The 457,196-nt window shown below is 71.1% G+C and carries 403 protein-coding genes, 3 tRNA genes, 2 pseudogenes and 1 riboswitch (2 of these 409 only partly in view); of the genes and pseudogenes, 216 read left to right on the top strand and 192 right to left on the bottom strand.

All coding sequences use genetic code 11. The annotated features are described in order from the left end of the window. The 3 genes in view from ACZ6BG_RS10755 to ACZ6BG_RS10745 are tightly spaced (each overlapping or abutting the next) and all read right to left on the bottom strand, a layout consistent with a single transcriptional unit that may run on beyond the window. A protein-coding gene (locus tag ACZ6BG_RS10755; RefSeq protein WP_468999566.1) for an ABC transporter permease crosses the window boundary here: on the bottom strand, positions 1-1,169 show its start. Its footprint begins 1,261 nt before the window's first position; only the first 1,169 of its 2,430 coding nucleotides appear in the window; its start codon is at positions 1,167-1,169; the stop codon falls past the left edge of the window. Next, on the bottom strand, positions 1,166-1,852 hold the full coding sequence (locus ACZ6BG_RS10750; protein WP_468999565.1) for an ABC transporter ATP-binding protein: 687 nt from the start codon (positions 1,850-1,852) through the stop codon (positions 1,166-1,168). Before ACZ6BG_RS10750 ends, ACZ6BG_RS10755 begins: the two co-directional genes overlap by 4 nt. Beyond that, positions 1,849-2,376, bottom strand: coding sequence for a PadR family transcriptional regulator (locus ACZ6BG_RS10745; protein WP_381483542.1), 528 nt, complete (start codon positions 2,374-2,376; stop codon positions 1,849-1,851). Before ACZ6BG_RS10745 ends, ACZ6BG_RS10750 begins: the two co-directional genes overlap by 4 nt. A 321-nt stretch (positions 2,377-2,697) precedes the next feature. Between ACZ6BG_RS10745 and ACZ6BG_RS10740 the strand changes: the two genes are divergently transcribed. Continuing rightward, positions 2,698-5,193, top strand: coding sequence for a transglycosylase domain-containing protein (locus ACZ6BG_RS10740; RefSeq protein WP_468999564.1), 2,496 nt, complete (start codon positions 2,698-2,700; stop codon positions 5,191-5,193). 85 nt (positions 5,194-5,278) lie between these two features. Here ACZ6BG_RS10740 and ACZ6BG_RS10735 read toward each other — a convergent pair whose 3' ends face one another. The 5 genes from ACZ6BG_RS10735 to ACZ6BG_RS10715 all read right to left on the bottom strand — a co-directional run bounded on the left by ACZ6BG_RS10735 (position 5,279) and on the right by ACZ6BG_RS10715 (position 12,277). Further along, positions 5,279-6,727, bottom strand: a complete 1,449-nt coding sequence (locus ACZ6BG_RS10735; protein ID WP_468999563.1) for a catalase — start codon at positions 6,725-6,727, stop codon at positions 5,279-5,281. Positions 6,728-6,933: 206 nt separating this feature from the next. Next, the gene (locus ACZ6BG_RS10730) at positions 6,934-9,030 is read right to left on the bottom strand and encodes an ATP-binding SpoIIE family protein phosphatase (RefSeq protein WP_468999562.1); all 2,097 of its coding nucleotides are present in this window, start codon (positions 9,028-9,030) and stop codon (positions 6,934-6,936) included. 56 nt (positions 9,031-9,086) lie between these two features. After that, complete coding sequence (locus ACZ6BG_RS10725; RefSeq protein ID WP_468999561.1) at positions 9,087-9,803, bottom strand: class I SAM-dependent methyltransferase; 717 nt, start codon at positions 9,801-9,803, stop codon at positions 9,087-9,089. A gap of 116 nt (positions 9,804-9,919) precedes the next feature. Next, entirely contained in the window at positions 9,920-10,603 is a 684-nt protein-coding gene (gene fomD / locus ACZ6BG_RS10720) for a cytidylyl-2-hydroxypropylphosphonate hydrolase (RefSeq protein ID WP_468999560.1), read from the bottom strand. A 240-nt stretch (positions 10,604-10,843) separates the two neighbouring features. Then, complete coding sequence (locus ACZ6BG_RS10715; protein ID WP_468999559.1) at positions 10,844-12,277, bottom strand: class II fumarate hydratase; 1,434 nt, start codon at positions 12,275-12,277, stop codon at positions 10,844-10,846. Positions 12,278-12,408: 131 nt separating this feature from the next. On the opposite strand from ACZ6BG_RS10715, the gene ACZ6BG_RS10710 reads away from it, so the two are divergent. Further along, positions 12,409-13,956, top strand: coding sequence for a ricin-type beta-trefoil lectin domain protein (locus ACZ6BG_RS10710; RefSeq protein ID WP_468999558.1), 1,548 nt, complete (start codon positions 12,409-12,411; stop codon positions 13,954-13,956). 129 nt (positions 13,957-14,085) lie between these two features. Here the strand turns inward: ACZ6BG_RS10710 and ACZ6BG_RS10705 are convergent, their stop codons facing one another. Continuing rightward, on the bottom strand, positions 14,086-15,753 hold the full coding sequence (locus ACZ6BG_RS10705; RefSeq protein ID WP_468999557.1) for a fumarate hydratase: 1,668 nt from the start codon (positions 15,751-15,753) through the stop codon (positions 14,086-14,088). Positions 15,754-15,974: 221 nt separating this feature from the next. Between ACZ6BG_RS10705 and ACZ6BG_RS10700 the strand changes: the two genes are divergently transcribed. After that, on the top strand, positions 15,975-16,643 hold the full coding sequence (locus ACZ6BG_RS10700; protein ID WP_468999556.1) for a DUF1707 SHOCT-like domain-containing protein: 669 nt from the start codon (positions 15,975-15,977) through the stop codon (positions 16,641-16,643). A gap of 181 nt (positions 16,644-16,824) precedes the next feature. Further along, positions 16,825-17,241, top strand: coding sequence for a WhiB family transcriptional regulator (locus ACZ6BG_RS10695; protein WP_468999555.1), 417 nt, complete (start codon positions 16,825-16,827; stop codon positions 17,239-17,241). A gap of 150 nt (positions 17,242-17,391) precedes the next feature. On the opposite strand, the gene glpX is transcribed toward ACZ6BG_RS10695, so the two are convergent. After that, positions 17,392-18,426: a class II fructose-bisphosphatase gene (gene glpX, locus ACZ6BG_RS10690; protein WP_468999554.1), complete on the bottom strand. Its 1,035-nt coding sequence runs from the start codon at positions 18,424-18,426 to the stop codon at positions 17,392-17,394. 203 nt (positions 18,427-18,629) lie between these two features. On the opposite strand from glpX, the gene ACZ6BG_RS10685 reads away from it, so the two are divergent. Next, entirely contained in the window at positions 18,630-19,172 is a 543-nt protein-coding gene (locus ACZ6BG_RS10685) for a DUF4245 domain-containing protein (protein WP_468999553.1), read from the top strand. A 106-nt stretch (positions 19,173-19,278) separates the two neighbouring features. Here ACZ6BG_RS10685 and ACZ6BG_RS10680 read toward each other — a convergent pair whose 3' ends face one another. The 4 genes from ACZ6BG_RS10680 to ACZ6BG_RS10665 form a co-directional block, all read right to left on the bottom strand. Further along, positions 19,279-19,869, bottom strand: coding sequence for a malonic semialdehyde reductase (locus ACZ6BG_RS10680; RefSeq protein ID WP_468451355.1), 591 nt, complete (start codon positions 19,867-19,869; stop codon positions 19,279-19,281). Between the two features lie 166 nt (positions 19,870-20,035). Beyond that, positions 20,036-20,281, bottom strand: coding sequence for an exodeoxyribonuclease VII small subunit (locus ACZ6BG_RS10675; protein WP_468999552.1), 246 nt, complete (start codon positions 20,279-20,281; stop codon positions 20,036-20,038). 9 nt (positions 20,282-20,290) lie between these two features. Then, complete coding sequence (gene xseA / locus ACZ6BG_RS10670) at positions 20,291-21,514, bottom strand: exodeoxyribonuclease VII large subunit (protein WP_468451358.1); 1,224 nt, start codon at positions 21,512-21,514, stop codon at positions 20,291-20,293. 35 nt (positions 21,515-21,549) lie between these two features. Continuing rightward, complete coding sequence (locus tag ACZ6BG_RS10665; protein WP_468999551.1) at positions 21,550-22,941, bottom strand: APC family permease; 1,392 nt, start codon at positions 22,939-22,941, stop codon at positions 21,550-21,552. Positions 22,942-23,028: 87 nt separating this feature from the next. On the opposite strand from ACZ6BG_RS10665, the gene ACZ6BG_RS10660 reads away from it, so the two are divergent. Further along, positions 23,029-24,024, top strand: a complete 996-nt coding sequence (locus ACZ6BG_RS10660; protein ID WP_468999550.1) for a 4-hydroxy-3-methylbut-2-enyl diphosphate reductase — start codon at positions 23,029-23,031, stop codon at positions 24,022-24,024. A gap of 147 nt (positions 24,025-24,171) precedes the next feature. Further along, a complete protein-coding gene (gene ppgK, locus ACZ6BG_RS10655) occupies positions 24,172-24,924 on the top strand; it encodes a polyphosphate--glucose phosphotransferase (protein WP_468999549.1) in 753 nt (250 codons plus the stop codon). A gap of 37 nt (positions 24,925-24,961) precedes the next feature. Here the strand turns inward: ppgK and ACZ6BG_RS10650 are convergent, their stop codons facing one another. Then, a complete protein-coding gene (locus ACZ6BG_RS10650) occupies positions 24,962-25,438 on the bottom strand; it encodes a DUF6542 domain-containing protein (RefSeq protein WP_468999548.1) in 477 nt (158 codons plus the stop codon). 507 nt (positions 25,439-25,945) lie between these two features. Here ACZ6BG_RS10650 and ychF point away from each other — a divergent pair. Beyond that, positions 25,946-27,034 (top strand): redox-regulated ATPase YchF, encoded by a 1,089-nt coding sequence (gene ychF / locus ACZ6BG_RS10645; RefSeq protein WP_468451368.1) that lies wholly within the window; start codon positions 25,946-25,948, stop codon positions 27,032-27,034. A 358-nt stretch (positions 27,035-27,392) separates the two neighbouring features. Beyond that, the gene (locus ACZ6BG_RS10640) at positions 27,393-29,012 is read left to right on the top strand and encodes an endonuclease NucS domain-containing protein (RefSeq protein WP_468999547.1); all 1,620 of its coding nucleotides are present in this window, start codon (positions 27,393-27,395) and stop codon (positions 29,010-29,012) included. A 122-nt stretch (positions 29,013-29,134) separates the two neighbouring features. Here the strand turns inward: ACZ6BG_RS10640 and ACZ6BG_RS10635 are convergent, their stop codons facing one another. The 5 genes from ACZ6BG_RS10635 to ACZ6BG_RS10615 all read right to left on the bottom strand — a co-directional run bounded on the left by ACZ6BG_RS10635 (position 29,135) and on the right by ACZ6BG_RS10615 (position 37,610). Continuing rightward, complete coding sequence (locus ACZ6BG_RS10635) at positions 29,135-29,728, bottom strand: HNH endonuclease family protein (RefSeq protein WP_469000202.1); 594 nt, start codon at positions 29,726-29,728, stop codon at positions 29,135-29,137. Between the two features lie 182 nt (positions 29,729-29,910). Further along, positions 29,911-30,972: an AAA family ATPase gene (locus ACZ6BG_RS10630; protein WP_468999546.1), complete on the bottom strand. Its 1,062-nt coding sequence runs from the start codon at positions 30,970-30,972 to the stop codon at positions 29,911-29,913. Positions 30,973-31,477: 505 nt separating this feature from the next. Beyond that, positions 31,478-34,714 carry a type I restriction endonuclease subunit R gene (locus ACZ6BG_RS10625; RefSeq protein WP_468999545.1) on the bottom strand — a complete coding sequence of 1,079 codons (3,237 nt, stop codon included), beginning with the start codon at positions 34,712-34,714 and terminating at the stop codon, positions 31,478-31,480. Then, entirely contained in the window at positions 34,711-35,961 is a 1,251-nt protein-coding gene (locus ACZ6BG_RS10620) for a restriction endonuclease subunit S (protein WP_468999544.1), read from the bottom strand. Before ACZ6BG_RS10620 ends, ACZ6BG_RS10625 begins: the two co-directional genes overlap by 4 nt. After that, on the bottom strand, positions 35,961-37,610 hold the full coding sequence (locus ACZ6BG_RS10615; RefSeq protein ID WP_468999543.1) for a class I SAM-dependent DNA methyltransferase: 1,650 nt from the start codon (positions 37,608-37,610) through the stop codon (positions 35,961-35,963). Before ACZ6BG_RS10615 ends, ACZ6BG_RS10620 begins: the two co-directional genes overlap by 1 nt. A gap of 529 nt (positions 37,611-38,139) precedes the next feature. Here ACZ6BG_RS10615 and ACZ6BG_RS10610 point away from each other — a divergent pair. Continuing rightward, complete coding sequence (locus tag ACZ6BG_RS10610; RefSeq protein WP_468999542.1) at positions 38,140-39,240, top strand: tyrosine-type recombinase/integrase; 1,101 nt, start codon at positions 38,140-38,142, stop codon at positions 39,238-39,240. A 316-nt stretch (positions 39,241-39,556) separates the two neighbouring features. Further along, the gene (locus tag ACZ6BG_RS10605) at positions 39,557-40,936 is read left to right on the top strand and encodes a M20 metallopeptidase family protein (RefSeq protein ID WP_468999541.1); all 1,380 of its coding nucleotides are present in this window, start codon (positions 39,557-39,559) and stop codon (positions 40,934-40,936) included. Positions 40,937-41,004: 68 nt separating this feature from the next. Here the strand turns inward: ACZ6BG_RS10605 and ACZ6BG_RS10600 are convergent, their stop codons facing one another. Then, entirely contained in the window at positions 41,005-42,126 is a 1,122-nt protein-coding gene (locus tag ACZ6BG_RS10600) for an MFS transporter (RefSeq protein ID WP_469000199.1), read from the bottom strand. On the opposite strand from ACZ6BG_RS10600, the gene ACZ6BG_RS10595 reads away from it, so the two are divergent. Next, positions 42,083-42,415: a hypothetical protein gene (locus ACZ6BG_RS10595; RefSeq protein WP_469000304.1), complete on the top strand. Its 333-nt coding sequence runs from the start codon at positions 42,083-42,085 to the stop codon at positions 42,413-42,415. The two genes, ACZ6BG_RS10600 and ACZ6BG_RS10595, sit on opposite strands and share 44 nt — an antisense overlap. 122 nt (positions 42,416-42,537) lie before the next feature. On the opposite strand, the gene ACZ6BG_RS10590 is transcribed toward ACZ6BG_RS10595, so the two are convergent. Beyond that, positions 42,538-43,131, bottom strand: a complete 594-nt coding sequence (locus tag ACZ6BG_RS10590) for a malonic semialdehyde reductase (protein WP_468999540.1) — start codon at positions 43,129-43,131, stop codon at positions 42,538-42,540. 156 nt (positions 43,132-43,287) lie between these two features. Between ACZ6BG_RS10590 and ACZ6BG_RS10585 the strand changes: the two genes are divergently transcribed. After that, positions 43,288-43,794: a MarR family winged helix-turn-helix transcriptional regulator gene (locus ACZ6BG_RS10585; RefSeq protein WP_468999539.1), complete on the top strand. Its 507-nt coding sequence runs from the start codon at positions 43,288-43,290 to the stop codon at positions 43,792-43,794. A 422-nt stretch (positions 43,795-44,216) separates the two neighbouring features. Further along, a complete protein-coding gene (locus tag ACZ6BG_RS10580; RefSeq protein ID WP_468999538.1) occupies positions 44,217-45,800 on the top strand; it encodes a S8 family peptidase in 1,584 nt (527 codons plus the stop codon). A gap of 130 nt (positions 45,801-45,930) precedes the next feature. Here the strand turns inward: ACZ6BG_RS10580 and ACZ6BG_RS10575 are convergent, their stop codons facing one another. After that, positions 45,931-47,136, bottom strand: coding sequence for a serpin family protein (locus ACZ6BG_RS10575; protein WP_468999537.1), 1,206 nt, complete (start codon positions 47,134-47,136; stop codon positions 45,931-45,933). A gap of 278 nt (positions 47,137-47,414) precedes the next feature. On the opposite strand from ACZ6BG_RS10575, the gene ACZ6BG_RS10570 reads away from it, so the two are divergent. From ACZ6BG_RS10570 to ACZ6BG_RS10545, 6 genes are all read left to right on the top strand, one after another. Further along, entirely contained in the window at positions 47,415-48,167 is a 753-nt protein-coding gene (locus ACZ6BG_RS10570; RefSeq protein ID WP_468999535.1) for a GntR family transcriptional regulator, read from the top strand. 191 nt (positions 48,168-48,358) lie between these two features. After that, positions 48,359-50,122: a purine-cytosine permease family protein gene (locus ACZ6BG_RS10565; protein WP_468999533.1), complete on the top strand. Its 1,764-nt coding sequence runs from the start codon at positions 48,359-48,361 to the stop codon at positions 50,120-50,122. A 259-nt stretch (positions 50,123-50,381) separates the two neighbouring features. Beyond that, positions 50,382-50,564 (top strand): SPOR domain-containing protein, encoded by a 183-nt coding sequence (locus tag ACZ6BG_RS10560; protein ID WP_468451388.1) that lies wholly within the window; start codon positions 50,382-50,384, stop codon positions 50,562-50,564. A 19-nt stretch (positions 50,565-50,583) separates the two neighbouring features. Beyond that, a complete protein-coding gene (locus ACZ6BG_RS10555; RefSeq protein WP_405660725.1) occupies positions 50,584-50,970 on the top strand; it encodes a (deoxy)nucleoside triphosphate pyrophosphohydrolase in 387 nt (128 codons plus the stop codon). A 283-nt stretch (positions 50,971-51,253) separates the two neighbouring features. Further along, positions 51,254-51,706 (top strand): ATP-binding protein, encoded by a 453-nt coding sequence (locus ACZ6BG_RS10550; protein ID WP_468999529.1) that lies wholly within the window; start codon positions 51,254-51,256, stop codon positions 51,704-51,706. A gap of 142 nt (positions 51,707-51,848) precedes the next feature. After that, on the top strand, positions 51,849-54,953 hold the full coding sequence (locus ACZ6BG_RS10545; RefSeq protein ID WP_468999527.1) for a SpoIIE family protein phosphatase: 3,105 nt from the start codon (positions 51,849-51,851) through the stop codon (positions 54,951-54,953). Positions 54,954-55,211: 258 nt separating this feature from the next. Here ACZ6BG_RS10545 and ACZ6BG_RS10540 read toward each other — a convergent pair whose 3' ends face one another. From ACZ6BG_RS10540 to ACZ6BG_RS10510, 7 genes are all read right to left on the bottom strand, one after another. Then, positions 55,212-55,925: a PspA/IM30 family protein gene (locus tag ACZ6BG_RS10540; protein ID WP_468999525.1), complete on the bottom strand. Its 714-nt coding sequence runs from the start codon at positions 55,923-55,925 to the stop codon at positions 55,212-55,214. Between the two features lie 128 nt (positions 55,926-56,053). Then, the gene (locus tag ACZ6BG_RS10535) at positions 56,054-58,393 is read right to left on the bottom strand and encodes a TPM domain-containing protein (protein WP_468999523.1); all 2,340 of its coding nucleotides are present in this window, start codon (positions 58,391-58,393) and stop codon (positions 56,054-56,056) included. Between the two features lie 97 nt (positions 58,394-58,490). Next, positions 58,491-59,762 (bottom strand): alpha/beta hydrolase family protein, encoded by a 1,272-nt coding sequence (locus ACZ6BG_RS10530; protein ID WP_468999520.1) that lies wholly within the window; start codon positions 59,760-59,762, stop codon positions 58,491-58,493. Positions 59,763-59,886: 124 nt separating this feature from the next. After that, the gene (locus ACZ6BG_RS10525; protein ID WP_468999517.1) at positions 59,887-60,726 is read right to left on the bottom strand and encodes a succinate dehydrogenase/fumarate reductase iron-sulfur subunit; all 840 of its coding nucleotides are present in this window, start codon (positions 60,724-60,726) and stop codon (positions 59,887-59,889) included. After that, the gene (locus ACZ6BG_RS10520) at positions 60,723-62,666 is read right to left on the bottom strand and encodes a fumarate reductase/succinate dehydrogenase flavoprotein subunit (protein ID WP_468999515.1); all 1,944 of its coding nucleotides are present in this window, start codon (positions 62,664-62,666) and stop codon (positions 60,723-60,725) included. Before ACZ6BG_RS10520 ends, ACZ6BG_RS10525 begins: the two co-directional genes overlap by 4 nt. After that, positions 62,667-63,500: a hypothetical protein gene (locus ACZ6BG_RS10515; protein ID WP_468999511.1), complete on the bottom strand. Its 834-nt coding sequence runs from the start codon at positions 63,498-63,500 to the stop codon at positions 62,667-62,669. 34 nt (positions 63,501-63,534) lie between these two features. Then, positions 63,535-63,855: a hypothetical protein gene (locus ACZ6BG_RS10510; protein WP_468999507.1), complete on the bottom strand. Its 321-nt coding sequence runs from the start codon at positions 63,853-63,855 to the stop codon at positions 63,535-63,537. A 644-nt stretch (positions 63,856-64,499) separates the two neighbouring features. On the opposite strand from ACZ6BG_RS10510, the gene ACZ6BG_RS10505 reads away from it, so the two are divergent. The 7 genes from ACZ6BG_RS10505 (at position 64,500) to ACZ6BG_RS10475 (ending at position 75,187) form a co-directional block, all read left to right on the top strand. Beyond that, positions 64,500-66,854: an ABC transporter family substrate-binding protein gene (locus ACZ6BG_RS10505; RefSeq protein ID WP_468999504.1), complete on the top strand. Its 2,355-nt coding sequence runs from the start codon at positions 64,500-64,502 to the stop codon at positions 66,852-66,854. 135 nt (positions 66,855-66,989) lie between these two features. Beyond that, positions 66,990-68,897 (top strand): translational GTPase TypA, encoded by a 1,908-nt coding sequence (gene typA, locus ACZ6BG_RS10500; protein ID WP_468451412.1) that lies wholly within the window; start codon positions 66,990-66,992, stop codon positions 68,895-68,897. Positions 68,898-69,373: 476 nt separating this feature from the next. Further along, positions 69,374-70,996 carry a peptide ABC transporter substrate-binding protein gene (locus ACZ6BG_RS10495; protein ID WP_468999498.1) on the top strand — a complete coding sequence of 541 codons (1,623 nt, stop codon included), beginning with the start codon at positions 69,374-69,376 and terminating at the stop codon, positions 70,994-70,996. An 89-nt stretch (positions 70,997-71,085) separates the two neighbouring features. Beyond that, positions 71,086-72,015: an ABC transporter permease gene (locus ACZ6BG_RS10490; RefSeq protein ID WP_468999494.1), complete on the top strand. Its 930-nt coding sequence runs from the start codon at positions 71,086-71,088 to the stop codon at positions 72,013-72,015. Next, positions 72,008-72,967, top strand: a complete 960-nt coding sequence (locus ACZ6BG_RS10485) for an ABC transporter permease (protein WP_468999491.1) — start codon at positions 72,008-72,010, stop codon at positions 72,965-72,967. Before ACZ6BG_RS10490 ends, ACZ6BG_RS10485 begins: the two co-directional genes overlap by 8 nt. 11 nt (positions 72,968-72,978) lie before the next feature. Continuing rightward, positions 72,979-74,037 (top strand): ABC transporter ATP-binding protein, encoded by a 1,059-nt coding sequence (locus ACZ6BG_RS10480; protein WP_468999488.1) that lies wholly within the window; start codon positions 72,979-72,981, stop codon positions 74,035-74,037. Continuing rightward, on the top strand, positions 74,030-75,187 hold the full coding sequence (locus ACZ6BG_RS10475; RefSeq protein ID WP_468999486.1) for an ABC transporter ATP-binding protein: 1,158 nt from the start codon (positions 74,030-74,032) through the stop codon (positions 75,185-75,187). The genes ACZ6BG_RS10480 and ACZ6BG_RS10475 overlap by 8 nt, the downstream gene beginning before the upstream one ends. A 65-nt stretch (positions 75,188-75,252) precedes the next feature. On the opposite strand, the gene ACZ6BG_RS10470 is transcribed toward ACZ6BG_RS10475, so the two are convergent. Beyond that, on the bottom strand, positions 75,253-75,831 hold the full coding sequence (locus tag ACZ6BG_RS10470) for a Uma2 family endonuclease (protein ID WP_468999483.1): 579 nt from the start codon (positions 75,829-75,831) through the stop codon (positions 75,253-75,255). Between the two features lie 156 nt (positions 75,832-75,987). Here ACZ6BG_RS10470 and ACZ6BG_RS10465 point away from each other — a divergent pair, with 156 nt between their 5' ends. The 5 genes from ACZ6BG_RS10465 to ACZ6BG_RS10445 all read left to right on the top strand — a co-directional run bounded on the left by ACZ6BG_RS10465 (position 75,988) and on the right by ACZ6BG_RS10445 (position 81,660). Next, positions 75,988-77,616 carry a peptide ABC transporter substrate-binding protein gene (locus ACZ6BG_RS10465; RefSeq protein WP_468999481.1) on the top strand — a complete coding sequence of 543 codons (1,629 nt, stop codon included), beginning with the start codon at positions 75,988-75,990 and terminating at the stop codon, positions 77,614-77,616. Positions 77,617-77,683: 67 nt separating this feature from the next. Then, positions 77,684-78,607, top strand: a complete 924-nt coding sequence (locus ACZ6BG_RS10460) for an ABC transporter permease (RefSeq protein ID WP_030359746.1) — start codon at positions 77,684-77,686, stop codon at positions 78,605-78,607. Then, positions 78,600-79,586: an ABC transporter permease gene (locus ACZ6BG_RS10455; RefSeq protein ID WP_468999478.1), complete on the top strand. Its 987-nt coding sequence runs from the start codon at positions 78,600-78,602 to the stop codon at positions 79,584-79,586. Before ACZ6BG_RS10460 ends, ACZ6BG_RS10455 begins: the two co-directional genes overlap by 8 nt. A gap of 6 nt (positions 79,587-79,592) precedes the next feature. After that, positions 79,593-80,600, top strand: a complete 1,008-nt coding sequence (locus tag ACZ6BG_RS10450; RefSeq protein ID WP_468999476.1) for an ABC transporter ATP-binding protein — start codon at positions 79,593-79,595, stop codon at positions 80,598-80,600. A gap of 1 nt (position 80,601) precedes the next feature. Continuing rightward, on the top strand, positions 80,602-81,660 hold the full coding sequence (locus ACZ6BG_RS10445; RefSeq protein ID WP_468451734.1) for an ABC transporter ATP-binding protein: 1,059 nt from the start codon (positions 80,602-80,604) through the stop codon (positions 81,658-81,660). 522 nt (positions 81,661-82,182) lie between these two features. Here ACZ6BG_RS10445 and ACZ6BG_RS10440 read toward each other — a convergent pair. Next, complete coding sequence (locus ACZ6BG_RS10440; protein ID WP_468999474.1) at positions 82,183-84,354, bottom strand: prolyl oligopeptidase family serine peptidase; 2,172 nt, start codon at positions 84,352-84,354, stop codon at positions 82,183-82,185. A gap of 211 nt (positions 84,355-84,565) precedes the next feature. On the opposite strand from ACZ6BG_RS10440, the gene ACZ6BG_RS10435 reads away from it, so the two are divergent. The 8 genes from ACZ6BG_RS10435 to ACZ6BG_RS10400 all read left to right on the top strand — a co-directional run bounded on the left by ACZ6BG_RS10435 (position 84,566) and on the right by ACZ6BG_RS10400 (position 93,146). Continuing rightward, entirely contained in the window at positions 84,566-84,760 is a 195-nt protein-coding gene (locus ACZ6BG_RS10435; protein ID WP_030359751.1) for a hypothetical protein, read from the top strand. A gap of 198 nt (positions 84,761-84,958) precedes the next feature. Continuing rightward, positions 84,959-85,867 (top strand): N-acetyl-1-D-myo-inositol-2-amino-2-deoxy-alpha-D-glucopyranoside deacetylase, encoded by a 909-nt coding sequence (gene mshB / locus ACZ6BG_RS10430; RefSeq protein WP_468999471.1) that lies wholly within the window; start codon positions 84,959-84,961, stop codon positions 85,865-85,867. A 290-nt stretch (positions 85,868-86,157) separates the two neighbouring features. Continuing rightward, positions 86,158-86,526 carry a DUF6113 family protein gene (locus ACZ6BG_RS10425; RefSeq protein ID WP_468451736.1) on the top strand — a complete coding sequence of 123 codons (369 nt, stop codon included), beginning with the start codon at positions 86,158-86,160 and terminating at the stop codon, positions 86,524-86,526. Between the two features lie 140 nt (positions 86,527-86,666). Next, entirely contained in the window at positions 86,667-88,994 is a 2,328-nt protein-coding gene (locus ACZ6BG_RS10420; protein ID WP_468999467.1) for a hypothetical protein, read from the top strand. Between the two features lie 222 nt (positions 88,995-89,216). Continuing rightward, the gene (locus tag ACZ6BG_RS10415; protein ID WP_468999464.1) at positions 89,217-90,191 is read left to right on the top strand and encodes an ABC transporter ATP-binding protein; all 975 of its coding nucleotides are present in this window, start codon (positions 89,217-89,219) and stop codon (positions 90,189-90,191) included. Next, positions 90,188-91,078 (top strand): ABC transporter permease, encoded by an 891-nt coding sequence (locus ACZ6BG_RS10410; protein WP_468999462.1) that lies wholly within the window; start codon positions 90,188-90,190, stop codon positions 91,076-91,078. Before ACZ6BG_RS10415 ends, ACZ6BG_RS10410 begins: the two co-directional genes overlap by 4 nt. Continuing rightward, complete coding sequence (locus ACZ6BG_RS10405; protein ID WP_468999459.1) at positions 91,075-92,427, top strand: sensor histidine kinase; 1,353 nt, start codon at positions 91,075-91,077, stop codon at positions 92,425-92,427. The genes ACZ6BG_RS10410 and ACZ6BG_RS10405 overlap by 4 nt, the downstream gene beginning before the upstream one ends. Beyond that, positions 92,424-93,146: a response regulator transcription factor gene (locus ACZ6BG_RS10400; RefSeq protein WP_468999455.1), complete on the top strand. Its 723-nt coding sequence runs from the start codon at positions 92,424-92,426 to the stop codon at positions 93,144-93,146. Before ACZ6BG_RS10405 ends, ACZ6BG_RS10400 begins: the two co-directional genes overlap by 4 nt. A gap of 112 nt (positions 93,147-93,258) precedes the next feature. Here ACZ6BG_RS10400 and ACZ6BG_RS10395 read toward each other — a convergent pair whose 3' ends face one another. The 3 genes from ACZ6BG_RS10395 to ACZ6BG_RS10385 form a co-directional block, all read right to left on the bottom strand. Beyond that, positions 93,259-94,107, bottom strand: coding sequence for a transglutaminase family protein (locus ACZ6BG_RS10395; RefSeq protein ID WP_468999453.1), 849 nt, complete (start codon positions 94,105-94,107; stop codon positions 93,259-93,261). A gap of 147 nt (positions 94,108-94,254) precedes the next feature. Next, the gene (locus ACZ6BG_RS10390) at positions 94,255-95,109 is read right to left on the bottom strand and encodes a transglutaminase-like domain-containing protein (RefSeq protein WP_468999451.1); all 855 of its coding nucleotides are present in this window, start codon (positions 95,107-95,109) and stop codon (positions 94,255-94,257) included. Positions 95,110-95,499: 390 nt separating this feature from the next. Further along, positions 95,500-96,570 carry a GNAT family N-acetyltransferase gene (locus ACZ6BG_RS10385; RefSeq protein WP_468999448.1) on the bottom strand — a complete coding sequence of 357 codons (1,071 nt, stop codon included), beginning with the start codon at positions 96,568-96,570 and terminating at the stop codon, positions 95,500-95,502. Between the two features lie 143 nt (positions 96,571-96,713). Between ACZ6BG_RS10385 and fdxA the strand changes: the two genes are divergently transcribed. After that, positions 96,714-97,034, top strand: coding sequence for a ferredoxin (fdxA, locus tag ACZ6BG_RS10380; RefSeq protein WP_030359762.1), 321 nt, complete (start codon positions 96,714-96,716; stop codon positions 97,032-97,034). A 93-nt stretch (positions 97,035-97,127) separates the two neighbouring features. Next, on the top strand, positions 97,128-98,261 hold the full coding sequence (locus ACZ6BG_RS10375; RefSeq protein ID WP_468999445.1) for a bifunctional succinyldiaminopimelate transaminase/glutamate-prephenate aminotransferase: 1,134 nt from the start codon (positions 97,128-97,130) through the stop codon (positions 98,259-98,261). A gap of 156 nt (positions 98,262-98,417) precedes the next feature. Here the strand turns inward: ACZ6BG_RS10375 and ACZ6BG_RS10370 are convergent, their stop codons facing one another. Then, complete coding sequence (locus tag ACZ6BG_RS10370) at positions 98,418-98,858, bottom strand: ATP-binding protein (protein ID WP_468999443.1); 441 nt, start codon at positions 98,856-98,858, stop codon at positions 98,418-98,420. 653 nt (positions 98,859-99,511) lie between these two features. Further along, positions 99,512-100,390, bottom strand: a pseudogene (locus tag ACZ6BG_RS10365) (heavy metal transporter); the annotation flags it as partial. A gap of 196 nt (positions 100,391-100,586) precedes the next feature. Here ACZ6BG_RS10365 and dapE point away from each other — a divergent pair. Then, positions 100,587-101,708 carry a succinyl-diaminopimelate desuccinylase gene (dapE, locus tag ACZ6BG_RS10360; RefSeq protein WP_468999439.1) on the top strand — a complete coding sequence of 374 codons (1,122 nt, stop codon included), beginning with the start codon at positions 100,587-100,589 and terminating at the stop codon, positions 101,706-101,708. Positions 101,709-101,825: 117 nt separating this feature from the next. Further along, positions 101,826-102,575, top strand: coding sequence for an LOG family protein (locus ACZ6BG_RS10355; protein ID WP_468451462.1), 750 nt, complete (start codon positions 101,826-101,828; stop codon positions 102,573-102,575). A 199-nt stretch (positions 102,576-102,774) separates the two neighbouring features. On the opposite strand, the gene folP is transcribed toward ACZ6BG_RS10355, so the two are convergent. Continuing rightward, positions 102,775-103,635: a dihydropteroate synthase gene (gene folP / locus ACZ6BG_RS10350; RefSeq protein ID WP_468999434.1), complete on the bottom strand. Its 861-nt coding sequence runs from the start codon at positions 103,633-103,635 to the stop codon at positions 102,775-102,777. 150 nt (positions 103,636-103,785) lie between these two features. Between folP and ACZ6BG_RS10345 the strand changes: the two genes are divergently transcribed. Both ACZ6BG_RS10345 and ACZ6BG_RS10340 read left to right on the top strand, forming a co-directional pair. Continuing rightward, positions 103,786-104,199 carry a DivIVA domain-containing protein gene (locus tag ACZ6BG_RS10345; protein WP_469000195.1) on the top strand — a complete coding sequence of 138 codons (414 nt, stop codon included), beginning with the start codon at positions 103,786-103,788 and terminating at the stop codon, positions 104,197-104,199. Beyond that, a complete protein-coding gene (locus ACZ6BG_RS10340; protein ID WP_468999431.1) occupies positions 104,196-104,786 on the top strand; it encodes a DNA-3-methyladenine glycosylase I in 591 nt (196 codons plus the stop codon). The genes ACZ6BG_RS10345 and ACZ6BG_RS10340 overlap by 4 nt, the downstream gene beginning before the upstream one ends. Before the next feature lie 13 nt (positions 104,787-104,799). Here the strand turns inward: ACZ6BG_RS10340 and chcB are convergent, their stop codons facing one another. Next, on the bottom strand, positions 104,800-105,600 hold the full coding sequence (chcB, locus tag ACZ6BG_RS10335; RefSeq protein WP_468999428.1) for a 2-cyclohexenylcarbonyl CoA isomerase: 801 nt from the start codon (positions 105,598-105,600) through the stop codon (positions 104,800-104,802). Positions 105,601-105,939: 339 nt separating this feature from the next. Between chcB and ACZ6BG_RS10330 the strand changes: the two genes are divergently transcribed. Further along, positions 105,940-106,107 (top strand): DUF3117 domain-containing protein, encoded by a 168-nt coding sequence (locus tag ACZ6BG_RS10330; RefSeq protein ID WP_003966491.1) that lies wholly within the window; start codon positions 105,940-105,942, stop codon positions 106,105-106,107. Between the two features lie 265 nt (positions 106,108-106,372). Here ACZ6BG_RS10330 and ACZ6BG_RS10325 read toward each other — a convergent pair whose 3' ends face one another. Then, positions 106,373-107,113 (bottom strand): O-methyltransferase, encoded by a 741-nt coding sequence (locus ACZ6BG_RS10325; protein ID WP_289955676.1) that lies wholly within the window; start codon positions 107,111-107,113, stop codon positions 106,373-106,375. Between the two features lie 130 nt (positions 107,114-107,243). On the opposite strand from ACZ6BG_RS10325, the gene sigE reads away from it, so the two are divergent. The 5 genes from sigE to ACZ6BG_RS10300 all read left to right on the top strand — a co-directional run bounded on the left by sigE (position 107,244) and on the right by ACZ6BG_RS10300 (position 113,473). Then, positions 107,244-108,017, top strand: a complete 774-nt coding sequence (gene sigE / locus ACZ6BG_RS10320) for an RNA polymerase sigma factor SigE (protein WP_468999424.1) — start codon at positions 107,244-107,246, stop codon at positions 108,015-108,017. Beyond that, entirely contained in the window at positions 108,014-108,991 is a 978-nt protein-coding gene (locus ACZ6BG_RS10315; RefSeq protein ID WP_468999421.1) for an anti-sigma factor family protein, read from the top strand. The genes sigE and ACZ6BG_RS10315 overlap by 4 nt, the downstream gene beginning before the upstream one ends. 1,165 nt (positions 108,992-110,156) lie before the next feature. Then, positions 110,157-111,809, top strand: a complete 1,653-nt coding sequence (locus ACZ6BG_RS10310; RefSeq protein ID WP_469000191.1) for a S1C family serine protease — start codon at positions 110,157-110,159, stop codon at positions 111,807-111,809. Between the two features lie 216 nt (positions 111,810-112,025). Continuing rightward, positions 112,026-112,514: a sec-independent translocase gene (locus tag ACZ6BG_RS10305; RefSeq protein ID WP_468999419.1), complete on the top strand. Its 489-nt coding sequence runs from the start codon at positions 112,026-112,028 to the stop codon at positions 112,512-112,514. 287 nt (positions 112,515-112,801) lie between these two features. Then, the gene (locus ACZ6BG_RS10300) at positions 112,802-113,473 is read left to right on the top strand and encodes a hypothetical protein (RefSeq protein ID WP_468999416.1); all 672 of its coding nucleotides are present in this window, start codon (positions 112,802-112,804) and stop codon (positions 113,471-113,473) included. 138 nt (positions 113,474-113,611) lie between these two features. On the opposite strand, the gene ACZ6BG_RS10295 is transcribed toward ACZ6BG_RS10300, so the two are convergent. Genes ACZ6BG_RS10295 through ACZ6BG_RS10285 form a run of 3 tightly spaced genes read right to left on the bottom strand, consistent with a single transcriptional unit; the run spans position 113,612 to position 116,623 of the window. Continuing rightward, a complete protein-coding gene (locus ACZ6BG_RS10295; RefSeq protein WP_405660802.1) occupies positions 113,612-114,745 on the bottom strand; it encodes an Mrp/NBP35 family ATP-binding protein in 1,134 nt (377 codons plus the stop codon). Positions 114,746-114,789: 44 nt separating this feature from the next. After that, the gene (locus ACZ6BG_RS10290) at positions 114,790-115,359 is read right to left on the bottom strand and encodes a DUF1003 domain-containing protein (RefSeq protein WP_468999412.1); all 570 of its coding nucleotides are present in this window, start codon (positions 115,357-115,359) and stop codon (positions 114,790-114,792) included. Continuing rightward, the gene (locus ACZ6BG_RS10285) at positions 115,346-116,623 is read right to left on the bottom strand and encodes a magnesium transporter MgtE N-terminal domain-containing protein (RefSeq protein ID WP_468999410.1); all 1,278 of its coding nucleotides are present in this window, start codon (positions 116,621-116,623) and stop codon (positions 115,346-115,348) included. The genes ACZ6BG_RS10290 and ACZ6BG_RS10285 overlap by 14 nt, the downstream gene beginning before the upstream one ends. A gap of 254 nt (positions 116,624-116,877) precedes the next feature. On the opposite strand from ACZ6BG_RS10285, the gene ACZ6BG_RS10280 reads away from it, so the two are divergent. After that, the gene (locus ACZ6BG_RS10280) at positions 116,878-117,666 is read left to right on the top strand and encodes a hypothetical protein (protein WP_469000188.1); all 789 of its coding nucleotides are present in this window, start codon (positions 116,878-116,880) and stop codon (positions 117,664-117,666) included. Between the two features lie 7 nt (positions 117,667-117,673). Here ACZ6BG_RS10280 and ACZ6BG_RS10275 read toward each other — a convergent pair whose 3' ends face one another. Then, complete coding sequence (locus ACZ6BG_RS10275) at positions 117,674-118,195, bottom strand: hypothetical protein (protein WP_468451482.1); 522 nt, start codon at positions 118,193-118,195, stop codon at positions 117,674-117,676. 30 nt (positions 118,196-118,225) lie between these two features. Further along, the gene (locus tag ACZ6BG_RS10270) at positions 118,226-119,341 is read right to left on the bottom strand and encodes a magnesium and cobalt transport protein CorA (protein WP_468451484.1); all 1,116 of its coding nucleotides are present in this window, start codon (positions 119,339-119,341) and stop codon (positions 118,226-118,228) included. Positions 119,342-119,820: 479 nt separating this feature from the next. On the opposite strand from ACZ6BG_RS10270, the gene ACZ6BG_RS10265 reads away from it, so the two are divergent. Next, entirely contained in the window at positions 119,821-120,405 is a 585-nt protein-coding gene (locus ACZ6BG_RS10265) for a suppressor of fused domain protein (protein ID WP_468999408.1), read from the top strand. A 65-nt stretch (positions 120,406-120,470) separates the two neighbouring features. Here the strand turns inward: ACZ6BG_RS10265 and ACZ6BG_RS10260 are convergent, their stop codons facing one another. Beyond that, positions 120,471-121,778 (bottom strand): MFS transporter, encoded by a 1,308-nt coding sequence (locus ACZ6BG_RS10260; RefSeq protein WP_468999405.1) that lies wholly within the window; start codon positions 121,776-121,778, stop codon positions 120,471-120,473. Positions 121,779-121,970: 192 nt separating this feature from the next. Between ACZ6BG_RS10260 and ACZ6BG_RS10255 the strand changes: the two genes are divergently transcribed. The 3 genes from ACZ6BG_RS10255 to ACZ6BG_RS10245 all read left to right on the top strand — a co-directional run bounded on the left by ACZ6BG_RS10255 (position 121,971) and on the right by ACZ6BG_RS10245 (position 124,612). After that, positions 121,971-122,612, top strand: coding sequence for a DUF6758 family protein (locus ACZ6BG_RS10255; RefSeq protein WP_468451490.1), 642 nt, complete (start codon positions 121,971-121,973; stop codon positions 122,610-122,612). A gap of 378 nt (positions 122,613-122,990) precedes the next feature. Continuing rightward, positions 122,991-123,866 (top strand): PHP domain-containing protein, encoded by an 876-nt coding sequence (locus ACZ6BG_RS10250; protein WP_468999399.1) that lies wholly within the window; start codon positions 122,991-122,993, stop codon positions 123,864-123,866. A 143-nt stretch (positions 123,867-124,009) separates the two neighbouring features. Next, a complete protein-coding gene (locus tag ACZ6BG_RS10245) occupies positions 124,010-124,612 on the top strand; it encodes a MarC family protein (RefSeq protein ID WP_468451494.1) in 603 nt (200 codons plus the stop codon). A gap of 102 nt (positions 124,613-124,714) precedes the next feature. On the opposite strand, the gene ACZ6BG_RS10240 is transcribed toward ACZ6BG_RS10245, so the two are convergent. Then, a complete protein-coding gene (locus tag ACZ6BG_RS10240) occupies positions 124,715-124,867 on the bottom strand; it encodes a hypothetical protein (RefSeq protein ID WP_016644538.1) in 153 nt (50 codons plus the stop codon). A gap of 215 nt (positions 124,868-125,082) precedes the next feature. Between ACZ6BG_RS10240 and ACZ6BG_RS10235 the strand changes: the two genes are divergently transcribed. Further along, the gene (locus ACZ6BG_RS10235) at positions 125,083-126,021 is read left to right on the top strand and encodes an NYN domain-containing protein (RefSeq protein ID WP_468999396.1); all 939 of its coding nucleotides are present in this window, start codon (positions 125,083-125,085) and stop codon (positions 126,019-126,021) included. Positions 126,022-126,040: 19 nt separating this feature from the next. Here the strand turns inward: ACZ6BG_RS10235 and ACZ6BG_RS10230 are convergent, their stop codons facing one another. Continuing rightward, the gene (locus ACZ6BG_RS10230) at positions 126,041-126,940 is read right to left on the bottom strand and encodes an alpha/beta fold hydrolase (protein WP_468999393.1); all 900 of its coding nucleotides are present in this window, start codon (positions 126,938-126,940) and stop codon (positions 126,041-126,043) included. 410 nt (positions 126,941-127,350) lie between these two features. Further along, positions 127,351-128,952 (bottom strand): DEAD/DEAH box helicase, encoded by a 1,602-nt coding sequence (locus tag ACZ6BG_RS10225; protein ID WP_468999389.1) that lies wholly within the window; start codon positions 128,950-128,952, stop codon positions 127,351-127,353. Between the two features lie 476 nt (positions 128,953-129,428). Here ACZ6BG_RS10225 and ACZ6BG_RS10220 point away from each other — a divergent pair, with 476 nt between their 5' ends. Beyond that, entirely contained in the window at positions 129,429-130,181 is a 753-nt protein-coding gene (locus tag ACZ6BG_RS10220; protein WP_385716189.1) for a ferritin-like fold-containing protein, read from the top strand. Between the two features lie 20 nt (positions 130,182-130,201). On the opposite strand, the gene ACZ6BG_RS10215 is transcribed toward ACZ6BG_RS10220, so the two are convergent. From ACZ6BG_RS10215 to ACZ6BG_RS10200, 4 genes are all read right to left on the bottom strand, one after another. After that, the gene (locus ACZ6BG_RS10215; RefSeq protein WP_468451502.1) at positions 130,202-130,471 is read right to left on the bottom strand and encodes a hypothetical protein; all 270 of its coding nucleotides are present in this window, start codon (positions 130,469-130,471) and stop codon (positions 130,202-130,204) included. Positions 130,472-130,756: 285 nt separating this feature from the next. Beyond that, on the bottom strand, positions 130,757-130,984 hold the full coding sequence (locus ACZ6BG_RS10210; protein WP_030359794.1) for a DUF3107 domain-containing protein: 228 nt from the start codon (positions 130,982-130,984) through the stop codon (positions 130,757-130,759). Positions 130,985-131,130: 146 nt separating this feature from the next. Continuing rightward, on the bottom strand, positions 131,131-131,772 hold the full coding sequence (locus ACZ6BG_RS10205; RefSeq protein WP_468451504.1) for a TetR/AcrR family transcriptional regulator: 642 nt from the start codon (positions 131,770-131,772) through the stop codon (positions 131,131-131,133). 180 nt (positions 131,773-131,952) lie between these two features. Then, positions 131,953-132,171: a hypothetical protein gene (locus ACZ6BG_RS10200; protein ID WP_468999385.1), complete on the bottom strand. Its 219-nt coding sequence runs from the start codon at positions 132,169-132,171 to the stop codon at positions 131,953-131,955. A gap of 126 nt (positions 132,172-132,297) precedes the next feature. Here ACZ6BG_RS10200 and ACZ6BG_RS10195 point away from each other — a divergent pair, with 126 nt between their 5' ends. The 12 genes from ACZ6BG_RS10195 (at position 132,298) to moeZ (ending at position 147,951) form a co-directional block, all read left to right on the top strand. After that, a complete protein-coding gene (locus ACZ6BG_RS10195; RefSeq protein WP_468999383.1) occupies positions 132,298-133,341 on the top strand; it encodes an alpha/beta fold hydrolase in 1,044 nt (347 codons plus the stop codon). 8 nt (positions 133,342-133,349) lie between these two features. Then, positions 133,350-134,975, top strand: a complete 1,626-nt coding sequence (locus ACZ6BG_RS10190) for a DUF3152 domain-containing protein (RefSeq protein ID WP_468999380.1) — start codon at positions 133,350-133,352, stop codon at positions 134,973-134,975. 78 nt (positions 134,976-135,053) lie between these two features. Further along, entirely contained in the window at positions 135,054-135,146 is a 93-nt protein-coding gene (locus tag ACZ6BG_RS10185; RefSeq protein ID WP_335756093.1) for an Ms4533A family Cys-rich leader peptide, read from the top strand. Between the two features lie 201 nt (positions 135,147-135,347). Next, positions 135,348-137,075: an ABC transporter substrate-binding protein gene (locus tag ACZ6BG_RS10180; RefSeq protein WP_468999378.1), complete on the top strand. Its 1,728-nt coding sequence runs from the start codon at positions 135,348-135,350 to the stop codon at positions 137,073-137,075. A 35-nt stretch (positions 137,076-137,110) separates the two neighbouring features. After that, positions 137,111-138,109 carry an ABC transporter permease gene (locus ACZ6BG_RS10175; protein WP_468999376.1) on the top strand — a complete coding sequence of 333 codons (999 nt, stop codon included), beginning with the start codon at positions 137,111-137,113 and terminating at the stop codon, positions 138,107-138,109. A 62-nt stretch (positions 138,110-138,171) separates the two neighbouring features. Continuing rightward, positions 138,172-139,176 (top strand): ABC transporter permease, encoded by a 1,005-nt coding sequence (locus ACZ6BG_RS10170; protein ID WP_469000185.1) that lies wholly within the window; start codon positions 138,172-138,174, stop codon positions 139,174-139,176. Further along, positions 139,173-140,864 carry a dipeptide ABC transporter ATP-binding protein gene (locus tag ACZ6BG_RS10165; protein ID WP_468999374.1) on the top strand — a complete coding sequence of 564 codons (1,692 nt, stop codon included), beginning with the start codon at positions 139,173-139,175 and terminating at the stop codon, positions 140,862-140,864. Before ACZ6BG_RS10170 ends, ACZ6BG_RS10165 begins: the two co-directional genes overlap by 4 nt. Before the next feature lie 245 nt (positions 140,865-141,109). After that, complete coding sequence (locus tag ACZ6BG_RS10160; protein ID WP_468999372.1) at positions 141,110-143,146, top strand: glycosyltransferase; 2,037 nt, start codon at positions 141,110-141,112, stop codon at positions 143,144-143,146. A 359-nt stretch (positions 143,147-143,505) separates the two neighbouring features. Continuing rightward, positions 143,506-144,567 carry a hypothetical protein gene (locus tag ACZ6BG_RS10155; protein ID WP_468999369.1) on the top strand — a complete coding sequence of 354 codons (1,062 nt, stop codon included), beginning with the start codon at positions 143,506-143,508 and terminating at the stop codon, positions 144,565-144,567. A 403-nt stretch (positions 144,568-144,970) separates the two neighbouring features. Beyond that, entirely contained in the window at positions 144,971-145,924 is a 954-nt protein-coding gene (locus tag ACZ6BG_RS10150) for an NAD-dependent epimerase/dehydratase family protein (protein ID WP_468451524.1), read from the top strand. Then, a complete protein-coding gene (locus tag ACZ6BG_RS10145) occupies positions 145,912-146,673 on the top strand; it encodes a spherulation-specific family 4 protein (RefSeq protein WP_468999363.1) in 762 nt (253 codons plus the stop codon). Before ACZ6BG_RS10150 ends, ACZ6BG_RS10145 begins: the two co-directional genes overlap by 13 nt. A gap of 99 nt (positions 146,674-146,772) precedes the next feature. Continuing rightward, a complete protein-coding gene (gene moeZ, locus ACZ6BG_RS10140; protein ID WP_468999360.1) occupies positions 146,773-147,951 on the top strand; it encodes an adenylyltransferase/sulfurtransferase MoeZ in 1,179 nt (392 codons plus the stop codon). A 75-nt stretch (positions 147,952-148,026) separates the two neighbouring features. Here moeZ and ACZ6BG_RS10135 read toward each other — a convergent pair whose 3' ends face one another. From ACZ6BG_RS10135 to ACZ6BG_RS10125, 3 genes are all read right to left on the bottom strand, one after another. Next, entirely contained in the window at positions 148,027-149,601 is a 1,575-nt protein-coding gene (locus ACZ6BG_RS10135; protein ID WP_468999357.1) for an alpha/beta hydrolase, read from the bottom strand. A 70-nt stretch (positions 149,602-149,671) separates the two neighbouring features. Next, a complete protein-coding gene (locus ACZ6BG_RS10130; protein WP_468999354.1) occupies positions 149,672-151,222 on the bottom strand; it encodes an alpha/beta hydrolase in 1,551 nt (516 codons plus the stop codon). Positions 151,223-151,324: 102 nt separating this feature from the next. Beyond that, positions 151,325-154,342 (bottom strand): lysylphosphatidylglycerol synthase transmembrane domain-containing protein, encoded by a 3,018-nt coding sequence (locus ACZ6BG_RS10125; protein WP_468999350.1) that lies wholly within the window; start codon positions 154,340-154,342, stop codon positions 151,325-151,327. Between the two features lie 173 nt (positions 154,343-154,515). On the opposite strand from ACZ6BG_RS10125, the gene ACZ6BG_RS10120 reads away from it, so the two are divergent. The 6 genes from ACZ6BG_RS10120 (at position 154,516) to nudC (ending at position 165,972) form a co-directional block, all read left to right on the top strand. Beyond that, positions 154,516-154,917 carry an MGMT family protein gene (locus tag ACZ6BG_RS10120; protein ID WP_468999346.1) on the top strand — a complete coding sequence of 134 codons (402 nt, stop codon included), beginning with the start codon at positions 154,516-154,518 and terminating at the stop codon, positions 154,915-154,917. Positions 154,918-155,166: 249 nt separating this feature from the next. After that, entirely contained in the window at positions 155,167-158,868 is a 3,702-nt protein-coding gene (locus ACZ6BG_RS10115; RefSeq protein WP_469000182.1) for an ATP-dependent helicase, read from the top strand. A 109-nt stretch (positions 158,869-158,977) separates the two neighbouring features. Further along, complete coding sequence (locus tag ACZ6BG_RS10110; protein WP_468999342.1) at positions 158,978-159,676, top strand: hypothetical protein; 699 nt, start codon at positions 158,978-158,980, stop codon at positions 159,674-159,676. A gap of 99 nt (positions 159,677-159,775) precedes the next feature. Beyond that, positions 159,776-163,504 carry a UvrD-helicase domain-containing protein gene (locus ACZ6BG_RS10105; RefSeq protein ID WP_468999338.1) on the top strand — a complete coding sequence of 1,243 codons (3,729 nt, stop codon included), beginning with the start codon at positions 159,776-159,778 and terminating at the stop codon, positions 163,502-163,504. 10 nt (positions 163,505-163,514) lie between these two features. Next, a complete protein-coding gene (locus ACZ6BG_RS10100) occupies positions 163,515-164,936 on the top strand; it encodes a dipeptidase (RefSeq protein WP_468999334.1) in 1,422 nt (473 codons plus the stop codon). An 88-nt stretch (positions 164,937-165,024) separates the two neighbouring features. Next, entirely contained in the window at positions 165,025-165,972 is a 948-nt protein-coding gene (gene nudC / locus ACZ6BG_RS10095; RefSeq protein WP_468999332.1) for an NAD(+) diphosphatase, read from the top strand. Positions 165,973-165,998: 26 nt separating this feature from the next. Here the strand turns inward: nudC and ACZ6BG_RS10090 are convergent, their stop codons facing one another. Beyond that, on the bottom strand, positions 165,999-166,241 hold the full coding sequence (locus ACZ6BG_RS10090; RefSeq protein ID WP_380857533.1) for a mycoredoxin: 243 nt from the start codon (positions 166,239-166,241) through the stop codon (positions 165,999-166,001). Between the two features lie 87 nt (positions 166,242-166,328). Here ACZ6BG_RS10090 and ACZ6BG_RS10085 point away from each other — a divergent pair, with 87 nt between their 5' ends. The 5 genes from ACZ6BG_RS10085 (at position 166,329) to ACZ6BG_RS10065 (ending at position 170,352) form a co-directional block, all read left to right on the top strand. Further along, positions 166,329-168,626, top strand: coding sequence for an ATP-dependent DNA helicase UvrD2 (locus ACZ6BG_RS10085; protein WP_469000179.1), 2,298 nt, complete (start codon positions 166,329-166,331; stop codon positions 168,624-168,626). A gap of 162 nt (positions 168,627-168,788) precedes the next feature. Continuing rightward, positions 168,789-169,145, top strand: a complete 357-nt coding sequence (locus ACZ6BG_RS10080; protein ID WP_468451550.1) for a hypothetical protein — start codon at positions 168,789-168,791, stop codon at positions 169,143-169,145. 166 nt (positions 169,146-169,311) lie between these two features. After that, a complete protein-coding gene (locus tag ACZ6BG_RS10075; protein WP_030359819.1) occupies positions 169,312-169,680 on the top strand; it encodes a WhiB family transcriptional regulator in 369 nt (122 codons plus the stop codon). Next, entirely contained in the window at positions 169,677-170,000 is a 324-nt protein-coding gene (locus ACZ6BG_RS10070) for a hypothetical protein (protein WP_468999324.1), read from the top strand. The genes ACZ6BG_RS10075 and ACZ6BG_RS10070 overlap by 4 nt, the downstream gene beginning before the upstream one ends. Before the next feature lie 136 nt (positions 170,001-170,136). Then, positions 170,137-170,352: a hypothetical protein gene (locus ACZ6BG_RS10065; RefSeq protein ID WP_468999321.1), complete on the top strand. Its 216-nt coding sequence runs from the start codon at positions 170,137-170,139 to the stop codon at positions 170,350-170,352. A gap of 79 nt (positions 170,353-170,431) precedes the next feature. Here the strand turns inward: ACZ6BG_RS10065 and ACZ6BG_RS10060 are convergent, their stop codons facing one another. From ACZ6BG_RS10060 to ACZ6BG_RS10050, 3 genes are read right to left on the bottom strand one after another with little or no spacing between them, the layout of a single operon-like run. Then, entirely contained in the window at positions 170,432-170,941 is a 510-nt protein-coding gene (locus tag ACZ6BG_RS10060) for an NUDIX hydrolase (protein ID WP_468999318.1), read from the bottom strand. Next, a complete protein-coding gene (locus tag ACZ6BG_RS10055; RefSeq protein WP_468999316.1) occupies positions 170,938-172,332 on the bottom strand; it encodes an ABC1 kinase family protein in 1,395 nt (464 codons plus the stop codon). Before ACZ6BG_RS10055 ends, ACZ6BG_RS10060 begins: the two co-directional genes overlap by 4 nt. 41 nt (positions 172,333-172,373) lie before the next feature. Beyond that, positions 172,374-173,510 (bottom strand): TOMM precursor leader peptide-binding protein, encoded by a 1,137-nt coding sequence (locus ACZ6BG_RS10050; protein ID WP_468999312.1) that lies wholly within the window; start codon positions 173,508-173,510, stop codon positions 172,374-172,376. 209 nt (positions 173,511-173,719) lie between these two features. Between ACZ6BG_RS10050 and ACZ6BG_RS10045 the strand changes: the two genes are divergently transcribed. The 4 genes from ACZ6BG_RS10045 to ACZ6BG_RS10030 all read left to right on the top strand — a co-directional run bounded on the left by ACZ6BG_RS10045 (position 173,720) and on the right by ACZ6BG_RS10030 (position 177,697). After that, positions 173,720-174,313 carry a M48 metallopeptidase family protein gene (locus ACZ6BG_RS10045; RefSeq protein ID WP_468999309.1) on the top strand — a complete coding sequence of 198 codons (594 nt, stop codon included), beginning with the start codon at positions 173,720-173,722 and terminating at the stop codon, positions 174,311-174,313. A 114-nt stretch (positions 174,314-174,427) separates the two neighbouring features. Continuing rightward, on the top strand, positions 174,428-176,233 hold the full coding sequence (locus ACZ6BG_RS10040; protein WP_468999307.1) for a TerD family protein: 1,806 nt from the start codon (positions 174,428-174,430) through the stop codon (positions 176,231-176,233). A gap of 11 nt (positions 176,234-176,244) precedes the next feature. Next, on the top strand, positions 176,245-176,925 hold the full coding sequence (locus ACZ6BG_RS10035) for an AIM24 family protein (RefSeq protein ID WP_058849678.1): 681 nt from the start codon (positions 176,245-176,247) through the stop codon (positions 176,923-176,925). Between the two features lie 16 nt (positions 176,926-176,941). Continuing rightward, positions 176,942-177,697, top strand: a complete 756-nt coding sequence (locus ACZ6BG_RS10030; RefSeq protein WP_030359827.1) for an AIM24 family protein — start codon at positions 176,942-176,944, stop codon at positions 177,695-177,697. A 96-nt stretch (positions 177,698-177,793) separates the two neighbouring features. Here ACZ6BG_RS10030 and ACZ6BG_RS10025 read toward each other — a convergent pair whose 3' ends face one another. After that, positions 177,794-178,339: an NUDIX hydrolase gene (locus tag ACZ6BG_RS10025; RefSeq protein WP_468999304.1), complete on the bottom strand. Its 546-nt coding sequence runs from the start codon at positions 178,337-178,339 to the stop codon at positions 177,794-177,796. Further along, positions 178,336-179,808 carry a zinc-dependent metalloprotease gene (locus ACZ6BG_RS10020; protein WP_468999302.1) on the bottom strand — a complete coding sequence of 491 codons (1,473 nt, stop codon included), beginning with the start codon at positions 179,806-179,808 and terminating at the stop codon, positions 178,336-178,338. Before ACZ6BG_RS10020 ends, ACZ6BG_RS10025 begins: the two co-directional genes overlap by 4 nt. A 304-nt stretch (positions 179,809-180,112) precedes the next feature. On the opposite strand from ACZ6BG_RS10020, the gene ACZ6BG_RS10015 reads away from it, so the two are divergent. From ACZ6BG_RS10015 to ACZ6BG_RS10000, 4 genes are all read left to right on the top strand, one after another. Continuing rightward, positions 180,113-181,204: an SDR family oxidoreductase gene (locus ACZ6BG_RS10015; RefSeq protein ID WP_468999301.1), complete on the top strand. Its 1,092-nt coding sequence runs from the start codon at positions 180,113-180,115 to the stop codon at positions 181,202-181,204. 110 nt (positions 181,205-181,314) lie between these two features. Continuing rightward, the gene (locus tag ACZ6BG_RS10010) at positions 181,315-181,776 is read left to right on the top strand and encodes a molybdenum cofactor biosynthesis protein MoaE (protein ID WP_468999299.1); all 462 of its coding nucleotides are present in this window, start codon (positions 181,315-181,317) and stop codon (positions 181,774-181,776) included. Positions 181,777-181,887: 111 nt separating this feature from the next. Then, positions 181,888-182,070 carry a hypothetical protein gene (locus ACZ6BG_RS10005; RefSeq protein WP_289946054.1) on the top strand — a complete coding sequence of 61 codons (183 nt, stop codon included), beginning with the start codon at positions 181,888-181,890 and terminating at the stop codon, positions 182,068-182,070. Between the two features lie 55 nt (positions 182,071-182,125). Beyond that, entirely contained in the window at positions 182,126-183,220 is a 1,095-nt protein-coding gene (locus ACZ6BG_RS10000) for a YlbL family protein (RefSeq protein ID WP_468999297.1), read from the top strand. Positions 183,221-183,300: 80 nt separating this feature from the next. On the opposite strand, the gene ACZ6BG_RS09995 is transcribed toward ACZ6BG_RS10000, so the two are convergent. Further along, positions 183,301-183,858, bottom strand: coding sequence for a PPA1309 family protein (locus tag ACZ6BG_RS09995; protein ID WP_468451577.1), 558 nt, complete (start codon positions 183,856-183,858; stop codon positions 183,301-183,303). 151 nt (positions 183,859-184,009) lie between these two features. On the opposite strand from ACZ6BG_RS09995, the gene ACZ6BG_RS09990 reads away from it, so the two are divergent. From ACZ6BG_RS09990 to ACZ6BG_RS09975, 4 genes are all read left to right on the top strand, one after another. After that, the gene (locus tag ACZ6BG_RS09990) at positions 184,010-186,952 is read left to right on the top strand and encodes a UPF0182 family membrane protein (RefSeq protein ID WP_469000177.1); all 2,943 of its coding nucleotides are present in this window, start codon (positions 184,010-184,012) and stop codon (positions 186,950-186,952) included. Between the two features lie 78 nt (positions 186,953-187,030). Then, positions 187,031-187,104, top strand: a tRNA-Met gene (locus ACZ6BG_RS09985). Positions 187,105-187,447: 343 nt separating this feature from the next. Next, positions 187,448-189,379 (top strand): tetratricopeptide repeat protein, encoded by a 1,932-nt coding sequence (locus tag ACZ6BG_RS09980; RefSeq protein WP_468999293.1) that lies wholly within the window; start codon positions 187,448-187,450, stop codon positions 189,377-189,379. Between the two features lie 55 nt (positions 189,380-189,434). Continuing rightward, a tRNA-Met gene (locus ACZ6BG_RS09975) sits at positions 189,435-189,508 on the top strand. A 130-nt stretch (positions 189,509-189,638) separates the two neighbouring features. Here the strand turns inward: ACZ6BG_RS09975 and ACZ6BG_RS09970 are convergent. Beyond that, the gene (locus ACZ6BG_RS09970) at positions 189,639-190,055 is read right to left on the bottom strand and encodes a Fur family transcriptional regulator (RefSeq protein WP_468999291.1); all 417 of its coding nucleotides are present in this window, start codon (positions 190,053-190,055) and stop codon (positions 189,639-189,641) included. Between the two features lie 144 nt (positions 190,056-190,199). Between ACZ6BG_RS09970 and ACZ6BG_RS09965 the strand changes: the two genes are divergently transcribed. Then, on the top strand, positions 190,200-191,651 hold the full coding sequence (locus ACZ6BG_RS09965) for a catalase (protein WP_468999289.1): 1,452 nt from the start codon (positions 190,200-190,202) through the stop codon (positions 191,649-191,651). A 133-nt stretch (positions 191,652-191,784) separates the two neighbouring features. Here the strand turns inward: ACZ6BG_RS09965 and ACZ6BG_RS09960 are convergent, their stop codons facing one another. Both ACZ6BG_RS09960 and ACZ6BG_RS09955 read right to left on the bottom strand, forming a co-directional pair. Further along, entirely contained in the window at positions 191,785-192,183 is a 399-nt protein-coding gene (locus ACZ6BG_RS09960) for a CBS domain-containing protein (RefSeq protein ID WP_468999287.1), read from the bottom strand. 279 nt (positions 192,184-192,462) lie between these two features. Further along, positions 192,463-193,317, bottom strand: coding sequence for an inositol monophosphatase family protein (locus ACZ6BG_RS09955; protein WP_468999285.1), 855 nt, complete (start codon positions 193,315-193,317; stop codon positions 192,463-192,465). Positions 193,318-193,464: 147 nt separating this feature from the next. On the opposite strand from ACZ6BG_RS09955, the gene ACZ6BG_RS09950 reads away from it, so the two are divergent. Then, positions 193,465-194,070, top strand: a complete 606-nt coding sequence (locus tag ACZ6BG_RS09950; protein WP_468999283.1) for a TetR/AcrR family transcriptional regulator — start codon at positions 193,465-193,467, stop codon at positions 194,068-194,070. 69 nt (positions 194,071-194,139) lie between these two features. Here the strand turns inward: ACZ6BG_RS09950 and ACZ6BG_RS09945 are convergent, their stop codons facing one another. The 4 genes from ACZ6BG_RS09945 to ACZ6BG_RS09930 all read right to left on the bottom strand — a co-directional run bounded on the left by ACZ6BG_RS09945 (position 194,140) and on the right by ACZ6BG_RS09930 (position 197,806). Further along, complete coding sequence (locus ACZ6BG_RS09945; RefSeq protein ID WP_016645400.1) at positions 194,140-194,463, bottom strand: DMT family transporter; 324 nt, start codon at positions 194,461-194,463, stop codon at positions 194,140-194,142. Positions 194,464-194,615: 152 nt separating this feature from the next. After that, positions 194,616-195,626 (bottom strand): ribosome small subunit-dependent GTPase A, encoded by a 1,011-nt coding sequence (gene rsgA, locus ACZ6BG_RS09940; RefSeq protein WP_468999280.1) that lies wholly within the window; start codon positions 195,624-195,626, stop codon positions 194,616-194,618. Positions 195,627-195,641: 15 nt separating this feature from the next. Further along, entirely contained in the window at positions 195,642-196,958 is a 1,317-nt protein-coding gene (gene aroA, locus ACZ6BG_RS09935; protein ID WP_468999278.1) for a 3-phosphoshikimate 1-carboxyvinyltransferase, read from the bottom strand. A 125-nt stretch (positions 196,959-197,083) separates the two neighbouring features. Beyond that, positions 197,084-197,806, bottom strand: a complete 723-nt coding sequence (locus ACZ6BG_RS09930; RefSeq protein WP_468999273.1) for a M50 family metallopeptidase — start codon at positions 197,804-197,806, stop codon at positions 197,084-197,086. Positions 197,807-197,855: 49 nt separating this feature from the next. On the opposite strand from ACZ6BG_RS09930, the gene ACZ6BG_RS09925 reads away from it, so the two are divergent. The 10 genes from ACZ6BG_RS09925 (at position 197,856) to ACZ6BG_RS09880 (ending at position 208,395) form a co-directional block, all read left to right on the top strand. After that, positions 197,856-198,671 (top strand): SOS response-associated peptidase, encoded by an 816-nt coding sequence (locus tag ACZ6BG_RS09925; protein ID WP_468999271.1) that lies wholly within the window; start codon positions 197,856-197,858, stop codon positions 198,669-198,671. A gap of 1 nt (position 198,672) precedes the next feature. After that, positions 198,673-199,425: an alpha/beta hydrolase family protein gene (locus ACZ6BG_RS09920; RefSeq protein ID WP_468999269.1), complete on the top strand. Its 753-nt coding sequence runs from the start codon at positions 198,673-198,675 to the stop codon at positions 199,423-199,425. A gap of 221 nt (positions 199,426-199,646) precedes the next feature. Then, entirely contained in the window at positions 199,647-200,321 is a 675-nt protein-coding gene (locus ACZ6BG_RS09915; RefSeq protein ID WP_030359848.1) for a sigma-70 family RNA polymerase sigma factor, read from the top strand. After that, complete coding sequence (rsrA, locus tag ACZ6BG_RS09910) at positions 200,318-200,644, top strand: mycothiol system anti-sigma-R factor (protein WP_468451601.1); 327 nt, start codon at positions 200,318-200,320, stop codon at positions 200,642-200,644. Before ACZ6BG_RS09915 ends, rsrA begins: the two co-directional genes overlap by 4 nt. A 224-nt stretch (positions 200,645-200,868) precedes the next feature. Further along, positions 200,869-202,227: an HD-GYP domain-containing protein gene (locus ACZ6BG_RS09905; protein ID WP_468999266.1), complete on the top strand. Its 1,359-nt coding sequence runs from the start codon at positions 200,869-200,871 to the stop codon at positions 202,225-202,227. Then, positions 202,224-203,528, top strand: coding sequence for an HD-GYP domain-containing protein (locus ACZ6BG_RS09900; RefSeq protein WP_468999264.1), 1,305 nt, complete (start codon positions 202,224-202,226; stop codon positions 203,526-203,528). The genes ACZ6BG_RS09905 and ACZ6BG_RS09900 overlap by 4 nt, the downstream gene beginning before the upstream one ends. A 164-nt stretch (positions 203,529-203,692) precedes the next feature. After that, positions 203,693-204,673: a tetratricopeptide repeat protein gene (locus ACZ6BG_RS09895; protein ID WP_468999261.1), complete on the top strand. Its 981-nt coding sequence runs from the start codon at positions 203,693-203,695 to the stop codon at positions 204,671-204,673. Positions 204,674-204,825: 152 nt separating this feature from the next. Beyond that, a complete protein-coding gene (gene def / locus ACZ6BG_RS09890; RefSeq protein WP_468999257.1) occupies positions 204,826-205,476 on the top strand; it encodes a peptide deformylase in 651 nt (216 codons plus the stop codon). Positions 205,477-205,903: 427 nt separating this feature from the next. After that, a complete protein-coding gene (locus ACZ6BG_RS09885) occupies positions 205,904-207,019 on the top strand; it encodes a terpene synthase family protein (protein WP_468999254.1) in 1,116 nt (371 codons plus the stop codon). After that, the gene (locus tag ACZ6BG_RS09880; RefSeq protein ID WP_468999252.1) at positions 207,016-208,395 is read left to right on the top strand and encodes a bifunctional albaflavenone monooxygenase/terpene synthase; all 1,380 of its coding nucleotides are present in this window, start codon (positions 207,016-207,018) and stop codon (positions 208,393-208,395) included. Before ACZ6BG_RS09885 ends, ACZ6BG_RS09880 begins: the two co-directional genes overlap by 4 nt. A gap of 32 nt (positions 208,396-208,427) precedes the next feature. Here the strand turns inward: ACZ6BG_RS09880 and ACZ6BG_RS09875 are convergent, their stop codons facing one another. After that, positions 208,428-209,399, bottom strand: coding sequence for a GlxA family transcriptional regulator (locus ACZ6BG_RS09875; protein WP_468999250.1), 972 nt, complete (start codon positions 209,397-209,399; stop codon positions 208,428-208,430). Positions 209,400-209,492: 93 nt separating this feature from the next. Between ACZ6BG_RS09875 and ACZ6BG_RS09870 the strand changes: the two genes are divergently transcribed. Continuing rightward, the gene (locus ACZ6BG_RS09870) at positions 209,493-209,735 is read left to right on the top strand and encodes a hypothetical protein (protein ID WP_468999248.1); all 243 of its coding nucleotides are present in this window, start codon (positions 209,493-209,495) and stop codon (positions 209,733-209,735) included. Here the strand turns inward: ACZ6BG_RS09870 and ACZ6BG_RS09865 are convergent. The 8 genes from ACZ6BG_RS09865 to ACZ6BG_RS09830 form a co-directional block, all read right to left on the bottom strand. Next, positions 209,648-210,688 carry a ribonucleotide-diphosphate reductase subunit beta gene (locus ACZ6BG_RS09865; protein ID WP_468451616.1) on the bottom strand — a complete coding sequence of 347 codons (1,041 nt, stop codon included), beginning with the start codon at positions 210,686-210,688 and terminating at the stop codon, positions 209,648-209,650. The two genes, ACZ6BG_RS09870 and ACZ6BG_RS09865, sit on opposite strands and share 88 nt — an antisense overlap. Then, positions 210,688-213,102: a ribonucleoside-diphosphate reductase subunit alpha gene (locus ACZ6BG_RS09860; protein WP_468999246.1), complete on the bottom strand. Its 2,415-nt coding sequence runs from the start codon at positions 213,100-213,102 to the stop codon at positions 210,688-210,690. Before ACZ6BG_RS09860 ends, ACZ6BG_RS09865 begins: the two co-directional genes overlap by 1 nt. A 129-nt stretch (positions 213,103-213,231) precedes the next feature. Next, positions 213,232-213,373, bottom strand: a riboswitch (cobalamin riboswitch). A gap of 188 nt (positions 213,374-213,561) precedes the next feature. Continuing rightward, positions 213,562-214,269, bottom strand: a complete 708-nt coding sequence (locus ACZ6BG_RS09855; RefSeq protein WP_468999244.1) for a hypothetical protein — start codon at positions 214,267-214,269, stop codon at positions 213,562-213,564. 129 nt (positions 214,270-214,398) lie between these two features. Next, positions 214,399-216,021: a monocarboxylate uptake permease MctP gene (gene mctP / locus ACZ6BG_RS09850; protein WP_468999242.1), complete on the bottom strand. Its 1,623-nt coding sequence runs from the start codon at positions 216,019-216,021 to the stop codon at positions 214,399-214,401. After that, a complete protein-coding gene (locus ACZ6BG_RS09845; RefSeq protein ID WP_468999240.1) occupies positions 216,018-216,299 on the bottom strand; it encodes a DUF3311 domain-containing protein in 282 nt (93 codons plus the stop codon). Before ACZ6BG_RS09845 ends, mctP begins: the two co-directional genes overlap by 4 nt. A 122-nt stretch (positions 216,300-216,421) precedes the next feature. Continuing rightward, positions 216,422-216,622 (bottom strand): YbdD/YjiX family protein, encoded by a 201-nt coding sequence (locus ACZ6BG_RS09840; RefSeq protein ID WP_468999238.1) that lies wholly within the window; start codon positions 216,620-216,622, stop codon positions 216,422-216,424. After that, the gene (locus ACZ6BG_RS09835) at positions 216,619-218,763 is read right to left on the bottom strand and encodes a carbon starvation CstA family protein (protein WP_468999236.1); all 2,145 of its coding nucleotides are present in this window, start codon (positions 218,761-218,763) and stop codon (positions 216,619-216,621) included. The genes ACZ6BG_RS09840 and ACZ6BG_RS09835 overlap by 4 nt, the downstream gene beginning before the upstream one ends. 131 nt (positions 218,764-218,894) lie before the next feature. Continuing rightward, on the bottom strand, positions 218,895-219,722 hold the full coding sequence (locus ACZ6BG_RS09830) for a GntR family transcriptional regulator (protein WP_468999234.1): 828 nt from the start codon (positions 219,720-219,722) through the stop codon (positions 218,895-218,897). Between the two features lie 374 nt (positions 219,723-220,096). On the opposite strand from ACZ6BG_RS09830, the gene ACZ6BG_RS09825 reads away from it, so the two are divergent. The 4 genes from ACZ6BG_RS09825 to ACZ6BG_RS09810 all read left to right on the top strand — a co-directional run bounded on the left by ACZ6BG_RS09825 (position 220,097) and on the right by ACZ6BG_RS09810 (position 224,888). Then, positions 220,097-221,371 carry an extracellular solute-binding protein gene (locus ACZ6BG_RS09825; protein ID WP_468999231.1) on the top strand — a complete coding sequence of 425 codons (1,275 nt, stop codon included), beginning with the start codon at positions 220,097-220,099 and terminating at the stop codon, positions 221,369-221,371. A gap of 191 nt (positions 221,372-221,562) precedes the next feature. Next, positions 221,563-222,552, top strand: a complete 990-nt coding sequence (locus ACZ6BG_RS09820) for a carbohydrate ABC transporter permease (protein ID WP_468999229.1) — start codon at positions 221,563-221,565, stop codon at positions 222,550-222,552. Continuing rightward, positions 222,549-223,379 carry a carbohydrate ABC transporter permease gene (locus ACZ6BG_RS09815; protein ID WP_468999227.1) on the top strand — a complete coding sequence of 277 codons (831 nt, stop codon included), beginning with the start codon at positions 222,549-222,551 and terminating at the stop codon, positions 223,377-223,379. The genes ACZ6BG_RS09820 and ACZ6BG_RS09815 overlap by 4 nt, the downstream gene beginning before the upstream one ends. 6 nt (positions 223,380-223,385) lie before the next feature. Further along, positions 223,386-224,888 (top strand): glycoside hydrolase family 3 protein, encoded by a 1,503-nt coding sequence (locus ACZ6BG_RS09810; RefSeq protein ID WP_468999225.1) that lies wholly within the window; start codon positions 223,386-223,388, stop codon positions 224,886-224,888. Positions 224,889-225,081: 193 nt separating this feature from the next. Here ACZ6BG_RS09810 and nagB read toward each other — a convergent pair whose 3' ends face one another. Continuing rightward, positions 225,082-225,867, bottom strand: a complete 786-nt coding sequence (nagB, locus tag ACZ6BG_RS09805; protein WP_468451640.1) for a glucosamine-6-phosphate deaminase — start codon at positions 225,865-225,867, stop codon at positions 225,082-225,084. 313 nt (positions 225,868-226,180) lie between these two features. Here nagB and ACZ6BG_RS09800 point away from each other — a divergent pair, with 313 nt between their 5' ends. Further along, positions 226,181-227,251, top strand: a complete 1,071-nt coding sequence (locus ACZ6BG_RS09800; protein ID WP_468999222.1) for an SIS domain-containing protein — start codon at positions 226,181-226,183, stop codon at positions 227,249-227,251. 175 nt (positions 227,252-227,426) lie between these two features. On the opposite strand, the gene ACZ6BG_RS09795 is transcribed toward ACZ6BG_RS09800, so the two are convergent. After that, entirely contained in the window at positions 227,427-228,263 is an 837-nt protein-coding gene (locus tag ACZ6BG_RS09795) for an SDR family oxidoreductase (protein ID WP_468999219.1), read from the bottom strand. A gap of 95 nt (positions 228,264-228,358) precedes the next feature. Here ACZ6BG_RS09795 and ACZ6BG_RS09790 point away from each other — a divergent pair, with 95 nt between their 5' ends. Both ACZ6BG_RS09790 and ACZ6BG_RS09785 read left to right on the top strand, forming a co-directional pair. Then, positions 228,359-228,955 carry a TetR/AcrR family transcriptional regulator gene (locus tag ACZ6BG_RS09790; protein WP_468999217.1) on the top strand — a complete coding sequence of 199 codons (597 nt, stop codon included), beginning with the start codon at positions 228,359-228,361 and terminating at the stop codon, positions 228,953-228,955. A gap of 505 nt (positions 228,956-229,460) precedes the next feature. Further along, complete coding sequence (locus tag ACZ6BG_RS09785; RefSeq protein WP_469000174.1) at positions 229,461-230,927, top strand: sensor histidine kinase; 1,467 nt, start codon at positions 229,461-229,463, stop codon at positions 230,925-230,927. Between the two features lie 251 nt (positions 230,928-231,178). On the opposite strand, the gene ACZ6BG_RS09780 is transcribed toward ACZ6BG_RS09785, so the two are convergent. Both ACZ6BG_RS09780 and ACZ6BG_RS09775 read right to left on the bottom strand, forming a co-directional pair. Continuing rightward, positions 231,179-231,436, bottom strand: coding sequence for a WhiB family transcriptional regulator (locus tag ACZ6BG_RS09780; protein ID WP_016639615.1), 258 nt, complete (start codon positions 231,434-231,436; stop codon positions 231,179-231,181). A 319-nt stretch (positions 231,437-231,755) separates the two neighbouring features. After that, positions 231,756-232,724 (bottom strand): diacylglycerol/lipid kinase family protein, encoded by a 969-nt coding sequence (locus ACZ6BG_RS09775; protein ID WP_405660972.1) that lies wholly within the window; start codon positions 232,722-232,724, stop codon positions 231,756-231,758. Between the two features lie 102 nt (positions 232,725-232,826). On the opposite strand from ACZ6BG_RS09775, the gene ACZ6BG_RS09770 reads away from it, so the two are divergent. Beyond that, on the top strand, positions 232,827-233,279 hold the full coding sequence (locus tag ACZ6BG_RS09770; protein WP_468999214.1) for a hypothetical protein: 453 nt from the start codon (positions 232,827-232,829) through the stop codon (positions 233,277-233,279). Between the two features lie 97 nt (positions 233,280-233,376). On the opposite strand, the gene ACZ6BG_RS09765 is transcribed toward ACZ6BG_RS09770, so the two are convergent. From ACZ6BG_RS09765 to ACZ6BG_RS09755, 3 genes are all read right to left on the bottom strand, one after another. Continuing rightward, positions 233,377-234,540, bottom strand: a complete 1,164-nt coding sequence (locus tag ACZ6BG_RS09765; protein ID WP_468999211.1) for an RNA polymerase sigma factor SigF — start codon at positions 234,538-234,540, stop codon at positions 233,377-233,379. Next, positions 234,537-234,950 (bottom strand): ATP-binding protein, encoded by a 414-nt coding sequence (locus tag ACZ6BG_RS09760; protein ID WP_030359877.1) that lies wholly within the window; start codon positions 234,948-234,950, stop codon positions 234,537-234,539. The genes ACZ6BG_RS09765 and ACZ6BG_RS09760 overlap by 4 nt, the downstream gene beginning before the upstream one ends. A 244-nt stretch (positions 234,951-235,194) precedes the next feature. Then, positions 235,195-235,455 (bottom strand): UBP-type zinc finger domain-containing protein, encoded by a 261-nt coding sequence (locus ACZ6BG_RS09755; RefSeq protein WP_468999204.1) that lies wholly within the window; start codon positions 235,453-235,455, stop codon positions 235,195-235,197. Between the two features lie 46 nt (positions 235,456-235,501). Between ACZ6BG_RS09755 and ACZ6BG_RS09750 the strand changes: the two genes are divergently transcribed. Continuing rightward, entirely contained in the window at positions 235,502-237,100 is a 1,599-nt protein-coding gene (locus ACZ6BG_RS09750) for a Na+/H+ antiporter (RefSeq protein WP_468999200.1), read from the top strand. A gap of 48 nt (positions 237,101-237,148) precedes the next feature. Here the strand turns inward: ACZ6BG_RS09750 and ACZ6BG_RS09745 are convergent, their stop codons facing one another. The 3 genes from ACZ6BG_RS09745 to ACZ6BG_RS09735 all read right to left on the bottom strand — a co-directional run bounded on the left by ACZ6BG_RS09745 (position 237,149) and on the right by ACZ6BG_RS09735 (position 239,127). Then, the gene (locus ACZ6BG_RS09745; protein WP_468999195.1) at positions 237,149-238,060 is read right to left on the bottom strand and encodes a 1-aminocyclopropane-1-carboxylate deaminase/D-cysteine desulfhydrase; all 912 of its coding nucleotides are present in this window, start codon (positions 238,058-238,060) and stop codon (positions 237,149-237,151) included. Positions 238,061-238,157: 97 nt separating this feature from the next. After that, on the bottom strand, positions 238,158-238,748 hold the full coding sequence (locus ACZ6BG_RS09740) for an N-acetylmuramoyl-L-alanine amidase (RefSeq protein WP_468999192.1): 591 nt from the start codon (positions 238,746-238,748) through the stop codon (positions 238,158-238,160). A gap of 145 nt (positions 238,749-238,893) precedes the next feature. Next, positions 238,894-239,127 (bottom strand): hypothetical protein, encoded by a 234-nt coding sequence (locus ACZ6BG_RS09735; protein WP_380848035.1) that lies wholly within the window; start codon positions 239,125-239,127, stop codon positions 238,894-238,896. A 369-nt stretch (positions 239,128-239,496) separates the two neighbouring features. On the opposite strand from ACZ6BG_RS09735, the gene ACZ6BG_RS09730 reads away from it, so the two are divergent. The 8 genes from ACZ6BG_RS09730 (at position 239,497) to ACZ6BG_RS09695 (ending at position 247,243) form a co-directional block, all read left to right on the top strand. Further along, complete coding sequence (locus ACZ6BG_RS09730; RefSeq protein WP_468999189.1) at positions 239,497-240,903, top strand: family 2B encapsulin nanocompartment shell protein; 1,407 nt, start codon at positions 239,497-239,499, stop codon at positions 240,901-240,903. A gap of 148 nt (positions 240,904-241,051) precedes the next feature. Then, complete coding sequence (locus tag ACZ6BG_RS09725; protein ID WP_469000172.1) at positions 241,052-242,110, top strand: family 2 encapsulin nanocompartment cargo protein polyprenyl transferase; 1,059 nt, start codon at positions 241,052-241,054, stop codon at positions 242,108-242,110. Between the two features lie 386 nt (positions 242,111-242,496). Then, positions 242,497-243,096: a GNAT family N-acetyltransferase gene (locus ACZ6BG_RS09720; RefSeq protein ID WP_468999184.1), complete on the top strand. Its 600-nt coding sequence runs from the start codon at positions 242,497-242,499 to the stop codon at positions 243,094-243,096. Positions 243,097-243,388: 292 nt separating this feature from the next. Further along, positions 243,389-243,988 (top strand): dihydrofolate reductase family protein, encoded by a 600-nt coding sequence (locus tag ACZ6BG_RS09715; protein ID WP_468999180.1) that lies wholly within the window; start codon positions 243,389-243,391, stop codon positions 243,986-243,988. Between the two features lie 44 nt (positions 243,989-244,032). After that, positions 244,033-244,410, top strand: a complete 378-nt coding sequence (locus ACZ6BG_RS09710) for a hypothetical protein (protein WP_468999175.1) — start codon at positions 244,033-244,035, stop codon at positions 244,408-244,410. 54 nt (positions 244,411-244,464) lie between these two features. Further along, positions 244,465-245,400: a hypothetical protein gene (locus tag ACZ6BG_RS09705; protein WP_468999172.1), complete on the top strand. Its 936-nt coding sequence runs from the start codon at positions 244,465-244,467 to the stop codon at positions 245,398-245,400. Continuing rightward, positions 245,397-246,038, top strand: a complete 642-nt coding sequence (locus ACZ6BG_RS09700; protein WP_468999170.1) for an HAD-IA family hydrolase — start codon at positions 245,397-245,399, stop codon at positions 246,036-246,038. The genes ACZ6BG_RS09705 and ACZ6BG_RS09700 overlap by 4 nt, the downstream gene beginning before the upstream one ends. A gap of 254 nt (positions 246,039-246,292) precedes the next feature. Next, positions 246,293-247,243: a sigma-70 family RNA polymerase sigma factor gene (locus ACZ6BG_RS09695; protein WP_468999168.1), complete on the top strand. Its 951-nt coding sequence runs from the start codon at positions 246,293-246,295 to the stop codon at positions 247,241-247,243. Between the two features lie 3 nt (positions 247,244-247,246). Here ACZ6BG_RS09695 and ACZ6BG_RS09690 read toward each other — a convergent pair whose 3' ends face one another. Together ACZ6BG_RS09690 and sodN are read right to left on the bottom strand one after the other, a co-directional pair. Next, positions 247,247-249,295 (bottom strand): GTP-binding protein, encoded by a 2,049-nt coding sequence (locus tag ACZ6BG_RS09690; protein ID WP_468999166.1) that lies wholly within the window; start codon positions 249,293-249,295, stop codon positions 247,247-247,249. 260 nt (positions 249,296-249,555) lie between these two features. After that, on the bottom strand, positions 249,556-249,951 hold the full coding sequence (sodN, locus tag ACZ6BG_RS09685) for a superoxide dismutase, Ni (RefSeq protein ID WP_030359892.1): 396 nt from the start codon (positions 249,949-249,951) through the stop codon (positions 249,556-249,558). Between the two features lie 167 nt (positions 249,952-250,118). On the opposite strand from sodN, the gene sodX reads away from it, so the two are divergent. Then, positions 250,119-250,580 (top strand): nickel-type superoxide dismutase maturation protease, encoded by a 462-nt coding sequence (sodX, locus tag ACZ6BG_RS09680; protein ID WP_468999162.1) that lies wholly within the window; start codon positions 250,119-250,121, stop codon positions 250,578-250,580. Here the strand turns inward: sodX and ACZ6BG_RS09675 are convergent. Further along, complete coding sequence (locus tag ACZ6BG_RS09675) at positions 250,484-251,113, bottom strand: CGNR zinc finger domain-containing protein (protein ID WP_468999160.1); 630 nt, start codon at positions 251,111-251,113, stop codon at positions 250,484-250,486. The two genes, sodX and ACZ6BG_RS09675, sit on opposite strands and share 97 nt — an antisense overlap. A 117-nt stretch (positions 251,114-251,230) precedes the next feature. Here ACZ6BG_RS09675 and ACZ6BG_RS09670 point away from each other — a divergent pair, with 117 nt between their 5' ends. Beyond that, positions 251,231-252,004, top strand: a complete 774-nt coding sequence (locus ACZ6BG_RS09670) for a class I SAM-dependent methyltransferase (RefSeq protein WP_468999157.1) — start codon at positions 251,231-251,233, stop codon at positions 252,002-252,004. A 106-nt stretch (positions 252,005-252,110) separates the two neighbouring features. Here ACZ6BG_RS09670 and ACZ6BG_RS09665 read toward each other — a convergent pair whose 3' ends face one another. The 3 genes from ACZ6BG_RS09665 to ACZ6BG_RS09655 are packed head-to-tail and all read right to left on the bottom strand — an operon-like array spanning position 252,111 to position 254,813. Continuing rightward, positions 252,111-252,872: an amino acid ABC transporter ATP-binding protein gene (locus tag ACZ6BG_RS09665; RefSeq protein ID WP_468999154.1), complete on the bottom strand. Its 762-nt coding sequence runs from the start codon at positions 252,870-252,872 to the stop codon at positions 252,111-252,113. Beyond that, the gene (locus ACZ6BG_RS09660; protein WP_468999152.1) at positions 252,872-253,816 is read right to left on the bottom strand and encodes an amino acid ABC transporter permease; all 945 of its coding nucleotides are present in this window, start codon (positions 253,814-253,816) and stop codon (positions 252,872-252,874) included. The genes ACZ6BG_RS09665 and ACZ6BG_RS09660 overlap by 1 nt, the downstream gene beginning before the upstream one ends. Positions 253,817-253,853: 37 nt before the next feature. Beyond that, on the bottom strand, positions 253,854-254,813 hold the full coding sequence (locus ACZ6BG_RS09655) for an ABC transporter substrate-binding protein (protein ID WP_468999149.1): 960 nt from the start codon (positions 254,811-254,813) through the stop codon (positions 253,854-253,856). A 564-nt stretch (positions 254,814-255,377) separates the two neighbouring features. Between ACZ6BG_RS09655 and ACZ6BG_RS09650 the strand changes: the two genes are divergently transcribed. The 4 genes from ACZ6BG_RS09650 (at position 255,378) to ACZ6BG_RS09635 (ending at position 258,719) form a co-directional block, all read left to right on the top strand. Beyond that, complete coding sequence (locus ACZ6BG_RS09650) at positions 255,378-256,592, top strand: NAD(P)-dependent malic enzyme (RefSeq protein ID WP_380847990.1); 1,215 nt, start codon at positions 255,378-255,380, stop codon at positions 256,590-256,592. A 279-nt stretch (positions 256,593-256,871) separates the two neighbouring features. Beyond that, entirely contained in the window at positions 256,872-257,834 is a 963-nt protein-coding gene (locus tag ACZ6BG_RS09645) for a zinc-binding dehydrogenase (RefSeq protein WP_468999145.1), read from the top strand. Between the two features lie 115 nt (positions 257,835-257,949). Next, a complete protein-coding gene (locus tag ACZ6BG_RS09640) occupies positions 257,950-258,159 on the top strand; it encodes a helix-turn-helix domain-containing protein (RefSeq protein ID WP_030687611.1) in 210 nt (69 codons plus the stop codon). Continuing rightward, positions 258,159-258,719 (top strand): Clp protease N-terminal domain-containing protein, encoded by a 561-nt coding sequence (locus tag ACZ6BG_RS09635; RefSeq protein ID WP_468999142.1) that lies wholly within the window; start codon positions 258,159-258,161, stop codon positions 258,717-258,719. Before ACZ6BG_RS09640 ends, ACZ6BG_RS09635 begins: the two co-directional genes overlap by 1 nt. A gap of 381 nt (positions 258,720-259,100) precedes the next feature. Here the strand turns inward: ACZ6BG_RS09635 and ACZ6BG_RS09630 are convergent, their stop codons facing one another. Continuing rightward, complete coding sequence (locus ACZ6BG_RS09630) at positions 259,101-260,204, bottom strand: PadR family transcriptional regulator (RefSeq protein ID WP_468999140.1); 1,104 nt, start codon at positions 260,202-260,204, stop codon at positions 259,101-259,103. A gap of 1 nt (position 260,205) precedes the next feature. Further along, the gene (locus ACZ6BG_RS09625; protein ID WP_468999137.1) at positions 260,206-261,204 is read right to left on the bottom strand and encodes a DUF4097 family beta strand repeat-containing protein; all 999 of its coding nucleotides are present in this window, start codon (positions 261,202-261,204) and stop codon (positions 260,206-260,208) included. Positions 261,205-261,365: 161 nt separating this feature from the next. Here ACZ6BG_RS09625 and ACZ6BG_RS09620 point away from each other — a divergent pair, with 161 nt between their 5' ends. Beyond that, positions 261,366-262,223, top strand: a complete 858-nt coding sequence (locus tag ACZ6BG_RS09620; RefSeq protein ID WP_468999135.1) for a hypothetical protein — start codon at positions 261,366-261,368, stop codon at positions 262,221-262,223. Positions 262,224-262,251: 28 nt separating this feature from the next. On the opposite strand, the gene ACZ6BG_RS09615 is transcribed toward ACZ6BG_RS09620, so the two are convergent. Continuing rightward, the gene (locus tag ACZ6BG_RS09615) at positions 262,252-262,884 is read right to left on the bottom strand and encodes a TetR/AcrR family transcriptional regulator (protein WP_468999132.1); all 633 of its coding nucleotides are present in this window, start codon (positions 262,882-262,884) and stop codon (positions 262,252-262,254) included. Positions 262,885-263,098: 214 nt separating this feature from the next. Here ACZ6BG_RS09615 and ACZ6BG_RS09610 point away from each other — a divergent pair, with 214 nt between their 5' ends. Then, complete coding sequence (locus ACZ6BG_RS09610; protein ID WP_468999130.1) at positions 263,099-264,055, top strand: TIGR03620 family F420-dependent LLM class oxidoreductase; 957 nt, start codon at positions 263,099-263,101, stop codon at positions 264,053-264,055. A gap of 16 nt (positions 264,056-264,071) precedes the next feature. Here the strand turns inward: ACZ6BG_RS09610 and erm are convergent, their stop codons facing one another. The 6 genes from erm to ACZ6BG_RS09580 form a co-directional block, all read right to left on the bottom strand. Further along, complete coding sequence (erm, locus tag ACZ6BG_RS09605) at positions 264,072-264,842, bottom strand: 23S ribosomal RNA methyltransferase Erm (protein ID WP_468999128.1); 771 nt, start codon at positions 264,840-264,842, stop codon at positions 264,072-264,074. Positions 264,843-265,109: 267 nt separating this feature from the next. Then, entirely contained in the window at positions 265,110-265,292 is a 183-nt protein-coding gene (locus ACZ6BG_RS09600; RefSeq protein ID WP_003961784.1) for a DUF6104 family protein, read from the bottom strand. Between the two features lie 153 nt (positions 265,293-265,445). Next, positions 265,446-269,243, bottom strand: coding sequence for a multifunctional oxoglutarate decarboxylase/oxoglutarate dehydrogenase thiamine pyrophosphate-binding subunit/dihydrolipoyllysine-residue succinyltransferase subunit (locus tag ACZ6BG_RS09595; protein ID WP_468999125.1), 3,798 nt, complete (start codon positions 269,241-269,243; stop codon positions 265,446-265,448). Positions 269,244-269,541: 298 nt separating this feature from the next. Beyond that, positions 269,542-270,591: a HAMP domain-containing sensor histidine kinase gene (locus ACZ6BG_RS09590; protein WP_468452655.1), complete on the bottom strand. Its 1,050-nt coding sequence runs from the start codon at positions 270,589-270,591 to the stop codon at positions 269,542-269,544. A 176-nt stretch (positions 270,592-270,767) separates the two neighbouring features. After that, positions 270,768-271,508: a response regulator transcription factor gene (locus ACZ6BG_RS09585; protein ID WP_016641312.1), complete on the bottom strand. Its 741-nt coding sequence runs from the start codon at positions 271,506-271,508 to the stop codon at positions 270,768-270,770. 66 nt (positions 271,509-271,574) lie between these two features. Then, on the bottom strand, positions 271,575-272,279 hold the full coding sequence (locus tag ACZ6BG_RS09580) for a spermidine synthase family protein (RefSeq protein WP_468999121.1): 705 nt from the start codon (positions 272,277-272,279) through the stop codon (positions 271,575-271,577). 196 nt (positions 272,280-272,475) lie between these two features. On the opposite strand from ACZ6BG_RS09580, the gene ACZ6BG_RS09575 reads away from it, so the two are divergent. From ACZ6BG_RS09575 to ACZ6BG_RS09565, 3 genes are all read left to right on the top strand, one after another. Further along, complete coding sequence (locus tag ACZ6BG_RS09575) at positions 272,476-273,414, top strand: rhomboid-like protein (RefSeq protein WP_468999117.1); 939 nt, start codon at positions 272,476-272,478, stop codon at positions 273,412-273,414. Positions 273,415-273,603: 189 nt separating this feature from the next. Further along, positions 273,604-273,993, top strand: coding sequence for a PadR family transcriptional regulator (locus ACZ6BG_RS09570; protein ID WP_468999115.1), 390 nt, complete (start codon positions 273,604-273,606; stop codon positions 273,991-273,993). Then, positions 273,990-274,652: a hypothetical protein gene (locus ACZ6BG_RS09565; protein ID WP_468999113.1), complete on the top strand. Its 663-nt coding sequence runs from the start codon at positions 273,990-273,992 to the stop codon at positions 274,650-274,652. The genes ACZ6BG_RS09570 and ACZ6BG_RS09565 overlap by 4 nt, the downstream gene beginning before the upstream one ends. Positions 274,653-274,763: 111 nt before the next feature. On the opposite strand, the gene ACZ6BG_RS09560 is transcribed toward ACZ6BG_RS09565, so the two are convergent. Next, positions 274,764-275,462: a GNAT family N-acetyltransferase gene (locus ACZ6BG_RS09560; RefSeq protein ID WP_468999111.1), complete on the bottom strand. Its 699-nt coding sequence runs from the start codon at positions 275,460-275,462 to the stop codon at positions 274,764-274,766. A gap of 179 nt (positions 275,463-275,641) precedes the next feature. Here ACZ6BG_RS09560 and lon point away from each other — a divergent pair, with 179 nt between their 5' ends. Next, the gene (lon, locus tag ACZ6BG_RS09555; RefSeq protein ID WP_468999108.1) at positions 275,642-278,068 is read left to right on the top strand and encodes an endopeptidase La; all 2,427 of its coding nucleotides are present in this window, start codon (positions 275,642-275,644) and stop codon (positions 278,066-278,068) included. Between the two features lie 140 nt (positions 278,069-278,208). Here the strand turns inward: lon and ACZ6BG_RS09550 are convergent, their stop codons facing one another. Next, on the bottom strand, positions 278,209-279,048 hold the full coding sequence (locus ACZ6BG_RS09550; RefSeq protein ID WP_468999105.1) for a lysozyme: 840 nt from the start codon (positions 279,046-279,048) through the stop codon (positions 278,209-278,211). A 300-nt stretch (positions 279,049-279,348) separates the two neighbouring features. Between ACZ6BG_RS09550 and ACZ6BG_RS09545 the strand changes: the two genes are divergently transcribed. Continuing rightward, positions 279,349-279,843: a MarR family winged helix-turn-helix transcriptional regulator gene (locus ACZ6BG_RS09545; protein WP_469000169.1), complete on the top strand. Its 495-nt coding sequence runs from the start codon at positions 279,349-279,351 to the stop codon at positions 279,841-279,843. A gap of 28 nt (positions 279,844-279,871) precedes the next feature. Here the strand turns inward: ACZ6BG_RS09545 and ACZ6BG_RS09540 are convergent, their stop codons facing one another. Further along, entirely contained in the window at positions 279,872-281,227 is a 1,356-nt protein-coding gene (locus tag ACZ6BG_RS09540; RefSeq protein WP_468999102.1) for a hypothetical protein, read from the bottom strand. Between the two features lie 219 nt (positions 281,228-281,446). Then, a complete protein-coding gene (locus ACZ6BG_RS09535; RefSeq protein ID WP_468999099.1) occupies positions 281,447-282,292 on the bottom strand; it encodes a protein phosphatase 2C domain-containing protein in 846 nt (281 codons plus the stop codon). A gap of 385 nt (positions 282,293-282,677) precedes the next feature. Between ACZ6BG_RS09535 and ACZ6BG_RS09530 the strand changes: the two genes are divergently transcribed. Genes ACZ6BG_RS09530 through ACZ6BG_RS09510 form a run of 5 tightly spaced genes read left to right on the top strand, consistent with a single transcriptional unit; the run spans position 282,678 to position 288,609 of the window. Next, a complete protein-coding gene (locus ACZ6BG_RS09530; protein WP_469000167.1) occupies positions 282,678-285,737 on the top strand; it encodes a sensor histidine kinase in 3,060 nt (1,019 codons plus the stop codon). 8 nt (positions 285,738-285,745) lie between these two features. Then, on the top strand, positions 285,746-286,291 hold the full coding sequence (locus tag ACZ6BG_RS09525; RefSeq protein WP_468999097.1) for a roadblock/LC7 domain-containing protein: 546 nt from the start codon (positions 285,746-285,748) through the stop codon (positions 286,289-286,291). After that, a complete protein-coding gene (locus tag ACZ6BG_RS09520; RefSeq protein ID WP_468999095.1) occupies positions 286,291-286,704 on the top strand; it encodes a DUF742 domain-containing protein in 414 nt (137 codons plus the stop codon). Before ACZ6BG_RS09525 ends, ACZ6BG_RS09520 begins: the two co-directional genes overlap by 1 nt. Next, positions 286,685-287,347, top strand: a complete 663-nt coding sequence (locus tag ACZ6BG_RS09515) for a GTP-binding protein (RefSeq protein ID WP_468999091.1) — start codon at positions 286,685-286,687, stop codon at positions 287,345-287,347. The genes ACZ6BG_RS09520 and ACZ6BG_RS09515 overlap by 20 nt, the downstream gene beginning before the upstream one ends. Before the next feature lie 26 nt (positions 287,348-287,373). Beyond that, positions 287,374-288,609, top strand: a complete 1,236-nt coding sequence (locus ACZ6BG_RS09510; protein WP_468999088.1) for a styrene monooxygenase/indole monooxygenase family protein — start codon at positions 287,374-287,376, stop codon at positions 288,607-288,609. A 187-nt stretch (positions 288,610-288,796) separates the two neighbouring features. Here ACZ6BG_RS09510 and ACZ6BG_RS09505 read toward each other — a convergent pair whose 3' ends face one another. The 4 genes from ACZ6BG_RS09505 to ACZ6BG_RS09490 all read right to left on the bottom strand — a co-directional run bounded on the left by ACZ6BG_RS09505 (position 288,797) and on the right by ACZ6BG_RS09490 (position 292,467). Further along, positions 288,797-289,948, bottom strand: coding sequence for a C40 family peptidase (locus ACZ6BG_RS09505; RefSeq protein WP_468999086.1), 1,152 nt, complete (start codon positions 289,946-289,948; stop codon positions 288,797-288,799). A 359-nt stretch (positions 289,949-290,307) separates the two neighbouring features. Continuing rightward, entirely contained in the window at positions 290,308-290,628 is a 321-nt protein-coding gene (locus ACZ6BG_RS09500) for a hypothetical protein (RefSeq protein WP_468999084.1), read from the bottom strand. A gap of 73 nt (positions 290,629-290,701) precedes the next feature. Next, positions 290,702-291,433, bottom strand: coding sequence for a TetR/AcrR family transcriptional regulator (locus ACZ6BG_RS09495; RefSeq protein ID WP_468999082.1), 732 nt, complete (start codon positions 291,431-291,433; stop codon positions 290,702-290,704). A 95-nt stretch (positions 291,434-291,528) separates the two neighbouring features. Continuing rightward, positions 291,529-292,467, bottom strand: coding sequence for an AurF N-oxygenase family protein (locus ACZ6BG_RS09490; protein ID WP_468999078.1), 939 nt, complete (start codon positions 292,465-292,467; stop codon positions 291,529-291,531). Between the two features lie 201 nt (positions 292,468-292,668). Between ACZ6BG_RS09490 and ACZ6BG_RS09485 the strand changes: the two genes are divergently transcribed. Then, positions 292,669-293,814: a ferritin-like domain-containing protein gene (locus tag ACZ6BG_RS09485; protein WP_468999076.1), complete on the top strand. Its 1,146-nt coding sequence runs from the start codon at positions 292,669-292,671 to the stop codon at positions 293,812-293,814. Here ACZ6BG_RS09485 and ACZ6BG_RS09480 read toward each other — a convergent pair. The 8 genes from ACZ6BG_RS09480 to ACZ6BG_RS09445 all read right to left on the bottom strand — a co-directional run bounded on the left by ACZ6BG_RS09480 (position 293,811) and on the right by ACZ6BG_RS09445 (position 301,148). Further along, positions 293,811-294,305, bottom strand: a complete 495-nt coding sequence (locus tag ACZ6BG_RS09480; protein WP_468999073.1) for a DinB family protein — start codon at positions 294,303-294,305, stop codon at positions 293,811-293,813. The two genes, ACZ6BG_RS09485 and ACZ6BG_RS09480, sit on opposite strands and share 4 nt — an antisense overlap. Positions 294,306-294,373: 68 nt before the next feature. Continuing rightward, entirely contained in the window at positions 294,374-295,828 is a 1,455-nt protein-coding gene (locus ACZ6BG_RS09475; protein ID WP_468999071.1) for a penicillin-binding transpeptidase domain-containing protein, read from the bottom strand. Continuing rightward, entirely contained in the window at positions 295,825-297,192 is a 1,368-nt protein-coding gene (locus ACZ6BG_RS09470) for an FtsW/RodA/SpoVE family cell cycle protein (RefSeq protein ID WP_468999069.1), read from the bottom strand. Before ACZ6BG_RS09470 ends, ACZ6BG_RS09475 begins: the two co-directional genes overlap by 4 nt. A gap of 56 nt (positions 297,193-297,248) precedes the next feature. Then, positions 297,249-297,614, bottom strand: coding sequence for an SH3 domain-containing protein (locus tag ACZ6BG_RS09465; protein ID WP_468999065.1), 366 nt, complete (start codon positions 297,612-297,614; stop codon positions 297,249-297,251). A 175-nt stretch (positions 297,615-297,789) separates the two neighbouring features. Continuing rightward, positions 297,790-298,998 (bottom strand): ATP-binding protein, encoded by a 1,209-nt coding sequence (locus ACZ6BG_RS09460; RefSeq protein WP_469000164.1) that lies wholly within the window; start codon positions 298,996-298,998, stop codon positions 297,790-297,792. A gap of 155 nt (positions 298,999-299,153) precedes the next feature. Further along, entirely contained in the window at positions 299,154-300,035 is an 882-nt protein-coding gene (locus ACZ6BG_RS09455; protein WP_468999063.1) for a hypothetical protein, read from the bottom strand. Positions 300,036-300,104: 69 nt separating this feature from the next. Next, positions 300,105-300,668 carry a class F sortase gene (locus ACZ6BG_RS09450; protein ID WP_469000161.1) on the bottom strand — a complete coding sequence of 188 codons (564 nt, stop codon included), beginning with the start codon at positions 300,666-300,668 and terminating at the stop codon, positions 300,105-300,107. Between the two features lie 162 nt (positions 300,669-300,830). Beyond that, positions 300,831-301,148: a hypothetical protein gene (locus ACZ6BG_RS09445; protein ID WP_468999061.1), complete on the bottom strand. Its 318-nt coding sequence runs from the start codon at positions 301,146-301,148 to the stop codon at positions 300,831-300,833. Positions 301,149-301,404: 256 nt separating this feature from the next. Between ACZ6BG_RS09445 and ACZ6BG_RS09440 the strand changes: the two genes are divergently transcribed. Next, entirely contained in the window at positions 301,405-302,208 is an 804-nt protein-coding gene (locus ACZ6BG_RS09440) for a nuclease-related domain-containing protein (RefSeq protein ID WP_468999059.1), read from the top strand. 68 nt (positions 302,209-302,276) lie between these two features. On the opposite strand, the gene ligD is transcribed toward ACZ6BG_RS09440, so the two are convergent. After that, complete coding sequence (gene ligD, locus ACZ6BG_RS09435; RefSeq protein ID WP_468999056.1) at positions 302,277-303,176, bottom strand: non-homologous end-joining DNA ligase; 900 nt, start codon at positions 303,174-303,176, stop codon at positions 302,277-302,279. Between the two features lie 71 nt (positions 303,177-303,247). On the opposite strand from ligD, the gene ku reads away from it, so the two are divergent. Further along, positions 303,248-304,351, top strand: coding sequence for a non-homologous end joining protein Ku (gene ku / locus ACZ6BG_RS09430; RefSeq protein ID WP_468999053.1), 1,104 nt, complete (start codon positions 303,248-303,250; stop codon positions 304,349-304,351). A 67-nt stretch (positions 304,352-304,418) separates the two neighbouring features. Here ku and ACZ6BG_RS09425 read toward each other — a convergent pair whose 3' ends face one another. After that, a complete protein-coding gene (locus ACZ6BG_RS09425) occupies positions 304,419-305,216 on the bottom strand; it encodes a class I SAM-dependent methyltransferase family protein (RefSeq protein WP_468999050.1) in 798 nt (265 codons plus the stop codon). Positions 305,217-305,395: 179 nt separating this feature from the next. On the opposite strand from ACZ6BG_RS09425, the gene ACZ6BG_RS09420 reads away from it, so the two are divergent. The 3 genes from ACZ6BG_RS09420 (at position 305,396) to ACZ6BG_RS09410 (ending at position 307,666) form a co-directional block, all read left to right on the top strand. Next, a complete protein-coding gene (locus ACZ6BG_RS09420; protein WP_468999047.1) occupies positions 305,396-306,214 on the top strand; it encodes an SAM-dependent methyltransferase in 819 nt (272 codons plus the stop codon). A 161-nt stretch (positions 306,215-306,375) separates the two neighbouring features. Continuing rightward, a tRNA-Arg gene (locus ACZ6BG_RS09415) sits at positions 306,376-306,447 on the top strand. A gap of 487 nt (positions 306,448-306,934) precedes the next feature. Further along, positions 306,935-307,666 carry a PIN domain-containing protein gene (locus tag ACZ6BG_RS09410; protein WP_468999045.1) on the top strand — a complete coding sequence of 244 codons (732 nt, stop codon included), beginning with the start codon at positions 306,935-306,937 and terminating at the stop codon, positions 307,664-307,666. Positions 307,667-308,482: 816 nt separating this feature from the next. Here ACZ6BG_RS09410 and ACZ6BG_RS09405 read toward each other — a convergent pair. The 15 genes from ACZ6BG_RS09405 to ACZ6BG_RS09335 form a co-directional block, all read right to left on the bottom strand. Continuing rightward, positions 308,483-309,946, bottom strand: a complete 1,464-nt coding sequence (locus tag ACZ6BG_RS09405; protein ID WP_468999043.1) for a tyrosine-type recombinase/integrase — start codon at positions 309,944-309,946, stop codon at positions 308,483-308,485. After that, entirely contained in the window at positions 309,943-310,137 is a 195-nt protein-coding gene (locus ACZ6BG_RS09400) for a helix-turn-helix transcriptional regulator (RefSeq protein ID WP_468999041.1), read from the bottom strand. Before ACZ6BG_RS09400 ends, ACZ6BG_RS09405 begins: the two co-directional genes overlap by 4 nt. Beyond that, positions 310,134-311,291 (bottom strand): AAA family ATPase, encoded by a 1,158-nt coding sequence (locus tag ACZ6BG_RS09395; protein WP_468999038.1) that lies wholly within the window; start codon positions 311,289-311,291, stop codon positions 310,134-310,136. Before ACZ6BG_RS09395 ends, ACZ6BG_RS09400 begins: the two co-directional genes overlap by 4 nt. Further along, entirely contained in the window at positions 311,288-312,187 is a 900-nt protein-coding gene (locus ACZ6BG_RS09390; RefSeq protein WP_468999036.1) for a bifunctional DNA primase/polymerase, read from the bottom strand. Before ACZ6BG_RS09390 ends, ACZ6BG_RS09395 begins: the two co-directional genes overlap by 4 nt. 91 nt (positions 312,188-312,278) lie before the next feature. Beyond that, positions 312,279-312,659 (bottom strand): hypothetical protein, encoded by a 381-nt coding sequence (locus tag ACZ6BG_RS09385; RefSeq protein ID WP_468999035.1) that lies wholly within the window; start codon positions 312,657-312,659, stop codon positions 312,279-312,281. A gap of 17 nt (positions 312,660-312,676) precedes the next feature. Beyond that, positions 312,677-313,000 carry a hypothetical protein gene (locus tag ACZ6BG_RS09380; protein WP_468999032.1) on the bottom strand — a complete coding sequence of 108 codons (324 nt, stop codon included), beginning with the start codon at positions 312,998-313,000 and terminating at the stop codon, positions 312,677-312,679. Positions 313,001-313,010: 10 nt separating this feature from the next. After that, positions 313,011-313,199, bottom strand: a complete 189-nt coding sequence (locus ACZ6BG_RS09375; RefSeq protein ID WP_468999030.1) for a hypothetical protein — start codon at positions 313,197-313,199, stop codon at positions 313,011-313,013. Between the two features lie 34 nt (positions 313,200-313,233). Further along, positions 313,234-313,485 (bottom strand): hypothetical protein, encoded by a 252-nt coding sequence (locus tag ACZ6BG_RS09370; protein WP_468999028.1) that lies wholly within the window; start codon positions 313,483-313,485, stop codon positions 313,234-313,236. A 141-nt stretch (positions 313,486-313,626) separates the two neighbouring features. Beyond that, positions 313,627-315,897: a P-loop NTPase family protein gene (locus ACZ6BG_RS09365; protein ID WP_468999025.1), complete on the bottom strand. Its 2,271-nt coding sequence runs from the start codon at positions 315,895-315,897 to the stop codon at positions 313,627-313,629. Positions 315,898-315,974: 77 nt separating this feature from the next. Beyond that, positions 315,975-316,361, bottom strand: coding sequence for an RRQRL motif-containing zinc-binding protein (locus tag ACZ6BG_RS09360; protein WP_468999022.1), 387 nt, complete (start codon positions 316,359-316,361; stop codon positions 315,975-315,977). Between the two features lie 7 nt (positions 316,362-316,368). Then, positions 316,369-317,010 carry a GGDEF domain-containing protein gene (locus ACZ6BG_RS09355; protein ID WP_468999019.1) on the bottom strand — a complete coding sequence of 214 codons (642 nt, stop codon included), beginning with the start codon at positions 317,008-317,010 and terminating at the stop codon, positions 316,369-316,371. Beyond that, complete coding sequence (locus ACZ6BG_RS09350; RefSeq protein ID WP_468999017.1) at positions 317,007-317,348, bottom strand: hypothetical protein; 342 nt, start codon at positions 317,346-317,348, stop codon at positions 317,007-317,009. The genes ACZ6BG_RS09355 and ACZ6BG_RS09350 overlap by 4 nt, the downstream gene beginning before the upstream one ends. Beyond that, a complete protein-coding gene (locus ACZ6BG_RS09345) occupies positions 317,345-318,319 on the bottom strand; it encodes a DUF2637 domain-containing protein (protein ID WP_468999013.1) in 975 nt (324 codons plus the stop codon). Before ACZ6BG_RS09345 ends, ACZ6BG_RS09350 begins: the two co-directional genes overlap by 4 nt. After that, positions 318,316-318,771, bottom strand: a complete 456-nt coding sequence (locus ACZ6BG_RS09340; protein ID WP_468999011.1) for a Pycsar system effector family protein — start codon at positions 318,769-318,771, stop codon at positions 318,316-318,318. Before ACZ6BG_RS09340 ends, ACZ6BG_RS09345 begins: the two co-directional genes overlap by 4 nt. Beyond that, a complete protein-coding gene (locus ACZ6BG_RS09335; RefSeq protein ID WP_468999009.1) occupies positions 318,768-319,085 on the bottom strand; it encodes a hypothetical protein in 318 nt (105 codons plus the stop codon). The genes ACZ6BG_RS09340 and ACZ6BG_RS09335 overlap by 4 nt, the downstream gene beginning before the upstream one ends. Positions 319,086-319,398: 313 nt before the next feature. On the opposite strand from ACZ6BG_RS09335, the gene ACZ6BG_RS09330 reads away from it, so the two are divergent. Further along, positions 319,399-320,169: a helix-turn-helix domain-containing protein gene (locus ACZ6BG_RS09330; RefSeq protein ID WP_468999006.1), complete on the top strand. Its 771-nt coding sequence runs from the start codon at positions 319,399-319,401 to the stop codon at positions 320,167-320,169. After that, the gene (locus ACZ6BG_RS09325; protein WP_468999002.1) at positions 320,166-320,636 is read left to right on the top strand and encodes an NUDIX domain-containing protein; all 471 of its coding nucleotides are present in this window, start codon (positions 320,166-320,168) and stop codon (positions 320,634-320,636) included. Before ACZ6BG_RS09330 ends, ACZ6BG_RS09325 begins: the two co-directional genes overlap by 4 nt. Here ACZ6BG_RS09325 and ACZ6BG_RS09320 read toward each other — a convergent pair. Next, positions 320,624-321,193 (bottom strand): HD domain-containing protein, encoded by a 570-nt coding sequence (locus tag ACZ6BG_RS09320; RefSeq protein WP_468998997.1) that lies wholly within the window; start codon positions 321,191-321,193, stop codon positions 320,624-320,626. The genes ACZ6BG_RS09325 and ACZ6BG_RS09320 overlap by 13 nt on opposite strands. Positions 321,194-321,204: 11 nt before the next feature. Further along, positions 321,205-321,651, bottom strand: a complete 447-nt coding sequence (locus ACZ6BG_RS09315) for a GntR family transcriptional regulator (protein WP_468998994.1) — start codon at positions 321,649-321,651, stop codon at positions 321,205-321,207. Between the two features lie 257 nt (positions 321,652-321,908). Between ACZ6BG_RS09315 and ACZ6BG_RS09310 the strand changes: the two genes are divergently transcribed. Further along, positions 321,909-322,895, top strand: coding sequence for a hypothetical protein (locus ACZ6BG_RS09310; protein WP_468998991.1), 987 nt, complete (start codon positions 321,909-321,911; stop codon positions 322,893-322,895). A 112-nt stretch (positions 322,896-323,007) separates the two neighbouring features. Here ACZ6BG_RS09310 and ACZ6BG_RS09305 read toward each other — a convergent pair whose 3' ends face one another. Both ACZ6BG_RS09305 and ACZ6BG_RS09300 read right to left on the bottom strand, forming a co-directional pair. Continuing rightward, positions 323,008-323,337: a winged helix-turn-helix domain-containing protein gene (locus tag ACZ6BG_RS09305; RefSeq protein ID WP_468998988.1), complete on the bottom strand. Its 330-nt coding sequence runs from the start codon at positions 323,335-323,337 to the stop codon at positions 323,008-323,010. 181 nt (positions 323,338-323,518) lie between these two features. Next, entirely contained in the window at positions 323,519-323,842 is a 324-nt protein-coding gene (locus ACZ6BG_RS09300) for a hypothetical protein (RefSeq protein ID WP_468998985.1), read from the bottom strand. 391 nt (positions 323,843-324,233) lie between these two features. Here ACZ6BG_RS09300 and ACZ6BG_RS09295 point away from each other — a divergent pair, with 391 nt between their 5' ends. Further along, on the top strand, positions 324,234-324,794 hold the full coding sequence (locus ACZ6BG_RS09295; RefSeq protein WP_468998983.1) for a hypothetical protein: 561 nt from the start codon (positions 324,234-324,236) through the stop codon (positions 324,792-324,794). A 19-nt stretch (positions 324,795-324,813) separates the two neighbouring features. On the opposite strand, the gene ACZ6BG_RS09290 is transcribed toward ACZ6BG_RS09295, so the two are convergent. Next, the gene (locus tag ACZ6BG_RS09290; RefSeq protein WP_468998978.1) at positions 324,814-325,047 is read right to left on the bottom strand and encodes a YozE family protein; all 234 of its coding nucleotides are present in this window, start codon (positions 325,045-325,047) and stop codon (positions 324,814-324,816) included. Between the two features lie 804 nt (positions 325,048-325,851). Between ACZ6BG_RS09290 and ACZ6BG_RS09285 the strand changes: the two genes are divergently transcribed. From ACZ6BG_RS09285 to ACZ6BG_RS09260, 6 genes are all read left to right on the top strand, one after another. Next, entirely contained in the window at positions 325,852-326,199 is a 348-nt protein-coding gene (locus ACZ6BG_RS09285) for a transcriptional regulator (RefSeq protein WP_468998976.1), read from the top strand. After that, positions 326,196-326,867, top strand: a complete 672-nt coding sequence (locus ACZ6BG_RS09280) for a nucleotidyl transferase AbiEii/AbiGii toxin family protein (protein WP_468998974.1) — start codon at positions 326,196-326,198, stop codon at positions 326,865-326,867. Before ACZ6BG_RS09285 ends, ACZ6BG_RS09280 begins: the two co-directional genes overlap by 4 nt. Positions 326,868-327,292: 425 nt before the next feature. After that, entirely contained in the window at positions 327,293-328,105 is an 813-nt protein-coding gene (locus ACZ6BG_RS09275; RefSeq protein WP_468998971.1) for an HpcH/HpaI aldolase/citrate lyase family protein, read from the top strand. 591 nt (positions 328,106-328,696) lie between these two features. Further along, positions 328,697-330,160 carry an aminopeptidase P family protein gene (locus tag ACZ6BG_RS09270; protein ID WP_468998968.1) on the top strand — a complete coding sequence of 488 codons (1,464 nt, stop codon included), beginning with the start codon at positions 328,697-328,699 and terminating at the stop codon, positions 330,158-330,160. A 175-nt stretch (positions 330,161-330,335) separates the two neighbouring features. Further along, complete coding sequence (locus ACZ6BG_RS09265) at positions 330,336-331,778, top strand: aminopeptidase P family protein (RefSeq protein WP_468998963.1); 1,443 nt, start codon at positions 330,336-330,338, stop codon at positions 331,776-331,778. Beyond that, positions 331,757-334,471, top strand: coding sequence for a LuxR C-terminal-related transcriptional regulator (locus ACZ6BG_RS09260; protein WP_468998960.1), 2,715 nt, complete (start codon positions 331,757-331,759; stop codon positions 334,469-334,471). Before ACZ6BG_RS09265 ends, ACZ6BG_RS09260 begins: the two co-directional genes overlap by 22 nt. Positions 334,472-334,521: 50 nt before the next feature. On the opposite strand, the gene ACZ6BG_RS09255 is transcribed toward ACZ6BG_RS09260, so the two are convergent. Genes ACZ6BG_RS09255 through ACZ6BG_RS09205 form a run of 11 tightly spaced genes read right to left on the bottom strand, consistent with a single transcriptional unit; the run spans position 334,522 to position 345,461 of the window. After that, on the bottom strand, positions 334,522-335,874 hold the full coding sequence (locus ACZ6BG_RS09255) for a hypothetical protein (RefSeq protein ID WP_468998955.1): 1,353 nt from the start codon (positions 335,872-335,874) through the stop codon (positions 334,522-334,524). A 40-nt stretch (positions 335,875-335,914) separates the two neighbouring features. Next, the gene (locus tag ACZ6BG_RS09250; RefSeq protein ID WP_468998951.1) at positions 335,915-337,408 is read right to left on the bottom strand and encodes an amidase; all 1,494 of its coding nucleotides are present in this window, start codon (positions 337,406-337,408) and stop codon (positions 335,915-335,917) included. Further along, entirely contained in the window at positions 337,401-337,607 is a 207-nt protein-coding gene (locus ACZ6BG_RS09245; RefSeq protein WP_468998947.1) for a hypothetical protein, read from the bottom strand. Before ACZ6BG_RS09245 ends, ACZ6BG_RS09250 begins: the two co-directional genes overlap by 8 nt. A gap of 23 nt (positions 337,608-337,630) precedes the next feature. Then, positions 337,631-338,524: an ornithine cyclodeaminase family protein gene (locus ACZ6BG_RS09240; RefSeq protein WP_468998945.1), complete on the bottom strand. Its 894-nt coding sequence runs from the start codon at positions 338,522-338,524 to the stop codon at positions 337,631-337,633. Next, the gene (locus ACZ6BG_RS09235) at positions 338,521-339,747 is read right to left on the bottom strand and encodes an aminotransferase class I/II-fold pyridoxal phosphate-dependent enzyme (RefSeq protein ID WP_468998943.1); all 1,227 of its coding nucleotides are present in this window, start codon (positions 339,745-339,747) and stop codon (positions 338,521-338,523) included. The genes ACZ6BG_RS09240 and ACZ6BG_RS09235 overlap by 4 nt, the downstream gene beginning before the upstream one ends. Continuing rightward, positions 339,744-340,661 carry an alpha/beta hydrolase gene (locus ACZ6BG_RS09230; RefSeq protein WP_468998940.1) on the bottom strand — a complete coding sequence of 306 codons (918 nt, stop codon included), beginning with the start codon at positions 340,659-340,661 and terminating at the stop codon, positions 339,744-339,746. The genes ACZ6BG_RS09235 and ACZ6BG_RS09230 overlap by 4 nt, the downstream gene beginning before the upstream one ends. Then, entirely contained in the window at positions 340,658-341,548 is an 891-nt protein-coding gene (locus ACZ6BG_RS09225) for a hypothetical protein (RefSeq protein WP_468452479.1), read from the bottom strand. Before ACZ6BG_RS09225 ends, ACZ6BG_RS09230 begins: the two co-directional genes overlap by 4 nt. 13 nt (positions 341,549-341,561) lie before the next feature. Then, the gene (locus ACZ6BG_RS09220) at positions 341,562-342,425 is read right to left on the bottom strand and encodes an HpcH/HpaI aldolase/citrate lyase family protein (RefSeq protein ID WP_468998936.1); all 864 of its coding nucleotides are present in this window, start codon (positions 342,423-342,425) and stop codon (positions 341,562-341,564) included. Then, positions 342,422-343,369 (bottom strand): isopenicillin N synthase family dioxygenase, encoded by a 948-nt coding sequence (locus ACZ6BG_RS09215; protein ID WP_468998932.1) that lies wholly within the window; start codon positions 343,367-343,369, stop codon positions 342,422-342,424. Before ACZ6BG_RS09215 ends, ACZ6BG_RS09220 begins: the two co-directional genes overlap by 4 nt. Continuing rightward, positions 343,366-343,869 carry a MaoC family dehydratase gene (locus ACZ6BG_RS09210; RefSeq protein WP_468998930.1) on the bottom strand — a complete coding sequence of 168 codons (504 nt, stop codon included), beginning with the start codon at positions 343,867-343,869 and terminating at the stop codon, positions 343,366-343,368. The genes ACZ6BG_RS09215 and ACZ6BG_RS09210 overlap by 4 nt, the downstream gene beginning before the upstream one ends. Further along, the gene (locus tag ACZ6BG_RS09205; protein WP_468998928.1) at positions 343,866-345,461 is read right to left on the bottom strand and encodes a 2-isopropylmalate synthase; all 1,596 of its coding nucleotides are present in this window, start codon (positions 345,459-345,461) and stop codon (positions 343,866-343,868) included. The genes ACZ6BG_RS09210 and ACZ6BG_RS09205 overlap by 4 nt, the downstream gene beginning before the upstream one ends. Positions 345,462-345,745: 284 nt before the next feature. On the opposite strand from ACZ6BG_RS09205, the gene ACZ6BG_RS09200 reads away from it, so the two are divergent. Both ACZ6BG_RS09200 and car read left to right on the top strand, forming a co-directional pair. Then, positions 345,746-347,137 carry an MFS transporter gene (locus tag ACZ6BG_RS09200; protein WP_468998925.1) on the top strand — a complete coding sequence of 464 codons (1,392 nt, stop codon included), beginning with the start codon at positions 345,746-345,748 and terminating at the stop codon, positions 347,135-347,137. A 182-nt stretch (positions 347,138-347,319) separates the two neighbouring features. Continuing rightward, entirely contained in the window at positions 347,320-350,835 is a 3,516-nt protein-coding gene (gene car / locus ACZ6BG_RS09195; protein ID WP_468998923.1) for a carboxylic acid reductase, read from the top strand. Positions 350,836-350,956: 121 nt separating this feature from the next. On the opposite strand, the gene ACZ6BG_RS09190 is transcribed toward car, so the two are convergent. Together ACZ6BG_RS09190 and ACZ6BG_RS09185 are read right to left on the bottom strand one after the other, a co-directional pair. Continuing rightward, complete coding sequence (locus tag ACZ6BG_RS09190) at positions 350,957-351,862, bottom strand: LLM class flavin-dependent oxidoreductase (RefSeq protein WP_468998920.1); 906 nt, start codon at positions 351,860-351,862, stop codon at positions 350,957-350,959. 180 nt (positions 351,863-352,042) lie between these two features. Further along, positions 352,043-352,636, bottom strand: coding sequence for an exonuclease domain-containing protein (locus tag ACZ6BG_RS09185; RefSeq protein WP_468998918.1), 594 nt, complete (start codon positions 352,634-352,636; stop codon positions 352,043-352,045). A gap of 169 nt (positions 352,637-352,805) precedes the next feature. On the opposite strand from ACZ6BG_RS09185, the gene ACZ6BG_RS09180 reads away from it, so the two are divergent. From ACZ6BG_RS09180 to ACZ6BG_RS09060, 25 genes are all read left to right on the top strand, one after another. Then, the gene (locus ACZ6BG_RS09180) at positions 352,806-353,342 is read left to right on the top strand and encodes a response regulator (RefSeq protein WP_468998916.1); all 537 of its coding nucleotides are present in this window, start codon (positions 352,806-352,808) and stop codon (positions 353,340-353,342) included. A gap of 110 nt (positions 353,343-353,452) precedes the next feature. Beyond that, entirely contained in the window at positions 353,453-354,502 is a 1,050-nt protein-coding gene (gene nrtL / locus ACZ6BG_RS09175; protein WP_468998914.1) for an ArgS-related anticodon-binding protein NrtL, read from the top strand. Positions 354,503-354,524: 22 nt separating this feature from the next. After that, positions 354,525-355,925, top strand: a complete 1,401-nt coding sequence (gene lysA / locus ACZ6BG_RS09170) for a diaminopimelate decarboxylase (protein WP_468998910.1) — start codon at positions 354,525-354,527, stop codon at positions 355,923-355,925. Between the two features lie 145 nt (positions 355,926-356,070). Further along, positions 356,071-357,420, top strand: coding sequence for a homoserine dehydrogenase (locus ACZ6BG_RS09165; RefSeq protein WP_468998907.1), 1,350 nt, complete (start codon positions 356,071-356,073; stop codon positions 357,418-357,420). Positions 357,421-357,426: 6 nt separating this feature from the next. Beyond that, complete coding sequence (gene thrC, locus ACZ6BG_RS09160; RefSeq protein WP_468998905.1) at positions 357,427-358,485, top strand: threonine synthase; 1,059 nt, start codon at positions 357,427-357,429, stop codon at positions 358,483-358,485. 255 nt (positions 358,486-358,740) lie between these two features. Beyond that, on the top strand, positions 358,741-359,658 hold the full coding sequence (gene thrB, locus ACZ6BG_RS09155) for a homoserine kinase (protein ID WP_190114341.1): 918 nt from the start codon (positions 358,741-358,743) through the stop codon (positions 359,656-359,658). Positions 359,659-360,046: 388 nt separating this feature from the next. Further along, a complete protein-coding gene (gene rho, locus ACZ6BG_RS09150) occupies positions 360,047-362,062 on the top strand; it encodes a transcription termination factor Rho (protein WP_468998900.1) in 2,016 nt (671 codons plus the stop codon). 331 nt (positions 362,063-362,393) lie between these two features. Continuing rightward, positions 362,394-363,518 carry an LCP family protein gene (locus ACZ6BG_RS09145; protein ID WP_468998895.1) on the top strand — a complete coding sequence of 375 codons (1,125 nt, stop codon included), beginning with the start codon at positions 362,394-362,396 and terminating at the stop codon, positions 363,516-363,518. 172 nt (positions 363,519-363,690) lie between these two features. Further along, positions 363,691-363,915 (top strand): 50S ribosomal protein L31, encoded by a 225-nt coding sequence (gene rpmE, locus ACZ6BG_RS09140; protein WP_138961823.1) that lies wholly within the window; start codon positions 363,691-363,693, stop codon positions 363,913-363,915. 100 nt (positions 363,916-364,015) lie between these two features. Continuing rightward, a complete protein-coding gene (prfA, locus tag ACZ6BG_RS09135) occupies positions 364,016-365,092 on the top strand; it encodes a peptide chain release factor 1 (protein WP_385712182.1) in 1,077 nt (358 codons plus the stop codon). Positions 365,093-365,188: 96 nt separating this feature from the next. After that, complete coding sequence (gene prmC / locus ACZ6BG_RS09130; protein ID WP_468452450.1) at positions 365,189-366,028, top strand: peptide chain release factor N(5)-glutamine methyltransferase; 840 nt, start codon at positions 365,189-365,191, stop codon at positions 366,026-366,028. 73 nt (positions 366,029-366,101) lie between these two features. Then, a complete protein-coding gene (locus tag ACZ6BG_RS09125) occupies positions 366,102-366,749 on the top strand; it encodes an L-threonylcarbamoyladenylate synthase (RefSeq protein ID WP_468998890.1) in 648 nt (215 codons plus the stop codon). Continuing rightward, the gene (locus ACZ6BG_RS09120) at positions 366,746-367,450 is read left to right on the top strand and encodes an arsenate reductase/protein-tyrosine-phosphatase family protein (protein ID WP_380847853.1); all 705 of its coding nucleotides are present in this window, start codon (positions 366,746-366,748) and stop codon (positions 367,448-367,450) included. Before ACZ6BG_RS09125 ends, ACZ6BG_RS09120 begins: the two co-directional genes overlap by 4 nt. A 159-nt stretch (positions 367,451-367,609) precedes the next feature. After that, positions 367,610-368,908, top strand: coding sequence for a serine hydroxymethyltransferase (locus ACZ6BG_RS09115; protein ID WP_468998888.1), 1,299 nt, complete (start codon positions 367,610-367,612; stop codon positions 368,906-368,908). Between the two features lie 102 nt (positions 368,909-369,010). Continuing rightward, positions 369,011-370,429 carry an MraY family glycosyltransferase gene (locus ACZ6BG_RS09110; RefSeq protein ID WP_468998885.1) on the top strand — a complete coding sequence of 473 codons (1,419 nt, stop codon included), beginning with the start codon at positions 369,011-369,013 and terminating at the stop codon, positions 370,427-370,429. A 260-nt stretch (positions 370,430-370,689) separates the two neighbouring features. Next, positions 370,690-371,151: a hypothetical protein gene (locus ACZ6BG_RS09105; protein ID WP_380847844.1), complete on the top strand. Its 462-nt coding sequence runs from the start codon at positions 370,690-370,692 to the stop codon at positions 371,149-371,151. Positions 371,152-371,427: 276 nt separating this feature from the next. Next, complete coding sequence (gene atpB / locus ACZ6BG_RS09100; protein ID WP_033264375.1) at positions 371,428-372,198, top strand: F0F1 ATP synthase subunit A; 771 nt, start codon at positions 371,428-371,430, stop codon at positions 372,196-372,198. Between the two features lie 74 nt (positions 372,199-372,272). Then, positions 372,273-372,518: an ATP synthase F0 subunit C gene (atpE, locus tag ACZ6BG_RS09095; RefSeq protein ID WP_016643250.1), complete on the top strand. Its 246-nt coding sequence runs from the start codon at positions 372,273-372,275 to the stop codon at positions 372,516-372,518. A gap of 41 nt (positions 372,519-372,559) precedes the next feature. Then, a complete protein-coding gene (locus tag ACZ6BG_RS09090; protein ID WP_030361207.1) occupies positions 372,560-373,108 on the top strand; it encodes a F0F1 ATP synthase subunit B in 549 nt (182 codons plus the stop codon). Beyond that, positions 373,105-373,929 (top strand): F0F1 ATP synthase subunit delta, encoded by an 825-nt coding sequence (locus ACZ6BG_RS09085; RefSeq protein WP_468452439.1) that lies wholly within the window; start codon positions 373,105-373,107, stop codon positions 373,927-373,929. Before ACZ6BG_RS09090 ends, ACZ6BG_RS09085 begins: the two co-directional genes overlap by 4 nt. Before the next feature lie 118 nt (positions 373,930-374,047). Then, positions 374,048-375,640, top strand: coding sequence for a F0F1 ATP synthase subunit alpha (gene atpA / locus ACZ6BG_RS09080; RefSeq protein WP_030361209.1), 1,593 nt, complete (start codon positions 374,048-374,050; stop codon positions 375,638-375,640). A 20-nt stretch (positions 375,641-375,660) separates the two neighbouring features. Next, a complete protein-coding gene (locus tag ACZ6BG_RS09075) occupies positions 375,661-376,578 on the top strand; it encodes a F0F1 ATP synthase subunit gamma (protein WP_468998876.1) in 918 nt (305 codons plus the stop codon). Then, positions 376,578-378,020 carry a F0F1 ATP synthase subunit beta gene (atpD, locus tag ACZ6BG_RS09070; protein ID WP_289945781.1) on the top strand — a complete coding sequence of 481 codons (1,443 nt, stop codon included), beginning with the start codon at positions 376,578-376,580 and terminating at the stop codon, positions 378,018-378,020. Before ACZ6BG_RS09075 ends, atpD begins: the two co-directional genes overlap by 1 nt. A 132-nt stretch (positions 378,021-378,152) precedes the next feature. Then, complete coding sequence (locus ACZ6BG_RS09065) at positions 378,153-378,527, top strand: F0F1 ATP synthase subunit epsilon (protein WP_030361212.1); 375 nt, start codon at positions 378,153-378,155, stop codon at positions 378,525-378,527. A gap of 149 nt (positions 378,528-378,676) precedes the next feature. Continuing rightward, positions 378,677-379,135 (top strand): DUF2550 domain-containing protein, encoded by a 459-nt coding sequence (locus ACZ6BG_RS09060; protein WP_468452433.1) that lies wholly within the window; start codon positions 378,677-378,679, stop codon positions 379,133-379,135. 18 nt (positions 379,136-379,153) lie between these two features. On the opposite strand, the gene ACZ6BG_RS09055 is transcribed toward ACZ6BG_RS09060, so the two are convergent. Further along, positions 379,154-379,834: a response regulator gene (locus ACZ6BG_RS09055; RefSeq protein ID WP_468452432.1), complete on the bottom strand. Its 681-nt coding sequence runs from the start codon at positions 379,832-379,834 to the stop codon at positions 379,154-379,156. Beyond that, the gene (locus ACZ6BG_RS09050) at positions 379,831-381,072 is read right to left on the bottom strand and encodes a sensor histidine kinase (protein ID WP_468452431.1); all 1,242 of its coding nucleotides are present in this window, start codon (positions 381,070-381,072) and stop codon (positions 379,831-379,833) included. Before ACZ6BG_RS09050 ends, ACZ6BG_RS09055 begins: the two co-directional genes overlap by 4 nt. 232 nt (positions 381,073-381,304) lie before the next feature. Between ACZ6BG_RS09050 and ACZ6BG_RS09045 the strand changes: the two genes are divergently transcribed. After that, positions 381,305-383,605, top strand: a complete 2,301-nt coding sequence (locus ACZ6BG_RS09045) for an MMPL family transporter (protein ID WP_468998868.1) — start codon at positions 381,305-381,307, stop codon at positions 383,603-383,605. A gap of 81 nt (positions 383,606-383,686) precedes the next feature. On the opposite strand, the gene ACZ6BG_RS09040 is transcribed toward ACZ6BG_RS09045, so the two are convergent. The 3 genes from ACZ6BG_RS09040 to ACZ6BG_RS09030 all read right to left on the bottom strand — a co-directional run bounded on the left by ACZ6BG_RS09040 (position 383,687) and on the right by ACZ6BG_RS09030 (position 387,796). Continuing rightward, entirely contained in the window at positions 383,687-385,576 is a 1,890-nt protein-coding gene (locus ACZ6BG_RS09040) for a glycosyl hydrolase family 18 protein (RefSeq protein WP_468998866.1), read from the bottom strand. A 373-nt stretch (positions 385,577-385,949) separates the two neighbouring features. Further along, entirely contained in the window at positions 385,950-386,600 is a 651-nt protein-coding gene (locus tag ACZ6BG_RS09035; RefSeq protein ID WP_468998862.1) for a response regulator, read from the bottom strand. Beyond that, positions 386,597-387,796 (bottom strand): sensor histidine kinase, encoded by a 1,200-nt coding sequence (locus ACZ6BG_RS09030; RefSeq protein ID WP_468998858.1) that lies wholly within the window; start codon positions 387,794-387,796, stop codon positions 386,597-386,599. Before ACZ6BG_RS09030 ends, ACZ6BG_RS09035 begins: the two co-directional genes overlap by 4 nt. A 215-nt stretch (positions 387,797-388,011) precedes the next feature. Here ACZ6BG_RS09030 and ACZ6BG_RS09025 point away from each other — a divergent pair, with 215 nt between their 5' ends. Then, positions 388,012-388,593: a hypothetical protein gene (locus ACZ6BG_RS09025; RefSeq protein WP_468998856.1), complete on the top strand. Its 582-nt coding sequence runs from the start codon at positions 388,012-388,014 to the stop codon at positions 388,591-388,593. 19 nt (positions 388,594-388,612) lie between these two features. Here the strand turns inward: ACZ6BG_RS09025 and ACZ6BG_RS09020 are convergent, their stop codons facing one another. The 3 genes from ACZ6BG_RS09020 to ACZ6BG_RS09010 all read right to left on the bottom strand — a co-directional run bounded on the left by ACZ6BG_RS09020 (position 388,613) and on the right by ACZ6BG_RS09010 (position 390,823). Then, positions 388,613-389,200, bottom strand: coding sequence for a cob(I)yrinic acid a,c-diamide adenosyltransferase (locus tag ACZ6BG_RS09020; RefSeq protein ID WP_468452421.1), 588 nt, complete (start codon positions 389,198-389,200; stop codon positions 388,613-388,615). Between the two features lie 13 nt (positions 389,201-389,213). Continuing rightward, on the bottom strand, positions 389,214-389,969 hold the full coding sequence (locus ACZ6BG_RS09015) for an ABC transporter permease (protein ID WP_468998853.1): 756 nt from the start codon (positions 389,967-389,969) through the stop codon (positions 389,214-389,216). Positions 389,970-390,040: 71 nt separating this feature from the next. Continuing rightward, a complete protein-coding gene (locus ACZ6BG_RS09010; protein ID WP_468998851.1) occupies positions 390,041-390,823 on the bottom strand; it encodes an ABC transporter ATP-binding protein in 783 nt (260 codons plus the stop codon). A gap of 97 nt (positions 390,824-390,920) precedes the next feature. On the opposite strand from ACZ6BG_RS09010, the gene ACZ6BG_RS09005 reads away from it, so the two are divergent. From ACZ6BG_RS09005 to ACZ6BG_RS08990, 4 genes are all read left to right on the top strand, one after another. Then, complete coding sequence (locus ACZ6BG_RS09005; RefSeq protein WP_468998848.1) at positions 390,921-391,559, top strand: TetR/AcrR family transcriptional regulator; 639 nt, start codon at positions 390,921-390,923, stop codon at positions 391,557-391,559. Positions 391,560-391,729: 170 nt separating this feature from the next. Next, positions 391,730-392,578 carry a 3-hydroxyacyl-CoA dehydrogenase family protein gene (locus tag ACZ6BG_RS09000; RefSeq protein ID WP_468998846.1) on the top strand — a complete coding sequence of 283 codons (849 nt, stop codon included), beginning with the start codon at positions 391,730-391,732 and terminating at the stop codon, positions 392,576-392,578. Between the two features lie 241 nt (positions 392,579-392,819). Continuing rightward, the gene (locus ACZ6BG_RS08995; protein ID WP_030361223.1) at positions 392,820-393,143 is read left to right on the top strand and encodes an STAS domain-containing protein; all 324 of its coding nucleotides are present in this window, start codon (positions 392,820-392,822) and stop codon (positions 393,141-393,143) included. Between the two features lie 227 nt (positions 393,144-393,370). Beyond that, entirely contained in the window at positions 393,371-395,995 is a 2,625-nt protein-coding gene (locus tag ACZ6BG_RS08990) for an ATP-binding protein (protein WP_468998844.1), read from the top strand. A gap of 175 nt (positions 395,996-396,170) precedes the next feature. Here ACZ6BG_RS08990 and nucS read toward each other — a convergent pair whose 3' ends face one another. Then, complete coding sequence (gene nucS / locus ACZ6BG_RS08985) at positions 396,171-396,842, bottom strand: endonuclease NucS (RefSeq protein WP_468998842.1); 672 nt, start codon at positions 396,840-396,842, stop codon at positions 396,171-396,173. Between the two features lie 255 nt (positions 396,843-397,097). On the opposite strand from nucS, the gene ACZ6BG_RS08980 reads away from it, so the two are divergent. Next, on the top strand, positions 397,098-397,490 hold the full coding sequence (locus ACZ6BG_RS08980; RefSeq protein WP_016643275.1) for an SCO5389 family protein: 393 nt from the start codon (positions 397,098-397,100) through the stop codon (positions 397,488-397,490). Positions 397,491-397,608: 118 nt separating this feature from the next. On the opposite strand, the gene ACZ6BG_RS08975 is transcribed toward ACZ6BG_RS08980, so the two are convergent. Then, entirely contained in the window at positions 397,609-398,697 is a 1,089-nt protein-coding gene (locus tag ACZ6BG_RS08975; protein ID WP_468998837.1) for an LLM class flavin-dependent oxidoreductase, read from the bottom strand. A gap of 236 nt (positions 398,698-398,933) precedes the next feature. Here ACZ6BG_RS08975 and ACZ6BG_RS08970 point away from each other — a divergent pair, with 236 nt between their 5' ends. Beyond that, positions 398,934-399,275, top strand: coding sequence for an ATP/GTP-binding protein (locus tag ACZ6BG_RS08970; protein ID WP_468998835.1), 342 nt, complete (start codon positions 398,934-398,936; stop codon positions 399,273-399,275). A 30-nt stretch (positions 399,276-399,305) separates the two neighbouring features. Here the strand turns inward: ACZ6BG_RS08970 and ACZ6BG_RS08965 are convergent, their stop codons facing one another. From ACZ6BG_RS08965 to mce, 7 genes are all read right to left on the bottom strand, one after another. After that, positions 399,306-400,166 (bottom strand): ABC transporter permease, encoded by an 861-nt coding sequence (locus ACZ6BG_RS08965; protein WP_469000158.1) that lies wholly within the window; start codon positions 400,164-400,166, stop codon positions 399,306-399,308. A 161-nt stretch (positions 400,167-400,327) separates the two neighbouring features. Then, positions 400,328-401,539, bottom strand: a complete 1,212-nt coding sequence (locus tag ACZ6BG_RS08960; protein ID WP_468998833.1) for an ATP-binding cassette domain-containing protein — start codon at positions 401,537-401,539, stop codon at positions 400,328-400,330. 154 nt (positions 401,540-401,693) lie between these two features. After that, positions 401,694-402,464, bottom strand: coding sequence for an ABC transporter permease (locus ACZ6BG_RS08955; protein WP_468998831.1), 771 nt, complete (start codon positions 402,462-402,464; stop codon positions 401,694-401,696). 3 nt (positions 402,465-402,467) lie between these two features. Further along, positions 402,468-403,487, bottom strand: a complete 1,020-nt coding sequence (locus ACZ6BG_RS08950; RefSeq protein WP_468998829.1) for an ABC transporter ATP-binding protein — start codon at positions 403,485-403,487, stop codon at positions 402,468-402,470. 89 nt (positions 403,488-403,576) lie between these two features. After that, complete coding sequence (locus ACZ6BG_RS08945; RefSeq protein WP_468452396.1) at positions 403,577-404,512, bottom strand: cellulose-binding protein; 936 nt, start codon at positions 404,510-404,512, stop codon at positions 403,577-403,579. A gap of 183 nt (positions 404,513-404,695) precedes the next feature. Continuing rightward, positions 404,696-408,580 (bottom strand): polarized growth protein Scy, encoded by a 3,885-nt coding sequence (gene scy / locus ACZ6BG_RS08940; protein ID WP_468998826.1) that lies wholly within the window; start codon positions 408,578-408,580, stop codon positions 404,696-404,698. A 249-nt stretch (positions 408,581-408,829) separates the two neighbouring features. Continuing rightward, positions 408,830-409,270, bottom strand: coding sequence for a methylmalonyl-CoA epimerase (mce, locus tag ACZ6BG_RS08935; protein WP_468998824.1), 441 nt, complete (start codon positions 409,268-409,270; stop codon positions 408,830-408,832). A 147-nt stretch (positions 409,271-409,417) separates the two neighbouring features. Here mce and ACZ6BG_RS08930 point away from each other — a divergent pair, with 147 nt between their 5' ends. Together ACZ6BG_RS08930 and meaB are read left to right on the top strand one after the other, a co-directional pair. Continuing rightward, the gene (locus ACZ6BG_RS08930; RefSeq protein ID WP_468998821.1) at positions 409,418-410,620 is read left to right on the top strand and encodes an acetyl-CoA C-acetyltransferase; all 1,203 of its coding nucleotides are present in this window, start codon (positions 409,418-409,420) and stop codon (positions 410,618-410,620) included. 66 nt (positions 410,621-410,686) lie between these two features. After that, positions 410,687-411,643 (top strand): methylmalonyl Co-A mutase-associated GTPase MeaB, encoded by a 957-nt coding sequence (meaB, locus tag ACZ6BG_RS08925; RefSeq protein WP_468481175.1) that lies wholly within the window; start codon positions 410,687-410,689, stop codon positions 411,641-411,643. A 98-nt stretch (positions 411,644-411,741) separates the two neighbouring features. On the opposite strand, the gene ACZ6BG_RS08920 is transcribed toward meaB, so the two are convergent. Continuing rightward, the gene (locus ACZ6BG_RS08920; protein ID WP_468998819.1) at positions 411,742-412,539 is read right to left on the bottom strand and encodes a PepSY domain-containing protein; all 798 of its coding nucleotides are present in this window, start codon (positions 412,537-412,539) and stop codon (positions 411,742-411,744) included. A 134-nt stretch (positions 412,540-412,673) separates the two neighbouring features. On the opposite strand from ACZ6BG_RS08920, the gene ACZ6BG_RS08915 reads away from it, so the two are divergent. Together ACZ6BG_RS08915 and ACZ6BG_RS08910 are read left to right on the top strand one after the other, a co-directional pair. Further along, positions 412,674-413,354, top strand: a complete 681-nt coding sequence (locus tag ACZ6BG_RS08915) for a response regulator transcription factor (RefSeq protein WP_468998817.1) — start codon at positions 412,674-412,676, stop codon at positions 413,352-413,354. Next, complete coding sequence (locus ACZ6BG_RS08910; protein WP_468998814.1) at positions 413,351-414,919, top strand: sensor histidine kinase; 1,569 nt, start codon at positions 413,351-413,353, stop codon at positions 414,917-414,919. The genes ACZ6BG_RS08915 and ACZ6BG_RS08910 overlap by 4 nt, the downstream gene beginning before the upstream one ends. Positions 414,920-415,049: 130 nt before the next feature. On the opposite strand, the gene ACZ6BG_RS08905 is transcribed toward ACZ6BG_RS08910, so the two are convergent. The 4 genes from ACZ6BG_RS08905 to ACZ6BG_RS08890 all read right to left on the bottom strand — a co-directional run bounded on the left by ACZ6BG_RS08905 (position 415,050) and on the right by ACZ6BG_RS08890 (position 417,747). Continuing rightward, positions 415,050-415,526: a MarR family winged helix-turn-helix transcriptional regulator gene (locus ACZ6BG_RS08905; protein WP_468998810.1), complete on the bottom strand. Its 477-nt coding sequence runs from the start codon at positions 415,524-415,526 to the stop codon at positions 415,050-415,052. 117 nt (positions 415,527-415,643) lie between these two features. Further along, positions 415,644-416,462: an AIM24 family protein gene (locus ACZ6BG_RS08900; protein ID WP_468998806.1), complete on the bottom strand. Its 819-nt coding sequence runs from the start codon at positions 416,460-416,462 to the stop codon at positions 415,644-415,646. Next, on the bottom strand, positions 416,459-417,109 hold the full coding sequence (locus ACZ6BG_RS08895) for an AIM24 family protein (RefSeq protein ID WP_468452382.1): 651 nt from the start codon (positions 417,107-417,109) through the stop codon (positions 416,459-416,461). Before ACZ6BG_RS08895 ends, ACZ6BG_RS08900 begins: the two co-directional genes overlap by 4 nt. Next, positions 417,109-417,747 carry an AIM24 family protein gene (locus tag ACZ6BG_RS08890; protein WP_468998804.1) on the bottom strand — a complete coding sequence of 213 codons (639 nt, stop codon included), beginning with the start codon at positions 417,745-417,747 and terminating at the stop codon, positions 417,109-417,111. Before ACZ6BG_RS08890 ends, ACZ6BG_RS08895 begins: the two co-directional genes overlap by 1 nt. 154 nt (positions 417,748-417,901) lie before the next feature. On the opposite strand from ACZ6BG_RS08890, the gene ACZ6BG_RS08885 reads away from it, so the two are divergent. The 7 genes and pseudogenes from ACZ6BG_RS08885 to glxA all read left to right on the top strand — a co-directional run bounded on the left by ACZ6BG_RS08885 (position 417,902) and on the right by glxA (position 425,220). After that, positions 417,902-418,246, top strand: a complete 345-nt coding sequence (locus ACZ6BG_RS08885; RefSeq protein WP_468998802.1) for a DUF3817 domain-containing protein — start codon at positions 417,902-417,904, stop codon at positions 418,244-418,246. Then, positions 418,243-418,536: an MTH1187 family thiamine-binding protein gene (locus ACZ6BG_RS08880; RefSeq protein WP_087885865.1), complete on the top strand. Its 294-nt coding sequence runs from the start codon at positions 418,243-418,245 to the stop codon at positions 418,534-418,536. The genes ACZ6BG_RS08885 and ACZ6BG_RS08880 overlap by 4 nt, the downstream gene beginning before the upstream one ends. Before the next feature lie 220 nt (positions 418,537-418,756). Continuing rightward, positions 418,757-419,497 (top strand): annotated as a pseudogene (locus ACZ6BG_RS08875) (hypothetical protein); the annotation flags it as partial. Between the two features lie 215 nt (positions 419,498-419,712). Then, a complete protein-coding gene (locus ACZ6BG_RS08870; RefSeq protein WP_468998800.1) occupies positions 419,713-420,393 on the top strand; it encodes a DUF4166 domain-containing protein in 681 nt (226 codons plus the stop codon). Next, positions 420,390-421,034 carry a TetR/AcrR family transcriptional regulator gene (locus ACZ6BG_RS08865; RefSeq protein ID WP_468998798.1) on the top strand — a complete coding sequence of 215 codons (645 nt, stop codon included), beginning with the start codon at positions 420,390-420,392 and terminating at the stop codon, positions 421,032-421,034. Before ACZ6BG_RS08870 ends, ACZ6BG_RS08865 begins: the two co-directional genes overlap by 4 nt. 399 nt (positions 421,035-421,433) lie before the next feature. Next, complete coding sequence (locus tag ACZ6BG_RS08860; protein WP_469000156.1) at positions 421,434-423,236, top strand: glycosyltransferase family 2 protein; 1,803 nt, start codon at positions 421,434-421,436, stop codon at positions 423,234-423,236. Between the two features lie 4 nt (positions 423,237-423,240). Then, positions 423,241-425,220 (top strand): radical copper oxidase GlxA, encoded by a 1,980-nt coding sequence (gene glxA / locus ACZ6BG_RS08855; protein ID WP_468998796.1) that lies wholly within the window; start codon positions 423,241-423,243, stop codon positions 425,218-425,220. Between the two features lie 72 nt (positions 425,221-425,292). Here the strand turns inward: glxA and ACZ6BG_RS08850 are convergent, their stop codons facing one another. The 3 genes from ACZ6BG_RS08850 to ACZ6BG_RS08840 form a co-directional block, all read right to left on the bottom strand. Then, positions 425,293-426,051, bottom strand: coding sequence for a 2-phosphosulfolactate phosphatase (locus ACZ6BG_RS08850; protein ID WP_468998794.1), 759 nt, complete (start codon positions 426,049-426,051; stop codon positions 425,293-425,295). A 107-nt stretch (positions 426,052-426,158) separates the two neighbouring features. Beyond that, positions 426,159-427,181 carry a glycoside hydrolase family 6 protein gene (locus ACZ6BG_RS08845; RefSeq protein WP_468998792.1) on the bottom strand — a complete coding sequence of 341 codons (1,023 nt, stop codon included), beginning with the start codon at positions 427,179-427,181 and terminating at the stop codon, positions 426,159-426,161. Positions 427,182-427,341: 160 nt separating this feature from the next. Beyond that, the gene (locus ACZ6BG_RS08840; protein WP_468998790.1) at positions 427,342-428,322 is read right to left on the bottom strand and encodes an ArsR/SmtB family transcription factor; all 981 of its coding nucleotides are present in this window, start codon (positions 428,320-428,322) and stop codon (positions 427,342-427,344) included. A gap of 558 nt (positions 428,323-428,880) precedes the next feature. On the opposite strand from ACZ6BG_RS08840, the gene ACZ6BG_RS08835 reads away from it, so the two are divergent. The 4 genes from ACZ6BG_RS08835 to ACZ6BG_RS08820 all read left to right on the top strand — a co-directional run bounded on the left by ACZ6BG_RS08835 (position 428,881) and on the right by ACZ6BG_RS08820 (position 432,999). Further along, a complete protein-coding gene (locus tag ACZ6BG_RS08835; protein WP_469000153.1) occupies positions 428,881-430,197 on the top strand; it encodes an MFS transporter in 1,317 nt (438 codons plus the stop codon). Positions 430,198-430,207: 10 nt separating this feature from the next. Continuing rightward, positions 430,208-430,714 carry a MarR family winged helix-turn-helix transcriptional regulator gene (locus tag ACZ6BG_RS08830; RefSeq protein ID WP_468452360.1) on the top strand — a complete coding sequence of 169 codons (507 nt, stop codon included), beginning with the start codon at positions 430,208-430,210 and terminating at the stop codon, positions 430,712-430,714. A 166-nt stretch (positions 430,715-430,880) separates the two neighbouring features. After that, complete coding sequence (locus tag ACZ6BG_RS08825; RefSeq protein ID WP_468998787.1) at positions 430,881-431,213, top strand: DUF3817 domain-containing protein; 333 nt, start codon at positions 430,881-430,883, stop codon at positions 431,211-431,213. Between the two features lie 85 nt (positions 431,214-431,298). Further along, positions 431,299-432,999, top strand: a complete 1,701-nt coding sequence (locus ACZ6BG_RS08820; RefSeq protein ID WP_468998785.1) for an acyl-CoA mutase large subunit family protein — start codon at positions 431,299-431,301, stop codon at positions 432,997-432,999. 94 nt (positions 433,000-433,093) lie between these two features. Here the strand turns inward: ACZ6BG_RS08820 and ACZ6BG_RS08815 are convergent, their stop codons facing one another. Further along, on the bottom strand, positions 433,094-434,422 hold the full coding sequence (locus ACZ6BG_RS08815) for a sensor histidine kinase (RefSeq protein WP_468998783.1): 1,329 nt from the start codon (positions 434,420-434,422) through the stop codon (positions 433,094-433,096). 98 nt (positions 434,423-434,520) lie between these two features. Continuing rightward, on the bottom strand, positions 434,521-435,252 hold the full coding sequence (locus ACZ6BG_RS08810) for a response regulator transcription factor (protein WP_468998781.1): 732 nt from the start codon (positions 435,250-435,252) through the stop codon (positions 434,521-434,523). Positions 435,253-435,384: 132 nt separating this feature from the next. Here ACZ6BG_RS08810 and ACZ6BG_RS08805 point away from each other — a divergent pair, with 132 nt between their 5' ends. Both ACZ6BG_RS08805 and ACZ6BG_RS08800 read left to right on the top strand, forming a co-directional pair. Next, entirely contained in the window at positions 435,385-436,581 is a 1,197-nt protein-coding gene (locus tag ACZ6BG_RS08805; RefSeq protein ID WP_468998780.1) for a UDP-N-acetylglucosamine--N-acetylmuramyl-(pentapeptide) pyrophosphoryl-undecaprenol N-acetylglucosamine transferase, read from the top strand. Next, on the top strand, positions 436,578-437,618 hold the full coding sequence (locus ACZ6BG_RS08800) for a GDP-mannose 4,6-dehydratase (protein WP_468998778.1): 1,041 nt from the start codon (positions 436,578-436,580) through the stop codon (positions 437,616-437,618). The genes ACZ6BG_RS08805 and ACZ6BG_RS08800 overlap by 4 nt, the downstream gene beginning before the upstream one ends. A gap of 9 nt (positions 437,619-437,627) precedes the next feature. Here ACZ6BG_RS08800 and ACZ6BG_RS08795 read toward each other — a convergent pair whose 3' ends face one another. Further along, positions 437,628-438,302 carry a TetR/AcrR family transcriptional regulator gene (locus tag ACZ6BG_RS08795; protein ID WP_468998776.1) on the bottom strand — a complete coding sequence of 225 codons (675 nt, stop codon included), beginning with the start codon at positions 438,300-438,302 and terminating at the stop codon, positions 437,628-437,630. Between the two features lie 372 nt (positions 438,303-438,674). On the opposite strand from ACZ6BG_RS08795, the gene ACZ6BG_RS08790 reads away from it, so the two are divergent. The 4 genes from ACZ6BG_RS08790 (at position 438,675) to ACZ6BG_RS08775 (ending at position 443,255) form a co-directional block, all read left to right on the top strand. Next, on the top strand, positions 438,675-439,658 hold the full coding sequence (locus ACZ6BG_RS08790) for a tetratricopeptide repeat protein (protein ID WP_468998774.1): 984 nt from the start codon (positions 438,675-438,677) through the stop codon (positions 439,656-439,658). A gap of 723 nt (positions 439,659-440,381) precedes the next feature. Then, entirely contained in the window at positions 440,382-440,999 is a 618-nt protein-coding gene (locus ACZ6BG_RS08785) for a DUF6230 family protein (RefSeq protein ID WP_468998772.1), read from the top strand. A gap of 212 nt (positions 441,000-441,211) precedes the next feature. Then, on the top strand, positions 441,212-441,790 hold the full coding sequence (locus tag ACZ6BG_RS08780) for a DUF6114 domain-containing protein (RefSeq protein ID WP_468998770.1): 579 nt from the start codon (positions 441,212-441,214) through the stop codon (positions 441,788-441,790). Beyond that, positions 441,780-443,255: a hypothetical protein gene (locus ACZ6BG_RS08775; protein ID WP_468998766.1), complete on the top strand. Its 1,476-nt coding sequence runs from the start codon at positions 441,780-441,782 to the stop codon at positions 443,253-443,255. Before ACZ6BG_RS08780 ends, ACZ6BG_RS08775 begins: the two co-directional genes overlap by 11 nt. A gap of 169 nt (positions 443,256-443,424) precedes the next feature. On the opposite strand, the gene pyk is transcribed toward ACZ6BG_RS08775, so the two are convergent. The 3 genes from pyk to pta form a co-directional block, all read right to left on the bottom strand. Then, on the bottom strand, positions 443,425-444,855 hold the full coding sequence (pyk, locus tag ACZ6BG_RS08770; protein WP_468998763.1) for a pyruvate kinase: 1,431 nt from the start codon (positions 444,853-444,855) through the stop codon (positions 443,425-443,427). 102 nt (positions 444,856-444,957) lie between these two features. Next, the gene (locus ACZ6BG_RS08765) at positions 444,958-446,166 is read right to left on the bottom strand and encodes an acetate kinase (protein ID WP_468998761.1); all 1,209 of its coding nucleotides are present in this window, start codon (positions 446,164-446,166) and stop codon (positions 444,958-444,960) included. Beyond that, on the bottom strand, positions 446,163-448,295 hold the full coding sequence (pta, locus tag ACZ6BG_RS08760) for a phosphate acetyltransferase (protein ID WP_468998759.1): 2,133 nt from the start codon (positions 448,293-448,295) through the stop codon (positions 446,163-446,165). Before pta ends, ACZ6BG_RS08765 begins: the two co-directional genes overlap by 4 nt. 226 nt (positions 448,296-448,521) lie before the next feature. Here pta and ACZ6BG_RS08755 point away from each other — a divergent pair, with 226 nt between their 5' ends. Then, positions 448,522-449,547 (top strand): ATP-dependent 6-phosphofructokinase, encoded by a 1,026-nt coding sequence (locus ACZ6BG_RS08755; protein ID WP_468998757.1) that lies wholly within the window; start codon positions 448,522-448,524, stop codon positions 449,545-449,547. Between the two features lie 41 nt (positions 449,548-449,588). Here the strand turns inward: ACZ6BG_RS08755 and ACZ6BG_RS08750 are convergent, their stop codons facing one another. The 6 genes from ACZ6BG_RS08750 to ACZ6BG_RS08725 form a co-directional block, all read right to left on the bottom strand. Beyond that, positions 449,589-450,218 (bottom strand): helix-turn-helix domain-containing protein, encoded by a 630-nt coding sequence (locus ACZ6BG_RS08750; RefSeq protein WP_469000151.1) that lies wholly within the window; start codon positions 450,216-450,218, stop codon positions 449,589-449,591. Between the two features lie 193 nt (positions 450,219-450,411). Then, entirely contained in the window at positions 450,412-451,254 is an 843-nt protein-coding gene (locus tag ACZ6BG_RS08745; RefSeq protein ID WP_468998755.1) for a carbohydrate ABC transporter permease, read from the bottom strand. Then, a complete protein-coding gene (locus ACZ6BG_RS08740) occupies positions 451,255-452,139 on the bottom strand; it encodes a carbohydrate ABC transporter permease (RefSeq protein WP_468998752.1) in 885 nt (294 codons plus the stop codon). Continuing rightward, positions 452,136-453,500 (bottom strand): extracellular solute-binding protein, encoded by a 1,365-nt coding sequence (locus tag ACZ6BG_RS08735; RefSeq protein WP_468998749.1) that lies wholly within the window; start codon positions 453,498-453,500, stop codon positions 452,136-452,138. The genes ACZ6BG_RS08740 and ACZ6BG_RS08735 overlap by 4 nt, the downstream gene beginning before the upstream one ends. 258 nt (positions 453,501-453,758) lie before the next feature. Beyond that, a complete protein-coding gene (locus ACZ6BG_RS08730; protein ID WP_468998747.1) occupies positions 453,759-454,448 on the bottom strand; it encodes a response regulator in 690 nt (229 codons plus the stop codon). Next, positions 454,445-456,133 (bottom strand): sensor histidine kinase, encoded by a 1,689-nt coding sequence (locus ACZ6BG_RS08725; protein ID WP_468998745.1) that lies wholly within the window; start codon positions 456,131-456,133, stop codon positions 454,445-454,447. Before ACZ6BG_RS08725 ends, ACZ6BG_RS08730 begins: the two co-directional genes overlap by 4 nt. A gap of 167 nt (positions 456,134-456,300) precedes the next feature. Here ACZ6BG_RS08725 and ACZ6BG_RS08720 point away from each other — a divergent pair, with 167 nt between their 5' ends. Further along, positions 456,301-457,196 carry the 5' portion of a cation:dicarboxylate symporter family transporter gene (locus ACZ6BG_RS08720; protein WP_468998743.1) on the top strand. It continues 541 nt past the right edge of the window, so the window shows 896 of its 1,437 coding nt (coding positions 1-896); it begins with the start codon at positions 456,301-456,303; its stop codon lies off the right edge, out of view.

Below are 457,196 nucleotides of genomic sequence, written 5' to 3'. Positions count from 1 at the left end.
ATGGAGTACACCTGCACGTCCTCGCCGGCGCTGCGGGTCACCTGGTCCTGGTTGAGCAGGATCACCAGTCCGGCGACGGGCAGCAGCAGCCGCCACCACAGCCGCCGCTTGCGTGCCGTCGCGCTGCGCACGACACCGAGGGGCTCGATGGCGACGGCGCGCAGCGAGACCAGCGTGACGAGCACGGACGAGACCGGCACGGCCACCGCGATCAGCGCGGCGAGCCCGGGCAGCGGCACCATGTCGGAGGGGAACGCGCTGACCTTCCAGATGTCGACGACGCCCACCAACTGCCGTACGCCCAGGAAGAACACGGCACCGAGCGCGAGACCGAGCAGCGCGCCGAAGAGCGCCTCGCCCGCCGCGATCCGGCGCACCGCCCGCCGGTCCGCGCCGACCAGCCGCAGCGCCGCGAGGCGCTGATCGCGCCGCTCGCCGCCGAAGCGCACCGCGGTGCCGATGAAGATGAGCACCGGGGTGAGGAGGACGACGCAGATCAGGACGACGAGCACGACCAGGAGCGGGTCGAGCGGCTCGGCCGGGTTCTTGTAGCCGAACTCCTTGACCCGGTGGGCGCCCTGCGCCTTGGTGAGGGTGTCGGAACCCGTGTAGTAGTAGAGCTCCTTGGGGCTCATCAGGCCCGCGTCACCGATGGTGCCCGTGACGCGATAGCCCTTGAAGCGCTCCTTGAGGAGCTTGCCCTCGGAGCTGTTCATCAGGTCGCGCAGGGCGGGCGAGACCAGCATCTCGCCGCCCTTCGGCAGCTCGCTCACGCCGGGCGGGAGCACCGGGTCGCGGCCGTCGGCGCGCACCGAGCGGCCGCCGATCTCCGAGTCGCGGAAGTCGGTGCCCGCGTCGACGATCAGGATCGTCGACTCGGTGCGTTCGATCGTCTTGGCGGCCATGGTGTCGGCGGGCTGGCGTGCCGTCGCGCGGGCGTCGCGGTTGGCGAGCAGGTCCGGCACGGAGGCGGCGCCGAGCAGCAGCGCGACGCCCAGGCCCACGCCGACGGCGGTGAGCGTGGTGCGCACCCAGCCCTCCCGGCCGCCGCCGACCGCGAAGCGGATGCCCATGACGAGGTCGCGGAGCCAGGCGCGGGCGCCGGTGGGTCCGGTGGGCCGGTCCGTGGCGACGGGCGGCGCCACCGGCTTCGTACGGGTCGTGCTCATACCAGGCGCTCCATGTCCCGGGACTTGCCGTCGCGCACGACGACCTCGCGGTCGGAGTAGGCGGCGACCCGGGTCTCGTGGGTGACGAGGACGACGGCCGCGTTGGTGGAGCGGGCGGCGTCGGTGAGCAGTTCCATCACGCGCTCGCCGTTGAGGGAGTCGAGGGCGCCGGTGGGCTCGTCCGCGAACAGCACGCGCGGGTTGGTGACGAGGGAGCGGGCCACGGCGACGCGCTGGCCCTGGCCGCCGGATGCCTGGCCGGGACGCTTGTCGCGTACGTCGTCGACCTCCAGGCGCTCCATCCAGGACAGGGCGGTCCGCTCGGCGTCGCGGCGCTTGGCGCCGTTGAGCCTGAGCGGCAGCGCCACGTTCTCCAGGCACGTCAGCTCCGGGACGAGCTGTCCGAACTGGAACACGAACCCGAACTCGCTGCGGCGCAGCGCGCTGAGCGCGGTGTCGCTCATGCCGGCCAGGCTCTGGCCGTTGTACGTGATCTCGCCCGCGTCCGGCCGCACGATCCCCGCGAGGCAGTGCAGCAGCGTGGACTTGCCGGAGCCGGAGGGGCCCATCACGGCGACGATCTCGCCGGGGTGGATGGAGAATTCGGCGCCGTCGAGGGCGGTCGTCGGACCGTACGTCTTGCGCAGTCCGTCGGCGGTCAGCAGGGAACCCGCGGGAGTCATCCGGGGAGCACCTCCTTGGCGAGCTTGCCCAGTCGGGCGGAGGTGAGCTCCAGCCAGCGCAGGTCGGCTTCGAGATGGAACAGGGCGTGGTCGCAGATGAGCTGATCGGCGAGATCGCCCTTCCGCTTGCGGTCGGTGAGGATCCGCATCAGGCGCAGATGCTCCGCGCGCTGGGTGTCGAGGATGTCGGCGGCGTCGCGGTGGGTGAGCAGCGCGAGGACGACCTTGGTGTACAGCGTCGACTGGAGGTACGGCTCGGGCTTCTCCGGTGTCGCGAGCCACCGCTGGACATCGGTGATGCCCGCCTCGGTGATGGCGTACCGCTTCCGCTCGGGACCGCCGCCTGCCTCCACCCCGTCGACCTCGACGAGGCCGTTCTTCAGGAGCCGGGACATGGTCGAGTAGACCTGGCCGTAGTGCAGCGGCTTGTCGTGCCCGAACTTCTCGTCGAAGGCGCGCTTGAGGTCGTAGCCGTGGCGGGGCCCTGATTCGAGGAGCCCGAGGAGGGTGTGACCGATGGACATGCGGAGCACTATACACAGCACGTATACGTGGTGTGTATACGCGCAGTGTCTAGGTCGGTGAGCGGCTGTGCGTTCGGTTCGCGGGCAACCGTCGGTGGTCCTGGTGAGTCGATTTGGGTGGGACAGCACTGGTTCCCCTGTGCCGGGTGCTGATTGTCACGTCCGGAAAAGGCCGGATCGTGGGGCGTTTGTCCACTGGCGCGGTGTTAGCTTCATGAGCTGACCTGAGGTGCCGGTGCACTCAGCGGCAGGAACCCGAGCACGACGCAGACACGCAGTACGCGGTACGAAGACGACGAGACGAAGCGGAGCGCCACAGTCATGGGCCGAGCGGAAGAGCGAAAAGCGCGGCAGCGCGGTGCGCGCCGAGCAGCGCGCCCCCGCCCGTCCGGCGGCGCCCCCGCCACCGGCAGTCCCTCCGTGGCCGGACCCGCCGCGAACGGGCCGGCCGGCGGCGACCCCGTCGGCGAGGACGCCTCCCGCGAGGGCATATCCGGCCCGGGCGAGTCCGGCGAGGGCGAGGGCGGCGGCCGCCGCGCCGCCCGCCGCGCCCGCCCGGCCAAGCCCAAGAAGACCGGCATCCGCCGCTTCTTCACCTGGAAGAAGCTCCTCGGCGCGTTCTTCTCCTTCGTCCTGCTGCTGATGCTCGGCTTCGTCGTGCTGTACCTGGTCGTGGACATCCCCAAGGGCAACGCCGCCGCGCGGCTGCAGAGCAACGTCTACAAGTACAGCGACGGCTCGCTCCTCGCCCGTGACGGCGACGGCGACGTGAACCGCGAGATCATCGACCTGGACAAGATCCCCAAGCCCGTCCAGCGCACCTTCGTCGCCGCCGAGAACAAGTCCTTCTACAAGGACTCGGGCGTCGACCTGAAGGGCACCGCCCGCGGTGTGCTCAACACGCTGTCCGGCAAGGGGAAGCAGGGCGGCTCGACGATCACCCAGCAGTACGTGAAGAACTACTACCTCACGCAGGACCAGACCGTCTCGCGCAAGCTCAAGGAACTGGTCATCTCGCTGAAGGTGGACCGCGAGAAGAGCAAGGACGACATCCTCGCGGGCTATCTCAACACCGTGTACTACGGTCGCGGCGCCTACGGCATCCAGGCCGCCGCCCAGGCCTACTACGGCGTCGACGCCGAGAAGCTGAACGTCGCGCAGGGCGCCTACCTCGCCGCGCTCCTGCAGGCCCCCAGCTCCTACGACTGGGCGACGGCCACGCCCACCGGCAAGAAGCTGGTCAGGGAGCGCTGGGACTACGTACTGAACAACATGGTCGAGCAGGGCTGGCTCGACTCCACCGAGCGCGACCGCCTGACGTTCCCCAAGCCGCACGAACCGAAGCCCGACCCCGAGATGAAGGGGCAGACCGGCTATCTGGTCCGGGCCGCGAACGAGGCCATCGAGGCGCAGCTCGTCAAGGAGGGCTACACCAAGTCCGAGGCGGAGGCGCAGCTCAAGGCGGGCGGCTACACCATCACGCTCAACATCGACCCCAAGAAGCAGCGCCAGCTGGAGAAGGCGGTCGACAACAAGCTCAACGACCATCTGGAGCCGGGCAAGAGCAAGGCCGACGCGCGCGTGCAGGCCGGTGCCGTGTCCGTCGACCCGAAGACCGGCGGGATCGTCGCGATGTACGGCGGCCGGGACTATCTGAAGCACTTCACGAACAACGCCACCCGCGCCGACTACCAGCCCGCCTCCACCTTCAAGCCGCTGATCCTCGCCGCCGCCCTGGAGCAGGGCGCCAAGACGCAGGACGGCAAGCCGATCACGGCGGACACCATCTACAGCGGCCGCAGCAAGCGCCCCGTCAAGGGCAGCGACATCGGCTTCGCGCCGCCCAACGAGGACGGCCGCTCCTACGGCCCCGTGACCGTCCAGACGGCGATGAACAAGTCCGTCAACTCCGTGTTCGCGCAGATGGGCGTGGACGTCGACATGGACAAGGTCCTTCAGACCGCGGGCAAGCTCGGCATGGACGTCAAGGGCCTGCCCGCCGTGCCCGCGCAGACCCTCGGCTCGATGGGCGCGAGCCCGCTGGAGATGGCGGGCGTGTACGCGACGCTCGACAACCACGGCAAGAAGGTCACGCCGCAGCTCGTGAAGTCGGTCGAGCACAAGGACCGCTCCGTCGACCTGCCGGACGCGATCGGCGACGAGGTCATCAGCCGCGGCGCCGCGGACTCCGTCACGTCCGTCCTGACCGGCGTGGTCGACGACGGCACGGCGCGGGCCTCGGTGCGCGACGCGAGCAACCGCAAGGGCCAGTCGGTCGCGGGCAAGACCGGTACGTCCGACGACAACAAGTCGGCCTGGTTCGTGGGCTACACCCCGAAGCTGGTCACGTCCGTCGGCCTGTTCGGCGAGCAGCCCGAGGACGACGGCAAGTTCAAGCGCGGCGATCAGGTGTCCATGCGGGGCGCGGGCGGCAAGCCCCGCGTCGACGGCGGCAGCTTCCCCGCCGAGGTCTGGGCGGCGTACACGTTCAACGCGACGGGCTCGCGCACCAAGTTCAACCTGAAGACGGACATGGGCTCCGGCGTCGAAGCGCCGCCCGAGCCGACGACGCAGGCCCCGCGCACCCCGACGGCGCCGCCCACCGAGACGGACGACGAGGACAAGGACAAGCCGACGACCCAGCCGCCGTCGACGAAGCCTCCGTCGACCAAGCCGCCGACGACCCCGTCGACGAAGCCGCCCACGACCCCGACGACGCCGACGAACCCGCCGACGACTCCGACGACGCCACCACCGACGTGGGGCATCCCGGACGACCCGGACGACAGGGCGGACCGCTCGGACCGGGCCGACTGACCGCGCGGAGCGCCCGGGCCGGGGTGACGGCCCGGGCGGTACCGGGGTGACCGGCAGGACGTACCGGGGTGACCCGGACGGGCGGCTACGCCCCGCCGCCGTTGACCTTCGCCGCGACCCTGTCGCCCAGCTCCTTGTCCACGTTGCGCCAGTACGCGAGCGCCCGGTCGAGGACGGGCCGGGAGACGCCGTCGAGGAGGTGGCCGCTGATGTTCGACACGAGCCGTTCGCGCTGCGCGTCGTCGAGCACCTGCCGCACCTGCGTGCCCGCCTGACCGAAGTCGTCGTCCTCGCGGTGCCGCTTGTACGCCTCGCGCACCATCTCGCCCGCCGTCCGCCAGCCCGCGGGGTCCACGGACTCCTGGACGGGGGCGGCCGGGCCGCCGTAGGAGTTGGGCGCGTACGGCCGGGCCACGTCGGCCGCCTCGTAACGCATCGGCCCGTCCTTCGCGTACGAGGCGACGGCCGTGCGCGGGCGGTTCGGCGGCAACTGGGCGTAGTTGGGGCCGATGCGGTAGCGGTGCGTGTCGGGGTACGAGAACAGCCGTCCGAGCAGCATCTTGTCCGGGGACGGGCCGATGCCGGGCACCATGCTGGAGGGCTCGAACGCGGCCTGCTCGATGTGGATGTGGAAGTCCTCGGGGTTCTTGTCGAGGCGCATCCGGCCGACCTCGATCAGCGGGTAGTCGCCGTGCGGCCACACCTTCGTCAGGTCGAACGGGTTGAAGCGGTAGTCCGGGGCGTCCTCGAACGGCATGATCTGGACCTTGAGCGTCCAGCTCGGGTGCTCGCCCCGCGCGATCGACTCGAACAGGTCCCGCCGGTGGGCGTCGCCGTCCGTCCCGGCGAGCTCGTCGGCCTCGGCCTGGGTGAGGAAGTCGATGCCCTGGTCGGTCTTGAAGTGGTACTTCACCCAGAACTTCTCGCCGCCGCCGTTGATCCACATATACGTGTGCGAGGAGTAGCCGTTCATGTGGCGGTACGTCTTCGGGATGCCGCGGTCGCCCATCAGCCACGTCACCATGTGCGCGGACTCGGGGGACAGCGTCCAGAAGTCCCACTGCATGTCGTGGTCGCGCAGACCGCTGGCGGGGGTGCGCTTCTGGGAGCGGATGAAGTCCTGGAACTTGATCGGGTCCCGGACGAAGAAGATCGGCGTGTTGTTGCCCACCAGGTCGTAATTGCCGTGCTGGGTGTAGAACTTCAGCGCGAAGCCGCGGGGGTCGCGCCAGGTGTCGGGCGAACCCTGCTCACCCGCGACGGTCGAGAAGCGCGCCAGCATCTCGGTGCGCCTGCCGGGCTGGAAGAGGTCGGCCTTGGTGAACTGGCTGACGTCGTTGGTGACCTCGAAGGTCCCGTACGCCCCTGATCCCTTGGCGTGCACCACCCGTTCGGGGACCCGTTCCCGGTTGAACTGGGCCATCTTCTCGATGAGGTAGTGGTCCTGGAGCAGGATCGGTCCTTCGGACCCGACGGTCAGCGAGTGTTCGTCGCTCTCCACCGGGATCCCGGCGTTGTTCGTCGTGTACGTCATGAGCGTCCTCCCATCGCACGAGGCTCGGGCACACAGGCCAGTGAACTCCGCCGACTGGGTGTCGGCAACATTTGGACGGGGTCCAATTCCGGTTCAATTCCGGCGCAGGCCGACCGAGGACGTCCGGGAGCCCGGGGCCGATCAGGGGCCGACCAGGACCCCGGCCCACGACCGCGCCCCGGCCGACCCCGGCCGGCCGCTCTGGTTCAGCCGTTCTGGTTCAGCTCGAACCAGACCACCTTTCCCGTACTCAGCCGCGTGGCACCCCAGCGCCGCGCCAGCCTGTTGACCAGGTAGAGCCCGCGTCCGCCCTCGTCCGTCGCGCGGGCCTGGCGCAGCCGCGGGAGCTGCGGCACGTCGTCGCCGACCTCGCAGCGCAGCACGTCCGTGCGAAGCAGCCGCAGCGTGATCGGCCGCGTGGCGTACCGCACGGCGTTCGTGACGACCTCGCTGACGAGCAGCTCCACGGCGTCGTTCAGCTCGGTCAGACCCCAGCGCTCCAGGGCGCTGCGGGCCAGCCTGCGGGCGCGCGACGGGGTGGCGTCCTCCGGTTCCAGGAACCAGTACGCCACGTCGCTCGGCGCGATCCCGTCGAAGCGGGCGGCGAGCAGGGCGATGTCGTCGTCGCGGTCGCCGGGGCCGAGCATGTCGAGGACCTCGTCGCACAGGGCCTCGAGGGGCGGCGGGTGGTCGGGACCGGTGAGCTGGGCGGTGGCGGCGAGCCGCTCGCGCAGCTGCTCTATGCCGGTCCACACGTCGCGCAGCCGGGACTCGACGAGCCCGTCCGTGTACAGGAGCAGCGTGGCGCCCGCGGGCGCGTCCAGCTCGACGGCCTCGAAGTCGACGCCGCCCACGCCGATGGGCGCGCCCGGCGGCACCCGCAGGACTTCCGCGCGGCCGCCCAGGTGCAGCAGGACGGGCGGCGGGTGGCCCGCGTTGGCGATGGTGATGCGGTGCGATACGGGGTCGTACACCGCGTACAGGCAGGTCGCCATGCGGTCGGAGCCGAGGCGCTGGGCCTGCTCGTCGAGGTGGTGCAGGACCTCCTGGGGCGGCAGGTCGAGACCGGCGAGGGTCTGCGCGGTCGTACGGAGCTGGCCCATGATCGCGGCGGACGTCATGGAGTGCCCCATCACGTCACCGACGACCAGGGCGACGCGGCTGCCGGGCAGCGGGATCGCGTCGTACCAGTCGCCGCCGACGCGGGCGGTCTCGGCGGCCGGGAGGTAGCGCGAGGCCAGGCGCACGCCGGTGGCGCGCGGCAGGGTCTCGGGGAGCATCGTGCGCTGCAGTTCGTCGGCGATGTACGCCTCGCGGCCGTACAGGACGGCCTTGTCGATGCCGAGCGCGCTGTGCGTGGCGAGCTGGGCGGCGACCAGGAGGTCGTCGGCCTCGAACGGGTGCCGGTCGGGGCGGCGCAGGAAGACCGCGGCCCCGATGACCCGACGCCGCCCCCGCAGCGGCGCCAGGATCGCGCGCTGCCCGCCGGGCACTCTGCGCCCCTCGCCGAGCAGCTCGGGCAGCGCGCCGAACGCCGACGCCGCGTCCGCGAACACCGGCCGCACCCCGCGCAGGACCTCGGCGAGCGCGCTGCCCACGCGGACCTCGCACAGCTCGGCGGCCAACGACAGGTCGGACTGGACCTGGAGGGCGGGCAGCGTGCCGCCGTCGGTGTCCTGGTCCTCCGGGATCCGGTCGGTGCGGCGCAGCCGGAGCAGCAGCGGTCCCACGGGGCGCTCGTCGCCCACCGGCAGCGGGTCGCGCAGATAGACGAGGATCGCGTCCGAGAACGTCGGCACCGTGGCCCGGCACAGGCCCATCACGATCTCGTCGAGGTCGATGCCGCGGGCGATGCGCCGGGTGGCGGCGCCCACGAACCGCAGCCGGTCCCCGTCGCGCCGCATCGCCGCCGGACCCGGCGGGCGCGGACGGCCCGAGCGGCGCTCGGCGCCATCGGGGGCGCCCGGCACGTCACTCACGCCGGGGAGGGCCGCCGGGCCCTCGGTGCCCGGCCTGGCCGCGTCGGGGCCGGGGTGGGGCTGGGTCGGCACGCCCTCGGGGGCCGGGCGGGGGCGGTGGCTGCCCGGGCCTTCCGTGGCGGGCGTGGACGACTGGGCGTGCTCGCTGCCCGTGCCCGCGTCCTGTTCACCCGTGCGCGCCTGCGCGGGCAGGGCGTTCACGCCACCGGAGCCGAACGTTTCCGTCTCCGGGGCACGCAGCAGCGCCCCGCGGGGATCCGCGGGGGCGGTTGGCCGGGCAACTGGTGCCTTGCGGCCCTCGTAGGGGCTGAGGTGCTCCGTCACGCGTTTCGAATCCGTCCGTCCGGGGCTGCGCGCCGCGCGCGCCGTCCAAGCGTTGCTCAGCCGCGTCGGCAGTGCAGGAATAACTGGTGCTCGGGGTTGGGGCCTCCCCTGCTCGAACGTAGCTGAGAGCCAGGGGAAGCGTCGGTGCTCGCCGGGGCGTACGAGTACGACTCCTCGTGGGCGATGTCGAAGCCGGCGTCCCGCACGACCTGCCGCAGTTCGTCCCGCAGGTAACCGGATACCCGGATTGTGTGCCCCAGGAACGGAATTGCCACGTCGTCAAGGTCGGCCTCGACCATGGACAGTCCCAGCAGACCGCCGGGCCTGAGCAGGGACCGCAGCAGTCGAAGAGCCGACGGTATCTCCTTCCGGGGCAGCATCAACAGCGCGAAGAAACAGGCAATTCCGTCGAACTGCCCCACAGCGCCCGGTCCTTCGCCCGAGGGGCGCAGATTCGCCAGATCCACCCGTCGGAACTCGGCCATCGGCGGCGGTACGTTCGCCCGGGCCAGCTCCAGCATGCCCGCCGACAGGTCGACGCCGAGCACCGAGTGGCCCGCCTCGGCCAGTTGCCGGGTCGTCGGCAGGCCCGTGCCGCAGCCCACATCCAGGATCCGGGAGCCCGCGGGCAGTTCCTCGGCGAGGCGGCGGCCCGCCGCGAGTTGGCCCGCCTTGTGCGGGAACGCGACGTCGTAGGCCGAGCCGATGGCGTCGAACGCCTCGGCCTGGCCCGTGCGGTCGTGGCCGCCAGGCGCGCGGTATGCCTCGCTCACGTTCAGCCGCTCCTTGATGACATCCTGTCAGGCGCTGCGGGGGCACGAGGAGTTGTTGCTGTGCGCCCTTGCGGAGGACGATCCTACGTTTGAACCACGGGGGCGCATCAAGGGTCTCATGAGGACACGTGCGCGGGCGTACGGTCCCAGTCCTGGGGGAGGGCGGGAATCCGCCACGACGGGTCCGGGCGCCAGCTCGGCCAGTCGTCCCCGAAAGGAGGTCCCCAGGCGCGGATGACGTCCACGGCCGCGTGACCCGCCTCCCGTACCGCCGCCGCCTTCCGTTCCGTCATCAGGCCCGCCCGCTGGGCCTGGGCGAACTCGTCCTCGTCGTGCCAGCGCCAACTTCCGTCCGGGCGTACGGAGATGTCCAGGAAGTGGTCCTCGGAGTCCACGCCGCCGTGCCAGCGGGTCCGCGGCTCCTCCAGGTTCACGTACCAGTTCTTGAAGCGCCAGCCCGGCTCCCAGAACAGCCACACCGACCACGGCTCGTCCGGCCGCGCCAGCTTCAGCACACCCGTCCCGGACCAGCGGTCCCTGCGGGTCGTCCTCGGCTTCGTGTACCGCGTGGCCAACGGCTCCCGGTGCACCGGGGTCCCGTCCTCCAGCACCGGCTTCACGCACTCCGTGCCCGGTGCCATCCAGACGGCCAGCAGGTCCTCCTCGTCCCGCGCGACCGTGACGGGCCGACAAATGTGGAACCCCTCACCGGCGTTCTCCCGATACCGCCACAGAACCTGTGTCCCCGGCTCCCACCGAGCCGCCCTCACCGCGCCCACTCCGCCGTCGTCGTCTGTCATGAACAGATATTAGGGTCTGCGGCCCTGTTCCCTGCCGGGGGCTCCCCAACCCCACCCCTTCCCGAACCCGGGGCTCCGCCCCGGACCCCGTATCGGCGCTTCGCGCCTCGTCCTCAAACGCCGGACGGGCTAGATCAGGTGCTGCTGTTGTATTTCAGCCCCTCCGGCGTTTGAGGAGCGGGGTCCGGGGCGGAGCCCCGGGTTCGGGAAAGGGGTGGGACTGGGGCGCCCCGCGCAGGCCTACGGCCGCGTCATCCGCAGGACGTCCAGTGCGGCGTCAAGCTGCGCGAGCGTCAGGTCGCCCCGCTCGACGTACCCCGCGTCGAGGACGACCTCACGGATCGTCCGGCGCTCCGCCAGGGCCCGCTTGGCGACCTTCGCCGCCTCCTCGTACCCGATGTACTTGTTGAGCGGGGTGACGACGGAGGGCGAGGACTCGGCGTACTCACGGGCCCGCTCGCGATGGGCGACGATCCCGTCGACCGTCCGGTCGGCGAGCAGCCGCGCCGCGTTGGCGAGCAGCCGCACCGACTCGAGCACGTTCTTGGCGATGACCGGCAGCATGACGTTGAGCTCGAAGTTCCCGGAGGCCCCGGCGACGGCGACGGTGGTGTCGTTGCCGGTGACCTGCGCGGCGACCATGAGGACGGCCTCGGGAATGACGGGGTTCACCTTGCCGGGCATGATCGAGGACCCGGGCTGCAGATCGGGCAGGCTGATCTCGGCGAGCCCGGTCCGGGGCCCGGAGGCCATCCACCGCAGGTCGTTGGAGATCTTGGTGAGGCCGACGGCGATGGTCCGCAGCTGCCCGGAGGTCTCGACGACCCCGTCGCGCGCGCCCTGCGCCTCGAAGTGATCGCGCGCCTCGGTCAGCGGAAGGCCGGTGGCCCGGGCGACCTCGGCGATGACGGCGGCGGAGAACCCGGGCGGGGTGTTGATGCCGGTGCCCACGGCGGTTCCGCCGAGCGGCAGTTCGGCGAGCCGCGGCAGCGAGGCCCGCAGCCGCTCGACGCCGTACCGCACCTGCGCCGCGTACCCCCCGAACTCCTGCCCGAGGGTGACGGGCGTGGCGTCCATCAGATGCGTACGCCCGGACTTGACGACGTCGGCGAACTCCTCGGCCTTGCGCGACAGGGCGGCGGCGAGGTGGTCGAGGGCGGGGATCAGATCGCCGGTGACGGCGGCGGTGGCCGCGATGTGGAGGGAGGAGGGGAAGACGTCGTTGGAGGACTGCGAGGCGTTGACGTGGTCGTTGGGGTGGACGTCCCGGCCGAGCCGCTCGGTGGCGAGGGTGGCGATGACCTCGTTGGTGTTCATGTTGGACGAGGTGCCGGAGCCGGTCTGGAACACGTCGACGGGGAAGTGCGCGTCCCAGCGCCCGTCGGCGACCTCGCGGGCGGCGGCCACGATGGCCCCGGCGATGTCCTGGTCGAGCACGCCGAGCTCGGCGTTGACCTTCGCGGCGGCCGCCTTGATCTCGGCGAGGGCCGCGATGTGGGCGCGCTCCAGGCGCTGGCCGGAGATGGGGAAGTTCTCCACGGCGCGCTGGGTCTGGGCCCGCCACTTGGCGTCGGCCGGCACCCGCACCTCGCCCATGGAGTCGTGTTCGACGCGGTATCCGCCCTGGTCAACGCCGTTGTCTCGGCCCTGCTCGCCGCTGTCGCCGCCGCTCATGTCCGTTGGTCCTTCCGTGCTGCCGGGTACGCAACTGCCTCAAAAAGTTGAGCACTTGTCTTGTTCGGAGTATTCCCAAGCCCCCTACCCACCAGTAAAAACCGTGGGTAACACCAAACCGGGGAGGCGCAATGAAGCGCGTTCAACGCGTCAGACGTGCCGGCGCGAGCCGGCTGCGCGGCACACTCACGGCGGCCGCCGCCGTCACGGTCCTGATCGGCGGGGCCGCCACGGCCGTCCCGGCCCAGGCCGCGGACCCGAAGGGCCCCGCCCCCGCGGCGACGCCCCTGCCGCCGGAGCTGGAGAAGATCCGCGCGGCCGAGGCCACCAAGCTGTACGGCGACCCCGCCGAGCGCCCGCTCGCCGACCGCAAGACCGGCCTGATCTCCCTCGGCGACAGCGAGATCAGCGGCGAGGGCGTCGGGACGTACGAGCCGGGCACCAACGGCCCCGACAACTGGTGCCACCGCTCGCCGGACGCCGCCATCCACCGCACCGGCATCCCCGCCGACGTCACGTACAACGTGGCCTGCTCGGGCGCGCAGACCGTCAACATCAGGATCGGCGGCCAGAAGCAGTACGCGGACGAGCTGGTGCAGAGCGACAACCTCGCCATCAAGGCCCGCAACACCCGGATCAAGACGATCCTGCTCGTCATCGGCGCCAACGACGACCTCCAGTTCTCGCCCGTCATGACCGACTGCGTGACCCGCTACCTCACCCTCCAGGGCCCGTGCGCGCCCAAGTACAAGGACGGCTGGCAGGCCCGCGTCGACGCGCTCGTGCCCAAGGTCGAGCAGTCCGTACGCGATCTGCGCACCGTCATGGACCAGGCGGGCTACGCGGGTGACGACTACAAGCTCGTCGTCATGGGCTACCCGAGCCCGATCGGCCCCGACTTCCGCGACAACCCGGAGTTCCCCGGCAAGCTGGCCTGCGGCGGCCTCGGATACGACTCCGACACCGAGTGGGGCCGCAACGAGGCCGTGCCCGCCTTCGAACGCGGCATGCGCAGGGCCGCGAAGAACTCCGGCGCGCTCTACCTCGACAACTCCCGGCTCTTCCACGGCCACGAGGTCTGCATGGAGGACACCTGGGCGCGCGGCCTGTACGTGGACCTGACCAACCCGTTCCCGCCGGACTCCAACTCGGTGCGCCAGTCCTTCCACCCCAACGCCCGCGGCCACGGCGCCTTCGCCTCCTGCCTCACCCAGCTCCACAACTCCGACTGGCGTGAGGGCAGCTGCGCCGACCCGGCGTCCACGGGCAGCGCCAAGCTGTACGAGGGCGGCTGGGACGACGCGTACAAGCCGCTGACGAACGAGGCCACGAAGACCTGCGTCGACGCGGACGCCTCAAGCAGCCGCAACGGCACCAAGGTCCAGGGCTGGGACTGCACCGGCAACCGCAACCAGACCTGGTGGTACGACTCCGGCCAGCGCTCCCTGCACACCGGGCTGACGCAGGACCGCTGCCTGGACGTCCCCGAGGGCGCCTACAAGGAGGGCACAGCCGTCACCCTGTGGAACTGCCACGGAGGCAGCAACCAGAAGTTCGTCCGCGACGCAGGCACCCTGCGCCCCACCGCGAACACCACCCTGTGCCTGACCCTCGCGGGCCCCAAGGAGCCCCTGCGCCTCCAGAAGTGCACAGGCACACCGAACCAGAAGTTCGCGTAGCGAACAAAGCCCGTCCGGCGTTTGAGGACGAGGCGCGAAGCGCTAAAAAAGGGGGCCAGGGGGCGAAGCCCCCGTACGGGACGGGTAGGGGCGGCGGGGGCGAAATCCATCCCCCGCCGCCCGCAGGCGCTACGCCAGCCCGGGCCCCCGCACCTGAATGGACGTGAACGTCGGCTCCGGAGCCGGATTCTGGAAGAAGTCGTTGCCCTTGTCGTCGACGACGACGAATGCGGGGAAGTCCTCGACCTCGATCTTCCAGACGGCCTCCATGCCGAGCTCCTCGTACTCGACGACCTCGACCTTCTTGATGCAGTCCTGCGCGAGCCGCGCGGCAGGCCCACCGATCGACCCCAGGTAGAAGCCGCCGTGCGCGTCACACGCGTCCGTGACCTGCTGGGAGCGGTTGCCCTTGGCCAGCATCACCTTGGAGCCACCGGCGGCCTGGAACTGCTCCACGTAGGAGTCCATGCGCCCGGCCGTCGTCGGCCCGAAGGACCCGGAGGCGTACCCCTCGGGGGTCTTGGCCGGTCCGGCGTAGTACACCGGGTGGTCCTTCAGGTACTGCGGCATCTCCTCGCCCGCGTCGAGCCGCTCCTTGATCTTGGCGTGCGCGATGTCGCGGGCGACGACGAGCGGTCCGGTGAGGGAGAGGCGGGTCTTCACCGGGTGCTTGGTGAGCTCGGCGAGGATGGCGTCCATGGGCTGGTTGAGGTCGATCTTCACGACGTCACCGGCCTCATCCAGGTGCTCGTCCGTCGTGTCCGGCAGGAACCGCGCCGGGTCGGTCTCCAACTGCTCCAGGAACACGCCCTCGGCGGTGATCTTCGCGGTGGCCTGTCGGTCGGCCGAGCAGGAGACGGCGATGGCGACGGGCAGCGAGGCGCCGTGTCGCGGCAGACGCACCACGCGCACGTCGTGGCAGAAGTACTTGCCGCCGAACTGCGCGCCGATGCCGATCTTCTGCGTCAGCTCGAAGACCTTCTCCTCGAGCTCCTTGTCGCGGAAGCCGTGGCCGGTCGCGGAGCCTTCGGCGGGCAGCTCGTCCAGGTAGTGCGCGGAGGCGTACTTCGCGGTCTTCAGGGCGAACTCGGCGGACGTGCCGCCGACGACGATCGCCAGGTGGTACGGCGGGCAGGCCGCCGTGCCCAGCGACCGGATCTTCTCCTCCAGGAACTTCATCATGGAGGCCTCGTTCAGGACCGCCTTGGTCTCCTGGTAGAGGAACGACTTGTTGGCGGAGCCGCCGCCCTTGGCCATGAAGAGGAACTTGTAGGCGCCGCCGTCGGTCGCGTACAGCTCGATCTGCGCCGGGAGGTTGGAGCCGGTGTTCTTCTCCTCCCACATGGTCAGCGGGGCCATCTGCGAGTAGCGCAGGTTCAGCTTCGTGTACGCGTCGTAGATGCCGCGCGACAGGGCTTCCTCGTCGCCGCCCTCGGTGAGGACGTTCTGGCCGCGCTTGCCCATGACGATGGCCGTGCCGGTGTCCTGGCACATCGGGAGCACGCCCGCGGCGGCGATGTTCGCGTTCTTCAGCAGGTCGAGGGCGACGAACTTGTCGTTGCCCGAGGCCTCCGGGTCGTCCACGATGCGCCGCAACTGCGCCAGGTGGGCCGGGCGCAGATAGTGCTGGATGTCGTGGATCGCCTCGGCGGCGAGCTTGCGCAGCGCCTCCGGCTCGACCTTGAGGAACGTGCGCCCGTCGGCCTCGAAGGTGGACACACCCTCGGAGGTCACCAGCCGGTACGGGGTGGTGTCCTCTCCCAGCGGGAGCAGATCGGAGTACGCAAACTCTGGCATGACGCCCAATTCCTCACTCGGCAGACAGCGGCGCGACCTCCATTGGTGGCGCCCGACCAGCGTAGAGCGCCCCGGGAGTGCCGGTCTGGTGAGGTAAGGCTCACTTGACGGCGGCGGCCGCGTCGGCCGGACCCGCGCGCCGGCCGCCGCGCCCCGCGCGCGACCGGCCGGCCCCTCGTGGGGTCTGGTCGCGATCTATCGCGTTTGGGTACGCTGACGGCGTGGACCTAGAGAAGCGTTCCCAGACCCCTGCCGCCAAGGCGCCCGCGCGGCTGCGCGCTTCGGACGCCGACCGAGACCGCGCCGCCGACATCCTCGCCGAGGCGCTCGCCACGGGCCGGATCGACCCGGAGGAGCACGGCGAGCGGATCGACGGGGTCTACAACGCCAAGACCGTCGCCGAGCTCGAGCCCTTCGTCGAGGACCTGCCCGCCCCCGGCGACAAGGGCCCCTCGTTCGAGAAGGCGCCCGCCCGGCCCTCGCCCGGCGAGGTCCCCGAGAGCGCCGACGAGACCCTGTACGCGGTCTTCGGCGACGCCGTCCGCAAGGGCCGCTGGCGCGTCGGCCGCCGCACGCACGCGTACGCCGTGTTCAGCGATGTCGTGATCGACCTCAGCGAGGCCGTCTTCGAGCACCGGCAGGTCGTGATCAAGGGTTTCGCGCTGTTCGGCGACGTGAAGATCCGCGTCCCGGAGAACATCTCGCTGCGCGGCCGGGGCAGGGGCGTCTTCGGCACCGTCGAAGTGGACACCCTGGACTCCGAGGAGAAGGACGCGCCGGTCGTCTTCGTCGAGGGCTTCGCCGTCTTCGGCGACATCAAGGCCCGGCCCAAGCGCGGCAAGCTCATCCGTGACCTGCGCGGATATCTGCGCAAGCGGCTGGAGGGCTGAGCGCGCCGCCCGCCGCCGCGGCACCCGGGCACCCGCTCGACGACGACACGTTCCGGCCACCCGCGCCGCACGGCAGGAACCGGAGCTTCCGTACACCGGAACCCAGTGCATAGGCCCGCACACAGCGGGTAGAGCTTCGGGCATCGTCTCTCGCTCGCGAAGCCGTCGTCAGGAGTAGACCGTGCTGCAACCGACGCATCAGTCCCTGCAGGTCGCCGTACCGGCGGAGGGGGCCTCCCCTGCACGAGCGCAGTCGAGCGCTTGGGGAAGGGTGCCAGCGCGCGAGCGGGACCAGGACAACCCATGGCACTCCGACGCCGTGTGCCGCCGGGACGAGGCCGGTCTCTTCTTCGCCCCGTCCAAGGAGCCCACCGCGGCCCGGCTCTCCCGCGAGGAGGCCGCGAAGCGCGTCTGCGCCCGCTGTCCCGTGATGGTCGAGTGCCGTGAGCACGCCCTGCTCCAGCCCGAGCCGTACGGCGTCTGGGGCGGCCTGACCGCCGCCGAGCGCCGCGTGGTCCTCGCCCGGCGCCGCCGCCGCGACCTGGAGCTCCAGAAGGCCACCCGCACCGCCGCGGGCACCATCGCCGCCGCTGGCTGAGCGGCCGCGAACTCCGGGGCGAACTCCGGGGTCGCTGCGATCTCCGGGGGCTGGTGAGGGGCGGCGCGCGCGAGGGCTCATCCTCGTACGACGACGGGGGCGCTCCCCGCACGGAGCGCCCCCGTCGTCGTATGCCGCCGCGGCCCCCGTCTACTTGGCGCGGTCGAAGTCGATGGCGCTGTACGCGCGCAGCTTCGAGAGCCGGTGGTCGGAGTCGATCTTCCGGATCGTGCCGGACTTGGAGCGCATCACGAGCGAGGACGTCGAGGCGTTCTCGGCGCGGTAGCGCACACCGCGGAGCAGCTCGCCGTCGGTGATGCCGGTCGCGACGAAGAACACGTTGTCGCCGCTGACCAGGTCGTTCGTGGAGAGCGTGCGGTCCAGGTCGTGCCCGGCGTCGATCGCGCGCTGCTTCTCCTCGTCGTCCTTGGGCCACAGCTTGCCCTGGATGACACCGCCCAGGCACTTGATCGCGCAGGCGCTGATGATGCCCTCGGGGGTGCCGCCGACGCCCATGAGCAGGTCGACGCCGGTGCCCTCGCGGACCGCCATCACCGAACCGGCCACGTCGCCGTCCGAGATGAACTTGATGCGGGCGCCGGTCTCGCGGATCTCCTTGACGATGCCCTCGTGCCGGGGCCGGTCCAGGATCATCACGGTGACGTCCTCGGGCGAGGACTTCTTGGCCTTCGCGACGCGGCGGATGTTGACCGCCGCGGGCGCGTTGATGTCCACGTAGTCGGCGGCCTCGGGGCCGGTGACCAGCTTGTCCATGTAGAAGACGGCGGACGGGTCGAACATGGTGCCGCGGTCGGCGGCGGCAAGGACGGCGATGGCGTTCGGCATGCCCTTGGCGGTGAGGGTGGTGCCGTCGATCGGGTCGACGGCGATGTCGACCTCGGCGCCGGTGCCGTCGCCGATGCGCTCGCCGTTGAAGAGCATCGGCGCCTCGTCCTTCTCGCCCTCCCCGATGACGACGACGCCGTTCATCGAGACGGTGTGGACGAGGGTCCGCATGGCCCTGACGGCGGCACCGTCCGCGCCGATCTTGTCGCCGCGGCCGACCCAGCGGCCCGCGGCCATGGCGGCGGCTTCGGTGACCCGGACGAGCTCCAGGGCGAGGTTGCGGTCGGGAGCCTCCGGGGAGACCACGAGTTCGGACGGCAGCGAATGATGCTCGGTCATCGAGGCGCACCTTTCTGATGCGGAACAAAAACTGCGCCCGGAGGGCGTCCCTGCAAGGGCGGGGGCGGGAGACGGGCGGGCGGCCGGATGAGGGATATGCCTTGACTCTATCCGCAGGTCGAAAGAATGAGCAGAGGGCCCCACACGTGAGCGCGGGTGGGGCCGTGCCGAGGCGGCGGCGTGGACCTGCGACGATGGGGGGCGTGGCAGGCAGAAATGGCAAGCAGACCGTGCGGAACATGCTGCTCTCGATGGCCGTCATCGGCATCGTGGTCGCAGTGATCTACGTCTTCGTCCCGCACGACGATTCCGAGGAACCGGTCGAGCGGGTCGACTACCGCGTCGAGCTCCTGACCGCCAGGCGGGCCGCGACCTACCCCGTGGCGGCGCCCCAGGGCCTCCCCAAGTCGTGGAAGCCGACGTCGGTGCGGTTCAACGGCGCCGACCACGACAGCTGGCACCTGGGCTTCCTCGACCCGGCCGGGGAGTACGTGACGGTCAAGCAGTCCACGGCGAAGCCGTCCGAGTTCATCGAGACGGCCACGCAGAAGGCGCGCAAGACCGAGCGCACCCAGGAGATCGCGGGCAAGACGTGGCACCGCTACAAGGGCTCGCGCTATGACGCGCTCGTCCTCCAGGACAAGGGCGCGACGACGGTGGTCGCGGGGACGGCCTCGTTCGGTCAGCTGACGGCGATGGCGGAGTCCCTGGAGATGAAGCGGACGCCGGTCGAGACCGGCGTGTAGCGGTACGCGGTACGGCGAATGGCAGTGGTACGACGAGAGGCCCCCGGCGGTGTCGCCGGGGGCCTCTCGCGTTCTGCCGTGTCCTGCTGCGTCCTGCTGCCGGGACTCAGACGGTCGTGATGACGTCCTCGTACTCCAGGCGCGGGGAGCGCGGGAACCAGGCGTCGTCGCCCGGCTTGCCGATGTTGATGACCATCAGCGGGGTGTGGTCGTCGTCCAGGAACTCCTTCTGGACGCCGGCGAAGTCGAAGCCGGTCATCGGGCCCGCGGCGAGGCCGGCGGCGCGGATGCCGACGATGAAGTACGCGGCCTGCAGCGCGGCGTTCAGGCCGGCGGCCTGCTCACGGACCGGGCGCTCGGAGAAGAACGCGTCCTTGGCCTGTGGGAAGTGCGGGAAGAGGGCCGGGAGCTCCTCGTGGAACTCGTTGTCCGCGGCCAGGATCGCGACCAGCGGCGCCGTGGCGGTCTTCGGGCGGTTGCCCTCGGCCATGTGCTGGACCAGGCGCTCGCGGGCCTCGGGGGAGCGGACCAGGGTCACCCGCAGGGGGGACTGGTTGAACGCGGTGGGGCCGTACTTGACCAGGTCGTAGATGGCCTGGACCTGCTCCTCGGTGACGGGCTCGTCGGTGAAGGTGTTCGCGGTGCGGGCCTCGCGGAAGAGCAGGTCCTGGGCGGCGGGGTCAAGAACGAGGGACATCTTTACAACCTTCTCGATGCGTTGCTGAGGGCTCCGGCGGCGGTCCTTGCGCCCGTGGGAGGTGCCTGGGTGCCTGCCGGTGGGATCGACACTACGACAGTGAGGTTCAATATTCAACTAAAGCTCGGGCATGGTGATCCGCTTCACAGGGATGGGCCCAGGCGCCCTACGCGTCCTCGGTGTCCGGGTCGTCCTCGGCGTCCGGGGCCGCGAGGGCCGCGTCGAGCCGGGCGCGGGCCCCGTCCAGCCAGCGGCGGCACGCGGCGGCCAGCTCCTCGCCGCGCTCCCACAGGGCGAGCGACTCCTCCAGGGTCGTACCCCCGGCCTCCAGGCGGCGCACCACCTCGATCAGCTCGTCCCTGGCCTGCTCGTAGCCGAGCGACGCCGCTTCCGTATCCGTCCTGCTGGTCATGCGCCCACCCTAGATGTCGACTCGTACCGTGAATTCGCCGTCGGCGACCCGGGCCCGCAGCTCCTCGCCGGAGGCCACCTCGTCGGCCGCCCGGACCACCGCGCCGCCGCCCCCGTCCGCCGTCCTCTTCTGCAGCACCGCGTACCCCCGCTGGAGGGTGGCGGCGGGGGAGAGGGCCACCACGCGCGCGTGCGTGTGGGTCAGCTCCGACTCCGCGCGGTCCAGGAGGTGGCCGAGCGTGCGGCGCGCCCGGTCCGCGTACGCCGTGATCTGCTCCTCGCGGTCCTCGACCATGCGGTGCGGATGCTCCATGCAGGGGCGGGCCAGGGCGTGCGCCAGGCCGCGCTCCTCGCGGTCAAGGAACGCCTCGACGCTGCGGCGCGCGCGGTCCCGCAGGAACGCCACGCGCTCGTACTCCTCGCCGACGTCCGGCACGACCTTCTTCGCCGCGTCCGTGGGGGTCGAGGCGCGCAGGTCGGCCACGTAGTCGAGGAGGGGGGTGTCGGGTTCGTGGCCGATCGCGGACACCACGGGCGTACGGCACGAGGCCACCGTGCGCACCAGCTGCTCGTCGGAGAACGGCAGCAGGTCCTCCACGCTGCCGCCGCCGCGCGCGACGACGATCACGTCGACCTCGTCGAGCGCGTCCAGCTCCTTCACCGCCTGCACCACCTGGGGGACGGCGTGCACGCCCTGCACCGGGACGTTGCGCACCTCGAAGCGGACGGCCGGCCAGCGGTGCCGGGCGTTCTCCAGGACGTCCCGCTCCGCGGCCGAGGCGCGGCCGCAGACCAGGCCGATGAGCTGCGGCAGGAACGGCAGCGGCTTCTTGCGGTCCGGCGCGAACAGGCCCTCGGCGGCGAGCGACTTCTTCAGCTGCTCCAGGCGGGCCAGCAGCTCCCCGACGCCGACCGGCTTGATCTCCGCCGCCCGCAGGGACAGCTGGCCCCGTGGCGCGTACCACTCCGGCTTGGCGTGCACCACGACGCGGGCGCCCTCCGACACGACGTCCGCGATCGCGTCGAACACCTGGCGGTAGCACGTGACGCTCACGGAGATGTCGTGCGACGGGTCGCGCAGCGTCATGAACACCACGCCCGCCCCCGGGCGCCGCGACAACTGCGTGATCTGCCCCTCGACCCAGATCGCTCCGAGCCGGTCGATCCAGCCCCCGATGAGCCGGGACACCTCACCCACGGGGAGCGGCGCGTCAGCGGACGTATTGAGACCCATGAGCCGAGCGTATCGGCCCCCACCGACAGCGCCCGCTACGGAACCGGCGGCCTGCCCCGAGCCCCCTGGACAGCCAGCACCACCAGGCCCACCCCCAGCCAGATCGCGCCCACCACCTGCGCCGAGCCGGACGCCTCCACGATGACGGCGACGACGATCGCCGCACCGAGCACGGGCACGAGGACGTGCCGCCACCAGCTCACCTCGCCACCCCGCCGCCGCACCGCGAACCAGCCCACCACGCTCGCGTGCAGCAGGAAGAAGGCCGTCAGCGCCCCGATGTCGACCACCGACACCAGATGGTCCATGCCGTCGTCCCGCCGGGCCGCCCACACGGCGGCCACGAGCGTGACGACGGCGGCGCAGAGGAGCGCGACCCGCGGCGTACCCGACTCCGTCTTCGACAGCAGCCGCGGCAGCCGCCGTTCCCGCGCCATCGCGAACAGCAGCCGTCCCGCGGCCGCCTGCCCGGCGAGCGCCGCGAACGCCGCCCCGATCGCCTTGCTGACGGCCACCAGGTCGTGCAGCCAGTCCCCGACGGCCGCGTCCACGGAGGAGTAGAAGGCGGACCCCTGGTCACCGGGGTTGGCGGCGAGGTCGGCCGAGGAGACCGGGGACAGCAGCGCCACCAGATACGTCTGGAGGACGAACAGCACACCCGTGAGAGCCAGACAGAACAGCACGGCCCGCGCCACCTTCGCCGAGCCGCCCGTCACCTCCTCCGCGAACGAGGCGATCGCGTCGAAGCCGAGATAGGACAGGACGGCCACGGACACGGCCCCGACCACCGCCGACAACGCGAACGCCCCTTGCGTACCGTCACCCGTCAGCGGTGAGAGCCACCCCCGCTCCGCCCCGTCCCGCGCGAGCACCACGACGGCCGACACCACGAACACCAGCAGGACGACGATCTCCAGCGCGAGCACCGCGAACCCGACCCGCGCTGCGGGCCGTACGCCCCACAGGTTCAGGGCCGTCGTCAGGGCCACCGCGATCGCCGTCCACACCCACCGGGACACCGACGGCACCAGCTCGTGCATGGCGATCCCGGAGAAGAGGTACGCGACGGCCGGGATCAGCAGGTAGTCCAGCATCGCCATCCAGCCCGCGATGAACCCGGGCCCGTTGCCGAGCCCCACGCGCGCGTAGGCGAACACGGAACCCGCCTGGGGGACCACCTTCACCATCTGGGCGTAGCTGAAGGCGGTGAACGCCATGGCGATCGTCGCGATGACGTACACCAGTGCCACCGCGCCGTGCGACTTCGCGTCGAGCGTCCCGAAGACGCCGACCGGGGCCATCGGGGCGATGAACAGCAGACCGTAGACGACCAGGTCCCGGAAGCCGAGGCTCCGTCTCAGCCCCTCGCCGTCGGCCGAGGGTTCCCCGTCGGGCGGCAGGGGCGCATTCGTCGTGTGGGCGGACATCGAGCCTCCGGGTGCCTCCGCTGGTCACGCAGTGGCTCCCAGTCTCCCCACTGAGGCGATCTTTGACCTGTCGTACGCGGCCTTACGATGGTCCGTATGACTGCAACGCCTGGCTCCCGCCGTGTCCTGCTCGCCGCTCCCCGTGGCTACTGCGCGGGTGTGGACCGTGCCGTGATCGCCGTCGAGAAGGCCCTGGAGCAGTACGGGGCCCCGATCTACGTCCGCCACGAGATCGTCCACAACAAGTACGTCGTGCAGACCCTGGAGAAGAAGGGCGCCATCTTCGTCGACCAGGTGGAGGAGGTGCCGGAGGGCTCCATCGTGATGTTCTCCGCGCACGGCGTGGCGCCGACCGTCCACACGGAGGCCGCCGAGCGCAGTCTCGCCACGATCGACGCGACCTGCCCGCTGGTCACCAAGGTCCACAAGGAAGCGGTGCGGTTCGCCAAGGAGGACTTCGACATCCTCCTGATCGGCCACGAGGGGCACGAGGAGGTCATCGGCACGTCCGGTGAGGCCCCCGACCACATCACGCTCGTCGACGGCCCCGAGGACGTCGCCAACGTCGAGGTGCGCGACCCGGACAAGGTCGTCTGGCTCTCCCAGACCACGCTCTCCGTGGACGAGACGATGGAGACGGTCGACGCCCTGAAGGGCAAGTTCCCGAACCTCCTCTCGCCGCCGAGCGACGACATCTGCTACGCCACGCAGAACCGCCAGACCGCGGTGAAGAAGCTCGCGGAGGACGCCGAGCTGGTCATCGTCGTCGGCTCCAAGAACTCCTCGAACTCCATCCGCATGGTCGAGGTCGCCCTGGAGGCGGGCGTGCCCGCGTCGCACCTGGTGGACAACGCCGGGGAGATCGACGAGGCCTGGCTCGACGGCGTGACCACGGTCGGCCTGACCTCGGGCGCGTCCGTCCCGGACGTCCTGGTGGACGGCGTCCTGGAGTGGCTGGCCGAGCGGGGGTACGCGGACGTGGAGACGGTGAAGACGGCCGACGAGTCGATCACCTTCTCGCTGCCCAAGGAACTGCGCCGCGACCTGCGCGCCGAGGCGGCGGAGCTGTCCGCGAAGAAGTAGCCCGCGGGGCGACGGGCCGGGGCGACTGGGCCGACCGGGGCGATCGGGGCGATCGGGCAGACCGGGGCGGCCGGGGCGATCGGTCCAAGCGGGCCGACCGGTCCAACCGGGGCGTGCCTGTCAGTCCGGCGTCGTAACGTGGGGTCCATGCAGATCTTCGGTGTGGACATCGGCGGATCCGGGATCAAGGGGGCACCCGTCGACCTGGAGCGCGGGGACCTGGCCCAGGAGCGGCACAAGGTGCTGACGCCGCAGCCGGCCACGCCCGAGGGCGTGGTCGAGGGCGTGCGCGAGGTCGTCGAGCACTTCGGCTGGACCGGCCCGGTCGGCGCCACGTTCCCGGGCGTGATCATGGACGGCGCGGCGCGCACGGCGGCGAACGTCGACAAGAGCTGGATCGGCACGGACATCCGCAGCCTGATCTCCGAGCGCATCGGCGGCGCCCCGGTGACCGTCCTGAACGACGCGGACGCGGCGGGCGTCGCCGAGATGCACTTCGGCGCGGGCCGCGGCCGCACGGGCACGGTCATCACGCTCACCCTCGGCACGGGCATCGGCAGCGCCGTCTTCACCGGCGGCCACCTCGTGCCGAACACCGAGCTGGGCCACCTGGAGCTGCACGGCCACGACGCGGAGAAGAAGGCCTCCTCCAAGGCCCGCGAGGACGAGGACCTGACCTGGGAGCACTGGGCGCACCGCGTCCAGAAGTATCTGGCGCACGTCGAGATGCTGTTCTCGCCCGAGCTGTTCATCATCGGGGGCGGCGTGAGCCGCAAGGCCCACAAGTTCCTGCCCCTGATCAAGGGCATCGAGGCCGAGATCGTCCCGGCGGAGCTGCAGAACAACGCGGGCATCGTGGGCGCGGCGATGGCGGCGCGGGCGGACGGGCAGGGGGCGTAGCCCACGGGCCCGCACACCTCGCGGCCGACCAGGCCTCCTAGGAGGCGGGCACCCGCCGCTGCGGCGGCCGCACCCGCCCACCCCGTCGCTGCTGCTGTTCCTTCCACTGCCGCTGCTGGCGCCGCCGGTTCATGAGCTTGACCTTGCGCACGGTCACGATGACACCGGCGACCAGCGTCCCGCCGTACAGCCAGCCCGCGTGCAGCGCCAGCGACGTCAGCAGCCCCATGAACTGACCGCCGAAGCCGTCGGTGCCGCCGGAGATCGGCAGCACCCCGGCCGCGAACGCGATCGGCACCGCGACGGGCGCGGTGACCAGGTCGGCGGGCCGCACCCACAGCGCGGTCAGGGCGCTCACGGGCAGGAACAGCACGCCGTACGCGACGAGCGAGCCGCCGAAGAGCAGCCGGAGCAGGCACGCGAGCACGAACATCACGGCCGCGGCGAAGAGCCCGCTGCCGAGCCCGGTCAGTCGCGGATTGGGCATCCGGCGCAGCTTCCGGTACAGCGGCATCCGGCTGACCCTGCGGTACACCGGCGTTCTGCGCAGGACGCGGACGAGCGGCGAGGCGGGCCTGCGGGGGCCCGGCGGGGTACGGGGTACGGGGGGCTCCGCGGGGCTGCCTTGTTCGGGCAGCGGCGCGGTGCGGCGCGGCCTTGCGCCCGGGGGACGGGTCCTGTGTTGCTCCACCGGTCCAACCTAGGTCGGCCCGGGTGGTCATACCGTATTGGGACACGCGTTTTGGCCGAGCTTGGCGATGCGTTCGACAGGGCGGCGGTACGGGGCGGGGGCGCGGGGGCCCCGGAGCGGGGCCCGACGGCGGCTCCGGGCGGGTACGGGGGCGGGGCGCGACACGCCGTAGACTGGTGGATCGCCAGACTGGTGGATCGCCCCGGACGACGAGGACAGCGCGCAGCACCGCCGACCCTCCCGGGAGGCCAGCCAGCCCCTGTCACCCCAGCCAGTCCCTGACAGAGCCCTCTGCCAGTCCTCCAGTCCTCACGTACGGGAAGTCGCAACGTGTCGCTCACGATCGGAATCGTCGGTCTGCCCAACGTCGGCAAGTCGACCCTGTTCAACGCCCTGACCAAGAACGACGTCCTTGCGGCCAACTACCCGTTCGCGACGATCGAGCCGAACGTGGGCGTGGTCGGCGTCCCCGACCCCCGCCTCACCAAGCTCGCCGAGATCTTCAGCTCCCAGAAGATCCTCCCGGCCACCGTCGACTTCGTCGACATCGCGGGCATCGTGCGCGGCGCGAGCGAGGGCGAGGGCCTGGGCAACAAGTTCCTCGCGAACATCCGCGAGTCCGACGCGATCTGCCAGGTCATCCGCGCCTTCAAGGACGAGAACGTCGTGCACGTCGACGGCAAGGTCTCGCCCAAGGACGACATCGAGACGATCAACACCGAGCTGATCCTCGCGGACCTCCAGACGATCGAGAAGGTCCTGCCGCGCCTCCAGAAGGAGTCGCGCATCAAGAAGGACATCGCCCCGAAGGTGGCGGCGGTCGAGGCGGCCAAGGAGATCCTGGAGAAGGGCGACACCCTCTTCTCGCAGGGCATCGTCCAGGGCTCGGAGCGCGCGGAGCTCCTGCACGACCTGCACCTCCTCACCACCAAGCCCTTCCTCTACGTCTTCAACGTCGACGAGGACGAGCTGACCGACGACGACTTCAAGGCCGAGCAGCGCGCACTGGTCGCCCCGGCCGAGGCGATCTTCCTCAACGCCAAGCTGGAGGCGGACCTCGCCGAGCTGGACGACGAGGAGGCCCTCGAGCTCCTCCAGTCCGTCGGCCAGGAGGAGCCCGGCCTCGCCACCCTCGCCCACGTCGGCTTCCGCACCCTCGGCCTCCAGACCTACCTCACGGCAGGCCCCAAGGAGTCCCGCGCCTGGACCATCAAGCAGGGCGCGACGGCCCCCGAGGCAGCCGGCGTCATCCACACCGACTTCCAGAAGGGCTTCATCAAGGCCGAGGTCATCTCCTTCGCCGACCTGGTGGAAACCGGCTCGGTCGCCGACGCCCGCTCGGCGGGCAAGGCGCGCATGGAGGGCAAGGAGTATGTGATGCAGGACGGGGATGTGGTGGAGTTCCGCTTCAACGTGTAATCGATTGATTACTGAACGTTGATGCACTTCGTTTGACGTGCAGAGTAGGGGTCGAGCTCTCTTGAGCTCGACCCCTGTCGTCTCCGCATTGGCCCTAGCTGTGCCAGATTGACGGCTGAGTGCCGTACTTCTCGATGATGCGATGCATGTCAGCTCGCTTAAGGTCCCAGAGCGTCTTGTGCGGCTTGAGTGCTGAGTCAAGGCGAGATGGAACATCAGCCGCCGGGAGCTTCCATCTCTGGCGAGCGCCGTGACAGGTTAGGTCTCTTCACTGGAAGACCTGATGCCGCGAGCAAGTGTCTCGCCAATCGTCCACAACCGTAGGGCTGTTGTCAGCCCTACGGCTTAGCCTTCGATCATGCGGCCGCCACTTGAACACGAGCTGCGTGAAGCGCTCGTACGTAACTTGGAGTTGATCGAGCCGGGCCTCCGGCCGGTTCAACTCAAGGAGTTCCCCCTGCCCAATGCCCACGGCACCAAGGGCAGCATCGACATCTTGGCTCGAGACCGTCACCAGATGTGGGTGGTCGTCGAGCTGAAGCGGTCGCGGTCCAGCGCGCGGCAGGCCCTACATGAAGTGAACAAGTACGCCGAACTCCTCTGTCGGGAGAAGAACCTCGCCCCTGACCGTATCCGAGCTGTGATCGTGGCAATGCCAGATGACTGGGAGGAGTTGCTGACTGCCGTCAGCAACGCAGCGCGAGACTGGAGCCATGACCTTCGTGGCTACCGTCTCCTCCTGGATGATGATGGTCAGCCCATCGCTGCCGAGCGGGTACAACTGCTGCCGCGAGCCTTCGAGCCTCGCATCACCCCCATTCACAACCTGTTCTTCTTCAAGACGGAGGAACAGCGGTTGCACGGCTGGAATCTCATCAGCAAGGTTGCCGCCGATCTCGGAGCGCTGGATCTACTGGCGGCGGACTTCGACCGCGTGGCGCAGAAGCAATGGATCCCTGCCCCGTTCGGCCTCTACCTGGCGGTAGGCCGCGTCGATGAGGCACGCGCATCGGTGGACCTTCTGAGCGGTTATGACGGTCCAGAACCGTTCGCCGCCGAGCATCCTGCCGAGTATCTGGCCCTCTGCGCGATCTGCAACCGCCTGGCGCGCAGCGAGATACGGGGCATGAACATGGAAGGAGCTCGGCCGGGGTTGATGACCAACCTTGCTGACGATCCCAACTGGGCCATTCAAGGCTTCCGAGGCACTGGAGCTTTCGATGACACAGCGGCCTTTGAAGACCGAGATCTATTTCGGTTTCTCTCCGGGGATGATCGAGGTGACGGTCAGGTCCTCTACACGGGGTCGGCGAGCCCGCGGGTAGCAAGCCGCTGGCAAGGCTTCCGGAGAGAGATCCGACAGAGTTTGGTCGGCAACCCGGTGTGGGAGTCGCTGGTTGCCGGTTGGCTTGATGAGAAGAGTGAGAAGGTCGGATACGGGGACATTGGCCTGCACATCTACAACCCCTGCAACCTCCTGCAAGCGATCATCCATGGATGGCCAAGCCGATTGGAGGAGTTCCTGCCCATGGTCATGGGGGAAGCCGTATCCGATGAGGGGCAGCACAGCTCAGTGCGGGGCGCCTTGTGCTGGAACGGTCGAGGCATGTCCCTCCCTGCGGCGGTACGGCTCGTCTACCGGGACTCTCTGGTCCTGATGAGCAACATGTACGGCGGAGTCCTGTGGGAGCGTGACCAAGAGTTGCTGGAACTTCTCGGGCTTCAGTACGTGCTCTTGGAGAAGATCGGCCCAGGCCAAGCAGAGCCATCCGCAGTCGATGAGCGTCGTATATGGGTGCGACACGAGCAGGGCGCTCGCGGCTACTCCTCACTCGCGAACCCGTCCGCATACGCACAGGCGTGTGCGGGCATAGCGGCGAACGGGGAGATTATCTCCGTCACGCAGTACCTCAACAAGTATTCCCGTGAGGTAGAGCTGGTGGCCAGGGAGTATCGCGCCTTCTTCCATGTTGTTTAGCTCCGCCGGAAAACGAGTCCGCCTGCGGCGCTCGACCGCCGCAGGCGGGGCGCACCGAAGTGGTGATTCACTGGTTGGCACACGCCAGCGCGTCCCAGTGCTCCGAATGCCTGCGACAGAGTTCAGCGGTGTGTTGGAAGCGGGACACCGAGACCTGTGCGCATCGAAGGGATCCATCCCCGATGACCCGGGCTAGCGGCCCAGGCGGAGAGCGCCTCAGGGAAGTGTCTGTCCTCCAAAACCGACGCGAGAGGCGTGCCCGCCAGGCTTTCCAGAGTGCGGAGTACCTCTGGGAAGTCTGCCCGGTACAGACGTACGGCTGTGCGTGTGGCAGCGTCGGTCCTTCCAAGCTGCACCTGGTCGTGCCATCGGATGAGTCCGGAGATGAACATCTCGCAGGCGTCCGCGCGGCCCTTCCGTAGCTCGTCGCGGTTTAGCCCAAAGACCTCGATGCTGTGCCTACCCTTAGGCGTGCGGCATTTCAGCTCGCCCGTCCTCGGCAGCAGCTTCAGATGATCCGCAGGGTCGTCCACAGTTGGGTCGATGAGCAGGCAAGCGCCCGTTTCGGGGTCACAGGGAAAGAGGTGGCGTTTCTCGTTGCTGTTGCAGTGCGAGCAGGCCAGCAGATGGTTGTCCCAAGAAAAGGTCCGAAGCGGGGTACGAGCCTTCGGCTCGAAGTGGTCGATGTCCGTTCCCTGGTTATCCAGGCAGTACATGCAACGAATACGACCGGGGGCCATCTGCTCCAGTAGACCTTTAATGTGTCTTCTGGCCGCTCGCGCCCCCTTCCACTGCTCATCGGCTGCGTTGCTTGTAGCGCCTGCATCCTGGATCTTCTTTGTGCGAAAGTCGCAGAGCTTGGTCATCGCGTCAGTGGCAGGCAGGCGCTGGACGGGGATCATTCATCACCTGCGAGGTGCGCCGCCATCTCATATACCCGTGCGGTGCGGGAACTCGACAGCTTGGCCGCCAGGTCCTTGTACTCCGCGACTTCGTCGGCATTCGCTTCCTCATCGAAGACCTTCTCTTCGAGATGCACGAGCCGCTTTCGCAGGTTGTCTGCGTGCTCGGAGTACGGGGTCTCTAGGCCAAAAAGCTCGGAGAGTACGGCATCCTCGCCGCTGCCGTACACGATCCGCTGGTACAGGTCCGGTGCTACGACCTCAGGTGCACGCTGTTCCTCAGGTCCCGGCAGCCGAATCAGTCCACCTGGATCAGCGGCCTGGCAGACGTAGGGGCTATGGCTGGTCACGATGAACTGGATTCGTGGAAAGTGACACTTCAGCCAGTCGCCGATCGCCCGTTGCCAGGTGACGTGCAGATGGGCATCCACCTCGTCGATGATGACCACTCCTGGCATCCGCACGATTGGACGGCCGGTGCTGTTGGTCCCGGAATCAAGGGTCCCGTAAGCGGTCTGGAGTTGTCGGACTATGTCGAGAACCAGGGCCACGACGGTTCGGAAACCGTCGCTCATCTCCCTTAGGGGATAGGCCCGGTCTGGGGCGTCGGCCGGTGCCACCCACAGTCCTTCGGACGAGACCCGCAGTGCCCGATACTTGTTGGGCAGCAGGCCGTCGGAGAGTAGCTCCTTAACGGTATCCAGGAGCTGCGTGGCCTCCTCGCTGCCCTCCAGACTCCGCAGCCGCAGCTCCTTGAGCCAGCTGACGCCCTCGGCGAGCGAGGCGTCCTCGTGGAAGAGCGAGGCCATCCGTCCCGCGGGTCCCGGCGAGAGCATGAGCCGTTGGGCCTCCCCGCTGCCCCCCATCAGGCGTCGGAAGGGGCCGTATGCGGCACAGAACCAACCTTGCGGATTGTCAGACCAGGGGCCACGCTCGGCTGACGGAGACCCGTACTTGACGCCGTCGTATGGGGATAGCGAGGGCTGTACGGCGCCGCCGAAGGTGTTGTGCTGGAGGTCGTCGGCGTTCGGTAGCGTCCAGTCCAGACCGAGCAGCATGCGGCCGTCCGGTCCGCGGCCTCGGCCGGTGAGCTGGTCGACTGCGTAGTCAGGTGAGACAGCAGCCTGACACCAGGCGGCTGTCTCACCAGTAGTGATCCAGCCGCTGAAGTTCTGGGTGAGGGTACGAGCGACTCGCGGGCCGGCGAGCGCAAGGGCCAAGGCGCGCAGGAACGTGGACTTTCCGGAGCCGTTGCGTCCCGCGACTACAGTCCAACTGCCGCCATCGCCGGGCTGGGGCAGGGCGAGTGTGTCAACAGCACGGGCTCCATGGAAACCCCGGACACTGGAGAGGCCGAACTCTGTAACGTACACACAGCCCTCCTTACCGATCCTCTGTTCCCCCAGTGGGGATGGCAGTGTCAGCCTCTCATGAGCTGCTGACACTGCCATCTGCCTCGGCTCCGATGCTTCGGGCAGCTCCTCGCCGAGACGCGCCCAGCCCTCTGACTAGGCGAGATTCAGACCTCACCGTCAGCGTTCGCATGCTGGTAGCGGTCGGACGTCAGGCCAGATCGTCCGCGATGACCTCAGTCTGCTTCAGGACGCGGTCGACCGCGTCCGGCTCCTCGTCCGGGGGGTAGCCGAAGAAGTTGAGCAACAGTTTGACCTTGGCGCGAATGCGATCCTGGGCTTGGCTCTTGACGCGCCAGTCAATAGTGACGTCTCCCGCGACCTGCTCGTACAGCTTGCGGGCGATCTTGGACAGGATGTCCTGTCCCATTTCCAGGGCCTTCGGATTGGCCGCGATGGCGTCGTAGAAGGCCATCTCGTGTTCGGACAAGCCGAGTTCGGCAGCAAGCGTGCGGGAACCGGATACCTCTTGGGCCATCTCGACGAGGAGTCGAGCTGCCTCGGCAGAGCCGATGAGGCCGTTGTGATAACGGTTCATCACCGCCTTCATCGCTTCGGAGTACTCCTTCTGTCGCGTGAGGTTGCTCGGGTGCGCTTCCTGGATTTCGCGGGCGATGGCGTCCCGCAGGGCCTTGAGCGCCAGGTTCGGATGGCGGCTGTCCCTCAACTGCTGCACGAAGCCCGCGTCGAGGTGAGAGAGATCGGGTTTGGTGAGGCCGGCGGCGTCGTAGATGTCCACGACACCGTCCGCGGCCACCATCTCAGCGTTGAGCTGCTCGATCATGCGGCGAACGTCCGCTTCGGTGGCCAGGCCGAGCTGCTGCCGATGTTCCGCGGCCAGCTTCTGATAAGTCGTACGCAGGGTCGCGAAGAAGTGGATGTCGGGCAGCAGGTCTTGCACGTCGGGATGGGTGGGGCAGAGAGAGAACGCCTGGGAGAGCAGGCGGCCGAAGTGCAGGAAGCGCTGTGCCCGGGTGGGCTCGCCCGGTGGCAGGGCAGGCTCGGCGGTCTCCAGAAGGTCCAGGGCTTCACGAAGTGCTTCGCGGTGTCCGACATCCCGCAGAGCTGTGCGCCAGGAGCAGCCCCGCAGTACAGCGTCGACTTTGCTGTGCATGCCGCGTACAGACTTGACCGCCTCGGCGATGTGCGCGCCGATAGTCTCCTGCTCCTGGTCGGCCTCCGAGTACGTGGCCAGCGCGTATTTGAGTTCTCTGGCTACGCCTAGGAAGTCCACCACTAGGCCGGAGGGCTTCTCGTCCCAGGTGCGGTTGACGCGCGCGATGGCCTGCATGAGGGCGGCGCCGCGCATGCGGCGATCCAGGTACATGGTGTGCAGGGGAGGGGCGTCGAAGCCTGTCAGCCACAAGGACTGAACGATGATCAACTCAAGTTCGTCTTCAGGTTTGCCCACACGGTCTTGGATCTTCTTGAGCTGAGTTGGGGTGCGCACGTAGTCTGCGATGTCAGGCGTGTCCCTGCCGGGATTGCCGGTGAAGACCACCCGGATCTTCCCGGAATCGTCCGGGTAGAGCTCCGTCTCAGGGTCGGGAGTACCGGTCCACTCCCCGCGGCGTTCTGCGAGAGCTCGGAAGAGGCGGGCGGCGTTACGGCGTGAGGAACAGACGATCATGGCCTTGCCGGGGCTGCCCGTAAGTTTGATCATCTCCTGGCGGCGGATGTCCCAGTGGGAGAGGATCGTGTCGGCGATGGAGCCAATACGTTCTGGGGCACCGATTAGGTCCTCGAAGCGGGCGAAAATGCTGCGTGCCCGGGCTTGCTCTTCCGCAGTGAGCCCTTCGACGAGCCCTTCGGCCTTGGCGTTGAGCTCGTCCAGGTCTATCCCTGCGGGGAGATTGACCTTGTGCAGGATCGGCTCATAGAAGACGGGCACGGTCGCCCCGTCGTCGACGGCCTGTGTGAGGTCGTAAGTGTGGATAGTTGGCCCGAAGACCTGGTGAGTGGAACCAGTCCGGTTGTCGATGGGGGTGCCGGTGAAGGCGATGAAGGTGGCGTTCGGGAGGGCGTCGCGGAGGTTTCGGGCGAAGCCATCCTCCAGGTCATAGTGGCTACGGTGGGCCTCGTCGACCACAACGATCACGTCACGTCGGTCTGTGATGACGGGATGCCGGGCGCCGGCCTTCCGTTCCTCTTCGCTCACACGGAACTTCTGAAGCGTTGAGAAGACGACGCCCCCGCTGTCTGCTCGGCGGGTCAGTAGCTTGCGCAACTGGCTGGCCTTGGTTGCCTTCTTCGGGCTGCCGCTGACCATTTCCAGGCTCTTGCTTTGCGCGAAGGTGTCGAAGAGCTGGGAGTCCAGGTCGATGCGATCTGTGAGCAGCAGGACCGTGGGGTTTGCGACCTCGGGGATGGTGGCGGCGAGTCCTGTGTAGAAGAGCATCTCCTCGCTTTTGCCCGCGCCCTGGGTATGCCAGATGACGCCGGCCCGACCGTCAGTGGCGACGGCTGAGGCGGTGGCGGTGATCGCCTGCCTCACCGCAACATACTGGTGGGCCTTGGCAAGCTTTACGGTGTCGACCTCACCACCCATCCCCTCGGCGGAGAACGAGAGGAAGTTCGCGATCAGGTCGAGGAAGCGATCGGGCTCGAGTGCGCCGTGGACCATGCGGTCGAGCGCCAGGTCGTCGTTCCGCTCGTGCTTGCGGAGGAGAGTACCGTCCTCCTCCGCGTGCCAGGGGGCCATGTGCTGCCAGGGGGTATGCGGGGTGCCAAGGCGGGCGGTTATCCCGTCGCTCGCGAGCGAGAGGAGCAGCGTACGAAAGACGCGGTCGAGTTTGAGCTCGCGGCGGTAGTTCTGGATCTGGTCGTATGCGGAACGGGAATCGTCCGTGCCGCCCGCTCTCTTCAACTCGATGATCGCGAGCGGGATTCCATTGACGTACAGGACGATGTCGAATATGAAGACGCGTCCTCGGGCTCCCTTGACGCGGACCTGGTTCGCAGCGACGAGATCGTTGCTGTGAGGGTTGGTGAAATCGACAGGTCGGACAGTGACATGCCGTTCTTGCTGAGTGACGGGGTTGGTGTAGGACACCTTCACGCCAGCCTTCAGATTCTGGTAGAAGCTCCAGCTCAGGCGGACCTCGTTTGCCGGGTAGGTGTCGAGTAGCCGCTCGATCGCGTCCTCCACTGCAGGCGAGGGCAGTTCGGGGTAGCGCGACGTGATGGCTGCGCGCAGCCGGGGGTAGAGGATGAGGTCGTCCCACCCTCTCCGGTACCCATCGCGGGGGCGGAGATCTTTGCCGCGAATGTGCTGCCATCCACGCTCGGCGAGCTGCTCGAGTGCATGCTGCTCCCAGTCCGCCTCAGACATGGCACGGCCAGCGGCCGTGCCGATCTCCATAGCGCCCGTCTCCCCGTCGGTGGTCATGCGACATCCTCCACGAAGCGTTCGGCGTCCTTGACGCGGATCTTTCCGGTGATGAGCTGAGGTAGCAGGGTGTCGCGCAACGCGGCGAGGGTGTCGTTCTCGCGACGTACGGCCTCGGATTGCTCCTGCATCGGGTTGCAAATCCTGTCGAACTTAGCGAGGTCGGGAGGCGATGGGATGGTGATTTGGAGCGAGCGGATATCGCGAAGACTGAGATAGTCGGCCATGTCCGTCTGGCCCTTGAGTCCCCCTGCCTGACTCCAGAACTCCTTTCCCTGGAACCAATGAAGCAGGTAAAAGGGGGAGACTGGGCTTTCATTTGCGAGACGAAAATAGCAGACTTGTGGACTGTATACGAATTCCGGGTGGCTCGCTTCGATAAGTGCTACGCGACCGACAGTTCCCTTCGTTGTCAGGATTACGTCGCCTCGTTGAGATACCTTCGGACCCATGGAAGACCGGTATGAATTACTGACGAAATGGGTATAAGTGGGAGTGATAATTCCGCGTCCCACATCGGCTACCCGAAGGATCGGGATCCCGGGCTTGCCGTGTTCGGACTGCTTGGTTCGGTATCCGTCTCCGAGAGCCATGAATCCGCCGTCGACGAGTTGTGCCAGCGTGCGGCGAGAGGTATCAATATTTGTGGAGTTGATGACGCGCTCGTACCAAGCTGAACACAATTCGTTGAGGGTGTCGAGCATGTGCTCATTGGCGGAGATCTTGGCGTCCAGGGCTCCGAGGACTTCGGTGATGCCCCGCTGGTCATCCATTGGAGGAGCGGACACCCTGAGTGATCCGATATCGGTCAGGTTCAAGTAGTCCGCCATGTCCGTCTGCCCTTTCATGCCGGCAGATTGGTGTCGGAAATCGTCGCTGCGTAGCCAGTAGTACAGGTACTTGGCGGTAATTACTTTTTCGTTGAGTGTCCGAAAGAAGCAAACTTGAGGGCTATAGACGAATTCTGGCGAGACGTCAGGAATCATGGCGACACGTCCCACTGTTCCCTTGGTTGTGAGTACGATGTCCGCCGATTGTGAGACCTTCCTTCTCATTGCGCTGCGGAAATCTTGCCGCACGAATTCAGTGAAGGTAGGTGTGATCTTCCCATTCATTACCTCTGCCACGCGGAGGATTGGGAGACCTTCTGTTCCGAGTTCCGACTTATTGGTGCGATATCCATCGCCGTACTCCAGATGTCCAGCCGCAGCGAGCTCCTTGATGGTCCATCGCGCCGCTTCGTTCATCAGATCCGCCCCAGCTGCTCGTTCACGGCTTTCGCTAGCCGTTCCGATTCCGCAAACTGCTCCCGCAGCAATACCGTAAGGCGAGCGATCTTCGCTTCCACCGGTTCTGCGTCCGGGTCCTCCGCGACCTCCGCGACCCCCACATACCGCCCTGGCGTCAGCACAAAATCGTGTTCGCGTAGCTTGTCCAGGGTGACGCTGCGGCAGAAGCCTGCGATGTCCTCGTACTCGGCTTCGCCTTCGACTCCGCGCCAAGAGCGGAACGTCCCTGCGATCCGCCCCAGTTCCTCCTCGCTCAGCTCCCGCATCGTCCGACTGGCCATGAAGCCGAGCTCTCGTGCGTCGATGAAGAGGACCTGGCCGGCGCGGTCCGCAGACACCCAGGGCGACCGGGCGGGCCGCTTCCCCTTTCCCTCGGCCAGGAACCACAGACATGCTGGGATCTGCGTCGACCTGAACAGCTGCCCCGGCAGTGCCACCATGCAGGCGACCAGATCGTCCTCGACCATCGCGCGTCGGATGTCGCCTTCGCCGCCGGACTTGCTGCTCATCGACCCATTGGCCAGAACGATTCCAGCCCGCCCGCCGACCGCGAGCTTGCTGACCATGTGCTGGATCCAGGCGAAGTTGGCGTTGCTGGCCGGCGGGGTACCGTACTTCCAGCGCTCGTCGCTGGCGAGTAGTTCGCCACCCCAGTCGGAGATGTTGAACGGCGGGTTGGCGAGGACCACATCGGCCTTCACGTCACCGTGCTGGTCGTTACGGAAGGAGTCTGCGGGCTCCTCGCCCAGGTCCACCTCGATTCCGTGGATGGCGAGGTTCATCTTGGCGAGCCGCCAGGTCGTCTGGTTCCGTTCCTGACCGTAGACCGATACGTTGAAGCGGTTTCCGCCGTGCGTCTCCACGAACTTCTCGGCTTGCACGAACATGCCGCCCGATCCGCACGCAGGGTCGAGTACCCGCTCACGTTCCTTCGGCTCCAGCATCTCCACGAGCAGCCGTACCACCGAGGGCGGCGTGAAGTATTCCCCTCCCTTGCGTCCCTCGGCGAGTGCGAACTGCGCGAGGAAGTACTCGTACACCTCACCCATCAGGTCCCGCGCGCCTACTCGCTTCCCGTCCAGAGAGATCTGCGACTGGAAGGTCAACTGGTCGAGCAGCCGCACTAGTTCGGCGAGAGTGGGCTCGTCGACTCGACCACTGTTGTACATCCTCGGGAGGGTGTCCTTCAGAGGCCGGTTGAACTTCTCAATGGTCCCCATCGCGCCGTCGATGACCTCACCGACGCTCGGCCCGTCTGTACTCACCTTGGCGTGCTTCAGCACCTCGTTCCACCGTGCTGTCGGCGGCACATAGAAGATTCCGGCCCCGGTGTACTGGAGCGGGTCCTCGACCGTATTGCGGATCAGCTCTTCTGAGGCCGCACCTTCCAGTCCCATCTCGGCGAGCATGCCGCCACCCCGCAGCTCCTCCTCCAGCAGCTCCCGCTTCTCTTCCATTGCGTCCGACACGTACTTCAGGAAGACCAGACCGAGTACGAAGTGCTTGTACTCGGCCGCATCCAGGCTGCCACGCAGCTTGTCGGCGGACTTCCAGAGGATGGACTTCATGTCCTCCGGCTTGGCTTGCTTCTTCTGGCGGGGTGGCACGGGAGGCTCGCTTCGTCGTGTAGCGGGGATCAGGGAGACGTCTGTTGCGGTCCAGTTTCGTACAGATCTACGCCACATCCGTCGCATCGGCGCAAGGTCGTCACCAATGGATCCGGCCACGACCTACTTGGTTCGCCCCTCCTCGTGCTCTAGCTGGTGACGCAGCTCAGAGTGGAGTGCTCCAGTCCGTTCAAGACGCCTCCATCCTGGTGGCCACCGTGAGCGGCATCACAGACAGAGCTTGGAGGTTCGCCGAAAGAGGTGGATTAGCAGCGAATGTCTGGCCTGGTTGGGAGGGAGGGGGAACGATCTTCAGTGCTGGGTCAGATAGCAGGGAGCATGGATGGCGAGCGTCTTTCAGAGGTGCAAGGGGGACACCCGGGATCGAAACTATCCGTGCGTGCGTCCACGCTGCCGTCACGCATGGACCGTGCGGTACCGGGAGCCGGGTGGAAGGCAGGGGCGGCAGAGGGAGAAGTCGTTTCCGCGGAGGATCGGCCTGGACGGTGCGGACGCCTTCGCCGCTGGGGTGGGGAAAGACAAGAATGCCCACGTCTGCATCGATCCTGCGCGTGGCGCTATCTCCCTGTCAGTCTGGGCTGAAGAGTGGCTTGATCGACGAGTCATTGGTGAGCCAACCCGCCGCAACTACGAAGGGTTCATCCACAACCATCTCGTGCCGAGCCTTGGTCGTAAGCCCCTGGCTGGGCTGGCGCGCCGGGACTTTGAGAAGTTCGTCAAGGACATCTACCGAGGCGGTGCAGGGCTGGCTGCATCGACGGTGAACGACCGGATGGTGATGGTCGCCGCCATCATGGAGGCGGCCGTCGTGGACAAGCGCATCACGGAGAACCCGGCCCGGGGTATCCGGATCTCCCGCAGGGACGCGCTGGCGGTGGACGAGGACGAAGTTCCGACGTCAGCCGAGGTCGATCTGATCGCTGCGCACATTGCGCCACGCTTCCGCCTCACGGTGTACCTCCAGTCCGGAACAGGCCAGCGCCCCAGCGAAGCCCTGGCCTTCTCCACCGAGTGCAGGCGGCCTGGCTACGTCAAGATTCGATGGCAGGTGAGTGCCAAGGCGCACCGTGAGGACTGCCAGACACCCTTCGTGCCGCTCAAGCATCGGCTGGAGAAGGAGTGCCGAGACGTCCCAACCGCCCTGTTCGTTGAGCAGGAGATCGATGCGCACCTCCTGAAGTGGAAGCCGGTGCCCATCGTCTTCACTGGGCAGAAGGGGAAACGGATTCGGCTCAAGACCTTCTTTGCTCCACGTCAGCCTGGCGCTGGCGTGATGCCGTCCATCGCGTCCTACGGCTACCAGTTCAAGAAGGCATGCCTCTCGGCCGGCCTGGTCGATCTGGACGGCGATGCCAAGTACACGCCCCGCAGCTTGCGGCACTTCTTCGCCTCCACGGCGCTGGCCAACGGTGTGCCGATCCACGAGGTCTCGCGTTGGCTGGGGCACCGTTCGGTCAAGACGACGGTCGACATCTACGGGCATCTGCTGCCCAGTGCCTGGGACCGCTGCCGGGATGTTCTGCAGCACGCCATGCGGCCTGTATCCCCGGACGCGACGTCCCAGCCGGCAGAAGAGGCGAGCTTGAGCGGCAGCGCCCGAGCTGCGTAGGTGTACATGGGGCGCCTGTCCTGCATGGTGCTGGGATAGAACGCCCGTGCTGGGATGGTGCTGGGATAACCCCTGGAAAACCCGCGTTTCCGCAGGTGGGAGCGCTGTATTGAAGGTTCCGCTTCAACGTCTGACCGCTGTAGCGGGTGAGTCGGGGCCGGGTGCGGAAGCGCCCGGCCCTGCTGCGTTTCCGGTTCCACTTCCCTTGCTGGCGGGGGTAGTTGAGGGGGTGGGGCGGGCTCTTGATTGACTTGCGGTGAGCTTTACGGGGGAGCGGTGTTCTGCTGTGTCCCCGCACTGTGAGCCTGGGGGAAGAATGACTCGTTCTGAGGAGCCTGTTCTGCGTCGGCGTGCGCTGCTTGGTGGGAGCGCGGCCGTCGGGGCCGGGGTGGTGTTGTCGGCCGGTGTCGCCTCGGCCGACACCGGTAGCAGTGCTGGTGCTGGTGCTGGTGCTGGTGCTGGTGCTGGTGCTGGTGCTGGTGCTGGTGCCGGTGCTGGTGTCGGTTTCGGACGGCGGCATGGGGGTGTCGGTCAGGCCGCCGTCGACGCCGTCGTCGCTCGGCTCGACGAGAGTCTGGTCGCGTTGCGGCGGGACTTCCACCGGTACCCCGAGGTGGCCGGGGCGGAGGAGGGCACCTCCCGGATCGTGGCCCATCTGCTGCGCGCCGCCGGGCTGAAGGTGACGACCGACGTCGGGGGGTTCGGGGTCGTCGCCGTGCTGAAGGGGGCGCGGCCCGGGCGTACCGTCGCCTATCGCGCTGACATGGATGCCGTACCGGAGAACGGGATCATCCCCAAGGGTGCCAAGCCCGCTCATGCCTGTGGGCACGACATCCACACCACCGTCGGCGTGGGCGTCGCACAGGCCCTCGCCCGGCTGCGGGACCGGCTCAGCGGCACCGTTGTATTCCTCTTCCAGCCGGGGGAGGAGGCGCTGAAGGGCGCCAAGGCGATGATCGCGGCCGGTGTGCTCGACGACCACCGGCCCGAGGAGATTCACGCGCTGCACTGCGGGCCCTTCCCCGTGGGGCAGTTCGCCGTGACGCCCGGGAGCGGCCTTCCGGGGCAGGACGGGGCCGTGATCGAGATGAGCGGTCCGGACGCGTTCGCTTCGGCGGAGCGGCTCGCCGCCGAGATCAAGAAGCTCTCCACGGTGGCCTTCCCGGAGACCCCCGCCGACCTGGAGAAGATGGTCGCCGACGTGCAGACGGCTGAGGGGCCGCTGGCCAGGTTCGTCGTCGTCAGGGCTGGGGCTGTGCGGGACCCGGGTACGGGGAAGGTCACTGTTCCCGTCTCGTACCGCTGCTGGCCCGAGGAGCGGTACACCGAGGTGCGTACGGCGATCCGGCGGCTTGCGAAGCCCTATGACGGTGCCGTCGTGACGTTCGACAAGGATCCGTTCCCCGCCATGGTCTGTCCGGAGCGGGACGCCCGGGAACTGGGGCGGCACCTGCGGCGCAGGCTCGGGTCGGACGCGGTGACCGTGATGCACGCCGCGTTCCCCTTCAACGGCGAGGACTTCGCGCTCTTCCTGGACAGGATCCCCGGTACGTACACCTTCCTCGGCGTACGGCCTCCGGGAGCCGTCATCACGAAGGGCTACCCGCACTACGGCGCCTTCGACCCCGACGAGCGGGCCATCGGGATTGGTGTGCGTGCGATGGCCGGGTGGCTCGCGGAGCGTGCCAAGGGGTGACGGGGGCTTTCGTCCACGGCCCCCGCCCTGGTGGGCGGGGGCCGTGGTGTTTCCGGTGGGCGGGGGCGTCAGCTGAGGATCAGCAGCGTCGTGATGCCCGGGCCGAAGGCGCCGCCCAGTTGGTAGCTGAGGGCGAAGAGGCCTATCGCTGTGGGGCGTTGGGCGGGGGTGGTGGCGGAGGCCGCGTGGACCGAGAGGGTGGCGTTGGCGCCGGTCGCGGTGAAGGCCGCTGCTCCTGCCGCCAGCAGGAGCAGGGGGCCTGAGCTGGTGAAGGTCGCTGTGGCCACTGCCGTCGCGCCGACGGTGACGAGGATCGTGCGCACCGCCGTCCGGCCCAGGCGCGCCGAGCTCGCCGCGAGGAGCCAGGACAGGGCCGACGCGGTCAGCAGGGTGATCAGCTGGCCCGTTCCGATCGCGCCCTTCGTCCAGCCCGCCCGGTCCTGGAGCAGGCTCGGCACGGTGAACAGGAGCGTGAAGTACGTGGTGGAGAGGGTGACGCCGAGGGCCGCGGAGATGAGGAAGAGGGGGGAGCGCAGGAGCGTGGCGGGGACGAAGCCCTCCGGGCGGCGGCGGACGTGCAGGGCCAGGAGTACGGCGGTCAGCAGGGCCGCCGCCACGGCCGGGAGCGGAGTCGTCGGCAGCAGGATCAGGGACGTCGCGAGGGCGATGAGCAGCGCCGCCCCGCGTGCGTCGAAGCGGCCCTCGCCGGGCGGCGTACTGCGGGCGTAGCGCGCCACCGCGGGCACGGCGAGCAGCGCGATCGCCGACACCGCGAACGCCAGACGCCACGACACCGCGTCCGTGAGCGTCGCCCCCAGGAGCGGTCCCGCCGCCCCCATGACGCCGAAGCCGGAGCTGATCACGCCCATCCGCCGCGCGCTGCCCGCCAGGTTCATCGCCGCCGCCACCAGGCCCGCCCCGCCGAGCGACTGGCCGACACGGCCCGCGAGGGCCACCGGCAGCCAGGGCGCGACCGCGACCAGGGCGGTGCCGCCGAGCACCAGGGCCGTGCTCAGGCGCAGCAGGGGCTTGAGGCCGCGGCGGCGCAGCAGCGCCGCCAGCAGCGGGGTGCCCGCCGCCATCGCCCAGGCGAACGCCGTCACCATCCACGTCGCCGTCGCGGTCGCGACGCCCAGGGAGCGCGCCATGTCCGGCAGGATCAGGACGGGGGCGTTGGCCCCGGCGGCCACGGGGGCGGCCAGCAACGCCAGCCAGAAGGCGGGGACTTGGCGGGGGGTGGTGCTGGTGGAGGGTTCGGTGCTGGTGCTGGTGCTGGTGCTGGTGCTGGTGCTGGTATCTGGGCGGGTGCGTGATCTCCGGGTACGAGACGCGTGGGTACGCGACGCCTTCGCGGTGGTCGGAGCGACGGGCACCGTCGTGTCCGGGGCGGTGGCCGCGGGCGCTGTGACGGTGGTGGTGGACGCGGTGGCGGACGCGCTGGTGCTGGACACGGAGACCCCCTGGAGCGGAACGGAATGATGCGGATCGGAATGATGCGCAACGGAACGATGCGCAACGGAACGATGCGGAACGGAACGAAACGGAGTGGGACCGGCGATGGCGGGATGGCGGGCTATAGGGCGGGGCAGGCTGCCCCCCGCTCAGACCGTCGTCACGACGTCCTCGTACGCCAGCCGCGGCGACCGCGGGAACCACGCGTCCTCCCCGGGTCGGCCGATGTTGACCACCATCAGCGGCTCGTGGTCGTCGTCCAGGAACTCCGCCCGGAGCCCCTCGGCGTCGTAGCCCGTCATGGGCCCCGCGGCGAGGCCCGCCGCGCGGACGCCGACGATGAAGTACGCGGCCTGGAGCGTGCCGTTGATGAGGGCGGACTGCTCGCGGACGGAGCGCTCGGAGAAGTACACGTCGCCGATCCCCGGGGCGTGCGGCACCAGCTGGGGCAGCTCCTCGTGGAACTCGTGGTCCGTGGCGAGGATCGCGACCAGCGGGGCCATCTCGGTCTTGGCGCGGTTGCCCTCGGCCATGTGTTTGACCAGGCGCTCGCGGCCCTCGGGGGTGCGGACGAGTATGACGCGCAGGGGGGACTGGTTGAAGGCGGTGGGGCCGTACTTGACCAGGTCGTAGATGGCCTGGATCTGCTCCTCGGTGACGGGCTCGTCGGTGAAGGTGTTGGCCGTGCGGGCCTCGCGGAAGAGCAGGTCCTGGGCGGCGGGGGCGAGGGCGAGCTCGGACATGGTGGGGCTCCTTCGTTGTCTCTGCGTTCGTCTTCTCAAGACTGAAAGTTTCAACGTTGAGATAAAACCATCCAGGTTCCTTCAGCGTCAAGTGTCTTAACATTGAGAAGATGCTCGTTGAGGGAAGACGGGCGCAGCCGAAGGAGAGGGGACGCCATGGGTGACGCCGTGGACGCGATCGTCGGGCAGTGGCAGCAGGAGCGGCCCGATCTGGAGGGCGACCTCTGGCCGGTGCAGCTGATCGCGAGGGTCCAGCGGATGAACCGCGTCCTGGACCGCGGGGCCAAGGAGTTCTGTGCCGAGCACGGCGTGGAGTGGGGCGAGTTCGACGTCCTGACGACGCTGCGCCGCTCCGGGCCGCCGTACGCCCTGACCGCGGGCGCCTTCCTGAAGGCGGCCATGGTGACCTCGGGCGCGATCACCAACCGGATCGACAAGATGGAGGCCAAGGGCCTGGTCGAGCGGGTCAGGGACGGCGCCGACCGCCGCACCGTCCGGATCAGGCTCACCGAGCACGGCAGGCAGCTCACGGACGTCCTGATGGCCGACCACCTGCGCCGCTACGCCCGGCTCCTCGGCGACCTCGACCCCGCGGAGGTCGACGCCGCCGCCGCGCTGCTCCGCAAGTTCCTGGAGCAGCAGGGCGACACGTCGATCACGTAGCCGCGACCGGGCGGGTGGCGCGTTGAAGCCCCTCGGGCGGTGCCGCGGCCGAGGTGACCCCCTGTGTCACCCCCGCCCACCCCGTCCCGGGGAAATCGATGGTGGCTGAAATCCCGCCAACGCCGCGCCCCCGCCCCCTCCGCCTCGCGGAAGCCGCAGTCCGGCAGGGCCACCCCGTCCCACGTGCCACTCCACTGTTACGGGGGGAATGCACGGATTATTGCTGCCATGTCATGGCCGGGGCGTGGCAGTCGTGTTACGTCCGAACACCGCCCTTGTGGGTTTCCTATGGATCCGCCAATCTTTCGTCGGCGACAGAGAGTTGAACATTGATCAGCTCGGCGTGAACATGTCGGCCAAACATTGTCATGCCCTTGTCGCATCCCCCACCAGCGCACCACCGATTGAGGAGGACCCCTCAGATGGCAGTGATGCGTCACCCCCGCCGAAGACTGGCCGGTACGGGCACCCTCGCCCTGACCGCCGCCACCGCCGTCGCCCTCGGTGTCGTCGCCGCGCTCCCCGCGAGCGCGCAGCCGAAGGCAGCGGAAGGTCGGATCCAGTACGCGGACGCCCCCGGCTCGATCGCGAACAGCTACATCGTCACCCTCGACGCGGACGCCCCGAAGGCGGACTCGCCCGCCGGCAAGGCGCTCGCGAAGAAGCACGGCGCCGAGATCGAGCGGACGTACAAGAAGGTCCTGAACGGCTACGAGGTGCAGGCGTCCGAGGCCGAGGCGAAGAAGTTCGCCGCCGACCCGGCCGTCGCCTCCGTCGTGCAGAACCGCACGTACACGGTCGCCGCGACCCAGCCCAACCCGCCGTCGTGGGGTTTGGACCGCATCGACCAGCGCAACCTCCCGCTGGACCAGAAGTACACCTACCCGGACAAGGCCGGTGAGGGTGCCACCGTCTACGTCATCGACACCGGTGTCCGCAAGAGTCACCAGGACTTCGGCGGCCGCGCGGTCGACGGCTACGACGCCATCGACAACGACAACACCGCGCAGGACGGCCACGGCCACGGCACGCACGTCGCCGGAACCGTCGGCGGCACCGCGCACGGCGTCGCCAAGAAGGCCAAGATCGTCGGCGTCCGCGTGCTCAACAACTCGGGCTCGGGCACCACCGCCCAGGTCGTCGCGGGCATCGACTGGGTGACGCGCAACGCCACCAAGCCCGCCGTCGCCAACATGAGCCTCGGCGGCCCGGCCGACAGCGCGCTCGACACCGCCGTCCGCAACTCCATAGCCGCCGGCATCACCTACGCCGTCGCCGCGGGCAACGAGACCACCAACGCCAACACGCGCTCGCCCGCACGCGTCACCGAGGCCATCACCGTCGGCGCCACCACCAACACCGACGCCAAGGCGAGCTACTCCAACTTCGGCACGGTCCTCGACCTGTTCGCCCCCGGCTCCAGCATCACGTCGACGTGGAACACCAACGACACGGCGACCAACACGATCTCCGGTACGTCGATGGCGTCCCCGCACGTCGCGGGCGCCGCCGCCCTGTACGTCGCCGAGAACCCGTCGGCCACTCCGGCGCAGGTCTCCACGGCCCTGACGACCGCCGCCACGCCGAACGTCGTCGGCAGCCCCGGCACCGGCTCGCCCAACCGCCTGCTGTACGTGGGCACGGGCGGCACCAACCCGCCCGGACCGAAGTTCGAGAACGGCGCGGACTTCGCGATCACCGACAACTCCACCGTCGAGTCGCCGGTGACCGTCACCGGTGTCCCCGGCAACGCCCCCTCGGCGCTCAGCGTCCCGGTGGCCATCAAGCACACCTACGTCGGTGACCTGAAGGTCGAACTCGTCGCCCCCGACGGCTCCGCCTACGTCCTCAAGGACTTCGGCGCGGGCGGCAGCTCGGACGACATCAACACCTCGTACACCGTCAACGCCTCCTCGGAGACGGCCAACGGCACCTGGAAGCTCCGGGTCAGCGACAACGCCGCCCAGGACATCGGCACCCTCGACTCCTGGGGCCTGCAGTTCTGACGCCGGTCCTCTGACGCCCTCAGGGCAGGCGATTCCGGCGCCGGTCCCCTGATGACCGTCAGAACCGGGTGATCAACTCGCTTCACCGCTTCACCGCTTCACCGCTTCACCGCTTCACCGCTTCACCGCTTCACCGCTCCACCTCTTCGTCCTCGTCCTCGCGGAACAGCTCCGGGTCCTTGACCCAGCCGGCCGCGAGGACGAGGCGCGTCCGGCGGTGCACGGCCAGGAACCCGAAGGGCCGGTCGAAGGTGGCGTCGATCTCCGTGACGGAGTAGCGCAGCCTCGGGACCCCGCTGCCGACCGCGGTGACGAGGGTGGCGGCTGCCGCCCGGAAGCCCAGCTCCCCGAAGGTCGCGGTGGCCGCCTGGGCGGCCTTGGCCACCGCGATCGGCTCGACGGCGACCCCGGGGAAGTGGCCGAAGTCGTCATCCGTGGCGGCGGTCAGGCCGAACAGGTCGCTCCGCGCGAGCAGGTCGTGCTCGGCGGCGACGGTGAACGGCATGGTCGTGATGTGCAGTTGCGGGGGCAGCGGGCTCCAGTGGCGCTCCCTGCGGACGGTCAGGCCGGGCCCCGGTTCGCCGTACGGCAGGTGGGTGCCCGGCACGCGCGGCCAGGCGCGGCCGAGGATGCCCACGCCTCCGGCGAGCACCTGCCCCGGGGTCATCCCCTCCTCGCCGAGCAGCAGATGTACGTCGACGCCGGTGTCGCCGAGGACACGCGCCTCGGTGACCGCCCCCGCGGGTGTGGCGGCGACGCCCACGCGGTCGGGCAGGCTGCTGACCCGGCGCAACGCGGCCAGGTCATGGCCGTACCAGGGGCCGGAGTCGGCCTCCATGCCGCCCCTGACGAAGGGGCGCAGCCACGTCGTGCGCAGGGCGAGGGCACCCGCGAGGGTCAGCTCGGAGTTCTCGGCCACGCCGTCCGGCATCCGCTCGATCTGGCCGTCGGTGTGCTTCGCGATCCAGGCGTCGAGCGCGGCCTGGTCGTGGGCGACGTCCCCGGTCAGCACGCCCCGGGTGCCCGGGGGCAGGCCATCGGCCCACCGTTCGCGCAGCGTCAGGGTCCGCTTGGTCCAGAGCCCGACGGCGGCGCCGACACCGGGGATCGCGTCGAGGGCGGCCAGCAACTCCCGTGCCGCCTCCGCCGCCCGCTCCGGCGGCAGGCCGATCGCCTCGCCGAGCTCCGCGCGCGCAGGGCCGCCCGCCCCGTCCGCCAGGAACGCGAGGAGCGGCCAGACCCCGGCCGCGGAGAACACCGTGCCGCCCCGCACGTCCCGCGCCCACCGCGAGGTGAGCCCGTTGACCGCCCGCACCGTTGTCTCTGTCACGCGCATGCGGGGAACTTAGCGCCGGGGTCCGTCAGCCTCCCGCGCGGGGTCCCCCTCGTGCGCCGGTGCGGCAGCCGGCGTGAGCGGTGTGTCGGCCGGCGTGCGCCGGGGGCTCAACCGCCGGGTGCGATCAGTTAGTTGATTGCCATATCGCTCGAAAGGCCCTGCGTAAAGACCTGCGGGCCAGGAAATCATCACTTCGAGTGATTCCTTGGCCTAGGGTTGCGGCCAACAACCGACGGTTGCCACGCTGTTGCTGTCTGTCAACCTGATGGGAGTGGCCAGTGACATTCGGTGAGCAGCCGGCCTATCTGCGCGTCGCGGGTGATCTCCGTAAGAAGATCACCGATGGTTCGCTGCCCCCGCACACCCGGCTCCCCTCGCAGGCAAGAATCCGCGAGGAGTACGGGGTCTCGGACACGGTCGCTCTCGAAGCCCGCAAGGTGCTCATGGCCGAAGGCCTGGTCGAGGGGCGCTCCGGCTCCGGCACCTATGTGCGCGAGCGCCCCGACCCGCGCCGTGTCGCCCGCACCGGCTTCCGCGGCCCGGGCACCTCCACCCCCTTCCGCCAGGAGCAGGCCGCCGAGAACGCCCGCGGCACCTGGGAGTCCCGCAGCGAGCAGACGGACGCGACCGACGCGGTCGCCGAGCGCCTCGCCATCAGCCCCGGGGACCGGGTGATGTGCACGCGCTATGTCTTCCGGGACGCGGGCGAGGCCATGATGATCTCCACGTCCTGGGAGCCCCTCGCCGTCACCGGCCGCACCCCCGTGATGCTCCCGGAGGAGGGCCCCCTCGGCGGCTGCGGCGTGGTGGACCGCATGGCCGCCATCGACGTGATCGTGGACAACGTCGCGGAGGAGGTCGGCGCCCGCCCCGGCCTCGCCGAGGAACTGCTCGCCCTCGGCGGCGTCCCCGGCCATGTGGTGCTCTCCATCCAGCGGACGTACTACGCATCGGGACGCCCCGTCGAGACGGCCGACATCGTGGTGCCCGCCGACCGCTATCGCATCGCATACCACCTGCCGGTGCGGTGACCGGGCGCCCGCGCCGATCGCCGCCCCGGCCGCCCGGAATGCGAACGGACCCGTCCGTCCCGCGTGATCGCGAGTTAACGCCCGCCCGGGTTCCGTAACCCCCGGGCAACGGCGCCCGGCGGTGGATCGTCACGCACGGCTCCTAACTTCCCCCTCCGTACCCGCAGTCCGGTCGGAAGTCAGGAGCCCTCATGACGGAAACGGTCACGCGCGACGACGCGAGCCCGGTGGGCGGGGCGGCCCCGGCCGACGGGCCCCCGGCGGGCGGCCCGCCGGGGCGCAGCTACGCCAAGCTCGCCGCCGACGAGAGCCGCGAGGACTACTCGCTGCGCTACGCCCCGCACTCCTTCCGCCGCTGGTCGCCGACCATGGTCGCGTCCACGGCGCTCGGCGGCATCGCCTACCTCGCGGACTTCGCGATCGGCGCGTCCATCGTCTTCACATACGGCTTCACCAGCGGCTTCGCGTCCATCCTGTGCGCGGCGACGATCATCTTCGTCACGGGTGTGCCGATCGCCCGTGCCTGCGCGAAGTACGGCCTGGACATGGACCTGGTCACGCGCGGCGCGGGCTTCGGCTACTTCGGCTCCACTCTCACGTCGCTCATCTACGCCTCGTTCACCTTCATCTTCTTCGCCCTCGAAGGGTCGATCATGGCCCAGGCCATGCACCAGGCGGTCGGACTCCCGGTGGAGATCGGCTACTTGGTGACGACGCTGATCGTCATCCCGATCGTCTTCCGCGGCATGGGCGCGCTCGCCAAGGTGCAGGCGTGGACCCAGCCGATCTGGCTGATCGGCATGGTCCTGCCGTTCCTGGTGCTCGCCTTCGAGGCGCCGGACGCCTGGGGCGCCTTCGGCTCGTTCGAGGGCACCGAAGGCGCGGACCAGGGCTTCTCCTGGATCGGCTTCGGGCTCGGCACCGGCGTCGCGCTCTCCCTCATCGCGCAGATCGGTGAACAGGCCGACTATTTGCGCTTCATGCCGGCCAAGACCGAGGCGAACAAGAGGCGATGGAATCTGGCCGTTCTCGCGGCCGGACCCGGCTGGGTGATCATCGGCGCCGCCAAGCAGCTCGGTGGCGCGTTCCTGGCGTTCGTGGCCCTGGAGGCGGTCGGCAAGACGCACGCCCTGGAGCCGATCGCCCCGCAGATCGAGGCGCTGCGCCCCTGGCTCGGCTCCTTCGCGCTGCCCGCCGCCGCGGTCTTCGTGATCGTCTCCCAGATCAAGATCAACGTGACCAACGCCTACAGCGGTTCGCTGTCCTGGTCGAACTTCTTCTCCCGCGTCACACACCGGCACCCGGGCCGGGTCTGGTACATCTTCCTCAACCTCGCCATCGCGCTGACGCTGATGGAGATGAACATGTTCGCGGCCCTCAACAAGCTCCTCGGCTTCTACGCCAACGTGGGCATCGCCTGGATCGTCGCCGTCGCGGCCGACCTGGTCATCAACAAGCGGGTCGGCTGGAGTCCGCCGTACATCGAGTTCAAACGGGCCTATCTGTACGCGGTGAACCCGGCCGGATTCGGTGCGATGGTGATCGCCTCGACGGTCTCCATCCTCGCGTTCTTCGGCCTGTTCGGCCGGTACGCCGAGGCTTTCTCGACCTTCATCGCCGCCGGACTCGCCCTGCTCCTGTGCCCGTTGATCGCCTGGGCCACCCGCGGCAAGTACTACCTGGCGCGGCCGAACCCGGTGAACGGCCCGCACGTCGAGGTCCCCGACATCACGGCCACCCACACCTGCGCGGTGTGCGAGACGGCGTACGAACTCCCGGACATCGCCGACTGTCCCGTCCAGTCCGGGCCGATCTGCTCGCTGTGCTGCTCCCTCGACGCCGAGTGCGGGGACGTCTGCCGCACGGCGCCCGCGAGCGGCCCGGTGCTGATGCCGGTGCCGACGGTGCCGATGGGGCCCGCGGCTTCCGCGCCTGCGCCGACCCGGGCTCCGTAGGTCGGGGCGCACGCGGGCGCGTCATTCGTCAACGAACCGTAAAGGGGGCCGAGTTCAGGCTTGCCGCGCCCGTCGGCGGCCGTCGCAGGGGGCGCGTCTGCCCGGACGCGCCCCCTCCGTGCTGGCCGATTGCGTATCTCTTTGTGCAAAGTCGTATCCGCTGCGTAAAGGTCGGGCGTAAGCTCGGGCATATGCGGATTGCGGTTTCCTTACTGATCGAGGCGTGGGGTGCGCCGGGGGCGGGGAGCGGAGGGACGGCATGAACGACGGGACGGTCATACTGCCCTGGCTCGTGATACGTCAGGACGACAACGGCAACCGCTACCGCGTCGGAAGGTACGCGACCAAGGCCGAGGCGCAGAAGATCGTGGACAGCCTCGACGACCGCGGCAAGGAACAGCTGTACTGGGTGGAGCGGCTGAACCAGAACGGCGCGAGGTGAAGGTCGTAAGCTCCCGCGCATGACCGATCGGATCGTGGTGGTGGGCGCCGCCCTGTACGACGACGGACGGCTGCTCGCCGCCCGGCGCAGCGCGCCCGAGGAACTCGCCGGGCGCTGGGAGCTGCCCGGGGGAAAGGTCGAGCCCGGCGAGCGCGGCGAGGACGCGCTGGTGCGCGAGCTGCGCGAGGAGCTGGGGGTCGAGGCGGAGCCGCTCGCGCGGGTGCCGGGGGAGTTCGACCTCGGGCGCGGCTATGTGATGCGGGTGTGGCGGGCCCGGCTGCTCGCGGGGGAGCCGAAGCCGCTCGAGGACCACGACGAACTGCGCTGGCTCGGCCCCGGCGAACTGTGGACCGTGGACTGGCTCCCCGGCGATGTCCCGGCGATCCACGCCCTGACGGAATCCTGACGGGCGGCCCCGGGCTTTCCCGGCGGCCCGCTCGCGCGCCGCGCTACCGTCGACGCTTCGGCACACCCTGCCTGACGGGCCCTCCGTCACCCCCTCCGACCTGCCGGAACACCCCGCCGGAGCGAGAAGGTCGGCCGCCCGCGTGACCCTGCGGCGGCCGGGACGCAGGGGCGCGCGAGGTGATGGCGGGACAGGTCGTACGCCCCTCTACGCCGTTCGTGCCACAACGACACCTTGAACGCGGTACTTCCGCCTGAATATCGGGTATGTGGCCATTAACCCCATGAAACCGGACATAGGTCCGCCGCTGGGCCGGGAAGTGATCGGCGTGATCGACACCGAAGGCGAGTGCGCCGAGTGGGACTTTCCCGCGGACCCGGGCGCCGTCCGCACGGCCCGCGCCGTCGTCCGCGCGCAGCTCGGCGCGTGGGGGCTCGGTGCCCTCGGCGATGTCACCGTGCTGCTCGTCAGCGAGCTGGTGACCAATTCCCTGCGGTACGCCTCGGGCCCCATCGGCGTCCGCCTGGTGCGCCCCGCCGATCCCTTTGGCACGCTGCTCGTCGAGGTCTCCGACCCGCTGCCGGACCCGCCCCGGGAACGGGCCGCCGCACTCGACGACGAAGGCGGCCGCGGCATCCAGCTGGTCGCCCGGTCGTCGCGGCGCTGGGGCACCCGCCCGGGGCGTACGGGCACGGCGGGGAAGACGGTGTGGTTCGAGCTGGCGTTGCCCGGATAGAAGACAGAGGGCGCCGGTACGTACAAGTGCACGGGACGAGCACAAGGCGGACACGGGCCAAAAAGCGTTTAGTCCGTGCTGTGATCGTGAACGGCGTGTGGCTCGGCACCGTAGTGCTGGATACTGCGGGCAGCCACATCCGGTGACCGGTACCGGACGCGGTGAGCTGGAGGGGACGGTTCGCGTGAGCGAGATACCAGCGAAGGCGACGGGTTCTGCGCGGCCTGTGGCGCGGTCGGGCGGGGCGCTCCCCGCACGGCCGGTGCCGGGAGCCGGGGGTGGACCTCTCTCGTCGGCGCCGACGGGGGCCACGGACGTCGTGACGGGTGCGCCAGGTGCGGCGGACGCGGACGCGGGCGGCGCGCGAGCCACCGCCGGTGACCGCACCGGCCCCGGACCGGCCGACCCCGCGGGCGAGGACGCGCCCGGACCCGTGGACGGCGGCCCCGGCGACGAACACGCCGCGGCCGACGGCCCGGCGGCCGGGGGCCCCGCGCGTGACGTAGTCCCCGGCGCGCCCGAAACCGTAGGCACCCGTGGGCCGCATGGCGTAGCCGGGGCTTCCGGGGGCGCCGACGCGCGTCTCCGTGGCGCCGGTCGGGCGCCCGCCCGAGTCGACGACCCGCCCCTCACGACGGACGACGTCATCTGGCAGAGCAGTCCGCCCGGGTCCATCTACGACTACATCAAGGTGGCCTCCTTCTCGATCGGCCCCGACGGCCTGGTCGACCAGTGGAGCGCTCGCGCCGAGCGGCTGTTCGGCGTGGCCGCGCGGGACGCCGTCGGCAAGGACCCCATCGACGCGTTCATCGCGCCCGAGCTGCGCCCCGCGGGGCGGCGCAAGATGGCCGAGATCCTCGACGGGCGGGAGTGGACAGGGTCCGTCCCGTTCCGGGTGCCGGAGTCCGAGGCCCGGGTGCCGGAGTCCGGACCGGGCGCCCCGGTCACCGGACCGGGCGCCGGGCCCGCCCCGGCCGCCGCCGGGATCGAAGGCATCGCCGAGGTCTATGTGATGCCCGCCAGGACCCCGGAGGGCGAGCGCTCCGCCGTCTGCATCGTCGTGGACGTCCGCGCGCTCCGCCGGATCGAGACCGACCTCGCCGCCTCGCAGGCCATTTTCGGCCAATCTCCCTTCGGCTTCCTGCTGTTCGGCACCGACCTGAAGGTGCAGCGCGCCAACCGCCGGTTCGCCGCCGTCTTCGGCGGCGCCGTCGACGACCACCGCGGCCGCACGGTCCACGACTATCTGCCCCGCCACGAGGCCGACCGCATGCAGGACGCCATGCGCCGCGTCCTGGAGACCGGCGAGGCCGTCACGGACATGCAGATCGTCGGCCCCGCCCCGGGCAGCAACGAACGCCGCCACTGGTCGATCAACCTCTACCGCGTGCACAGCGGTTCGGGCCGCCCCATCGGTGTCGCGGGCCTCGGCAACGACGTCACCAACCGGCACGCCGCCGCCCGCGAAGCCGCCCACGCCCGCCGCAACCTCGCCCTCCTCAACGAGGCCGGCGCCCGCATCGGCAACTCCCTGGACCTGGAGACCACCGCCCGCGAACTCCTCGACGTCAGCGTCCCGGGCTTCTGCGACCTCGCCTCCGTCGACCTCTACCAAGGCCTCCTGGACGGCGACGAGGCCGCCCACATCCGCCAGAGCCTCGCCGAGGGCAGTGCCGAACTGCGCCGCGTCGCCTTCGCGAGCGCCGTCGCCGACGCGCCCTTCCCCGAAGGCACCGGCCCCGTCGACGTCGGCTCCGTGCACCGCTTCGCCTTCAACTCGCCCTGCGCGGAGGCCCTGCGCACCGCCCGCCCGCGCCTGGTCGCCGCCGACGACGACTGCGGCCCCGCCCGCCGCCTCACCAGCGGACTCATCCAGTCCACCCTCGCCGTGCCGATGGTCGCGCACGACACCGTCGTGGGCCTCGCGCAGTTCTCCCGTACGAAGGGCAGCGAACCCTTCGGCGAACGCGACCGGGCGCTCGCCGTCGAACTCGCCTCGCGCGCCGCCGTCTGCATCGACAACGCCCGCCTCTACCGCCGCGAGCACGAGCGCGCGCTGATACTGCAACGGTCCCTGCTCCCGCCCGGCGACCCCGAGGCCGCGGGACTCGACATCGCCTGCCGCTATCTGCCCGGCAACGCCGCCACAGAGGTCGGCGGCGACTGGTTCGACGTCATCGAACTGCCGGGCCACCGCACCGCCCTGGTCGTCGGCGACGTCATGGGCCGCGGCCTGCGCGCCGCCGTCGCCATGGGCGAACTGCGCTCCGCCGTACGGACCCTCGCGCTGCTCGACCTGGAGCCCGCCGAGGTCCTCTCCGCGCTCGACGAGATCGCCCGCGGCCTCGGCAACCCGCAGGGCAAGGAGCACGCCCGCCGCGGCACGCCCGCCCGGACCCGCGACCGCGACACCGACGACCTCGCCGAGGTCTACCTGGCGACCTGCGTGTACGCGGTGTACGACGCCGTCACCCGCCGCGTCACCTTCGCCAACGCCGGACATCTGCCGCCGGTCCTCGTCGAGCCCGGTGAGTCCGCGCTCATGCTCGACGTACCCCCGGGCATGCCGCTCGGCGTCGGCGGCGAACCCTTCGAGGAGGTCGACGTCGACCTGCCCGAGGGCGCGCTGCTCGCCCTCTACACCGACGGCCTCGTCGAGTCCCGCGACCATCCCCTGGACGAGGGCCTGAACGCCTTCGTGGGCGCCCTCGACGACCCCGCGCAGGCCCTCGAGGACATCTGCGACCACGTCCTGAACACGCTCGACACCCACCACGGCGAGGACGACATCGCGCTCCTGATGGCGCGGGTGCAGGGCCTGCCCGCCGAGCACGTCGGCGACTGGACGCTGCCGCGCGAGCCGCAGTCCGTGGGCCGCGCCCGCGAACTGGCCTGCCAGCGGCTGCGCGAGTGGGACCTCGAAGCGCTCGTCGACACCGCCGAACTCCTCGTCAGCGAGCTGGTCACCAACGCCCTGCGCTACGGCGAGGGCGAGATCCGGCTGCGCCTGCTGCTCGACCGCACCCTGGTCTGCGAGGTGTGGGACGCCGGGCTCGTCCAGCCGCGCCGGCGCCGCGCCCGCGACACCGACGAGGGCGGGCGCGGGCTGCAACTCGTCGGCCTGCTGAGCGCGGCCTGGGGCTCACGCCGGACCCCGCGCGGCAAGACGGTCTGGTTCGAACTGGCGCTGCCGGACGGGGAATCGCAGCCGATGGACGCGGCTGAGGCGCTGATGAGCCTGTTCTGAGGGGCGACGGGCGCCGGGGCGGGCGGTGCGGCGGGGAGGGCGGGCCGCGGTGCCAGGCAGGCGGGGCGGTGCTGCCAGGCAGGCGGTGCTGTGAGGCAGGGGTGCTGCGGGGCGGCGGTGCTGTGGGGCAGGCGGTGCGGCGAGGCAGGCGGTGCGGCGAGGCAGGCGGTGCTGCGGGGCGCTGGGCAGGTAGTGAGGGCGGATGGGTGGGAAACGGCAGGCGCGCGGCGCCGTCCCGCACAAGGCGCCCCCGCCGGCTCACGTCGTCGCCTTGAGCGCCGCGAGCCGTGCCTCCACCTCCGCCGTGTCGCTCAAGCTGTCCAACTGCTCGAACTGCGCGTCCAGCGAGGAGGCCGCCAGTTCCTCCTTGCCGAGTGCCCGCGCCTCCTCGCGGCGCACCTTCTCCTCGAACCGGCTCAGCTCGGTCGTCGGATCGAGGACATCGATGCTGTGGGCCGCGTCCAGCATCTGGTTCTGCGCCTGCGCGGACTTCGCGCGGGCCACCAACTGGTCCCGCTTCGACTGCAGCTCGGTCAGCTTGATCTTCATCGAGTCCAGGCCGTCCTTCAGCTTGCCGACGACCTCGGACTGCGCGGCGATCGTCGGCTCGGCGTCCTTCGCCTCCTTCTCGGACCGCAGCTGCCGCCCGAGCGCCACCTTGGCGAGCCCGTCGAACCGGTCGGCCTCGCCGGCGTTCCCCGCCGTCCGCAGTGCGTCCGCCTTCCTGCTGGCCGCCAGCGCCTTGGCCCCCCACTCGTCGGCGGCCGCCACGTCCTCCTTGTGGTCCGCCTCCGACAGCCGCAGATTCCCGATCGTGGCGGCGACGGCCTGCTCGGCCTCCCGGATGTTCTCCGCGTAGTCGCGGATCAGCTGGTCCAGCATCTTCTGCGGGTCCTCGGCCTGGTCGAGAAGGGCGTTGACGTTGGCCTTCGCCAACTGCGCCACGCGGCCGAGGATCGTCTGCTTGGCCATGAGGGCTGTCTCCTTGCGTACGGGGTGTGTGTCGCGGTCTGCGTACGGGGTGTGTGTCGAGATGTATCCCTGGGATGCGCGTACGAGGCGTGTCCGCGGCTCGCGCGCGGGGGACGCGCGTACGAGTCTCAGAACCGTCCGCCCCCGCCCCTGCGGCCCCGGGTCCCGCCCCCGCCGAAGCTCCCGGGCCCGCCCCCGCCGAAGCCGCCCCCGCCCGTCCCGCCGAAGCCCCCGCGTCCGAGACCGCCGAGGATCTGCCCGAGGACGATCCCGCCGAGGACGGCGCCGCCCGTACCGCCCGCGCCACCGCCCCCGCCCCCGCCGTACGGATTGCCGTAGGCCCGCACGTCCCGCTCGGCGAGCGCCTGGGCCTCACGGGCGAGGGAGTCGGCGCGCCGGGCCTCGGCGAGGGCGGCGGAGGGCTGACCGCCGCCCCCGGCTTCGCCACCGCCGCCGCTCCAGGCTTCACCCCCGCCACGAGTCCCGTCACCGCCACCACCGGACTCGCCCCCGCCTCCGTCCCCACCACGGGTCCCGCCACCGTCCTCATCCCTGCCATCGCCCCCACCCCATGCCGCAGCAGCCGTGCCGCCCGCCCCCGTACCGTCCACGCTCGTCCTCGTCCCCGCCCCCGTACCGTCCGCCCCCGCACTCGTCCCCGCACCACCCGCCATCCCCTCGGCCCTCTCCAAGTGCCGCTCTGCCTCCGCCAGCCTCGTCCGGGACGCGCTGCCCACCGCGCCGCGGTGTGTCGTGACGTAGTCCGCGGCGGCGGCGACGGCGCTGCGGGCGGTGAGGAGGGCCTGGTCGAGGAGGGAGCGGGCGCGGGTGTCGGCGTGCTCGCGTTCGCGGGCGCCGGCCAGGGCGGTGTCGAGTGCGGCGTCGGCCTCCTCCACCCGGCGCAGGGCGTCGATCGGGTCGTACGGCCCGGAGGCGAGGGCCCGCCGCACCTCCCCGGTGACGGCCTCGACGCGGGCCACGCGTCCGCGCAGGTCGGCGTCGGGCGCCCCGCCCGCGCCGGTGAGCCGCCCGCGCGCCTCCGCGAGGTCGGCCTCCGCCTCGCTCAGGGCGCCCGGCAACCGGCCCGCCGCCTGGGCGAGTTCACCGGCGAGCCGCTCGACGGCGGCGAGGAACGTGTCGGCCTGGTCGACGGCGCCCTCGGCCGCGCGGAGATGGACGGCGGCCGTGCCGTTGTCGGCCCCGTCGACGGCCGTCCGGGCCTGGTGCAACTGGGTGGTGGCGAACACGAGCCGGTCCTTGGCCTGTTCGACGTTGCCGACGACCGCTTCGCTCGCGCCGGGGGAGTAACGGGCGCGCAGTTCCTTCAGGGTGCTCTCGGCGTCGAGGGTGCGGGCGCTGACCTGCTGGAACACCGTCTCGGCGTGGTCGAGGGCGGCGGGCGCGGCGCGTTCGAGGGCGCGCAGCTGGTCGAAGGCCGCGGCCTCGGCGTCCAGGCGGCGGCCCGCCTCGGCGCAGCGGGCGACGATCTCGTCGAGCATGCGGCGCCGGGTCGCGTCGTCCTCCGGAAAGGCGTCGTCGAGCTGCTGGCGCAGCCGGAAGGCGGCCGTCAGCTCGTCGCGCGCGGCGGCCACGGCGGCCGTGAAGGGCCGCGCGGCCTCCTCCCCGAACTGGGCGGTGGCGAAGCCGAGTTCCTCGGCGCTGGTGCGCACCGCGTCGTCGGTCTCGACGAGCAGGGCCCTGGCGCGGGCGTCGAGCTCGGGCAGCGGCTCGGGTCCGGCGCCGGTGCCCCTGTCGGGTGTCGTACGGGAGGTGAGGCGCCGCCGCCGACGCCGGTACGCGACCAGGGCGAACCCGCCCGCCGCGCAGGCCGCGACCACCGGAAGCACCAGGTCACCCGCCACCCCGTCGTCCGCGCTGCCCGCGCCCGGGTCCGCCTCGCCCGGGGTGATCGTCGGCGCCACCACCCGCTGCCCGTCGAGCACCGCCGCGTACCCGTTCGCCGCGCCGACGGCGGCTCCCGCCCAGTCGTGGCGCCGCAGGGCGGGCTCGACGGCAGTGGCGGCGACGTCCCGCAGCTGGTCGTCGGTGAGCCGGGCGGCCGCGTCGACGGAGTAGGCGTACTGCCGGTCGTGGGTGGCGACGGCGAGCAGCACGTCGTCGGCGCCGAGCCCGTTGCGGTCGGCGGTGGTGTCGGCCCAGCTCCGCGCGGACCGCCCGGAGAAGTCGCGTACGTACACGACGAACAACTGGATCCGCTGCTCCTCGTAGAGCCGGTCGAGCGCGGTGGCCACGGCCGCGCGCCGGTCGCCGAGCGCGTCGGTGCGGTCGGTGATCTGGCCGTCGCGGTCGAGGCGGACCGGGTCGTCGGCGGGCGCGCGGGGCGCCGCGGGCAGGGCGGGCGCCGCGCCCGCCGGGGGCGCCGACAGCGGGAGCCAGCACCAGAGCAGCAGCGCGGCGGCCGCCGCCCGCGCGGATATGTGCGACGGGGCGCGGGAGGACGGCGTCACATTTGGCAGCGTATGACCGCCCATGGGGTCACGCGACCGGGACGGGGCGGCACCCCCGTCGCCGCCCCGCCCCGCACGCCCCGACCCCGTGAGCCCCCTACGGCTCCACGAACCGGACCTCCGGGTGGCGCGGCGAAGGCCCGTCAAGGAGGTGGTCGTCGCGCCCGCCGAGCCAGCGGTCGAAGAACGAGGCCACGTAAGCGCGCTGGGCGGCCGTGGCGCGCGCCGGGTCGACGGTGCCGATGTTCTGCTCGATGACGTCGCGCCCCACTCCGGCCTGCGGCAGGACCGACGCGAGGTCGGTGAACGTCTGGTGCTTGGAGCCGCGCAGGTTCAGGTCCCGCTTCCAGCCGGTGCCGTGCTTCCAGAAGGAGCCCCAGGACGGCTCGGTGGTGTGGTCGCTGCCGTCACGGCCCATCAGCAGGAACGGCCGGTGGTCCAGGCCGTGCCGGGCGACGGGCGTGAGGTTGGTCCCCTCGGGCTCCGAGTTGTGCTCCAGGGTGCCGTCCAGATCGACGCCCGCCTTGACGCGTTTGTCCTCGTACATCGTCTCGGCGGCGGCCATCCCGCCCGCGGAGTGCCCGAACATGCCGACGCGGTCCGGGTCGATCGCCCCGCCCAGGCCGTGCGGCAGCGCGCCGAGCCGGTCGAGCACGAACTTGTCGTCGGCGACGCGGGCGTCGAGCACCTTCTTCATGAGCTGGGGCAGCTTCTCCTGCGGGGTCTGCGCGAGCGCGTCCCGCAGGGGCTTGTCGGTCTTCACGGAGCCGTCGGGGAAGGCGACGCCCGGGGACTCGTAGGTGTGGTCGACGGTCACCACGACGTAGCCGCGGCTCGCCATCTCCTCGACGAGGGCGGTGCCCCAGGTGCGGGGGTCGTTGGCACCGGCGCTGTACACGAGCACGGGCAGCCGCCGGTCGCCCGCGGCCGGGCGCTTCAGGGGCGCGCCCTCCCGTGCGTGCGTCCGCATGCCCGCCCAGTCGACGGCGTCCTTCGGTATCCCGTGCGGCGCGGCGGCGTTCCAGCGCGCGGCGGCGCCCTTCGCCATGTACGGCGCGAGGCGGTGCCCGCCGGTGGCCCGCGCCGGGTACCAGACGCTCACCATCAGTTCCCGGTACGGCTGCGAGGCGACCCACGGGTCGTGCCGGGAGCGGTCGACCAGGCGGGTCGAGAACGTACCGACGGCGTGCGGACCGGTGGGCGCGGGCAGCGCGGCCCGTACGCCGTGCGCCGCCGGGGCCTTGCCCGAGCCCAGTGCGGAAACCGGCGCGGCCGCCCCGGCGGCGAGCACGGTGGCCACGGCGAGCCCCAGGGCGAGCGCGCCCCTGCGGGTACGGGAACGGGACGAGCGAAGATCGCGAAGGTTCATGCCTCCATGTTGGTCCCGCCCCACGCCCGCCACCATGGAGGAAACCGGAGAATCCGAGCTGGGGGATTACCCCCACCTCGGATTCCATGGTCGCGCCGGTGCCGAGGGATCGACCCGGCGGTCCTTACGTCGTCGGCCGCCGCCGGATCTTGTTGCCGAGCCAGACCAGCGGGTCGTACTTGCGGTCGACGGCCCGCTCCTTCAGCGGGATCAGGGCGTTGTCGGTGATGCGGATGCCCTCGGGGCACACCTCCGTGCAGCACTTGGTGATGTTGCAGTAGCCGAGGCCGTGCTCCTCCTGGGCGGTCGCCTTGCGGTCGAGGCCGGTGGCGGCGGCCGCGTCCAGGGGGTGCATGTCGAGTTCGGCGACGCGCATGAGGAAGCGGGGCCCGGCGAAGGCCGTCTTGTTCTCCTCGTGGTCGCGCACCACGTGGCAGGTGTCCTGGCACAGGAAGCACTCGATGCACTTGCGGAACTCCTGGGAGCGGTCCACGTCCTCCTGCATCATGCGGTACTCGCCCGGGCCGAGCTCCTTGGGCGGCACGAACGCCGGGACCTCCCTGGCCTTCGTGTAGTTGAAGCCCACGTCCGTCACCAGGTCCCGCACCACCGGGAAGGCGCGCAGCGGCGTCACCGTGATGACCTCGTCGCGCTCGAACACCGACATGCGGGTCATGCACATCAGGCGCGGCCTGCCGTTGATCTCCGCGGAGCACGAACCGCACTTGCCCGCCTTGCAGTTCCACCGCACGGCGAGGTCGGGGGCCTGGGTGGCCTGGAGCCGGTGGATGATGTCGAGGACCACCTCGCCGTCGTTGACCTGGACGGTGAAGTCCTTCAGGTCACCGCCGTCGACATCGCCGCGCCACACCCGGAAGCGCGCGTCGTACGCCCCCGAGCCCTCGCCGCCGCCCCCGTCCGCGGCCGCGCCGGAACCCGTGCCGGAAGTCGTCCTCGTACTCACTCGTAGAGCTCCTCTTCGGCGAGGTACTTGACCAGCTCCTCCTTGTCGAAGAGGGCGAGCAGGTCGGGGCGGATGGGGTCGGTCGTGACCCGGGTGAGGTCGATCTGGCCGCGGGCCGGGTCGCTCACCGCGAGGACGCCCGTCGGGTCGGCGAGGGCGCACAGCAGGTTCACGCGGCGCCAGTCGCGGCTCATGCCCGGGTGGTCCTCGCGGGTGTGCCCGCCGCGGCTCTCCGTGCGCTCCAGGGCCGCCCGCGCCACGCACTCGCTGACCAGGAGCATGTTGCGCAGGTCGAGCGCCAGGTGCCAGCCCGGGTTGAACTGGCGGTGCCCCTCGACCCCGGCCCTGCGGGCGCGCTGCCGCAGCTCCGCCAGTTTCTCCAGGGCCTGCGCCATCTCGGCATCGCGGCGGATGATGCCGACCAGGTCGTTCATCGTCTGCTGGAGCTCCTGGTGCAGGGTGTACGGGTTCTCGGGCGCCGTGCCCGCCTCCGGGCCTTCGGCGCTGAACGGGCGCAGCGCCTCGGCGGCCGCCGCGTCCACCTGGGCGTCGTCCACGACCGGGGCGCTGGCGAGGCCGTCCGCGTACCGCGCCGCGTACAGACCCGCCCGGCGCCCGAACACCAGCAGGTCGGAGAGCGAGTTGCCGCCGAGCCGGTTCGAGCCGTGCATGCCGCCCGCGACCTCACCGGCCGCGAACAGGCCGGGCACGCCGCGCGCCGCCGCCGTGTCCGACTCGACCGCGATGCCGCCCATCACGTAGTGACAGGTCGGCCCGACCTCCATCGCCTCGGCCGTGATGTCGACGTCCGCCAGCTCCTTGAACTGGTGGTACATGGACGGCAGTCGGCGCCGGATGACCTCGGCGGGCATACGCGTCGACACGTCCAGGAACACCCCGCCGTGCGGGGAGCCGCGGCCCGCCTTCACCTCGGAGTTGATGGCGCGGGCCACCTCGTCGCGGGGGAGCAGCTCGGGCGGGCGGCGGTTGTGGTCCGGGTCGTCGTACCAGCGGTCGCCCTCCGCCTCCGACTCCGCGTACTTCTCCTTGAAGACGTCCGGGATGTAGTCGAACATGAAGCGTTTGCCGTCGGAATTGCGCAGCACACCGCCGTCGCCGCGCACGGACTCGGTGACGAGAATGCCCTTCACCGACGGCGGCCAGACCATTCCGGTCGGATGGAACTGCACGAATTCCATGTTCAGGAGCGGAGCGCCCGCGAGCAGCGCGAGGGCGTGCCCGTCACCGGTGTACTCCCACGAATTCGACGTCACCTTGAAGGACTTGCCGATGCCGCCGGTGGCGAGCACCACGCTCGGCGCCTCGATGACGAAGAAGCGCCCGCTCTCGCGCTCGTAGCAGAAAGCGCCCGAAACCCGCTCGCCGTCCTTCAGGCTGTGTTCTTTCAAGATGCGGGTGACCGTGCACTCCTGGAATACCTTCAACCGGGCCTCGTGGTCGCCGAATTCGCGCTCGTCCTCCTGTTGCAGGGCGACGATCTTCTGCTGGAGCGTGCGGATGAGTTCGAGGCCCGTGCGGTCGCCGACGTGCGCGAGCCGCGGATACTCGTGCCCGCCGAAGTTCCGCTGCGAGATCCGGCCGTCCTTCGTACGGTCGAAGAGCGCGCCCCACGTCTCCAGCTCCCACACCCGGTCGGGCGCCTCGCGGGCGTGCAGCTCCGCCATCCGCCACTGGTTGAGGAACTTGCCGCCGCGCAGGGTGTCGCGGAAGTGCACCTGCCAGTTGTCGCCGGAGTTCACATTGCCCATGGACGCCGCGATGCCGCCCTCGGCCATCACCGTATGGGCCTTGCCGAACAGCGACTTGCAGATCACGGCCGTACGGGCGCCCTGCTCCCGCGCCTCGATGGCGGCCCGCAGCCCGGCGCCGCCCGCGCCCACGACGACGACATCCCACTGCTGCCGCTCTACTTGAGACATCTAGAAGAACCTCGGATCGTCGAAAGCGCCGGAAGCGATCAGATACACATAGAAATCGGCGAGCGCGACGCTGATCAACGACGCCCAGGCGAGCAGCATGTGACGGCCGTTCAGCCAGCCGACCCAGCGCCACATCCGATAGCGCACCGGATGCTTGGAGAAATGCTTGAGCTTGCCGCCGACGATGTGTCGACAGGAGTGGCAGGAGAGTGTGTACGCCCAGATGAGCGTGATGTTCACCAGGAACACGAGGGTGCCGATCCCCATGTGCCCCCACTCGTAGTCCTCGTCGCGGAAGGCGAGGACGGTGTCGTACGTGAGAATGCCCGCGACCGGCACCGCCGCGTAGAAGAAGTACCGGTGGATGTTCTGCAGGATCAGCGGGAAACGCGTCTCACCCGTGTACTTCGCGTGCGGTTCCGCCACCGCGCAGGCGGGCGGTGACGCCCAGAAGCCGCGGTAGTAGGCCTTGCGGTAGTAGTAGCAGGTGAGGCGGAAACCCAGCGGGAAGATGAGAATGAGCAGCGCCGGGGAAAGTCCCCACCAGCTGCCGAAGATCTCCCAGTTGGGACCGTTCCGCATCGGTTCGCAGTTCTCCGCGACGCACGGAGAGTAGAACGGCGAGACGTAGGGCGCCTCGTAGTAGTCGGCGTTCGCGAACGCCCGCCACGTCGAGTACACGACGAAGGCGAACAGTCCGGCGGCGGTCGCGGCGGGCTGGAGCCACCAGCGGTCCGTCCGCAAATGGGCAGCGGTGATGGCGGCGCGCGTGCCGTGCCGTACGCCGCCGGGGCCCGTGCCCTTCTTCAGATGGGGTTCCGTGCCAGTGGCCAACGAGGCTCCACTCCTTCGTCGACAGGTCCGGTCGCTAGGGCGCGCGGCGGTCGCGGGCGCCCAGGCCCTCGTCGTCCGAGTCCGTCCACAGGGACCGGTCGTACGGCGTGTCCGGGATGGTGACCAGCTCGGGGCCGGCCTTCGGGCGTGCGGGTGGGGCTTGTGGTGCCGTGGCGGAGGTGGCGGCCGCGCGCAACAGGGCGACGCTCTCGCGCAGGTGCTCGGTGTCCATGCGGACGCGGCGGAAGTCGACGCCCGCGAGTTGTGCGTCGGCGTGCTGCTCGACCTTGCCCACGGTGCGGACCAGGTCGTCCACGCAGCGCTGAATGGCCGTCAGATCATCGTGCAGAGCCATGACTTGCCCTCACTTCACAGGTGCGGTGGCAACGCTCATGCGCCTGAGAGTGTCGCCCCTCACATCCCGGATTGGGAACCCATGTGCGTGGATTCGGGCGGGGGCGCCTTGGAGGGGACGTTCTCTGGCCGGGGGGGGGCAGGGGCCGGGGGCCGGGGGCGCCCCCGATCGCGCTCCGCGCTCGTCCTCAATCGCCGGACGGGCTCAATTCTTCTCGCCTTGGTCGTCGGGGCCTGGCACTCCGCCCGCCCCGCAGTGCGTCTTCGGCGCGCTGGTCCGGTCGGGGCGGGTGGGTGGGAGAAAGCCCGCCCGGCGTTTGAGGGCGAGCGCGCAGCGCGATCGGGGGTGCGGCGGGCCCGGCCGCAGGCGTACGCCGGGCCGGGCCGACCGGGGGTGGGACAGCCGCGGCCGCAGGCATGTTGCGCCGCATGGGTGGCTTCCTCGGCCCACCCCGCCGTGTCGGCGCCCCCGCCAGAACTCCGTCCCGTTCAGTGGATGCCATACGTGTGATCAACTCCATATTTCCCCCGCGATACCGCCAAACGTGCAAAAGCACGCACACCCGGCAACGCCACCAGATCCCGCCGCCCCCGCCCCCGTCCCGGCAGGGCGGGCGAGCCCGGGCAACCCCCGGAGGTACCGTCATGCCCCTCGACCGCGCCAAGCCGCGACCGGTCCGCCCGGCGGCCACGGCCCGATCCGCCGTGTTCCTCGCCGCCGGAGTCCTCGCGCTGCCCGTCCTCACCGGGTGCGGCTCGGGCGAGGAGTCGAGCGCCCCGACGGCCGGGCAGGACACCGCCCCCGCGGCCCGGGACCAGGTCGCCGACGGCGGCTCGGTGAAGTGGGCCGTCGACGCCCTCCCCGAGACCTTCAACTCCTTCCAGTCCGACGCCGACGAGGCCACCACCCGCGTCGCGGGCGCCGTACTCCCCTCCATGTACCGCCTCGACTCCCGCGGCAGACCCCAGCCCAACGCCGACTTCCTGGAGTCCGCGAAGGTCGTCGAGCGCGAGCCCCAGCAGGTCGTGCTCTACAAGCTGAACCAGCAGGCGGTGTGGAGCGACGGCCGTGAGATCGGCGCCGACGACTTCGCCGCCCAGTGGCGCGCACTCTCCGGCAAGGACAGCGCGTACTGGACCGCCCGCAACGCCGGCTACGACCGCATCGGCAAGATCGAACGCGGCGCCAACAACCTGGAGGTGCGCGTCACCTTCGACAAGCCCTACGCGGACTGGCGCTCCCTGTTCTCGCCGCTGTACCCGAAGGACGTCATGGGCACCCCGGACTCCTTCAACGACGGCGCCCGCACCAAGCTCAAGGTCACCGCCGGCCCCTTCGCCCTGAAGGACGTCGACCGCGCCGCGGGCGAGCTCACCCTGCGCCGCAGCCCCCGCTGGTGGGGCAGCCCCGCCAAGCTCGACAAGCTGGTCCTGCGCGCCGTCCCCCGCGACAAGCGCGCCGCCGCCCTCGCCGAGGGCAAGGTCGACCTCGCCGAGATCGACGCCGACGAGGCCGGCCGCATCGCCCTCGCCGCCCGCGACAAGGGCGCCAGGGGCCCGCTCGCCCACGGCCCCGGCACCGCCCTCACCCCGGCCGCGGCGCTGCGCTCCTGGGCCCGCGCCCACGGCTCCGACGAGGAGGCCGCGGACACCGAGCAGGAGGCCCGCAAGAAGGCCCGCAAGGCCGTCGAGCGGTACGCCGAGGAACAGTCGGGCCTGCGCGGCTACGTGGTCCGCAAGTCCCTCGAACCCGCCTACACCCAGCTCGCCCTCAACGGCTCCGAGGGGCCCCTCGCCGACGACCGCGTCCGGCGCGCCGTCGCCCGCGCCCTGAACCGCGACGAACTCGCGGAAACGGTTCTGAAGCCCCTCGGCCTGCCCGCCGAGCCCGTCGGCAGCCACCTCGCCCTCGCCGGACAGGACGCGTACGCCGACAACAGCGGCGCCCTCGGCGACCAGGACACGGCGGAGGCCTCCGCCCTCCTCGCCGACGCGGGCTGGACCCCCGGCGGCCCCCTCAAGGAGAAGGGCAAGGAGAAGGGGGAGGGCAAGAAGAAGGACGGCGACGGGGACGGGGGTGACGCCGGGTCGGAGGCCTCCGGGAACGACACGGACTCCGGCTCGGGCTCCGGATCGGGCTCAGGCTCCGGCTCCGGGTCCGACGACGGCACCTACATCGTCGGCGAGGACGACCAGAAGCCCGGCGACCCCCGCACCGCCCTCCTCAGCCCCGCCCGCGCCGCCGCCTACCAGCAGTCCGTCCTGATGCGCCAGGCCGACGCCCTCACCGCGCGCCGCGAGGCCGACAAGGAACAGAAGAAGGACCCCGGCGGCCACGCCAAGCAGCACGCGAAGAAGCAGGCCCAGGGTGGCGCCCCGGGCGCTTACGCCCCCAAGGGCACCGCCGCCCCCAAGGCCGCCAAGGGCGCCGCCGCGGGGCCGCTGGCCAAGGACGGCAAGGCGCTCACGCTGCGCTTCGTGCTCCCCTCCGGGGCGGGCTCGGAGTCGCTGCGCGGGGTCGCCGACCGGATCTCGCGGATGCTGCAGCGCATCGGCGTCCGCACGGAGATCGCCAAGGTCGCCGACGACAGCTACTTCAAGGACCACATCGCGTCCGGCCAGTACGACCTGGCGCTGTACTCCTGGCCCGCGTCCGCGTTCCCCGCGACCGACGCCCGCCCGATCTTCGCCAAGCCGGTGCCCGCCGCGGACGGCTCCCTGAACGTCGAGCAGAACTACACCCGCGTCGGCACCGACCACATCGACCAGCTCTTCGACCAGGCCGTGAGCGAGCTGGACGAGTCCGAGAACCGCTCCCTGGTGAAGAAGGCCGACGCCCGCATCTGGGCGGCGGCGGGCTCCGTCCCCCTCTACCAGCGCCCCCAGCTGGTGGCGGCCCGCACCAACCTCGCCAACGCGGGCGCCTTCGGCTTCGAGACCCCGACGTACCAGGACATGGGCTTCCTGAAGCCGGGAGCGAAGGCGGTCAAGAAGCCGTAGCGGGAGCCCGACAAGCCGCTCCCGGCGAGGCCACGTAGGATGGGGTAAGGCCGTGGCACGTCTGCCCGGCAGGGCACGCGTACGAAATGGACGTACGCGCCGCCGTCCAAGCCTCCCGGGAGAAGCGCACCTCGCATGCCCACGCGCCACGACATTCGTAACGTCGCCATCGTCGCCCACGTCGACCACGGCAAGACGACCATCGTCGACGCCATGCTCAAGCAGGCGGGCGCCTTCGCCGCGCACGCCGCCGAGTCCCTCGACGACCGCATGATGGACAGCAACGACCTGGAGCGTGAGAAGGGCATCACGATCCTGGCCAAGAACACGGCCGTCAAGTACCACCCGAAGGATGGCGGCGACGTCATCACCATCAACATCATCGACACCCCCGGCCACGCCGACTTCGGCGGCGAGGTCGAGCGCGGTCTGTCGATGGTGGACGCGGTCGTCCTCCTCGTCGACGCCTCCGAGGGCCCGCTGCCGCAGACCCGCTTCGTGCTCCGCAAGGCGCTCCAGCAGCGGCTGCCCGTGATCCTCTGCATCAACAAGACGGACCGTCCGGACTCGCGCATCGACGAGGTCGTGAACGAGACGTACGACCTCTTCCTCGACCTGGACGCCGACGAGGACCAGATCGAGTTCCCGATCGTCTACGCCTGCGGCCGTGACGGCGTGGCCTCGCTGACCAAGCCGGAGGACGGCACCGTCCCGGCCGACAGCACCAACCTGGAGCCGTTCTTCACCACGCTGCTCCAGCACGTCCCGGCCCCCGAGTACGACGAGACCGCGCCGCTCCAGGCCCACGTCACCAACCTGGACGCCGACAACTTCCTCGGCCGCATCGCGCTGCTCCGCGTCGAGCAGGGCGAGCTGCGCAAGGGCCAGACCGTGGCCTGGATCAAGCGCGACGGCACGATCGCCAACGTCCGCATCACCGAGCTGATGATGACCGAGGCGCTCACCCGCAAGCCCGCGGAGGTCGCGGGCCCCGGCGACATCTGCGCCGTCGCCGGCATCCCGGACATCATGATCGGCGAGACCCTCGCCGACCCCGAGAACCCGATCGCGCTTCCGCTGATCACGGTCGACGAGCCCGCGATCTCCATGACCATCGGTACGAACACCTCGCCGCTGGTCGGCCGCGGCGGCACCGGCAAGGGCGCGGACGCCAAGGCGGCCGTCAAGGACCGCAAGGTGACCGCCCGCCAGGTCAAGGACCGTCTGGACCGCGAGCTCATCGGCAACGTCTCGCTGCGTGTCCTCGACACCGCGCGCCCCGACGCCTGGGAGGTGCAGGGCCGCGGCGAGCTGGCGCTCGCCATCCTGGTCGAGCAGATGCGCCGCGAGGGCTTCGAGATGACCATCGGCAAGCCGCAGGTGGTCACCAAGCAGGTCGAGGGCAAGACGTACGAGCCCGTCGAGCGCATGACCATCGACGTGCCCGAGGAGCACATGGGCGCGGTCACGCAGCTCATGGGCGTCCGCAAGGGCCGCATGGACAACATGTCGAACCACGGCTCCGGCTGGGTCCGCCTGGAGTTCGTCGTCCCGTCCCGCGGCCTCATCGGCTTCCGTACGGAGTTCCTGACCCAGACCCGCGGCACGGGCATCGCGCACTCCATCCACGAGGGCCACGAGCCGTGGTTCGGCGAGCTGAAGACCCGTAACAACGGCTCTCTGGTCGCCGACCGCGCCGGCGCCGTCACCGCGTTCGCGATGACGAACCTCCAGGAGCGCGGCGTGCTGTTCACCGACCCGGGCACCGAGGTGTACGAGGGCATGATCGTCGGCGAGAACTCGCGCTCCGACGACATGGACGTGAACATCACCAAGGAGAAGAAGCTCACCAACATGCGCTCCTCCTCGGCCGACTCCTTCGAGGCGATCGTCCCGCCGCGCAAGCTCTCCCTGGAGCAGTCCCTGGAGTTCTGCCGCGACGACGAGTGCGTCGAGGTGACCCCGGAGGCCGTGCGCATCCGCAAGGTCGTCCTGGACCAGAAGGAGCGCGGCCGCACGGCCTCGCGCGCCAAGCACGGCTGACGCGAACCGCTGAGACCGTCCTGAGGCCGGTTCCGCGCACTCCCAGGAGCGCGCGGAACCGGCCTCTCGCGTTGCGGCGGGCGATACGGTGACGATGTGACGCGCGTCGACCCCCAGGGCCGTCGACGGCCCGCCTGGCAACCGGTTTTCGCTCACGATCTGTCCGGTATGCGGACCCACTTGACCGTTAGATGTGTAACACGTCCGTTTCGCAACCATCTATCTGGGATCGGTTTGTCCGGATTTTGGAAGTTGTACGTGCCAGGTGTGATTGAACCGAGACCAAAAGGGTGTGGTCGGGCCGTACCTCATGGCTAATAGTTGACCGCGTATAGCTCGGGTCAATGGGTCACGCGCTGTGGGGAGCGCCGACTCACGAGCACACTGGGGTACTCGATCTTCGCCGTCAGGGGTGTCGGCGCTGCTCTGCGTACCCCCTCTTGTAGTGAACAAGTGGACTCATGAGGAGGAACCCCATGCGTGGTGCCAAGAGCGCCAAGTGGGTCGCCATAGCCGGCGTTGTGGCGCTTACCGCTACTGCCTGTGGTGGAGGCGACGACAAGAAGAGCAGCGGCAAGGTCGACCCCAAGGGGATCGTCAGCTACGCCAACGGTGAGCCGCAGAACCCCCTGCAGCCTTCCAACACCATGGAGGCGTACGGCAGCGTCGTCATCGACGCGCTCTTCACGGGTCTTGTCCACTACGACAAGCAGGGCAACATCACCTACGAGAACGCCGAGTCGGTCACGCCCGACAAGGCGAACAAGGTGTGGACCGTCAAGCTCAAGAAGGGCTGGAAGTTCCACGACAACACGCCGGTCACGGCGAAGTCGTACGTGGACGCCTGGAACTGGGCCGCCGACCCGGCCAACGGCCAGCAGAACAGCTCCTGGTACCGCGACATCGTGGGCTACGACAAGGTGCACCCCGCGAAGGGGAAGGCCAAGGCGAAGACCATGTCCGGCCTGAAGGTCGTCGACGAGAACACCTTCACCATCACGCTGAACTCGGGCATCCCGTACTACGCCTACAAGCTTGTCTACAAGCCCTTCTTCCCGCTGCCCGCGGCCGCGCTGAAGGACCCGAAGAAGTACGGCGAGGCCCCGGTCGGCAACGGCCCGTACAAGTTCAAGAGCTGGCAGCACAAGAAGTCGATCCAGGTCACGGCCTGGTCCGGCTACAAGGGCGAGGACAAGCCCAAGAACGGCGGCATCAACTTCAAGGCGTACACGACGCCGACCGCGGCCTACCAGGACCTGCGCTCGGACAACGTGGACACCATGCCGCTGATCCCGGACAGCGAGCTCTCCAACTACAAGAACGACTTCGGTGACCGCGCGATCACCTCGGACTTCTCGGCGATCAACACGATCAACCCCGCCTTCTACACGAAGCAGTGGAAGAACATCGACGTCAAGGTCATCCAGGGCCTGTCGATGGCGATCGACCGCGAAACCATCGCCAAGACCACGTTCTACGGCACCCGCAAGTCGGCCTCCGGCTGGGTCGCCAGGGGCGTGAAGGGCTACAAGGCCGGCGCCTGTGGCGAGTTCTGCAAGTTCGACCCGAAGAAGGCCAAGCAGTCCATCAAGGACGGCGGCGGCGTCCCGGGCAACAAGATCTCGATCCAGTACAACGCCGACCAGCCGCACAAGGGCTGGGTCACCGCGGTGTGCAACGACATCCAGAAGAACACCGGCGTCAAGTGCGTCGGTGACCCGGTGACCGACTTCCAGGCGGACACGGAGATCCGTGACCAGAAGAAGGTCAAGTCGATCTACCGCTCCGGCTGGGTGCTCGACTACCCGTTCAACGGCAACTTCCTCGGCGACCTCTACGGCACCGGCGTCGACGGCAACAAGGGCGGCTTCTCGGACCCGAAGTTCGACAAGCTGGTCAAGAAGGCCGACGCCGCCAAGACCATCGAAGAGTCGGCCGACCTGTACAACCAGGCCGAGGCCGAGCTGAAGAACAGCTTCCCGGGCATCCCGCTCTGGTACAACACGACGAACTCCGCGTACTCCAACAACGTGAAGAACGTCGAGTTCGACCAGGCCGGTGACCCGATCCTCTCCGAGGTTCAGGTCTTCGAGAAGTAGCAGTCGCCGGAGTTCCGTTCACGTGAAGCGACGCCCGGCGATCCCGGGCGTCGCTTGCGAACGGCTCCGCAATGGACGGAGGCACCACCATGGGGCGCTACGTCGCGAGGCGACTGCTCCAGATGATCCCGGTCTTCATCGGGACAACCCTGCTGATCTTCCTGATGGTCAATGTCCTCCCCGGCGACCCCGTACGGGCGCTGTGGGGAGACAAGCCGCCGGACCCGGCGCAGGTGGCGCAGATCAAGCACGACCGCGGCCTGGACCTGCCGCTGTGGGAGCAGTATCTGCACTACATGAAGGGCCTGCTCCAAGGGGACTTCGGCAACACCATCGCGGGCAACAGACCCATTCTTGACGAGATCACGCAGGCATTCCCGGTCTCGGCGCGCCTCGCCGCCATGGCGTGGACGTTCGAGCTCGTCGTCGGCATCACCCTGGGCGTGTTCGCCGGCATCCGCCGCGGCCGCATCGTGGACAACACGGTGACGCTGTTCACGCTCCTTGTGATCTCCGTGCCGATCTTCGTGGTCGGTCTGCTCTTCCAGCTCTACCTGGGCAACGAGTGGGGATGGATCACACCGACGGTGCAGGACTCCGAGGACATGGGGCAGTTGCTGGTCCCGGCACTCGTGCTCGGCATGGTCGGTCTCGCGTACGTCGCCCGACTGACCAGAACCTCCATCGCGGAGAACCGTTCGGCGGACTACATGCGCACCGCGGTGGCCAAGGGCCTGCCCAAGCAGCGCATCGTCACCCGGCACCTGCTGCGCAACTCGCTGATCCCGGTGGTCACCTACCTGGGCACCGACATCGGCACCCTCATGGGCGGCGCGGTCATCACCGAGGGCATCTTCAACGTCACGGGCGTCGGCAACCTGCTCTTCACCTCGCTGGCCCGCCGTGAGGGCGCGGTCATCGTCGGCATCGTGACCGTCCTGGTGCTCGTGTACCTCCTCGCCAGCCTGCTCGTCGACCTGCTTTACGCGGTCCTGGACCCGAGGATCCGTTATGCCTGACCTGACCAAGACCTCGACCGCGGACGAGGCGGCGGCACCGGACGAGGTGGTGGCCGGGGCCGTGGTCTCCGCGACCCCCGCGCCGGGCAAGCCCCGCAGCCTCTGGGGCGACGCCTGGCGGGATCTGCGCCGCAACCCGCTGTTCGTGATCTCGGCGCTCCTGATCGTGCTCCTCGTCGTGGTGTCGCTCTTCCCGGGCATGTTCACCGACGCGGACCCGGAGACCGGCGACCAGGCCAAGCACTTCCTGGGCAAGCCCGAGCTGAGCCACTTCTTCCAGGCCGACTGGTTCGGTTACGACGGCACGGGGCGCAGCATCTACGCACGCGTCCTGTTCGGCGCCCGGAACTCCATCGTGGTCGGCGTCGGCGTGACCCTCCTGGTCACCTTCTTCGGCGGCCTGGTCGGCATGCTCGCCGGATACTTCGGCGGCTTCTGGGACAGCGTGCTCTCCCGTATCACCGACGTGTTCTTCGGCATCCCGTTCCTGCTCGGCTCCATGGTCGTGCTCAACGGCTTCACCAGCCGCACCGTCTGGGTGGTGATGGGTGCCCTGGCCTTCCTGGGCTGGACGCAGATCGCCCGCGTGATGCGCGGTGCGGTCATCACGACCAAGCACGCGGACTACGTGGTGGCGGCGCGAGCGCTCGGCGCCGGGACGAAGCGGATCCTGTTCCGGCACATCCTGCCCAACGCCATCGCTCCGGTGATCGTCGTGGCGACCATCGCGCTCGGCACGTACATCGTCGCCGAGTCGACGCTCTCCTACCTGGGCCTCGGTCTCGGGGAGGGCGCCATCTCCTGGGGCGGTGACATCTCCGACGGCACCCAGTTCATCCGGAACAACCCGCATGTGCTGCTGTTCCCCGCCGGAATGCTCAGCATGACCGTGCTGGCGTTCATCATGATGGGTGACGCCGTACGCGAAGCCCTCGACCCGAAGCTGCGCTGAGGGAGGCGTACGTGACGATCACAGAGAAAACCGCGGACGTCCCCGCCCCCCGCTCGGGCGAGGAGAAGAGCGGCCGACTGCTCGACGTGAAGGACCTGCACGTCGAGTTCCACACCCGCGACGGCGTGGTCAAGGCCGTCAACGGCGTCAACTACAGCGTGGACGCGGGCGAGACGCTCGCCGTGCTCGGCGAGTCCGGCTCCGGCAAGTCGGTCACCGCACAGGCGATCATGGGCATCCTCGACATGCCGCCCGGAAAGATCCCGCAGGGCGAGATCCTCTTCCGCGGCCAGGACATGCTGAAGATGTCCAACGAGGAGCGCCGGAAGATCCGCGGCCGCAAGATCGCGATGATCTTCCAGGACGCGCTGTCGTCCCTGAACCCGGTGCTCTCCGTCGGCTACCAGCTCGGCGAGATGTTCCGGGTGCACGACGGCCTGTCCCGCAAGGAGGCCAAGGCCAAGTCCGTCGAGCTGATGGACCGGGTGAAGATCCCGGCCGCCAAGGAGCGGGTGAACGACTACCCGCACCAGTTCTCCGGCGGTATGCGCCAGCGCATCATGATCGCGATGGCGCTCGCCCTGGAGCCGGACCTGATCATCGCCGACGAGCCGACCACGGCCCTCGACGTGACGGTCCAGGCACAGGTCATGGACCTGCTCGCGGAGCTCCAGCGTGAGTACAACATGGGCCTGATCCTCATCACCCACGACCTCGGTGTGGTCGCGGACGTGGCGGACAAGATCGCCGTCATGTACGCGGGCCGGATCGTGGAGACGGCCCCGGTGCACGAGTTGTACAAGCGGCCCGCGCACCCGTACACGCGCGGTCTGCTGGACTCGATCCCGCGCCTTGACCAGAAGGGCCAGGAGCTCTACGCGATCAAGGGCCTGCCGCCCAACCTCCTGAGGATCCCCTCGGGTTGCGCGTTCAACCCGCGCTGCCCCAAGGCGACGGACATCTGCCGCACGGAGATCCCGCCGCTGGTTCCGGTGACGGAGCAGGACGGCGCGGAGCTCGTGGGCCGCGGCAGCGCGTGCCACTTCTGGAAGGAGACGATCCATGGCTGAGCTCAAGAAAGGCGCCGAGGGCGCCGAGCCGACGGACGCCACTCCGAACGTCACCGAGGTCGAGACGGTCGACGCGGCGACGCCGGAAGAGGCCGTGGCCGTGATCGAGGCCCCGGCCGAGCGCGGGGAGCCGATCCTCCAGGTCCGCAATCTGGTCAAGCACTTCCCGCTCACGCAGGGCATCATCGTCAAGCGCCAGATCGGCGCGGTGAAGGCGGTCGACGGCATCTCGTTCGACCTCTACCAGGGCGAGACGCTCGGCATCGTGGGCGAGTCGGGCTGCGGCAAGTCCACGGTCGCCAAGCTCCTGATGACCCTGGAGCGGGCCACGGCGGGCGAGGTCTTCTACAAGGGCCAGGACATCACCAAGCTGTCCGGCCGGGCGCTCAAGGCCGTCCGCCGGAACATCCAGATGGTGTTCCAGGACCCGTACACCTCGCTCAACCCCCGTATGACGGTGGGCGACATCATCGGGGAGCCGTTCGAGATCCACCCCGAGGTGGCTCCGAAGGGTTCGCGTCGGCAGAAGGTCGAGGAGCTCCTGGACGTCGTCGGCCTCAACCCCGAGTACATCAACCGCTACCCGCACCAGTTCTCGGGCGGTCAGCGCCAGCGCATCGGCATCGCGCGCGGCCTGGCGCTCAACCCCGAGATCATCATCTGCGACGAGCCGGTCTCGGCCCTGGACGTGTCCGTCCAGGCCCAGGTCATCAACCTGATGGAGAAGCTCCAGGACGAGTTCAACCTGTCCTACCTCTTCATCGCGCACGACCTGTCGATCGTCCGGCACATCTCGGACCGCGTGGGTGTGATGTACCTCGGCAAGATGGCCGAGATCGGCTCCGACGAGCAGATCTACGACCACCCGACGCACCCGTACACGCAGGCGCTGCTCTCCGCGGTGCCCGTCCCGGACCCGGAGGCCCGAGAGGGCCGCGAGCGCATCATCCTCACCGGTGACGTGCCTTCTCCGGCGAACCCGCCGTCCGGCTGCCGCTTCCGCACCCGCTGCTGGAAGGCGCAGGACAAGTGCGCGGAGGAGGTCCCGCTGCTCGCGATCCCGGAGCGCTTCGTCGGCAAGGACACGCCCGCCGCCCACGAGTCCGCGTGCCACTTCGCGGAGGAGAAGGACGTGGTGCACGCGGCGTAGCGCCGTGGTGCTGTGAGTGTGCCCCGTCGGCAGGCCCGGCGGGGCACAGCCACGTTCCGTCGCGGCTAGCGCCGGTCCGGCTTTCCGTAGCGCCGCAAGTCGGACGTGCCGACGGTCCAGGGGCCCAGGGAGACCTGGTCGCCGAAGATGTAGGGCTCCTTCTCCCCGTAGTGCGCCCCGCACGGCTCGGAGTGCACCTCGATGGTGCCCTTCCTGGGGTCGACGATCAGGTAGTGCTCGATGCCCATCGCGGGGTAGTCGGAGAGCTTTCCGACGTAGTCGTTCTCCGGGTTCGAGGGGGAGACGATCTCGATGACGGCGAGGACCTGCGTGGCGTCCACGGCCAGGCCTTCCTCGTCGAGGACCGCCTCCGGGATCACCACGGCGTCCGGGCGGCGCATGCGGCCGATCGGAGGGTGCTCGATCTGGGGGCCGTTGGCGCAGATGTGGCCGGGGTGAGTGGTCGGGAGCTGCTCGTCCAGGTGCTTGCGGATGCGGTGGACTGTGCCCGCATGCCGCTTCGGCGGGCGGGTCATCGCCAGTACCGGGCCGGAGGGGCCGATCTCGACACTCCAGGAGCCTTCGAGGCGCTCGGCGTAAGCCACGAGGTCTTCGGCGATCGCGCGCATCTCGGCGTAGTCCACGCGGGGAGCGTAGCGAGGCCCCGCGGTGCCGCATGCGTACATCCGGATGGCCTCCCCCTCATACGGCCGGGCTAAATGTGCGGTTCGTCCGCTCTGCCGCGATATTTGCGGTAACGCGCACACAGTCGGCGCGCAGAGCGATCGAGGAGGCACTCCATGCGTGGAGCCACGCACGCCAAGTGGGCCGCTGGTGCGGTGGCCGTCGCACTCGCGGCGACGGCCTGTGGGGGTGGGAGCGGCGGTGGTGGCGGCGACGGCTCCGGGGTGGTGGGGTCCTCCTGGGGGGATCCGCAGAATCCGCTGGAGCCCGCGAACACGAATGAGGTGCAGGGCGGCAAGGTCCTGGACATGGTCTTCCGGGGGCTCAAGCGGTACGACCCGAAGACCGGCGAGGCCAAGGACATGATCGCCGAGTCCATCGAGACGAAGGACTCGCAGAACTTCACCGTCAAGCTCAAGGACGGGTGGAAGTTCAGCAACGGCGAGGCGGTCACCGCCAAGTCGTTCGTCGACGCGTGGAACTACGGGGCGCACCTCAAGAACAACCAGAAGAACGCCTACTTCTTCGGGTACATCGAGGGGTACGGCGAGGTGCACCCGGAGAAGGGGGACGCGACGGCCGAGACCTTGTCCGGGCTCAAGGTCGTCGACTCCAGGACCTTCACCGTGAAGCTCACGCAGAAGTTCTCCACCTGGCCCGAGACCCTCGGCTACCCCTCCTTCGCACCGCTGCCCAAGGCGTTCTTCGACGACCACGCGGCCTGGCTGTCCAAGCCCGTCGGCAACGGCCCGTACACCGTGAAGTCGTACCAGAAGGGCTCCAAGATGGAGCTCAGGAAGTGGGACGGGTACAAGGGGGACGACAAGGCGCAGAACGGCGGCGTGGACCTCAAGGTCTACACGGACAACAACACCGCCTACACGGACTTGATGGCGGGGAACCTCGACCTGGTCGACGACGTCCCGGCCTCGCAGCTGAAGAACGTGAAGAGCGACCTCGGGGACCGGTACATCAACACCCCCGCGGGGATCATCCAGACCCTCGCCTTCGCCTTCTACGACAAGAAGTGGGACAAGGCCGGCGCGGAGAAGGTCCGGCAGGGGCTCTCCCGGGCGATCAACCGTGAGCAGATCACCGACACGATCTTCCAGAAGACCCGTACACCCGCCAAGGACTGGACCTCGCCGGTGCTCGGCGAGGACGGCGGCTACAGCGACAGCGCCTGCGGCGACTGGTGCGAGTACGACGCGGCCGAGGCGAAGAAGCTCGTCGAGGAGGGCGGCGGCATCCCCGGCGGCACCCTGAAGATCTCGTACAACGGGGACACCGGCTCGCACAAGGAGTGGGTGGACGCCGTCTGCAACTCCATCAACCGGGCCCTCGGCAACGACAAGGCCTGCGTCGGGAACCCCATCGGCACCTTCGCAGACTTCCGCAGCCAGGCGTCCCAGCAGAAGCTCGACGGGGCCTGGCGCGCGGGCTGGCAGATGGACTACCCGCTGATCCAGAACTTCCTGGAGCCGAACTACTACACGGACGCCTCCTCCAACGACGGCAAGTACTCCAACAAGGACTTCGACAAGCTCATCAACGAGGCCAACGGAGAGACCGACGCGGCCAAGGCCGTCACCAAGTTCCAGGACGCCGAGAAGATCCTCGCCAAGGACATGCCCGCCATCCCGCTCTGGTACCAGAACGGCAGCGCCGGCTACTCGGACCGGGTCTCCGACGTCTCGCTGAACCAGTTCAGCGTGCCGGTCTACTCGGAGATCAAGGTCAACTGACGTCGGTGGAGCGGCCGTTCGGCGCCTTCGCCGGGCGGCCGCTCCCACTACTCCTGGAGCGAGTCCCATGGGTCGTTATGTGATCCGGCGTCTGCTGCAGATGATCCCGGTCTTCTTCGGCGCCACACTGCTGATCTTCCTGATGGTCAACGTGATGGGCGACCCCATCGCGGGCCTCTGCGGCGACCGCAAGTGCGACCCCGCGACGGCCGCCCAGCTGAAGAAGGAGTTCGGCCTCGACAAGCCCGTGTGGCAGCAATACGCGACGTACATGGGCAACGTCTTCACGGGCGACTTCGGCACCGCCTTCAACGGCCAGAAGGTCACCGAGCTGATGTCGTCGGCGTTCCCCGTGACCCTCCGGCTCACCCTCGTCGCCATCGTCTTCGAGATCGTCATCGGCATCTCGCTGGGCGTCCTCACCGGCCTGCGGCGCGGCAAGCCCGTCGACACGGTCGTGCTGCTCCTGACGCTCGTGGTCATCTCCATCCCCACGTTCGTGACCGGTCTGCTGCTCCAACTGCTGCTCGGCGTCGAGTGGGGCGTCATCAAACCGTCCGTGTCGACGGAGGCGACCGTCGACGAACTGATCGTGCCGGGACTCGTGCTCGCGTCCGTCTCACTGGCGTACGTCACCCGCCTCACCCGGACCTCCATCGCCGAGAACCGCCGCGCCGACTACGTCCGCACGGCCGTGGCGAAGGGCCTGCCGCGGCGCCGCGTCATCACCAGGCACCTGCTGCGCAACTCACTGATCCCGGTCGTCACCTTCATCGGCACGGACGTGGGCGCGCTGATGGGCGGCGCCATCGTCACCGAGCGGATCTTCAACATCCACGGCGTCGGCTTCCAGCTCTACCAGGGGATCCTGCGGCAGAGCACCCAGACCGTCGTCGGGTTCGTGACGGTGCTCGTCCTCGTCTTCCTGCTGGCGAACCTGATCGTCGACCTGTTGTACGCCGTACTCGACCCGAGGATCCGCTATGCCTGAACCCCATGAGCCCGCCGAGGGCGCCATCGCAGGGACCGGCGCGGGCGGCGCGATGGACCTCGCGGCGAGTGAGGCGACGACGCTCGCCCCGGGCGGCCCCGAAGGCGGCCCCGGCGGCAGCGGCGCCGCCACTCCCGCCCGCAGCCTGTGGTCCGACGCCTGGCGCGACCTGCGCCGCAACCCCGTCTTCATCCTCTCGGGCCTGATCATTCTGTTCCTGGTCTTCATCTCGCTGTGGCCCTCCGCGATCGCCTCCGGCGACCCGCTGGACTGCGACCTCGCCAACGCCCAGAAGGGGTCGTCGCCCGGCCACCCCTTCGGCTTCAACGGCCAGGGCTGCGACGTCTACACGCGCACCGTGTACGGCGCCCGCGCCTCCGTCACCGTCGGCGTCTGCGCCACCCTCGGCGTCGCGGTCCTCGGCAGCGTGCTCGGCGGGCTCGCCGGGTTCTTCGGCGGCGTGTGGGACGCGATCCTCTCCCGCATCACCGACGTCTTCTTCGCGATCCCCGTCGTCCTCGGCGGCCTGGTGCTCCTCTCCGTCGTCACCAGCAACACCGTCTGGCCCGTGATCGGCTTCATGGTGCTGCTCGGCTGGCCGCAGATCTCCCGCATCGCCCGCGGCTCCGTCATCACCGCCAAACAGAACGACTACGTCCAGGCCGCCCGCGCCCTCGGCGCCTCCAACTCGCGGATGCTGCTGCGGCACATCACGCCCAACGCCGTCGCCCCGGTCATCGTCGTCGCGACCATCGCCCTCGGCACGTACATCGCCCTGGAGGCCACCCTGTCCTACCTGGGCGTCGGCCTGAAGCCCCCCACGGTGAGCTGGGGCATCGACATCTCCGCCGCGTCCCAGTACGTCCGCAACGCCCCGCACATGCTGCTCTGGCCCGCGGGCGCCCTCGCGGTCACCGTGCTCGCGTTCATCATGCTCGGCGACGCGGTGCGCGACGCCCTCGACCCGAAGCTGAGGTAGCCGCCCATGGCGAACACGGCATCCAAGCTGCTCGAAGTCCGCGATCTGCACGTGGAGTTCAGGACCCGCGACGGCGTCGCCAAGGCCGTCAACGGCGTGGACTACGCCGTGGCCGCGGGCGAGACCCTCGCCGTGCTCGGCGAGTCCGGCTCCGGCAAGTCCGTCACCGCCCAGGCAATCATGGGCATCCTCGACATCCCGCCCGGCCGCATCACCTCCGGCGAGATCCTCTTCCAGGGCCAGGACCTGCTGAAGCTCAAGGAGGAGGAGCGGCGCAGGATCCGCGGCGCGGGCATGGCCATGATCTTCCAGGACGCCCTCAGCTCCCTGAACCCCGTGCTCAGCGTCGGCGACCAACTCGGCGAGATGTTCGTCGTGCACCGCGGGATGTCCCGCAAGGACGCCCGCGCCAAGGCCGTCGAGCTGATGGACCGGGTCCGCATCCCCGCCGCCAAGGAACGCGTCACCCAGTACCCGCACCAGTTCAGCGGCGGCATGCGCCAGCGCATCATGATCGCCATGGCGATGGCGCTCGAACCGTCCCTGATCATCGCCGACGAGCCGACCACGGCCCTCGACGTCACCGTCCAGGCCCAGGTCATGGACCTGCTCGCGGAGCTCCAGCGCGAGCTGAACATGGGCCTCATCCTGATCACCCACGACCTCGGCGTGGTCGCCGACGTCGCCGACACCATCGCCGTCATGTACGCGGGCCGCATCGTCGAGAAGGCCCCCGTCCACGAGATCTACAAGGCCCCCGCGCACCCGTACACCAAGGGCCTGCTCGAATCCATCCCGCGCCTGGACCAGAAGGGCCAGGACCTCTTCGCCATCAAGGGCCTGCCGCCCAACCTCATGAACATCCCGCCCGGCTGCGCCTTCAACCCGCGCTGCCCGATGGTCCAGGACGTGTGCCGCACCGACGTCCCGCCGCTCGCCCAGGTCACGTACGAGGGACTCACCGCGGAGCGGCGCAGTGCCTGCCACTTCTGGAAGGAGACCCTCCGTGGCTGACATGGCCAAGACGGCGGACGTGGCCGAGAAGCCGGTCACGACCGAGCCGCTCCTCAGGGTCCGCGGGCTCGTCAAGCACTACCCGCTCACCCAGGGCATCCTCATCAAACGGCAGATCGGCGCCGTCAAGGCCGTCGACGGCGTCGACTTCGACCTCGGCAGCGGGGAGACCCTCGGCATCGTCGGGGAGTCCGGCTGCGGGAAGTCCACCGTCGCCAAGATGCTCGTCAACCTGGAGCGGCCCACCGCCGGTGAGATCCAGTACAAGGGCGAGGACATCACCAAGCTGTCCGGGCGCGCCCTGAAGGCGGTCCGCAGGAACATCCAGATGGTCTTCCAGGACCCCTACACCTCCCTGAACCCCCGCATGACCGTCGGCGACATCATCGGGGAGCCGTACGAGATCCATCCCGAAGTCGCCCCCAAGGGGTCGCGCCGCGCCAAGGTCCAGGAACTCCTCGACGTCGTCGGCCTCAACCCCGAATACATCAACCGCTATCCCCACCAGTTCTCCGGCGGTCAGCGGCAGCGCATCGGCATCGCCCGCGGGCTCGCCCTGCGGCCCGAGATCATCGTCGCCGACGAGCCCGTCTCCGCGCTCGACGTCTCCGTCCAGGCGCAGGTCGTCAACCTGCTTGACCGGCTCCGGCGCGAATTCCACCTCTCGTACGTGTTCATCGCCCACGACCTGTCCATCGTGCGGCACATCTCCGACCGGGTCGGGGTCATGTACCTCGGGCGGATCGTCGAGACCGGGAGCGACGCCGAGATCTACGAGCATCCGACGCATCCCTACACGCAGGCGCTGCTGTCCGCCGTACCCGTGCCCGATCCGGACGCCCGGGAGCATCGTGAGCGGATCATTCTGAGCGGGGACGTGCCGTCGCCCGCCAATCCCCCTTCCGGGTGTCGGTTTCGGACTCGCTGCTGGAAGGCGCAGGAGCGGTGCGCTCTGGAGGTCCCGGCGCTCGCCGTTCCGGCGGAGTTCCGGGGGGTGGAGGGGCCCGCGGCGCATGACTCCGCGTGCCACTTCGCGGAGGAGAAGCACGTGGTGCCGTGATGTCCCGTGCGGGTGGGCCTGGGGCACCCTGTATCGGCGCTGCGCGCCTCGTCCTCAAACGCCGGACGGGCTATCTCCACCCGCCCGCCCAACCTTCCCCCAGGGCCACCCCAAAGCCCGGCACCCTCTGGCCCGAAACACCCCACCCCAGCACGTCTCCAGCCCACCCCGCAGCCACCTCTCCCGTCCGCCACAGCCACCTCCCCCCTCGCCGCAGCACCCCTCCACCTCGCCCCCCCCGCACCTTTCAGCCCGCCCCGGCGAAGTTCTCAGCCCGTCCGGCGTTTGAGGACGAGGCGCGGAGCGCCGATTCGACGGCGCCCCCGTCCCACAGCAACGGGACACCCACCCCCGGGGTCCAGGGGCGGAGCAGGAAACATTCGGGCAACCCCGTTGACCCGTGGGGGAGACATGGGGCGGGCAGGGTGTGGGGGTACGGCCGTGCGGGTGCCGTCGGACCGGTCGGGGCGCGCCATGTCGCCCCGACCGGTCGCCCGTTGAGGGGGACGGTTGGCGGGACGGTCAGGGCAGGGACAGGGAGCGCTTCAGGAAGTCGACCTGGAGCAGGAGGAGGTTCTCGGCCACCTGCTCCTGGGGGGTCATGTGGGTGACCCCGGAGAGGGGCAGGACCTCGTGCGGCCGCCCGGCGGCGAGCAACGCCGAGGACAGCCGCAAGGCGTGCGCGACGACCACGTTGTCGTCGGCGAGGCCGTGGATGATCTGCATCGGACGATGTGGCTCACCGGGGTCGACGAGCCCGTCGTCCGAGACCAGGGAGCTGTTGCGGTAGGCCTCGGGGGAGGTTCGGGGATCGTCGAGGTACCGCTCCTGGTAGTGGGTGTCGTACAGGCGGAGATCGGTGACGGGCGCCCCCACGACGGCCGCGTGGAAGACGTCGGGCCGCCGCAGGACGGCCATGGCGGAGAGATAGCCGCCGAAGGACCAGCCGCGCATGGCGACCCGCCCGAGGTCGAGGGGAAAGCGCTCGGCCAGCGCGTGCAGCGCCTCGACCTGGTCGTCGAGGGTGCGGGTGAGATCCCCCTTGACGGACTTCTCCCAGGCGGGCGAGCGCCCCGGCGTCCCGCGCCCGTCGGCGACGACGACGGCGAAGCCCTGGTCGGCGAACCACTGCGAGGTGAGGTAGACGTTGTGGGCCTTCATCACACGCTGCCCGTGCGGACCGCCGTACGGATCCATGAGTACGGGAAGCGGCCCGTCCGCCGGGTCGTACCCGGTGGGGAGCAACACGGCGCATGGAATCCGCCGCGCGCCCCCTTCGAGGAGCGTCACGCGCGGGGTGAGCCCCGGGCGCTGGGCGTGCGAGGCGACGGTCGCCACCTGCTTGCCGTCGCGCAGCACGGACACCCGTGAGCCGGGACGGTCGAGAGTGGCCGAAACCAGCACGGTGACATCACCCGCGCGGACCGCCGAGTGCACTCCGGGCTCCTGTGAGACCCGCTCCACGCCGAGTTCGTTGACGCGGTAGACATGCACTTCGCCGATCTCCGGATCGGCGGCGCCCGGACCCGCGGACGCCGAGATCAGCGCGGAGTCCTCGGTCACGTCGAGGACGGCGCGCACATGCAGCTGAGGGCCGGTCAGGGGCCGCTCGCCCCAGGCGAGCACGCGCGCGCCGCCTTCGTCGGCGATGCGCACGAGCCGTCCGCTGGGCGACCAGGAGGGCGAACCGGGGAAGAGTTCAAGCCAGTCGGCGTCCTCGTCGGCGTGCACCATCCGCGTCGAGCCGTTGTCGGGGTCCACCGCGAGATACAGGGCGCTGCGCTGATCCCGTGCCTGCACCAGGAGCAGCGGCGCCCCGTCCGCCGACCAGTGCACCCGCGCCAGGTACGGATAGCGGTCCCGGTCCCACGCGACCTCGGTGCGCGCCCCGTCCAGGCCGACCACGAACAGCCGCACGTCCGCGTTGTCGGTGCCCGCCGCCGGGTAGGCGACCGACGTCGGCTCCCGGTCCGGGTGCGCGGGGTCGGCGATCCACCAGCGCTGTACGGGCGCGTCGTCGACCCGCGCGACGAGCAGCCGGTCGGACTCGGGCGACCACCAGAAGCCACGGAAGCGGTCCATCTCCTCGGCCGCGATGAACTCCGCGAGCCCGTACGTCACCGTGTCCGCCTCGACCGCGTCCGGTGCCGCGAGCGCCCTGTCGCCCTCGCCGTCGGCGCCCGTGACGCGCAGGGCGCCCCCGGACACGTACGCGATGTGGCGGCCGTCCGGCGCGGGCCGCGGGTCGATCACGGGGGCGGGGGCGGACAGTTCGCGGGCGGTGCCCGCGCGCAGCTCCGCGACGAAGAGGCGGCCCGACAGGGCGAAGGCGGCGAGTTCCACGGCCGCGTCGGTGGCGTACCCGACGATGCCGGAGCCGCCCTCGCGGCTGCGCTCGCGCCGCGCCCGCTCCGCCGCCGAGAGCCGCTCCGCCGAGCCGTCGAGCAGCGCCCGCGGATCGGCGGCGACCCGCTCGGCGCCGTCGTCGGCGAGGTCGAGGACCCAGAGCGCGCCCGTCCGGTCCGTACCGGACGCGGAGCGGACGAAGACGACGCGGGAGCCGTCGGGAGCCACGGTGAAGGCGCGCGGCGCGCCCAGGGAGAAGCGCTGCGTGCGGGCGTGCTGGCGCGGGAAGGAAAGCCGCTGCGCGGCACCGTCCTGGGGCCCGTCGGTTTCCGGGGTCTCGATGGTCATTGCCCGAGCCTATGGCTCATGCGCCCCTTGTGCTGCGGTGCTCCGACTCATGTGGCTCGACACATAGTTATGATCCGTAGCGCTTGGTGGGTATGACCTTGCTGGCACGGCGAGTTGGGTCCTGTCGGCCGGACGCAGGGGGCGGTCCCGAGGCGGCTCGGGGCAGTCGGTCGGAACGTTGTCGCGTGATGGGAATGGGAGGTGAACCGCCGTGGCACTCTCGGTATCGGTGGTGCTGCTGCTGGCGATCATCGTGGTCATGCTGGTGCGGAAACAGGGGCTCAAGACGATCCACGCGATCGTCTGCGCGCTGCTCGGCTTCTATCTGGCCAGTTCGTCGCTCGCGCCGACCATCGATGAGCTGTCGACGAACCTCGCGGGGGTCATCGAGGACATCAAGTTCTGACGGCACCCGCTGTACGGGCCGCCGCGGCCGGATTCGGCCGGGCGAGGGGAGCGGGGGACAGGGGCCCGAAGGACCAGGAGGCGACAAAGGGGGCGAATCGGGCCGGGCGGGCCCGAGGGCGGGGGAAGGGAGAGGCGAGCGGGCGCGGGCGGCTCGCGGGCCCGCGGCGGGCGTGCTCCGGGCTCGTAGGCTGTTCCCATGACGGAACAGCCCGCCCGGCGCCTGCTGCTCGTGCACGCGCACCCCGACGACGAGTCGATCAACAATGGCGCGACCATGGCCAAGTACGCGGCCGGGGGCGCCCGAGTCACGGTGGTGACCTGCACGCTCGGCGAGGAGGGCGAGGTCATCCCGCCCGCGCTCGCCCATCTGGCCGCCGACCGCGAGGACACGCTCGGCGCCCACCGCGTCGGTGAGGTCGCCGCCGCGATGAAGGAGGTCGGCGTCGCCGACCACCGCTTCCTCGGCGGCGCCGGCCGCTACCGCGACTCCGGGATGATGGGCACCGAGCAGAACCGCCGCCCCGGCGCCTTCTGGTCCGCCGACGTCGACGAGGCGGCGGCCCATCTCGTCGAGGTGATCCGCGAACTGCGCCCGCAGGTGCTCGTCACCTACGACCCGGACGGCGGCTACGGCCACCCCGACCACATCCAGGCCCACCGCGTCGCCATGCGCGCCGTCGACCTCGCGGCCGAGCCCGCCTTCCGCCACGACCTCGGCGAGGCGCACACCGTCGCCAAGGTCTACTGGAACCGGGCGCCCCGCACCACCGTCGAGAAGCGCTTCCTGCGGCTCCCCGACGAACTGCCCGCCTCGCCGTTCACCGGCATGGCCACGGTGGCCGACGTGCCCGGCGTGACCGACGACGAGCGCGTCACGACGGAGATCGACGGGCGGGCCTTCGGGGCGGCCAAGGCGGCGGCGATGCGTGCCCACGTGACCCAGATCGAGGTCCACGAGCCGCTGTTCGCCCTTTCCAACGGCCTGGCGCAGCCGATCTTCGATGTGGAGTACTACGAACTGGTGAGAGGCGAGGCGGGCACGGTGGACGGCGGACGCGAGACGGATCTGTTCGCGGGGCTCGGTGTGGCGGGGGGAGAGAAGTGAGCGCGCGGTCGAGGGCTTCGTCTTCGTCGGCCAAGCCGGAGGGCTCGGCCGCCTCGGCCGAGGCGGCCCGTGCCGGAGCCGTGGGCAAGGGAAGCGGAAGCGGTACGTCCGGGTCCGGAGGCAAGGCGGGTGGAAGCGGCAAGGTGAGCGGGAGCGGCAAGGCGGGTGGAAGCGGCAAGGGTGCCGCCGCTAAGGCCGCCGCCACCTCCGCGCGCCCGGCAGCCGGTTCCGGTTCCGGTTCCGGCCGGGCCGGTGCCTCCGCGGCGCCCGGAAGCTTCCTCGCGCAGCCGCTGAACGTCGTGCGCCTGGTGGCGTACGCCGGGCTCTTCCTGCTCGGCGCGGTCGTCGGGGTGGCGGGCGCGCTCGCCCAACAGGGTTGGTTCCCGGGCGGGTTGCTGCTCGCGCTCGCCGGCAGCGCCGGTGCCTTCTACGGCGGCTCGCGCGCCACCGGCACCCGGGGCGGGGCCGTCGCGCCCGCCGCGGGCTGGCTCGTCGCCGTCATGCTGCTCACCGCGACGCGGCCTGAGGGCGACTTCGTGTTCGGCGCCGGCCTCGGGTCGTACGTCTTCCTGCTGGGCGGTATGGGGGTGGCTGTGATGTGTGCCACCCTCGGGCAGTCACCGCAACCGGGCGCGTCCGACGCCCGACTTGGCAAGTGACGTACCACTTGAGCCCGTGTCCCGCACGGGTTTGACGCCGGTCACGGGATGACCGTGGGCGGCGGCCAGTATGGTGGTGCGCGCCGCCGAGCCGCCCGAGTGGTCGAAACGGGCGGTGGAGCCAACCAGGAGAACCTGCCTTGAGTCGTGAAACTGACAGTTCGTCCTCCGGTCCCCAGGGACGCACGGGGGCCGCGTACCCGTCGGGCACGCCGCCGTACGGCTCGCCCGCACAGGGCGCCGCGCCCGAGGGCGGTCCGGACGGCGTCGGCCAGGGGGCCGACGAGCGGAACGAACCCAAGACCGAGACCACGCTGACCACCCGCATCCGGATCAACATCCCCGGTTCGCGGCCGATCCCCCCGGTCGTCATGCGCACGCCCGTCGGTGACGCCGACGGTGACAGAGGCGCGGACGACCGGCGCGTGGACGGCGCCGGGGGCACGGGGTCGGGCACGAGCGCCCGCAGTGGCGCGGGCACGACGGGTCTGTCGGGTCCCTCCGCCGCCGGGGCATCCTCCGTTTCCACGGCCGCCTCCCCGGCCGCCGGTACCGCCTCTTCCGGGGGCGCGGCCGCGCCGCAGGGAGCCGCGGGCGCCGAGGACGGCGACGAGAAGGCCAGCGACTGGTTTGCGCCGCGCAAGGCCGCCCCGAAGGGCGCCCCGGGTCCGGCGGCGTCCACCGGGACCCCTTCCTCCGGCTCTTCCGGCGCCTCCGGGTCCGGTTCCGGTTCCGGCGCTGGTTCGTCCGGTCCTTCCGGCTCCTCTGGTTCCGGCGGTCCGGGTTCCGGTTCCGGTACGGGCGCGTACGACGTGTCCGGCGCCGTCGCGGCCGGGCCGCTGGGGACGGGTGGGCCGCGCGGCGGTGAGTCGCAGCGCGGGGACCTGCCGTACTTCTCCGGCGGCGAGGGCGAGTACGGGAACTCCGGCCAGGGTCCGGTCGGGCCGACCGGGGGACCGGTGACCGGCGACGGCCCGATGCTGCCGCCCGGCCCCGGGCCCGAACTCGGCGGCTATCCGAACGGCACCGACCTCTACGGCAGCGCGGGCTACGGCTCGGGCTCGGACGCCTTCCCCGACGGCGGCCCCCTGGGCGACGGCTCGGACGGCGGCCCCGGTGGTCCGGGCGGACCCGGCGGTCAGGGTGGTCCCGCCGGCCAGGGTGGTCCCGGCGGACCCGGTGCCCCCGGTGGCCCCAACAACCCCGCTGCCCCCAACGGCCCCGGCGCCCCCGTCACCCCCCGCCTCAGCGACGACACCGCCATCCTCACGCCGCAGAAGCCCGCCTCCGGCGGCCAGCGCCCGCCCACGCCCGGTGCGGGAGTGCCCGGCGGCCCCGGCGGCAACGTCTCCGGCGACACCCTGAACAGCGGCATCCCCGTCGTCCCGCCCGCGCAGAACTCGCCGTTCGCGCCCGGCGCGCACCTCGACGAGCCGGGGCCGCACACCCCGCCGAAGCTGCCCGAGCCGGTGCAGCCGAACGTGCCGACGGCGCCCGCGGCCAAGAAGAAGAAAAAGGGCCGCAGCAAGCTGGTCCTGCTCGGCGGCGTGGTCGTCGTCCTCGGCTGCGGTGCGTACGGCGCCGGTCTGCTGATGAACCACGCCGACGTACCGAAGGGCACCACCGTCCTCGGCGTCGACGTCGGCGGCGGCACCCGCGACGAGGCCGTGAAGAAGCTCGACGCGGCGCTCGGCGAGCGCGTCAACAAGCCCCTGAAGCTGACGGTGGGCGGCGACCAGGTCACCCTCAAGCCGGACCAGGCGGGCCTCACCCTCGACAGCCAGGCCACCGTGCGCGCCGCCGCGGGCAGCGACTACAACCCGGTGTCGGTGATCGGCGGCCTCTTCGGCGGCGAGCGCGTCGTCGAGCCCGAGATGCCCGTCGACGAGGAGAAGCTGGCGGCCGCCTTGGAGCGCGCCGCGGGCGGCTCGGGATCGGCCAAGGAGGGCACGGTCAAGTTCGTGCCCGGCAAGGCCGTCGCCGTCTACGGCAAGGCGGGCAAGGGCATCGACGCCGCGAAGGCGTCCGAGGCCGTCGCCGCGGCGTACAAGAAGCAGGTCGAGACGGGCAGCGCGGGCACGGTCGCGGTGCCGGTCACCAACCGCAAGCCGACGGTCTCGGACGCCGAGGTCGACGCGTTCATGACGCGGTTCGCGAAGCCCGCCATGTCCGCCAACGTCACCATCAGCGTCAAGGGGACCAGCGCGTCGATCCCGCTCGGCCCGGCCAAGTCGCTGCCGCAGATCCTCGGCGCGAAGCCCGCGAGCAGCGGCAGGCTCACGGAGACGTACGACCTGAAGGCGCTCAAGCAGCTCTACGGCAACACGTTCGACGGCATCCTGATCCAGCGCGGCAACGGCAAGAAGACGCCGGTGCAGCCGACGGACGTCGCCGTGGCCATGGGCAAGGCGCTCCGGGGCAAGACGCCCGCGGAGCGGGTGGGCGTGATCGAGACGAATCCGAGCTAGCCGAGGACGAATCCGAGCCGGCCGAGGACGGACCGAAGCGGGCGGGGTGCCGGAAGGCGCCCCGCCCGTTCGCGTTCCCCCACTGCTTCCGTCGGCCGGTCGGTCGCCGCGCCGCTCCGTTCGCCCGCCGCCCTGTCACCCGTACGGCATGACAACTGTCATCCCGGTCCGGTCACACACGACACTGCCGTGACACCGCTGTGACCAGCAACGATGGTGGACATGACGACGACAGAGACAACGGCGGGCACGGCCCGGGACACGGCTGCGCGGGCGGCCGCGAGCGCCGTGAGCTTCGACCGGGTGACCAAGGCGTACGGCGACGTGGTGGCCGTGGACGGACTCAGCCTCGACCTGCATCCGGGCGAGACCGTGGCGCTGCTCGGGCCGAACGGCGCGGGCAAGTCGTCCACGCTCGACCTGCTCCTCGGCCTGCGGCGCCCGGACAGCGGCACGGTGAGCGTGTTCGGCACCAGCCCGCGCGAGGCGATCACCGCGGGGCGGGTCGGCGCGATGCTGCAGTCCGGCGGGCTCATGGACGAGGTCACCGTGGGCGAACTGGTGCGGCTCGCCTGTGACCTGCACCCGCGGCCGTACCGTGTGCACGACGTCCTCGCTGCCGCCGGGATCGCCCGGATCGCCGACCGCAGGGTCAACAAGCTCTCCGGCGGCCAGGAGCAGCGCGTCCGGTTCGCCCTCGCCACCGCCGGGGCCAACGACCTGATCGTCCTCGACGAGCCGACGACCGGCATGGACGTCACGGCCCGCCAGGCCTTCTGGGCGACCATGCGCGAGCAGGCCGACCAGGGCCGTGCCGTCCTGTTCGCCACTCACTACCTGGAGGAGGCCGACGCGATCGCCGACCGCGTCCTCGTCCTGCACCGCGGCAGGCTCCTCGCCGACGGCACCGCCGCCGAGATCAAGGCCAGGGCGGGCGCCCGCAAGGTCAGCTTCGACCTGGACGAGCTGCGCGCGGACGGGGCTGCCGCCCTCGAACAGCGGCTGCGGGAGCTGCCGTTCCTGTCGGCGCTCGACCTCTCGGGCCACACGGTCCGGCTCCAGTCGACCGACGCCGACGCCACCGTGTACGCGCTGTACGGCCTCGGCGTCCGCCCGCGCAACCTGGAGGTCGCGGGCCTCGGCCTGGAGCAGGCCTTCGTCGCGATCACGGCGGCCGAGGAGGCGCGGACGGCATGAGCGCGACGAGCGGAGCAATCGACGAAGCGGCCCGCGCCCGCGGCCCGGAGGACGAAGCGGCCCGCGCCCGCGGCCCGGAGAAGGAGAGTCACGTGACCACGCACGCCACACCGAACGCCCGTTCCGCGGGCGGCCCGCGCTTCACCTCGGGTGCCCTGGTCACCCTGGAGGTCAGGCGCGCCCTGCGGAACAAGAAGTTCCTGTTCTTCTCCGTGATCTACCCGGCGCTGCTTTTCGTGATCATCGCGGGTGGCGCCGACAGCACCACCGAGGTCGACGGGACCGGCCTCGCGCTGCCCGCGTTCATGATGGTGTCCATGGCGTCGTTCGGCGCGCTCACGGCCGTCCTGATGGGCAACAGCGAGCGCATCGCCAAGGAGCGGCAGAGCGGCTGGGTGCGCCAGCTCAGGCTGACCAGCCTGCCGGGGCGCGGCTACGTCCTCGCGAAGACGGCGAGCGCGGCCGTGGTCAGCCTGCCGTCGATCGTCGTGGTGTTCGTGACCGCCGCCGCGGTCAAGGACGTACGCCTGGACGCCTGGCAGTGGCTCGCCCTGACCGGCGCGATCTGGGCGGGCAGCCTGTGCTTCGCCGCGCTCGGCGTGGCCATCGGCTACAGCGCCACGGGCGACGCGGTGCGGCCCGTCACGATGATCCTGTACTTCGCCCTGTCCCTGCTCGGCGGCCTGTGGATGCCGACCACCACGTTCCCGCACTGGCTCCAGACGCTCGCGGACTGGACGCCGACGCACGCCTACGCGGCCCTCGGCCGGGCCATCGAGCTGGGCGGCGCGCCCCACGCCGGGGACGTCGTGCTGCTCCTCGCGTACTTCCTGCTGTTCGCGGGCGGCGCGGCCTGGCTGTACCGGAAGGACACACTGAAGGCGTGAACGAACCACTCGACCACGACCGGCACCCCCTGCACTCCTTCGGACAGCCGGTCCTCGACCGCCGCCAGGCCCGCGTGAAGCTGGCCTGGATCGGCATCTGGCTGGTCTTCCTGGCCGGGCCCGTGAAGGACCTGATCGACGGCGGCCACGGCGGCACGGCCACCGTGCTCGGCTCGCTCGGCCTGACGGCGTTCGTCGGCTGCTACCTCACGCTGGTCTTCCGGTACACGACGAAGATCCGGGAATGGCCCGTGGTGTACGTGACGCTCACGGCCCTCACCGCCCTCGCGGTGGTCCTCGCCGTCGGCATGGGGACGGCCTGGCTCGGCCTCTTCGTGTACGTGGCGGTGGCGGCGGGCGCGGTCCTTCCGACGCGGCGGGCGGTGTGGGCCATCCCGGCGGTCACGCTCCTGATGATGGCGATCGGTACGCGGGACACCGACGCGGCCGACCTGTTCCCCGGCCTCGGCGTGACGACGTTCCTCGTCGGGTTCGCGATGACGGGCGTGCGGCAGCTGATCCGCACCACCGTCGAACTGCGCCAGGCGCGCGCCACGGTCGCCCAACTGGCCGCCAACGAGGAGCGCCTGCGCCTCTCCCGGGACCTGCACGACCTGCTCGGCCACTCCCTGTCCCTGATCACCCTGAAGAGCGAGCTGGCCGGGCGGATGCTCCCCGACCACCCCGACAAGGCCGCCCAGCAGGTGGCCGACATCGAACAGGTCAGCCGCCAGGCCCTGGTGGACGTGCGCGAGGCCGTCACCGGCTACCGGCGGCTCACCCTGGCCGGACAGCTCGCCGGGGCCCGCACGGCCCTCACCGCCGCGGGCATCGACGCCGACGTCCCCCTGGAGGCCCCCGGCGGCGACGCGGCCCCGGACGAGGAGCGGGAGGCCGCGCTCGCCTGGGTGCTGCGCGAGGCGGTCACCAACGTCGTACGGCACAGCGGCGCCCGGCGCTGCGCGGTCACGCTGACCCGCCGCCAGACGCTCGCGGGGCCCGTCCTGGAACTCGCGGTCGAGGACGACGGGGTGGGGCTCACGGAGGACGGCGTGGGCCTCTCGTCCGGCGGCGGGCCCGGCAAGCACGGCAACGGGCTCACGGGGCTCGTGGAGCGGCTCGAGGCGGTCGGTGGGGTGCTGGATGTGTCGTCGGGGAGCGGGAGTACCGGGGCCGGTGGGGCTGGTGGTCCTGGTGGGGCCGGGGGTGGTGCCGGGGCGGGTTCGGCGTTCGGCGGGCGGTGGCGGCACGGCGGTGACCGGCCCGGGTTCCGGCTCGCGGCGCGCGTGCCGCTGGTGCCGGGCCCGGCGGAGGGCGCCGCGCCCACCGCCCTAGGATCGTCCGCATGAGCGGCACGCACGGGCCCGCGGGGGCCACGGGGGCAGAGGGTACGACCGGGGCGGGCGGTGGCACGGGGCCCGCGCCTGGCACCGCGCCCGCCGCCACTCCCTCCACCGACCACCCCATCCGCGTGCTCCTCGCCGAGGACCAGTCGATGGTCCGCGAGGCGCTCGCCGCGCTGCTCGGCCTCGAACCGGACATCGAGGTCGTCGCGCAGGCGGCCCGGGGCGACGAGGTCCTGGCCGCCGCCCGGGCCACCGCCGTGGACGTGGCGCTCCTGGACATCGAGATGCCGGGCCGCACCGGCATCGAGGCGGCGGCGGAGCTGCGGGCCGCACTCCCGGAGCTGAAGGTCGTCGTGCTCACCACCTTCGGGCGGCCCGGCTATCTGCGCAGCGCCATGGAGGCCGGGGCCGTCGCCTTCCTGGTCAAGGACGCACCCGCCTCCCAACTCGCCGACGCCGTGCGCCGGGTCCTCGCGGGCGAGCGCGTCATCGACCCCACGCTGGCCGCCGCCGCCCTGGCCGAGGGCGCCAACCCGCTGACGGACCGCGAGCGCGAGATCCTGCGCGCGGCGGCCGACGGCGCCACGAACGCCGAGCTTGCCGCCGCCCTGCACCTCTCCCAGGGCACGGTCCGCAACTACCTCTCGACGGCCATCCAGAAGCTGGCGGCCCGCAACCGCGCGGAGGCGGTCGGCATCGCCCGCGAGAAGGGCTGGCTCTGAGCGGTCGGTCGAGGAGCGGCCAGTCGAGCGGCGGTCAGTCGAGCGAAGGTCAGCCGAGGAGCGGCCAGCCGGCGAGCGGTCAGTTGAGCCGCGGCCAGCTGAGCAGCCTCGGTCAGTTGAGCCGCGCCCGCGCCGCGCGCGCCTGCTCCCGCACCCGGTCCGCCGCCTCCTCGTCGTCGTCGGCCAGCGCCTCGGCGTAGCTGTCGAGTTCGGCGGCGCCGGTGCGGAAGTCGCCGAGCCGGACGAGGAGCTGGGCCCGGTCGTAGCGCAGCCGGTTCTCGTGCGCGGGCAGGAGCAGGGCGAGGTCGACGGCCCACAGGGCGACGTCGGCGCGCTCGGGGCGGGTGGCGGCCCAGGCACGGATGTTGTTGAGGACGCGCCGCACGATGTCCAGGACACCGGCGGGCCGCAGCATCGCGGGGTCGAGCGGCGCCCCGGTGGCCCCGGCGACCATCAGCTGCACGTCCAGGGGGCTCAGGATCCGTCCGCCGTCGAAGGGATTGGCCAGTACGCATCTCTCGTACGCGTCGGGCGGGCCGAAGCCGACGACGAAATGGCCGGGCAGCGCCACGCCGTACACCGGCGCCCCGGCGCGCCGGGCGACCTCGATCCAGACGACGGAGAGCAGGATCGGCAGGCCGCGCCCGCGCCGCAGGACCTGGTGGAGCAGCGACGACTCCAGACGCTGGTAGTCGCCGGGGCGGCCGCCGAACCCGCAGCGCACACCGAGGAGTTCGGCGACGGCGTTCGCCCACGCGCGCGGGCAGCCCGGCCCCGCGGGCAGCAGGGCCGCGAGCCGGTCCAGGCGCCGCCGCGCCGCCGCCATGCCGGGGGCATCGAGGGCGGGGTCCGCCTCCGTGCCGATCAGCAGGCACAGCCGCGTGAGGTCGGGCCGCTCGGCCCTCGCCTCGGCTGCGAAGGCCCGGCGCCACGGTGTGGCCCGGGCGGGTCGGGGGTGCATACGTCCGTGGTGCCCGTCCGGACCGATCGCTACCGGTCGGTGCGCGGGCCAAGCACTTCGCCTACGGACACCGCCTACGCACATCGCATACGAACACCCCGCACACCCCGCTCCTCGACCGAGCCCCGCGGGTCAGCTCAGGTCAGCTCAGTTCAGCTTCGCCCGCGCCGCCCGCGCCTCCAGGCGCACCCGCTCCGCCGTCGTCGGCTCGATCGACGCCACCACGTCGGCGTACTCGTCCAGGCCCCGCGCCCCCGCGAGGAAGTCGCCCCGCTCGACGAGCAGATGGGCGCGTTCGTAGCGCAGCCGGGCCGGGTGCGAGGGCAGAAGCAGGGACAGCTCAAGGGCCCACAGCGCCACGTGGGAGCGTTCGGAGCGGGCCGCCGCCCAGGCGCGGATGTTGTTGAGGATGCGCAGCATGATGTTCAGGGGGTCGGCCGCCGACAGGAGCGAGGGGTTCAGCCTGCCGCCCGACGCCTGCGCCACCAACTGCTCGGCGTCCTCGGTGGACAGCAGCCGCCCCCCGTTGAAGGGGTCGGCGAGCACCTGCTCCGGTTTGCCGTACGCGTCGGGCGGGCCGAAGCCGACGACGAAATGGCCGGGCAGCGCCACGCCGTACACCGGCGCCCCGGCGCGCCGGGCGACCTCGATCCAGACGACGGAGAGCAGGATCGGCAGGCCCCGCCTGCGCCGCAGGACCTGGTGGAGCAGCGACGACTCCAGACGCTGGTAGTCCGGCGGGGTGCCGTGGAACCCGTGCTGCCCGCCGAGGAGTTCGGCGGTCGCCGCCGCCCATTCGCGCGGCCCGCCGGGACGAAAGGGCAGCTGTCCGGCGAGCTTGTCCAGCTCGATCTGCGCCGCGTCGATGCCCGCCTCGTCCAGCTCCGGGTCCGCCTCCCCGCTCAGCAGCAGGCACAACAGGGACAGGTCGGGCCGCTCGGACCTGGCCTCGTCGGCGAACCTGCGCCGCCATTCACTGGACTTCGCGGGCTGTGCGCGCATCCGTGCCTCTGTCGTTTCTGTCTGGCACCGGTGGGATTCTCCGGTCGGGTTCATCCGTGGTGCGGTTTCCGGTGGTGCGGTCGCCGGGGCGCCGAGGTCGGGCGGCGCCCCTGGGACCTGTGGTCGAACGGTCGTGCGGTGTCCTCCGTCGTCTTGCCGGTGAGGCAAATTCCCGGGGGACCTTAGCCGTAAGCGTCGGCCCCACCGGTGACTGGCCATATCGCACCGCTCATGCCCGCGCCCGCTGTCGGCACTCTCCGTCGCCCGGACCGACCGCGTCTTGGTCGTTTCCGTCACTCAGGAGAGATCACACGCGCACCGCCCGTCACGGCACGGACGGTTCCCCTGGCCCTTCACCCCCCGGTCACCCCTCAGGGGGCCTCCGGGGGCTCACTGTCCTACGCCGCCGCCCGGACCGTCCCCTTCCGGTGCCCGGTAGTGGTGGTAGTGGTGATGGCTCGCGAAGCCCATCCCGTCGTACAGCGCCCGCGCGCCGCCGTTGTCCTCCTCCACCTGGAGCCACGCGGCCGACGCGCCCTCCGCCAGGGCCCGCCGCGCCAGGGCCGCCATCACGGCCGTCGCCAGGCCCTCGCGCCGCCGCGCCGGATCCACCTCGACCGCCATGAACCCGGCCCACCGCCCGTCGACCACGCACCGCCCGATCGCCGCGGGCGGCCCCTCGCCGCCGGGCACGGTCGCGAACCACACCGAGGGGCCGCTGCCGAGCACCCGCAGGACCTGCGGCCCGACCTCCCCGGACCGCTGGTAGCGGCCGAGCCAGTCCGCGCCCACGGACCGCGAGAGCGCCACGTGCCCGGTGTCCACGTCGAGGTCACCGACCGGCGCGAGCGCGCCCACCCGCAGTTCGGCGCTCACCTCGCGCTCCCAGCCCCGCTCGACGAGATCGGCGCACAACTGCTCCTGCGTGCCCGCGCCCCCGGTCGCGGTCTGCACGTACGCGGGCAGCCCCCGGTCGGCGTACCAGCGCCGCACGAAGGCGAGGGCCTGATCGAGCGGGCGCCCCGGATCCCCCAGCGGAAGGACGGAGTTGGCGCGCCGCGTGAAGCCCGTCCGGCGCCCGGCCGGAGCCCCTTCGGAGCGCACCTCCTGGACCGCGGCCCGCAGCTCCCAGTCCCCGAGCCGCTCGCTCTCCACCGGCTGCCAGGCCCGCGCCGCGACCCGCGCCAGCTCCTCGTACGTGGCCGCGGGGCCGCGCCGACGGGCGGGCGCGGCGGGCACGGTCTTGCCCGCGACCAGCGTCCGCTGCGCGATCCGGACGATTTCCCCGTCCCTGCGTGTGATCACCAGCACACCGTCATTCCACGATGTGAGAACACCCACCGTGTCGGTGAACTCCTGTGACGGTGCCCCACCTTCGACCAGGCGTCGGACAGAGACACGTTTGCCCACGTCAGATGGGGTGATTCGGACCTCGAGTCGTCCGCCGGCGGTGAATTCCACAGCTCTGTACGCCCCTCCTGTTCGGATCATGCCCGGGAACGGAGATACTAGGTGCGGGCATCGACGACGCCGCGCTCCCGCGCGCCAGGCGAGCGGAGCCTGAGGACGGCCCGCCAACGCCCGTATCGAGGAGGAACGACAGCGTGACCTACGTCATCGCGCAGCCTTGTGTCGACGTCAAGGACAAGGCGTGCATCGAGGAGTGCCCGGTCGACTGCATTTACGAGGGCAAGCGGTCCTTGTACATCCACCCGGACGAATGCGTCGACTGTGGAGCCTGCGAACCGGTCTGCCCGGTCGAGGCGATCTTCTACGAAGACGACACTCCTGAAGAGTGGCAGGACTACTACAAGGCGAACGTCGAGTTCTTCGACGACCTCGGCTCGCCCGGTGGTGCCAGCAAGCTCGGCCTGATCGAGCGCGACCACGCCTTCATCGCCGCGCTGCCGCCGCAGAACCAGTAAGCGGCCGCCGAAGCGCCGCCCCGGTCCCGTACGGCTCTTTCCGCTGTACGGGACCGGGGCGTTTGTCGAACCACCAACCCCTGGAGCCCGTCCGTGCCTGGAGCCACCGACCGCCCGTCCGGCACCGCCCGTGGAGCGTCGCTGCGCGACCGCCTCCCCGACTTCCCCTGGGACAAGCTGGAGCCCTACAAGGCGACGGCGGCCGCCCACCCCGACGGCATCGTCGACCTGTCCGTGGGCACCCCGGTCGACCCCGTGCCCGAGCTGATCCAGAAGGCGCTGATCGACGCCGCCGACTCGCCGGGCTACCCCACGGTGTGGGGCACGGCCGAGCTGCGCGACGCCATCGCCGGCTGGTGCGCCCGCCGCCTCGGCGCGCGCGATGTCACGCACCAAAACGTGCTCCCGATCGTCGGCTCCAAGGAACTCGTGGCCTGGCTCCCGACCCAGCTCGGCCTCGGTCCGGGCGACAAGGTCGCCTACCCGCGGCTCGCCTACCCCACGTACGAGGTCGGCGCGCGCCTGGCCCGCGCGGAGTACGTCACGTACGACGATCCGACGGAACTGGACCCCACTGGCCTGAAGCTGCTCTGGCTCAACTCGCCCTCGAACCCGACCGGTCGTGTCCTGTCAAAGGACGAACTGACGCGTGTCGTGGCCTGGGCGCGCGGCCACGGAGTGCTGGTGGCGAGCGACGAGTGCTACCTGGAACTGGGCTGGGAGGCGGAGCCGACGTCGGTCCTGCACCCGGACGTGTGCGGCGGCTCCTACGAGGGCCTCGTCGCGGTGCACTCGCTGTCCAAGCGCTCGAACCTCGCCGGGTACCGGGCGGCGTTCCTGGCCGGTGACGCCGACGTGCTCGGCGACCTCCTGCAGATCCGCAAGCACGGCGGGATGATGACGTCCGCCCCGACGCAGGCGGCGGCGGTGGCCGCGCTCGGTGACGACGCGCACGTCCAGGAGCAGCGCGAGCGGTACGCCGCCCGCCGCACGGCCCTGCGCGACGCCCTCCTCGGCCACGGCTTCCGCATCGAGCACAGCGAGGCGAGCCTGTACCTGTGGGCCACCCGCGACGAGTCGTGCTGGGACACGGTCGCCCACCTCGCCTCCCTCGGCATCCTGGTGGCTCCCGGCGACTTCTACGGCGAGGCCGGGCGCGACTTCGTCCGGGTCGCCATGACGGCGACGGACGAGCGGGTGGCGGCGGCGGTGGCGCGCCTGCGGTGAGCTCGGGTCCCGGCCGACTGCCGGGGCGCGGGAACGCGAAGAAGGGGTGCGGGAAGCTGTGGGCTTCCCGCACCCCTTCGGCGTACGCGGGCGAGGCGTGCGTACGCGGTGGGGCGTGCGTACGCGAGGGGGATCAGGCGTGCGTACGCGGATGGACTAGCCGAGCGGCGTGCCCTGGAGCGGCAGCTGGCCGACCGGGGAGCCCTTGCCGAGCGCGTCGGTGGGCAGGCCGCCCTTGGTGGCCGTGCCCGCGGTGTCGCCGACGACGTCACCGGCGGATCCGGCGAGGTCACCGCCGACCTGCTGGGCGGCGGGGGCGGTGGTCCGCACGCTCTTGCCGAGGGCCTGGCCCGCGGTGGGAACGGCCTTCTTGGCGGCCTTGCTTCCGGCCTGCCCCGCGAGCTCGGTGACGTTCTGCGCCGCGTCGTCGACGGCGTCACCCAGGTTCGCACCGTCCAGGGTGGTGATCCCGCTGAGTGCGGGGGCGGCCGGGAGCTCGGCGGCGCTGGCGGAGCCGGCCGCACCGACCACGGGTGCCGCTCCTGCCGCAACGAGCAGCGCGGCACGGGCGATCCGACGGGTCAGGGGGAGGGACATGATGCTCCTTCAGAACGGAGAGAACGTGTGAGGTGTCCGGCCGATCCGTACTGCGGGGCGCGGTGCGGACTGCGGCGCTCGGACGCAGTGACTACCGCTCGAAGGTCCCGAAGGTTGCGGTGCGCCAACGTAAAGAGTTGGCAATGCGTCGCATAATCCGCTACGGATAAAATCGGGCAAACAGCGTTCGCGTACAGGGCCTCGACCCCCGTAAAGCCCTTTGTTCCCAAGGGCTTTGCGAGATGCGCGAAGGGTCCCGCGAACATCCGCCGGAGGTGTCACCGCGCGGCGATCACCGTGCCCCCTTCGGGTGATCGGCCGCACTACTGCCCGGTGACGATTCGGACCTCAGCTGCGGGCCCGGAGCCCGCGCCGGACGGCTCGGAGCGGCCTGCGGTGGCCCGGCCGTCGCCGTCCACGCCCTCGGAATGACTAATTCCGGAACCGTCCTCGACGTCGCCGGATTCACCGTCGGAGTCATTCGCATCACCGTCGGACCCGGTATTTTGGCTCACTTCGGACTTCTGCGGACCGGCCTCCGCCTTTCGCCATCCATGACCGGAATCCGGAGAATCCCCGGAATCCCCGGAACGCGGAGAGGAATCAGCAGAATCCCCGGTGGACGGGGTGAACGTGCCGTAACCGTCGCTCCGGGCCCGCCACTCACGGCCCGCGTACGAGACCCGTTCGACACCCAGCGCGGAAGCGTGGGCCACGGCCCAGTGGACCAACTCCCAGCCCCGCCGCGGCGCGCCGCCGTCCGGCGCGACCGCGTCCGGCCCCGCCTCCTCCGGCACCCGTACGCGGACCACGCGGCCGTCCGCCGCGCCGCCCTTCGGCAGGGCGCCCCTCGGCAGGACGTCCGCCCCGAAGTCCCGCACCAGCGCCCGGCGTACCCGGTCCGAGCCGCCGTGGTCCGCGCCGGGCCGCCCCTCGCAGGTGAGGGTCGCGGGCGCCCGGCCCGTGAGCGCGGCGGCGAGCAGGGCGGCGTCCGGCTCGTGCTTGGCGTACGCCTGCGGGAAGCCGCTGCGCTGGACGCGCTGCGCGGCCACCGTCAGGGGCAGCCGCGAATAGCCGGGGACCTTGTCCAGGCGGGCGTAGAACCGCCCGGCCGCGTACACCGGGTCCATGATCTGGCGCCGGGTGCCCCAGCCCTGCGAGGGCCGCTGCTGGAACAGGCCCAGCGAATCGCGGTCGCCGTGGCGGATGTTGTGCAGCCCGGACTCCTGCAGCGCGGTCGCGAGGGCGATCGTCACGGCGCGCTCCGGCATCCCGCGCCGGGTGCCGACGGCCGCGACCGTCGAGGCGTTCACGGCCTGCTCCGCGCTCAGTTCGTACGCGGCTCCGTCGCCGTCGCCCGACACCACCGCGCACCGCGGCCCCGGCTCCCCGGACACGTACTGCACCACCCCGTAGCCCACGACCGCGAGCAGGACGGCCACGGCCACCCCGATGCGCGGGAGGCGGCCGCGCCGTGCGGAGGCAGCGGTTCCGGACACGGGACACAAGGTACTGGAGCGGGACGGCGGCATCGGGGTGACGGGCGGGGGCGCGAGGGGCGGCCGGTGACGCGTGGGACCGGGAGAGGGGCGGGGAGCGCGACCGGGACCGGCACTCGGAACGGGACCGGGAGGGACGTGACGCGCGTGGCCGGGACGGACCGGCGACGCACGGGCTCGCCCAGGTGCGCCCCGCGCGCGGAGTTCGCGGGGAGTTAGGGTCGCAGGCATGGACCGGACGCCAGCTCACACCGCCGCTCAGCCCGCCCCGGCAGGCGCGGCCCCGCTCGACCTCACGCTCGACGCCGCCGCGCTGACCGCCGCGCTCGTCGACATCCCGTCGCCGAGCGGCGAGGAGAAGGCGCTCGCCGACGCCATCGAGACCGCCCTGCGCGCCCTGCCGCACCTCACGGTCGACCGGTTCGGCAACAACGTGGTGGCCCGCACGCATCTGGGTCACGCCGAGCGGGTGGTCCTCGCGGGCCACATCGACACCGTGCCGATCGCCGGCAACGTCCCCTCGCGCCTGGACGAGGACGGCGTGCTGTGGGGCTGCGGCACCTGCGACATGAAGGCGGGCGTCGCGGTGCAACTGCGCATCGCCCAGACGGTCACCGAGCCCAACCGCGACCTCACTTTCGTCTTCTACGACAACGAAGAGGTCGCCGCGCACCTGAACGGCCTGGGGAAGGTCGCCGAGGCCCACCCCGACTGGCTGGCGGGCGACTTCGCGGTCCTCCTCGAGCCCACCGACGGCCAGGTCGAGGGCGGCTGCCAGGGCACCCTGCGCGTCTTCCTGAAGACGAAGGGCGAGCGGGCGCACTCCGCGCGCGCCTGGATGGGCTCCAACGCGATCCACGCCGCCACCCCGATCCTGCAGAAGCTGTCCGCGTACGAGCCGCGCAAGCCCGTCGTCGACGGACTCCAGTACCACGAGGGCCTCAACGCGGTCCGCATCGAGGGCGGCGTCGCCACCAACGTCATCCCCGACGAGTGCACCGTCGTCGTCAACTTCCGCTACGCGCCCGACCGCACCCCCGAAGAGGCCGAGGCCTTCGTGCGCGAGTACTTCGCCGACTGCGGGATCGACGAGTTCATCGTCGACGACCACTCCCCGGGCGCCCGGCCCGGCCTCACGCACCCCGTGGCGGCGGCCTTCATGGAGGCGGTCGGCGGCGAGGCCAGGCCCAAGTACGGCTGGACGGACGTCGCCCGCTTCAGCGCGTTCGGCGTGCCCGCGGTCAACTACAGCCCCGGCAACCCGATCCTCGCCCACAAGGTCGACGAGCGCGTCCAGACGTCCCAGATCCCCGAGGCCGAGGCCCGGCTGCGCGCCTGGCTGACCGCCTGACTTCCGGAGTTACGCCCCGCGTAACGCCCGTAGACCTACGCTGAAGCGGCACAACGAGCGAGTTGAGCGCGGCCGTGCTGGCGGGCCGGGGTCGACCGGCAGTGGAAGGGGATGTTCATGGGCAGTCCGGAAACGCAGGGTCCGCCGGAGGAGCAGCACCTGGGGCCGGTGGTGCGGCGGCGCGATCAGATCACGCCCGGTACCACTGACCAGCGGCTCCTCGACACCGAGGGCGACACCGAGTGGGTGCACACCGACCCCTGGCGGGTCATGCGCATCCAGTCCGAGTTCGTCGAGGGCTTCGGCGCGCTCGCTGAACTCCCCAGTGCCATCAGTGTCTTCGGCTCCGCCAGGACCAAGCCGGGCTCCGCCGAGTACGAGGCCGGGGTGCGGATCGGCAAGGCGCTCGTCGACGCGGGCTTCGCCGTCATCACCGGAGGCGGGCCCGGTGCGATGGAGGCCGCCAACAAGGGGGCCCGTGAGGCCGACGGTATCTCCGTCGGGCTCGGCATCGAGCTGCCCTTCGAGCAGGGGCTGAACCCGCACGTCGACATCGGCGTCAACTTCCGCTACTTCTTCGTCCGCAAGACCATGTTCGTGAAGTACGCCCAGGGGTTCGTGGTCCTGCCCGGCGGGCTCGGCACCCTCGACGAACTCTTCGAGGCCCTCACCCTCGTCCAGACCCGCAAGGTCACCCGCTTCCCCATCGTCCTCTTCGGCACCGCCTACTGGGGCGGGCTCGTCGACTGGCTCCGCGACACCGTGGTCGCCCAGGGCAAGGCCTCCGAGAAGGACCTCCTCCTCTTCCACGTCACGGACGAGGTGGAGGAAGCGGTGGCGCTGGTGACGAAGGAAGTGGGCCGCTAGGCGGTGCCCTCGCGGGTGCGCCCCAGTCCCGCCCCTTCCCGATCCTGGGGCTCCGCCCCAGACCCCGCTCCCGCCGGAGGGGCTGGATTTTCCAGCCCGTCCGGCGATTGAGGACGAGGCGCGGAGCGCCGATGGCGGGGGTCCGGGGGCGCAGCCCCCGGTTCGGGAAGGGGCGGGCTTGGGGAGCCCCCGGCAGGGCCTACGCCAGCCCCCTCCTGGCCACCGCCGGAGGCCTGTGGCCGGCGATCGTGGCGACCATGTCGACGACCTGACGGGTCTCGGCGACCTCGTGGACGCGATACACCTGCGCCCCCAGCCACGCGGACACAGCGGTCGTGGCCAACGTCCCCACCACCCGCTCCTTGAGCGGAGTGTCCAACGTCTCCCCGACGAAGTCCTTGTTGGAGAGGGAGACAAGCACGGGCCACCCCGTGCCGACGAGCTCCCCGAGCCGCCGCGTGGCCTCCAGGGAGTGCCGGGTGTTCTTCCCGAAGTCGTGCCCGGGATCGATGAGCACGGACTCCCGGGGCACACCGAGCCGGACGGCCCGCTCGGCGAGCCCGACGGTCACGCGGAGGATGTCGGCGACGACGTCGTCGTACTCGACGCGATGCGGCCGCGTACGCGGCTCCGCACCCCCCGCGTGGGTGCACACGAGCCCCACCCCGTACCGCGCGGCGACCTCGGCGAGCTTGGGATCGACCCCGCCCCACGCGTCGTTGAGCAGATCGGCCCCGACGTCGCAGACGGCCTCGCCGACCTCGTGCCGCCAGGTGTCGACGCTGATGACGACGTCGGGGAAGCGCCGCCGCACCTCGGCGACGAAGCCGACGGTCCGCCGCGCCTCCTCCTCGGCGGTGACCTCCTCGCCGGGCCCGGCCTTGACCCCGCCGATGTCGATGATCGCGGCGCCTTCGGCGACGGCCTGCTCCACGCGCGCGAGGGCGGGTTCGTCGTGGAACGTGGCCCCCTGGTCGTAGAAGGAGTCCGGGGTCCGGTTCACGATCGCCATGATCACCGGCTCGTGCGCGTCGAACTCGCGCCTGCCCAGCCTGAGCATCCCCTGTGAGCCTCCTTGTCGTTCCTCAGTCCGGCCTCGCGGTCCGGCCGCCTGCGACCTTAACTGTCACACCCGCATGGCACGATCGGAGCCAGACAGTTTCCGTGTCGGCCGTGGTGCGGTCGGCATCCGAGCGTGGGGACCGCAGAGATGGTCATGTTCCTGTTCCTGGTCATCGCCCTCGTCGTCGTGGTGGGCGCGGTGACCCTGGCGGTCCTCGGCGGCGGTGAGAGCGGCGCGCTGCCCGAGGCTCCGCCGGAGCGGCTGACCGACCCGCTGCCGCCGGACCGCCCGCTGCGCCGCGCCGACGTGGAGGCGGTGCGCTTCCCGATGACGGTCCGCGGCTATCGCATGGTGGACGTGGACGAGTGCCTGGACCGCCTCGCCGCCGAGCTGGCGGAGCGGGACGCCCGCATCGCCGAGCTGGAGTCGGCGCTCGCGGGCGCCCAGGCGACGGCGGTCGGCGGACCCGGCCTGTTCAAGAAGTACGACGCGGCGGAGCGAGAGCAGGGACGGCACGGCGCCCCGGCGCCGACGGACGAGCGACCGGAGGACGGCAGATGAGCGGCGGGGCGATCCCGGGCCCGGACGGCGGCCCGCGCTGCCCGTGGGGCCTGTCCACCGAGGACTATGTGGCGTACCACGACGAGGAGTGGGGCCGTCCGGTGCACGGCGACGACGCGCTGTTCGAGCGCGTGTCCCTGGAGGCGTTCCAGTCGGGCCTGTCGTGGATCACGATCCTGCGCCGCCGCGAGGGCTTCCGCGCCGCGTTCTCCGGCTTCAAGATCGCCGCGGTCGCGGAGTTCGGCGACGCGGACCGGGAGCGGCTCCTCGCCGACGCGGGCATCATCCGCAACCGCGCGAAGGTGGACGCGACGATCGCCAACGCGCGCCTGCTCGCCGACTGGCCCGCCGGTGAACTGGACGAGCTGATCTGGTCGTTCGCCCCGGACCCGGCCGCGCGCCCGGCGCCGCGGACCCTCGCGGACGTGCCCGCGGTCACGGACGAGTCGACGGCCCTGTCCAAAGCGCTGAAGAAGCGCGGCCTCCGCTTCGTCGGCCCCACGACGGCGTATGCCCTGATGCAGGCCTGCGGCCTGGTGAACGACCACCTCGCGGACTGTGTGGCCCGCGAGGCGGCCGGAGCCTGAGCCCCAGGGGCGCTCAGCGGCCGAGGTACTTCGGCCTGGCCTTGTCCAGGAACGCCTTCACCGCGATCGTGTGGTCCTCGGAGGCGCCCGCCCGGGTCTGCAGCTCGTCCTCCTTGTCGAGCGCCTCGTCCAGGGTGTGCCCGGCGGCGTAGGCGAGCGACTCCTTGATCGCCGCGTACGCCAGGGTCGGACCCTCGGCCAGCGCGCGGGCCGTCTTCAGGGCCGTCTCCGCCAGCTCGGCGGCGGGCACGACCTGGTTGGCGATCCCCAGGTCGTACGCCTCCTGCGCCTTGATGCCGCGCGGGAAGAGCAGCAGGTCGGCGGCGCGGCCGGGGCCGATGAGGCGCGAGAGGGTCCAGGAGACCCCGGAGTCGGCGGTCAGCGCGACGCCCGCGAAGGACGTGTTGAACGACGCCGTGTCCGCGACGATCCGGTAGTCCGCGGCGAGGGCGAAGCCGAAGCCCGCGCCGGCCGCCACGCCGTTGACCCCGGCGACGACCGGCTTCGGCATGCCGGTCAGGGCCCGCACGATCGGGTTGTAGTGCTCGCGCACCGTGCTCATGGTCTGCCCGGAGCCGGTCTCGCGGTCCTCCTGCAGCAGGCCCACGTGCTCCTTGAGGTCCTGGCCCACGCAGAAGGCGCGTCCGGTGGCGGTGAGCAGCACCGCGCGCACGGCGGGGTCCGCCGCGGCCGAGCGGGCCGCCTCCCGGAGGGCGACCTTGGCCTCGACGTTCATTGCGTTCATCGCGTCGGGGCGGTTCAGCGTGATCGTCGCGAGTCCGTCGCTCACCTCGTAGAGCACGGTGTCGGCCATGGTGGGTCCCCTCCGCTGTCCTGTGGTCCGCTGTGGTGTGGTCCGCCGCCCGGTGGGCTTCGGGCCCAGCATGACCTAGATCATCGGCCCTCGGTACGCCGTCGCGGATGTGACCTGCGTCAAAGTGTGCGGGGCGGGAGAAGCGTGTGGGGCGGCGAAGTATTGCAGTCACATCGCCGAATTGAGTGGTTTTGCGGACGCGCGTTGCGCAAGCGATGCCGACTGATGTTGGTCATCGGGTCCCGCGATGCGGGATAATGACCTGGAAGCAATGTGTTCGATGCCGCTGACACCTGGGTTGTCGGCTGCGACAAGCTGGTTTCAGGAAGGGGAACGAGCATGGCGGCCATGAAGCCGCGGACGGGCGACGGCCCGCTCGAGGTGACCAAGGAGGGGCGGGGCATCGTCATGCGCGTTCCGCTCGAAGGCGGCGGTCGACTTGTCGTCGAACTGACCCCCGACGAGGCCGACGCCCTCGGCGACGCCCTGAAGAAGGTTGTCGGCTGACGCGAAAGCGCCCACACTGTTCACCGTTTTCTGCACTGCCCCGGCATCGTACGACGAGCCGGGGCAGCGCTGTGTACGGGGGCCGAAGGCATACGTGGGCTTGACGGGGGAGGGGCTCCCGGGGGGCCCGCGGCCTGCGTGAACGTCCGGATTCCGCCGGGGTGAAAGGCCTGAATCACCGGGTCGGCGGGGAGTGCGGGCGCGGGACGCCGGGTGTTCGGCGGTCAGCGCTCGACGGCCGACGCCTACGGCTGGCGCTCGACGGCTAGCGCTTGACGGCGCAGAGGAGGCCGTCGCCCACCGGGAGCAGCGACGGCACCAGGTCCTGGCTCTCGCGGACGGCCCGCAGCAGCTCACGCAGCCGCAGCACCTCCACGGGCTGCGGTCCGGAGTCCACGGTGCGGCCGTCCGCGAAGACGCCCTCGAAGCAGACCAGGCCGCCCGGACGGAGCAGGCGCAACGATTCAGCGAGGTAGTCGAGGCACTCCGTGCGGTCGCCGTCGCAGAAGACCAGGTCGTAGCCGCCGTCCGCGAGGCGGGGCAGTACGTCGAGGGCGCGGCCGGGGATGAAGCGGGCGCGGTTGCCCGCGAAACCGGCGGCGCGGAAGGCCGTACGGGCGAACTGCTGACGCTCCGGCTCCGGATCGACCGTGGTCAGGACGCCGTCGGGGCGCATTCCGTGCAGCAGGTGGATGCCCGACACTCCCGTGCCCGTACCGATCTCGGCGACCGCCTTGGCGTCCACGGTGGCGGCCAGCATGCCCAGCGCGGCGCCGGTGCCGGGGGACACCGAGCGCAGCCCGGCCTCCCGGGCCCGGTCCCGGGCCCAGCGCAGTGCCTCGTCCTCGGCGACAAAGGCGTCGGCGAACGCCCAGCTCGTCTGCCGGTTGCCGGTAATGGCCCTCTCCTGTCCCCGTGGTTGCCTGGCCGTGACTGTATCCGTTGGGGCCGGGAACCCGCAGATGGGACCGTGCGTTGAGAAGGGGTGTGAGGACAGCGGGGGCATAGACATGGATCTGGAACTCAAGTCGGCTCGCGGAGTTTGCGTGACGCAGACCCGACGGGCCGGGTACGGCAAGAGCCAAGTACCAAATTCACGTAAAAACGCTTATCCGGAGCTAACGGGCGAGGTGGTTATGGTAGGGGCTCCACTGGACACCACCAGAGCCGACAGGGGAGGTGCGGCTGCGCGCGCAGATCGGAGAAGGCTGCTGAGGCGCTTTCTCGGATTGGCGGGCAAGCCGAAATCCGTGACCGACACCGCTGACCGTTCCCGCGTCACCGACTCCGCTCAGACCGCGACCTTTGCCGCTGACGCGGAATCGCAGGCGTGGACTCCTCCCACCTGGGAAGAGATCGTCAGCACGCACAGCGGCCGCGTCTACCGCCTCGCCTACCGCCTGACAGGCAACCAGCACGACGCCGAGGACCTCACGCAGGAAGTCTTCGTCCGCGTCTTCCGCTCGCTGTCGACGTACACCCCCGGCACGTTCGAGGGCTGGCTGCACCGCATCACCACGAACCTCTTCCTGGACATGGTCCGGCGCAAGCAGCGCATCCGCTTCGACGCCCTCGGGGACGACGCGGCCGAGCGACTGCCCAGCCGTGAGCCCTCGCCCCAGCAGGTGTTCAACGACACCCACTTCGACGCGGACGTCCAGCAGGCGCTCGACACCCTCGCGCCCGAGTTCCGTGCCGCCGTCGTCCTGTGCGACATCGAAGGCCTTTCGTACGAGGAGATCGCCGCCACCCTGGGCGTCAAGCTCGGTACGGTCCGCAGCCGTATCCACCGCGGTCGCTCCCAGCTCCGCAAGGCACTCCAGCACCGTTCGCCCGAGGCCCGCGCCGAGCGCCGCTCGCTGGCCGTGAGCGGAGCCGTGGCGCTGGGAGGAGGGGGCGCGACCGCGTGAGTGGATCACGGTCCAATCCTGCCGAGCGGCATCTCGCCGAGCAGCACCTGGGGGACCGGCTCGCCGCGCTGGTCGACGGTGAGCTCGGTCATGACGCGCGCGAGCGAGTGCTCGCGCATCTCGCGACCTGTCCGAAGTGCAAGGCCGAGGCCGACGCGCAGCGCCGCCTCAAGAACGTCTTCGCGCAGACCGCGGCGCCGCCCCCCAGCGAGAGCTTCCTCGCCCGCCTTCAGAGCCTTCCCGCCGCCGACATCGACGACATCGGCCGGTCAGGGGGTCCGCGCACGCCCGTCGACGACGGCTTCGCCACCGGGTCTTCGGAGTCCACCGGCCTGCCCCAGGGCGGTGTCTTCAGCATCCGCGGGGGAAGACCCGAGCCCTTCGTCGGGTACGTCCCTTCGGGCGCCCACGCCGCGGTGCTGCCCAGTGAGCAGCGCGGCTTCCGCATCCATGACGTCGGTCGGCCCGAGGCCGAGCGGTCCGTCTGGCTCGGCCGGCGGTTCGCGTTCGCCGCGGCCGGGGCGGTGTCGCTGGCCGCGATAGCGCTCGGCGGGGTCACGATGGGCACACCCCTGACCGCCGGCGAGCAGCGCGCGAGCGGCGGCGCCGCCAACAGCAACGCGTCGCCCCTGCGGTCCCCGAGCACGGCCAACACCGCCCTGCCCGACTCCGTGCGGCGCCGCGGCGCCAACCCGCTCTCCGTGCAGGGGCCGCGGTCCCCGGCACTCGCGCCCACCACGGCCGCGGCGCCCCTGCTGGCCGGCGCCCGCCTGCGCCCCGGACACGGTCCCGACACCCCGCAGGTCACGGCCCCGCTCCTGGCCGGGGCGGGCGTCATGTCCCCACTGGTACGGGCCGTCGCCGACGAGTCCCGCGGCGGCGCACCCCAAGGCCTCACACTGAACGCCACGGTGGACTCCACTCCCAAGGCCACCCCCAGGCCCGACCCGCTGTACGGCAGGCAGTACCACTGACGGCCCACCACCCCCATCGCCGACGTGAGCTGCACGTCGGCGAAGCAGACCTGGTTGAATCCTCGGTGGGCCGTGCCCGCCGGGGACTCGGCGGACCCGGCGACAAGCACGTAATCGGCGTCCGCCGCGGGCCAGTTGTGGGGAGAGCATGGACGAGGGGCAGCCGAACGTTGGCACTGGGCCTGAGCACGGGGACCCCCTGACGGGGGTGTCCGGTGAGGCGGTGCCCTTGGCCGAGGGGGCGGCTGGTCGCGGGGTGCCTCGGGATGGGGTTGTCCCTGGCGAGGAGGCTCGGGACGGGGGTGCCCCGGGCGGGGAGCCTCGGGATGGGGTCGCTCCTGACGGGGAGCCCCGGGCCGCGGCGGGCCGCGGTGCGGTGTCGCATGCTGCGGGCTCGCGAGGTGGGGTGACCGATCAGGCTGTGCCGCAGGGCTCGGCGCCCCACGGTGAGAGGCCTCAGGGTGCCGATTCCGGGGACGTCGAGAGCGGGCGGACGGTTCGTGTGGGAGGTCGCGCTGTCGGTTCCCGTGAAGCCGCGGGTGACGGTGGTGCGGGTCCGGCCGGGGATTCCCGGCCGGTGGCCGACGCGCCGGCGACCGCTGTGGACGCTGCTCGGCCCGCGGGTGATGTGCCTCCGGCTGTACCCGCAGGTGATGTTCCCCCGGCCGTAGTGGATGTACCTGCGCCTGGGGCCGATGTGCCTCCGGCCGAAGCGGATGTACCCGCGCCTGGAGCTGACGCGCCCTCGGCCGCAGTCGGCGTGCCTCACCCCGCCGACCAGGCGTCCGTGCCGACAGCCGACGTGTCCCCGGGCGGAGTGACGGACGCCGTCCCCACCGACCGCCCCCGCCCCCTGCACGACCCCGACCCGTACAGCACCCCGCCCTACGGCGAGCCCGGGCCCTGGGCCCCCGCCCCGCCCGTGCAGCACCCCGTGGCGACCCCGGCCCAAGGCACCCCCGTCTACGGGGCCCAGGGCCACGGCGCCCCCTCGCCCGGCGCCCCGACCCTCGGTGCCCCCGCACACGGCACGCCCCCGCCCGGAGCCCCGTACCCCGGCACCCAGGGTCACAGCCCACAAGCTCCCGGCACGCCCAGCCACGGGACCCCCACCCACGAGGTCCCCCCGCCCGGCACCCCGACGCCCAGCCCCCTGCACCAGGGCATGTCCGCGCCCGGCCCCCTGGCTTCCGGCGGGCCTCAGCAGCCCGGTGCTCAGGGGCACGCGCCCCACGCCCACGGCACCCCCGCCCAGGGCATGCCCGCGCCCGGCCCCCCGGCTTCCGGCACGTCCCAGCAGCCCGGTGCTCAGGGGCACGCGCCCCACGCCCACGGCGCCCCCGCCCAGGGTGTGACCCCGGCCCAGGGCACGCCCGCCCCCAGCACCCCGCAGCAGGTCGCCCCGGCCCATGGCACGCCCCCGTCCGGCGCCCCCGTCCAGGGCACGCCGCCGCACGGAACCACTCACCCCGGCCCTCCGCACTCGGTGGCCGCAGCCCACGGGGCGGCGCCCCACGAACCCCTGCCTCACGGCAACCCCGGGGCCGACACGACCGCCAAGACGACCCCCGGGCCGGAGGCCCCCGGCCCGGGAGCACTCGGACCAGGAGTCGCCGGGCCCGGCGCCCCCTGGCAGCGCTACGACCCCTGGAGTGCCCCGCTGCAGCAGACCGGTGCCGCCGTTCGGACCGAGGAGCAGCGGCGTCGGCGGGGGCGGCGGGTGTTGGTGCTCGGGGCCGTGGTGATCGCGTTGGTCGCGGGTGGGATCGGTGGAGTGGTCGGGGCCCAGTTGGAGCGGGACGGTGGGTTCGGGGGCGACGTGGAGTTGCCGCAGGCCGAGTCCGGGTCCCAGAAGCGGTCCAAGAACAGCGTCGCCGGGATCGCGGCGAGCGCCCTGCCCGGTGTCGTGACCCTGCATGTCCGGGGCGACGACGGCGCGGGTACCGGGACCGGCTTCGTCCTCGACGCCAAGGGCCACATCCTCACCAACAACCACGTGGTGGAGCCCGGCGGCTCCGGCGGCGACATATCGGTCACCTTCAGCGGTGGCGAGACCGCCAGTGCCAAGGTCGTCGGCCGTGACGCGGGCTACGACCTGGCCGTCGTCAAGGTCTCCGGCGTCCGCGGACTCAAGCCCCTGCCCCTCGGCAACTCCGAGAACGTCCAGGTGGGCGACCCCGTCGTGGCGATCGGCGCGCCCTTCGACCTCGCCAACACCGTCACCTCCGGCATCATCAGCGCCAAGGAGCGCCCCATCACGGCGGGCGGCGAGAAGGGCGACGGCAGCGACGTCTCGTACGTCAACGCCCTGCAGACGGACGCGCCGATAAACCCGGGGAACTCCGGCGGGCCCCTCGTCGACTCCCGGGCCCGCGTCATCGGCATCAACAGCGCCATCCGCTCCGCGGGCAACGACTCCGGACCCGACGGCGGCCAGTCCGGCTCCATCGGCCTCGGCTTCGCCATACCCATCAACCAGGGCAAGCGCGTCGCCGAGGAACTCATCAACACCGGCCGGGCCACGCACCCCGTCATCGGCGTCACCATCGACAAGCAGTTCACCGGCGACGGCGCCCGGATCGCACGCGAGAGCCGGGACGGCGGCCCGGCCGTCAACCGCGGCGGGCCCGGCGCCAAGGCGGGCCTGAAGCCGGGCGACGTGATCACGGCCGTGGACGGCCAGCGCGTGCACTCCGGCGACGAGCTGATCGTCAAGATCCGCGCCCACCGTCCGAAGGACCGCCTGGAGCTGACCGTCGAGCGCGGCGGCGACGAGCGGAAGGTGACCCTGGTCCTCGGCACAGCGAGCGGGGAGTAGGGGAGGAGGGGAGGGGACGAGGGGAGTAGCGGGGTGCCCCGCCTGGTCCGGCGCCCCTCCCGGCCCGCCGCCCCGCCGCCCCGCGGCCCCGTCCCCCGCCCGTCCCACCGCCCCGGCACCCCCACCCGCGTTGTCCGCGTTGTCGCCGTGCGGCTACCGGACGGACAGCCGCGGCGGGTACCGTAGACCCGGTCCGGACGGCAAGGAGCTTTCAAGGTGTTCAACGACATTGGCGCACTCGAGATAGTGACGCTGGTCATCCTCGCCGTGCTCATCTTCGGCCCGGACAAGCTGCCGAAGCTCATTCAGGACGTGTCGCGGACCATTCGCAAGATCCGCCAATTCTCCGACAGTGCGAAGCAGGACATACGGAATGAACTGGGCCCGGAATTCAAGGACTTCGAGTTCGAAGACCTGAACCCGAAGAAGTTCATCCGCAAGCAGATGGAGAACGACGATCTCGGTCTGAAGGAAATCCGCAACGGCTTCGACCTGAAGAAGGAAATGGCCGAAGTCGCGGACGCAGTGCACGGGCGCGACAGCGATTCCGGTGACGACTCGGGCAGCCGGACCACCGGTTCCGCGGGCTCCTCGACCGCGTCGGCGAACGGCTCCGGCGGCGGCCGCCTCGACATGGAGAAGCGGCCCGAGCCCGGAAAACCGGCGGCAGGAGACCCGCCGCCGTTCGACGCGGACGCCACCTGACGCGACCCGCCACCGCCCGACGGCCCCCGTCGGCGTCCGGCGGCACCGCACGGCGGTCCGGCGAAACCCCGCGCCACCCTCGGCGCCCGCGTGCGCCGGTGCGTGTCCGAGATGCGCCGCCCGGCGCCCGGTACGGCCTGGTCGGGGCCCTCGTGAACACCCCTTCCGCCGACCGGTTCACCGGCATCCGGAATCGGTGTGGCTATCCTGCCTTGTTGTCCGGCGTGAGGACGCCCGAGGGGGGCGGGCCGCTCCGGACCGACGAGAGCGAGGAGGCGGCCGGGTACATGGAGACGACAAGTCGGGTGGGCGCGCAGGCGCCAGCCGCGGATGGTGCCGCGCAAGCGGTGCCCTCCGCCCGGCGCACGGTCGACGGCTACCTGCTGGCGCCCTTCCCCTGGTACGGCCTGGACGAGGCCTTCACGGGACCGCGCTGGCTGATGCAGGTCGGCACCGCCGCGGACGGGGCCGTCGAGCACGGCTCCATCGGGCACGGTGACGAGCCGTCGGTCAGGGCGGAGGGTTCCTTCGGGAACGGCGACAAGGAGCGGTTCGCGGTCGTGGTGACCATCGCCGCCAACCCGGTGCGGCGCAGCGCCGACGGCACCGGCGTCCTGGAGGCGACCTCGGTGTCCTCCGCGGCCTGGCTCGCCGGGGTGGGGCTGCTGTCCTTCACCTGGCCCGGCCAGATGGACCACAGCCTGCGGGACGACTGGCTGGACCAGCAGACGGAGACCGCCTGGGTCCTCGCGGACGACCTGCACGGGTCCGACTGGTCGACGCTCTCCCTGCCCGTGGACGGGGTCCCGACCTCGTTCCACTACCGGGAGTCCGAGTACGGCTGGGTGCTCGCCGGGTCCACCGAGGGAGGGGTGCATCTGGGGGCGTACGGGCGCGGCATGAGCGCGTACGGCCTCGGCTTCTCGGTGATCAAGGACGTCGCCGAGTACGCGAGGTAGTCCTCCGGACCGGTACGGGGTGTGGGGCGCCGTTCGATTTGACGGTGCCCCACACCCGCGTGGACGCCGATCGGCGCTCCGCGCCTCGTCCTCAAGCGCCGGACGGGCTGGTACCTTCGCCCGGCCTTCTCGCCGCCGTCAGAACTTGTTGCGCGGCGTGATCCCCAGCGACATGCCCGAGAGCCCCCGCTGGCGGCCGCCCAGCTTGCCCGCGATGGTGCGCAGGGCGCTGCCCGCGGGCGACTCCGGGTCGGTGAGGACGACGGGTTTGCCCTCGTCGCCGCCCTCGCGCAGGCGCACGTCGATCGGGATGGAGCCGAGCACCGGCACGGTCGCGCCCGTGGTCTTCGTCAGGCCCTCCGCGACCTTCTGGCCGCCGCCGGTGCCGAACACGTCGACCATCTCGCCGCAGTGCGGGCAGGGAAGGCCGGACATGTTCTCGACCACGCCGACGATCTTCTGGTGGGTCTGCACGGCGATGGAGCCCGCGCGCTCGGCGACCTCGGCGGCGGCCTGCTGCGGGGTGGTGACGACGAGGATCTCCGCGTTCGGGACGAGCTGCGCGACGGAGATCGCGATGTCGCCCGTGCCCGGCGGCAGGTCGAGGAGCAGCACGTCCAGGTCGCCCCAGAAGACGTCCGCGAGGAACTGCTGGAGCGCGCGGTGCAGCATCGGGCCGCGCCACACCACCGGCGCGTTGCCGGGGGTGAACATGCCGATGGAGATGACCTTCACGCCGTTCGCCGACGGCGGCATGATCATGTTCTCGACCTGGGTGGGGCGTCCCTCGGCGCCCAGCATGCGCGGCACGCTGTGGCCGTAGATGTCCGCGTCCACGACGCCGACCTTCAGGCCGTCGGCGGCCATCGCCGCCGCCAGGTTCACCGTCACGGACGACTTGCCGACGCCGCCCTTGCCGGAGGCGACCGCGTACACCCGGGTCAGCGAGCCCGGCTTGGCGAACGGCACCTCGCGCTCGGCGGTGCCGCCGCGCAGCGCCGTGGCCAGCTCCTTGCGCTGCTCGTCGCTCATCACGTCCAGGGTCACGTCGACGCGCGTGACGCCCTCGACGGCGGCCACCGCGTCCGTCACGTTCTTCGTGATCGTCTCGCGCATGGGGCAGCCGGAGACCGTCAGATACACGGTGACGGCGACCGCGCCGTCCGCGCCGATCTCCACCGATTTGACCATCCCCAGCTCGGTGATGGGTCGCTGGATCTCGGGGTCGTTCACCGTCGCCAGTGCTTCACGCACCGCGTCTTCCGTAGCCATACGACCGATAGTACGGCGCGGTAACCGGTGGCAGGAAAGGGCCGTCAGCGGTCGCCTACATCACGTGACCCAGCACTCTCGGACGGGAATACCTCGCGCTGCTCCTCCAGCTCCTTGACCAGGTCCTGGAGTTCGGAGCGGATCCAGTCGCGGGTGGCGACCTCGCCGAGGCCCAGGCGCAGCGAGGCGATCTCGCGGGTGAGGTACTCGGTGTCCGCGATGGACCGCTCGTTGCTCTTGCGGTCCTGCTCGTGGGTGACGCGGTCGCGGTCGTCCTGGCGGTTCTGCGCGAGCAGGATCAGCGGGGCGGCGTACGAGGCCTGGAGCGAGAGCATCAGGGTCAGGAAGATGAACGGGTACTGGTCGAAGCGCAGGTCGGCCGGGGCGGAGACGTTCCAGACGACCCACATGATGATGACGACCGTCATCCAGACGATGAACCGGCCCGTCCCGAGGAACCGCGCGATCCGCTCCGAGAGCCGCCCGAAGGCCTCCGGGTCGTAGTCCGGAAGCAGCTTGCGGCGCGGCGCCCGCGGCTGGTCGAGCCGGAACCGCGCCCGGCCACGCGCCTCCCGGTCCCGTTCTTTGTCCCGCTCCCGCTCAGCCGCCGCCATGACCGGCCCCCTCCTGGAGGTGGTACTCCGTCTCCCGCCAGTCCTCGGGCAGCATGTGGTCGAGTACGTCGTCGACGGTGACCGCGCCGAGCAGCGATCCGCTCTCGTCGACGACCGGCGCCGACACCATGTCGTACGCGGCGAAGAAGCCCGCCACGACCGGCAGCTCGGCCTCCGGGCGCAGCGGCCGCAGGTCGTCGTCGAGGATCGAGCCGACGAGCGTGTACGGCGGATCGCGCAGCAACCGCTGGAAGTGCACGGCGCCCAGGTACTTGCCGGTCGGGGTCTCGTCCGGCGGGCGGCACACGTACACCTGCGCGGCGAGCGCGGGGGAGAGGTCCTGCTGCCGCACCCGCGCGAGGGCGTCGGCGACCGTGGCGTCAGGACGCAGCACGATCGGCTCGGTCGTCATCAGACCGCCCGCCGTGCGCTCCTCGTACGCCATCAGACGGCGCACGTCGGCCGCGTCGTCCGGCTGCATCAGGGTGAGCAGGCGCTCCTTGTCGTCCTCGGGCAGCTCGGCGAGGAGGTCGGCGGCGTCGTCCGGGTCCATCGCCTCCAGGACGTCGGCGGCGCGCTCCTCCTTGAGGGCGCCGAGGATCTCGATCTGGTCGTCCTCCGGCAACTCCTCCAGGACGTCCGCGAGCCGGTCGTCGTCGAGCGCGGCGGCGATCTCGGCGCGGCGCTTCGGCGACAGGTGGTGCAGCACGTTGGCGAGGTCGGCGGGGCGCAGCTGCTCGAACGTGGCGAGCAGGCTCTCCGCGCCCTGCCCGTGCTCCTCCAGGGAGAACCCGTCCACGGCCGACCAGTCGACGGTCAGCGTCTCGCCCTTGCGCCGGAAGGCCCTGCCCTTGCCCTTGCGCACGAAGACCCGGTCCGCCTCCCAGTCACGGCGGGCCGGAAGCCGCTGCACGGAGATGTCGAGGACCGTCACCTCCTCGCCGCTCTCCACCAGGCGCACCCGGCGGTCCAGCATCTCGCCGAGGATCAGGCGCTCCGTCGGGCGCTGCTCGAAGCGCCGCACGTTCAGCACCCCGGTGGTGATGACCTGGCCCGACTCGATGCCGGTCACACGGGTGATGGGCAGGAAGATGTGGCGGCGCGTGGCGAGTTCCACGACCAGGCCGAGCAGCCGTGGCGGCCTGTGGCCCACCCTGAGCATGACGACGAGGTCCCGCACCCGGCCCACCTCGTCGCCGTTCGGGTCGAAGACGGCGGTGCCCGCCAGGTGCGAGACGAAGATCCGGGGCGCGCTTGCCGCCATGCGCGGCGCCTCCCTGCTGCTCGCTACCGCTGGTCGTATCGATCGATGTCGCTTTCAGGTGCATTTATACGATCTTTCGTACGCGCCCCAGGCTAGCTCCTGCCGGGCGCGTCCGCCCTGGTGAGACGTCCGTACGGACTGGCTCGGAGACGGGTCCTCGGCACCGGTACGCTGCGGTACGCCAGGCCGTAGCCGCGCTATGGCCGCCGCCGTAGAGGACGTCCGCACGAGAGGCAGCGCCACCTGTGACTGCGATGCGACAGGCCCGCCGTACCCGAAGGCCGGTGCTGGTGAGCGCGGTGTGCGCGGGGCTCGTGGCGGGCTGCGCCGGGCTGACGGGCTGCGGGGGCGGCGGCGAGGACCCGGACGCGGGCACCAACGGCGTGGGCAAGCTGTCCGCGGCGAAGATCCAGAGCAAGGCGCGGCAGGCGGCCAAGGGCGCCGACGCGGTCCGCCTGTCCGGCACGGTCGTCAGCAAGGGCCAGACGTACAAGCTCGACATGCGCCTCAAGGGCTCGGGCGGCGAGGGCTCGGTGACGTTCAAGGGCGGGACGTTTCAGCTGCTCCGCGTCGGCGAGCACCTGTATCTGAAGGCCGACTCGGGCTTCTGGAAGCACCAGAACGAGGCCAGGGGCGCCGGGGGCACCGAGGGGAAGGCGGGCGGCTCGGCGGGCGACCTGTCCGCGGCGGCGAAGCTCAACGGCAAGTTCGTGAAGGTGCCCGCGGGCGACCCCTCGTACCAGCAGCTGAGCGGCTTCACCGACAAGGACCTGATGCTCGACGGCACGCTCGCGCTGCACGGGAAGCTGTCGAAGGGGGAGCGGTCCGACTCGGGCACTCGGCGCCTCATCAAGATCGCCGGGGACGAGGGCGCGGGCGGCACGCTGGACGTGTCCCTGGAGGGCAAGCCGTATCCGCTGCGGCTCCAGCGCGCGGGCGGCGCGGGCACGCTGCGGCTCACCGAGTGGGGCAAGGAGTTCGTCCTGGAGGAGCCCGGCAAGGACGAGACGGTGGACTACGGGAAGCAACTGCCCACGCAGTGAAGGGGCGTCAGCGCTTCTTCTTGCGCCGCAGGAGCAGCCGCGGCAGCGCCGCCGGTACGGGCTTGCGGGTCGTCGCGTCCGTCGGCAGCGGGGCCGCCGCGAGAGAGCCGTCCGGCAGGTCCGTGCTCGCCGCGCCCGGCGTCAGCCGCAGCACCCGGCACTCCGCGGCCCAGCGCTCCACCATCCGCTCCCCGTCCGGGGCGTTCAGGCGCTTGCCCTTGAGTTCGGCGACGGCCGCCTCCCAGGCCTCGGAGCGCGGCGCCAGCTCCGTCACCGCGGCGGTCCAGGCGATCACGCGGCCGCCCTTGTCCTTGCTGCGCACGGTCACTTCGGCGCCCGCCCCGTCGACGAGGTCCGGCAGCGGCTGCTCGCCGGGGCCGTCCCCGACGAGGTGGGCCGCGCCGTCGACCCAGACGTGCCACAGGGCCCGGACGGGTCCGTCGGGCGCGGCGCCGCGCACCCAGATCAGCCCCGACTTCTTCGTGGCCTCCTCGACGAGGGCGCGGTCGAACAGCGCGTCAGCAGTCATGCCGGAAGCTTAGCGAGGCCCGCGACGGGCTCAGAGCCAGCCGTTTCGCTTCAGGGTGCGGTGGATCGTGTAGCAGACCGTGCCGATCAGGCCGAGCACCATCGGGTAGCCGAACCGCCAGTGCAGCTCCGGCATGTGGTCGAAGTTCATGCCGTAGACACCGCACACGGCCGTCGGTACGGCGATGATGGCCGCCCAGGACGTGATCTTGCGCATGTCCTCGTTCTGCGCGACGGCGGCCTGGGCGAGGTTGGCCTGGAGGATGGAGTTGAGGAGTTCGTCGAAGCCGAGGACCTGCTCCTGGACGCGCGCGAGGTGGTCGGCGACGTCGCGGAAGTACTTCTGGATGTCGGGGTCGACGAGCCGCATGGGCCGCTCACTGAGCAGCTGCATGGGGCGAAGCAGCGGCGACACGGCGCGCTTGAACTCCAGGACCTCGCGCTTGAGCTGGTAGATCCGCCCGGCGTCGACACCGCGTGAGACGCCCTTGCCGGTGGCCGCGAACACTTCGTTCTCGACGTCGTCGATGTCGACCTGCATGGCGTCGGCGACCGCGAGGTAGCCGTCGACGACGTGGTCGGCGATGGTGTGCAGGACCGACGAGGGGCCCTTGGCGAGCAGCTCCGGCTCGTCCTGGAGGCGGCGGCGCAGCGCGCGCAGCGAGCCGTGGCCGCCGTGCCGGACGGTGATGAAGAAGTCCCGGCCGGTGAAGCACATGACCTCGCCGGTCTCGACGACCTCGCTGGTGGCGGTGAGTTCGGCGTGCTCGACGTAGTGGATGGTCTTGAAGACCGTGAAGAGCGTGTCGTCGTAGCGCTCCAGCTTGGGCCGCTGGTGGGCGTGGACGGCGTCCTCGACGGCCAGCGGGTGCAGCCCGAACTCGGCGGCGATACCGGCGAACTCGGCCTCCGTCGGCTCGTGCAGGCCGATCCAGGCGAAGCCCCCGTCGCGGCGCACCTGGAGCATCGCCTCGTGCGGCGTGAGGGTGTCGTCGCAGGCGACGCGGCGGCCGTCGCGGTAGACGGCGCAGTCGACGACGGCGGAGACGGCGCTGGGGTCGCGGGTGGTGTCGTACGAGCTGTAGGAGGGGCTGTCCTTGCGCTGGGACGGGCGCACGGCGTCACGCAGGTCACGGATCATCGACATGGGCAGGCTCCTTCGACGAAAGGGCCGCCGGCGACGGGTGGAACTGCCCGGAATGGGGACGTCCTGCTGCGGGTTCTGGCTCGTCCTCAAAGCGGGGAGCACCGCACTGTCGCGGTGGCAGCAACGCTACTGATGCAGATCAGGTGAAACGCGGTGCTCTTCCGTCGTGCGCGGTACGGGCCGGGTACGGACGGGGCGTCCGGGGGAGGCCGTGCGCGCGGCCGCAGCTACGCTGCTGCGGGATGCTCAGCGGGCGGAAGAGCGAGTGGTACTGCACGGTCGACTTCGATCCACTGCAGCCCCACCTCCTCCGGCCGGTCCCCCGTAGGGGAGGTCCCTGGCGCGTAGGCGCCGTCTCCTGCGTCCGGGCTTGAAGGCGACGCTTCTGCGTGCTGCCCGGGCCAGCGGCCAACAGTATCAGCCGACCAGCAGCCGAACCCCCACCTTTACCCATCACTGACGAGTTCTATGCTCGCGTCATGGCTGATGTTCTTGCGCTGGTCGAGGCCCGGCTCCGTAGTGGCCTGGGGGAACCGGACGCACGCGCGGCGGTGACGTTCCTGGGCACGGACCGCATCGAAGTGTTGCGCTTCACGGACGGGGACGTCGTGCGGTACGCCACGCTCGGCATGTCCGCCCGCCCGATGACCGACCCCACGGCCGTGCTCGCCGACCCCGTGCAGGGACCGCGCGCGGAGCTGGTGCTCTCCGTGCGCGGCGGTCTCGTCGACACCGACAAGGTGCTCCGCCCGCTGGCCGTGCTCGCCGCCTCCCCGCAGGTGGAAGGGCTCGTGGTCGCGCCGGGCGCCTCCCTCGACGTGGGCGAGCCGCTGTGGCCGGGGGCGCCGTTCACGTCGGTCCTGGTCGCGGAGCCGGGCGGCCTTGTCGAGGACCTGGAGCTTGACGCGCCCCTGGACCCCGTCCAGTTCCTGCCGCTGCTGCCGATGACGCCCAACGAGGCGGCGTGGAAGCGGGTGCACGGCGCGGGGGCCCTTCAGGAGCGCTGGCTGAACGGCGGCACGGACCTGCGCGATCCGCTGCGCAAGTCCGTACCGCTGGATTGAACGTTCGTTTTAGCGCGGCCAGTTGGTCCTTCTGGCCGCCCCCGGCCGCCCGACCTCCGCCGGGCTCAGCCGGCGAAGACGGTCACGCCGTCCTCCGTCGCGTGCCGGGTCTCCAACTCCTCCGCCTCGTGCGTGAGCGCGCTCCTGCGGACCCACACCACCACCGCGCCGAGCACCGCCGTGACGGCCGCGACCACGAACGGGATGTGGATGTCGCTCCACTCCTCGATCTTCGGTGCGAAGTAGGGGGCCGCGGCGGCGGCGAACCAGCGTACGAAGTTGTAGCCGGCGCTGGCCACGGGCCGGGGCGCGTCCGAGACGCCGAGGGCCAGCTCCGTGTAGACGGTGTTGTTCACGCCGATGAAGGCACCGGACAGGACGGTGCAGACGACGGCGGTGGCGTGGTTGCCGTACCCGAGCACCAGGACGTCCGCGGCGAGCAGCACCAGCGAACCGCCGAGCACCTTCAGGGACCCGAACCGGGCCTGGAGCCGGGGCGCGACGAGCACCGAGAACACCGCGAGCAGGACGCCCCAGGCGAAGAACACCGCACCCGACTTGTACGGGGTCATGTTCAGGACGAACGGCGTGAAGGCCAGGACGGTGAAGAACGTGTAGTTGTAGAAGAACGCCGACGCGGCCGCCGAGGCCAGGCCGCCGTGGCCGAGCGCCTTGAGCGGGTCGAGCAGCGAGGTCTTGCGCGCGGGCCTGGGCTGCTCCTTCAGGAACGCCGTGATGCACAGGAAGCCGACGGCCATCAGGGCCGCGGTGCCGAAGAAGGGGTAGCGCCAACTGGCGTCGCCGAGCAGCGCGCCGAGGAGCGGCCCGCAGGCCATGCCGAGGCCGAGCGCGGACTCGTACAGCAGGATCGCCGCCGCGCTCCCGCCCGCCGCTGCGCCCACGATGACCGCGAGCGCGGTCGACACGAACAGGGCGTTGCCGAGGCCCCAGCCGGCCCGGAACCCGACGAGTTCGCCGACCGACCCGGACGTACCGGCGAGCGCGGCGAAGACGATCACCAGGGCGAGCCCGGCGAGGAGGGTCTTCTTGCCGCCGATGCGGCTGGAGACGAAGCCGGTCACCAGCATCGCGACGGCGGTGATCAGGAAGTACGAGGTGAACAGGAGCGAGACCTGGCTCGGTGTGGCCTTCAGGCCCTGAGCGATGGACGGCAGGATCGGGTCGACGAGGCCGATGCCCATGAACGCCACCACGGACGCGCCCGCCGTCGCCCACACCGCCTTCGGCTGGCGCAGCAGGCCGCCCGCTCCGGCGTCGAAGGGGTCGCCTCCGGCGTGGGCGGCGGTGCGGGTGTCGGGTCCTGGGGCGTCCTCGGCGGGCGCTGTCAGCTCTCCTTGGGTGTGCGCGGTCATCCGCGGCTCCTTGGTGGGTGTGCTGCTGGGGGTAGATCGTTGCCGTATACACATACTAGTTAGATGAGCTAACTAATGCAAGCTACATCTAATTTCCCCAGGTGGTGGGGCAGGGGGATGTGGTCAGGAGACGGCCTCCGGACGGGTGATCGTCCTTGACGGGGCGGCAAGGGGGGAGGACCGTTGGGCGCTATGAGGGGCGAACCCAGTTGCCCGAAGTGTGGTGGCCGGGTCAGGGCTCCCGGCCTCTTTGCCGACTCCTGGCAGTGCGATGTGCACGGCACGGTGCACCCGCTGCAGCCCGTGATCCCGCCCAGCGTCGAGGCCCTCCAGGTCGTCGTGCGCCGCGCGCAGGTGCCCGTGTGGATGCCGTGGCCCCTGCCCGTCGGGTGGCTCTTCACCGGAGTCGCCTGCGCCGGGGACGACCGCAGTGGCGGCCGGGCCACCGCCGTCGCCTGCTCCGGGCCCGCGCCGCTCGGTGGTGTGGGTGAACTCGTGCTTGTCGCCGAGGAGTTGGGGGTGGGGCTCGGGGCGCGGTACGCGGGGATCGACGGGCCCGATCCCGGGCCCTCCATGAGCGCCGGGAAGGCCGCCCAGGCCAAGGTCCTCGCCGCTGGGCGGCCCACGGCCATGTGGCATGTGCCGGGGGCGCCCGATGATCGGGCCGTGTTCGCGGGGGAGGCGCGGGGGCTGTGGCTCTGGGCCATCGCCTGGCCCGAGCAGTCGGGGCTGCTCATGTACGACGAGCTCGTCCTCACGGACTTGCGGGACGCCGGGGCCGAGGTCGACCTGGTGCCGTGCGGGGCGCTCTCGCCGCGGTTGCTGATGCCGTAGGGCGGGGCGCCGTCCTACGCGGGGCGCCCCGGTCCCGCCCCTTCACCGAAACCGGGGCGCTGCGCCCCCTGGACCCCGGCCGCTCGCCCGCCGTGTCGTGCGGGTGGGACCCGCCTCCGCCGGATCGGCGCTGCGCGCCTCGTCCTCAAACTCCCCCAAGCTCTTAAGGAGCAAGGGGTACCCCCATGACGGGCTGAAATCTCGCCGTGGTCGGCCTGGAGGTGCCGGGGTGGGCCAGCGGGTCCAGGTGGGGCGGGTGGCTGGGAGAGAGCCCGTCCGGCGATTGAGGACCGGGCGCGCAGCGCCGAGCGGGGGTCGGGGCGCGGAACGTTAGACTGGGGCGTCCCCCCGTCCGTCCCGAAGAGCGTGGAGCCCTGCGTGCGCATCGACCTGCACACCCACTCCACCGCGTCCGACGGCACCGACACCCCGGCCGAGCTGGTGCGCAACGCCGCCGCGGCCGGTCTGGACGTGGTCGCGCTGACCGACCACGACTCCACCCGCGGCCACGCCGAGGCGATCGCCGCGCTGCCGCCCGGCCTCACCCTCGTCACCGGCGCCGAGCTGTCCTGCCGCCTCGACGGCGTGGGCATGCACATGCTGGCGTACCTCTTCGACCCCGACGAGCCAGAGCTCGCACGCGAGCGCGAACTCGTCCGTGACGACCGCGTGCCGCGCGCCAAGGCGATGGTCGGCAAGCTTCAGGAACTCGGCGTCCCCGTCACCTGGGAGCAGGTCGCGCGCATCGCCGGCGACGGCTCCGTCGGCCGCCCGCACGTCGCGGAAGCCCTGGTCGAGCTCGGCGTCGTACCGACCGTCTCGGACGCGTTCACGCCCGACTGGCTCGCCGACGGCGGCCGTGCCTACGCCGAGAAGCACGAACTCGACCCCTTCGACGCGATACGCCTGGTCAAGGCCGCGGGCGGCGTCACCGTCTTCGCGCACCCCGCCGCAGCCCAGCGCGGCAAGGTGGTGCCCGAGTCGGCGATCGCCGAGCTGGCCGCGGCGGGCCTCGACGGCATCGAGGTCGACCACCCGGAACAACTGGCGTACGCGCCCGAGTCCGGCCCCAGGCTGCGCGGCCTCGCCGCCGACCTGGGCCTGCTCGTCACCGGGTCGAGCGACTACCACGGCACACGGAAGACGTGCGTGCTCGGGGAGTACACCACCGACCCCGAGATCTACGGCGAGATCACGCGCCGGGCGACGGGAGCGTTCCCGGTGCCGGGCGCGGGCGGAGGCCCGTCGGCGTAACGCGCCACCGTCCGCGTATCGCGCCCCCTGTCCCCGTAACGCTTCACCACCACCGTCCGCGGCACGCGCTGCCGTCGTCCGCGGTACGCGTCCCGGGCCACCGCCCGCTGTTCTGTACGACCCACTCCTGCAAGGCCATCACTGTGTTCGACGTCGCCGTCTTCGGATCCCTCTTTCTCACCCTTTTTGTCATCATGGACCCCCCTGGGGTCACGCCGATCTTCCTCGCGCTGACCGCGGGACGCCCCGCCAAGGTGCAGAAGAAGATGGCCTTCCAGGCCGTGTGCGTGGCCTTCGGGGTCATCGCCGTCTTCGGCATCGTGGGCCAGCAGATCCTCGACTATCTGCACGTCTCCACCCAGGCGCTGATGATCGCGGGCGGTCTGCTGCTGCTCCTGGTCGCGCTCGACCTGCTCACCGGCAAGACCGACGAGCCGCAGCAGACCAAGGACGTCAACGTCGCCCTGGTGCCGCTCGGCATGCCGCTGCTCGCCGGGCCCGGCGCGATCGTGCAGGTGATCCTGGCCGTGCAGCATGCCGACGGCATGGAGCAGGTCTCCGTGTGGGCGGCGATTCTGGCCATCCATGTGGTGCTGTTCGTGGCGATGCGCTTCTCGCTGCTGATCATCCGCGTCATCAAGGACGGCGGTGTGGTCCTGGTGACGCGGCTCGCCGGAATGATGCTGTCGGCGATCGCCGTGCAGCAGATCATCAACGGCGTCACGCAGGTGATCCGCGGCGGTTGAGCCGTGCGGGTGACCGCGACCCACGCACAGAGCCCTGTACGGCACCGGACGCGCCGGTGTCGTACAGGGCTCTGAAGTGTGTGATGAGGCCGTTCGGCGCCGTTATGAGGCCGAGGCGTCGGCCGGACGGATGTAGAGGCGCTGCCCTATGGCGGCGGCTTGCTGCACGATCCGGTTGACGGAGGCGGCGTCCACGACGGTCGTGTCCACGGCGGTGCCGTCGACGTCGTCGAGTCGCATGATTTCGAAGCGCATGGGCTTCTCCCTTCGTCTGGTGATCCTCCTGGAGGAGAACTGCTGGCTACGTAGGGTGCAACGGCTTGACTCCCTCAAACATTCCCTACGCTAAAGAAAATTTTCGCGAGTCTAATGAACGCCTTGTTTCGTGACTGTATCGCGGCTGGTTGTGTTCGCTGAGTGACAGCTACCGGTTGTGCCTGCCGAGTGACGGACGAGACAATGCGTTTCGTATGGACATGGACGAGACCCCTGACGAGTTCGGTGAGAGCACGGCCCGTGAGATCGGTGAGATCACCCTCCGGCTCGAACGCACCAACGGCCTACTGGAGCGCATGCTCGCCGAGGTCGCGAAGACCCCGTCCACGCACGCGATCTTCGTCGACGCCGGCTATCTGTACGCCGCCGCCGGACGGCTCGCCGCGGGCACCGAGGACCGGCGGTCCTTCGAGCTCGACGCCGAGGCGCTCATCGACGCGCTGATCGACAAGGCGCGCACGATCTTCGCGGACAGCAGGCTGCTGCGGGTGTACTGGTACGACGGCGCGAGACGCCGCATCCACACCTCCGAACAGCAGTCGATCGCCGAGCTCCCCGACGTGAAGGTGCGCCTCGGCAACCTCAACGCCAACAACCAGCAGAAGGGCGTCGACTCGCTGATCCGCAGCGACCTGGAGTCCCTGGCCCGGCACCGCGCCATCAGCGACGCGGCGCTCATCGGCGGCGACGAGGACCTGGTCTCGGCGGTCGAGGCGGCGCAGGGGTACGGCGCCCGCGTCCACCTCTGGGGCATCGACGCGCCCGACGGCCGCAACCAGGCGGAGCCGCTGCTGTGGGAGGTCGACAGCCAGCGCACCTTCGACGCGGACTTCTTCAAGCCGTTCGTGACCCGCCGCCCCGCCGTGCCGTACGAGGGCGCGCAGGCCACGCCCCGGCCCTCACGGGACGACGTGCGCTTCGTCGGCGCCCAGATCTCCGCGAAGTGGCTCTCGGCGCGCGGCCGCGAGGCGCTGGTGGGCCTGCTGCCCGGCCACCCCTACCTGCCCGGGTCCGTCGACCAGGAACTCCTCGTCGAGGCGGAGCGGCTGCTCGACTACTCGCTGCGCGGCCAGTCCGACCTGCGGCGGGTGCTGCGGGACGGCTTCTGGGACCACTTACAGAAGTGCTACTGACGGCAGCGGTGCCACGGAACTAGCGCGGGCTTCCGTTGCGGTGGTCGGCGGCCCGGTCCCAGAAGGCCGCCAGGGCGGCCGCCGTCGCCGCCGGGCGGTCGGTGTTGGGGGAGTGGTTCGCGCCGGTGACCACGGTGCGGTGGGCGCGCAGGCGGCGCGCCATCTCGTCGAGGAGCGGCACGGGCCAGGTGTCGTCGCTCTCGCCGGACACGACGTGCTTGGGCAGGGGTACGGCGGCCAGCTCGTCGACGCGGTCGGGTTCGGCGCACAGTTGCCTGCCGGTGGCGATGAGCTGGGCCGGGTTGTTGCGCAGCCAGCGGTCCCGCAGCGCCGCCGCGTCGGCGCCGCCGCCGTTCGTGTCCACGCTCACGTCCTCCACGGGGTCGAGGGCCTGGATCGCCTCCCAGACGACGTCCATCGGGTGCGCCGCGACGGCGTCCGTGAGGAGCGTGGCGCGGGTGCGCTGCGACGGGGAGATACGGGCCGGTCCTGACGCGACGAGGGTCAGCGAGGCGAAGGTGCCCGGCGGCGCCAGGAGGACGGCGGCCCGGGCCACCAGGCCGCCCAGGGAGTGGCCCACCAGGTGCGGCGGGCCCTCGTCCGCGGTGCGGGCGGCTGCCGCCTGAGCCAGGACGTCGCGCGCCAACTCGGCCTGGGCGTAAGCCGATTCGTCATCCGGGCCCGGCGATTCGTACTGGCCGCGGCCGTCGATGGACACGGTGCGGTAGCCCGCGTCGGCGAGGGGGCGGAGCAGGGCGATGAAGTCCTCCTTGCTCCCCGTGTACCCCGGCAGGAGCAGGGCGGTGCCCTTGGCCTGGCCGGTCGGGCGGGTGTCGAGCACGGCGAAGTCACCGCGCTCCGTACGCAGGGGGTACGCGAGGGTGCCCTCGGGCGGGGTGAAGGTGGGGGGCCTGCTCATGTCCCCGAGGCTACTGGCCCCTGGGCCTTGGGGGGGGGCGGTGGCCCTTGCCTCGACGCCGTGGGGGCCGTTGGCCCGGGGGCGTGCCCTTCCCCCGTCGTCATGGTGCCGTCGGCCCGGGCTGTGCCCACCCTCCCCCGAACTCGCAGCAGGGGGTGTCCCATCGCCCTCTGGGCGGAGCAGTCGCCCACAGGGGTGGGGTGGGCGCAGGTGTGGGCATCGGGTGCGGACGTGGTGCTGACGCCGGGCAACCCCAGGTGGCCCAGGCGGGCTGAAGCCTGCGGACCCGTGAAGCGGGGCGGGCGGGTGGGAGATGGCCGCCGCGGAGCGGCGGGGGAGACACGGCCGCGCCCGGGGGCGGGTGGCCCCCGGGCGCGGGTGGTGGGTGGCCGCGTGGGCCACCCCGTGGACTAGCTGTCCGAGGCGTCCGCCGACTTACGGGTGCGGCGGCGGCGCGGCTTCGCCGGCGCCTCCTCCGCGGCCGGGGCGGCAGCAGCGGCCGGCGCCGACACGGCGGCCGGCTCGGCCGCCGCGGAGTCGGCCCCCGCACGCGTCCGGCGCCGACGACGCGGCGTACGCGGCGCGGCTTCCTCCGTCACGGCAGCCGCACCGGCAGCCGGGGCCGCAGCCGGGGCAGGGGCCTCGGACGGCGCCGCCGTCGGCGTGGCCTCGGCGTCGAGGGGCGCGCCCGCGCGGGTGCGGCGACGACGCCGCGGCGTACGGGCGGGACGCTCGGCCTCCTCGGCCTGCGGCCGGGCCGCGGCACGCTCACCGCGGCGCGGTCCGCCACGGGAGCCGCGCGAGCCCGAGCCACGGGCCCCGGTCTCACCGAGGTCCTCGATCTCCTCCGCGTCGAGCCCGGCACGGGTGCGCTCGGCACGCGGCAGGACACCCTTCGTACCGGCGGGGATACTCAGCTCCTCGTACAGGTGCGGAGAGCTGGAGTACGTCTCGACCGGGTCGTTGAAGCCCAGGTCGAGCGCCTTGTTGATGAGCTGCCAGCGCGGGATGTCGTCCCAGTCGACGAGCGTGATCGCGGTGCCGGAGGCGCCGGCGCGGCCGGTGCGGCCGATCCGGTGGAGGTAGGTCTTCTCGTCCTCGGGCGACTGGTAGTTGATGACGTGGGTGACGCCCTCGACGTCGATGCCGCGGGCGGCGACGTCGGTGCAGACGAGCACGTCGACCTTGCCGTTGCGGAAGGCCCGCAGGGCCTGCTCGCGGGCGCCCTGGCCGAGGTCGCCGTGCACGGCGCCGGAGGCGAAGCCGCGACGCTCCAACTGCTCGGCGATGTCGGCGGCCGTCCGCTTCGTACGGCAGAAGATCATCGCGAGCCCGCGGCCGTCGGCCTGCAGGATGCGGGAGACCATCTCCGGCTTGTCCATGGAGTGCGCGCGGTACACGAACTGCGTGGTGTTGGCGACCGTCGCGCCCTCGTCGTCCGGCGCGGTGGCGCGGATGTGCGTGGGCTGCGACATGTACCGCCGGGCGAGGCCGATGACGGCGCCCGGCATCGTCGCGGAGAAGAGCATCGTCTGACGCTTCGCGGGAAGCATGTTGATGATCTTCTCGACGTCGGGCAGGAAGCCCAGGTCGAGCATCTCGTCGGCCTCGTCGAGGACGAGGCACTTGACGTGCTTCAGGTTCAGCTTGCGCTGTCCGGCCAGGTCGAGCAGGCGGCCCGGGGTGCCGACGACGACGTCGATGCCCTTCTTGAGGGCCTCGACCTGCGGTTCGTAGGCACGGCCGCCGTATATGGCGAGGACGCGGATGTTGCGCGCCTTGCCGGCGGTCAGCAGGTCGTTGGTGACCTGCTGGCACAGCTCGCGGGTGGGGACGACGACGAGGGCCTGCGGGGCCTCCGTCAGCTGCTCGGGCGTCGCGCGCCCGGCCTCGACGTCCGCGGGGACGGTCACGCGCTCGAGGAGCGGCAGGCCGAAGCCCAGCGTCTTGCCGGTGCCGGTCTTGGCCTGGCCGATGACGTCGGTGCCGGAAAGGGCAACGGGGAGCGTCATCTCTTGGATGGGGAAGGGGCTGATGATGCCGACGGCCTCAAGGGCTTCGGCTGTCTCGGGAAGAATCCCGAGCTCTCGGAAAGTCGTAGTCAGGGCAATGCCTCTTCTGTGAGACGCGGCGCGAGGCGAACGCTGGGGGTCGTGACCGTGCCGGGGACTGCCGGCCGCCTGCTGGAAAGAGCCGGGCGAGCCGGGTGGTACGGGACCACTGCCGACGCTCGAGCGCTCACACCGCTGAGGGGGTCCCTCCGCTTGCCGTACGCACGGTGCGTACGCCCTGGAGGGCTGTCTGGTCGGAGCCGATCGGGCCACCGACCGGGCATCCTCATTCATGCGGCCCGTCGAATATTCGGCGGGCGCATTACCACTGTACCCCGGAATCTCGCATGCGTGTCCGGCGAATTCCTCACGTTGCTGTCGTCACAGTGGTTGACCAGGCCCTTACGCCATCCGGTGGGCGGGCTATTGTGCGCTTCATGGAGACGCCTGACACCGCCGCGCAGCCCCCCGAAGAGACCGGATCCGCCGCCCCCACCGGGGTCGCCGCCCAGGACTGGAAGACAGCCTCCGCCGACCCGCAGTACCGCGCCGCCGTCGTGGACCTGCTCGGCGCGCTCGCTTACGGCGAGCTCGCGGCGTTCGAGCGGCTCGCGGAGGACGCGAAGCTGGCGCCGACCCTCGGCGACAAGGCGGAGCTGGCGAAGATGGCGTCGGCCGAGTTCCACCACTTCGAGCGGCTGCGGGACCGGCTCGCGGCGGTCGGCGAGGAGCCGACGGCGGCGATGGAGCCCTTCGTCGAGGCGCTCGACGGCTTCCACCGCCAGACGGCGCCGTCCGACTGGCTCGAAGGCCTGGTCAAGGCGTACGTCGGCGACTCGATCGCGAGTGACTTCTACCGCGAGGTCGCGGCCCGCCTCGACGGGGACACCCGCAGCCTGGTGCTCGGCGTCCTCGACGACACCGGCCACGCCAGCTTCGCCGTGGAGAAGGTGCGGGCCGCGATCGACGCCGACCCGCGCGTCGGCGGGCGGCTCGCGCTGTGGGCGCGACGGCTGATGGGCGAGGCCCTCTCGCAGTCGCAGCGGGTCGTCGCAGACCGGGACGCCCTGTCGACGATGCTGGTCGGCGGGGTCGCGGACGGGTTCGACCTGGCGGAGGTCGGCCGGATGTTCTCGCGGATCACCGAGGCGCACACGAAGCGGATGGCGGCGCTGGGGCTCGCCGCCTGACCCCTGGCTCCGCTCCGCCGTCAGGCAGGAACCTGGCGGCGGTGCAGGCGGCGGGTGGGGCGAAGCAGCAGGGAAAGCAGCGCGGCCGACACGGCCAGGGCTCCGACCAGGGTCGCTGGGCTGCTCCCCGGCCCCAGCGCCATGTGCGTGATGAACGCTCCGATCAGCGCTCCGCCCACGCCGGTCGCGAGCACCAGCGTCCGTGCGGGCAGCCGGTGCGGCAGGCGGCGGGCGGTCGCCCAGGCGAGGGCCAGGCCGATCAGTGCGGAGCCGAGTGCTTCGAGGATCACGGTGTGTTCCCTCCCTCGTGGCCAGGTGCAAAACGGTCGTAGCCGGTCTTACCCCCGGCTGCCGGAATGCAACCCTCCATACTCACCGCGCACCGGAGCGCGGGACGGCGGTGAACTCGGCGCACCCGCCACGGAGTCGACGCGGATGACGGAAGGACCCCGCCACGGAGTCGACGCGGATGACGGAGCGAATGGCTGAGCGAATAGCGGCGCGAACGGCGGCGTGAATGGCGGAAGGGCCCGGAGGCGATGCCTCCGGGCCCTTCCGTCGTCTCGCGTGCGGCCCTACAGGGCGCCGAAGCCCACCTTGCGCACGGTCGGCTCGCCGATCTCCACGTACGCGAGGCGGTCGGCCGGCACCAGGACCTTGCGGCCCTTGTCGTCCGCCAGAGTCAGCAGCTGGGCCTTGCCCGACAGGGCGTCGGCCACCGCGCTCTCGACCTCCTCGACGCTCTGACCGCTCTCCAGAACGATCTCGCGAGGCGCGTGCTGCACGCCGATCTTGACCTCCACGCTTTGTCCCTCCGACGGTCAGTGATGTGCGCGGTCGCCCGCGCCGTACCCAGCACAGATTAGCCCGGAGAGGGGACAGGATCGGTTCCGGCCGTGCACGCCAGGAGCGAACACGGCGGCCGCGGGGGACGGGAACAAACGCGCGGTCAGTGGCCTTCGGAGCCGTGCAGCGGGAAGCCCGCGATGCCGCGCCAGGCCAGCGAGGTGAGCAGCTGCACCGCCTTCTCGCGCGGGACACCGCCGTCGCTGTGCAGCCAGTAGCGCGCGACGACCTGGGAGAGGCCGCCGAGTCCCGAGGCCAGGAGCATCGACTCGGACTTGGAAAGACCGGTGTCCTCCGCGATGACCTCGCAGATCGCCTCCGCGCACTCCAGGGTCACCTTGTCCACGCGCTCGCGGACCGCGGGCTCGTTCGTCAGGTCCGACTCGAAGACCAGGCGGAACGCGCCGCCGTCGTCCTCGACGTACCCGAAATAGGCGTCCATCGTCGCGCCGACGCGCTGCTTGTTGTCCGTCGTCGACGCGAGCGCCGCGCGCACCGCCTGCAGCAGGTTCTCGCAGTGCTGGTCGAGCAGGGCCAGATAGAGGTCGAGCTTGCCGGGGAAGTGCTGGTACAGCACCGGCTTGCTGACGCCGGCCCGCTCGGCGATGTCGTCCATGGCCGCCGCGTGGTACCCCTGGGCGACGAAGACCTCCTGGGCCGCGCCCAGAAGCTGATTGCGTCGGGCACGGCGCGGCAGGCGTGTGCCCCGCGGGCGCGCCGCCTCTGTCTGCTCGATGGCTGTCACGCCGCCTCCCAAAGTCGTCCTTGTGCTGCGGTGTGCGCCGCGACGCCATCGTACTTTTCGGTAACTGTGATGTGCGCGGTGTGAGCGCAGAATTTCACGGACTGGATGCCCTCAGCGGATCCGCGCAGCCGTGCGTAGCAGGGCAAACACGGGCAGCTGTGTGTTTGTCGGCGCCTCGGATCAGCGGTAGTCGTCCTCGTCGAGGGACACCACGCGCGCCTGTTCGGCCACATCGGCCTCGTTGGCCGCGCCCGGGTCGACGTCCTGGAGGGAGTCGTCCCGCTCGGGGCTGAGGTCGGCGTGCTGCTCGGCGGCGTCCGCCTCGGGGGTCTCCGCGCTGCTCTCGCCCGCGGTTTCCTCGTCCTGGAAGGTCTCGGGGTCGCTGGGGTCGACGTTCATGTGGACTCCTAGGCTCGCTTGCCTACGAGCCTAGGGAAGACGTGCGGGGGCCGCTACGCGATCTGTACGGGATCTGTGATGCCGAACACGCGATCCCACGCGTGATCGTCTCGTAACATTGCCCGCATGCCTTCGACCGAGTTGCCGCCCGTGCTGGCCGCTGCCGCCGCTCCCAAGCCGGGCGCCGTCGCCGTCGCCGAGGGCGAGCGGCTCGCCTCGGTCGCGCTGCCCGGGCTCACGCTGAACGTGCGCTCGCGCCCGTCGGTGCGCTCCGGACTGCCGCCCGCGCTGTACGTGCACGGGCTCGGCGGGTCCTCGCTGAACTGGTCGGCGCTGATGCCGCTGCTCGAGGACGTCGTGGACTGCGAGGCCCTTGACCTGCCCGGCTTCGGGGACTCGCCGCCGCCGGACGACGGCGACTACTCGGTCACCGGGCACGCCCGCGCGGTGATCCGCCACCTCGACGCCGGCGGGCGCGGCCCCGTGCACCTGGTGGCCAACTCGATGGGCGGCGCCGTGTCGACGCGCGTCGCCGCGGTCCGGCCGGACCTGGTGCGCACGCTCACGCTGATCTCGCCCGCGCTGCCCGAGCTGCGGGTGCAGCGCGCGGCGGTGCCCACGGGGCTGCTCGCCGTGCCCGGCATCGCGGGCCTGTTCACGCGGCTCAGCAGGGACTGGACGGCCGAGCAGCGGGTGCGCGGGGTGCTCGGGCTCTGTTACGGCGATCCGGGGCGGGTCACGCCGGAGGGCTTCCGGGCGGCCGTGCGCGAGATGGAGCGGCGCCTCGCCCTTCCGTACTTCTGGGACGCGATGGCCCGGTCGGCCCGCGGCATCGTGAACGCGTACACCCTCGGCGGCCAGCACGGCCTGTGGCGGCAGGCCGAGCGGGTGCTCGCGCCGACCCTGCTCGTGTACGGCGGCCGGGACCAGCTCGTGTCGTACCGCATGGCGCGCCGGGCGTCGGCCGCCTTCCGCTACTCCCGGCTGCTCACGCTGCCGGACGCGGGGCACGTGGCGATGATGGAGTATCCGGAGACCGTGGCCGCCGCGATTCGCGAACTTCTGGCCGATACAGAGGAGTTGGCCGGTCCGGATGAGTTGAGCGAGACGCCTGGTGTGCGCGATGGTGGCCGTGTGAGCGACCATCGCGATTCGGGTTCGAGGAGCTGAGGCGCCGCGTGGGACGTCATAGCCGCCGCGGCCCGGCCGCCACTTCGGACACCACCGGCACCTCCGGCATAGGGGGCGCGACCCCCAGGCCCCTGCCGAACCAGGCACCACAGCCGAACCAGGCACCCCCGTCGGCCCCGGCCGCCCCCGCGCAGGGCGGCGGCTCAGGCCGTCGCAGACGCGGCACGGCCCCCGACGGCACGCCCCCGCACGGCATCCCGCAGCCCCCGCCTCCGTACGGCGACCCGGCGCACACGCCCGCCCACGGTTTCCCGCAGCACACCCCGCCGCACGGCCTGCCCCGACAGGCCCCGCAGGGCGCCGATCCCGCGCACACCCCGGCCCACGGCTTCCCCCAGCACACGCCCCCGCACGGCGTGCCCCAGCACACGCCCCCGCACGGCGTCCCCCGCCAGACCCCGCCCGGCGGCACCCCGCACGTGCGTGGCGGGCACCCCGAGCAGCGGGAGGCCGGGGGCGGCTGGGGTGAGGTCGGGGGCGCCGGGCCCCGGATGGGGGCCGGGTACGGCGTCGTGCCGCCGGGGGCGCGCGGGCCTGGTGCTCCGGGGCCCCGGCCCGACTACGTGGACGCCTTCGACGGCTCCGGCGCGCCCGGTGACCTCGGCGAACTCGACGACGCCGACCTCTTCGCCGCGCGTGCGGCGGCCCCGCGGCGCACCCCGCCCCGCGACCCGTACGAGTCCGTGACGGCCTGGGAGTCCGACGGCTTCGACGGCGGTGACGGCGGCGCCGATGACGACGCCGACCCGTACGGCGACGACGACGGCGGGCCCGACGCCCGTACCGCCAAGGGCCGGGAGAAGAACCGCGCCCGCACCGTCACCGGCATCGCCGCCGCGGCCGTCACCACCGTCCTCGCCGTCATCGTGGCCGGTCAGGTCGCCGACGGCGGAGGCGACGACAGCTCGCCCGCCCGCGCCGCGGACAAGGGCGGCGACACCCGCGACGGCCGCGACCCGGCGTCCCGCTCGGACGACCGGCCGACGCCGGCCAAGCCCGCGCCGCCCCGCCCGGCGACGTACGACGAGAAAATGGGCAAGAAATACCCGCTGGACGCGAAACTCGCCGCGTCCGGGGATTTCGACGCCGTCCGCGGATTCGACAAGGCGCCGGGCAAGGGGCAGAAATTCCGCTACCGCGTCGACATCGAGAAGGGCATGGGTCTTGACGGCGGCCTGTTCGCGCAGGCTGTGCAGAAGACCCTGAACGACAAGCGGAGTTGGGCGCACGGCGGCGGCCGCACCTTCGAGCGGATCTCCTCCGGGAAACCCGACTTCGTCATTACGCTGGCCAGCCCTGTGACCACCGCGAAATGGTGCGCCAAATCCGGACTCGACACGCTCCAGCAGAATGTGTCCTGCGATTCCGCGTCGACCGAGCGCGTCATGATCAACGCCTATCGGTGGGCCCGGGGCGCCAAGACCTACGGCGACCGCATCCACCCGTACCGACAGATGCTCATCAACCACGAGGTCGGCCACCGGCTCGGCTACGGCCACGTCGACTGCCGCCGCGACGGCGAGCTGGCGCCGGTCATGCAGCAGCAGACCAAGTTCCTCGACCACGACGGAATCCGCTGCAAGGCCAACCCCTGGGCGTTCCCGGAGAGTTGAGCCGGCGTCGGCACCGGTACGGGGGACGAACCGGGCATCGCGTTGACTTTCCGCGCGGCATCGTTCATATTTCTCCGCATGTCGATCCGTCACGCCTCCGTGAGCGCCGCCCTTGAGCTGGCGCTGTTCGGCGTGACCGCGCTCTGCGTGGCCGACATTCACTGTCGCTGACGCCCGCCCCCGGCGAGTGCGTCGCTTCCGCTTCGTTTTTCCCGGCTCTGCCGCAATTCTCCCCGCCGTGTGCCCGAACCGTCTTCGGGTGGTGTGCGTGGCGGGCTGCGGCAACCCGAAGCCGCGCTCGGCGTGCGTCGCCCTGGGTGGGCTCTCGCGAATCCTTGAATCTTTCTCTTTCGCTTTCCGAGAGGCACTCCGATGCGTCTGCGTCGTCAGAAGTCCGTCATATCCCGTCGCGTGGCAGTGGCGTCCGCCACCTTGGTCGTGCTGTCCCTCGGCGCCGCCGCCTGCGCGGGCCCGGACGACAAGAACGAGGCGGGCGGCGGCGGCAAGCCGCAGAAGGGCGGCACGCTCACCGTCCTCAACAGCAACCCGCAGAGCGACTTCGACCCGGCGCGCCTGTACACCTCCGGCGGCGGCAACGTCCCGAGCCTCGTCTTCCGCACCCTGACCACCCGCAACCGCGAGGACGGCGCCGAGGGCACCAAGGTCGTCCCCGACCTCGCCGAGGGCCTCGGCAAGCCGAGCAAGAACGCCACGGTGTGGACGTACAAGATCAAGAAGGGGGTCACGTTCGAGGACGGCACGCCGGTCACGACCAAGGACATCAAGTACGGCATCGAGCGCTCCTTCGCCGCCGAACTGTCCGGCGGCGCGCCCTTCCTGCGGGACTGGCTCATCGGCGGCGACAAGTACCAGGGCCCCTACAAGGACAAGAAGGGCCTGGACTCCGTCGAGACGCCGGACGACCACACGATCGTCTTCCGGCTGAACAAGCCCGTCGGCGACTTCGACTACGTGGCCACGCAGACGTCCTTCGCGCCCGTGCCGAAGGCCAAGGACAAGGGCACCAAGTACGAGGAGCACCCGGTCTCGACCGGCCCCTACAAGGTCGTCAAGAACAGCGGCGACGGCGAGCGGCTCCAGTTGGAGCGCAACCCGCACTGGTCCGCGAAGACCGACACCGAGCGCAAGGCGTACCCCGACAAGATCGACGTGCGCTCCGGCCTCAACTCGTCCGTCATCAACCAGCGGCTCTCCGCGAGCCAGGGCGCCGACGCCGCCGCGATCACCACCGACACCAACCTCGGGCCCGCCGAGCTCGCCAAGGTCAGCGGCGACAAGAAGCTCGCCGCGCAGGTCGGCACCGGCCACTTCGGCTACACCAACTACCTCGCCTTCAACCCGAAGGTGAAGCCGTTCGACGACCCGAAGGTCCGTCAGGCCATCGCCTACGCCGTCGACCGCACCTCGGTCGTCAACGCGGCCGGCGGCTCCTCGCTCGCCGAGCCCGCCACCACGTTCCTGCCGAACCAGGAATCCTTCGGATACACGAAGTTCGACCACTTCCCGGCGGGCGCCTCCGGCAACGCCAAGAAGGCCAAGGAGCTTCTGAAGGCGGCCGGTCACAAGGACGGCCTGACCATCACGCTCACGCACTCCAACGACAAGAACTTCGAGACCAGCCCGGAGATCGCCACCGCCCTCCAGGACGCCCTGAAGAAGGCCGGCATCACCGTCAAGCTCCAGGGTCTTGAGGACAACGACTACGAGGACAAGGTCCACGACGCCAAGGACGAGCCCGGCCTGTTCCTCGCCCACTGGGGTGCCGACTGGCCCTCCGGCGGCCCCTTCCTCGCCCCGATCTTCGACGGCCGCCAGATCGTCAAGGACGGCTACAACTTCAACTCCAGCTTCCTGAACGACAAGTCGGTCAACCAGGAGATCGACGAGATCAACAAGCTGACCGACCACGCCGCCGCCGCGAAGCGCTGGGGCGCCCTCGACAAGAAGATCGGCGCCAAGGCCCTGAACGTGCCGCTGTTCCACCCCGTCTACAAGCGCCTGTACGGCAAGGACATCAAGAACGTCGTGATCAGTGACTGGACCGGCGTCCTCGACGTCTCCCAGGTCGCGGTCAAGTAGCACGGCACCGAAGCACGGATTCAGGTCAATCTGTCATGAGTGAGGCCCTGTTGGCCTCGGAGACCCCGGGGGCGGGTGCCACCACGGCACCCGCCGCCGCCTCCGGAGCCCGTCAGTTCTGGCGGCGGCTGCGCACGCAGCGCGCCGCCCTCGTCGCGGCGGCCGTCGTCGCGCTGCTCGTCCTGGTCGCGCTCGCCGCGCCCCTGCTCACCGCCCTGGAGGGCCAGGACCCCACCTCGTACCACCCCGGTCTCGTCGACTCCGCCCGCGGCGGCGTGCCCGTCGGCTCGTTCGGCGGGATGAGCGCCGACCACTGGCTCGGCGTCGAACCGCAGACCGGCCGCGACCTGTTCGCACGGCTCGTGTACGGCGCCCGGGTGTCCCTCGGCGTCGCCGCCGTCGCCACGGTGCTCCAGGTCGCCATCGGCGTCGGCGTCGGGCTCGCCAGCGGCCTCGGCGGGCGCTGGCTCGACCAGGCGCTCAGCCGCGCCACCGACGTCATGGTCGCGCTGCCCCTGATGGTCCTCGCGCTCGCGCTGCTCGCCGTCGTGCCCAGCGGCTTCCCGCGGCCGGTGCTCGTCGCGTTGGTCGTCGGGTTCGTGGGCTGGGGCGGGATCGCGAAGGTCGTGCGCGCCAGGACCATCTCGCTGAAGTCCCTCGACCATGTGGCGGCGGCCCGGCTCAGCGGCTGGAGCGGCGTGCGGATCGCCCGCCGCGAACTGCTGCCCGCGCTCGCCGCGCCCGTCATCACGTACGCGGCGCTGCTCGTCCCCACGAACATCACCGTCGAGGCGGCCCTGTCCTTCCTCGGCGTCGGCGTGAAGCCGCCCACCGCGTCCTGGGGACAGATGCTGACCTCGGCCGACGTCTGGTACCAGGCGGCCCCGCAGTACCTGCTGCTGCCCGCCGCCGCCCTGTTCGTGACCGTGCTCGCGCTGACCGTCCTCGGTGACGGGGTGCGCACCGCGCTCGACCCGCGGGCGGCGTCCCGGCTCCGGATCGGCACCGGCCGGAAGCGGGAGGGCGGATCGTGACCGCGACCGTGTCCGCTTCTGTGTCCGCTTCCGTCGTCACCAAGGCCCGCGGGTTCGGCGGTCTGCTCGGCGGCGGCTTCACCGGCTTCGTCGTACGACGCGTCCTCGGCGCCGTCGTCACGCTCTTCGTGCTGTCGGTCGTCATCTACGCCGTCTTCTACGTGGCGCCCGGCGACGTCGCCCAGATCACCTGCGGCCCGCGCTGCTCGCCCGCCCAGGTGCAGCAGGTCTCCGAGCAGTTGAAGCTCGACGACCCGATCTACACGCGCTACCTGGACTTCCTGAGCGGCGTCTTCGTCGGCCACGACTACTCCACCGGCACCGGCGTGCTGCACTGCGACGCGCCCTGCCTCGGCCTGTCGTACCAGACCGACCAGCAGGTCACCGAGCTGATCCTGAACAAGGTGCCCGTCACCGGATCGCTCGCGCTCGGTGCGATGGTGCTGTGGCTGATCCTCGGCGTCGGCACCGGCGTGCTCTCCGCCTGGCGGCGCGGCCGCCTGACGGAACGCGTCCTGACCGCCGTCACCCTCGCGGGCACGGCCACGCCCGTGTTCGTGATCGGCCTGATCCTGATGATCCTGGTCTGCGGCCAGTTGCAGTGGCTGCCGTTCCCGCAGTACGTGCCCTTCACGGACGACCCGCAGCAGTGGGCGTGGAACCTGCTGCTCCCCTGGGTGTCGCTCGCGCTCATCGAGGCCGCCAAGTACGCCCGGCTGACGCGCGCCTCGATGCTGGAGACGCTCGCCGAGGACCATGTGCGCACCTTCCGCGCGTACGGCGTCAAGGAGCGGTCCATCGTCGGGCGGCACGCCCTGCGCGGCGCGCTCGCCCCCGTGATCGCGCTCAGCGCCAACGACTTCGGGTCGATGTTCGGCGGCGCGCTGCTCACCGAGACGCTGTTCGGCCTTCCCGGGCTCGGGCGTGAACTCGTGCACGCGGTCCGGGTCGTCGACCTGCCGGTGGTCGTCGGCATGGTCATGGTCACCGGCTTCTTCGTGGTCCTCGCCAACGCCGTCGCGGATGTGCTGTACGCGGTGGCCGACCGACGGGTGGTGCTGTCATGAGCCTTGTCCAAGTGGACGACCTGAGCGTCGAGTTCGGCGACGTGCGTGCCGTGGACTCGGTCTCCTTCACGCTGGAGCGCGGCGGGGCCCTCGGCCTCGTCGGCGAGTCGGGATCCGGCAAGTCGACCGTCGCGTCCGCGCTGCTCGGGCTCCACCGGGGCACGGGCGCCCGCGTGACGGGCTCCGTACGCGTCGGCGGCACCGACGTCGGCGCGGCCACGGACGCCGAACTGCGCGGGCTGCGCGGCCCGGTCGCCGCGATGGTCTTCCAGGACCCGCTGTCCTCCCTCGACCCGTACTACGCGGTGGGCGACCAGATCGCCGAGGTGTACCGGACGCACGCCAAGGCCTCCCGGCGCGCCGCCCGGGCCCGGGCCGTCGAGGTGCTCGACCGCGTCGGGATCCCCGACGCGCCGCGCCGCGCCCGCTCCCGGCCGCACGAGTTCAGCGGCGGCATGCGCCAGCGCGCCCTGATCGCCATGGCGCTCGCCTGCGAACCCGAACTGCTCATCGCCGACGAGCCGACGACCGCCCTGGACGTGACCGTGCAGGCGCAGATCCTCGACCTGCTGCACGGGCTGCGCGAGGAGACCGGCATGGGGCTGCTCCTGGTCACGCACGACGTGGGCGTCGCGGCGGAGAGCATCGACGACGTGCTCGTCATGCGGCACGGGCACGTCGTCGAGCGCGGCGGCGTCGCCGATGTCCTTTCGGCGCCGCGGGAGTCGTACACCCGACAGCTCCTCGGCGCCGTGCCCCGGGTGGACGCCGTCCGCGAGGAGCGCTCCGGCGACCTCGGCGACGTGGTGGTCGAGGCCGACGGGCTGCGGCGCGATTTCGGCCGCGGCAAGAAGGCCTTCGCGGCCGTCGACGGGGTGTCGCTCAGCGTGCGGCGCGGCGAGACGCTCGGCGTCGTCGGCGAGAGCGGCAGCGGCAAGACGACCCTCGGCCGGATGCTCGTCGGCCTCCTCGAACCGACGGCCGGGCAACTCCGCTACGGGGGTGCGGAGAAGCAGGCCAAGGGCGTCGTGCCGGGTGTGCAGATGGTGTTCCAGGACCCCGTCGCCTCCCTCAACCCGCGCCGCTCGGTCGGCGAGTCCATCGCCGACCCGCTGCGGGCGCGGGGCGACCGCGACGAGGACGCGATCCGCACCCGCGTCCGCGATCTGATGACGCGGGTCGGCCTCGACCCCGCGCACTACGGCCGCTACCCGCACGAGTTCAGCGGCGGCCAGCGCCAGCGCGTCGGCATCGCCAGGGCGCTCGCCGCCGAGCCCCGCCTCATCGTCTGCGACGAACCGGTCTCCGCCCTGGACGTCACCACGCAGGCGCAGGTCACGGCGCTGCTCGCCGAACTGCAGCGGGAGCTGGGGCTCGCCCTCGTCTTCGTCGCGCACGATCTGGCGGTGGTACGTCAGGTCAGCGACAAGGTCGCGGTGATGCGGCGCGGGCGGATCGTCGAGTACGGGTCCGTGGACGAGGTCTACGGCAAGCCTCAGGACCCGTACACCCGCCAACTGCTCGCCGCCGTGCCCGCGCTCGACCCGGCGGCCGCGCAGGAGCGGCGGGCGGCGCGTCGGCGCGTGGCGGCCGCCGCACGGGCGGCGCGCACGGCGGGCACGGAGGGCGCAGAGAGCGCGGAGGGTGGCGACGGCGGCGGCACCGGGAAGGAGCTGGCCGCAGCGTGACACTCCGTGAGGGAATGCCGGGTGGAATCTTGACTCTTGCGGCTTTTGCTGTGCTGTAAGCCAGCTTTAGGTCCGCTATAGCGCGACGGAACGCGACCGGCGCGGGAAAGTTACGGCTCTTCACCCCTTCTGGTGGCGCGATGGACAACCGTCCATCGCGCCACCGTCATGTCCGCATACCTTCGTCCCGCTGCGAGCCGCCGGTCCAACGGCGGCTCCCCATATGGGAGATCGGGGGTGCACGCGTGCGCATAGGACTGCTTACGGAGGGTGGTTATCCGTATGTGGACGGTGAGGCCAGGCTCTGGTGCGACCGGCTCGTGCGCGGGCTCGGGCAGCACGAGTTCGACGTGTACGCGCTGAGCCGGAGCGAGCGGCAGGAGGCGCGCGGGTGGGTGGCGCTGCCGCCGCAGGTGCGACGGGTGCGGAGCGCTCCGCTGTGGGGGGTGGGGGGTTCGGCGGTCGGAGGTGCGGTGGGGGCCGGGTCCGGGTGCGGGTCGGGGTCCGGCGGTGGCTCCGGGGCCTTCGGTGGTGGCTCCGGGCTCGGCGGCGGCTCCGGTTTCGGCTCTGGTTCCGGGTTCGGTTTCGGGTGGCGGGTGCGGCGGAGGTTCGCCGAGAGCTTCGGCGAGCTGGCGCGGGTGGTGTGTTCGGGAGCCGGTGCGGAGCCGGGAAGCGGGGCGGGCCCGGGGGAGCGGAACAGCTCCGGCCAGTTGGCGGACCGTTTCGGCAGCGCGTTGTACGAGCTCGCCGACCTTGCCCGTGACACCGGAGGCCTGGGCGGTGCCCTGCGCTCCGAAGCCGCCGTGCGCGCCCTGGAGAGCGCCTGCCGCGCGCCGGGCGCGTTGCGTGCCGCCCGCGCCGCCCGCGTACCGGATCTCCTCGCCGTCGCGGACCGCCTGGAGCGCGTGCTGCGCCCGCTGTCCCTCGACTGGTACGGGGACGACGAACTGGGCGCGGTCGACGTCTGCCACGCCACGGCGGGCGGCGGCGCCGCGCTGCCGGGGCTGCTCGCCAAGCACTTCGCGGGGGTGCCGCTGCTGGTCACCGAGTACGGGGTGCAGCTTCGGGCGCACTATTTGGCTGGTGCTGGTGCTGGTGCGGGTTTTGGGGCCGGGGTCGGTGCTGGGGCCCGAGTTGGTTCCGGTGCGGCTGGGGCGGCTGGTGCCGGTCGCGAGGTCGGTGCCGGTGGTGGCGGGGGCGGTGACACGGGCCTCGCGGCGCCCGCCCGCGCCCTGCTCGCCTCCTTCCACGGCCGCCTCGCCGCCGAGGTGTACCGGCAGGCCGCCCTCATCACCCCCGGCAACGCGCACGCGCGCCGCTGGCAGGAACGGTGCGGCGCGGACCGGGCGAAGCTGCGCACGGTCTATCCCGGACTGCCCGCGGCCCGCTTCGGCGAGGTCGGCGAGCGGGAGGACCCGGGCGAGCCCGAGACCCTGATCTGGGTCGGCCGTGTCGAGCCAGCGAAGGACCTGATCTCGCTCCTGCACGCCTTCGCCGAGGTCCGCAAGGAGGAGCCCAAGGCGCGCCTGCGCATAGTCGGCGCCCTCGCGGACGGTCCCGAGGCGGCCGCGTACCTCGCGCACTGCCGCGCCCTCGCCGCACAGCTCTTCCCCGACGAGGCGGACGGCGCGCACGCGGTCGGCTGCAACCCCGTGTCCTTCGAGGAGATCGGCGGCCCGGAGCTGCCCGACCTCCCGGACGCGTACGCGGCGGGCGGTGTGGTCGTCCTGTCCAGCGTCGTCGAGGGCTTCCCGATCAGCCTCATCGAGGCGATGCTCTGCGGGCGCGCGACCGTCTCGACGGACGTCGGAGCCGTGGTCGAGGTCATCGGCGGCACGGGGCTCGTGGTCCCGCCGCGCAATCCGCGGGCGCTCGCGCAGGCGTGCGTGGCGCTTCTGCGCGACCCCGAGCGCCGTGCGCGCCTGGGGGCGGCGGCCCGGGCACGGGCCCTGGAGCTCTTCACCGTCGAGCAGAACCTCGCAGCATTTAACGGCATTTACCTGGAGATCGTCTCGCACTGCCCGGCCCGCCGTGAGGTCCTGAACGAGGCGGGTGAGCCCGTGCCGTTCGCGCGCCCCGCCGAGGCGTACGTGCCGGGGCGGTGGGCTGTCGGCGGCGCGGTGGACACCGGGACGGGCGGGGCGGCCGGTGCGTCCGGGCCTGCCGGAGCTTCCGGTGTGCCCGCGGCCGCCCCCGCGCCCGCGCCGAGCTGGGTCGCGGCGCGACAACAGGGCGGCGGGCGGCCCGGGTTGGGACTCGGGTTCAGGGAGGCGCTGTCATGACGGGGTGGCCGGAACGGTCGGTGGATGTGCCTCGGGCGCCCGGTGGCGCGGGGGGCTGGGACGCGCGGTCGGCGGAGTTGGCGGGCGGGGCGGCGGCAGCCACGGCGGCGGGCGCGGGGGAGGGTGCGCCCGGTTCGGGCGGTGGAGCAGCTCCCGTACGGAATGCCGCACCGGCTGCCGTACGGAATCCCGCACCGGCTTCCGTACAGGATCACGTAACGGCTCCCCTGCGGAATCCCGCACCGACCCCCGTACAAGATCCCGCACCGGCCCCAGCATCCCCAGCATCCCCGGCATCCCCCGCACAACCGTCCGCGCCCGGCCCCCGCCGCGGCCCCGCCGACCCGGTGAAAGCGCTGATGCACCGTCACCGCGAGCTGTGCGAGCGCGCCGTGGACCCACTGGAGATCGCGGCGGGCCTGGAGGCGCACGGGGTCACCGACCGGACGGCCGCGCTGTTCCGGCACCGCGATGTGTTCGCGCTCGCGGAGGAGATGTACGCCCGCGTGCCGCAGGACAGCGCGGCGTGGGACGCCCTGGCCGACGACACCCACGCGGTACGCCGTGACACCACCGCTCAAGTCCCGCCCGGGTGGGCCGTGTTCGTGCTGCTGCCCGGCGCGGCCTGCGCCCTCGCCGTCGTGGGGCTCGGTCTGGTCGAGGGGCGCCCGCGCCTCGCGGTGCTGCTCGGCGGCGCCCTCGCCGTGGCGGCGACCGCGGGGATCGCCCTGCGGTACGGCCCGCTGCGCGCCGCGCTCCCCGCCACCCGGCCCACGCACACGTGGGTGTGCTGGCTCCTCGCGTACGCCCTGCTCGGCGACGGTCTGCTGCGGGCGGCCGGGTCCGGCGGCCCCGACGGGCCCTGGGCGCCGTCGACCGCCGCGGCGGTCGTGCTCGCGGGCGCCGTCGCGCCCGGGACGTGGTGCGCGCGGCTCTTCGCGGTACGGGCGGGCGGCAGGCTGGACGCGAGCCGCGGCCTCGCCGAATTCGCCGCCTCCGTACGTCCGTTGCTGATCGTCGTGTTCGCGCTGTTCCTGGGCGCGGTCGGCGCGCTGATCGTCGGCGTGCGGGCGCTGCCCGTGCCGGGACCGGGCACGGCGCTCTCGGCGATCGGGGCCGGTGCGCTGGCCGCGCTGCTGTGGCTCGGCCGGATGCTGCGCGCCCACGGCTCGCGCCGCGCGCCCGCCCTCGTGTACGCGACGGTCGGCGCCGCGCAGGCCGCGGCCGTGGCCCTGCTGTTCGCGGGCCGCCTGCCGGGCTGCGGGTTCCTCGCGGCACCGGTGGAGGGCCTGGTCGACGCGGCGGGGACGGGGGCGCTCGCCGCACTCACCTGCGCCACGGGTGCCGCGGTGCTGCTGGCGCGCGCGGTCCGGGTCCTGGGGCGGGCCTCCGCCCACGCCCCGGCGGAGGGGGCCCGATGAGCGCCCCGGCGCGGGCCGCCGTGGCCGAGGGAGCGGGCGGGGACGCCATGACCGGGGCGGCCGCCGTGGCCGACCTGGCCGTCCCCCGCCGCGACCACCCAGGGCGGCGCCACCTGAACGCGCCCCACCAGCCCCACTCGACCCGGTGGCCGCACCACGTCCACCAGCCCCACCACCCCCCGCCCCGGCCCCCGGGCCCGGCCGCCCCACGCACCTCGCTTGGCTCACCCGGCCCGGCCGCCCCACCCAGCCCGCCCGGCTCACCCGGCCCGGCCAGCTCCCCCAGTCCGCACAGCCAGCCCACCCCCTAGGACCACGAACTTCCCCGCACTCGGCAACACCCCGAAGGAGAAACCCAGATGACCACCCCCACCTTCCGAGCGTCCGTCCCGGGAGCCGTCCGATGAGGGTGCTGCTGATCGGAGCCAACGGATACCTCGGTCGCTTCGTCGCCGACCGGCTGCTCGCCGACCCGGCCGTGCAACTCACCGCGCTCGGCCGGGGCGACGACTCGGACGTACGGTTCGACCTCGCCAACGGCAGCCCCGGCGCGCTCACCCGCTTCCTGGACGCCGTGCACCCGGGCGTCGTCATCAACTGCGCCGGTGCCACCCGCGGCGGCGCCCGCGAACTCACCCGGCACAACACCGTCGCCGTCGCCACCGTCTGCGAGGCCCTGCGCCGCAGCGGCTGCGGCGCCCGCCTGGTGCAGCTCGGCTGCGGCGCCGAGTACGGCCCGAGCCAGCCCGGCTCGTCGACGGCCGAGGACGCCGTCCCCCGGCCCGGCGGCCCGTACGGCGTCAGCAAGCTCGCGGCCACCGAACTCGTCCTCGGCTCCGGCCTCGACGCCGTCGTCCTGCGGGTGTTCTCGCCCGCCGGGCCCGGCACCCCCGCCGGATCACCGCTCGGCCGCCTCGCCGAGGCCATGCGCCGCGCCATGCAGTCCGGCGACGGCGAGCTCAAACTCGGCGGACTCGGCGTCCAGCGGGACTTCATCGACGTACGCGACATCGCCCGCGCCGTGCACGCCGCCTCCCTCTCCGCCGCCCAGGGCATCGTCAACATCGGCTCCGGCCGTGCCGTGCGGCTGCGGGACGCGGCCGCCGTCCTCGCGCGCGTCGCCGGGTACGGCGGCGCGCTGCACGAACTCGACCAGCCCGCCGTCCGGCCGGTCATCGGCCACCCCCGCGCCGATCCGGACCACGCGGGCCCGACCGCGTACCCCTACCCCGACGGCTGCGGCAGCTGGCAGCAGGCCGACGTGCGCACTGCGCGCGACCGGCTCGGCTGGCGGCCCCGCATCAACCTCGAAGAGTCCCTGGCCGACATCTGGATGGAGGCGGCATGCCGCATCTGAGCAGCACGGCCACCGGCGTCGCCCAGACCGACGTACGCGTCGGATTCGGCGTCCCCGGCTTCGCCCACCCCCTGCTCGCGCCCACCGAATGGGCCGAACTCACCCGCCCCGGCACCCCTTTGCACTGGGTTGTCCTGAATATCGACAACGGTCCGGGCGACCGGCCCGACCCACACGCCCTGGACGCGGCGGGACGGCTGCGGAACGCCGGGGTCCGGGTCCTCGGCCAGCTCGATGTGACCTACGGCGCACGCGGCTTCGGCGAGCTGGTCTCCGACGCCCACCGCTACCTCGACTGGTACCTCGTCGACGGCTTCTTCCTCGGCCGCTGCCCCACCGAACGCACCGCGCTCCCGGAGGTCGCGCGCACGGTCACCACCCTGCGCGCCCTGCTGCGGGACGGGTCCGACGACGGCCACATCGTGTTCGGCCACGGCACCCACCCGCACCCCGGATACGCCGACACCGCCGACCAGTTGGTGACCTTCGCCGGACCCTGGAGCGACTACCGCTGGTCGCAGGTGGCCGAGTGGACCGCCGACCACCCGCCCGAACGCTTCTGCCACCTCGTCCACGGCATGCCGCGCGGCCACCTCGACGAGGCGCTGCGCGTCGCCCGCTGGCAAGGGGCCTCGACGATCTACTTCACCGACCGCACCGACACCGGCCCGGTCGGCGACCCCTGGGAGTCGCTGCCCGGCTACTGGGACGAGATCGTCTCGCGGGTCGGACCAGGTGTCTCGGAATGAAGATGGCCATGGCAGTGTTACCAGGAGAACTGATGTCCCCCAGCCCGGCCCCGGCGGGGCCGGGGGACCCCGATCGCACTTCCGACCAACGGAGTCCCCGTGTCGCTGCCACCCCTGGTCGAGCCAGCATCCGAGCTCACCGTCGACGAGGTCCGCAGGTACTCCCGCCACCTGATCATCCCCGACGTCGGGATGGACGGGCAGAAGCGGCTGAAGAACGCCAAGGTGCTCTGTGTGGGCGCCGGCGGCCTCGGGTCACCGGCGCTGATGTACCTCGCGGCGGCGGGCGTCGGCACCCTCGGCATCGTGGAGTTCGACGAGGTCGACGAGTCGAACCTGCAGCGCCAGATCATCCACAGCCAGGCCGACATCGGCCGCTCCAAGGCCGAGTCCGCGAAGGACTCCGTCCTCGGCATCAACCCGTACGTGAATGTGATCCTCCACGAAGAGCGGCTCGAGGCCGAGAACGTGATGGACATCTTCAGCCAGTACGACCTGATCGTCGACGGCACGGACAACTTCGCCACGCGCTACCTGGTCAACGACGCGTGCGTGCTGCTGAACAAGCCCTACGTCTGGGGCTCGATCTACCGCTTCGACGGCCAGGCCTCGGTCTTCTGGTCCGAGCACGGCCCGTGCTACCGCTGCCTGTACCCGGAGCCCCCGCCCCCCGGCATGGTGCCGTCCTGCGCCGAGGGCGGCGTGCTCGGCGTGCTCTGCGCCTCCATCGGCTCCATCCAGGTCACCGAGGCGATCAAGGTCCTCACCGGCACCGGTGAGCCCCTGGTCGGCCGCCTGATGATCTACGACGCCCTGGAGATGCAGTACCGCCAGGTCAAGGTCCGCAAGGACCCGAACTGCGCGGTCTGCGGCGAGAACCCCACCGTCACCGAGCTCATCGACTACGAGGCCTTCTGCGGCGTCGTCTCCGAGGAGGCCCAGGAGGCAGCCGCCGGTTCGACGATCACTCCCAAGCAGCTCAAGGAGTGGATCGACGCCGACGAGAAGATCGAGATCATCGACGTCCGCGAGCCGAACGAGTACGAGATCGTCTCCATCCCGGGCGCCAAGCTGATCCCGAAGAACGAGTTCCTCATGGGCACCGCCCTGGAGACGCTGCCGCAGGACAAGAAGATCGTCTTGCACTGCAAGACGGGTGTCCGCAGTGCGGAAGTCCTCGCCGTGCTCAAGTCCGCGGGCTTCGCGGACGCGGTGCACGTCGGCGGCGGCGTGATCGGCTGGGTCAACCAGATCGAGCCCGAGAAGCCGGTGTACTAGCCGGTCGGAGCAGATCTCCGCAGATCCCCGGGCCCCGCTCACCCTCCGGTGGGCGGGGCTTTCGGCTGCCGGGCCTCAGGACTCGCAGACCTTGTTGTCGTCCGGGACCTTGCCGTCGAGCAGGTAGTCGTTGACCGTGCCGTCCACGCAGTCGCTGCCGTTGCCGTACGCCCCGTGGCCCTCGCCCTTCCAGGTCAGGTGCACGCCGACGCCCTTGCCCAGCTCGTCCGCCATCTTCCGCGCGCCCTCGTACGGCGTCGCGGGGTCGCCGGTGTTGCCGACGACCAGGACGGGGTCGGCGCCGGGGGCGCTCACCTCGGGGCTGTCGTGCAGCCCGGCCACCGGCCAGTCGTGGCACCAGCCCGCCGTGTCCCAGCCCATGAACGTGCCGAACAGCGGGGATATCTCGCGGAACCGGTCGAGCCCGGCCTTCGCCTGCTCCGGCGTCGGCCGCTCCTTGCCGTCCCGGCAGGAGATCGCGCGCTGCGAATGGCTCTGGGTGCTGTAACGCCCGGACGCGTCCCGTTCGTTGTACGCGTCCGCCAACTGCAGCAGGGCCGTGCCGTTGCCCTTCTCCGCCTCCTCCAGGGCGTTGGTCAGCGCGGGCCAGGTCTGCTTGCTGTACAGCGTCACCGTGATGCCGGTCGTCGCCAGGGACTCGCTGAGCTTGCGCCCGGGGGTGTCCGTGCGCAGCGGCTTCGCGTCGATGCGGCGCAGCAGGTCGACGATCTTCTTCGTGCCGGCCTTCGGGTCCTGGCCGTTGGCCTTCAGGTAGTTGTCGAGGGCGCGCTGGAAGCCGCGGGCCTGGTTCTCGGCGTGACCCACCGTGCCCGCCGTCGGGTCCACCACCGCGTCGAGCGTGAGGCGGCCGACCTTCTTGGGGAACAAGTGGGCGTACGTACCACCGAGTTCGGTGCCGTACGAGATGCCGAAGTAGTGCAGCTTGGCGTCGCCGAGGACCTGGCGCATCACGTCCATGTCGCGGGCGGCCTCGGCCGTGGAGACATGCGGGAGCAGCTTCTTCGCGGAGCGCGCGCAGCCCGCGCCGAAGTCCGCGGCGTCCTTGAAGTACGCCCTCTCCTCGGCCGGGGTGTCCGGGGTGAGGTCGGTCCGCTCCGCGGCCTGCGTCTCCTTGTCGCTGCGGCAGCGCACGCCCTCGCTGGCGCCCACTCCGCGCGGGTCGAAGCTCACCAGGTCGTATCGCTCGCGCAGCTTGCCGTACGAGTCGGCGAAGGACGGCAGCATGGAGACACCGGAGCCGCCCGGTCCGCCGAAGTTGAACAGGAGCGAGCCGATGCGGTCGCCCTCGCCGGTGGACTTGGCGCGGATCAGCGCGACGCCGATGGTCTCGCCGTCCGGCTTCTCGTAGTCGAGGGGGACCTTGAGGGTCGCGCACTGCCAATCGTCGCCCGGCGCGGGGTCGCTGCCCGAGGCCTTGCAGCCGCCCCAGTCGAGCTTCTGCGTCGTGACGGCGGCGGGCAGCGTGGAGGAGGGGTCGGGGCGCGGCGCCGGATCGGCCCTCGTGGGCCCCGGCCGCTTCCCGTCGGACCCGTCCTTGTCGTCGTCGGAGGAGCCACCGCATCCCACGGCGAGCCCGGCCACCAGAACACCTGCGGCGGCCAGAGCTGCTGACCGTACGAAACGCGGCATGACGCTTCCCCCCTTGGAAGGCAGTCAGGCCATAGTAGGCACGGCCGCTGACAGGGGCCCCGGCGGGCGGTCAGGAGCAGACCGTGCCCGCCTTCGGCACCGTGCCGTTCAGCAGATAGCCGTCCACGGCTCCCCGCACGCACTTGTTCTTGCTGTCGTACGCCCCGTGGCCCTGGCCCTTGTACGTCAGCTCGACGCCGACGCCCTCGCCGAGGGAGTCGGCCATCTTGCGCGCGCCCTCGTACGGCGTGGCCGGGTCGCCGGTGTTGCCGATGACGAGGACGGGCGCGGCGCCCGAGGCGCTCACGTCCGGGTGGTCGGCCGCGCCGTCGACCGCCCAGCCGGAGCAGTTGACCATGCCCCAGGCCAGATAGTCGCCGAACAAGGGCGAGGCCTTACGGAAGTCGGGGAGCCTCTTCTCGACGTCCTCGGGGCTGTAGCGCGGCTTGTCGTCGGCGCAGTTGATGGCGACGTTCGCGGCCTGGATGTTGCTGTACTCGCCGTTCTCGCTGCGCCCGTTCATCGAGTCGGACAGGGCCATCAGGATCTTGCCGTCGCCGTCGTAGGCGTCCTCCAGGCCCTGGGTGAGATAGGGCCAGAAGTCCTTGGAGTACAGGGCCTGCGCGATGCCGTTCGTCGCCGCGGTCTGGGTCAGTTCGCGCGGCGGCAGGGCGGGCAGCGGCTTGCTGTCGAGGTCCTTCAGGAGCTTCGCGATGCGGTCCTTGACGTCCTGCTCGTCGTCTCCGACGGGGCAGTCGTCGACCTTCGACGCGCAGTCCTCGGCGAAGTTGTCGAGCGCCCGCTGGAAGCCCTTGGCCTGCCCGAGCGAGCCCTGTTCCGGTGTCTCCGTGGGATCGACGACCGCGTCGAACACCGCGCGGCCCACGTTCTTGGGGAACAAGTGGGCGTACACACCGCCGAGTTCGGTGCCGTAGGAGATGCCGAAGTAGTACAACTTGTCGTCGCCGAGCACCTGGCGCATCAGGTCCATGTCGCGGGCCGCGTCGGTGGTGCGCACATGGGGGAGAACCTTCTTGGAGTTCTTCTCGCACGCCCCGTTGAAGCTCTTGACGTTGTCCATGAGCTTCTTGCGCTCGGCGTCGTCGTCGGGAGTCGCGTCCTGCTGGTAGTACGCGTCGAGCTGCTCGTCGTCCTCGCACTTCACGCCCTCGCTGCGGCCGACGCCGCGCGGGTCGAAGCTCACCAGGTCGTAGCGGGTGCGCAGCTTCGCGTAGTCCGTGCCGAAGGCGGGCAGCGTGGTGACGCCCGAGCCGCCGGGGCCGCCGAAGTTGAAGATGAGCGAGCCGACGCGCTGGTCCTCGTCGCCGCTCGCCTTCGCCCGGATCAGCGCGATGTCGACGGTGTCGCCCTTGGGCTCGTCCCAGTCGAGCGGCGCCTCCATGGTGGCGCACTGCCACTCGGCGCCGCCGGGCAGCGGCGAGGGCGCCTCCCCGCCGCCCTCCGCGGCGGACGGGGCCGGGCAGTCCTTCCAGCTGAGCTTCTGGTCCGGCAGGGCCACGTCCGAGGAGTCGGAGTCGGAGTCGCCGCACGCCGCGAGCGCGGCGGTCAGCAGGACGGCGGTGGCGGCCATGGCCTTGGCGCGCGGCGGGAGCTTGGGCATGGCTCCATCCTGCGGGGGCGGCGGCCCCGCCGCTCGGGGCACGGGCCGTGCGGGTGACCTGCTCCGCGTACCCGTGCGCGCGTCCGCTCCGCGGGCCCGTGCCTACAACAGGCCCTTACGGGTGAGATGGTTGAAGAACAGCCACCCGGGGAGCACCGGCAGCCACAGCGTGAGCAGTCGGTACAGGAGCACGGCGGGCGCCGCCACGTCCTTCGGTACGCCCACCGCGATCAGACCGAACGTCAGGGTCGCCTCGACCGCGCCGACGCCGCCCGGGGTGGGTGCCGCCGAGCCGAGCGCGTTGCCCGCGAGGAAGACCACCGCGACGCTGGCCAGGCTCAGAGTGCCCATCTCCTCGCTGGCGAAGGCCCGCACCGAGGCGTCCAGACAGAGTACGAAGAGGAACGTCAGGAGCAGCATGCCGCCGATGCCGGTGAGCAGCTTCTGCGGCCGCTGCAGGACGTCGAGCATGCGCGGCACGACACCCGCGAACAGCGACCGCACGCGCGTGACGACGAACTTCCGCAGGAACGGGATGGCGGTCACCACGAGGACGAGCACCGCGACCGTCAGCAGGCCCGCGATGACCGTACGGGACGGTGTCAGCGTCGGCGTCTTCTGCGTGCCGGTGACGTACCCGAAGATCAGAAGCAGCAGGATGTGCGAGCCGAGGCCGAAGAGCTGCGAGGCGCCGACGCTCGCCACCGCGAGCCCCGAGCGCACTCCCGAGCGCTGGAGGAAGCGGGTGTTGAGCGCCACGCCGCCCACCGCCGCGGGCGCCACGATCTTCACGAACGACCCGGCGACCTGCGCGGACACGGCCCGCAGGAACGGCACCCGCTCCGGCACGAAGCCCAGCAGGCTCATCGCCGCGGCGAAGTAGCTGAGCGCCGAGAACGCCACTGCGGCGGCGACCCAGCCCCACTCGGCCTCTCCGAAGATGGTGCCGAAGTCGATGTGCGTGAGCTGCGACAGCAGGAAGTACGCGCCGAAGGCACCGGCGATGAAGCTGATCAGCGTGCGCGGCCTGATCCGTTCCAGCTGCGCCGGTTCCACGGGGGCCGTCGGCCGGATCAGCAGCACCTGATGGCGGATCTGGGTGAGCAGGTCCTCCTCGCGGGCCTGTTCGAGGGCCTCGTCTATGGCCTGCTTCTCGGCCTGCTTCTCCGCGCGCAGGGACTTGCGGGCGGCGGCCGTCTCGGACTTGCGGGCGGTCGCCGGGTCCGCGGTGCGGGCGGTGACTGTCTCCGTCTTGCGGGCGGTCGCCGGGTCCGCGGTGCGGGCGGCGATCGGGTCCGTCTTGCGGATGGAGATGGGATCGTCGGGGCGCGTGGTGGCGGGGTTGGGGGCGGTGGCGGCCTCGGGGACCCCAGATTCCTCCGCTGCCGCTGCCGCTGCCGCTTCCGTGCTCTCGGCCTCCGTGCTCTCGGCCTCCGTGCGGGCGGCCTTCGCCTTGCGCGAGGCCTCCAGGACGGCGTCCCGCTCCCGCTGGGCGCGCTCGCGGGCCCGCTTGCGCAGCGTCCCGCGCGTGGAGCGGGTCAGCGCGATCGGCTGGAGCAGCGGCAGACAGTCCGCCACGGCGTCCGGGCCGAGGACCTCGACGGCCGTGGCGACCGCGCGCTCCGCGCCGACCCGCAGACCGAAGGCCGTCAGGAGCTGCGCGATGTCCATGCGAAGGACCAGGTCGCCGGCCGCGATCTCGCCGCCCCGCAGGTCCGTCAGGATCACCGTGCCGGAACGATCCACCAGGATCGCGTCGCCCGCGAGCCTGCGGTGCGCGATCCGGCGCGACTGGAGCGCCTTGACCTGCCGCCAGGTGTCGCACAGCAGCTCGTCGGTGAGGGCCTCGTCCGGCAGCGAGTCCAGGGAGCGGCCGCCCGTGTGCTCGTACACGAGGATGACGGCGTCCGGGCCGAGCTCGGAGGTGGCGATCAGCTTGGGCGCGTTCGCCCCGGCCGCGATCGCCGCGTACGCCAGCAAGGCCTCCTGCTCCAGGGCCTGGCGCAGCGACTGGAGGCTGCGGCGCTGGGTGATGCCGCGCAGCGTGAGCCTGCGCCACACCCGGTAGAAGAAGCCCTGCGCCTGTTGTTCGCGGTCGATGACCGTGACGTCCAGGGGCGGTCCGTCCTCCAGTGTCACGAAGTAGCGTCTGCCGCGGTTGTCCTGGTCGGAGGCGTCGCCGGACTCCTCGCGGGCCGCGCTCACCGGCCGGAAGCCGACGTGCCTGAGGCCCGCGAGCAGCGTCTGGCCGGTGGGCTGCACGTTCGGCGAGCCGACCGCGTACAGCGTGCCGTAGGCGACGGTCCAGCCGATGAGCACCGTCAGGATGATCGAGAACGGTGTCGTGTTGCCCGACACCAGCATCGTGAAGGCTTCGAGCAGCAGCACCACGAGCAGGACGACGCGCCAGCGCGGCCTGCGGGACATGCCCACGGCCGTCATGTACGCGATGACCGGCGCGAGATAGCCGTGCACCGGGTCCGTGAGGGAGTTGATGTCACCCGGCGAGGGCTGGGTGAGGGCGTCCTGGATGGACTCCGGGGCGGCCTTGGCCACCCACAGGTCGGTGGCCAGCGTCACGCCGTGCGCGAGCACGGCCGCGAGGACCCCGTCGGCGATGCGCAGCCCGTCGCGTTTGATCAGGCGCTCGATCGCGAACGCCACCGGGACGAGCAGCACCCCGATGCTCGCGGTCAGCCCCGCCAGCTTCATCAGCAGGTCCGGGGGTTCGCCCGTGCCCGCGTTGATGTCCTGCTCCAGGCCCGACGTCGTGCCGTGCGCGAACGCGGAGATCAGCAGCAGCGCGGCGATCGCCAGGATGCCGACGAGCAGCCGCATGAGGTCGGAGGGGCGGTGCACGCGCGCGGGGAGGAGGGGTTCGTCGCCCTCGACGCGCTCGGAGTGGGGGTCGTCGTCGGCTTCGGCGCAGTCGAGGTGGGCGGACTCGGTGGGCTCGGCGGGCTTGCTGCGGGACGCGTCGCCGGACGACTCGGGAGACGCGCCGTGGGGCTTCACGAGCAGCTCATCGGTGTCCGGGCGCGCCGTGTCCGCAGAGGTGCCAGCCGTCTTGTCGGAATGCACGCCCTGCTGCTCCGTCGCCTCTTCTTGATCTCGTATCACCAGTCACCGCCCGCACGATGGTGGCATGCCCCGCTGACAACGGGGGGCATCAGGGGGCAATCCGGGGGCGCGAAACGGTCACGATTTGCCACTTCGTCCCTCGTCGCACGCCCTACCGCACCCTCTGTCGTGGAGCCGTCGCCATGTCGGTGCCATGCGGCAGGATGGGCCGGATGAGCGAGGAGAGCCGACCGGAACCGGAGCGGATGGACCACCCCGACGTACCCGAGTACCCCGAGTACGCGGAACGGGTGCTTGATGTGGCGGAGCGCATTCCGCCGGGCCGGGTGATGACGTACGGAGACGTCGCCGAGTGGCTGGAGGAGGGCGGCCCGCGCCAGGTCGGCCGGGTGATGGCGCTCTACGGCGGCGCGGTGCCGTGGTGGCGTGTGGTCCGCTCGGACGGAGTGCTGCTGCCCGGACACGAACTGCGGGCCCTCGAGGCCTACCGCGCGGAGGGCACGCCGCTGCGGGAGGCGAGCCGCGCGTCCGAGCGGAGCCTGCCGCGCCTGGACATGCGCAGGGCGCGCTGGGACGGCGGCGCGGCGGACGTGGCTCCGGAGGCTCACACCTGACAGCTTCCGGCACGCGGTGGCCGGGCGGCGGCCCGGTGGCCCGTACGGGGGAAGCCACGCGCCCCGCTCATCCGCTGGCGTAGCGTCGACAGCACGCATTCACACTCACCCCGCAGCTGGCACGCAGCCGCACCTCGACCCGTACACCCACCAGGACCGGCGATCCACGTGAGCTCCCTTTCATCCGCCCGGCACGCCCGGCACCCGTCGCACCCTCGGGTACGACAGGGGACTTCGGGTGCCTATCGGCTGGTGCGTACCCCGCCGGTCCTCGCGGATCCCCCTCAGCTGGACGCACGGCAGCGCTCGGTGGTTGACCACGCGGGCGGTCCGCTGCTCGTTCTCGCAGGTCCGGGCACGGGCAAGACCACCACTCTGGTGGAGTCGGTGGCCGCGCGGGTGGCCAAGGGGACCGATCCCGAGCGCGTCCTGGTGCTCACGTTCAGCCGCCGGGCGGCGGTCGAACTGCGCGACCGCATGGCGCAGCGCATCGGCGCCGCCGACGCCCCGCAGGCCACCACGTTCCACTCGTTCTGCTACGCCCTCGTCCGCGCCCACCAGGACGCCGACCTCTTCGTGGAACCCCTGCGGCTGCTGTCAGGACCCGAGCAGGACGTGGCGGTGCGCGAACTCCTCGCGGGCCAGACCGACCTGGCGCGCGAGGGCCTGGCGCGGGTGCGCTGGCCGGACGAGTTGCGCGCCTGCCTGACCACGCGCGGCTTCGCCGACGAGGTCCGCGCGGTGCTCGCGCGCAGCCGCGAACTGGGCCTCGGTCCGGCCGCCCTGGACGCCTTCGCCCGGCGCGGCGGCAGGCCGGACTGGCGCGCGGCGGCGGCGTTCCTCGCCGAGTACCTGGACGTGCTCGACCTCCAAGGGGTGCTCGACTACGCGGAGCTGGTGCACCGCGCGGTGCTCCTTGCCCGCCGTCCGGAGGTCGCCCGGGCGCTCGCCGCCCAGTACGACGCGGTGTTCGTCGACGAGTACCAGGACACGGATCCCTCGCAGGTGCGGCTGCTGCACGCGCTCGCGGGCGGCGGGCGCGATCTCGTCGCCTTCGGAGACCCCGATCAGTCGATCTACGCCTTCCGGGGCGCCGATGTGAACGGCATCCTCCGGTTCCCGTCGGACTTCCCGCGCGCGGACGGCGCCGAGGCGCCGGTCGAGGTCCTGACGTCGTCCCGGCGATCCGGTGCGCGCCTCCTCGCGGCCACCCGCCTCATCACCGCGCGCATGCCGCTCACCCGCCTGCCCGCGGAGAAGGTGCGCGCCCACCGCGAGCTGACGGCCGCCAGGGACGGCGGCCGCGTCGACGTCCGCACGTACCCCACCGCCGGCACGGAGCTGGACAACATCGCGGACATCCTGCGCCGCGCCCACCTGGAGGACGGCGTCCCCTGGAACGAGATGGCCGTCCTCGTCCGCGCGGGCGCCCGCACCATCCCGTCCCTCCGCCGCGGCCTCACCGCGGCGGGCGTCCCCCTGGACATAGACGGCGACGACATCGCCCTGCGCCACGAGCCCGCGGTGACGGCACTCCTGACGGCACTGCGGGCTGTGGCTCGGGCGGAGTCGGGGGAGGGCGCGGGGGCGCTGGGGGAGACGGGTGAGCTCGGTGAGCCGGGGATGGGGGAGCCAGGCGGGCCGGATCAGGCGGGCGAGCGGGAGGCGGAGGCGCCAGGTCGGCCGGATGAGCCGGGGGCCATGGAATCGGCGTCCCTGGGGGCGTCGTCCGGCGGTGCGGTGTCTACGGAGTCGTCGTCCGGTGATGCGGTGCCTACGGAGTCGTCGCCCGGCGGCGCGTCGACTACGGAGTCGCGATCCGCTGAGCCGTCGCCCACGGAGTCGCGATCCACCGAGCCGTCATCCACGGCGTCACGGCCCGCAGGGCTGTCGTCCGAAGCGACGCGCGAACTCACGGAGATGTCGTCCGAAGCCGGGCCGGGGCCCGCGGAGCCGTCGCCCGAAACCGCGCCGGAGCCCTCGGAGCCGTCCTCCGAAGCCGCGCCGGAATCCACCGAGCCGTCCCCCGACGACTCCCGCGAAGCCGCCCCCACCACCTCAACCACCACCCCCACCTGGCTCGACACCGAGACCGCCCTCACCCTGCTCACCTCACCCCTCGCGGCCATGGACGCCGCCGACCTGCGGCGCCTCGGCCGGGCCCTGCGGGAGGAGGAGCGGGCCGCGGGCAACCACCTCCCGCCGCCCTCCGACGAACTCCTCGCCCGCGCCCTCGCCGAGCCGGAGCGGCTGATAGCGCACGACCCCTCGTACGCGAAGGGGGCCCAGCGCCTCGGCGAGCTCCTGAGCCGGGCCAGGAAGCGTCTCGCGGACGGCGGCACCGCCGAGCAGGCGCTGTGGGACCTGTGGGACGGCACGCCCTGGCCGCGGCGCCTGGAGCGCGCCGCGCGGCGCGGCGGCGCGGCGGGCCGCAACGCCGACAGGGACCTCGACGCGGTGTGCGCCCTGTTCGCGACCGCGGCCCGCGCCGAGGAGCGCACCGGCGGGCGCGGCGCCCTCAACTTCCTCGACGAGATCGAGGCGCAGGACATCGCCGCGGACACCCTCACGCGCCGCGCGGCGCGCCCCGACGCCGTGCGCCTGATGACGGCACACCGCTCCAAGGGCCTGGAGTGGCGGCTCGTGGTGGTCGCGGGCGTCCAGGAAGGCCTCTGGCCCGACCTGCGCCGCCGCGGTTCCCTCCTGGAGGCCGACCGCATCGGACGCGACGGCATCGCCGAGCCCCTCACCCCCGGAGCGCTCCTCTCCGAAGAGCGCCGGTTGTTCTACGTGGCCGCCACGCGCGCACGAGAACGCCTCGTCGTCACCGCCGTCAAGGCGCCCGCCGACGACGGCGACCAGCCCTCCCGCTTCCTCACCGAACTCGGCGTCGAACCGAAGGACGTGACCGGCCGCCCGCGCCGCCCGCTGTCGGTCTCCGCGCTCGTCGCGGAGCTGCGGGCCACCACCGTCGACCCGCACGCGTCGGACGCCCTGCGCGAAGCCGCCGCCCAGCGCCTGGCCCGCCTCGCCGCGCTCAGCGACGCCGACGAGCGCCCCCTCGTGCCGTCCGCGCACCCGCACCGCTGGTGGGGCATGTTCGAGCCGACGGCGAGCGCGGTGCCCCTGCGGGACCGCGACAAGCCGGTCGCGCTCTCCGGGAGCGCGCTCGACCAGCTCGCCAACACCTGCGCCCTGCAGTGGTTCCTGGGCCGCGAGGTGAAGGCCGACGCGCCCGCGACGGCCGCCCAGGGCTTCGGCAACGTCGTGCACGTGCTGGCCGACGAGGTCGCCTCCGGGCGCACGCCCGCCGACCTCGACGTCCTCATGGAGCGCCTCGAATCCGTCTGGGACGCCCTAGTCTTCGACGCCCCCTGGAAGTCGGACCAGGAGAAGGAGCACGCGCGCGTGGCGCTCGAACGCTTCCTCCAGTGGCACGTCAGCGGCGCCCACGCGAGCCGCACCCCGGTCGCCAGTGAGCACGACTTCGACGTGACGCTCGAAGCGGGCCCCTACGAAGTACGCGTACGCGGCTCCATGGACCGCGTCGAGCGCGACGGCGAGGGCCGCGCCTACGTAGTGGACTTCAAGACCGGCAAGCAGGCCCCGAGCGCCGCCGACGTCGAGCGCCACCCCCAACTGGCCGTCTACCAGCTCGCCGTGCGCGAGGGCGCCGTGGACGACGTCTTCGAAGGCGTACGCCCCGACGTGGGCGGCGCGGAACTGGTCCAGCTGCGCCAGGGCGCCGCCAAGAAGGACGGCGGTGACGCGCTGCCGAAGGTCCAGGCCCAGGAGCCGCTGACCGGCGACTGGGTCGGCGACCTCCTCGCCACGGCGGCGGGCAAGGTCCTCGACGAGCGCTTCACGCCCGCCACCGGGCAGCACTGCACGCACTGCGCCTTCCGCGCCTCGTGCAGCGCCCGCCCGGAAGGCAAGCAGGTGGTGGAGTGACAAGGGGGCGAGTGGCCGACCTCACGTCCTGTTCGACACGCCCATAGCAGCCGCACCGGCCTTCTAGAGTCGCCGTCAAGCTGAACACCCTTCCTAGGAGACAAGAGACATGGCAGCCAACCGGAACCTTCTGGCAGCGGCAGCCGCCTGTGCCGTCGCGGTCGTCGGCATCACGGGCTGCAACGACGACGGCGACAAGGACCCCTTCAAGGGGATGAGCGCCGACAAGATTGCGCAGAAGGCCATCACCGCCTCGAAGGGCGCGGGCTCCTTCAAGGTGTCCGGAACGGGCAACGAGAACGGCAAGGCGGTCAAGGTCGACTTCTCGGTCGCCAAGTCCGAGGACTGCCAGGGCAAGACGCGCTCCGCGACGGGGGGCACCGGCGAGATCATCGTGTCCGGCGGCACCTCGTACATCAAGGGCGACGACAAGTTCTGGGAGAACGCCACGCGCGGCTCCTCCATGGGCGACAAGGTCAAGGGCCGCTGGATGAAGCTGCCTGAGGGCCAGGAGAACAGGACCTGCGACAAGGACGTCATGTTCGAGTCCACGAAGCTCAAGGGCCTCAAGCGGGAGAAGGACGCCGAGGTCGACGGCGAGAAGGTGGCCGTCCTCTCCCGGGCCAAGAACGGCAAGATCGTCACGTACTACGTCGCCATGGACGGCAAGCCGTACTTCCTGCGGATCGACAAGAAGGACAGCGACGGCCCGGCCAAGATGACCTTCAGCGACTACGGATCCCCCGTCACGGTCAAGGCCCCGCCGGCCGGTCAGGTCGTCGAGCAGAAGGACCTGATGGGTTCCTGATCCGACGGATCTCGGCGACGGCGGCCACGGACGCGGGCGGCGGCGACGGACGAACCCGTCCCGCCCCGGATGTCAGTGGCCGCCGCTAGCCTCTCTGACGTGTCTCCTCGCCTCACCGACCCCGAGCAGCTCAAAGAGCTCCTCGGCATCCCGTTCACCCCGGAGCAGACGGCCTGCATCACCGCGCCGCCCGCCCCGCAGGTGATCGTGGCCGGAGCCGGGTCGGGGAAGACGACGGTGATGGCCGCGCGCGTGGTGTGGCTGGTCGGCACCGGGCAGGTCGCCCCGGAGCAGGTGCTCGGCCTGACGTTCACGAACAAGGCGGCGGGCGAGCTCGCCGAGCGCGTCCGCAAGGCCCTCATCAAGGCAGGCGTCACCGACCCCGAGGCCGCCGACCCGGACAACCCTCCGGGCGAGCCGGTCATCTCCACGTACCACGCGTTCGCGGGCCGCCTCCTCACCGACCACGGCCTGCGCATCGGCCTGGAGCCCACCGCCCGGCTCCTCGCCGACGCCACCCGCTTCCAGCTCGCCGCCCGCGTCCTGCGCGAGGCCCCCGGCCCGTATCCCGCGCTGACCCGCTCCTTCCCCGACCTCGTCAGCGACCTGCTGACGCTCGACGGCGAGCTGGCCGAGCACCTGGTGGCACCCGACCGCCTCCGGGCGCACGACGTGGAGCTCCTTCGCACCCTCGCGGGCGCCAGGCTCACCAACGCCGACCTGCGCAAGGTCCCCGAGACGGCCACCGCCCGCCTCCAGCTCGCCGAACTCGTCGACCGGTACCGCGCGGCGAAGCGCACCCGCGACCTCCTCGACTTCGGCGACCAGATCGCCCACTCCGCGACCCTCGCCCGCACCCGCCCGGAGGTCGGCGAGATCCTGCGCGAGGAGTTCCGCGTCGTCCTCCTCGACGAGTACCAGGACACGTCGGTGGCCCAGCGCGTCCTCCTGGCGGGCCTGTTCGGCGGCGGCACCGGCCACCCCGTGACGGCGGTCGGCGACCCCTGCCAGGCGATCTACGGCTGGCGCGGCGCCTCCGTGGCCAACCTCGACGACTTCCCCGACCACTTCGCGCACGCCGACGGCCGCCCCGCCACGCGCCACGCCCTCAGCGAGAACCGCCGCAGCGGCGGCCGCCTCCTCGACCTCGCCAACGGCCTGGCCGCGCCGCTGCGCGCCCTGCACGCGGGCGTGGAGGCCCTGCGGCCCGCCCCGGGCGCCGAGCGCGACGGCGGCGTGCGCTGCGCCCTGCTGCGCACCCACAGCGAGGAGATCGCCTGGATCGCCGACTCCCTCGCCCACCTAGTGGCCACCGGCAAGGCCCCCGGGGAGATCGCCGTCCTGTGCCGCACGGCCGGGGACTTCGCCGAGATCCAGGCCGCCCTCGTCGCCCGCGACATTCCCGTCGAGGTCGTCGGCCTGTCCGGCCTGCTGCACCTGCCCGAGGTCGCCGACCTCGTCGCCGTCTGCGAAGTCCTCCAGGACCCGGGCGCCAACGCCTCCCTGGTGCGGCTCCTGACCGGCCCCCGCTGGCGGATCGGCCCGCGCGACCTCGCTCTCCTGGGCCGCCGTGCCCGCCTCCTGGTGCGGCACAGCGCCCCCGACGGCCCCGAGGACGCCGACCGGCGGCTCGCCGAGGCCGTCGAGGGCGTCGACCCGTCCGAGGTGATATCGCTCGCGGACGCGCTCGACACGTTCCTGGAGGCCCCCGGCGACGGCTCCGGAGAAGACAGGCTGCCGTTCTCCGCCGAGGCCCGGGTGCGGTTCGCGCGCCTCGCCACCGAACTGCGCGACCTGCGGCGCTCCCTGGCCGACCCGCTCCTCGACGTCCTGCACCGCGTGCTCGCCGTCACCGGCCTGGAGGTCGAGCTCTCCGCGTCCCCGCACGCCCTGGCCGCCCGCCGCCGCGAGACCCTGTCGAACTTCCTGGACATCGCCGCGTCCTTCGCCGCCAACGACCCCTCGGCCTCCCTGCTCGCCTTCCTCGGCTTCCTGCGCACCGCAGCCCAGTACGAGAAGGGCCTCGACAACGCCCTGCCCGGCGGCGAGAACACCGTCAAGGTCCTCACCGCCCACAAGTCCAAGGGCCTGGAGTGGGACGTCGTCGCCGTCCCCGGCCTGGTCACCGGCACGTTCCCGAGCACGCAGGGCCGCGAGAAGTGGACGGCCCAGGCCAAGGTCGTCCCGCACACCCTGCGCGGCGACGCCGACACGCTCCCCGACATCGGCGCGTGGGACGCCAAGGGCATGAAGGCCTTCCACGCCGAGATGAAGGACCACCAGCACACCGAGGAACTCCGCCTCGGGTACGTGACGTTCACCCGCCCCCGCAGCCTCCTGCTCGGCTCGGGCCACTGGTGGGGGCCAACCCAGAAGAAGCCCCGCGGCCCGTCCGACTTCCTCACCGCCCTGTACGACCACTGCGCCGCGGGCCACGGCGAGATCGAGGCCTGGGCGGACGAGCCGGACGAGGACGAGGAGAACCCGGCGCTGCACGAGAAGGCCGCCGACCACGCCTGGCCGCTGCCCCTCGACGCCGACTCCCTGACCCGCCGCCGCGCCGCCGCGGACACCGTCCTCGCCCACCTGGACCGCCTCGCGTCCGACGACGCCCGCTCCCACGAGGAGCCCCACCCCGCCGCAGGCGACCCCACCTCCGCGTACGCCGCCGAGCCCCCGGAGTACGCGACGGACCCGGACTGGCCGCCCCCGCCGGACGACGACGAAGACGACGCCTATGGATACGAGGCCTACGAAGACGACGCCTACGAAGACGACGCCTACGGAGGCAAGGCCCACGAAGGCGCTGCCCATGAAGACGTCGACAGCGCAGACGTCGACCACGTAGGCACGCGCCACGAACGCGCCGGTGACGAATCCGCCCACCAGACCGGCGCCGAGGACCCCTCGGAGTGGGACTCCTGGTCCACGGAGCGCCCGACGTCCAAGCACCGCCCGACGGTCACGGAGCCCCCGACCCCGCCGCACCCGAGGCACACCGCGTCCGAGGAGCCAGCCTTCGCCAGGGACGCCATCCCGCACGCCCGCGCCCCCCAGGCGCCCCCGCGCCTCACCCCGGAGGAATCCCGCACCCTCGCCTCCTGGGACCGCGACCTGGACGCCCTCACCGGCGAGCTGCTGCGTGCCCGTGAGAGCGTCCGTGACGTCCTCCTGCCGACCACGCTCACCGCCTCCCAGCTCCTTCGCCTCGCCGCCGACCCGGACGCCCTCGCGCAGGAGCTCGCGCGGCCCATGCCCCGGCCGCCGCAGCCCGCGGCCCGCCGCGGCACCCGCTTCCACGCCTGGGTGGAGGCACGCTTCGAGGAGCTGCGGCTGCCCATGCTCGGCCCGGACGAGCTGCCGGGAGGCGGCCCCGGCGAGGCGGAGATCGCGGACGAGCGCGACTTGGAGACGCTCAAGGAGGCCTTCGAGCGCACCGAGTACGCCCGTCGCACCCCCCACCGCGTCGAGTACCCCTTCCAGATCGCCCTCGCGGGCCGCGTCATCCGCGGCCGCATGGACGCCGTCTACAAGAACGGCGACGGCGACGACACCACGTACGAGATCCTCGACTGGAAGACCGGCCGCACCCAGGACGCCGACCCCCTCCAGCTCGCCGTCTACCGCCTCGCGTGGGCCGAGCAGCACGGCGTGCCGCCCGAGTCCGTGGGGGCCGCGTTCCTCTACGTACGCAGCGGCGAGACCGTCCGCCCCGCGAACCTGCCGGGCCGGGCCGAGCTGGAGCGGATGCTGCTCGGCGAGGCCGCCGCGGCCGCGGGACAGGAGGGTGACCAGTCGCACGACCGGAGCACCCCCGCGGGCCGATAGGCTCGTGGCCATGAGCAAGACCGTCAACAGCTCTGACAGTGTCGTCAGCGCCGTCCGGGCGTACCTGGACGACCACCGCGCCGCCTTCCTCGACGACCTCGCCGAGTGGCTGCGCGTCCCGTCCGTGTCGGCACAGCCCGACCACGCGCCCGACGTGCGCCGCAGCGCCGACTGGCTCGCCGCGCGGCTCGCCTCGACCGGCTTCCCGACGGTCGAGGTGTGGGAGACGGCCGACGCCCCCGCGGTGTTCGCCGAGTGGCCCTCCGGAGACCCGGACGCACCCACCGTCCTCGTCTACGGCCACCACGACGTGCAGCCCGCCGCCATCGAGGACGGCTGGGACACCGACCCCTTCGAGCCCGTCGTCCGCGACAACCGCCTCTACGCGCGCGGGGCCGCCGACGACAAAGGCCAGGTCTTCTTCCACACCCTCGGCGTCCGCGCCCACCTCGCCGTCACCGGCCGCAGCACGCCCGCGGTGAACCTGAAGCTGCTCGTCGAGGGCGAGGAGGAGTCCGGCTCCCCGAACTTCCGCGCCCTGGTCGAGGAGCGCGCCGAGCGCCTCGCCGCCGACGCGGTGATCGTCTCCGACACCGGCATGTGGTCGAAGGACACCCCCACGGTGTGCACGGGCATGCGGGGCCTCGCCGAGTGCGAGATCGAGCTGTCGGGGCCCGACCAGGACATCCACTCCGGCTCCTTCGGCGGCGCCGTGCCCAACCCGGCGACGGCCGCCGCCCGCCTCGTGGCCGCCCTGCACGACGAGCACGCGCGCGTGGCGGTGCCCGGCTTCTACGAAGGCATCGTCGAGCTGACCGACCGCGAGCGCGAGCTCTTCGCCGAGCTGCCGTTCGACGAGGCCGAGTGGCTGCGTACGGCCAAGTCGCACGCGCCCCACGGAGAGGCCGGACACAGCACCCTGGAGCGCATCTGGGCCCGTCCGACCGCCGAGGTCAACGGCATCGGCGGGGGCTACCAAGGCCCCGGCGGCAAGACGATCATCCCGTCCAGCGCCTTCCTGAAGCTCTCCTTCCGGCTGGTCGCGGGCCAGGACCCGGAGCGAGTCGAGAAGCTCGTCCGCGCGTGGGTGGCCGACCAACTGCCCGACGGCATCGGGCACACCATCACCTTCAGCGGCGCCACGCGCCCGTGCCTGACGCCGCTGGACCACCCGGCGCTGCAGTCCGTCGTCCGCGCCATGGGCCGTGCCTTCGAGCAGGACATCCGCTTCACCCGGGAGGGCGGCTCGGGACCCGCAGCCGACCTCCAGGACGTCCTCGGGGCGCCCGTGCTGTTCCTCGGCATCTCCATTCCCTCGGACGGCTGGCACGCGCCGAACGAGAAGGTCGAGCTCGACCTGCTCCTCAAGGGCGCCGAGACGAGTGCCTACCTGTGGGGCGACCTCGCGGAGCACTGGCGCGGCGCCCACTGAACCGGCGAAAGGCGTCGCGCACCGCGACGCACACTGAAGAGACCCGCTCGCTGAACCACCCATTCCACCGGGGGAGTTGGAAGCACCAGTGACCACCTGGACCGACCGCGCAGCTGACCGTCCCGTCTCGCTCACCGCGCCGAGCGGCATCGACCGCGCGGCGCACCACCGTCTCGACGAGGCCTGGCTCGCCGCCGCGTGGAGCCACCCGTCGACGCGGGTCTTCGTGGTGTCCGGCGGCCAGGTGCTCATCGACGAAACCCCCGACGGCCGCACGGAACTCGTGATGACCCCGTCGTTCGAGGCGCCCCTCACCGAGGCGCACCGCTACTTCCTGGGGACCGACGACGACGGCGTGAGCTACTTCGCGCTCCAGAAGGACTCGCTGCCCGGGCGCATGGACGCGTCCGCGCGCGCGGCCGGGCTGCGCGAGGCGGGACTGCTGCTCTCCCCACGCGACGCGGGCCTGATGGTGCACGCCGTGGCCCTGGAGAACTGGCAGCGCATGCACCGCTTCTGCTCGCGCTGCGGCGAGCGCACGGTCATCGCGGCGGCCGGCCACATCCGCCGCTGCCAGGCCTGCGGCGCCGAGCACTACCCGCGCACCGACCCGGCCGTGATCATGCTGGTGACCGATCATGAGGACCGGGCGCTCCTCGGCCGCCAGGTGCACTGGCCCGAGGGCCGCTTCTCGACCCTCGCGGGCTTCGTGGAGCCGGGCGAGTCGATCGAGCAGTCCGTGCGCCGCGAGGTCTTCGAGGAGGCGGGCGTCACGGTCGGCGACGTCGAGTACGTCGCGAGCCAGCCCTGGCCGTTCCCCTCCAGCCTGATGCTGGGCTTCATGGCGAGCGCCACGTCCTCGGAGATCAACGTCGACGGCGAGGAGATCCACGAGGCGCGCTGGTTCTCCCGCGACGACCTGCGGGCCGCCTTCGAGTCCGGGGAGGTCCTGCCTCCCTACGGCATCTCGATTGCGGCCCGCTTGATCGAGCTCTGGTACGGCAAGCCCCTGCCGAGGCCCGGCACGCTCGGCTGAGCCGGGCGCGCCGACCGGCCCGCGGGTCAGGCGGCGAGCTTCTGCTTCACCTGGGCCAGCGAGGGGTTGGTCAGCGTCGAGCCGTCCGGGAAGAGAACGGTGGGAACCGTCTGGTTGCCGCCGTTCGCCTTCTCCACGAAGGCAGCGGAGTCCGGGTCCTGCTCGATGTTGATCTCTTCGTACGTGATGCCCTCGCGGTCCATCTGGCTCTTCAGCCTGCGGCAGTAGCCGCACCACGTGGTGCTGTACATCGTCACAGTGCCCGGCATGTCTCTCGCGCTCCTTAAGCCTCGGGGTGCGTCACCGCACGTCGTGTGCGTAGCCGCACTGAGTCGAACGTACGCGACCCGGTCACCATTCCCGCATTAGTACGACTGCGAGCACCCCCCTGTGGACAACCGGCGCTGCCGTCTCGTGGGACCTGGCAGCATGGCGGGGTGACATCAGCAACGCACTCCACCCTCTTCCCGCGGGTCCCGGACACCGCCGACGCGGTGCTCGACGGGCTCGACCCGGAGCAGCGCGAGGTCGCCACCGCCCTGCACGGGCCGGTGTGCGTGCTCGCGGGCGCGGGCACGGGCAAGACCCGCGCCATCACGCACCGCATCGCCTATGGAGTGCGGGCCGGGATCCTCCAGCCCACCAGCGTGCTCGCCGTCACCTTCACCAACCGCGCGGCCGGGGAGATGCGCGGCCGTCTGCGCCAGCTCGGCGCCACCGGCGTCCAGGCGCGCACGTTCCACTCCGCCGCCCTGCGCCAGCTCCAGTACTTCTGGCCGAAGGCCGTCGGCGGCTCGCTGCCCCGCCTCGTCGAGCGCAAGGTCCAGCTCGTCGCCGAGGCGGCGGCGGCCTGCCGCGTCCGCCTCGACCGCAACGAGCTGCGCGATGTCACCGGCGAGATCGAGTGGTCCAAGGTCACCCAGACCGTCCCCGCGGACTACGCGGCCGTCGCGGCCAAGTCCGGCCGCGACACCCCCCGCGACCCGGCCGAGATCTCCCAGCTCTACGCGGCGTACGAGGACCTCAAGCGCGACCGCGCGGTCATCGACTTCGAGGACGTCCTGCTCCTGGCCGTCGGCATCCTCCAGGACCGCCACGACATCGCCGAACAGGTCCGCTCCCAGTACCAGCACTTCGTGGTCGACGAGTACCAGGACGTGAGTCCCCTCCAGCAGCGCCTCCTGGAGCTGTGGCTCGGTGACCGCGACAACCTCTGCGTCGTCGGCGACGCCAGCCAGACCATCTACTCCTTCACCGGCGCGACCCCCGACCACCTGCTGAACTTCCGCACCCGCCACCCGGGCGCCACCCTCGTCAAGCTCGTCCGGGACTACCGCTCGACGCCCCAGGTCGTCCACCTCGCCAACGGCCTGCTCGCCCAGGCCGTCGGCCGCGCCGCCGACCACCGCCTCGAACTGGTCTCGCAGCGCGAGCGCGGCACCGACCCCGTCTACACGGAGTACGCGGACGAGCCCGCCGAGGCCGAAGGCGCCGCCCGCCGCATCCGCGCCCTGATCGCCGACGGCGTCCCCGCGGGCGAGATCGCGATCCTGTTCCGCACGAACTCCCAGTCGGAGATCTACGAACAGGCCCTGGCCGACCTGGGCATCCCCTACCTGCTGCGCGGGGCGGAGCGCTTCTTCGAGCGCACCGAGGTCCGCGAGGCGGGCGCGGCCCTGCGCGGCGCCGCCCGCTTCGGCGCCAACGACACCCTCCTGGACGACATGGTCGACCTGCCCTCGCAGGTGCGGGCCGTGCTGTCCACCAAGGGCTGGACGACCCAGGCGCCCGCGGGCTCCGGCGCGGTCCGCGACCGCTGGGAGTCCCTGGCCGCCCTGGTGCGCCTCGCGGAGGACTTCGCCGCCGCCCGGCCCGACGCCACCCTGGCCGACCTCGTGGCCGAGCTGGACGAGCGCGCCGCCGCGCAGCACGCGCCCACCGTCGAGGGCGTCACCCTCGCCTCCCTGCACGCGGCGAAGGGCCTGGAGTGGGACGCCGTGTTCCTGGTGGGCCTGGCCGAGGGCATGATGCCGATCACGTACGCCAAGACCGACGAGCAGGTCGAGGAGGAGCGCAGGCTCCTGTACGTGGGCGTGACCCGCGCCCGTGTCCACCTCTCCCTGTCCTGGGCCCTCTCGCGGTCCCCGGGGGGCCGGCCGGGCCGCCGGGCCAGCCGCTTCCTCGACGGCCTGCGCCCCGGCTCGGGCACGGCCGCCGGGGCGCGCGCGGCGGGCGGCCCCGGCGGCATCGAGCGCGGTACCGGCCGCGGTGGTGAGCCCGGCGAGGCCGGAGCGCCCAGGGAGCGCCGCCGCGGCAGCCGCAGCCCCGCTCGCTGCCGCGTCTGCGGCCGCACCCTCACCGACGCCGGTGAGATGAAGCTCATGCGCTGCGAGGACTGCCCGTCGGACATGGACGAAGGGCTCTACGAGCGGCTCCTCGAGTGGAGATCGGGCCAGGCGCGGCGCCTCGGCCAGCCCCCGTTCTGCGTGTTCACGGACAAAACCTTGATCGCCATCGCGGAGGCCGTGCCGGAGGACGAGGGCGAGCTGGCCCGCATCCCGGGCGTCGTCGTCCGCAAGCTGCGTCACTTCGGCGCCGACGTCCTTGCTATCTGTGCAGGTCAGGAGCTTGCGGAGGACGACGAGGCGAACTGATTCAAACTCGTCGAAAAAATAGTTTGCGCATGCGCAAGGAAGACCCATAGGTTCTTAAGCACGGGAACGGCGGCTTCTCCGAAGCCCTGGTCCCGTGCTGTACTTGTCAGTCCGAGGAACGGTTTCGGCCGCTCCCCTAGACGCCGAGAGGAGGCGATTCCAGTGATCAGCAACAACAAGAGCTTCATCAGCACCGTCAAAATGACCGATCGCTCGGTCGTCGCTTCCTGCCTGCTCGGCTTCTCGAACCAGGGCACCGGTCTGTCCGTCGGCAATGCCGCTCTGTCTCTCGGCACCGCCGCCGTGCGTCCGACCGCCCCCGCCCTGCCTCTGTCGGGTCTTGAGATCCGTGAGGGCAATGAGCGACCGACCAAGGCACCGGAAGCAGTAGCGACGGCACAGGCACACGCCTATGTCTTCGCGGCAGCCGGTGCCGGATTCCGGAACAAGACGACGCAGCAGCAGCACCACACGATGTGGGCCTTCCGTGGGCTCGAACCCTGGAGTGATCCAGTCTGATCTCGATCAGACCGGCGCCTTCAGGGCCGCGGAACCCCACCCGGGATCCGCGGCCCTTCTGTTTTCCCCAAAACCGGGAGAACAGAGCGAAGGGGCTGAGCAAGACCCGGTACCAGCCGCCAACCGGCCGACCCAGGCCGGCACGACCAGACGAGGAAAAACCACCGTGCAACTCGAAGCGCACGCCCCGTCCGTACCGCCTTCAGACACTCTCCCGCCGCCCGCACCCACGGAGGACCCGACCTTGACTCCCCTCACCGCGCTCACCGCGCTCGACGACGCCATCGAGAACCTCGGCGTACCCGTCCCCTGCCGTGCCTACGACCCGGAGGTCTTCTTCGCCGAGTCCCCGGCCGACGTCGAGTACGCCAAGTCCCTCTGCCGTACCTGCCCGCTGATGGAGGCCTGCCTGGCCGGCGCCAAGGAGCGGCGTGAGCCGTGGGGCGTCTGGGGCGGCGAGCTGTTCGTCCAGGGCGTGGTCGTGGCCCGCAAGCGGCCGCGTGGCCGTCCGCGGAAGAACCCGGTCGTGGCATGAGTACCGCCGGAACGATCGATCGCCCCGTGACGCACGACCCCAAGAAGCAGGCCCCGATGAAGGCACCCACGAGCGAGCCCACCGGCTCCGCCACCCCAGACTTCACCACCACCGGCGCGACTGGCTCGCGCCAGAACAGGACCCGCGAAATGCAACTCATCCCAGAAGCCCTGGCCCGTGCGCATATGCACGAACGCCTGCGTGAGGCCGAAGAGCACCGCCCGGCCGCGCGCCTGATCGCGGCCCGCCGCATGCAGCGCCGCGCCGAGCGCGCGTCCCTGCGCGCGAGGCGTGCCCTCGCCATCGCGGTCATGCAGTAGTTCCCACGAAGCTCAAGGCACAGACGAAGCTCCCGGTGAGCTTCACGGAAGTACCCCGCGGGGGCCGGTCCGAACGGACCGGCCCCCGCGGTGCGTTGTGCGCACCGATCCTCCGTGGCGGCGATAAGGTCACCGCGTGGACCAGCAGCCTCCTGAACCTGCGGACGCCGGGCACGACGTCAGGAACGACATCGAGAACGTCGTGTGCTCCCGCTGCGGCACGGTCGCCGACGGCCGGCCCCCGACATGGATCTGCTCCGTGGAGAACGGCGCCCGGCACTACTTCTGCGACGCCTGCTCCCGGGACAACATCCGGGCGATCGAGGGGCGACTCGACTCCGCTTGGTGGTGAGCCGCGCCCGTTGGTGGTGAGCCGCCCTCGTTGGTGGTGAGCCGCCCTCGGCCCGACAGTGGGCCGGCCTGCCCGGGCGTCAGCCCCGGCGCGCCGCCACGTGGTGCTGGTACCCGAGATCGACGGCCTGCGGCACCGCACCTCCCGCGGCGCGCAGCGCGCCCAGCAGATCCGGAAGCTGCGGCGGCCACAGCGGCTCGGGGGAGTCGGCCAGCTCCCGCGGTGTCCACCAGCGCCAGCGCAGGATGCCGTCCTCGGCGTGCGCGGCGGCGGCCTCGCTCGTGGGCGGGCGGCGTGGCCCGCGGGCCAGGTAGATGTGCTCGTGCTGCCGCACCGGCACACCCGCACGGGTGAAGTCGTGCTCCCACGTACACAGCAGGGCCTCCGGCCGCACATCCGTCCAGCCGGTCTCCTCGCGCAGTTCACGCAGCACGCCTTCGCGCGGCGCCTCGTCCGGCTCCAGGCCACCACCGGGCATGGCCCAGTGGACTCCCACTTCCTCGTTGTCGTACCCGAAGAGGAAGACCGCGTCGTCCGGCGCGATCACCGCGACCCGCGCCGCGCGACGGGGCGTTCTGCGCACGATCACGCCTCCGCCGCCTCCTCGACACCGTCGTCCGCAAGGCCGTCCGCCAAGTCGGCCTCCTCCCCGTCGTCCTGGGCGACGAACCCCGGCAGCCACTCCTCCAGCTCTTCCCGCATCCGCACCGTCGCGCCCAGCTGACAGAGGACACCGATGGTGCTGAGCGTCACGCGGTGGATCAGGAGATACGACGGCGGGAGGTTCAGCCGCTTGCCCAACTGGTGGGCGGGGGAGCGGGGGTCGGCCACTCGGGCCGCCTGGCTGCGCATCCAGCCGCGGGTGAAGGTGAACTCCTCCGCCACCGCCGGCTCGATGATCGGGAGCAGATAGTCCAGGACGGCCTCCGGCTCCAGGTCGACCGTCTCCTTGACGAAGCCCTCCTCGCGCAGCATGTCGTAGACCGCGTCCGCCTCGCCTTCGACGGTCATCCGCAGCGAGTCGCCTATCGTCGGGGGCAGTCCACCAGGCAGCCGGTCCACCGTGCCGAAGTCCAGCACGCCGAGCCGCCATTCGCCCTTCTCGCCGGTCAGCAGCCGGAAGTTGCCCGGGTGCGGGTCGGCGTGCAGCAGGCCCGTGCGGGCCGGGCCGGAGAAGAGGAAGCGCGTCAGGAGCTGGCCGGCGCGGTTCTTCTGCTCCTGCGTCCCCTCCGCGATCACCTCCGACAGCGGCACCCCGTCCATCCACTCCGTCACCAGGACCTGCTCGCTCTGGTGGACCACGTCCGGCACCACGACATCAGGGTCGTCCGCGAACTCCTCGGCGTGGGCGCGCTGTGCCTGTGCCTCCAGGCCGTAGTCCAGCTCCTCGGAGACGCGGTCGCGCAGCTCGGCGATGAGCGGCTTGATGTCCATGCCCGGGATCAATGGGCCGAGGACCCGTGCGAAGCGGCTCAGTTGGTTCAGGTCCGAGAGCAGCGCCTCGCCCGCGCCCGGATACTGCACCTTCACCGCGACATCGCGCCCGTCCTCCCACACCGCCCGGTGCACCTGGCCGATCGAGGCCGCCGCCGCGGGCTTGTCCTCGAACTCCTGGAAACGCTCGCGCCAGTCCGCGCCGAGCCGCTCCGCGAGCACCGCGTGCACCGTGCGCGTCGGCATCGGCGGCGCCGCTTCCTGAAGCTTCGTCAGCGCCGCCCGATAGGGCCCCGCCACCTCCTCCGGGAGCGCCGACTCGAAGACGGACAGCGCCTGCCCGAACTTCATGGCGCCGCCCTTCAGCTCGCCGAGGACCTTGAACAGTTGCTCCGCCGTGCGCTGTTGCAGCTCCCGGCCGACGATCTCCGCCGACTTGCCGCCGATCCGTTTGCCGAGCCCCCAGGTCGCCCGCCCGGCGAAGCCGAGCGGCAGCGCGGCCAGCTTGGCGGTACGGGTGACCGCCTTCCGGGGAAGATCAGACATGCGCCCCTCCAAATCCCAGACAGCCGCGCCCTTTCAGGCGGTTACTCGGCCATTGTCTCGTGCGGCTCTCGTTCCACGGAGGTGTGCTCCCCCTTTACTTGCTCACCCGCCCCACAGGGGCACGAACGGTGCGCCCGCGTGCGGTGTCTGCGCCAGTCGAAGCCGGGCGTCGAGGCCTCCCAACGCACCCCCGCGAGGTCCGGCTCCGCCCCGTCCAGAAAGGCCAGTGCGTGCGCCGCGGCCAGTCCCGCGACGGTCGTCGAAAGGGCCAGGTCACAGGCCGGGACCTGGCGGCGACGGCCCGAGCGCCACTGGGCCAGCATCCGCGGCCAGGCCGCGTCGGCGTCGGCGCGGTCCAGGGCGAGGCAGCCGGCGCAGGCGGTCGTGCCGGGCAGGACCAGGGGACCGACCACGCCTGTGCCCTCGATCACCCCGGCGTACAGATGCGGGGTCCCCGCGGCGATCAGGGCTTCGGCGGCGGCCGGGTCGGGGGCGAAGGCGTCCAGGCCGTCGCGCGGGGCGAGGACGATCAGGGACCAGGCGCGCTCGCCGTCGCTCCGGTCCTCGGGGTGGCGAGGCGGTCGCCCGGGAGCCGCGCGCCGTGCGGCCGTTCTCGCGGCGGCGTCCCTTCGCTGGCCCACGGAATCCGGTGGCACCCCGCCCGGAGCGACGTCCCACGGCTCGACGCAGCCGCCGTCCATCACGTCGACCTCGCCGATCCCCGCCCCGGACAGGACCGAGGCGACGACCGCGCCCACCCGGCCGGCACCCCGGACGCACACGCGGGTGGCCCGGCGCGCGGCCATCGTGCGGATGCCCTGGTTCGGCTCCGGGGTGACGACGGACAGGGCCGCGAGGTCCGGGCGCAGCCGGTCCATGACGTCCGTGCGGGCACGCAGGGCGTCGGCCGCCCGGCCCCCGCCTGTCGCGTCGTCGAGCAGTCCGGCCCGGGCCAGCCGGTGCAGGAGCCGGTCCACATGGCCGTCCGGCAGTCCTATCCGCTGTCCTTCCGCGCGCAGCAGTGGCAGCCCGCGCGTCCCGTCCAGGAGGGTGAGGAAGCTGCCCGTCGCGGTGTCCACGGGGCCGAGGACCCGGGCATGTGCCCTCGTCGCCCCGAACTGGACGGTGTTCAGATCGCGCCAGCCCCGGCGCAGGCTCGGTTTCAGGATCGGATGCATGGTTCGGCCCCCCGTCGGTCCGGCCGGACGTCGTGCTCGTCGCCGTCCGGCCGCTCGATTGCCAGAATGCCCGGCTCGGCCCGGCCGTGCGCGCGGTTGTCCACAGGCGGTGAGTACTTGTCGTACTAATGCAGCGCATGGGGAGTGGATCGGGACCGAACCGTCCCGGAGGCGGGACTTCCCCCACGCCAAGCGGGTAACGTCGTGGCGTGCCCGCCGACCCACTGCATCGCGGAAGCCCACAGCGCAGCGCGACCAGCCCGCCGCCATCCGGCTCGGCGGCGAGCGCGGTCGAGGTGCGAAGGAGCGCCCGCCGCCGCAGAACGGTCTCGGCGTACCGGGAGGGCGACCGGACGGTCGTCCTCATCCCCGCCCGGATGTCCGAGGCGGAGGAGCAGCGCTGGGTGGGCGTCATGCTGGACAAGCTGGCGGCGCAGGAGAGCAAGCGGGTTCTGGGCGACAGCGAGCTGTCCGAGCGGGCCCAGCGGCTGTCCGAGCAGTTCTTCGAGGGTCGGGCCCGGCCCAGCTCCGTGCGCTGGGTGACGAACCAGAACACCAGATGGGGCTCGTGCACGCCGTCGGAGGGCAGCATCCGGCTCTCCCACCGGCTGCAGGGCATGCCCGAGTACGTGGTGGACTACGTACTGCTCCATGAGCTGGCGCACCTCCTCGTGCCCGGGCACGGGCCGCGGTTCTGGCGCCTCCTGGACGCGTATCCGCGCACCGAGCGGGCCCGGGGCTACCTCGAAGGGGTGGTCGCGGCGGACCGGCTGCCGCATCTTCCGGCCGCCCGCGAGGAGTGAGGGGCGCCTGGTGCGCCGGTTGTGTACCGGGTCTGTACCGACGTCGTCCACTGTCGGACGGAGCGGTTAGCCTGGCGCGACGCAACCACTCGGGATGGGGGACGGTCGTTACGTATGGCCAGGGAATTCCAACGCGGCCACAAGGCCAAGATCAGTGACCTCACCGCGGGGACCGATCTGTACGTAGGCGTGCACATCGCTGCCCCAGGGGTGACCTTCGACATCAGCTGCTTCGGCCTCGACGCGAGTGAGCGGCTGTCGGACGACCGTTACTTCATCTTCTTCAACCAGCCGAAGTCTCCGGAGGAGTCGCTTCAGCTCCTCGGTGCCCAGGCCGGTGACGACGAGTCCTTCCGCGTCACGCTGGACCGGATCCCGCCGCAGATCCAGAAGCTGTCGTTCACCGCGGCGATCGACGGCGCCGGGCAGATGTCGCAGCTCGCCTCCGGGTACATCCGGATCGTGGCCGGCGGCGAGGAAGTGGCCCGGTACTCCTTCGACGGCTCGGAGTTCTCCACCGAGCGTGCCCTGATGCTGGGCGACTTCTACCTGAAGGACGTCTGGCGCTTCGCCGCGATCGGACAGGGCTTCGACGGCGGTCTCGACGCGCTGATCAGGAACTTCGGCGGCGAGGTCGCCGAGGAGGAGCCCGCGGCGCCCCAGCCGCAGGCCGCCCCCGGCTTCGCGCCCCCCGCCGGCGGTGGCGCGCCCCCCGCCGCCGCGGCACCGCCCGCGTTCGGCGCGCCCGCGGGTCCCGCCACGCCGCCCCCGGCACCCGTCCCGGCCCCGGCGCCCGACCCCGCGCCCGCCCAGCACTTCGCGCCCCCCGGCGGCGCCACGCCGCCGCCCGCCCCGGCCCCCGCCGACCCCTCGGTGCACGCCGCGCAGACCATCGTCGCGCCGCTCAACCAGCCGGGCGGCACCGTGCCGCCCCCGCAGGCCCCGGGCCCGTACGGCCAGCCGGGCCAGCCACCGCAGTTCGGCCAGACACCGCCCCCGCCGCCGGGCTACGGCCAGCAGCCGTCCGCACCCCTGCCGCCCGGCTACGGCCAGCCCGCAGCACCGCCCTCGCCGGGCTATGACCAGCAGCAGCCGTCGGCACCCCTGCCGCCGGGCTACGGCCAGCAGGCCGCCGCGCCCGCGCCGCCCGGCTACGGCCAGCCGCCGCAGGCACCGATGCCCGGCCAGATCCCCGGGCAGGCCCCGGCCCCATTCGGCCAGGCCGCCCCGGGCGGAGCCCCGCAGGGTGCCCCGCAGGCCGCCGGTGTGGCCGCCGCGCTCCAGAAGTACCGCGAGGCGGGCACGGGACAGCGCTGGACGCAGCAGAACGAGAAGCTGGTCCGGGTCGACCTCGGCATCGGCGACCAGCCGGTGCTCGCCCGCCAGGGCAGCATGGTCCTGTACCAGGGCAAGGTCGAGTTCGGCTACAAGGGCGCGGGCTTCCAGGGCCGCGTCGTCGGCAACGCGACCGGCCAGGAGATGCAGCTCATGCGCTGCTCCGGACGCGGCCAGGTCTTCCTCGCGGAGGAAGGCACGCATCTGCACCCCATCGAGCTCCAGGGCGACGCGATCTGCGTCTCCGCCGAGAACGTCCTCGCCTTCGACGAGTCCCTCCAGCACGAGGTGCGTCGTATCGAGGGCCACGGGATCCCCGGTGGCGCGCTGTTCGTCATGCAGTTCCAGGGGACCGGCACGGTCGTCGTGAAGACGCACGGCATGCCCGTCGTGCTGCCGGTCACGCCGACGACGTTCGCCGACTGTCACGCCGTGGTCGCGTGGTCGGCGGCGGCCCAGGCCATCGTCTCCAGCCAGGTGAGGCTGCGCGGCAACGCCTCCGCGGGCTCCACGGGGGAGAGCGTGAACCTCCAGTTCCGTGGCGCGCCCGGCAATTTCATCGTCGTCCAGCCGTTCGAGGTCTGAGGGAGCCCGTCATGAACCAGCAGCTCGCGGGCTTTGCCCCGGCACCTGTCGCCGCCCGCATGGAGAACCACGGCCACCACATGGTCAAGGTCGCCATGCAGACCGGGAACGACCTCCTCGCGCGCGTGGGGTCGATGGTCGCCTACGAAGGCTTCGTGCAGTACGAGCCGAACCCGCCCGCCGTCCGCCAGATCGCGCGCGACTGGATCACCGGCGAGGGCGCCCCTCTGATGAAGTGCTCCGGAGACGGCCTGCTCTACCTCGCCGACTACGGAGCCGATGTCGTCGTCATCAACCTGGCGGGCGACTCGCTGTCCGTGAACGGCACCAACCTGCTCGCCTTCGACGCGAGCCTCCAGTGGGGTGTCGAGCGGGTCAAGGGCCTGGCGAAGTTCGCCGGGCAGGGCCTGTGGAACATCAAGGTCTCCGGCCAGGGCTGGGTGGCGCTGACCTCCCGCGGCACGCCGATCGTCGTCGACTGCGGCCGCGGCGAGGACGAGACGTACGTGGACCCGGACGCGCTGATCGCCTGGTCGCCGAACCTGAAGGTGAAGGGCAAGCGCAGCTTCAGGGCCGGCTCCCTGATCGGGCGCGGCAGCGGCGAGGCCTACCAGATGGGCTTCTCCGGAGAGGGCATCGTCGTCGTACAGCCCAGTGAGGACAGCACCGACCGCCTCCGGATCCGGAGCTGAGGGGGAGCAACACACCATGCAGAGCTCGCTTTTCGCGCACGCTGAGCAACAGACTCAGGAGCGCTACTCCGTCCAGAACCCGCAGCTCCTGCGGGTTGCCCTCGAGGGCCACGACGACGTGCTCGCCCGCAAGGGCTCGATGGTCGCCTACCAGGGGCTCATCGAGTTCGACGCCGAGTTCCAGAGCCGGGGCCAGCAGCGCGCCCGCGCGCACACCGGCGAGGGCCTGGACCTGATGCGCTGCCACGGGCAGGGCACCGTCTACCTCGCGAACCTCGCGCAGTACATCCACCTGGTGGACGTGGACCAGGACGGCCTGACGGTGGACAGCGCCTATGTCCTCGCCATGGACTCGTCCCTCACCCACCAGGTCATCGCCGTGGACAGCCAGTACGGCATCTCCGGCTCCGGGAAGTACCAGCTCAACATCACCGGGCGCGGCAAGGTCGCCCTGATGACGTCGGGCCAGCCGCTGATGCTCCAGGTCACCCCGGACCGGTACGTCAACGCCGACGCGGACGCGATCGTCGCCTGGTCCAACGGGCTGCGGGTGCAGATGCAGGCCCAGACGCACTCCTCGGGCGTCTGGCGGCGCCGCGGCAACACCGGCGAGGGCTGGGAGCTCAGCTTCATGGGGCAGGGCTACGCCCTCGTCCAGCCCAGCGAGATGCTGCCGCCGCAGCACGCCAACATCGGCCAGGGCGCGCGTGCCCAGTTCGGCATGGGGCAGCAGGGCGCCCGGGGGCAGAACCAGGGCAACGTCTGGAACTGATGCCCCCGAAGGGCATGCGTAAGGGGCGGTCGCCATGGCGACCGCCCCTTACTGACGTCTCACCACTGATGTCTCAGCCGCTGTTTCAGCGCCGCGTCACAGCCGCGCGCGCGTGGCCCGCACCAGGCGTACGACGGACTCGTCGGCCACGTCCGCCACCTCGTCGTACGCGAACCAGCGCAGGTCCAGGGACTCGTCGCTGATCGCCTCGGTGGCGTCCGCCGGGGCCAGGGCGGCGTACTGCACGTCCAGGTGCTGGGTGCACGGGCCGGGGATCGGGTGCCTGTCCAGGCGGATCGGACCGCCCGCCAGGAGCGTCAGACCGGGGATGCCGGACTCCTCCGTCGCCTCCCGCAGCGCGGCCCCGGCCAGCGTCGTGTCGCCCGGCTCGCAGTGGCCGCCCATCTGGAGCCACATCCGCAGCTTCTTGTGCAGCGTGAGCAGCACGCGCCCGCGCGCCGGGTCGACGACCAGGGCACTGGCGGTCACGTGCCCGTCCGTGCAGGCCTTCCACAGGCCGTCCTCGGGGCGCGCCGACAGGTGGTCCAGGTAGTACTGGCGCAGCTCGTCCTGGGCTGCGTCCTGGTCGTCCCGGCCGTCGTATGCCTTCAGTACGAGAACCGCGTCGTCGTGCAGGCTCACTTGCTGTCGTCGTCCTTGCCCTCGCCGGAGCCGCCGTCCGCCGGGCCGCCGTCCTCGGCGTCGCCCTTCTTGAGGTCCGGCTTGCCGGACGTGCCGCCGCTCGCCGCCTCGCCGAGCATCTTGTCCAGCTCGGAGAAGTCCAGCTGCTCGCGGTGCACGAAGCCGTCCGGGTCGTCCAGGTCCGAGGCCGTCGGCAGCATGTCCGGGTGGGCCCACAGGCCGTCGCGGCCGTCCACACCGCGCGCGTCCGTGAGCGAGGCCCACAGGCGCGAGGCGTCCCGCAGACGGCGGGGGCGCAGCTCCAGGCCGATCAGGGTGGCGAAGGTCTGCTCGGCGGGGCCGCCGGTGGCACGGCGCCTGCGCAGCGTCTCGCGCAGCGCGTCCGCGGACGTCAGGCGGGGCTTGGCCGCCGCGTGCACGACCGCGTCCACCCAGCCCTCGACGAGCGCGAGAGCGGTCTCCAGGCGGGCGAGGGCGGCCTTCTGCTCGGCCGTGTCCTCGGGCTGGAACATGCCCTGCTGGAGCGCTTCCTGGAGCTGCTCCGGGTTCTGCGGGTCGAACTGGCCGACGACGTCCTCCAGCTTGGAGGTGTCGACCTTGATCCCGCGCGCGTACCCCTCGACGGCGCCGAACAGATGCGAGCGCAGCCACGGCACGTGCGCAAAGAGCCGCTGGTGGGCGGCCTCGCGGAGGGCCAGATACAGGCGCACCTCCTCCATCGGCACGCCCAGGTCCTTGCCGAACGCCTCCACGTTCACCGGCAGGAGCGCGGCCTTGCCCGCGGGGCCGAGGGGCAGGCCGATGTCCGTGGAGCCGACGACCTCGCCCGCGAGGACGCCGACGGCCTGGCCGATCTGCTGGCCGAACATGGCGCCGCCCATGGAGCGCATCATGCCGATCAGCGGGCCCGCCATGGCCTGCATCTCGTCCGGCAGGACGTCGCCCATGGCGAGGCCGACCCGCTCGGCGACCGGGTCGACGAGCTCCTTCCAGGCCGGGAGGGTCGCCTCGACCCACTCGGCGCGGCTCCAGGCGACGGCGCTGCCCGCGCCCGACGGCAGGGACGTCGCGTCGTCCAGCCACAGGTCCGCCAGGCGCACGGCCTCCTCGACCGAGGAGCGCTCGGCGGGGCCGACACTCGCGTCCTTGGTGCCGTCAGGGGTGCCCTGCGAGACGGTCTGGCGGGCGATGTCCTTGGCCATGTCCCAGTTCACGGGACCACCCTCGTACGACAGCATCTGGCCGAGCTGCTGGAACGCGGCCCCCAGGTCGTTCGGATTCATCGATCCGAACATCGCGGCGAAGGGGTTGTCACCCCCCGCGCCGCCCGCTCCCAGCGGCCCGAAGCCGAACGGGTTGGCAGGGCCACCGGAACCCTGTCCCCCTCCGGGGGTGTCCTTCTTCTTGCCCTCGTCGCCGTTCTCCGGCTCCTCCGGCGGAAGGCCGAATCCGAATGGGGTGTCACTCACGGGGTTCCTCGGCTCGTAAGGCCACCGGATCTTGGGTCCGGCGGCGGCTGCCCGACAACACCACCCAGCGTAGACACCGCGGCGGGTTCGGGCCTCGGTGCTCCGCCGCCCCGGGGGCTGCGGCAGGATGGTGCCACCTGGTACGTACGCGTCAGTTTGCGTCTGTACTGAAGACAACCGCTGGAGACGCCCGGTGAGTTCCCCAGATCCACAGGTTCGCGCAGCGCGAAACCCCGAAGACCCGACGCCGCCCGAGGCTGGCGGAGGGCCGGACGCCGAGGCGGCGGGGGAGACGCCGCCCGCGGTGGTGCCGCTGCGCGACGGCTCCTCGTCCGCCTCCGCGCGCGGTCCCGTCGTCGCCGTCACCGGCGCGGCCGCCGGCGTGGGCGCGCAGCTCACCGAGCGCCTGGCCGCGTCCGACGAGATCAAGCAGGTCGTGGCCATCGACGAGCGCCGCGGTGAGTGCGCGCGGGCGCAGTGGCACATCCTCGACGTCCGCGACCCTGCCATCGCCGAGAAGCTGCGCGGCGTGGACGTCGTCGTGCACCTGGCGCTCGATCTCGACCTGGAGACCGACGGCGCCGCCCGCACCGCGTACAACGTGCGCGGCACGCAGACCGTCCTCACCGCGGCCGCCGCCGCGGGTGTGCACCGGGTCGTCCTGTGCACCTCGGCGATGGTCTACGGAGCGCTCTCCGACAACGAACTGCCCCTCTCCGAAGACGCCGAATTGCGGGCGACCGCGGAGGCGACGGGCGTCGGTGACCTTCTGGAGATCGAGCGGCTCGCCCGCCGCGCGCCGCGCGCGCATCCCGGTCTGAACGTCACCGTGGTGCGGCCCGCGATCCTCGTCGGCGGCACCGACACGGCGCTGACCAGGTACTTCGAGTCGCCGCGGCTTCTGGTGGTGGCCGGGTCGCGGCCCGCGTGGCAGTTCTGCCACGTCGACGATCTGTGCAGCGCGTTGGAGTACGCCGTCGTGGAGAAGGTCGACGGGGATCTGGCCGTCGGGTGCGACGGGTGGCTGGAGCAGGAGGAGGTCGAGGAGCTGAGCGGGATCCGGCGCATGGAGCTGCCGTCCGCCGTCGCTCTCGGAGCCGCCGCCCGGCTCCACCGGATCGGGCTCACGCCGTCCCCGGCGGGGGATCTCGCCTACACGATGTACCCGTGGGTCGTCAGCGTCAGTCGGCTGCACGACGCCGGGTGGCGGCCGCAGTGGACCAACGAGGAGGTCCTCGCGGAGCTCCTCGACGAGGTCGCCGGGCGGCGGACCGTCGCCGGGCGCCGGCTCGGGCGCAAGGACGCCACGGCTGCGGGGGCCGCGGGCGCGACGGTCGCCCTGTTGGGTACGGCTGCCTTGGTGCGGCGGGCGCGGAAGGCTCGGCGGCGGCTTTAGCGTCCCGCCGGGGGCGGGGCTCGCTGCTGTAGGGACGTCCAAGTGGTGGGTGCCGGTGCCGGGGGAAAACGCTATTCCTGGATGTCAGTGGTGTGCGGCACGATGGGGGCATGGCGCGTAACCCGATGGACCACCCCGGTGAGCAGGCTGGTGCCGAGCCGATTCGGCTGCTGGCGATCCGGGACACCCCGCTCTCGCTCGACGAGGTCTTCCAGGCCGTCGGGGACGACTCCGCGGGTGGGACGGCGCTGTTCGTCGGGACGGTGCGCGACCACGACGGCGGCGCGGACGTCGACGAGCTGGGGTACTCCAGCCACCCCAGCGCCGAGGCCGAGCTGCGCCGGGTGGCAGAGAAGGTCGTCGCCGACTTCCCCGTGCGCGCCCTGGCCGCGGTGCACCGGGTCGGTGACCTCGCCGTGGGAGACCTCGCGGTCGTGGTCGCGGTGTCCTGCCCGCACCGGGCCGAGGCCTTCGCGGCCTGCCGCAAGCTGATCGACGACCTCAAGCACGAGGTGCCGATCTGGAAGCACCAGCGGTTCTCCGATGGCCGGGAAGAGTGGGTGGGGGCTTAGGGCAGGGGAGCTCCGGTTGCGTAACCCGACCCCTGCCGTGAGCGTTGACGGAGCGGATGGTTAATCTGCTGATCAGTCAGTTTTGGTCGCTCATGGGGTCGGGAGGTCGACATGGCGTCGCTTGCCTGGTTGCTGATTCCGCTTCTGGCGGCGGTCGGTGCCGGTCTGTGGGCCGGTTGGGCCAACCGGAACCGCAAGAGCGGCAGGACCGGTGACATCAGCGAGCTGAACGGCTACGCCGCGTTCCGCGAGGCGATGGAGAAGTCCCACTCGGGCTCCGACACCCCTGCCTGATCCCGTACGGACGCCCCGGGGATGCACCCACAGGACCGTCCCGTACTGTCGTTCCATGCCACGCCGCACTGCGACGATGCTCGCCTCCACCCTGATGCTGATCGCGCTGCTCTGCGCCGGAGTGCTCATCAAAGTGCCGTACTCGGAGATGTCGCCGGGGCCGACCGTGAACACCCTGGGGGACCACGACGGCGAGCCGGTGCTGCAGATCTCGGGCCGTAAGACGTACCCGACGAGCGGTCACCTGAACATGACGACGGTCAGGGTGACCAGCGCCGACTACAAGATGAACCTCCCGGAGGCCGTGTACGGCTGGCTGGCGCACGACAACATCGTCGTGCCGCACGACACCCTGTACCCGAACGGCAAGACCGAGCAGCAGTCGACGCAGGAGAACGCGGAGGAGTTCAGCCAGTCCCAGGAGAGCGCCAAGGTCGCCGCCCTGAAGGAACTGAAGATCCCCGTGAAGTCGCAGGTGGTCGTCTCCACCGTCTACAAGGACAGCCCGGCCGAGGGCAGGCTGCACGCCGGTGACGTCATCAGGAGCGTCGACGGCAAGCCCGTGAAGGAGTTCACGGACGTCGCCGAGCTCGTCAGGAAGCACAAGCCGGGCGAGCAGGTCGTGTTCGGGATCGTCCCCGTCAAGGAGGCGGCCGCCGCGGAGAAGGCCGACAAGCGCCCCGCCGCGACCGAGGAAGTGAAGATCACCACGACGAAGGCCGATGACGACCCCAAGGTCGCGATGGTCGGCATCAAGGCCGGGACCGACCACACGTACCCGTTCACCATCGACATCAAGCTCGCCGACGTGGGCGGACCCAGCGCCGGGCTGATGTTCGCCCTCGGCATCGTCGACAAGCTCACGCCGGGCGACCTCACCGGCGGCAAGTTCGTCGCCGGCACCGGCACCATCGAGGACAACGGCAAGGTCGGCCCGATCGGCGGCATCGAGATGAAGACCGTCGGCGCGCGCGACAAGGGCGCCGAGTACTTCCTGACGCCGAAGGACAACTGCGCGTCCGCCGCGAGCGACGTCCCCGACGGGCTCACGCTGGTCAAGGTGGACACCATCAAGGACGCCGTGAAGTCGCTCAAGGCCATCAGCAAGGGCGACACCGCCGACCTGCCGAAGTGCACCACGAAGGGCTGATCCGACGGCAGTGGCCGGGGCGGCGGACGCCGGCCCCGGCCACGTAGTACGGGAAGTAGTACGGGAAAAGGATCAGGAAGCTACTCCGCGAAGGTCGCCGCCAGCGCCTCCGCGAGCCCCGGCACCAGGTCCGAGCCCGTGAGGACGTCCGTCGCCGCGTCCTTCTCACGCAGCCGCAGAGCCGACTCGCGGGCGCCGTCACGCAGCACCGCGACGGTCATGCGGACCTCCTGGCGCTCGGGGTGCTTGGCGACCCACTTCGCGAGCTGCTTCTCGCTCATGCCCTCCGGAACGGACGCCTCCGCGGACGGCGGGAGCATCAGGCGCTCCACGCTCAGAGCGCAGCCGGCGACCGAGTCGGGCCAGGCGATGGTGCCGAGGAACTCGTCGAGCGGGGAGCCCGCGGGCAGCTCCTCCTGCTCGATGGGGGTCAGGGGCGCGGCGGCCGCGGCGTCGGCAAGGCCGAGGCGGTCCGCCAGGGTCGGCTCCTGCACACGGAGCCGGGCGGTGTCGACGAGCGCGAAGAGCCGTGCGGGCTGATCCCAGCCGAGACCGGCCACATAGTCGTCGATTTCGAGCACTGCGCGGGTGAGGGGACTCGCGGCCATCGGTGGGCCGGAGGAGGAAACGTTGGGCATGCCCAATATCCTGCCTCGTTCGGACCCGGGAACGGGAACTGAGTAAAGCGTCGGTAAGTTGCATGAGTGGGCTCTACGATCGCGGGGCCCGTTTCAGCCAGCCACAGCAACAGCTACAGCGAACTTCGAGGTGCGCACCTTGGCTTTCCAGATGCCGGACCGCGGCGGAGGCCCGACGGGGCCACGGATCAGAGTGGGCCGACCGTCCCGTCGCGTCCGGACCCTGCTCATGACGCTCGGCGTCCTGGCCGTCCTGGCCATGGCGTTCGTCATGTTCGCGGGATTCTGGACGGACTGGCTCTGGTACCGCTCCGTCGGCTACTCATCCGTCTTCACCACGACCCTGTGGACCAAGATCGGCCTGTTCTTCGTCTTCGGTCTCATCATGGCGGCCGCCGTCGGCGTGAACATCTGGCTGGCGCACCGGCTGCGCCCGCCGCTCAGCGCCATGTCGATGGAGCAGCAGAGCCTCGACCGGTACCGCATGGCGATCGCGCCCTACAAGAAGTGGCTGCTGATCGGCATCACGGCCCTCGTCGGCCTGATCGCGGGCGCGTCCGCCGCCGGCCAGTGGCGCACCTGGCTGATGTGGGTCAACGGCGTCCCCTTCCACCAGAAGGACCCCCAGTTCCATCTGGACGTGTCCTTCTTCGCCTTCGACCTGCCCTGGTACCGCTTCCTGCTGGGCTTCGGCTTCGCCGCCGCGGTGCTCTCGGTGATCGCCGCCGCCCTGACCCACTACCTGTACGGCGGGCTGCGCATCACCAGCCCCGGCGGGCGGGCCACGGCCGCGGCCACCGGTCATCTCTCGGTGCTCATCGGCATCTTCGTGGCCCTCAAGGCGGTCGCGTACTGGCTCGACCGGTACGGCCTCGCGGTGAAGTCCAGTGACTTCAAGGCCACGGGCAACTGGACGGGTCTGCGCTACGTCGACGCGAACGCCTACCTCCCGGCGAAGACCATCCTGTTCTGCATCGCCGTCATCTGCGCGCTGCTGTTCTTCGCGACGCTGTGGCGGCGCACCTGGCAGCTGCCGGTCATCGGCTTCGGCCTGATGGTGCTCTCCGCGATCCTCATCGGCGGTCTGTACCCGGCCATCGTGCAGAAGTTCCAGGTCCAGCCGAACGAGCAGGCCAAGGAGTCGCCGTACGTCGAGAAGAACCTCGAGGCGACCCGCAAGGCGTACGGCATCGGCGGCACCAACGTCACGGAGTACCCCGGCGTCAGCCGGACCACCGACAAGACGAAGCTGCGCGACGACGTGGCGGGCGCGGCGAGCCTGCGGCTGCTCGACCCGAACATCGTCTCGCCGACGTTCCAGCAGCTCCAGCAGATGAAGAACTACTACGGCTTCCCGTCGAACCTGGACGTCGACCGGTACAAGTCGAAGGACGGCAAGGAGCAGGACACCGTCATCGGTCTGCGCGAGCTGAACCTGGACGGCATCCCGAAGAACAACTGGATCAACGACCACTTCCGCTACACCCACGGGTACGGCGTGGTCGCGGCCAAGGGCACCGAGGCCGACGAGCAGGGCCGGCCGAAGTTCACCGAGTCCGACCTGCCGTCCAAGGGCAACCTCGGCAAGTACCAGCAGCGGATCTACTACGGCGAGAAGACCACGCAGTACTCGATCGTCGGCGGTCCCCAGAAGGAGATCGACTACTCCGACGACGACGGCGAGAAGACGACCAGCTACAAGGGCAAGAGCGGCGTCAACCTCTCCAACCCGCTCAACAGGGCGGCGTACGCGGTGTCGTTCGGCGAACCGCAGATGCTGTACTCCGGAGCGATCGGTGAGGGCTCGCGGATCCTGTACAACCGCACGCCCAAGGAGCGCGTCGAAGCGGTGGCCCCCTGGCTGACCATCGACGGTGACGCCTATCCGGCGGTCGTCGGCAACAAGATCCAGTGGATCGTCGACGCGTACACCACGACGAACGGCTATCCGTACGCCTCGCGCACCACGCTCGGCGACACCACGGCCGACTCGCTGACGGCGAAGAACAACCAGCGCGCGGTGGTGGCCCAGCAGAACCAGGTCAACTACATCCGCAACTCGGTGAAGGCGACCGTCGACGCCTACACCGGAGACGTCAAGCTCTACGAGTGGGACACCAAGGACCCCGTCCTGAAGACGTGGCGCAAGGCGTTCCCGGGCACTGTCAAGGACAAGAGCGAGATCTCCGCGGCCCTGATGGACCACCTGCGCTATCCGCAGGACCTGTTCAAGGTGCAGCGCGAACTGCTCACCCGCTACCACGTGAAGGACGCCGAGACGTTCCTGAGCGGCAGCGAGGTGTGGCAGGTGCCGGACGACCCGACGAACCAGACGTCGAGCGCCGTCCCGCCGTACTACCTGAGCATGAAGATGCCCGGTCAGAAACAGCAGGACTTCTCGCTGACGACGTCCTTCAATCCCAACGGCCGGGACAACCTGAGTGCCTTCATGTCGGTCAACGCCGAGGCGGGGACCGATGACTACGGCAAGATCAGAATCCTGAAGATGCCGTCGAGCACGACGGTCGACGGACCCAAACAGGTCCAGAGCAAGTTCAACTCCAACGAAGCGATCGCGGAACAGATCAGACTCCTCAAGGGCGGCGACTCCGAAGTCGACTACGGAAATCTGCTCACCGTGCCGCTGGACGGAGGCCTGCTCTATGTCGAGCCCGTCTACGTCAAGGGCGGCGGGCTGAAGTATCCGCTCCTGAAGAAGGTCCTCGTCACCTACGGCAACAAGATCGCCTTCGAGGACACCTTGGACAAGGCGCTCAACGTGGTCTTCGGTACGGATGCCAAGACGCCCACCGAGCCACCGGACAAGGGCGATGAACCTGGCAAGCCCGACAAGGAGAAGCCACCGGCGACCGGGAATCCCGGTCTCCAGAAGGCCATCGACGACGCCCAGAAGGCGATCGACGAAGGCAAGGAGGCCCTCAAGAACGACGACTGGGAGGCCTACGGCAAGGCGCAGCAGAAGCTGCAGGACGCCTTGCAGCGGGCCGAGGACGCCCAGACCAAGCCGTCGGGCAGTGGCGAGGGCAAGGGCGACGGCAAGGGATCGGACAAGGGCGGCGGGGACAGCGGCTAGCCGCCGCGCTGCCCGCCCGTAGCGCGCGGGCAGCGCGCGGGCACCACCCCGCGCCGTGGTACGGTTGCCACACAACGGCGCGGGGTGGAGCAGCTCGGTAGCTCGCTGGGCTCATAACCCAGAGGTCGCAGGTTCAAATCCTGTCCCCGCTACTCACGCGAAGGCCCGGATCCTCTAGAGGATCCGGGCCTTCGTCATGTGCCGGCCCGGTCCTGGTGCGATCAGGGCTTATACCGGTGGCCCATGCCATCGGTGTGGGGTTCGTGCGAAGAGTGGTCCGGGCGGGGGGAGTTGGGCAAAGCTGTGTTTCACTTATCTCTCTGTGGGCATGTCGACAAAACGCTGAAGTGACCTCACTGGCTGCGGTATACCAGGTGTACCCAGGTTGCAGGTGGTGCGACGATGGACGTTATGGGGGACAAGGCAACTCTGTTGGAGAGTGGGCGGTTTGCGCAGCCGGCCGAACGGGAGGATCCCGGGTCGGCCGCTGAGGAGATGCGGCACCGGATCGCGGCTGAGGCCGGAGACGTGGACGCGATGAGCGTTCTCGGCAGCCTGCTGCTGCGCCGCGGTGATCTCGACGGTGCCGAATCCTTGCTGCGGGCCGCGACCGCGGCCGGTGACCGTGCCGCCGCCAACAACCTCGGCGTCCTTCTGCACCAGCGTGGATATGTCGACGAAGCGGCAGGATGGTGGCGCATCGCCGCCGTCGCCGGTTCCGCCGCAGCGGCGCACGCGCTCGGCCGGCACCACCGTGAGCGCGGCGACGAGCCCGCCGCCGAGTACTGGCTCCGGCAGTCCGCCGAGCAGGGCCACACGCTGGGGGCGTACGCCCTCGCCGATCTCCTGGAACACCGCGGTGACGTGGGCGCCGAGCGCTGGATGCGCACGGCGGCCGAGCGCGGCCACCGCGAGGCGGCGTACCGCCTCGCGCGGGTGCTCGACAAGCGCGCGGAGCGGGAGGGGCCGGGGGAGTCCGGCGCCCGGACCGGGACCGGTCTGCGCCCCGCGCTGTCCGGTCAGTCCGCGCGCCCCGGCGCGGGTGGGCGGACCGACGGCGCGAAGCCCGGTCTCGTACGCCCCGACATGGGGGCGCGCATTGGAAGCATGCGCCCTGTCAGTGGTACACGCTCCGGTGACGCGCGCTCTGACAACGGACGCAAGGACGGTGTCCGCGCGGGCGGCGCCGACGCCCGGCGCGGCGACCGCGGCCTCTCGCTCACCGACGAGGCCGAGCAGTGGTACCGCCAGGCGGCCGCGCGCGGCCACCGCCGGGCCGCCCTGCACCTGGGCGCGATCCTGGAGCGGCGCGGTGACCTCAAGGAGGCCGGGCGCTGGTACCTGACGTCCGCCAAGGACGGCGAGGCGCGTGCCGCCTGCGCGCTCGGCTTCCTGCTGCGCGACGCGGGCGACGAGGAGAACGCCGCCGTGTGGTGGCTGCGGGCCGCCCAGGACGGCGACGGGAACGCCGCCAACGCCCTGGGCGCGCTGCACGCCGAGCGCGGCGAGACCCAGACCGCCGAGCGCTGGTACCGCGCGGCCATGGACGCGGGCGACAACAACGGCGCGTACAACCTCGGCCTGCTGTGCGCCGAGCAGAAGCGCACCGCGCAGGCCGACCAGTGGTACCGCCGCGCCGCCTACGCCGGGCACCGCGAGGCGGCCAACGCGCTCGCCGTGCTGCTGCTCCAGGGCGGCGACGCGGCCGGTGCCGAGCCGTGGTTCTCCAAGGCCGCGGAGGCCGGCAGTGTGGACGCGGCGTTCAACCTCGGGATTCTGTACGCGAGTCGGGGGGACGACACCGCGGCCCTCAAGTGGTACGAGCGGGCCGCCGCTGCCGGGCACACCGAGGCCGCCCTCCAGGTCGGCACGGCGCGGCTGCGCGACGGCGACGAGCGGGACGCCGAGCGGCACCTGCGGTGTGCGGCGGGCGGCGGCAGCGCGGAGGCGGCGTACCGGCTCGGCACCGTGCTCGACGCGCGGCGTCCACCCGCGGGGCCGCCCGCGCTCGGTGAGCCCGCCGCGCAGAAGACCGAGTGTGAGGAGTGGTACGAGCGCGCGGCCGAGCAGGGGCATCGGCGCGCCCAGGTGCGGGTCGGGATGCTCGCCGCGGGCCGGGGCGACGTGGTCGAGGCCGCGCGCTGGTACCGGCTCGCCGCGGAGGCGGGCAGCCGGAACGGGGCCTTCAACCTGGGGCTGCTGCTGGCCCGGGAGGGCAGTGAGCCGGAGGCGGCGCTGTGGTGGACCCGGGCCGCCGACGCGGGGCACGGGCGGGCGGCGCTGCGGCTCGCGCTGCTGTACGCGCGGCGGGGGCAGCTCACCGAAGGGCAGCGGTGGGCCTCCCGGGCCGTGGAGCTCGGGCCCGCGGAGGTCGCCGAGCGGGCCGCGCGGTTGCGCGAGGCGCTGCGGCAGGAGCTGACGGCGTAGCCACCGGAAGCGATTTGCGCTGGTCGTGGGCCTGGCGTACTGTTGGGTTCACCGACGCGGGGTGGAGCAGCTCGGTAGCTCGCTGGGCTCATAACCCAGAGGTCGCAGGTTCAAATCCTGTCCCCGCTACTGAAAGACCGAGGGCCGGATCCATTGCGGATCCGGCCCTCGGTCGTTTGCGTACGCGGTCGTACGTACACGTTGAACGGCGAAGGCCCGGCACCCACGGTGCCGGGCCTTCGCGTGAGAAGAAGAGGCGCTACGCCGCCGCGCAGTGGGGGCACACGCCCCGATACGTGACCTCCACGTCCGAGATCGTGAAGCCGAAGCGCTCCGAGTCGGGGAGCGCCGACAGCGGGTTCCCCGTCGGGTGTACATCGCGGATGGCGCCGCAGCGGGCGCACACCAGGTGCTGGTGGGGGCGGTGCGCGTTCGGGTCGTACCGCTTGGCTCTGCGGTCCGTCGAGACCTCGAGGACCTCGCCGAGCGAGACCAGCTCGCCCAGGGTGTTGTAGACGGTCGCCCGGGAGATCTCCGGCAGCTTGTCGACGGCGCGGGCATGGACCTCGTCCGCCGTCAGATGCACATGCTCTCCGTCGAGGACCTCGGCCACGACACGCCGCTGCGCGGTCATCCGCCAGCCGCGTCCGCGCAGTCGTTCCAACAGGTCACTCATGACAGCCAGCCTAACAGGCAAGGGACCAGGTCCCGAACGGGTGTGACTTTGGAAGCTTACTTGACTTAGACATTGTCTATCGTAGGATCGAGTTCGGCATAAGCCAAGGGACAGGACTTGCACCAAATGACGCAGGAGGCGCACGTGACGCAGGGACCCCTCACCACCGAGGCCGGCGCACCGGTGGCGGACAACCAGAACAGCGAGACCGCGGGCGTCGGCGGACCGGTCCTGGTGCAGGACCAGGCGCTCCTCGAGAAGCTGGCGCACTTCAACCGCGAGCGCATCCCGGAGCGCGTCGTGCACGCGCGGGGCGCGGGCGCCTACGGCACGTTCACGGTGACCGCCGACGTCACGAAGTACACGCGCGCCGCGTTCCTCTCCGAGGTCGGCAAGCAGACGGAGACCTTCCTCCGCTTCTCCACGGTGGCCGGCAACCTGGGCGCGGCGGACGCGGTGCGCGACCCGCGCGGCTTCGCGCTGAAGTTCTACACCGAGGAGGGCAACTACGACCTCGTCGGCAACAACACCCCGGTGTTCTTCATCAAGGACGCCATCAAGTTCCCGGACTTCATCCACACCCAGAAGCGCGACCCGTACACGGGCTCCCAGGAGGCCGACAACGTCTGGGACTTCTGGGGCCTGAGCCCGGAGTCCACGCACCAGGTGACCTGGCTGTTCGGCGACCGCGGCATTCCGGCGTCGTACCGCCACATGAACGGCTACGGCTCGCACACGTACCAGTGGACCAATGAGGCCGGTGAGGTCTTCTGGGTCAAGTACCACTTCAAGACGGACCAGGGGATCAGGAACCTGACCGCCGCGGACGCCGAGATCCTCGCGGGCAAGGACCCGGACTCCCACCAGCGCGACCTGCGCGAGTCCATCGAGCGCGGCGAGTTCCCGTCCTGGACCGTGCAGGTGCAGATCATGCCGGCGGCCGACGCGGCGAACTACCGCTTCAACCCCTTCGACCTCACCAAGGTGTGGCCGCACGAGGACTACCCGCCGGTCGAGATCGGCAAGCTGGAGCTCAACCGCAACCCGGAGAACGTCTTCGCGGAGGTCGAGCAGTCCATCTTCAGCCCCGCCCACTTCGTGCCGGGCATCGGCCCGTCGCCCGACAAGATGCTCCAGGGCCGCCTGTTCGCGTACGGCGACGCCCACCGGTACCGCGTCGGCATCAACGCCGACCACCTGCCGGTGAACCGCCCGCACGCCACCGAGGCGCGCACGAACAGCCGGGACGGCTTCCTGTACGACGGCCGCCACAAGGGCGCGAAGAACTACGAGCCGAACAGCTTCGGCGGCCCCTTCCAGACGGACCGCGCGCTGTGGGCGTCCACGCCCGTCAGCGGCGGCACCGGCAACCACGAGGCCCCGAGCCACGCCGAGGACGACGACTTCGTGCAGGCGGGCAACCTCTACCGGCTGATGTCGCAGGACGAGCAGGCGCGTCTGATCGAGAACCTCGCGGGCAACATCGCGGGCGTCTCCCGCGACGACATCGCCGAGCGCGCCATCGACAACTTCCGCAAGGCGGACGGTGACTTCGGCAAGCGCCTCGAGGCCGCGGTCCAGGCCCTACGGGGCTAGCGCCCCTCCCCTTTTGCGCCTGAACCGGCGCCGCTCTCGCGGACCTGGTTTCTCGGCGTGGGGGTTGCTCAATCGATGGTTGCTGTTTCGTGCGGCGCCTGTGCGGATGTCGTCCGCACAGGCGCCGTTGCGCTCAGGCCAGGGTCGCCGCCCGGCGGCGTATCGGCGCCCAGCAGCGGATGATGTCGCGTACGGAGACGATGCCCACCGGCTCGTCGCCGTCGAGCACGATGAGGTGCCGGAACCCGCCGTGCGACATCGCGTCGGCGGCATCCTCCAGGGTCCAGGTCGGCGCGGCGAAGACGACGTCGGTCGTCGTGTGCGTGCCCGCGGTCTCGGTGTCCGGGTCCTGGCCGAGGCCGAGGGAGATGAGGACGTCGCGCTCGGTCAGGATGCCGAGGCCGTAGGTGTCGGGGTCGAGGACGACGGCCGCGCCGACGCGGCGGGCCGACATCAGCCGGGCCGCCTGCCGGAGGGTGTGGGCGGGGCCGATGGTGAGGACCATCGTGCTCATGGCGTCGCGGACGAGCATGGGCTGGAGCCACCTCCTTGGTGAACCCGTGGTCCACGCGATGCCGAAGGATTGCCTCCGCTTCATGGCGGAGGAAGGCATCCACGGCATCGACTCGGAGAACGGGTTCACAAGTTCACAAGTGGGGGGACTCTCAGAGTCGCAGGCGCGCCGGGCGGCAACAAGAGGGCGTGCGGGGTCAGTTCGCCATGGGCGCGAGCGCCGGTGCACGTCCGTTCGACGTACGCGGACGGCGGCGGTTCGCGTCCCCTCGCCGTACGCCGACGGCGGCGGTCCGGGTCAGTAGCGCTGGTTGAGGTAGCCGAGCAGCTCGTCGTGGAGCAGGCCGTTCGACGCCGCCGCGTTGCCGCTGTGCGGGCCGGGGGTGCCGTCGAGGCCGGTGAAGCTGCCGCCCGCCTCGGTCACGACGATCGCGGTCGCCGCCATGTCCCAGAGCGACAGCTCCGGCTCCGCGCACAGGTCGACGGAGCCCTCGGCGACCATCATGTACGGCCAGAAGTCCCCGTAGCCACGCGTGCGCCAGCAGGCCCGGGTGAGGTCGAGGAAGCCGTCGAGGCGACCCTGGTCCTCCCAGCCGCTCAGCGAGGAGTACGCGAGCGAGGCGTCCTGGATCCGCGAGACCTCGGAGACGCGCAGCCGCGTCGCGGAGGTCAGGCTGCGGCCCGTGTACGCGCCGCCGCCCTTCGCGGCCCACCAGCGACGGCCTAGCGCGGGCGCCGAGACGACGCCGACGACCGGCTGATAGCCGCCCTCCCGTCTCCCACCGCCACCCTCAAACGAGCCGCTTTGCGGACCAGGATCAATCGGGCCCGCCTCCATGAGGGAGATGAGCGTGGCCCAGACAGGTACGCCGCGTACGTAGTTCTTGGTGCCGTCGATCGGATCGATGACCCAGCGGCGGGGGCCCGTGCCCTCGACGCCGTACTCCTCGCCGAGGATCGCGTCCCGCGGCCGTGCCCGCTGGAGCTGGCCGCGGATCAGCTCCTCGGCGGCCTTGTCGGCCTCGCTGACCGGCGTCATGTCCGGCTTGGTCTCGACCTTGAGGTCGAGGGCCTTGAACCGGTCCATGGTCGCGGCGTCGGCGGCGTCCGCGAGGACGTGGGCGAGGCGCAGATCATCGTGGTAGTCGGGCATGGGTGAACAGTATCGATCCCGTTTCGCACGAGCCACAGCGCGTATCGGGCGGCGCCCGCAGGAACCCTTGACAGTGCCCGCGGGCGCGTCAACTCTGGCGAACAGGACCGCAAGGGCCGTTCAGGCCCGGGGCAGCGGGAGGCGACGATGCCTGCAGCGCGGGAGTCACTGCTGGACGCGGCCTACACCGCGCTGGCCCGCAGGCCGTGGGCCGGGGTGCGGATGGTCGATGTGGCAGCCGTCGCCGGGGTGTCCCGGCAGACCCTCTACAACGAGTTCGGCAGCAAGGACGGCCTCGCCCGGGCGCTGCTCCGGCGCGAGACCGACGCGTATCTGCGCGGCGTCGAGCGGGCGCTCGCACAGGCCCGCGACCCCGTGGACCGCCTTGCGGCGGTGAGCGCGTGGACGATCGGGGCGGCGCGCGACAACGTCCTGGTACGGGCGGTGCTCACCGGCTTCTGGGGCGAGCGCCTTCCGGTGCCGAGCCGGGCGGCCGTGTCCAGCTCCCCGGTCCCCGCCCAGCGCCGCGCCGACGCGGGCGTGCCCACCCCTGCCGAACTCCTGGCCCAGGTCAGGGACCGCGCGATGGCCGCCCTCACGGAGCGCGGCCGCCCCTCGGAGACGGAGGAGCTGGCGCGGGCCTGCGAGAGCGCGGTGCGGGTGGCGCTGTCGTACGTGGTGGCGCCCGCGGGGCGGGAGGAGGACCCGGCGCGGCTCGTGCGGAGGGTGATCGCGGGGGCGGCGGGGCGGTGACCGTTCTGGCGGTACGACGGGACCGGCCGGCGTCAGTGGCCCGATGCCGCCGAGGTCAGGGCGCCGAGGTCAGTGCGCCGACCCCGAGAGCTGCAGGCCGATGACGCCGACGATCACCAGCGAGATGGAGACGATCTTCAACGTGGACACCAGGTCGCCGAGGAAGATCATCCCGTAGATCGCCGTGCCCGCGGCCCCGATGCCCGTCCAGACCGCGTACGCGGGTCCCACGTCCAGCTTCTTCAGGGCGAGGGTCAGCAGCCCGAAGCTGCCGAGCGCGAAGGACGCGAACGCGATGGTGGGCCAGAGGCGGGTGAAGCCGTGGGACAGCTTCAGGCAGACCGCGAAGCCCGTCTCGAGGATCCCGGCGACGATGACCAGCAGCCACGCCATGGTTGTGCCTCCCACGTCCGTACGTTCCGTGACCGCTTCACCAAAGCTTGAATCAATCTTGGTGCGATTATGCACTTACCGGAGCGACGAGGGCGTAAACAACGCGGAGTTCAGGGCCGACGGAGTTCGGGGCTGATGGAGTTCAGGGCCGATCAGTCGCCCTCGTGCCGTTCACGCGTCGCGAGCAGGCGGCGCAGCGAGTACAGCCGCGCCGGATCCGCGTGCCCCTCGGCCACCCACGCGTCGAGCCCGCAGTCCGGCTCGTCGTGGCTGCACGCGCGCGGGCAGTTCTCCGTGCCGGGCTCCAGGTCGGGGAAGGCGTGGATGACGCGCGACGGGTCGACGTGGTGCAGGCCGAAGGAGCGCACGCCCGGGGTGTCGACGACCCAGCCCTCGTCGTCGGGCAGCGGCAGCGCGAGGGCGGAGGTGGTGGTGTGCCGGCCGCGTCCCGTCACCGCGTTCACATGGCCGGTGCTGCGTCGCCGCTCCGGCGGGACCAGGGCGTTCACCAGGGTCGTCTTGCCGACGCCGGAGTGGCCGACGAACGCCGTGATCTTCCCGGCGAGTTCGGCGCGCACGCGGTCGGCGGCGTCGCCGTTCTCCAGTTCCTCGCGGTTGGTGACGACGTAGGGGATGTCCAGGTCCCCGTACAGCTCCAGGAGTTTGTCCGGGGGCGCGAGGTCGGACTTGGTGAGGACGAGCAGCGGGGTGAGGCCGCCGTCGTAGGCCGCGACGAGGCAGCGGTCGATCATGCGGGGGCGCGGCTCGGGGTCGGCGAGGGCGGTGACGATGGCGAGCTGGTCGGCGTTGGCGACGACCACGCGCTCGTAGGGATCGTCGTCGTCGGCGGTGCGGCGAAGGACGGAGGTGCGGCCCTCGATGCGGACGATGCGCGCGAGGGTGTCCTTCTTGCCGGACAGATCGCCGACGATGGCGACGCGGTCGCCGACGACGGCGGCCTTGCGGCCCAGCTCACGGGCCTTCATCGCGTGGATGACGCGGTCGTCGACGAGACAGGTGAGGCGGCCTCGGTCGACGGTGAGGACCATGCCCTCGGAGGCGTCCTCGTGCTTGGGGCGGATGTGTGTGCGCGGGCGGTTGCCCTTGCGGTTGGGGCGGACGCGGATGTCGTCCTCGTCCGGGTTCTTGCCGTAGCGGCGCATGGTCGTGATCGCCCGTCAGTTCCCGAGCATCCCGGCCCACAGTTCGGGGAAGTCGGGCAGCGTCTTGGCGGTGGTCGCGACGTTCTCGATCTGTACGCCGGGCACGGCGAGGCCGATGATCGCGCCCGCGGTGGCCATGCGGTGGTCGTCGTACGTGTGGAAGACACCGCCGTGCAGGGGGCGCGGGCGGATGTGCAGGCCGTCGGCGGTCTCGGTGACGTCGCCGCCCAGTTCGTTGATCTCCTTGGTGAGCGCGGCCAGGCGGTCCGTCTCGTGCAGGCGCAAGTGGGCGACGCCGCGCAGGGTCGAGGGGGAGTCGGCGAGGGCGGCGACGGCGGCGATGCCGGGGGTCAGCTCGCCGACCTCGCTGAGGTCGACGTCGATGCCGTGGACGGAGCCGGAGCCGGTGAAGGTCAGGCCCTGCTCGGTCAGCTCGCAGGAACCACCCATCTCGGTGAAGATCCGGCGCAGCGCGTCGCCGGGCTGGGTGGTGCGCGCGGGCCAGTCGGGGACGGTGACGCGGCCGCCGGTGATCAGGGCCGCGGCCAGGAACGGCTGGGCGTTGGACAGGTCCGGCTCGACGGTCAGGTCGCGGCCGAGCAGGGCGCCGGGCGTGACCCGCCAGACGTTCGGCTCGCCGCCCGCCTCGGGGGTGTCGACCTGGGCACCGCACGCGCGCAGCATGTCGACGGTCATCCGGATGTGCGGCATGGACGGCAGGGCGCTGCCCACGTGCCGCACCTCCACGCCCTGGTTGAAGCGCGGGCCCGAGAGCAGCAGGGCGCTCACGAACTGGGACGAGGAGGAGGCGTCGATCTCGACCTGGCCGCCGTCCAGGGCGCCGCCGCCGTGCACCGTCAGGGGCAGGGCGCCGCGGCTGTCGTCGTCGATGCGGGCGCCGAGGGCGCGCAGCGCGTTGATCACGCCGTGCAGGGGGCGCTCGTACGAACGGGGGTCGCCGTCGAAGCGGATCGGGCCGTCGGCCAGCGCGGCGACCGGCGGCAGGAAGCGCATGACCGTGCCCGCGTTGCCGACGTCGACCGTGGCCGGGCCGCGCAGGCCCGAGGGGATCACACGCCAGGCCTCACCGGAGCCGTCGGGGCCGACGCCCTCCTCGATGCCCACACCCATGGCGCGCAGCGCGGCCGCCATCAGGAGGGTGTCGCGGGAGCGCAGCGGGCGCCGCAGCCAGCCGGGCTCGGCGGCGAGCGCGGCGAGGACGAGGCCACGGTTGGTGACCGACTTCGACCCCGGCACGTGGACCGTCGCGGCGACGGCTCCGCTCGCGTGCGGGGCGGGCCAGAGGGCGGTGTGTGTCGGGTTCACGGTCATGCCCACACTTTAGTGGCTGGCGCCGACCACGAATCTTGATCAAATGTGGCGAAACCCAGGCGAAACAGAGAACGGGCGGGGAGTACCGGGCCACCACGGGGTGACCGCGGGCCGTCCGCCGGATGTCACACCGTGAGCATCCAGCGCGCTCCCCCTATCAGCGAGCACAGCGAGACGGCGTGGAACAGGAACAGCCACATCCCCGCCGGAACGTGCGTGAGCCGCGACAACTGGTCCGCGTCGGAGTCCCCGGCGCCCCCGTGCCTGCGCTTGGACTGCAGCTCGAAGGCGGGACGTACGCCGCCGAGCAGCAGGAACCACACCGCGGTGTACGCGAAGGCCGCCTGCACATCCGTGTCCGCGAGCCAGGAGACGCCGAGGAACACCCCGCCCGAGATGATCACGGTGAGCGCGCCGTAGGCGTTGCGGATCATCACCAGCATGGCGACGAGCAGGGCCGTGGCGACCCACAGGAGCGCCGTGATGCGGCCCTCGCCGAGCAGCGCGGCGCCCGCGAGGCCGAGCAGCGGCGGCGCGGTGTAGCCCGCGGCGGCGGTGAGGATCATGCCGAGGCCGGTGGGCTTGCCGCGGCTGACGGTCAGGCCGCTGGTGTCGGAGTGCAGCCGGATGCCGTCCAGGCGGCGCCCGGTGAGCAGGGCGACCAGGCCGTGGCCGCCCTCGTGGGCGATGGTGACGGCGTTGCGGGAGACCCGCCAGACGGCGTGCGGCAGGACGGCGGCGAGGGCGACGGCCGCGGTGACGAACACCAGCCACTGCTCGGGGGCGGCCTGCGTGCCGGTGAGGCGGTCCCAGAGGTCGCCCAGGCTGGCGGAAGCGGTGGTGTGCATTGCTTCGTTGGCTCCCTAACGTCGGCCGTGGCGTGGCAGTCTGGCACGTATGTGCGGACGGTATGCATCGAGTCGTAGACCAGAGGATCTCGCAGGAATCTTTGAGATCGAGAAGTGGGAGCCGGAAGAGGCCCTGGAGCCCGACTACAACGTCGCTCCCACCAAAGAGGTCTACGCCGTCCTCGACCGCCCTCTTAAGGACGCCGAGGACCGCCGTCCGGTTCGTCAGCTGCGCAAGCTGAAGTGGGGACTCGTACCGTCCTGGGCGAAGACGCCCGAGGGCGGCGCGCGGATGATCAACGCGCGCGCGGAGACGGTGCACGAGAAGCCGTCGTACCGGCGGGCCTTCACCACGCGCCGGTGCGTGCTGCCCGCGGACGGCTATTACGAGTGGGTGACCGGCGAGGCCGAGCGGGAGCTGGAGGTCGAGGGGAAGAAGAAGCGGCCCCGCAAGCAGCCGTACTTCGTGACCCCGGCCGACGGGTCGGTGTTCGCGATGGCGGGGCTCTACGAGTTCTGGCGCGACAGGACGCTCCCCGACGAGCACCCCCTCGCCTGGTGGGTGACCTGCTCGGTGATCACCACGGAGGCGGAGACCGCCCCGCTGGCCGTCGGCCCCAAGGAAGGCCCGCAGGCGCTCGCGGACATCCACCCGCGCATGCCGCTGATGCTGACCCCCGACCGCTGGGACGCCTGGCTCGACCCCGCCCGCACGGACGTGGACGACCTGCGCTCCCTCCTGGAGCCGCCCCCGCACGGGCTGATGCGGGCCTACCCGGTGTCCACGGCGGTGAGCAGTGTGAAGAACAACGGACCGGAGCTGCTGACGGAGCTGGAGGCTCCGGAAGAGGGCACACTCTTCTGACGTGACCAAGAGCGAGACCGTTAAGTCGGCCAAGTCGGCCAAGTCGGCCAAGTCCGTGGAGACAGTCGAGACCGGCGCCGGTGAGGCGCGGATCACCTGGTACGCCGCCGAGGGCGCACGGCTCGTCCTCGCCGTCAGCCACGGCGCCGGCGGCGGGATCGAGGCCAAGGACCTCCAGGCCCTCGCCGCCGAGCTGCCCGCGCACGGCGTGACCGTGGCCCTGGTGGAGCAGCCCTGGCGCGTCGCCGGCAAGAAGGTGGCGCCCGCCCCCAAGACCCTCGACGTCGGCTGGCGCGGCCTGTGGCCCGCGCTCACCGAGCCCGGCCTCCCGGTGATCGCGGGCGGCCGCAGCGCCGGGGCCCGGGTCGCCTGCCGCACCGCGGGCGAACTGGGGGCGGCGGCCGTGCTGGCGCTCAGCTTCCCGCTGCACCCGCCCGGCAAGCCGGAGAAGTCCCGCGCGGACGAACTGCTCGGCGCGGGCGTGCCCACGCTCGTCGTCCAGGGCGGCAACGACCCCTTCGGCAGGCCCGCGGAGTTCCCGGACGCGAAGAACGACAAGAGCGGCAAGAGCGGCAAGAGCGGCAAGAGCAGCAAGAACGACAAGAGCGGCAAGGGCTCGTACGACCTCGTCGAGATCCCTTTCGCGGACCACGGCTTCTCCGTACCGAAGAAAGCAGACCTCTCCCAGGACGAAGCGGTGAAACTCATCACGGACGCCGTCGTCGCATGGACCGCGGGAATGGTGAAGCGGTGACCGCTGTTGTGCGGAGCAGACTGCACAAGCCGTTCGTACTAGAGGGAGTCCGCCGCATGGGTTCGACCATCTGCCCGAACCGCTCCACCACGTCTGACCTGGAGTGGACGGTGCTGAGCGCGCCCAAGGCCACGCCTATTCGGGCGGCGCGCGGTGCGGGTCGTCGTCTATCCTCCGATTCGAGTGGGGCCGCTTTCGGACCCGCCACGTCGTTGGAGGAGGTGGGTCCGGTCACTGGGACCGACGCAGGGACCGAGAACGGCCACGCCGAGCAGTCCGGGCAGCCCGAGGAGACGGCCGCACAGCGCACGGCCCGCTTCGAGCGGGACGCGCTGACCTTCCTCGACCAGATGTACTCCGCGGCGCTGCGCATGACGCGCAACCCGGCGGACGCGGAGGACCTGGTCCAGGAGACCTACGCGAAGGCGTACGCGTCGTTCCACCAGTTCCGCGAGGGCACCAACCTCAAGGCCTGGCTGTACCGCATCCTCACGAACACGTTCATCAACTCGTACCGCAAGAAGCAGCGCGAGCCCCAGCGCAGCGCCGCCGAGGAGATCGAGGACTGGCAGCTCGCGCGCGCCGAGTCGCACATGTCCACCGGTCTGCGCTCGGCCGAGTCGCAGGCGCTCGACCACCTGCCGGACTCCGACGTGAAGAACGCGCTGCAGGCGATTCCGGAGGAATTCCGCATCGCCGTCTATCTCGCGGACGTAGAGGGCTTTGCGTACAAGGAGATCGCCGACATCATGGGTACACCCATCGGTACGGTGATGTCCCGTCTTCACCGCGGCCGCCGCCAACTCCGCGGCATGCTGGAGGACTACGCGCGTGACCGCGGCCTGGTCCCGGCCGGTGCCGGGGAGTCGAACGAAGCGAAAGGCTCGGGCTCATGAGCTGCGGAGAGCCGCACGAGACTGACTGCAGTGAGGTCCTGGACCATCTCTATGAGTTCCTTGACCACGAGATGCCGGACAGTGACTGCACCAAGTTCGAGACGCACTTCGAGGAGTGCTCTCCGTGCCTGGAGAAGTACGGCCTCGAGCAGGCGGTCAAGAAGCTGGTGAAGCGCTGCTGCGGCCAGGACGACGTGCCCGCCGACCTGCGGGCCAAGGTCATGGGCCGGATCGACCTGATCCGCTCGGGCCAGGCGGTGCCCGACCAGGACCTGACGGCGACGCCGGTGGACGGCGCGGCCGCCAGGGTCACCGAGGCCTGATCCGGCTCCTCGGCCCTGATTCGGTCGGGGCGGCGCGGGCGGGCGGTGCGGGTGTGATCCGCTGAGCCGTTCGGGCGGCGCAATTCAGCCGTCGGACGTTCGTTTCTCTTCTTTCTTACGCGCTTTCTCACTCGAAGGTGCTAATTCGCGGCTGCGAGCCGTGGCATGCCCGAACCCCGTTCTAGTCTCCGGATCTCCGGACCTGGATCGGGGAGGAGGCGGCCATGCGCTCGGTTCCGGCACGGGCCCGCGGATACGTCCTGTGCGTCGCCCTCGGCGGCGCCGCCTGCGTCGCGCCCGCGCTCGGCCCGGACACCCGATGGACCGTCCTCGCGCTGCTCGCCGCCCTGTACGCGGGGGGCGAGCGCGCCGTGCGGCACGAGGTCGCCGCCCGCACGTTCTTCCCCGTCCTGCTCGCCGGGGTCTTCCTGCTGCCGCCCGCGGCCGCCGCCCTCGTCGCCGTACCGGGTGCCCTGTGCGCCCGCGTCGAGCGGCGGCCGCGGTGGCTGCGCCGGGTCTGGCGCGCGGCCCAACTCGCCCTGGCCGCCTGGGCTTCGGGACAGGCGTACGCCGCGCTCGACGGGCCCGGGGCCGCCTCGGCGCCCCACTTCCCGTACGTCCTGCTGCCCGCCGCGGCCGCCGTGCTCGCCTTCGCCGGGGTCCTCGCCGCGCTCGACGGCGGGATCCTCGTGACGGCGGAGCGGGTGCCCGCGCGGACCGCCTGGCGCGGCACGCTGCCCCGCTCGCTCGCGCCCGTCGCCGTGCACGGGCTCGCCGGGCTGATGATGGCCGTCCTGTGGCAGAGCCCCTACGGCCCGCCCGCCGCCCTCCTCGTACTGCTTCCGATGGGCGTCTCGTGCTGGGTGTTCGCCCAGTACCACCGCGAACGCGCCGCCCACCAGGCCACCATCCGCGCGCTCGTGCAGGCCGTCGACCTCAAGGACCGCTACACCCGCGGCCACAGCGAGCGCGTCGGCCGCGCCGCCGTCCTCATCGCCCGCGAACTCGGCATGGCCGACGAGCGCGTGGAGGTGCTGCGCTTCGCCGGGATCCTGCACGACGTCGGCAAACTCGGCGTCCCCACCCGGCTGTTGCGCAAGGAGGGGCCGCTGACACCGCAGGAGCGCCGGGTGATCGAGCTGCACCCCGAGTACGGGCACGAGATGGTCCGTGGCATCGGCTTCCTCGGCGACGCGCGGGCGGCGATCCTGCACCACCACGAACGCATCGACGGCAGCGGCTACCCCTACGGCCTGATCGGCACCCAGATCCCCGAGTCCGCCCGCGTGGTCGCCGTCGCCGACGCCTTCGACGCCATGACCTCGTCCCGCTCCTACCGCCGAGCCCGCCCCGTCCCGGCCGCCGTCGCCGAACTGCGACGCTGCGCCGGAGTCCAGTTCGACGCGGCGATGGTCGGAGCGCTGGTACGGGCCCTGGACCGCCATGGGTGGGACTCGGAGGTGACGGCGGGGGACGGTGCCGAGGGGCGCGGGACGGGTGGTGCGGACGGGGGCGCTGTGGCTGGAGTGGCTCCGGGGGTGGACGGGGACGCCATGGCCGGGGTGGCCCCCACCGCGTCGTGACGGGTGTGGTCCGCGCCGCCGCCGGGCTCCTCGCCGCCGGGGCGCTGGGGGCGACCCTGTGGCGCGGTGCCGAGGAGCCGGGGGTCGCGTTGGCCTTCGGGGTGCTCATAGCCGTGGGGGAACTGGCCCGGTGGGGGAGCGGTGCGGAGCGGGAGCCCGCACCGCTCGGGTCCGCGGGGGCGCTCGCGTACGCCCTGCTCGGGGAGTGCGGCGGGCGACCGACGCACCACGGGGTCCTGCAGGTCGTCGCCGTCGTCGTCGCGGCGGGCCTGGTCGCGGCCGTGCCGCATGTGGCGCTCGGCCGCGGCCCGTCCCTCGACCACATCGCCCGCCGGGTGCTGACCGTTGCCTTCGCCGCGCTGTGCTTCCAGCCCCTCTACAACTCCGGCCAGTTGGCGGCCATCGCCGGACACGGGCCCGGGTACGCCGCCGTCATCGTGATACTCCTCGCGCTCACCGCGCTGTGCGACGCCGTGCTCGCCGCCGCCATGGCGCACACCCGGTCGGGATGGCCGTTCGGGCCGCTGCTGCGGGACGAGCTGCGGGGCATGGCCGGGATCGGGTCGGCCGTGTGCGCGACGGGGGCCGTGATGGCGCTCGCGGTCGCCGTGGCCGGGCTGTGGGCGCTGCCCGTCTTCAGCCTGCCGCTGCTCCTGACCCAACTGGCCTTCCGCCGGTACGCGGCCGTGCGCACCACCTACCGGCAGACCATCGCCTCCCTCGCCCGCGCCACCGAGATCGCCGGGTACACCCCGCCCGGCCACGCCCGCCGCGTCGCCGACCTCAGCCGCGCCACCGGCCGCGAGCTCGGCCTCTCCGGGGCCGACCTGGGCGTCCTGGAGCACGCCGCCCTGATGCACGACATCGGCCAGCTCTCCCTCGTCGACCCCGTCCCCGCGGGCGCCACCGCCGCCCTGCCCGAGGCCGAGCAGCGCCGGATAGCCCTGCTCGGCGGCGCCGTCGTACGCCAGACAGGTGTCGCCGCCGACGTCGCCGTGGTCGTGGAGCGCCAGGCCGATCCGTACCGCGACCAGCCGCTCACCGCGCGCATCGTGCGCGTCGCGAACGCATACGACGAGATGGCTCGGGAACACGGGCCACAGGGGCCGCTCAGCGCCCTGGAGCGGCTGCGCCTCGCCACCGGCAGGGACTACCAGCCGGAGGTCGTGGAGGCCCTGGCACGGGTGCTCGCACGGGGCCGGGGGCGGCCGGGGGAGCGGCGGCAGGCCTCCGGGCCGCCGGAGCCGGCCCAGGAGGGCTCCGACGGGCTTCGTGAGGGGCCCGTCGGGGAGCGCGGGTGACGGCGCGGTGGTGTGCGCCACGGGCCGTCTGACCCCGTGCCCTGCTGGGTAACCCATGGGTAATGAGCGGCCGTCCGACGGTCCGTGGTTGGATGCGAAGGAAGCGCGAAAGCGCGACAGCACGGCAGCGGGGAAACCCCGACAAGAGCTGGCAGGCGGGAATCGTGAGGATCTTCGGCAAGGGACGGCACCGGCCCTCCGCCTCCTGGCGGCAGGCCACCGACCGGGCGTTCACGCTCATCGGCGACGGCCGCTACGAGGACGCGGGCGCGCTCCTGACACGTGCCGCCGACCTTGAACCCTGGCTGTCCGAGTCCTGGTTCAACCTCGCGCTCCTGCACAAGTTCCGGCACGACTGGGAGCAGGCGCGGGCCGCCGGCCTCAGGGCCGTGGCGCTGCTCGACCGCTCCGCGGGGGCCCCCGACTGGTGGAACGTGGGCATCGCGGCGACCGCGCTCCAGGACTGGCCGCTCGCGCGCCGCGCCTGGCAGGCGTACGGCCTGAAGGTGCCCGGCGGTGTCGCCGCCACCGGCGAGCCCATGGGCATGGAGCTGGGCAGCGCGGCCGTGCGGCTCTCGCCGGAGGGCGAGGCGGAGGTCGTGTGGGGCCGCAGGCTGGACCCGGCGCGGATAGAGGTGCTCTCCATCCCGCTGCCGTCCTCCGGGCGCCGCTGGGGCGAGGTCGTCCTGCACGACGGGGTGCCGCACGGCGAGCGGACCACGGCCGCCGGGCACGCGTACCCCGTCTTCGACGAGATCGAGCTGTGGGCGCCCTCGCCGGTGCCCACGTGGGTGGTGCTCCTGGAGGCCGCCACCGAGGAGGACAGGGACGCCCTGGAGCGGCTCGCCTCCGACGCCGGGTTCGCCGCCGAGGACTGGTCGTCGTCCGTGCGGCTGCTGTGCCGGATGTGCTCGGAGTCGCGGATGCCGAGCGACGAGGGGGACGGGGAGCACCTCGACCCCCACGACCACAGTGAGCCCGGCCATCCGGGGCCGCTCGGGCATCGCAGCCCGGGGGCGCTGTGGGTGCCGGAGCGCGAGTGCGGCCTGGCCGCGCCGGCCGGGCTCGTGCGGGGGCTGCTCGACGGGTGGGTCGCCGACAGCCCGGACTCGCGGGACTGGCGGGACCTCGAAGAAGTCTGCTAGCCCCTGGGCTCCGGGCGGCGCCGTCGCCGCTGCGCGGCTCGTCCGCAAGCGCCGGACGGGCTGATTCCTTGCGCCCGTCCGGCGCGGGCGGACGCCGTACCCTGTACGGGCACCACAGGCAGCGGTTCCCAGGAAGAAGGCATACGGCGGACATGGCGCAGGACACTGAGCAGAGTTACACGGGTGGAGTGCTCCCGGTCGACGACGAGGGCTTCGTCATCGACACGGAGGACGCCGAGGAGCGCGAGACGGCCTACCGCGAGCGCGGCACCTCCCGGCCGATCACGGTCGTCGGCAACCCGGTCCTGCACAAGGAGTGCAAGGACGTCACCGCCTTCGACGACGATCTCGCGAAGCTGGTCGACGACATGTTCGCCAGCCAGCGCACCGCGCAGGGCGTGGGCCTGGCCGCCAACCAGATCGGCGTGGACCTGAAGGTCTTCGTCTACGACTGCATGGACGACGAGGGCGTCCGGCACGTCGGCGTCGTGTGCAACCCCGTGCTCCAGGAGCTGCCCGCCGACCAGCGCAGCCTGGACGACTCGGGCGAGGGCTGCCTGTCCGTGCCGACGGCCTACGCGCCGCTGGCCCGCCCGGACTACGCCGTCGTGACGGGCCAGGACGAGCAGGGCAACGCCATCAAGGTGCGCGGCAACGGCTACTTCGCGCGCTGCCTGCAGCACGAGACGGACCACCTGTACGGGTATCTCTACATCGACCGTCTCTCCAAGCGGGAGCGCAAGGACGCGCTGCGGCAGATGGAAGAGGGCACACCGCGCTACCCCGTGGTGCCGAATGACTGAACTGCGCCCCGGTTGAGGCGCACGGGAAGTACGTGACAGCAGCGGCCCCTGGTCGGGAACACCCCACTGACCAGGGGCCGTTGGTGTGCCCGTGCAGAACCGGACAGGACTAGCCCACGATCGGACGCCGGTGATCCAGATTCAGTCACGTAAGGGGATGTTCTCGGCACACCGGGGTAGTGAATGGCGCAAATCTGTTCCCTGAACGGTCAGTTGTGGTGCTGAATGGAAAGCGCGGGGATACGCAACGGCGCGCGCCCGGCACGGCGGGAGGGGCGTGTGTCCTCAGGCGGTCGAGAGGGGTTTGTTCGTGCCTGCTTCCTCACACAGCACTTCGCAGTCGGACCGGACGGCACGGGAACCGACAAGGCTTCCGGCATATGCGGCGGAACGCGTACCACGGCAACGCCGCAAGCCGACTGGGCCGATGCGTCCAGTAGTTCGAACGCGGGCGGTATCGGTACCGCCCCCGCTGGCCCTTCCGGTGGTGGAGTCGGAGTTTCCTCGTCATCTCCATCCGTATTGGCCGAAGCTTCAGGAGAACTCGCGGGCATGGCTCCTGGAAAAGCGGCTCATGCCCCCCGACAAGGTTGCGGCATATGCCGACGGCCTTTGCTACACCGACCTGGTCGCTGGGTACTACATCGGTGCCCCGGACGAACTGCTCGATGCCATCGCGGACTTGAGCTCCTGGTTCTTCGGCTGGGACGACCGGCACGACCGGGACGCGGTGCACGGCAGGACGGCGCAGTGGCGGCGGCTGTGCCAGGGACTGCACACGGCGCTGGAGCACCCGCGGCAGCAACTGGCCCATCCGGACCCACTGGTCGCGGGCTTCGCGGACTGTGTCCTGAGGCTCTACTCGCACCTCGGGCCACGCTGGAACGCGCGGTTCGCCCGGCACTTCCATCCGGTGATCGACGCCTACGACCACGAGTTCGGCAACCGGCGCACCGGGACCGTCCCGGCCGTCGAGGCGTACGTGGAACTGCGACGCCTCACTTTCGCGCACTGGGTGTGGATCGATCTGCTCGAACCCACCGCGCGCTGCGAATTGCCGGACACCGTCCGTAAACACCCGGCATATCGCGCGGCTGCGCTCGCGACCCAGGATTTCTCCGCCTGGTACAACGACCTCTGCTCGCTTCCCAAGGAGCTTGCGGGCGACGAGGTGCACAACCTCGGAATATCCCTCATGCAGCACGAGGGACTGTCGCTTCAGGAGACGGTGGCGGAAGTACACCGGCGCGTGAGCGACTGCGTCAGTGATTTCCTGGCAGTGGAGCCGGAACTTTTTCTGCTGGCCGACGAAATGGCGGCCGAAGGGGCGTACGGAAAGCGCATCGGCGCCGCGCTCCAATCCTGCGTCTTCAATATGCGGAACTGGTTCAGTTCCGTGTACTGGTTCCACCACGAATCCGGCAGGTATCGCGTCGAGAGTTGGGACGACAGGGCCCTTCCCCCGTATGTGTCCGACGCCGGAGTTCCCGAATTCCCGAGCACCGACCTGGCAGAAACCGATCCCTCTGGTGGTGAAGAATGACCGTCGAATCCACGGCCTCCGCGATACCCGCGCCCACGACCACCGCACAGCTCCGCACCCCACCGGTGGTGCAGGGCGGGGCACCGGTTCTCGGCCACGCCTGGAACCTGGTGCGCGACCCGCTCGGCTTCCTCGCCGCCCTGCGTGACCATGGAGATCTCGTCCGGATCAGGCTGGGGCCGAAGACCGCGTACGCGGTGTGCGACCCCGAACTCGTCGGGCGGATGCTCAAGAGCCCGGAGTACATCGTCGGCGGCCCCCTCTGGGACACCCTGGAGGTCCTGCTCGGCAAGGGCGTGGCCACCAGCAACGGCCAGTTGCACCGCCGCCAGCGGCGCATGATGCAGCCCGCGTTCCGGCCCGAGCGCATCGCCGACTACGCGCGCGTGATGGCCGAGGAGGCGCAGGCGACGGCGGCCCGCTGGGACCACGGGAGCACGGTGGACGTGAGCGCGGAGATGTTCCGCACCGCCGTGCGCATCGTGTCCCGCTCGCTCCTGGAGGTCGACTCGATCGGCGAGAAGGCGGACCGCATCAGCGACTCGCTGCACACCGTCTTCGAAGGTCTCTACCGCCGCATGGTGCTCTCCGTCGGCCCGCTCTACCGCGTGCCGACCCCCGCCAACCGACGCTTCGAGCGCGCGCTCGCGGACCTGCACGCGCTCGTCGACGAGATCATCGCCGAACGCCGCGCCCTCGGCACCGGCCAGGAACAGGACCTCCTGGCCGAATTGCTCCGCGCGCGCGACGAAACGGGGCAGCCGCTCGCCGATCAGGAGATCCACGACCATGTGGTCTCGCTCGTGGTCGCGGGCGCGGAGAATGTCGCGTCCACGCTGGCGTGGACGTTTCATCTGCTCACCGAACACCCCGAGCAGGAAAGGCGGTTGGTTGAAGAAGTAAATTCCGTGACGTCGGGACGCCCGGTGGCCTTCGCCGATCTCATGGAGCTGCCGCACACCCGCAATGTCGTCACGGAGGCGATGCGTATACGCCCGGCCGCGTGGATTTTCACGCGCCGCTCGGTGGCCGAGACCAGTCTTGGCGACTATCGCATTCCGGCCGACGCGGACATCGTCTACAGCGTGTACGCGATGCAGCGCGATCCGCGTTCGTTCGAGCGGCATCTGGAGTTCGACCCGGACCGCTGGAATCCGGAACGCGCCGCGAGCGTACCGGAGTTCGCGATGATGCCGTTCAGCGTCGGCAACCGTAAGTGCCCCGGAGATCACTTCAGTCTGGCGGAGCTGACCCTGATCCTGGCCACCGTCCTGCCGAAGTGGCGCCTCACCCCGGTCGACGCGACCGACACGGCCACCAAGGTCGGCATCACGCTGCACCCGAAGAAGCTGGTCCTGCGCGCCGAACGCCGCTGACCCGAGGCCCGCGGCCGACTCGCCCCCCGCCGTCAGGCGGCCGAGTCGGCCTCGGGCCCGCGGAACGTACGACGGTAGGCGTTGGGCGTCGTGCCGAGCGCGCGGACGAACTGATGGCGCAGCGCCGCCGCGTTCCCGAAACCGGAGCGGCCCGCGATCGCGTCCACCGTCTCGTCGGTGGCCTCCAGCAACTCCTGGGCGTGCAGGAGCCGTTGGCGCAGCAGCCAGCGGTAGGGCGTGGTGCCCGTCTCCTGCTGGAAGCGGCGCGCGAACGTACGCGGCGACATATGGGCGCGGGCGGCGAGCTGGTCGACGGTCAGCTCCCGGTCGAGATGGCGCTCCATCCAGGCGAGCACGCCGCCGACGGTGTCGCAGCGGGTGCGGGGCAGCGGCCGCTCGATGTACTGGGCCTGGCCGCCGTCGCGGTGCGGCGGGACGATCATCCGGCGCGCGATGGCGTTGGCGACCTCCGTGCCGTTCTCCCTGCGGACGAGGTGCAGACAGGCGTCGATGCCCGCGGCGGTGCCCGCGGAGGTGATGACCGGGTCCTCGTCGACGTACAGCACGTCCGGTTCGACGATCGCGCGCGGATGGCGCCGCTTCAGCTCCTCGGCGTGCCGCCAGTGCACGGCGCACCGCCGCCCGTCGAGCAGTCCGGCGGCGGCGAGCACGAAGACGCCCGTGCAGACGCTGAGCACCCGGGTGCCGCGGTCGGCGGCGCGGCGCAGGGCGTCGAGGAGGTCGGGCGGAAACTCCCTGGTCACGTAGGAGTCGCCCGCGGGGACGGTGATGAGGTCGGCCTCTTCCAGGCGGTCGAGGCCGTGGGCGGTGGTGATCGAGTACCCGGCGTGGGTGGAGAGCTGAGGGCCCTCGGCGGAGGCGACCGCGAAGTCGTACACCGGCAGTCCCTCGTCGCTGCGGTCGAGGCCGAACACCTCGCAGACGACGCCGAGTTCGAAGGGATGCACGCCGTCGAGCACGACGGCGGCCACGTTGTTCAGCATCCTGCCAGTGTGCCGCAGGTCTGGCAGGAAATCGAGGGTGTGCGGCAGTCCTGCCACTGACGGCGAAGGACGGCCGGCGCGAGAGTGGATGTCATGAACGCACATGACGCACTCAACACGCTGGCCGTCCTCGGAGTCTTCCTGCTGATGGCGCTGCCCTCGCTCATCGGCCACGCGCACGACCGGCGGATCGACCGCCAGCTGCGCGAGGCCGAGCGGGAGCAGCGGCCCTCAGCCGCGAGCCCGGCTCAGAACTCGTCGTCGAAGGAGACCGAACCCTCCACGGCGACCTGGTACGCCGAGGGGCGCCGCTCGAAGAAGTTGGTCAGCTCCTGAACGCCCTGCAGCTCCATGAACGAGAACGGGTTCTCGGAGCCGTAGACCGGCGCGAAGCCGAGGCGCTGGAGGCGCTGGTCGGCGACGCACTGCAGGTACTCGCGCATCGACTCGGTGTTCATGCCGGGCAGGCCGTCACCGCACAGGTCGCGCGCGAACTGCAACTCGGCGTCGACCGCCTCCTTCAGCATGTCCGTGACCTGCTGCTGCAACTGGTCGTCGAACAGCTCCGGCTCCTCCTTGCGGACGGTGTCCACGACCTCGAAGGCGAAGCTCATGTGCATCGTCTCGTCGCGGAACACCCAGTTGGTGCCGGTCGCGAGGCCGTGCAGCAGACCGCGGCTGCGCAGCCAGTAGACGTATGCGAAGGCACCGTAGAAGAACAGGCCCTCGATGCACGCAGCGAAGCAGATCAGGTTCAGCACGAACCGGCGCCGGTCGGCCTGGGACTCCAGGCGGTCCAGCTTCTCCACCGAGTCCATCCACTTGAAGCAGAACTCGGCCTTCTCCCGGATGGACGGGATGTTCTCCACGGCCGCGAAGGCGGCGGCGCGGTCGTCCGGGTCGGGGAGATAGGTGTCGAGCAGCGTCAGATAGAACTGGACGTGCACGGCCTCCTCGAACAGCTGCCGGCTCAGGTAGAGCCGCGCCTCGGGGGAGTTGATGTGCTTGTACAGCGTGAGCACGAGGTTGTTCGCCACGATCGAGTCGCCGGTCGCGAAGAACGCGACCAGACGGCCGATCAGGTGCTGCTCCTCGGGCGTGAGCTTGGCCAGGTCGGCCACGTCCGAGTGGAGGTCGACCTCCTCGACGGTCCAGGTGTTCTTGATCGCGTCGCGGTAGCGCTCGTAGAAGTCCGGGTAGCGCATGGGCCGCAGGGTCAGCTCGAAGCCCGGGTCGAGCAGGTTCTTCTCACCGGTGGTGGAGACGGTGTGGGCAGCGGACTGGGACATTACTGGCAGGCCTCGCAGGACTCGGGGTTTTCCAGGGAGCAGGCGATCGCCTCGGGGTCGGTCACCTGCTGGGGGACGGGGGCAGCGGCGGCGGTCTGGCCGGACGCCGCGCGGGCGATGCGCGTCGCCGGGCGCGAGCGCAGGTAGTACGTGGTCTTCAGGCCGCGCTGCCAGGCGTAGGCGTACATCGAGGAGAGCTTGCCGATGGTCGGCGTCTCCAGGAACAGGTTCAGGGACTGCGCCTGGTCCAGGAACGGCGTGCGGTCGGCGGCCATGTCGATGAGGCCGCGCTGCGGGATCTCCCAGGCCGTGCGGTACAGGTCGCGGACGTCCTGCGGGACCCAGGTGAAGCCCTGCACCGAGCCGTTGGACTCGCGCAGCGCCTCGCGGGTCTGCGCGTCCCACACGCCGAGCCGCTTCAGCTCGGCCACCAGGTAGGAGTTGACCTGGAGGAACTCGCCGGACAGGGTCTCGCGCTTGAAGAGGTTGGAGACCTGCGGCTCGATGCACTCGTACACGCCCGCGATGGACGCGATGGTGGCGGTCGGCGCGATGGCGAGGAGCAGCGAGTTGCGCATGCCGGTCTTGCCGATGCGTTCCCGCAGTGCCGCCCAGCGCTCGGGCCAGGTCAGCTCGACGTCGTAGTGGTCGGGGTGCAGGACGCCGCGCGCGGTGCGGGTCTTCTCCCAGGCGGGGAGGGGACCGTTGCGCTCGGCCAGGTCGGCGGAGGCCTCGTACGACGCGAGCATGATGCGCTCGGCGATGCGGGTCGACAGCGCCCGCGCCTCGGGCGAGTCGAACGGCAGCTTCAGCTGGAAGAAGACGTCCTGGAGGCCCATCGCGCCCAGGCCCACGGGCCGCCACTTGGCGTTGGAGCGCCCGGCCTGCTCGGTCGGGTAGAAGTTGATGTCCACGACGCGGTCGAGGAAGGTGACGGCCGTGCGCACGGTGGCGTCGAGCCGCTCCCAGTCGATGTCGCCGCTCGCGGTGTCGACGAACGCGCCCAGGTTCACCGAACCCAGGTTGCACACGGCCGTCTCGCCGTCGTCCGTGACCTCCAGGATCTCCGTGCAGAGGTTGGAGGAGTGGACGGTGTGGCCCGGCTCGGCGGTCTGGTTGGCCGTGCGGTTGGCGGTGTCCTTGAAGGTCATCCAGCCGTTGCCGGTCTGCGCGAGGGTGCGCATCATGCGGCCGTACAGCTCACGGGCGGGGATGGTCTTCTGCGCGAGACCGGCCGCCTCCGCCTTCTTGTACGCGGCGTCGAACTGCTCGCCCCACAGGTCGACGAGCTCGGGCACGTCCGCGGGGGAGAACAGCGACCACGGCTGGTCGGCGGCGACGCGGCGCATGAACTCGTCGGGGATCCAGTGCGCGAGGTTCAGGTTGTGGGTGCGCCGGGCGTCCTCGCCGGTGTTGTCCCGCAGCTCCAGGAACTCCTCGATGTCGGAGTGCCAGGTCTCCAGGTAGACCGCGGCGGCGCCCTTGCGGCGGCCGCCCTGGTTCACGGCGGCGACGGAGGCGTCGAGCGTCTTCAGGAACGGCACGATGCCGTTGGAGTGCCCGTTGGTGCCGCGGATCAGCGAGCCGCGGGAGCGGATGCGCGAGTACGAGAGCCCGATGCCGCCCGCGTGCTTGGAGAGCCGCGCGACCTGGTGGTAGCGGTCGTAGATGGAGTCCAGCTCGTCGAGCGGCGAGTCGAGGAGGTAGCAGGACGACATCTGCGGGTGCCGGGTGCCGGAGTTGAAGAGCGTCGGCGAGGACGGCAGGTAGTCGAGACGGCTCATCAGGCGGTAGAGCGCGGCGACCTCGTCCAGGGCCCGCTCGGAGGCGTCCTCGGCGAGACCGGCGGCCACGCGCAGCATGAAGTGCTGCGGGGTCTCGACGACCTTCCGGGTGATCGGGTGGCGCAGCAGGTAGCGGCTGTGCAGCGTACGAAGGCCGAAGTAGCCGAAGCGGCGGTCGGCGCCGTCGGCGAGCGCGTCGGCCACGAGGCCGTCGAGGCGCTCCGCGTGCAGGGTGGTGAACTCGGCGGTGCGGTCCGCGATCAGGCCCTCGCGGTGGCCGACGGCGACGGACTGGGAGAACGACGTGACGCCCTGCGAGGCGGCTTCCTCGCGGATACCGATGGTCAGCAGCCGGGCCGCGAGCTGGGAGTACGCGGGGTCCTCGGAGATGAGCCCGGCGGCCGCCTCGGTCGCGAGCTCCCGCAGCTCCACCTCGTCGGCCTTGGCCGACCGGCCGCGCAGCGCGGCGGCGGCAACCCGGCCGGGGTCGGCGTCGGGGAGGTCGGCGGTGAGGTCGGTCAGGACGCGCAGCAGGGCGGTTCCTGGGCCGTCGGTGGTCTGCGCGGCCTGCTCGGCCTCGGCCTGCTTGCCGGCCTGCGCTGACGCGGGTTCGGCGGGCGCGATGGTCACGTGGTGCTCTCCCTCGCTCGGCTCTGGGCCCGCGGAGAGAGGCACGGCGCGGCTGCGCCCGCGCAGGGGCGACTCCGCGTCCACCAACCCATTCCTCGAGGCCCGGACGTCTCGGCACCCGGACCGGACGGTCCAGGCGCGCTGTCGGCAGGTCGTCGGACTCACCGGCGCATGTTGTGGGCGCGAGCGCACAAATGCGTACCAGTACACCGTTGCGGGACAGTTCCGGACTTGCACCGGATTCCCCTGCGGCGACAGCGAGGATGAGCATACATCTTGTGCTGGCTTTCGGTGCCACCCCTAGATGTTGTGTCGGAGGGTAGCGGCGTTGTCGCGGGACGAGGCGCCCTGAACCTCAACTCGGGGGCGGGGCGTGGCATTCCAAGGGGGCGCCCGGGTGCCGCCCGGGGCCCGCTCAGAGGTCGCTGAGGCCCCGCTCGGCCGTCACCGCGGCGCCGTTCAGCCGCCCACGCCCGGCGGGTCCTGGGGGGCGCCGTCGCCGTCGCGGGGGATGTCGCCGCGCTCCACCGGCGTGGCGGGGGAGGTCTTCTTCGGCAGTACGGCGTCCAGCTCGGCGGCGTCCGCGTGGTGGGCCTTCTCGGCGGCGGCGCGCAGCGTGTCGCGGTCCACGAGGCCGGGGTCGGCGGAGATCTGGATGCGCAGGCCGTGCTCGGAGCGGGCGTACGCGTGCCAGGACTCGGCGGAGCCGGAGGAGCCCGCGGAGCCCGATGACCCCGCGGAGCCGGGCGTGCGGTACCAGCCCTTCCCGTCCTTCTCGCAGCGTTCGGCCGGGGGATAGACGCTCCGGCAGGTCCTGCCGTCGACGGTGCCCCGCTCGACGTCGACCTTGATCTGCGCGCCGCCCTCCTTCGCCACGTACACCGCCTGGAAGCCGTCGTCCCCGAGGACGCCCACGGACTGCTCCGCCAGCGCGAACCCGTCGGCCTCGGTCACGTACACGTGCGCCGTCCGGGTCTGGGCGGCGCGGGCGCGGGCCTCAAGGTCGGCGCGGGAGGGCGTCGATCCGGCGCCGGAGCCCGCGTTCGCGGAGCCTGCGTTCCCGGAGGCCCTGTTCTCGGACCCGGCGGTCTCGGAGCCGCAGCCGGTGAGGGCGAGGGGCGCGAGCAGCAGCAGGGCGGCGGGGAGCAGGAGGCGAGGATGCGGCATGGGCCCATTCTTTCGTACGCCGGTTCGGGGCCGGAGGCGGCACGGCGAAGGCCGCCGCGTCCCGGACGGAACGCGGCGGCCTCCAGGGAGGGCGGAGGGGTGACGCTCCCTTGGGCGCCCCCTCGGGCGTCAGTGCCCGGCACCCACCTTCGGCAGCTCCACCGCCACGCCCTTGTCGCCGGCGTCCGCGGTGTAGTCCTCCGGGGACGTCTCGTCGACGCCGTCGGGGGCGCCCACGGCCTTCAGGACGAAGGTGAGGACGACCGTCACGACGATGTTCAGGACGAACGCGGTCAGGCCGATGTAGCCGATCTCGCCGATGCCCGGGATCTCCTTGGACGAGCCGCCGAAGTGCTTCTGCGTAGGCGAGGCGACCCCGTACGCGGCGACCGTCCCGTAGATCATGCCGACCGCCCACCCGGCGAGCAGCGCCCACCGGTGGAACCAGCGCGTGAACAGGCCGCCGACCAGCGCGGGCATGGTCTGCAGGATCCAGATGCCGCCGAGCAGCTGGAAGTTGATGGCGACGGTCTTGTCCATGGTGAGGACGAAGGCGAGCGCGCCCACCTTCACCAGGAGCGAGACCAGCTTGGAGACCTTCGTCTCCTGCGCGGGGGTCGCGTCGGGCCTGATGAAGTCCTTGTAGATGTTGCGGGTGAAGAGATTCGCGGCCGCGATGGACATGATGGCGGCCGGGACGAGCGCGCCGATGCCGATGGCCGCGAAGGCGACGCCCGTGAACCAGTCCGGGAACATGTCCTCGAACAGCTGCGGGATCGCCAACTGCCCGTTCTCGACCTTCACTCCGGCCGCGATGGCCATGAACCCGAGCAGGCCGAGCAGGCCGAGCATCAGCGAGTACAGCGGCAGGATGGTGGTGTTGCGGCGGATCACGTCGCGGCTGCGCGAGGACAGCGTCGCGGTGATCGAGTGCGGATACATGAACAGCGCGAGTGCGGAGCCGAGGGCCAGGGTCGCGTACGTCCAGGTGCCCGCCTCGCCCGGCACGAGGGAGCCGACGGGTTTGCCGGTGGCCTCGTTGGTCGCGGAGAACTTCTCGTTCGCCGCGCTGAAGATGTCGTCGAACCCGCCGAGCTTGATCGGGATGTAGATGATGGCCACCACGATCACGATGTAGATCAGGGTGTCCTTCACGAACGCGATCAGCGCGGGCGCCCGCAGCCCGGACGAGTACGTGTACGCGGCGAGCACGCCGAAGGCGATGAGCAGCGGCAGATCCTTGATGAACCAGTTGGTGTCCTCGCCGCCGCCGACGCCCATCACGTCCAGGACGGCCTGGATGCCGACCAGTTGGAGCGCGATGTAGGGCATCGTCGCGAGGATGCCGGTGACCGCCACGGCCAGCGAGAGGCCCTTGGACCCGAAGCGGCCCCGGACGAAGTCCGACGTCGTCACGTACCCGTGCTTGTGCGAGACGGACCACAGACGCGGCAGGAAGGTGAAGATCAGCGGGTAGACGAGGATGGTGTACGGCACGGCGAAGAAGCCGGCCGCGCCCGCCGCGTAGATCGCCGCGGGGACGGCCACGAAGGTGTACGCGGTGTAGAGGTCGCCGCCGAGCAGGAACCAGGTCACCCAGGTCCCGAACGACCGGCCGCCCAGGCCCCATTCGTCGAGGCTCTGCTCGTTCTCGGCCTTGCGCCAGCGGGACGCCAGGAAGCCCATGACGGTGACCGCGAGGAAGAAGAAGATGAAGACGGCGAGCGCGACGCCGTTCACGCCGTCGTTCACCGGGACGCACCTTCCCCGAGGGCCTTGCGGGCGCGCTGGTCACGCTGCCACAGCTGGTAGGCGATCATCGTGAGCGCGGTCGAGATCAGCACCCACAGCATCTGGTACCAGTAGAAGAACGGGATTCCGATGAAGGCCGGGTCGGCCTTCGCGTACGAACTCACCCAGAGCATCGCCACGAAGGGCGCGAGGAGGCAGAGGGCGATGACCACGCGGACCGGCGTGATCGCCGGCTGTCTCACTTCAGGCGCAACTGGCACTTCAGGCGCATCTGACATACCGCGGCTCCGTTCCCTCACTTATCCCGTTCTTAACGTTCGGGAAATCTAAGTCAGAGATCTCGCGGTACGGAACCCCTGTCCGTATAACGGACGGGTACCGGAAGTGCCGTCGTGCCTGCTCAGCAGCAGCGGAAGCCCTGTCGGGGGTCCGACTCCTGCTGGTCCGTCCGCATCCGCTCGAACGCGCGGCGGCTCGGCACGACGGCGGTCGGATGATCTTTGCGGACGTGCGCCACGTACCGCTCGTACGCGGACTCGTCGGTCAACTCCCTTACGTACCAACGCAGTCCGCGCAGCGCGCGCAGCAGTGGTCCGCTCATGGCGAGCCCGCCGTCGCACGCTCCTCGGCCGCCGTCAGTTCCGCCTTCTCCTCCTTCGTCGCGAAAAGACCGGCGGGCGCGACCGTCTTGGACTCCACGAACGGCGCCTCGCTCAGCTTCGACGACAGCGGATCGCGGATGTGGCGGACGCAGATGCGGAGCGCGTCGGCGATCACGATCACGATGAGGAGCGCGAGCGCGGCCGAAAGGACGCCGTCCACCGTGGAGTTGGTGACGACGGTGTGCATGTCGTCCATCGACTTGGCGGGCGGCAGGACCTTGCCGTCGTCGATGGCGTCCTGGTAGATCGAGCGCTGCTTGAAGAAGCCGACGCGCGGGTCGCTGGAGAACACCTTCTGCCAGCTCGCCGTGAGCGTCACCGTCGCGTCCCAGACCAGCGGGATCCCGGTGATCCAGGCCCACTTGAGCCGCCCGGACTTCACCAGGAGCGTGGTGCAGACGGCGAGGGCGACGGCCGCGAGGAGCTGGTTGGCGATGCCGAAGATCGGGAAGAGCTGGTTGATGCCGCCGAGCGGCTCGTGCACGCCGACCCAGAGGAAGTAGCCCCACAGGCCGGTCACGGCGGCGCTGGTGAGGACGAGGCCCGGCTTCCAGCTGATGTTCTTGAAGGGCTTGTAGACGTTGCCCAGCATGTCCTGGAGCATGAAGCGGCCCACGCGCGTGCCCGCGTCGAGCGCCGTGAGGATGAACAGCGCCTCGAACATGATCGCGAAGTGATACCAGAAGGCCCGCAGTGAGCCGCCGGTGACCTTGGAGAAGATCTCCGAGACGCCGATCGCGAGGGTGGGCGCGCCGCCGGTGCGTGAGAGCAGCGAACTCTCCTCCACGTTCTTGGCGGCCTGCGCCAAGTCCTCGGGGGAGATGGTGTATCCGAAGCCCGCGACGGCCTTCGACGCCTCCTGCACGGTGTCGCCGACCACGCCCGCGGGCGCGTTCATCGCGAAGTACAGGCCCGGGTCGATGATCGACGCGGCCACCAGGGCCATGATCGCCACCGCCGACTCCATCAGCATGGAGCCGTAGCCGATCATCCGGACCTGCGTCTCCTTCTGGATCATCTTCGGCGTCGTGCCGGAGGAGATCAGCGAGTGGAAGCCGGAGAGCGCGCCGCAGGCGATGGTGATGAACACGAACGGGAAGAGCGAGCCCGCGAAGACCGGCCCGTCGCCGCGCGAGGCGAAGTCGGTGACCGGGTCCATCTTCAGCGTCGGCAGCGCGATGACGACGCCGAGCGCGAGCAGCACGATGGTGCCGATCTTCATGAACGTCGACAGGTAGTCGCGCGGCGCGAGCAGCATCCACACCGGCAGGATCGAGGCGATGAAGCCGTACGCCACCAGCCAGATCACCAGCGTCGACGGCGCGAGCGTGAACGCCTCCGCCCACGAGGACTCCGCCACCCAGCGCCCCGCGATCAGCGCGAAGAGCAGCAGCGAGACCCCGATGAGCGAGACTTCGCTGACCCGGCCCGGCCGCAGGATCCGCAGGTAGAAGCCCATGAACAGGGCGATCGGGATCGTCATCGCGATGGAGAAGGTGCCCCACGGCGACTCGGCGAGCGCGTTCACGATCACCAGGGCGAGCACACCGAGCAGGATGATCATGATCGCGAAGGCGGCGAGCAGTGCCGCGGCCCCGCCGAACGGGCCGATCTCGTCCCGTGCCATCTGGCCGAGCGAGCGGCCGTCGCGGCGGGTGGAGAAGAACAGGACCACCATGTCCTGCACGGCCCCCGCGAAGATCACTCCCGCGATGATCCAGATCGTGCCCGGCAAATAGCCCATCTGGGCGGCGAGCACCGGCCCGACCAGCGGCCCGGCGCCCGCGATGGCCGCGAAGTGATGGCCGAGCAGCACCCGTCGGTCCGTCGGGTGGTAGTCGATGCCGTTGTCGAGGCGCTCGGCGGGCGTGGCCCGGCGTTTGTCGACCTTGAGCACCTTGTACGCGATGAACTTCGCGTAGAAGCGATACGCGATGGCGTACGAGCCGAGGGCGGCGGCCACCATCCAGGCGGCGGACACCTCCTCGTCCCGGGAGAGGGCGAGTACGGTCCAGCCCGAGGCGCCGATCAGCGCGACGACTGTCCAGAGGGCGATGCTCTTGGGGTTCGCTGTGCGCACGGGCCGTCCTCCCGTTCACGTTCTGCGGTGACGGGAGGACGGTAGGGCAGGAACGTGATCCGCGCCATGGGGCGGACGGGACCGGGTTCGAACGGGCGTGCCGAGGGGGCGGGCGGGTCTGCCCGCGCGGGTCAGTCCTGGGGGCGTTTGAGCCGGGCCACGAACTTGTACCGGTCGCCCCGGTACACCGACCGCACCCACTCCACCGGCTGGCCCTGGCCGTCCAGGGAGTGCCGCGACAGCATCAGCATGGGCAGGCCCACGTCGGTGCCGAGCAGTCCGGCCTCGCGCGGGGTGGCCAGGGAGGTCTCGATGGTCTCCTCGGCCTCCGCGAGGTGGACGTCGTACACCTCCGCGAGCGCGGTGTAGAGGGAGGTGTACTTCACGAGGGAGCGTCTGAGGGCAGGGAAGCGCTTGGCCGACAGGTGCGTGGTCTCGATGGCCATCGGCTCGCCGCTGGCCAGGCGCAGCCGCTCGATGCGCAGGACGCGGCCGCCGGTGGCGATGTCGAGGAGGCCGGCGAGGGTGTCGTCGGCGGTGATGTAGCCGATGTCGAGGAGCTGGGAGGTCGGCTCCAGGCCCTGGGCCCGCATGTCCTCGGTGTACGAGGTGAGTTGGAGTGCCTGCGAGACCTTCGGCTTGGCCACGAAGGTGCCCTTGCCCTGGATCCGCTCCAGGCGGCCCTCGACGACCAGCTCCTGCAGGGCCTGGCGCACCGTCGTGCGCGAGGTGTCGAACTCGGCGGCGAGCGTGCGCTCGGGCGGGACCGGGGTGCCGGGCGGCAGGGTCTCGGTCATGTCGAGCAAGTGCCGCTTCAGGCGGTAGTACTTGGGCACCCTGGCCGGACGTACCGACTTGCCGGGGCCCGAGCCCTCTGCTGTCGTGGAGGCGGCCGCGCTCGTGGATCCCGTTACGGACGTGCCCGCCCCGGCCTGGGTACTGCCCGCCTCTGTGCCCATGCTCCGCCTTCCCGGCTCCTGTGCTGCTGCTGTCACCGGCTCCTGCGCTGTCGCCACCGGGTCCTCCGTCTGTCGCGGCTCACATCGTGGCACGGTCCGGGGCGAGGGGCGCCCCCTGCTCGCGCGAAGGTCGCGCGGGGCCGCGGTCCCGGGGCTGTTCCGGGGGTGCGACACGGGCCCGTACCCACTCAGGTGTCGGTCCGATAACGGACGTGACTGCCCTTCTTATACACCCTTGACACCCATAAAGGTCTAGGCCAAGCTCCCCGTACTGGTCTACACCATTAAAGACCAGGTCCAGTCCCACGGGCAGTCTTTCGGTCCTCTTGGTCGCTGCGGGTGGGGGGTTGGCTGGCATCCAAAGGAGGATGACTGTGAAGCGCAAGCTCATAGCGGCTATCGGTGTCGCGGGCATGTTGGTCTCCATCGCGGCCTGTGGCGGCGACGACAAGGACGGCAAGAAGTCCGGGGCGGACGGCTTCAAGGGCGAGACGCTGACGCTCTGGGCCATGGACGGCTCGACGCCGGACCAGTGGCAGAAGGACGTCACGGCCGCCTTCGAGAAGAAGACCGGCGCGAAGCTGAAGTTCGAGGTCCAGCAGTGGAACGGCATTCAGCAGAAGCTGACGACCGCCCTCTCCGAGGAGAACCCGCCGGACGTCTTCGAGATCGGCAACACCCAGACCGCCGCGTACGCGAAGACCGGTGGCCTCGCCGACCTCGGTGACCTCAAGGAGTCCATCGGCGCCGACTGGACCGAGTCGATGAACAAGGCCTCGGTCATCGACGGCAAGCAGTACGCCGCCCCGTGGTTCGTCCTCAACCGCGTCGTCGTCTACAACAAGAAGGTCTGGGCCGACGCCGGCATCAAGGAGCTTCCGAAGACGCGCGCCCAGTTCCTCAAGGACCTCAAGCAGATCGGCGAGAAGACCGAAGCCGAGCCGATCTACCTGCCCGGCCAGAACTGGTACCACTTCGTCGGCCTGACCATCGGTGAGGGCGCCGAACTGGTCAAGAAGGACGGCGACAAGTACGTCTCCAACCTCGACGACCCCAAGGTCGCCGCGGCCATGAAGACGTACAAGCAGTTCGCGGACCTCTCCAAGGCGCCGAAGAACAAGGACGAGGCCACGCCGCAGCAGGCCGAGGTCTTCGCCAAGGGCAAGACCGGCGCCTTCATCGGCATGAGCTGGGAGGCCGCGACCGCGATCAAGGCCAACAAGAAGATCGAGAAGGACATCGGCTTCTTCACGATCCCCGGCGCCACCGCGGACAAGCCCGAGGGCGTCTTCCTCGGCGGCTCCAACCTCGCCGTCGCCGCGACCAGCAAGAAGCAGGAGCTCGCCAAGGAGTTCCTGAAGATCGCGCTGTCCGACAAGTTCGAGGGTCAGTTCGCCAAGGAAGGCGGCACGATCCCGAACAAGAAGGCGCTGGAGTCCAACCTCAAGGGCAACGCGGCCGCCGAGGCCGCCGCTCCCGCCACCGCCGGCGGCGGCACCACCCCGCTGATCCCGGAGTGGGGCGCGGTCGAGAACCCGCCGAACCCGATCAAGAACTACATGACCGCGGTGCTCAACGGTAAGTCGCCTGCCGACGCCGCCAAGCAGGTCGAGGGCGAGCTCAACAAGCGCCTGGCGCAGAAGCAGTAAGAACGCAGACCCCGCCGGGGGCGGCGGGTGAACCGACCCCGCTGCCCCCGGCGTACCCATGCGCTTTCCGCGCCCCCCCCCAGCGTCGCGACCATGCGTTCTTCGCGCTGCCCACGGCGCCCCCGCGCTGCCCCCAGCGTCCCCCGCGCTGCCCACAGCGTTTCGCGTTGCCCACGAAAGAGATGGCGAGCATGACCGTGCAGAAGACCGAACGGCCGCCCTCCGGCCCGACGGAGGTGCAGACACCGGACGGCGGGCCACGACCAGGAGGCCCGCGCAGGTCCCGGGAACGTCTCGCCGGCCTGACGCCCTATCTGCTCCTTGCCCCCGCGATCATCGCCACCCTGCTGCTGCTCGGCTGGCCGCTGGTCAACAACGGGATCCTGTCGTTCCAGAACCTCAACATGCGGCAGTTCATTCTGCACTTGACCGAGTGGAACGGAATCGACAACTACAAGGAGGTCCTCACCAGCGAGGACTTCTGGCGGGTCACCGGCCGCTCGGTCGTCTTCACCGCCGTCAACGTCGTGCTGATCATGATGCTCGGCACGCTGGTGGGACTGCTCCTGGCCCGCCTCGGCCGGAGGATGCGCACGTTCCTCCTGGTCGGCCTCGTACTCGCCTGGGCGATGCCCGTCGTCGCGGCGAGCACGGTCTACCAGTGGCTGTTCGCGCAGCGCTTCGGCGTCGTCAACTGGGTGCTCGCCAAGATCGGCTTCGATTCGATGGCCGACCACGACTGGCTGGCCACGCAGTACTCCACCTTCTTCGTGGTCCTGCTGCTCATCGTCTGGATGTCCATCCCCTTCGTGGCGATCAACCTGTACGCCGCCACGACCACCATTCCCAAGGAGCTGTACGAGGCCGCGTCACTCGACGGCGCCGGGGCCTGGAAGCAGTTCACCCAGGTGACGCTGCCCTACCTGCGGCCCTTCCTCTACGCCACGACGTTCCTGGAGATCATCTGGGTCTTCAAGGCGTTCGTACAGGTCTTCACGATCAACGAGGGCGGCCCCGACCGGCTCACCGAGATCCTGCCCGTCTACGCCTACATCGAGGGCATGGGCAACCAGCACTTCGGCATGGGTGCCGCGATCGCGCTGCTCACCATCGTCATCCTGCTGGCCATCACCTCGTTCTACCTGCGGATCGTGCTCAAGCAAGAGGAGGACGAGCTGTGAAGCGCTCGCTGATGGGCCGTCTGTGGCCCAACCTGGTCGCCGTCGTCATCTTCGTCTTCTGCGTCTTCCCCGTGTACTGGATGTTCGCGACGGCCTTCAAGCCGACCGGCGACATCATCGCCGAGGACCCGGTCTGGTTCCCGACCGACGCCACGCTCGAACACTTCAAGACGGCGATGGACGTCGACCACTTCTGGACCATGGTCGGCAACTCCCTCACCGTGACGATCCTCGCGGTCGTCTTCTCCCTCATCATCGGCGTGACCTCGGCGTTCGCCCTCGCCCGGATGCGCTTCAAGGGCCGCCGCGGCTTCATCATCGGCTTCATGCTGGCGCAGATGGCGCCGTGGGAAGTCATGGTCATCGCGATCTACATCATCGTGCGCGACGCGGACATGCTGAACAGCCTGATCCCGCTGACCCTCTTCTACATGGTGATGATCCTGCCCTTCACCCTTCTCACGCTCCGCGGCTTCGTCGCCGCCGTGCCCAGGGAGCTGGAGGAGTCCGCCATGGTCGACGGCTGCACTCGGATGCAGGCCTTCCGCCGGGTGATCCTGCCGCTGCTGGCGCCGGGCCTGATGTCGACCTCGCTCTTCGGCTTCATCACCGCCTGGAACGAGTTCCCGCTGGCCCTCGTGCTCAACAAGGAAGCGGACGCCAAGACCCTGCCGATCTGGCTCTCCAGCTTCCAGACCGCCTTCGGCGACGACTGGGGCGCCACCATGGCCGCGGCCTCGCTGTTCGCCATCCCGATCCTGATCCTCTTCGTCTTCCTCCAGCGCAGGGCCGTGGCCGGCCTGACCGACGGCGCCGTGAAGGGCTAACGCACCATGACCTCCTCCTACACCGCGTCTGCGGGCACACAGGACTCCCTCACGCGCGACGCCCTGACCGTGCTCCAGCCCGGCTTCGGCGGCACCACCGCCCCCGACTGGCTGCTGCGGCGCATCGGCGAGGGCCTCGCCTCCGTGGGCCTGTTCGGCCGCAACATCCAGACCCCCGAGCAGGTCGCCGCGCTCACCGCCCAACTGCGGGCCGAGCGCGAGGACATCGTCGTCGCCATCGACGAGGAGAGCGGCGACGTCACCCGCCTAGAGGTGCGCACCGGCTCGTCCTTCCCCGGCAACCACGCGCTCGGCGCCGTCGACGACGTCTCGCTCACCCGGGGCGTCGCCGCGGAGCTCGGCCGCCGCCTCGCCGAGTGCGGCGTCACCTTCAACTGGGCGCCGTCCGCCGACGTCAACTCCGACCCCGGCAACCCGGTCATCGGCGTACGCTCCTTCGGCTCCGACCCGGCCCTCGTGGCCCGGCACACCGGCGCCTACATCGAGGGCATGCAGTCCTCCGGCGTCGCCGCCTGCGCCAAGCACTTCCCGGGCCACGGCGACACCGCGGTCGACTCGCACCACGCGGTGCCGCACATCGACGTCGACGCGGACATCCTGAACGCCCGCGAACTCGTCCCCTTCCGCGCGGCCATCGCCGCCGGTACGCGCGCGGTGATGAGCGCCCACATCAGCGTCCCCGCCCTCGACCCGGACCTTCCGGGCACGCTGTCCCGGCGCATCCTCACCGACCTGCTCCGCGGCGAACTCGGCTTCGACGGCCTGATCGTCACCGACGGCATCGAGATGCGGGCCATCTCCGGTACCTACGGCATCGAGCGCGGCACCGTCCTCGCCGTCGCCGCGGGCTGCGACGCGATCTGCGTCGGCGGCGGCCTGCACGACGAGCTGACGGTCCTTCGGCTGCGGGACGCCCTGGTGGCCGCCGTCCGCGCGGGCGAACTCCCCGAGGAGCGGCTCGCCGACGCCGCCGCCCGGGTGCGCGCCCTCGCCGACTGGGCCTCGGCCTCGCGCGCCGCCGGCGCCGGGGGAGCGGCCGACCCGGAGATCGGCCTGCGCGCGGCCCGCCGCGCCCTGACGGTCACCCACACCGAGTCCTCCGCGGGCGCGCTCACCGAGGCGCCCTACGTCGCCGCCTTCACCCCGCTGGCCAACATCGCCGTCGGCGACGAGACCCCGTGGGGCGTCGCCGCCGAGCTGGCCCGCCGTCTGCCCGGCACGGAGACCGGCTCCTTCAGCGGCGACGACGCGGGCGCGAAGGCCCTCGCGGCGGCGGGCTCCCGACGCGTGGTCGCCGTCGTCCGCGACGCCCACCGCCACCCGTGGATGGCCGCCGCCGTCGACCACCTCCTCACCGCCCGCCCCGACACCATCGTCGTCGAAATGGGCGTCCCCCAGTCCAAGCCCACCGGCTCCCTGCACATCGCCACGTACGGCGCCGCGCGGGTCTGCGGGGAGGCCGCGGCGGAGGTGCTGACCGGGGGGTGACCCCCGGGGGTCGGACGCTGGACACCGGGGCCGGGGTTGGGGCCGGGGTTGGGACTGACCCCGGCGCCGGGTGGCTCGGTCCGGCCCGGCCCGGAGCAGTACACGCATGCCCGGAGCAGTACGCGCATGAAGGAGGGGGCGCCCCAGAGCCTGGGGCGCCCCCTCCTTCATGCCGCTGTGTCGCCGTACCCCCCTACAGCCCCTGCCAGGCGGGCTTGTTGGCGTACGTGTGCCGGAAGTAGTCCGCCAGCTTCAGCTTGGACGCGGCCGCCTCGTCCACGATCACCGTGGCGTGCGGGTGCAGCTGGAGCGCGGAGGCGGGGACCACGGAGGCCACCGGACCCTCGACCGTCGCCGCCACGGCGTCGGCCTTGCCCTCGCCCGTCGCGAGCAGCACCAGGTGCCGGGCCTCCAGGATCGTGCCGATGCCCTGCGTGATGACGTGGTGCGGGACCTGCTCGATGTCGCCGTCGAAGAACCGCGCGTTGTCCACCCGGGTCTGCTCGGTCAGCGTCTTGATCCGCGTCCGCGACGCCAGCGACGAGCAGGGCTCGTTGAACCCGATGTGCCCGTCCGTACCGATCCCCAGCAACTGCAGGTCGACACCGCCCGCCTCCGCCAGCGCCCGGTCGTACGCCTCACACGCGCCCTGCACGTCCGCGGCGCTGCCGTCCGGCCCCATGAAGGCCGACTCGTCGAGGCCGAGCGGCGCCACGACCTCACGCAGTACCACCGAGCGATACGACTCCGGGTGCCCGGCCGGCAGCCCCACATACTCGTCGAGCTGGCAGATCCGGGCCCGCGACGCGTCCACCTCACCCGCGCGGACCTTCGCCGCCAACGCCTCGTAGATGGGCAGCGGGGTCGAGCCGGTGGCGACACCGAGCAGGGCGTCGGACTTGCGGCGCACGAGGGCGGCCATGGCCTCCGCGATGAGCTCGCCGCCTGCCTTGGCGTCCGGGACGATGACAACTTCCACGCTGGGCCTGCCGATCTGGTGTAGGGGAGGAGCGGGACTGGCGCTCGGAAGAGTGTGGTATAGACCAATCTAGCAGAGCCGCACCGCCCAGGTGCAGGGGTCGGACACCCGGACGCCCACGACACCAGCGGTTTCCCGCCCCCGCATGTGCACGCCCCCACACGTCCATCCTCCGCCCCGCCCCCGCCCCCCCGCCCGCTGGGCCGGAGCACTGCCCGCCGCCGAACCCTGCCCCCCCCGGCACAGGGCCCCAGGCCAGCCTCTCCACCCGAAGGGCAAGCGCTCCCGGCCAGTAGCAAGCACAGTGGGAAGCATGACTGCGATGTCGTCCTCCCCTTACAGCGAGCAGCCCGGCCGCATCATGTCCCGTGAGATGGCCGAACAGCCCGAGGTCCTGCGGCGGCTCCTCGACACCGGCGCCCCGACGATCCGCGAGACCGCCCGACAGGTGGCCGCGCAACGCCCCCGCTTCGTCCTCCTCACCGCCCGTGGCACCTCAGACCACGCCGCCCTCTACGCCAAATACCTCCTCGAAGTCCGCCTCGGCCTGCCCTGTGGCCTCACCTCCATGTCCACGACCACGGCCTACGGCGCCAAGCCCGACCTCCGGGACGTCCTGGTCGTCACCGTGAGCCAGTCCGGTGGCTCGCCCGACCTCGTCGCCTCCACCCAGGCCGCCCGCGAGGCCGGCGCCATCACTCTCGCGGTCACCAACAACCCCGACTCCCCGCTCGCCGCCGTCTCCGAGCACCACATCGACATCCTCGCGGGCCCGGAGAAGGCCCTCCCGGCCACGAAGACCTACACGGCGTCCCTGCTCGCCCTCTACCTCTTCATCGAGGGGCTGCGCGACGGCGACGGAGCCGCCGCGGGCCCGCTGCCCGACCTCGCCGCCGACCTCCTGGCCCGGCAACCGGAGATCCGGACGCTCGCCGCCCGCTACCGCTTCGCCGAACGCATGGTGATCACCTCGCGCGGCTACGGCTATCCCACGGCCAAGGAAGCCGCCCTGAAGCTGATGGAGACCAGCTACATCCCCGCCCTGGCCTACTCCGGCGCCGACCTGTTGCACGGCCCCCTCGCCATGGTCGACAACATCTCGCCGGTCATCGCCGTCGTGCCGGACGGCAGGGGAGGGGAAGCGCTCCAGCCCGTCCTCGACCGGCTGCGCGGACGCGGCGCCGACCTCGTGGTCATCGGGCCCAAGGCCCAGGTCGAGCAGGCCTCCGCCGGGTTCGTCCTGCCGACGGACGGGGTCCCCGAGGAGGTCCAGCCCATCCTGGAGATCATCCCCCTCCAACTCCTCGCCCACGAGGTGACGATCGCCCGCGGTCAGGACCCGGACGCGCCCAGAGCTCTCGCCAAGGTGACGGAGACGAGGTGAGGGGGTGGGGCATGGGCGTGGGGTGAGGCGGGTGAGGTAGCGGAACGGGGCCGACACCGCGGCCGCCGTGTGGGTCGGCCCGTGGCGCAATCCGTGCCGCAATTCGGGGCGTGCCTCGGCGCCCGGCCACCCCCGGCCGTGGTCCTGCTCCCGCCCCGCCGGGCCGGGGCGCCGCTCAGCTCAGCGAGCCCCCCGTCGCGTCCAGCCAGTGCCCCGTCACCCAGCGCCCGTCCTCCGAGGCGAGGAACGCGACCGCGTCGGCTATGTCCTGCGGCGTCCCGACCTTGCCGAGCGCCGATATGGCCGCCGCGCCCTCCCACGCTTCCTTGTTCTCCTCGCCGCGCAGCCAGGCGGCGTTGACGTCCGTGTCCACGATGCCCGGGGCCACCGAGTTGACCGTGATGCCGCGGGCGCCGAGGACCTTCGACAAGTTCTGGGTGAAGACGTCCAGGGCGCCCTTGGTCATGGCGTACGTCATGATCTGAGGCATCACGGCGGAGCGGGAGAGGCCGGACGAGATGTTGATGACGCGCCCGCCGTCCCGCAGTCGCTCCGCGCCGAGCTGGGTGATGAAGAACGGTGCCTTGACGTTCACCGCGAACAGCCGGTCGTGCTCGTCCTCATCCGCGTCCGTGAACGAGCGCGACGTGCCGATCCCGGCGTTGTTCACCAGGATGTCCAGGCCGTCCGCGTGCGCGTCGAACGCCGCCCACAGCGTCGCCGCGTCGCCGGGCACGCCCAGCTCCGCGCCGATCGCGAACGCCGAGCCGCCCGCCTGCTCGATCGCCGAGACCGTCTCCTTCGCGGCCGCCTCATTGCTGCCGTAATGCACGGCGACCCGCGCGCCGTCCTGGGCCAGTCTCTCGGCGATCCCTCGCCCGATGCCCCGGCTTCCCCCTGTGACCAGGGCGGTCTTGCCCGCGAGCCGCTTCACCGGCGCCCCGTCTTCCGTGAGCCCCTCAGCCGCCTCGGCGGTCTGCTCGGTTGCCGTCTTCTCCGTCAGCGCACCCATGATCAGGCGTCCCCCAACTTTCTCTAGCGGTCGCTATACAAAGAACCGTACCGGATCACTCACCGCTTTTCTAGTGCCCGCTATAGAATTCCTCCATGGCGACGAAACAGCGAGGCAGGCCACGTTCCTTCGACCGTGAGACGGCGTTGGAGAAGGCGTTGCGCCAGTTCTGGGAGCACGGGTACGAGGCGACGTCCGTCGCCGACCTCACCCGCGAGATGGGCATCGGCGCCCCGAGTCTGTACGCGGCCTTCGGTGACAAACGGACGCTCTTCGAGGAGGTCCTGGTGCGCTACGCCGGCTCGTACGGAGCCTTCGGCGGGCGCGCGCTGGCCGAGGAGCCGACGGCCCGCGGCGCGATGGAGCGCATCCTGCGCGAGGCCGCCGACTCCTTCACCGAGCCGGGGTATCCCCACGGCTGCCTCGTCATCCACGCGGCGACCAACTGCACCACGCCGGAGGTCGAGCAGACCCTGCGCGAGCGGCGCAACGCGAACATCGCGACCTTCGCGGCCCGCATCCAGCAAGGCATCGACGCGGGCGAGATCGCCGCCTCCGTTGACGCCGATGACATCGCCCGCTACGTCGGCGCGGTGTTCCAGGGCCTGTCCCAGCAGTCCCGGGACGGCGCCACCAGGGAGAACCTGCAGGCCGTCGTCGATCTGGCGATGCGGGCCTGGCCGGCGGCCTGAGAGCGAGGGCGGGCGGGGGGTGGGCCGAGCGGCGGGTGGAGAAGCGGCCCGGGCGGATGGGCAGCCGGGGCGGCGGGCGGGGAAGAGGTTCGGGCGGAGAAGCGGCCCGGGCGGCGGGCGCGGCGGCGGTCGGGTGAGCCCTCGGCCCGGGCTCCCCGGCGAGCCGGTGTCCGCCCCCGATTCTGGAGGAAGATCCGACAACAAACCCCGTCCCGCGCATAGACATGGGAGAATGGTCTAGTCCACAATGCGGGAGTAAAGCTCCGCTCTTCCCGCACAGAAGAGCGGCCGAGGAGCCGGTGCTCTCTGCCCTGACCGCGCCGGGCACTCCTCAATCGGTGGCCGGTACCGCACATTCTGGCCGCCGATGCACCTGAAGGGCCGCGGTGTTGGGGTCGGGTTGAGGGTCCCGCCCCGGCGCCGCTGCCCGACGGGGACCGGCGCCGGGAGCCGAACACCTCCGGACCTGCCCGGACCGCCAGGTACGCTCGCACACGTGCCCTCCATGAACGACCTCGTACGCCAGCACACGGCCCTCGGCGACTCCGACCTCGAGTGGCTCCATCTGCTGGTCTCGGAGTGGCAGCTGCTCTCCGACCTCTCCTTCGCCGACCTCGTGCTGTGGGTGCCCACGCGCGACGGCACGCGCTATGTCTCCGTCGCGCAGATGCGGCCCAACACCGGCCCGACGTCCTACCAGGACGACATGGTCGGCCACCTCGTCCCGCGCGGCCGCCGCCCGCTGCTCGACGCGGCGCTCGACGAGGGGCGCATCGTGCGCGAGGGCGACCCGGAGTGGCGCGAGGAGGTGCCGGTGCGGGTCGAGTCCATCCCCGTACGCAGGGAGGGGCGCGTCCTCGGAGTCATCGCCCGCAACACCAACCTCCTTACGGTGCGCACCCCTTCGCGTCTCGAACTCACCTACCTCCAGTCGGCGTCCGACCTGGCGCAGATGATCGCCGCGGGATCGTTTCCCTTCGAGGGGCAGCAGGTCGACATGGACGCCTCCCCGCGCGTGGGCGACGGGCTGGTGCGCCTGGACGCGGACGGTGTCGTCCAGTACGCCTCGCCGAACGCCCTCTCCGCGTACCACCGGCTCGGCCTGGCCGCCGACCTGGTGGGCCACCACCTGGGCAAGGCCACCGCCGAACTGGCCCCGTCCCGGGGCCCGGTGGACGAGGCACTGACCAAGCTGGCCAGCGGCTGGGCGCCCCGCGAGTTCGAGATCGAGGGCGGCGACGGCGTGATCCAGCTGCGCGCCATCCCGCTCAAGCCCAAGGGGCCGCGCATCGGTTCGCTCGTACTGCTGCGGGACGTCACCGAACTGCGTCGCCGCGAGCGCGAGTTGATCACCAAGGACGCCACCATCCGGGAGATCCACCACCGGGTGAAGAACAACCTCCAGACGGTCGCGGCCCTGCTGCGCCTCCAGGCGCGCCGCATCGACTCCGTCTCCGGCCGCGAGGCCCTGGAAGAGGCGGTGCGGCGCGTGGGCTCCATCGCCATCGTGCACGAGACGCTCTCCCAGAACCTGGACGAGCGCGTGGAGTTCGACGAGATCGCCGACCGTGTCCTCGCCATGGTCGCGGAGATCTCTCCCGGTACGGTCACGGGTCGGCGCACCGGCCGTTTCGGCATTCTCGACGCCGAGGTCGCGACGCCGCTGTCGATGGTTCTCACGGAGATCCTGCAGAACGCCCTGGAGCACGGTTTCGCACAGGGGGACACCGGCACCGTCGAGGTCTCCGCGGTCCGTGGCGGCACCGCGAAGGAGGCCCGCCTTCTGATCACCGTCCAGGACGACGGCGTCGGACTGCCCGACGACTTCGACCCGCATCGCTCGGGCAACCTGGGCCTGCAGATCGTGCGCACCCTCGTCGAGGGCGAGCTGGGCGGCACGTTCGACATGGTCAAGGCGCCGGAGCAGGGGACCCGCGTCGTCCTGGATATTCCGGTACGCGGCGACAAGTAGCACTCGCACACAGCAAGGCCACTCGCGCGCAGCAAAGACGGTGGCAGTCCCGCGCGGCGGGACGCATGGCGCCGCACACAGCAGGAAGCCCCGGACCGTGTCGGTCCGGGGCTTCCTGCTCACGTTGCGATGCGCATCGGGGGTACTGCGCGGCTGCGGCTCGGGGGCGGGGGTTGCGTACGCGCTGTCTACGGAGTAATGCCGTCAGGCACACGCGCCGCCAAGCTCAGGCTCGTAAAGGGGCGTGGGCGTCAGGCGCTGGCCTGGCGCGCCCGGTTGCGGGCGGCGCGGCGCTTCATCGCGCGGCGCTCGTCCTCGCTGAGGCCACCCCAGACGCCGGAGTCCTGGCCGGACTCGAGCGCCCACTGCAGGCACTGCTCCATGACGGGGCAGCGACGGCAGACGGCCTTGGCTTCCTCGATCTGCAGCAGCGCAGGACCGGTGTTGCCGATGGGGAAGAACAGCTCGGGGTCTTCCTCGCGGCAAACGGCGTTGTGACGCCAGTCCATGGCTGCTACCTCTCCTTGGTCTTACATGAAGATTGCTTGTGAATGTGAACGCTTTCACGAATCCCCCCGCACGGGAAGGGCCGACTCCCAGTTGCCTGGTGTGGACCTTGTGGTGAGAGGAGGGGTTCTGGCGACCTGTAGAGGCCGATGTTGCGGGCCGTCCCGATCGCCATGTAGAGATTCGCAAACCTCGGCGGCGGATACAACCCCTTCCGGAAAGTTTTTTTTGATTCCTCGGTGTCGACTGAGTCACAGCCGTACTTCCATGGGGTGGAGCCTGGCCTAAACGTTCGAGTGAAAGGACTTTAGGCCCTTCCACTCACACAATCACACGCAGTGCACGGCGTACGCCTGTGAACGTCACGCTCGTCCGCAGCCCCAGGTGGTCACCGTCCATCTGGAGGGGGAGGGGCACCTTCGAATGCAAGGTGAAGTCCGTCAGGTCGTGCAGCGAGACGGCGTTCTTTCCGTGGGGCCCGCGATCGGGTGTCGACCGCAGCAGCTGGGTGCCGTACCGGGCCACCGAAGCCGTCGAAAGACGCTTGAGTCCCAGCACGTCCAGGCCCGTCTCGAAGGACGCCTTCGGGGACGCGTACAGCGGACGATTGCCCAGGTAGGACCAGGGGGAGGTGTTGCAGACTATGGACATCACGAGGTCCGTCACCGGCTCCTCGCCGGCCCGCTCCAGCGTGATCGAACCGTGCCGGCGGTCGCCCTCGCCGAGGAACTGGCGTACCACCTGGCGCACATAAAGAGCGTGCGTCGAGCGCTTGCCGCGCTCCCGGTGCTGTTCGACCCGACCGACCACACCGGCGTCGAATCCCAGCCCCGCCGCGAACGTGAACCAGCGCGACGGCACCGCCTCGTCATCCGTCCCGGGGGTCCCGGAGACCCGGCCGAGGCTCACCGTGCGTTCACTTCCCTCACGCAGCGCGTCCAGGAGGGCGCCGGTCGCCTCCACGGCGTCGTTCGGCAGGCCCAAGGCGCGCGCGAAGACGTTCGTCGAGCCCCCGGGGACGACGGCGAGGCGGGGCAGGTTCTCCGGAGAGGGGCCGTTGTGCAGCAGACCGTTGACGACCTCGTTGACCGTGCCGTCGCCGCCCAGGGCCACGACCAGCTCGATGTCCTTGCTCTCCGCGGCCTGCCGACCGAGGTCCCGGGCGTGACCGCGGTACTCCGTAGTGACCGCTTCCAGCTTCATCTCGCTCGCGAGCGCGTGGATCAGTACGTCACGTGTGCGCGCACTGGTGGTAGTAGCCGCCGGGTTGACCACGAGAAGTGCACGCATGCGCAGCAGACTACCTAGGGGGCTTTACCTGGCCCAGACCGAGGTCTGGCCCGAACCGCACCGACGTGCCGCTCCCCGGACACCCGGGGCTACCCTCGATGCGTGAGCACTGAGCCGAAGACCACCCCCGAAGCCCCCGCGTCGGGCCCCCGCCCCGGGCGCCTCACGGCCGCCGCGGCGCTCGCCGCGCTGGAGGGCCTTGCCCTCGTCGTCGGCGGTGCCTACATGCTCGTCATGGGGCTCGCGGGCGACCCCGACAACCCGCGCCAGGCGACGACGGGCGGCGTCACGCTGATCGTCCTCGCGCTGCTGCCGCTGCTCGCCGCGCGCGGTCTGCTGCGGCTGCGCCGCTGGGCGCGCGGGCCCGCGATCATCACGCAGATCATGGCTCTGCCCGTGGCCTGGCAGCTGCTCCAGGCGGACAGCGCGATGATCCCCGGCGGTATCGCGCTCGCGGCGATCGCGGTGGCGACGCTGGTGCTTCTGATCCACCCCGTCACCACCGAGGCCCTCGGCATCAGCGGACCCGGCAACGTACAAGAAGGCAGCAAGTAGCCGCACGGACCGGCACGCGGTCGCAGTGACGCCTCTGGGGGCGGCGAGGACATCCTCGCCGCCCCCAGAGGCGTCACTGTGGGGCCGTGCGGCCCGCTCACTCCTCCACGAGGAGCTTCTCGCGCAGTTGCGCCAGGGTGCGCGCGAGCAGCCGGGAGACGTGCATCTGGGAGATGCCGACCTCCTGGGCGATCTGCGACTGCGTCATGTTCCCGAAGAACCGCAGCAGCAGGATGCGCTTCTCGCGCGGCGGCAGGTCCTCAAGGAGCGGCTTGAGGGATTCGCGGTACTCGACGCCCTCCAGGGCCTCGTCCTCGGCGCCGAGGGTGTCCGCCACGGCCGGTGACTCGTCGTCCGTGTCCGGGACGTCCAGGGACAGCGTGGAGTACGCGTTCGCCGACTCCAGGCCCTCCAGGACCTCCTCTTCGGAGATCGCCAGTTTCTCGGCCAGCTCGTGCACGGTCGGGGAGCGGCCGTGCAACTGCGACAGCTCGGCCGTGGCCGTCGTCAGCGCGAGCCGCAGCTCCTGCAGGCGCCGCGGCACCCGCACCGCCCAGCCCTTGTCGCGGAAGTGGCGCTTGATCTCGCCGACGACCGTCGGGGTGGCGTACGTGGAGAACTCGACGCCGCGGTCCGGGTCGAACCGGTCCACCGACTTGATGAGGCCGATCGTGGCGACCTGGGTCAGGTCGTCCAGGGGCTCGCCGCGGTTGCGGAAGCGGCGGGCCAGGTGCTCCACGAGCGGCAGGTGCATGCGGACCAGCTGGTTGCGCAGCTCCGCGTACTCCGGGCTGCCGTTCTGCAGGGCGCGCAGCTCGATGAACTTCGCCCGCGCGCCGCTGCGGTCCTGTGGATCGTGCCGGCTGTGCTGCTCGTGCTCGCTCATCGTCCCGCCCGTCACCCGCCGCCGCCCTTCTGGGGACTGGCCCCCAGTGCTGGACGCCCGGGGGGACCCCCTGCGTGCGGCGCCTGCTTGGTCCTGTCGACCACCCGGGCCGAACAGCTCGTCGGTCCCGTCCCCGGCGGTCGGCTCTGCCTGCTCTCGCGCGGCGGCCGTCCCGGCCGCCGACTGACCCTGCTGCTCCGGGTCCTGTGGGTGCGGCCTGGCCTGCTGCTCGGGGATGCCGCCCGGGGCAGGCCCCGGCTCCACCGGACCGCGCCCGGAGGCCGGACGCGTACCGCCCCTGCCGCGGGCGGGCAGACCGTGTGTGCCACGTGTGCCGCGCTCTTCGTCCCGCACCGGCCCGTCCCCGTTCCTCACGCCGGCCCGGGTCCCGCGCCGCGCTGTTTGTAGAGGCTGATCGAAACGGTTTTGTCGTCGGCCACCGAGGAGTTGACCTTGCCCGCGAGGGCCGAAAGGACGGTCCATGCGAAGGTGTCGCGCTCCGGGGCGCGGCCGTCCGTGGTGGGCGCCGAGACGGTCACCTCCAGGGAGTCGTCGACGAGCCGGAAGACGCAGCTGAGCACGGAACCGGGCACGGCCTGCTGGAGCAGGATCGCGCACGCCTCGTCGACAGCGATGCGGAGGTCCTCGATCTCGTCCAGGGTGAAGTCCAAACGTGCCGCGAGGCCGGCCGTGGCCGTACGCAGCACCGACAGGTAGGCACCCGCAGCCGGAAGGCGGACCTCCACGAAGTCCTGATTCCCGGGCTCGCCTGCGATCTGGGACACCCTCACCTCCAAGGTGGTACAAGCACTTTCGGGGCTCCGGCCGTCGCGCCGCGGCGGTCCGGACTGCGTCACACGGGTGACGCACCACGTTTTTCAGCGGTGACGCTACCGCGCTGCTCAGTTCCGTGTCCCGGGGCCCCACCCCGTTGCTGTCACTCATAGTAAGCCTACGGGTACGGACAGTGGCTAGGGGTTTCACGGACCCAATTGGAAAGAACGAGCGTCGGGTTGACGTACCCAGGCCTCAGACGATCGAACCGTCGACAAAGCACCAACGCCAGTTCTCGCCCGGCTCGAAGGTTCGCATCACCGGATGGCCGGTCTCCTTGAAGTGCGCCGTCGCGTGCTGGAAGGGCGAGGAGTCGCAGCAGCCCACGTGCCCGCAGAGCAGACACAACCGCAGCTGCACGGGGTGGCTGCCGGCCGCGAGGCATTCCAGACACGTTTCGCTCAGGGCGGCCGGTTCGGGGTGGGGCAGCGCGCTGACGTGCGAGCACTCGTTCATGATGGCCAGGTTACGACGGGAGAGTGGACCGCGGAGGGCCTTGCCGATGGACGTACTGCCCCTGGTGGCGCTGATCGCAGCGAGTGCCGCGGTCGCGGGTGCCGCCCGCAGGACCCCGGTCCCCGCGCCGCTGCTCCTGGTGGGTGTGGGCCTGATCGCGGCGTACGTCCCCGGGGTGCCGGAGTACCACCTCGACCCGCACGTGGTGCTGCCGCTGATCCTGCCGCCGCTGCTCCACACGGCCGCCCTGGAGAGTTCGTATCTGGACCTGCGGGCCAATGTGCGACCCGTCGCGCTCCTCTCCGTTGGTTACGTTCTGTTCGCAACCCTGGTCGTCGGCTGGCTCGCGTATCTGCTGATCCCCGATCTCCCGCTGACCGCCGCGCTCGTCCTGGGGGCGGTGATCGCCCCGCCGGACGCCGTGGCGGCCACCGCCATCGCGCGCCGTGTGGGACTGCCCTCGCGCATCACGACGATCCTCCAGGGCGAGTCCCTGGTGAACGACGCCACCGCGATCACCGCCTACAAGGTGGCGCTCGCGGCGGCCGTCGGCGAGGGCGCGAGCTGGGGCGGCGGCATCCGGGAGTTCCTGGTGGCCGCGGTCGGCGGGATCGGCGTGGGGCTGATCCTGATGGTGCCGATCCACTGGCTGCGCACCCACCTGAAGGAATCGCTGCTGCAGAACACGCTGTCGCTGCTCATCCCCTTCGTCGCGTACGCCGCAGCGGAGCAGTTCCACGCCTCCGGAGTGCTCGCCGTGGTCGTGGTGGCCCTCTACTTGGGGCACCGTTCCTGGCAGGTCGACTTCGAGACGCGACTCCAGGAGGCCGCGGTCTGGAAGGTCGTGGGCTTCCTCCTGGAGTCGGCGGTCTTCGCGCTCATCGGGCTGCAGCTGCCCGTGGTGCTCGGGGAACTCGGCGAGTACAGCGTCGGGCAGGCGATCTGGTACGCCGTCGCGGTGTTCGTGTGCGTCGTGGTGGTGCGCTTCGTGTGGTCGTATCCGGCGACGTATCTGCCGCGCGCGCTGTCGGCGCGGATCCGCGAGCGCGAGGGCGACATGGACTGGCGGCGGCCGCTGATCGTCAGCTGGGCCGGGATGCGGGGGGTGGTGTCCTTGGCGATCGCGTTCTCCATCCCGTTGATGACGGATGACGACGAGCCGTTCCCGGGCCGCAACCTCGTGCTGTTCCTGACCTTCACGACGGTCATCGGGACGCTGGTGGTCCAGGGGCTCTCGCTGCCGTGGCTGATCCGGGTCCTGAAGGTGCCCGGGCGGGACACGCAGGCGCAGACGCTGGCCGAGGCGCAGGCCCAGAACGCCGCCTCGCAGGCCGCGGAGGCCCGGCTGCGGGAGCTGATGGAGGACGAGCGCAACCGGCTGCCAGGGCCCCTTGAGGACCGTCTGCGCACCGTTCTCGAACGACGCCGCAACTCGGTGTGGGAGCGGCTCGGCCAGTCCAACCCCGTCACGGGGGAGTCCGCGGACGACACCTACCGCAGGCTCACGCGCGAGGCGATCGCCGCGGAGCGCGAGGTGTTCGTACGGATGCGGGACGAGCGGCGCATCGACGACGAGCTGTTGCGGACCCTGCTGCGGAAGCTGGACCTGGAGGAGGCGGCGGCCCACCGGGAGATCGAGGAGTGAGCGGAGCCCGCCGCGCGAGGCCGGCGCGGGCCGAGTGAACCACGGGGGTCAGCCGGGCGGCGTGCCCGTGATGACGGCCGTGACCGTCGTCCCCGGGGTGAACGCGCCCTCTTCGGAGAGTGCGGTCAGCGCGTACAGGAGCTTGGCCACGTACACGCGCTCCACGGGGAGCCCGTGGCGCTGCTCGAAGTCGTCGGCGAAGGCGGTGAGTTCGCCGGTGGTGCGGGCGTAGCCACCGCAGTGGAAGCGCTCGTCGAGGGTCCAGTTGGTGCCGGGGGCGCCGAAGGCGGCGCGTTGCAGGCCCGCTATCTCGCGCCCCAGGAAGCCGCCCTTGAGGACGGGTATGCCGAGCGCGCGCTGGCCGGGCGCGAGGCCCGCGGCGAGGCCCGCGAGGGTGCCGCCGGTGCCGCAGGCGACGGCCGCGACGTCGGTGCGGTCGCGCAGCTCCGCGCCGAGGGCCGTGCAGCCCTGGACGGCGAGGGAGTTGCTGCCCCCTTCAGGGATGACGTACGCGTCCTCGGTGGCCGTCCGCCGCTGGAGCGCGGCCAGGACCGCGGGATCCGCCTTCTGCCGGTACGTCGATCTGTCGGTGAAGTGCAGGCGCATGCCGTCCGCCGCGCACTGGGCGAGGGACGGGTTCAGCGGGCGATCGGCCAGTTCGTCGCCGCGCACTACGCCGACGGTGGCGAAGCCCAGCAGGCGGCCCGCGGCGGCGGTGGCCCGCAGATGGTTGGAGTAGGCGCCGCCGAAGGTGAGCAGCGTCCGGTGGCCCGCCGCGCGCGCCCGCTCCAGGTTGAGGACGAGCTTGCGGTACTTGTTGCCGGGCAGGTCCGGGTGTACTCGGTCGTCGCGCTTGAGGAGCAGGCGGACGTCGCGGGCCTCGAAACGGGGGTCTGAGACCGGCTGGAGCGGGGTGGGGAGCCGGGGCCGCAGGGCGGAGGCGGGCGGGGTGGGGCGCACCCCGCCATTCTCCCTCGTGGTGGGCGGGCCGGGTCCGGTGGAGCGTGGAGAAGCGAAGGTGAGGGGTTGGGGGAGTGCCTGGCCGGGGCCTCGCGGGCTACTTCAGTCGCTCTCCGATCCGCTCCCGCATCGCGTCCATCGTGAACCCCTTGGGATCGATCTTGCCGGGCTGCCACTCCAGGTGACCGATGACGGAGCGCTCGGTCCAGCCGTGGTGGCGGCAGACGGCGGCCGAGACCCTCTCGATGGCGTCCAGCTGCTCATCGGTCCAGGGGTCATCGCCGTCGCCCAGGTTCTCGCACTCGAAGCCGTAGAAGTGCCGGTTGCCGTCGGTGTTGGCCTCGTTGTCCGGAGGGAGGCGCTTCTCCGCGATGACGGCTCGCAGGACGTCGTCGTCGCCGAGTCCGGCGTGGTTGGAGCGGCCGTAGCCGACGAGGTGGACACGGCCGTCCTTGGTGATGACGCCGTGGCAGAGCGGGCCGGGCAGGGTGGAGTGGCCGTCGCGACAGATGCGCACGGTCTGCTCGGTGCCGGACGTGACCGTGTGATGGATCATCACGCCGTGCACCGGGCCCCAGGGGCCCACGTGGTTGCGGTTGTGCTCGCGCCAGTTGCCGACTTCGACGACCGTGACGCCTTCGTCTCTCAGTAGGTCCAGGAACCTGTTCGCGGACATGGGTGGGGCCATGACCGCCTCCTTTGCGGGCGCGACGGTCGCCGGTCGCGAACCGCCTCGTACGCAGCTTGTACCGGAACCGCCGGTGCCCGAACCATTTGTTCGGGCACCGTGCGAGTCGATCCGGTCAGCCGGAGGGCTGGTCGGCGCGGGTCGGTCAGGCGCGCAGGAAGCCGTCGCCGTGCGTCGCGATGTGCGCCTCCAGGGCGGAGAGCGCCTGCTGCGTGGCGTCCGGAGTGCCGCTGCCGCGCCGCTCCGCGTAGTACGCCGCGCCGAGCTGCTTGAGCAGGTCGTTGCCCGCTCGCTGCGCCTGCACGTCGTCCAGCTTCTGCTTGCCCTGGGTGAGACCCTGCTGCACCTGTTCTCTGGCGCGGTCCAGGAAGCCTGCCATGTCGCTTCTCCCGATGGTTCGGTGCTGATGGTGCGTACGCTGCGCTCGCCCTTGTGAACGAACGCACAGATCTTGGAGTTCCCCTTCGCCCCGTCGCCGTACCCGGTGGGCGCCCGCGTCAGCCGGTCGGCCCGCACCTCAGGGGTTGGCCGGAATCATTCGGCTTGGCGGCTGATATTCCGCTTCTGGGCAGGCATGGAGCGCCGCCGTCGAGGGCCCTGGACGGACGTACGAGAGATCGGGCCTGGTTAGCGGCAACGTGCCCCGTCCGCCTCGATCCATTCCCGCTCATTTGTGTAATGGCGCCCGTACTCACCGTGCTGGAAGGGTTGCGAACCAGGTCAGCACATGATGGGGAGGGCATTGTCCATGTCGGTAGGCGAAGAGATCCGTTCGGAGCAGGACCAGCCGCGGCAGAGTCTCGGCACATCCGCCGCGCGGAATCTGGCCACCACCACCAAGTCCGCGCCGCAGATGCAGGAGATCAGCTCCCGCTGGCTGCTGCGGATGCTGCCCTGGGTCCAGGTGCAAGGCGGTACGTACCGCGTGAACCGCAGGACGAGCTACTCGGTCGGGGACGGCCGTGTCACGTTCGTCAAGACGGGGGACCGCGTCGAGGTCATCCCCGCCGAGCTCGGCGAACTGCCGGTGCTGCGGGACTTCGAGGACCAGGAGGTGCTCAGCGAGCTGGCGCGCCGCTGCCAGCAGCGCGAGTTCGAGGCCGGCGGGGTGCTCACGTCGTTCGGCAGCCAGGCGGACGAGGTGTTCCTGCTGGCGCACGGCCGCGTCGAGAAGGTGGGCACCGGTCCCTACGGGGACGACACGGTACTCGGCACGCTCGCCGACGGCGCGTACTTCGGCGAGCAGTCCCTCATCGACCCGGAGACCATCTGGGAGTACACGGTCCGCGCGGTGACGGCCTGCACGGTCCTCACGCTCCCGCGCCAGGACCTGCTACAGGTCGCGGAGCGCTCCGAGTCCCTGCGCGCCCACCTCGACCGGCTGCGGTCCATTCCGGCCCAGCGGACCAACAACTACGGAGAGGCGCCCATCGACCTCTCCGCGGGCCACGTGGGCGAAGCGGTCCTGCCGGGCACCTACGTGGACTACGAGTCGCGGCCGCGTGAGTACGAACTGAGCGTCGCCCAGACCGTGCTGCGCATCCACACGCGCGTGGCCGACCTCTACAACCAGCCGATGAACCAGACCGAGCAGCAACTGCGGCTGACTGTCGAGGCCTTGAAGGAGCGCCAGGAGCACGAGCTCATCAACAACCGTGAGTTCGGACTGCTCAACAACTGCGAGTACGACCAGCGTCTGCAGCCGCACGACGGCGTGCCGAGCCCCGACGACATGGACGAACTGCTCACGCGCAGGCGCGGATCGAAGCTGTTCCTCGCGCACCCGCGCGCGATCGCCGCGTTCGGTCGCGAGTGCAACAAGCGCGGCCTCGTCCCCGAGACCATCGATGTGTCCGGCAACCGCATTCCCACCTGGCGCGGCGTGCCGATCTTCCCGTGCAACAAGATCCCGGTGACCGAGGAGCGCACCTCCTCGATCATCTGCATGCGTACGGGCGAGGACGAGCAGGGCGTCGTCGGACTGCACCAGACGGGCATCCCGGACGAGATCGAGCCCAGCCTGTCCGTGCGCTTCATGGGCATCAGCGACCAGGCGATCATCTCCTACCTGGTGTCGACGTACTACTCCGCGGCCGTCCTGGTGCCGGACGCCCTCGGCATCCTGGAAAACGTCGAGATCGGCCGGTGGAGGTGAGACGACGCCCTGTCGGGAGGGGCGGCGAGCCGCCGCCCGTGTCCACGGGTGCGCCAGCGGGTACACCCCTGGCGTACGCGCCCGCAGGCCCAGGATCCGCCACCGTCCGCCGCCCCGCCGGAGTGAGTCCATGACGGACACCACGGACATGACGGAATGCGCGCCCCGCCCGCGAGGGCAGGTACTCGGGGAGGGGTACGAGGCCGCGGACATCCTGACGTCGGCGCGGCTGTGCGTCGACCCGGAGCTGCGCGCCGCGGTCGAGTCCCTGCCGGGTTCGCTGCGCCGCATCGCCCTGTACCACTTCGGGTGGGAACACGCCGACGGCACGCCCGCGGCCGGGAACGCGGGCAAGGCCATCAGGCCCGCTCTTGTCCTGGCCGCGGTGCGGGCCCTCGGCGGGGACCCGCTGAGCGCGGTCAGGGCGGCCGCCGCCGTGGAGCTGACGCACAACTTCACGCTGCTCCACGACGACGTCATGGACCGCGACGCGACCCGCAGGCACCGCCCCACCGCGTGGACCGTGTTCGGCGACTCCGACGCGATCCTCGCCGGGGACGCGCTGCAGGCCCTCGCACAGCGGCTGCTCGCCGAGGACCCCCATCCCGGGGCCCGGGCGGCGGCCGCCCGCCTGGGCGCGTGCGTCGTCGAACTGTGCGCCGGGCAGCACGCCGACTGCGCCCTGGAGAGCCGGGGCCCGGACGAGGTCTCGCTGGCGGAGTGCCTGGCCATGGCCGAGGCCAAGACGGGCGCGCTCCTCGGCTGCGCCTGCGCGATCGGCGCGGTGTACGCGGGCGCGGGGGCCGACACGGTGGAGGCGCTCGACGGGTTCGGGAGGCAGGCCGGGCTCGCCTTCCAGCTCATCGACGACGTGATCGGCATCTGGGGGGACCCCGCGCGCACCGGCAAGCCCGCGCGCGCGGACCTCGCCGCCCGCAAGAAGTCGCTGCCGGTGGTGGCCGCGCTGGCCTCCGGCACGCCCGAGGCGGCGGAGCTCGCCGGTGCGTACGGCAGGAAGCCGGACCAGGACGACCTGGAACGGATGGCCCGTGCCGTGGAGGGGGCCGGGGGCCGGGACTGGGCGCAGCTCCACGCGGCGGACCGGATGTCGCGGGCGCTCGGGGAACTCGCCCGCGCGGTCCCCGACCCGGAGCGTGCGGGTGGCCTGCTGGCGCTCGCGGAGTTCGTCACACGCCGGTCGCACTGACCGCCCGGGGGGCATCCCGGCGGGGCGTGAGAGGGGGCGCTCCGCCGGGAGTTCGACGGTCGTCCTGGGGCAGCCGGTGATGCGGGAGGGGGTGGGGGCGTCGCCGGTCGGCGTGCGGTCGGGGGCCGTACGCCGACCGGCTCGCCGTGTGTTGCGGGGGCGGGCCGGCCAGGGGCCGGGCAGCCCGGTGGGCGCCCCCGAAGCAGTGCCCGCGCGACCGTCGTCGCACGCGAAATGAACACTTAGGCTGCAACCGGCAGCACTGGGACCGGGGTTGGCGGGTCTGGAGTGGGTGTGGCCCGGGGTTGGCGGGCGGGGGGGGCGAGTTCGATGCGGCTCGGAGGGCGAGTTCGATGAGGCGAGGGCGAGGCGTAGGGGGAGACGTCGTGGGTGTGCCGATCCGGCGAGCCGAGGAGAGTGACCGGGCCGAGGTGGTCGGGCTGCTCGACGAGGCGTTCATGCGGGACCCGGTGAGCAGTTGGGTGTTCCCGGACGAGCGGCGGCGGCGGAAGCGGCACGGCGGGCTGATGGCGGCCTTCCTCGACATGGCCTTCGCCGAGGGGTACGTGGACATCGCCGAGGACGGCTCGGGTGTCGCCCTGTGGTGGTCGGTGCCCGCGGGCCCGGCGCCCGAGGACGCCGCCGACGGGCCCGCGCGACTGCGACAGGCCGTCGACCCGGACAACGAGCGCGTCGAGACGATCGGCCGGCTGACGTCGGACATCCACCCGTCCGACCGGCCGCACCAGTACCTGCACATGATCGGCGTGAAGCCGGAACGGCAGGGCGAGGGCATCGGTTCGGCGCTGGTCGCGCCGGTGCTCGCGCGGTGCGACCGCGAGGGGCTGCACGCCTACCTGGAGGCGAGCAGCGCGCGCGGCCGGGAGCTGTATCTGCGGCTCGGATTCACCGACCTCGGTAGCGCCCTTGACCTGCCGGACGGGCCGCGGATGTGGCCCATGTGGCGTGAGCCGCGGGTGGTGTGACGTGGAGGTGGTGTGAGACGGAGGCTCCAGTCGGCATCGCAGGCATCGCAGGCATCGCAGGCATCGCAGGCATCGGCGGCCCCGGCGCGGCCTCGCGATTCGGCCCATGGGTCGGCCCCGGAATCGGTCCTGGACCAAGGCGCCAGGCCTCCCGGGGCCGATTTTTTGTGCCTGTTTCCAAGAAACACTTGAAACCACTGCGAGTGAAGCACTATAAATGCAGTTGTTCGAGCCGAGGTGGCCCCGGTCACCCCGCCTCACCCCTACTGTCATCTGCGGAAAGAGAATCAGCTTGCGAAAGCTCACCTACTTCGTAGCCGTCTCGATCGACGGGTTCATCGGTGACCCGAGTGGCGACGCCAACTCCTTCATGTCGTTCGTGGACGAGGAGTTCCTGGGGTTCCTCAAGTCCGAGTACCCGGAGACCGTCTCCGCCACCGGACGCAGGATCCTCGGCTTCGGCGACGACGTGCCGAACCAGAAGTTCGACACCGTCGTCCAGGGAATGGGCAGCTACCAGCTCGGCCTGGACGAGGGCGAGCCGAGCCCGTACGGCCACCTGCGTGAGTACGTCGCCTCGCGCAGCCTCGGGAAGTCGCCCGCCGCGAACGTCGAGATCATCGCCGACGACCTGCTCGGCAAGGTCCGTGAGCTCAAGGCCGAGGACAGCGAACTCGGCATCTGGCTGTGCGGCGGCGCGCAGGTCGCCGGCCAGCTGATCGACGAGGTCGACGAGCTGGTGCTCAAGACCTATCCGGTGCTGCTCGGCTCGGGCATGCCCATGTTCGCGGGCGTGGAGTCCGCGGTCAGCGAGTTCGAGCTGGCCTCGTCCCGGGTCTTCGGCAACGGCGTCGTCGTCCGTACGTACTCCCGCAAGCGCGGGAAGAACTGACCGCTGGGCTGTCCGACCTCGGGGAATCGCCCTACCCTGAAGTCATGGGCAGCGATGGACGCCGGTCCGGCCCCCGTCCGCAGAGCGACCCCGTGTGCAAGCACTGCGGACGGCCCGTCGGTACGGCCATCAAGCGGCGCAAGGTGCTCGGAGCGTACGTTCCGGTGTGGGGCCCGGCTCCTTGCCGCAACCAGGAGTGCGACGCGTGCGTCGCCGACGAGCCGGACGCGAAGTCACGGGCGGGCCGCGGCCACAAGAGCAAGTACAAGCACGGGCACCTGCCGAGGCATGCCCCGGAGGCCGACGCCAAGGCCGCCCCGGGGCCCGGCGAGAAGTCCGCGCCGAAGGTCGACCTGGAGGCAGGCGAGACCGCGGCCGACCCCCAGGCCGAACCGCGAGCGGAGCCGCAGCCCGGCCCCTAGCGCGGCCCTCCGTGACACCCTCGACTGTCAGTGGGCGCGGTTAGGGTTTTGCGCATGAAGGTGATGTGGGGGGTGCGAGGGTCGCGCCGCGTGGCCGTCGCGGTGGCCGTCGTGGCGCTGGCGGCACTGGCGGGGTGCGGGTCCGTGACGGGCGGTTCCGGCGGGGGCGCCGCGCGTGACTCGGGAGTGCCCGAGGTCGACGACGAGAAGGACCTGTCCGGACTGCCCCTGGAGCGGTACGAGTTCAGCGTGCGTGACGACGAACTCCGGGAGCGGGCGACCGCCCGCTTCACTCAGCGGTGCATGCGGTCCCGCGGCTTCGCCGACTTCCCCCGGCACTGGCGCGAGCAGGACGTCGAGATGTCCAACTCCCTGATGGCGGTGGCCATCTCGACGACTCTGTACGGCTCCCTGGACCTCGACGCCGCCCGCACCCGGGGCTATGGCATCGACCGCGACGCGCTCAAGAAGTTCCAGAAGCAGCGCGAGCCGAAGGGACGCCTGGTCACACGGGACGAGTACGGCGCGCTGCACGACGCCACAGGCGGCTGCGCAGAGGTCGGGGCGCGGCGCGTGCTGGCGGACGTCAACGACGAGACCCGCATGACGGCGTACGTCGTCGGCCGACGCGAGGCGATCGACAAGGCCGTCGCCAAGGACCCGCGGATGCGCCGCGCCCTCGCCACCTGGGCGGACTGCGTCGCCGACAAGGGCTTCAGGCGGTACGCGAGCCCGGAAGCCGCCTTCCGCGACAAGGCGTGGCACCGCGGCAACAACGGCGACACCCGGCGCACCAGGCGCGAGCGGGACACGGCGGTCGCCGACATCGAGTGCAAGCGCGAGCACAACACCGCCGGGGTGTGGCGGACCGTCGCGGCCGAGCGGCAGCGACGCGACATATCCCGGCACAGATCCGCGTACGAAGCCGTGCGCGCCGACCAGGAAAGGGTGCGGTCGACCGTGCGGAGCGTGCTCGGAGCCAGTGGATGAACGACCACAGGCGTACATCCCCCCTTCCGTTCGACGCGGTCCTCACCGACCTCGACGGCGTCATCCGCTTCTACGACATGTCGGACGTCGCCGAACTCGAACGCGCCGCCGGACTGCCCGAAGGCGCCACCGCGGAGGTCGCGTTCGCGCCCGAGACCGATCTGCCGCTCATGCTCGGGCGGGTCGGCAAGACGGACTGGGTCGAGTCGATCGCCGCCGGACTCGCGCGCGGGCACGGGCTCGCCCCGGCGCGCGGGCGCGAACTCGGCATCGCCCTGGCCGACTCCAAGTTCTGGGCCGACCAGACGGTCATCGGCCTGCTGCGGCGGGCCCGCGCGCACCTACGGGTGTCGATCGTCACCAACGCCACCCCCTGGCTGGACGACGACCTGGCGTTGCTCGGCCTCAACACCCTTGTGGACGACGTGGTCTCCAGCGCCGTACTCGGCGTGGTGAAGCCCGACCGTCGCATCTACGAAGTCGCCGCCGAGCGTGTGGGCGCCGCGGTCACCCGCTGTCTGTTCGTCGACGACCGCGAGGAGAACGTGGACGCGGCCGTCGCACTGGGCATGACGGGTGTGCTGTACCGGGGACCGGACGACCTCAGGACGGCGCTGGAGCCCGTGTTGGGCCGATAGCCGCTCCGGGGGTGTGCGCACCGGTGGGCGTACGGGGACGGGGCGTTCCCGGTCCCGGGCCCCACCCCGTGTCGCCCGCCCGTACGGGGGCTTCGACGTCCTTCATGGCAATGTCCTCCATGTCACATCGGTGAGATCACTGCTGTCGCATCGCTTCGTGGTCTGCTGGTCAGCACCCGCTGTGTCGACCCGCGCCGCACCGTCGTCGTCGGTGCGTCACTGCTACGACGGATCACGGCAAAGGAATGTGACGGATGGACGGAAGAGATCTTCTGGCACAGCGCTTCGAGGAGCACCGGCCGCGCCTGAAGGCGGTCGCGTACCGCATGCTCGGCTCCCTGAGCGAGGCCGAGGACGCCGTCCAGGAGACCTGGCTGAAGCTCAGCCGCGCCGACGACGAACGCGTGGAGAATCTGGGCGGCTGGCTCACCACGGTGATCGGCCGCGTCTGCCTCGACCTGCTGCGGTCACGCAAGCAGCGCGGCGAGCAGCCCCTGGACGTCCAGGGAGCCGAAACGCACGTGCCGGACCCGGAGGTCAGCCCGCTGCCGGGCGGCCTGGACGTCGTCGACCCCGAGCAGGAGGCCCTGCTCGCGGACTCGGTGGGGCTCGCGCTGCTGGTCGTCCTGGACACGCTGAGCCCCGCCGAGCGCCTCGCGTTCGTGCTGCACGACATGTTCGCCGTGCCGTTCGAGGACATCGCGCCCATCGTCGAGCGGGCCCCGGCCGCGACCCGGCAGCTCGCCAGCCGGGCCCGCCGCCGGGTGCGCGACGCGGACCCCAAGCCCGGCCCGGACTCGGACCGCACGCGCCAACGCCAGGTCGTCGAGGCCTTCCTCGCGGCCGCCCGCAAGGGTGACTTCGACGCGCTGCTCGAACTCCTCGACCCGGGAGTGGTGCTGCGGGCCGACGGCGGCGGGGCCGCGGGGCTCTCCCGTCTCGTGCGCGGTGCGACCGCCGTGGTCGCCGGGGCGCGCTCGTTCGCCACGCTGGCGCCGACCACGTATCTGGCGCTGGTCAACGGCAAGGTGGGACAGATCGCCGTCCGCAACGGAAAGCCTTTCTCCGTCGGGGAGTTCACCGTCAGGGAAGGCCGGATCGTCGAGATCAACATCCTGGCGGACCAGGAGCGGCTGCGGGACCTGGTCGACGAGCGGACGGTGGCGGCGGTCACGTCGGCGGGGCCCGCGGGCGGTGCCGACTGACCCTCACCCCACCCGGGTCCGCCGCGTGACCCGCTGTACGTACTCCTTCCGGTCCAGCGGATTGTGGTCCGTGCGCGGGCGCGCCGGCGGTGTCCCGGTCACCGGCGCGTAGTGGTCGAAGGCGGACTCCAACTCGCCCTCGCCGCGCGTCAGTCCGGGCAGCGCCTGCTCGAGCCCGTGCAAGCGCGCGGCGGGGATCACGCCGTCGATGACGTACACCGACCCGTGCGCCGTCGGCGCGTGCGGCACCGCGCGCAGCCGCCCGAGCGCGGGCAGCAGCGTGCCGAACACATCGGCGGGCGCGGTGAGCCGGAACCGGTGCATCGGCTCGTGCACCCGTGTCCCCGCCCGCCGCAGCGCGTCCATCAGGACGAGCGGCGTGAGCTGGCGGAAGTCACCGGCCGTGCTCGACATGCTCTTGTCGAAGACGGCGTGGGCGTGGCTCTGCCGCGGCCAGTACCCGGAGTGCGTCATCGTGACGAGGCAGTCGGGCACCTCCCATCCGTGCAGGCCCTGCGTCAGCGTCTCCTCGACCGTCTCCTCCACCGCTTTGAAGAACGCGTAGGGCATGGAGCCGAGTTCCACCCCGAGCCGGAATTCCACACCTGTCCCGGCCGGGGCGGGATCCACCCGCAGCCCCACCGTGGCGAGGAACGGATTGGGGTCGGTGTCGATGAACTCCGCGTGCGCTCCGGTGCCGACGACCCGCTCCACGCACAGGGTCGTGCTCTCGCGGAAGTCGACGCCGATGCCGAACTCGTCGGCGAGCGTGGCCTCGATGACCTCCTTCTGCACCTCGCCGTACAGGGACACGGAGATCTCCTGCCGCAGCGCGTCCTGCCGCAGGTCGATCAGCGGGTCCTGCTCGGCGAGCTGGGTCAGCGCGGCGTGCAGGGCGCCCCGGTCGGCGGCGTGCCGGGGCGCGACGACGGTTTCGAGGGTCGGCGGGGCGAAGTGGTGCGCGGCGGTGTGCCGTTCAGGCACGTGGCACGGGTCGCCGAGCACGTCTCCGACGCGTACGCGGTGGAGCCCCCACAGCTTCGCGATCTGCCCGGCGGCCACGGCGTCGCGCCGCACGGCCGCGCCCCGCTCGAAGACGCTGACGGCGGTGACCTTGCCGTCGGGACCGGGAAGCGCCACCCGGTCGCGTACGCGCACCGTGCCCGAGAAGAGCCGCGCGTACGCCACCTTCTCGCCCGAGGGGCCGCGTTCGACCTTGAAGACGGTGGCCGCGACGGGCCCGTCCACCGCCCCGGCCGCCGCGGGCAGCAGCTCCTTGACGGCGTCGGTCAGCGCGCCCAGGCCGGTGCCGGTCATGGCCGAGCCGAAGAACACCGGGTGGACCTGGGCCCGCCGGGTCTGGTCCGCGAGGGCCGCGCGCAGCCCACCGGGCGTGAGGGCGGCGGAGTCGCCCTCGACGTACGCGGACAGCAGCGTGTCGTCGCGCTCGGCGAGGACTTCGGCCAGGCGGGCGGTGAAGAGGGGGTCGTCGGGGGCGTACGGGACGTAGCGCGCCGCGTGGGAGCCGGGGGCGCGCACCGTGCCCATGGGGATGACGGCGGGCGTCAACTTACCTGCCAGCTCGGCGAGTACGCGCTCGGGGTCCGCGCTGCGGCGGTCCACCTTGTTGACGAACACGAGCGTGGGGATGGCGAGCCTGCGCAGCGTACGCATCAGGACGCGGGTCTGCGCCTGGACGCCCTCGACGGCGGACACGACGAGCACGGCACCGTCGAGCACGCTCAGGACCCGCTCCACCTCGGCGATGAAGTCCGGGTGGCCGGGGGTGTCGATGAGGTTGACGGTGACGTCGTCGATCGCGAAGGACACGACCGCCGACTTGATGGTGATGCCGCGCTGCCGCTCCAGCGCGAGGGAGTCGGTCTGGGTGCTGCCGGCGTCGACGCTGCCGATCTCGTCGATGACTCCGGCGGAGTGCAGCAGCCGCTCGGTCAGGCTGGTCTTACCGGCATCTACGTGTGCCAGAATGCCCAGGTTAAGGGTGTGTTGGTGCTTCTCGTGCTTCTCGTGCTGATGCGTGTGCGATTGCACTAGGCGTCATGTCCTCGTATCGGGGGGTGATTCCTTCCTGGTGGGACATGGACGTCTGCCGCATCTGGGGGCTCCTGGTTCCGTCGGCCGGTGGTGTGGTGGCGCCTCAACTGCAACAGGCGGGCCGGTGCGGAGGCAACCGATTTACCTTCGAGCGCGTTCGCGTGACAAACGACCGCACCCGGCCCGTCGGGCCCGCCGAATACGGCGGCCCCGGGGACCGGGTGCGGTTGGGTGGGCGCGAGGCCCGGGTGCCTGGATCAGGCCTTCTTGGTCTCCCAGAAGATGCGGTCGATCTCGGCGATCAGCTCAAGGGCCTTCTCGCCGGTCTTCGGGTCCGCCGACGCCTTCGCGGCCGACAGGGCCTTGAGGGTGTCGTTGACCAGCGTGTGCAGCTCCGGGTACTTCTCGAAGTGCGGGGGCTTGAAGTAGTCGCTCCAGAGCACCGACACGTGGTGCTTGGCGAGCTCGGCGCGCTGCTCCTTGATGACGGTGGCGCGAGCCTGGTAGTGCGCGTCGTCGTTGGCGGCCATCTTCTCCTGGACGGCCTTGACCGACTCCGCCTCGATGCGGGCCTGGGCCGGGTCGTACACGCCGCAGGGCAGGTCGCAGTGTGCGCTGGCCTTCACCTTGGGGGCAAACAGGCGGGAGAGCATTGAGCTGTCCTTCCTCGTGATCGTCTTCTCAGGTGGGACATTACTCCGTGAGAGACCTGTTTTCGCGAGTGCCCCCATGGGCTTAGGACAAAAGTCCAGGGTCACACTGGAGACGGTGGAGGATGGGACCGGGAGGCCGGTGGAGGATGGGACCGGGAGGTTGTCTGATGCCGGAGACGACGGCAGACGGGCGGGAGACACGCGTGCCGTTCCAGCTGATCGAGGTCGACGGGCCGTCCATGGTGCCCACGCTGAATCCGGGGGACTGGATGCTGGTGCGGCACGGCGCCCGGGTGCGCCCCGGTGACGTGGTGATCCTGCGTCATCCGCTGCAACAGGATCTGCTGGTGGTCAAGCGTGCCGTCGAACGGCGCGACGGCGGCTGGTGGGTGCTCGGCGACAATCCGTACAACGCGGGGGGCGACAGCACGGTCTACGGAGTCGTGCCGGAGGAGCTGGTCCTCGCGCGCGTGCGGGCGCGGTTTCGGCCGCTGAGCAGGTTCCGCGAGGAGCGCGAGGCGTGTGGGCGGCGTCAGCTCTCGCTCGCCGCGCTGGTCTCCTGGACCTTCTTGGCGGTGCGCCCCGTGCTCGCCGACCGCTCGCTCTCCAGGCGCTTGCGCGCGCGGTAGGCCGCGACGTTCGCGCGCGTGGCGCAGCGGTCCGAGCAGTAGCGCCGGGAGCGGTTGGTCGAGGTGTCCAGGTAGGCGTTGCGGCACGGCGCCGCCTCGCACAGGCCGAGCCGGTCCACGCCGTACTCCGTGAGGTGGAAGGCGAGGCCCATCGCGGCGATCGCCGCGTACCCGGCGGTGACGTTCGACGGGTGGTCCGCCAGGTGCATGTGCCACAGGGGGCGCCCGTCGTCGTCCCTGTAGTCGTGGCCGGAGATCTGGGGGCTCACCGGGAACTCCAGGAGCAGTGAGTTCAGCAGGTCCACGGCCAGCGTCTCGTCCCCGCCGTCGGCCGCCTCGAAGACACCCCGCAGCCGTGCCCGCACCGAGCGGAAGCGTGTCACGTCGGAGTCAGTGGCGCGCCGTGCGGCCTGCTGGTTCTCGCCGAACAGCTCGCGGATCGCGTCCACGGAGGTCAGCGAGTCCTTGTGACGAGCCGGTTCCTCGGTGTTGACCAGGCGTACGGCGTAGTCCGAGTAATAGGCCAGTTCCACTTGTAGTCCTTACGGGGGCGGGCTATCTTCGTTCTCGTGCGAGGTAACAGTCGCTTTTCGTGCGCGGGTGTTACTCGACGAGATTAGTCGAGCGTAGTACGGGACGGAGGTCTTCCGGTGACGGAAACGACTAGCGGTACGGGGTTCGGGACCGACTGGCGTGCCTGGCAGGAGAGTTGGGATCGGCAGCAGGAGTGGTACATGCCGGACCGCGAGGAGCGGTTCCGCGTCATGCTCGACATGGTCGAGGCCCTCGTCGGCCCGGAGCCGCGTGTCCTGGACCTCGCGTGCGGTACGGGAAGTATTACGGACAGACTCCTCAAAAGGTTCCCGAAGGCCACCAGCACGGGCGTCGACCTCGATCCGGCACTCCTCGCCATCGCCGAGGGCACCTTCGCGGACGACGACCGCGTCACCTTCGTGACCGCCGACCTCAAGGACCCGGGCTGGACCTCCCAACTGCCCCACGACTCGTACGACGCCGTCCTCACCGCGACCGCCCTGCACTGGCTGTTCAGCGAACCGCTGGCCGCGCTCTACGAACAGCTCGGCGGGATCGTGGCCGACGGCGGCGTCTTCATGAACGCCGACCACATGCCCGACCCCACCACCCCGCGCATCAACGCCGCCGACCGCGAGCAGCGGCACGCCCGCCAGTCCGCCGCGAAGGCCGCCGGCGTCCTGGACTGGGCGGACTGGTGGGGGCTCGCCGCCAACGACCCGGTGCTCGCCGAGCCCACCGCCAAGCGGTTCGAGATCTACGGAGAGCACGCCGACGGCGACACCCCGCCCGCCGAGTGGCACATCCGCACCCTCCGGGAGGCGGGTTTCGCCGAGGCGCGCACGGTGTGGTCGTCGCCTTCGGACGCCCTGGTCCTAGGCCTCAAGTAGGGAATCCAGCTCTCCTACGTAGAGGGGCGGTACGGAGGATGATCCGTACCGCCCCTCTACGTAGGCATCGATTTCCGGCCCTGAGGCCTCTGCCGGTGCTTACGCCCTACAGGACCTTGGACAGGAACGACTTCGTCCGGTCGTGCTGCGGGTTCGTCAGGACGTCCCGCGGGTTGCCGGACTCGACCACCACACCGCCGTCCATGAAGACCAGGCTGTCGCCGACCTCGCGGGCGAAGCCCATCTCGTGGGTGACCACGACCATCGTCATGCCGGACTCGGCGAGGTCGCGCATGACGTCGAGGACGTCGCCGACCAGCTCCGGGTCGAGCGCCGATGTCGGCTCGTCGAAGAGCATCAGCTTCGGGTCCATCGCGAGCGCGCGGGCGATGGCCACGCGCTGCTGCTGGCCGCCGGAGAGCTGCGAGGGGTAGTTCTTCGCCTTGTCGGCGAGCCCGACCCGCTCCAGGAGCTGCCCGGCGCGCTCCCGCGCGGCCGCCTTCGGCTGGCCCTTGACCTGGACCGGCGCCTCCATGACGTTCTCCAGGGCCGTCATGTGCGGGAACAGGTTGAAGCGCTGGAAGACCATGCCGATGTCCCGGCGCTTCATGGCGACTTCGCTGTCCTTGAGCTCGTACAGCTTGTCGCCCTTCTGCCGGTAGCCGACCAGCTCCCCGTCGACGTACAACCGCCCGGCGTTGACCTTCTCCAGGTGGTTGATGCAGCGCAGGAACGTCGACTTGCCGGAGCCCGACGGGCCGATGAGGCAGAAGACCTCGCCGGACTTCACCTCCAGGTCGATGCCCTTGAGGACCTCGACGTGGCCGAACGACTTGTGGACGTTCTCGGCCTTGACCATGGCGGTCATCAGCGCACCCCCGAACGGTTGCCCAGCGACAACATATTTGCCTTGATCTTCTGCCAGGGAGTGTCCGGCAGGGCGCGCGAGGAGCCGCGCGCGTAGTACCGCTCCAGGTAGAACTGACCGACGCTGAGGATCGACGTCATGATCAGGTACCAGGTGGCGGCCAGGAGCAGGGTCTCCACCGTCGCGCCGGACGAGGTGCCGATGTCCTGGGCGTACCGCAGGAGCTCGTAGTACTGCACCGCCGCGACCAGCGATGTCGTCTTGAGCATGTTGATGACTTCGTTGCCCGTCGGCGGCACGATCACGCGCATCGCCTGCGGGATGACGACGCGGCGCAGCGTCTTGTTGTGGCTCATGCCGAGCGCCTGCGAGGCCTCCGTCTGGCCCTCGTCGACCGAGAGCAGACCCGCGCGGCAGATCTCCGCCATGTACGCGGCCTCGTTCAGGCCGAGACCCAGGAGCGCCGTCAGGAACGGCGTCATGAAGTCCGACCACTCGTCCTTGTAGATCGGACCGAGGTTGATGTACTCGAAGACGAAGCCGAGGTTGAACCAGATGAAGAGCTGGACCAGGACCGGCGTACCGCGGAAGAACCAGATGTAGAACCACGCGATCGACGAGGTCACCGGGTTCTTCGACAGCCGCATCACCGAAAGGACGATGCCGCCGACCACGCCGATGAGCATCGAGAGGACCGTGAGGATCAGGGTCTCCCGGACGCCCTTCATGATGCGGTCGTCGAAGAAGTTGTCCGGGATCGCGTTCCAGTTGATGTCGCCATTGGCGAACGCCATGACGAGCGCGGCGAGCACGCCGATGGCCAGGACGGCCGCGACGTATCGGCCGTAGTGGCGCACCGGGATCGCCTTGATCGCCTCGGGGGCGGAGCGCGGTGGCTCATCCTTGGGCGCGGAGTCGCCCGACTTGCTGATGTCCGTTGTCACGGGTGTGGCCTTTCAGCGACGAGATGACGAGACGCGGTCACTTGCCGCCGTTGATCTTGGCTTCCTTGACTGCGCCTGCGTCGACGCCCCACTTCTTGATGATCTTCTCGTACTGGCCGTTCGCGATGATCGCGTCCAGCGCCATCTTGATCGCGTCACGCAGCTTGGGGTTGTTCTTGGCGATCGCGATGCCGTAGGGGGCGGCCTCGACCTGCTCGCCCACGAGCTGGAAGTCCTTGCCGCCGCCGGAGGTCTTGACCGCGTACGCCGCGACCGGGAAGTCCGAGGAGCCGGCATCCGCGCCACCGGAGCGCAGCCGGGTCTGGGCCTGCTGGTCGTTGTCGAAGGACTCGATCGAGATCTTGCCGCTCTTGCACTTCTTCGACTCGGCCTTGGCCATGTCGTGCGAGACGGTGCCGCGCTGGACCACGATCTTCTTGCCGCAGAGGTCGCCCCAGGCCTTGATGCCCTGGTCGTCGCCCTTCTTGGTGTAGATCGAGACGCCCGCCGTGAAGTAGTCGACGAAGTCGACGCCGGTGCCGACCTTCTTGCCGGTCTCCTCGTCGATGCCTTCCTGGCGGTTCTTGGTGTCGGTCATGGCCGACATGGCGATGTCGTAGCGCTTGGACCGCAGACCGCCGAGGAGCGTGTCGAAGGTGCCGTTGTCGAACTCGAACGTCACGCCGAGCTGCTTGCCGAGCGCGTCGGCGATGTCCGGGTCGATACCGACCGTCTTGCCGTCCTTGTCCTTGAACTCGACCGGCGGGTAGGCGATGTCGGAGCCCACCTTGATGACGCCCTTGTTGCGGATGTTCGCGGGCAGCTCGTCGGAGAGCGGAGCGCTGACGACCTTCTTGCCGCCCTCGTCCTTCTTGTCCGTCTGGTCGCCGCAGCCAGTGAGCAGCAGCGTGCCGGCGACCGCGATCGCGCCGACAGCGACGATCCGGGACTTCGCGGACTTCGCGGCGGTCGTGCGACGAATGGTGCCTGCGGTCATAGGGGTTCCTCCGGCGGATGGGGGAGCAGCCATGCGGTCGTGCACACACCTTCGGGTGTCGCGACCTCGTGTGATGAGGCATCTTGCCATTCGGACAGCCCGATTCTGGGGGCTGGAGATGTCAAAATCGGATAACGGGCGATCGGCAAACCCCAACAGCCCGGTGCGTGACGGTCATTGCCGTGCCGGTGCGAACGGTCGCCAACCATTTGATAACCACCCAATCTCGCCATGCGGACTTCCGGGGTGGAGATTTCTTAATAATACGGACATTTTACCCCCGTGGTCCAAGGGATACCTGCCGTTCACGTCGATCTGACACAGATATGGCTCGTCGGCGGTCGGAGGCATCCGGTAGAAAAGACGGTTACACCCCTCATCCGGGGCCCAGGGCACGTGTGCGGCGTGCCCGCGCGTTCGTACGTACCTCCCGTACCGCTCCGCCGACAGGCGGGGAGCCAACGGCCGCAAGGCCCGCGGGCTCAGCACGGACGCGGTTCCCGCCCCACTTCTCCACCAGGAAGTGGTTCACCCTCAACCTGAAGAATTAAGGGGTCAGACACAGTGGCAGCGGAGATCGTCAATCCTCGCAGCGACAGCACAGCCGGGCACGAAGGCGCGGAGGAGCCCTTCGATCCGGCCTTCGCGCTGCACCGCGGCGGCAAGATGGCCGTCCAGGCGACCGTGCCGGTGCGCGACAAGGACGACCTGTCCCTGGCGTACACACCGGGCGTCGCGAAGGTGTGCAGCGCCATCGCCGAGAAGCCGGAGCTCGTCCACGACTACACGTGGAAGTCGAACGTCGTCGCCGTCGTCACCGACGGCACCGCCGTGCTCGGCCTCGGCGACATCGGCCCGGAGGCCTCGCTCCCCGTCATGGAGGGCAAGGCCATCCTCTTCAAGCAGTTCGGCGGGGTCGACGCGGTGCCCATCGCGCTCGCCACGACCGACGTGGACGAGATCATCGACACGGTGGTGCGGCTCGCGCCGTCCTTCGGCGGCGTCAACCTGGAGGACATCTCCGCGCCGCGCTGCTTCGAGATCGAGCGGCGGCTCCAGGAGCGCCTCGACATCCCGGTCTTCCACGACGACCAGCACGGCACGGCCGTCGTCACCCTGGCCGCCCTGCGCAACGCGGCGCGGCTGACCGGGCGCACCCTCGGCGACCTGCGGGCCGTCATCTCCGGGGCGGGCGCGGCCGGCGTGGCCATCGCGAAGTTCCTGCTCGAGGCGGGGCTCGGCGATGTCGCGGTCGCGGACCGCAAGGGTGTCGTGTCCCGGGACCGGGACGACCTCACCCCGGTCAAGCGGGAACTCGCGGAGCTCACCAACAAGGCCGGGCTCAGCGGCTCGCTCGAATCCGCCCTGGCCGGCGCGGACGTCTTCATCGGCGTCTCCGGCGGTACGGTGCCGGAGCCCGCGGTGGCCTCCATGGCCCCGAACTCGTTCGTGTTCGCCATGGCCAACCCGAACCCCGAGGTGCACCCCGACATCGCCCACAAATACGCCGCCGTGGTGGCGACCGGGCGCTCGGACTACCCGAACCAGATCAACAACGTGCTCGCGTTCCCCGGGATCTTCGCGGGCGCGCTGCAGGTGCGGGCGTCCCGGATCACCGAGGGCATGAAGATCGCGGCCGCCGACGCGCTGGCCGACGTCGTCGGCGACGAGCTGTCGGCCGACTACGTCATCCCCTCGCCGTTCGACGAGCGGGTGGCTCCGGCGGTCACCGCGGCTGTTGCGGCGGCCGCGAGGGCTGAGGGCGTGGCCCGCCGCTGAGCCTCTTCAGGGCCCCGCCGTGAGGTCGGCGGGGCCCTGTTTTTTGTCCTTTCCCGCCCGCCCACTCGCTTTTGGGCGGCCGTGGGATGGACGCCGCTGGTGAGGGTTGGCCGCCGGGGGCGTCTGCGGGGGTTCGCCCTGGCGAGCGGGGGCGGGGGGATGTGGTCCGGCGGGTGGTGCCTGCGGGGCGGCCCGGCCCCGGCGGGGGCGGGGGACGCGGCGTGGGTCACACCCGTGGAACGTTCCGAAGGCCCAGGGGCCAGGCATATCGTCGGCGCCATGTTCGCTGCCTACGCCGCCCGCATCAACCGCGATCACCCCCTCACCGGCCTGGAACTGGGGGAGCGCCCGGCCCCCACCCCACGCCCCGGCTGGTCGACCGTGAACGTCAAGGCCGCCTCCCTCAACCACCACGACCTGTGGTCCCTGCGCGGGGTCGGCCTGGATGAGGGCAAGCTCCCGATGATCCTCGGCTGCGACGCGGCCGGCCTCGACGAGGACGGCAACGAAGTCGTCCTGCACTCCGTCATCGGCCAGTCCGGCCACGGCGTCGGCCCGCGCGAGCGCCGCTCCATCCTCACGGAGAAGTACCAGGGCACCTTCGCCGAGCAAGTCGCCGTCCCCACCTGGAACGTCCTCCCCAAGCCCAAGGAACTCTCCTTCGCGGAAGCCGCCTGCCTCCCCACCGCCTGGCTCACCGCGTACCGCATGCTCTTCACCAACGCGGGCGTACGTCCCGGCGACTCGATCCTCGTCCAGGGCGCCGGCGGTGGCGTGGCGACCGCCGCCATCGTGCTCGCCAAGGCCGCTGGCCTGAAGGTCTTCGCCACGAGCCGCGACGAGGCCAAGCGCAAGCGCGCCATCGAACTGGGCGCGGTGGAGGCCCTGCCGGCCGGTGCCCGGCTGCCGCAGCGGGTCGACGCGGTCATCGAGACGGTCGGCGCCGCCACCTGGTCGCACTCCATCAAGTCGCTCCGCCCCGGCGGCACGCTGGTCATCTCCGGCGCCACCAGCGGTGACCGCCCCTCCCACGCCGAGCTGACCCGCGTCTACTTCCTGGAACTGCGCGTCGTCGGCTCCACCATGGGCTCCAAGGACGAACTGGAAGACCTCCTGTCCTTCTGCGCGGCCACCGGCGTACGCCCCGTCATCGACGAAGTCCTGCCCCTCGACCGCGCCCGCGAGGGCTTCGAACGCCTGGAGGCGGGCGACCAGTTCGGCAAGATCGTGCTGACCGTCTGAGGCGCGGACCGTCTGGAGGCGGCGGCCGTCTGGAGGCGCGGACCGGCCAGGTCGTCGAGCCCGCCCACTGTCAACCTCGGTTGACAGTGTGGGCTTGTCAACGTACGTTGACAATATGACCGAAGCAACGGATCTCGCCGAGCGCGCGGGCGACCGCGATCCACGAGTCGGGCTGCGAGCCGTCACCGCCCTCCGGCGCCTGGTGGAGCAGCTCGAGGCCGTGCAGGTGCGCAGCGCGCGCCAGCAGGGCTGGTCGTGGCAGGAGATCGCCGCGGAACTGGGCGTGAGCAGGCAGGCCGTGCACAAGAAGTACGGGAGGCAGTGATGTTCGAACGCTTCACCAAGGGTGCCCGGGACGTGGTCACGGGCGCGGTCGAGGAGTCCGAGCGGGAGGGCGCCGACTCCATCGACGACGGACACCTGCTGCTCGCCCTCCTGGACCGCGAGGGCACCCGCGCTTCCTTCGCCCTGGCCGCCCTCGGCGCCGACCGGCGCCGTGCGGACATCACCCGGGCCCTGGCCGAGGCGCGCCGCCGCGGTGGCCTCACCCAGGCGGACACCGACGCCCTCGCCGGGCTCGGCATCGACGTCGAAGAGATCGTCTCCCGCGTCGAACAGGCCCATGGCGCCGGAGCGTTGGCAGGCGTGGGCGCCCGCCGCGAACGCCGCGGCATCGGCGCCTGGATCGGCCACCGCGGCTTCACCCGTGACGCCAAGGACACCCTGGAACGGGCCCTGCGCATCGCCACCGCCCGCCGCGACCGCAGCATCGGCGACGAACACATCCTCCTCGCCCTGACGACCCGCCCCGGCATCGTCGCCGAGGCCCTGGCGGACCACGGGGTGACGCGGGTCGCGGTGGAACGCGTGCTGTATCAGGCCTAGGGCCCTGGGGGACGGGGTGCGCCGTGAGTCCAGCCGCCCGCCCCGGGCCGACACTCCGCCCGCCTGCCGCCTGCCGCCTGCCGCCTGCCGCCTGTCGCCTGCCGCCTGCCGCCCACGGTCCACGTGTCCCGGCACGGTCCGGCCAGCTGCGCGCCCCACGCTGACGCCAGTGGCACGTCCCATGCGGACGAGGCGCGCGGGCGGGCGTCGGCGCTCCTCTCCTGTCGTGGGGCGCCAGCGCCCCGCGGCCTCCGGGCCCCGCGGCCTCCGGGCCCCGCGGCCTCCGGGCCCCGCGGCCTCCGGGCCCCGCGGCCTCCGGGCCCCGCGGCCTCCGGGCCCCGCGGCCGACGTGCCGCGGTCGGTCGCCCGGTGGACGTCGAGTCAGGACTTGGGCGACTCCGGAGCCTTGGGAGCCCGCAGGGCCACGCTGATGTGGGCCGCCGCCTCCGACAGATGGCGGCGGGCCTCGCGGAGCTGCTCCTCGGACACCCCGCGGTCGCGGGCCGCGTCGCGGATGTCGTCGCGGAAGCGGTCCAGGAGTCGCTCCAGGTCACGCGCGGGCTCGCCGCTGGACTCCTCGTGCGCCCAGTCCGGGACGTACTCCACGGGCACCTCGTCCCGCTCGACCGTGAACACGGGCCCCGGCTCGGACGTCTTGCCGCCCGATGCCTTGTCCGACGTCCCGAAGCCGAAGTCCTTCCCGAAGTCGACCGCGAAGTCCTTGCCGAACTCCTTCCCGAAGTCGCCGAACTCCTTGGCCAGCTCGGACAGGCCCTCACGGACACCCGTCGGCCAGTCGCCCCGCGCGAAGTGGTCCTGCACCTGCTCCTGCACCCGCCTGGCCATGCGCTGCAGCTCCTCCTGGGCCTCCGCCCGCACCCGCTCCTGGGCGTCCTTCGCCTGTCGACGGGCCCGCTGGGCCTCCTCGCGGGCCCGTCGGCTCTCGTCCTTCGCCCGCCGCGCCTGCTCCTTCCACTCCTGCCGGGCGCGCCGGAACTCCTCCTTCGCCTGCCGCCAGCCGTCGCTGTCCGCCCAGGAGCTGTCGAAGAAGTCCGAGGGGTTCGGGAAGCCCGTGCCCGTGCCGGACGTGCTGCCGGCCCGCGCTTCCTGGGCGGCCGCCCGCATCTCCCGCCGCAACTCGCCCGCCGCACCCTGCGCGCCGTCGCGGATCTCGGCGGCGAGCCCCGCCACCGACTCGCGGATCTCCAGCTCCAGGTCGGCCAGCTCGCCGCTGCGGTCGGCCAGCTCGGCGCGGCCCGCGTCGGTGATCGCGTACACCTTCCGGCCGCCCTCGGTGGTGTGGGTGACCAGGCCCTCCGCCTCGAGCTTGGCCAGGCGGGGGTACACGGTGCCTGCCGAGGGGGCGTACAGCCCCTGGAAGCGCTCTTCGAGGAGACGGATCACCTCATAGCCGTGGCGCGGAGCCTCGTCCAGGAGCTTGAGCAGATACAGGCGCAGGCGGCCGTGGGCGAACACGGGAGGCATCTCAGAGCACCTTCTTGTCGGTCGGGCCGTCGGCGGCGTCCGCCTTCGGGGCATCGGCGGGGGTGTCCGCGTCCGGGCCGCCGGTCGGGGTGGCGGCCGGGGAGGGCGGGGTCGGGAGCGGGGAGTCCGAGGGGGGTGCGTCCCGCGAGGGCTCATCCGCCTTGTGCAGATCGTGCTGGTACAGATCTTCCTCCACCGAGGGTTTGCGCAGAAGCGCGATCGAGCCTGAGATCGTCTTCGCCCGCAGCTGACCGCTGCCCGACCCGAGCCTCCCGCTGAGCTTCTTCGCGCCCCACTGGCCGCTGACCCGGAGGTCGTCGAAGTCGCTGGACACCGAGCCGCTCGCCGTGTTGGCGCGCACCTCCGCGTGGGCCGGATGCGGGAGGCGGACCGCTATCTCGCCGGAGATGCTCGTGAGCCCCACATCGGCCGAGCCGGTGGCCGGGTCCAGGTCCACGATCATCGAGCCGCTCACGGATTCGGCCCGAACGGAGGACCCGGAGCCGTCGAAGACGGTCAGGTCGCCGGAGATCGAGTCGAACCGCAGGTCACCGGTGACGCCCTGGGCCGCGACGTTGCCGGAGAACGTCTCGGCCCGGACCGGGCCGGTGAGGCCGACGAGTGTCGTGTCGCCCGTGATGCCCCGCACCTCGGTGCGGCCCTCGATTCCGGTGACCACGGCGCCCGCGCCGATCGCGCCCACCTCGACACGGGTCCCGGCCGGCACCGTCAGTGAGATCACCGTGTGGCGGCGGGTGCCCTGGGGGTCGAGCCACTCCAGGAAGCCCTTCCATGGCAGATCGTCGTACGCGACGGACAAGGTGCCGTCGTGCTGCGTCACGGTGAGCGGAGGGCCCGATATCTCGGAGACCTCCAGTCTGGCCGAGTCCTCGTCTGTGCCGACGACATTCACCGTGCCGTTCACCACGCGCACGCGCAGTGTCCTCACGGGCTCGTCGAACGTCAGCTTCCTGGGCTCGGCGACGGACCACTCTGGCATGGTGGCGGACCTCCTTGAGCGGGTCGGACGCGACGCGCCATATCGCGTCTCTGATACACACGATATATCGCGGATACGGAAAGTCAAGACCTATCTCTTCTCCGCGGTCGCCCGCTGTCGGCTCTTGGGCCGGAAATCATGAAATGTCCTAGCGTAGTGCCATGTCGTCCGAGCCGTGGCCTCCCTCTCGGCCCTCAGACCCCTCCGCCCCCTCTGATCGGTCCGCCCCCTCTGATCCGTCCGGTTCCGCAGGTGCCCTGCTGCTCTGTCGGGCCGGAGTGGACGCCGTCGAGACGGTCGCGCAACTGCTGCGGGAACGGATGCTGCTGGCGCCCGCGGGAGACGAGTGGAGCGTTCTCGTGCCCGAGGGCAAGCCGTGGCTGCACGGAGACGAGCAGGTCGACCGGGTGCTCACCGGCTGGGCCACAGCTCTCGCCGTGGCCTCGCCGGGGCCGGTGCTCGCGCTGTGGTGGGACGCCGATCGCTCCGGTTGCACGCTCGCGGCGGGCTTCCGGCGGACGGTCGGGTACGTGTGGCTGGCCAACGGCACGCCGGTCGGCGAGGACGAGGCGATGCGGTCGTTCGCCGCGCGCCTGGGCCTGGACCCGGTGCTCGACATGCAGGCCCTGGACGCGCTGTCCCGGCCGGACTCGGCGGCCGACGCGCGCGCCCGGATGCGGGGACTGCTGGCCGTCCTCACCCGGGCGGGCGTCGACCTGCCGCCCGGCCTGGGCCCCGGCGAGCCCGCCGACCGCCTCCGGGAGGTCGCCCGGGTGCTGGACGGTGTCCGTCACGTCGAGTGGTCCGGCTGGCGGGACGCCGTACGGGCGGAACTCGACGCCGTCGAGAGCGGGCCGCTGTCCCGCGCCCTGGCCGGGGCCCAGCTCGCGGTCGGCATCCCCCTCCTGCTCTGGTCTCCGCGCCGCCGCGGCGGCTGGGCGGTGGCCGGGGCGGTCCTGGTGGTGCACGGCGTGCTGGGGCTCGTCCGTGAGCGGAGGAAGGCCCGGGGCGGGGAGTGACGTGCGGGGTCGTCCGGGCAGGGGCGGCTCAGTGAGGCTTCGTCGCGTCGAGGACCAGGGCGAGCAGTCGCTCCGGCTGCTCCGGATCGCCCGCCGGTGACGTCTGCTTGTGCGTGGTGGAGAGGGCGACCCCGACGACCAGCTGAAGCAGGTCGGCCGGGGACAGGTCGCGGCGGGCGGCGCCGGAGTCCTGGGCCCGGGTGAGCAGTGCGCCCGCCGCGTCGAGGATGCGCTGATGGCAGTCGGAGCCCAGCGCGCCGGTCGCTTCCAGTTCCTCCAGCATCAGTGCGCCGCCCAGGCCCTGGTTCACGCGCGCGTGGCCGAGGAACGCGCGCAGCCACTGCGCCAACGCGGCGCCCGCCGAGTCGGCCGCCAGCAAATCCTCCGCGCGGGCGCACAGCGCGTCGACGCGCTCCTTCAGGACGGCGGCGAGCAGTTCGGCGCGACCGGAGAAATGCCGGTAGAGCGTGCCCGGGCCCACGCCCGCGCGGCGGGCGATCTCGTTCAATGACGCCTCCGGGCCCGCCTCGGTGAAGACCTCCCGCGCGGCGGTGACGATGCGTTCGCGGTTGCGGACGGCGTCGGCGCGGGCGGGGCGACCGGTCGTGGTCGGGCCGGACGCAAAGGTGGTCGACGGCGCTTGGGGCTGGGGCTGGTTCATCTCTGCGTCCCGAGGGCGTGGGTTTCCCGAGAGCGGGGCGGGACCCGGGAATCCGGGATCACGGCCGAAGTCGGGACGGTCGAGGGGGGAGGGCGAGGAGAGAGGGCGGGGGAGGGCGAGGAGGGAGAGGGGGCTGGCCTTGCGGAGAGGTTCTCCGTATCGTACTCCGCAAGTATCCGGAGAAGCTCTCCGGTAGTGGATCAGGGGTGCCGGAATGAGTGACCTCCAAGGAGACGGCGGGTTCGGCCAGGGAGTCGACGGGCGCGGCCACGTCGGCGGTGAGCCCGGGCGCGCGGGCATCTGGACCTTCGCCTTCGAGGGACAGCCCGCGGGGCGGGTGCGCGAAGCAGCCGCGGAGATCGAGGAGTTGGGGTACGGGGCGATCTGGTACGGGGAGGCGTTCGGGCGCGACACGGTCGGGCAGGCCTGGCTGCTGCTGTCCGCCACCCGGCGGATCGTCGTCGCGTCCGGCATCGCCAACATCGCCTACCGAGAACCACTCGCGATGGCCAACGCCGAGCGGACCCTCGGCGAGGCGTTCCCCGGCCGCTACGTCCTGGGCCTCGGTGGGCACCGGGTCGACGACACCGCCATGGACGTGGACGGCTACAAGGTGCCCGCGCGCGGGAGGGCGGTCACGACCATGCGGGGCTACCTGGACGCCATGGACGCGGCGCCCGCGTACGGCCCCGTGCCGAACCCCGCCCCGCGTCGCCTCCTGGCCGCGCTCGGGCCGAAGATGCTGGCTCTCGCGGCCGAGCGCACCTGGGGCGCGCACCCGTACTTCGTGCCGGTGGAGCACACCGCGCGGGCGCGGGACATCCTGGGGCCCGAGTCGTTCCTCGGGGTCGAGCAGGCCGTCGTCCTCGACACGGACCGCGCGCGGGCCCGCGAGGTGGCCACGGAGCACGTTGTCGGGTACCTGCGGGCACCCCACCAGCTCGCGAGTCTGCGCCGGCTCGGCTTCCAGGAAGAGGCCGACAGTGGTGAGCCGAGCCGACGTCTGGTGGACGCGATCGTCGCCTACGGAGACGTCGACGACGTCCACGCGCGCGTGGCGGAGCATTTCGCGGCCGGGGCGGACCACGTCTGCGTACAGGTACTGACGGCCGACCCCGGCGAACTGCCCCTGCGGCAGTGGCGGGAGCTGGCACCGGCGCTCACCCGCTGACCGGTGCCGCGCCCGACTACCGCACCCGCATCCCGAACAGCTCCGCCCACTCCTCCACGCCGAGGTCCTTGGGCAGCCGTACGGCGCTGTGGCCGCCTCGCCGCGCCCACTCCTGGATCCTGTGCCGAGGCAGGTCGGGAGCCGCTGAGGCGAGGATCTGGGGCAGTCCTCGGCCCCGGCCGGTGAACACCCGGCGTACGAACTCCTGGTACTCCTGCCGCCGCGCGGACGCGACCAGCGGCCGGTCCCGACGGGTGATCGTCATCAGCCCGCCGTCGACGTTGGGGCGCGGCCGGAACGCCGCCGCGGGGACGCGGCCTTCGAGGCCGAACGCGTACCAGGGCCACCACTGGGCCGTCATCAGGGTCGCCCCGCCGACCCCGGCGCGACGGCGCGCGACCTCCCACTGCACCAGCAGGACGGCGTCGGTCCAGCCCGTCGAGCGCAGGATGCGGCGCAGCATGGGAGTCGTCTCGTGGAAGGGGAGGTTGCCGACGAGGACGTGCGGCTCCGGTGGGGTCCGGTAGCGCAGGAAGTCGGCGGTGACGATCGTCGTCGAGGGGGCGGTGCGCCGCCGCAGCCGTTCGGCCCGGCGGTGGTCGATCTCGATGCCCGTGAGGCGTCGGCCCAGGCATTGCAGGGGGAGGGTCAAGGCCCCGTCCCCGGTGCCGATTTCGACGATCGGCCCGTGGGTGCGGCTCACGAGGTCGACGAACGTGCTGATGGTGGAGCGGTCGGTGAGGAAGTTCTGGCCGAACTCATGACGGCCATGGTGGTGCGTGCGCACAGGTGTCTCCGCGGCTTCGAGGCAAGCCGGGCAGCACGAAGTGCCGCTCGGCGCTTACGCGTTGAAGCGGCGGGGCGTTCCAGAGTGGGATGAGGTCGGCCCGCCGCTAGGCGCGGCGGATCCTCGTGAGGGCAGCGGCTGCGAATGCGCACATGGGAGGCAGCGTACGGGGCGGCCGGGTCCTCCAGGCAAGTGATTTTTGCCGAGGAGCCGTACCGACACCCCCCGAGGAGGCGCCTACTCGTCCGAAGGCGGCGCTGGAGGGGACTACTCGTCCTCGTCTTCGTCGTCCAGGCGCGCCAGCCACGTGGCGAGGCGCTCCACCGGGACCTCGAAGTCCGGGTTGAGGTCCACGAAGGTGCGGAGCTGCTCGGCGAGCCACTCGAAGGTGACCTCCTCCTCGCCGCGCCGCTTCTCCAGCTCCTCGATGCCACGGTCGGTGAAGTACAACGCTTGCTCCTGGTGCGGGCCGGGCCCGGGCCGGTGGCCGGGCTTCGTTCCGTTTCATCGTACGGCCGTACGCCGGTGGGCCCGGCCCCCAGTCCCGTACAGGACTCGGAGCCGGGCCCACCCGACGTACCGAACGGCGGTGACCGCCGCGGACTAGGCCTCGAAGACCTCGTTCAGGAGCTGCTCCTGCTCCTGCTCGTGGCGCTTCTTGGAGCCGACCGCCGGGGACGAGCCGTGCGGCCGCGAGATGCGGCGCAGACGCTCGTCGTGCGGGATGTCGGCGCCGACCGCCAGGTCCAGGTGGTCGATGAGGTTGAGAGCGATGAAGGGCCACGCGCCCTGGTTCGCCGGCTCCTCCTGGGCCCACAGGTACTTCTCGGCGTTCGGGAACTTGGCGATCTCCGCCTGGAGCTCGGCACCCGGCAGCGGGTACAGCCGCTCGATGCGGATGATCGCCGTGTCCGTGACCCCGCGCTTCTTCCGCTCGGCCTCCAGCTCGTAGTAGAGCTTGCCGGCGCAGAAGACGACCTTGCGGACCGCGTTGACGTCCACCGAGTCGTCGCCGATGACCGGGCGGAAGCCGCCCGTCGTGAACTCCTCCGTCTTGGAGGCCGCGGCCTTGAGGCGCAGCATCCACTTCGGGGTGAAGACCACCAGCGGCTTGTGGTGCGGGTTGTGCACCTGCCACCGCAGGAGGTGGAAGTAGTTCGACGGGAGGGTCGGCATCGCGACCGTCATGTTGTTCTGGGCGCAGAGCTGCAGGAAGCGCTCCGGGCGGGCCGACGAGTGGTCGGGGCCCTGGCCTTCGTAGCCGTGCGGCAGCAGCAGGGTGACGCCGGACGTCTGGCCCCACTTCTGCTCGGCCGACGAGATGAACTCGTCGACGACCGTCTGCGCGCCGTTGACGAAGTCGCCGAACTGCGCCTCCCACATCACGAGGGACTCGGGACGCGCGAGGGAGTAGCCGTACTCGAAGCCCATGGCCGCGTACTCGGAGAGCAGCGAGTCGTAGGCGTTGAAGCGGGCCTGGTCCTCGGAGAGGTACAGCAGCGGCGTGTAGTCGTCGCCCGTGTTGCGGTCGATGAGGACCGCGTGGCGCTGGCCGAACGTGCCGCGGCGGGAGTCCTGGCCCGCCAGGCGCACCGGGGTGCCCTCCAGGAGGAGGGAGCCGATGGCCAGGGTCTCGCCCATGCCCCAGTCGATCGTGCCGTCCTCGACCATGGCCGCGCGGCGCTGCAGCTGGGGCAGCAGACGCGGGTGGACGGTGACGTGGTCGGGGATGTTGACCTGGGACTCGGCGATGCGCTTGACGACCTCCTGGGAGATCGCCGTGTTGACCGCCACCGGGAACTCGGCCTGCGGCTCGGGGACCTCCGCCGGGGCGGGCTGAGAGGTGGCCTCACGGACCTCCGTGAAGACCTTCTCCAGCTGGCCCTGGTAGTCCTGGAGGGCCTGCTCGGCCTCTTCCAGGGTGATGTCGCCGCGGCCGATCAGGGACTCGGTGTACAGCTTGCGGACCGAGCGCTTCTTGTCGATCAGGTCGTACATCAGCGGCTGCGTGAACGCCGGGTTGTCGGACTCGTTGTGTCCGCGGCGGCGGTAGCAGATCAGGTCGATGACGACGTCCTTGTTGAACGCCTGGCGGAACTCGAAGGCGAGCCGCGCGACGCGGACGACGGCCTCCGGGTCGTCGCCGTTCACGTGGAAGATCGGCGCTTCGATCATCCGGGCCACGTCCGTGGAGTACATCGACGAACGCGAGGACTCCGGAGCGGCCGTGAAGCCGACCTGGTTGTTGATGACGACGTGGACCGTGCCGCCGGTGCGGTAGCCCCGCAGCTGCGACATGTTCAGGGTCTCCGCGACGACGCCCTGGCCCGCGAAGGCCGCGTCTCCGTGGAGGGCCACCGGCAGGACCGTGAAGTCCGTGCCGCCCTTGTTGATGATGTCCTGCTTGGCGCGGGCGATGCCCTCCAGGACCGGGTCGACCGCCTCCAGGTGGGAGGGGTTGGCGGCCAGGGAGACCTTGATCTGCTCGCCGTCGAGGCCCGTGAAGGTGCCCTCGGCGCCCAGGTGGTACTTGACGTCTCCGGAGCCGTGCATCGACTTCGGGTCGAGGTTGCCCTCGAACTCGCGGAAGATCTGGGCGTACGACTTGCCCACGATGTTGGCGAGGACGTTCAGGCGGCCGCGGTGGGCCATGCCGATGACGACCTCGTCCAGGCGGGACTCGGCCGCGCTGTCGATGACGGCGTCCAGGAGCGGGATGACGGACTCGCCGCCCTCCAGGGAGAAGCGCTTCTGGCCGACGTACTTCGTCTGCAGGAAGGTCTCGAAGGCCTCGGCGGCGTTCAGCCGGCGCAGGATGCGCAGCTGCTCCTCGCGCTCCGGCTTGGAGGCGTGCTGGCGCTCGATGCGGTCCTGCAGCCACTTGCGCTGCTTGGGGTCCTGGATGTGCATGAACTCGACGCCGGTGGTGCGGCAGTACGAGTCGCGCAGGACGCCGAGGACGTCGCGCAGCTTCATCATCGACTTGCCGGCGAAGCCGCCGACGGCGAACTCGCGCTCCAGGTCCCAGAGCGTCAGGCCGTGCTCGGTGATGTCCAGGTCGGGGTGCTTGCGCTGCTTGTACTCCAGCGGGTCCGTGTCGGCCATGACGTGGCCGCGGACGCGGTAGGAGTGGATCAGCTCGAAGACCCGGGCGGCCTTGGTGACGTCGTCGTCGTGGCTGGCGTCGATGTCCTTGAGCCAGCGGACCGGCTCGTAGGGGATGCGCAGCGCCTCGAAGATCTCGTCGAAGAAGCCGTTCTCCCCGAGGAGGAGGTTCGCGACGATGCGCAGGAACTCGCCGGACGCCGCACCCTGGATCACGCGGTGGTCGTACGTCGAGGTCAGCGTCATGACCTTGGAGATGCCCAGCTTGTTCAGGGTGTCCTGGGACGTGCCCTGGAACTCCGCCGGGTAGTCCATCGAGCCGACGCCCATGATGACCGACTGGCCGGGCATCAGACGCGGCACGGAGTGGACCGTGCCGAGGCCACCGGGGTTGGTCAGGGAGACCGTGACGCCGGTGAAGTCGTCCATCGTGAGCTTGTTGTCACGAGCACGGCGGACGATGTCCTCGTAGGCCTGCCAGAACTCGAAGAAGTTCAGGGTCTCGGCCTTCTTGATGCCCGCTACAACCAGTTGGCGGTCGCCGTTGGGCTTCACCAGGTCGATCGCCAGGCCGAAGTTGATGTGCTCCGGCTTGACGAGGGTGGGCTTGCCGTCCCTGTCCGCGTAGGAGTAGTTCATCGACGGCATGGCCTTGATGGCCTGCACCATCGCGTACCCGATCAGGTGCGTGAAGGAGATCTTCCCGCCGCGGGCGCGCTTCAGGTGGTTGTTGATGACGATGCGGTTGTCGAACAGCAGCTTCACCGGGACGGCGCGCACGGACGTGGCCGTGGGCAGCTCCAGGGAGGCGTTCATGTTCTTCGCCACGGCCGCGGACGGGCCGCGCAGCGGGACGTGCTCGGGACCCGCCTTCTCCTTGGCGTCCGCGGCGCCCTTGGCGGGCTCCGCCTTCGCGGGCGCGGCCTTGGCGGCCGCGGGCTTCGCGGGGGCGGGAGCCGGGGCCTGCGCCGCGGGAGCGGCGGCGGGCTGCGCTGCGGGAGCGGCCGGGGCTGCGGGCTGCGCGGCGGCCGGGGCGGGGGACGTGGTGGACGCGGCCCCCGCGGCCGCGTCACCCGCCGGCTTGGCCGGTGTGGCGGCGACGGAGGCGGCCACGCCCGGCTTGTAGTCGGCGAAGAAGTCCCACCAGGCACGGTCGACCGAATTCGGGTCCTGGAGGTACTGCTGATAGATCTCGTCGACGAGCCACTCATTGGGACCGAACGCGGCAGCAGGGTTCTTGCCCTGCGCTTCTTGGTCGGTCGAAGTGCTCGAGTTACTGGGGGACTGTGGCGACACGGCGGCAACCGCCCTCTTCCGCTTCACAAGGTGATGGACAGCGGAAATAAAGGCTACGCCTCCATCGACGCGCAGTGCAGACCGGGCCGGTCATCCGTCGCGTAAGTCACACCGGGAAGCTGGTTTCGGGGCTGTAAATGGCGGGAAACAAGCGAAGTTCGGCTACGGCGAGGCGCCGCGTGGAGCCCTTGTGGGGACGTCTGTGCACGTCCTGGGTACGTCGACACGCGGCTACGACCCGTCCGGCGCACCATGCGCGCGCCCAGAGGTCGCTTCCGCTTCGAACCTTACGTCAACTTCAGTCTTCGGGCAGGCCCGGAAGGGTGACCTGGATTCGGCAGCCCCGAGCCGATTCGGCCACGCCGATGTGCCCGCCGTGCAGATCGACCGCCCAGCGCGCGATCGCGAGCCCGAGGCCGGTGCCGCCGTCGCTTCCCGGCGGGACGCCGACGTGCGCGCCCCGGTTGAAGCGCTCGAAGACGCGGTGCCACTCCGACTCGGGGATCCCCGGACCCTCGTCGAGGACCTCCAGGTCCAGGGACTCCGGGTGGCGGCCGCGCCGGGCGAGCACCGTCACCCGGCCGTGCGGCGGGCTGTGCTTGACCGCGTTGTCGATGAGGTTGGCGACGACCTGGTGCAGCCGCTCGGCGTCCGCGTGGGCGGTCAGCTCCGGAGGTGACACGTCCAGGTGCAGATGCACGTCCGTACGGGTGTGGCTGCCGGAGCCCGACGTCATCCCTTTGCGCGCGGAGGCCACCATGTTGGCCTCCTTCAGGACACCCGACAGATAGGGCCACACTTCGAAGCGCCGCGCTTTGAGCGGTACGACGCCGTTGTCCAGGCGTGACAGGTCGAGCAGGGTCTCCACCAGGCGGCCCAGGCGCTCGGTCTGCTTCAGAGCCGTACGCATCGTCTCCGGGTCGGCCGCCGAGACGCCGTCGACGACGTTCTCCAGGACGGCGCGCAACGCGGCGATGGGGGTGCGCAGCTCGTGCGAGACGTTGGCGACGAGCTCCTTGCGCTGCTGGTCCTGCGCCTCCAGATCGTCCGCCATGCGGTTGATCGTCATCGCCACGTCGCCCAGCTCGTCGCGGCGGTCGGCCCCCTGCACCCGGCGCGTGTAGTCGCCGTGCGAGACCGCGCGGGCCACCGAGTTCATCTCGTCGAGGGGCGCGGTGAGGCTGTGCGCGACGAACTGCGTGATCAGCAGGGTCGCGATCACGGAGAAGACCGTGATGAAGCGGAGCTCGGTCTCCGTCTCCATGGCCACCATCAGCAGCCCGGTGGTGATGAAAACCGAGACGACCACCAGAGTGCCGAGCTTGGTCTTGATGGAGAACGGCCGCACACCCGCGAACGGGCCGTTCAGACCGATGCTCCCGCCCCGGTCGCAGCGCCACTTCCGGGCCGTGCCCCGCTCGGCGTCCGCCGCACCGCCAGGGGTGCCGCCCGGGGTGCCGTGCGCACTGCCCGGGGTACCGCTCAGGGCGCCGCGGGCCGTGCCGCCGGCGCCCGGGTCCGCCGTCATGGCGTCGGGGTCTCCAGGGCGTACCCGACCCCGTGCACCGTACGGATGCGTTCCGCCCCGATCTTGCGGCGCAGGGCCTTGATGTGGCTGTCGACGGTGCGGGTGCCGGACGCGTCGGCCCAGTCCCACACCTCGGCGAGCAGTTGCTCGCGTGAAAGGACCGCGCGCGGAGTGTTGGCGAGGCACACCAGGAGGTCGAACTCCGTGGGTGTCAGATGGACGTCCTCGCTGCGCACTCGCACACGCCGCTGCGCGTGGTCGATCTCCAGCTCGCCCAGGCGCAGGATGCCGCTGCGCGGCGTCGTGGCGGCCAGCGCGGCCCGCTCGACCCGGCGCAGCAGCACGTGCACGCGCGCGGCGAGCTCGCGCATCGAGAACGGCTTGGTCATGTAGTCGTCGGCGCCGACGCCGAGCCCGACCAGCATGTCCGTCTCGTCGTCCCGCGCGGTGAGCATCAGCACCGGCACGGGCCGCTGGGCCTGCACGCGTCGGCAGACCTCCAGACCGTCGAATCCCGGCAGCATGATGTCGAGGATCAGTAGATCCGGCTGCCATGCCTGCGCGGTGTCCACCGCTGCCGGGCCGTCCGCCGCCGTTTGCACGACGAAACCCTCGGCGCGCAGCCGGGCGGCGATGGCGTCGACGATCGTCGGGTCGTCCTCGACCACCAGAACCCGGCGCTGGGCGCCGGGCATCGCTGCCGTGGCGCTGTTGTGGGAGGTGTGTGTCTGCTCCATCGCCCCGCCCCTGACGTGATCGCTTGGTGTCCGGTCAGCAGAGTACGGGGCGTAACGGCACCTCGGCTACGCAGCCCTTGTCGCGAGATGAACCACGTCCGGTACGCCCCGGGCAACGGGGATCTCTTCCGTACGTACGTGTTGGAACCCGGCATTCCGTAGAGCGGAGTCGAAAGCGGGTGAGGGCTGCGCGGACCACACGGCGAGGACTCCGCCGGGGTTCAGGCGGGCCTGGCAGGCGGCGAGACCGGCGGGGGAGTAGAGGCTCTCGTTGCCCTCGGTGACGGTCCAGTCGGGGCCGTTGTCGATGTCGAGGCACAGGGCGTCGTAGGTGCCGGAAGGGGTGTTGGCGCCTGCGAATGAGCCGTTGACATATGCGATCAGGTCGGTGTGCAGGATCTCCGTGCGCGGGTCGGCGAGCGCCTCCCGGGACAGCTCCGACAGCGGCCCTTCGAGGTGCCAGTCGATGATCGCCCGCTCGCGCTCGACCACGGAAATACGGCCCCAGCGAGGGTCCTTGGCGGCGTGGGAGAGGGAGAAGCCGACGCCCAGGCCGCCGATGAGGACGCTCGGCCGGGGCCGTCCGTCCAGGGCGTCGTACGCCGCGTCGACGAGGAGCCGCTCGGAGCGGCCGTCCGAGGTGTCCATCAGGAACATGCCGTTGGCAATGATCTGCAACAGGTCCCCGTGGCGGCGCAGCACGACTTCGCCGTAGGGGCCTTCGTGCCGGTCGAGAACCACGGGGGGATCGGGTCGGTACGGGGTGTGCATCGGCCCATTTTGCTGCCGTCCCGCAGGCGTGTGCTGCGGGACGCCGGGGAATGGTGTGAGGTTGCTGTGAGTTCCTGTGAATCGCGTCTCACGTGGCGTCGGTCATAGACAGCAGGGGAAAGATCGGTAAAGCGTGTTCCCGTGATCCTTCTGTGATGGAAGATCAGTGAAGCCGTGATGGAAGGAGCGCCTCAGCGTGGACCGGTCTGTGCGGGTTTCGGGCGGGGGCGCCGCCGTGGGTGAGGACGGCGGCGGGACGGCGGCCGAGGTTTCCACAGGCGCCGGGGGTGCCGCGGGCTTGCCGGAGGTCGTGGGCGCGGAGGCGCTGCTCGGGGCCGCGGGGCTCGTGACGCTGGACGCGGTGCCGAGTCAGGCCGGTGGGCCGAACCGCGCGGGCGGGGCAGGCCTTGCCGCTGGGCCGGTGTCGGGGGTGCCCGAGGGGGCGGCCCAGGGCGCGGGTGCCGGGGTGGGAGCCGGGGCCTGCCGGGTGCGGGCGGGGCTTCGGGGCCTGCGCGGGCTGCGGCCCTGGCGGCTGCTGCCGTCGCCGGCCGGTACGCCCTTCACCTTCGGATACGCCCTTGTCCTCCTCCTGACCTCGCTCTTCGCCGAATACGGCGACCCCTCCCTCGTCTCCTCCCTGCACCAGGGTTCGAGCACGGACGTGGCGCACCTCGCGGACCGGCCGATGTTCGTCCTGGTCGCCAGCGCGCTGTGGATCGCGGGCGGGGTCACTTCGCCGTACGCCATCGTGTTCCTGCTGGTCCTCACCGCGCTGGAGCGCCGCGTCGGCGGACTGCGCACCGCGGGCGTCTTCCTGCTCGGGCACGCCGTCGCCACGCTGGCCACCGAGGTCCCGGTCGGGCTCTCGGTCCTGGCCGGCCATCTGCCCGGCAGTTCCGCGTACCGCCTCGACTACGGCATCAGCTTCGGCGTCGCCGCCAGCGTCGGCGCGCTCGCCGGGCTCCTCGCGCCGTGGCTCCGCTGGGCCCTCCTCGCGGGGTTCGGCTGGATGCTGATCCAGGACCTCATCGCCTTCACGGACCCGATGACCAACTGGGGCCATCTGCTCGCGCTGGTCGTGGGTGTCGCGACGTGGCCGCTGCTGCGGGGGCATGGGCGGAGCGTTTCTGCGTAGGCCGTCCGGCCTGCGGCTGGGGCTGATCGGCCCGCGAGTCCTGTGAGGTCCATGGGGCCCATGAGGTCCGGGGCTTGGTGTCACTCGTGTGGCCGATGGGGCCGATTTCTCTGCCGTGATGTACGTGGAGTGATTGCCTCCGGATAAATGTCTTGCAGTGCAAGGTACTTCGCGACTATCTTGTACCGCATGACAAAGGAACTGTCCGCGATGCACGACCAGCGTCGCAGTCAGTTGCTGCGCGGGGTGCTCGACCTGTGCCTGCTCGCGCTCATCGGCGAACGGCCCCGGTATGGGTACGAGTTCGTGGAGGCCCTCACCGAGAGCGGCCTCGACCTGGTGAGCGAGGGCAGCATCTACCCCCTGCTCGCCCGGATGGAGCGCGCGGGACTGGTCGACTCCTATCGCGCTCCGTCCGCCGCGGGCGGGGCGCCGCGCAAGTACTACCGCCTCACCGACGCGGGCGCGGCCGAGCTGGCCGCGGGCCGCGCCACCTGGAGCACCTTCACGGTGGCCGTCTCCAGGACCTTGGGGGATCAGGGGGACGTACGGAACAGCGACACGGGGGACACGGCATGACACATCAGGCGACCAGTGAGACGACGATCAGTGGTGACGTGACCGCGGACGACCGCGCGCGGGAGGGTGTGCCCGGCGAGGTGCCGGAGAGCGTGCCCGGTGAGGCGGAGCGCGCCCGGGTGCTGGCGGTCTGCCGAAGCAACTGGGAATACAGAGGCATCGACGACGCCTCCGTGCGCGAGATGCTGGCCGAACTCTCCGAGCACCTGGAGGAGGCCGCGGCGGCGGGCCGTACCCCGAAGGACGTGGTGGGCGCGGACGTGCCGGGGTTCGCCGCCTCCTGGGCCCGGGCGCGCACGCCCCTGCGTCTGCGGGTGCTGCGGATGGCCGCGCTGATCCCGTTCGTCCTCGGCGGGCTGCTGCTCTTCACACATCTGCTCGACCGGACGCTCACGCTGTCCATCGAGGCCCCGCGCATAGCGTTCTACGCAGTGATAATCGCGGGCAGCGTCGCCCTGGAGCTGCGGCGGGGAACCCTCGGTTTCGTGAGATGGCTGCTGGTCGGGTTGATAGGCATCGGGTTCGCCCAGCTCACCACCTGGCTCGCGGGCGACGACACGCTTTTCCGGCTGCCCGTGTGGGCGACGCTGCTCCTGATGCTGCCCGGGGTGCCCTACGCCTACGTGGACATCCGCGCGAGAAAGGCGGCGGCCGAGTAGCCGGGGCGCTCAAGGCGGCCGGGGCGGCTGGAGTGCTCAAGGGGCGCTCGGGGCAGCCAGGGCGGCCGGGGTACCCCAGGGGTGTCCGGGTGGCCCGTGCGGTCGAGGGGGTCAGGCTTCCTCCGGCCCCTTCCTGCGCGCACTCGTCAGGCCGGCGACCACCTGCCACCCCAGTGACTCGTAGAGGGCGCGTCCTTCCGGGGTCCCTGCCAGTACGCCGATCTCCGCGCCTTCGTCGACGGCGGCGACCGCGAGGGTGCGCATGACCAGGCTGCCCAGGCCCCTGCGGCGGTGCTGCGGGGAGGTCTCGATCTGGTCGGCGACGGCGGTGCGGCCGGTCGGGGCGATCTGGCCGCGAGCTGCCCAGTGGCCGTCAGTGGTGGTGACCATCGCGCGGAAGACGCCGCCCCGCGACCAGGTGCGGAGCCGGTAGCCGTCCGGGACGACCAGGTGGTTCGGGGGGACCGGGGTGAGCGGCACCGTCATCAGGTAGCCGTCCTCCGGGTCGATCCACCACTCGGGGCCGAGCCAGGGGGCGACGCGGTCCGGGAAGTCGAAGACCTTCAGCCAGGCGTCGGCGCCGGTCACCGATGAGGCGACCTTGCGTACGTCCGACTCCTGGACGTCCGCGCCGGTGGCGCCGAGGACGTGCCGGTAAGGGTGCTTGACGTGGCCGACGTCGATCGTGAAACCCCAGGGCTCCAGGACCGGCGGGGCAGAGCCGCGGGAGACGCCCCAGCCGTCGATCCAGGCCCGTACGGCGTCGCGGCCCGCAAGGGGGGATCCCGCTGTTCCCTCTGTCGCATGCATGGGGCAACCCTTCAGATGGCGACCGATGTGTAATGACTGCAACTATCGAGAGAACCTTACGTAGGTGGATTTCGGCCGCGACAGGGGTGATCGCTGACAGCGAACAAGCCCGGGGGAACAACCAGGGGCTCATGAGCATTGAGTCGGTATAGCTCAACTTGAATGCCGAAGGGGAGATCATGGCTGCTGAGTCCACGTCGTACACACCGCTCGCTCTGCCCGTGCTGCCGCTCGATGACGAGATCGTGCTGCCCGGCATGGTGGTGCCGTTCGACCTGTCCGATGCCGAAGTGCGAGCCGCGGTGGAGGCCGCGCAGGCCGCCGCGCGGTCCAGTGGAAGCAGTAGCAAGCCGAAGGTGCTGCTTGTTCCGCGGATCGACGGGACGTACGCGGGCATGGGCGTGCTCGGGACGGTCGAGCAGGTCGGTCGGCTTGCGGACGGGGATCCGGGGGCGTTGATCCGCGCTCGCGGGCGGGTGCGCATCGGTGCGGGCACGACCGGGCCGGGCGCGGCCCTGTGGGTGGAGGGTGCGCGGGTCGAGGAGACCGTGCCCGACCCGCTGCCCGGAGCCACCGCCGAGCTGGTCAAGGAGTACAAGGCGCTGGCCACGAGCTGGCTGAAGAAGCGCGGGGCCTGGCAGGTGGTCGACCGCGTGCAGCAGATCGACGACGTGTCGGCGCTCGCGGACAACTCCGGGTACTCGCCGTTCCTCACCACGGAGCAGAAGGTCCAGCTCCTGGAGACCGAGGATCCGACGGCGCGCCTGAGGCTGGCCACGGAGCAGTTGCGGGAGCACCTGGCCGAGCAGGACGTGGCCGAGTCCATCGCCAAGGACGTGCAGGAGGGTGTCGACAAGCAGCAGCGCGAGTTCCTGCTGCGGCGCCAGCTGGAGGCGGTGCGCAAGGAGCTGCGCGAGCTGGACGGCAAGGAGGGCGAGGAGGAGTCCGACGACTACCGCGCCCGGGTCGAGGCCGCCGACCTGCCGGAGAACGTGCGGGAAGCGGCGCTGAAGGAAGTCGAGAAGCTGGAGCGCGCGAGCGACCAGTCGCCCGAGGGTTCCTGGATCCGCACGTGGCTCGACACGGTGCTCGAACTGCCGTGGAACGAGCGAACCGATGACAGCGCCTCCGGGTACGACATCAAGGGCGCCCAGGAGATCCTCGACGCGGAGCACGCGGGCCTGCAGGACGTGAAGGAGCGCATCACGGAGTACCTGGCGGTGCGCAAGCGGCGCGCGGACCGGGGTATGGGGGTCGTGGGCGGACGGCGTGGTGGCGCGGTCCTGGCCTTGGTCGGCCCCCCGGGAGTCGGCAAGACCTCGCTCGGGGAGTCCGTGGCGCACGCCATGGGACGCAAGTTCGTGCGGGTCGCGCTCGGCGGTGTGCGGGACGAGGCGGAGATCCGCGGGCACCGGCGTACGTATGTGGGCGCGCTGCCCGGGCGGATCGTGCGGGCCATCAAGGAGGCCGGGTCCATGAACCCGGTGGTGCTGCTCGACGAGATCGACAAGGTCGGCTCGGACTTCCGGGGCGACCCGGCGGCCGCGCTCCTCGAAGTGCTCGACCCGGCGCAGAACCACACCTTCCGCGACCACTACCTGGAGGTCGAACTCGACCTGAGCGACGTGGTGTTCCTGGCGACGGCCAATGTGCTCGAGGCCATCCCGGAGGCGCTGCTCGACCGCATGGAGCTGGTCAGGCTCGACGGGTACACGGAGGACGAGAAGGTCGTCATCGCCAGGGACCACCTGCTGCCGCGACAACTGGAGCGGGCCGGGCTCGGCGACGGCGAGGTGACGATCGACGAGGGCGCGCTGCGCAAGCTGGCGGGGGAGTACACCCGCGAGGCGGGCGTGCGCAATCTGGAGCGGTCCGTCGCCCGGCTGCTCCGCAAGGTCGCGGCGCAGCACGAACTGGGCGAGCGGGAGCTGCCGTTCACGGTCGGCGCGGACGAGCTGCGCGGACTGATCGGGCGGCCGCACCACGTGCCGGAGTCCGCGCAGGACCCGTCCGAGCGGCGGACCGCGGTACCCGGTGTGGCCACGGGGCTCGCGGTCACCGGGGCCGGTGGCGACGTGTTGTTCGTGGAGGCGTCGCTGGCCGATCCGGAGACGGGTGCGGCGGGTCTGACGCTCACCGGACAGCTCGGTGACGTGATGAAGGAGTCCGCGCAGATCGCGCTGTCCTTCCTGCGCTCGCGCGGTGCCGAACTGGAGCTGCCCGTGGGTGACTTGAAGGATCGGGGTGTGCACATCCACTTCCCCGCGGGCGCCGTGCCGAAGGACGGGCCGAGCGCGGGCGTCACGATGACGACGGCGCTGGCGTCGCTGCTCAGCGGCCGCCTGGTCCGTACGGATGTGGCGATGACCGGTGAGGTGTCGCTGACCGGACGGGTGCTGCCCATCGGAGGTGTGAAGCAGAAGCTGCTCGCCGCGCACCGGGCGGGGATCACCACCGTAGTGATCCCCAAGCGGAACGAGCCGGACCTGGACGACGTCCCGGCCGAGGTCCTGGAGAAGCTGGACGTGCACGCGGTGACGGACGTCCGCCAGGTCCTGGAGCTGGCCCTGGCGCCGGCCGAGGTGCGGGTTCCGGCGGCGGCGTGACACAGCCACCCGTCGCGGCGTGACGGGCGCGGCGGGGAAGGGCGAGGCCCGGACCCCAGGAAGGTCCGGGCCTCGCCGCTCACCCGGGCGGCGTCGACTGTCTGGTGGGCGGCGCGCGCCTAGGGTGCGAGGCGGCTCGGTCAGCCGTTGGCCAGGGCCTGCACCCTGTCGTAGGCGCCGTTGAACTTGTTGTGGTCACCGACAATGGGGCCGGTCGACGTGTACTGCCACATGGTGTGGAAGCCCCAGCCGGCCGGGAGTTCGCCGGGGCTGGTGTTGTAGCGGGCGATCCACAGGGGGTTGGTGTTGCCGAAGCCGCCGTAGTTGCCGGTGCACTGCTTCCACCAGCTGGTGGCGGTGTAGATGACGGCGTCGCGGCCGGTGCGGGCCTTGTAGGTGTTGAGGAAGTCGCGGATCCAGTCGACCATCGCGCCCTGGGACTTGCCGAAGCAGGCCGCGCCGTAGGGGTTCCACTCGATGTCGAGGGCGCCCGGCAGGGTCTTGCCGTCGCGGGACCAGCCGCCGCCGTTGCTCGCGAAGTAGTTGGCCTGGGCGGCGCCGCTGGAGGTGTCGGGGGTGGCGAAGTGGTAGGCGCCGCGGATCATGCCGATGTTGTACGAGCCGTTGTACTGCTGGGCGAAGTACGGGTTCTTGTAGGACGTGGACTCGGTCGCCTTGACGTAGGCCCACCGCACGCCGCTGTTCCACAGGGCGGACCAGTTGACGTTGCCCTGGTGGCTGCTGACGTCGACGCCCTCGGTCTGGACGGCGTCGCCGCCGCTGGGGCGACCGCCCTGGCCGTCGTGTTCGAGGACGCCGATGCCCATGCGGGCGGAGCCGCGCGGCGGGACGTCGTCACCGTCGGCGGCCGCCGCGGCGCCGGGCAGGGTGATGAGGAGGGTCAGGGCGGAGAGGAGGGCGAGGAGAACGCCGGCCGCGGGGTGGGCGCGGCGGGCGGTACCAGGTCTGTGCACGGGCATGGCGTGCCTCCGAAAGGCCTCGTGGAGTCGCGTGCGCAGGCGCGCCTTTTCCCTACGTGGGGTTCACGGTTCCCGCGTCGTACGGAGGGCGTGCGGTGAGTACGGGACTCGGTGGGGGGACCTGTCGACATGTCGCTGGTGTGAACATGTCATCAATGACGCTACGCACGTAGACCCCGAAGGGGAAGAGGTACTCGCGCCCGCCGTTGGTCTACGCCTGCGAAATACTGGTCGAGCTGCGGCGATGGCCGTGGTCGGCGGAAACTTTCAGGATCGGAAATGTGTGGCATGGGTGCTGACATGCGCGAGGACGCGGGCCGCGGCGAGGGTGCCGGGGCGGGCGAGGCCGGGTCCGGCGGTGGTGTGGACCACGAATTCCTGTCCCTGGAACGGGAGCTGACGCTGCTGCTGCGCCGGGCGCGGGCCTCGTCCGGGGAGATGGCCCGGCAGGTGCATCCGGATCTGGAACCGGCCGCGTACGGGCTGCTGGCGTTCCTGGACGAGTCGGGGCCGCGGCGGGCCACCGATCTCGCCGCGTTCATCGGGGTCGGCAAGGCGACGATGAGCAGGCAGCTGCGGGGCCTCGAGGAGTTGGGTCTGGTCGTGCGTGAGCCAGACCCCGCCGATGGCAGGGCCTGGCTCGTGCGGCTCACGGAGGAAGGGCGTGAGCGGTTCTGGACGGTTCGGGGGGCTCGGCGGGAGCGGTACGTCCGGCAGCTCGCCGGGTGGGACCGGGGGGAGGTGGCCGAGCTGGCCCGGCTGCTGGGGAAGCTGAACGCCGGGGCCGAGTCCTAGGCCCCCTGCTTCTCTCCGGACACCACCCCTACTTCTCCCCGAACACCACCGCCAGCGGCTGCGCCGTCTTGTACACCGTCGACGGTTCCGTCACGTGGTCCGCGCCCAGGTAGAGGCGGCCGCCCGTGTAGAGGGCGCGGCGGTCCGACTCGAAGCGGGACTCCATCTCGTAGCTGTCCGCCGGGTGCTGGAGGACCTGCTTGGCCTTGAGGGTGCCCGGGTCGGCCTGCCAGACGCCGCCGCCCTCCTCGCGGGCCACGTTCGCCTCCTGGTACGCGATGACCTTGCCGGAGTCGTCGAGGCCGATCGGCACCAGACGGCCCGAGTCCGAGCCGGGCGTCCGGCGCAGTTGCCTGCCGGTCCTCAGGTCGAAGGACACCAGGTCGTTCCTGGCCTCGGACGAACTGCTCGCGGGCTCCGAAGTGCCCAGGTACAGCGCGTTCTTCTCCTTGCTGACCGCGAGCTGGGCGCAGCCCGTGACCTCGGTGGCCGGGCATTCGGCCTCGTACTTGCCGTGCCTGCCGCCGCCCGCGGGGATCGTGCTCAGCTCCTTGCCGCGCGCGGCGCTGTCGTCGACGGTGATGAACCGCGAGATCCCGGACCCACCCTGCGACTTGCCGTCGTCGGCGGCGAGCACCAGCGGGTCGACGGCGACCACGTGGACGTACTCCGTGCCCTGCGGCAGCTTGTACGTGGACTTCGCCGCGCGTGTCGTCGGGTCGACCGTCTCCACCTGGAGCCTGGGGTTGTCGGTGTCGCCGCAGTCACGGACCGCGACCAGCTTGGTGTCGTCGCCCGCGTGGCCGACCGTGTCGCAGGTCTCGTCGGACGGCTTCCACAGGGGCGTGCCGTCGAGCTTCCAGCCCGCGCTCGCGCTGGTGCCCGCCGCGGCGACCGTGCCGCCGCCGACCGTGATCTCGTCGAACATCTCCGCGTTGCCGTCGGCGTTCACGCCCTGCTTGTGCCAGAGCATTTTGCCGCGCCGGATGTCGACCACGCCGACTTCCGTGCACACCGACGGATCGTCCTTGTCGTTCTGGAAGACGACGGCGACCTTTCCGTCCTTGGTGGGCGTCTGGGACGACCAGCAGATCTCACCGGTGAGCGGGACCTCCCACTCGGCCTTTCCGCCTGCCAGTGGATAGCCGGATATCTTCTTGAGCCCGGCCTTGACGAAATTCTTGTCCGTCGTCCACATGCCCATGGCCCCGGCCATCTCGCTGACCTTCGGTTGCGCCACCTCGGCGAGCACCTTCGCCTCGGCCCCGGCCGAACCCGCACCGCCCTCCTTGCTGTCGCCGCCGTCGTCGTCCGAACCACAGCCGCTGAGCACCAGCGCGGCCGCGAGTACCGAACCCGCGATGACCGCCATGCGCCGGGACATTCAATTCTCCTTCGTGCGCGGGCACATGACCGGATGTGGTCATGCGTTCCCCATGCCCGCTGATCCTTCCCTGTCGCCGAACCGAATTTCAACAGACAATTCCTGATCTCTGCTTCAGTTGAAATGTTCCCGAGATCAGTTCGCCGCGATTGCGGGAATGGATGAATTGAATTGTTTTTGTTTGTGTCCCGGCCGGCCGGGGCTGAAACACCTGCGGAGCTACAACTCCGCGTACACCGCCGCCGCGTCGTCGTGCCGCTTCCCGCGCGGGAACACCGCGCCCTCCGGGTCGGCCCGCTCCAACTCCCGCACCCGGTCCACCAGCGCCTGCGGGCCGCTCTTGCGCAGCAGCGCGAAGCAGTCCGCCCAGTCGCCCTCGCGGAACGTCTCGACCCAGCGCCCGGCGCCGTCCGTCAGGGCCGCGAGCGCGGTGACCGCGGAGCGGCGCCGTTCGCCGGTGACCGCGAGCGCGGCCACCGCCGGATCCGCCGCCGCCGTGAAGAAGCCGCCCTCGGCGTTCCGCAGGGCCTCGACCGCCGCCGCGTACCTGCGCCCCTCCGCCTGCCGCTCCGCCGAGCCGCGCGGCAGCGCCCGTACGGCGTCGCGCTGCTCGCGGACCGCGTCCGGGAGCTGGTCGAGCCGCGGGTCGAGGACCGCCTCCACCTCGCCGTCGGCGCCCGCCACGAGCAGCGCGGAGTCCGACAGGACCAGGTGCTCGACGCGCTCCGCGTCCCACCGCGCGAGGACCACCGTCGCCTGTGGGGTACGCGGGTGAGAAAGGTCACAGGTGTCACGGTGGGTGTCCGCGGTGCGCGCGATGGCCGCCGCGAGGATCTCAGGCAGCGTCATATCCCGCCGTGAAACGGACAGTTCGCCCAGGGCGCCGCCCAGGCGGGCGGTGAACCACGGGACGGTGTGCGAGCAGCCGGTGTCGCCGGACGGAGGCGTCACCCCGTCCAGGAGCACCAGTGATCCGCCCTGTCCGGACGCGGGGAGCGCCACCGACGCGTAGTCCTCGTTGGGGCGGTCCGGGTCGCCGGGTTCGGTGGTCAGTTCGATGCGCATTCCGCCAGTCTGCCCGAGGCGCGGGTGCGGCCCCGGGGCGGGCGTGGTGAGCGGCGGAGCGGGGGAGTCGGCAGGTCAGGCGCCGGATTTCGGCCGGAATGATCAACTCCGACGTCGGTGTGGCGGCGCATCCTGCCAAAGCCGCCCACAGACGTCCAACTGGCACACCGCGCGCGGCCCGCACGACACGCAGGGTGACTTGCTCACCAACTCCCTGCCGATGTTCACTCCTTCAGGTGGCCAGGCAGACGATGCTCGACTGCCGCGCTCCGGCACTGGAATCGTCTGCGAAGGTCGGGAACCGTGCGGGGGGCGCTCGCGTTGACGGATCGTCACCTGGGCCCTAGGGCAGACGAAAACAGGAATGCGAGCACCGGTGCAAGAGATGCGGCCTCGGCGCGAAGGCAGGCAGAAGCCCTCGGCAGGTGACTCGCCGGGCGCGACCCCTCCCGCGGAGCGGGGGCCCGACGCCGCGGAGGGCACGCCGGAGTCCGGCGCGGGCACGGCTTCGCCCGCGAACACGGCTTCGCCCGCGACGAGTCTGACCTCGTCCGCGACGGGCGCCACCTCCAGCGCGGCGACGCACGCCCAGCCCGGCGGCGAGCCGACCGCGCCCACCCCCACGACGGCCACCCCCGTGCCCCCCGCACCTCCCACCCCACCCAAAGCCCGCGTCCGCAACCGCCTCATAGTGGCCGTCGCAGTCGTCGCCGCCGCCGTGGCCGGAGCCGGTGCGCCCGTCATCGTCACCGCGTCCAGCCAACTCAACGAATCGCAGAGCCTGGTGACGCTCGCCGAGCTGACCCAGCAGTCGATCACGCTCAGTCACTCCCTGGCCGACGAGCGCGACGAGGTCACCGCGTACATCGCCGCCGGACGCCCCGACGGCAAGGGCCTGTCGGAGAGCCACAGCGCGCGCGTGGACCGGAGCATCGAGGAGCTCCGCGAGGCCGCCGCCGACGCGAACACCAACACCTCCGTCACCGCCGAGCTGCGCCGCGACCTCGCCGGGCTCGCGTCCGTGCGCAGGGCCGCGCTCACCGGCAAGACCAGCGCCCTCGACGCCCACAAGGCGTACGCGAAGGCCATCGCCGAACTGCACGGCCTCACCCGTGAACTCGCCGAGAGACTCCCGCCGCGCGCGGGCTCCGGGGCCCACGCCCTCGCCGACCTCGACCACGCGGTCGACCAGGCGGGATCCGCGCGCGGCCTGCTGCTCGCCGCGCTCGCCGTGCCCCGCCCCGCGTCGACCGGCTCCACCGTCGACCCGGTCACCGGACTGCCCACCAACTCCGGCACCGGTGACAGCGAGGAGGACGGGCGCCGCGACGGCCTCAGCGCCGCCGCCCAGCAGGCCCACGTACGGGAGCTGGCCGCGCTCGCCGACTTCCTGGACACCGCGCCCGCCAAGGCCCGCGCCACCTACGAGTCCACCGTCACCGGCAACGGCGTCACGACCGCCGAGCAGTACCTGACGCGCCTCACCGACCGGCCCCGGCTCTCCACCGCCGACCAGCGCCTGGACCGCGAGAAGCTCGACAGCGCGCTGTCCGCCCGTATCGAGGCCATGCGCGGCGCCGAGAACGCGCTCGCGGACGCCCGCACCCAGAGCCTCGGCGACCTGCGCGACGACGACGTCACCGCGCTGGAGATCCGCGTCGCCCTCGTCGGCGTGCTGCTGCTCGTCGCCGTCGGCGTGTGCATGGGCACGGCCCGCTCGCTGACCCGGCCGCTCGCCGTGCTGCGCCGGGGCTCGGAGCGGGTCGCGACCGCGCCCGTGACCGAGGAGCCGGTGCGCTTCACCGGCCGCGACGACGAGTTCGCCGCGGTCGTGCGCTCCGTCAACGCGCTGCACGGCCACGCCGTCGCCCTCCAGGAACGGCTCACCACCCTGGAGGCCGACCGCAAGCACCTCGTCGGCCAGCGGCAGACGATGGCCGACGCCCGGCAGGAGATGGCCGACGAGCGCGACGCGCTGCGCGCCGAACTCGCCGAGGCCGCCGTCCATCTGGAGCGGGTGCGCCGCAGCATCCACGGCACGTTCGTGAACCTCGCGCTGCGCACGCTCGGCCTGGTCGAGCGGCAGCTCGCCGTCATCGAGAGCCTGGAGGAGCGCGAGCAGGACCCCGACCGGCTCGCCACCCTCTTCAAGCTCGACCACTTCGCCACGGTCACCCGCCGTCACAGCGAGAACCTCCTGGTCCTCGCGGGCGCCGAGCACGGCCACCAGCACGCGGGTCCGGTGCCGCTCGTCGACGTCGTACGCGCCGCCGTCAGCGAGATCGAGCGGTACGAACGCGTCCGTATCGCCACGCTGCCGCCGCACGCGCACATCGCCGGGTTCGCCGCCGACGACATCAGCCACCTGGTCGCCGAACTCCTGGAGAACGCCACCTCGTTCTCGCCGCCCGACGCCGCCGTCGAGGTGTCCGGCTGGCTCCTGGAGAACGGCGAGGTGATGCTCTCCGTGCAGGACGAGGGCATCGGCGTCGCCGCGGAGCGTCTGGACGAACTCAACGCGCGGCTCGCGGAGTTCTCCCCCGACGACGTGTACGACCAGGAGAGCGGCGACGGCCTCGGGCTCGGCCTGTACGTGGTGGCGCGGCTCGCCGCCCGGCACGGGGCGCGGGTGCGGCTGCGCGAGCAGAAACAGGGCGGGGTCGCGGCGGTCGTCGTCCTGCCCGACGGCATCCTCGCCGCCCCGCCCGCGCCCGGCGCGGTGCCCGCCGCGCGCGTCGATTCGCCGCTGGTGCAGTTGCCCGGCTCCGAGGCAGAGGCCAACTCCAATGTCCTGCCGTCCCGTTCGGACGAGCGGGACCCCCTGATCGCCGCCGCGGAGACGACTCTCGAACTCCTGGCACCGCCCGTCCCGGCCGACCACCCGGACGACGCGGAGCCGCACGCGCGGCCGGACGACGAGGTCCGGCCGGAGCAGGAGGCGCGCCCGAAGCCGGACGCGCAGTCGCCGTCGGAGCGGGACGCGGCGGTGGCGGCGGAAGAGCTGCCGGAGGAGCTCCTGGAAGAGCTCTCGGACGAGTTCCCGGACGAGCTCCCGGAGGGCGGGGGCCTTCCGGAAGCCGAGTCCGTACGGGAGCCCGAGGCGCTGTCGGGGGACGCTGACGCCCCCGTCTTCACCGCCAAGGGCCTCCCCAAGCGGACCCCGAGGATCAGCGTCACCGCCGCGAGCGCCACACCGCAGCCGCGGCCCGCCGTCGACGCCGAGGAGCTGCGGCGCAGGCTCGGCGGGTTCCAGCAGGGGGCCAACAGCGGCCGCCGCGACGTGGCGGCGGAGCTGGCCCGTGCGGAATCCCCTGAGGAAACCCGCACAGAAGCCCGTGCGGAATCCCGCACAGCGGCCCGTACAGAAGCCCGTACAGAAGAGAGTGCCGAAGGCCACCGTGCCGCAGATGTTCCGGGGGACCCAGTCGAGGAGGCAAGCAGTTGACTGCGCCCATGCGCACACCCGGTTCTTCCGCCAAGCCAGTGAAACCCGACCCGGGCACCGACCCCGCGTCGGCGTCCGGCGAACCCGTCGCCTACGGACTCAGCAGTGAGGCCAAGAACCTCCACTGGCTCCTGACCAACCTGGTCGAGGAGGTCCCCGGAATCCTCTCGGTCGCCGTCGTCTCGTCCGACGGACTCCTGCTGCTCTCCTCCGACCCCGTGCGCAACGCCGAGCGCCGCCCCGCCACCAGGCCCACCGGGCCCAGGGGTTCGAGCGCCGACCTGGCCACCATCGTGTCCGGGCTCGGCAGCCTGACCCTCGGCGCGGCCCGGCTGATGGACGGCGGCTCGGTCAAGCAGACCGTCGTCGCCATGGCCGAGGGCAGCCTCTTCGTGATGGCGATCAGCGACGGCTCACTCCTTGGCGTGCATGCGACCCCCGACTGCGACATGACGGTCGTCGCGTACCACATGGCGTTGTTCGTCGGCCGCGCCGGACACGTCCTCACGCCCGAACTCCGCAGCGAGCTGCGCCAGTCGATGGAGAACGCGTGATGAGCGCCGTGCCCGAGCTGCCCCGGCGCGGCGGCGCGCGGAAGCCGGCGCGCGTGCGCCCGTACTCGCTGACCGGTGGCCGCACCCGCTTCGGGCACGTCCTGCTCGTCGAGACGTTCGTGGCCGCCACCCCCGCCCTCGAAGCCCCCGGGGAGCGGCCCGAGCTGGGCAAGGGCGACCCGCTGAGCACCCGTGTCATGCCGGAGATGCGGGCCATCGTGGAGATCTGCCGCCGGATGCGTACGGTCGCCGAGATCTCCGCGCTCCTGAAGATGCCCCTCGGCGTGGTCCGCGTCCTGCTCAGCGACCTCGCCGACCAGGGAAAGATCCGCGTGTACGGAACGGGCCACGGCCCCGGGCAGCCGAACCGCGCACTGCTCGAAAGGGTGCTGAGTGGACTCCGCCGTCTCTGACTCCACCGTCTCCGACCCCACGATCTCCGGTTCCGCCGTCTCCGAACTCCTCGCCCGCGAAGAGGGCGTGCAGGCCTGGCAGAACGACCACACCCGCGCGCCGATCGCCACGAAGATCGTCGTCGCGGGCGGCTTCGGCGTGGGCAAGACCACGCTCGTCACCGCCGTCTCCGAGATCACGCCCCTCCAGACGGAGGCGCTGATGACGCAGGCCAGCGCGGACACCGACGATCTGAGCGCCACCCCCCAGAAGACCACGACCACGGTCGCCATGGACTTCGGCCGCATCACGCTGGACGACGACCTGGTGCTCTACCTCTTCGGCACACCGGGCCAGCAGCGCTTCTGGTTCATGTGGGACGACCTGGTGCGCGGCGCGATCGGCGCCGTGGTGCTCGCCGACACCCGCCGCCTCACCGACTGCTTCCCCGCGCTCGACTACTTCGAGAGCTGCGGACTGCCGTACGTCGTGGCCGTCAACCACTTCGAAGGCACCGAGCGGTACGAGGCCGAGGACGTCCGAGAGGCGCTGACGGTGCCCGCGCACATCCCCGTCCTGATCATGGACGCGCGGCAGCGGATCTCGGCGATCGAGTCGCTGCTCGCGCTGGTGGGGCACGCGCTGGCCCGCACCCCCGAGTAGCCCTGAACAGAAGGATCCCCATCAGCATGCGGAAGATACTCATCGTCGGAGCCGGTCAGTCCGGCCTCCAGATCGCGCTCGGACTCCAGTCGCAGGGGTACGAGGTCACCCTCATGTCCAACCGCACGGCGGACGAGATCCGGGCCGGCCGGGTCATGTCGACGCAGTGCATGTTCCACACGGCCCTCCAGCACGAGCGGGAACTGGGCCTGAACTTCTGGGAGTCCCAGGCCCCCGACATCGAGGGCGTGGGCGTCTCCGTCGCCGGCCCCGACTCGGCCCGCGTCATCGACTGGGTCGGCAGGCTCGACGGGTACGCGCAGTCGGTCGACCAGCGCGTGAAGATGGCCGGGTGGATGGAGACGTTCGCGCAGCGCGGCGGGCAGCTCGTCATCCACGGCGCGGCGGTCTCCGACCTGGACTACTTCTCCCGTACGTACGACCTGGTGCTCGTGTCCGCGGGCAAGGGCGAGCTGGTGTCCATGTTCGAGCGGGACGCCTCGCGTTCGCCGTACGACGCGCCGCAGCGGGCCCTCGCCGTCGCCTACGTCCACGGCCTCGGGCCGCGGCCCGAGCACCCCGAGTTCGACGCCGTACGCTGCAACCTCGTGCCGGGCGTCGGCGAACTCTTCGTCATGCCGACGCTCACCACGTCCGGGCGCGCCGACATCCTCTTCTGGGAAGGCGTTCCCGGCGGTCCGCTCGACGTCTTCCAAGGCGTCAAGGACCCCGGTGAGCACCTCGCCCTCACCCTCGAACTCCTGGAGAAGTTCCTGCCCTGGGAGTACGCCCGCGCCACCAAGGTCGAACTCACCGACGCCGGTGGCACGTTGGCCGGGCGGTACGCCCCTACCGTGCGCAAGCCCGTCGGGCGGCTGCCCAGCGGTGGGCTCGTCCTCGGCGTCGCCGACGTCGTCGTCGCCAACGACCCCATCACCGGGCAGGGATCCAACTCCGCGTCCAAGTGCGCCGCTTCCTATCTCTCGTCGATCGTCTCCCATGGGGAGCGGCCGTTCGACGAGGCGTGGATGCAGGGGGCTTTCGACCGTTACTGGGCCACTGCGCGGCACGTCACCAAGTGGACCAACGCCATGCTGGGCGTGCCGCCCGAGCACGTCCTCAACCTCCTCGGCGCCGCCGGCGACCTCCAGCCCGTCGCCGACCGCTTCGCCAACGGCTTCAACGATCCGGCGGACTTCGAGAACTACTTCTACGAGGCGGAGCTGGCGGAGGGGTATCTGGCGGAGGTCGCGGCTGCGTAGCCCCCGACCCCGCCCCTTCCCGATCCTGGGGCTCCGCCCCAGACCCCGCTCCTCAATCGCCGGAGGGGCTGGATCTTCCAGCCCGTCCGGCGATTGAGGAGCGGGGTGCGGAGCGCCGATCAGCGGGGGTCCGGGGGCGCGGCCCCCGGTTTCGGGAAGGGGTGGGACTGGGGCGCCCCCGCGAGGCCTACCCCGCCCACCCCCGGTCCGCCCCCTTCGTCGCCCCCGCGGGCAAGCGGGGCGGGCGGTAGTCGGAGACCGGTGTGCCCCGGGGGTCGGGGCGGACCGCGCCGAGGACGGGGTTCGCGGCGAGGGGCGAGACCTTGACGCGGGCCCCGGGCCGGGGGGCGTGGACGACCTTGCCGCGGCCGAGGTAGAGGGCGACGTGCGTGGCGCGGGGGAAGTAGACGACGAGGTCGCCGGGGCGCAGGTCCCGGAGGGGGACCCGGGGCAGCCGGGCCCACTGCTGCTGGCTGGTCCGGGGGATGCCGTGGCCCGCCACCCCCCAGGCCCGCTGGGTGAGCCCGGAACAGTCGAAGGTGGCAGGCCCCTCCGCCCCCCACTCGTACGGCTTCCCGATCTGCGCCACGGCGTACCGCAGCGCCCGCTCCCCCCGGGCGGACGGCGCCCGCCCGACCCCGGCCGGCGCCCCGAGCGCCCCGGACGCGACGAGCCGCCGCTGGGCCCGCGCGGCCCCGTCCTCCTCGGCCCGACCCAGTGCGGCCAACTCCTCGGCGGAGAGCGAGGCGAGCAGTTCCTCGACCTCCTTGAGCCGGGTCCGCACGGCGTCCCGGGCGGTCCGCTGCCGCTGGGCGAGGGCCTCCTGGGTGGCGAGGGCGCGGCGGGCCGCGCGGGCGAGGCCGGCGGCCTTCTTCTCGCCGTCGACGAGCCGGGTGACGGTGGCGGCCCGCTCGGCGGCTGCGCGGCGCAGGACGTGTCGCTGGTCCAGGGCGCCCTGCGGATTCCGGGCGAGGAGGAGGCGTACGTAGGAGGAGATCTCGATGGTGCCGTGCTGGTACTGCTGGCGGGCGAGGCGGCCGGCCGCGCCTCTGCCGTCGTGCGCGGAGGCGCGGGCCCGCGCGAGGCTGCGGTTGAGGCCGGTGACCTGGCGGCGCTGGTCGGTGAGCTTCTCCTCGGTCGCGTTGTACGTCTCCGTGGACTCCTCGGCCTTGCGGTACAGGCGCTGAAGGTCCGTCAGGAGTTCGGCGACGGAGCGGTTGCCGGGGGCGGGGGCGGGGGCCGCGTGTGCGGGTGCGGCGTGCGGGGTCAGGGGGGTGGCGGTGAGCAGCGCGGAGAGTGCGGATCCGGTGCACGCCCAGCGCAGCAGCCTTCCTGACATGTCATCACCTCCCGGTGTGGGGCGGGGGGTCCGCCCGTGCACCGTGAGCATGGGATGGCGGGGTGTGGGGCGCGCGGTGGCGGTGGGCGGTTGGCGCAATGAGGTCACCCGTCCAGGGGTTCGCGGCGCGGCGGGTTGCACCTGGCGTCGGCGTCGGTGGTCGTCGGGGGCGGGCCCTGCGGGGCTTTCCCCAATCCCGCCCCTTCCCGGCTGTGTCGATTTGCGGCTCCGCCGCGTGGGGGGGCTCCGCCCCAGACCCCGCTCCTCAAACTCCCCCGAGCTCTTAACGAGCAGGGGACCCCCACGAGGGGCTGGAAGATACCCGGCAGGGGCTGAGAGTTGCCCGGCAGGGGCTGGAGCTACGCCCCGGGGCCGTCCGCGTCCGTCCCGGCCGTCCGCCCAGGACCTGGCTTCGACCACGGCCACTTCAAGTTCCGGAAACCCCCCTCGCCCCCGCCGCCCCCGGCGTCGTACTCGTACTTCCAGCCGGGGTGGAGGCCGAAGCGGCGGGCGGTGCCCGCTGCCACGCGGCGGTAGACGAGGATCGTGGGCTCGCCGCCCGCGTCGTCGGGGACGGGGACGCGGTAGACCTTCGGGGGGTGGCCGGTCGGGCCGAGGAGGACGGGCAGGACGCGGCCGTCCAGGGGGCCGCCCACGAAGGGGGTCTCTTCACTCTTCACGGCACCAGTGTCTCCCCGGCGACCCGACCGCGCGGCCACGGCGGTCCGCGCGTCCCCGCAGCCCGCGCGTCCCCTAGAGCAGGTGGCCCGCCTCCGCCACCACCGGAAGGACCCGGCGCGCCAGCTCGCCCACCGCGCCCTCCGGTGTCTCCAGGGAGAGGGCGTGGCGGACCATGGCGGCGGTCTGCGGGTCGCGGCCCGCCGTGGCCGTGATGTGGGCGACGAACTGTTCGACGAGCCATGCGCGCAGCTCGTCCAGGGGCGGTTGCTTGTCCTCGTCGAGCCAGATGAGGGAGGCGGCCTCGACGGCGGTGATCCACATGCGGACGGTCATGCGGAGCCGGGGGCTCGGCGGCTCGGGGAGTTCCATGTGGGCGAGGATGTGCTCGGCGGCGGCGCGGCGGACGCCGTCGACGATGGCGGTGGTGCGGGAGGTCTCGATGACGCTGCCGCCCTGGAGCAGCGCGCTGAACCCGGTGTCGTGCTCGTCGACGAAGGCGAGGTACCGGTCGAGGGCACGGCCGAGGCGCCGCGTGAGCGGGCCGTCCTGCGGTTCGGCGAAGCACTGTTCCAGCTCGTCGGCGGCCGTGCGCAGCGCCGCTTCGTACAACTGCTGCTTGCCGCCGGGGAAGTAGCGGTACACCAGGGGCCGCGAGACCCCGGCGGCCTCCGCGACGTCGTCGAGGGAGACCTCTTCGGGCGCGCGGTGCGCGAAGAGGTTGAGGGCGGCGTCGAGGAGCTGGCTCTTGCGCTCCTCGACGCTGAGGCGCCGGTACGCGCGGGTGGGGCCGACGGCTTGGGTCATGTCCCGCAGCGTAACCGTGTTTTCGTACGAAGAGTCGGGTGCGGGGGCACCCCGGGGCCCGGGGCGGCCGGGAGCGGGCGGGAGCGCGCGGCGGGCTACGCGAGCAGGCCCGAGGACTTCCACAGCCGCCTGCCCGCCCCGCGCAGCACGCCGATGTCGTCCAGGAAGTCCGTCAGCCGCTTCGCGCCGGACTGCATGACCTCGCGCCGGTGGCCGCTCGCCTTGACCTGGGCGACGGCCTCGCGGCGGTCCAGGCCGACGTTCGTGTACACCTGCGGGTTGACGAAGGCGATGGAGAAGACGCGGGCCGCCTCGCCGCTGCTGACGCGGGTCAGCTCGCGCTCCCAGCGGGGCGCGGTCACCATCTGGCGGCGCAGCTCCTCGCGGGCGTAGCGGACATGGCGGGCCTCCTCCACGACGTGGATGCGGGTGACGCCGCGCACGAGGGTCTGCACGCGCTCGTCGGGGAACGTCAGGCGCTGCATCCAGTCCAGGATCTCCTCGCCGAGGAGGGTGCAGGCGAAGGACCCCGGGGTGGTGGAGACGGTCTTGAGGACGCGGGCGAGGTTGTGGTTGAGCTTGGTGACGGGGTACGTCGGTGCCCCGCCCTTCTCGATCATGCGGGCGAACATCATCGAGTGGCGGCACTCGTCGGCGATCTCCGTGAGCGCGTACCGGACGTGCGCGCTGGTCACGGACTTGTCGTAGATGTGCCGCACGAGCAGCTGCATGAGGATGATCTCGAACCAGATGCCGAGCGAGGCCAGTGAGGCCGCCTCGTGGCGGGCGAGGTCGTGGCGCTGCTCCTCGGACATCCGCCTCCACAGCGGGGTGTCGTAGAGCGAGACCAGCTCCGGCGGCCAGAACCACTTGCCGTCCTCGACGGGCGCGTCCCAGTCCAACTCCTTGTCGGGGTCGAAGGAGTGCTTGGCCGAGGACTCGAGGAGTCGCTGGGCCACCTGTTCGCGGTCCTTGAGCAGGCCGAGCGCGTCCCGCAGACCCGCGAGTTCGCTGTCCTCGGTCACGGTCGTCATGAGATCTCCTGCTCCTCGTGTGCTCTCGCAAGCGGGTTACCGGGGGTCACGACTTATGAGACTGCTTGTCAGCAAGGCCGTCAATCCCTTGCGCACGACTTGTTGACCCCGCGTCTACCACCGTGTGAGCCTGCCAAGGAGCCACCCCTGTGCGGCGGTCGCGCGGCAGCGGGGGCCGCCGAGACCCGCGAGGAGCCGTCAGTGTCCACACGCGATCTGTACGTCAACGCAGGCCGGGAGAGCGGCACCAGCCAGGGAACGGACGGCGGGGGAGACCTCGCCTGGACGGTGCCCGCGACCGGAGCGGCCCGCTTCAGCTGGGAGTACGGCGAGGGCCGCGAACGCCTCCTGAACCTCTACCAAAAGGGCAAGGACAAGCAGTGGGACGGCGCCAAGCGCATCGCCTGGGACCTCGAAGTCGACCCGCTTGACCCGCTCGGCACCCCCGACGAGGCCATGTCGATCTACGGCACCCGGTACTGGGACCTGATGTCCCCCGCCGAGCGCGGCGAACTGCGCAAGCACTATGCCTCCTGGCAGTTCAGCCAGTTCCTGCACGGCGAGCAGGGCGCGATGGTGTGCGCGGCCCGCATCGTGGAGTCCGTCCCCGACCTCGACGCGAAGTTCTACTCCGCGACCCAGACCATGGACGAGGCCCGGCACGCCGAGATCTACAGCCGCTTCCTGCACGAGAAGATCGGCATGCTCTACCCGATCAACGACAACCTGCGGGCGCTGCTCGGCGACACGCTGCGCGACTCCCGCTGGGACATGCCCTACCTCGGCATGCAGGTCCTCATCGAGGGCCTCGCCCTGGCCGCCTTCGGCATGATCCGCGACACCACCGACAAGCCGCTGCCCAAGCAGATCCTCGCGTACGTCATGCAGGACGAGGCCCGGCACGTGGCCTTCGGGCGGATGGCGCTGCGCGACTACTACAAGCAGCTCACCGACGCCGAACTGCGTGAACGCGAGGAGTTCGTCATCGAGGGCTGCTACCTGATGCGCGACCGGCTGCGCGGCGTCGAGGTCCTGGAGAACTTCGGCATCCCGCTCAAGGACGCCGAGGAGTGCAGCGAGCGCTCCGAATACCTCCAGCTCTTCCGGCAGTTGCTGTTCAGCCGCATCGTGCCGTGCGTCAAGGACATCGGCCTGTGGGGCAAGCGGCTCCAGCAGGCGTACGTCGACATGGGCGTGTTCGAGATGGGCGACTCCAACCTCGACCAGCTGATGGCGCAGGACGAGGAGATCGCGGAGAAACTCGACGCCGAGCGCTTCGCGGCGGAGGAGCACGAGCGGGTCGCGGAGGTCTCCGAGGCGATCGCCTCCGGCGCCGCCGACGGCTAACCGCCGAGCTGGGCCGTGGTGTTCGCCCCGTCCAGCGCCTCGCGCACGATGTCCGCGTGCCCGGAGTGCTGCGCCGTCTCGCGCAGCAGGTGCAGCACGATCCGGCGCACGGACCAGCGCGGTACGACCCCGGGCTGCCACGGCGCCTCCGGCAGCGGCACGACGCGGTCGAGCCCGGCGCGCTCCACCGCCTCGTCGGTCGCCCGCGCCGCCTCCTCGTACGCCGCCACCAGGTCGGGCACGCGCGCGCCGCGCGGCATCTCGTACTGCTCCACGTCGAACATCGAGGGCGGTGCCTCGCCGGTCCCGCTGCTCAGGACGTGCGTCCAGTTGCGCTCGCCGTGCGTGAGGTGGTTCAGGATGCCGCCGAGCGTCAGCTCGCTGACGGTGGACCGGGCGGCGGCCTGCTCGTCGGAGAGGCCGCGCACGGCGATGAGGAGGGTGCGGCGCTGCTCGCGCAGGGCGTTCAGGAGTTCCTGGGTTTCGGTCATGCGGCCACGCTAGGCGCCAAATAGGACAGATTCGGTCCTGTTCGGCGGCGGTGTCGGCACCGCGCGCCTCAGCGCAGCGCCGCCTCCATCACCGCCTTCGCGACCGGCGCCGCGCTGCCCCCGCCGCTGATGTCCGAGCGGTCCGCCGACGCGTCCTCGACGACGACCGCGACCGCCACGGACGGCTCCGCGTCGCCCGGCTTCTGGGCCCAGGCGATGAACCAGGCGTACGGGGTGCCGGTGTTGCCGATGCCGTGCTGGGCCGTGCCCGTCTTGCCGCCCACGGTCACGCCCTCGATCGCCGCGTTGCGGCCCGTGCCCTTCTCGACCACGTCCGTCATCAGCTCGCGCAACTGCACGGCCGTGCCCGGGTTCATCGCCTGCCGGAGCGTCCGGGTGCCGTTCGTCGCCACGGTGTCGCCGTCGTCGGTCGTCGTCCGGTCCACCAGGTACGGCGCCTTGACCGAGCCGCCGCTCGCCACGGCCGCCGAGACCATCGCCATCTGCAAGGGCGTGGCGCGCGTGTCGTACTGGCCGATGGCGGACAGGGCGAGCTGCGCGTCGTCCATCGCGGTGTCGAAGGTGCTGGTGGCGACCGGCGACGGGATCCGCAGGCCGGAGGTGTCGAAGCCGAACTTCTTCGCCGTGCCCGCCATGGCGTCCTGGCCGGTGTCGACGCCGAGCTTGGCGAAGACGGTGTTGCAGGACCACTGGAAGGCGTACCGCAGGCTGGCGTTCGCGCACCCCTCGACCTCGTTGGCCAGGCTCGTCGTGGTGCCCGGCAGGGTGTACGGGTCGGGCGACTTCGTGTCCGCGTCCAGGTCGGTGACCTCGCCCGCGTCGAGCGCGGCCGCCGCCGTCACCACCTTGAACGTCGAGCCCGGCGGATAGGTCCGGCTGAGCGCCCGGTTGAGCATCGGCTTGTCCGGGTCGGCGTTGAGCCCGGCCCAGGCCCCGGTCACGGCGCTGCCCGTGCCCGCCAGGCGCTCGGGGTCGTACGACGGCGTGGACACCAGCGCGAGGATCTCGCCGGTGGCCGGGTCGAGGGCGGCCACGGCGCCCTTCTTGCCGCCGAGCCCGGCGTACGCGGCGCGCTGCACGGCCGCCTTGATGGTGGTGACGACCTCGCCGCCCGGGTTCTGGGCGCGGGTGATGTCGTTCCACAGGGGCAGCGGGGCGAGCATGGGGTCGGTGCCGGAGAGGATGTCGTCCTCGGCGTGCTCCAGGAACGTGGTGCCGTACACCTGTGAGGCGAAGCCGGTCACCGGGGCGTACAACGGGCCGTTGCGGTACGTCCGTTCGTAGCGGAGCTGCTCGCCGGTGTCCTTGGAGCCCGTCACGGGCTCGCCGTCCACCAGGATGTCGCCGCGCGGCTGGTCGAAGCGGGTGATGGCGGTACGGCGGTTGGCGGGGTTGTCGTCGTACGCCCGGGAGTCGACGACCTGCACCCGGGTCGCGTTCACGAGCAGGGCCACGAGCAGCAGCGCGCAGAACGCGGCGGCGTGGCGGATGTGTCGGGTCACGCCCGGACCTCCTCGGACACCGGCACCGGCTGGGCGCGCGCCGAGTCGCTGACCCGGATCAGGAGCGCCACGATGATCCAGTTCGTGACGACCGACGAACCGCCCTGCGCCAGGAACGGCATGGCCATCCCGGTCAGCGGGATCAGCCCCGTCACCCCGCCCGCGATCACGAACACCTGGAGCGCCACGATCGACGCGAGCCCGATCGCGAGCAGCCGCCCGAACGGGTCACGCAGCGCGAGCCCCGCCCGGAAGCCGCGCTCCACGAGCAGGGCGTACAGCAGGAAGATCGCCGCGAGCCCGGTCAGACCCAGCTCCTCGCCGGCCGTCGCCAGGATGAAGTCCGACTTCGCGGCGAAGCCGATGAGGATGGAGTGCCCGAGCCCGAGGCCGCTGCCGAGCAGGCCCCCGGCCGCGAACGCGAAGAGCGACTGGGCGAGCTGGTTCGGCCCCTGGCCCGCCTCGATCGACGCGAACGGGTGCAGCCAGTCCTCGACGCGGCCGTGCACGTGCGGCTCAAGGGAGCCCACCGCGAACGCCCCGACCGCCGCGAGCAGCAGGCCGACGGCGATCCAGCCGGTGCGGCCGGTGGCGACGTACAGGAGGATCACGAAGAGCCCGAAGAACAGCAGCGACGTGCCGAGGTCGCGCTCCAGGACGAGCACGCCGACGCTCAGCAGCCAGATCGCCACGATCGGCCCGAGCACCCGCCCGGTGGGCAGTTGCAGCCGCTTGAACCTCCACACGGTGCGGCCCGCGTACGCCAGGGCGGTGCGGTTGGCCGCGAGGTAGCTGGCGAAGAACACCGCGAGCAGGATCTTCGCGAACTCGCCGGGCTGGATGGAGAATCCGCCGATCCGGATCCAGATGCGGGCACCGTTCACCGCCGGGAAGAAGATGGGCACGATCATGAGGACCAGCGCGGTGACCACGGACAGGTAGGCGTAGCGCTGGAGCACGCGGTGGTCGCGCAGGAACAGCACGGCGACGATGAACAGGCCGACGCCGATCGTCGACCAGACGAGCTGCGTGGGCGCCGCCCGGTCGCCGGGCGTCTCCAGGTCGAGCCGGTAGATGAGCACCAGGCCGAGGCCGTTGAGCAGCACCGCGATCGGGAGCAGCAGCGGATCGGCGTACGGGGCGCGCAGCCGCACCGCCCCGTGGGCGAGGAGCGCGAGCACCCCGAGCCCGGCGCCGTAACCGGCGGCGCCGGGCGGGACGGAACCGTCGTGGGCGAGCCCCACCGCGCAGTAGCCGTAGACCGAGAGCAGCACGGCCACGACGATCAGCGCCAGCTCGGTGCCGCGGCGCCGCGGGACGTGGACAGTGGCGACGGTGGCGGGCTCCGACGCTGTTCCGGTCATGCCCGGAACGTAGCAAGCTGCGAGCCTAATGTCCGGTTATGTCGCCGGTGTCCTGGTCAGCACCAGCGCGGCGCGGGCCCGATGTTGGCGATGTAGTGCGCGGCGCCCCAGGCCCAGGTGCCGTCGGTGAGCAGGTACCAGCGGTCGTTGTGGTGCACGTACTCGCCGCGCGCCTTGCAGAAGATGTGCACGACCTTGCCGTACGGCTCGCTCCGGATGACTTTGCTGCCACGCGTCGGGGCGTCCCGCAGGAGCAGCCCGGTCTTGGCGGTGACCCGGCCCTTGTAGACCGGCGGATCGTTGTTCGCGTCGTCGGCGGCGGCGCCGGGTGCGGCGGTGAGCACGGTCGTGGCGGCGAGGGCGCCGCCGGCCACGAGTATGGAGAGACGGGTGGTGACGGCGGAGCGGGAACGAAGGGTCATGGGGCCTCCTCGGCAGAGCGGAACGGGAAGACACGACCGGCCAAAGGCCGTGATTTCACGCTATGAGCGACACAGGGAGTCCGCAAACGATCACAGGGGGTGAAGGAGGGCCCGTCCGGCGTTCGAGGACGAGCAAGGCCGAAGGCCGCGACTCAGGGGTGCGCCGACGCCGGGGTCAACCGACGTCCTCCACGTCGCCCGAGGCGACTTCGTGGGGGAGGGTGAGCACGGCCACCGCCCCGCCCGGCTCGGCCGCGTTGGAGAACACCAGCCGCGCCCCCAGCACCTCCGCCTGCCCAAGAGCAATGGTCAGCCCCAGCCCGTGCCCCTTGGTGGTCCCCTCCGTACGGAACCGCTGAGGCCCGTGCTCGATGAGGTAGTCCGGGAACCCGGGCCCGTGATCCCGAACGGTGATCACCGGCCCGTCGACGGTCAAGGAAACCGGCGGAGCCCCGTGCTTCAGGGCGTTCCCGACCAGATTCCCCAGCACCCGCTCAAGCCGCCGCCCATCCGTCTCGACCACGATGTCCCGTACGACCAGCAGCTCCACCTCGGCCCCCGAAGCCCGCACGACACGTTCGGCCAGGGGAGCGAGGCGGACCGCGTCGAGGTCGACGCGTTCGTTGCGTGAGTCGAGGCGCGAGATCTCCAGGAGGTCCTCGGTGAGTGTGCGCAGCGTCGCCACCCGGTCCTGGACCAACTCGGTGGGACGGCCCGGCGGCAGCAGCTCGGCGGCGGCGTGCAGCCCGGTCAGCGGCGTCCGCAGCTCGTGCGCGACATCCGCGGTGAACCGCTGCTCGCTCAGGAGCTTGCCCTGGAGCGACGACGCCATCGTGTCCAGGGCGCCCGAGACGGTGGCCACCTCGTCCTGGTGGCGCCCTTCGTCGTGGGTGCGGGGGTCGTTGACGCGCGCGTCCAGGTCGCCCGCGCTGATGCGGCGCGCGACCCGGGCGGTCTGGTGCAGCCGCCGGGTCACCCGCGTCACCGCGAACGAGCCGACGAGCAGCGTCGCCCCGATGGCCAGCACCGACGAGCCGACGATGGCCCGGTCGAGCCCGTCGATGGTGCGGGCGCCCTGCGCGTAGTCGACCTGTACGGCGATGGCCCGCCCGCCGTCCGCGGGGCCCGCCGCCCACACGGTGGGCCGTTCGTCGTGGTCGCCGACCATCGTGCCGCGCTCCCCGCCCACCGCGAGGTCGCGCAGCCGCCGCGGCAGGCCGGGCGGGTCGACGCCCGCCCCCGGGCCGAGCCGCCCGCCCGCCTCGTACTGCTTGGTGGCGTCGTCGAGCCGGGCCAGGGCGCGCTCGCGGGCCTGGCCGACGGTCTGGTTGGTCACCGCGACATGGACGAGCACGCCGAGCAGCGCCGCCAGCGCGCAGCACATGACGGCGATGAACACCGCGGCCTTCCAGGTCAGCGTCGCGGTCCAGGCGGGCAGCCGGAACGGCAGCCGGGGCGGGCGCGGCAGCCGGGACCCGCGGGCGCGGGGCCGGGCACCGGCTTCGCCGCGGGGCGCGCCCCCGGGCTCGGCGCGGCCGGTCACGAACCCTCGCCCGGACGGGCGTCGGCGCTCGGACCGGCGGTCGGCGTGGGAGTCTCGCCCGGCCCCGACGTCTCGCCCGGCCCCGACGTCTCGCCCGGCCCCGGCGTCTCGCCCGGGCCGGGGCCCGCGCCCGGGTCGGCCTCGGTCAGGGCGGGCGCCTGACTGCGGGCGCCCTTGGGGCGGGGCGCGTCGGACGAGCGCAGGATCTCGTCGCGGGTGGGCAGCATCGCGCGCTGGTGCCGGTCCCAGGACCAGGCCGTGCGGTACTCGTAGCCGGGGATGCCGGAGACCGCGCGCACCACCAGGTCGCGCCCGGCGAGCTCCACGCCGAGCACCGCGTCGGAAGTGCCCATGATCTGGGTGAGGTGCCCCTTCTCCATCGCGTAGACGCGGACGGCGAGCTGCTCCTCGGGCATGCGGATGCCGACGACGAGGTCGTCCTTCCCGTCGCCCGTGAAGTCCCGGTAGTACGCCTTGAGGACCGGGCAGTCCTTGGGCTCGCTGCCGCATTCCTTGAGGGCCTCGACGGTTTCCTTGTAGAGCCCGTCGGGCCCGCTGTAGACGTCGGGGTTCGCGGCCACCTCGGCCCTGACGATGGCGACGGGGTTCACCTTGTGCAGATCGCCGCCGGGCACCTTGACGCCCTCGACCTCCTCGGTGTCCGCCTCGCCGTAGTCACCGACCGGCGAGGACGCGGGCGGCAGGTCCGGCCACAGCCGGGTGGGGCCGACGGCCGTCGGAGTGGCGCCCGCGCCCCGCAGGTCGCCGGGGTCGCCGCAGCCCGCCGCCAGCGCGGTCGCGGCCAGCGCGAGGGCGCCCGCGGCGAGCGCGCGTCGGCGGGCGGGCCTGGGGCGGCGCGGCCTGCGGCTGCGGTTCAACTGGCACTCCTGCTCGCGGGGGCCGGGTGCGGGGCTGCGGCACGGGGCCGGGGGTGCCCGGGCGCGGCCTCACCGCACGAGGTCGGCGTAGAGAATGATGTTGTCGGTCCGGTGACCGTCCTTGATCGGGCCGCCGCAGGTCAGCAGGCGCAGCTCCGGGCGGTCGGTCGCCCCGTACACCTTATGGGTTGGAAAGTCTTCCTTGCCGACCTGCTGAATCTCGCGCACCTTGAACGTCGCCGTGGAGCCGTCCGCCCGCGGCACCATGACGCGGTCGCCGACCCGCACCTTCGCGACGTTCCGCAGCAGCGCGGGACCGCCCGCCGTGTCGTAGTGCGCGACCACGACCGCCGCACCCTTCTGACCAGGGGTGACGCCCCCCGTCCACCAGCCGGGGAGCTCCGCCTTCGAAGCCGGAGGCACCTGCAGCGCCCCGTCCTCGCCGATACCGAGGTCCAGCATCCCCTTCGCGTCCACGCCCGCCGCCGGGATCCGCAGACCCGTCGGCCTGGACTCCGCCATCGGGGGCGGCGCCTGCTTGGCCCGCGTGGCCGTGACGTTCTTGACGTTCACGTCGGGGGCGGGGTCGCCGGACCCGCCGCCCTGCCCGCAGGCGATGAGGCCGACGCCGATGGCGGCGGTGAGGGCCGCGGCGGCGGCGAGGCGGCGGGTGCTGCGGCGGGGCGGGTGCGGGTGGTTCGAAGGGCTCGGGCGACTCGGACGGCTCGGGTGGGCTTCCTGCTCGGCCTCGCCGGGAGTGGGGGTGTGCACGGGGGCTCCTTGGGGGTGTGCCGGTCAGGCGTCCGTGCGCCCGCGGCGCATCATCGCGAAGCCGAGCCCCGCCGCGCCCGCGGCCGCCATGGCCCCGCCCGCCACGATGAACGCGGGATCCCCGGCGTCCCGCACCCCGGTGGCGCCCGCCTTGACGCCGCCCTCGGGGGCGGCGGCCACGTCGTCGGCGAGGCGGGCCGGGGTGACCGTGGCGGGGGAGTGCGCGGCGGCGGGGGAAGGGGCGTCGGCGAAGGCGGCCGTGGCCGGGAGCAGCAGCGCGCCGCCGACGAGCGCGGTGACGGCGGCGGTACGGAGGGCCGGGGTGCGGCGACGGTTGCTCACGGTACGTTCCTTGCGCTCTGCGGCGGGCAGTGACAAGGACGACGCTAGGTGTCCGCCGTTGCGGCGGTTCGGCGACTTTGTAACAGGGGGCCATAGCTGTGCGAGCGGTGCTGTTACGGGATGGGCGGGGACATGGCGGATGGACCCGCCCGGGGTGGCGAACACTGGGCGAATCGCCCTCGACTTCCGCGAAGCGCCGTCAGCTTCTTGCCGAGGCGGTGCCCGGGCTGCTCCCATGGTCATGGGGTGATGGGGCATGAGCGGACTGCGTGTCGTACCGGCCTGGAGGCACGGTCAGGAGCGGCTCTACGTATGCAGGCCGGACGGCGGGAGCGTGGCCTGGTACGACAGGGACACAGCCCGTGTGAACCTGCTGAGCGCCGACCGCGAGGCCGATGTCCTCGACGCACTCGGCCCGTTCCTGACGGGCAACGTGACGGTCGGACCACCGCCCGTCCCCACCCCAGCGGAGCTGGCCCGGCTCACCCTCCACCCGGACGACGACCTCGCCCCGAACCGGCCCGGCGAGGCCTTGCGCGTCGACCTGGACCGCGACCCGCCGCCCGCGCGCAAGCTGCGGTCCGACCCCCGGCACCGGGCGCTCGCGGCGCAGACCGCGGTCGGCGACGCCCTCGACCGCCTGGACGCGGTCGGCTGGCACACCCTGCACTCGGTCGGCCTCCCCGGCGGCCGCCGCTTGGACCATCTGCTGATCGGCCCCGGCGGGCTGTTCTGCGTCCGGGCGTTATCGGCCCGCAGGCAGCGCGTGCGGGTGGCCGATCCGATGGTGGCCGTGGGGCGCGGCCAGGCGGGGCCCCTGCTGCGGGAGCTGCGGGCGGACGCCGGGCGGGCGTCGTTCGCGCTGACGGCGGAGGTGCGGGCGGTCCTCGTGCCCGTGGGGGCGGTGGACGTGGAGGTCGCGGCGCCGCCCCGGGAGGTGCGGGTGCTGCTCGAAGAGGACCTGCCGGCGCTGGCCCGCACGGGCGGGGTCCTCAAACCGGCGGACGTCGAGGCACTGCACGCGCTGGCCCGCGACCGCCGGACGTGGAACCGGGTCTGACCGGGGCGGAGGGCCGGGGCTCAGCCTCGCGTTGACAGCATCCCGCCTGACCGGGCGTGGCCCCCGGCTCACCCCGGCGGCGGCAGCACCCCGCCCCGCTCCGGGTCGAGCAGCGGCCCGAGCAGATCCCCGTACCGCTCCAGGCGCGCCCCGACGTCGGTCGCCAGGAAGACGAGCAGCCCCGGATCCCGCCGCTCCCGGCACGCCTCCACCTCGTCCCAGGTCACCGGCGTGGACACGGTCGGCTCGGCCCGCGCCCGCAGGGTGTAGGGCGTCGCCGTGGTCTTCGCCGCCGCGTTCTGGCTGAAGTCGACGAACACCTTCCCCGGCCGCAGGCTGCGCGTCATCCGGTGCACCACCAGGCGCGGCAGCGCCTGCTCGGCGGCCACGGCCAGCCCTTTCGCGTACGCCGTGACGTCCCCGCTGGGCGTCGGCCGCAGCGGCGCGAGCACGTGCAGACCCTTGCTGCCGGACGTCTTGACGTACACCGGGAACCCGTCGGCCACCAGCCGCTCCCGCAGCCACAGCGCCGCCTCGCAGGCCTCCACGACGGTCGCGGGCGGCCCGGGGTCGAGGTCGAGCACGAGCCGGTCGGCGAGCCCGGGCGCGTCCGTCCGCCACTGCGGGGTGTGGAACTCGGTGACCAGGTTGGCCGCCCACATCAGCGTCGCCAGGTCCTGTACGACGATCTGCCGCGAGACCCCGTCCGACCGCCGCACCTCGGCCGTCCGCACCCAGGCGGGCGTACCCGGCGGCACGTTCTTGGCGAAGAACCGCTGCCCGTCGGGCCCGTCCGGGAAGCGCAGGAAGGACACGGGCCGGTCGCGCAGGTGGGGGAGCAGGGCGCCCGCGGCGGTGGCGTAGTAGTGCAGCACCTCGCCCTTGGTGAAGCCGCTCTCCGCGTACAGGACCTTGTCGAGATTGCTGAGCGCGAGCCTTCGCCCCTCCACCTCGGTGATGGGCGTCATACGATGAGAATCCCATGAAACCGTGACGAAAGCCCCGCTGTCGCTTTCCCGGCTGCCGAAAGGTGCTCCACATGCGGTCCATATGGAACGGCGCCATCTCCTTCGGCCTGGTCAGCATCCCGATCAAGCTCGTGAACGCCACGGAGAACCACTCGATCTCCTTCCGCCAGATCCACACGGAGGACGGCGGCCGCATCCGCTACCGCAAGGTGTGCGAGCTGGAGGACCGCGAGGTCACGGCCGCGGAGATCGGCAAGGGGTACGAGGACGCGGACGGCTCGATCATCCCGATCACGGAGGACGACCTGGCCGCCCTGCCCATCCCGACCGCGAAGACCATCGAGATCGTCGCGTTCGTCCCGGCCGACCGCATCGACCCCCTCCAGATGGACACCGCGTACTACCTGTCGGCCAACGGAGTCCCCGCCGCCAAGCCGTACACCCTCCTGCGCGAGGCGCTGAAGCGCAGCCGGAAGGTGGCCATCGCCAAGTTCGCCCTGCGCGGCCGCGAACGGCTCGGCATGCTGCGGGTCGTGGACGACGTGATCGCGATGCACGGCCTGCTCTGGCCGGACGAGATCCGCGCCACCGACTCCGTCGCGCCGGACACCGAGGTCACGGTCCGCGACGCCGAACTGGACCTGGCCGACGCCCTGATGGACACCCTCGGCGAGGTGGACCTCGACTCCCTGCACGACGACTACCGCACGGCCGTGGAGGAGATGATCGCCGCGAAGGTCGAGGGCGGCGGGACCTACACCCCCGCCCCGGCGGCCGAGCCGGGCGGCGGCAAGGTCATCGACCTGATGGCGGCCCTGGAGAACAGTGTCCGGGCGGCACGGACGGCCCGCGGTGAGAAGTCCGGGGCGGAGCCGGACCAGGAGGCCGAGGTGACCTCCCTGCGCTCGCGCGGCTCCCGTACCTCCCGCACCGCGAAGTCCGCGGCCGGGAAGGCGACCGCCGCCCGCAAGTCGTCCCCGGCGGCCCCCAAGCAGGTGGGCGGCAAGAAGTCGACGGCCAAGACCGCGTCGAAGTCCAAGGCCGCGGCCCCGAAGAAGAGCACGGCGAAGAAGACGGCGTCGGGCACGGCGGCCACCAAGTCCACGGCGAAGAAGGCCGCGTCGAAGAAGTCGGCGACGCCGAAGAAGACGGCGACGAAGAGGGCGTCGGCGTAAGAGGGCGGCTGCCACCGCGAACACGCGCTCTCACCGCGAACACGCGGCTCCCACCCTGAACAAACCGTCACCCTGAACAAACCGTCACCGTGAACAACCCCACCCCCTCCCGCCGACTGGCCACCGCGCCGAACCCGGCGGCGCGGGCCCACCCCTCCGTCTCGGCGACGTCCCGGCACTTCATCACCCACAACTGGCCGTCCCTGTTGGGCAGGACGTTGGCGATGAAGTCGAGCTGGGGATGGCGGGTCTGGGTGGTGAAGACGAGGGTGCCGCCCGGCGCGAGCAGTCCGCGGAGGCGCTCGATGGAGGCGCGGATGACGTCGTCGTCGAGCAGCAGCTCGTAGAGCCCGGACACCACGATGACGTCCGGGGCGCCCGCGTCCGGCTCCTTGGGGTCGAGCGCGTCCCCCGTCTCGTACGAGATGTTGGTGATCCCGCGCTCCTGGGCGAGCCGCTCGCCCTGCCGCAGCCCTGCCACGGCGAGGTCCCGGCACAGCACGCGCACCCGCCGGGGCCCGTGCGCGGCGGCCAGGTCCTGGAGGTAGCGCCCGGGCCCGGCGGCGACGTCGAGGACGAGGACCTCGCGGTCGGGTCGCGCGCCGAGCTGCTCCCGCAGCACGTCCTGGAGCAGCTCGCGCCGGGCGCGGATGGCGCGCCAGCCGACGGCGTTCAGATAGACGCGGTCGACGAGTCGCCCGAGCCCGAGGACGCCGTGCGCACGGTTCACGTACACGTAGTCCAGCATGGTGCCGCTGTCGAAGCCGTGCCGATAGCCGATCCGGACACCGCGCGAGGACCGTCCGACGGTGCTCAACAGGCCACGCATCACTGCCCACTTGAGGTTGCGCAGAGGTTTCGTCATGCCCGCAAGAGTCGTGTCGCGGGCCGGCGGCGGACATCCGCAGGAGTACTCGGAGTCACCTGAGTACGAACGCCACCGCCCGACATCGGCATCCGCCTGACGTCCGCGACACGCCGCCCACTTGCTAGGTTGCGAGTTGATCGCACGGCCGAACGGCCCAAGCACCGCAGGAGGTCCCCGTGTCAGGCTCCGACCCCAGACTCGAATCGTCCGCCGAGATACGCGCGCGGATCGACACGAGCAAGCCGCACTCGGCACGCTTCTGGAACTACTTCGTGGGCGGCAAGGACAACTACGAGAAGGACCGCGAGCTGGGCGACCAGATCAAGGAGATCTTCCCGGGCCTGGTGGACGTGGCCCGCACCAGCCGCCACTTCCTCGGCCGGGCCGTCCGCCACCTGGCGGGGGAGCAGGGGATCCGCCAGTTCCTCGACATCGGCACGGGCCTGCCGACCGCGGACAACACGCACGACGTGGCCCAGCGCGTCGCCCCCGACGCCCGCATCGTGTACGTGGACAACGACCCGCTGGTCCTGGCCCACGCCCGCGCGCTCCTGACGAGCACGCCGGAGGGCGTCACGTCGTACATCGACGCGAACATGTACGAGCCGGAGGCCATCCTGGCGGCCGCGGGGGAGACCCTCGACCTCTCCCAGCCGGTGGCCCTGATGATCCTGAACACCCTCGGCCACGTGTCCTCGTACGAGGAGGCGCGCGACCTCGTGAGCCGCCTGATGGCAGGACTCCCGTCCGGCAGCTACCTGGTGATCAGCGACTCGACGTCCACGAGCGAGGGCATGATCGCGGCGTCGGACGCGTACAACAAGAGCGGCGCGATCCCCTACTACGTCCGCAGCGTCGAGGAGATCACCGGCTTCTTCGACGGCCTCACCCTCACCGACCCCGGCGTGACCCAGGTCACCCGCTGGCGCCCGGACCCCACCACGGACACCACAGTCGCGGCCGACGCCTACGCGGGCGTGGCCCGCAAGCCCTGACCCTCCGCCTTTCACCCCACCCGCACCCCGCCCCGGGGTGCCCCGGACGGCCCTCCCCCAACCCGTCCGAGGCACCCCGGACGCTGCACAAATACCCGTTCATGCCGACCCCCACGAAGCTGGTAGGGTTCTACCCGTCGCCGCCACACAGCGGCCGACACGCCCCCGTAGCTCAGGGGATAGAGCAACGGCCTCCGGAGCCGTGTGCGCAGGTTCGAATCCTGCCGGGGGCACTCGCCAGTCAGCCAGCATGAATCATGCTCTGGCCAGGGCGGATGCCGATTTGAGGGAGCGGGAGTCAGTCTCACTGACTCCCGCTCTTTCTCGTTGTCTCTCAGCGTTCGCGACACACCTCCGACACGCGCGACGACGTCGACTGACGAGTGGGACCACCTTCCGGCTAGCCGGATTCGACAGTCGAGCCCGTGGTGGCGCGACAAGCTGGCCATCCGGAGGCAGGGGCATCGCGAACGTGCTTGGTGCCGACAGCAGCGTCGGCCTGTGGGCCGCGGGAAACTGGGTGCGCGCAGTACGGCCAGCTGTCACAGTGTGGGAATGCTCGTAAGTCCACTACCTGGCGTTGACCGTAAGCGCCTGCACCAGGCGCTTAGCGACGTGTGTCAAGAGGCCTCGGATGTCCATTCCGGAAGGGCGCGCGGCTACCACCGGTACCTGGCATACCTAAACTGGACGAACAGCGCGGTTGTTCACTTGGGTTCATTGATCGGCGCAGCCGACCTTGAGCGTCTCGTGCTGACCAGACGGTACCAGCAGCTACTCGCAAGCCCGGGAAACTTCGGCACGGGGTCGATCTGGGAAATCGTTGAGCAGATGTTGAACTCTGAACTGCAGCAACGAATTACGGAGTTCACAGCAGCTGTTGAGGCGCTTGGTCAGGAGTTGCAGCGGTGGCAACTGCGCGGGGTTCCGGTAGTGGCTGACAGCAGCTTCTACGTCAAGCACCCCGACAGGTTGGAAGAGGCTGACTTTGCCGAACTGCTGGGCGTCCAGGATCGCTCCATTCACCTCATCGTGCCCATGGTCGTCGTGGACGAGCTGGACCAGCTCAAGGAAAGCAAGACTCCGCACGCTCGGTGGCGAGCAGGCTACACACTCGCCGTGCTTGACCGGATCTTCCAGCAGGACACCCAACAGGCTGTACTGCGCAAGCCGGACGCAGAAGTGCAACGAACCATCGGTGCGCGACGTGGTGAAGTCACCGTTCAGCTTTTGTTCGACCCGCCAGGGCACGTACGGCTACCGATTAACGACGATGAGATCGTTAACAGAGCGCTTGCGATCCAACCGCTGTCAGGGCGCGAGGTTACGGTACTGACTTACGACACGGGGCAGGCGACACGTGCCCGTGTTGCGGGTCTGCGCGACCTCAAACTCAGCATCTCGATAGGTGATGAGCCGGAGCAACGGACGTCCCCTAAAAAGGGCCCTTGACTCGGGAAGGCTGCTGACCGCATCCGCTGCAGTACTGGTCTGTACTTGATCGAGAATAGTACTCAGGATTCGGTGAAACCCCTCCCTTCTGGTACTCCGCCCCGTTCCACCACCTTGGTAGCCACAGCATCTAGCTCGGCCGCTGCCTTCTCCGGCCCTTCTCCCTCTACTACCTCTGCTGAGTTTCGGTATGCAATATAGTTAGTCGGCTGCACGAGACGTGCCGCGTGCCAGGTGAAGGTGACAAGTGAGTGCCACTTGTCACCCTTACCCAAAAGGCCTTCAACTCTTACTCGGTATGAGCGGGCCTCGGGTACTAGGTATCGAGGACTGCTTGTACCGAACTCAATGAACAATCGTTCCGCTGTTCTGCCAGGTACCGCGAAAACGGCGGGCATTCCCAAATGGTCGTCTGATGCTGGGCGCAGGTGCGTCCTAAGGGACGTCCATGGCAAGGGTGTCTTCAGCGTATGTTCGTCGAGGAAAGAAAGCCGCAAATCTCTGATAACGATGGGCTTAGCGCCGGTGTTGTACACGACGACCGGGAATCGGAGGCGTGACTGGGAAGGTGTCACCGCCGCAGAAAACGTCATCGGTTCCCACGCCTGCAATCGGCCCTGTCGAGCATTAAGCCACCAGAACGAGGCGACTGTGAAGGCCAGAGCGCATGCCGCGATAACAGCGACGGCTGGGAGTGAAGTCTGCCCCGTGGCGATAGTCAGTGGCACCATCGTACGAGTCTGACAGGTCGGATCGAATCTCGAAGAACCTCCGGTATTCTCTGCGCGGCTGGAGGTTCGTCGAGCAGTTGTCCTCCTACACGACGTCGCCATCCGCCTCCAGTGCCGAGAGAATCTTCGAGTTGGCCGCTTCCTCGTGGCCGTCGATACAGCCGTGGTAGCGGCGGTGGATCACTTCTGGGGAGTTGCCGACGCGGCGGGCCACCTCGGCAATGGGCACCCCGGCATTGAGCCACCGTGTGATGCACGCGTGCCGCAGGTCGTACGGGCGACCTGCCAGCGGGGAGCTAAGGCGCTCCGGCGGGAGCGCATGCTCCCGAGCTTCCTCCCACACTCGCCAGTAGGTGGATGAGCCGACCACGCCCCCGCGCTCGTTGCCGAAGATGCGCCCTTCTTTGGCGGTCCCGAAGCCCTTCAGATGGGCCCGCAGGATGGCGACCAGTACGGGCGGAATGGGGACAGGGCGGTCGGTGGACGCCTCACGTGCTTTGAGCCCCCGACGGTCGTGTCGCTCTCCGGAGTCCGTCCACTGCTTGCCGGAGACGGGACGTGTTTCCCGCAGGGTCAGTGTCCCCCAACCCGTTTCCGGCAGGTGGCAGTCCGATAGCCGGAGGCCGACTGCCTCAGCAGGCCGGAGCCCTGCGTGGTACAAGACCGCGAAGAACGCCATCAGCCTTCGCCCGCGACAGCGATCCCACGAGCCGACGTAAGAGACGGCGGTGAGTAACTGCCGGGCCTGTACGGCGTTCACCAGGACGCGCGGGTCTACCACGTCGTTGGAGCCGACGCGTTTCCTGCGGGTCCTCTGGAGTGGGTTCTCCGGGAGTTCTCCCGCGGCCACCGCGTGCTCGAGTGCGGCGTTCAGGACGCGGCGGCGCCGCTTGTACGTGTCGCCAGCCGCCGGGGTGCCGTCCAGCTTGTAGCTGACGCGGTACATCACGCCCTCGAACACGTCGGCGTCGGTGACGTCAGCCAGTGGCCGGTCGGTCGTCGTGACCCAGTCGTACGCGGTCTTGAGTTCGGCCGGCGGGTCCTGCCCCGCGTTCGCGGGCACGATCCCCCACCGGAAGGCCAGCCGCAGGGACTCATCCTCGGGAGTGTCATCCCCGCGCTTGACCATGGCGAGCGTCACGGCCGCAAGGCCATCGGCCATACCCTCGCGGGTCTTGGCGGCGCTCGTACGCCAGCGCCCGGCTATGTACTTCCGGCAGAACTCAAACCACCGCAGCGGTGGTTCGGCGTCCGCAGCTTCGGCGGCCTCTACCGCCGCGCGCACCTCGGACTCAGGCAGTCCCGATTCGATCTCGAACGCCTCACCGCGCCGGTTCATGGCCTGCCACAACTCGGACCGTCGGCTCTCAGCGAGAGCGGAGGTGGCGAACGTATCGCCGCGCACCTGCCCTGCGACCACCCACCGGAGGCGCCACGGGCGGGACTTGCGGCCGGTCTTGGAGACCTTCCACAGCTTGACGTCGAAGGAGTAGCCGGGCCGGGCCGAACCGCGAGGACGCCCGGCCGGAGTGTCATTCTCGGCGCTCACGCAGCGTCCTCCCGCTCCGCAAGCCAGCGCTCGTACTCCGACCGCCGGATCCGCACGTCGCCGTTCGGGAGCTTGATCGAGCGGGGTCCCTTCCCGAGCTGGCGCCACCGGTAGAAGGTCGACGGGGCGATCCTCAGGTCAGCGATGATCTCCTGGACGGTCAGCTTCTCGTCCCGCGTACGGGCGCTCATTCCGCCACCCCTTCGGCTGCGTCAGCACCGGACAGGCAGGACAGCTCCAATTCCGGCTGTCCGGCGGGTTCGTGCTGGTCAGACGGAGTTTCCGGACAGGTGGACAGTGCGGTTACCTCTTGAGCGCCCTGCGTCCGGGTCTCGGTGTCCGGGTAGTACCGGCCGCCGGGGTCCTTGCTGAGCTGCCCGGCGTCGGCCATGCGGTTGCACGTCCGGCGGATCGTGTCGATGTCGACCTGTGGCAGCTCGCCCGCCATGTCCTTCGGCTTCGTCCCGGGGTGGGCACGGACATAGCGCAGGATCGTGGCGCGGGTGTCGCTGACTGTGTGGTCGGACACCGGGCCGTCCAGCAGGTGCCAGGCGCCGGAGGCGGGTTGGAAGCTGAGTGCGTACTCGGCTTCGTCCACGTCACGACCGGTGACGTGCAGAATCCCGTCCGCCTGCCCGCGGGCCCGCTTCAGTACGAGCGTGGCATCCGCGGCGCCCGCGATGCCGTTCGTGCCGGACACCTCCGTCAGGAAGTCCTCGGAGCCCGCCTTGCGGACGTGGTGCACGAGGACGACGGCCACGCCGTAGTGGTCGGCGAGCCGCTTGGCGTAGCCGACGGCGACATAGTCCGCGTCGTACGCCGATGCACCGGTCGGTGCCGGTCCGCGCATCTTCGCGAACACGTCGATGACGACCATGCGCGCGTCGGGATTGCGGTCCAGCCACTGTGCGATGGCCTCCGTCCCGCCCTGGGGGAAGGGCGGGCACTCGGTGACCAGAGTCAGTCCGGCGGGTGCCTGCTGTCCGCCAAGCAGCTTACCCATGCGGGTCTGGAGACGGCGCGGGGTGTCCTCCAGGGCGAGGTAGAGCACCGGACCGCCCTGGACAGGCACGGAGTCGAACGCCTTACTGCCTGCCGCGACCGACAACCCCAGTCCAAGGGACAGCCAGGACTTGCCGACCTTGGGCGGTCCGGCTAGCACGCTGACTCCCTCGGCGAGGATGCCGGGCACGGCCCACTTCGGCTCGGGGAAGTGCGCGGCCATGAGTTGATCTGCCGTCCACGCGGTTCGTGGGCGTTCCCGCTTCGGCGGCGGCGCGGGGGCTGTCGCGGCGTCGCTGGGCACGGAGTACAGGTGCAGGGGCGGGATGGGGCTGGTGCTCATGCCGCGACCGTCCGGGGGCGGCGCGCCCCGGCCCTGAGCCCGGAGGCGATGGTGCGCCGTGCCTCGCGCTCGCCCTGGCCGACTTGGAGCGCGGCTGTGAGGAGCCAGCCGGTGACCTCGGCTCCACCCAGCTCGCCTCCGGCAACGAGCTGTCCGAGGGCGACCGCGGCGATGTAGAGGGCGTTGTTGTGCTCGTGCGGACCGGACCTGGTGACCCGCTCCACTTCACCGTTGACGGCCGACCGGAGGAAGGCAGTGCGGCGTCCGTGCCCGGTGAGAGCGACCGTGATGGGCGTCTGCGGGGGCAGCGGAGCGGGGCGCAGGAGTTCGGCGAGCCAGTCCGGGAGGGGCGCCACGGGGGCGTCACGGGTGATCTCGTACGGGTGTCCGGCGAAGGTGCTGCCCGCACCGACCACGAGCCCGCCCCACGCGCGGGTGTCGACCTTCCAGCCGAGCCCACGGGCGCTGTCCCCGGCGGTGTTGCGCAGCGGCTCGTCCTTAGGCGCGAGGAAGTACAGGTGGGTGCCGCCGCTCCACGTGCGGACGGTGTAGGTGTCGGCCGGGAAGGGCTGGCCGTGGCGCTCGCAGAGCACGGCGAGCACGTCGGCTCCGTCGGTGACGCCGTGCCCGGCCCAGGTGGCCGGCGGAGTGTCGCCGGGGTGCTTGGGCTGGTCCAGGTCGATGACGACCAGGCCGGAAGGGCCGGTGGCGATGCCGATGTTGAAGGGGGCGGTGGACCACGCGCGGGTGATGCGGTCGGGGGCGGCGGTGGCGCGGCTCTCCCAGTCGGAGACGGCCGGGCGCTTGCCGCCGGGGATCAGGGGGAAGACGCGCCAGCCACGCGACGCCGCGTCAAGCGCAGCGGTGAGCTGGGCACACCCAACCGAGTACGGCATGCTGGGGGTTCTCCTGTTCTGTCTACGGATGGGCAGGGAGAACCGCGGCGGCGGGCGACCTTTGCTGGGGAGTCCCGCCGCCGCGGCGTTGCTACTGGTTCTTGGCCCGGTGGGTGTGCCAGGTGGCGAGCTGGTACATCTCCAGGACCTCGATGAGGAGTTCATCGACTTCGCCGGTGGGGTCGTCGGGGTCGGTGACCATCACGCGGGGCGGGCAGGTCAGCCGGGCCTCGACACTCAGCCGGTGGGCGGGCGCGTCGTTGGGGTCGGTGTCCGCGCGCAGGGTCCAGACCTGTCCGGGCGCGGCCAGCACCATCGGGTCGCCGTGCAGGACGCGGCGGTGGGTGAGGCGCAAGGCGACCGACTCGGACAGATGGTCAAGGTCGGTCAGGTCCTGAGCGCGGGAGTGGATGAATGCGCGTGCCTCGTCGGCCCCGAGGATCAGGGACAGGGGAGTGGTGCGAATGGTCATGTCGCTTTCCTTTCGGGTCACTTGCTCTTGGGGCGGGTGAGTTTGAAGGTGATGCCGCCGATGCCGATCGGGCCTGCGGCAGCGCCGCCGACGGCCATCACGGTGTGCGCGGCGATGTCGAGCAGCGCGAGGAACAGGACCACCAGGCCCATGCCGCCGACACCGGCCGCCGTGACGACCGCGATGGGGATCAGGTAGGTACGGGCCGTGCGGCGCGGGGCGGGCACGGGGTGGACCAGGATGATCGGCTGGCCCGTGGCCTGCGCGCGGCGGTAGGCGTCGGCGGGGATGTGCGGGGCGAGGATCCCCGGAGTGTTCGAGGGCGGTTCTCGGTGGCGCATGGGGCGCCTCCTACCGGTCGGAGATGGTGTCGGCGGCGGACTTGAGGGAGTCGTTGATGTCGGGTCCGGCGCCGGTGGAGGCGAGCAGGAACCCGAAGAGTGCGGCGATGATGGCGCCGCCGACGGGCACCTTGCGGTGGTGCACCAACAGCGCGAGGACCACGCCGCAGAGCAGGACCAGGGAGATGGTCACGGCCACGTTCGTTCTCCTTCCGTGGGGTTGGGCAGCGGGGTCAGCGGGTGCCTTGGCGGTAGGTGCGGGCGGCGCGGTTGTAGAGCCAGCGGCCGACGCGGACGCGCTTGCCGTGTCCCTTGCAGCGGCGGCAGTGCTTGCCGCGCTTGGGCCGTCCCTTGCGGTCGGTGGTGACGGCGAAGCCGAAGCCGTTGCACTTGCGGCAGGTGCCGAACGGGCTGCCCGCACACACACTCGCGTAACCGAGCGTGATGATGGCCAGGCAGGCGATAGCGGCCAGTACGAGGGTCATCAGGGCCCCTTCCCGGGGGTTTCCTGGGGTTTTCGCTGGTGGGGTGCTATGCGCTAGATCGCTGGTGGAGCGGGATTTGGGGTGCTATCGGGGGTGCTACCGGTAGCAGGTGGGCCCGCTACCGGTAGCACCGCTGCGGCGCTAGGCCGCACCCCTGTTTCCGTCACGCTCCGCAATCGCTGTGACGATGTCCGCGCGGACGATGCCGCGCCGGGTGGTGCGCTGCCCGTCGTCGGTCGTACCGGCGATGCCGGTGGTCTTGATGCCGTGCGGCTTCAGCGCGGAGGTGACGTTCTCGCCCTTCCACCCGCCGTAGACCTCCGGACGGAGTTCCGCGAGGCGTGCGGCGATGCGCTCGTTCCACACCCGCTCCTCGGAGACGGGCACGACCGCGGCGACGTCGGCGAGCAGGTCGTAGGACGGACCGGCGGACGCGTGGTCGGCTTCCTCACCGGCCGCGTGCCCGGACAGCGTGCCCTCGGACTTGCGCAGGGCCAGGGCGCGTTGGGCGATGGCGTTGGTGGCCGGGTCGTCCAGGTAGGCGGTGCGCACCACGACCGGCAGTGGCGCGGCGCCGGAGAGGTAGCCGTTCCCGGCGTCGATCTCGGGGCGGAAGGCGGTGGCGCGCACCCCGTTCTTGTACGCCGACGTGCCGAGGATCATGTCGTTCTCCAACTGGCCCGCGACCTTCAGGCAGAAGCGGATGGAGACGTTGGCGCTGATCCCGGTGGGCAGGGAGTCCTTGTCGGGGCGCTGGGTGGCCAGCACCAGCACCACCCCGAGCGCGCGGCCCAGCTTGATGATGAACTCCGCGTCCTCACCGGCCTGTTTGCCGTACGTGGAGTGGCTGAAGACGTTCTGGCACTCGTCGAAGACGGCGAGCAGCGGCCACAGCTTCAGCGAGCGCTTGTCGGCGATCTGGCGGGTGATGCGCTTGTCCGGGCACAGATCCCGCGGCAGCTTCTTGATGGCGGCGGCGCGACGCATGACTTCGGCGCGCAGGAGCTTGAGGGAGTCGGCCGCGTACCGGATCGAGTCGTCGTCGATGCCGGAGACGAACCGGTGCGAGACGCACTCCAGCGCGTCCAGATCCCCGGTGCCCTTGTTCTCGTGCAGCCACAGCTCCACCGACGGATCCAGCGCGGCACCACAGGCGAGCACCCGCACGGAGGCCGTCTTGCCCTGGCCGGGCAGCGAGCCGACCAGCACGTTGTGCTGGATCATCGGCACCGACTGAGCACGGCCGCGCGGGTCCACGCCGAACGGAATGCGCTTGAAAACGTCGTGACGGCGGGCGCTGGAGAGCTGCCACTTGACCATGCCGGTCTTGGACAGGTCCCGGTCGCCCACCCACAGGATTAGTCGGCCCTCGTGTTCGTTCGGGTCGGCGTCGGGCCACACGCAGCCCAACGGACGGCGCAGACCGGAAGCCAACCGGGCGCGCCGGTCGGCGACGTCGGCCACGGTCACCCCGAGGGGGAGGTCGATGTCGGCGCGCCAGCCCGGCCCTTCGCGGGTGATCGGGGCGGCGAACTTGATGCCGTCACCGCCCTTGGCGACCGCGGAGGCGATCTGGCCGATGCCGATGGACGCCATCGCCTTGACGACGATGTCGCTGGTCAGCTTCTGCACCTCGGTCTTGATGACCGCGCGCGTCGCCAGCGGAGCATCCGCCGGCGCCCCGGCCAGACCGAACCCGACCACGGCCAGGAACGCGGCGATGGCCTGCGTCATCGGCGCCGCGCCGAAGGCGAGGAAGATGGCCAGGGCGAGCAGCACAGGCATGCTGATCGCGGTCACCCAGGAGCGCAGCCGCACCCGGCGGTCCCGCTGGCGCGAGAGCTTCAGGTACTCCTCGATCTGCTCGTGCGTCGCCGCGTGCTGCCGCAGTGCCTCGCCCTCGGCATCCATGGTCCAACGGGTGACCCGGCCAAGGGTGTTGGCCAGGCCGCGCGGGGAGCGCCAGATCAGCTTGGGCAGGTAGAGGAACGGCACCCGTACCGCGTGGAAGGCCACGGTGTGCCAGGCGTGCCCGGCCAGCCAGGCGAGGCCTTCCTTGAACTCCGCCTTCGACTTCATCCACGCCGGGATGACGTCCAGGCGCTTGCTGCCCTTGATCCGGTCCAGCAGACCCGGACCCGACACCGTCGGGACCCGGCTGTCCACCAGAGTCGGGCGCGCGTCGCCCGACTCGGTCGGCTCCGAGTCGGCCGACTTGGTCGGCTTCGGGTCGCCCGACCGGTCGGGTCCGGAGTCGGACGACGCGTCGGGCGCAAGGTCGGGCGACTCGGTGCGAGCCGATCGGGCCTTGTCGAGGTCGACAAGCTCACCGCCGGAGGTGAGGCCGCAGGTGGTGCTCATCTCGGCTTCGAGCCGGTGGAAGAGTTCGTGGTCGTCGTCGGGGTGTTTCACTGAGGGTTCCTTCTCTCGGGAGGGATGCGGGGCCCGGCCGCTGCTTTGGTCGGTTGGAGACCGGGCCCCGTAGCTGGTCAGGCGGCGCGCTGTTCCTCGGGATAGGCGCAGGAGACGCAGGTGCCGAGCGAGGTCGGGATGACGTATCCGGCGTCGGTCCGGCACTGCGGGCAGGTGCGGCGGGCGAGCATCGCCAGGGCGAGCGCACCCCACTTGCGGGAGGTCATCGGCCGGACCGGCCGCGCGAGGTCAAGGCGGTAGAGGTAGGCGACCTGCACCCCCGCCCTGCGCCCCCGGCAGCGACGCATCACCTGTGCGGCGACGGGCTGCCCGCCGGGCCGTAAGCCACGGGCACGGAGCTGTCGGCGGGTGGCGAAGCCGTCCGGGGCCAACCACCACGGGAAGGTGGGGACACCGAACCTTGTGCCGCCGGGGTCGTAGCACTTGCTGAACGCGGGGGACATCAGGTCGTCACCCCACCACTGGCGCGTCGGTACGGGCGCCGGTGCGCCCGGAGCGACGTCCGGAAATGGTGGCGAACAGCCAGCCCAGCCCCGCGCGGCGGGTACCGGAGCGGCCTAGCTTGGCCGCGTACATCGCCTCATCCGCCCGCCGCAACAGGCCAGACAGGTCATCGGCGGGAAAGTCGGCGGCGCGCACCCAGCCGAGGGAGACCGTGGTGTGCATGGCCGGGTCCTGACCCTCGACCGGGCGGGCGAGCACGCCGTGTAACACGGCGAGCAGATCCGCGGCATTGCCGTGTTCATCGAGCAGCACGCCGCCGAACTCATCGCCCCCGAGCCGACCGGCCACCCCTGAGCGGCCGACGTGGTGGGCAAGCCGGTCCGCGGTCGCCTTCAACAGCGCGTCTCCGGCGGCGTGGCCGTGGGTGTCGTTGATCTGCTTGAAGCGGTCGACGTCCGCGAGGATGACGACCGCGCGCGGGTCCTTCAGCAGTGCGGTGGCGCGGCGGGTGAAGCCGTCACGGGTGCGTAAGCCGGTGAGTGGATCACGCCGTGCCGTGTGCAGGCGAGCGTGCAGCCACCACACGTGGACCGCCCAAGCAGTCACCAGAGGGAGTGCGGACAGCACGACCGCGGCTAGGGTGTTCACGCCGCCACCCCCATCGCACGCGAGTGTGCAGGCTGGAGGTCGCCGAAGCCGATCAGGCGCACGGGGATGCCGTTGAAGAAGGCCCACCCCGACATCGACACGCACTCGGGCAGGCGCCGGAAGACCAGGCTGTCCGGGGTGATGTCCAGCGCCTCGCGCCAGGCCTCGAAGGCGTCCAGCCGCTCGTGGAGACTGACTTGGATGCCTTCGGTGACCGCGTGCGGGGCCACCATGTTGCTGATCTCGATGCGGGCGGCGGGCAGGTGGGCGAAGCGGCTGGCCAGCACGGAGCAGGCGGCGATGGCCGCGGCCTGGTCACCCAGGGTCGTGGTGCTCATGCGGCTTCCCCCTTGCCGTCATCGCTGTCGATCGGGTGGAGGCGTCGGCCGTCAGCACGCTCGCTCAACAGCAGGTCCCGCAGCACACGGGAGTTCGCTGCCGAGCAGTGCAGCGTGGTCCGGATGGCCTCCGCGTTGATCGCGTCATCCGCCCACTCGGCGGTGGCCTCGCGCGCTTCAGCGAGCAGTTCCGCGGGTGTCCGCGGCGCCTTGCTCCTCTTGGGCTTGCTGGCCCGCTTACGCGGCGGCTTGGGCGTCTCCGGCTTCGCCTCGGGGTCTTGCGGCGGCGCTGGCGAGAAGTCCTCACCCTGCGGCGCCAACTCACCCAGCTTCAACAGCACGCGCTCCGGGCGCGGCGTCTTTGAACGCCACCGTCGGCCGTGCCGCTCGCGCAGATGCGCGCGAGCCAACTGCCGCTCCCGCTCCCGGCCCAGGGCGTCGGAATATGCGGTGATCTCCCACAGCGTCATCCGCCGCCACAGGGCAAAGGTGGACAGCGGGGCGAGCAGCCACCGCGAGCGCCGGATCTTCTCCATCCGCCGGCCGGTCACCGCGCCGATCCTCGAGGCGTAGACGTGCGCGGCGACCTCGGACAGGACCACCCACAGCAAGGGCATCGTGCCGTGCGCGAGCTTCGCGGAGACCGACTGCCCGGCCGCGATGTTCAGCCAGCACGTCACCCCGGTCAGCGCCCACGGCACGAACCGCACCCAACCCAGCGGCATGTCCGTACGGATCAGCAGCAAGAACGCCGCCGTGAACACCGGAATCGCGATGTCGATGCCCACCGGCAGCATCCACGGGTGGGCGAACCCCCAGCGGGCACCCGCGGTCGACACCGCCTCGAACGACGACGCCAGCCCCAAGCCGCCGACCACAGCGGCCAGCACGGCAACGGCGCCCAACAGCCACGTCTCAGGCTTCGACAGCGGTGGTACCGCCGACCGCTCAACGTTCGGGAACGTCGTCATACCGCACCTCCCGCCACGACCAGGAGCGCGACGACCAGGAGCGCACCGCCGACGCGGGTGAGGTCGACTGCGCGCCTGAGGCAGGTGAACTTGCCAACGGCGATGCGGGACAGAACGGCGATGTGCTGCGCGCGCCGGTCGTCGGACAGCTCGGTGCCGATCTCTTCAGCGGTGAGCGTCGCCCACAGCGGGAAGCCGACCGGTGCACGCCCACCCAGGTTCGGGCGGACCGAGTGGAGCAGCAGACCGGCTGCCGCGACCATGCAGACCACGCCCGCACCACCGACCACGACGGAGGCGACGTTCAGGGGGACACCCTTAGCCACCGTCCAGACCCCGGCCAGCACGGCGCCAACGAACGCCAGCAACAGGCCCGTCTTGTTGTCCGTACGCGAGATCTCTGCCTTGACGTCCGCCAGCGCGGCCGTCAGGTTCCGCTCACGGGCGCTCATGCCGCAGCCCTCCTGCCGGAACGCGACCGACGGTGGCCCACGGACCGCGCCAGCGGGATGACGTTGAACAGCTCCGGGGCACGAGCCTCGATCACCTCAGCGGCGATGCTGGTCACGGTGTCCGGGAGGTCGCTGTACTCCGGGTCGGCGAGGATGTCGCGCGCCGCGTCCAAGCGGGCCTCACGCTGCACCTCACTTTCGCCCTCCTCCCCGAGCCACAGCTCAAGGGGAGTACCAAGGGCCAGTTCCACGAACTCGTGGGAGGTCAGGGCCTCGTGGCCCGCCACGAACGTGCGCAGCCTCGTACTGCTCACGGATCTCTCCTGTAGGTCGTAGGAAGGGAGAAGCCGGTAGCGGGCGACCTTGCTGGGGAGTCCCGCTGCTCGGCAGGTACGCGGACACCTGCTCCTCATGATGAGGAACATGTATTACGTGTACCTCATCGTGGGGTCAGACGTTGAGCCCGTCAAGCCCTTCGGCTGTTGGATTTCGGCGAGCCCCTCGCCCTCGATGTACCTACAGACTGGCGCCGGACGCGGCGACGCTCGACTCCGCGCCTGTACGACTTGGGTCGTTCATCGCTAGCGTGAAGTCGTACCAAGTCGTCCTGAGATGACGGAGGTTGGCGTGGCGAACGAGCGACTGCGCGGCGCGATAGTGGACTTGGGCCTGACGCTCGATGAGGTCGCCGGACGGCTGGGGGTCGCGCCCAAGACGGTCGAGCGCTGGATCAACGATCCTGAGCGCAAGCCGTACCGTCGCTTCCAGTACGCCACGGCCTCACTGCTGAAGTGCGAAGTGTCGTACCTGTGGCCCGACGAACGCACATCGGCCGAAGTCTCTGCCGCTGGCAGCGCGGAGTTGGTCAGGCTCTATCCACACAGGTCCGTGGTGATGCAGACCCTTTGGACGAACCTCTACGCCAAGGCGATCCGACAGTTCGACCTCTTGGTGTACTCCGGATTCTGGCTCACGGAAGATGCCACGTTCCACCGCATCGTGAAGGAGAAGTCGGCCGACGGAGTGCCGGTCCGCTTCATGCTGGGGGAGCCCACCTCACCGGCCGTGGCAGTGCGCGGCGAAGACGAAGGTATCGGCGGCGCGATGGCAGGGAAGATCCGCAACGCGCTCATCAACTACGGCCCGCTCTTCGGCCTTCCCGGCGTGGAGTTCCGGCTGCACAGCACGACCCTCTACAACTCGATCTACCGGGCCGACGACGAGATGTTGGCGAATGGCCACCTCTACGGCGTGGGCGCCTACATGGCCCCGGTGCTGCACTTACGGCGCGTGCCTGGTGGCGAGCTGTTCGACGCCTACGCCGAAAGCGCTGAGAAGGTCTGGGAATCGGCGAGGCCGATCTCCTCACCTGCCGATTGGGAAGGTGCTGCCTCATGAGCCGGATCGACTACTTCCGCGACCCGAATGCGCCGGCGGCCAACTCGGTCGTGCCGTCGGTCACGGCGGTTGTCCGGGACGACGCGGGGAGGCTGCTCCTCATTCACAAGACGGACAACGACCTGTGGGCACTGCCCGGTGGTGGGCACGACATCGGTGAGCGCATCGGCGACACCGTGGTGCGCGAGGTCGCGGAAGAGACCGGCATCGACGTCGAGATAGACAGCATCGTGGGGCTCTACACCGACCCTGAGCACGTGCTGGCGTACGACGACGGCGAGGTCCGCCAACAGTTCTCGATCTGCTTCCGAGCCCGCCCCGTTGGTGGTTCGCTGCGAACAAGCAGTGAGTCGAAGGAGGTCCGGTGGGTGCACCCAGCGGACCTTGACGGCCTCGACATCCACCCGTCGATGATGCTGCGCATCCAGCACGGCCTCGAGGCGTGGCAGGTGCCTTACATCGGCTGACTATCGGAAGCTGCGTGGGCCAACCGTTCGTCGACGCGTTTAGCTGCCGCGTGGATCTCAGGGGCTGCCCGCTGGATGAACCGCCCGACGATCGTCTCCGGGCCGTACCGCTGCACGATCTCGTCCAGCCGCTCGGTCGGCGTGGTGTGCGTCCCGTCGGGCGTCGTCGTCATGTCGCAGTAGAGCAGGGCATCGACCAGGTCGGGACGCTCCAGCTCGAACTCGCCCTCCAGCTCCTGCCGCAGTCCACGCTCCTCGGCTTCCAACAGCGCGCAAGAGTGGTGGGCCACAAGGCGAATGACCCGCTCGTTGGCGCCCTCCTGATCCCGGAGGAACCGCGCACCATCCAGAGGGTGGAACCCGGTGGTGGCGATGGCCGGCGAGTACCCGATGTCGTGCAGAACCGCGGCGGCCTCCAGCAACTCGGCTTCGTCACCCACGATTGGGGACAGTGAGCGAGCGCGCTTGGCGACTCCCAGCGAGTGCGCCCACCGACGCGGGAGCGGTTCGGACAGCAGCGATTCGGAGAGCGAGTACGCCCACTCAGTCAGTCCCATGAGGGTCAAGGCTACGAGTGGGTCGTGGGCGTCGGCAGGGCGCGTACGGTCCGCCCCTTGCCGTGGACGGTGGCGAGTAGACCGCTGCCTTCCATCTGGGCGAGGACACGGCGCACCGCGGTGCGGGAGGCGCCGAACCGCTCGCAGAGCTTTGCTTCGGACGGGTAGGAGTCACCGACTGAGAGAGAGTCCGCTGCGATCACGCCGGTCATCCGCTCCGCGAGAGACCGGCGGTCGCCGTCACGAATGACGCGCCAGCCCATGCCTGGTGCGGACTGAACGAGACCATCGGCTTCCAGGGCCTTGAGGGCGCGGCGGATCGTGTTGCGCGAGACGCCGTGAGCGGCCATGAGCGCAGCTTCTGACGGAAGGGCGTCGACGTCCTGCCCCGCGACGATCTCGGTTCGCAATGCCTCTGCGATGACCAGGTAGGTTCCGCGCGGACTGGCCTCCGGCACTTCGGTTCCTCTCGCTCGTCAGCACTCGCTGCCAAGGGTGCCACGAGGCTCACAGCACGTCCCGGAAGGGGGAGTGTCCGACTGTCCGGATAGAACGCTGACCTGCAGAAAGAGACCGGACAGATACAGGGCTACTGTCCGGACTGTCCACCCACGCGCGCTGCGGCTCACAGCCTTTGCGCGGCCGGTCGGGCAAGCTCCGAGGGAGCTCACTCAATTTCCTGACACGTAGCGTGCTGCCGTGGAATCATTCGGCTATGTCGTGGCAGATGGCTCTTGAATACCTCCGCACACTCATCTGGCCAGCCGTCGTACTGATTCTCGGATTCACCTTCAGGAAGCAACTGAAAACACTCTTTGGCCGCGTGGAGTCAGTTGAAACCCCCCTCGGGACGGTGGCATTTGAGAAACAGGCAGACGCTGTCGCTGAAGAAGTCGCAGAAATTGAAAGTGAAATGGCAAGTCAACTGGCGACGGTTGGTGCAGTGCAATCAGAGGGTGAGGGAGCTGAGACTCCAGAGTCTCCGGATGGATATTTCAATTCAATAGCGCAGACTCGACAGGGTATCGACTTTTCTGATCTGTTTGAGCTTGCCGAGACGGAAACAACAGCCGCCGTGATGGCCGCTTGGCGAGAAGTGGAGAAATCCCTTAAAGTCACCGGCTCAAGGCACGGAATCACACGTGTATCTTCGCGCGCTCTTGTCAATATGGGATCGCTGTCCGATGAGCTCGCCCGGTCGGTGGATGACCTGCGGCATCTGCGGAACCGAGTCGTACATGAAGGCGATATTATTCTAACGAAAAGCGGCGTGCGGTCGTATATCACTGCCGCGCAGCGCATCGTGGAAGCCTTGGAGTTGTCTCAAGACCCAAAGTTCCAGGCGCTTCAATACGAGCGTTCCGTGATGCACGCCTTGGGGCGTGGAGGGTTGAATGCGGAAGCGGGGTTCCGAGACGATGCATTCGACGCTTACGGGCAGACTCCAAGCGGAACTATGATTGCGGTAGAAATCCGCTTCCGTCGCCGGGGGATGCTGCAAATACGCGACGTCGAGAAGGTGATTTCCAGGCTTCCTTCCCTCGCTGCGAACGTCCTCATCGTGACCAATGCGCCTATTTCCGAGGAGCTGCAAGAATTCAACCGAAATTGCGATGCGCGACCTCGATGCGAGGTAGTGCAATGGCGGGGTGATGAGGACACGCCCGTATTGGTTCGGTCTCTTGGGCGCCTGGCCGGTTGAGCTGTGCGCGCGCAGAGCGGGCTGCAACCCCCAGGGTGTTGCAGCCCGTCGGCGAAGCCGACCTCTCGATAGGCGAAGGAGCCGGAGGTGACTTCCGATCCGCTCTGGCTCTCTAGCGCGTTTCGCGACACACCTCTGACACACTCTGTGTCGCTCTGCACCCTCCTGCCGACCTCCATTGCAGGTCAGATGGGGCACCGAGGCGCAACCAGGCAACCACCCCGGTACCAGTCACGTACCAACCGGCCCCCTGCACCGATTCGATCAGCCTCTCGTTCTTGAGGACGGCCAGGGCCCGTTCGATGGTGCTGCGGCTAACGCCATGGGCGCTCATAAGCTTTGCCTGAGACGGCAGGACCTCGGTGATCTTGCCCTCCTGGATCTTCCAGCGCAGGGAATCAGAGACCTCCAAGTACGTACCTCTCGGACTGGCCTGCGGCACGTGGCCTCCCCTTCCAGTTACGTGACGGCACCTCTACAAGCGTGCCACTCGCCCGGTTGATCGACACCAATGTCCCACCTGTCCGACTGTCCGGTTATGCCTCTCACCTGTATGAACACCCCGGACAGTAAGACGTGGACCTGTCCGGGGTGTCCGGCTCGGAGTCGATCTCACACGCTTATCAGCCCGCGTACGCGGTCACCGACCAGCCTTCTGGCACCTCACGTACTTCAGCACCTGGGGCGAGGATCTGATGCACATAGGCACGGTTCTCGCTCCAGTCGCTAATGGTCCGCCCGGCGGTGCTCACTATGGGCTCGTCGACGTTGTCCCACAAGATCACTGGTTCCAGAGGCCCTTCGATCGAACGAGGGGCGTCGCTTCGGACCGTGGCCCAACCGATCAATGGCACGACCTGAATGTCCTGGTCCTGGCGATCGCTGATAGCGACGCGCCAGCCGGCAGCTGCAGGGAAGAAGTTCACGATCTCCTTGTCATCATCCACGGTTCCCAAGGATGTCGCCGTGCTGGGCCTAGGAACACGGCTTCGACCCGATCATGGCTGGGAGGCAGGTACTGGTGAGCGTCCTGGGCGGATCAAAGAGGGCTGCAACACCTGGGGGGTTGCAGCCCGGCAGCGAAGCCGACCTCTCTTCAATGGGCAGTAGGAGCCGAGGGCGACCTCCGAACTATGCCCCACCTGTCCGACTATCCGGATACCGGCATTGACCTGCACAAACAGGTGAGCCAGTCCCCCCTGTCCAGGCAAGGCGGTCACTCTGAGACGCGGACGGAATGCCTGCCCTCTGGGCTGTATGTGAGCTATCGCGCGGGCGTATCACCGATGTTGGCCCGCGGAGGCACCAAAACTCGGTGCCTCCATCGAAGATGGCCCCATGACCGAAGCGTGGGGAATCGTGATCGCGTCGATCATCGCAGTCGTGGGAACGGTGGTGGGCTACTACGCCGGACGACGCCAGGTGCGCGACCAAGCGGTGGTGGAGCACAAGCAGTGGTTGCGGGCTCAGAGACAGGAGGCGTACTACAACTTTCTGACCGTGTTCGACGGGGTGGTCAGCGAAGCCCTACGAATCTGCGACCGAGCAGACCAAATCCGCTATGAGAGCCGCGTGGGAACTCTGCAAGGAGACGCTACAGATCTCCTCAATGACGGTGTTGAAATGACATGGAGACTTGGCGGCGGTGTCGCTGCTGCGCAGGACCGAGTGGCAATCATCGGCGAGGGGGAGACTCCAGCAATTGCTGCTGAACTGCGCGATACGCTGCCCACGCTCGTTGACATTGCCGCGAACTACACCGGCCCTCGTGGCACCTCAGATGGGCCGGCCCCTCCCCGCATCGAGGCGCTCGTCGCTACTAAGCGGGCCGCCTACGTCGCAACCGTGCGAGCCTACTTCCTCAAAGTGCCAGTGCCCCGTCGGCAAGCAGATGGATGAGGGAGGCGCGTTGAGCGGCTCAGGCATCGCCTTGGTCCGCCCGATACGCCTCGTACTGAGTCCACGCACGTTCAAGCGTCTCAATGGCGGCAGGGATCGCTCCACGCTCTTCAAGGTAAGTGCGCTGGCCTGGCAGTCCTTTACCTGAGGGCCAGTCAGAATCGTGGGAAACGTCCCGTGCAAGATCCCCGATTGCGCTGCTCTGATCGGCATGGGTCTTCAACCACGTGGTGAAGCTCTTTGGCTTGGGCATGTCCCCATCCTTCCGCCGCAGAGTTAGGCCTAACCCAGCGCGGAGGGGGACACAGCCACATTCCCGCCCGCAGCTCGCTAGGGTCGCGTGCTGTTGTCCACATGCGACTTGCGCCGGTCGCAGGCGCTGCAACCCCCCCGGGTGTTGCAGCCCTCGGCGAAGCCGATGTTCGGTGGACGTAGGAGCCGAAGGCGACTTCCTTTCAGGATCTGTCTCTCTCAGCTCCTGGTGACACACCTCCGACACACTGCGTCTCGCAGTGCTCTCCCATTTCGCTCCGCTGCACGTCAGAGGGCGTGTGTGGGTGCAATCAGTCACCCACTCCGGAGCCGTGTGCGCAGGTTCGAATCCTGCCGGGGGCACTCGCCAGTCAGGGACCTAATTCGTGTCCTGACCAGTGCGGATGCCTTGATGAAACGGTCGGAGTCAGTGTCACTGACTCCGACCGTTTCTCGTTGTCTCCCACTGGTTGTGCGTGAGGAGCGCGTGAGCCACGCACACAACCATCCGCCGACTCGCCGAGGCACTGGGGCTCCCCGGTGAGGCACTCCAGCACCTCGACCAACTCAAGGCCGCGCGCCAGCCTGCCCCTGGGGGGCGGCGCCTGACCAGGCACAGCGGTCCACAGCCCCCTCGGGATGATCTCCGAGAGGGCCGACCGCATGCGTGCCGGGGAATGCGAAGGCGCAATGGCCGGGCGCGGTGTCTGTGGGGCTGTTGCGATCACGCTCGCACCGACGCTCGGCACGATTCCGAAGCTGCCGATCTCGTCCGCGTCTGCGGCCTTCGAGCAATAATCAAGGCATGGCCTCACCGCCCTCCGTCTCCGAGATCCGCCAGGCCAAGTTCGCCCGGCGGCTACCCGACACGCTCACGGCGCTCGCCGGTCCCACCCAGGGGGCCGTGCGTCTGCCACTGCACCTCGCCTGGTCCGGGCTGACCGAGTTCGACCTGGATCAACCACGCCTGCGTATGAGCTGCTACCGCATCGTTCTGGCCGAGGGCCTCCACGACGACCTGATCCAGTACCTCAACCGGGACCTGCTCATCAGCCTGTGGCCCACCCTGCGCACGCTGATCAGCCGGGACCTCCGCGATGTCTGGGAGGGCGCCTTCACCGAACTGGCCCCGAACAGTCGAGCCGCTGCGTGAACCTGACCGAATTGCACCGTCGCCTGCTGATCGACGTACTGGCTGTGGGCACTCGATATCCGCTCGCGCTCACCGGTGGCTACGCCGTACAGGCACACGGCTTGGTCAACCGCCTGAGCCAGGACCTCGACGTCGCCACTGAGAACCCCGAAGGAATGGAGAAGATCGCCGCCACGGTACGCGCAGGGCTTGAGGAGCGGGGTTGGCAGGTGCAGGTGTTGGAGACGGACCCGCTCTCCGCACGACTGATCGTCACCGATCCGCACAGCGGCGAAGAGTGCGAGGTCGACGTCCTCAAGGAAGCCCTCTGGCGTCCGCCGGTTCAGACCGAGTACGGCCTCGTCCTCTCCCTCGAAGACGTCGTCGGCACCAAGGTCCGCGCGCTGTCCGACCGTGGCCTCGCCCGCGATCTCATCGATGTCCGGGCGGCCGTGGACCGTTGGAGCCACTCCGAACTCGAAGAACTCGGTCGCCGCCATGCCCGCGAGACCTTCGACCTCACGGACCTCCAGGCCCGTCTGGCCGGAGCGGACTGGATCGACGACACCGAGTTTGCTGCCTACGGCTTGGACGAGCAGGCCATCGCTGGGATGCGCCGATGGGCTCACGAGTGGGCGGACGACATCGCCGAGCGGCTCCTGGAACTGGAAGCCCCGGACGATGCATGACTCGATGCCGTCACCGGCCCCCTGCAACCGCTGAGATCACCAACCATCGACCCTCACCTCGCCGCACAGACCTCCGGCGCCCACCCCGTAACCTTTGTGATCTTCTTGTCGTCCTCGGGGCGACCCCCTGGACCTCGGGGAGTTGGACATCCGCCCGTCCATGCTGCTGCGCATCCAGCACGGCCTCGACGAAGGGAGGGAGAACCTGCACCGTACGTCCCCTTCCGAGTCCAGCGCCTTTCGCGTGGGGTGAAGCCTGCCGCGGTCCGTCTGGTCGGGGGCGTCGGCCCTGTGGGGTTGTGTGGTGTTGGTGTTCTCCGCGCATGATGGCGCTCTTGGGTTGGTCGTCGAGGGGGAGTTCGTGCTGATCACAGGCGTTGGGTCGGTTGCGGTCGGGTGTTTCGTGATGGTGGGGTGATGTTTGCGTGAGTTTGTCCGTGGGGCGGGTTGAGGCGGCTCGGAGTTTCCTGTTCGTGCCCGGGGATCGGGCGGATCGGTTTGGCAAGGCCGTTGGCAGTGGTGCGGACGTGGTCATCCTCGATCTGGAGGACGCGGTCGCGGCGGCGGACAAGCGTCGCGCGCGTGACCATGTCGCCGCCTGGCTCGGTGCGGGCAACAGTGCCCTGGTCCGGATCAACGCGCCCGGTACGCCCTGGTGCGACGACGATCTCGCGATGGCGGCCGGGTACGGCATGCCCGTGATGGTGCCCAAGGCCGAGGACCCCTCCGTACTCGCGGAACTGGCCTCCCGTACGGCCGGGGCGTCGCCCCTGATTCCGCTGGTCGAGACCGCGGCCGGGATCGAGCGGGCCGTCGAGGTGTGCGCCACCCCGGGCGTGGTGCGCGTCGCCTTCGGCAACGCCGACCTCGCCGGGCAGCTCGGGGTCGCCCACGACGACCACCTGGCGCTCGCCTACGCCCGTTCCCGGCTCGTCTCGGCGTCGGCCGCGACGGGGCTGTGCTCTCCGGTCGACGGTGTGACGACCAGCGTGAAGGATCTCGACGCCCTCGCCGCCGACATCGCCCACGGGCGTCGGCTCGGTTTCACCGGGAAGCTCTGCATCCACCCGGCGCAGGTTCCCGTCGTGGCGGAGCGGTTCGCGCCGACCGCGCGCGAACGGGAGTGGGCCCGGGCCGTGCTCGCCGCGGGCGACTCCGTCACCGTGGTGGACGGGCACATGGTCGACAAGCCCCTGCTGGAGCGCGCCCGTCGGATCCTCGACTCGGCGGGGGGCTGAGCGGCTTCGGTTTGGAGAAGTGGAGGGGGAGGGCAGGGCCTCCCCGGTGCTCCGGGACGGTGATGGGCGGCCTTGCGGCGGCCATGCGGCCTCGATGCGGCGGTGATCCGGTGGCGATCCGGCGTCGGGGCATGAGGCCGGCGCGGAGCCGGTGCGTACGCACTTCGTTGGCTCCGGGCGGCTGCCGGGTGGCTGTGGGCAGCGGGGGAAAAACTATGCGGGATGGCCGCTTCGGCCCATCGACAGATGGCGTAAAAGCATTCGTCATACTTCATACATATGTATGAAGTAGGGGTGCGGGGGGTCTGCGAGAGTGCCACTCGCGGCAAGAAGCCGTATCGCCTTGGGGCCTGAGGGGGGCTTGTCAGGCGCTGTCCGGCCCGAGCGGGGCCTGTGCGCGAGCCGCGCGGGTGCCCCACGCTCGTCGTGCGCCGCGCCGCTGCTGTCGACTTTGCTCAAGGCGTGTGCCCGGAAAGGCAGTTGCCCGACAAGCCCGAACAGGCGGTTGCCCGGGCGGGTGCATCTCTCTCGAGGTTTTCCGGTCGGCTGCCCGCGCGGACGCCGACTGTCTGCGAATGAGGAGGAACGTGCGTGACGGATTCGCTTCAGGAGGCCGGTGTGGTTGAGGAGTCGGATGAGAACAGGACACGGAAGAACGGCCTGTACGGGGACGTGAGCACCGAACTCGCCGAGAACATGAAGCAGGGCTGGGCGGACACCGAGCGCCGCGGCCTGGAGCCCATCGCGCAAGCGGCACACACCGCGCGCCGCCGGGCGGCGCTCTCCGCCCAGTTCCCCGGCGAGCTGCTGGTGATCCCCGCCGGCAACCCGAAGGTCCGCTCCAACGACACGGACTACCCGTTCCGGCCGTCCTCCGACTACGTCTATCTGACGGGTGATCAGTCGCAGGACTCCGTGCTGGTCCTGGAACCCGGTCAGGACGGCGAGCACCAGGCGATCGCCTACCTGCGCCCGCGCTCCGACCGGGAGTCCGGCGAGTTCTGGCTCGACTACCACGGTGAGCTCTGGGACGGCCGTCGCAACAGCCTCACCGAGAACGAGCAACTCCTCGGCCTGCCCTGCCGCGACGTCCGCACGCTGACCGAGCGCCTCGCCGCAGCCACCGGCCCGATCCGGCTGCTGCGCGGCTACGACGCGGACGTCGACGCCGCCCTGCACGACAAGGTGACCGCCGAGCGCGACATCGAGTTCCGTGTCGCGCTGTCGGAGATGCGGCTGGTCAAGGACGAGTGGGAGATCGCCGACCTGCGCCACGCCTGCCAGGCCACCGCGCGCGGCTTCGAGGACGTGGTGCGCGTCCTCGGCACGGACACGCCGACCCTGGAGCGGGCCATCGAGGGCACGTTCTGGATGCGCGCGCGGATCGAGGGCAATGACGTCGGCTACGCGTCGGTCTGCGCCGCCGGACCGCACGCCACCACCCTGCACTGGGTCCGCAACGACGGCGAGACCAGGCCGGGCGACCTGCTGCTGCTCGACGCCGGAGTGGAGAGCCGCAACCTCTACACCGCCGACGTCACCCGCACCCTGCCGGTCGACGGCCGCTTCACGCCGGTCCAGCGCAAGGTGTACGACGCGGTGTACGCGGCGCAGTCGGCCGGTATCGCCGCGGTCAAGCCCGGCGCCAACTACCGGGACTTCCACGACGCGGCCCAGCGGGTGCTGACCGAGCACCTGGCCGCCTGGGGCCTGTTCGGCGACCGGTCGGCGGACGAGGCGTACGAGCTCGGGCTCTTCCGCCGCTGGACGCTGGCCGGCACGGGCCACATGATCGGCCTGGACGTCCACGACTGCGCGAAGGCCCGCACCGAGCTGTACGTGGACGGCACGCTGGAGGCGGGCATGGTGCTCACCGTCGAGCCCGGCCTGTACTTCCAGTCGGACGACCTCACCGTGCCCGAGGAGTTCCGCGGCATCGGCATCCGGATCGAGGACGACATCCTGGTCACCGAGGAGGGCAACGAGAACCTCTCGGCCGACCTTCCCCGGGCCGCCGACGAGGTGGAGACCTGGATGGCCCGGCTGCGCGGCTGACGGCTGCCGCCGCGGCCGACGGGGCCGCGGCGGACAGGTGAGTTCTCAGTGGACAGGGCCCCACACGTTCCGTGGGGAGGGCCCCACACGCTCAGTGGGCACGCGCCACACGCTCAGCGGGCGGAGCCCCACACGCTCAGTGGGAGCAGAGCACCACACGACGGGGAGGCATGCGATGGAACGGCACGACGGCTCGCGCGGGACGCGGAGTCACGATCGTCGAGTACCGGCCGCGGTGGCCGAGGTCTTCAGGCACGGGTGGGCGGACACGGACCGGGGACTTCCGCCCGTCTCCGGAGCCGCGTCCGCGGCCAAGCGGCGTGCGGCGGTGTCCGAGCGGTTCCCCGGGGAGCGGATCGTCGTCCCGTCGGGCGGGCTCAAGGTGCGCAGCAACGACTTCGACTACGCCTTCCGGCCGCACTCCGCGTTCATCCATCTCACCGCCGAGCAGGGGACGCAGGCGGTGCCGGACAGCGTGCTCGTCTTCGAGCCCACCGGCACCGGGCACGAGGTCACCCTGTTCACCCGGCCCCGGTCACCGCGCGACGCCGGCCCGTACGGGGCGGAGTTCTACAGCGACCGGCAGCACGGCGAGTTCTGGGTCGGCCGCCGCCGGACCCTGTCCGAGACCGCCGACGCCCTCGGCGTCGAGGCGGCCGCCCGGGACGACCTGGAGCAGGCACTCGGCGGCGACGTCCCGACCCGGGTGGTGCGCGGCGAGGACGCCCTCGTCGACGCGCTGGTACCGCCGACCGCACCGGCCGACGCCGAACTGCTCGCCTTCCTGTCGGAGCTGCGGCTCGTCAAGGACGAGTGGGAGATCGAGCAACTGCGCGCCGCCGTGGGGCACACGGTCGCCGGTTTCCACGACGTCGCCGGCGAGCTGCCCCACGCCACCCGCCTCGCGCGGGGCGAGCGCTGGATCGAGGGCACCTTCAACCGGCGTGCCCGCCTTGAGGGTTACGGCCTGGGGTTCGAGACCATCGCGGCGGCCGGAGCGCACGCGTGCGTGCTGCACTGGATGCACAACGACGGCCCGGTGCGGGAAGGGGAACTGCTCCTGCTGGACGCGGGCGTCGAGGCCGACTCGTTCTACACCGGGGACGTCACCCGCACGCTGCCGATCGGCGGCCGCTTCACCGATGTCCAGCGCCGCGTCTACGACCTGGTGTTCGCCGCCCAGTCGGCGGGCATCGCCGCGCTGCGGCCCGGCGCACCGTACGGCGCCTTCCACGACGCCGCGACCCGCGTCATCGCCGAGGGGCTCGACGCCTGGGGACTGCGGCCCGGCGGCACGGCGGTCCCGCACGAGGACGCCCTGTACCGCAGGTACACCGTCTGCGGTACGGGCCACATGCTCGGCCTCGACTGCCACGACTGCGCCGCCGCCCGCAGCGAGACGTACGCGGGCGGCGTACTCGAGGAGGGCCATGTGCTCACCGTCGAGCCCGGCCTCTACTTCCAGCCCGACGACCTGACGATTCCCGAGGAACTGCGCGGCATCGGCGTGCGGATCGAGGACGACTTCGTCATCACGGCCGACGGCGCCCAGTGCCTGTCCTCCGGTCTGCCGCGCGCCGCGGACGAGGTCGAGGCGTGGCTGGACGCGGTGCGGTGAGGACACCGGTGAGGGCGCGCCGCCCCCTGGTCGACCAGGTCTCCGGCGAGCTGCGGCAGGCCGGTGCGGTGGCGGTCGTCGGGCCCACCGGGTTCGGCAAGTCCGCGGTCCTCGACGCGGTGTGCACGGGGTGGCGGTCCTCCGGGGACCCCGTGGTCAGGCTCAGCTCGGCGCCCGCCGACGCCCACCTGCCGTACGTCCCCCTGGTGGACCTGTTCACCGTGTGCCCGCCGGACGTCAGCGGCGAACTGTCGGACGTCCAGCGGTCGACGATCGACTGGGTGCTGCGCCGCGTCACCGGGCCCGAGCCCGACCCCGCGATCCTGCGCGTCACCGTCCTGTCGTGCCTGCAGAGGTGGGGGAGCAGGGCCAGGCTGCTGCTGGCCGCCGACGACATGCACTGGTGGGGCCCGGACAGCCTGGACGTCTTCGGCTTCGCGGCACGCCGCAGCCGAGGCAGCGTGTCGCTCCTCGCGGCGCTGCGGCCCGACGGCCCGCTGCCGCACGACGTCCTCGGCGGCGACGCGGTGGAGATCGCGGTCCCCACGCTCAGCCCGCAGGAGTCGGCGGCCGTCGTACGGTCCTTCGGCATCCCCCTGCGGACCGCCGGGCGCATCCACACCGCGACGGGCGGCAACCCCCGCCTGGTCTCGGACATCGCCGCCGGACTGGCCCGTGCCGGAACCACGGCGGTCCTGGACGCCCAGCCGCTGGCCCTGCACGTGCGCAAGGCACTGAGGGCCTGGCTGGCGGGCCTTGCCGCCCCGGTGCACTGGGTGCTGCTCCTCGCGGCGCTGGCAGCCGATCCGTCGGTCGACGCCGTCCGCCGCGCCGCGGGCCCGTCCGCCGACGCGGCCCTCGCCGACGCCGAGGCCGTGGGCCTGATCCGGGTGGCCGGCACCGTGCGTTTCCCGGCCCCGGTCGTACGGGAGGGCATCCTCGCCGAGGCCAGCGGCGAGGCGGTGCGCCAGGCGCATCTCGCCCTGGCCGCCGCCGCGTCCGAGGACGACGACCGCGTCTGGCACGAGGCGTCGGCCCTGACCCCGGCCGAACTCCCGGCACGGCTGGTCCCCGCCCTCGCCGACGCCGCCACCGCCGCGCGGGCGAGCGGCGACCACACCCGGGCCGCCGAGTTCGGCCTCCTCGCGGGCGGCCGACCCGACAGCTCCCGGCACGACCTGCTGGTCGCGGCAGCCCGGGACGCCGAGGCGGCCGGACGCCTCGACCTCGCCCGCACCGCGCTGGAGCAACTGGACCGCGGCCGGGCCGCGCCCGCGGCCCGCGCCCAGGCACGGCTCGCCGTCGTCGACGCCGCAAGCCGGGGCGCCGCCCTGGTCGAGCACGTGGCGGCGCAGGCCCTGGCCGACGCCACCGCCGCCGACGAGCCGACGCTGGTCTCGGCGGCGCATCTGCGGCTCGCCCGGGGCCTGCAGCTCCACCGGGGCTGCCATGCCGAGGCGCTGGCGCACGCCCGGTCGGCCGCCGAGCGGGCCGGTGACGTCGCGACCCACGCCTCGGCGCTGGCCCTGATCGCCCAGATCGAGCAGGGCCGCGGCGCTCCGGGCCACGCCGCGACGCTCCGGCGTGCCCTGGCCGCGGGCACGGCGGCCGGCGCCGGCCGGATCCCCGCGGAGCCGCGCCGCATCGCCGTCGGATTCGCCCTGCTCGAGGACCGGTTGGACGAGGCCGGGCGGCTCCTCGACGAGATGCGCCCGCCGGACTGCCCCGCCGACCGGCTGTGGCTGCTCGGCAGCGCCGTCCGGATCCACGCGCACCGCGGCGAGGGCCCGATCGCCCGCGAGGAGGCACACCGGCTCCTCGCGCTCGCCCGTGACCTGGGCGCCTCGCCCGGCCCGCCGTGGCACGCGGCGGCGGTCGCCGAACTCGCGGGCGGCACCCTGGAGCAGGCGCTCGCCTACGCGGACCTCGGCCTGACCGCTTCGCAGGAGGACCGGGACACCGTCTTCGCCGCGCACTGCCTGCACCTGTCCGGCACGACGCGGCTGCTGCTGCGGGAGACCGACGGAGCCCTCGCGGATCTGCTCAGGGTCCGGGACCTGGTGCGGGACCTGGGCATCGCGGACCCCGCGGAGGTCCGCTACGAAGCCGACCTCGCCGAGGCGCTGGTCGCCGCCGGGGACCTGCCGGCCGCCCTGCGGACCATCGCCGACGCCCGGCGCCGGGCCGAGGACCTTGGCCGACGCGGTGTGCTCGCCGCGCTCGACCGGGCCGAGGCGCTGTACCGCACGGCGAAGGGCGAGTTCGGTCCGGCCGAGGACCTGCTCGACCGCGCCCTGTGCACCTTCGACCGGCTCGGATACCCCTTGCAGTGCGGCCGGGTGCTCCTCGCGCACGCGTCCGTCGAGCAGCGCCGCAGGCGCCCGGCCCGGGCCAGGGAACTGCAGGCGGCGGCCGACGCGGTGTTCCTCAGGGCGGGCGCGCCCCTGTGGGAGCCGGCCCGGCCGGAGCGGACGCGGGCGCGCGCCTGGCCCGCCGGTCTGACGGACGCGGAGCGGCGGATCGCCGAACTGGTCACCGAAGGGCACGGCAACCGCGACATCGCGGCCGCCCTCTACGTCAGCGTCAAGACCGTGGAGGCGGCCCTCACCCGGATCTACCGCAAGCTGGAGGTGCGGTCACGGGTCCAGCTGATGGCGCTCGTCCAGAAGGACGCCCACCCCGTGCGCCGGTGAAGGGGCGCTCACCCGCGCGCCGGTGAGCGCCCCTTCACCGGCGCGCGGGGTCAGCCGGCGCACCAGCCGACGGAGTTCAGGATGCTGGAGCCCGCTGTCCCCGGTGCGGCGCCGCCCGGGGCGGGTACGTCGTGGCGCACCACGCATCCGGTCATGCGTCCGCCCATGAACAGGGGGCCGAACACCGCACGCGTGCCGATGCCGAGGGGTTCGCCCCGGTCGCGGTCGAGGACGTTCGCGTGGATCTCGGTGCTGTGGACGGCCTCCTGGGCTATCCAGGTGCCGGCCTCGCGGCCCTTGGCGATGACGTTCTCCCAGACGGCCGCGTCGGTCACGGAGCCGATGTGGACGTCGAAGTTCTGGTCGCCGTCGGAGCGCTTCAGGACGAAGTCCGCCCGCCGTTCCCGCAGCAGGTCCGCCAACTTCCAGGTCGCGCCCCGGAATTCGACGGTCTCCTCCCGGATCGAGCGCGACCAGGGGATGTACCGCTCCACGAACTCGCGGTCCCGGTCGGTCATCCAGTCCTGCCCCGTGGACAGCAGGGCGAAGAGCTGCTTGTTCGCCGCCAGGTAGGAACTCTGCGGCGTCAGCACCGCGGAGCCGCACTTCCTGATCGTCAGGAGCGGGTCGAGCTCCCGGCCCGCGTCGATCCACTCCTGCGGCACGGTCCGCTCCAGGACCAGCGGGAACGCGTCCGCGCGGGAGCCGAGAGCCTCGATGAACTCGTCCGTTTCGAAGTACTCCGCCCGGATGCCCGCCTTCCGCAGGGCGTCGGCCTCGATCTCGTAGTACCTCCGGCTGCCCCCGGAGTCGGAGAGGAAGACGTCAGGGAGATAGCCGACGAGCGCCACGTACGGGTCGAGGCCGAGGTCGTCGAGGACGGTGCGCAGCAGGTCGCTGCGTGTCTTGAGGGGGTCGGCGAGCGTGAGGGCGCTCAGGGTGTCCTCGGGCAGCAGTTGCCGCCACAGCTCGTTGAGGAGGTGCGCGTAGACCTGACCGCCGGTGGAGGAGCAGAAGTTGAACTCGATGAACTTCCACCCGGAGTCGGTGAGGATCACGTCCGGCCGGCCCATGACCGTCGCGTAGGCGTTCTCGAATTCCTCGTCCCCGTAGAACTCCGTCAGCCGCTCGTCGAGGCCGAGGGCCCGGTGCCGGGACACGCAGTCGTCGCCCAGGCCGCGCACCGCCCGCCGCAGCAGGTCGGCCAAGTGCGTGGTCGCGCGCTCCAGTTCGGCGCCGCGCGCCGCGGGCAGGACGACGGGTCCCGCCGGGGCGATCCGGTCGAACCAGAAGGTCCTGAAGCCCCGGAACTGGTGGTCGAACGCGTTGAGGAGCCGACGGGGGTCCGTCACATGAGGCCCCCGCGCGGTCGTCACCCGTGTGGTCGTCGAGGTGTCATCCATGTCTTTCCACTCCTGCTAGAGGGCTTGTGCGGCGGCCGTCTCATGCCAGTACGGGCCGGACGTCCCGTCGGCCGAACTCGGCTTCCAGGGCGAGGCCGGCCCGGAACAGGCTCGCCTCGCCGAACGCGGGCCCCACGAGCTGCACACCGATGGGCAGGCCGTTGCCGGCGAAGCCGAGGGGCAGCGACATGGCCGGGTGCCCGGTGACGCCGAACGGGATGGTCTGCATGTCGTTGGCCAGCTTCGGCGGCGGCCAGTCGGTGCCGAAGTCGTCGAACCGGGCCGCGGTGGTCTGGCCGCACGCCGTGATCAGCAGGTCGTGGGAGGCGAAGACCCGCCGGTCGAGCGCCGCGCCGAGGCGTTGGCGCATCCGGCGCGCCCGCTGGAGGTCGTCCGCGCCGATCCCCGCGCCGGGCATGAGCTTCTGGTAGGTGAAGCGGCCGAACGACCGCGGCGCGCGGCGCAGGTTCTCCTCGTGCGCGGCGAACCCCTCCGCCATCAGGATGACCCGGCCGCAGGCGTCGAACAGCTCGTACGGCGGCAGTTCGCACTCCTCGACGATCGCGCCGAGCCGGTCGAGGTGGGCCAGGGCCCGGTCGATGCTCTCGGTGATCTCCGGCAGGGTCCCCGGGTCCGAGGCGTACCAGGCCTTCGAGTACGCCACCCGCAGCCCGCGGACGTCCCCGGTCAGCGAGGTGAGGAAGTCGGGCGCCGGTGCCCCGTGGGTGCGGGGGTCCCGGGGGTCGGGGCCCGCGACCACCTGGAGGGCGGCGGCGGCGTCGGCCACCGTCCAGGCGAGGGGCCCGAAGTGGTCCATGGTGGGCGCCAGCGGGGTGGCCCCGTGGCCGGAGACGCTGCCGTAGGTCGGCTTGAGGCCGACGGCCCCGCAGTGGAACGCGGGACCGCGCAGCGATCCGGCGGTGTCGGAGCCGAGGGCGACGCGCAGGAGACCGGCCGCCACCGCGGCGCCCGCTCCCGACGAGGAGCCGCTGGGGATGTGCTCGCGGTGCCAGGGGTTGCCCGCCGGCGGGAAGGGCAGGTCCGTGCTCGGCCCGCCGAACGCGAACTCGTAGGTGGCCAGTTTGCCGAGGAGCACCGCGCCGCCGGCCCGCAGCCGGGCCTCCACGGCGCTGTCCTCGGCGGCGACGTCGGTGAGGGTCAGCCGCGAGTGGTTGGTGGTGGGCAGGCCCTCCGCGTCGAGGATGTCCTTCAGGGCGTACGGGATGCCGTGCAGCGGTCCGCGGTCGACGCCGTCGCGCAGCTCCCGGTCCGCTCGCGCCGCGCGCCGCAGCGCCAGGTCACGGGTGACCAGGACGAACGAGTGCAGCTCGGTGTCGTGCGCGTCGATCAGGCCCAGCGCGTGCTCCGTCAGCTCCACCGAGGTGAGGGTGCCGGCGCGCAGCCGCGCGCCGGCCTCCGCGACCGACAGCTCGGACAGCTCGGACAGCTCGGGCAGTCCGGGGCGTTCGGGGTGTTCGGGGTGTTCGGGTCGTTCGGACGGGGTGCCCGGCCGGGCGGGGCGGAGGTCAGACATCGCTGATCTCCGCTTCCCGCAGCAGCCGGCTCATCGCGCGCAGCGAGCGGTGTCCGGCGAGGACCCCGGGCGCCAGGTCCGGCGGCATCTCGATGCCGCGGCGGGCGAGGGCCGCGGCGAACTCCCGGTCGACGGCCGCGGTCTCGGGGTCCCCACCGCCGTGCGACCCGGTGGTCTCCTCCGTGCCGACGTGTGTCACGTACGGTCTTCCCTTCGATCCGGTCAGTGGTGCGGCTGTGCCACCAGGTGGGCACAGGTGATGAGGTCCAGTGAGGCGTGCCCGGTGGAGCTGAAGACGGTCGGGCGGCCGTCGAGTCCGGGGTGCGAACCGGTCTCCAGGGATTCCAGGTCGATCGCGGTGCGATGGATGTCCCCCGCCTCGGCGACGGCGATCTCGATGTCCTCGACGACGAGCGTGGCGGCGGCCAGGAGCGGGCGGGACAGCTCCCGCGACTCGGTGGTGTGCGCGCCCATGCAGTTGATGTGCACGTGCTCCGGCAGGTCGGCGGCGATCGGCAGCGGCCGTACGGAGGCCGTCGCCGTCGAGATGATGTCCGCGCCCGCCGTGGCCTCCGCGGCCGACGCGCGAACCAGGGTGCGCACGCCCGGGTCCGCGCGCCGGATGCGCTCGCACAGGATCTCGGCGTGCTCGGGGGTGCGGGAGTGGACCCGTACCTCCGTGATCGGGCGCACCGCCGTCACACCGAGGTACTGCTGCCAGGCCTGCACCCCCGACCCGACGATCCCGAGCACGGCGGCGTCCCGGGCCGCGCAGCGGTCGGTGACCAGCGCCGTCACGGCCGCGCACTTGAGGTTGGTGACGGCCGCGCCGTCAAGCACCCCGAGGAGTTCCCCGGTCGTGGTGGAGAACACCGGGACCACGGACGTCACGGTCGGGCCCGGACCATCGGTGATGGTCGCGGTCTTGTTGACGCACAGCCCGTGATCGGCGCTGACGGCGGGCATGGACAGGAACCTGGCGCCGTGCCCGCCGTCGATGACCTGCCGCAGCGGTACGGTCATCCGCCGCACCGCGCCGCCGCGCAGGCTCTCGCGCATCAGCGCGGCCACGGCCGAGACGTCGGACACGCCGTGCTCGGTGCCGGTGCGGATCATGCGAGTCCCGCCAGTACGTCGAGGAGGTCCGTCGCGAAGCGTTCGGTCAGCTCCGTCGACATGTCGCCGCGCAGCATCATCCGTACGCCCGCCTGGCCCTGCGCCACGATCGGGAAGAACATGGCGGAGCAGTAGTAGCCGCGCCGGTAGAGCTCGGTCGAAAGGCGCACCGCCCGGTCGTTGTCGCCGACGGTGACGAACTTGATGTGCGAACCGGCGCCCCGCAGGTCGTGGTCGCGCAGCCGCTCGTCGAAGGCGGCGATGTTCGAGGCCAATTGCCGCTGCCGCAGGCCGAGTTCCGGACTCCGGTGGACCTCGAGGGCCCCCAGGGTGGTGCCGACCGCGGCGGTCCGCAGCCCCTGGGACCAGGCCAGCGGCCCGGACCGGTAGAGGAACTCGAACACGTCCCGGTCGCCGACCATCGCGATGCCGCCGGTGCTGCCGAACGCCTTGGCGATCGAGGCGACGACGATCGTACGGGCGCCGAGGGTGTCGAAGACGGTGCGCGCGTATCCCTCGCCGCGCTCGCCCACGGCCGACAGCGCGTGCGAGTCGTCGAGGTAGACGAACATGCCGTAACGGTCCTGGAGGTCCTTGATGCCCTTCAGGTCCGCCTGCCCGCCGGTCGAGTAGACGCCTTCGGCGACGTAGGCCACCCGCGGGTACCGCTTGCAGACGTCCTCCAGGTACTGCATGTCGTTGTGCGGACAGGTCAGCACCAGCGTCTCGTCGGCGAGGACGGGCTTGAGGAAGTTCATGGAGAAGTGCGCGAACCGGTCGAAGACCACGACGAGGGGCTCGCCGTCGGTCAGGTGCCCGGAGGCGAGCAGCGGCAGGATCGCCGAGCTGAGCACTCCGCAGGACACCGACGGCAGCACATGGGCGCCGAAGTGCGCGGAGAGCTCCTCCTCCAGCCGTTCCATGACGCCGAGCCGGATCCGGAACTCGCCCATGGAGAGACCGGTGATCCGCTCCTGCTCCAGTGCGGCGCGCCCGGCCTCGACCACCGTGGGGTGGCTGTTGAGACCCAGGTACGAGCAGGACGAGAGGTTGGCGAACTCGTGCCCGGTGCGGATGTCGCGCAGCCGGTTCTGGCCGTCGACGGCCTCGACCACGAGGCCGAGCATCCCGTGCTCGCGGGACAGGCCCCACGCGGCCTCGCTGGCGGGCACCATCTTGCGGTTGTTGCGGTACCGGTGGGGCCCGGTGATGTCCTCGGTCATCCCGCACCCGCCGCCTGGGCGTGGAGCCAGCCGCCGAGCCTGCTCACGGCCTCGCGGGCCTTGGCGAGGCGCGAGTGGTGCAGGTGCCAGACGTGCACCATGCCGGGCCAGACCTCCAGCACACCGGTGCCGCCCGCCTCCCGCAGACCGGCCGCGAACCGCTCCGCGTCGCTGCGCAGGATCTCCCGGCTGCCCACCTGGAGCAGCACCGGGGGCAGCCCCGCGAGGTCCCCGAACAGCGGGGAGACGTACGGGAGCGTGGGCGCGGTGCCCGCCAGGTACGACGCCGACACCAGGTCCACGACCGACTTGCTGACCATGGGGTCCTCGTGTTCCAGGGTGCGGTAGCTCTCCCCGCCGCCCGTGAGGTCGGTCCACGGCGAGATACAGGCCGCGGCGGCCGGCAGCGGCAGCCCCGAGTCCCGCAGCTTCAGGAGCGTCGCGAGCACGAGCCCGCCGCCCGCCGAGTCGCCCGCGAGGACCACGTCGGAGGCGGCGGTCCCGTCGGCGATCAGGCTCCGGTACGCGGCCACCGCGTCGTCGAGCGCCGCCGGGTAGGGGTGCTCGGGGGCGCGCCGGTAGTCCACGAAGAACATCCGGCAGCGGGCCGCGCGGGCGATCTCCCCGACCATGTGGCCGTGGCTGCGCAGCGAGCCGTACACGTATCCGCCGCCGTGCAGATAGAGCCCGGTCAGGGAGCCGTCCGTGTCCGGCGGGGTCAACAGGTGGCCGCCCTCGCGCTGTTCGACCTTGATGTCGTCGGCGATCGGCACGCCCCACGCGTCGTAGAACAGCCGGGCGTCGTGGATGTCCTGCGGCCACTCGTCGGCGGCGAGGGTCGCAAGGAGCGTGTCGAGCTCCTCGTGGTCGCTCCCGGACATGGCCGGGACGCGGTACTCCGTGGGCGCCGTCACTGGTTCGTCCCGGCGGCGGCGACACCGCGGTGGTAGCGCTGGCGCGCGGCCTCGTCCGGCACCTGGAGGCTGGGCTGCGGTATCTCCAGGCGGTAGTGCCGGTACCACTTGGCCAGCTCGACACCCTCCGCGAACTGGTACTCCAGGTGCCGGATCGGGCGGCGCGAGGGCAGGTTCGGGTCGGCGGGGCGGGGCTCGGAGCCGGCGTGCGCGTGGCCGCCGTCCACCTCGTTGAGCAGGACGACCATGACCAGGTCGGCGGACAGGTCGGCGTCCACGGCGGCGGCGTACCCGGCGAGGACCGGCTCGGTGTGCTCCTCCTTGACCGCGACGTTGTAGCTGTGCGGCATCAGTTCGAGCAGATCGGCGGGGGCCACCCCCGTGTCCTTGCAGTAGGCGCGGGTGTCGCAGACCATCGGGGTGCCGCCCGCGATGTTGGTGTTGGGGCCGTAGATGTTCCCGATGAACGGGGTGGCGGCGTCGAAGTGCACGCACTTGGTCGTCAGGAACTCGCGCTCGGTGGTGTGGTCGCCGTTGGGCGTGAAGTGCGTGTTCTTGTTGTAGCCGTCGACGTCCATGCCGGCGATGCGGTCGTAGTCCATCGCCACGGGGCTGAACCGGGAGACGTCGACGCGCTCGCCGAAGCCGCGGAACAGCGACTCCAGGTAGTCGCGGCCGACCGCGGCGTCCTGCTCCTTGTGGACGTCGAGGCCGTGGTGCGCCAGCGTCTTGGCGACGCCGTGGCAGACGGCGACGCCGTCGCCCTCGGCGACCAGCCGCACCAGTTCGAGGACGAGTTCGTCCCCGACGGCCTGGAGCCGTCCTTCGGTCAGCTCGGTGCGGTAGGCGGAGACGTCGATGACCGTGTGCTGCGGAAGCTTCTTCACTGGGATCCCCCGGTTACTTGGCGCTGGTGTGCCGCGCGGATTCGGTTGTGGGTGCGTGGAGTTGGAGCATGCGCTGGGCCCGCAGCACGAACGGCGGGGCGAGCACGCGGTCCTCCTCGACGGCGAAGCCGTAGGGCGTGGAGTGGTAGTCCTCGACCACGCTGCGGTACTGGTCGAGCTCGTCCGGGCCGACGGTGAACGTCTCGGCGACGACGTCGACCTGCCGGGGGTGGATGACCGCCTTGCCGGTGAATCCGGCGTCCCGGGCCGCCCGGCACTGCGCCGCGACGACGTCGAGGTCGTGCAGCTCGAACGAGTTGGTGTCGATGGCGGGCACGCGGTACTTGGCCGCCGCGGCGCAGAGCCGGGCCCGCGCGTGGTCGAGGTAGAACGCGTTCTCGGCGTACAGCTCGGCCGTCAGGTCCGCCTGGCCGAAGCACAGGCCGTCGCTGACCGCGGCGATGTCGGCGGCGTTCTCGACGGCGTCGACGGTTTCGACGAAGCTGCAGATCTGCGGCGGCTTCGAGGTGTGCGAGAGCAGCGACCGGTAGATGGCCACGTCGCCGGGTCCGGAGATCTTGGGGATGAAGACCACGTCGACCGGTACGCCGCCGATGGTGGCGTCCATCTCGATCAGCGCCCGCAGGTCCTCCAGGCCGTCGGGCGTCGCGATGGTGTTCACCCGCAGGCCGAGCGCGGGCAGACCGGCACCGGTGAGGTCCGCCTGCGCCAGCAGCGCGCGGGCCTCGGCCTTCCTGGCCGGGTGGACGGAGTCCTCCAGGTCCAGGACCAGCATGTCGGCGCGGACCCGGCCGGGCCGGGCGACCGAGGCGAGGAGCAGCGCCGGGGTGTAGAGCAGGCTCGCGTACGACTTCATCGCGCGTCGTCCCTTCCGAACAGCAGGTTCATCTTCTGGAGGGAGAAGTCCTCGTAGCGGATCGGCTCGTACTTCACGGGGCGGTCCGCCGCGAACTTGGGGAAGCACTCGATGACGGTGTCGTCGTTGGCCAGCTTGAAGAACACGATGGACTGCCGCTGCCGGTCGGCGAGCCGGACCCGGTGCGGCGTCGAGACGTACTCGTCGTTCGACCAACGGGCCATCAGGTCGCCGATGTTGACGATGAAGCTGTCGCGCTCCTGGACGTCGATGTCCAGCCAGCGGCCGGAGCGGTCCTGGAGCTGGAGGCCCGGGCCGTCCTGGGTGAGCAGCGTGATCAGGGTGCCGTCCGTGTGCTGCCCCATGCCCTGGTCGTTCAGGAACTCGGGGGCGACGCCGGGGTAGAGGTGCGAGCGCAGCGAGTCGTTGGAGGTGTTCGTGCGGGTGGCGAAGAAGTCCCTGGGCAGGTCGAGGGCGAGGGCGAGCAACTCGGCGATCCGGCCCGCCACGGTCTCGCAGGCGGCGAAGTACCGCTTCAGGGCCGCACGCAACTGGGTGCCCAACTCGTCGCCAGGGAAAGGGAGTTCCTCGTCGTCGCGCAGGATGAGGCGTCCGACGCTGAACTTCTCGACGTAGTCCGAGGGCATCCCCGGCTTGCCGGTGTAGGCGTAGGCGTTCTCGGACAGCAGGGCGCTGTACCCGTACGGGCTGTAGTCGTTGTCGCCGCGTGCGGTGGAGGTGCGCATCGGGAACTCGCGCTTGTGCTCGAGCGGCAGGCGGAAGAAGCGCAGCGAGGTGTCGTAGGCGTCGTCGAAGACCTCGGGGGCGATGCCGTGGCCGCGTACGACGAAGAACCCGGTCTGCCGGCAGGCGTCGGAGATCTCCTCCGCGGTCTTGTGTTCGAGGTCGGGACGCTCCGGGTCCAGGTCGATGACCGGAATCATTGGTCTGCTTCCTGCTTGGGGACGAGGATCGTCCGCTCGAATTCGATCACCGTCACGTCGTCCTGGTTCCGGCCGATGGTGTGGACGGTCACGATGCCCTGGTCGGGCCGGGTGGCGGAGGGGCGCCGCGAGACGATGCGGGTCTGCGCGTAGAGCGTGTCGCCCACGAACACCGGGGCGGTCAGCCGCACTTTGTCCCAGCCGAGGTTGGCGACGCACTTGGCGCTGATGGTGGAGACGGTCATCCCGTTGACGATCCCGAAGGTGACCAGACTGGAGACGACGATCTTGCCGAACTGGGTCTGCTCGGCGTAGGCGGCGTCGATGTGCAGCGGATGCTGGTTGAGGCAGAGCAGGGAGCTCCACACGTTGTCGGTCATGGTGATCGTCCGGCCCGGCCGGTGTTCGACGACCACGTCGGGGACGTAGTCCTCGTAGACCATTCCGCTGTCCTCCCGGTAGATGCCGGGACTGATCGTGCGGAAAGAGTTGCTCTTCACTGGTCTCCTTCGTGCATGCCGGCCCGGCGCAGGGCCGAACGGGCCGATCGGTGTGCCGCGTCGGCGGCGGTGGCTGCCTGGCCGAGTCCCCAGACGGTGCGGCCGTCCGCGTCCAGTGCCACGCAGCAGGTCACCGGTGCGCCGGTCGCCGCCGTGCCGGTGAACTGGGGCTCGGTGAACGCGACACCGTGCGCGGCGGCGAGCCGGGCGACGACCTCGGCGCCGTCGGTGTCGTCGGGCAGGGCGGGCGAGTCGTCGAGGCAGTAGGTCTCCTGGAGCAGCTGCCAGATCTCCGGCGGCTCCAGTTCGCGCCCCAGGGCGTCGGCGGCGGACTGGACCACGGCCGCGAAGTCCCGCCGCAGTTCCGTCGGCAGGTCGACGCCCCAGCCGGCCTTGAGCACATAGGCGATGCCGCCCTTGCCCGACTGGCCGTTGACCCGGATGATCGCCTGGTAGTCGCGGCCGACGTCCTTCGGGTCGATGGGCAGGTAGGGGACCTGCCAGGGCATGTCGCCGACGTCCTTGCCCTCCCTTTCGGCCCGTTCGGCCAGCGCGGCCAGGCCTTTGGCGATGGCGTCCTGGTGGGTGCCGGAGAAGGCGGTGTACACCAGGTCGCCGGCGTAGGGGTGGCGGGGGTGCACCGGCAGCCGGTTGCACTCCTCGACGATCTGGCGGACGGAGTCGATGTCGGAGATGTCCAGTTGGGGGTCGACGCCGCTGCTGAACAGGTTGAGCGCGAGCGTCACCAGGCAGACGTTCCCGGTGCGTTCGCCGTTGCCGAACAGAGTGCCCTCGACGCGGTCGGCCCCGGCGAGCACGGCCAGTTCCGCCGACGCGACGGCGGTGCCCCGGTCGTTGTGCGGGTGGACGGACAGGATGATCGCGTCGCGCCGGTCGAGGTTGCGGTGCATCCACTCCACCTGGTCGGCGAAGACGTGGGGTGAGTGGGTCTCCACGGTGGTCGGGAGGTTCAGCACGAGGGGCCGGTCGGGCGTGGCGTCGACGACCTCCGCGACCCGGTTCGCGATCTCCAGGGCGAGCTCCGGCTCGGTCAGGTTGAAGGTCTCCGGCGAGTACTCGAACCGGATGTCGGTCCCGGGCTCGCGCTCCGCCAGGCGCACCAGGTCCTTCGCACCGTCGACGGCCATGCGCAGGACCTCGCCGGGCGACATGCCGAACACGACCTCGCGCCACAGGCAGGCCGTCGCGTGGCACAAATGCACCACGGCGCGCTCGGCTCCGCGAATCGCCTCGAAGGTCCGCTCTATGAGTTCCGTACGTGCCGGCGTGAAAACCGACACCGTCACGTCGTCCGGGATTTCTTGCTTGACGACGAGTTCACGGACGAAATCAAAATCGTGCGCGCTTGCCGCCGGATATCCGATTTCTATGTCCTTGAAACCGGTCGCCACCAGCAGGTCGAACATCCGCCGCTTGCGGTGGGTGTCCATGGGGTCGGCAAGGGCCTGGTTCCCGTCCCGGAGATCAACCGACGCCCAGATCGGCGCCCGCTTGAGCGTACCGTCCGGCCACCGCCGTGACCAGCCCGAAGTGGGCGCGATGGCGTCCCGTGCATAGCGCTGGAACGGCATGGTCGACGGACGTTGCTGAATTCCCCGGAACTCTCGGGAAATGGACAATGGTGATCCCCCTCGCGCTTCCATCCTGCGCTGTCTCGCGTTTCTCAGCGCTCTGAGACTACGAAGCGTCGGACTCGCCGGGGAAGTAGACCGTCCTCTATCCCTGACCCTGGAATCGGGCTATTCGGACATTGGGTCCCGTTCTGCGGAGTTCACGGTTGACGCCCCGGGTTTCCTCGTTAGGGTTTCGCAGTATTGCCCGGCACCAATTCACCGCCCACGCGAAATGGCAGGCCATGGCCGAATCCACCAGTTTCGACAACCGCACGTCGGACAGAGGCGGTGCGACCCCGCGGCCCGGCCGTGTCCTCGCGGTGGCCTGCCTGGCGCACGGCATGATCGTCGTCGACACCAGCATCGTCCACGTCGCGATCCCGGCGATCCGCGACAGCCTCCACGCGAGCCTGCCGACGATGCAGTTCGTCGTCACCTCGTACGTGGTCGTCATCGCCGGCCTGATGCTGGCCGGAGCCGCGGCGGTCGGACGCTACGGCGCGCTGCGGATGTTCCGGCTCGGGGTCGTGCTGTTCGGGGTGACGTCCGCGCTGTGCGGCCTCGCTCCCAACGGCGCCGCGCTGGTCGCCCTGCGGGCGTCCCAGGGGCTGGGGGCGGTGCTCGTCATGCCCGCCACCCTGGTGATGCTCACCGACACCTACCGGGAGCCCGCCCAGCGCGCCAAGGCCGTCTCCATATGGTCGATGGTCGCCGGGAGTCCCGTCGCCTTCGGCCCCACCCTCGGGGGCGCGCTGGTCGAGACGGTGGGCTGGCGGAGCATCTTCTGGATCAACGTGCCCATCGTCCTGGTCGTCCTGTGGCTCTCGGCACGGCACATGCCGTCCGTCGAGAAGGGCGCGTCCAGGGAACCGCAGGACGTGCCGGGCCAGTTGCTGTCCATCGTCTTCCTCGGCGGCCTCGCGCTGGCGCTCGCCGAAGGCCAGGAGCTGGGCTGGACCCGGCCGTTGCCCGTGGTGGCGGCGGTGACGGCCCTCGTCGCGTTCGCCGCCTTCGTGGTCCGGCAGCGGAGCTACGCGTACCCCATGATCCCGGCCGACCTGTTCCGGGCTTCCGGGTTCCGCAGCTACGTCGCGGTCGGCCTGCTGCTCTTCGTCGGCTACAACGGGATGATGTTCACGCTCAGCGTGTTCCTCCAGCAGGTGCGCGGCTACGACCCGATCACCGTCGGCCTCTGCTTCCTGGCGTCCGCCCTGCCGATCACCTTCATGCCGCTGGTCGCGGGGCGCTTCGACGCCAAGTACGGGGCCCGGGCGGTGCTGGCCGCCGGTGTCCTGCTGTCCCTGGTCGGCGGGGTGGTGCTGGCCGCCGTCGGCAGCGAGGCCCCGGTCGGGACCTGCGCCGGGCTCGCGTTCATCGGGCTCGGCTTCGGCCTGGTGACCGTCCCGCAGATCACGCTGACCATGGCCGCCGCCCCGGAGCACCGCTCCGCCATCGCCTCCGGGCTGATGTCGGCGGGCCGGTCGACCGGATCCCTGGTCGGCGTCGCCCTGCTCGCCGGCCTCCAGTCCGGAGGCGGCATCGCCGCACCGGCGCTCGCCCTCGTCGCCGTCTACGCCCTGATGGGCCTGGCCGCCGGACTCGGCGGCCGGACGCAGTCCGCCGACGCCGCCTAGGGCCCGCCCAGGGCCTGTCCGATGGGTCGGCCCTGGCGGGCGCCGCCCAGCGGGCGCACCGGTCGGTGGACATCGGCCGCCGGGACATCGGCCGCCGGGAAATCAGCCGCCGGCACATCGGCCGGTGGACACCGCCCACCGGGCCACCGGCCCCCTCCCACTCCCCACACACCGGAGCACTCATGTCGGAGCATCAGGCAGGTCACGACGTCGCGTCCAGGATCGCGGCGCTGCGCGCGGGCGACCCCGAGTTCGCCAGGGCCGTTCCGTCGGCCGACGTCGCCGACGCCATCAGCGGCCAGGACGGCCTCATGGGTGTCATCACGGCCGCCATGCACGGGTACGCGGACCGGCCGGCCCTCGCCCACCGAGCGGTCCGTGTCGCCCCCGACCCCGCCACCGGCCGCCACACCCGCGAACTCCTCCCCGCCTTCGAGACGTTGACCTACGCCGAGCTGTGGCGACGGGTCGGCCTGCTCGCGGCCGCCTGGGCCGACGGCACGGACGGCCTGCGCGCCAAGGACTTCGTCGCGACCCTGGGGTTCACCGGTGTCGACTACGCCGTCATCGACCTGGCCTGCATGTATCTGGGAGCGGTTTCGGTGCCGCTGCCCACTGGTTCGTCCGCCGCACGCCTTGCCCCGGTCGTCGCCGAGACGGGGCCGCGGATCCTCGCGGCCGACATCGGTTCGCTCGACGCCGCGGTCGGCGCCGTCCTGGCGTCCGACTCCATCGAGCGCCTGGTGGTCTTCGACCACGACCCCCGGGTGGACGACGACCGGGAGGCGTTCGAGGCGGCCGTCGGCAAACTGAGCGGGCGGGCCGAGGTGGTCCCGCTGCGGGACGAGCTGGACCGGGGCGCCCGGCTGCCGGCCGTGGAACCGTACGAGGACGGGGACCCGGACCGGCCGGTCGGCCTGATCTACACCTCCGGGAGCACGGGCACGCCCAAGGGCGCGATCTACACCGCCGCCATGATCACGAGGATGTGGCAGAACGCCCGCGGCGGGCTCAACGCCGGGGGCGGCAGCGGCACTCCGGTGCTCGTGCTGCACTACATGCCCATGAGCCACGTCAACGGCCGCGCCTGGCTGGTCAACGGCCTCTCCGCCGGCGGCACCGGCTACTTCGCGGCCCGCGGCGACATGTCCACGTTGTTCGACGACATCCGCCTGTCGCGTCCCACGGTGCTCAGCCTGGTGCCGAGGATCTGCGACATGGTGTACCAGCGGCACCAGTTGGAGGCCGACCGCCTCACCCGCACCGGCACACCCCGCCCGGAGGCCGAGGCGGCCGCGTCCGCCCTGGTCCGCGACGGCATGCTCGGCGGCCGGATCGTCATCGCCCTGTGCGGCAGCGCGCCCCTGTCGGAGGCGATGCACACCTTCACGGCCGCGCTCCTCGGCACACCCATCATCGACTGCTACGGCTCGACGGAGACGACCCGGGCCATCGTCGTCGACCAGTTGGTGCGCCGCCCCCCGGTGACCGACTACCGCCTCGCCGACGTCCCCGAACTCGGGTACTTCGCCACCGACAAGCCGCACCCCCGCGGCGAGCTGCGGGTGAAGTCGGTCGGCCTGTTCCCCGGGTACTACAAGCAGCCCGAGGTCACCGCCCGCGCCTTCGACGAGGACGGCTACTACCGCACCGGCGACGTCTTCGCCGAGACCGAGCCCGGCCGCCTGGTCTACGTCGACCGGATCAACAACGTGGTGAAGCTGTCCCAGGGCGAGTTCGTCGCCGTGTCCGGCCTGGAGGCGCTGTACGCGACCAGCCCGGACATCGCGCAGATCTACGTGTACGGCAGCAGCGAGCAGGCGTTCCTGCTCGCGGTGGTGGTCCCCGACGCCGAGCGTCTGGGGCATGCCGACGACACCGCCGTACGGGCCGCGGTACTGGACTCCATGCGCGAACTCGCCCACGGCGCGGGCCTGCACGCGTACGAGATCCCGCACGACGTCCTCGTCGAGCGGCAGCCGTTCACGGTCGGCAACGGGCTCCTGTCGGGGGTCGGCAAGCATCTGCGGCCCGCCCTGAAGGAGCACTACGGGCCGCGGCTCGAGCGGTTGTACGCGGACATCGCGACCGGCAGGGCGGGCCAGATCGCGGCGCTGCGGGCAGCGGGCCGGGAGGTCGCACCGCTGGAGGCGGTCCTCACCGCCGCGCAGATCACCCTCGGCTGCCCCTCGTCGCTGGTGCGGGCGGACGCCGTCTTCACGGAACTGGGCGGCGACTCCCTGTCGGCGCACACCTTCTCCACCGTCCTCGAGCAGATCGTCGACGAGGAGGTGCCCATCCAGGTCATCCTCCAGCCCTCCTCGACGCTGGCCCGCATAGCCGACCGGCTCGGCTCGGCGCGCGGCGCCCAGGAGCCGCGCCCCACCTTCGCCTCCGTGCACGGCAGCGACGCACACGAGGTGCGGGCCGCCGATCTGGCGCTCGACCGCTTCCTGGACGGGCGGCTCCTGGCCGGGGCGCGACGCGCGCAGGATGCCACGGACCCCGTCCGGAACGTCCTGCTCACCGGGGCGACCGGGTATCTCGGACGGTTCCTGGCGGTCGAGTGGCTGCGGCGCGTCGCGGAGACGGGCGGGCAGCTGACCTGCCTGGCCCGTGCCGCCGACGACGGGGCCGCACGGCAACGCGTGCTCGGGTGCCTGCGCGCCGCGACGGCCGACGGCGCCGACTGGTTCGAGGCCGCCGCGGCGCGGCACTTGCGGGTCCTGGCCGCGGACGTGTCGGCGCCGCGCCTCGGCCTGGAGGCGGCGGCCTGGGAGACCCTCGCCGAGGAGACCGACCAGATCGTGCACGCGGCGGCGCTGGTCAACCACGTCCTGCCGTACCAACGGCTGTTCGCGCCGAACGTCGGCGCGACGGCGGAGCTGATCGCGCTGGCGCTCACCGGCCGGGCGAAGCGGTTCGCCTATGTGTCGACGGTGGCGGCTGCGATGCTGCCCGACGGCGCGTTCCTCGACGAGACGGCCGACGTCCGCTCGGCGTCCCCGGTACGGCGCCTCGACGGCTCCGACGCGAACGGGTACGCCACGAGCAAGTGGGCCGGTGAGGTCCTGCTGCGCGAGGCGCACGAGCGGACGGGCCTGCCGGTCACCGTGTTCCGGCCGGACATGATCCTGGCCCACAGCCGCCTGCCCGGCCGGCTGAACCTGACCGACCGGTTCACCCGGCTGCTCCTGAGCGTCCTCACCACCGGGATGGCGCCGCGTTCCTTCTACCGTCTCGACCCGGACGGCGGCCGTCGCCGTGCGCACTACAGCGGCCTGCCGGTCGACTTCACCGCCGCGGCGATCACGTCGCTCAGCGCCGGGAACGAGGACGGGTACGTCACCTACAACACGGTCAACGCCCACGACGACGGGATCTCGCTGGACGAGTTCGTGGACTGGCTGATCGACGCGGGCCACCCGATCACCCGGTTCGACGACCACCGGCAGTGGCACATGCGCACCGAGGCGGCCCTGCGCGGTCTGCCCGATCACCAGCGCGCCCAGTCGCTGCTGCCGCTGATGCGGGCCTACGCCGAGCCGGGCGAGGCGAGGGCGGGCTCCGCCGTGCCCGCTGCGCGGTTCACCGGGGCGGTCGGAGCCCTCGGGGTGGGCGAGGGGACCGTGCCGTCGCTGTCTCCCGCGTTCCTCGCCAAGTGCGTGGCCGACCTGAGGCTGCACGGCCTGCTCTGAGGGGCGTCCGCGCGGCCTGCTCCGAGGGGCGTCCGCGCGGGCCCGGTGCCGGGCCGACAGCGAACGGCCCCGTCCGCGAACTGCCGTGGACGGGGCCGGTGAGGCTGTGGGGACAAGGCGCTCAGCGGTTCGCGGGCGCGATCTCCTCGATGACGTGCGGGGGAGTCGCGAAGAACCCGGACTCGCGCGGGTAGTGGACCACGATGTCGGTGAAGCCCAGCTCCGCACTCCGTCCCGCGACGTCCGCGAACGCCTGCGCGGACTCCATCGTCGGCAGCAGGGAGAACCCGGTGAGCAGCGTCCGGTCCAGGGACTTCGGGTCGCGGCCCTCCCGCTCGCACGCCGCGTCGAGCTGCTCCATGCGACGCGCGAGCACGGACCAGGTCCAGGACTCGGTCCGCTCGTGCCTCGGCACGTCCCCCTGGTCGGTGACGACCCACGACGCGCCGTACCGCGCGACGGTCCGCATCCCCAGCGGACCGTTCGCCGCCAGCACGAAGGGCGCCCGGGGCCGCTGCACGCAGCCCGGCTCCAGGCGGGCGTCGATCGCCTCGTAGTAGCGGCCGAGGAAGGTGGTCTGCTTGCGGCCCTCGGGCGTCCCGGTCAGCAGCCGGTCGAGGAGCTCCACGGACTCGCGGAACCGGCCGCCCCGCTCCGCCACCGACCAGCCCTTGCCGCGCTCGCCCTGGCCGAGCACATAGGCGTCGGCGTCGGGCGAGCCCGCGCCGAAGCCGAGGACGAAGCGGCCCTCGCTGAGGGAGTCCAGCGTGACGACGTCGTGGGCGAGGGGCACCGGGTGCCGGTAGTTCGGCGACGTCACCAGCGTGCCGAGCCTGATCCGCGAGGTGACCCCGGCGGCGGCCGCCAGTGTCGGCACCGCTCCGTACCAGGCGCTGTCCGGCAGTCCGGCCCAGGTGATGTGGTCGTAGCTGTAGGCGGCGTGGAAGCCGAGGTCCTCGGCGCGCCGCCAGGTCGCGGCCGCCTCCCGGAACGGACGGTCGGGCAGGATACAGACGCTGATGCGCACAACAGACTCCAGATTCATTGCTTCTGCTTCGACCCCGGTGTCCACCGCGCGTACGGCTGCGTTCCCCTCCCGCAGGTCCCGGCGCTCCGACAGTACTGAGCCCCCGCCTCGGGGCCGAGCCAGGAAATCTCTAGACCGCACCCTCGAATCCGGCCAATGCGACACGCTTCTGCTCGGGTGTCAGAGAAGGGCCTCGGGCAGGGCGGCACCCGTGGCATGCAGGTGCTTCAGCGCCACCGCGAAGGAATGGCAGTCGAAAAGGGCGGAATGTTCCCTTCCCGCGGTCGGTTCGGGGAGGTCGAACACCCGCCACAGGCGGCCCACGTTGGAGGTCGCCGTCGCCGGAGCGACGGTATTCAGCCAGGGGCGGATGTTGAGGAAACCCGCGGCCAGGAAGGAACTCTTGATGTGCTCGCCGCGGGCGCGGGCCCAGGCGACGTTCTCGCCGAGGACGACCATGTCGTTTCCGTAGGAGAGCACGGACTGGCCCCGGCAGAAGGACAGGAAGTCGCCGAGGGCCTCGGCCGGGGGGAGGCCCTCCCGGTCCACCGACTCCTGGTCGATGCCGGTGAGTTCGGTGAAGTACGAGGACAGACGCGGGTTCATCACCGGGCGGACCAGGGCCTCGTACTCCTCGACCACGGAGAAGTCGGGTCGCAGGCGCAGCGCGCCGATCTGGACGATCTCGCGGAACTGGCCCGGCGCGGACCAGTCTTGCTCAAGCGCTTCCGGCCATGTCGTGAATTCCAGGTCGAAGACGACGAAGGTTGACATGACGCTCCTTGTGCGTGGGGGCGGTTGCGGAGCGTACCGCCCGGTCGGGCGCGGGAGGGGCGCCCTCGCCCCGTGGCGGATTCCCGTGTGGTGCGCGTGCCGCGTGGGGCGTCGCCGACGGGCGTCCGCGTGTTCGGCAACACGGTGTCGTGCTCGGCCTCCGGGGTCGGTGCGTCGGCCCTGGTCCGGGCCTCGGCGGTCCGCTGAGGCTCCCCCGCAAGTGGCAGAAGTAGGCAAAACCCGGACGCGATGGCGGCCGCCGACCTACTCTCGAGTTGTGCCAGGCGCGCCCGGCCGTGTGCTTGTTGTGGACGACAACAAGGTCATCCGGCAACTGATCAGGGTCAATCTCGAGCTGGAGGGCTTCGAGGTCGTGACCGCGGCCGATGGTGCCGAGTGTCTGGATGTCGTCCATCAGGTGCGGCCCGATGTGGTGACCCTTGATGTGGTGATGCCGCGGCTCGACGGACTGCGGACGGCCGCGCGACTGCGGTCCGATCCTCGGACGCGCGGGCTTCCGCTCGTGGTCGTCAGCGCCTGTACGCAGTACGAGGTCGAGGCGGGCATCGAGGTCGGGGTCGACGCGTTCCTGACGAAGCCCTTCGAGCCGGCCGAGCTGCTCGCGATCGTGCGGCAACTGGCCGACCGGGGCCGGGGCCCCCGGGACTGGACCCCGGACCCCTCCGCGGTCCCGGGCTGCCCCTAGGGCCTGCCCGAGCCCTCCGACGCCCCGGACCAGGCACCGCGCCCCCCGGACCAGGCGCCCCGCCGGAAACTCCAGCGCACCCCACCCCCCACCTCCCATACCCTTGTCCCGTGACCCCGGCACAGCTCTCCCGTACCGTCCTGCGCGCCATGCGCCGCGCAGTGGACGCCGGGGAGCTCAGCGCCGCCGTCCCCGAGGACGCGCACGTGGAGCGACCGAGGCCGGGCGGCACGGGGGACTACGCGACGAACCTGGCGCTGCGGATCGCCGGTGAGGCGGGCGCGCCCCCGCGCCGCGTCGCCGAGGTCCTCTCCGCCCACCTCACCGCCGAGCCGGGCATCGCCCGCGCCGACGTCACCGGACCGGGCTTCGTCAGCATCACCCTGGACCCCCACGGCGCCCCCGCCCTCGTGGCGGACATCCGCGAGCGAGGGGAGCGCTACGGCCACGTCGTCCCGGACACCGGCGCCCTCGTCCAGCTGCACACCCCGCACGACCTGCGCGCACTCGTCGTGGCCGACGCGGCACGAAGGATTCTGCGCTCACAGGGCGCCCTCGTGCGCGTGACGAGCGACGCGGCGCCGGACGAGCGGTGGGTGGAGGTCGCGGGGGTGCGCGTGGACGCGTACGGACGGCCCCCGACGCCCCTGACCACCCTCCGCCCCGTCCCCCCGGCGCCGACCGCCCCGGACCCCCTCGGCCTCGGCCGCGACGCCGCCCGCTGGGCCCTGCTGCACCCCGCCCCGCACGACCGCCCCCACACCGGCCCCGAACACCTCGCCCAGCACGAGTCGAACCCCTTGTTCCGGGTCCGGTACGCGTACGCGCGGACCCGCGCGCTCACGCGCAACGCGGCCGACCTAGGCTTCACGGCGGCCCCCGGCGAGACCGACGCGTCCGCGCACGACCTCCTGGGCGCCCTGGGCGACCACCCCACCGTCCTGGCGACCGCAGCCCGCCGCCACGCCCCGGACCGCCTGACCCGGCACCTCGTCCGGACCGCCGACGCCTTCCTCGCGCAGGCCCACACGGTGCTGCCGCTCGGCGACGAGAAACCCTCGGCCGCCCACCGCTCCCGGCTGGCGCTCGCCGAGGCCGCCGGGACGGTGCTCGCCGGCGGCCTGTCCCTGCTCGGTATCAGCGCGCCCGAACACCTGTGAGACGAGAAGAGCCAGAAGAGCCATGAGCCGTTCCGCACACCCCGCAGGCCCCCGCCACGGAGACGTCCTTCCCGAGGGGCGCTCCGCAGCGAACACAGCCCCGCCCACCGACCTGAACGCCCTGGACCCGAAGGTCTGGTCCCGGACGGTCACCCGCACCGCCGACGGCACGGTCACCGTCGGCGGCGTCGAAGTGAAGCGGCTCGCCGAGGAGTTCGGCACGCCCGCGTACTTCCTCGACGAGGCCGACTTCCGCGCCCGCTGCCAGTCCTGGCGCGACGCCTTCGGTCCGGACGCCGACGTCTTCTACGCGGGCAAGGCGTTCCTGTCGCGCGCGGTCGTGCGGTGGCTGCACGAGGAGGGCCTGAACCTCGACGTGTGCTCGGGCGGGGAGCTGACGACGGCTCTCGACGCCGGTATGCCGGCCGACCGCATCGCGTTCCACGGCAACAACAAGACGGTCGACGAGATCGAGCGCGCCGTCGCGGCGGGAGTCGGCCGCATCGTCCTCGACTCGTTCCAGGAGATCGTGCGGGTCGCGCACGTCGCCGACCGGCTCGGCACCCGCCAGCGGGTCCAGATCCGGGTGACGGTCGGCGTCGAGGCGCACACGCACGAGTTCATCGCCACCGCGCACGAGGACCAGAAGTTCGGCCTGGCGCTCGCCGGGGGACAGGCCGCCGAGGCCGTGCGGCGCGCGCTGAAGCTGGACGGCCTGGACGTCATCGGCATCCACAGTCACATCGGCTCGCAGATCTTCGACACGGCCGGCTTCGAGGTGGCCGCCCGCCGCGTGGTGTCGCTGCTCGCCGAGATCCGCGACGAGCACGGCGTCGAGCTGCCCGAGATCGACCTCGGCGGCGGCCTCGGCATCGCGTACACCTCGGACGACGACCCCCGGGAGCCGCACGAGATCGCCACCGCGCTGCGCGAGATCGTGACGCGCGAGTGCGTGGCGGCGAAGCTGCGCACGCCCCGCATCTCCGTCGAGCCGGGCCGCGCCATCGTCGGCCCGACGGCGTTCACGCTGTACGAGGTCGGCACCATCAAGCCGCTGGACGGGCTGCGGACGTACGTCTCCGTCGACGGCGGCATGTCGGACAACATCCGTACGGCGCTGTACGACGCCGAGTACAGCGTCGCGCTCGTGTCGCGGTCGTCGGACGCCGAGCCGATGCTCGTGCGGGTCGTCGGCAAGCACTGCGAGAGCGGCGACATCGTCGTGCGCGACGCGTTCCTGCCCGCCGACCTCGCGCCCGGCGACCTGATCGCCGTGCCCGCGACCGGCGCGTACTGCCGCTCGATGGCGAGCAACTACAACCACGCGCTGCGACCGCCGGTCGTGGCGGTGAACGACGGCGCGGGCCGTGTCATCGTGCGCCGCGAGACGGAGGAGGACCTGCTCCGTCTCGACGTGGGGTGACACGCGGCGCGCGACACAAGGCGCCGCCACCCCGAAATGCTCCCGGTTCGTGAAATACGTGTCTCACGATCCGGACTATGGTCAGAAACACCGTACCGGTGGGTGAGACTGGTCCCACCGCAGTTGGAGAAGGAAACGAGGTCGGATGATGCGTACGCGTCCGCTGAAGGTGGCGCTGCTGGGCTGTGGGGTTGTCGGCTCAGAGGTGGCGCGCATCATGACGACGCACGCCGACGACCTCACAGCGAGGATCGGCGCCCCGGTCGAGCTGGCCGGGGTGGCCGTCCGCCGCCCCTCCAAGGTGCGCGCGGGCATCGACCCCGCGCTGGTGACGACGGACGCGACGGCGCTGGTCAAACGCGGCGACATCGACGTGGTCGTCGAGGTCATCGGCGGCATCGAGCCCGCCCGCGCGCTCATCACCACCGCCTTCGAGCACGGCGCGTCCGTGGTCTCCGCGAACAAGGCGCTCATCGCCCAGGACGGCGCGGCGCTGCACGCGGCGGCCGAGCGGCACGGCCGCGACCTGTACTACGAGGCGGCGGTCGCCGGTGCGATTCCGCTGATCAGGCCGCTGCGCGAGTCGCTGGCCGGGGACAAGGTCAACCGCGTGCTCGGCATCGTGAACGGCACCACGAACTTCATCCTCGACAAGATGGACTCGACGGGCGCCGGGTACCAGGAGGCCCTCGACGAGGCCACCGCCCTCGGGTACGCCGAGGCCGACCCGACCGCCGACGTCGAGGGCTTCGACGCCGCCGCCAAGGCCGCGATCCTCGCCGGCATCGCCTTCCACACCCGGGTGCGGCTCGACGACGTCTACCGCGAGGGCATGGCCGAGGTCACCGCCGCCGACTTCGCCTCGGCCAAGCGCATGGGCTGCACCATCAAGCTCCTCGCCATCTGCGAGCGGGCCGCCGACGGCGGCTCCGTCACCGCGCGCGTGCACCCCGCGATGATCCCGCTCAGCCACCCGCTGGCCGGCGTCCGCGAGGCCTACAACGCCGTCTTCGTGGAGGCCGAGGCCGCCGGCCAGCTGATGTTCTACGGCCCCGGCGCGGGCGGCGCGCCCACCGCGTCCGCCGTCCTCGGCGACCTGGTCGCGGTCTGCCGCAACAAGCTCGGCGAGGCCACCGGACCCGGCGACTCCGCGTACACGCAACTGCCCGTGAGCCCCATGGGCGAGGTCGTCACGCGATACCACATCAGCCTCGACGTGGCCGACAAGCCGGGCGTGCTCGCCCAGGTCGCGACGGTCTTCGCCGAGCACGGCGTGTCCATCGACACCGTCCGTCAGACGGGTAAAGGAAACAGCAGCGTCGCCGAAGGCGTCTCGGTCGAGGGTGGCGGTGGGAGACGGGAGGGCGGCGAGGCGTCCCTCGTCGTCGTCACCCACCGCGCGCCCGACGCCGCCCTCAGCGGCACCGTCGAGGCGCTGCGCCGACTCGACACCGTGCGCGGTGTCGCCAGCATCATGCGGGTTGAAGGGGAGTAAGCAGCAATGACCCACCAGTGGCGCGGAATCATCGAGGAGTACCGGGACCGCCTTCCGGTCTCCGTCACCACGCCGGTCGTGACGCTCCGCGAGGGCGGTACGCCGCTCGTGCCCGCGACGGTGCTCTCCGAGCGCACGGGCTGCGAGGTCCACCTCAAGGTCGAGGGCGCCAACCCGACGGGGTCCTTCAAGGACCGCGGCATGACCATGGCGATCACCAAGGCCAAGGAGGAGGGCGCGAAGGCCGTCATCTGCGCCTCCACCGGCAACACCTCCGCCTCGGCGGCTGCCTACGCCGTGCGCGCGGGCATGGTCTGCGCCGTCCTGGTGCCGCAGGGCAAGATCGCCCTCGGCAAGATGGGCCAGGCGCTCGTCTACGGCTCGAAGATCCTCCAGGTGGCCGGGAACTTCGACGACTGCCTGAACCTCGCCCGCGGGCTCTCCGAGAACTACCCGGTGGCGCTGGTCAATTCGGTCAACCCGTTCCGCATCGAGGGCCAGAAGACGGCGTCCTTCGAGATCGTCGACGCCCTCGGCGACGCGCCCGACATCCACGTCCTCCCCGTCGGCAACGCGGGCAACATCACGGCCTACTGGAAGGGCTACAAGGAGTACGCCGCCGACTCCGTGTCGACGCGCACTCCGCGCATGTGGGGCTTCCAGGCCTCCGGCTCCGCGCCGATCGTGCGCGGCGAAGTCGTCAAGGACCCCTCGACGATCGCCACCGCGATCCGCATCGGCAACCCGGCCTCGTGGCAGCACGCGCTCGCCGCGCGCGACGAGTCGGGCGGCTTCATCGACGAGGTGACGGACCGTGAGATCCTGCGCGCCTACAAGCTGTTGGCGTCCCAGGAGGGTGTCTTCGTCGAGCCCGCGTCCGCCGCGTCCGTCGCCGGTCTGCTGAAGGCCGCCGAGCAGGGCAAGGTGGACAAGGGCCAGCGCATCGTGTGTACGGTGACGGGCAACGGCCTCAAGGACCCGGACTGGGCCGTCGCGGGTGCCCCGCAGCCGGTCACGGTCCCGGTCGACGCGGCCGCCGCGGCGGAGCGGCTGGGCCTGGCGTAACGCCCAAACCTCTCAACTCCCCACAGGGGGTGCACAGGGGGCTCGCGACACGCATCGTGCGCCTCCTGTGCGCCCTATGTCGCCGCAGAACCTTCCTTCGATAGGCTGTAGCCAACCCACCCCGCATATGCCGCCGCATATGCCGTGGTGCCGTCCGCAGAGACGGCTCCCGGGTGCTGCCGTCCCATGCCGGACGTGTGCTGGTCCAGGCGGCAAGTCCTCCACAAAACAGAGCTCAAGGAGAGTCATCGAGCGATGGCCGGTCCTGCCTTCCGCGCCGCCGCCGTCAGGGTGCGCGTGCCTGCCACCAGCGCAAACCTCGGCCCGGGCTTCGACGCCCTGGGCCTCTCGCTGGGGCTCTACGACGACGTGGTGGTCCGCGTCGCGGACTCCGGCCTGGGCATCGACATCGCGGGCGAGGGCAGCGAGACCCTGCCCCGCGACGAGTCGCACCTGCTCGTACGGTCCCTGCGGACCGCCTTCGACCTGCTCGGCGGACAGCCGCGCGGCCTGGAGATCGTCTGCGCCAACCGCATCCCGCACGGCCGCGGCCTCGGCTCCTCCTCCGCCGCCATCTGCGCCGGCATCGTCGCCGCCCGCGCGGTGACCATAGGCGGCGACAGCAAGCTCGACGACGCCGCGCTCCTGGAACTGGCCACCGAGATCGAGGGCCACCCCGACAACGTCGCGGCCTGCCTGCTCGGCGGCTTCACGCTGTCCTGGATGGACGGCTCCGCGGCCCGCGCGATCAGGATGGATCCGGCCGATTCCATCGTTCCGGTGGTTTTCGTCCCCGGAAAGCCCGTGCTCACCGAAACCGCCCGCGGACTGCTGCCGCGCACCGTCCCGCACGTGGACGCGGCCGCCAACGCGGGCCGGGCCGCCCTGCTCGTCGAGGCCCTGACCAGGCGCCCCGAGCTGCTGCTGCCCGCCACCGAGGACCGCCTGCACCAGGAGTACCGCGCCCCGGCCATGCCCGAGAGCGCCGCCCTGGTGGAGCGCCTGCGCGCCGACGGCGTGCCCGCGGTGATCTCCGGCGCGGGGCCCACGGTCCTCGCGCTGGCCGAGGACAGTGCGGCCGACAAGGTCGCACGACTGGCGGGGGAGGGCTGGGCGGCGAACCGCCTGGCGCTCGACGCCACCGGAGCGAGCGTGCTGCCGCTTGCGCCCTGACACGGTGACAGCGGCAAACCCGCGGAGTCCGGATTTGGAGAGGGGGAATGTTTGTTGGATCCGGTAGTGTTAACCTCAAGTCTGCACCCGACCCCACCATGGCGAGGTGCTTTGTGTCCCCGTCCGGGACATCCATCCTTCCGGGAGCCTCCCAAACTGCTCTGTGCCCCGCACTGAGCAGTGCCGAGCACGCTCCGGAACCGGCGTGACCGAGCCGAGTGACCACCGCACCTCAGTGGCCCGGCATCGGGAATCGCCACATCTGTGAACTCTTCCGCCGCGTTGGCGGACAACCGCCCCGGCACGGTCCACACACCAGGGACCGCCGGACAGCACAACCGGTCGCCGAGCCAGACAGGCCGACGTCCGCTCCAGGGAAGGACCCTTCGTGAGCGACACCACCGATCTGATGGGCGTGACTGCCGACACGCCCGCCACGGACGCCTCCGCGGCGCCTGCCACCGGTGCTTCGGCCGGCCGGCGGCGCCGTGGCACCGGCCTCGAGGGCATGGTGCTGGCCGAACTGCAGCAGGTCGCATCGGGCCTCGGAATCAAGGGCACCGCGCGGATGCGCAAGAGCCAGCTGATCGAGGTCATCAAGGAGGCGCAGGCCGCAGGCGGAGCCCCGGCGAAGAGCGCCCCGGCCGCCGCGTCCGCCACGGACGCCGAGACCAAGCCGAAGCGCCGCGCCACCTCCAGGGCGCGCACCGGCGAGGCCGCCGAGAAGGCCTCCGCGACGAAGGCCGCCAAGGCCGACGAGGCCCCGGCCGAGCAGCCGAAGGCCGCCCAGCAGCAGATCGACATCCCCGGCCAGCCGGCGAGCGAGGACAAGTCCGCAGGTGGGCGCGGCCGTCGTCGTGTCACCGCCGAGGCCGGCAGCCCCGAGACCGTGACCGCCGAGGTCAAGGCCGAGCCGAAGGCCGAGGCCCGCGCGGAGCAGTCCGAGGCCAGGGGCGACAAGGGCGAGTCCGACGGCGGCGAGGGCCGCCAGGGCCGCCGCGACCGCCAGGGCCGCGGCCGCGACCGCGACCGCCGCGGCAACAAGGGCGACGACCAGCAGGGCGGCGGCAACCGCAAGGAGCAGGGCGGCCGTCAGGACCGGCAGGACCGGCAGGACCGCCAGCAGCGCGACAACGGCCCGCAGGACGACGGCTTCGACGACGACGGCGGTGGCCGTCGCGGTCGCCGCGGCCGTTACCGCGACCGCCGTGGCCGTCGCGGCCGCGAGGACTTCGCGGGCGAGCCGCAGGTGTCCGAGGACGACGTCCTGATCCCGGTCGCGGGCATCCTGGACATCCTCGACAACTACGCCTTCATCCGTACGTCGGGCTACCTCCCCGGCCCGAACGACGTGTACGTCTCGCTGGCCCAGGTCCGCAAGAACGGCCTGCGCAAGGGCGACCACGTCACGGGTGCGGTGCGCCAGCCCAAGGACGGCGAGCGCCGCGAGAAGTTCAACGCGCTCGTCCGCCTGGACTCGGTGAACGGCATGGCGCCCGAATCCGGGCGCGGGCGGCCGGAGTTCAACAAGCTGACGCCCCTTTACCCGCAGGACCGGCTCCGCCTGGAGACCGACCCGGGCGTCCTGACGACCCGCATCATCGACCTCGTCGCGCCCATCGGCAAGGGCCAGCGCGGTCTGATCGTGGCCCCGCCGAAGACCGGCAAGACCATGATCATGCAGGCGATCGCCAACGCGATCACGCACAACAACCCCGAGTGCCACCTGATGGTCGTCCTGGTCGACGAGCGTCCGGAAGAGGTCACCGACATGCAGCGGTCGGTCAAGGGCGAGGTCATCTCCTCGACCTTCGACCGTCCCGCCGAGGACCACACCACGGTCGCCGAGCTGGCCATCGAGCGCGCCAAGCGCCTGGTGGAGCTGGGCCACGACGTGGTCGTCCTGCTCGACTCGATCACGCGTCTGGGCCGTGCGTACAACCTCGCCGCCCCGGCCTCCGGCCGCATCCTGTCCGGTGGTGTCGACTCGACGGCGCTCTACCCGCCGAAGCGCTTCTTCGGTGCCGCGCGCAACATCGAGGACGGCGGCTCGCTGACCATCATGGCCACCGCGCTGGTCGACACCGGCTCGCGCATGGACGAGGTGATCTTCGAGGAGTTCAAGGGCACCGGCAACCTCGAGCTCAAGCTGGACCGCAAGCTCTCCGACAAGCGGATCTTCCCGGCGGTGGACGTGGACTCGTCCAGCACCCGCAAGGAAGAGATCCTGCTCGGCAGCGACGAGCTCGCCATCACCTGGAAGCTGCGCCGCGTGCTGCACGCGCTCGACCAGCAGCAGGCGATCGAGCTGCTCCTGGACAAGATGAAGCAGACGAAGTCGAACGCCGAGTTCCTGCTCCAGATCCAGAAGACGACCCCGGCGCCGGGCAACGGCAACGACTGAGAAGCCGTAGGCGTCAAGCACTGGCCGAAAGGGCCGGTCCCGTCATCCGACGGGACCGGCCCTTTCGGCCGTCCAAGATCCCGCACGAGAGACCTTGGCCACACGTCTAAGAGATTCTTACGGTCACGGGCGGTAGCGCGGGTGCCCGCGAAAGCGCAGGTGGGGGGCCAAAAGTACTAGACGATGCACACGTTGCGTAACGGTCGGACCCCAGGGCGCACACAGAGTGCTATGCAACCCTTCTTTCGGTTTTCACGTCTGACAATTGACGAAAAGCCAATGCCTGGCCCTGAAAGCAGGGGGTACCCGACCGACGAGGACTGAGGAGCGCATGACCGACGAGAGCAGCCCCGCCGACGCGAAGCCGAAGCACCGCGGCAAGGGCGGCCGGCGACGCAAGCCGCGCAGCAAGCGCAAGAAGGCGCTCGTCATCACGGCGTGGTCCGCCGCGGCCGTGGTCGTCCTCGGAGGCACCGGCCTCGGCTACGTGTACTTCAAGCTCAACGGCAACATCAAGGGCGTCGACATCAACGCCGCGCTCGGCACCGACCGCCCCGAGAACATCGACAACGGCTCCCAGGACATCCTCGTCCTCGGCTCCGACTCGCGCTCCGGCAAGAACGCCAAGTACGGCAAGGACGAGGGCGCCGCCCGCTCCGACACGGCGATGATCGTGCACGTCTACAAGGGCCACAAGAAGGCGAGCGTGGTCTCCATACCCCGCGACACCCTCATCACCCGGCCCGAGTGCGCGGTCAAGGACGGCGACGGCAAGGTGGACCCGGGCGGTCAGCGCCAGATGTTCAACACGGCGTACGAGGTCGGCGGCCCCGCCTGTGCCGTGAAGACGGTCGAGAAGATGTCCGGCATCCGCATGGACCACTACGTCGAGGTCGACTTCACGGGCTTCAAGAAGCTCATCGACACCCTCGGCGGCGTGGACATCACCACCAAGCAGCCGATCAAGGACAAGGACAGCCACCTCGACCTCCCTGCGGGCTCCCACACCCTCAACGGCGAGCAGGCCCTCGGCCTGGTCCGCACCCGGCACGGCGTCGGCGACGGCAGCGACCTCGGCCGCATCCAGCTCCAGCAGGCCTTCATCAAGGCCCTGATGAACCAGGTCAAGGACATCAACCTCTTCGGCAACCCGAAGAAGCTCTACGACCTCGCGGACTCCGCCACCAGCGCCATCACCACCGACTCCGAACTGGACACGGTCAAGGACCTGGCGGGCTTCGCCAATGGCCTCAAGGGCATCGGCTCCGGCGACATGAAGATGGTCACGCTGCCCATCCAGTACGACCCGGCCGACCGCAACCGCGTCATTCCCCTCGAAGAGGCCGACCAGCAGGTCTGGGACGCCCTCAAGGCGGACAAGGCCATCCCGAAGTCCGCCACCGACAAGTCCGCGGGCGACAAGGGCGCCGCGGGCAAGGTCGTCACCAGCGACTGACCCCCGCGGGGGAACGCACACGTACCCCTCCGGGGTCGGTCCGGGAATACTTCGGGACCGACCCCGGTTTGGGCAGATGCGGCCAGTCCTGGCAGACTGGTACGTCGGCCCCGGTTCACGCATCCGCATCCCGCGTCTGCGACCCGGTGCCCTCCCGAAACTAGGAGACACCTTGAAGCGCGACATCCACCCCGAGTACGTCGAGACGCAGGTCAGCTGCACCTGTGGCGCGTCGTTCACCACCCGCAGCACGATCTCCGGCGGCGCCATCCGCGCCGAGGTCTGCTCCGAGTGCCACCCGTTCTACACGGGCAAGCAGAAGATCCTCGACACCGGTGGCCGTGTGGCCCGCTTCGAGGCCCGCTTCGGCAAGGCTGCCGGCTCCGCCAAGAAGTAGCGAGCCACCTGCGCCGGTCTTCGGCCGCCCTCACCAGGGGGCGGCCGGGACCGGCGTTTGCCGTCCCGCAGCCCCTTCACGCAGAAACCAGGAGCCCCCGATGTTCGAGGCGGTCGAGGATTTGGTCGGCGAGCACGCCGACCTGGAGAAGAAGCTCGCCGACCCTTCGGTCCACGCCGATCAGGCCAACGCTCGCAAGCTGAACAAGCGCTACGCCGAGCTGACCCCGATCGTCTCGACGTACCGCACCTGGAAGCAGCTCGGTGACGACATCGAGACCGCGCGCGAGTTCGCCGCCGACGACCCGGACTTCGCGGCCGAGGTCAAGGAGCTGGACAAGGAGCGCGACGAGGTCACCGAGAAGCTGCGGCTGCTCCTCGTGCCGCGCGACCCGAGCGACGACAAGGACGTCATCCTCGAGGTCAAGGCGGGCGCGGGCGGCGACGAGTCGGCGCTGTTCGCCGGCGACCTCCTGCGCATGTATCTGCGGTACGCCGAGCGCGTCGGCTGGAAGACCGAGATCATCGACGCCACCGAGTCCGAGCTGGGCGGCTACAAGGACGTCCAGGTCGCCGTGAAGACCAAGGGCGGCCAGGGCGCCACCGAGCCCGGCCAGGGCGTCTGGGCGCGGCTGAAGTACGAGGGCGGGGTGCACCGTGTGCAGCGCGTGCCCTCGACCGAGTCGCAGGGCCGCATCCACACCTCCGCGGCCGGTGTGCTCGTCACGCCCGAGGCCGAGGAGGTCGACGTGGAGATCCACGCGAACGACCTGCGCATCGACGTCTACCGCTCCTCCGGGCCCGGCGGGCAGTCCGTCAACACCACGGACTCCGCCGTGCGCATCACGCACATCCCCACCGGAGTGGTCGCTTCCTGCCAGAACGAGAAGAGCCAGCTCCAGAACAAGGAGCAGGCGATGCGTATCCTGCGCTCCAGGCTGCTCGCCGCGGCGCAGGAGGAGGCGGAGAAGGAGGCGGCGGACGCCCGGCGCAGCCAGGTCCGCACCGTCGACCGCTCCGAGAAGATCCGTACCTACAACTTCCCGGAGAACCGCATCTCGGACCACCGCGTGGGCTTCAAGGCGTACAACTTGGACCAGGTGCTCGACGGCGATCTCGACGCGGTCATCCAGGCCTGCGTCGACGCGGACTCCGCCGCGAAGCTCGCCGCCGCATAAGGCCCGCTCCCGTACGTAATCGCTCGCATCCGCTCTGAGCCCCGGAGGACCAGCGTGCAGCAACCCCTTGGGGGGCGACCCCCGAACCCCCGCAGCGTGCTGCTCGCGGAAGTGGCCCAGGCCACCCAGCGTCTCGCCGACGCCGGCGTGCCCTCGCCGCGCAACGACGCGGAGGAGCTCGCCGCCTTCGTGCACGGCGTGAAGCGGGGCGAGCTGCACACCGTCAAGGACGCGGACTTCGACGCCCGCTACTGGGAGACCATCGCGCGCCGCGAGGCCCGCGAGCCGCTCCAGCACATCACCGGCCGCGCCTTCTTCCGCTACCTGGAGCTCCAGGTCGGACCCGGCGTCTTCGTGCCCCGCCCCGAGACCGAGTCGGTCGTCGGCTGGGCCATAGACGCCGTCCGCGCGATGGACGTCGTCGAGCCGCTGATCGTCGACCTGTGCACCGGCTCCGGGGCCATCGCCCTCGCCATGGCGCAGGAGGTCCCGCGCTCGCGCGTGCACGCCGTGGAGCTGTCCTCGGACGCGCTGCCGTGGACCCGCAAGAACGTCGAGGGGTCCAGGGTCGACCTGCGCCAGGGCGACGCGCGCGAGGCGTTCCCCGACCTCGACGGCCAGGTCGACCTCGTCATCTCCAACCCCCCGTACATCCCGCTGACGGAATGGGAGTACGTTGCGCCGGAGGCCCGGGACTACGATCCCGAACTCGCCCTGTTCTCCGGCGAGGACGGCCTCGACCTGATCCGCGGCATCGAGCGCACCGCGCACCGGCTGCTGCGGCCCGGCGGGGTCGTCGTGGTGGAGCACGCGGACACCCAGGGCGGCCAAGTGCCGTGGATCTTCACGGAGGAGCGGGGCTGGGCGGACGCCGCCGACCACCCCGACCTGAACAACCGGCCGCGGTTCGCGACCGCCCGCAAGGCGCTGCCGTGACCACCGCGGCGACGAAGAAGACGATGCACGTGATGTACGCCGACGAGACGTACGTGTACGAGGAGGCCAGCTGATGGCACGGCGATACGACACCAACGACGCGACCGACCGCACGACCGGTCTGCGCGAGGCCGCGTCCGCCGTCCGCCGTGGCGAACTGGTCGTGCTGCCCACGGACACCGTGTACGGGATCGGCGCCGACGCCTTCAGCCCCGAGGCGGTCGCCGACCTCCTCGACGCCAAGGGCCGCGGACGCGCCATGCCGACGCCCGTCCTCATCGGCTCACCGAACACCCTGCACGGCCTCGTCACGGACTTCTCCGAGTCCGCCTGGGAGCTCGTCGACGCCTTCTGGCCGGGGGCCCTCACCCTCGTCGCCCGGCAACAGCCCTCCCTGCAGTGGGACCTCGGCGACACCCGCGGCACCGTCGCCATCCGCATGCCCCTGCACCCCGTCGCCATCGAGCTGCTCACCGACGTCGGCCCGATGGCCGTGTCCTCCGCCAACCTCACCGGGCACCCGGCGCCGGAGGACTGCGACGCCGCCCAGGAGATGCTCGGCGACTCCGTCTCCGTCTACCTCGACGGCGGGCCCACGCCCGGCATCGTGCCCTCCTCCATCGTGGACGTGACCGGCAAGGTGCCCGTCCTGCTGCGGGCCGGCGCGCTCGACGCGGACGAGCTGCGCAAGGTCGTACCCGACCTCGAGGTGGCCAATTGAGGGCCCCTGAGCCGGGGCGTGGCATAGCGGGCCGCAGCGAGCCCACCGAGCACTCGGTGTCCTTCGGTTCCCTCGGAGCCGCGGGCACACCCGGCAGCTTCCGCATCCTCCACGTCAGCACCGGCAACGTCTGCCGCTCGCCCATCACCGAGCGGCTGACCCGGCATGCCCTCACCGACCGGCTCGGTGACCCGCTCACCGGGGGGCTCGTCGTCGAGAGCGCCGGGACCTGGGGGCACGAGGGGGCGCCCATGGAGACCAACGCCGAGGCCGTCCTCGCGGACTTCGGCGCGGACGCCTCCGGGTTCGTGGGGCGTGAGCTCCTCGACGACCACGTCATCCGGGCCGACCTCGTCCTCACCGCCACCCGGGACCACCGGGCGCAGGTCATCTCCATGGGGCACTCCGCCGGGCTTCGCACCTTCACCCTGAAGGAGTTCACCCGGCTCGTGCGCGCCATAGATCCCGCCACGCTGCCCGACCCCGACGGCACCGACGGCATCGTCGAGCGCGCCCGCGCCCTCGTCCGCGCCGCCGCCGCCCTCCGCGGCTGGCTCCTCGCCCCCTCCGCCGAGGCCGACGAGGTCTACGACCCCTATGGCGCCCCCCTCCCCTTCTTCCGCTCCGTCGGCGGCGAGATCCAGCAGGCGCTTGAGCCGGTGGTGACGGCGCTGACGGGGGTGCCGGCGGCGCGGGCGTAGGGCCTCGCGGGGGCGCCCCGGTCCCGCCCCTTCCCGGCTGTGACAATGTGCGGCTCCGCCGCGTGGGGGGCTCCGCCCCCAGTTTCGGGAAGGGGCGGGCTTGGGGGCCCGCGCAGCGCCCACCGCGCAGCACCTCCACCCCCGGCCTACATTGGAGAGATGACGACGGCCGACGCGGGACCCGCCGCCGCTGCGGCGGCGTACGCGGCGCTGCGGCGGCAGGACCCGGAGCTGGCCGACGTGGTGCTCGGCGAGCTGGCGAGGCAGTCGACGAGCCTGCAGCTGATCGCGGCGGAGAACTTCACGTCGGAAGCGGTCCTGACGGCCCTGGGCTCACCGCTGGCGAACAAGTACGCGGAGGGCTACCCGGGAGCCCGCCACCACGGCGGCTGCGAGCTGGTGGACGTGGCGGAGCGCATCGCCACGGACCGCGCGAAGGCCCTGTTCGGCGCCGACCACGCGAACGTACAGCCGCACTCGGGATCAGCGGCCGTCCTGGCGGCCTACGCGGCCCTGCTGCGCCCGGGTGACACGGTCCTGGCGATGGGCCTGCCGTACGGCGGCCACCTCACGCACGGGTCGCCCGCGAACTTCTCGGGCCGGTGGTTCGACTTCGTGGGGTACGGCCTCGATCCGGAGACGGGCCTGATCGACTACGAGGAAGTGCGGACGCTGGCCCGTACGCACCGGCCGAAGGCCATCGTGTGCGGCTCGATCGCCTACCCGCGGCACATCGACTACGCGGCGTTCCGCGAGGTGGCGGACGACGTGGGTTCCTATTTGATCGCCGACGCGGCCCACCCCGTGGGCCTGGTGGCGGGCGGCGCGGCGCCGAACCCGGTGCCGTACGCGGACGTCGTGTGCGCGACGACGCACAAGGTCCTGCGCGGCCCGCGCGGCGGCATGATCCTGTGCCGGGGGGAGCTGGCTGAGCGGGTGGACCGGGCGGTGTTCCCGTTCACGCAGGGCGGCGCCCAGATGCACACGATCGCCGCCAAGGCGGTCGCGTTCGGCGAGGCGGCGACACCGGCCTTCACGGCGTACGCGCATCAAGTCGTGGCGAACGCAAAGGTGTTGGCGCGGGCGCTCGCGGGGGAGGGGTTCGACATCAGCACCGGCGGCACGGACACGCATCTGATCCTGGCGGACCCGGCCCCGCGGGGGGTGACGGCGGTGGTGGCCCGCGGCCGTCTCGCCGCGGCCGGCCTGGTCCTCGACACCTGCGCGCTGCCACGCGGCGGAGCCGCTGATGTCACGGCCGGCGACGGCAGGGGGCTACGGCTCGGGACGGCGGCCGTCACCACGCAGGGCATGGGTGAGGGTGAAATGGCAAGAATCGCTGCCCTGTTCGCGGGCGCGGTCAATGAGGAGGCCAAAGTCAGGGACAGGGTGCGGGAACTGGCGGGCCGATTTCCGCCGTATCCGAGTGCCGGGAGAGGGCGATCGGCACCCGCGTAGCGGACTTGTGCAACGATCCTCGCTACCCAGACGTCCCCAACCTTATGCGCGCGAAGCTAGGGTGTGGTGCTGAGATGGCCAGCGATACCTGTGGGGAAGCCCGTGCGTGAATATCTGCTGACGCTCTGCATCACGGCCGCGGTGACCTATCTGCTGACCGGCCCGGTGCGGAAGTTCGCGATCGTGGCCGGCGCCATGCCGGAGATCCGCGCGCGCGACGTGCACCGGGAACCAACACCCCGGCTCGGCGGAATCGCGATGTTCTTCGGGCTGTGCGCGGGGCTTCTGGTCGCCGACCACCTGCCGAACCTCAATGAGGTCTTCACGAAGTCGAACGAGCCGCGCGCGCTGCTCTCCGGCGCCGCGCTGATCTGGCTCATCGGCGTCCTCGACGACAAGTTCGAGATCGACGCGCTGATCAAGCTCGGCGGCCAGATGATCGCCGCGGGCGTCATGGTCATGCAGGGCCTGACGATCCTCTGGCTGCCCATCCCGGGCGCCGGGACGGTCTCCCTGACCCAGTGGCAGGGCACGCTCCTCACGGTCGCCCTGGTGGTCATCACGATCAACGCGGTGAACTTCGTGGACGGCCTGGACGGCCTGGCGGCGGGCATGGTGTGCATCGCGGCCGCGGCGTTCTTCATGTACGCGTACCGCATCTGGTACGGGTACGGGATCGAGGCCGCCGCCCCCGCCACGCTCTTCGCGGCCATCCTGATGGGCATGTGCCTGGGCTTCCTGCCGCACAACATGCATCCGGCCAGGATCTTCATGGGCGACTCGGGGTCGATGCTCATCGGCCTGGTCCTCGCCGCCGGCGCCATCTCCATCACCGGTCAGGTCGACCCGGACGCGATGAAGCTGAACCTGGGCGGCACCCGGGACGCCACGCACGCGATGCTCCCGGTCTTCATCCCGCTGCTCATGCCGCTGACGATCATCGCGATCCCGTTCGCGGACCTGGTGCTCGCCATCGTGCGCCGCACCTGGAAGGGCCAGTCGCCGTTCGCCGCCGACCGCGGCCATCTGCACCACCGGCTCCTCGAGGTCGGCCACTCGCACAGCCGCGCCGTCCTGATCATGTACTTCTGGTCGGCCCTCATCGCCTTCGGCACCGTCGCCTACTCGGTGCACTCCACGAGCATGTGGATCCTGCTCCTGATCGTCGCCCTCAGCGCGGTCGGCCTCGCCCTGCTCCTGCTGCCCCGCTTCACTCCGCACACCCCCGGCTGGGCGGAGAGCTTCGTGCCGCCGCGGTACCGGCGCAGGCGGGCGGCGCGTGCGGCGGCCGACGAGGCCGCGTGCGGGGCGCGGGGCGCCACTGTGGCCGCCGGTGCCGGTGGGGCCGCGGGGGTCGCGGAGACGGCTGGGGAGGGCGCCGGGGAGTCCGCTGGGGCCGACGCGGCCGCAGGCGAGGACGGGGCGTCCCGTCGTCCGGTCGGCGCGGGCGTCAACGGCGCGACAGCGCTCGGCACCCGCCCGCGCTTCCTGGACCGGCGCAAGGCCGGTTCGTCGCGTTGACGCGATCGACAAAGCGGCCCATTACCAGACAACTTGCTCGCTCGCGCGCACAGACGCGCGGATTACTTCTCATGTGTGACGGCGGGCACACCTGACAGGTAAAGACCTCATCAAATAGTTTGTGATACCGTTCACGAAACCCGGCGACAGAGCCGAAGGACCGTAGTGCGACGGTCTCTTGGCCCGAGGACCCCACTCGGACCGGGTCTACGCTCGTCCATGACGACACCCTGCCCCCATCTGTAAGCGGAGTTGCCGCCATGCCGTCTCAAGACACCCGGAATCTCCTGCAGTGCGCCGTGCCCACGGCTGCCGTCGGCGCGATCATCGCCGTCGTCAGTGGCGTGGTCTCGGGCGGCAAGGGAGCCATCGGCGCTGTCGTCGGCACCGCGGTCGTCGTCGCCTTCATGGGACTCGGTGTGTACGTCCTGCAACGGACGGCAAAATCGCTTCCGCAGCTGTTCCAGGCGATGGGCATGATGCTCTACGTCGCCCAGTTGCTGCTGCTCCTCATCTTCATGGGTCTGTTCAAGGACACCACCCTGTTCAACCCGAAGGTCTTCGCGCTCGCTCTCGCCGTCTCGACCGTCGTGTGGATGGCATCACAGGCCCGCGCGCACATGAAGGCCAAGATCTTCTACGTCGACCCGGAACCCGAACCTTCCTCCGCCAACTCTTCCGAGAAGAGCGAAAAGGCGGAGAAGTCGGGGTCCACGACGTGAGTGGTAGGGCCGGGATAAATGCCCGTTCGAGATGCTGCTATCGTCCGGTGCCAACTGCGGCACTGCAGGCGCGGGCATCTGAGCTGACGCCGGCACCATCGCGAGGCTCGATGCCTGTCCGCCGCTCACACTTCCGAAACACCAGTCCGGTGCCGACCCGCGGCCGCGCGCCGCGCCGACACGACAACGAGGTTGCCGTACCTATGCGTCACGCCGAAGGAGCCCGCGGTGAGTGCTGACCAAACTGAGCTCGCCTTCAAATGGAGCTGTCGGATCATGTCCGACAACGGCTGTGGCTTCCCGGCTCCGGGCCTGCACTCGTTCCTCTTCAAGCCGATCTTCGAGGTCGGTGGGTTCGAGTTCAACAAGGTGATGCTGCTCGCCCTGATCTCGACCGCGCTCGTGGTGACCTTCTTCTACGCCGCTTTCGGCAAGGCGAAGATGGTCCCCGGCAAGGTCCAGATGATCGGCGAGGCCGGCTACGACTTCGTACGCCGCGGGATCGTGTACGAGACCATGGGCAAGAAGGACGGCGAGAAGTACGTCCCCCTGATGGTCTCGCTGTTCTTCTTCATCTGGATCATGAACATCTGGTCGGTGATCCCGCTGGCCCAGTTCCCGGTGTCGTCGGTCATCGCCTACCCGTTCGTTCTCGCGGGCATCGTGTACTTCGTCTGGGTCCCCCTGACGTTCAAGCGGCACGGCTTCGTCGGCGGCTGGAAGAACATCACCGGCTACGACAACTCGCTCGGCCCGATCAAGTGGCTCGTCGCCTTCATCGAGTTCTTCTCGAACCTGCTCGTGCGCCCCTTCACGCACGCGGTGCGACTCTTCGCCAACATGTTCGCCGGTCACCTGATGCTGGTGATGTTCACCGTCGCCTCCTGGTACCTCCTGAACAGCTGGCTGATCCCGGCCGCCGGTGTCTCCTTCGTGATGACCATCGCGATGATCGGCTTCGAACTCTTCGTGCAGGCCGTCCAGGCGTACGTCTTCGTGCTCCTCGCCTGCTCCTACATCCAGGGCGCTCTCGCCGAGCACCACTGAGCACCCTCCCCGCAACCCCCTAAGCGCCCGGTGGCCAACCCCCACCGGTCCAAGAAAGAGAAGGAAGTAACGGCATGTCCGCGACTCTCGAGCTCGCCGCCCTCCAGGGTGACATCAAGGCCCTCGGCTCCATCGGCTACGGCCTCGCGGCCATCGGCCCCGGCATCGGTGTCGGCATCGTCTTCGGCAAGGGCACCGAGGCGCTCGCCCGTCAGCCCGAAGCCGCTGGTCTGATCCGTGCCAACCAGATCCTCGGTTTCGCCTTCTGTGAGGCGCTCGCCCTGATCGGCATCGTCATGCCGTTCGTCTACGGCTCCTGATCGCCGCAGACGAATAGTCCCGTTCGACGAAAGGCACTGATGTGATCGCCAACCTGGTTCAGCTGGCGGCCGAGGAAGAGCAGAACCCGCTCATTCCTCCGGGCCCCGAGCTGCTTGTCGGCGCCATCGCCTTCGCCATCGTTTTCTTCTTCTTCTGGAAGAAGCTCATCCCGAACATCAACAAGGTTCTGGACGAGCGCCGGGAGGCGATCGAAGGCGGTATTGAGAAGGCTGAGGCCGCTCAGACCGAGGCCCAGAGCGTCCTCGAGCAGTACAAGGCTCAGCTCGCCGAGGCCCGCCACGAGGCCGCGCGGCTGCGCCAGGAGGCGCAGGAGCAGGGCGCCCAGCTCATCGCCGAGATGCGGGCCGAGGGCCAGCGGCAGCGCGAGGAGATCGTCGCCGCCGGTCACACCCAGATCGCGGCCGACCGCAAGGCCGCCGCGCAGGCGCTGCGCCAGGACGTGGGCCAGCTGGCCACCGAACTGGCCGGCAAGCTCGTCGGTGAGTCCCTCGAGGAGCACGCCCGGCAGAGCCGCACCATCGACCGCTTCCTCGACGACCTCGACGCGAAGGCCGAGGCCACTCGATGACAGCGCACGGAGCCAGCCGCGAGGCCCTGGCCGCCGCGCGTGAGCGTCTCGACGCGCTGACCGACAACACCTCGGTCGACGCGAAGCAGCTCGCGGACGAGCTGGCCGCGGTCACCGCGATGCTCGACCGCGAGGTCTCGCTGCGCCGGGTCCTGACCGACCCCGCGCAGTCCGGAGAGGCCAAGGCGGAGCTGGCCGGACGCCTGCTCGGCGGCAAGGTCGGCGGCGAGACCGCCGACCTGGTGGCCGGCATGGTGCGCTCCCGCTGGTCGCAGTCGCGCGACCTGGTGGACGGCCTGGAGGAGCTGACCAACCTCGCCGACCTGACCGCCGCGCAGAAGTCGGGCGCGCTGGACAGCGTCGAGGACGAGCTCTTCCGGTTCGGCCGGATCGTCTCCTCGAGCACCGAGCTGCGGTCGGCGCTCACCGACCGGGCCGCGAACGCCACGGCCAAGAGCGGCCTGGTACACGGCCTGCTCGACCGCCGGGCGGACGTCGTCACGGAGCGTCTGGTCGAGCGTCTTGTGACGGTGCCCCGTGGACGTAGCCTGGAAGAGGGCCTCGAGTCCCTCTCCAAGCTGGCCGCGGACCGCCGGCAGCGCATGGTCGCCGTCGTCACCTCCGCTGTTCCGTTGTCGGACCAGCAGAAGCAGCGGCTCGGCGCGGCGCTCGCGAAGATCTACGGGCGCCAGATGCACCTGAACCTCGACGTGGACCCGACGGTCCTCGGCGGGATCCGGGTGCAGGTGGGCGACGAGGTCATCAACGGCTCCATCGCGGACCGCATCGAGGACGCGCACCGCCGTATGGCGGGCCAGTAACTCAACAAGCAAGATCGACGGCCCTGGTTGGGCCGTGCACAGGATGCAAAGTTTCTGGGGGGAGCCCCCAGATCCCCCAAAGAAACTTCGGGCCCAACAAGGAGAGCAGGGAACCCAGATGGCGGAGCTCACGATCCGGCCGGAGGAGATCCGGGACGCGCTGGAGAACTTTGTCCAGGCGTACAAGCCGGACGCGGCCTCGCGCGAGGAGGTCGGTACGGTCACCCTGGCCGGCGATGGCATCGCGAAGGTCGAGGGCCTGCCCTCGGCCATGGCCAACGAACTGCTGAAGTTCGAGGACGGGACCCTTGGTCTCGCGCTGAACCTGGAAGAGCGCGAGATCGGTTCGATCATCCTCGGTGAGTTCAGCGGCATCGAGGAGGGTCAGTCGGTGCAGCGCACCGGCGAGGTCCTTTCGGTCGCGGTGGGCGAGGGCTACCTCGGCCGTGTCGTCGACCCGCTCGGCAACCCGATCGACGGCCTCGGCGAGATCGAGACGTCCGGCCGCCGCGCCCTTGAACTGCAGGCCCCCACGGTCATGCAGCGCAAGTCGGTGCACGAGCCGATGGAGACCGGCTACAAGGCCGTCGACGCGATGACCCCGATCGGCCGCGGTCAGCGTCAGCTGATCATCGGTGACCGCCAGACCGGCAAGACCGCCCTGGCCGTCGACACGATCATCAACCAGCGCGACAACTGGCGCTCCGGTGACGTGAACAAGCAGGTCCGCTGCATCTACGTCGCCATCGGCCAGAAGGGCTCCACCATCGCCTCCGTGCGCGGTGCCCTGGAAGAGGCCGGCGCGCTGGAGTACACGACCATCGTCGCCGCCCCGGCGTCCGACCCGGCCGGCTTCAAGTACCTGGCGCCGTACACCGGCTCGGCCATCGGCCAGCACTGGATGTACGAGGGCAAGCACGTCCTCATCGTCTTCGACGACCTGTCGAAGCAGGCCGACGCCTACCGCGCCGTGTCCCTGCTGCTCCGCCGCCCGCCGGGGCGCGAGGCCTACCCGGGTGACGTCTTCTACCTGCACTCCCGTCTGCTCGAGCGCTGCGCGAAGCTCTCGGACGAGATGGGCAAGGGCTCGATGACCGGTCTGCCGATCGTCGAGACCAAGGCGAACGACGTCTCGGCGTTCATCCCGACCAACGTCATCTCCATCACCGACGGCCAGTGCTTCCTGGAGTCGGACCTGTTCAACGCCGGTCAGCGTCCCGCGCTGAACGTCGGTATCTCCGTCTCCCGAGTCGGTGGTTCCGCGCAGCACAAGGCGATCCGTCAGGTCTCCGGCCGACTGCGTGTGGACCTCGCCCAGTTCCGTGAGCTGGAGGCGTTCGCCGCCTTCGGTTCCGACCTGGACGCCGCGTCCAAGGCGCAGCTGGAGCGTGGCCAGCGCATGGTCGAGCTGCTCAAGCAGCCGCAGTACCAGCCGATGGCCACCGAGGACCAGGTCATCTCCGTCTGGGCCGGCACCACCGGCAAGATGGACGACGTACCTGTCAACGACATCCGGCGCTTCGAGCGTGAGCTGCTCGACTACCTGCACCGCAAGGAGCAGGGCCTGATGACCTCCATCAAGGAGGGCGCCAAGATGTCGGACGACACGATCACGGCCATCGGTGACGCCGTCGCGGAGTTCAAGAAGCAGTTCGAGACCTCGGACGGGAAGCTTCTCGGCGAGGACGTTCCTGCCGCTGCCGGCAAGTGACGACGGAAGGGACCTGACTCATGGGAGCCCAGCTCCGGGTCTATAAGCGTCGCATCAAATCCGTCACCGCGACCAAGAAGATCACCAAGGCGATGGAGATGATCGCCGCCTCGCGCGTCGTCAAGGCGCAGCGCAAGGTGGCCGCCTCCACGCCGTACGCGACCGAGCTGACGCGCGCGGTCACGGCGGTGGGCACCGGCTCGAACACCAAGCACTCGCTGACGACCGAGCCGGAGACGTCGACGCGTGCCGCGGTGCTGCTCCTCACGAGCGACCGCGGTCTCGCCGGCGCCTTCAACTCCAACGCCATCAAGGCCGCGGAGCAGCTGACGGCACGCCTTGAGGCCGCGGGCAAGGAGGTCGACGTCTATGTCGTCGGCCGCCGCGGTGTGGCCCACTACAACTTCCGCGAGCGCAAGATCGCGAAGCAGTGGACGGGCTTCACCGACCAGCCCGAGTACGCCGACGCCAAGGCTGTCGCGGGCCCGCTGATCGAGGCCATCGAGACGGAGACGGCCGAGGGCGGCGTGGACGAGCTCCACATCGTCTACACCGAGTTCGTGTCGATGATGACGCAGACGGCGGTCGACGGCCGCCTGCTGCCCCTCAGTCTCGACGAGGTGGCCGAGGAGTCCACGGCGAAGGACGAGATCCTGCCGCTGTTCGACTTCGAGCCGTCGGCGGAGGACGTCCTCGACGCCCTGCTGCCGCGCTACGTCGAGAGCCGCATCTACAACGCGCTGCTGCAGTCGGCTGCCTCCAAGCACGCCGCCACGCGCCGCGCGATGAAGTCGGCCACCGATAACGCCGGAGACTTGATCAACAACCTCTCCCGGCTTGCCAACGCGGCCCGCCAGGCCGAAATCACCCAGGAAATCAGCGAGATCGTCGGCGGCACCGCAGCCCTGTCCGACGCGACCGCGGGGAGTGACAAGTAATGACGACCACTGTTGAGACGGCCGTTGCCACGGGCCGCGTCGCCCGGGTCATCGGCCCGGTCGTCGACGTGGAGTTCCCCGTCGACGCGATGCCGGAGATCTACAACGCCCTGCACGTCCAGGTCGACGACCCGTCGACCGAGGGCGCGAAGAAGACGCTGACCCTCGAGGTCGCCCAGCACCTGGGCGACGGCGTGGTCCGCGCGATCTCGATGCAGCCCACCGACGGCCTGGTCCGCCAGGCCCCGGTGACCGACACGGGCGCGGGCATCTCCGTCCCGGTCGGCGACGTGACCAAGGGCCGGGTGTTCAACACCCTCGGCGAGGTCCTGAACGACGACCCGTCCACGGTCGCCGAGGCCGAGCGCTGGACGATCCACCGCAAGGCCCCGGCCTTCGACCAGCTCGAGTCCAAGACCGAGATGTTCGAGACCGGCCTGAAGGTCGTCGACCTTCTCACCCCGTACGTCAAGGGTGGAAAGATCGGTCTGTTCGGTGGTGCCGGTGTCGGCAAGACCGTGCTGATCCAGGAAATGATCGTCCGTGTGGCCAAGCTGCACGACGGTGTCTCCGTCTTCGCCGGTGTCGGCGAGCGCACCCGTGAGGGCAACGACCTCATGGTCGAGATGGAGGAAGCCGGCGTTCTGGACAAGACCGCGCTGGTCTTCGGCCAGATGGACGAGCCGCCGGGCACGCGTCTGCGCGTGGCCCTGGCCGGTCTGACCATGGCGGAGTACTTCCGCGATGTGCAGAAGCAGGACGTGCTGTTCTTCATCGACAACATCTTCCGCTTCACCCAGGCCGGTTCCGAGGTCTCGACCCTGCTCGGCCGCATGCCCTCCGCGGTGGGCTACCAGCCGAACCTGGCCGACGAGATGGGTCTCCTCCAGGAGCGCATCACCTCGACCCGTGGTCACTCGATCACCTCGATGCAGGCGATCTACGTCCCCGCGGACGACCTGACCGACCCGGCCCCGGCCACCACCTTCGCCCACCTCGACGCGACGACGGTTCTCTCCCGTCCGATCTCCGAGAAGGGCATCTACCCGGCCGTGGACCCGCTGGACTCCACGTCCCGCATCCTGGACCCGCGCTACATCGCGCAGGACCACTACGACGCCGCCATGCGCGTCAAGGGAATCCTGCAGAAGTACAAGGACCTCCAGGACATCATCGCGATCCTCGGTATCGACGAGCTCGGCGAAGAGGACAAGCTCGTCGTGTCCCGTGCCCGTCGTGTGGAGCGCTTCCTGTCCCAGAACACCCACGCCGCCAAGCAGTTCACCGGCGTGGACGGTTCGGACGTGTCCCTCGACGAGTCGATCGCGGCCTTCAACGCGATCTGCGACGGCGAGTACGACCACTTCCCGGAGCAGGCGTTCTTCATGTGCGGTGGTCTCGAGGACCTGAAGAAGAACGCCAAGGAGCTCGGCGTCTCCTGAGCCCAGTAGCTCATCGGGAGAGGGGCGGGTACACCCCGCGACACGGGGTCGTGTCCGCCCTTCTCCCTACGCCCACTAGAATTTGACCCAACACCCGGCTGAACCGCCGGGTGGTGACCCGAGGAGCCACCCTTGGCTGCTGAGCTGCATGTCGAGCTGGTCGCCGCGGACCGCAGTGTCTGGTCCGGCGAGGCCACCCTGGTCGTCGCGCGCACCACGTCCGGCGACATCGGCGTCATGCCCGGTCACCAGCCGCTGCTCGGTGTGCTGGAGTCGGGCCCGGTGACCATTCGTACGAGCGACGGCGGGACGGTCGTCGCCGCGGTGCACGGCGGATTCATCTCGTTCGCCGACAACAAGCTGTCGCTGCTCGCCGAGATCGCCGAGCTCTCCGACGAGATCGACGTCCAGCGTGCGGAGCGGGCGTTCGAGCGTGCCAAGTCGGAGGCCGACGCCTCCGCCGAGCGGCGCGCCGACGTTCGACTTCGTGCGGTGGCGGCGCGCTGACCCCCGGCGCGCGGCGTAACGTGACTCAGCCGCGGCCAGGACCGGAGCCTTCCGGACCTGGTCGCGGCTGAGGCGATGCGGGTGCGGTTCCGGGTGCGGTTGTTTGGTCCGTTTCGAGAAGTCGTGTTGAGGCGAGGAGGTCGGTGCCGATGATCCTCGTTCTGCTCGTGTGCGGACTTGTGTTGATCGCGCTGGTGTTGCTGGGGCTCTTCGTCTTCGGACTGCGCCGTCGGCTGATCCAGCGCTCCGGCGGCACCTTCGACTGCAGCCTGCGCTGGCACGCCCCCGATCCCGCGGAGGCGTCCGACACCTCCGGCAAGGGCTGGGGGTACGGGGTCGCCCGCTACAACGGAGACCGGGTCGAGTGGTTCCGCGTCTTCTCCTACGCGCCCCGGCCTCGGCGGATCCTTGAGCGGTCCTCGATCGAGGTCGTCGACCGGCGGGCGCCCGATGGGGAGGAGGAGCTCGCGCTTCTCTCCGATGCCGTCGTCCTTGGCTGTCTGCATCGCGGGGTGCGGTTGGAACTCGCCATGAGCGAGGACGCACTCACCGGGTTTCTCGCCTGGTTGGAGGCCGCGCCTCCCGGGCAGCGAGTGAACGTGGCGTAGCCGGGTGCCGGGGCGCGCTCAGAGCGTCGCCTTCACCAAGCCCGATTCGTATGCCGCTATGACCGCCTGGGCGCGGTCTCGCACGCCCAGTTTCGCGAAGACCGCTGTCACGTGGTTCTTGACCGTGGAGTGGCTGATCCCGAGGGCCTCGGCGATCTCTGTGTTGTCGTAGCCCTTGGCCATGAGGGTCCAGACGTCTGTCTCGCGGGTCGTCAGGTCCGGGCGGGTGCCCGGTGGGGCGCTGTGCGGGTGGGGCGTCGGGGCGGTGACGAAAGCCGAGATCAGGCGGGTCAGGAGGCGGGGCGCCACCGCTGCCTCGCCCGCGTTGACGGTGTGGACCGCCGCCACCAGTTCCTCCGGTGAGACGTCCTTGGGCAGGAAGCCCGCTGCGCCCGCGCGCAGCGCCCCGACCACGTACTCGTCCATGTCGAACGTGCTCAGCGCCAGGACCCTGCACTCGGGGAGTTCCCCGGTCAGGACGGCCGTCGCGCCGACGCCGTCCAGGCGGGGCATGCGGATGTCCATGAGGACCACGTCGGGGCGCAGTCGGCGGGCCAGCTCGATGGCTTCCTGGCCGTCGCCCGCCTCGCCCACCACCGTCACGCCGGGGTCGGCGTGGAAGATGAGCGCCAGGCCGCGCCGGACCAGGGGCTGGTCGTCGGCGATCAGGACGGTCAGCGGGGTGTGTGCGGTCGTCACCGGGCAGCGGCTTTCTCTTGGGGCGCGGGGGTGTGCTCGAAGGGCTGGGGCGCCTCGGCGGGCAGGGGCAGGGTCGCGAGGATTCTGAATCCGCCCGCGGGTCCGGCGCCCGCCTCCAGGGTGCCGCCGTGCAGGGCCACACGTTCCCGCATGCCCACCAGGCCGTGTCCTGGCCTGCCCTTGCGTGCCGTTCCGACCGTGCCGGAGGCGTCGTTGCGTACGTCGACGGTGAGCAGGCCGGGGGAGTAGGTGAGCGTTACGGTCGCCCGGGCGCCGCCCGCGTGTTTGCGGACGTTGGTCAGGGCCTCCTGGACGATCCGGAACACGGTGAGGCCCAGAGTGGGGGGCAGTTCACGGTCGCCGAGTTCGGGTTCGCCCTCGACGAGCAGTTCCGTTTCGACGCCCGCCCTGCAGGAGTCCGCGACCACCTGCGGCAGGTCGGCCACGCCCGGTTGGGGTGCGGTCGAGCCGCCCTCGGTGTCGTCGTCCGCGCGCAGGACGTCCAGGAGCTGGCGCATCTCGGCCAGTGCGAGCCGGCCGGAGTCCTCCAGGGACTTCAGCGCGTCCTGGGTCAGGTCCGTGTCGTGGTGCAGGACGCGTCGGGCGCCGCCCGCCATCAGTTGCATGGCGGTGATGTGGTGGGCGACGACGTCGTGCAGTTCGCGGGCGATGCGGCGGCGTTCGGCGGCGACCGCGTGGTCGGCGAGCAGCCTGCGGTGTTCGGCGTCCTGCCGCTGCCAGCGGCGCGCGGCGCAGCCGACGGCGAGGGCGATGCAGACGCCGATCACGTCCGCGAAGATCGCCCGCGCCGGTTCCTCGTGCTCGCTGAGGCCGGGCACCTGGAGGCCGACGAGAGCCACCACGGCCGCGGCGCCGGTGACGCGGGTGGTCCGCAGCCGGGCCACGGAGTACAGGGCGACGACGAGGGAGATGGGCAGACCGTAGGGGACCGAGGTGAGGGGGGTCAGCACGGCCTGCGCGGCCAGGACGGCGATCAGGACGGAGACCGGGAAGCGGCGGTGCCAGAGCAGTGGTGCGGTGGGCAGCAGGTGCAGCGCGAGGACGCCCGGGCTCCCGGGTGCGCCCCCGGGCTCGATGCTCAGGGCGTACCCGGTGACCTCGATCACCAAGGCGCCGAGGGCCACCAGGACGTCCTGCCGGTGTGGCCGGAGGTTCTTGTACCGGTGCGGCCTGAGAGCCGGGCTCTCGGTCCTGGGCGGTCGGCTTGGCGCGTGCATGCCTTCGTACTCCTTCCGCGCGGGTCCGTGATTCATTTCAGCCCGGGGGCGGGGCGTCGGCGTCATCCCCCGGGTGGAGTTCGCGGCTAGGAGCTGGGTCCTGGTCGCGGTGGGGGCCAAGGCCCTGGTCCCGGGGCGGTTTCGTCGCCGCGGGCGACGAGTCGGCGACGTCGCCGGTGATCTTCTGGAGGAGCCCGGTGGGACCGGGCCGGCCACCCCACCGGAGGACACCGTGATCAGATCCCTGACCGCCCTGACCACTCGCCACGCCTGGAAATTCATCCTGCTCTGGACGCTGCTCGCCGCCGGCCTGTCCATTGTCGGTCAGGCGAAGATGCACAGCGTCACCCAGCCCGATGTCAGCAGCTTCCTGCCGAAGTCGTACGACTCGGCGGCCGCCATGGAGACGGCCGAGGACCGGTTCGGCGCGAAGCCCGACGACAATGCCGTCACCGTGCTCGTCGGCCGTGACGACGGCAAGAAGCTCACCGGCGGCGACCGACGGCACATCGACGAGATCGCCCGCGGTCTCGGTGAGCGGCGCCTGAAGATGCCCAACCCCGACGACCTGCCCTCGTTCATGCTGACGGACCACTCGCAGACACCGGTCGTGAAGTCCGGTGCCGCCGCGCCCGACGGCACGTTCCGGCTGCTCTCCGTATCGCTCGAAGGGAACAGGAACGACCCCGCGCTCCAGGACGTCTACCGGGAATTCCGCGACCACGCCGAGGACGAGTTCGCCAGGGCGGACCTGCGCACGGGCTTCACCGGCGGCATCGCGGACCTCGCCGACACCACGGAGGCCCAGGAGGACACCGAGAAGCTGGTCGGGATCCTGACCTTCGGGCTCATCGTGCTCCTGAACGTCCTGGCCTTCCGCAGCGTCCTCGCCGCCATCCTGCCGCTGCTCGCGGTGGTCCTCGTCGGCGGCGCCGCGACCGGCGCGGTGGTCGGCACGGCGCTCCTCTTCGACTTCAAGCTCGACCCGTCGACACCGTCCCTGATCACCGTGGTCCTGCTCGGCATCGGCATCGACTACTTCCTGTTCCTGCTGTTCCGCTTCCGTGAACTGCTGCGCGCCGACCCGAACCCGAAGAAGAACGCCCGCGGCGTCGCGGCGGAGTGCGCGGGCCGCGTCGGGGCGGCCATCACCTCGGCGGCGCTCACCATCGTGGCCGCGTTCGCCACCCTCGGCATCGCGAGCTTCGGCCAGTTCAAGGTGCTCGGCCCGGCCATCGCGGTGTGCGTCCTGGTGATGCTCGTCGCCAGCCTCACCTTCATGCCCGCGCTGCTCGCGGTCTGTGGGCGCAAGATGTTCTGGCCGTCGCGGTCGCTGCGCGAGGAGCCGCGCCCCGGGATGAGCGCGCGCCTCGGGGAGCGCGTCGCCCGGCGCCCGTTCCTCTTCGTGGCCGCCAGCGTCGGGCTCCTGGTCGCGCTGAGCGCCGGTGTGCTCGGCATGAAGATGGACTACGGCACGGGCTCGGGCCCCGACGACACGCCCGCGGGGGCGACGGCCAAGGAGATATCCAAGGCGCTGCCCGGCGGCGTGGACAGCCCGCACACCGTGTACGTCGCGGCCGACGGGGCGAAGAAGGCCACGATCGACCGGGCGGGACTCGAAGGCCTCACCAAGGACCTGAAGGCCGTCAAGGGTGTCGGCCGGGTGGCCGCGCCCGTGCTCAACAAGGAGCACACGGCCGCCAAGGTGGACTTCTACCTGGACATGGACGTGCAGTCGCAGCGGGCCCGTGACGTCGTCTCCGACGAGGTGCGGCCCGTCGTCTCCAAGGCGGCGCCGCCCGGCACCGAGGCCCATGTGTCGGGTCAGGCCGCGATCTTCTCGGACGTCTCCGAGGCGGTGTCGAAGGACCTCAAGGTGGTCTTCCCCGTGGCCGCCGGGCTGATCGCCCTGATCCTGGTGGCCCTGCTGCGCAGCCTGCTCGCGCCGATGGTCCTCATGCTCGCCATCGGGCTCGGCTTCACGGCGACGCTCGGGTCCGGCGTGCTCGTCTTCCAGCACCTGCTCGACCGGCCGGGCGTGTCCTTCACGCTGCCGCTCGTGCTGTTCCTGTTCGTCGTCGCCCTCGGCACCGACTACAACATCCTGATCAGCGACCGCATCCGGGAGGAGATGGGGCGCCCGGGACCGGCCCGCCAGGCGGTGGCCGCCGCGGTGCGGCACACGGCTCCGGCCATTGTCACCGCCGGCGTCGTCCTCGCGGGCTCCTTCGCGAGCCTCGCCGTCAACCCGTCCCCGGGTACCCAGGAGATCGGCCTCGTCACCGCCCTCGGCATCGGCCTGTCCTCGCTGGTCCTCTCGATCGTGCTGGTGCCCGCGGTGGTGGCGATGCTCGGCCGGGCGACGTGGTGGCCCTCGCGGTCGGGCCGCGGACCCGGCGGCGCGCACGGCGGCCGCGGCGGGCACCGCGGTCATGACCACCAGGTCCCCGCGCCCGCGGAGTACGGCACGTACGCAGGTACCTACCAGCGGCAGGAGTACGGATCGCCCTACGGATCGGAGCCGCGCCGCTGACGGGAGGGCGCGAAGAAGCCGGGGAGGCGGGGGGCGTTCCCGCCTCCCCGGCTTCGTATCGGGGACGAGCGGCCGACGGTGCTACTTCAGGCCGTCGTTGATGGCACTGACCAGCTCACCGCCCGCCGTGTCGCCGCTGAACTCCCAGAAGAAGGCGCCGCCGAGGCCCTGCTCCTTCGCCCAGGCCATCTTGGCGCGGATCGTCGCCGGGGTGTCGTACGACCACCAGTTGCTGCCGCAGTGGGCGTAGGCCGTGCCCGCGACCGTGCCGTTGGACGGGCAGGAGTTCTTGAGGATCTTGTAGTCCTCGATGCCCGCCTCGTAGGTGCCCGGCGCGGCCCCGGTGGCCGTGCCTCCTGGCTCCTTCTGGGTGACGCCGGTCCAGCCGCGGCCGTAGAAGCCGATGCCGAGCAGGAGCTTCTTGCCCGGTACGCCCTTGGCCTTCAGCTTGTTGATCGCCGCCGCGGAGTTGAAGCCGCCCTTCGGGATGCCCGGGTAGTCGGTCAGCGGCGAGTGCGGGGCCGTCGGACCCTTGGCGTCCCAGGCGCCGAAGAAGTCGTACGTCATCACGTTGTACCAGTCGGTGTACTGCGCGGCGCCGCCGTAGTCGGCTGAGTCGATCTTGCCGCCGGGGGAGGCGTCGGCGGTGATGGCGGCGGTGACGAGGTTGTTCGCGCCGAACTTGTTCCGGAACGCCTGCATCATCGTCTTCATCACGGCCGGGCCGCTGGTGTCACAGCTGAGACCGCACGCGTTCGGGTACTCCCAGTCCAGGTCGATGCCGTCGAACACATCCGCCCAGCGCGGGTCCTCGACCAGCTTGTAGCAGGAGTCCGCGAACGCCTCCGGGTTCTTCATGGCGTCGGTGAAGCCGCCGGACCAGGTCCAGCCGCCGAACGACCAGAGGACCTTGATGTGCGGGTACTTGGCCTTCAGCTTGCGCAGCTGGTTGAAGTTGCCGCGCAGGGGCTGGTCCCAGGTGTCGGCGACGCCGTCGACGGACTGGTCGGCGGTGTACGCCTTGTCGTAGTCGGCGTAGGCGTCACCGATGGTGCACTTGCCGCCCTGGACGTTGCCGAACGCGTAGTTGATGTGCGTGATCTTCTCGGCGGAGCCGGAGGACGCGATGTTCTTGACGTGGTAATTGCGCTGGTAGACGCCCCAGTTGGTGAAGTACCCGAGCTTCACCTTGTCACCGGGGTCGGGGTCCGGGCCGCCGCCCGTGGTGCGCACCTTCACCGAGCCGCTGGCGGGTCCGGTCTGGTCCGCGGTGTCGCGGGCCTGGACGCTGTACGAGTAGTCGGTGCCCTTGGTGAGCCCGGAGTCGGCGTACGAGGTGCCGGTGACCGTCGCGACCTTCGCGCCGTCGCGGAGCACGTCGTAGTTCTTGACGCCCTTGTCGTCCGTCGCGGCCTTCCAGTCCAGCTTCACCGAGGTGTTGGTGATGTCGGACGCGGTCGGGGTGCCGGGGGCGGAGGGCGGGTTGTCGCCGGGCTGGCCGCCGCCGTCGCAGCTCTCGCCGTTCAGCAGACAGTTGGAGGGGGAGCCGGGTCCGGAGCCGTTGAAGCCGAAGGAGACGGTCGCGCCGGGGGCGAGGGAGCCGTTCCAGCCGAGGTTCTTCGCGGTCCACTTGTTGCCCGAGTTGGTGACCGTCGCGTCCCACGCCGACGTCACCCTCGTGCCGGCGGGGAAGTCCCACTCGACGGTCCAGGAGCTGAGGGCGGTGGTGCCGGTGTTCTTGATGGTCCACTTGCCCTCGAAGCCGGAGCCCCAGTCCTGGGTCTTGGCGTACGTGGCGGTGGCACCGGCGGCGGCCTTCGGCGCCTTCTGTGCCGTCTGCGCGGCCGCCTGGGGGGTGGTGGCCGGGGCGGCCTCCGCGGAGCCGCCGAGGGCGACGAGGGTGGCGAAGGGGAGCAGGAGGGTGGTGAGCCCGGCTGTCAGCCGATGTCTGGACCTGTGTCTGACGCGCAAGGGGTGCTCCTCGGTCGAGTTCCGGGGGTGGGGGCTGAGCCCTGCGACGCCCGTGAGCACGTTGTGCACGTACTGTGCCTTCCTTGTGCCCACCGCAGTGCCGTGAGAATAGAAAGGTCTGGACCAACGGTCAAGGGTCTGAACCACTGCGGGAACTGGCCCCTGGGCCCTGGGTAGTTGGGTGCCCCTTGGACTCGGGGCGCCGTCGATCGCCCTTCGGGCTCGTCCTCAATCGCCGGACGGGCTTGGTTGTTGCTCGTGTCGGACGGACGGGCTTGGTTGTTGCTCGTGTCGGACGGACGGGCTTGGTTGTTGCTCGTGTCGGACGGACGGGCTTGGTTGTTGCTCGTTTTCGATCGCCGGGCGGGCTTGGTCAGACTCCCAGTTCCTGGGCCAGGACTGCTGCTTGGACTCTGCTGCGCAGTTCCAGCTTGCCCAGGAGGCGGCTCACGTGGGTCTTCACCGTCGCTTCCGCCATGTCCAGGCTGACCGCGATCTCCGCGTTGGAGAGGCCTTCGCCGAGGCAGGAGAGGACCTCACGTTCGCGGCGGGTGAGGGTGTCGAGCACCGCCGGATCCACCGTGCTGCCCTGACGCGGGGTGCGCCGCGGCGTGGCGAACTCGGCGATCAGGCGACGGGTGACCGCGGGGGCGATCAGGCCCTCGCCGCGGGCGACCGTGCGCACCGCCTCCAGGAGGTCCTTCGCCTCCGTGTTCTTCAGGAGGAAGCCGGACGCGCCCGCGCGCAGCGCCCCGAAGACGTACTCGTCGAGGTCGAACGTGGTCAGCACGAGCACGTCCGCCAGCTGTTCGGCCACCACCTGGCGGGTCGCGGAGACGCCGTCGAGCCGGGGCATCTGCACGTCCATGAGGACCAGGTCCGGCCGCAGCTCCCGGGCCAGGGCCACCGCCTGCTCGCCGTCCGCGGCCTCGCCGACGACCTCCATGTCGGGCGCGCTGCGCAGGATCAGGACCAGGCCCGCCCGCACGGCGGACTGGTCCTCGGCGACGAGCACGCGGATCATTCGGGGGCTCCTTGGTCTTTGGGGTCGATGGGCAGACGGGCCTCGACCCGCCACACCTTGGCGCCGGGCACGTCCGGATGCGCCTCGGGGCCGGACTCGAAGGTCCCGCCGAGCAGCGCGGCCCGCTCCTCCATGCCGACCAGACCGGCGCCGGAGCCGGGTGCGCGCGGCCCGCGCACCTCGCCGAACGGGCTGCTGACGCGCACCCGGAGCCCGTCCGGCTCCCGGTCGAGGGCCACGGTGACCGGGCCGGGCGCGGCGTGCTTGAGGGCGTTGGTGAGGGACTCCTGGACGATGCGGTACGCGGCCAGCTCGACCGGCGCCGGCAGGGGCGCGTCGTCCGGGGTGCGGGTGTCGTCGAGGCGGACGTCGAGGCCGTTGGTGCGGGCGTTCTCGGCGAGAGCGCCGAGGCCGTCCAGGGTGGGCGCCGCGGCAGGTTCCAGGTCGCCGCTGGAGTCGCGCAGGATGCCGATGAGGCGGCGCATCTCGGCGAGGCCCTCCACGCTGTTCTCGCGGATGACGGTGAGCGCGTCCTTCGTCGTGCGCGGGTCGTCCAGGGACAGCGCGGCCGTGGAGTGGATGGCGATGGCCGACAGATGGTTGGCGACCATGTCGTGCAGTTCGCGGGCCATCCGCGCGCGCTCGGCGGTGACGGCCTGCGCGCGGTCCTTCTCGGCGAGCAGCGCGGTCTGCTCGGCGCGCAGCCGGGCCAGGTCGGCGGCCTCCCTGTGGTTGCGGACCAGGACGCCCGTGGTCGCGGGCGCGAACGACACGAGCGCGGTCACGGCGCCCACCAGGATCGCGTCCGCCTGCCGGAACCAGGCCAGGAAGCCGACGGTCACCGCGACCGTGATCAGGCCAGTCGTCACCGGGATGCGCCGGGCCTGAGCGGGCGTGCCGTACACCACGGCCGCGTACACGATGTCCGTGAACATCACGACCGTCGCCAGATTCCCGGTCGTGAACTGATCGGCGATGACCGCGAGGGTGCCCACGGCGAGCGCGAGCTGCGGCGCCGTGCGACGCATGAGGACCAGGCCCGCCATGACGAACAGCGGCAGCAGCGACCAGCCGGGGCCGAGCGCGCGGGACTGCATCGTGATGCCGAGGGCGTACAGGCCGAGACCGCTGACCAGGCTGACCATACAGATGCGGACGTCGACGACGTCCGGGCGGCGGAGGAACGGCAGCGGCATGACTCCATCCAACACGGCCCGGCGCGCCCTGGCCTCCCTATGCCGGGTGAAGCCCGGGTACATCGAAGGATGCAGCCGCGATTCGTCACTCGCGACGACGATCCGCCCCCTTCCCGGCGGGAGCCTTGAGAGGTGACCACGAGGACCTGGGCCCAGCTTTTCGGCCGGGGGACCGGGGGCTGTCCCCCGGGAAAACGCAGTAGGAGGAACGAGCCGTGATCGTCACGTTGATCATCATCTGCGAGGTCGGCTTCTGGGTCATCCTCGCCGCGGGCCTCGGCGCCCGCTACCTGCTGAAGATGCCGCGCCTCGGCCTCGCGATCCTGCTCTGCGAGCCGCTGCTCGAACTGCTCCTGCTGGTCGTCACGGCCATCGACCTGAAGAACGGGGCCGACCCGAGCTGGAAGCACGGCCTGGCCGCGGTCTACATCGGCTACACCGTCGGCCACGGCCACCGCACCGTGAAGTGGCTCGACGGCCACGCGGCGCACCGCTTCAACGGCACCCCGGTGCCGCGCCCGCCGCGCTACGGCTGGCCGCGCGCCCGGCACGAGGGCAAGGTCTGGCTGGGCACGGTGCTCGCGGCGGCGGTCGCGTCCGGTCTGCTGCTTCTCGCCAAGTGGTACGTGGACGACCCGGGCCGCACGGGGTCGCTCGACTCGTGGATGTACACCGCGTGGCGCACCGCCGGCATCCACGGCCTGATCGCGCTGAGCTACACGCTGTTCCCCAAGCGGAAGCCGGCGCCGGGACCGGAGGAGCGGGACGAGCGGCCGCACGACCTCACCAAGGTCTGAGCGCCGCCCTCCGCGCCGGTCAGCGCTCCCCGCCGGGTACCCACAGCACGTCGCCGACCTCCTTGTTCGCCGTCCGGGCGAGGATGAAGAGGAGGTCGGAGAGGCGGTTGAGGTAGGTCGCGGTGAGCGCGTTCATGGTGCCGCCCTTCTCGGCGGCGCCGTGCTCGTCGAGCGCCGCCCAGGTGGACCGCTCGGCCCGCCTGACCACCGTGCACGCCTGGTGCAGCAGGGCCGCGCCCGGCGTGCCGCCCGGCAGGATGAAGCTGCGGAGCTTCTCCAGGTCCTCGTTGAAGCGGTCGCAGTCCGCCTCCAGCTTGTCGACGTAGGGCTGCTCGACGCGCAACGGCGGGTACTTCGGGTCCTCGACGACGGGGGTGCACAGGTCGGCGCCCACGTCGAAGAGGTCGTTCTGGACCCGGGTGAGGACCGCCACGACCTCCGGGGCCAGGCCGCCGAGGGCGATGGCGGTGCCGATGGCGGCGTTGGCCTCGTTGGCGTCCGCGTACGCCGAGATCCTGAGGTCGGTCTTGGCGGTCCTGCTCATGTCGCCGAGGGCGGTGGTGCCCTGGTCGCCGGTCCGGGTGTAGATGCGCGTCAGATTGACCATGCGGCCAGAGTAGTTAGGCCCCGGCCGTCCGGAACACGCGTGTGCCGACGATCACGGACAGCGCCGCGAACGCCGCGGCCGTCACCACCCCGTACAGCAGCGCGTGGCTCGCGTAGTCACCGACGTACGCCGCCCGCACCGCGTCCACGAGGTAGCGGAACGGCATGAAGTGCGACAGGACGTCCAGCCAGCCCGGCGCGAGGGCCATCGGCAGCATCAGGCCGGACAGCAGCATGGAGGGCATGCTCACGGCGTTCACCACGGGCCCGAACTCGTGCGGCTTGGAGACCTTCAGGGCCAGGGCGTACGAGAGCGAGGCGAGCGACAGCGTCAGGACGCCCACGAAGGCGAAGCCGATGAGGACGCCCCCGAGCGGCGCCCGAAGCCCCATGACCAGCGCCGCGAGGACCAGGAGCACCGCCTGGAACACGAACAGCGCGGCATCCCGCAGCACCCGCCCGAGCAGCAGCGCGAGCCTGCTCACGGGCGTCACCCGCATCCGCTCCACCACCCCGAACTGCTTCTCGATGATGATCGCGAAGCCGCTGAACGTCGCCCCGAAGAGGCCGAGCTGGAGCAGCAGGCCCGGCACGAGCACCTGCCAGGAGTCGCCGCGCGAGCCCAGCGGCAGATCGGTGAGCAGCGGCCCGAAGAAGAGCAGATAGAGCAGGGGCGTGAGGACGCCGAAGAGCATCTGGAACTTGGAGCGCAGGGTCTGGCGGGCGTAGCGCCCGAAGACCAGGGCGGTGTCGGAGAGCAGTGCGGGCATGGGGTGTCCTGAGGTCGTGGGCGTGCTGAGGCCGGGTGGGCCGGGGCGGTCCGGGTGTGGGGGTGCCGGGGCTAGACGGCGACGGGGGTCCGGTCGACGGGGGCCGGGCCGCGGCCGGTGATGGCGAGGAACGCGTCCTGGAGGGGGGCGTCGGCCGAGCCCGCGTACTGGAGCTTGAGGGCGCTCGGGGTGCCGTCGGCGACCACGACGCCCTGGTCCACGACGACGATCCGGTCGGCCAGGGCGTCCGCCTCGTCCAGATAGTGCGTGGTCAGGAACACGGTCGTGCCGTGATCGTCGCGCAGGCGGCGCACCAGGTCCCACAGGTCGGCGCGGGCGCCGGGGTCGAGGCCCGTCGTCGGCTCGTCGAGGAAGAGGACCGCGGGCCGGTGCATCAGGCCCATGGCGATGTCGAGCCGCCGCCGCTGGCCGCCGGAGAGGGCGGCGCACTTGCGGTCGAGCAGGTCGGTCAGGCCGAGGTCACGGGCCAACTCCTCGGCGCGGGCGACGGCTTCGGTCTTCGAGAGGCGGTAGAGCCGCCCCTGGGTGACCAGCTCCTCGCGCAGCGAGATGTTCAGGTCGACGCCGCCTGACTGGGCCACGTACCCGATCCGGCCGCGCACGGCGGCGGGCTCGCGGGCCAGGTCGAAGCCCGCGACCGTGGCGGCGCCGCCGGTGGGCGGCAGGAGCGTGGTGAGCATGCGCAGCGTGGTCGTCTTGCCCGCGCCGTTCGGGCCGAGGAAGCCGAGGATCTCGCCGGGGGAGACGGTCAGGTCGATGCCGCGCACGGCTTCGACGGGGCCCGCCTTGGTCGTGAACGTCTTGGCCAGTCCGGCCGTGCTGATGATTGCCATGGAGACCACAAAAACAGAGGCTCTTGAATTTTGCAATGCACCCAAATTTTTAGGGTGCCCAAGTTTTCATGAAGACCAGCGAAGCTACGATGGGGGCATGACTGAGGGGCTCAGGGAGCGGAAGAAGCGGCAGACCAAGCAGCGGATCTCGGACACCGCGACCGGTCTGTTCGTCGAGCACGGCTTCGCCACCGTGACCGTCGCGGAGATCGCCGACGCCGCCGATGTCTCGGTCAACACGGTCTACAACTACTTCCCGGCCAAGGAGGACCTGTTCCTGGACCGCGGCGTCGAGATGGTCGACCGGCTCTCCCGGTGGGTGCGCGGGCGCCGGGCGGGGGAGTCCGCGGCCGCCGCCGTCCTGCGCGAGCTGCGCGTCCTGGTCGAGGGCGTCTCGCCGACCGTCGGGCTCTTCGCCGGGTACGCCGACTTCATGAAGGTCATCGCCGAGTCGCCCGCCCTGCGCTCCCGCCTGTGGGCCCTGCAGCAGGAGACCCTCAAGGACCTTGAGGCCACCCTGCGCGCGGAGGCGGGCCCCGTCCCCGGCCACCTCCCCGAGCTCGTCGCGGGCCAGCTCGGCTGGGCGTACAGCACCGTCTTCGCCTGGATCGGCGCCGAGATGATGAAGCGCCGGGCGCCCGAGGAGGTCTCCCGCGAGGCCCTCGACCTGCTCGACGAACTGGAGGACCTGCTCGGCGAGCAGGTCCTCAACTACGGGATCCGCGCGGCCACATGACGCCCTGACGGCCACCCCGGGGCCCCTGCCGGTGTGATGTCCGTCAAATGGGACGTGGCGTGCGTCTCTTAGCGGTCCCCTGAGCGGCTGTGAGCGCTAATGTCCGGGCCAGAGCGATACCTAAACAGCGTGTAAGCGCTCAGTCGTCGGTAGGTAAGGGGAGTCGTAACGTGGCACGGAAGCTCGCCGTCATCGGAGCCGGACTCATGGGGTCCGGGATCGCCCAGGTATCCGCACAGGCGGGCTGGGACGTCGTCCTGCGCGACGTCACCGACGAGGCGCTGACCCGCGGCACCGACGGCATCAAGGCCTCGTACGAGAAGTTCGTCGGCAAGGGCAAAATGGACGCCGAGGCTGCTCAGTCGGCGCTTGGCCGCATCACGACCACCACCGACCTGGACGCCGCCGCCGACGCGGACGTCGTCGTCGAGGCCGTGTTCGAGAAGCTCGAGGTCAAGCACGAGATCTTCCGGACGCTCGACAAGATCGTGCGCGACGAGACCGTACTCGCCTCCAACACCTCCGCCATCCCGATCACCAAGATCGCGGCCGTGACGGACCGTCCGGAGCGCGTCGTCGGCGCCCACTTCTTCTCGCCGGTGCCGATGATGCAGCTGTGCGAGCTGGTCCGCGGCCACAAGACGAGCGACGAAACCCTCGCCACCACCCGTGAGTTCGCCGAGTCCGTCGGCAAGACCTGCATCGTCGTCAACCGCGACGTCGCGGGCTTCGTGACCACCCGCCTCATCTCCGCCCTCGTCGTCGAGGCCGCCAAGCTCTACGAGTCGGGCGTCGCCAGCGCCGAGGACATCGACATCGCCTGCAAGCTGGGCTTCGGCCACGCCATGGGCCCGCTCGCCACCGCCGACCTCACCGGCGTCGACATCCTGCTGCACGCCACCGACAACATCTACACGGAGTCCCAGGACGAGAAGTTCGCCCCGCCGGAGCTGATGCGCCGGATGGTTGACGCCGGTGACATCGGGCGCAAGAGCGGGCAGGGCTTCTACAAGCACTGAGCTTCTACGAGCACCGAGCTTCTACGAGCACCGAGCTTCTACAGGCACCGAGCTTCCACGAGCACTGACGGCGGATACCGACGCCTGTACGCCTCCTGGGATCACCCCTCGGGGTGAATTCGGTATCGGTTCGCTTACAGACGGCAACTTCCGTACCCGAGCGGCAGTCAGTTGCTGTGACATACACAGACGCCTCGCGGCACAGGCGCCACATACGACACCGCACTCTTGGGGAGCGCATATGCACATCAGGGGCGACCAGGCCCAGCTGGTCGTCGGGGGACGCCTCGACGTACGCAGCGCGGCGGACGCCCGTACGGTCCTGCACTCGGCCGTCGACGACGGCGCCGGCGACCTGGTGCTCGACCTGTCCGAACTCGACTCGTGGGACGCCACGGGACTCGGCGTCATCATGGGCGCCCACCGGCGCGCCGGACGCTGCGGCCGCCGCCTGGTGCTGCGCGGCGTACCCCCGCAGATGCAGCGCCTCCTCGTCGCCACCCGACTCCACCGCATCCTCGCCATCGAAGGCGGCATCGGGGTCGAATCCCTCCCTCGCGTATAAGCCGCGCGAGGGGGGCGGGAGCGCTCCCTCACGCACAATCCTCACGAGACTGTGACGTCTCGGACCGGGCGGTACCCCGCCTTCCACAGGGATACTGAAGAAGGTTTAGGGTTCGGTCGCCTGCCGATAGACGAACCCGCACGGGGGGCACCGGACCAGAAGCGACAGCGCGGTGTGCTCAAGGCCGGAGGGGGCTTCGCACACGACGCATCTGGGGGGCTGAGACCATGGACCCGATGAACCGGGGACCGGAAGAGTACGGCCACGACGGTGACGGCCGCGAAGGCGCGGGGATCGACCGTGAGGGCACCCACGACGACAGCGCGACGGCCCCCGAGCACCAGACGCCACAGGACGCACCACCGGGCCCGCCCCCATCGGGCCCGTCGGCCACCGCCGACTTCGGGCCGCCCGCCGTCGCCCGCACCGTCCAAGTCGTGTCCGGCGACTTCCTGCTCACCGTGAACCCCGTCGACGGCAGCGAGATAGAGCCCTGCCCGCCGGGGGAGCGGCCCGGGCCTCCGCCCAGGCACTCCGCCGTCGAACGCGCCGAACGCCGCCGCGCCGCCCAGCCGCCCGTGCCGCCGGGCCCCGCCCTGCCCCGGCTGCCGCTGCTCGAACGGCAGGAGGAGCGCGAGCGCCTGGTGCGCCTCCTCGCCCGCGGCCGCTCCGTGCGCCTCACCGGCCCCGCCGGATCCGGCCGCACGGCGCTGCTCGCCGCCGTCGCCGAGGACTGCGCGGACCTCGCCCCCGACGGCGTGATCCGCCTCAGCGGCTACCACCGCACCGTCGGCGACCTGCTACACGACCTCTTCGCCGCCGTCCACGACGCGCCCCTGCACCGCCCCGACCCGGCCCTGCTGCGCGAACTGCTCCGCGACATCGGCGCCGTCGTCGTCCTCGACGACCTGGAGTTCGGCGGCGCCGCCCTCGAAGAGCTCCTGGACGCGACCCCCGAGTGCGCCTTCCTCGTCGCCGCGACGCCCGACATCGCCGCGCCCTCGCCCGAGTCCCACCTCGAAGAGGTCTTCCTCGGCGGCCTCGGCCGCGGCGGCGGCCTGGAACTCCTCGAGCGCGTCGTCGGCCGCGTCCTCACCGACGACGAGGCCAACTGGGCCGGCGACCTGTGGTTCGAGTCCGAGGGCCTGCCGCTGCGCTTCGTCCAGGCCGGAGCCCTGCTGCGCCAGCGCGACCGGCTCCTCGCCGACCCCGGCGCCTTCGACGAGTACGGCCCCGACCAGGGCCCCGGCTACGACGCGCCGTTCGACGCCACCGGGCACGACGTACCGCTGCCCTCCCTCGCCGACGGTGCCGCGCCCGCCGCGCTGCTCGCCTCCCGGCTCAGCGCGTCCGCGCGCGCCGCGCTGCGGCTCGCCGTCGCGCTCGGCGGCGAACTGCCGCACCCGGCCCATCTGCCCGCGCTCGTCGGCGACACCCACGCCGACGCCGCGCTCGGCGAGCTGGTCGACTGCGCCCTCGTCACCCCGGTCGGCGGCCACTACCGCCTCGCGGCCGGAGTGCGCACCCAGCTGGAGGGCGCCGGATACGCCGACGAAGCCGCCGCGAACGCCCAGTCCGCCGCGCGGCACTACGCCTGGTGGTCCGGACACCCCTCGGTGGCCCCCGAGCGGGTCGCCGCCGAAGCCGACGCGATCCTCGCGGCGCTCACCGCCCTGGTCAACGGCCCCGGCACCGGGGCCGACAGTGGCGCCGAGCCGTCCGCCGCGGTGCTCCTCGCCCGCACGGCCGCGCCCGCCTTCGCCGGGGGACTGAACTGGGGTGCCTGGGAGCGGGCGCTCAGGTCCGGGCAGGAGGCCTCCCGCACCTCCGGCGAGGTCGCCGAAGAGGCCTACTTCCACCACGAGTTGGGCATCCTCGCGCTCTGCGCCGGACGCCTCGACCGGGCCCGCGCCGAGCTGGAGGCCTCCATCGGCCTGCGCGGCGCACTCGCCGACAAGCGCGGCATGATCGCCGGCCGCAGGGCGCTCGCCCTGGTCGCCGACCGCTCCGGCGGGATGCTGCCGGACGGCAGGTCGGCGGCGGGCGAGGAGGTGCCCGACGCCCGGTACGACGAGTCGGCGTCCCCGCCCGGCGGCATCCCCGCCGCGTTCGCGCTGCCCGCGCCGCCGCCCCCGGAGGCCGACACCGTCGTCACCCGACAGGCCGTCCCCGCGACGGGCCCCGGCTCGGCCGCGGGCTCCGGGGCCGGTTCCGGATCGACGCGCCGCTCCATCGTGCGCGGCACCCGGCGCAACCTGGTCGCGGCCGGGGCGGGCGCGCTGCTCGTCGCGGTGCTCGGCACGGTGGTGACGCTGGGCGCGACCTCCGGCAAGGACGACGGGACGCCCGACCGGGTCCGCACCGACCAGTCGGCCAGCGCGGACGACGACGGCGGCGGGCTCGGCGCGGACAAGCCGAGCGACGGCTCCTCGGCAGGGCCGGCCGACCCCGGCAAGGACGGCGTGCCCGGCACCTCCGACGACCCGAAGCCCGGCGCGAGCGGCAGGCCGTCGGAGAGCGACGGTCCGAAGGACCCGTCGGACAAGCCGAGCGGCAAGCCCACGAAGCCATCGGGCAAGCCCAGCGACAAGCCGACCAAGCCGACGCACAAGCCCACGAAGCCGACGGACAAGCCGACCAAGCCCACGAAGCCGCCGACGAAGCCGCCCACGACTCCGCCGACGACCCCGCCCACCACGCCGCCGACCACACCGCCGCCGACCACCCCGTCGTCGCCGCCGTCCTCGCCGGACACCACCAACTCGGCGAGCGGCCCGGCGTCGTCGAGCCCGGCCACCTCCGGCCCGGTGACGGGCGGCACGTCCGGGTCCGGCTCGTCGCCGGTGATCTGACGGGCGTACGCGCCGACGGAGGCGCACGGACCCGACGGAAGCGTACGGACACACAGGGGCGCGCCCGCGAGTCGTCGCGCCCCCTGGGGCGGGCACGCGCCACGCGCGAAGGGGCCGGACTCCCTTGGGAGTCCGGCCCCTTCGTACGCGTGGGTCGCCCCGGGGGGCGGGTGGTTCAGAACAGGCGCAGCTTGTCGTCCTCGATGCCGCGCAGGGCGTCGTAGTCGAGGACGGCGCAGCCGATGCCGCGGTCGGTGGCGAGCACGCGCGCCTGGGGCTTGATCTCCTGGGCGGCGAAGATGCCCTTGACCGGAGCCAGGTGCGGGTCGCGGTTCAACAGCTCCAGATAGCGGGTCAGTTGCTCGACGCCGTCGATCTCGCCACGGCGCTTGATCTCGACGGCGACCGTCTGCCCGTCGGCGTCGCGGCACAGGATGTCGACCGGGCCGATCGCCGTCATGTACTCGCGGCGGATCAGCGTATATCCCTCACCGAGTGTCTCGATCCGGTCGGCGAGCAGCTCCTGAAGGTGTGCTTCCACGCCGTCCTTGATGAGCCCCGGGTCGACACCCAGTTCGTGCGAGGAGTCGTGGAGGACTTCCTCCATGGTGATGATGAGTTTCTCGCCCGCCTTGTTGATGACGGTCCACACACCGGCGTCGTCGCCGGAGCCCTCCTTCAGGGTGCACGGCGGCGACATCCAGTTGAGGGGCTTGTAGGCCCGGTCGTCAGCGTGAATGGAGACGCTTCCGTCCGCCTTGACGAGGATCAGGCGGGGAGCCGACGGGAGGTGGGCGGTGAGCCGGCCCGCGTAGTCCACGGAGCAGCGGGCGATGACGAGACGCATGGTCGGCAACGCTACTCGACGCGGGGTGGTGCGGCGAATTCCGTGTTCGCTCCCGACTCGGAAGCCCCCTGGACCGCACCACTTGTCCAGCGATGAACCCGTTCGATCCTGGCCGGTTATGCGCCCAATCTCCTGGTGGTCCACCGAGCCGTTGCCTACCGTATAAGCAGGAGGTCGTCGCACGTGCACGCTGCGTATGCGAGCTCCTTCCCTGTCCGTAAGCCCCTGCTCCGTGGGGGTGCGAGAGGAGAACCCATGTCGCTCGACGTCTCACCGGCACTGTTGGAACAGGCCGAGCGAGGCGAGGTCGACGAAGCAGCATTCGTCGACTGCGTCCGGACCTCCCTGCCTTACGCGTGGGAGATGGTCAGCTCCCTGGTGGCCCAGTTGAAGGTCGACGGCGGTGAGTTCGCCGACAACCAGACGCCGCCGCCGGACGAGCAGGCGCGCGGTCAGTTGCTCCGCGCGCTCGCGAGTGACGCGATTCGCGGCGCCCTGCAGCGCCACTTCGGAGTCCGTCTGGCGTTCCAGAACTGCCACCGTGTGGCGGTGTTCCCCCTGGACGGCTCCGCGGACGACAGGCTGGCCAAGTTCACTTCGATCCGCGGCCAGTTGTTGAACCAGTCGCCTGAGCTTCGCGACTGCTGAGGACAGTTGCTGCCGCTCCGTACGCGGGAGGTGTTTCAGTCCGGGGCGGCAGCCCCTCATACGGCGTTCGCCCCGTCGAACGGGGACGTCCGGGCCGTGCTTCTGTCCGCGGCCCGTCTCAGGTGAGCAGGGGCCGCACTTCCGCGCCCAGGCGGCGCACGTTCTCCTCTGTCGTCGCGAGATCGCCCGAGCCCTCCACGAGCAACGCGAAGCGTGTGATGCCGGTGCGCTCCGAGGTCGCCGCGAGGCGGTCCGCGCACACCTGCGGCGTTCCCACGGGGTGGATGCCGCACAGCAGTTCCGTGTAGCCGAGCGGGTCGCGCATGGCGCGAACGCGGCCGTCGACCGTGACATGGGCGTCGAGGCCGTACTTCAGCCAGCCCGGCATCGCCTTCGTGAGCGTCTCGTTGGCCTCCACGCGCCGGTCCGCGATCTGCGCGACTCCGGCCGAGACGTGCGCGGCCCGCGCCACCTCGTCCGGCGTGCGCCCCGCGGCGCGCGCGTGCCTGTTCCACAACGCCACCATTTCGGCCTTCTCCTCGTCGCCCACGTGCATGCCGAGGAGCATCGGCAGGCCGCGGGCCGCGGCAAGGCGGACGCTGGACGGCGAGGTGCAGGCGACGACCACCTCGGGGCCCGCGGCCGGCCCGGCCCGGTCCGGCTCCGGCGGCGCGGGCAGGTCCGGGAACGGGGCCGAGGGCCCGCCGAGGGACTCCGTCGGGCGCGGCACGACCGCGACGTCACGGAAGGTGAACCGGCCGCCGGGACCCGCCACCCGGCCCGCCCCGCTGAGCCAGCTGAGCAGCAGGTCGAGGGATTCTGGGAACCCCTTCTCGTACGCCTCGATGCCCGAGCCGAAGACTTCCAGGTCCACCCAGGGACCACCGCGGCCCACGCCCAGCGAGAAGCGCCCGCCGGAGGTGACGTGCAGCAGCGCGGCCTGCTCGCCGAGGGCCACGGGGTGGACGGTGGGCAGCACGCTGACGGCCGTGCCGACGCGGATGCGGCGGGTGCGGCCGAGCAGCAGGGCCGCGAGCGTGATCGCGGAAGGACAGGTGCCGTACGGCACGAAGTGGTGTTCGGCGAGCCAGGCCGAATCGAGGCCCGCTTCCTCGGCGACTTCGACGGACCGCACGGCGCGGTGCAGTGCTTCCCCGTGGCCCTGACCCGGGAACTGGGCGGCCAGCACAAAACTTCCTAAGCGCATCGAACTTCCTGCCTCCTTGGCACCGACGCAGGCACTCCCCTACCGGCAACAACGCGTGACAAGTGCCAAAGGCACGGCTTCGCGGGCGGATTGGCAGATTTTCTGCGCGGCACAGGGGGGTCTGTGGGGGTTGGTGGAGGACATGTACCCCTCTGTACGGTGCGTAGGCTGGGCATACGCCCGCCCGCTGTCGGCGGCCCGCCCAGCCAAGCCCTCGTCCCTTCGTGAGGTGTCCCGTGTCGCCGCGTCGCAACCGCCCCAAGGGCGCCGGAGATCCCAGGCCGGGCCAAGGTCCCCAGGAGGCGGAGCCGTCCGGCCGCTACGGCGGCTTCCAGCGTGCCGAGAGCTGGCAGGGCGAGGAGTGGAGCGTGCGCCATGTCGCGGGCGCGAGCGCGGCCGGCAAGACCTACCGCTGCCCGGGCTGCGACCAGGAGATCCCCTCCGGGCTCGCGCACGTGGTCGCCTGGCCCGAGCACTCGGGCGTGGACGAGCGCAGGCACTGGCACACGGCGTGCTGGAACGCGAAGGACCGCCGCACCACGCGGGTGCGGCGGTCCCGTAACGCGCCGAGGTACTAGGGCCGTTCCCGCGGGGCGGGCCCGGTCCGGTCAGACGTCGCGCTTCTCCAGGAGGGCGAAGGCGCCGATCACGGCGGCGGCCGTGATCACGACGAGCAGCATCAGCTGGGACGTGCCCGTGCTGGTGCTGTCGAGGCCGTCGATCCGGAAGATCTTGGCGAGCGAGTTGATGGCGTTGTAGTCGGCCATCTTGTCGCCGAGCTTCTGGGTGCTGTCCCAGATGCCGAGGAAGCCCGGCAGGATCGCGGGCACGAGGACCACGCCGAGCATCGTCGTGATGGCACCGGCGGAGTGGCGCAGCATGGAGCCGACGGCGAGCGCGAGCACGCCGAGCAGCGAGACGTACAGGGCGCCCTTGACGACCGTGCCGCCCCAGGCGATGTCGCCCGCCTCCGGGCCGCTGTGCGCGCCCGACGCCATCAGGCCCACGAGCAGGATCGAGCCCGCGGACGCCACGAAGGCGATGATGAAGAAGATCAGTGCCTTCGCCGCGAGCACGCGGTGGCGCTGCGGCGAGGCGGTGAACGTGGTGCGGATCATGCCGGTGCCGTACTCGGACGAGGTCACCAGGACGCCCAGGGTGATCAGGCAGATCTGGCCGAGCATCAGGCCGAAGAACGCCGGGACCGTGAACGGCACGTCGCGGTAGTCGTCGGCCTGGGTGTTCGCGACGGCGAGCAGGCCGATGCCGATGACGAGGATCAGGAAGATGCTCAGCGTCCACACCGTGGAGCGGACCGACTTGATCTTCGTCCACTCGGAGGCGAGGGCGTGCCCGAGGTTGGTCTTCTTGATCGGGATCGGCGAGGTGTAGGCGTTGTTCATCGCCTGCTGCCAGGCCGACGGCGGGGCCGGGGCGGCGGGCGCGGGCGCGGCGGGGGCGCCCGCCATGGCCGGGGCGCCGTGCGGCACGGGGGCCCCGGCGTGCGCGTAGGCCTGCTGGGGCTGCTGCGCGGGGGGCTGCGGGGCCGGGGCGGCGTGGGCCGCCTGGTCCTGCGGCTGCGGGGGCTGCTGGGGCTGCGCCTGCGGCTGCTGCGGAGTCGGAGGCGTGGTCATCGGGATGCATCCTCGTTGTCGGTGGCGCGCTTCGTCATCTCGGGCGCGGGGGCGGGGGCGGCGGCCGGGGCCTGGGGGGCCGCGGCGTACGGGTTCGCGTCGGGGGCGGGCGGCGCGGCCGGAGCGGCCTGCGGCATCGCGCCCTGCGGCATCGCGAAGGGCTGGCCGCCCTGCTGGGGCGGCGGCGGGGCGTACCAGCCGGGCTGTCCCTGGCCGGGCATCGGCAGCTGGGGCTGCTGCGGCTGCGCCATGGCGCCGGGCGGGAGCTGCTGCAGGCCCGCGCGCTGGTCGGCGGTGGAGCGGTAGTCGACGGCGCCCTGCGTCATGCGCATGTACGCCTCTTCGAGCGAGGCCTGGTGCGGCGAGAGCTCCCACAGGCGGACGTCCGCGCCGTGCGCGAGGTCACTGATGCGGGGCAGCGGCAGGCCGGTGACGCGGAGCGCGCCGTCCTGCTCGGGCAGCACCTGGCCGCCGGCCTCGGTGAGCGCGGCGGTGAGCTTCTCGCGCTGCTGCGGGTCGGTGTCCGGGGTGCGCACCCGGGCGAAGTCCGCGGAGTTCGTCGAGATGAAGTCCCGGACGCTCATGTCCGCGAGCAACTGCCCGCGGCCGATGACGATCAGGTGCTCGGCGGTGAGCGCCATCTCGCTCATCAGGTGCGAGGAGACGAAGACGGTACGTCCCTCCGCCGCGAGCGACTTCATCAGGTTGCGCACCCAGAGGATGCCCTCGGGGTCGAGGCCGTTGACCGGCTCGTCGAAGAGCAGCACCTGCGGGTCGCCGAGCAGCGCGGCGGCGATGCCGAGGCGCTGGCCCATGCCGAGCGAGAAGCCCTTGGAGCGCTTCCGCGCCACCTCCTGGAGGCCGACGACGCCGAGCACCTCGTCCACGCGCCGGGCCGGGATGCCGGAGAGCTGCGCGAGGCACAGCAGGTGGTTGCGGGCGTGCCGACCGCCGTGCACCGCCTTGGCGTCGAGCAGGGCGCCGACCTGACGGGGCGCGTTCGGCAGCTTGCGGTACGGGTAGCCGCCGATCGTCACCTGCCCCTGCGAGGGCGCGTCGAGCCCGAGGATCATGCGCATCGTCGTCGACTTGCCGGACCCGTTGGGGCCGAGGAAGCCGGTCACGGTGCCGGGCCGCACCTGGAAGGAAAGGTTGTACACGGCTGTCTTGGCGCCGTAGCGCTTCGTCAGGCCGACTGCCTCGATCATTCTCCGCACCCATCGAATGGTTCAGGACGTCGGGGCACACGCCCCCGTAAGGGTTAGGAGGATATCTGCGGGCTGACGGTTCCAGCCAAGAGCAAGTAAAACTCCGGTCAAACCGGAGGGGCCGGGGCGGGCAGGGGCCCTGCTGAGGCGCGGGTCAGGCGTCGCGCTTCTTCAGTAGGGCGTAGCCGCCGAGGAGGGCCAGGGCCGTCCACGCCACCATGATGGCGAGGCCGCCCCAGGGGCCGTACGGGGTGTCGTCGTCGAAGGGGGTTTTGACCTGCATGATCTTGCTGCCGGCCTGGTCGGGGAGGAAGCGGCCGATCTTCTTCGTCGCCGAGACATTGCCGAGGATGCTGGAGATCAGGAAGAAGAACGGCATCAGGATGCCGAGGGACAGCATCGGGCTGCGGAGCATCGCGGCGACGCCCATCGAGAACATCGCGATCAGCGTCATGTAGAGCCCGCCGCCGATGACCGCCCGCAGCACGCCCGGATCGCCGATGTGAGCCCTGTGCTCGCCGAGCATGGCCTGGCCGAGGAAGAACGCGACGAAGCTGGTGGCGACGCCGACCACGAAGGCGAGCAGCGCGGCGACCGTGACCTTGCTGAACAGGAACGTGCCGCGCTGCGGGACCGCCGCGAGCGAGGTGCGGATCATGCCGGTGTTGTACTCGTTGGAGACCACCAGGACACCGAAGACGATCATCGCGAGCTGGCCGAGCGACATCCCGGCGAAGCTGATGTACGTCGGATCGAAGGTGATCTTGTCCTCGCGGCTGAGGCTGTCGTAGTCGTTCTTGGACAGGACGCTGATCAGCATGCCGAGGGCGATCGTGACGACGACGGCGAGGCCGAGCGTCCAGACGGTCGAGGCGACCGAGCGGATCTTGGTCCACTCCGACCTGAGTACCTGCGTGGCGGCCATGGCTCAGTTCCCCTTCCCCGGCTGCTGCCAGCCCGAGCCCCAGCCCTGCCCCGGGCCTGGGGGAGTCCCGCCGGGAGGTGGCGTCGGGCCGGGGGCCGCGGCGCCGGGACCCTGGTGGTCGGCGTGTGCGTGGTACTCCACCGACTCGGCCGTGAGCTGCATGAACGCTTCCTCCAACGAGGCCTGCTGCGGGCTGAGTTCATGCAGGACGAGCTGGTGCTGCGCGGCCAGCTCCCCCAGCCGTTCGGGGCCCGCGCCGTCCACTTCGAGGCTGCCGTTGCCCGCCTCGACGGCGGTGATGCCCGCCTCGTGCAGCACGTCGAGCAGCCGCTCGCGCTGCGGGGAGCGCAGCCGGACGTAGGAGCGCGAGTTCTGCCGGATGAACTCCGACATGGAGGTGTCGGCGAGCAGCCGACCCTGGCCGATCACGACGAGGTGCTCGGCGGTGAGCGCCATCTCGCTCATCAGGTGCGAGGAGACGAAGACCGTGCGGCCCTGGGCGGCGAGGGACTTCATCAGGTTGCGGATCCAGTGGATGCCCTCGGGGTCGAGCCCGTTCACCGGCTCGTCGAACATCAGGATCTCGGGGTCGCCGAGCAGCGCGCCCGCGATGCCCAGGCGCTGGCCCATGCCGAGCGAGAAGCCCTTGGCCTTCTTCTTGGCGACCGCGGTCAGGCCGACGGTGTCCAGGACCTCATGGACCCGGGCGCGCGGGATGCCGTTGGACTGCGCGAGACACAGCAGGTGGTTGAAGGCGCTGCGGCCGCCGTGCATGGCCTTGGCGTCGAGGAGCGCGCCGATGTACTTCAGCGGGTCCTTCAGCTGGGCGTAGTGCTTGCCGTCGATGCGCACATCGCCCGCGGTCGGGTTGTCGAGCCCCAGCATCATCCGCATCGTCGTCGACTTGCCCGCGCCGTTCGGCCCGAGGAAGCCCGTGACGGTGCCCGGGTGGACGGTGAAGGTGAGGTTGTTGACGGCGACCTTCTCGCCGTACCGCTTGGTCAGACCCTCGAGCTCGATCATGCGCACACGCTAAAACGGGACGGAGCCCCCTGCCACTTGGCGTGGCAGGGGGCTCCGTCGTCGTTCACCCCGTGTTGGCGCTCTCCGCGTCAGCGGCTCTGCTGGGCCGGGACCCCCCGCGAGATCGGCTCGTCCTCCGTGGGCGTGCCCGCGGCGGCGACAGCCGCGCCGGTGAGCGTCGCGAGCATCTCGCGGACGTTCGTCAGCTGGGCGTTGATGGAGTCGCGGCGGTTGGTGAGAGCCGCGAGCTCCCGCTCCGATTCGCTGCGGATCCGGTCGGCCTTGGCGTTCGCGTCCGCGACGATGTCCTCGGCCTGGCGCTGTGCCGTCTCGACGGTCTGGCGGGCGCGGCGCTCGGCGTCCGTGCGCAGCTTCTCCGCCTCCAGGCGCAGCTGCTCCGCGCGGTGCTCGATCTCCGCGAGGCGCTTCTCGGCCTTGGCCTGACGCGAGGCCAGGTCCCGCTCGGACTGCTCCCGCCGCTTGGCGAGGTTCGTCTCGAAGTCGGCCGCGGCCTGGGCGGCCTTGGCGCGGGTCTCCTCGAAGAGGGCGTCCGCCTCCTCGCGCTTGGACTGCGCGTCCTTCTGCGCCTCGGCGCGCAGCGCGCTCGCCTCGCCCTTGGCCTTCTCGACGATGCGGACGCCCTCGTCCTCGGCCTTGGACTTGCGCTCGGCGGCGAACGACTCGGCGTCGTTGCGCACCTGCTGGGCGGCGGACTCGGCGAGCTCACGGTGCTGCTCGGCGGCGCGCCGCGCCTCCTCGCGCAGGTCCTTCGCCTCCTCCTCGGCGAGGCGGAGGATCTTCTCGACGCGAGCACCGAGACCGGCGTACGACGGCTCGGCGTCGGCCACCTGAGCCTGGGCGTTCTGCGTCTCGAGGTGGAGTTCCTCGATGCGCTTTTCCAGAGCAGTGATACGGGTGAGAGCGGAGTCTCGGTCGGAGACGAGCTTGGAGATACGTTCGTCCACCTGAGCGCGGTCGTACCCACGCCGCACAAGCTCGAAGCCGTAGGGGGAAGTGTCGCTCATGGGGTTCCTGTCGAATGAGACCGGGTGAGGTGATAGAGGGAATCCTAGGGGGCGTTGCGGCGTGTCATCGAGCGTATGCCCGTTTGATCTGGAGAATGACACCCCTTTTGAGTGGCTAACCGGCAGACTGCTTGCCAGCGACAGTGCCGAAGGTCCTCGCCGAGCACGGAACCGGCTCCGTGGCTAGCCTTCTGACGGCTTGCCACCCGAACGAGTCGCACCCGCAGCGGCCCCCGCCTTGACGCCACCGTCCTTGCCCCCGGTCTGCGGGGCCTCAAAGGATTCCAACGCCTCGAGCACGTCCTGGACACGGGAAATCTCCGCATTGATGTCCGCGCGGCGCCGCACGAGGACCTCGAGCTCCCGCTTGCCCTCGTCGACCATCCGCTCCGCCTCGGTCCGCGCCTCGTCGCGCAGCCGCTCGGCCTCGCGCACCAGCTCGGCCTTCTTCGTCCCGGCCTCCTTGAGCAGGCCCTCGGCCTTCTTCACGGCGGCGATCCGCACCGAACTGGCCTCCGAATTGGCGTCCGCGACCAGCTCCTTGGCCTTCGCCTCGGCCTCCGCCAACTGCTCCTCGGCGGCCTTGACCAGCGCGTCGCAGCGCTCGCCCGCGGTCTTCATCGCCTCCGCCGACTCGCGCCGGGCCCGCTCGTGCAGTTCCTCGATCTCCGACGTGATGCGGTCGCGGTGCTCCTCGGAGCGCTCCCTTATCGCCGTCGCGTCCCTGCGGGCCCCCACGAGCAGCTCGTCGGCGTCCATACGCGCCTTCTCCACCAGCGAGTTGCCCTCGACGGTGGCCTCGGCGACCAGACGCTCGGCCTCCTTGCGGGCCGCGCCGACCATCGTGTCGGCCTGCGCCTCCGCGTCCGTCGCCGACTTGAGCGCCTTCTCCTGGGCGTCCGCCGTCAGCTTCTCCGCCTCGGCCGCGGCCTCCGTGATGAGCGTGTCGACCTGCTCCGCGGCCTCCGTGCGCCGCTTGTTGGCCTCCTTGCGCGCCTCGTCGAGAGTGCGCTCGGCCTCCTCGCGGGCCTGGGCCGTGACCCGCTCGGCCTCGGCGTCGGCCTCCTCCTTGACGCGCGCGGACTCGGCGCGGATCCGCTCGGCCTGCTGCTGCGCCGAGCCCACGTTCTCCGCGGCCTCCGCGCGCAGCCGCTCGGCGTCGCCCGAGGCGTCCGAGATCAGCTGCTCGGCCTTCGCGACGGACTCGGCCCGCACCCGCTCGGCCTCGGTGGCCGTGTCGGCCTTGAGCCGGTCGGTCTCGGCGATCGTCTCCGCCGTGAGCCGCTCGGCCTCGCTGCGCGCCTCGCCGATCAGGGTGTCGGCCTGGCTCGCCGCGTCGTTGCGGATGCGGTTGGCGTCGTCGCGGGCGTCGGCACGCGTGCGGGCGGCGTCCTGCTCGGCCGTCGCGATGGTGTCCGACGCCTCCGTGCGCACCCGTTGGGCGTGCTCGGACGCGTCCGCACGCATCTGCTCGGACTCCGCGATCGCCTCCGCGACCGTGCGCTCGGCCAGCGCCTTGGCGGCCTCCGCCTCCCGCGCCGCCTCACTGCGCGTACGACTGGCGTCCTCGCCGGCCCGCTCCCGCTCCGCGTACGCGTCGGCGCGGACGCGGTCCGCCTCCTCCTGCGCCTCGGTGCGGGTGCGCTCCGCGGCGTGCTCGGCCGCCGACCGCAGGCCCGCGATCTCCTCCTGCGCCTGCTCCTGCAGCCCCGACACCGAGTCCCGGACCGACTGGGCCTTCTGCTCGGCCGCCGACACCAGCTCCGCGGCCCGCGCCTCGGCCTCCTCGACCAGGCGGACCGCCTCGGCCTGGGCCTCCTCCACGCGGTTGCGCGCCGACGCCAGCAGCTCCTCGCTCTGCTCGCGCGCCCGCTCCCGCTCCTGGTCGGCCTCCGTGCGCGCCGCGCCCAGGGTCTCCTCGGCCTCGCGCCGGCGCCGGACCGCCTCGTCCTGCGCGGCCGACAGGGCCTCGGCGGCCTCCGCGGCGACCCGCTCGGCGGCCGCGGCGGCCTCCGCGCGCACCCGGTCCGCGGACTCCTGCGCCTCGGTCTTCAGCCGCTCCGCCTCGGCGGCCGCGTCCGAACGCAGCCGCACCGCCACCGACTCGCCCTCGGCGCGCGCCTGCGAGGCGTCCGCCGCGGCCTCCGTGCGCAGCCGCTCGGCCTCCGTCTCCGCCTGCGACTGCAGCGCCCGGATCCGCTCGGCGGCCTCCGTGCGCAACCGCTCCGTCTCCTCGGCGGCCTCGCGCCGGATCCGCTCGGACTCGGCACGGGCGTCGCTCAGCGACTGCTCGGCCGCGGCCAGGCGCTCCTCGGCCTCCGTCTGCAGCCGGGCCAGCTCGGTGTCGGCCTCGGCCTTGCGGGCCGCGACCGCGCGCTCGGTCTCCTCGCGCAGCGACTGCGCCGCGGTCTGCGCCTCCGCCTTGACCGTCTCGGCCTGCTCGGCGGCTTCCGCGCGGTGCCGCTCGGCCTCCGCGCGGGTGCGCTCCAGGGTCTCCTCGGCCTGCTTGCGCAGGGACGTGGCCCGCTCGATGGCCTCCGTGCGGACCCGCTCGGCCTCGGTGGCCGCGGCCTGCCGGGCCTCCTCCGCGTCGGCCTTGGCCTTGCCGAGCAGCTCCTCGGCGGAGCGCGCCGCCTCCTCGATCTGCTGGACGGCCTCGCGCCGGGCCTCGCCGCGGATCTTCTCGCCCTCGGCGACCGCGTCGGCCCGCAACTGCTCGGCCTCGCCGCGCAGCCGCCGCGCCTCCTCCTGGAGCTCGACCGTCTTGGCGCGGTACTCCTTGGTGTCGTCCTTCGCCGCGCCCTTCAGCTGCTCGGCGATGTCGTGCGCCTCGCCGCGCAGCCGGTCGGCCTCGGCCTCCGCCTCGGCGCGGACCCGCTCGGCCTCCTCGGCGGCGGCGCGCGTGGTCGCCTTCGCCTCCTCGGACGCCTTGTCCAGGACCTCCTCGGCGGTCCGCGCGGCCTTCGCGATCTCCGACGCCGTCTCCTCGGCGGTGATCGAACGGGCCTTCTCCGCGGCGTCCGCGATCAGCTTCTCGGCCTCGGCGCGGGCGTCCTGGACCTTCTGCTCGGCGGCCTCCTTCGCGGCCTCGGCCTCCTTGGTGGCCTCGCCGACGAGCCGGGCCACCTGCTCCTTGGCCGTGCGCGTGCGCTGCTCGCCCGCGGCCTCGGCGGACGCCAGTTGCTTGGCCGCCGCCTCCTTGGCCTCGGCGACGACCTTGTCGGCCTCCGCGCGCGCCTCGCGCAGCGCCGTCTCGGCCTCCGCCATGCGCTGCTCGGCGCCGCGGCTCAGCTCGGCGGTCTTGCGGCGGGCCTGCTCGGACTCGGTGGCGGTGGAGGAGCGCAGCGCCTCGGCGTGCTCGGTGGCCTCCTGGGCCTGGGTGGAGGCGGCGTTGAGCAGGCGCTCGGCGTCGGCGCGGGCCCGGCGCAGGATCGCTTCGGCTTCCGCGCGGGCGCTCTCGGCGTCGGCGGTGAGCCGCTGGCGGGCCTGTTCGGCGACGCGCTCGGCCTCGGCGCGGGCGGCGGCGAGGGCCTGGTCGGCCTCGGCGCGCGACTCGTCGAGGAGGCGGCGGGCCTGCTGCTCGGTGCGGGCGCGCAGCTGCTCGGCCCACGCCACGTTCTCGTTGACGTGCGACTCGACGGTCTGGCGGCGCTCGTTCAGCTCCTGGTCGAGCTGCTGGCGCCGGGACACGGCCTCCGAGTGCAGCTCCGACTGCAGGCGGGCCTGCTGCTCGGCGTGCTCCTGGAGGATGCGCTGTGTCTGGGCGCGGGCCTCGCGCAGCTCGCGCTCGGCGTCGGCGCGCAACTGCTCGGCCTGCGCCTGCGCGTTCCGCAGGAGCTGCTCGGCCTGATAGCCGATGTCGGCGCTGTCGTAGGCAGGCCGGGACGCGAGGTTGCGGCGCGCCTCGTGCAGCTTGGCGCGCAACACCTCGACCTGGTAGCCGAGGTCCTCGGCGTGCTGGACGGCCTTCTCCCGCTCGGTCTTCAGCCGGTCCATCTCGGCTTCGAACCGTGAGAGATGGTCGGCCTCAGCCGGTCGTCGGCTGTCCTGGCTCTCGTAGCCCCGCACTGCGCGGTCCCATCCTTCCCCAAGCTCTCGGCTTCGCTCGAGCAGGGGAGACCCGACTCCTGGTCTCATGTCCCTGACGTACGAGCCCCGTCCATCCGCCGAACGGGGCCCCCGGAGAATGGTGTCAGATCAACAGTGGAGCTCGGGCTGCTGCCCCGATGCTCGTCCCCCGAAACCCGGACCCCGGCAAGCGACCGCCCAAGGTTCGGACGGCCGCCCCCAACCCTACCGGCCCGGATATGCGGGGGGTCAGTGCTCCGGCTGTTCGGCGGGTGCGGAAGTGACGAGTTCGGTGAGGACCCCGTGGCAGTCCTTGGGGTGCAGGAAGGTGATCCGGGACCCCATGGAGCCGATGCGCGGCTGGTCGTACAGCACGCGTACGCCCTTGTCCCTGATGGCCGCGGCGTCGTCGTCGACGTCGGCCGTGCCGAAGGCGATGTGGTGCACGCCCTCGCCGTTCTTGGCCAGCCACTTGCCGACGGCGGAGTCCTCCCGCGTGGGCTCCAGGAGCTGGAGGTAGGAGGCGCCGCCGTCCGAGGTCTCGTTGATCTTCAGCATGGCCTCGCGCACGCCCTGCTCTTCGTTGACCTCGGTGTGGAACACCTCGAAACCGTACGTAGCACGATAGAACTCGACGGTCTCGTCGAGGTTCCGGCAGGCGATCCCGATGTGGTCGATTCGCGTCAGCATGCCTCAAGTGCAGCGCCCCCGACCGTGATTACGCAACGTGCGCGCGATCACACCGGTTGCCCGGTGACGTGCGCCGTACCGCTCAGTACATTCGAGTAAACCCTCGTTCACTCTCCTCAGCTCCCCAGCTGGAAGGGGCCGTGCCACATGTCTGGAACGACCGGAACCACCTCAGTGATCGTCGCGGGCGCGCGCACGCCCATGGGGCGTCTGCTCGGCTCGCTCAAGTCCTTCTCCGGCGCGGACCTCGGCGGCTTCGCGATCAAGGCGGCGCTCGACCGGGCGGGCATCGGCGGCGACCAGGTGCAGTACGTGATCATGGGGCAGGTCCTGCAGGCCGGGGCGGGGCAGATCCCGGCGCGCCAGGCCGCCGTCAAGGCGGGCATCCCCATGAACGTCCCCGCACTCACCGTCAACAAGGTGTGCCTCTCCGGCCTCGACGCCATCGCCCTCGCCGACCAGCTGATCCGCGCCGGTGAGTTCGACATCGTGGTCGCCGGCGGCCAGGAGTCCATGACCAACGCCCCGCACCTGCTCCCCAAGTCCCGCGAGGGCTACAAGTACGGCGCCATCGAGATGCTCGACGCGATGGCCCACGACGGCCTCACCGACCCCTTCGAGAACATCGCCATGGGCGAGTCCACGGAGAAGCACAACACCCGCCTCGGCATCGCCCGCCCCGCGCAGGACGAGATCGGCGCCCTCTCCCACCAGCGCGCCGCCGCCGCCCAGAAGAACGGCCTCTTCGACGCCGAGATCACCCCCGTCGAGGTCCCGCAGCGCAAGGGCGACCCGGTCCTCTTCTCCCGCGACGAGGGCATCCGCGCCGAGACCACCGCCGAGTCGCTCGGCAAGCTGCGCCCCGCCTTCGCCAAGGACGGCACCATCACCGCGGGCACCGCCTCGCAGATCTCCGACGGCGCCGCCGCCGTCGTCGTGATGAGCAAGGCCAAGGCCCAGGAGCTCGGCCTCGCCTGGATCGCGGAGATCGGCGCGCACGGCAATGTCGCGGGCCCCGACAACTCCCTCCAGTCGCAGCCGTCGAACGCCATCCGGCACGCCCTGAAGAAGGAGGGCCTGACCGTCGACGACCTCGACCTCATCGAGATCAACGAGGCCTTCGCCGCCGTCGCGGTCCAGTCAATGAAGGACCTCGGGGTGTCCACGGAAAAGGTGAACGTCAACGGCGGGGCCATTGCCCTCGGCCATCCGATCGGGATGTCCGGCGCCCGCCTGGTCCTGCACCTGGCCCTGGAGCTGAAGCGGCGCGGCGGCGGTGTCGGCGCGGCGGCGCTGTGCGGCGGCGGTGGGCAGGGCGACGCGCTCATCCTGAAGGTGGCCAAGAGCTGACGCCGGTCCTTCGGTACCGCTGACGCCTTCTCGCAGACGTATACGTACGCACGGAACGGAGCCGCAATGCAGGACGTCCCCTCCCTGGTGGCGCAGGCCCGCGAGGGCAGGCCGCGGGCCGTGGCCCGGCTCATCTCGCTGGTCGAGGGGGCGTCGCCGCAACTGCGCGAGGTGATGGCGGCGCTGGCTCCGCTGGCCGGGCACGCGTACGTCGTCGGGCTCACCGGATCGCCCGGCGTCGGCAAGTCCACGTCCACGTCGGCGCTGGTCAGCGCGTACCGGCGGGCCGGGAAGCGGGTCGGGGTGCTCGCCGTCGACCCGTCCTCGCCGTTCTCCGGCGGCGCGCTGCTCGGCGACCGCGTCCGGATGTCGGAGCACGCCTCCGACCCCGGCGTCTACATCCGCTCCATGGCCACCCGCGGTCACCTCGGCGGGCTCGCCTGGGCCGCCCCCCAGGCCATCCGCGTGCTCGACGCGGCCGGCTGCGACGTGATCCTCGTGGAGACGGTCGGCGTCGGGCAGTCCGAGGTCGAGATCGCCGCGCAGGCCGACACGTCGGTGGTCCTCCTCGCGCCCGGCATGGGCGACGGGATCCAGGCGGCGAAGGCCGGAATCCTGGAGATCGGCGATGTGTACGTGGTCAACAAGGCCGACCGCGACGGCGCGGACGCGACCGCGCGCGAGCTGAACCACATGCTGGGCCTCGGCGAATCCCGCTCCCCCGGGGACTGGCGGCCCCCCATCGTCAAGACGGTCGCCGCCCGGGGCGAGGGCACCGACGAGCTGGTCGAGGCGCTGGAGAAGCACCGGGCGTGGATGGAGGAGCGGGGCGTCCTCGCGTCCCGCCGAGCCGCCCGCGCGGCGGGCGAGGTCGAGGCGATCGCCGTCACCGCCCTGCGGGAGCGGATCGCCGACCTGCACGGGGACGTGCGGTTGGGGGCGCTGGCCGAGCGGATCGTGGCGGGCGAGCTGGATCCCTATGCGGCGGCGGATTCGCTGGTGGAGGGCTTGACGTCGGGCTGAGGCCGGGTCGGCCGGGGGCCGTGCAGGGGTAGCCCCCGCCACCGGGGGGCTGTGGCGGGGGCCGGCTCATTGGGGGGGTGCGGCTCAGGCGGGAGAGGTCAGTCGTCGTAGCGGTCGGCGGTGACCTTGCCGGTGGTGAGGTCGACGTTCCAGTGGGACTCGGTGCCGTTGGCCGACGTGGTCTCGACGTCCCAGACGTTCACCCGGGCCCCGTCGTCCTCGATGTCCACGGAGGTCACCTTGCCCTTGGCGGCGGCGGCCTTCGCGGCCTCGCCCGCGGTGACCGAGGAGCCCTTGAGGGCGGCGGCGATCCGCGAGGCCTCCGCGGCGTCGTCCCCGGCGCCCCCGTCATCGTCTCGCTCGACGTGCGAGCCGAGGACCTTGCCCGTACCCGGGTCGACCTGGACGCTGTGCCAGGTGCGCCCGTCCTTGCCGAGGACGTCGACGTCCCAGATCAGGCCGCCGTTCTCGTCGTCGAGGTCGACGGAGACGGCGGTGCCGGGCGTCTCCTTCAGCGCGGCGGCGGCGGCCTCGGCGGCGTCGACCTTCGCGCCCTTCGCCTCGGCGGCGTTCTCGGCCTCGTCGCCCTGCGCCTCACGGGCGTCCTCACGGGCGTCGTCCCGGTCGTCCCGGTCGTCGTCCCGAGCGTCGTCGCGGTCGTCGTCCTGGTCGTCCCGAGCGTCGTCGCGGCGGTCCTGGGCGTCGTCCGCACGGTCCTCGGCGTCGTCATCGGCGTCCTGGTCGTCGTTCACCCGGCTGTCGTCGTGCTTCAGCTGCACACTGGACTTGCCGGCCGCGGACGACTCGTCGTCGCCGCCCAGCGCGAAGGCTGTCGCGGTGCCGCCCCCGACGAGCGTGGCGGCGACGACGGTGGCGATGACGATGTTGCGCTTCATGAGGGTTCCTCCCGAGTGGTTGGCCCCGTTGCGGGGCCGTCCGTTCCGACGAGAACCAAGTTGCCTGAACGTTCCTGAAGCCCTCCTGAAGGAGCCTGAAGAACTCTTCAGGTTGGCTCGGGCATCCTGAACGCATGCGCCTGTTGATCGTGGAAGACGAGAAGCGCCTTGCCCTCTCCCTGGCCAAGGGCCTGACGGCCGAGGGCTACGCGGTCGACGTCGTCCACGACGGCGTGGACGGCCTGCACCGCGCCACGGAGGGCTCGTACGACCTGCTGATCCTGGACATCATGCTCCCGGGCATGAACGGCTACCGCGTCTGCTCGACCCTGCGCGCCGCCGGCCATGACGTACCGATCCTGATGCTCACCGCGAAGGACGGCGAGTACGACGAGGCCGAGGGCCTGGACACCGGCGCCGACGACTACCTGACCAAGCCGTTCTCGTACGTCGTCCTCGTCGCCCGCGTGAAGGCCCTGCTGCGCCGCCGCGCCGCGTCCCCCTCGCCCGTCCACGTCCTGGGCGACCTGCGGATCGACACCGCCGCCCGGCGTGTGCTGCGCGGCGCCGGCGAGGGAGAGCCCGGCACGGAGATCGCCCTCACCACGAAGGAGTTCGCCGTCCTGGAGCAACTGGTGGTGCGCGCCGGCCAGGTGGTGTCCAAGGCCGACATCCTGGAGCACGTCTGGGACTTCGCGTACGAGGGCGACCCCAACATCGTCGAGGTGTACGTGAGCACGCTGCGCCGCAAGCTCGGCGCCCCGCTCATCAAGACCGTCCGCGGCGCCGGATACCGACTGGAGGCCCCCCGATGAGGAGGCTGTTCGGCTCCGTGCGCGCCCGCGCGACCGTGGGCGCGACCCTCGTCGTGGCGCTCGCCCTCGTCGCTGCGGGCGCCGCCGTGCTCCTGTCGCTGCGCGCGAGCCTCGTCGACCAGGCCGACGCGCAGGCCGAGTCGGCCGCCCGCAAGGTGGCGGCGCAGCTCGCCTTCGGCACCTTCGACAAGCTGGAGCTCCCGGACGGTGAGGACAACCCCGTCCAGGTCGTGGACGAGAAGGACCGCCTCCTCGCGGCCAGCGAAGAGCTGGACTTCGTGAAGGGCACGGGAGTGAGCGCCGTACGTCCCGAACCGGGACTGCGAAAGCCCGAGCCCAGCTCCAAGCCCTCCACGAATCCCAGCGCGAAGCCCACTCCGAAGCCCACGGACACCGGCGACGACGCCGATGACAGCGACGACAGCGACGACGAGAGCGAAGCCGCCGAGGACCGGAGGGAAGCCGCCGAGGACGCGGCGGAGGACGCCGCCGACAACGACGAGGCCCGCGCGGCCGGTGCCATCTCCGACAAGACCCGCACCAGCGAGGGCTCGGCGCGGGTCGACGGCGAGACCCAGGACTACCGCTTCGCCGCGGTGCGCGTGGACACCGAGTCGAAGGGTGAGCTGACCGTCCACGCCGGCGCCCCCCTGACCGCGGAACAGAGCGCCGTGAACACCGCGTTGACCGCGATGCTGATCGGCTTTCCGGCGCTGCTCGCCGTGATCGCGGGCGTGACCTGGCTGGTCACGCGCCGCGCGCTCAGGCCCGTGGACGCGATCCGCGCCGAGATGGCCGCGATCACCGCGTCCGAGGACCTGGCGCGCCGGGTGCCCGAGCCGGACACGCACGACGAGATCGCGCGCCTGGCCCGGACCACGAACGAGACCCTGGCGGCCCTCCAGACGTCGGTGGAACGCCAGCGCCGCTTCGTCGCCGACGCCTCCCACGAACTGCGCAGCCCCATCGCCTCGCTGCGCACCCAACTGGAGGTGGGCGCCGCCCACCCGGACCTCCTCGACGTGCCCGGCGCCGTCGAGGACACCGTGCGCCTCCAGGAGCTGGCCGCCGACCTGCTGCTGCTCGCCCGCCTCGACGCCGGTGAGAAGCCGGGCCAGGGCCGGGTGGATCTGGCGGCCCTGGCCCGGGAGGAGCTGTCGCAGCGCACGGGGGACCGGGTGGCTGTGACGGCGGACCTCAAGAGCGTCGAAGTGGCCGGTTCCCGCGGTCAGTTGGCGCGGGTGCTCGGCAACCTCGTGACCAACGCGCAGCGGCACACCCGCTCCCGGGTCACGGTCACCACCCGGGCCGACGGGGTCTGGGCCGTGCTTGAGGTGGCGGACGACGGCGACGGAGTGCCGCGGGAGGAGCGGGAACGGATCTTTGAGCGGTTCGTACGGCTCGACGACGCGCGCAGCCGTGATGAGGGAGGCGCGGGTCTCGGTCTCGCCATCGCCCGCGATGTGGCCGCGCGCCATGGCGGGACGCTCACGGTCGACGGCGCCCCGGGTGGGGGAGCGGTCTTCGTGCTGCGCCTGCCGGTCGCCGAGCCTCGCGGTACGTGAGCGTCCCGAAGGGGCACGGGGAACTGCGCGACCAGCCACTGGCGGCCCGCAGCTTGACAGTGCGCCTCCAGCGAAGCGCTGAAGCGGCGGGGTTCGCCCGCCCTGCCCCCGCTACGGCACAGCGACAGCGTTATGGCTTGCCGCGCAGTCCGCGCAGGTGTTCCGCGATCGGCGTCAGCGCCTTGTGGAGGTCGGCGAGCGCCTCGGGTGAGATCAGGTCGACGAAGTGCTGCCGCACGGAGGCGACATGGTGCGGTGCGACGCGCTTCATGGTGTCCATGCCCTCGTCGGTGAGCACGGTGAAGAGGCCGCGCCGGTCGGACTCGCAGTTCTCCCGGCGGACCAGGCCCGCGTTCTCCATGCGGGTGATCTGGTGGGAGAGCCGGCTCTTGGACTGCAGGGTGGCGGCCGCGAGGTCGCTCATACGCATCCTGTGGTCTTCGGACTCGGAGAGATGTACGAGGATGTCGTAGTCGTTCATGGTGAGGTTGAACGGCTGGAGATCCTTTTCCAGCTGGTACGTCAGCATCCTGTTGACCTCCACGTGGGTGCGCCAGGCGCACTGTTCCTCGTCGGTCAGCCACTGCGGGGCCGTCTCGGTCTCCATGGAATCGATTCTACCTAAGAAGTTGAATGGTGAACGAGTGTCGGGGTGTGACACGCCTCGCACCCCTCGGATTTCGAGGGGCACAGGCGTTCGCCGTCACACTCCGCAGACTACCGCTCACAGGCCGAAGCGACGCTGGAGGTCCCCTAGTTGTCCGGGAAGGCGCGGTCCCTGCGGCTGCTGTCCACGTTGGCCATGTTGCCCCCGCTGCCCCGACGAGCCCTGGGCGCCCTGACCGCCCCCTCCGCCCGGCACTCCGTCCTGCTGGGGCACCGCGCCCGTCGCCGTCTCCGCCATCAGTGCCTCCGAGGACTGCAGCAGCACCGTGCCCGCGCCCACGAACTCGAACTGGTGCTCCTCTCCGGAGGTGCCGCCGATCCCGGTGAGGGCCCGCAGGCCGCCGATCACGCCGGTCATGTACTGGTGGTCGTAGTGATGGCAGGGCGAGGGGCAGTCCGCCCAGCCGACGAGCGCCTGCGGGTCCACCCGGATCGGCGGCTCCATGAACACCACGGGACCGCTCGACACCGCCACGAACTTGCCGGTCCCGATCAGGGTGAGAAAACCGGGGACAATGGACTGCTTCAGCGCGAGAGTTGGCTGAAAAGCGAGGAGGTTGCCCGCGCGGATGGTGAGGTTGCCGTCCTCGAGGTCGTACGAGTTCACATCGAAGGCGCGGTCGGCGAGCAGCATCTTGCCCTCGCCCTCGGCCACCACCCAGTCGCTGGCGTGCAGCGGCGAGTGGAAGGACGTCCGCACGAGCCGGTCGAGGCGGCCGTGCCCGATGCCGTTGAAGTCGATGCGCCCGTAGTAGGCGATCATCTTCCCCTTCTGCAGGAACCACTGGCTGCCCGTCAGCTCCACGCAGAAGGTGTACGCGTTGACGTTGTCGTCGCTCGGCAGCGTCATCGGGTCGAAGATCACGGGCGTGCTCACAGCTTCTCCTCCGATGCCTGGACGTACACCACGCCGTTGCCGCTGAGCTCCAGTTGGAAGCCCTCGCCCGAGCCGCGGCCCACCATGTCGCGCCAGCTGAGCGCCGTGGACAGCTTGTTGCGCACGTCTCCGTGGTGCGCCACGTACGACTGGGGGTCGACGTGCACCGGGCGCTGGGGCGTGATCGGCAGCTCCACGACGCCGCCGTGCGCCATCACGGCGACCGCGCCATGGCCCTTCAGGGTCGTCGTGAACAGCCCCTGGCCCGAGACCTGGCCGCGCACCATGCCGAGGACGCCGCCCTGCGAGCCGAGGAACATCGTGCCCTGCTGGAGCGTGCCGTCGAAGGCGAGCAGGCGGTCCGCCTCCACGTACATCGTGTCGCCGGTCAGGCTGATCACATGCACATGGTGGCCGCCGTGCCCGAACATGACCGTGCCGCTGCCCTCCACCGTCATCAGCGGGACCGACTCGTTGGCGAGCCTGCGCCCGATCATGGACATCAGGCCGCCCTGCCCGCCGCCCACGTTGGGTGTGAAGGAGACATCGCCCTTGTAGGCGAGCATGGCGCCGCGCTGGCTGAACATCTTGGTGCCCGGCTGGACGGTCGCCTCGACCATCTTCGCGTTGACCTCACGGAACGGCATCACACGTCTCCCGCGATCGTGTTGCGCTCACTGGCCTGGACGTAGACGAGGCCCTCGCCCTCGAAGCGGATCTGGAAGGCCTCGCCGCCGCCCTCTCCCATGAGCGTGCGGAAGGTCACGCCCGACTGGAAGCTCTGCTTGAGATTGCCCTGGTGCGCCACGTACGCCCCCGGGTCCACATGGAGGGGGTGCTGCTTCGTGACCCGCAGGAGCACCGCCGGGCCGTCCGAGATCAGGGCCGCCTGGCCCGTGCCCTCGACCGTGGTGGTGAAGATGCCGTTGCCCTGCGTCGCGCCGCGCAGGCCCGTGAACGTCGTGCCCGTGCGCAGGCTCGCCTCGGTGCACAGGAGATTGCTCGACTCCACATAGAGCTTGTCGCCCTGGAGCCCGACCAGGCTGATCTCCGTCGCGTGGTCGGCGAACCAGCACGTGCCGTGCCCCTTCACCTCCATCACTGTCATCTGCTCATTGGTGAGGCGCCGCGTCACCATGCCGCGGATGCCCTCACCGCCCCCCGTCAGCTTCTTGAAGATCATCGTGCCGTCGTAGGCGACCATCGAGCCGTTCTTTGCCTTGACGGCGTCGCCTGTCATGTCGACGGCGAGCATTCTGCTGCCCTGCAATCGGAACGTAGCCACGAAGGCGAAGGTATCCGCAGCGCGGGCCCCGGCGACAGGGCCACCGACCCTGACCGCACCCCGGAAACTCCCCGAGGAGTCCCTGATGCCACAATGGGGGGCGCTTGTGCATCCGTTCACAAGATCGACGCCGCCCCCGCCCCGAAGGTGACCCGTGGACATCAAGACCGCCTCCGCACTCCGCCGCCTCCGCCTGGTCTCCATTCCCGAGGCCGTGTCCTTCCTGCTGCTCATCGTCTGCTCGGTGCTGAAGCGGACCACGGACTTCAACGCCGTACCGGCGATGGGCATGATCCACGGCCTGCTGTTCATCCTGTACGTCCTGTTCTGGCTCGACGCCTGGAACCGCACCAAGTGGGACGCCAAGACGGGCATCCTCTACTTCGTCCTCTCCGTGCTGCCCACCGGCGGCTTCTTCGCCGACCGCAAGCTGAAGGGCGAGGCGGAGGCCGCCGTCATGGCCTCGCGCGCCCGCCGCGAAGGGGTCGTGAACGCATGATCGTCGCCTTCTCCGTGACGCCGCTCGGCGTCGGCGAGGACGTGGGCGAGTACGTGGCCGACGCCGTCCGCGTCGTCCGCGAGTCCGGGCTGCCCAACCGGACCGACGCGATGTTCACCTCGATCGAGGGCGAGTGGGACGAGGTGATGGACGTCGTCAAGCGCGCCGTCGCCGCCGTCGAGGCGCGGGCACCGCGTGTCTCCGTCGTCCTCAAGGCCGACATCCGTCCGGGCGTGACCGACGGGATGACCTCCAAGGTCGAGACAGTGGAGCGCCATCTGTCGGCGTGACCGCCGTCGGGTGACCGCTGCTGAGCCGCGCCGGAACTCCGGCCGCGCACGAGCCCCCGCCAGGGGAGACCCGGCGGGGGCTTTCGCATGCCCGCGCGGGGCGACGCCTCCACGGCGGGGTCACCGGACCGGAACTTGAGCGACTGCTCAAACTCGCTGTAGATTGCCGCCCAGGTGATTTGAGCAGTCGCTCAAACGCGGGTCTGCCTGGAGGTTTGCCATGGGGTACGGGAGTCCGTCGAGTCTGTACGTCGAGGCGCTGATCCGTGCCGACCTCGACGCGCTGTGGGAGCGCACGCAGGAGCCCGCGTCCCACCAGCGCTGGGACCTGCGCTTCACGGAGATCGACTACCTGCCCGCCGCCCCCGACGAGCCGCGGCGCTTCCGGTACGCGACGCGCGTCCTGCCCTTCCTCGCCGTCGCAGGGACCGGCGTCAGCGCGGGCGAGAAGCGCCGCCCCGACGGGACCCGGACCTCGGCGCTCCGGTTCGCCTCGCCGCATCCGCTCTCCCTCCTCGCCGAGGGCAGCGGCTACTGGCGCTACGTACCGACCGACGACGGTGTCCGCTTCCTCACCGGCTACGACTACCGGGCGCGCTGGGGACGGCCGGGGGCGCTCGTCGACCGCTTCGCGCTGCGGCCGCTGATGGGCTGGGCGACGGCGTGGTCCTTCGACCGGCTGCGGCTGTGGCTGGAGCGGGGGATCGGTCCCCGGCGGGCCCTGGTCCACGGTGTGGCGGAGGCGGTCGTGCGGGCGCTGGCCGTCACCGGGGCGGGGGTGCTCGTCGGGTCGGTCACCGCGGCGACGGGGCCGATGGCCGCCCTTGTGGCCGTCGTCGCCGCCGCTGCCGCGGCGGTGCCGGTGTGCCTCGTACCGCCGCTGCCGACGACTCCGGCGGCGCGGCGCTGCAGGCGCACGCCCCCGGCACGCGCGCGTGCGCCACGGCTCCTGAACGCCCTGAACGCCTCGGGCATCTCAGGAACCCCAGATGCCCCGAACACCTCAGACACCTCAGGCATCTCAAACACACCAGACACTCCAGGTACGCCAGACACTCCAGGTACACCAGACACCCCAGAAACCACAGGCGCCTCGGACACCACCCTCGACGCCGAAGACGCCCTGGACACCTCAAGAGCCCTCACCTCACCCCCCGCCCGAACGGAGCAGCCCGCATGACCTCGATCTTCCGCACCGTGATGGGCGCCGACTTCGAGCGGCTGCACCCGGCGCTCCAACGGCGCTTCTCCGTGGGGCTCGACAGCGGCGAGGCGTGCTTCGGGCAGGGCGTGATGGACCGGATCTGGCACGGGGGCAGCTTCGTGAAGCCGTTCCTCGCGGTCGGCGCGACCCGCAACATCCTCGTCCCGCGCGCGGGCCGGAACATCCCCTTCACCATCGAGAACGTGCCGTACGCCGACTCCTTCGGCCGTGAGACGGTGACCTTCGTGCGTACCTTCCAACTGCCCGGCCGGGCCCGGCGCTTCGACGCCCAGATGGTCCTCGGCCCCCGTGGCGACCGGGTGCTCGACTACCTGGGCACCCATCAACACCTCGCCAGCGACCTGCACTTCTCCGCGCGGCCCGACGGGTCGCTGGTCATCCGGTCCGGGGCGCACCGGTTCCGGGAGGGGCCGGTGGACGTGCCCGTGCCCGAGGTCATCGGGGGCGACGCGGAGGTGCGCGAGTCGTACGACGACCGCTCCGGGCGCTTCCGGATCCGGGTGCGGGTCGTGAACCGGTACTTCGGGCCGCTGTTCGGGTACGAGGGCTCGTTCGCGGCGGCGTACCGCGACGTGCGGGAGTGCGGGGTGCGGGACGGGCTGCGGCCCGTGCGCGAGGAGGTGCGCGCGTGAGTCCGCAGTCGGGGCCCGGGACGCGGGAGAAGCTCCTCGAAGGGGCCGTGCGGACGCTCACCGAGCAGGGGATCGCCAAGACGTCGGCGCGGAGCGTGGCGGCTGCCGCCGGGGTGAACCAGGCGCTCGTCTTCTACCACTTCGGGTCGGTCGACGAGTTGCTCTCCGAGGCGTGCCGGTACGCGACGGAGCAGCGGGTCGGCCGCTATCGGGAGCGGCTTGCCGGGATCTCCTCGCTCGGGGAGCTGCTCGCCTTCGGGCGGGAGATGCACGAGGAGGAGCGGGACGCGGGGCATGTGGCGGTGCTCGGGCAGTTGCTCGCCGGGGCGCAGACGCAGCCTCGGCTTGCCGCCGCGACGGCCGCGGGGCTTTCCCTGTGGGTGGTCGAGGTCGAGAAGGTCCTCGTGCGCGTCCTCGGCTCGACGCCGCTCGGGGAGTTCGCCGATCCCGTCGGGCTCGCGCGGGCCGTCGCGGCGTCGTTCGTCGGGATCGAGCTGTACGAAGGGGTTGACCGGGACGGGGCTCTGCGGGCGTTGGACGCCCTGGAGCAACTGGGCGCGCTGGTCGCCGCCCTGGACGAGCTGGGCCCCGTCGCCCAACGCGCGGTCCGCCACCGCCTGCGCCGCGCGACACGCCCCTGACGCCGCCGTCACGGCGCCGTGGGACTGGGCTGTGCCCACCCCCCCCAAGCTCTCGGCTTCGCTCGAGCAGGGGGTGCCCCCGTCGCCCTCCGGGCGGCCCAGCCGCCCACAGAGGTGGGACGGGCAGTGGCCGTTGGCCACAGGGGTGGGACGGACGCCGGGCGGGCGCAAGTGGCACAGGCGGCCTGAAGCCCGCGGACCAGTGGAAACGGGTGGGCGGGTGGGAGGGATCCCGGCGCGGAGCGCCGGACAGCGCCCCCGCCCCGGGGCCCGGGCCGCCCCCCCGTCCTCAAGCGATCCGCAGGGTAAAACCGCTCGCACGGACGCGCCCCGTTCGACACGCCGACAAATCTCCACTTTTGTGTGGGTATCGGCTTGTTCGATCACCTGGAGGGCGCTGTGCGGCCGGAGGGCTACGACTACGACACCCACAGCCGGCTCGCCGGACCGCTCACCGAGCCGGAGGGCGGCGCCGGCACCGGCACCGGCCACGCCGGATACCGGGTGCAGTACCGGCCGCTCCTCGCCCGCGAGCCCCACCGAATACGCGCCCTCCTGCTGATGACGCTGGCCCCCCTCCTGACCGGCGCCCTGCTCGTGTACCTCGTCTGGCCCACCCACTGGACGGAACGTGAGGGCGGCGACCGCTGGCTGGTCGGCCTGGATGTGACGATGCTCGTCGCGATCGGCCTGATCGAGCTGTTCATGCTGGTCAACGTGGTGTCGATCGCGCACGCCACGATGGTCGCCCGCGACCCCGTGCCGGTCCTGCCCGAGGAGGGCACCCGCGTCGCCTTCCTCACCACGTACGTACCGGGCAAGGAACCGCTCGCGATGGTCCGCGCCACCCTCGAGGGCGCCGTGCGGATACACCACACCGGACCGCTCGACGTCTGGCTGCTCGACGAGGGCGACGACGACCAGGCCAAGGCGCTCTGCGAGGAACTGGGCGTACGCCACTTCACCCGCCTCGGCGTCGCGGAGTGGAACCGCAAGAAGGGCCCCCACAAGACCCGCACCAAGCACGGCAACTACAACGCCTGGCTGGCCATGCACGGCGGCGACTACGACTTCTTCGCCTCCGTGGACACCGACCACGTACCGCTGCCGAACTTCCTGGAGCGGATGATGGGCTTCTTCCGCGACCCGGACGTGGCGTTCGTCGTGGGCCCGCAGGTGTACGGGAACTACGTCTCACCCGTCACCAAGGCGGCCGAGTCCCAGCAGTTCCTCTTCCACGCCCTGATCCAGCGGGCCGGCAACCGCTACCGGGCGCCCATGTTCGTCGGCACCAACAACGTCGTGCGCATCGCCGCCCTGCGCCAGGTCGGCGGCCTCCACGACTCGATCACCGAGGACATGGCCACCGGCTTCGAGCTGCACCGGCACAAGAACCCGGTCACCGGACGGCACTGGCGGTCGGTGTACACCCCGGACGTGCTCGCCGTGGGCGAGGGCCCGGCCTCCTGGACGGACTTCTTCACCCAGCAGATGCGCTGGTCGCGCGGCACGTACGAGACGCTGATCAAGCAGTACTGGAAGGCGCCGTTCACGATGCCGCCCGGTCGCCTCTTCTCGTACACGCTGATGCTCGTCTACTACCCGATGACGGCCGTCAACTGGCTGCTCGGCATCCTCAGCTGCGTGCTGTTCCTGTGGTTCGGGGCCTCCGGCACCCAGGTCGCCGCCTCCGTGTGGCTGATGCTCTACAGCGACGCCGCCGCCCTGCAGATCGGGCTCTACCTGTGGAACCGGCGCCACAACGTCTCGCCGCACGAACCCGAGGGTTCCGGCGGCCTGGCCGGGATGGCGATGTCCGCGCTGTCCGCGCCCATCTACGCCAAGTCGCTCGGCGCCGCCGCGCTGCGCCGCCCGTGCCGCTTCGTCGTCACCCCCAAGGGCAGCGGTGCCACCCCCGACCGGCTCCTCACCTTCCGCATCCACCTGTTCTGGGCCGTGGTGCTCGCCAGCTCGCTCGTCGCGTCGTTCGTGCTCGACCACACCCACGTCGCGATGCGGACCTGGGCGGTGCTCGCCATGGCCATCTCACTGGCGCCGGTCGCGGTGTGGTCCTTCACCACCGTGCGGGAGCAGCGGGCCCGCAGGGCCGCCGCGGCCCGGCGGCGGCAGGACAGCGGCGCGGACGCCGACGGCGAGCCGGAGCCCGCCTTCGCCACCGGCACGACGACTGGAGGTAACTGACGCCATGCCCCTTCGGCCCCCCGAGTTCTCCAAGCGCACCAAGAAGATCGTCTTCGGCGTGGGCGCGGGCGCCGTGCTCATCGGCCTCAACGCCCCCGCCGCCGTCTCCTTCGCCGAGGAGAAGTACCACGCGTACAAGATCTCCCGGCCTGGCTACATGAAGAAGTACGGGTCGTGGCAGCAGGTCGGCATCCCCGAGGAGTTCCGCACCAACGCCATCCACGCCGCCCTCCTGCACACCGGGAAGGTCCTGATCGTCGCCGGGTCCGGGAACGAGCAGGAGAAGTTCGACGCCGGGTCCTTCGACACCGTGCTGTGGGACCCGGAGAAGAACACCTTCAAGAAGATCGAGACGCCCGAGGACTTCTTCTGCTCGGGCCACGCCCAGCTCCCCGACGGCCGCCTCCTGGTCGCGGGCGGCACCGCGCGCTACGAACTCCTCGACGGCGAGGTGGAGCGGGCCGGCGGCGGCATGCGGGTCAAGAACGAGAACCCGGACAAGCCCGTCGTCCTGAAGAAGGGCACCAAGTTCCGCTCGCCGTCCGGCGTCGAGTACGTCAGCCGGTTCGACGTGACGGTCCCCAAGGCCGAACGGGACTTCGAGATCACGTACTCCAAGTCCGGCGCGATGCAGCCCTGGAAGACGAAGGTCGTCGCGAGCGAGGCCCGGGTCTTCGTGGAGGCCGTCCGCGAGGGCGCCTCCGCGGTCACGGAGAAGTCCGCGCAGTACGAGATCGAGGGGCTGACCGGCAAGGAGGCCGACAACACGTACGGCATCGCCGAGAAGCTCACCATGGACAAGCAGGACTTCCAAGGCATCAGGGCCGCCTACGAGTTCGACCCGGTGGCGGAGAAGTACATCGCCGTGGAACCGATGGACAAGGCCCGCTGGTACCCCACCCTGGTCGGCCTGGAGGACGGCCGGGTGCTCGCCGTGTCCGGGCTCGACGACGTCGGCGTCATCGACCCCGGCGACAACGAGATCTACGACCCGAAGACGAAGAAGTGGACCGATGGGCCCAAGCGGTACTTCCCCACCTACCCGGCGCTGTTCCTCACCAAGGGCGGCAAGCTCTTCTACCCCGCATCCAACGCCGGTTACGGGCCCGCGAAGAAGGGCCGCGCGCCCGGCCTGTGGGACCTGAAGACCAACAAGTTCGAGAAGGTGCCCGGCCTCACCGACCTCGACCAGACCGAGACGTCCGGGTCCGTCCTGCTCCCGCCCGCCCAGGACCAGAAGGTGATGATCCTCGGCGGCGGCGGGGTCGGCGAGTCCAAGAAGGCCACCAAGCGCACCGCCGTCATCGACCTGAAGCAGGACAACCCCGCCTTCAGGACCGGGCCCGAACTGCCCCAGGGCACGCGCTACCTGAACAGCGTCCTGATGCCGGACGACTCGGTGTTCACCACCAACGGCTCGTCCGACTACCGCGGCCGCAGCGGCAGCAACATCCTCAAGGCCCAGTTCTACGACCCGAAGGGCGACGCGGGCCGGGGCGCCTTCCGCGCCGCCGCCGATCCCAAGGTCGGCCGCAACTACCACTCCGAGGCGCTGCTCCTGCCCGACGGGCGCGTCGCCACCTTCGGCTCCGACCCGCTCTTCGACAACGAGCAGAACACCAAGCTCGGCCACTTCGAGCAGCGCATGGAGATCTTCACGCCGCCGTCCCTGCACAAGTCCGGCAAGAACCGGCCCGTGCTCGGCGCCGGACCCGCCGTGCTGCCCGCCGACGGCCGCGCGACCTTCCGCACCGCGCACCCGGAGAAGCTGGTGTCGGCCCGGCTCATGCGGCCGAGCGCCGTCACGCACACCACCGACGTGGAGCAGCGCTCGATCGCGCTCGGGCTCACCAAGGGGCCGGGCTCGGTGACGGTGGACGTGCCCCGCGAGGACGCGGCGCTGGTGCCGCCCGGCTGGTACATGCTGTTCGTGACGGACGCGGCCGGGGCGTCGTCGGAGGCGAAGTGGGTGCACGTGAAGTAGCGGGCGCACGTGTGGTGAGGCCGGGGGCCGGGTGTCCCGCACCCGGCCCTCACCTGGCCGAGCCCCCCGCCCTCACCCGGCCGCCACGAACGCCCCGTGCGTGAGCACCGGCACCACCGCGCACGCGTCCAGCTCCGTCGCGATGGCCACGTCCTCCGCGTAGCCGCCGTCGGCCAGCTCCCGGCCCGAGGAGCAGGACGCGACCGCGTCCCCCACGTCCACCGCCGCGACGAAGGCCGACGCCGCCGACGCGGCCTCCGGGGAGAGTGCCGTGCCGCCGCGGTCCCGCAGCGCGGTGATCACGGCCCCCGCGCCGAGCAGGTCCTCCAGGGCGGGCCGCAGCGTGCCGTCCGGCCAGCGCTCGCCCGAGGCGATCACGCCCACGGGGCGCTCGGGGGTGCCGTGGCCCCGGTCCGCGAGCCACTGGCCCACGGCGGTCGCGTTGCGCAGCGACCCGGCGGCGATGTCCACGCCGCCCGCCGACGCGGCGATCGCCGAGCCGTTGGGCGAGGGCAGCACCAGGCGCGGGGCGAGCGGGGCGCGCCGCAGGTCGGCCGGGGACAGCGACCAGGGGCTGGCCTTCGTGACGGCACGGCGGCCCACCGCGAGCCGGGCGTCCATCTGGCGGGCGAAGGCCGTCGCGCTCTCGTCGCGCCACGGATAGGGGAAGACGCGGGAGCCGGACTCGACGGCGACCGACACCGACGTGGTGAACGAGAGGACGTCGACGATCACCAGACAGGAGACGGCGGGCGCGAGGCGTTTCGCTCCGGACGTGCCCCACTCGAACCGTACGCCGTAGCCCGCCTGCGAGAAGTCTTCACGCCCCATGCGCCCTCAGGCTGCCAGGTGGCCGGGGCCTTTGGCCAGCGTGACCAAGGGCCTTTCCCCGTCCGCGAGTTGACCTCCACAAGCCGTCCACGCGGTCATCAGACCGGCTACGCCTTCGCGTTGCGCACGAGCCCGAGCGCGTAGTCCGGCCACCACTGTCCGGCGGCCGGTCCGCCGCGGCAGGGGCCGTCGGAGTCGCCGGGCCGCTTGATCCACAGGTAGGCGTCCAGGAGCGGGTCGCCGGTGCGGTCGGTGGGCGGGGTGCCGAGGCCGCGTCCGGGCGGGTTGCACCAGGCGTCCTGGCGGTCCCCGGCGAGCGGGCCCTTGCCGTTGCGGCTGGTGTCCATCACGAAGTGCTTGCCGCCGACCGTGGCGGCGAGGGTGCGGCCGTAGGCGCTGGTCGTGCGGTCGCTCTGGAAGTTGGAGACGTTCAGCGAGAAGCCGTCGGCCCGGTCGATGCCCGCCCGTCGCAGCGGCAGGGTGAGCTTGCGCGCGTCGTTGATCCAGCCGGGGTTGCCCGCGTCCAGGTAGACCTTGACGTTCGGCTGCCGCTTGAGGCGCTGGATCGCCTCCGACAGGAGCTGGTAGCGCTCCTCGTGGTACTGGGCGGGCGTGCAGCCGTCCACGATGTGCGGGATGGCGTCCGGCTCCAGGACCACGAGCGCCTTGCTCCGCCCGATGGCGTCGGCGAACGCGCCGAGCCACTGGCGGTAGTACGCGGCGTCCTGGGCGCCGCCCGCCGAGTGCTGGCCGCAGTCGCGGTGCGGGATGTTGTACGCGACGAGCACCGCCGTGCGGCCCTCGTCCGCCGCGCCCGCGGTGGCCTTCGCGATGTCCGGCGCCGGGTCGTCCCCGGCCGGCCAGACCGCCATCGGCTGCTCGGCGATCCGGCGCAGCGCCTCGGCGTCCTGGGTACGGCCCTCCTGCCGCCACTCCCTGACCTGCCGTGCCGCCGCGCTCTGCGGGTCGACCCAGAAGCGGTGCTGCGCCGACCGCGCCGCCTCGGGACGGACGGCGGGCGTCCCCTCGTCCTTCTCCTCGCCCGGGCCGGACCCGGACGAGCACCCCGCCGCGAGCCCTAGGGCCGCGACGGCCGTGAGTGCCGTGAACGTACGGAGCAGCCGGTGCATCCAGACCCCTTGGGCGACGGTGTCGACGGTGACGGGCAGGCGAGTCGTGCGGCAATCGTGACATAAGGGATCAATCGCCTCGGTGTACGACACCGCGCGCGCCGTCGTCGTCAGCCGCCCGCAGCCCCGCCTGCGGCCGCTCGCCATGGGGTGCCCGCGTTCAGCCGCCCGCCGCCAGCGCGATCCCGAGCGGGGTCCGCTCGTACAGGACCTGGTGTCCGTACCGGCGCGAGGTGAGCAGGCCCGCGTCCCGCAGCGCCGTCAGATGCGCCGAGACCGACGACGGGGCCAGGGCCAGGCGGTGGGCGAGGGCCGAGGTGCCGGCCGGCTCGGCGAGGGCGGTGAGGACGGCGGCGCGGTTGCGGCCGAGGAGGCGGGCGAGGGCGTCCGGGGCGTGGTCGGCCGGGGCGCTCCACAGACCGGCCAGGCCCCGGGCCGGGTACACCAGCGTCGGCTGCCAGGGCGGGTCGTAGCCGCTGATCACGTCCGGCCAGCTGAAGACGCTGGGCATCAGGACCAGGCCCCGCCCGTCCAGGTCCCGCACGTGCCGCCCGCGCCACTGCGCCGTCAGCGTCCCGGAGTCCCAGGCCAGGCGGCGGTCGAGCTCGGGCAGCAGGGCGCCGAGGCCGACTTCCGCGAGGCGCCGGGAGTGGTACGCCACGTCGGCTTCGAGCAGGGCACGGAGGCGGGGCCAGTACGGCTCGACCAGCACGTGCCAGGCGCCCTCCAGGGCGTCCGCCAACTCCCGTACGGCCCGCGCCGGGTCGTCGAGCAGCCGCCGCCCGAGCGGGCTCGCCGCCGCCCCCGGCGTCTCCGCGAGGGCCCGCGCCATGTCGTCCCGCGCGGCCTGGGGGTCCGCCGCCCGCACCGCCGCGATCTCCTCGTCGAACCCCGCCGCGGGGCCGAGCGGCGGCGGCCCGAGGAAGTCCGGGCTGTGCCCGCGTGACGGCATCAACAGCCACACGGCCTCCAGGTCGAGACCCGCCCCCGCCTCCCTGATCCGCCGCAGCCACCCCGGGTGATACCCGTGCCGCTCGCGCCGCTTCAGCGTCCGCACCGCCTCCTGCGTCTCCCACAGGGGCGACACGGCGAACCGGCACCGCAGCAGATCGTCCTCCCCGAACCGCAACTGGAAGGGCACGGCCTGTCCTCCTTCCGCGGTGCCGTCGGCGCCGATGATTCGGCTGGAGCCGAAACTTTAGGGGCCGGTGCGGGGCGCCGCCAGGGTGAGCACATGGGAGACGGACCGAAGACCGGGGCGGGCGTGGGCGCGGGCACGGGGCAGACGGGTGGGCCGGGGGCCGGGGGTGAGGGGTGCCCGGCGGTGGAGCCGGGTGCGGGCGGGGCGGGCCCGATCGCCGAGCCGGGCGTGGCCGGAGTGCGGTGCGCGGCTGGGACGGGCGCTGCCGAGGGGCGCGGTGCGCACGGCGGGAGCCCTGCTTCGGGCGCTCGCCCTGCGTCCGGGTCCGTACCCGGGTCCGCGTCTGGGGCCGTGTCCGGGTCCGCGCTCGGGTCCGCGTCCGGGCCCACGTCCGGGTCCGGGTCTGGGGCCACGTCCGGGTTCGCGTCCGGGTCCACGCCGGGGTCCGCGTCCGGGTCCGCGTCCGGGCCCACGTCCGGGGCCGGGTCCGGGGCTGCGTCCGGATCTACGCCCGGGTCCGGGGCCACGTCCGGGCTCGCGTCCGGGCCCACACCCGCCATCCCACCCTCGCCCCCGGAATCGGGCCCGGCCTCGGCCGCCCCTCAGGAGCGCGACGGCTACCGCCGCGTCTTCGCCGTCGCCGAGTTCCGGGCCGTCTTCGTCGCGCACGCGCTCTCGTTGCTCGGGGTGGTCGTCAGTGAGATCGCGCTGACGGTGCTCGTGTACGACCTCACCGGGTCGCCGCTGCTCAGTGCGCTGGCGTTCGCGTTGGGGATGCTGCCGTACCTCGTGGGCGGGACGCTGTTCGCCGGGGTCGCCGACCGGTATCCGCCGCGACGGGTCCTCGTCGGCTGCGACCTGGTGTGCGCCGGGTGCGCCGCGCTGATGGCCCTGCCCGCGACACCGGTCGCCGGACTGCTCGCGCTGCGCTGTCTGATCGCCGCCGTCTCACCGGTGTTCAACGGCACCCGGATGGCGACGCTCACCGACGTCCTCGGCGACGGCGACCTGTTCGTGCTCGGGCGTTCGCTGCTGCGGATGGTGTCGCAGAGCGCCGTCCTCGTCGGCTTCGGGCTCGGGGGCGTACTGCTCACCGTCGTCTCCCCGCGCGGGGCGCTCGTCATCACGCTGGTGACGTTCCTCGCGTCGGCCCTGCTGCTGCGGACCGGTACGAAGCGGCGGCCCGCGCGGGGCGGCGACCGGGGGAGCGGGGGCGGGGAGGCCGCGCTCCTGCGGTACTCGCTCGCGGGTGCCCGTGAGGTCCTGGCGCACCGGCGGATCCGCGCGCTGCTGCTCCTGCTCTGGGCGCCCCCGATGTTCGTCGTCGCCCCGGAGGCCCTCGCCGCCCCGTACGCCGAGCAGATCGGCGTCGGCACCGCCGGGGTCGGCCTGCTGATGTGCGCGATGCCCGTCGGCACCATCGCGGGCGAGGTGTACGCGGGGTCCGCGCTCAGCCCCGCCACCCGCTCCCGCATCGTGCTCCCGCTGGCCGCGACCACCCTGCTCCCGCTGCTCGCGTACGTCTTCGCCCCCGGCCTGGCCTGGGCGCTGCCCGCGCTCGTGCTCGCCGGGGCCGGATCGGCGTACACGCTGGGGCTCGACCGCTGGTTCGTGGACGCCGTGCCGCCGGAGCTGCGCGGCCGCGCCATGACCGTGCACACGGCGGGCCTGATGACCCTCCAGGGCGTCGGCATGGCGCTCGCCGGGCTCGCCGCCGAGTTCTTCGCCGTCAGCACGGTGGTCGCGGGCGCCGGCGCGCTCGGCACCGTCTGCTGTCTGCTCCTGGTCCGCGAGGTCCGGTCGACAGGACGGCAGCGGGCGAACGTGCGGCCGAATTCTGAGACTGGGGCTGACCGGTATGTGACCGGCGGCTAAGGTCGACGCTGTGCCGAAGCCGCTCAGTCTCCCCTTCGATCCCATCGCCCGAGCCGACGAACTCTGGAAGCAGCGCTGGGGATCCGTGCCCGCGATGGGCGCCATCACCTCGATCATGCGCGCGCACCAGATCCTGCTCGCCGAGGTCGACGCGGTCGTCAAGCCGTACGGACTGACCTTCGCGCGCTACGAGGCGCTGGTGCTGCTGTCCTTCTCCAAGGAGGGCGAACTGCCGATGTCCAAGATCGGCGAGCGGTTGATGGTGCATCCGACGTCCGTCACGAACACGGTGGACCGGCTTGTCCGGTCCGGGCTCGTGGACAAGCGGCCCAACCCCAACGACGGGCGCGGCACGCTTGCCTCCATCACGGAGAAGGGGCGGGAGGTCGTCGAGGAGGCGACGCGGGAGCTGATGGCGATGGACTTCGGGCTCGGGGTCTACGACGCGGAGGAGTGCGGGGAGCTGTTCGCGATGCTTCGGCCCCTGCGGGTCGCTGCGCAGGACTTCGACGGTTAGCCCTATGGGGCTGCGCCCCTCTCCCCGCTCCATCGGCCCTGCGGGCCTCGTCCTCAAACGCCGGACGGGCTCTATGCCCCGCCCGCCCTTCTCGCCCTTCGGGCGGGCGGGTGGGAGGAAAGGGGCAGCTGAAGATCGTGTGGGGGAGCGGGCTACGCTCGTAGTCATGAAACGCAGCGTGCTGACCCGCTACCGGGTAATGGCCTACGTCACCGCCGTCATGTTGTTGATCTTGTGCGCCTGCATGGTGGTCAAGTACGGCTTCGACAAGGGCGAGGGCCTGACGCTCGCGGTCTCCCAGATCCACGGCGTCCTCTTCATCATCTACCTGGTCTTCGCCTTCGACCTCGGCTCCAAGGCGAAGTGGCCGTTCGGCAAGCTGCTCTGGGTGCTGGTCTCCGGCACCATTCCCACGGCCGCATTCTTCGTCGAGCGCAACGTCGTCCGCGAGGTCGAGCCGCTGCTCACGGACCCCGCGACCCCGCTCGCCAAGGCCTGAGGCACCCGCGCCACACCCCCGCCACGGGCAGCCCGTGGCGGTTGGCCATCGACATTTACTAGGACGTCCAAGTAAATTGGGTGGCATGGACGCTGACGCCATCGCAGAGGGCCGCCGCCGCTGGCAGGCCCGGTACGACGCCGCGAAGAAGCGCGACGCCGATTTCACGACGCTCTCCGGTGACCCGGTCGAGCCTGCCTACGGGCCCCGGCCCGGGGACACCTATGAGGGCTTCGAGCGCATCGGATGGCCCGGCGAGTATCCGTTCACGCGCGGCCTGTACCCCACGGGATACCGGGGACGTACGTGGACGATCCGCCAGTTCGCGGGCTTCGGCAACGCCGAGCAGACGAACGAGCGGTACAAGATGATCCTCGCCGCCGGCGGCGGCGGCCTGAGCGTCGCCTTCGACATGCCGACGCTCATGGGCCGCGACTCCGACGACCCGCGCGCCCTCGGCGAGGTCGGCCACTGCGGCGTCGCCATCGACTCCGCCGCCGACATGGAGGTCCTGTTCAAGGACATCCCGCTCGGCGACGTCACGACGTCGATGACGATCAGCGGCCCCGCCGTCCCCGTCTTCTGCATGTACCTCGTCGCCGCCGAGCGGCAGGGCGTCGACCCGGGCGTGCTCAACGGCACGCTCCAGACCGACATCTTCAAGGAGTACATCGCGCAGAAGGAGTGGCTCTTCGAGCCCGAGCCCCACCTGCGCCTCATCGGCGACCTGATGGAGCACTGCGCCCGCGACATCCCCGCCTACAAACCGCTCTCGGTCTCCGGCTACCACATCCGCGAGGCCGGAGCGACGGCCGCGCAGGAGCTGGCGTACACCCTCGCGGACGGCTTCGGGTACGTGGAGCTGGGCCTGAGCAGGGGCCTGGACGTCGACGTCTTCGCCCCCGGCCTGTCCTTCTTCTTCGACGCCCACGTCGACTTCTTCGAGGAGATCGCCAAGTTCCGGGCCGCCCGCCGGATCTGGGCCCGCTGGATGAAGGACGTGTACGGCGCCAAGACCGACAAGGCCCAGTGGCTGCGCTTCCACACGCAGACCGCCGGTGTCTCGCTGACCGCCCAGCAGCCGTACAACAACGTGGTCCGCACCGCCGTGGAGGCCCTCGCCGCCGTCCTCGGCGGCACCAACTCCCTGCACACCAACGCCCTCGACGAGACCCTCGCCCTGCCCAGCGAGCAGGCCGCCGAGATCGCCCTGCGCACCCAGCAGGTCCTCATGGAGGAGACCGGCGTCGCCAACGTCGCCGACCCGCTCGGCGGGTCCTGGTACGTGGAGCAGCTCACCGACCGCATCGAGGCCGACGCCGAGAAGATCTTCGACCAGATCAAGGAGCGGGGGCGGCGGGCGCGTCCCGACGGGCAGCACCCCATCGGGCCCATCACCTCCGGCATCCTGCGGGGCATCGAGGACGGGTGGTTCACCGGTGAGATCGCCGAGTCCGCCTTCCAGTACCAGCGGTCCCTGGAGAAGGGCGACAAGCGGGTCGTCGGCGTCAACGTCGCCCACGGCTCCGTGACCGGTGACCTGGAGATCCTGCGGGTCAGCCACGAGGTCGAGCGGGAGCAGGTCAAGGTGCTCGCCGCCCGCAAGGATGCGCGGGACGAGGCCCGGGTCCGGGCCTCCCTCGACGCGATGCTCGCCGCCGCCAGGGACGGGTCCAACATGATCGCGCCCATGCTGGACGCGGTCCGGGCCGAGGCGACGCTCGGGGAGATCTGCGGGGTGCTGCGGGATGAGTGGGGGGTGTACACGGAGCCGGCCGGGTTCTAGTCCTCTGGCCGGAGGGCTTCCAGTTCGTCCGGCCGGAGGGGCCGGGCGAACTGGTTCCGCGCAGGCACTGCGCGCTGCTTCGGCCCCGTCCGACCTAGGACGGCCACGCCAGACGGAACAGCGCGCCCCCGCCGGGGGCGTGTTCCGCCGTCAGTTCCGCGCCGTGGGCCCGGGCGATCTGCCGGGCCATGGCCAGGCCCAGGCCGGAGCCGGGCAGTGCGCGGGCCCGTTCGGCGCGGTAGAAGCGGTCGAAGACGTGCGGCAGGTCCTCCGGGGCGATGCCGGGGCCGTGGTCGCGGACGGCGAGGCCGGTGGTGGTCAGGGAGACCTCGACGGCCGCCCCGGGCGGGCTGAACTTCGCCGCGTTGTCCAGCAGGTTGGTGACGAGCCGGGCGAGGCGGGCGGGCACACCGGGCAGGGTCGTCCCGGCCGCGTCGGGAGCGACGTCGTACGTGAAGACGATCGCGGGCCAGTGCTCGCGCGCCGCGTTCACGACGTGCTCGACCAGCGGAGCGACCCGCACCTCCTCCAGGAGCGGCCGCGGTTCCTCGTCGCGGGCCAGCTCGATCAGGTCGTTGACCAGGCCGGTGACTTCACGAAGCTGACGGCCGAGCGCGGCCGACGCCCGGTCCCGCTGCTCCGTCGTCAGGCGATCGGCACGGGCGAGGAGTTCCGCGTTCGTACGCAGTGACGTCAGTGGCGTACGCAGTTCGTGCGAGGCGTCGGCGACGAGACGGCGGCGGGCGGCGACGGACTCCTCCAGTTCGCCGAGCATGGTGTTGAACGCGGCCGCGAGCCGGGTGACCTCGTCCTCGCGCCGCCCCGGCGGCCCGGGTGGCAGCTCGATGCGATGCCGGGCGTCCCGGGTCGCCGCGATGCGCTCCGCCGTCGCCGTGAGCCGCGCGACGGGTGCGAGTCCCGTGCGGGAGACCCAGTAGCCGCCGAGCGCGGACAGGAGCACGCCCGCGCCGCCCACCACCGACAGGATCGCGGCCGTCTGCCGCACCCCGCGCTCGGCGATGTCGGCGCGCAGCGCGACCTGGACGGCCGCGCCCTTGCCGTAGGTGGTGGTGAGCATGCGCCCCGGCTTGCCGCCTGGCAGGGTGAAGTTCGAGTAGTACGGGGCCAGTTCGCCCGCCGCGACCTGGCGGGTGGAGCCGTTCACGGGCAGCAGGTACGGCTTCTTCGGGTCGTCGGCCGAGGCAGCGGGGACGACCTGCGAGCAGGCCGGAGCGCCCAGGAAGCGGCATTCGCCCGCGAGCACGCCGTAGCCCCGCTCCTCGGAGCGGTGCTGTTGTGCGGCCAGGGTCGCGGACTGGGCGAGATTCTGGTCAAGCTGTTGGTAGAGCTTGTAGCGCAGGACGAAGAACGACGCCGTGCAGACGCAGATCGCGACCAGCGCCACCGCGGCGGACGCCGCCACCGCGAGACGGGTGCGCAGCGGACGGCGGCGGCGCCAGCGGGCCCCAAGGGCGCGGCGGCCACGACCGCGTCGGGGGGCGTGGGGCGCGTGGGGCGCGCTCACGGCGAACCGAGCCGGTAGCCGACGCCGTGCACCGTGTGCACGAGCCGCGCCTCGCCCTCGGCCTCCAGCTTGCGGCGCAGATAACCGACGTACACCGCCAGGGAGTTGGAGTCGGGCCCGAAGTCCCGGCCCCACACCGCCTCGTGGATCAGCTCGCGCGGCAGTACCTGCCCGGAGTTCCGGAGCAGCAGTTCCAGGAGCGTGGCCTCGGTGCGGCTGAACTCGATGCGGCGCCCGGCGCGCGCACCGGTGCGGGTCCGGGTGTCGAGCGTCAGATCGCCGTACGACAGCGCGTCGCCGTCGGTCTCCCGGCCGCCCGGTCCCGCCGGGTCGGGGGCGGCGCGGCGCAGCAGCGCCCGGACCCGCGCCACCAGCTCGTCCAGGGCGAACGGCTTGACCAGGTAGTCGTCGGCGCCCGCGTCCAGGCCGTCGACGCGGTCGCTCACCGAGTCCAGGGCCGTCAGGACGAGCACCGGGGTGCGGTCGCCCGCCGCGCGCAGCCTGCGGCACACGGCCAGACCGTCGAGCACGGGCATCTTCACGTCCAGGACCAGGAGGTCCGGCTCCCACCTGGCCACCGCGGTCAGCGCGCGGTGGCCGTCGGCGGCGCCGCGCACATGGTGACCCTCGATGCTCAGCGCGTCCTCGACGGCGGCGCGCACCTCGGGGTCGTCGTCGACGACGAGGACCCTGGATGGGTGCGCCGGGTGCGCGGGCGGCGGCGTCATGCGGCGACACCCGGGGCGGGCCGGGTCCCGGGAAATGCGCACCTCGTGCGGCTCAGGAAGGAACTCATGCACCAAAGGTGCCAAACCCGGCTCTTAAAACCCTCTTAGGACGGGTCGCGAAGCTCCGGCGTCATGAGAACTCCCGTCACTCCCGCCGCGGCCCGCGCCGCGGCGACCCACACGTACAGGCCGCTGTCCGTCGTGATCGGCGCGGGCGGCACCGGCGGCCACATCTACCCGGGCCTCGCCCTCGCCGACGCCCTGCGCCGGGCCGTGCCGGACGCGGTGATCTCCTTCGTGGGCACCGAGCGCGGCCTGGAGACCCGGCTCATCCCCGACGCCGGGTACCGGCTGCACACCGTCGACATGATCCCCTTCGACCCGTCCCTCGGCGCCCGCCGCTATCTGCTGCCCGCCGCCCTGGTGAAGTCCGGCGCCCAGTGCCGGGCCATCCTGCGCGACCAGGGCGCGCAGGTCGCCGTCGGCATGGGCGGCTACCCGAGCGCCCCCGTCATCGTCGGCGCCCGCATGGCCGGGCTGCCCAGTCTCATCCACGAGTCCAACGCGGTGCCGGGGCGCGCCAACCGCTTCGCCGCCCGCCTCACCCCGCACATCGCCGTCGCCTTCGACCGCAGCCGCGCCCATCTGCCCGGCGGCGACCGCGCCACCACCACCGGCATGCCCATCGCCGCCGCCCTCGCCGCCCTCGACCGGGACGCGCTGCGCGCCGAGGCCCGGCGTGCCTTCGGGGTGCCCGAAGGGGCGCGCCTCGTGCTCTTCAACGGCGGCAGCCTCGGCGCCGCCCGGCTCACCGAGGCGGCGCTCGGGCTCGCCACGCGCTGGCGGTGGCGCGGTGACGTATCCCTGCTGATCAAGACCGGTCCGGCCGCGCTCGACGAGACGCGGCGGCGGCTCGCGTACGAAGGCGGGGATGCGGTCGCCCACGCCGTGCCCTACCTCGACCGGATGGACCTCGCCTACGCCGCCGCCGACCTCGTCGTCTGCCGCGCGGGCTCCGCCACCGTCGCCGAACTCGCCGCCACCGGCGTGCCCGCCGTCCTCGTGCCCTACCCGCACGCCCCCGGCGACCACCAGACCCACAACGCGCGGGTGCTCTCCGACGCGGGCGCCGGGCTGCTCCTGCCCGACGCCGAGACCACCGCCGACCGGCTCGCCGCGCTCCTCGAACCGCTGCTCGCCGAGCCCGCGCGGCTCGCCGCCATGAGCGGCGCCGCGGATCCCGGGCCCCACGCCCGCGCCGCCGACCTGCTCGCCGAGCGGGTCCTGCACCTCACCCACCACACCGACCACCTGGAGTACGCGGCATGAACGCCCCTTCCCCTTCCTCCTCCCCGAACGACCTCGCCCCGTCCGCCCCCTTTTCTTGGCAGGGCCGCACCGTCCTCGTCACCGGCGCCGAAGGCTTCATCGGCTCCACGCTCGTCGACCTGCTCCTCGAACGCGGCGCGCACGTCCGTGCCTTCGCGCACTACAAGCCGTACGGCGACAAGGGGCACCTCGCGCACCTCGCCGGGGACCCGCGTGTCGAGCTCGTCGCCGGTGACGTGCGCGACGCCGGGCGCGTCATGGACGCCGTCGACGGCTGCGACACCGTCTTCCACCTCGCCGCGCTCATCGGCATCCCGTACTCCTACGACTCTCCCGGCGCGTACGTGCAGACCAACGTCGTCGGTACGGAGAACATCGCCGAGGCCTGCCGTCGGCACTCCGTGCGCCGGCTCGTCCACACCTCCACCAGTGAGGTGTACGGGACCGCGCTGACCGTTCCCATCAGCGAGAGCCACCCCCTCCAGCCGCAGTCGCCGTACTCCGCCTCGAAGATCGGCGCCGACATGACCGTGCTGTCCCACTGGCACGCCTTCGAACTGCCCGTCGCCGTCGTACGGCCCTTCAACACCTACGGCCCGCGGCAGTCCGCCCGCGCCGTCATCCCCACGATCCTCGCCCAACTCCACGCCGGGGCCCGCGAGATCAAGCTGGGTTCGCTCACGCCCACGCGGGACTTCACCTACGTCACCGACACCGCGCGCGGGTTCCTCGCCGTGGCGGAGCACGACGCGGCCGTCGGCCAGGTGGTCAACCTCGGCGTGGGCCGGGAGATATCCATCGGGGACCTGGCCCAGGAACTCATCGCCGCCAGCGGCCGGGACGCCGTCGTCGTCACCGACCCCTCCCGCCTGCGGCCCGCGGGCAGCGAGGTGGAACGACTCGTGTCCGACAACTCCCGCGCCCGTGAACTCACCGGCTGGCAGCCCCTCGTCCCCCTCCGCGAGGGCCTCACCCGCACCTCGGCCTGGGTGGCCGACAACCTCGCCCTCTTCGCGGCCCACACGTACCAGGTCTAGGGGCTCGTCCTACGGGGCGCCGTCGTGGGCGGTCGCCGGGGCCCCCGGCTCGGGACCCGGGCCGGCGGCCGCCGAGAGGCCGCCGAGGACCAGCCAGGTGAAGCGGCGGGCCCACTCGGCGTCGACCGGTTCGGCGCTGACCAGGGCCCGGTGGACCACCGCGCCGGCGATCACGTCGAAGATGAGGTCGGCGGTGCGGGCCGCGGTGGCGGGGTCGGGTTCGACGGGGAGTTCGCCGCGGTCCTGGGCGCGGGCGCGGCCCGCGAGGACGAGGCGTTTCTGGCGGTCGACGATGGACGCGCGGATGCGTTCGCGCAGGGGCTCGTCGGTGGTGGACTCGGCGACGACCGCCATCAGCGCGGTCTTCGTCTCGGGGCGCCCGAGCAACGCGGCGAACTGCAGCACCACACCCTCGATGTCCGAGGCCAGGCTGCCGCTGTCGGGCAGCTCCAACTCGTCGAAGAGCTCGGCCACCGCGTCCACGACCAGCTCGCTCTTGCCCGCCCAGCGCCGGTAGAGCGTGGTCTTGGCGACCCCCGCCCGGGTGGCCACGTCGCCCAGGGTCAGCTTCGTCCAGCCGAGGTCGACCAGGGCCTGCCTGGTCGCTTCGAGGATGGCGGTGTCCGCCTCGGCGCTGCGGGGGCGGCCCCCGGCGCGCGTCGGCGGTGTGTTGCGGCTCTGCATGCCCGCGACCATACCGGCGAGTATGACCGCCCTGGCCAGCGCCGAGTGAGGCAGATCACGCGATGCCCGCTGCCGCGCCCCGTGTCCTGCAGTTACGCTACGAGCCGTAGCGAAAGCCGCGTTCGACGGCAGACCGCTGCGAGCGAGTCTCACCGCCCGTCGGGCGGCAACCACAGAGCGGGGTGGGGACCCCGCCGGATTCACGGTCCTCCTCGGGCCCGAAGGAACAGACGAATCGGTTCGGCCGACGGCACCGCAATCCGGCGGGGGGCCGCGATCGGGCCGGGGGGCGAAGCGACTTCCGCGGCGGGGTGGCGGCGGGAGTCGGGCGGGCGGGCACGGTTCCCGCGCGGCTTGGGGGAGGATGTACTCATGCAGCCACGGAACATGTCCATGAGCGGAGTCGTCGACCTCGCCGCGGTGAAGGCGGCCCAGGAGGCCAAGGCGAAGGCGGAGCAGGCGCGTGCCGAAGCGGCCCGGCAGGGTGGCACGGGCGCGGGCGCCGGGGTGTCTCCCGCGAGTCTCGTCATCGACGTCGACGAGGCGGGTTTCGAGCGGGACGTCCTGCAGCGCTCCACCGAAGTGCCGGTCGTCATCGACTTCTGGGCCGAGTGGTGCGAGCCGTGCAAGCAGCTCAGCCCGCTCCTGGAGCGCCTGACGCTGGAGTACAACGGCCGCTTCCTGCTCGCCAAGATCGACGTCGACGCGAACCAGATGCTGATGCAGCAGTTCGGGGTGCAGGGCATCCCGGCGGTCTTCGCGGTGGTGGCGGGCCAGGCCCTGCCGCTCTTCCAGGGCGCGGCCCCCGAGGCGCAGATCCGCCAGACCCTGGACCAGCTGATCCAGGTCGGCGAGGAGCGCTTCGGCCTGACCGGCCTGGTCGTCGACCCGAACGCCTCCGGCGACGAGCCGCAGGCCGCCCCCGCCGCCCCGGCCGGCCCCTATGACGCGCTGCTCGAAGCGGCCGTCCAGGCCCTGGACGCGGGCGACCTCGGCGGTGCCATCCAGGCGTACAAGAACGTGCTGAGCGACGACCCCGGCAACACCGAGGCCAAGCTCGGCCTCGCCCAGGCCGAACTGCTGCGCCGGGTGCAGGACCTGGACCCCGCCGTGGTCCGCAAGGACGCCGCGGAGAAGCCCGGTGACGCGGCGGCGCAGATCGCCGCGGCCGACCTGGACCTGGTCGGCGGCCATGTCGAGGACGCGTTCGGGCGCCTGGTGGAGACGGTCCGGCGCACCGCCGGTGAGGACCGGGAGGCGGCGCGGCTGCGGCTGCTCGAACTCTTCGAGGTCGTCGGCGCCGACGACCCGCGCGTGACGGCGTCGCGTACGGCGCTCGCCCGGGTGCTCTTCTGATCGCCGACTGATGTTCGCCGACTGACCGGTGGGCAGGGGCCCTTGGGCCCCGTCGGCCCCACCCCGGCAATCTGTCGGATTTGCCCCGGCCCGTTCGCTGACCTGTGGTTAAGCGTTCCGGGCCGTGGTGCGCAAGTGGAAAGTCTGTCGAGGCAGTGCCACAGTGGCCGCGTTTTACCGAATCTTGGTAAACGCGGCCACTGTTACTTGGAGTAAGAGCGGGGCAGTGATCTGTCCGCTTCTATTCGCCAATCGCCCGATATTTTGCGGCCGTTAGGGCCACCGTCTGTCGTTGACCGATGCCGGGCGGTGCCGGGTCGGTTATCCCGCCGTTACCAGCCAGTAACGAACCCCCTTGTGCGGACGCCGAGAATGCACCACGATCGGCCACGCTCGGTCCATTGCCCGCAGCCCGACAGCCAATCGGGAGACGGGAATTCTGGGTCCCCACCGGGCAGGCCGGCGGCACCGTCGCCGGTCTGGGACAGGGGGGTCTCTGCCGGTTCCGGCAGGGCCTGTCCAGCAAGGTTGTGCGTGATGCGTCAGGCGCGACCAGTGGTTGTCGCTCGGGGGTGATCGCCGGTGATCGAGGCGCGCAGCGCGCCCCTTTACGCGGGCGCTCTCCTTACCGAGGACGTAGCACTTCTCCCATCCCTGCCCGGCTGAGCCGCCCGAACGGGAGCAGTCAGGGCCGGAGATGTACGTCCGAGAAGGAGGAAAGTCATGGAGTCCGTGGCTCGTGGCGGAACCAGATGGAAGCGGTTCGCCGTGGTCATGGTGCCGAGCGTCGCGGCGACGGCCGCGATAGGCGTGGCCCTCTCGCAGGGTGCGCTCGCGGCATCGTTCAGTGTGTCCGGTCAGCAGTTCAAGGTGACCGCGGATCAGCTCGACGGTACGGGATTCGTCCAGTACGGCGGGATGGACAGCGGCAAGTCGGGTAACCACCCGGTCGCCGTCGTCGGCATGGAGTCGGCGAAGATCACCAACCTCTGCCAGTCCGTGGTCGTCCCGGTTCCGGTCTTCGGCGATGTGTCGATGGTCCTCAAGGCCGGTGGCAAGGGCAGCCCGAGGGTCGAGGCGAAGAAGCTCTACATCGACGCCGACGACCTGAAGGCCAACGCGACCTTCACCAATGTCGACATCGGTGTCTCGATCGACCGTACGACGAAGGGCCCGGGTCCGGCCAAGGGCGACAGGTACGTCCCGGACTCGTTCGCGCAGCAGGCCGACAAGGTCCGCTTCACCGATGTGAAGCAGCGCGCGTGGGCGACCACGGCAGGCACCTTCAAGCTCTCTGGCCTCGGCATGTCGGTCAAGAAGGGCAAGCACGAGTGCTACTGAGGCGGTAGCGGCCTCGGTCACCTCAGTCTCATCCGCTTCGTCTTGACCGACGCCGTCGTTGAGGCCGTTGTCGAGGCCAATGCTGTCCTGAACCGCACTTGTCGCGCTGAAACGGCCGGGCGCGGGGGCGCCGTAACTCACTTCAACCAGCCGTCCCCGTGCCCGAATCCGCACATACAGAACCAAACGCCATACCCGAGGAGCTGTACGACATGAGCGCCGAAGCGCAAGTGGGCCTTGGCAACAGGCTTGGCCGGATGCGCCAATCGTTCCGAGGGTGGCGCGGTCAGCGCCCGTTCTGGGGTGGACTGCTGACACTGCTCGGCGGCATCCCGATCATGTACTTCCCCTATGCGAACCTCACCCTGGGCACGATGACCATCCGGATGGCGACCACCGCCGGTGCCGGATCGCTGATCATCGGTGTGCTGTTGGTCGTGCTCGGCCTGACCATGTGGTTCCAGCCGATGTCCCGCGTGTTCGCGGGCGTCGCGGCGATTCTGCTCGCCCTGGTCTCCCTGGTGGTGTCCAACTTCGGCGGCTTCGTCATGGGCTTCCTGCTCGCCCTCATCGGCGGTGCGCTCGGCGTCTCCTGGATGCCGACCAAGCCCGAGAAGCGCTCCAGGCGGCGCGCCCAGGCGCCCGACGCCGGGGGATTCGGCGACGGGGCTCCGGAGCCCGCGGCCGCGGGGGCCGCGCACGGAGCCGTGCCGGAGGCGGGCGGTGCGACCGATGACTTCTCAGGAACGAGCCCGGACAACGGGACGAACGGGAGGAACCGTGCCGGCTGACGAGGCGCGCCGCGGGACTGATGCGGACACGTCCCGTGTGAGAACGGGGCCGCGGCACGCGGCCCCCAAGAAGCCGCTCCTGACCCGGCTGCATGTGCCCGCCGGGAAGGCGATAGCCCTCGCGGCCATGCCCACCGCCGTACTGATGGGCATGGGCCTGACCCCCCAGCTCGCCCAGGCGAAGCCGGGCGTGCCCAAGAACCCCTTCCGGGACGGCCCTTGCGTCACGGCGCCGGACGAGCAGTCCAAGGAAGCCGAGCAGGACGCCAAGGACGAGCAGGACGCCAAGGAGAAGGCCGCGAAGGAGGCCGAGGAGAAGGCCGAGGCCGCCCGCAAGAAGGCCGACGAGGCCAAGGACAAGGCCGACGGCGAGGACGGCGACGGCTCCTCGGACGACTCCGGTACGTCGAGGCCCTCGGGCGGCGACGCGGACGAGGGCGCCTCCGGGTCCGGGCCGTCCGGTGACGCCGACTCCGGCAAGGACTCCGACGCCGACTCCGGCAAGGGGTCCGGGGACAGCGGCAAGGACGACGAGGACGCGGCCGACGAGCCGGACCCCGCCAAGCCCGAGAACCCGCTGGACCCGCTGGGCCTCGGCGACGCCATCAAGGACATCCTCACGCCCGAGGAGAAGAGGGCCGCCGAGGAGAAGGCGGAGAAGGCGGAGAACGACGAGTCGGGCGACGGGAAGTCCTCGGGCTCCTCGGACGACGACGCCACGGACTCCGACGGCAGGGACAGCAGGGACGGCAAGGAGTCCGACCGGGCCGCCAAGCCCGTCGAGGACACCCTCGGCAAGGCGAAGGACGGCCTGAAGGACACCTCCGACAAGGCCGAGGACCGCCTGAAGGACGCCGCCGAGAAGGCCGACGACATCGCGGAGAAGGCCGAGAAGGCGGCGGAGAAGGCCAAGGACAAGGCCGAGGACGGGGACGACCCGGAGGAGTCCAAGGACCCGATGGCGCCGGACGAGGACGGCAAGAAGCCGTTCCCGTGCGTGGTGGAGAAGAAGGTCGACGGTGACGACGAGCAGTCGCCCGCGCCGATTCCGAACCAGCCGTGGCACCTGGAGGCCAGCTCGCTGCTCCTGAAGGGCGCGGACTACAAGGGCGTCGTGAACCTGAAGATGCCCGACGGCCGCACCAAGCAGGCGCTGAAGTACATCATCAGCGGCGGCACGGACATCGGCGACCTGCACCAGATCGTCGAGAGCCCGAACGGCAAGAAGTACCACGTCCAGGCCGCCAAGGGTTCCACGTCCACGATCCGGGGCGGTGACACGACGATGTACACCGAGCGGATCTCCGGCAACCTCTTCGGTCTGATCCCGATCACGTTCGACCCGGAGCACCCGCCGCCGCTCAACCTGCCGCTGATCTACTTCACCAACGTGAAGGTCCAGCAGGCGGGCCAGTTCGGCGGCGAACTGACCATCCCCGGCCTGCACCAGTCGATCACCGACTGAGCACCGGGTCCCGTTCCGGGAGCCGCGGCACGTCGAACACCGAGGGCGCCCCCTTGCGCAGGGGGCGCCCTCGATGCTTTTCAGGTACTCACGGGAGTGCCGGGGCACTCCCGGGAGACAACGGGTCCCGGTCCGGATCTGGTCGGGGGCCGGACCGGGGACCCGTGGCTCAGTCGCGGTCGCCGCCACCCAGGTGGTGGACGCGGACCATGTTGGTGGTGCCGGGGATGCCGGGGGGCGAACCGGCCGTGATGACCATGGTGTCGCCGTCGTTGTAGCGCTGGAGCTTGAGCACCTCGGCGTCGACCAGCTCGACCATGGCGTCCGTGTTGTCCACGTGCGGCACGACGTACGCCTCCACGCCCCAGCTCAGGGCGAGCTGGTTGCGGGTGCTGGTGTCGGTGGTGAAGGCCAGGATCGGCTGGGCCGCGCGGTAGCGGGACAGGCGGCGGGCGGTGTCACCGGACTTGGTGAAGGCGACCAGGGCCTTGCCGTCGAGGAAGTCGGCGATCTCGCAGGCCGCGCGGGCCACCGAACCGCCCTGCGTGCGCGGCTTCTTGCCGGGGACCAGCGGCTGCAGGCCCTTGGAGAGGAGCTCCTCCTCCGCCGCCGTGACGATCTTCGACATGGTCTTGACCGTCTCGATCGGGTACGCGCCCACGCTGGACTCGGCCGACAGCATCACCGCGTCCGCGCCGTCCAGGATGGCGTTCGCGACGTCGGACGCCTCGGCGCGCGTGGGGCGGGAGTTGGTGATCATCGACTCCATCATCTGGGTCGCGACGATCACCGGCTTGGCGTTGCGGCGGCACATCTCCACGAGGCGCTTCTGCACCATCGGGACCTTCTCCAGCGGATACTCGACCGCCAGGTCGCCGCGCGCCACCATGACGGCGTCGAAGGCCGCGACGACGCCCTCCATGTTCGCCACCGCCTGCGGCTTCTCCACCTTGGCGATGACGGGGACCCGGCGGCCCTCCTCGTCCATCACCTTGTGGACGTCCTTGACGTCGTCGGCGTCGCGGACGAAGGACAGCGCGACCATGTCGCAGCCCATCTTCAGCGCGAACCGCAGGTCCTCGATGTCCTTCTCGGACAGGGCGGGGACGTTCACGGCCGCGCCGGGCAGGTTGATGCCCTTGTGGTCGGAGATGACGCCGCCCTCGACGACGATCGTCTTCACGCGCGGCCCGGCGACCTCGACGACGCGCAGCTCGACGTTGCCGTCGTTGATGAGGACCTGATCGCCCTTGGAGACGTCGCCGGGCAGACCCTTGTAGGTCGTGCCGCAGATCGACTTGTCGCCGGGCACGTCCTCGGTGGTGATGGTGAACTCGTCACCGCGCACCAGCTCGACGGGGCCCTCGGCGAAGGTCTCCAGACGGATCTTCGGGCCCTGCAGGTCGGCGAGGACGCCGATCGCGCGGCCCGTGCGCTCCGCCGCGGCCCGGACGCGGTCGTACCGGCCCTGGTGCTCGGCGTGCGTGCCGTGGCTGAAGTTGAAGCGGGCCACGTTCATTCCGGCTTCGATCAGCGAAACGAGCTGATCTTCGGAGTCGACGGCGGGGCCCAGCGTGCAAACGATTTTGGAACGGCGCATGGGGGCGATCCTATCGGTTTGTTTCGCTTCGGAATATTCCATCTGGCGGAAGATACAAATGGGCGGGTCGGCGCTCAGTTGCTTACACGGCGGAGCGGCATATCAATGCCGCCCGACCAGTGCATAAGTCTGCGCGGCGATTTCCAGTTCCTCGTCGGTCGGCACGACGGCGACCTTCACCCGGGCGTACTCGGGCGAGATCAGCCGCGGCTCGTCGCTCCGTACGGAGTTCAGCTCGCCGTCCACCGCGAGGCCGAGCTCCTCGAGGCCCTCGACGGCGGCCGCGCGCACCGGCGCCGCGTTCTCGCCGACACCCGCCGTGAACGCGATCGCGTCCACCCGGCCGAGAACCGCGTAATAGGCGCCGATGTACTTCTTCAGCCGGTGAATGTAGATGTCGAAGGCGAGCCGGGCCTGTTCGTCGCCCTCGTCGATGCGGCGGCGGATCTCCCGCATGTCGTTGTCGCCGCACAGACCGATAAGGCCGCTCTTCTTGTTGAGAAGAGTGTCGATCTCGTCGATGGACAGCCCGCCGACGCGCGCCAAATGGAAGATGACGGCCGGGTCCAGATCTCCCGACCGCGTGCCCATCACGAGCCCTTCGAGGGGCGTCAGACCCATGGAGGTGTCCACGCACCGGCCGCCGCGCACGGCGGACGCGGACGCGCCGTTGCCGAGGTGCAGCACGATCACGTTCACGTCCTCGGGGGCCTTGCCGAGCAGTTCCGCGGTCGTCCGCGACACATACGCGTGCGAGGTGCCGTGGAAGCCGTAGCGGCGCACGCGGTGCTCGTCGGCGGTGGCCACGTCGATGGCGTAGCGGGCCGCGGCCTCCGGCATCGTCGTGTGGAAGGCGGTGTCGAAGACGGCGACCTGGGGCAGGTCGGGGCGCAGCGCCTGGGCGGTGCGGATGCCGGTGAGGTTGGCCGGGTTGTGCAGCGGGGCCACCGGGATCAGGCGCTCGATCTCGGCGAGCACGGCGTCGTCGACGACCGTCGGCTCGGTGAAGTGCTTGCCGCCGTGCACGACGCGGTGGCCGATCGCGGCCAGCTCCGGCGAGTCCAGGCCGAGCCCGTCGGCGGCCAGCTCCGCGGCGACGGCCTTCAGGGCGGCCTCGTGGTCGGCGATCGGGCCGGTGCGCTCGCGCTCGGAGCCGTCGCCCGTCAGCGGGGTGTGCTTGAGCCGGGAGGTCTCCTCGCCGATGCGCTCGACGAGGCCCACGGCCAGACGGCTGCTGTCCGCCATGTCGAGCAGCTGGTACTTCACCGACGACGAGCCGGAGTTGAGGACGAGGACACGGGACGCGCTCACTGGGGGATTGCCTTCTCGGTGGGGGACTGGGGCGTGGAGGACTGGGACTGGATGGCCGTGATGGCGACCGTGTTGACGATGTCCTGGACGAGCGCGCCGCGGGACAGGTCGTTCACGGGCTTGCGCAGGCCCTGGAGCACCGGGCCGACGGCGATCGCGCCGGCCGAGCGCTGCACGGCCTTGTACGTGTTGTTGCCGGTGTTCAGGTCGGGGAAGATCAGCACGCTGGCCTGGCCCGCCACGTCGGAGCCCGGCAGCTTGGTGGCCGCGACCGACGGCTCGACGGCCGCGTCGTACTGGATCGGGCCCTCGATCTTCAGGTCCGGGCGCCGGCCGCGTACCAGCTCGGTGGCCTCGCGGACCTTGTCGACGTCGGCGCCCGAGCCGGAGGTGCCGGTGGAGTACGACAGCATCGCGATGCGCGGCTCGACGCCGAACTGGTCGGCGGTGGCGGCCGACTGCACGGCGATGTCCGCGAGCTGGACGGCGTTGGGGTCCGGGTTGACCGCGCAGTCGCCGTACACGAGGACCTTGTCGGCCAGGCACATGAAGAAGACGGACGACACGATCGACGCTCCCCCGGCCTCCGGCCGGGAGGTGCCCCCAGGCTTGGTCTTGATGATCTCGAAGGCGGGGCGGATCGTCGCCGCCGTGGAGTGCACGGAGCCGGACACCATGCCGTCGGCCATGCCGCTCTGCACCATCAGCGTGCCGAAGTAGTTCACGTCCGCCACGACGTCGTACGCCAGCTCGACCGTCACGCCCTTGTGGGCGCGAAGCCGCGCGTACTCCTCGGCGAAGCCCTGCCGCAGCTCGGAGGCCTGGGGGTCGATGAGCTGCGAGTCGGCGAGGTCGACGCCGAGGTCGGCGGCCTTCTTGCGGATGGTCTCCACCGGGCCGAGCAGGGTCAGGTCGCACACGCCCCGGCGCAGCAGCACGTCGGCCGCGCGCAGGACGCGCTCCTCGGTGCCCTCCGGCAGCACGACCCGGCGGCGGTCGGCGCGGGCCCGCTCCAGGAGCTTGTGCTCGAACATCATCGGCGTGAGGCGGTCGCTGCCGAAGACGGAGAGGCGCTTGAGCAGGTCGGCGGTGTCGGTGTACCGCTCGAAGAGACCGAGCGCGGTCTCCGCCTTGCGCGGCGTCGCCGCGTTCAGCTTGCCCTCCAGGGCGAACAACTCGGCGGCCGTCGGGAACGAGCCGCCCTCGACGGCGACCACGGGCGTGCCCGGCGCGAGCCGGTCGGCCAGGCGCAGGATCTCCGGGCCCGGCTGCTCGTTCAGGGTCAGCAGGACGCCCGCGATGGGCGGGGTGCCCGCGCTGTGCGCGGCGAGCGCGCCGACGACCAGGTCGGCGCGGTCGCCGGGGGTCACGACCAGGCAGCCCGGGGTCAGGGCGTTCAGGAAGTTCGGCAGCATGGCGCCGCCGAAGACGAAGTCGAGGGCGTCGCGGGCCAGGCCCGAGTCGTCGCCGAGGAGTACCTTGCCGCCGAGGGCGTGCGTGATCTGCGCGACGGTCGGCGCGGCCAGGGCGGGCTCGTCCGGCAGGACGTAGCAGGGCACCGGGAGGCGGGCGGCGAGGCGCTCGTGTATCTCGTCGCGGTCGGCGGGGGCGACCCGGTTGGTGACCATCGCGAGGACGTCGCAGCCGAGGCTGTCGTAGGCGCGGTAGGCGTTGCGGGTCTCGGCGCGCACCGACTCGGCGGTCTGGTCCTTGCCGCCGACCACGGGCAGGACCGAGGCGCCGAACTCGTTCGCGAGCCGGGCGTTCAGCGCCAGCTCGTCGGGGAGCTGGGTGGCGGCGAAGTCGGTGCCGAGGACCAGGACCACGTCGTAGGCGCGGGCGACGGCGTGAAAACGGTCGACGAGCTGGGAGACCAGCTCGTCGGTGCCCTTCTCGGCCTGCAGCGCGGACGCCTCGTGGTAGTCCATGCCGTACACGGACGCGGGGTCCTGCGCGAGCCGGTAGCGGGCGCGCAGCAGTTCGAAGAGGCGGTCGGGTCCGTCGTGGACGAGCGGGCGGAAGACGCCCACGCGGTCGACCTGGCGGGTCAGGAGCTCCATGACTCCCAGCTCGACGACCTGGCGGCCGTCGCCCCGGTCGATCCCGGTCACGTACACGCTGCGCGTCACGCGTGCTCTCCGTTTCGTCGCTGTCATCGCTGTCTTGGCTGGTGAGGCGGGGGAGGGCAGCTCCGGCAGCGCCGGAAATACACCCGATATTGTTGGCTGTGCCCTCTTGACAATACCTCTGCGGCTGGCTAAGTCGCAGAGCGGACGACGGGCGGCGGCCCCGCCAGGGCCATGGAACAATCGGATCGGCTCACAAGTACCAGCAGCGAGCAGGAGACACAGCGCGATGCGTATCGGAATTCTCACCGCGGGCGGCGACTGCCCGGGCCTCAACGCAGTGATCCGGTCGGTCGTGCACCGAGCGGTCACGAACTACGGCGACGAGGTCATCGGCTTCGAGGACGGATACGCGGGCCTGCTGGACGGCCGCTACCGCACCCTCGACCTGAACGCGGTCAGCGGCATCCTCTCCCGCGGCGGCACCATCCTCGGCTCCTCCCGCCTGGAGCGTGACCGCTTCCGCGCCGCCTGCGACAACGCCAAGGAACTCATCGAGAAGAGCGGCTTCGACGCGCTCATCCCGATCGGCGGCGAGGGCACCCTGACGGCCGCGAAGATGCTGTCGGACGCGGGCGTCCCGGTAGTCGGCGTCCCGAAGACCATCGACAACGACATCTCCTCCACGGACCGCACCTTCGGCTTCGACACCGCCGTCGGCGTCGCCACCGAGGCGATGGACCGCCTGAAGACCACCGCCGAGTCCCACCAGCGCGTCATGGTCGTCGAGGTCATGGGCCGGCACGCGGGCTGGATCGCCCTGGAGTCCGGCATGGCCGGCGGCGCCCACGGCATCTGCCTGCCCGAGCGGCCCTTCGACCCGGCTGACCTGGTCAAGATGGTCGAGGAGCGGTTCGCGCGCGGCAAGAAGTTCGCCGTGATCTGCGTCGCCGAGGGCGCGCACCCCGCCGACGGCACCATGAACTACGGCAAGGGCGCCATCGACCAGTTCGGCCACGAGCGCTTCCAGGGCATCGGCACGGCCCTCGCCTTCGAGCTGGAGAGCCGCCTCGGCAAGGAGGCCAAGCCGGTCATCCTCGGCCACGTCCAGCGCGGCGGCACCCCCACCGCGTACGACCGCGTCCTCGCCACCCGCTTCGGCTGGCACGCCGTCGAGGCCGTGCACCGCGGCGACTTCGGCCGCATGACGGCGCTGCGCGGCACGGACATCGTGATGGCGCCGCTCGCCGAGGCGGTCACCGAGCTGAAGACGGTACCGAAGGACCGGATGGACGAGGCGGAGTCGGTCTTCTAGGAGGCCCGGACTTTCCGGAGGCCCGGTCTTCCAGGCAGCCGTCAGGCCGCCGTGTCCGGTACCAGCGGCCAGAAGTGGTCCAGGATCCGGTCCAGGAAGTCGCGGCCCGCGTGGCCCGACGCGTCGGCGCTCGCGCCGCTGCCCCAGCTCAGGGTGCGGACCATGCGGGACTGGTAGTCCTCGTGGAGCTTGCGCAGGGGGCCCTCGATGTCGCGCTTGTCCACGGCGAGCAGCTTGCTGACCGGGCGTACGTAGCCCTGCCAGCGGGTCGTCACCGCGCTGCGCAGCAGTTCCGCCAGGTCGTCGGCGCGGCCCGTGACCGTGACGAAGTCGGGCAGGGGGAGGCGCAGCGTGCGGCTCAGGGCGGCGGACTGGCGGTCGGTGCCGCGCCACTGGTTGGTCTCCTCCATGCGCAGGTACGCCTGGATCTCCACGCCCGCCCCGCGCGCCACGTCCTCCGGGGCGAGGCCGCGGGCGAGGCGGTGCTCCCGCAGCGTCGTGGCCGCGCCCATCAGCTCGCCCGGTGAGCACCACAGCGTCGCGGCGAGCGCGGCCAGCTCGGCGGCGTTCGGCGCGGCGAGCCCGCGCTCCCAGGCCGTGACGGTGTCCGGCGTGACGTGGGCGAGGCCGTAGCTCGCCCGCATGCCGTACGCGACGTGGCCCGGCGCCATCCCCAGTGCTTCACGGAGGCGGCGCGCTGCGGGGAAGTTGAACGGAGGCGTGGGCTGGCTCGGTTGCACGGGCACACGGTATGGCCGTACGGGGGTGGCGACTACGGTCTGTTCACACAGGGCTGCGGCTCGTACGAAAGTACGGCGGGTGGGCGCCCTCTCCGTGCTCCGAGCGCCCCTCTTTGTGGCGGAATCACCCCTTGACCGCCCCGCCCAACGCGAACCCCCCGCCCAGCTTCCGTGCCACCAGGACGTACAGCAGGATCACGGGCGTCGAGTAGATGAGGGAGAACGCCGCCAGTTGGCCGTAGACGATGGCGCCCTTGGAGCCGAAGAAGTCGTTGATGCTGACCGCCGCCGGCATCTGCTCGGGGGACAGGAGCAGCATGAAGGGGACGAAGAAGTTGCCCCACATCATGACGAAGGAGAAGACCGTCACGACGGCCACGCCGGGGCCCATCAGGGGCAGGACGATGCGGATCAGGGACTGGAAGGGGGATGCGCCGTCCGTCCAGGCGGCCTCCTCCAGCTCCTTGGGGACGCCGTCCATGAAGTTCTTCATCAGCCAGATGGCGAAGGGGAGTTGGGACGCGGCGAAGAAGAAGATCGTGCCCTGCATGGTGTCGATGAGGTCGACGCGGACGAACAGCGCGTACACCGGGACCATGATCGCGGTGATGGGCAGGCTCGTGGCGAAGAGGATCGTGAGCATGAAGGGGCGGTTCAGGCGGGACTTGTAGCGGGACAGCGGGTACGCGGCGAGGGCCGCGCTGATCACGGTCAGGAGGGTGCCGCCGCCGCACAGCAGCAGGCTGTTGAGCATCGGCGTGAACGTGATCTCGTCGGTGAGGACCGCGTCGAAGTTGTCGAGCGTGATGCCGTCGGGGGCCTTCATGCCCACGTCGGCCTTGGGGTCGAGGGCGGAGAGGAGCACCCAGGCGAGTGGCACCGCGAAGGTCGCGGCGACGGTCAACAGGCCGATGTTCGCGGCCAGTTCGCGGCTTCTCGTGCGGCGCGCGGACGGTGTGGACGACACTCAGACCTCCGTGCGCAGCAGGCGCATGTAGATGAGTGAGAACAGGGATCCGACCAGGAGGAGGAGCAGGGCCACGGCCGTTCCGTAGCCGATCATGCTCTTCTGGAAGGCCTGCTCGTACATGAACAGCGGGAGGGTCTGGCTGCGGTTTCCCGGACCGCCGCGCGTCATCACCCAGATGAGGCCGAAGACCGACAGGGTCTGCAGGGTGTTGAGCATCAGGTTCGTGCCGATGGAGCGGCGGATCATGGGGAGCGTGATGTGCCACATGCGCCGCCAGCCGCTCGCGCCGTCGACCTCCGCGGCCTCGGTGATCTCCTTGGGGATCTCGTTGAGGGCGGCGGAGTACACGAGCATCGAGAAGGCCGTGCCACGCCAGACGTTGGCGAACGACACCGCGAGGATCGGCAGGGTGTAGAGCCAGTTCTGGGACGGCAGGTGCAGGAAGTCCAGGACCGCGTTGAGGGTGCCGTCGCGGCGGAAGAAGGCGTAGAGGAGGAAGCCCGCGACCACCTCCGGCAGCACCCACGCCGTGACGACGACCGCCCCGGTGATCGTGCGGACCGTCTTGGACGCCCGCTGCATCAGGGCCGCGAGGGCCAGGCCCAGGGTGTTCTGGCCGACGATCGACGACAGGAACGTGAAGACAAGCGTCAGCCAGACCGCGTTGATGAAGTCCTCGTCGTCGAACGCCGTCCGGAAGTTCTCGAAGCCGACGAACGACTCGTGGGCCTGGCCGGTGAGCTGGAGGTCCGTGAAGGCGATGTACGCGCAGTAGCCGATCGGGCCCGCGAGGAAGAGCAGCAGCAGGACGACCGCGGGCGACACCGGCAGGGCCCGGGCCAGCGAGCGGGCGAGCCGCCGGTGGCCCGGGGGAGCCGTCACTTCTCGATCACCTTGCCGTCGGTGGCCGACTCGACCTCGTCGTCATAGCCGCTCGCCGCCTTGTCCACCGAGCCGTCCCCCGTCGTGACCTGCTCCATGGCCTCCTGCATCGCCGTCGACACCTTCGGGTACGCCGGGAACGCCGGGCGGTAGTGCGTGGACGCGACCAGGTCGGTGAAGAACTTGATGCCGGGCTGCGCCTTGATGTACGCCGGGTCCTTCGCGACGTCCTCGCGCACCGAGATGCCGGAGTTCGCGATGTACCACTTCTTGGCGTTCTCCTTGGTCTGCATCGTCTCGATGAACTTGAACGCCAGGTCGGCGTTGTCCGCCTTCGACGGGATCGCCCACGTCCAGCCGCCGGACATGCTGACCTTGCCGGGTGCCTGGCCGTGCTGCGTGGGCATCGCCGCGAGCCCCAACTCCTTGGACCACTGCGGCCATTCGTGCCCCGAGCCCGGCAGCCAGTCCTGCGGCAGCCAGGAGCCGTCGAGGTTGATGCCGAGCTTGCCCTTGGGCAGGAACTCGCCGCGCACCCGCGTGGCCATGTTCGGGTCGAGGGCGTCCTCGACGTCCGGGCCGAGCTTCTCCTTGTAGACGGTCTCCACGAACTTCAGGGAGTCCTTGAAGCCCTGGCCGCCCACCACCCACTTCTTCGCCTTCGGGTCGTACAGCGGGTTCTCGCCCGTGCCGTACAGGAGCATCTCCATGCCCTGCATGGACGAGGTCTCACCGCCCGGCTTGCCGGTGTACACGTTCAGCGGGACGACGTCCGGCACCTTCTCCTTGATGGTGCGGGCCGCGTCCAGGATCTCGTCCCAGGTCTTCGGCTGCCAGTTCGCGGGCAGGCCCGCCTTCTCGAAGATGTCCTTGTCGAACCAGAGGCCGCGCGTGTCCGTGCCGTCCGGCACGCCGTACGTCTTGCCGTCCTCCGCCTTCGCCGCCGCCTTGGCCGTGTCGATGAACTTCGGCCACTCCTTCCACTTGTCCAGATACGGGTCGAGCGGCTTCAGGTACCCGCTGGTGATGTCGGAGTTGATGAGGAAGGTGTCCTCGTAGACCAGGTCGGGGGCGGTCTTCGGCGAGCGCAGCATCTGCTGCACCTTCGTGTAGTACTCGGCGTCCGGCGCCTTGATCGGCACCAGTTTCACCTTCTTGCCGGGGTTCGCCTTCTCGAACTGCTTCTTCATCGACTCCAGGTAGTCGTCCATCACCCGGATCTTGTTGTCCATGGACTGCTTGTACGAGACCTTCACGGTGTCCGGGTCGTCGCCGGAGCCGCCGCCGCACGCGGTCAGGGTGGAGGCGGCGAGCACGGCTGCCAGGAGCAGAGGGGCGGGGGCGGTGGGGCGCACGGGCACGACCTCCTACGGTCCGACGCGGCCGCGCCGCGGCGCGGGGGTGCTGCCGCGCGGGGCTGCTGCCGGTGAACGTAAGCGCGGGCTCGGAGCAAGGTCAATGCCCTTGCAACGGGGTTGCGGAGGCTGTGCGTTGACGCTTGTCAGTAACGTGACAACGTTGTTATGGGGTGGGGGTTTGGGGGCCCGCGGGCGTTGATCAGGACGGTGGGGCGTGCCGTACGTCGCTCGGTGCCGCCGGACGGGCGTGCCGTCCGGCGGTCAGGACGGCGGCAGCCAGCGGTAGATCAGTTCGGGGCGGCCCACGTGGCCGTACTGGGGGCTGCGGGCGGCTCGGCCGGTCGTCACCAGGTGCTCCAGATAGCGGCGGGCCGTGATGCGGGAGAGGCCGGTGGTGTCCGCGGTGGCCGCTGCGGTGAGGCCGTCGGGGGCGGCGTCCTGGAGCGTGCGGGTCACCTTCTCCAGGGTGGGGCCGCTGAGGCCCTTCGGGAGGGCGGCGGGGGCGGGGGCGCGGAGGGTCGCCAGGGCCCGGTCCACCTCGTCCTGGCCCGTCGCCTCGCCCGCGGCGGTGCGGAATTCCGCGTAGCGGGTGAGGCGGTCGCGGAGGGTCGCGAACGTGAAGGGTTTCAGTACGTACTGGACGACGCCGAGGGAGACGCCCTCGCGGACCACGGCCAGGTCGCGGGCCGAGGTGACCGCGATGACGTCCGCGCGGTGGCCGGCCGCGCGCAGGGTGCGGGCGAGGGCCAGGCCGTGGCCGTCGGGGAGGTTCAGGTCGAGGAGGATCAGGTCGACCGGGGTCTTGTCCAGGGCGCGGCGGGCCTCGGCGGCGGTGTGGGCCGTGGCGGTGACCTCGAAGCCGGGCACGCGGTTCACGTAGAGGACGTGGGCGTCGGCCGCGACGTGGTCGTCTTCGACGACGAGGACCCGGATGGGGTGGGGGTCGGTCATCTGTCGGCCTTTCCGTCGGTACGCCCGCCGGGGTGGGCGCCTGAGGGAACGGCGGTGAGCGGGAGCGTCGCCGTGAACTCTGCCCCTCCCGCCTCCGGTTCCGTCAAGGTCAGAGTCCCCCCGTGTCGCGTCACCGTCTGGTGGACCAGGGAGAGGCCGAGGCCCCGGCCCGAGGGGGCCTTCGTGCTCCAGCCGTGCTGGAAGACCGACTCCCGCTGGGAGGGGTCCACGCCCGGTCCGGTGTCCGTGACGCGGAGGAGGAGGCCGCCGGACTCGGCGCGGACCGTGACCGTGACGCGGGCCGAGGGGGAGCCCTGGGCGGCGTCGACGGCGTTGTCGATGAGGTTGCCGAGGATGGTGACCAGGTCGCGGGGCGGCAGGCCGGTGGGGAGCATGCCGTCGTCGACGCTGGTGTCGGCGGAGACGACCAGCTCCACGCCGTGCTCGTTGGCCTGGGCGGCCTTGCCGAGGAGGAGGGCGGCGAGGACGGGTTCGTTGACGGCGGCGACGACCTGGTCGGTGAGGGCCTGGGCCAGCTCCAACTCGGCGGTGGCGAACTCCACGGCCTCGTCGGCGCGGCCCAGCTCGATGAGGGAGACCACGGTGTGCAGCCGGTTCGCGGCCTCGTGGGCCTGCGAGCGCAGCGCCCGGGTGAAGCCGCGTTCGGAGCTCAACTCGCCCGCGAGGGCCTGGAGTTCGGTGTGGTCGCGCAGGGTCACGACGGTGCCCTTGCGGTCGCCGCCCGACACCGGCGAGGTGTTCACGACGAGCACCCGGTCGGCCGTCAGATGCACCTCGTCCATGCGGGGCTCGGTGTCGAGCAGCGCGCCGGTGAGCGGCGCGGGAAGGCCGAGGTCGGTGACGTACCGCCCGACGACGCCCTCGGGCACGCCGAGCAGCTCGCGCGCGCCGTCGTTCATGAGGGCGACGCGCCGCCGCCCGTCCAGCATGACCAGCCCCTCGCGCACGGCGTGCAGCGCGGCCTCGTGGTAGTCGTGCATGCGGCTCAGCTCGGCGGCGTTCATGCCGTGGGTGCTGCGGCGCAGCCGGGCGTTGATCACGTACGTACCCACCGCGCCGAGCGCGAGCGCGCCCACCGCGACGCCGAGCAGCGCCACGAGCTGGCCGCGCGCCTTCTCGCTGATCGCCTCGATGGTGATGCCCGCGCTGACCAGGCCGACGATGCGGCCGTTCTCGCCGCGCCGGTCGTCGCCGCCGTCGAAGACGGGCGTGACCACGCGTGCGGACGCGCCGAGGGTGCCGGTGTAGATCTCGGTGAAGGTCTGGCCGCGCAGGGCCTCCGCGGTGTGGCCGAGGAAGCGCTCACCGATGCGGTCGGGGTCGGGGTGGGTCCAGCGGATGCCCCGCGGGTCCATGATCGTCACGAAGTCGACGCCGGTGTGCCGCTGCACGTCGGTGGCGTACGGCTGGAGCTTGCGGGACGGGTCCTCGCCGCGGATCGCCTCGCGCACCGAGGGCGCGTCCGCGACCGCGCGGGCGGCCGCCGTGGCCTGGCGGAGCGCGGCCTCCTCCGCCTGGTGCCGGTCGCTGAGGTACGTGAAGAGCGCGCAGCCCGCGACCACGACCGCCACCAGGACCACCTGCATCGCGAAGAGCTGACCGGCGAGGCTGCGCGGGCCGCGGGGTCGGCGGGGCGGACGGGGTGGCCGGGGGACCTGGGGCATATGGCCAGTCTGCCGTGTCGCGTATGTGCGAACTAAATGAACGAAACCGTGACCGCCGTCACAGGGCCGGGAGATAGTCACCCGGAATCGCCAGGACGTGAGCCGCACGACTAGCGAGGACGCAGACGCCAGTCGTACCCAGCGTACGTAGCCCAAGGAGGCACCCCGTGGCAGAGGGACAGACGGCGGCCGACACCGCCGGGGCGGGCGCACCGCCCGCGAAACGGGACCGGACCCACTACCTGTACATCGCCGTCATCGGCGCCGTACTGCTCGGTATCGCCGTCGGCTTCATCGCGCCGGACTTCGCCAAGGAGCTCAAGCCGATCGGCACGGGCTTCGTGAACCTGATCAAGATGATGATCTCGCCGATCATCTTCTGCACGATCGTCCTCGGCGTGGGCTCGGTCCGGCAGGCGGCGAAGGTCGGCAAGGTCGGCGGGCTCGCGCTCGCCTACTTCGTCGCGATGTCCGTGGTCGCGCTCGCCATCGGCCTGGTCGTCGGCAACATCCTGCACCCCGGCGACGGCATGGACCTGACCTCGTCGGACAAGGAGGCGGGCCACACCGCCGCCGACGAGGCGGACAAGGGCCTGGTCGACTTCGCGCTCGGCATCATCCCCAAGACGATGGTCTCCGCCTTCACCGCGGGCGAGGTGCTCCAGACCCTCCTCGTGGCCCTCCTCGTCGGCTTCGCCCTGCAGGCCATGGGCAAGACGGGCGAGCCGATCCTCCGCGGGGTGGGGCACATCCAGAAGCTGGTCTTCCGCATCCTCGGCATGATCATGTGGGCGGCGCCGCTCGGCGCCTTCGGCGCGATGGCCGCCGTGATCGGCGAGACCGGCACGGACGCGCTGAAGGCGCTCGCCACCATCATGATCGGCTTCTACGTCACCTGCGCCCTGTTCATCCTCGTGGTGCTCGGCACGCTGCTGCGCCTGGTGACCGGCGTGAACCTCTTCAAGCTGCTCAAGTACCTGGGCCGCGAGTTCCTGCTCATCCTGTCCACGTCCTCCTCGGAGTCCGCGCTGCCGCGCCTCATCGCGAAGATGGAGCACCTGGG

This window comes from Streptomyces sp. NPDC041205 (genome assembly GCF_055591765.1).
The sequence above is the reverse complement of the archived record's forward strand: the minus strand, read 5'-3'. Positions and strand labels throughout refer to the sequence as shown.

Bases quoted from the DNA above. Each gene is read 5' to 3' on its own strand.
- ACZ6BG_RS09925 (WP_468999271.1), top strand. From the start codon at position 197,856: ATGTGCGGACGGTATGCATCGAGTCGTAGACCAGAGGATCTCGCAGGA.
- def (WP_468999257.1), top strand. From the start codon at position 204,826: ATGGCGCAGGACACTGAGCAGAGTTACACGGGTGGAGTGCTCCCGGTC.
- ACZ6BG_RS10050 (WP_468999312.1), bottom strand. From the start codon at position 173,510: ATGCATCCGATCCTGAAACCGAGCCTGCGCCGGGGCTGGCGCGATCTG.
- mshB (WP_468999471.1), top strand. From the start codon at position 84,959: ATGACGGAACAGCCCGCCCGGCGCCTGCTGCTCGTGCACGCGCACCCC.
- ACZ6BG_RS10055 (WP_468999316.1), bottom strand. From the start codon at position 172,332: ATGTCTGATCTTCCCCGGAAGGCGGTCACCCGTACCGCCAAGCTGGCC.
- ACZ6BG_RS10400 (WP_468999455.1), top strand. From the start codon at position 92,424: ATGAGCGGCACGCACGGGCCCGCGGGGGCCACGGGGGCAGAGGGTACG.
- ACZ6BG_RS10660 (WP_468999550.1), top strand. From the start codon at position 23,029: ATGGTCCGTATGACTGCAACGCCTGGCTCCCGCCGTGTCCTGCTCGCC.
- ACZ6BG_RS10260 (WP_468999405.1), bottom strand. From the start codon at position 121,778: ATGACCGCGCACACCCAAGGAGAGCTGACAGCGCCCGCCGAGGACGCC.
- ACZ6BG_RS09465 (WP_468999065.1), bottom strand. From the start codon at position 297,614: ATGACCCTTCGTTCCCGCTCCGCCGTCACCACCCGTCTCTCCATACTC.
- ACZ6BG_RS10300 (WP_468999416.1), top strand. From the start codon at position 112,802: ATGGAGACGACAAGTCGGGTGGGCGCGCAGGCGCCAGCCGCGGATGGT.
- ACZ6BG_RS09235 (WP_468998943.1), bottom strand. From the start codon at position 339,747: ATGACCGAGGACATCACCGGGCCCCACCGGTACCGCAACAACCGCAAG.
- ACZ6BG_RS09390 (WP_468999036.1), bottom strand. From the start codon at position 312,187: ATGCCGTACTCGGTTGGGTGTGCCCAGCTCACCGCTGCGCTTGACGCG.
- prfA (WP_385712182.1), top strand. From the start codon at position 364,016: ATGTTCGAGGCGGTCGAGGATTTGGTCGGCGAGCACGCCGACCTGGAG.
- chcB (WP_468999428.1), bottom strand. From the start codon at position 105,600: ATGGCCGACACCGTGCTCTACGAGGTGAGCGACGGACTCGCGACGATC.
- ACZ6BG_RS08755 (WP_468998757.1), top strand. From the start codon at position 448,522: ATGCGTATCGGAATTCTCACCGCGGGCGGCGACTGCCCGGGCCTCAAC.
- ACZ6BG_RS09800 (WP_468999222.1), top strand. From the start codon at position 226,181: ATGACTGCGATGTCGTCCTCCCCTTACAGCGAGCAGCCCGGCCGCATC.
- ACZ6BG_RS10295 (WP_405660802.1), bottom strand. From the start codon at position 114,745: ATGGCTACGGAAGACGCGGTGCGTGAAGCACTGGCGACGGTGAACGAC.
- ACZ6BG_RS10290 (WP_468999412.1), bottom strand. From the start codon at position 115,359: ATGGCGGCGGCTGAGCGGGAGCGGGACAAAGAACGGGACCGGGAGGCG.
- ACZ6BG_RS10280 (WP_469000188.1), top strand. From the start codon at position 116,878: ATGCGACAGGCCCGCCGTACCCGAAGGCCGGTGCTGGTGAGCGCGGTG.
- ACZ6BG_RS10715 (WP_468999559.1), bottom strand. From the start codon at position 12,277: ATGAGCGGCGGCGACAGCGGCGAGCAGGGCCGAGACAACGGCGTTGAC.
- ACZ6BG_RS09705 (WP_468999172.1), top strand. From the start codon at position 244,465: ATGAAGGTGATGTGGGGGGTGCGAGGGTCGCGCCGCGTGGCCGTCGCG.
- ACZ6BG_RS09665 (WP_468999154.1), bottom strand. From the start codon at position 252,872: ATGACCGCCATGGTCAAGGCCGAGAACGTCCACAAGTCGTTCGGCCAC.
- ACZ6BG_RS09905 (WP_468999266.1), top strand. From the start codon at position 200,869: ATGCGCTCGGTTCCGGCACGGGCCCGCGGATACGTCCTGTGCGTCGCC.
- sodX (WP_468999162.1), top strand. From the start codon at position 250,119: ATGCCGGAGACGACGGCAGACGGGCGGGAGACACGCGTGCCGTTCCAG.
- ACZ6BG_RS09735 (WP_380848035.1), bottom strand. From the start codon at position 239,127: ATGGCAGGCTTCCTGGACCGCGCCAGAGAACAGGTGCAGCAGGGTCTC.
- lysA (WP_468998910.1), top strand. From the start codon at position 354,525: ATGAGCCGTTCCGCACACCCCGCAGGCCCCCGCCACGGAGACGTCCTT.
- ACZ6BG_RS08955 (WP_468998831.1), bottom strand. From the start codon at position 402,464: ATGGCCGCCACGCAGGTACTCAGGTCGGAGTGGACCAAGATCCGCTCG.
- ACZ6BG_RS10100 (WP_468999334.1), top strand. From the start codon at position 163,515: ATGAGCAAGACCGTCAACAGCTCTGACAGTGTCGTCAGCGCCGTCCGG.
- ACZ6BG_RS09570 (WP_468999115.1), top strand. From the start codon at position 273,604: ATGACAAAGGAACTGTCCGCGATGCACGACCAGCGTCGCAGTCAGTTG.
- ACZ6BG_RS10370 (WP_468999443.1), bottom strand. From the start codon at position 98,858: ATGTCCCTCCCCCTGACCCGTCGGATCGCCCGTGCCGCGCTGCTCGTT.
- ACZ6BG_RS10465 (WP_468999481.1), top strand. From the start codon at position 75,988: ATGCGTGGAGCCACGCACGCCAAGTGGGCCGCTGGTGCGGTGGCCGTC.
- thrB (WP_190114341.1), top strand. From the start codon at position 358,741: ATGGCCGGTCCTGCCTTCCGCGCCGCCGCCGTCAGGGTGCGCGTGCCT.
- ACZ6BG_RS09885 (WP_468999254.1), top strand. From the start codon at position 205,904: ATGCGTCCAGTAGTTCGAACGCGGGCGGTATCGGTACCGCCCCCGCTG.
- sigE (WP_468999424.1), top strand. From the start codon at position 107,244: ATGGTAGGGGCTCCACTGGACACCACCAGAGCCGACAGGGGAGGTGCG.
- ACZ6BG_RS08850 (WP_468998794.1), bottom strand. From the start codon at position 426,051: ATGGGGCGTGAAGACTTCTCGCAGGCGGGCTACGGCGTACGGTTCGAG.
- ACZ6BG_RS09460 (WP_469000164.1), bottom strand. From the start codon at position 298,998: ATGTGCTGCGCGCTGGCGGCGCTGCTCGGCGTGCTCGTCCATGTCGCG.
- ACZ6BG_RS09395 (WP_468999038.1), bottom strand. From the start codon at position 311,291: ATGAGCACCAGCCCCATCCCGCCCCTGCACCTGTACTCCGTGCCCAGC.
- ACZ6BG_RS09645 (WP_468999145.1), top strand. From the start codon at position 256,872: ATGTTCGCTGCCTACGCCGCCCGCATCAACCGCGATCACCCCCTCACC.
- ACZ6BG_RS09625 (WP_468999137.1), bottom strand. From the start codon at position 261,204: ATGCCAGAGTGGTCCGTCGCCGAGCCCAGGAAGCTGACGTTCGACGAG.
- ACZ6BG_RS09005 (WP_468998848.1), top strand. From the start codon at position 390,921: ATGACTGAGGGGCTCAGGGAGCGGAAGAAGCGGCAGACCAAGCAGCGG.
- ACZ6BG_RS10330 (WP_003966491.1), top strand. From the start codon at position 105,940: ATGGCGGCCATGAAGCCGCGGACGGGCGACGGCCCGCTCGAGGTGACC.
- ACZ6BG_RS10490 (WP_468999494.1), top strand. From the start codon at position 71,086: ATGGGGCGCTACGTCGCGAGGCGACTGCTCCAGATGATCCCGGTCTTC.
- ACZ6BG_RS10240 (WP_016644538.1), bottom strand. From the start codon at position 124,867: ATGCGCTTCGAAATCATGCGACTCGACGACGTCGACGGCACCGCCGTG.
- ACZ6BG_RS09015 (WP_468998853.1), bottom strand. From the start codon at position 389,969: ATGCCCGCACTGCTCTCCGACACCGCCCTGGTCTTCGGGCGCTACGCC.
- ACZ6BG_RS10560 (WP_468451388.1), top strand. From the start codon at position 50,382: ATGAACGACGGGACGGTCATACTGCCCTGGCTCGTGATACGTCAGGAC.
- ACZ6BG_RS10030 (WP_030359827.1), top strand. From the start codon at position 176,942: ATGCAGAGCTCGCTTTTCGCGCACGCTGAGCAACAGACTCAGGAGCGC.
- ACZ6BG_RS08895 (WP_468452382.1), bottom strand. From the start codon at position 417,109: ATGCCGTTCCGTGAGGTCAACGCGAAGATGGTCGAGGCGACCGTCCAG.
- ACZ6BG_RS08980 (WP_016643275.1), top strand. From the start codon at position 397,098: ATGTCGCTCGACGTCTCACCGGCACTGTTGGAACAGGCCGAGCGAGGC.
- ACZ6BG_RS09105 (WP_380847844.1), top strand. From the start codon at position 370,690: ATGCCGTCTCAAGACACCCGGAATCTCCTGCAGTGCGCCGTGCCCACG.
- ACZ6BG_RS10530 (WP_468999520.1), bottom strand. From the start codon at position 59,762: ATGAACCTTCGCGATCTTCGCTCGTCCCGTTCCCGTACCCGCAGGGGC.
- ACZ6BG_RS09400 (WP_468999041.1), bottom strand. From the start codon at position 310,137: ATGAGCGCCCGTACGCGGGACGAGAAGCTGACCGTCCAGGAGATCATC.
- ACZ6BG_RS10510 (WP_468999507.1), bottom strand. From the start codon at position 63,855: ATGGCTCTGCACGATGATCTGACGGCCATTCAGCGCTGCGTGGACGAC.
- ACZ6BG_RS09495 (WP_468999082.1), bottom strand. From the start codon at position 291,433: ATGACCCAAGCCGTCGGCCCCACCCGCGCGTACCGGCGCCTCAGCGTC.
- ACZ6BG_RS09440 (WP_468999059.1), top strand. From the start codon at position 301,405: ATGAGCGGACTGCGTGTCGTACCGGCCTGGAGGCACGGTCAGGAGCGG.
- ACZ6BG_RS10230 (WP_468999393.1), bottom strand. From the start codon at position 126,940: ATGAGCAGGCCCCCCACCTTCACCCCGCCCGAGGGCACCCTCGCGTAC.
- ACZ6BG_RS10745 (WP_381483542.1), bottom strand. From the start codon at position 2,376: ATGTCCATCGGTCACACCCTCCTCGGGCTCCTCGAATCAGGGCCCCGC.
- ACZ6BG_RS09200 (WP_468998925.1), top strand. From the start codon at position 345,746: ATGGCCGAATCCACCAGTTTCGACAACCGCACGTCGGACAGAGGCGGT.
- ACZ6BG_RS09380 (WP_468999032.1), bottom strand. From the start codon at position 313,000: ATGCGCCACCGAGAACCGCCCTCGAACACTCCGGGGATCCTCGCCCCG.
- ACZ6BG_RS10575 (WP_468999537.1), bottom strand. From the start codon at position 47,136: ATGCGCGTGACAGAGACAACGGTGCGGGCGGTCAACGGGCTCACCTCG.
- ACZ6BG_RS08965 (WP_469000158.1), bottom strand. From the start codon at position 400,166: ATGGCGGGCGCCCCCGCCGCGCCCGCGCCCGCCGCCCCGGCCCCGCCG.
- ACZ6BG_RS09525 (WP_468999097.1), top strand. From the start codon at position 285,746: ATGCGCACACCCGGTTCTTCCGCCAAGCCAGTGAAACCCGACCCGGGC.
- ACZ6BG_RS10165 (WP_468999374.1), top strand. From the start codon at position 139,173: ATGAGCCTTGTCCAAGTGGACGACCTGAGCGTCGAGTTCGGCGACGTG.
- ACZ6BG_RS10440 (WP_468999474.1), bottom strand. From the start codon at position 84,354: ATGACCATCGAGACCCCGGAAACCGACGGGCCCCAGGACGGTGCCGCG.
- ACZ6BG_RS09710 (WP_468999175.1), top strand. From the start codon at position 244,033: ATGGGCAGCGATGGACGCCGGTCCGGCCCCCGTCCGCAGAGCGACCCC.
- ACZ6BG_RS08795 (WP_468998776.1), bottom strand. From the start codon at position 438,302: ATGCAGAGCCGCAACACACCGCCGACGCGCGCCGGGGGCCGCCCCCGC.
- ACZ6BG_RS09050 (WP_468452431.1), bottom strand. From the start codon at position 381,072: ATGCACGCGCCAAGCCGACCGCCCAGGACCGAGAGCCCGGCTCTCAGG.
- ACZ6BG_RS09955 (WP_468999285.1), bottom strand. From the start codon at position 193,317: ATGCCCGACTACCACGATGATCTGCGCCTCGCCCACGTCCTCGCGGAC.
- ACZ6BG_RS08910 (WP_468998814.1), top strand. From the start codon at position 413,351: ATGAGGAGGCTGTTCGGCTCCGTGCGCGCCCGCGCGACCGTGGGCGCG.
- ACZ6BG_RS09285 (WP_468998976.1), top strand. From the start codon at position 325,852: ATGGCCTCACCGCCCTCCGTCTCCGAGATCCGCCAGGCCAAGTTCGCC.
- ACZ6BG_RS09790 (WP_468999217.1), top strand. From the start codon at position 228,359: ATGGCGACGAAACAGCGAGGCAGGCCACGTTCCTTCGACCGTGAGACG.
- ACZ6BG_RS08810 (WP_468998781.1), bottom strand. From the start codon at position 435,252: ATGACGCCGCCGCCCGCGCACCCGGCGCACCCATCCAGGGTCCTCGTC.
- ACZ6BG_RS08820 (WP_468998785.1), top strand. From the start codon at position 431,299: ATGGACGCTGACGCCATCGCAGAGGGCCGCCGCCGCTGGCAGGCCCGG.
- ACZ6BG_RS10310 (WP_469000191.1), top strand. From the start codon at position 110,157: ATGTCCGCGCCCGGCCCCCTGGCTTCCGGCGGGCCTCAGCAGCCCGGT.
- ACZ6BG_RS09085 (WP_468452439.1), top strand. From the start codon at position 373,105: ATGACAGCGCACGGAGCCAGCCGCGAGGCCCTGGCCGCCGCGCGTGAG.
- ACZ6BG_RS09970 (WP_468999291.1), bottom strand. From the start codon at position 190,055: ATGAGTGACCTGTTGGAACGACTGCGCGGACGCGGCTGGCGGATGACC.
- ACZ6BG_RS09865 (WP_468451616.1), bottom strand. From the start codon at position 210,688: ATGTCCCAGTCCGCTGCCCACACCGTCTCCACCACCGGTGAGAAGAAC.
- ACZ6BG_RS08905 (WP_468998810.1), bottom strand. From the start codon at position 415,526: ATGGAGACCGAGACGGCCCCGCAGTGGCTGACCGACGAGGAACAGTGC.
- ACZ6BG_RS09035 (WP_468998862.1), bottom strand. From the start codon at position 386,600: ATGATCCGCGTGCTCGTCGCCGAGGACCAGTCCGCCGTGCGGGCGGGC.
- ACZ6BG_RS10340 (WP_468999431.1), top strand. From the start codon at position 104,196: ATGAGCGGCGGGGCGATCCCGGGCCCGGACGGCGGCCCGCGCTGCCCG.
- ACZ6BG_RS09725 (WP_469000172.1), top strand. From the start codon at position 241,052: ATGACGGAATGCGCGCCCCGCCCGCGAGGGCAGGTACTCGGGGAGGGG.
- ACZ6BG_RS09980 (WP_468999293.1), top strand. From the start codon at position 187,448: ATGCGGCACCGGATCGCGGCTGAGGCCGGAGACGTGGACGCGATGAGC.
- ACZ6BG_RS09145 (WP_468998895.1), top strand. From the start codon at position 362,394: ATGACCGACGAGAGCAGCCCCGCCGACGCGAAGCCGAAGCACCGCGGC.
- ACZ6BG_RS09535 (WP_468999099.1), bottom strand. From the start codon at position 282,292: ATGCGCATCGAACTGACCACCGAACCCGGCGACCCGGACCGCCCCAAC.
- ACZ6BG_RS10005 (WP_289946054.1), top strand. From the start codon at position 181,888: ATGGCGTCGCTTGCCTGGTTGCTGATTCCGCTTCTGGCGGCGGTCGGT.
- ACZ6BG_RS09880 (WP_468999252.1), top strand. From the start codon at position 207,016: ATGACCGTCGAATCCACGGCCTCCGCGATACCCGCGCCCACGACCACC.
- glxA (WP_468998796.1), top strand. From the start codon at position 423,241: ATGCCCCTTCGGCCCCCCGAGTTCTCCAAGCGCACCAAGAAGATCGTC.
- ACZ6BG_RS09870 (WP_468999248.1), top strand. From the start codon at position 209,493: ATGAACGCACATGACGCACTCAACACGCTGGCCGTCCTCGGAGTCTTC.
- ACZ6BG_RS10110 (WP_468999342.1), top strand. From the start codon at position 158,978: ATGGCAGCCAACCGGAACCTTCTGGCAGCGGCAGCCGCCTGTGCCGTC.
- ACZ6BG_RS08990 (WP_468998844.1), top strand. From the start codon at position 393,371: ATGGACCCGATGAACCGGGGACCGGAAGAGTACGGCCACGACGGTGAC.
- ACZ6BG_RS10630 (WP_468999546.1), bottom strand. From the start codon at position 30,972: ATGCTGCTCGGTCTGGACTGGACGCTACCGAACGCCGACGACCTCCAG.
- ACZ6BG_RS09470 (WP_468999069.1), bottom strand. From the start codon at position 297,192: ATGACCGGAACAGCGTCGGAGCCCGCCACCGTCGCCACTGTCCACGTC.
- meaB (WP_468481175.1), top strand. From the start codon at position 410,687: ATGCAGGACGTCCCCTCCCTGGTGGCGCAGGCCCGCGAGGGCAGGCCG.
- ACZ6BG_RS10460 (WP_030359746.1), top strand. From the start codon at position 77,684: ATGGGTCGTTATGTGATCCGGCGTCTGCTGCAGATGATCCCGGTCTTC.
- ACZ6BG_RS10180 (WP_468999378.1), top strand. From the start codon at position 135,348: ATGCGTCTGCGTCGTCAGAAGTCCGTCATATCCCGTCGCGTGGCAGTG.
- ACZ6BG_RS09990 (WP_469000177.1), top strand. From the start codon at position 184,010: ATGCCGGACCGCGGCGGAGGCCCGACGGGGCCACGGATCAGAGTGGGC.
- ACZ6BG_RS08960 (WP_468998833.1), bottom strand. From the start codon at position 401,539: ATGATCGAGGCAGTCGGCCTGACGAAGCGCTACGGCGCCAAGACAGCC.
- ACZ6BG_RS09340 (WP_468999011.1), bottom strand. From the start codon at position 318,771: ATGAGCGCCCGTGAGCGGAACCTGACGGCCGCGCTGGCGGACGTCAAG.
- ACZ6BG_RS10550 (WP_468999529.1), top strand. From the start codon at position 51,254: ATGAAACCGGACATAGGTCCGCCGCTGGGCCGGGAAGTGATCGGCGTG.
- ACZ6BG_RS09755 (WP_468999204.1), bottom strand. From the start codon at position 235,455: ATGAACGAGTGCTCGCACGTCAGCGCGCTGCCCCACCCCGAACCGGCC.
- ACZ6BG_RS10135 (WP_468999357.1), bottom strand. From the start codon at position 149,601: ATGCCGCGTTTCGTACGGTCAGCAGCTCTGGCCGCCGCAGGTGTTCTG.
- ACZ6BG_RS09580 (WP_468999121.1), bottom strand. From the start codon at position 272,279: ATGCACACCCCGTACCGACCCGATCCCCCCGTGGTTCTCGACCGGCAC.
- ACZ6BG_RS08780 (WP_468998770.1), top strand. From the start codon at position 441,212: ATGAGCGCCGAAGCGCAAGTGGGCCTTGGCAACAGGCTTGGCCGGATG.
- ACZ6BG_RS09360 (WP_468999022.1), bottom strand. From the start codon at position 316,361: ATGTCCCCCGCGTTCAGCAAGTGCTACGACCCCGGCGGCACAAGGTTC.
- ACZ6BG_RS08845 (WP_468998792.1), bottom strand. From the start codon at position 427,181: ATGCACCGGCTGCTCCGTACGTTCACGGCACTCACGGCCGTCGCGGCC.
- xseA (WP_468451358.1), bottom strand. From the start codon at position 21,514: ATGGGTCTCAATACGTCCGCTGACGCGCCGCTCCCCGTGGGTGAGGTG.
- ACZ6BG_RS09550 (WP_468999105.1), bottom strand. From the start codon at position 279,048: ATGCCCGTGCACAGACCTGGTACCGCCCGCCGCGCCCACCCCGCGGCC.
- ACZ6BG_RS09565 (WP_468999113.1), top strand. From the start codon at position 273,990: ATGACACATCAGGCGACCAGTGAGACGACGATCAGTGGTGACGTGACC.
- ACZ6BG_RS10000 (WP_468999297.1), top strand. From the start codon at position 182,126: ATGCCACGCCGCACTGCGACGATGCTCGCCTCCACCCTGATGCTGATC.
- ACZ6BG_RS10555 (WP_405660725.1), top strand. From the start codon at position 50,584: ATGACCGATCGGATCGTGGTGGTGGGCGCCGCCCTGTACGACGACGGA.
- ACZ6BG_RS09240 (WP_468998945.1), bottom strand. From the start codon at position 338,524: ATGATCCGCACCGGCACCGAGCACGGCGTGTCCGACGTCTCGGCCGTG.
- ACZ6BG_RS10580 (WP_468999538.1), top strand. From the start codon at position 44,217: ATGGCAGTGATGCGTCACCCCCGCCGAAGACTGGCCGGTACGGGCACC.
- ACZ6BG_RS09855 (WP_468999244.1), bottom strand. From the start codon at position 214,269: ATGCCGCATCCTCGCCTCCTGCTCCCCGCCGCCCTGCTGCTGCTCGCG.
- ACZ6BG_RS10520 (WP_468999515.1), bottom strand. From the start codon at position 62,666: ATGTCTCAAGTAGAGCGGCAGCAGTGGGATGTCGTCGTCGTGGGCGCG.
- ACZ6BG_RS08730 (WP_468998747.1), bottom strand. From the start codon at position 454,448: ATGACCGACCCCCACCCCATCCGGGTCCTCGTCGTCGAAGACGACCAC.
- ACZ6BG_RS08870 (WP_468998800.1), top strand. From the start codon at position 419,713: ATGACCTCGATCTTCCGCACCGTGATGGGCGCCGACTTCGAGCGGCTG.
- ACZ6BG_RS09620 (WP_468999135.1), top strand. From the start codon at position 261,366: ATGTCGTCCGAGCCGTGGCCTCCCTCTCGGCCCTCAGACCCCTCCGCC.
- ACZ6BG_RS09585 (WP_016641312.1), bottom strand. From the start codon at position 271,508: ATGGAGCAGACACACACCTCCCACAACAGCGCCACGGCAGCGATGCCC.
- ACZ6BG_RS10415 (WP_468999464.1), top strand. From the start codon at position 89,217: ATGACGACGACAGAGACAACGGCGGGCACGGCCCGGGACACGGCTGCG.
- ACZ6BG_RS09930 (WP_468999273.1), bottom strand. From the start codon at position 197,806: ATGCACACCACCGCTTCCGCCAGCCTGGGCGACCTCTGGGACCGCCTC.
- ACZ6BG_RS09220 (WP_468998936.1), bottom strand. From the start codon at position 342,425: ATGAAGTCGTACGCGAGCCTGCTCTACACCCCGGCGCTGCTCCTCGCC.
- ACZ6BG_RS10175 (WP_468999376.1), top strand. From the start codon at position 137,111: ATGAGTGAGGCCCTGTTGGCCTCGGAGACCCCGGGGGCGGGTGCCACC.
- ppgK (WP_468999549.1), top strand. From the start codon at position 24,172: ATGCAGATCTTCGGTGTGGACATCGGCGGATCCGGGATCAAGGGGGCA.
- ACZ6BG_RS09255 (WP_468998955.1), bottom strand. From the start codon at position 335,874: ATGGATGACACCTCGACGACCACACGGGTGACGACCGCGCGGGGGCCT.
- glpX (WP_468999554.1), bottom strand. From the start codon at position 18,426: ATGACCGAGCATCATTCGCTGCCGTCCGAACTCGTGGTCTCCCCGGAG.
- ACZ6BG_RS09490 (WP_468999078.1), bottom strand. From the start codon at position 292,467: ATGACGACCGTGACCGAGGACAGCGAACTCGCGGGTCTGCGGGACGCG.
- ACZ6BG_RS10040 (WP_468999307.1), top strand. From the start codon at position 174,428: ATGGCCAGGGAATTCCAACGCGGCCACAAGGCCAAGATCAGTGACCTC.
- ACZ6BG_RS10710 (WP_468999558.1), top strand. From the start codon at position 12,409: ATGAAGCGCGTTCAACGCGTCAGACGTGCCGGCGCGAGCCGGCTGCGC.
- folP (WP_468999434.1), bottom strand. From the start codon at position 103,635: ATGCTCAGGCTGGGCAGGCGCGAGTTCGACGCGCACGAGCCGGTGATC.
- ACZ6BG_RS09250 (WP_468998951.1), bottom strand. From the start codon at position 337,408: ATGTCTGACCTCCGCCCCGCCCGGCCGGGCACCCCGTCCGAACGACCC.
- ACZ6BG_RS09545 (WP_469000169.1), top strand. From the start codon at position 279,349: ATGCGCGAGGACGCGGGCCGCGGCGAGGGTGCCGGGGCGGGCGAGGCC.
- ACZ6BG_RS10355 (WP_468451462.1), top strand. From the start codon at position 101,826: ATGGGCAGTCCGGAAACGCAGGGTCCGCCGGAGGAGCAGCACCTGGGG.
- ligD (WP_468999056.1), bottom strand. From the start codon at position 303,176: ATGACGCCCATCACCGAGGTGGAGGGGCGAAGGCTCGCGCTCAGCAAT.
- ACZ6BG_RS10010 (WP_468999299.1), top strand. From the start codon at position 181,315: ATGGCGCGTAACCCGATGGACCACCCCGGTGAGCAGGCTGGTGCCGAG.
- ACZ6BG_RS09810 (WP_468999225.1), top strand. From the start codon at position 223,386: ATGACCTCCTCCTACACCGCGTCTGCGGGCACACAGGACTCCCTCACG.
- ACZ6BG_RS09635 (WP_468999142.1), top strand. From the start codon at position 258,159: ATGTTCGAACGCTTCACCAAGGGTGCCCGGGACGTGGTCACGGGCGCG.
- ACZ6BG_RS09350 (WP_468999017.1), bottom strand. From the start codon at position 317,348: ATGAGCACCACGACCCTGGGTGACCAGGCCGCGGCCATCGCCGCCTGC.
- ACZ6BG_RS10680 (WP_468451355.1), bottom strand. From the start codon at position 19,869: ATGTCCCTCGTTCTTGACCCCGCCGCCCAGGACCTGCTCTTCCGCGAG.
- ACZ6BG_RS10650 (WP_468999548.1), bottom strand. From the start codon at position 25,438: ATGCCGCTGTACCGGAAGCTGCGCCGGATGCCCAATCCGCGACTGACC.
- atpD (WP_289945781.1), top strand. From the start codon at position 376,578: ATGACGACCACTGTTGAGACGGCCGTTGCCACGGGCCGCGTCGCCCGG.
- ACZ6BG_RS09310 (WP_468998991.1), top strand. From the start codon at position 321,909: ATGTCGTGGCAGATGGCTCTTGAATACCTCCGCACACTCATCTGGCCA.
- rsrA (WP_468451601.1), top strand. From the start codon at position 200,318: ATGAGCTGCGGAGAGCCGCACGAGACTGACTGCAGTGAGGTCCTGGAC.
- ACZ6BG_RS09655 (WP_468999149.1), bottom strand. From the start codon at position 254,813: ATGACCGCAGGCACCATTCGTCGCACGACCGCCGCGAAGTCCGCGAAG.
- ACZ6BG_RS09345 (WP_468999013.1), bottom strand. From the start codon at position 318,319: ATGACGACGTTCCCGAACGTTGAGCGGTCGGCGGTACCACCGCTGTCG.
- sodN (WP_030359892.1), bottom strand. From the start codon at position 249,951: ATGCTCTCCCGCCTGTTTGCCCCCAAGGTGAAGGCCAGCGCACACTGC.
- ACZ6BG_RS09215 (WP_468998932.1), bottom strand. From the start codon at position 343,369: ATGATTCCGGTCATCGACCTGGACCCGGAGCGTCCCGACCTCGAACAC.
- ACZ6BG_RS09205 (WP_468998928.1), bottom strand. From the start codon at position 345,461: ATGCCGTTCCAGCGCTATGCACGGGACGCCATCGCGCCCACTTCGGGC.
- pyk (WP_468998763.1), bottom strand. From the start codon at position 444,855: ATGCGCCGTTCCAAAATCGTTTGCACGCTGGGCCCCGCCGTCGACTCC.
- ACZ6BG_RS10605 (WP_468999541.1), top strand. From the start codon at position 39,557: ATGACTCGTTCTGAGGAGCCTGTTCTGCGTCGGCGTGCGCTGCTTGGT.
- ACZ6BG_RS09540 (WP_468999102.1), bottom strand. From the start codon at position 281,227: ATGTCCCGGCGCATGGCGGTCATCGCGGGTTCGGTACTCGCGGCCGCG.
- ACZ6BG_RS09325 (WP_468999002.1), top strand. From the start codon at position 320,166: ATGAGCCGGATCGACTACTTCCGCGACCCGAATGCGCCGGCGGCCAAC.
- ACZ6BG_RS08750 (WP_469000151.1), bottom strand. From the start codon at position 450,218: ATGGCGCCGGGCCACGTCGCGTACGGCATGCGGGCGAGCTACGGCCTC.
- ACZ6BG_RS10345 (WP_469000195.1), top strand. From the start codon at position 103,786: ATGGTCATGTTCCTGTTCCTGGTCATCGCCCTCGTCGTCGTGGTGGGC.
- ACZ6BG_RS09875 (WP_468999250.1), bottom strand. From the start codon at position 209,399: ATGCTGAACAACGTGGCCGCCGTCGTGCTCGACGGCGTGCATCCCTTC.
- ACZ6BG_RS09165 (WP_468998907.1), top strand. From the start codon at position 356,071: ATGATGCGTACGCGTCCGCTGAAGGTGGCGCTGCTGGGCTGTGGGGTT.
- ACZ6BG_RS09750 (WP_468999200.1), top strand. From the start codon at position 235,502: ATGGACGTACTGCCCCTGGTGGCGCTGATCGCAGCGAGTGCCGCGGTC.
- ACZ6BG_RS08915 (WP_468998817.1), top strand. From the start codon at position 412,674: ATGCGCCTGTTGATCGTGGAAGACGAGAAGCGCCTTGCCCTCTCCCTG.
- ACZ6BG_RS09640 (WP_030687611.1), top strand. From the start codon at position 257,950: ATGACCGAAGCAACGGATCTCGCCGAGCGCGCGGGCGACCGCGATCCA.
- ACZ6BG_RS08785 (WP_468998772.1), top strand. From the start codon at position 440,382: ATGGAGTCCGTGGCTCGTGGCGGAACCAGATGGAAGCGGTTCGCCGTG.
- ACZ6BG_RS10635 (WP_469000202.1), bottom strand. From the start codon at position 29,728: ATGTACTGCCTGGATAACCAGGGAACGGACATCGACCACTTCGAGCCG.
- ACZ6BG_RS09030 (WP_468998858.1), bottom strand. From the start codon at position 387,796: ATGCCGCTGCCGTTCCTCCGCCGCCCGGACGTCGTCGACGTCCGCATC.
- ACZ6BG_RS10485 (WP_468999491.1), top strand. From the start codon at position 72,008: ATGCCTGACCTGACCAAGACCTCGACCGCGGACGAGGCGGCGGCACCG.
- ACZ6BG_RS09945 (WP_016645400.1), bottom strand. From the start codon at position 194,463: ATGGCGTGGCTGCTGGTCATCGTCGCCGGGATCCTCGAGACGGGCTTC.
- ACZ6BG_RS10455 (WP_468999478.1), top strand. From the start codon at position 78,600: ATGCCTGAACCCCATGAGCCCGCCGAGGGCGCCATCGCAGGGACCGGC.
- ACZ6BG_RS09115 (WP_468998888.1), top strand. From the start codon at position 367,610: ATGACGACGGCCGACGCGGGACCCGCCGCCGCTGCGGCGGCGTACGCG.
- ACZ6BG_RS08800 (WP_468998778.1), top strand. From the start codon at position 436,578: ATGAACGCCCCTTCCCCTTCCTCCTCCCCGAACGACCTCGCCCCGTCC.
- ACZ6BG_RS08995 (WP_030361223.1), top strand. From the start codon at position 392,820: ATGCACATCAGGGGCGACCAGGCCCAGCTGGTCGTCGGGGGACGCCTC.
- ACZ6BG_RS09960 (WP_468999287.1), bottom strand. From the start codon at position 192,183: ATGCTCGTCCGCGACGCCATGAGCACGATGGTCCTCACCATCGGCCCC.
- ACZ6BG_RS10285 (WP_468999410.1), bottom strand. From the start codon at position 116,623: ATGGCGGCAAGCGCGCCCCGGATCTTCGTCTCGCACCTGGCGGGCACC.
- ACZ6BG_RS10185 (WP_335756093.1), top strand. From the start codon at position 135,054: ATGTCGATCCGTCACGCCTCCGTGAGCGCCGCCCTTGAGCTGGCGCTG.
- ACZ6BG_RS10410 (WP_468999462.1), top strand. From the start codon at position 90,188: ATGAGCGCGACGAGCGGAGCAATCGACGAAGCGGCCCGCGCCCGCGGC.
- ACZ6BG_RS10675 (WP_468999552.1), bottom strand. From the start codon at position 20,281: ATGACCAGCAGGACGGATACGGAAGCGGCGTCGCTCGGCTACGAGCAG.
- ACZ6BG_RS10590 (WP_468999540.1), bottom strand. From the start codon at position 43,131: ATGTCCGAGCTCGCCCTCGCCCCCGCCGCCCAGGACCTGCTCTTCCGC.
- car (WP_468998923.1), top strand. From the start codon at position 347,320: ATGTCGGAGCATCAGGCAGGTCACGACGTCGCGTCCAGGATCGCGGCG.
- ACZ6BG_RS10750 (WP_468999565.1), bottom strand. From the start codon at position 1,852: ATGACTCCCGCGGGTTCCCTGCTGACCGCCGACGGACTGCGCAAGACG.
- ACZ6BG_RS10270 (WP_468451484.1), bottom strand. From the start codon at position 119,341: ATGTCGATGATCCGTGACCTGCGTGACGCCGTGCGCCCGTCCCAGCGC.
- dapE (WP_468999439.1), top strand. From the start codon at position 100,587: ATGGACCGGACGCCAGCTCACACCGCCGCTCAGCCCGCCCCGGCAGGC.
- ACZ6BG_RS09610 (WP_468999130.1), top strand. From the start codon at position 263,099: ATGAGTGACCTCCAAGGAGACGGCGGGTTCGGCCAGGGAGTCGACGGG.
- ACZ6BG_RS09295 (WP_468998983.1), top strand. From the start codon at position 324,234: ATGACCGAAGCGTGGGGAATCGTGATCGCGTCGATCATCGCAGTCGTG.
- ACZ6BG_RS09780 (WP_016639615.1), bottom strand. From the start codon at position 231,436: ATGGACTGGCGTCACAACGCCGTTTGCCGCGAGGAAGACCCCGAGCTG.
- ACZ6BG_RS09505 (WP_468999086.1), bottom strand. From the start codon at position 289,948: ATGTCAGGAAGGCTGCTGCGCTGGGCGTGCACCGGATCCGCACTCTCC.
- ACZ6BG_RS09370 (WP_468999028.1), bottom strand. From the start codon at position 313,485: ATGACCCTCGTACTGGCCGCTATCGCCTGCCTGGCCATCATCACGCTC.
- ACZ6BG_RS09795 (WP_468999219.1), bottom strand. From the start codon at position 228,263: ATGGGTGCGCTGACGGAGAAGACGGCAACCGAGCAGACCGCCGAGGCG.
- ACZ6BG_RS10595 (WP_469000304.1), top strand. From the start codon at position 42,083: ATGTCCGGCAGGATCAGGACGGGGGCGTTGGCCCCGGCGGCCACGGGG.
- ACZ6BG_RS10200 (WP_468999385.1), bottom strand. From the start codon at position 132,171: ATGAACGTCGACCCCAGCGACCCCGAGACCTTCCAGGACGAGGAAACC.
- ACZ6BG_RS08805 (WP_468998780.1), top strand. From the start codon at position 435,385: ATGAGAACTCCCGTCACTCCCGCCGCGGCCCGCGCCGCGGCGACCCAC.
- typA (WP_468451412.1), top strand. From the start codon at position 66,990: ATGCCCACGCGCCACGACATTCGTAACGTCGCCATCGTCGCCCACGTC.
- ACZ6BG_RS09385 (WP_468999035.1), bottom strand. From the start codon at position 312,659: ATGACCATTCGCACCACTCCCCTGTCCCTGATCCTCGGGGCCGACGAG.
- ACZ6BG_RS10620 (WP_468999544.1), bottom strand. From the start codon at position 35,961: ATGAACGAAGCGGCGCGATGGACCATCAAGGAGCTCGCTGCGGCTGGA.
- ACZ6BG_RS09785 (WP_469000174.1), top strand. From the start codon at position 229,461: ATGAACGACCTCGTACGCCAGCACACGGCCCTCGGCGACTCCGACCTC.
- ACZ6BG_RS09615 (WP_468999132.1), bottom strand. From the start codon at position 262,884: ATGAACCAGCCCCAGCCCCAAGCGCCGTCGACCACCTTTGCGTCCGGC.
- ACZ6BG_RS10640 (WP_468999547.1), top strand. From the start codon at position 27,393: ATGCGGCCGCCACTTGAACACGAGCTGCGTGAAGCGCTCGTACGTAAC.
- ACZ6BG_RS10220 (WP_385716189.1), top strand. From the start codon at position 129,429: ATGGAGACGCCTGACACCGCCGCGCAGCCCCCCGAAGAGACCGGATCC.
- ACZ6BG_RS08920 (WP_468998819.1), bottom strand. From the start codon at position 412,539: ATGAAGCGCAACATCGTCATCGCCACCGTCGTCGCCGCCACGCTCGTC.
- atpA (WP_030361209.1), top strand. From the start codon at position 374,048: ATGGCGGAGCTCACGATCCGGCCGGAGGAGATCCGGGACGCGCTGGAG.
- ACZ6BG_RS09480 (WP_468999073.1), bottom strand. From the start codon at position 294,305: ATGACCGAAACCCAGGAACTCCTGAACGCCCTGCGCGAGCAGCGCCGC.
- ACZ6BG_RS10145 (WP_468999363.1), top strand. From the start codon at position 145,912: ATGCCGCATCTGAGCAGCACGGCCACCGGCGTCGCCCAGACCGACGTA.
- ACZ6BG_RS10445 (WP_468451734.1), top strand. From the start codon at position 80,602: ATGGCCAAGACGGCGGACGTGGCCGAGAAGCCGGTCACGACCGAGCCG.
- ACZ6BG_RS10735 (WP_468999563.1), bottom strand. From the start codon at position 6,727: ATGACGTACACGACGAACAACGCCGGGATCCCGGTGGAGAGCGACGAA.
- ACZ6BG_RS09185 (WP_468998918.1), bottom strand. From the start codon at position 352,636: ATGTCAACCTTCGTCGTCTTCGACCTGGAATTCACGACATGGCCGGAA.
- ACZ6BG_RS10265 (WP_468999408.1), top strand. From the start codon at position 119,821: ATGGCTGATGTTCTTGCGCTGGTCGAGGCCCGGCTCCGTAGTGGCCTG.
- ACZ6BG_RS10475 (WP_468999486.1), top strand. From the start codon at position 74,030: ATGGCTGAGCTCAAGAAAGGCGCCGAGGGCGCCGAGCCGACGGACGCC.
- ACZ6BG_RS09840 (WP_468999238.1), bottom strand. From the start codon at position 216,622: ATGAGCGGACCACTGCTGCGCGCGCTGCGCGGACTGCGTTGGTACGTA.
- ACZ6BG_RS10255 (WP_468451490.1), top strand. From the start codon at position 121,971: ATGAGGGGCGAACCCAGTTGCCCGAAGTGTGGTGGCCGGGTCAGGGCT.
- ACZ6BG_RS08950 (WP_468998829.1), bottom strand. From the start codon at position 403,487: ATGATCGAGCTCGAGGGTCTGACCAAGCGGTACGGCGAGAAGGTCGCC.
- ACZ6BG_RS10705 (WP_468999557.1), bottom strand. From the start codon at position 15,753: ATGCCAGAGTTTGCGTACTCCGATCTGCTCCCGCTGGGAGAGGACACC.
- ACZ6BG_RS10155 (WP_468999369.1), top strand. From the start codon at position 143,506: ATGCACCGTCACCGCGAGCTGTGCGAGCGCGCCGTGGACCCACTGGAG.
- ACZ6BG_RS10150 (WP_468451524.1), top strand. From the start codon at position 144,971: ATGAGGGTGCTGCTGATCGGAGCCAACGGATACCTCGGTCGCTTCGTC.
- ACZ6BG_RS10740 (WP_468999564.1), top strand. From the start codon at position 2,698: ATGGGCCGAGCGGAAGAGCGAAAAGCGCGGCAGCGCGGTGCGCGCCGA.
- ACZ6BG_RS09510 (WP_468999088.1), top strand. From the start codon at position 287,374: ATGCGGAAGATACTCATCGTCGGAGCCGGTCAGTCCGGCCTCCAGATC.
- ACZ6BG_RS10450 (WP_468999476.1), top strand. From the start codon at position 79,593: ATGGCGAACACGGCATCCAAGCTGCTCGAAGTCCGCGATCTGCACGTG.
- ACZ6BG_RS10495 (WP_468999498.1), top strand. From the start codon at position 69,374: ATGCGTGGTGCCAAGAGCGCCAAGTGGGTCGCCATAGCCGGCGTTGTG.
- ACZ6BG_RS08945 (WP_468452396.1), bottom strand. From the start codon at position 404,512: ATGAGCGACACTTCCCCCTACGGCTTCGAGCTTGTGCGGCGTGGGTAC.
- ACZ6BG_RS09520 (WP_468999095.1), top strand. From the start codon at position 286,291: ATGAGCGCCGTGCCCGAGCTGCCCCGGCGCGGCGGCGCGCGGAAGCCG.
- ACZ6BG_RS09425 (WP_468999050.1), bottom strand. From the start codon at position 305,216: ATGACGAAACCTCTGCGCAACCTCAAGTGGGCAGTGATGCGTGGCCTG.
- ACZ6BG_RS10035 (WP_058849678.1), top strand. From the start codon at position 176,245: ATGAACCAGCAGCTCGCGGGCTTTGCCCCGGCACCTGTCGCCGCCCGC.
- ACZ6BG_RS09010 (WP_468998851.1), bottom strand. From the start codon at position 390,823: ATGGCAATCATCAGCACGGCCGGACTGGCCAAGACGTTCACGACCAAG.
- ACZ6BG_RS10505 (WP_468999504.1), top strand. From the start codon at position 64,500: ATGCCCCTCGACCGCGCCAAGCCGCGACCGGTCCGCCCGGCGGCCACG.
- ACZ6BG_RS09730 (WP_468999189.1), top strand. From the start codon at position 239,497: ATGTCGGTAGGCGAAGAGATCCGTTCGGAGCAGGACCAGCCGCGGCAG.
- mce (WP_468998824.1), bottom strand. From the start codon at position 409,270: ATGCTGACGCGAATCGACCACATCGGGATCGCCTGCCGGAACCTCGAC.
- lon (WP_468999108.1), top strand. From the start codon at position 275,642: ATGGCTGCTGAGTCCACGTCGTACACACCGCTCGCTCTGCCCGTGCTG.
- ACZ6BG_RS10235 (WP_468999396.1), top strand. From the start codon at position 125,083: ATGGACATGGACGAGACCCCTGACGAGTTCGGTGAGAGCACGGCCCGT.
- ACZ6BG_RS10390 (WP_468999451.1), bottom strand. From the start codon at position 95,109: ATGCGCGCACAGCCCGCGAAGTCCAGTGAATGGCGGCGCAGGTTCGCC.
- ACZ6BG_RS09820 (WP_468999229.1), top strand. From the start codon at position 221,563: ATGACCGTGCAGAAGACCGAACGGCCGCCCTCCGGCCCGACGGAGGTG.
- atpE (WP_016643250.1), top strand. From the start codon at position 372,273: ATGTCCGCGACTCTCGAGCTCGCCGCCCTCCAGGGTGACATCAAGGCC.
- ACZ6BG_RS09265 (WP_468998963.1), top strand. From the start codon at position 330,336: ATGGAACGGCACGACGGCTCGCGCGGGACGCGGAGTCACGATCGTCGA.
- ACZ6BG_RS09695 (WP_468999168.1), top strand. From the start codon at position 246,293: ATGGACGGAAGAGATCTTCTGGCACAGCGCTTCGAGGAGCACCGGCCG.
- ACZ6BG_RS09830 (WP_468999234.1), bottom strand. From the start codon at position 219,722: ATGGGCACAGAGGCGGGCAGTACCCAGGCCGGGGCGGGCACGTCCGTA.
- ACZ6BG_RS09075 (WP_468998876.1), top strand. From the start codon at position 375,661: ATGGGAGCCCAGCTCCGGGTCTATAAGCGTCGCATCAAATCCGTCACC.
- ACZ6BG_RS09125 (WP_468998890.1), top strand. From the start codon at position 366,102: ATGGCACGGCGATACGACACCAACGACGCGACCGACCGCACGACCGGT.
- ACZ6BG_RS10540 (WP_468999525.1), bottom strand. From the start codon at position 55,925: ATGGCCAAGCAGACGATCCTCGGCCGCGTGGCGCAGTTGGCGAAGGCC.
- ACZ6BG_RS10585 (WP_468999539.1), top strand. From the start codon at position 43,288: ATGGGTGACGCCGTGGACGCGATCGTCGGGCAGTGGCAGCAGGAGCGG.
- atpB (WP_033264375.1), top strand. From the start codon at position 371,428: ATGTCCGACAACGGCTGTGGCTTCCCGGCTCCGGGCCTGCACTCGTTC.
- ACZ6BG_RS09845 (WP_468999240.1), bottom strand. From the start codon at position 216,299: ATGTCAGATGCGCCTGAAGTGCCAGTTGCGCCTGAAGTGAGACAGCCG.
- ACZ6BG_RS08725 (WP_468998745.1), bottom strand. From the start codon at position 456,133: ATGCCCCAGGTCCCCCGGCCACCCCGTCCGCCCCGCCGACCCCGCGGC.
- ACZ6BG_RS09020 (WP_468452421.1), bottom strand. From the start codon at position 389,200: ATGGTCAATCTGACGCGCATCTACACCCGGACCGGCGACCAGGGCACC.
- ACZ6BG_RS09320 (WP_468998997.1), bottom strand. From the start codon at position 321,193: ATGGGACTGACTGAGTGGGCGTACTCGCTCTCCGAATCGCTGCTGTCC.
- rsgA (WP_468999280.1), bottom strand. From the start codon at position 195,626: ATGCGCCGCTACGGCAAGAACCCGGACGAGGACGACATCCGCGTCCGC.
- ACZ6BG_RS08825 (WP_468998787.1), top strand. From the start codon at position 430,881: ATGAAACGCAGCGTGCTGACCCGCTACCGGGTAATGGCCTACGTCACC.
- ACZ6BG_RS10195 (WP_468999383.1), top strand. From the start codon at position 132,298: ATGCCTTCGACCGAGTTGCCGCCCGTGCTGGCCGCTGCCGCCGCTCCC.
- ACZ6BG_RS10325 (WP_289955676.1), bottom strand. From the start codon at position 107,113: ATGCCCCCGCTGTCCTCACACCCCTTCTCAACGCACGGTCCCATCTGC.
- ACZ6BG_RS10120 (WP_468999346.1), top strand. From the start codon at position 154,516: ATGAGCGAGGAGAGCCGACCGGAACCGGAGCGGATGGACCACCCCGAC.
- ACZ6BG_RS09630 (WP_468999140.1), bottom strand. From the start codon at position 260,204: ATGCCTCCCGTGTTCGCCCACGGCCGCCTGCGCCTGTATCTGCTCAAG.
- ACZ6BG_RS10395 (WP_468999453.1), bottom strand. From the start codon at position 94,107: ATGCACCCCCGACCCGCCCGGGCCACACCGTGGCGCCGGGCCTTCGCA.
- thrC (WP_468998905.1), top strand. From the start codon at position 357,427: ATGACCCACCAGTGGCGCGGAATCATCGAGGAGTACCGGGACCGCCTT.
- ACZ6BG_RS08880 (WP_087885865.1), top strand. From the start codon at position 418,243: ATGATCGTCGCCTTCTCCGTGACGCCGCTCGGCGTCGGCGAGGACGTG.
- nucS (WP_468998842.1), bottom strand. From the start codon at position 396,842: ATGCGTCTCGTCATCGCCCGCTGCTCCGTGGACTACGCGGGCCGGCTC.
- ACZ6BG_RS10225 (WP_468999389.1), bottom strand. From the start codon at position 128,952: ATGACGCTCCCCGTTGCCCTTTCCGGCACCGACGTCATCGGCCAGGCC.
- ACZ6BG_RS08930 (WP_468998821.1), top strand. From the start codon at position 409,418: ATGTCTGGAACGACCGGAACCACCTCAGTGATCGTCGCGGGCGCGCGC.
- ACZ6BG_RS10130 (WP_468999354.1), bottom strand. From the start codon at position 151,222: ATGCCCAAGCTCCCGCCGCGCGCCAAGGCCATGGCCGCCACCGCCGTC.
- ACZ6BG_RS09950 (WP_468999283.1), top strand. From the start codon at position 193,465: ATGCCTGCAGCGCGGGAGTCACTGCTGGACGCGGCCTACACCGCGCTG.
- ACZ6BG_RS10625 (WP_468999545.1), bottom strand. From the start codon at position 34,714: ATGACCACCGACGGGGAGACGGGCGCTATGGAGATCGGCACGGCCGCT.
- ACZ6BG_RS09775 (WP_405660972.1), bottom strand. From the start codon at position 232,724: ATGCGTGCACTTCTCGTGGTCAACCCGGCGGCTACTACCACCAGTGCG.
- ACZ6BG_RS09560 (WP_468999111.1), bottom strand. From the start codon at position 275,462: ATGCATGCGACAGAGGGAACAGCGGGATCCCCCCTTGCGGGCCGCGAC.
- ACZ6BG_RS08975 (WP_468998837.1), bottom strand. From the start codon at position 398,697: ATGCGCTTAGGAAGTTTTGTGCTGGCCGCCCAGTTCCCGGGTCAGGGC.
- ku (WP_468999053.1), top strand. From the start codon at position 303,248: ATGCGGTCCATATGGAACGGCGCCATCTCCTTCGGCCTGGTCAGCATC.
- ACZ6BG_RS09060 (WP_468452433.1), top strand. From the start codon at position 378,677: ATGATCCTCGTTCTGCTCGTGTGCGGACTTGTGTTGATCGCGCTGGTG.
- ACZ6BG_RS09700 (WP_468999170.1), top strand. From the start codon at position 245,397: ATGAACGACCACAGGCGTACATCCCCCCTTCCGTTCGACGCGGTCCTC.
- ACZ6BG_RS10275 (WP_468451482.1), bottom strand. From the start codon at position 118,195: ATGACTGCTGACGCGCTGTTCGACCGCGCCCTCGTCGAGGAGGCCACG.
- ACZ6BG_RS10665 (WP_468999551.1), bottom strand. From the start codon at position 22,941: ATGTCCGCCCACACGACGAATGCGCCCCTGCCGCCCGACGGGGAACCC.
- ACZ6BG_RS09995 (WP_468451577.1), bottom strand. From the start codon at position 183,858: ATGCCCAACGTTTCCTCCTCCGGCCCACCGATGGCCGCGAGTCCCCTC.
- ACZ6BG_RS09740 (WP_468999192.1), bottom strand. From the start codon at position 238,748: ATGGCCCCACCCATGTCCGCGAACAGGTTCCTGGACCTACTGAGAGAC.
- ACZ6BG_RS09290 (WP_468998978.1), bottom strand. From the start codon at position 325,047: ATGCCCAAGCCAAAGAGCTTCACCACGTGGTTGAAGACCCATGCCGAT.
- ACZ6BG_RS08790 (WP_468998774.1), top strand. From the start codon at position 438,675: ATGCAGCCACGGAACATGTCCATGAGCGGAGTCGTCGACCTCGCCGCG.
- aroA (WP_468999278.1), bottom strand. From the start codon at position 196,958: ATGACCGTGAACCCGACACACACCGCCCTCTGGCCCGCCCCGCACGCG.
- ACZ6BG_RS09530 (WP_469000167.1), top strand. From the start codon at position 282,678: ATGCGGCCTCGGCGCGAAGGCAGGCAGAAGCCCTCGGCAGGTGACTCG.
- ACZ6BG_RS10070 (WP_468999324.1), top strand. From the start codon at position 169,677: ATGAGTACCGCCGGAACGATCGATCGCCCCGTGACGCACGACCCCAAG.
- ACZ6BG_RS10090 (WP_380857533.1), bottom strand. From the start codon at position 166,241: ATGCCGGGCACTGTGACGATGTACAGCACCACGTGGTGCGGCTACTGC.
- fomD (WP_468999560.1), bottom strand. From the start codon at position 10,603: ATGACAGACGACGACGGCGGAGTGGGCGCGGTGAGGGCGGCTCGGTGG.
- ACZ6BG_RS10565 (WP_468999533.1), top strand. From the start codon at position 48,359: ATGACGGAAACGGTCACGCGCGACGACGCGAGCCCGGTGGGCGGGGCG.